Below are 461,373 nucleotides of genomic sequence, written 5' to 3' on the forward strand. Positions count from 1 at the left end.
CGGTTTGTTCAGCGGGTATGTCCTGCGCATCCTGTAATTCCGGCATGCCGCGTGCTATGCGCGTTAAATTTTCACGGTCCATGCTGACCATCTGCTCAGAAAGACTTTTCATCGAACACCCCGTTTATCCAGTCTGTGTTGTTGAAATCGATCTTGCCCTTCGCAGTGGGCTTCGTTGCCTGTCCCCCGCTGCGCAGGCGCTTGGTTGTCAGGTCGTCCCACTTCCTGCGCAGGCTTGATGGGCTCAGGATGTTGTCTTTCCAGAAATCATCCTTGTTGGCCCACTTGAACAGGTCGCAAATCTCGAAGTGAGTACGGTTGTCCTGCACGCGCATCAGACGGATTGTGTTAGCCCATTCGACCCACTTCGGCTCGCTCAGGCTTGAATTGACCGTCAGGCGCAGGGAATGAATCCAGCGAGCGGCTTTGAGATCGTCAGCAGTTCCCCATGACTTACCTGCAGGCGTGTAGATGCCGTCAGCAGCTTCAGGGTGACGAGAGAGGAATTTTTGAGTTATCTCGTTTCGGGATTCTTCAGAATTCCGAGACGAAGAGATCTTATTATTTATATTGTTGTTATTACATTGTTGTTCATGATTCTCGGTGAAATGCGCGGCCATATTCGCGGGTAAATGCGCGGCATACCCTACGCAAGCCGCACCACTGCTGGCTTCGTCATGCGCGGTGTAATGCTCGGCAATATGCTCGGGGAATTGCGCGGCTAAATCGCTTACTTTTTGAGCGTATTGCTCATAATTTGTGATGGTTATCACAGTGCCTTTTCGCTTCTCTCCAGAGCGAGAAATCATTCCTTCACGCTCGAAAATATCCAGCATTCTATCCACGGCGTGACGACTACATGGCTTCCCGTCCCTATCGCATAATTTCAGCCCCAAATCGGCCGATGTGGTTACCAGTTGTCCGGTTTGTAATGGCCAGTGGCGGCCTTTAAAGTTCGCCGTGTAGGGCTGACGTGCAGCACCCAAAAGAAGGTTCTCCCACAACGTGCGCAGGAACACATCTTTCGCCCAGGGCTTCTTCAGTACGCTCCGGTACAACGGGATGAATCCGGTCTTCTGGTTCTCCATCCGGTTGCTCCTGATGGCACTACGTGCCGCAAAATCGGCATAAGCGACATTTGACATGCTATGCCCCTTTAGCCTGGTGTTTAGTACATGCGTTTGTCATAATGACCTCGCAATTACGTCCCGTTTTTGCATCCGAAAGCCGTTGGTGTTCGCGCACCGCGGCTTTCACCCTAAATTCGACATGATTCACTGCACACCTCACATTACGCCCGGGCTCATGACCGCAAGACCACTCAGAACCTGAACAACAGCCTCCCCAGGCAGAAGCGCCAGCAGGTGTTCAATTCCCTCCCTCACCTCTTTCACCAGCTGGTGCTGCGGCGCCCTCAGAATCACCGCGCGTTTCGCTTCACCGATCTCCTTCTCCATCGCTGCATAGCGCGTCATAAAGCAGTCCTGAGGTAACAGGCGGCCACGGAACTCAAACGGTAGAACGGCGATGATCGCGGGCGACAGCTGGCTGATGTTTTTGCGCGCATACTCCGTATCACCATCGAGCCAGCGGAAGAGTTTCTGACGCTTTCGGCTCAGGTCTTCGGGAAAATCCAGCCCGGCGCCGCCCTGTCTCTCCCATTCCTCAACGATGATTCCTGCAACGACATCCTGGTTATCCAGTGACGCGGCCCAGGCACGAACGGCGTCGCGGATCTGTTCATGCTTATCTGCCGCGCTAGGCTGATTGCGATTTATCATCGCCGCCGTAGGTAATCCGGTATTTTGTTGATATGAAATGGCATGCATGGTCAGGACTCCTGTTTTGGCAGCCCGTCTGTGGGATTTGGGTATGCTTCGGGATCAATTTCATGAGGTGTAATTTGCCAATTAAGGAACTGACAAACCGCACGAACTCGTGACGTTGGGACTTTTCCAGAATTCATCCATCGACTAACCGCCTGAGATGAAAGGCCCATAGCCTCACCAAGCGCAGTTTGAGTAGTGATTGATTTCACTTTTTTCTTAAGTTGCTCGTTCATGACTCCTCCTTAGATTGTGAACAAGCATACACATTGAAACTGAACGTTTCAAATAAATTACTCCAATTTGTTTCAGTTACTTCTGAAACATAGGGTTGTAAAATGGAAAGTATGAATACCGAAACCAATAAAGTTTTCGCATACAGGTTCAACCAAGCTCTTACGGAGCATGGTTGGAATCTTTCCGATTTAGCCCGCCGCGTTGGTGTTACGCCGCAGGCGGCACAGAAGTGGGCGAAAGGAATTTCTATACCTCGCGGTCTGAAGTTGAAGTCACTCGCCGAAGTAACTGGAAAGCCGGAACACTGGTATTTCATGCAGCCAGACACAGATGATCCTGAGGTCATGGCTCACCTTGGTATTCCCAAAAAACTTGATGTTACCGAAGAGGCTCTCCTTGCTATCTTTAATCAGCTCCCCGAAGCTGAAAAATTACGCCTTATCATTCATGCAAAAGGCGTATTGAAAGAACTTGAAGAGCTGAAAGATGATGTTGGTGATCTGATAAAACACCTAAACCGCTAACCCTTCCCCACTTTCCAACGCTGGCGTCGCCGGCGTTTTTTACACCCTCAATTACTAAAGTTAGTTTCAATTCACTTGACCATTGAAATAATTGGTTGTAACTTTAAGCCATCGACAACAAGCGCATCGTTGTCAGGTGATAAACGTTCCGCTGGCCGGCGACAAGGCAAACGAGGGTGAGATGATTGATTTCGCACGCAAACCAGGTCGGCAACAGGCCGTAAAGTTGAATTTTGTAGAAGTGATTCTTCGCCGCTTGTGCTACCTGCTAGCGCAAAAGGGGGATCCAGATGTGTAACTCGACGAAATGTGGGTACTGCGGCAAGCCGGTTGAACCGGAGAAAGTAGTCAAAAGTACCCTTCTCTATCGCAACGGCGCACAGCTGGCGCGCAAAGAAAAAGAATACTGCTCTGAACGTTGTGCTTCGTACGACCAGATGGCCCACGAGGCATAACGTAAAAGCCGCGCAAGGCGGCCCGTACGTCCGGTGCTCCCGACCAAAGTTACACCGGAAAACTACTTAAAAAACCAAAGTTCACCCAATGGGCGCTATCTCTGGCCCGGGGATCTTACATCCAAAAAAGAGGATCTCACATGGAATTTTTCTATGTAGTTAAGGCTACGCAGAAATCTGGCAAAGAAGACGCAGTGATTTGGTTCACTGCGAAATCAGAAGCCCGTGCCAACCTACAGCTCGATGTTGAGCTGGAAGATGCTGGTATTGAAACCGGACGCGGTAAGGATTACGCCAAACCGGTTCGAACCGATTTCCCCGTTTACAACGATCTGCCTGAAGAAAGCACAGTGGATTACACCTGGTGCAAACGCTACGAACTGCAGGACGATGGACGCACGTGGCTGCCAAAGGCTGGTACTGAGTCGACTGGTGCCGTGGACAACACTGCCGAACCGGAAACGACCGTTAATGTCGAAACTACCGTCGAAAGTATCCCTCTTGAAAACCGCACTCCAGCGGTACGTTTTGCCGTCCACCTGACCAGCGACAAATACCAGTCACATATCACTAAAGAGCAGCAGCTGGCTGCCAGCGAAATGTCACTGGATGAAGGCAACACCTATCTCCGGAACCTGCTGCTGGCGAAGAACGACATCCCTGAAGTTTACGAACTCAGCCTGAATGCTGAGTGGAAGATGATCCAGGCTGTTAAGGAGATTTTCGCACCAAACGAAGAACATGAAGTTAAGGTGCTTGCCGCCTTTATGGCTGACTGGGCGAGAGCAGATGCCAGCGATCGCAATCAGTTAGTTGAAGAGTGGAGAAGCGGAAAGCTTAATCTTCTCAAATCAGAAAGCACCAGCATCGAAGACGTTGCAACTGCTCAGGATTTAAAACCTGATAACGGTATCCAGATTGACGAAAATGATGACGAAACCACACGTTATCCCGTCGTTCGTATGCCATTTCGCAAGCAGCTACTCGCCCAGTTCACCGGCGACGAACTGCGCCACCACTTAACCCGCGAAGAATACGAAGGTATCAGCGCGCTGGAGATGGACACTGACAACAGCTATGTCCAGAACCTGCTGCTGGCGGCAGAAAACTGCGAAGAGGTTAAGGGTTACGATACCAAAGACCTTTGGCGGTATACCGACGCCATTCGCAAAGTGTTCAGCCAGGAAAAGCGTCACGAACTCGCGTTAGTTCTCCGTTTCACCAGGATCTGGGCGGCGACTGATTATATTGACCGCGGCATTCTCGTTCGCGAATGGGCAGCCGGAAACCTCATCAGCAGCGTGCAACGTACTGATTCAGGCACTAACGCTGATGGCGGCTATGTTACTGACCGCGGCGAAGGCGCGCATCACACACTGGACACTCTCGATCTTGAGATTGCCTGTGCCCTACTGCCTATGGATTTCCACCACTTCGAAATTCCTTCGAGCGTATTACGACGAGCCAAAGAAATCGTGGCCAAGAAAGAAGAACCATGGAAGTCATGGAGCGCAATCTTACGCAATCAACCAGGCATACTGGCGGTGAACCGTGCGGCAATCTTCAATCTGATCCGCATCGCACCAGAAAACATTCATCACACGCCAGCGGCTCATCTTGAGTTTGTGAATAAAACCATGACGGCTGAGTTTAACTCTGCTGTGGAGTTACTGCCGTTACCAGCTCCTTCTGTTGAGACCGAAGCCCAAGTTGAACAACCGCAAGTTGAAAATCTCGGCAGTGGCGTGTTCTCCATCGATGGACTGATAGGAGGAAATACCGCCCCGGTCATCGATATCCCTTCAAATGAAGTCGAAAAAACGGAAAACACAGCGGAGACCACCAGCGATGTGCAGATGGAAACGACTCAGCCAGAGAAAGTCGAAAATACTGATCTGGTACAACCAGGCGAAGGCACTGATGCAGCTGATACGCAAGCAGTTACCGTAGCGCAGGAAGAGCAGAAAGCAGAACCGGTAATTGAATACCCGGCTTACTTCGAGCCTGGCCGATACGAAGGCCTACCGAATGACATTTATCACGCAGCAAACGGTATTAGCTCAACCCAGGTGAAAGATGCCCGGATCAGCCTGATGTATTTCAACGCACGCCATGTGGCTAAAACAATACCGCGCACTGCATCCAAAGTTCTGGACATGGGGAACCTGGTGCACGCCCTTGCACTGCAGCCGGAAAACCTCGAAGCAGAGTTCAGCGTAGAACCGGAGATCCCTGAAGGTGCGTTTACGACCACCGCAACTCTGCGTGAGTTCATTGATGGGTACAACGCCAGCCTGCCGGCGCTGCTAAGCGCTGACGAGATTAAAGCGTTACTTGAAGAACATAACGCGTCCCTTCCCGCTCCAGTGCCGCTTGGCGCCAGCCTGGAAGAAACGGCTCAAAGCTATATGGCTCTCCCAGCTGAGTACCAGCGTATTGAAGAAAGCCAGAAGCAGACAGCAACAGCAATGAAGGCATGTATTAAAGAGTACAACGCCACCCTGCCCGTGCCGGTTAAAACCAGCGGCAGCCGTGATGCGTTACTTGAGCAATTAGCAATCATCAATCCTGATTTGGTCGCACAGGAAGCGCAGAAACCGACACCGCTGAAAGTGTCTGGCAGCAAAGCAGACATGATCCAGGCAGTTAAGTCGGTTAAGCCCGATGCCATATTCGCCGACGAACTTCTGGATGCCTGGCGCGACAACCCTGGCGAAAAAATTCTGGTTACCCGCCAGCAGTTGGCAACGGCACGGGCAATTCAGTCTGCACTCCTGGCGCACCCGACCGCTGGCATGCTGCTGACACATCCAAGCCGTGCCGTTGAAGTGAGCTACTTCGGCTTTGACGAGGAAACGGGCCTAGAAGTTCGTGTACGTCCTGACCTTGAGATCGATCTGGACGGCGTGCGCATCGGTGCTGACCTGAAAACTATCAGCATGTGGAACGTCAAGCAGGAAAGCCTGCGCGCCCGGCTGCACCGGGAAATCATTGACCGGGACTACCACCTCAGCGCGGCTATGTATTGCGAGACCGCGGCGCTGGACCAGTTCTTCTGGATTTTCGTCAACAAAGACGAGAACTACCACTGGATCGCCATCATCGAGGCATCCGCAGACCTGCTGGAACTGGGCATGCTCGAGTACCGCAAAATGATGCGCGCCATCGCAACCGGCTTCGACACCGGAGAATGGCCGGCGCCGATCCTCGATGATTACACCGCTGAACTGAACGACTTTGACATGCGCCGCCTTGAAGCGCTGCGCACTCAGGCTTAAGGGGGATTGATGAATAACACTAACATTACCGTTGCTGACCAGAACACCGTTATTAACTCCAACGTGGCTCTGTTCGATTCCCAGTATCTGAACGCCATCAGCACGTTCGCGCAAATTATGGCGCAGGGCACCGCCACCGTTCCTAAACACCTGCAGGGCAATCAGGCCGACTGCATGGCTGTAGCGATGCAAGCGGCACAGTGGCAGATGAATCCCTTTGCCGTGGCGCAGAAGACGCACCTGATTAACGGTGTGCTCGGGTATGAAGCGCAGCTCGTTAATGCCGTCATTTCACGCAGCGGCGTGCTGGCCAGCCGGTTTGAATATGAATGGTATGGGCCATGGGAAAAGGTCGTTGGAAAATTCCATATCCGCAAAGGCGACAAAGGCGAGTACCGCGTCCCGGGCTGGACCCTGGCTGACGAAGCCGGAATCGGCATCATCATCCGCGCAACGCTTAAAGGTGAAGATCAGCCGAGAGAACTCGATTTGCTGCTGGCTCAGGCCCGTACCCGAAATTCTACTCTCTGGGCTGACGACCCACGCCAGCAACTGGCGTACCTGGCCGTCAAACGCTGGGCGAGACTGTTCTGCCCGGATGTGATTCTGGGTGTATATACCCCGGATGAACTCGATGATCGCCGTGAAGAACGAGAGGTAAATCCGGCACCGGCGCAGCACGTAAGCCTTGCAGATATTTCAGGTGAGAACGTCACCCCGACTCAAACAGCTCAGGAATCAGCTCAAAACATCGATGCACTTGCTGATGATTTCCGCGACCGCATCGAGGCGGCCCAGGATGTGGATAGTACAAAAGCTCTACGCGCAGATATCGAAACCGTCAAAGCAACGCTAGGTTCCGCCCTGTTTACCGAGCTTAAGAACAAAGCAGTGAAGCGCTACTACCTGGTTGATGCTCGCAATAAGGTGGAAGCGGCGATCAACTCCCTGCCATCTCCGGATGAACCCGACGCGGCAGAACGCTTTGGCGAAGCTGAACGCGTGCTGGCATCTTCAAAGCGTCACCTGGGCGATGAACTGCATGAGCAGTTCAGCATCACCCTGGCGGATATGAAACCGGAATACGTGAACTAACGAGATTGGGAGGGGAATCCCTCCCTCAAGGAGAAGAAATGCGACTGATTAATCGCAGTAAGCAATCCCCTTTGGCTCGCCAGGCATGTGATGCCGCTCTCGCGAAGCACGTCGAAACTTACGGTGAATTCGCCAGACAGAAAACCAAGACCACATACACCGTAGTGGTTGATGGAATAAAGGTAACAGTGGAAGTCGTTAACCGCCGGGCCAGCTACGTTGCGACAGCCATGAATGGTGCCCGCAGGCTGCGCAATCTGCCGGGACAATGCAACTGAGAGGTGCAATATGAATGAAACAACTTATACGAATGTTGATATCTTGATCACCAGTGAAGTTTTATCAAGATACAAAATTTCGCGGAGCACGCTGTACTTTTGGAGCACCCCTTCCAGAATGCCGGCATATTTTTCACAACCATTTCCGAAGCCGAAGATAAATGGAAGCCCGAAGCGCTGGAGACTTTCAGACCTCCTGGAGTGGGAAGAAAAAGTGGGCATCAAACCAGAGGATGACCAACCAGTTTCTCCAAATGGTTCTGCCATACCGCAAGCCAATGGCGCTGATCATCAATGTAGTCATGCAGGTTATACCTCGCCATGACACCTGCCATATGATGGCCTAGCAGTTTCTCAACAACATGTGGCGGCGCACCTAATTCAGAAAGTCGCGTCGCCACTGTTCGTCGAAGGTCATGGAGGGACCACGGCTTCATTCCTGTCTTGGAAATTATTTGGGCAGAAAATAACGCAACGTTAGGCTGAAGGGGCGGCCTGTCATCCTCTGGCCCCTTATAGCGTGACAACGTAACAACATGCTTTGACAATGATGTTTCTTTATGAGATTTCATCATCTTTACAACAGCATCCGGCAACGCTCTCCTGACAGATTTACCTGTTTTATAATCACTTGCTGGAATGGTCCATGTTTGATCCACAAAATCGAACCATTCCCACTTTGCCGTTCTTATTTCCGTACTCCTACAACCGGTCAAAATGAGAAATTTCATGATCAGCTGTTGTCGTTCCCTCATTTCAGGCAAAGCATTCCATACAGTTTTGATCTCCTCGTCGCTCAATCTTCGGTCTTTAACTGCCGCGGTAAGCCCCACATCAGATCGCCTGAGACTCTCAATTGGGTTAAGGTTGATTATTCCTCTGTTAGAGCAGAAACGAAAAACACGCTGCATCAACCCTAACATTTGCCCTGTAACCACCCTTCTTCCCATACCGTCGAACAGGCTAAGCCAATGTGCCTTTGTGGTCTGATCTACGATCATATTCCCCAGCACAGGATTGATATGGTTGTTGAAGTCCCGGCGGTTCACTTGGATTTTTACCAGGCCTTCAGGAATGCAGTAATGCTTTTCCCAATAATCAAAGGCTTCTTTTACGGTAATCGCATCAGTTTTTTTCTGTTTCTCCAGTACGGTCTGTCGTCTCGGATCGAACCCCTCCTTAAGCCAGATTCTGAACTGCTGTCTACGCTCTCGCGCCTGAGCTAATGATATGGTCGGATAATCGCCGATCGTCAATTGAGCCGCTTTTCCGTTCCATCTGTAGCGGTAAAAGAATGTTATACTGCCGGATGTAGACAATCTGACATTCAAGCCGTGAGCGTCTGAAATGACCTCGATTTTGTCTCTCTTTTTGCCAAGAGCTTTTCTCAGTTTTGTATCGGTTAGCAATGTGTACACTCCGGGAAAAGATATACACAATAGTGTACACATTTTGCGTAAATTGATAACCTTCAAATTAATGCGCGATATACAAAAATAAAGCACTTAGAGTAGGCAAGATGTTGATAATGGCGGAATTTTTCAAAAGACATAAAGCATGACAAACAAACTTAAAACGGATTCATATGCCCTACGATAGCGTATACAGCGAGAAGCGCACGCCTGGTGCGCTACGTACCGTGTGGCGTAAGTTCTACGGGGACACCACAGCGATGATCGGCCTGTACGGCTGCGGCGGACTGGTCCTGCTGTGCGTCCTCGGTTCATGGTTCGCTCCTTATGGGATTGACCAACAGTTTCTCGGCTATCAGCTGCTTCCCCCGTCGTGGTCACGCTATGGTGAGGTCTCTTTCTTCCTTGGCACCGACGATCTGGGCCGTGATGTTTTAAGCCGCCTGCTAAGCGGTGCGGCCCCTACGGTGGGAGGGGCGTTTGTGGCGACCTTTGCCGCGACGCTCTGTGGGCTGGCGCTCGGTATTTTTGCCGGGTCGACGCATGGTCTGCGTTCGGCGGTGCTGAATCATATTCTTGATACCCTGCTTTCTATTCCGTCTTTACTGCTGGCCATTATTGTGGTGGCATTTGCCGGTCCACATTTATCCCATGCCATGTTCGCCGTCTGGCTGGCCATATTGCCCCGCATGGTGCGATCGGTTTATAGCCTGGTGCATGACGAGCTGGAAAAAGAGTATGTCGTCGCGGCCCGCCTGGATGGGGCGACCACCGCTAACATTTTATGGTTTGCGGTACTGCCGAATATCGCGGCGGGGCTGGTCACCGAAATCACCCGCGCCCTGTCAATGGCGATTCTGGACATCGCCGCGCTTGGCTTTCTCGATCTGGGCGCACAACTGCCCTCTCCTGAATGGGGCGCGATGCTCGGTGACGCGCTGGAGTTGATCTACGTTGCCCCGTGGACGGTCATGTTACCGGGAGCCGCCATTATGGTGAGCGTATTGCTTATTAACCTGCTCGGGGACGGGATTCGTCGCGCCATTAATGCGGGGGTGGAATAATGCCATTACTGGATATCCGCAACCTCACTATCGAATTTAAAACCAGCGAAGGCTGGGTAAAAGCTGTCGACCGCGTCAGTATTACGCTTGCCGAAGGCGAAATTCGCGGCCTGGTGGGGGAGTCCGGATCAGGCAAAAGCCTGATTGCGAAAGCTATTTGCGGCGTGGCGAAAGACAACTGGCGCGTCACTGCGGACCGCATGCGTTTCGATGATATCGACCTGCTGCGTCTTTCCGCGCGCGAACGCCGCAAGCTGGTGGGCCATAACGTCTCGATGATTTTCCAGGAGCCGCAATCCTGTCTTGATCCGTCCGAGCGTGTCGGCAAACAACTGATGCAAAACATTCCGGGCTGGACCTACAAGGGCCGCTGGTGGCGGCGTTTCGGTTGGCGAAAACGCCGCGCAATCGAGCTGCTGCACCGCGTTGGGATCAAAGATCATAACGATGCCATGCGCAGTTTCCCCTATGAGTTGACCGACGGTGAATGTCAGAAAGTGATGATTGCAATCGCGCTGGCCAACCAGCCACGCCTGCTGATTGCAGATGAACCCACAAACGCAATGGAACCCACCACTCAGGCCCAAATTTTTCGTCTGTTGACGCGCCTGAACCAGAATAACAATACCACTATTTTGCTGATAAGCCATGACCTGCAAATGCTCAGCAAGTGGGCAGATAAAATTGATGTGATGTATTGCGGGCAGACGGTCGAAACCGCGATCAGCGAAGAGCTGGTCAACACGCCGCATCATCCCTACACGCAGGCGCTGATCCGCGCGATCCCGGATTTTGGCAGCGCTATGCCCCACAAAAGCCGTCTCAATACGCTGCCTGGCGCGATCCCGCTGCTGGAATCCCTGCCCATTGGCTGCCGTCTGGGACCTCGTTGTCCCTATGCTCAGCGTAAATGTATAGAAACCCCACGCCTGACAGGTGCCAAAAATCATCTTTTCGCCTGTCATTTCCCGCTGAACATGGAGAGAGAGTGAAATGGTCGAAACGTTACTGGAAGTGCGCAACCTGAGTAAGACCTTTCGCTACCGCACGGGGCTGTTCCATCGTCAGACCGTCGAAGCGGTGAAGCCGCTGAGCTTTACCCTGCGCGAAAAACAGACGCTGGCGATTATCGGAGAAAACGGTTCCGGAAAATCCACACTGGCCAAAATGCTGGCGGGGATGGTTGAGCCTTCAGGCGGTGAAGTGCTGATTGACGACCACCCGCTTGAGTTTGGCGACTACTCTTTTCGTAGCCAGCGTATTCGCATGATCTTCCAGGACCCGTCAACCTCCCTTAATCCGCGCCAGCGAATATCGCAGATTCTGGATTTCCCGTTGCGCCTGAATACTGATCTTGAGCCAGAAGCACGCCGTAAACGGATTGTCGAAACACTGCGTTTAGTGGGGCTGCTGCCGGATCACGTCAGTTATTATCCACATATGCTGGCGCCGGGACAAAAACAGCGTCTGGGGCTGGCCCGTGCTTTGATTTTGCGCCCGAAGGTGATCATCGCCGACGAAGCGCTCGCCTCGCTGGATATGTCGATGCGTTCGCAGCTAATCAACCTGATGCTGGAATTGCAGGAGAAGCAGGGGATTTCGTATATCTACGTCACCCAACATCTTGGCATGATGAAACACATCAGCGACCAGGTGATGGTCATGCACCAGGGTGAAGTGGTAGAGCGAGGAAGCACGGCAGATGTCATGGCTTCCCCGCTTCACGAGCTGACGAAGCGACTGATTGCCGGACATTTCGGCGAAGCATTAACCGCCGATGCGTGGCGAAAGGATCGCTAACCTCACCCTGCCATAGTCTGATCGGCATGGCTTCTTTTCAGGATCACGCACAGAGCGAACATAATAAACGTCGCCGCAAGCATGACGATTAGCGGCAATAGTTGACCATGATAAGCCGGGTACGTGAGGGCAATAACCGCCCCGTTTTGTCCACATTTCACACAATAATACGCAGGCATCCGCATTCGCTCTGGTTGGATGAGGCGAACCTTAGAGTGGGTGATATACTGGCTGAATGCAGATAATTAGCCGCACATGCATCGCCTATTGTGGCTTGCATCACGCCAGTCATCTGAGAAATAGCGTGACACAAGGGGCAGTGAGTGGGATATAATTTCTGGCTAATTTCGAATGCATTTGAAATGCAGCCTGTAATGCTATGATTTACGGGCAAAAAACAAGCAATGAATATAAGGATCAAAGCTATGGGTTTTCTTTCCGGTAAGCGCATTCTGGTAACCGGCGTTGCCAGCAAACTGTCCATCGCATACGGCATCGCACAGGCTATGCATCGCGAAGGCGCTGAGCTGGCGTTCACCTACCAGAACGACAAGCTGAAAGGCCGTGTTGAAGAGTTTGCCGCGCAGCTGGGTTCCAGCATTGTTCTGGAATGTGATGTTGCACAAGACGAAAGCATTGATGGCATGTTCGCTGAACTGGCGAAAACGTGGGAGAAATTCGACGGTTTCGTTCACTCCATCGGCTTCGCGCCTGGCGACCAGTTGGACGGTGACTACGTGAACGCAGTAACCCGTGAAGGCTTTAAAATCGCCCACGACATCAGCTCTTACAGCTTCGTCGCGATGGCTAAAGCGTGCCGCAGCATGCTGAACCCAGGCTCTGCCCTGCTGACGCTGTCCTACCTGGGCGCTGAGCGTGCTATTCCTAACTACAATGTTATGGGTCTGGCTAAAGCCTCTCTGGAAGCCAACGTGCGTTACATGGCGAACGCAATGGGCCCGGAAGGCGTACGTGTTAACGGTATCTCTGCTGGCCCAATCCGCACGCTGGCGGCGTCCGGTATTAAAGATTTCCGTAAAATGCTGGCACATTGCGAAGCGGTTACGCCGATTCGCCGTACCGTTACCATTGAAGATGTGGGAAACTCTGCCGCATTCCTCTGCTCTGACCTTTCCGCAGGTATCTCCGGCGAAGTGGTTCACGTTGACGGCGGTTTCAACATCGCAGCAATGAACGAACTGGAAATTAAATAAGTCGTGTCTCTCTTCCCGCACCGGGAAGAGAGTTTCTCCCTCCCCCATGTCTCCTTTGTTATTCCGTTCTGCTATTTGTTATCACCTAACGATATTTTTCGCTTTATCCGCCTTACGCCAGGATATTGATCGCCATTTGAGATCAAGGAACGCACATGGAACAACGCCGTTTTTCCGGCAAAGGCCACTGGTATCACGAAACCCAGTCAAACCACGCGCAGACGGATGTCGTAGCGCTGGTACCCGAAGCCGCTAACGTCGACGATCGTTTTTTGCTCGATTTAACCCTGCCTGAAGAGATTGTCGTCGCCTGTTCTGGCTGGCTGGCCCCTGCCCGAGCCTTGTGTCATCACCTGTTTCCGCTCCACGTCTCCGTTAATCGTCTACGCACGCTTAGCGCCTACGACAGGCTGAGCACCGCGTTGACGGTAGCGCAGGCCTGTGGCGTTCAACGGCTGTGTAATCACTACGCCGCCCTGCTCGCGCCGCTGCCCGGTCCGGATTCATCACGCGAAAGCAACCGTCGCCTGGCGCAAATCACCCAGTATGCTCGCCAGCTTTCCAGCTCGCCGGATGTCATCGATGATAAAGCGCCGGGCCAGCTCGATGAGGTGGGACTGACAACCTATGACATTGTGCTCATCAACCAGATTATTGGGTTTATCGGCTTTCAGGCGCGGGTTGTCGCCGTGTTTCAGTCACTGCTGGGGCACCCTGTACGCTGGCTTACGGGTCATCATATTCCGCCCCATACGCTACCAGCCAGCATCCGGGAATGGCAGCCTCTTCTGCCCGTCGTTGAAGTGCGCCTGGCTGGCGAGCGCCAGCTTGAGTCCCTTTGCCGCTGGCAGGCAGAACCTGCCCTACAGACGCTGACACCGGTACTGTGTCACGAACCGCTGCTGCTCGACCTGACGGGGGAAATTGTGCAAAACAGCCAGGTCTTTGACGCCCGGGGCCTGCCCGTGCTGTCGGCAGCAATTACGCTATTGACCCATTCTCCGGATCGCTTTAGCGCTGCGCAGTTTACCCCGCTGACAGAGGCTGGACTCACAGCCGTGCAGGCAATCCATTTGCTTTCCCGAAGTGCGATTTCCGGCTGGCTTGATCGCCTGAAGGTTGCACTTGGTAAAGGGGAATAACCAGACTAATTACCCAAACACCGCTTGCTGTGACAGTGAGAATCGCGTAAAACTGTCAGCCGCTCAATGGCTACGAAAAAGAACATTATGTTTCAGGACAACCCGCTGCTAGCGCAGCTTAAACAGCAACTGCATTCCCAGACGCCGCGTGCAGAAGGGGTCGTAAAAGCCACGGAAAAGGGCTTTGGTTTCCTTGAAGTTGATGGGCAGAAAAGTTACTTCATTCCGCCCCCGCAGATGAAAAAAGTGATGCATGGCGATCGCATCACGGCTGTGATTCACAGCGAAAAAGAGCGGGAATCCGCTGAGCCGGAAGAACTGATAGAACCATTTTTGTCCCGTTTCGTAGGTAAGGTTCACAGAAAAGACGATCGTTTTTCTATCGTGCCGGATCATCCCCTGCTGAAGGATGCCATACCGTGTCGTGCTGCGCGTGATGTCGAGCATGATTTTAAAGAAGGTGACTGGGCTGTTGCAGAAATGCGCCGTCATCCTCTGAAAGGCGATCGCGATTTTTACGCTGAACTGACGCAGTTTATTACCTTTGGCGACGACCATTTCGTGCCATGGTGGGTGACGCTGGCGCGTCATAATCTTGAAAAAGAAGCGCCAAACGGTGTCGCCACCGAAATGCAGGACGAAGGTCTGGTGCGCCGCGACCTGACTGCGCTTGAATTCGTCACCATCGATAGCGCCAGTACTGAAGATATGGATGACGCATTGTTTGCCGAAGAGAGCACCGACGGCAACATTCATCTGACCGTCGCGATTGCCGATCCCACGGCATGGATTGCGCAAGGCAGCAAGCTGGACAATGCGGCAAAAATCCGCTCGTTTACCAACTACCTGCCGGGCTTCAACATTCCGATGCTGCCGCGTGAACTTTCTGACGATCTTTGCTCTTTACGCGCGCATGAAATGCGCCCTGTACTGGCCTGCCGTATGACCATTGCGGCTGACGGTACAATTGAAGACAATCTTGAGTTCTTTGCCGCAACCATCGAATCGAAAGCTAAACTGGCCTACGACGATGTTTCCGACTGGCTGGAAAATAGCGGTAACTGGCAACCCCCTTCAGACGCCATTGCTGCGCAGATCCGTCTTCTGCATCGCGTGTGCCTGAGCCGCAGCGAATGGCGTAAAACCCATGCCCTGGTGTTCAAGGATCGTCCGGACTATCGCTTCGTTCTGGGTGAGAAAGGAGAAGTGCTGGATATCGTGGCGGAACCGCGGCGTATCGCCAACCGTATCGTTGAAGAAGCGATGATTTCTGCCAATATCTGCGCCGCGCGCGTGCTGCGGGATAAACTCGGCTTCGGCATCTATAACGTGCATACAGGGTTCGACCCGGCTAATACTGAAGCACTGGCCGCCCTGCTGAAGAACCATGAAATCCATGTTGATCCACAAGAGGTGCTGACCCTGCCGGGTTTCTGCAAACTGCGCCGTGAACTGGATGCTCAACCCTCCGGTTTCCTGGATAGCCGTATTCGCCGATTCCAGTCCTTTGCTGAAATTAGCATTGAACCGGGCCCGCACTTCGGCCTGGGTCTGGAAGCCTACGCCACCTGGACATCCCCTATTCGTAAGTATGGCGACATGGTGAATCACCGTTTGCTGAAAGCTATCGTCAAAGGTGAGTCTATTTCTCGCCCTCAGGATGACACCACCGTGCAGATGGCAGAGCGCCGTCGCCTTAACCGTATGGCGGAGCGCGACGTGGGTGACTGGCTGTATGCGCGTTTCCTGATGGGCAAAGCCGGGACCGACACCCGCTTCCCGGCCGAAATTATCGATGTCAGCCGCGGGGGCATGCGTGTACGCCTGGTGGATAACGGTGCTGTCGCCTTTATCCCTGCCCCGTTCCTGCATACTGTTCGCGACGAGTTGGTCTGTAGCCAGGAAAACGGCACCGTGCAAATCCAAGGTGAAACGGTATATAAAGTCACTGACGTGATTGAGGTAAACATCGCCGAAGTCCGCATGGAAACCCGCAGTATTATCGCGCGCCCTGTCGCCTGATAAGCGATTAAAATGTCGGCCGTTTCCTTAGCGGTCTGGCCGACATTTTCTCCCCGGATCCTGCGCCGCAACATCTTCTTTTTTCAGCCTTCCACCGCCCAACCTAGTGGGTAGCCGCAGGAGATAAGATGAATCAGCGCGTATTTGAATACCTGTGGCTGGATACCAACCTGCGTAAAGCGCTGGATAACGATCAGTTGCTCATACACTACCAGCCGAAAATAACATGGCGTGGCGAGGTCAAAAGTCTGGAAGCTTATCACTTTCATTTAAGTGCTTTCGATATTGAATCTTTTCCCTTCTCTTTTGCGCCCATTTTCTGCATCATTTAAAATATTAACTTTTCGCTTCTGGGTGAGATTATGTCTACTATTGATGCACAGACCGTCGCACAACGAATTGATACCGTGCTGGATATCCTGGTTGCGGGCGATTATCATTCTGCGATCCGCAACCTTGAAATCCTGAAATCAGAACTTCTTGCGCAGTATGGCGCTGAGATCGCACCTGAAAGCAGGCAACCAAAAGCCCCGTGGGAAGTGTAATCCCGCCGTTGCTGACCTCATTTCGCTTTAATAATGGATGCTATGAATTCCCGACAACAAATCATTTTGCAGATGGTCATCGATCAGGGGCGCGTAAGCGTAGTCGATCTCGCCAAAACAACAGGCGTGTCTGAAGTTACCATCCGCCAGGATCTCAACCTTCTTGAAAAACAGAGCTATCTGCGTCGTGCACATGGTTATGCCGTCCCGCTGGACAGTGAAGACGTTGAGACACGCATGTTGAACAATTATGCACTCAAGCGTGAACTGGCTGAGTACGCTGCGTCCTTAGTGAATAATGGCGAAACGGTCTTTATTGAAAACGGCAGTAGCAATGCTCTGCTCGCGCGCACGCTCGCCGGGCAAAAAGATATTACCATTATCACCGTCAGTAGCTATATCGCGCATCTCCTTAAAGAGACGCATTGCGAGGTGATTCTGCTGGGCGGTATCTACCAGAAGAAAAGCGAGAGCATGGTTGGCCCGTTAACGCGTCAGTATGTTCAGCAGGTGCATTTCAGTAAAGCTTTTATCGGTATCGACGGCTGGCAGCCAGACACAGGGTTTACCGGGCGGGATATGATGCGTTCGGATGTGGTTAACGCCGTGCTGGAAAAAGAGTGTGAGGCGATCGTGCTTACCGACAGTTCGAAATTCGGTGCCGTACATCCCTATACGATGGGCCCGATTTCTCGCTTTAGCCGCGTTATTACCGACGAGCGCTTGAACAATGTACATCGAGAAAGCCTCGACGCTGACGGTCTTATCGTCGATATCGTAAAAAAAACCGCCTGACCCTTCCCCGCGCTCGAATATGGGCGCATTAACACCTTCTCTGAGAGAATTCTCATTCGTCCTTTAAGAGTTTTTACCTGTCTAACCGGCACCAAAGTCGTAAAATTAATGTTAGCGATATAACAGGAAGTGACTATCACCAGCGTGATTACGTAACACCTGCGCGACCCGTTTTCACGGGAGACCAATTTTAAGTATTTATATTGACTATACTTAAAAGGCACTCCTTGCCGTGAATCGATAATTCAGGAGAAAGTATTATGACCTTAACCAGCAAAAAATTAGCTGCCGCTGTTCTGGCAATCACTGTAGCAATGTCCCTGAGCGCATGCTCTAACTGGTCTAAACGTGACCGTAACACTGCTATTGGCGCCGGTGCGGGTGCTCTGGGCGGTGCGGTATTAACTGATGGTAGTACGTTGGGCACCTTAGGTGGCGCTGCTGTCGGTGGTATTATCGGTCATCAGGTTGGCAAATAAAGACGTAAAAAGCCATTATCGATACAATGTTTTATTGAGTAAATTTTAGGTCTGACTTACGCACGTATAAAACAGAGCCACGGTATTTACCGTGGCTCATTTATTCATCCGCCCGCCAGCTTTACTTTCATGCCTTTAGCTTCAAGTAGTGATTTTATCAGGTCGCGCTTATCACCCTGAATCTCAATAATACCGTCTTTTACCGCACCGCCGCAGCCACATTTCTTTTTCAGCTCGGCCGCCAGTTTAACCAGCGCCGCGTCGTCAAGATCGATACCGGTGACCAGGCATACCCCTTTTCCTTTCCGACCGCTGGTTTGCCGCTGGATACGCACGATGCCATCGCCCTTCGGCCGTTCCACGCCCACTTTTGCTTCATCGATACGTCCGGTCTCGGTGGAATAAACCAGACGGCTATTTGAGTCAGACATTAGATCCCCTTTTCAGTGAAGCGTTGATAGCGTTAAGCGTCTGTGCAGGGTTCAGCGACTGCGTAACAGGACGTCCAATCACCATATAATCCACGCCGGCATTAAGGGCCTGCTCTGGCGTCATGATGCGCCGCTGATCGCCCGCGTCACTCCCTGCTGGACGGATACCTGGGGTAACCAGTTTAAAATTCTGCCCCAGTTCGGTTTTAAAGCGCATGGCTTCTTGTGCAGAACAGACCACCCCATCAAGACCGCAGTTTTGCGTCAGGCGCGCAAGACGTTCAGCCTGTGCAGCAGGTGACAACGTCACGCCGAGGTCACGTAGATCGTTTTCGTCCATACTGGTCAATACAGTAACCGCAATCAGTAACGGCGCGTCGCTGCCGAACGGTACAAGCGCTTCACGCGCGGCCGTCATCATTCTCGCCCCGCCTGATGCATGAACGTTAACCATCCACACGCCCAGCTCTGCGGCGGCGACCACGGCGTGTGCTGTGGTATTCGGGATATCGTGAAATTTCAGGTCGAGGAAAACGTCAAAACCACGCTGGTGCAGATCGCGTACGATTTGTGGGCCAAACAGGGTGAACATCTCTTTGCCGACTTTTAGACGGCAGTCGCAGGGATCGATACCGTCAACAAAGGCCAGTGCAGCGTCACGCTGGTTGTAATCGAGCGCAACAACAACAGGAGAATCAGTAACTACGCGGGAAGCGAAGGAAGTAACAGACGTCATGACCAGCCCTTTTCGTCTATGGGCGCGCAGCGGCGCGGAACAGATAAACGGGCAGCATTCTACCTGTCAGGGCCGCAAAATAACAGAATCGATTTTCTTTCCTGCAGGACTAAACACTGCGCGATGCCAGCAGGATAATGAAAAGCCATTAGGATGTTGTAACTAAAATAAAGGCTTTTTTAAAACTACTGCCCGTCGAGGCCGCGTATCGGCTTAATCGTTGACCAGGCGCGGCACGAAGGACAGTGCCAGTAAAGGGTATACGCGGTAAAGCCGCACTTCTGGCAGCGGTAGCGCGGTTTGCTGCGCACCTGTTCGCCAACCATATCGCGCAGAACCATCAGGCTCTCTTTGGCGCGGCCCTCTTCGGCATCGTGAAGATGGTAGTCCATCAGCTTATGGAAGACCCTCATGGTAGGATGACGCTGCAGCTGGCGGGTTATATAAACCTGCGCGGTGTCGCTTCCCTCATGCTGCTCAACAACGTCAGACAGCATCAGTTCAGCCGTTGCACCGGTGTTCTCTTCGACACAGCGGCGCAGAAAAGTGATCCACACATCTTGTTTATCAAGCTGTTGATAGCAGGTTTGCAGCATTTCCAGCGTTTCACTGACCAGCTCTTTGTCCTGGTCAATCACCCGCAACAGGGTTTCAACGGCTTTTGCGAACTCACCGTTGGCCATAAAAACGCGCCCCATCATTATAGAGATGCGTGCGCTGTTACGGTCTGCCGCAGCCCCTTTCTTCAATAAGGCCATAGCCTTATCCATGTCGTCATTACCCATCTGTTGCAGGGCGAGCTCACAGTAGAAATGGGCGATTTCAACGCGCTGTTTATCTTTACCCAGCTTAACCAGGCGCTCGGCTGTATCTATGGCTTTCTGCCAGTCACTGGTCGCCTGATAAATTTGCAGTAGCTGCTGTAGCGCGCTAATACGGAAATCAGTTTCGTCCACCAGTTGCGAGAACATGTCTTCGGCACGGTCGTATAACCCCGCCGCCATGTAGTCACGGCCCAGTTGCTGTACGGCCAACAGGCGCTGATCGTAGGTTAACGAAGCGCTTTCCATGAGGGTCTGGTGGATACGGATAGCGCGATCAACCTCGCCACGAGAACGGAACAGGTTCCCGAGGGTGAGATGCGCCTCAACGGTGCCCGTGTCCTCTTTAAGCATATCGAGAAACAGGTCTACCGCTTTATCCTGTTGATTGCTCAGAAGAAAGTTCACCCCCGCAACATAGTCGCGGGAGAGTCGGTTTGCTTCATCCTGTTTTGTTTGTTGCGCACTTCTGCGGCCCATATACCAGCCATAAGCTGCGGCTACAGGCAAAAGCAGAAACAACAACTCCAGCATATTCTATTGTTCCCTGGATACCGGCAGAGTGCTGCTTTCCGGTAAAGTGGAGGCAGGCGCAATTTGCTGTTCGAGTCGTTTGATTTTGCGTTCAGCGCGCGCAAGTGAAACACGAACCTTCAGCCAAAACAGACCGCACACCAGCCAGCCGATAGCAAAGCCAGCCGCGAATAAAACCGCCAGCAAACTTGATACCCTGTACTCGCCCTGCGCCAGCAGATAATTAAATGTCACCTGTTGATCGTTTTGTGCGCCCAATGTGACTGAAATGACAAAAATCGCCAACACCAGTAAGAAAATGAGTAAATATTTCACATGACTTCCCGTTATGTGGTTCAAGCGAATAAAGTCTGTTCAACTCACCGCAATCAGCCTTATAAACTACCATTTTAGTGACGGGCGCGAAACGGAAAAAGTCGCGCACCATTCCTGGATTTATGGGCAAAAGCGGTAATATCAACCTTTAGGTTCCGGTTTGGTCCCTTTCGGCAATTTCTTGCTTCTCTTCCGGCGGCGGCGTCAGAGGGCCACAGAGCCGTTCGGCAAGCCAGGTGGCAAAGGTCACCAGGGCCCAAGAGATAAGCGTAGCGACGACCAGATCGCGCGGCCAGTGCATGCCCAGCAACAAACGGCTACCCATCACACCCGTTGCCCAGACCAGCAGCACCGCAAGGGTTATGGTTCGACGGCGCGGCCATAAAAGCCCAACGCCAAGTAATGCCCAACTGGCGGCAAACATGGTGTGTCCGGAAGGAAACGCAAACCCGGTCTCTTTTTGCCAGTGCTTACGTAAAAATACTGGAATATCCTGTTGTTCCGAAAGCTGCTCTTTGACCAGCATACCGCGGTCTCTACGTTTTAAATTATAGAACTCATCTACCGGAACATGATGCGTTTTTTCCAGCCAGACGACAAAAGGCCGTGGCTCCTGGACATGCTCTTTCACCCAGGATTTAACCCCTTGCCCCACCAGAATCGCGCCGCCAAGAATAGCGAAAAGCATGATGGCCGGACGCAGCCGAAAACGCAGACACCACAGGAACCAGGCGAAGAGGAGTACGTGGGTAATTATCCCCCAGGGCTGTGTAACCGTCTCGGTGACCCAGTACAATGATTTAAGCCACGTGGCGTTCTGGTCGGGGTGCCACATCCAGCCTGAGCTCCACACGACCAGAGGCATAATCAGTAAGATGGCCGCACCCGCTGCCGTTCGTCTGGCGATTGAAAGCATGTCTTCTCCTTTTTTGCTAAGCGCCACAATCATAACTGATTTTGGTCACCCAGGTGGATATGTCGGATTGTGCGTTTAACGTGGGTATAGCATGGCTGCAATTAGGCGAAGTTGCTGCGCTTGTGGCAAAATGACCGGATACAGAAAGCCAAACAGGCGTAAGACACGAAACGTGTCAGCCTACTCTGGAGAATCACATGCAGCTTAAACGTGTGGCAGAAGCCAAACTGCCAACCCCATGGGGCGATTTCCTGATGGTGGGTTTTGAAGAACTGGCAACCGGACAAGATCACCTCGCCCTGGTGTATGGCGATATTTCCGGACAGACACCGGTACTGTCCCGCGTACATTCTGAGTGTCTTACCGGTGATGCGCTGTTTAGCCTGCGCTGCGACTGCGGTTTCCAACTGGAAGCTGCGCTTTCCCATATTGCTGAAGAAGGCCGTGGTGTGCTGCTTTACCACCGTCAGGAAGGGCGTAATATCGGCCTGTTGAACAAAATTCGCGCCTACGCGCTGCAGGATCAGGGCTACGATACGGTTGAAGCAAACCATCAACTCGGCTTTGCAGCCGATGAGCGAGACTTCACCCTGTGTGCCGATATGTTCAAACTGCTGGGTGTAGATGAAGTTCGTCTGTTGACGAACAACCCGAAAAAAGTTGAGATCCTGAGCGAAGCGGGGATCAACATTGTCGAACGCGTTCCGCTGATTGTCGGACGTAACCCAAAAAACGCGCACTACCTCGATACCAAAGCCGCTAAAATGGGCCACCTGCTCAGCGAGTAAATGAAAATGCCCGGCACGGCTGCCGGGCTAATTTCAGTCCAGCATCTTACGGATCACGTAATGTAAAATGCCGTCGTTCTGGTAGTACGTCAGCTCCGTTGCCGTATCGATGCGACACCGGCACTCCAGCATCTGCGTTTTACCATCGGCCCGGGTGAGCTTAACGGGCACGTTTTTACCCGGCTCCAGACTTTGCAGACCGTGAATATCAATCTGCTCTTCACCGGTCAGGCCCAGCGTTTTACGGGTCGAACCGGCCGGAAATTCCAGCGGCAGGATCCCCATACCAATCAGGTTCGAGCGGTGGATTCGTTCAAACGACTCGGCAATCACCACACGGACTCCCAGCAGGCGCGGGCCTTTCGCTGCCCAGTCACGGCTTGAGCCAGAGCCATACTCTTTCCCGGCGATGACCGCCAGCGGCGTGCCTTGCTGCTGATATTTGACCGCGGCATCGTAAATCGACATAACATCCGTGCCGGGCAAATGACGCGTCATGCCCCCTTCCACCCCAGGCACCATTTCGTTGCGGATGCGGATATTGGCAAAGGTGCCCCGCATCATCACCTCGTGATTACCGCGACGTGAACCGTAGGAGTTAAAATCCCGGCGCTCTACGCCCCGTACCTGCAGATAGCGACCAGCCGGGCTATCGGCTTTGATACTTCCCGCCGGGGAGATATGGTCCGTGGTGACGGAATCGCCCAGCATCGCCAGAATACGCGCACCGTGAATATCCTGAAGCGGATCTGGCTGAGCCTGCATCGTGTCAAAGAAGGGGGAAAGCCGGATATAGGTAGAGTCGTCCTGCCAGTCATAGGTATCGGAGCCGACGACATTAATGGCTTTCCACTCCGGCGTGCCTTCAAACACCTCGGCATACTCTTTGCGGAACATCGCGGTAGTCACTTTCTCAACGGCGCGGGCAATCTCCTGAGATGTCGGCCAGATATCCTTAAGCCAGACGGGCGCATTATTGCGATCGTGACCAATAGGGTCGGTTACCAGGTTGATATTCATGTTCCCGGCCAGAGCATAGGCCACGACCAGCGGTGGCGAAGCCAGCCAGTTAGTTTTCACCAGCGGATGAATACGCCCCTCGAAGTTACGGTTGCCCGAAAGCACTGCGCCCACGGTCAAATCGCCCTGCTTAATCGCCACTTCAATTGGCTCAGGGAGCGGGCCGGAGTTGCCGATACAGGTTGTACAGCCATAACCAACGAGGTTAAAGCCCAGTTCATCGAGATACGGCGTGAGTTTCGCCTGCGCCAGATAATCCGATACGACCTTTGAACCAGGCGCCAGCGAGGCTTTGACCCACGGTTGCGGCTTGAGCCCACGCTCAACCGCTTTCTTCGCCAGCAGTCCGGCAGCCATTAATACGCCAGGATTGGAGGTGTTGGTGCAGGAGGTAATGGCAGCAATCACCACTGCGCCGTCCGGAAGCTGATAATGATGCCCGTTCATAACATAGTCGACCGGGCGATGATCTTTTTGCGCAACATTCACTTCCAGCTCATTGCTGGCGGCAAACGCCTGCGGCACGTTATTCAGTGCCACGCGATCCTGTGGACGTTTCGGCCCGGCAACGCTGGCCTCGACGGTGCCCATATTCAGTTCCAGCGAACTGGTAAACACCGGTTCGTCGCCAGGATTTCGCCACATGCCCTGCGCTTTGGTGTAAGCCTCAACCAACGACACCTGCTCTTCACTACGCCCGCTCAGCCGCATATAGTCCAGCGTGACGTTATCAATCGGGAAAAATCCGCAGGTTGCGCCATATTCAGGCGCCATGTTGGCGATGGTGGCACGGTCCGCCAGCGGTAACGAATCAAGCCCTTCACCATAAAATTCAACAAATTTGCCCACTACGCCATGTTTACGCAGCATCTGGGTTACCGTCAGCACCAGGTCCGTGGCGGTAATACCTTCGGCGAGTTTGCCGGTTAGCTTAAAACCCACGACATCAGGAATGAGCATAGAGACCGGTTGCCCCAGCATAGCAGCCTCGGCTTCGATCCCTCCCACGCCCCACCCCAGGACGCCCAGGCCGTTGATCATGGTGGTGTGGGAATCAGTACCGACCAGGGTGTCAGGATAAGCGACCCACTCCTTATCCTGTAATTCACTCCAGACGGCTTTACCCAGATACTCGAGGTTCACCTGATGACAGATGCCGGTGCCGGGTGGAACGACGCTGAAGCGGCTGAAGGCCTGCTGCCCCCACTTCAGAAAGACATAGCGCTCGTGGTTACGTTCCATTTCCAGACGCACGTTCTCGCCGAAAGCTTCATCGTCGCCGAAATGATCGACGGTCACGGAGTGGTCAATAACGAGGTCGACGGGGGGAGAGCGGATTCACCTTCGCCGTATCGCCTCCGAGGCGCTTAACCGCCTCGCGCATGGCGGCTAAATCGACAACGGCAGGGACGCCGGTGAAGTCCTGCATCAGCACGCGTGCCGGGCGGTAGGCAATTTCTCTGTCAGCATGCGCATCCTTTAACCAGCCTGCCAGAGCGTTAATGTCATCGGCGGTGACGGAGTCGCCATCCTGCCAGCGCAGGAGGTTCTCAAGCAATACTTTCAACGATTTGGGTAACCGTGAAATGTCTCCAAGCGTTTCGGCTGCCCGCGGTAAGCTGTAGTAGCGCCAGGTTTTATTTTCCGCCTGCAGCGTATCCTTACTGGCTTCGCGTAGGGTTAACGACATAAGCTCCTCCTTAATTCCAGGGATACCCTGACAATCGTCAGGGCCGTAATTAAAGATAACACAAAGATGTCGTAACGTTTTGATAACAACCCAAATTGATAAATTTAGGAATGATCTAACGCGGGGTATACAGCAAAAACCTCGCCGCAACGAGGTTTGGGTTTTAGTGGAAGGCCAGCCAGATAAGCTGGCACCAGAACAGAACCGACACCGAAAAGACGCCGATCCATGACCAGTATTTGAGCGTTGTCATGTTATTCATCATAGGGACACCAGGCTTTATTTATTAAGGGACCGAGGTTAGTCCTCAGTTCTATATTGCCAATGTGTATTTATTAAAGAGTACAAAAGCGCAGAGGCATTGTTCAGACTATTTGCATCGTTACGCAATAAACTAAATTATTGTTTTTTGGGTTCGTCTTCTGCGAACACATCAATAAAAGCTTGCTGCTGAGCCGTCAGTTTCCACGACGCAGGAACTGCCGTCGCTGGAGCTTTGCGCGCTTTGTGAGCAGTGTCATGATGTTGACACATTTTTTTAACCGATTCTGACCGTAACGTCACTGCCATAGTTAACCCCAATAGTTCCAGGCCAGGAGAGCAACAACCGCCCAGAACAAGGCGGAGACAAGAAAGACCGCCAACCAGGCTTTACGCTTAAGCGCAGGATCCCTTTGCGATTCTTCACTTCCTGTAGGCATTGCTAACCTCTTACAATCGATATCACTTATCATTTTCAGACCAAACAATTGGTAAAATTAATCATCTGTTGAGATAAATCCTAAAGAAACTTTAGCCGAAAAGCCAGTGAATTTACGCATCTTTCCCCGGGAAATATTCATTCTTTTGACCAGAAATAAATATTTGGAAAGAATTATTTGCGCACCCGCAATTTAGTTTCTACTTTTGTCGCAAATTTGCGACAGTAAAGCCGCAAACAGTAAAGGGGTAATGGCAATTGATGTCAGCGAAGTGCAGATGATGATAATTCTGATTTAGTTTTGAGAGAATATTTCGGTATCTTTCCGAAAAGAAAGATACCGGGAGGGATTATTTAGCCGGAAGCTTAATGTCTTTAAACATCTCTTCAATATCTTCATTCGAGCGCAGCGCAACGGCCGTATCGACGACGTCTCGCGTTAAATGCGGGGCGAAGCGCTGAATAAAATCATACATATAGCTACGCAGGAAAGTGCTGCGACGAAAACCAATCTTCGTGCTGCTGTGGCTGAAGACGTCATGCGCATCAAGACGAACCAGATCCGGGTCAGAAACGGGGTCAACCGCCATGCTGGCAATAACCCCTACTCCGAGTCCGAGCCGCACGTAGGTTTTGATCACGTCTGCATCGGTTGCGGTGAAGACAATACGCGGCGTTAACCCCGCCCGATTAAATGCCGTATCAAGCTCGGAGCGTCCGGTAAAGCCAAAGGTATACGTCACCAGCGGATATTGCGCCAGCTCTTCGATGGTGACCGAGCCTTTACCCGCCAGTGGGTGATCCGGCGTCACCACAATAGACCGGTTCCAGTGGTAGCACGGCAGCATCACCAGGTCGTCATAGAGATGAAGTGCTTCCGTGGCGATGGCAAAGTCCGCATTGCCTTTCGATACTGCTTCTGCGATTTGCGTCGGTGAGCCCTGGTGCATATGCAACGATACACGTGGATAGCGCTCAATAAAGCCTTTAATCACCCCCGGGAGCGCATAACGCGCCTGGGTGTGGGTGGTAGCGATATAGAGGGAGCCTTTATCCGGCCAGGTATGCTCACCTGCCACGGATTTAATGGCGTCGACTTTAGAAAGGACTTCCCGGGCAATGCGAATAATTTCCTGTCCTGCGGGCGTTACCTGAGTAAGGTGCTTACCGCTACGGGCGAATATCTGTACGCCTAATTCATCCTCCAGCATGCGAACCTGCTTGCTAATGCCGGGCTGCGAGGTATAAAGCCCTTCTGCGGTAGAGGAGACGTTAAGGTTGTGGTTGACCACCTCAACGATATAACGAAGCTGTTGTAATTTCATGCCAGACCATCCGATTTAGCGCACGCGGTCATCGCTTAAGACGATTTAATAATAAGAAAGGGGTTAACTATAACTACTATATCATTTACAGCCTGCCTGTATAGTACGGAACAAAAAATAATAACGACGCAATAAAAAGGGCCGGAATTCCGACCCTTTAAAAGTAAGTTGTGGTAAGTGAAGATTATTTCTTTCCTTCAACCCATTTACCGTCGACGAACAACGCTGACCAACCGGTCGCCTTACCGTCTTTCTCAGAGGCGACATACTGCTGCTTCGTTTTACGGCTGAAACGTACCACGGCTTTGTTACCTTCTGGATCCTGCTGCGGCGCATCGGCCAGGTAACGCAGTTTCTCCGGCAGACGATCGCGGAAACGATACAGCTCTTCCACCCGTGGGGCACGTGTTTCGCGCGATTTAGGAAACGTATTGGCAGCCAGGAATACCCCGGCAGCACCGTCACGCAGCACAAAGTAAGCGTCTGACTTCTCGCACTGAAGTTCTGGCAACGGAACCGGATCTTCTTTCGGCGGGGCCACTTCGCCATTACGCAGAATTTTACGCGTGTTCTTACATTCGTCGTTGGTGCAGGCCATGTACTTTCCGAAGCGCCCCATTTTAAGGTGCATTTCAGAACCACACTTCTCGCACTCTACAATCGGGCCATCATAGCCTTTAATGCGGAACTCACCCTCTTCGATTTCATAGCCATCGCAGGTCGGGTTATTACCACAGACATGCAATTTCCGCTTTGGATCGATAAGGTAGCTGTCCATCGCCGTGCCGCACTTCTGGCAGCGACGTTTGGCGCGTAGCGCGTTAGTTTCGGCATCGTCACCTTCCAGCACGTTGAGAACTTCGTTCTCAGGTACCAGATTGATGGTGGTCTTGCAGCGCTCTTTCGGCGTAAGGGCATAACCAGAACAGCCAAGGAAAACGCCGGTGGTGGCGGTACGGATGCCCATTTTACGGCCGCAGGTTGGGCAGTCGATGCTGGTCAAAACCATCTGGTTCGGCAGCATGCCGCCCTCTTCAGGCTCTTTCCCGGCCTTATCCAGCTGGTTGGTAAAATCGCTGAAGAAGTTATCAAGTACTTTTTTCCACTCCGCCTGATGGCTGGCAACCTGGTCAAGGCTGTTTTCCATCTGCGCAGTGAAATCGTAGTTCATCAACTCACGGAAGTTGGCTTCCAGACGGTCGGTGACAATCTCACCCATTTTTTCGGCGTAAAAACGACGGTTTTCAACCCGGACGTAACCACGATCCTGAATGGTCGAAATGATCGACGCATAGGTAGACGGGCGGCCGATACCGCGTTTTTCCAGCTCTTTGACCAGTGACGCTTCACTGAAGCGCGCAGGGGGTTTGGTGAAGTGCTGAGCGGGGATCAGATCGACCAGCGACAGCTCATCGCCTTTATTGACAGCGGGCAGGGTTCTGTCTTCATCACCCTTGCGAAGAGCAGGCATGACTTTAGTCCAGCCGTCGAAGCGCAGAATACGACCACGCGCCTTAAGACGGTATTCCCCTGCCCCGACGGTCAACGTCGTCGAATCGTATTTCGCAGGGGTCATCTGACAGGCGACAAACTGACGCCAGATCAGCTGATACAACTTCTGAGCGTCCGCTTCCATATCTTTCAGGGACTCAGCCAGTACCGAGACGTCAGAAGGACGAATAGCTTCGTGCGCTTCCTGAGAGTTCTCTTTGCTGGCGTACTGATTTGCACCTTCCGGCAGGTATTTCTTACCGAAATTATCGCTAATATAGTCCCGCACCATGCTCACCGCGTCCTGGCTCAGGTTGGTAGAGTCAGTACGCATGTAGGTGATGTAGCCCGCTTCATACAAGCGCTGCGCCATCATCATGGTTTTTTTAACGCCATACCCCAGACGGGTGCTTGCCGCCTGTTGCAGGGTCGAGGTAATGAACGGCGCGCCGGGCTTGCTGCTGGTCGGCTTATCTTCGCGTTCCAGCACCTGATAGCGCGCTTTTTCCAGCAAGGCCACGGCGGCCATAGTCTGGTCACGATTTTCAGGGCGGAAAGGTTTGTCGTTATGGTGACTGACCTGCAGCGGTAAAGCTTCGCCCCCCGGCGTGGTGACATTGGCATCGACTTCCCAGAACTCTTCCGGAACGAAGGCTTTAATGTCACGCTCACGCTCTACGACGAGACGCACAGCAACGGACTGTACACGGCCTGCAGACAGGCCACGAGCCACCTTTTTCCACAGCAGCGGCGAAACCATGTAGCCAACAACACGGTCCATAAAGCGGCGTGCCTGCTGCGCGTTCACACGGTCAATGTTCAGTTCGCCCGGCTTCTCAAACGCCTGACGAATCGCATTCCTGGTAATTTCGTTAAACACCACACGGCTATAGCGTGTCTCATCCCCGCCGATCACTTCCCGCAGGTGCCATGCAATGGCCTCCCCTTCGCGGTCAAGGTCGGTTGCGAGATAGATGTGGTCTGCTTTCTCAGCAAGCTGCTTCAGCTCGTTAACGACTTTCTCTTTCCCGGGCAGCACTTCATACTGTGCATCCCAGTTATGCCATGGGTTAACACCCATACGGTTGACAAGCGCGCTACGTTCATCCTTTTTAGGCTTTTTGGCCCCTTTGGTGGAGGTAGAGTCTGCGCTCTTTTTGCTGGCTGAGCCACTGGTCGGCAAATCTCGGATGTGACCAACGCTGGATTTAACCACGAAGTCATTACCCAGGTACTTATTGATCGTTTTGGCTTTTGCCGGGGACTCAACGATGACGAGAGCTTTACCCATATTCACCTTTACCTAATTTAATTCTTCCAGGAATACGCCGCACGTTGATTTCCCTTCCGCTGACGACGAGCCATTGATATGGCGATCGCGTCAGGGGATATCAACCCCATTGTTTTACCGGACGTCAGACAGAGTACATCCAGGTCATTGAGTTATCGGGCATTTTTTCACACCCAATCTAATTCGTGACGAATCCCCGGTCGAATGTCAAGCAATTCTGTTGCCAGAATGACGAAAGCGCACACTGTACCTGATAAAATTCGTTACGCAACTTTATTAGCATGCAAAAGCAAATCCCGCCAGCCAGCGGACGATGCCTTATCCCCTCAGGATACAGGGAAAATTTGCCCCGAAAGCGCGCCCGGCGTAGACTATTGCCACTGTTTAAGGAGTGGATTATGCAGACGACGACCCAACCTATTGACCGAGCTTCTCTGCTCATCGAAGCAAACGCACTGATTCGCAACCATGAAGACACCCTTGCGGGTATTGAAGCCACCGGTGTTGAGCAACGTAACGGCGTGCTGGTTTTCAGCGGCGAGTATTATCTGGATGAGCAGGGTTTGCCTACGCCGAAAAGCACCGCCGTGTTTAATATGTTTAAATACCTGGCGCATACGCTTTCTGAGAAATATCACCTGGTCGATTAAGCTAAAACGCGAGGCAAATGCCTCGCGTTTTGGTTTACAGCAGCGGCTTCTGGCCGCGTTGCAGCCAGCGTAACAGCAGCCGGTCCACGCTCTCTGCGGCACTGTTGGTAAAGCGGTCAAGCAGTCGCTTACGCTGTGCAAAACGTACACCGACCAGTTCGCGACCTTCCATCAGGTTCAACAGCAGGTCATCGCTGGTACCCACTTCGTCCACCAGCCCCTTCTCTTGCGCCTGAATACCGTACCAGTGCTCACCTGTAGCCACCCGGTCGATATCAAGCGTGGGTCGCATGCGATGCACAAAATCTTTGAAGAGATGTTGCGTTTCGTTTAACTCTTCGCGGAACTTCTGACGTCCCTCTTCCGTGTTCTCGCCCAGAAGCGTCAAAGTACGTTTATATTGCCCAGCGGTGTGGAGCTCAATATCGATCTCTTTGTTTTTCAGGAAACGGTTGAAGTTCGGAATTTGCGCGACCACGCCAATCGAGCCGATGATGGAGAACGGTGCCGCAACGATTTTGTCTGCCACGCAGGCCATCATATAACCGCCGCTCGCCGCGACTTTATCTACCGCAACAGTCAGGGGGATCTGTTTCTCGCGCAGACGCTGCAACTGTGAAGCCGCCAGCCCGTAGCCGTGAACGACTCCGCCAGGGCTTTCAAGCCGCATCACCACCTGATCCTGCGGTTTTGCCACAGCAAGCACGGCCGTCACCTCTTCTCGTAGCGAGGTGACTTCATGCGCATCCATGCTGCCTTTAAAATCGAGCACATAAACGCGAGGTTTTGTTTCATCCTGCGGCGCATTCAGTCTGGCTTTTGCCTTTGCGGCTTTAGCCTCCTGCTTGTGCTTTTTCTTCTGTGCTTTCATCCACAGTTTTTGCTGATGGTTATCAAGCAGCGAAAGAGACATCTCTTCCTGCATCTCTTTATACTGCTCACTCAGGCGGGTAATGCGTAACACGCCACGCTGACGCTTGCGCTGCGTCAGGTTAACAATCAGAACGGCAACCACCGCGATAGCAATGACAACCGTCGCGATTTTGGCCAAAAATAACCCATATTGAGAAAGTAACTCCACGCGTTCCACCTTGATTTAACCACGTCTCTTTGATGCCAGTGTACAACAGCCCTGCTCAGACGTCTCGCGCATGACACGCCCTCTGCGAGCCGCCTTCAGAAATGCCGCCGATTTGGGTTTAAATATTTGCAAAATGTTAATTACGCCGCTTTGCGTCCTGTAGACTGATTGAATTCTCATGTTTTTTCGGGCATAAACCGGAAAAGTCATAAAAGAAGGCGCAATCGCGCCCTTGTGCGCCAGAGGAGCCACCGTGCATTATCAACCACAAAAAAATCTGCTGCAGAATCGCATCATTCTTGTTACCGGCGCCAGCGCCGGGATTGGTCGCGAGGCGGCCCTGACTTACGCAAAGTATGGCGCGAACGTCATTCTGCTTGGTCGTAACGAAGAACAATTAAACGATGTTGCCCTGGAGATCCTCGCTGCAGGCGGTATCGCTACCCGCTGGTATATGCTCGATTTGCTTACCTGCACCCCGGCTACCTGTCAGGAACTGGCTCAACGCATTAGCACCCACTACCCACGTCTGGATGGTGTATTGCACAATGCCGGGCTGCTGGGGGACGTTTGTCCGATGGATCAACAAGACCCTGAAATCTGGCAGCAGGTCATGCAGGTCAACATTAATGGGACTTTTTTCCTGACCCAGGCATTGCTTCCTTTATTGCTGAACGCCGAATCGGGTTCATTGATTTTCACCTCCTCCAGCGTGGGCCGCGAAGGACGCGCAAACTGGGGGGCTTATGCCGTCTCGAAATTTGCCACCGAAGGAATGATGCAGGTACTGGCGGACGAATATCAACACCGTCACCTGCGCGTAAACTGCATTAACCCGGGCGGAACGCGCACTAAAATGCGCGCCAGCGCCTTTCCGACAGAAGACCCGGATAAGCTAAAAACACCGGCAGACATCATGCCGCTCTATCTTTGGCTGATGGGCGACGACAGTCGTCGTAAGACAGGGATGACCTTTGATGCCCAGCCGGGGCGCAAGCCGGGGATTTCTCAATGAGTGAAGAACGTCACCAACAACGCCAGCAGCGTCTGAAAGAACAGGTTGCCGCCCGCGTAGCGGCAGCTCAGGACGAACGCGGGATCCTCATCGTGTTTACCGGCAACGGCAAAGGCAAAACCACTGCCGCATTTGGTACTGCCACCCGTGCCGTGGGCCACGGGCAGAAAGTGGGAGTTATTCAGTTTATCAAAGGTGAATGGCCGAACGGCGAACGTAATTTACTGGAGCCGCATGGCGTTGAGTTTCAGGTGATGGCTACCGGGTTTACGTGGGACACTCAGAACCGGGAAACGGATACCGCGGCGTGCATGGCCGTCTGGGAACATGCCCGGCGCATGCTGACTGACCCAACGCTGTCGATGGTGCTGCTGGATGAGATAACCTATATGGTGGCCTATGACTATCTGCCACTTGCAGCGGTACTGGAGGCGTTAAAAAACCGTCCTTCGCATCAGACGGTGATTGTCACCGGGCGCAGCTGCCATCGGGATATTCTGGCGTTTGCAGATACCGTCAGCGAACTGCGTCCGGTTAAACATGCCTTTGATGCCGGGATAAAAGCGCAAATCGGCATTGATTACTGACATAAAAGCCCGGATTTAGGTACCGGGCTATTATTTTTAACCGTTGTTATTACGGTTGCCCGAGCGGCGATTGCCGCTCACTTGGCTGTGACGCTTCACGGCACGGCGGATCTGGTTGGCCTTCATGCGACGTCTGTCTTTCTCAACCGCAACTTTGGAGGAGGTTTCTGGTTTCAGTTCAACCAGCTCGCGAAGATAGTTGGTCTGTGTCAGATCCAGCTCGGTATAACCGCCGCGCGGCAAACCTTTTGGCAGCAGGATATCACCATAACGCACACGGATCAGGCGGCTTACCTGTACGCCAACCGCTTCCCACAGACGGCGTACTTCACGGTTGCGGCCTTCGGTCAACGTAACGTTATACCACTGGTTGATCCCTTCGCCACCGGTAAATTTGATGGTTTTGAACGCCGCAGGGCCGTCTTCCAGCTGAACGCCACGCGACAAATCACGCAGCTTTTTCTCATCAACTTCGCCAAACACGCGCACGGCATATTCACGCTCGACTTCACGGCTTGGGTGCATCAGGCGGTTTGCCAGTTCACCGTCGGTGGTAAACAGCAGCAGACCGCAGGTATTCACATCCAGACGGCCTACGGCAATCCAGCGTGCGCCACGCAGCTTAGGCAGGCGGTCAAACACTGTCGGACGCCCTTCAGGGTCGTTGCGGGTGCAGAGCTCGCCTTCAGGCTTGTAATACGCCAGTACGCGGCAGATCTGCTCTGCAGATTCCTTAACCGAAATAAGGTGTCCGTCGATACGGATCTTCAATCCCGGAACAATTTCAACGCGATCGCCCAACGTGGAGACTTTGCCGTCCACACTCACGCGACCCGCTTCAATAATGGCTTCGATTTCACGACGTGAACCGTGGCCAGCTCGCGCCAGCACTTTTTGTAACTTCTCGCTCATTGAGCTTCCTCAGGTGTCGCCTTCACAGGCGTCTGGTATACTTTCTAAAACAACGAGTTAGCTAAGATTAAAACCTAACTCACTGATCTGTAATAATTTCATGGTACACAGCATGGCAAACAACGTGTCACACACAATGATTCGTGGGGGCACATACTACACTAACTTTAGACTAAATGATTCAACAAGTTTTGTGCCCTTAAGTCTCTGAACCGCTCCGGTTTTCCTGGAGAGTTTTTGCCTGAGTGATCAGGCTGCCACCTCCCGCTCATTCAATGAAGCGTAAGACGCTTTTTCTGTCTTCGCTGGCGGATATATCTGTAAGGTCTTGTTGCTGATACTGCTATGCGAACAGCTCAGTTTATGGGTTTTAAGGCTGAGGTCGGATTAGCTTTTTATAACACAGTAACATTAAGCGCAAGCGTCTACAGTATCCTTGGCCTCACACAAAAAACAGGAGCGTGGAGGCTTTATAAATGGCTTCCGCAGGACTATTATCGTAAGGGCATTACAGTGGGGACGCCTAAGCTAACAATAAAGATCGCTGGTTATGGTATCAAAGCAAAAGTAATTTCGATCTTCTGACAACAGATAGTGGAACCAGTTAATCTTTGTTAGATTTTCGGTAACGCCAGGATTCATATGAAAGGATTGGTGGCTGTGCAAAATACATGATAGTAACCCCAACTATAATCGCCAGCCCCCAAGCCAATGCTTTGACAGATGTACTGAAAAGACAAGTAACAGTAAGACAAAAATAAATACACCTGTAACCCAGAGTAGTGTTCTGAATCGGCGTGCAAGATTATTAATAGCTTCTTCAAGGGTTCCTCCATGGCTTTCAACATTATTCTTTATTTTCTACAAATCCGATGGCGTAAATCCTGACCGTAACAGAGCATCTTCTGTAACATCCATATTGTCCTCTCTGCATTTCTCAACTGGTGATGGTATAGACAATCATACTGATGAACTTTACAGCACTCCAGCCGTATGCGTACAGCGAGAGCCGTATTGACGGGGATGTATTATTCAGTTGGCAGTGTGACCCGCTACGGCAGCAGCTCACTCACCCGGGTCTCCGGCCTAGTCGGTTATGACGTCAAGCACATAGCTGAGGTAGCTTTCTGGATCCACATCGTTCAGTTTGCACGTTTCGATCAGGCTGTACAGCAGCGCTCCCCGCTCGCCACGGTGGTCAGAGCCGAAGAACAGGAAGGTTTTACGACCCAGGCTAACCATCCGCAGAGCATACTCCGCGATGCTGTTATCCACTTCAGCCCAGCCGTCGTCTGCACAGTACGTCAGTGCCTAACCCTTGGCTACGGAATTACGATGCATGGGCACTTCCACCGGTGCCACTCCTGCTTATCTTCTGGCTTCCGAAGTGAGCGCCCTTCTCTACTATATGCAGGATTTGAGGGCCAATGAAACGAAAATATACGTTAAGGAGATAACGCCTTGTTTAAATTGAAATTTAACACTCTCATTTCTTCCTTCAGCATATCATCCGGTAGCGTGAACGTATAATGCCCCAACATATTGATATGCCCGTGCATCAGTTGGAATAACCGGGCGATATCTTCTTCCCCGTATCCGCCGGAACGATTTCTATCCCGGCATCGGTTAGTTCGTCTTTTGATATTTCGGTGGTCCTGCTCAAACAGATTGTTCAGATATTTACTCTGCCTGATGGCAATGTTTACCTCATCTGCTTTACCGACGTTGAGCGTGGTCAGCACCGCGGTACTGGCACCACTTTGATCTATGGTCACCACCTTCGGTTCGCCGTGGTGGCGAATGGTTTTTCGAAAGAAAAAACCTGGCGGCTGCGGTATCCCGCTCCACCGATTGATGAAACGTATGTGAAGTTCAATGGTCGCCGGTCAAGATGCGTCTGGATAAGCAGAGTCTTTGAAATGTGAGGCCTTTCAATAATACAACGGTTACCTCATCGCGAACTTTACAACAGAGCCATGTATCCTCCGGCAAAGCTGGAGGATACATTACTAATGTGAGACCTCGGTGGATGTTTGCGAGCAGAGTCCCTTATGTTGGCAACCCACTACAGCTACCATTGCGGCCAATAGTGGGTTCTTTCATGCCAGCCTTTGGCATACATGCAGGCATCAATGGTTGCGTTTCGGGCGGATTTGTTGCGATCTGTCTGCACCGTTTTAAATGACGGTTTCTTGTCATAATGGTAGCCCGATGTGCAATCCCTCTCATTCTTCTCACAAGGCATGTATTTATTTTCATAGCTGAATTCCACGTCTCTCACCACATCGGGCGGAAAACGATCATAACCGTGGCTGCGGCATTCGGCATATTCTGCTTCCCGGGTACTGTCGACCGCTCCTGGTCTTTCCCACTGGGTACAGGCTGTTACCATCAATAACGGCAATATAATCAAACTACGGCAATTTTTCATAGGTATTCCAAACTCTTGATCTTTTCCAGGCACCATTGACTGGAATCATTCCTGGCCAATGAGACCCAATGTGATTGAATGCGAAATGTCACGATATTTACTGTTATCCGAAAACCGGGTCATCGGTCGGGAGCCCCCTGAAGTTCCCGCCCCAGGCAACACTTTGCTTCCCCAGATACTTTCTGATGCTGGTGTCACTGGCAGCTTCAGCCTCTTTACTCAGGACTGATGAGATGTAAGAAAGGGTCCAGGGAGACTTTTCGCCGGCACCCATACCAAAATAACGGGATTTCAGGTCAGAAAAGTGGCGCTGTTGTGCAGCGGTATCCATAACGGAAACATGCCTTTCCGGGCCGGGAGGGAGCCATTTATCGACGGAGTGCGGGGAGTTTCCCTGCGGGAACAGCGATTTAGACGGGTCAATATAGTCTGCTGGCATATGGGCGGTAATCTCCATGTCATTTAACCCCGGCCTGTGCGGGGATAACTGCAGGGGAATAATCAGGCAAAAAAGCTTTATGCCTTCCGGTATCTGGATTCTTTTCATACAGCGGCTCCGGTAATGAGATGGTCACCCGGCCCGCAGCACGACGATGCCCGGTTTCGCGCGCATGTATTCCAGAAACGGCGAATCCACCACTTTTCTATTGGCGGTCAGCGAGGAGGCATTCCTGAACCATACCCGCCCCTCGTGGTGGACCACGATACCGACATGCGAAACGTCCAGACCGTCAAGCGGAGAGTAGACGCCGACATAATCCCCGGTTTTCAGATGGTCCAGCACCTGCGGACTGATGGCTTTTCCGGGAATGTAATTAATTTTCCGGGAATGAATGCCCAGACCTGGAATGTACTCCCCCCCGTCCGGTTTACGGTTAAGCTGTTTGTACACAGTGGCATAGTCAGGGCTTATATCTGGCGTGACGTCCCGGGCATTGCGTGGTGTGATGGAGAACCAGTCGGAGAAGAAGTGCCGGCGGCTGAGGTAGTCAACGTTTCCCCCGATGTAACGAACCTCTGTAAGATTATGCAGGAACGATTTCTGGTCATGGCTGCGGGTCAGGGCTTCTACGTAATCTGCCAGGGTAAAGCAGTCCACACCGTTGAAATTCACGACAAGCGCTTCGGGGGTTCCGGGCCCGCCGATGAGCGTATCAGCCTGATAAGGTGTACCGAGAAAAGCAGATGACACGCGGCTGATAACTTCCCCGTGATTTTCACCTGAAGCGTGGATGACATTCGAGCGGATGATCCGGTTTATTTTTTCTGCCGTGACGCTGTCCATGATGGTCTGAAATTTTTCTGTCCCGGGTGCGGCACAGGCCGTCAGATAGGCCGATATCAGTAAAAATGTCCATGCTTTTACTTTCACAATAATCTCCCTTAAAAGTAAAAATCCTACCTTGATCTTCCAGGAAGATGACAGTAATTGATACAAAAAAGCTCCATCGGTTGATTTCCGGTTGAAAAAAATCAGGCACCGGATGGTGCGGAATCTTAAGGCCGTCACGCGACCTGACTCTCTTTCGTTTTTGCTGGGTTATCCTGTGGGGGCTGGGTGCTCAGTGATGCCTGAATACAAGTGGGTGTCGGAAATTTAGACGGTTCCGGCGTAGAACCCCAAAAGCCTGTGCCTCTCTGCTGTTCTGATTTTTCTGGTTGTCCAGCTTCACTCTCCCGATATTTTTCAGGACTGTCTGCCAGTGGTCGACTGCCTGCTGCCGGTTGATCTTACCCAGCAATAGTGGACACGCGACTAAGTGAGTAAACTCTCAACCAGAGGTGACTCACATGACAAAACCTGCATCAACCCTTAACTCTTTATCTATAATTGTAATTGACAGCGTTGAGAGTGGGAGTAAGCATGAATAATAAAGTTGTACATCTTGCAATTGTTGGCGGGGGGGGCTGCCGCCGTGGCAACATTTATTTCCGCTGTAAAGCAGCGGGCTGCCGATATTATTTATATTATTGAACCTAAAGTCATTGGCCCTGGCATAGCTTTTTCTTCTCTTGATGATGATATATTATGCAATACATCGGTTGGTATCATGTCAATAGTTTACGACCAGCAAAATGATTTCCTGGAATATTTAAAAGAATGTGGTATTGATGCCACGCGTGATTCTTATGTATCACGCTCATTAGTAGGAAAATATCTAAACAGAAAATTTTTGCATTACAGAGACATTGCAAGAAAGAATGGAGTCAAAGTGTTTCAAATTCATGATGAATTTAAATCATTAAAAAGAATTGGGCATTGTAAATACATTATTAATTTTTGTAATCCACTCACTCAGAAGATTAATGTTACAGATGTTATTTTCTGTACTGGATACGGTAAACCCAAGCTACCTAATGTATTGATTCCGTATAGGGAAATAGATACTCTTGTTTGCTGCCCTTATCCAGAGAAAGACATGCTGAAAAGAGTGAAATATCTTAGTCGAATCCTTGTTATTGGTAGCAAACTATCAGCAGTTGATAGCGCTATATTGCTCGGTCGGGAGGGGCATGAGGTTACAATGATATCACCATCCGGCGAATTAGCAAGTGTACGGAGCCGCTTTATACGAATAAATAAAAACATAGAATTTAAGAATCTAATGAAAATCATGACCGAATGGGATTTACGAGAGAAAAATTGTGTTTTTTGGACGCCAAAGCACGCATTTCTAAGATTTGTACTTCGAACACTTTCAACGGAAACATTGTCATCATGGAAATTACAATTTTCATTCCTAAATAATTATAAAGACATCTTAAAAGAAGAAATATTTATCGCTAAAAACGGAAATGCTTTATGGCAAGATCTCCTTGCTGATTTTGCATTTGCCATTAACGAATTTTATATAAATAATAACTCATCCGACTTACCGAAAGAAATAAAGGAGATCATTCATCGCTATATTACAGGATTAGCCTTACCTAACGCAAAAAAAATACTCATGCTTATTGATGCTAAAAAGTTGCATGTTCGAAAAGGAACGTTAAAGCATGTTCATTTAAATCCATCATGGAGTGTTGACTGGGGAGAGGGTGTTGAACAATTCGATGCAATTGTGCTAGCAACAGGCTTTTACTTACCTTCTTTTATATTAAATCTCAATAATGAGTTAGAGATTGATACCGAAGAGAAAAATAAAACAAGCGCAATAAAAATAACAAATTTGTTATCAATAAAACATCCCGACTGGAATGAAAATGAGAGCATATGGTTTGTTGGTCCTCCAGCTCATACCAGAATTCCATTACCAAACGCAATGTTCATAATAGTTTCCATTGCCGAGCAAGTTATTTCAGGTATAAAACGCCTTACAGCATTCCGATGATAATTATTACCTTCATTTGAACGGTATCAACTGAAGGAGCTATCAGGCTTAAACATCGATTCTCCAGTTACACTACGCTGCTGCAAAGTTCGTGATGATAAAGACTTAAGAGTTATTGGGAGCCGCTTGGAAAACGGAAAACATCCTACACCAAGCCTATTTTTTGTACAGACTGCTATCTACTGAGCGTAACGAAAGGTATTTTGCCTGTCCCAGTTTGAGGTTTGTTCTCCAGACGTAATCCCCGCTCAGATTGATTTGTTCCCATCCCAGCGGTGACAGATGGGTAATCAGTTGCTCATTAATCGGGATCCCTTTCCGTCTCGATGAATTTATCGCTCTTTCTATATATACCGTATTCCACAGCGAGATCGCCGCAGTCAGCAATGTCAGCCCACTGGCCCGGTAACTCTGGTTTTCCAGTCCCCGATCTCTGATTTCCCCCAGTAGGTGCACAAAGGAGTCAGTTTGGATATCGGAAATTATTGTACATTAAGCCTATGTTTTGAACTGCTCTCAATGCAAAAATAAGAAAGCCGCCAGATGGCGGCTTTCACGCATAAACTCAAATGAGTTTTTGAGTTTACACTCAATTACTCATTTTCACTTAACCATGCGTCGGTTAACTGGGGTCAATTTGGAGATCGGAAAATCGGTTTATAGACAGCAGTGTCTATTAAAGCCATTTAGCGATAACAAAACACTATTTTGAGTTTATTTTCCAGTGTCCACAATGTTTTGATTTATCCGAAAAATAACTTAACGTGAGAAACCGTTCCGATGGGCGCCGAACCCCAAAAACATCCTTAGCGTAGGATATTTTCGTTTTCCAAGCTGCCCCCCAGAATGCATGTTCATCTGCCTTCATGTTCGCCACCTTCGTGTTCACCGCCTTCGTGTTCACCGCCTTCGTGTTCCCCGCCTTCGTATTCACCGCCTTCGTGTTCACCACCTTCGTGTTCCCCGCCTTCGTATTCACCGCCTTCGTACTCACCATGCAGGTCACTAATCGGGTGGACTCCGGTTCGGCTATCTTGGGTAGCAGCAAGAGCAGCCTGTCCCGACTGCGCCATGACAAAAATACCCACGCCAATCCATAATTTCATACGCATACTGAATGTCCCTTCAATGTTATCATTACCATCCCTAAGGATTGCTTCGGAAAAGGATTATACATGCTGGTTATGATAGCCGATTTACTAAGCGCAAATGAAGTGAGCCATCTTTGCGAGAAAATGCGTCATGTTAATTATGTTGATGGTCGTACGACTGCCGGACGTGAGGCACGGCCTGTGAAACAGAACAAGCAGGTTTCCCGTACCGATCCGCAGCTGGTAGAAATGCAAAAACTCATCCGGGATCGGCTGATGGGTAATGACCTGTTCCGTATGGCTGTCCGGCCAAAAACCATAGTCCCCCCCCTTTTCAGCAGCTATGAACAGGGCATGGCATATGGAAGCCATGTTGATAACTCGATTATGAAAGGGGTGCGTACTGACGTTTCTGTGACCATTTTCCTTTCTGAACCTGACCAGTATGAAGGCGGTGAGCTGGTGATCGAGTCCACTGCCGGTGAGCAGGAGATAAAGCTGGCTGCAGGTTCTGCTGTAACTTATCCCACGACGGCCCTGCACCGGGTTGCGCCTGTCGTGTCAGGTGAGCGTTTAGCTGCAGTCACCTGGGTTCGTAGCTTTGTGCGGGACGCTGCTCAGCGCGAAATACTTTTCGATCTGGACACCGCCCGCCACAGATTATTTGCTCAGTTAGGAAAAACATCAGAGATGGATCTGCTGGCAAAAACGCAGTCAAACCTACTTCGACGTTGGGTTGAGGATTAAGTTAAATATCATTCATACTCGAAATTCCGAAAGGTTTGAAGGGCATTAAGGGGGCAGTGACGAACTGTACTGATGGCCAATGCAGTGATAGGGTTTTGATGCTCAGTGGAACGAAAACTCTCGTTATTACGTCTGGCGAACAAACCTCAAACTGGGACAGGCAAAATACCTTTCGTTACGCTCAGCAGATAACAGTCTGTACAAAAAACAGGTTTGCGTAGGATATTTGGTTCTGTCGAATTAAGAAAAGGTCAGGTAACATGCTGTTTTTTCTTACGATACTGCCTGAGCATACCTCTGATACGAAGATCCTTCAAATGCCTGCATTATCCCACCGGGATCATTGCTCAGTGTGTCCGCTGGTATCTGGCTTATGCCCTGAGCCTGCGCAATCTTGAGAAGATGATGGCTGAGCGGGGTATCACCGTCGATCACTCCACGCTTCACCGGTGGATTATCCGGCTGGTACCTCTGCTGGATAAAGCGTTCCGCCGGTATAAAGGTTCTGTGGCACGCCGGTGGCGAATGGATGAAACTCACATAAAAGTCAGGGGGAAGTGGAAATATCTGTACCGGGCCGTCGATACCTCAGGCCAGACTGTCGACTTTTTGCTGACCGCTAAACGGGTTGCGGCCGCCGCGCTATGCTTCTTTCGCAAGGCCATTCGTAATCACGGCGAACCTGAGAGGGTGACCATCGACAAAAGCGGCGCCAATACGGCAGCGCTGGCCACACTTAATGCCGGTAAACCTGATAAAGAAACTATCACCATCAGACAGAGTAAATACCTTAACAACTTGGTTGAGAAATATCCAACGACGAATATGGCTGATGTTGGGGTTTAAAACGTTTCGGTGTGCGCAGACAATATTGGCAGGCATTGAGCTGATTAATATCATACGCAAAGGGCAACTTCAGCATCCGGACGGAGATGGATTGTCTCCTGCAGACCAGTTTTACCTGCTGACTGCCTGAAAAAGTGGCAACGTACTTTCGACAGCACGCTGGTCTTAGTGCGACAGAACCAGACCCTCTCCCCTTACTTATCATTACCCTTTACAGGAAAGGCTTGACATCACCCGCACCTTCACGGATCACTTCTGGCGCATCTTCGGTTAAATCAATCACGGTGGTGGGCTGCTGACCGAGGTAACCGCCGTGGATAATCAGCTCAACCACCTTCTCCAGACGATCTTTGATCTCTTCCGGGTCAGACTCGGTAAATTCGCTCCCGGGCAGCATCAACGAGGTAGACAGCATCGGTTCACCGAGGATTTCCAGCAACGCCTGGGCAATCGGATTAGACGGTACGCGCATCCCGATGGTCTTGCGTTTTTCCTGCAGCAGACGGCGCGGCACCTCTTTCGTCCCTTTCAGGATGAAGGTGTAATTACCGGGTGTGTTATTTTTGATCAGCCGAAACGCCACGTTATCAACATAGGCATAGGTCGACAGCTCGGACAGATCCCGGCACATCAGCGTAAAGTTATGCCCGTCTGGCAGTTGACGGATGCGGCAAATACGTTCCATCGCCCCTTTGTCTTCAATTTTACAGCCCAGCGCATAGCCGGAATCGGTCGGATAGACGATAACGCCACCTTTTCGCACGATCTCCACGGCCTGGTTAATCAAACGCGGCTGCGGGTTATCCGGATGGATATAAAAAAACTGGCTCATACTTCCCTCTCTTCAATTTGCTGCGGCTGTTCCCAGAGCTGCCAGACAGGCTCAACGCCAGCCGGTAACCAAAGCTTACGCCCCAGTTCGATCCACGCGCAGGGCTGATGAAAATCAGAGCCCTGCGATCCCAGCAAGCCATAATGACGGGCGTAAGCTGCGAGCTGCGAGCGCTCATTGGGAGCCTGCTGACACTGGGCGACCTCCATCGCTTCACCGCCGCATTCGGCAAAGTGCGCAAGCAATCTTTTCAGCCATTTAGCCGAAAGGTTATACCGCCCGGGATGCGCCAGCACCGCCTTTCCGCCAGAATGATGAATCACATCAATAGCTTGTTTTATTGTACACCACTGTGGCGGAACGTATCCGGTTTTCCCGCGCGCAAGATACCGTTTAAAAACGTCCGCCATCGTGGTCGCCTTGCCCGCCGCCACCAGAAAACGGGCAAAATGGCCTCGCGTGACCGCCCCACCCTGCGCCAGCTTGCGTGCGCCTTCCAGCGCGCCAGGGATCTGTGCCTTTTCCAGACGTTCGCCAATCTGCTCGGCACGCTGGTTGCGACGCATTTTTTGTTCTTGCAAAAATGCGAGCATTGCCGGATGGTCTATATCAATATTCAGGCCAACAATATGAATTTCATGGTTTTCCCAAAGCGTTGAGATCTCGACGCCGGAAATCAGATCCAGCGCCAGCCCGCTACGGGCAATCTCGGCGCGCGCGGCAGGAATGGCGTCTGTCGTATCGTGATCGGTTATCGCCAGCGTGCCGACTCGCATTTCAACGGCGCGATGCACTAACGCTTCAGGCGTCAGCAGACCATCAGAAGCCTGAGTGTGGCTGTGTAAATCATAAATTATGGCGTAGGTGGTTTCGCTCAAAGCACTTCCCGTCACAGACTGGAGACGTCAAAAAAACCCATGATACCTTTCTGGAATGAAATTATGAAATCAAGGGTTGACAATCGGCGAACGAACCAGTTAACTAGTACATAAGTTCACACGAGAAAGGTATCTGGAAATGACGACATATTTTGCTCTGCACGGTGGGTGGCGCACGTCCTGATTAACGGGCAGTGTCACGCGTCTGCGAAATGCAACCAGATACCCGGCCCGCTCCCAAGCGGGCTTTTTTTTGAACAGAATACGAGAACACTCTAATGCAAACCGCCAAGCCACACCTTGAACTGCTGGCCCGTGAGGCCGCCTACCGTCACAACCCAACCGCGCTGTTTCATCAGCTCTGCGGCGCCCGACCGGCCACGTTGTTACTGGAATCTGCCGATATTGACAGCAAGGACGATCTGAAAAGCCTCCTGTTAGTCGATAGCGCACTGCGCATTACCGCACTGGGAGACACCGTTACCATCAAGGCATTATCTGCAAACGGGGCGTCACTGCTGCCACTGCTGGATACCGCGCTGCCTGCTGGCGTCGGGAATGACCATCACCCACAGATGCGCGTCCTGCATTTTCCGCCGGTCAGCCAACTGCTTGATGAAGACGCCCGCCTTTGTTCTCTCTCCGTATTCGATGCCTTCCGCCTGCTGCAAAACCTGGTGACTGTGCCTGAAGACGAACGCGAAGCGATGTTCTTCGGCGGGCTGTTTGCCTACGACCTGGTTGCCGGGTTTGAAGAATTGCCGGAAACCGAACAGGGCAACCGCTGTCCGGATTACTGCTTTTATCTGGCGGAAACCCTGCTGGTTATCGACCATCAGAAAAAATACACCCGCATTCAGGCAAGCCTGTTCACACCGTCTGCACCTGAAAAAGATCGCCTCGAAAACCGCATCGCTCAACTGCAGCAACAGATGACCGAAGTGCCGCCCGCACTGCCGGTGCAGCGTGTTGAAGAGATGACGTGCGACGTTAATCAGAGTGATGATCGGTTCGGCGCCGTCGTTCGTCAGATGCAAAAAGCGATTCGCGCCGGAGAAATTTTCCAGGTTGTTCCATCTCGTCGCTTCTCGCTGCCATGCCCGTCGCCGCTGGCCGCGTATGACGTTCTGAAAAAGAGCAACCCAAGCCCGTACATGTTCTTTATGCAGGACAACGATTTCACCCTGTTTGGCGCATCACCGGAAAGTTCGCTGAAATACGATGCTACCAACCGCCAGATTGAGATCTACCCGATTGCCGGAACGCGCCCGCGCGGGCGTCGTGCCGATGGAACGCTGGATCGCGACCTTGACAGCCGTATCGAACTGGAAATGCGTACTGACCACAAAGAGTTGTCCGAGCATCTGATGCTGGTCGATCTGGCGCGTAACGATCTGGCCCGCATTTGTACTCCAGGCAGCCGCTACGTGGCGGATTTGACCAAAGTGGATCGCTACTCTTTTGTGATGCACCTGGTCTCGCGCGTGGTGGGTGAACTACGCAGCGATCTCGACGTACTGCACGCCTACCGCGCCTGCATGAACATGGGCACCCTGAGCGGTGCGCCAAAAGTCCGCGCGATGCAGTTGATCGCCGCTGCTGAAGGACAGCGTCGCGGTAGCTACGGCGGCGCGGTAGGTTATTTCACCGCTCACGGCGACCTTGATACCTGCATCGTGATCCGCTCCGCCTACGTAGAAGACGGAATTGCCACCGTCCAGGCGGGCGCAGGAATTGTTCTTGATTCTGTTCCGCAGTCCGAGGCTGACGAAACGCGCAGTAAAGCCCGCGCGGTATTACGCGCCATCGCTAGCGCACACCATGCACAGGAGATTTTCTGATGGCTGACATTCTGCTGCTCGATAATATCGACTCCTTTACCTATAACCTGGCAGATCAGCTGCGTGCGAACGGCCACGATGTCGTCATTTACCGCAACCATGTTCCGGCCCAGACGCTGATTGACCGTCTGGCTACCATGCAAAACCCGGTATTAATGCTCTCCCCAGGGCCGGGCGCGCCAGGTGAAGCGGGCTGTATGCCTGAATTGCTGACCCGCATACGCGGCAAGCTGCCTGTCATCGGCATCTGTCTTGGACATCAGGCGATCGTCGAAGCTTACGGTGGCTACGTTGGTCAGGCGGGAGAAATTCTGCACGGTAAAGCCTCCAGCATTGAACATGACGGCCAGGCGATGTTTGCCGGGCTGCCTAACCCGCTCCCGGTGGCGCGTTATCATTCGCTGGTCGGGAGCAATATTCCGGCCGGGTTGACCATTAACGCCTCGTTTGAAGGCATGGTGATGGCGGTACGTCATGATACGGATCGCGTATGCGGTCTGCAGTTCCACCCGGAATCTATTTTAACGTCCAACGGTGCCCGTCTGCTGGAGCAAACCCTCGACTGGGCGTTACAGAAACTGGAGCAGACTAACACCCTGCAGCCAATTCTGGAAAAACTGTATCAGGCACAAACCCTGAGCCAGCAGGAGAGCCACCAGCTCTTCTGTGCCGTGGTGCGCGGCGAACTGAAACCTGAGCAACTGGCTGCCGCACTGGTGAGCATGAAAGTGCGTGGCGAAAGTCCGCAGGAGATTGCCGGCGCCGCTACCGCCCTGCTGGAAAACGCCGCGCCCTTCCCGCGTCCGGAGTATCGGTTTGCCGATATCGTGGGTACCGGCGGTGACGGCAGCAACAGCATTAATATTTCAACCGCCAGCGCGTTCGTGGCGGCAGCATGTGGAATGAAGGTGGCAAAACACGGCAACCGCAGCGTCTCCAGCCGTTCCGGATCGTCCGATCTGCTGGCCGCCTTTGGTATTAATCTGGATATGAATGCCGAACGTTCCCGGGAAGCGCTGGATGACCTGGGCGTATGTTTCCTGTTCGCGCCGAAATATCACACCGGTTTTCGGCACGCGATGCCGGTTCGCCAGCAGCTAAAAACCCGCACGCTGTTTAACGTCCTCGGCCCGTTGATTAACCCGGCGCATCCGCCGCTGGCGCTGATCGGCGTGTATAGCCCGGAACTGGTGCTGCCGATTGCAGAAACGCTGCGCGTACTGGGTTACACGCGCGCCGCCGTAGTACACAGCGGCGGCATGGATGAAGTGTCCCTTCACGCGCCCACGCTGGTTGCCGAGCTGAACAAGGGGGAAATTCTGAGTTACCAGCTCGACGCCTCCGACTTCGGGTTGACCCCTTATCACCAGGACGCGCTGGCAGGCGGTACGCCTGAAGAAAACCGTGACATTCTCACGCGCTTATTACAAGGTAAAGGTGAGGCCGCACATGAGGCCGCCGTTGCGGCTAACGTCTCTATGTTAATGCGTTTACACGGCGAGGAAGACCTCAAGGCCAACGCACAAAAAGTTCTGGACGTACTGCGCTCTGGCGCAGCTTACGATCGCGTTACCGCACTTGCGGCAAGAGGGTAAACAATGCAGACCGTTTTAGCGAAAATCATTGCCGATAAGGCCATCTGGGTGGAAGCCCGCAAGCAGCAACAGCCGCTGGCCAGTTTCCAGAACGAGGTGGTCCCGAGTACACGCCGTTTCTATGATGCCCTGCAGGGCGCGCGCACCGCGTTTATTCTTGAGTGCAAAAAAGCCTCCCCGTCCAAAGGCGTGATCCGCGACGATTTCGACCCGGCGAGAATTGCCGGTATCTACAAGCACCATGCGTCAGCCATTTCAGTGCTCACGGATGAGAAATATTTCCAGGGCAGCTTCGATTTTCTGCCCATCGTCAGCGGCATCGCCCCACAGCCAATATTGTGTAAAGACTTTATTATCGACGCCTATCAGATTTGGCTGGCACGTTTTTACCAGGCCGATGCCTGCCTGCTGATGCTCTCGGTGCTCAATGACGAACAGTATCGCCAGCTCGCTGCCGTGGCCCACAGCCTGAATATGGGCGTGTTAACCGAGGTCAGCAACGAAGAGGAGCTGGCGCGCGCCATCGGGCTGCAGGCCAAAGTGGTCGGCATTAACAACCGCGACCTGCGCGATCTGTCGATTGACCTCAACCGCACGCGCCAGCTTGCGCCGCGTCTGGGCGCGAGCGTCACGGTGATCAGCGAATCCGGGATTAACCGCTACGCTCAGGTGCGCGAGCTTAGCCACTTTGCTAACGGTTTCCTGATCGGTTCCGCGATGATGGAACACGACGATCTTAATGCGGCCGTGCGCCGCGTGCTGTTAGGTGAGAACAAAGTCTGCGGCTTGACCCGTGAAAAGGATGCGCAGGCCGCGTATGAAGCGGGCGCAATCTATGGCGGTCTGATCTTTGTTGATTCATCTCCTCGTGCAGTTAATGAGGAACAGGCGCGAAAGGTGATCGCGGCTGCCCCACTCAGCTATGTGGGCGTGTTTCGCAATGCGGAAATCAACGACATTGCGGCAAAAGTGGACGTGTTATCCCTGAGCGCAGTTCAACTGCATGGCGATGAAGATCAAGCGTATATCGATGCTCTGCGAAATGTTCTGGCGCCTCAGATTCAGATCTGGAAAGCGCAAAGCGTCGGTGACACCCTCCCCGCGCGTAATCTGGACCACGTTGATAAATACGTACTCGACAATGGCCAGGGCGGCACAGGCCAGCGTTTTGACTGGTCGCAGCTCAAGGGTGAAGCGCTGGACAACGTCCTGCTGGCGGGCGGATTAAGCCCGGATAACTGTGTAGAAGCCGCCAAAGCTGGCTGCGCAGGCCTCGATTTCAATTCAGGCGTAGAGTCTCAACCGGGTATCAAAGATGCCAGCAAGCTGGCCTCGGTATTTAAAACTCTGCGTGCATATTAAGGAACAGAAGATGACGACATTACTAAATCCGTATTTTGGTGAGTTCGGCGGTATGTACGTACCGCAAATCCTGATGCCCGCCCTGCGCCAGCTGGAAGAAGCCTTTGTAAGCGCACAGAAGGATCCGGCGTTTCAGGCTGAATTTACCGACCTGCTTAAAAACTACGCGGGCCGTCCCACGGCGTTAACTAAATGCCGTAACCTGACTGAGGGCAGCAAAACCACGCTGTATCTGAAGCGTGAAGACCTGCTGCACGGTGGCGCGCACAAAACCAACCAGGTATTGGGCCAGGCGCTGCTCGCTAAACGCATGGGCAAAACCGAAATCATCGCCGAAACCGGCGCGGGTCAGCACGGTGTGGCGTCGGCCCTCGCCAGCGCCCTGCTGGGGCTAAAATGCCGCATCTATATGGGGGCCAAAGACGTTGAACGTCAGTCACCAAACGTGTTCCGCATGCGTCTGATGGGTGCAGAGGTGATCCCGGTGCACAGCGGTTCCGCAACGCTTAAAGATGCCTGTAACGAAGCACTGCGTGACTGGTCCGGAAGCTACGACTCCGCACACTACATGCTCGGAACTGCCGCAGGGCCGCACCCGTTCCCGACCATCGTGCGTGAATTCCAGCGTATGATCGGAGAAGAGACCAAAGCGCAGATCCTTGAAAAAGAGGGGCGCCTGCCGGATGCGGTTATCGCCTGTGTGGGCGGGGGATCTAACGCAATTGGCATGTTTGCCGACTTTATTGAGGACACCCAGGTTGGCCTGATTGGCGTGGAGCCTGCCGGGCACGGAATTGAATCCGGTGAACACGGCGCGCCGCTAAAGCATGGTCGCGTGGGTATTTACTTCGGCATGAAGTCGCCAATGATGCAGACAGATGAAGGTCAGATTGAGGAGTCCTACTCAATTTCTGCCGGCCTGGATTTCCCGTCAGTCGGCCCACAACACGCCCATCTCAACAGCACCGGCCGGGCAGAATATGTCTCCATTACCGATGACGAAGCGCTGGACGCGTTTAAGACGCTGTGCCGTCACGAAGGGATTATTCCGGCGCTGGAGTCATCGCATGCCCTGGCGCATGCGCTGAAAATGATTAAAGAAAATCCGGAAAAAGAGCAACTGCTGGTGGTTAATCTTTCCGGTCGCGGTGATAAAGATATCTTCACCGTTCATGACATTCTGAAAGCACGAGGGGAAATCTGATGGAACGCTATGAAAACGCATTTGCACAATTGCACGCACGCCAGGAAGGCGCGTTTGTTCCCTTCGTAACCCTGGGCGATCCGGGCCCGGAGCAGTCACTGAAAATCATCGACACCCTGATTGAAGCCGGGGCTGATGCGCTGGAGTTAGGTATTCCGTTCTCTGACCCGCTGGCGGACGGTCCTACCATTCAGAATGCCACCCTGCGCGCGTTTGCGGCGGGCGTGACGCCGACCCAGTGTTTCGAGATGCTGGCTGCGATCCGTCAGAAGCACCCGACCATTCCGATTGGCCTGCTGATGTACGCCAACCTGGTCTTCAGCCGGGGTATTGATGCGTTTTATGCCGAGTGTGCGCGTACAGGGGTTGATTCGGTGCTGGTGGCCGACGTGCCGGTTGAAGAGTCTGCCCCTTTCCGGCAGGCGGCAATGCGACACAACGTGGCGCCGATTTTTATCTGCCCACCCAATGCGGATGATGCACTGCTGCGCCAGATTGCCTCCTACGGTCGAGGGTATACCTACCTTCTGTCTCGTGCGGGCGTGACGGGCGCGGAAAACAAAGCGGCGCTTCCGCTGCATCATTTGGTTGAGAAACTGGCCGAGTATCATGCCGCGCCTGCGCTGCAAGGCTTTGGCATCTCCTCTCCCGAGCAGGTCGCTGCGGCTATTGATGCGAAAGCGGCCGGTGCGATTTCCGGCTCGGCTATTGTCAATATCATTGAGAAGAACGTTGATAAACCTGCACAAATGCTGGCTGACCTGAGAGCGTTCGTGACCGTAATGAAAGCGGCGACGCGTAAAGCGTAATCAATCTGACCGTCTGGTACGCTCACCAGACGGTTCTTCCCCTTTTACGCTGTCGGCGTATGCAATCTTCCCTAAAATAACCGTTTAAAAGGAGTAGCCTGACCTCGCGGATAATTCCAACTTTCCGCCGTCCAATGGCGACGAGGCCAGTGGCGCGGGATGATATAGATATCAGTGAGTTGGTAATTAGCTGTAAGTGCTTAATCAGGTTGTTCTTACAGGCCACTGTTGATCTGCGCTTTACCGCCAGATTTATGCCCCCCCCTTGCAGATGCAAATCAGTTCCGGGGCCGCGCTGGCGTTCGGCGAGCGGCACGGTTTAATGACAAAGGTCATAAAAAAGGGAGGTATTGTGCAGAAATGTTTGGCAAAGGTTTTGGAGTAACAAAAAAAATTATATATTCCTGGCCGTTAAATTCACACACCTTCTGAGTTCAGAGGCATCGTCATGACATGGCACCCTTTCAAGCAGACTTACCTGATTAAGTTCTGGTCACCCGTTCCGGCAGTCATCGCTACGGGGATCCTGTCCACTTACTATTTTGGCATTACCGGCACCTTCTGGGCCGTCACCGGCGAATTCACCCGCTGGGGTGGTCAGCTTTTGCAGCTGGCAGGCGTGCATACTGAAGAGTGGGGTTATTTTAAGCTTATTCATTTAGACGGCACGCCGCTGACCCGCATCGACGGGATGATGATTATCGGTATGTTCGGCGGTTGTTTCGCTGCCGCGCTGTGGGCGAACAACGTTAAGCTGAGAATGCCCAAAAGCCGTATACGCATTATCCAGGCCGTGGCGGGCGGCATCATAGCCGGGTTTGGCGCGCGCCTGGCGATGGGCTGTAACCTTGCCGCTTTCTTTACCGGCATTCCGCAGTTTTCGTTGCACGCATGGTTCTTTGCCGTCGCCACCGCCATTGGCTCTTACTTTGGCGCCAGATTCACGCTGCTGCCGCTGTTCCGGATTCCGGTTAAGGTGGTTAAAGTTAGCGCGGCATCACCACTGACACAAAAACCGGCCCAGGCTCGTCGCCGTTTTCGCTTGGGTATGCTGGTCTTTTTCGCCATGATCGCGTGGGCGATTTGTACCGCGCTGAACCAGCCCAAACTGGGGTTAGCAATGTTGTTTGGCGTCGGCTTTGGCCTGCTTATCGAACGCGCGCAAATCTGCTTTACCTCTGCGTTTCGCGATATGTGGATAACCGGGCGTACCATGATGGCAAAAGCCATTATCGCGGGCATGGCCGCCAGTGCGATCGGCATCTTTAGCTACGTGCAGCTTGGCGTTGAGCCAAAAATCATGTGGGCGGGCCCGAATGCGGTGATTGGCGGGCTGCTGTTTGGTTTCGGCATTGTGCTGGCGGGTGGTTGCGAAACGGGCTGGATGTATCGCGCCGTGGAAGGACAGGTACATTACTGGTGGGTCGGGCTCGGGAACGTGATTGGCTCGACGATCCTTGCGTACTACTGGGACGATTTATCTCCCGCACTGGCTACCAACTGGGACAAGATCAACCTGCTGAACAGCTTCGGTCCGCTCGGAGGTCTGCTGGTTACCTACGCCCTGCTATTGGTCGCATTTTTACTGGTTATAGCACAAGAGAAACGTTTCTTTCGCCGTGCCGCTGTCAAATCTGAACGCCAGGAGTATACCGCATGAAAGAGATTGTGCCTGACTATCGTCTTGATATGGTAGGCGAACCCTGCCCTTACCCGGCCGTTGCCACGCTTGAAGCGCTGCCTCAGCTCAAAAAAGGCGAGATTCTGGAAGTGGTGAGCGATTGCCCGCAGTCGATAAATACTATTCCGCTGGATGCGGAGAATCACGGGTATAGCGTACTGGATATTCAGCAGGATGGGCCAACTATTCGCTATCTTATCCAGAAGTAACATTATCCCTTAAACACAAGAAAACTGGCCGTCGCGCGCGGCCAGTTTTCCGGGCCCTGTCAGAAACGATAGCCCGCCGAGAACATAAATACCCACGGATCCAGACGGGTACTGATGCTCTGCTGCTCGCCGCCCGCCTTAAAGCGCACGTCGGTGTCAATATCCATATACCAGACCGAGGCGTTGATTAACCAGTCGCGGTTGATCAGATAATCCAGACCAACCTGCCCCGCCATCCCCCAGGAGTCTTTGAGACTGAGATCGGATAACCCTGCCGCTTTACCGGTATCATTAAATTTCTCATCGAAGAACGTGGTGTAGTTTACGCCAGCACCGATATAGGGGCGTACCTTGCTGCTGGAATCACCAAAGTACCATTGAGCCATCAGCGTTGGCGGTAAATGGTGTACCGTGGCGATATCCCCGGTCGGCCCCAGGCCAACGCGATGACGGAAAGGCGTCGCCGCCAGAAGCTCAATACCCAGATTGTCCGTCGCCATGTAACTAAACGTTAACCCAAGCTGGGTATTGTTACTGACGTTAAAACCGCCCATTCCCAGCACGCTATCGGAGCCTTCAGTAGGTCGAACCGTTGCCGTACCGGCACGAATAAAGAACTCCCCTGCTTCATGCGCGTAAGCGCCACCAGAAATACTGCTCAAGATAAGGGCTGCCACCGCTAATTTTTTCATATCCGCTCCATCGTTGTGGTTTTGATAGCGGGGGCAATATACTCACAAATGGGCAATAAGTGATCTAACAGAGATCACATAAAAACCAGTAAGTTAACATTCATTGATCTGGGTTAATTTTTGTAAGCGAAACACAGGACATCAGCTTGTATCTGGATCAATTTCTCAATCGCGCGGACGATCAACCCGGCTTTACAAAGATATGCTTTTCCATACAAGCCTTGATGCTGCCACGGCAGCGTTATCCGGTGTACAATTACCGGCTTATTAACACCTGCAATACTCAAGGAGAGTGCATGTCTATCACGGCGAAGTCTGTCTACCGTGACACGGGAAATTTTTTCCGCAATCAGTTCATTACCTTTTTACTGATCGCGTTGCTATGCGCCTTCATCACGGTGGTGCTAGGTCATGCCTTCTCACCCAATGAAGAGCAGATTGCCACCCTGAGCCAGGGCGACCACCTTGCAGGTAGCGCCGGGTTATTTGAACTGGTGCAGAACATGACGCCGGAGCAGCAACAGATTCTGCTGCGAGCCTCTGCGGCATCGACCTTTTCAGGCCTGATCGGTAATGCTGTTCTGGCAGGCGGCATTCTGCTGATGATCCAGCTCATTTCTGCTGGTCATCGTGTGAGTGCCTTACGTGCCATCGGGGCCAGCGCTCCCGTACTGCCAAAGCTGTTTATCCTCATCTTTTTAACCACTTTGCTGGTACAAATGGGGATTATGCTGGTTGTGGTGCCGGGTGTATTACTGGCTATCGTGCTCTCCTTCGCCCCGATCATGGTTGTTCAGGACAAAATGGGCATTTTCACCGCGATGCGCAGCAGTATGCGACTGGCGTGGGCGAATATGCGCCTGGTCGCCCCCGCCGTGATTGGCTGGCTGCTTGCTAAAACGCTCCTGCTGCTGTTTGCGCCAAACTTTGCCGTGTTGACGCCGAATGTCGGCGCGGTGGTGGCCAATACGCTGAGCAACCTGATTTCAGCGGTTCTGCTGGTTTATCTGTTCCGCCTGTACATGCTAATTCGTCAGTAATCCTGCAGGTGGGGGCATCGCTGCGCCCATCCGCACTCAAAATGGAATCACAGAATGAAGCAGTTTCTTGATTTTTTACCGCTCGTGGTCTTTTTTGCGTTTTATAAGCTGTATGACATTTATGCCGCCACGATGGCGTTAATCGTCGCGACGGCCATCGTGCTGATCTACAGCTGGGTCCGCTATCGTAAAGTCGAAAAAATGGCGCTGATTACGTTCGCCCTGGTGGCGGTATTCGGTGGGTTGACCCTGTTCTTCCACAATGATGAATTCATCAAGTGGAAGGTCACCGTGATTTACGGTCTGTTTGCTGGTGCATTGCTTATTAGCCAGTGGGTGATGAAAAAACCGCTGATCCAGCGCATGTTGGGCAAAGAGCTGACGCTGCCGCAGGCGGTGTGGTCTCGCCTGAATATCGCCTGGGCCGTGTTCTTTATCCTGTGTGGCCTGGCGAACATCTATATTGCGTTCTGGCTACCGCAGAATATCTGGGTCAACTTTAAAGTTTTCGGCCTGACGGCGCTGACCCTGATCTTCACGCTGTTGAGCGGCGTGTATATCTATCGACACATGCCGCAGGATGAAAAACAGTAAGCCTTTCCGGCCAGATCGCCCTGCGTTCTGGCCTTTTCACCTCTTTTCACATTTTCCCATCGTCTCTGCAAAAATGTCTGAATCATGAAGATTTTGTGAAGATTGCCTTCACTTTATTGTAATGAGAATCACTATCATTAATATTCTTCATCGCATTTTAACAAATGGAAATGAGTTGATGAATAACATAATAAGATTCGCCCCCGCTTCACTTACGTTGGCCATTCTTGCGGCATTAAGCCACAGCACGCACGCAGCGGAAGAAACGCTTGCTGATGGCGAAACCATGGTTGTTCAGGCAACGGCCGAAGAGGCCCTTAAACAGCAGCCTGGCGTATCCGTCATTACGGCTAAAGACATCGAAAAAGATCCCCCGGTTAACGATCTTTCCGACATCATTCGCAAAATGCCTGGCGTAAACCTGACCGGTAACAGCGCAACCGGTAACCGGGGCAATAATCGCCAGATCGACATTCGTGGCATGGGCCCGGAAAATACCCTTATTTTGATTGATGGCGTTCCGGTGACATCCCGCAACGCGGTCCGCTATAGCTGGCGTGGCGAGCGTGATACCCGTGGTGATAGCAACTGGGTCCCGCCTGAGATGGTCGAGCGTATTGAGGTTCTTCGTGGCCCTGCGGCGGCACGATATGGTTCCGGCGCGGCGGGTGGTGTCGTCAACATCATCACCAAACGTCCCACCAATGAGTGGCACGGCTCACTTTCGCTGTACACTAATCAGCCCGAAAACGATAAAGAGGGTGCGACCAACCGTGCCAACTTTGATATTAATGGCCCACTGGCGGGCGACGCGCTGACCATGCGTCTTTACGGAAATATCAACAAAACCGATGCCGATGCGCAGGACATTAACACGGCGCAAAACGGCTCTTACGCCGCAGGTCGTGAGGGCGTACGTAATAAAGATATTAATACCCTGCTCTCGTGGAAGCTCACGCCGCAGCAAATTGTCGATTTTGATTATGCCTACAGCCGTCAGGGTAATATCTACGCAGGCGATACCCAGTACAGCAATAGTAACGTCAGTCCTGACGGGCTGGTCTCATCACTCTACGGCCATGAAACGAACCGTATGTACCGTCAGTCTTACGGTTTGACGCACAACGGCATCTGGGACTGGGGACAATCCAAATTCGGCGTCTATTACGAAAAAACCAACAACACCCGTCTGGAGGAAGGCTCCACAGGGAGAGTTGAGGGGATGATTAACAGCGACAAGTATGACACCAGCCGGCTCCACTCTTACCGGAGTACGGGAGAGCTGAATATTCCGCTGTTCTGGCTGGTTGATCAGACCCTCACGCTTGGCGCGGAGTGGAATCGCGACGAGTTAAACGATCCGGCCTCAATGCAGGCAACCAATGCGTCAGGCGACATCATAAACGGGGTTTCCGGCACTGCGTCCGAGCGGAACAGCAAAAATAGCGCAGACCTCACCGGTATCTATCTTGAAGATAATATTGAAGCCCGTCAGGGCACTAACCTCATCCCGGGGATCCGTTTCGACTACCATAATCAGTTTGGCAGTAACTGGAGCCCAAGCCTTAACGTCTCTCAGGATCTTGGGGAGATGTTCAAGGTTAAAGCCGGTATCGCGCGGGTGTTTAAAGCGCCAAACCTGTACCAGTCCAGCGAGGGTTATCTGCTTTCAACCCGTGGCAATGGCTGCCCAAACACCATCGCTACCGGCAGTTGCTATTTGCTGGGTAATCCGGATCTTGACCCGGAAGTGAGCGTCAATAAAGAGATCGGCCTGGCGTTTGCGCTTGATGGCTATGAGGCGGGAATAACGTGGTTCCGCAATGATTACAAAAATAAGATCGTCGCGGGCACCAATGTGTTGGGCAACACCAGCAGCGGCGCGAACATCCTGCAGTGGGAAAATGGCGGAAAAGCCGTGGTTGAAGGGCTGGAAGGTAACCTGACCGTACCGGTTATCCGCGATACCCTGACCTGGCGCACCAACGCAACCTATATGATCCAGTCGGAGAATAAAGACACCGGTAATCCGTTGTCCATTATCCCGAAATACACCGTGAATACGATGCTCGACTGGGAGGTCAACAGCAAGTTTTCTGCCAACGTAAACTGGACGCTGTATGGCCGTCAGAAGCCGCGAGAATATTCGGAAACGCGTAACGAAACAGGTGTGATGTCAGAGCGAGAAGTGGGTGCGTATTCCATCGTCGGCATTGGCAGCAACTATCAACTGACGAAGAGCCTGCGCCTCAATGCCGGTATCAGCAACCTCTTTGATAAGCAGATTTACCGTGAAAACGACGGCGCCTCGACCTATAACGAACCGGGCCGGGCCTATTACGCTGGCGTAACGCTCTCCTTTTGAGCCTAAGTGCCCGCTATGCGGGCGCTTTCCACTATTCTCACCGGCTGAAAATCATAGTAGCATCCCGCCTGAAGTCTTCAGTTACGAGTTAAAATAATGACAACAAACGACGCCCCTCAGGGCGAACTGGTATTACGCACACTGGCAATGCCCGCTGACACCAATGCCAATGGCGATATTTTTGGCGGCTGGTTGATGTCGCAGATGGATATGGGCGGTGCCATTCTGGCGAAAGAGATAGCACATGGCCGCGTGGTAACCGTCCGGGTAGATGGAATGACCTTCCTGCGTCCGGTAGCGGTGGGTGATGTGGTCTGCTGCTATGCGCGCTGTGTCAAACGCGGCAATACGTCGATTTCCATCAATATTGAAGTGTGGGTGAAGAAGGTCTCTTCTGAACCCATCGGCCAGCGTTATAAAGCCACGGAAGCGTTGTTCATCTATGTGGCGGTCGATAACGTGGGTAAGCCGCGTCAGCTTCCTGAGACGTGATCCTCTGTCGTAAAAAAGCCTCCATGCGGAGGCTTCATTCATTCCATCTGTGCCCCGCCGTTGAGGCGGAAAACAATATTCACTATCAGCCCGTTGCCTGGCTTACCGGCTTCATAACGCCATTTGCGCATCGCAGATTTCACCTCGCGCTCGAACATATTTGAAGGCTGAGCCGATAGCACTTCAACGTTTTCCACGCGTCCCTCCGACGTGACGTCAAATTTCACCCGTACGCGGCCTTCAATACGTAGCGCCTGAGCACGCGCCGGATAGATTGGTTGGTTACGGCTGAGCGCACGTGGCCCAGCAGGCGCGGTAACTGTCGGCTTCGCGACCGTCGCCGCGTTATTCATTAACGGGCGAGAAGGCGCTGCGTTGTCAGCAGTTTGCATGGCGCGTGGTTCAACCGGACGCGTTTCACGTTTCGGACGCTCCTCGACTTTTTTCACCGGTTTTGGCTTAGGCTTAGGTTTAGGCTTAGGTTTGTGGATCACCACCGGGGCCTCTTTGGGAGATTCCGGAATCGGCTCGGGTTCTGGCTCAGGCTCAGCAACTGGCTGTGGCGGCGGAGGTGCAACCTGCGGCGGCTCAAGATCCGATGGCGATACCATGGTCACAGAAATTGGCTGCGCGGGCGCGGGCGTTTCAATAACCTGATGAACCGAGGTATAGAGCAAACCCGCCACAACAGCACCGTGAATAACGACAGAAAGCAGCGTCGGCCAGGGAAAGCGGCGAGGAAAATCAAGGGTCATCGAAGTCATAATCATCAACGTTAAAAAACCGAGCCCTGATTTTAAATGCAAATAGCAATCATAATCAATAAGACACTTTGTTCTGACGCAATTAAAGCGCAAGAGAGACCAAAAAAGTGGCTGTCAGATCAGGGTTTTAACAATGATTATATCTTTACATTGCAGTCATTTCTGCTTTCACATAACGTAAATGACACTTTTAACGGTTAAGGAGCTTCACCGTGCTTTACGTGATTTATTCTGAAGATAACGCCGATTCCCTTGATAAACGCCTTTCAGTTCGGGCTGCCCATCTGGCCCGCCTGCAGTTGTTGCAGGATGAAGGCCGACTGCTGACGGCTGGCCCCATGCCTGCGGTAGACAGTAACGATCCGGGCGCTGCAGGTTTTTCTGGCTCCACGGTAATTGCAGAATTTGAATCTCTGGAAACGGCGCAGTCGTGGGCCGACGCGGACCCCTACGTTGCGGCAGGCGTGTACGCAACAGTGACTGTTCGTCCGTATAAAAAAGTATTTTGAGGCACAATGGCTCCGCAAGGAGCCTCTTTGACAGGGCAATCACGTAGGCCTGAGGCGGGTAAACTGCTGCTCTGTAAGTAGACGCTCACGCCCTGAGCTAAATTCTCAGCATCGATCGCCAACTACCTACGATCCTGTTGTTCATCGCCACTGTTTTTACGGCCCTGATAAAGGGCTTACTAACCTGACGGTTAGTGTTAATTTCATGCAGGATGAATGTCAACCGACCGAAACGCTGAATAAATCGCCGTTACTATTTTCCCGCTTTTCGAAACATAGCAGGCAGCGTTCTCACGATGCTACGGCTGAGACTGGTGTCTGATTTTGCCTTCTCCAGCTCTACCGTCGTTTGGCCTTTTTCGAGGATAAAGTTTCTTTCCGTTTTCGATAACGCGTCAATGGATAATTTTAAGCCTTCGGGGTTGTTGGTGATAAATGAAAACTCTACGGCTGCGAGCTTTGACTCTACGTTAGTGAGTTCATTTTGAAAATATTTTATCTCTGACAAACCATCCCGATAGAGGCGTAAGAAGAAATAGGCAAAAACTTCAATAAATAAAACCAGCGAAACCCGGGGAACAACGGGAAGAATTAAATTTTTTAAGAATTTACCATTTGAGCACTCCTGACAGGCGAGTTGCTTTAATAAATCTGATGTTGTCACCATCGACACGGTTGACCACAATAAATATAACCCTCCTGCAGTAATCGACATGCCGATAAGGAGATTGATATTTGATCGAAGTCTTAGATCGGCAATTTCCCTTCTTAACCTCATGACGATATCTTTCGATGACTGGACTAATTTTTCAAAGCCCAGGCTCTCTTTGATATTTTCCCGAAGCGTGTGCGCCTGGTGCTCGAAAATGGTTTTGATGGCCTCTTCGCTGGTCTGAGCTACGGCACCCTCTATAATCGCCTTTCGCTCTTCCTCGCTGAGTCCTTTATTTGATTGTTCAACTTCAACCTTTCTTTTCAATTCTGCAATTAATGCTGTATTGAACTGCCGCTGTAACGCCAACTCCCGGATAGTTTTCTCTAATTCAGGTGAGTCGTATCTTTCCGGAGCCTCTTTGGCTCCGGACTGTAAATATATAAATGAGAAAGAAACCACGGATATAAAGAGAAACAGGATGGGCAAAGAGGATCTCGCCAGGTTTACGCTCAGAACATAACTAAAATAATAATTAAATGTTTCTGAAGCAAATGAGAGTAGCGCAAACAGACCACTCAAAAACCCAAAGATCATTAATAAACGTTTATTTAAAAAAATCCGGCAATATAATTTTAAGAGTTTATGCATAAGACCATCGCTTATGTGAAATTAACAGGGCAAAAACATCCTACTCGCAGATGGAAATAGATGATATTTTATCTTATATTTTACCGAACCTGTAGTTATTAAACAAAGAAATAAAGGGAATTTTGCTGTCCCATTATATACCCATAAGACACATATTTAGACTCATGCGACGTAAGGGCCTGGTTGCGTCACTGCCACCGTTGGCGAACGTTGAATACTGATTAATGCAGAAAGCCCGTCGTTTACTCGCCGCACCTGAGAGCGCCTTTATGACTCATCCTGCTTCAGGCGCGACTCATAACGCGGAACACGTGGTCGATTCAGTAAATCATTTGCTTAAAGAACGACGACACGACGCCGCAAGGCTTTACCCGCCACGCTAGCCCTGGCTGGCAATGAATAAAAACATCGCAGAAGTAACATAAAAAACCGACAATCTTTGATGCCGGTTTCGTGGCCGCTCAGTCTGAGCTGATATAGCGAAAATGTGACAACTCGGAGTCATGAAGCTTATCAGCCGAACAACACCGCTGCCCCTTGCTCAATGCAGCGATGCCAGTCTCGCCGCAAACCCTACAAAAAGCAGCCCTATCAACCCATTACCCAGTGTTGCCAGTTTCTTTTTGGTTTTCAGGTAACGCGTAACAAATGCCCCAGAGAAAATCAGGAAGCTCATATACATAAAGCTAATTAGCTCAAGCGTGGTGGCGAGGATCAGAAAAGAGGTGCCGGTATTTTCCGCGCGCACATCAATAAACTGTACGAAGAACGAAACGTAAAACAGGATCGCTTTTGGGTTCGTCAGGCTCAACACCAGTGAACGCTTCATGATCATGCTGGCCGGTTCGGTTCCGTTCGCGTGCGCGCTACTCTGGCGAGTGATAACCGACCACAGCATTTTCCCGCCCAGCCATAGCAGATAGAATGCCCCTAAATAGCGGACGATATTAAATAAGACAGGCGTAGTCTGGATTAACGCGGCTACACCCGCCCAGGCCAGGAACATGAGTACCGCATCACCGATGAACACACCACTCGCGGCCAGGTAGCCTTTTTTAACACCATGGCCAATCCCGGTTTTTAGCACAAACAGGGTATTTGGCCCAGGCACCAGTACGATAAAAAACGCGCCGACAACATAGGTCCAAAAATTCAGTACACCAAATTCCGCAAACACGTCTCCTCCTTTTAGTGAAATAACTGCAGTAGCCCTTTAACGAGGTCACCCGCCAATGTGGATAAAGAGGACAGCCCTAAGTTTTCCCTAAGCGCATCCACTGTTAATAGCACAATAAATATCCAAAGGTATGGATTCATTTTCGGTAAAATTCATATCATCAGGAGGCGACATTCTAGCGCGGAATCAGTGTGGGGGAGAGTGCGAAAGTTGATAGCCTTAAAATATACAATGGGCACCTTACGGTGCCCTAATGTTTTTCAGAAGTCCTGGACCGCGAACAACAACGCGTTACGGTGTCTGTTAAGGCTACACTTTCTGATGGCGTGTATACGCATATTGCGGCGGGATTGTGCTTCCAGCCAACGAGCCTTACGACGGCTCACCTGTCGCAACATGCGCCAGCGCCCTACTTCTGTTCTACTGCGCTTCATGTTTACAACTCATTCTCTGACAGAGCCCTCATTATAAACCCAACCCAGCGGCACACCAGCGCTTTTATCTGGCGTTTTTATTTGCCAGATGATTCCTGATGCGTACACTCTTAACAATACGCTTTCAAAAGGATTTTTTAACCATGACAACCTTCTACACCGTGGTGAGTTGGCTGGTCATTCTGGGATACTGGCTAATCATCGCAGGTGTGACATTACGTATTCTGATGAAGCGCAGAGCTGTTCCCTCTGCCATGGCCTGGCTGCTCATTATCTACATCCTGCCGCTGGTGGGTATTATTGCCTATCTCTCTTTCGGTGAACTTCACCTGGGTAAGCGACGCGCCGAACGCGCCCGCGCCATGTGGCCATCGACGGCCAAATGGCTAAATGACCTTAAAGCCTGCAACCATATCTTTGCCGAGGAAAACAGTAGCGTCGCCTCTTCGCTCTTTAAGCTCTGCGAGCGTCGCCAGGGCATTGGCGGAGTGAAAGGCAACCAGCTTCAGTTACTGACCTCAACCGATGATGTTATGCAGGCGCTCATCCGCGATATTCAACTGGCACGCCATAATATCGAGATGGTGTTCTATATCTGGCAGCCCGGCGGGATGGCAGACCAGGTGGCAGAGTCGCTGATGGCCGCCGCGCGCCGCGGCATTCATTGCCGCCTGATGCTGGACTCCGCTGGCAGCGTCGCCTTTTTCCGCAGCCCCTGGGCGGGTATGATGCGCAATGCCGGTATCGAAGTGGTCGAGGCGCTAAAGGTTAATCTGCTGCGCGTATTTCTGCGACGCATGGACCTGCGTCAGCATCGTAAAATGATCTTGATTGACAACTATATTGCCTATACCGGCAGTATGAATATGGTGGATCCTCGCTTTTTTAAACAGGATTCCGGTGTTGGACAATGGGTTGATCTGATGGCGAGGATGGAAGGCCCCATCGCCACCTCTATGGGGATCGTCTACTCCTGCGACTGGGAAATAGAAACCGGTAAGCGGATCCTCCCGCCACCGCCTGATGGCAACATCATGCCGTTTGAAGAGGCCAGCGGTCATACCATCCACACTATCGCTTCAGGTCCGGGCTTTCCGGAAGATTTGATTCATCAGGCATTGCTCACCGCCGCCTACTCGGCGCGTGAATATCTAATAATGACCACGCCCTACTTCGTGCCAAGCGACGACCTGCTTCATGCTATCTGCACCGCCGCACAGCGTGGCGTGGATGTCAGCATCATTATGCCGCGCAAAAATGACTCGCTGTTGGTGGGATGGGCCAGCCGCGCGTTCTTTAGCGAACTGCTGGCGGCCGGGGTGAAAATTTACCAGTTTGAGGGCGGCCTGTTGCATACCAAGAGCGTGCTGGTCGACGGCGAGCTGAGCCTTGTCGGAACCGTTAACCTCGATATGCGCAGCCTGTGGCTTAATTTTGAAATCACGCTGGTCATTGACGACGCCGGATTCGGCGGCGATCTGGCGGCGGTACAGGACGATTATATCTCCCGCTCGCGTCTGCTTGACGCCCGGCTGTGGATGAAACGCCCTCTGTGGCAGAGAATTACCGAACGACTGTTTTACTTCTTTAGTCCGTTGCTGTAAAACGTGCCCAACGATGTTAAACAGGTAGTCATCATGGAAATGGATCTGAACAATCGCCTGACAGAAGACGAAACGCTTGAGCAGGCCTATGACATTTTTCTCGAACTGGCGGTTGATAACCTCGATCCGGCAGACGTGATCCTCTTCAACCTGCAGTTCGAGGAGCGCGGCGGTGCCGAACTGTTCGACCCTGCGGAAGACTGGGCTGAACACGTTGATTTCGATCTTAATCCTGATTTCTTTGCCGAAGTGGTCATTGGCCTGGCAGATGAAGACGGCGGTGAAATCAACGACATTTTCGCCCGCGTGTTGCTGTGTCGGGAAAAAGATCACAAGCTGTGCCATATTCTCTGGCGCGAATAATACTGAAGGCTGCGCATGCAGCCTCAGTCTGCTGACATCATGTCAGCCCTTGCGATTATAACGGGTCTACCTTCAGGCAGGAAACCGCATGGCGGAAACTGCCTTCCAGAACCGGTCGTGTTTTCGCGCACTCCGGTCCAGCCAGGGGACACCGCGTGCGGAATACGCAACCGGAAGGCGGGTTAATCGGCGACGGTAATTCCCCTTCCAGCAGTTGGATAGTTTTATTTTTCTCCAGATCGGGATCCGGAATGGGCACCGCGGACATCAGCGCTTTGGTATACGGGTGCAACGGATTGTGGTACACCTCATCATAGGTGCCCAGCTCAACGGCATGGCCCAGATACATGACCAGTACGCGGTCAGAGATGTGTTTAACCACCGCCAAATCGTGCGCGATGAAGATAAGTGACAGTCCCATCTCGCGCTGTAGTTTCTGCAGCAGGTTTACCACCTGCGCCTGAATTGAGACGTCCAGGGCCGATACCGGCTCATCACAGATGATCAGCTTCGGCTCCAGGATCAGCGCGCGCGCAATGCCAATACGCTGACACTGACCGCCGGAAAATTCGTGCGGATAACGGTTGATGAGGTTAGGCAGTAACCCCACTTTTAACATCATCGCCTTCACACGATCGCGCATTTCCTGACGCTTCATCTTCGGATGATACGTGCGCAACGGTTCGGCAATGATCTCACCAATAGTCATGCGCGGGTTCAACGACGCCAGCGGATCCTGGAAAATCATCTGGATATCGCTGCGTACGGCCCGCCACTCGTCTGGCTTCATGCCGAGTAAATCTCTCCCCAGCCACGCCACTTTTCCGTCGGTGGCTTTAACCAGACCAATAATGGCACGGGCAAAGGTCGATTTGCCACAGCCGGACTCACCCACCACGCCGAGCGTCTCCCCTTCATACAGACGCAGCGTGACGCCATCTACCGCCTTCAGCGTTTTCGGCGGCTGCCAGAACCACTGTTTACCGTCCTTAATATCAAAATGTACCTTCAGGTCGGCTATCTCAAGCAGCACATTTCTTTTTTCATCAGTCACGTTCATACCAGCGCCTCCAGCGGCTTAAAGCAGGCGCGCAGGCGGCCTGGAGCAAACGCCTCTAGCGGGGGAGCGCTATTACAGATGTCCATCGCATGCGGGCAGCGCGGCTGGAAAGGACAGCCTTTCGGCAGACGCAGCAGGTTTGGCGGGTTGCCTGGAATGGTTAACAGGGCTTCACCTTCTGCATCCAGACGCGGTACCGCATTAAGCAGGCCAATCGCGTATGGATGCGCAGGCTGGTAGAACACATCGCGCGCTTTACCGTATTCCATCGTACGGCCTGCATACATCACCAGCACTTTGTCACAGATACCGGCAACCACGCCGAGGTCATGGGTGATCATGATTATCGCCGTATTGAACTCACGTTTGAGCTCGTTCAGCAGGGTCATGATTTGCGCCTGTACGGTGACGTCCAGCGCGGTGGTCGGCTCATCCGCTATCAGCAATTTTGGCCGACACAGCAACGCCATGGCAATCATCACACGCTGACGCATGCCGCCGGAGAACTCGTGCGGGTACATGCGCATGCGCTTACGCGCTTCCGGCATTTTCACCGCATCCAGCATTTTAACCGACTCGTCAAAGGCTTCGGCTTTACCTAATCTTTTGTGCAGCATCAGCACTTCCATCAGCTGTTCGCCGACGCGCATGTATGGGTTTAGCGAGGTCATTGGATCCTGGAAAATCATCGAAATCTGCTCGGCGCGCAGCTTATTCAGCTCGTGCTCCGGCAGGTTGAGGATCTCGCGACCATTGAATTTCGCTGAGCCGCCGATCGTGCCGTTCGATGCCAGCAGGCCCATCAGCGCAAATGCCGTCTGGGATTTACCCGAGCCAGATTCACCGACAATCCCCAGCGTTTCCCCTGCGCGCAGGTTGAAGTTAAGATCGTTGACAGCGGTAACGCCCCCGTCTGGCGTGTTAAACGTCACGCGGAGGTCTTTAACATCCAGCAGAATATCGCCCTGCTGTTGCGCCTGTGGCGCAGTTGCCGTTTCAATAATGGTCATGGCGGCGCTCCTTAACGGTCTTTCGGGTCGAGGGCATCACGCAGGCCATCGCCGATAAAGTTGAAACAAAACAGGGTAACCACCAGGAAGCCCGCCGGATACAGCAGTAACCACGGGGAGACTTCCATCGAGTTTGCGCCATCGCTCAGCAATGCGCCCCAACTGCTCAGCGGCTCTTGTGTGCCCAGCCCCAGGAAGCTCAGGAAAGACTCAAACAAGATCATGCTCGGCACCAGCAGCGAGGCATACACCACCACCACGCCCAACACGTTCGGCACAATGTGGCGAACGACGATATTGCCGGTGGACACACCGCCAACCTGTGCCGCTTCGATAAACTCTTTACGTTTAAGACTTAGCGTTTGCCCGCGCACGATACGCGCCATATCCAGCCAGGAGACCATCCCGATGGCCACGAATATCAGCAGGATATTCTGACCAAAGAAGGTCACCAGCAGGATCACGAAGAACATGAACGGGAAAGAGTTGAGGATCTCCAGTAGTCGCATCATCACGGAGTCGACTTTGCCGCCCAGGTAACCAGAAAGTGAGCCGTAAAGCGTGCCGAGGATCACCGCCACCAGCGCGGCAGCAATGCCCACCATTAGCGAGATACGGCCACCAATCGCCACGCGAACTAACAGATCTCGCCCGGAGGAGTCGGTGCCAAAATAGTGTCCGGAGGCCATATCCGGCGCACTGGACATCATGCCCCAATCGGTATCAAAATAGGTGAACTGCGACAGCATCGGCGCCAGGGTCACAAACAGGGCGATAATCACCAGCACAATCAGGCTGGCGACGGCCGCTCGGTTGTGCATAAAGCGACGACGGGCGTCCTGCCAGAGGCTACGACCTTCGACTTCCAGTTTTTCACTGAAGTTTTCCAGCGCCTCGCTGTTTTTCTTACTCAACATCATGGCGTGCTCCAGCGTTAGTAACGGATTTTCGGGTCGATAACGGCATACAGCACATCGACCACGGCGTTAAAGAGAATGGTCAACGCACCGACCAGGATCGTCAGGCTCAGTACCAGCGAATAATCCCGGTTAAGGGCGCCGTTAACAAACAGTTGACCAATCCCCGGCAGGCCGTAAATCGTTTCAATAACCATAGAACCGGTAATGATGCCGACAAAGGCCGGGCCAAGGTAAGACAATACGGGCAACAGCGCGGGTTTCAATGCATGGCGGAGAATAATCCGGCGCATCGGCAGACCTTTAGCGCGCGCGGTACGGATAAAGTTGGAGTGCAGGACTTCAATCATCGAACCACGGGTGATACGCGCAATACTGGCGATATAGGCTAAAGATAAGGCCACCATTGGCAAAATCATGAACTTTAGTGCCCCACCGTTCCACCCGCCGCCGGGCAGCCATTTCAGCGTGATAGCAAATATCATCACCAGTAACGGCGCGACAACAAAACTGGGTATTACTACCCCGGTCATGGCCACCCCCATTACCGCATAATCCCATTTGGTATTTTGTTTCAAGGCGGCAATCACGCCAGCCGTGACGCCGAGAATGACGGCAAGGAAGAATGCCGCAGCACCTAATTTCGCCGAGACCGGAAAGCTGGATGCCAGCAGGTCATTAACTGAATAGTCTTTATATTTGAATGACGGTCCAAAGTCTCCGTGCGCCAGCTGCTTCAGATAACTGAAATATTGCGTGGAGATAGGATCGTTTAAGTGGTATTTCGCTTCGATATTGGCCATGACTTCTGGCGGCAGCGTACGTTCACCGGTAAATGGACTTCCCGGCGCAAGACGCATCATGAAGAATGAAATCGTTATAAGAATAAATAGCGTTGGAATCGCTTCGAGACAGCGACGCAGGATAAATTTCAACATTGCCCGTACCTTCTGGCGTGTGCCTGATGAATGTTACAAAATAGACACAGTGGGGCAAGCTGGCTTGCCCCACGTATTGCCATTAATGCTTGATAATATAAAGATTCTTAACGGAAATATTATCCAGTGGGTCTTTACCGGTATAGCCTCCTACCCACGGTTTCACCAGTCGGGCGTTGACGTAGTAGTAGACCGGGACAATCGCAGAGTCTTTATCGAGCTGCTGTTCTGATTTCGCGTACAGTTCGGCGCGCTGAGCGTCATCTGCCACTTTCAGGGTTTCGCCAATCAGCTTATCGAACGCCGGGCTTTTATAGTGAGCAGTGTTGTTTGAACTGTCACTGAGCATGGTGTTCAGGAAGGAGGTTGGTTCATTATAGTCCGCACACCAGCCAGCACGCGCCACGTCGAAGGTGCCCTGATGGCGTGTATCGAGGAAGGTTTTCCACTCCTGATTTTCCAGTTTCACGTTCGCGCCCAGGTTTTTCTTCCAGATTGACGCCACAGCGATTGCCAGTTTTTTATGCAGATCTGAGGTGTTGTACAGCAGGTTAAACGTCAGCGGCTTATCGGCGGTATATCCTGCTTCGGCCAGCAGTTTTTTTGCTTCCTGATTACGTTTTTCCTGGCTCCATTTGAACCACTCAGGTTCAACCAGTTTCATACCGTCGGTATAAGGCGGAGTGTAGCTGTAAGCCGGCAGGTCGCCCTGATTTTTGACTTTATTGACGATAATGTCACGATCCAGAGCCAGCTTCAGCGCGGTACGAACACGGACATCGTTGAACGGTGCTTTCTGGTTGTTAATTTCGTAATAGTAAGTGCATAAATACGGATCGACGTGAACTTCGTTCGGGATCTCTTTTTTCAGCTTCTGGAACAGTTCAATCGGCATGTTGTTATAGGTCATGTCGATTTCACCGCTGCGGTAGCGGTTGACGTCCGTCACTTCCGACGAAATTGGCAGGTAGGTCACCTGGTTAATCACGGTTTTCGCGTTATCCCAGTACTGCGGGTTACGCTCCAGAACCATACGTTCGTTGACCACCCAGCTTTTCAGCTTATAGGCGCCATTGGTTACGATATTGGCAGGCTGGGTCCATTTCTCACCAAATTTCTCAATCGCGGCTTTTGGAACTGGCGACACTGACTGGTGCACCAGGAGTTTATAGAAGTACGGAACGGGCTCGCTCAACGTAACTTCAAAGGTATTGGCATCAATGGCTTTAACACCGAGATCGGTGACAGGCTTTTTACCTGCGATGATGTCATCAATATTGGCAATATGCCCGTACTGCAAATAGCTCGCGTAGGGAGAGGCGGTATTGGGATCCGCCAGGCGCTGCCAGCTATAGACGAAATCTTCGGCGGTAACCGGAGTACCGTCAGACCATTTCGCATCTTTACGCAGATGGAAGGTCCAGACTTTGAAATCCTTGTTGTCCCATTTTTCTGCCACGCCCGGTGCCGGATGGCCGTCTACGTCAGTCACCAGCAAACCTTCGAACAGGTCACGGCTCACGTTAGACTCAGGAACACCTTCAATTTTATGCGGGTCGAGAGACTGCACTTCCGCGCCGTTATTACGTACTAGCGTTTGTTTTTCAGCCAGCTGAACCCCTGCCGGAACGTCTGCCGCCATTGCAACGTTGCCCGCGATTAGCGCAGTTAAAATCCCCGCCGCTACCAGACTTTTTTTGGTGATGATGGACATTGTGTTGATACTCCACTCATTATAATTACTGGCCTTCGCCAGTTGTGTAATCCCCTGTTAGGGCCTGTACAGCGCAGGAGTTTTTTTTGCTGCTGTCAGGTTCTTTTTTACTTCTTGCTATCACCGACTTCATTATTACTGACTGCTCGTTTGGCCGTCTTGCGTCGATTCTTTACGCACCACCCCTGTCTTAGGCGCGCATTTGATATCCGGGAAGAGAGCCACATGAAAATAATTCTCATCTTCTTGGTTTCTGCTGCAAAATATAAGGCCGGAAAGTACCAAATGGCGGTTTCGTGCGCCAATACATTTTGCAAATTTGTTAAGTAATTCTCTTTTATGGTGGGTGAAATTTCTCTGGAAGACACCCTGCCTGACATCAAAACCCAGATAAAACCCTTTAATTCAATACGATAGAGAAAAGCATCTCTATAAGCGCGTCGCTACGCTCTCGTCGACTGGTTTTGTACGAAAATTTAACATGTGATTATTATTTAGCACATTATTCTGGGGGAACGTTGAAATTACTAATAACATTTCAGTTATCTCTCAGCAAGCCCCAGTGTATCATGTGATTAAAATAACAGTGCGATTGCAGGATTTGTGTGCAGGTAAGATGCAATGAATTAACTAAATAGTTGAAATTTCAGATAAGAATATTATTAGAAGAATTTATTATGCCATGTGTGCATTTCAACTTTATTTATATGATTTGCTGATAATTACGTAAAAAAACGGAGCCGCTGGCTCCGCTCTTTCATATGAAACAATTAGTGCAATAGCCCGGGGAAAATGCTTTTAATGCCGGTCACAATAAATTCAATTCCCAGCGCCATTAAGAGCAGACCCATGATACGCGTGATGACGTTGATGCCCGTCTGCCCGAGTAAACGCACCAGCCAGGGAGCCATGCGAAATACACCCCAGCAGCAGAGCGCAAAAAGCGCGATGGCTACGGAGAAGCCAATCAGGTGCATCAGGCTATGGTAGCGCGTACCCCATACAATTGTGGAACTGATTGCACCCGGCCCGGCCATCAGCGGTAAAGCCAGTGGTACTACGCCAATGCTCTCCCGGACTGAGGTCTCTGACTTCTCCTGCTTGTTCTGTTTATCTTCACCTAATTTTCCGCTGATCATCGACATGGCAATAGTGACGACCAGGATCCCCCCCGCAATACGGAATGAATCGATAGAAATCCCAAATATCTGCAGGATGCCATCGCCTAAATACAAGGAGGTCAGCAAAATGATGGCCACAGAGAGGTTAGCCGTCAGATTGGTTTTATTCCTTGCCGCTGCTGTCTGGTAGCTGGTCATACTAATGAAGACAGGAATAATCCCTACCGGGTTAACCAGGGCAAACAGTCCGATAAAAAACTTAAAATATGTAGGGAAATCAAAAAGCGTTTGAATCACATTTCGCTCCGCGAATGAGCATGGGCCGGGAAAACAGTTATTATGATAAAACCGCGCTGAAGATACGCTTTTTGGCAGCATTCTTCACCAGAAATTTGCGCGAAATCGTATCAATATAAGATGTTAACCATTTGTAAGTTCCATAACAGCATCGCTTGCAATAGTTACGTAATTATTTAACAGTGGAATAATCTCTCTGAAATAACCCTGCTGAAAGGTATCAGCTTATGAGAAAATTGACGCAGATCATAATTTTCGTACTCAGAAGTGAGTAATCTTGATGACGCCCCCACAGGAAACCTATCAAAAAGGTATGATGCTAAGGTAAGGCTCTTTTAGTAAATTAGTGCGTTAGAGTACCCAGTAACCCTCTGTTTTATTGTGTGTTACGCAAGGACTAGTGGCTCTGACTATACTGACTCTCGTATCGAGCGCTGGTTTACTAATAGAGTTTAAACATTATCAGGAGAGCATTATGGCTGTTACCAACATCGCTGAACTGAACGCACTCGTCGAGCGCGTAAAAAAAGCCCAGCGTGAATATGCCAATTTCACCCAAGAACAGGTTGATAAAATCTTCCGCGCAGCCGCTCTGGCTGCTGCAGATGCTCGAATTCCTCTCGCTAAAATGGCCGTTGCCGAATCTGGTATGGGTATCATTGAAGATAAAGTGATTAAAAACCACTTCGCTTCAGAGTATATCTACAACGCCTATAAAGATGAGAAAACCTGTGGCGTGTTGTCTGAAGACCACACTTTCGGGACTATCACCATCGCAGAACCCATTGGCATCATTTGCGGTATTGTTCCGACCACTAACCCAACGTCAACGGCTATCTTCAAATCGCTCATCAGCCTGAAGACCCGTAACGCAATTATCTTCTCTCCGCATCCACGTGCGAAAGACGCAACCAATAAAGCGGCAGACATCGTGCTGCAGGCAGCTATCGCTGCGGGTGCGCCTAAAGATCTTATCGGCTGGATCGATCAACCTTCTGTAGAACTGTCCAACGCGCTGATGCACCATCCGGATATTAACCTTATTCTGGCAACCGGCGGTCCAGGTATGGTTAAAGCAGCATATAGCTCCGGTAAACCGGCAATCGGCGTAGGCGCTGGTAACACCCCTGTCGTGATTGATGAAACCGCAGATATCAAACGCGCTGTTGCTTCCGTACTGATGTCCAAGACCTTTGATAACGGCGTAATCTGTGCGTCTGAACAATCCGTTGTGGTTGTTGATTCCGTTTATGATGCGGTTCGCGAGCGTTTCGCCAACCACGGTGGCTACCTGCTGCAGGGCCAGGAACTGAAAGCCGTTCAGGATATCATCCTGAAGAATGGCGGGCTTAATGCCGCTATCGTTGGCCAGCCTGCCTATAAGATTGCTGAGCTTGCAGGCTTTACCGTTCCAGTAAGCACCAAAATCCTCATCGGCGAAGTTAACGTTGTCGATGAAAGCGAACCGTTTGCTCACGAAAAACTGTCTCCAACTCTGGCGATGTACCGTGCGAAAGATTTCAATGACGCGGTAGAAAAAGCCGAGAAACTGGTGGCTATGGGCGGTATCGGTCATACCTCTTGCCTGTACACTGACCAGGACAACCAGCCAGAACGTGTTGCTCACTTTGGTCAGATGATGAAAACAGCGCGTATCCTGATCAACACCCCGGCGTCTCAGGGGGGTATCGGTGACCTCTACAACTTTAAACTCGCGCCATCCCTGACTCTGGGTTGTGGTTCATGGGGTGGTAACTCCATCTCTGAAAACGTTGGTCCAAAACACCTGATCAACAAGAAAACCGTTGCTAAGCGAGCTGAAAACATGTTGTGGCACAAACTTCCGAAATCTATCTACTTCCGCCGTGGCTCTCTGCCAATCGCGCTGGATGAAGTGATTACCGACGGTCACAAACGTGCGCTCATCGTGACTGACCGTTTCCTGTTCAACAACGGCTATGCAGACCAGATCACTTCTGTTCTTAAAGCGGCTGGTGTAGAAACTGATGTCTTCTTCGAGGTTGAAGCTGACCCAACCCTGAGCGTTGTTCGCAAAGGCGCTGAACTGGCGAACGCCTTCAAACCAGACGTGATCATCGCCCTGGGCGGCGGTTCCCCAATGGATGCCGCTAAAATCATGTGGGTTATGTACGAGCATCCGGAAACGCACTTTGAAGAACTGGCGCTGCGCTTTATGGACATCCGTAAGCGTATCTATAAGTTCCCGAAAATGGGTGTGAAAGCAAAAATGGTTGCGATCACCACCACTTCCGGTACCGGTTCCGAAGTCACGCCGTTTGCGGTTGTTACCGATGATGCTACAGGTCAGAAATATCCACTGGCAGACTATGCGCTGACCCCAGACATGGCTGTGGTTGACGCTAACCTCGTGATGGACATGCCGAAGTCCCTGTGTGCTTTCGGTGGTCTGGATGCTGTAACGCACGCCCTGGAAGCCTACGTTTCTGTACTGGCTTCTGAGTTCTCCGACGGTCAGGCTCTGCAGGCACTGAAACTGCTGAAAGAAAACCTGCCAGCGTCCTACAATGAAGGGTCTAAAAACCCTGTAGCCCGTGAGCGTGTGCACAGTGCGGCAACTATCGCCGGTATCGCGTTTGCTAACGCCTTCCTGGGCGTTTGCCACTCTATGGCGCACAAACTGGGCTCTCAGTTCCACATTCCACACGGTCTGGCGAACGCCCTGTTGATCAGCAACGTTATCCGTTATAACGCTAACGATAACCCAACTAAACAGACTGCCTTCAGCCAGTACGACCGCCCTCAGGCACGTCGTCGTTACGCTGAAATTGCAGACCATCTGGGTCTGAGCGCGGCGGGTGATCGTACTGCGGCCAAGATTGAGAAACTGCTGGCATGGCTTGATAGCATCAAAGCTGAGCTGGGCATTCCTAAATCCATCCGCGAAGCAGGCGTTCAGGAAGCAGATTTCCTCGCCCACGTTGATAAGCTGTCTGAAGATGCATTCGATGACCAGTGTACAGGTGCTAACCCGCGCTATCCGCTGATCTCCGAGCTGAAACAGATCCTGCTGGATACCTACTACGGCCGCGAGTTTAAAGAAGGTGACGTTGCTGCCGTTAAAGTAGACGTACCGTTAACAAAAGCTGATAAAAAAGCGAAGAAAAGCGCTTAATTGACAGCCTGTTAAAAAACCCGCCATTGGCGGGTTTTTTTATATCATTACGTGTGAGTTGAGGAGATTCTGAAGGGCATTATTTACGGTTGTCATGTTGAATGCCCGCCAGTGAACCGACAACCAATGCTTCTTTATAGTGTTTGCGACAAACCGATACATAACGTTCATTCCCTCCTATTACCACCTGCTCGCCATCAGCGTAGGGTTTTCCGGACTGATCGAGGCGAAGCACCATACTGGCTTTACGGCCGCAGAAACAGATGGTTTTCAGTTCCACGAGCTTATCGGACCAGGCAAGCAAATACTGACTCCCGGCAAATAATTCCCCGCGAAAATCCGTGCGCAGTCCGTAGCACAGCACGGGAATATCAAGCTCATCCACAACCTCAGAAAGCGCATGAACCTGCTCACGGGTGAGGAACTGGCTCTCATCAACCAGGACGCAATGAACAGGCTGTGAAGCGTGTGTATCGCGCAGATCGCGCAACAGGTCGGTTTGCGGATTAAACAGCCGGGCTGGCGACGAGAGGCCTATCCGCGAGCTTACCTTACCGGCGCCATAGCGATCGTCAATTTCTGCCGTGTAAACCACGGTACGCATACCGCGCTCCTGGTAATTGTATGAGGATTGCAGCAACGCCGTGGATTTACCGGCATTCATTGCCGAGTAGTAGAAATAAAGTTGTGCCATTGGCCGTAAAACCCTAATCAATGTGTAATATTCCCAATGATTCATTGTACCATATTTTGTCTCGTCTTCAGCGACATACCGTACAGATTGTGTGGTTTAGAGAGTGGAACTCCCCCTTCCGGCTCACAAAAATAATCCGTTAAAACAGGGAGTAAACGCTTTCAGCGCCTCTTATAAGTTAAGCATTTCCTGAAACATAACACTTCTTTTTATACTGGAATCAGCGCTGATTAAAATTCACTATTTATTAACTATTACCGTCGGAGCCAGGGCTTTTATGGAGTAATACAAAAGGCTGATATTTGTCCTGCGCAACTATAATTCCTGCGCTAAATGTCACAAAAGAACATGTCACCAACGCGCCTAAGACCGGATGGGTGATAACAAGCGAGCCAGAAACAGGGTAAATTCTAAGAGAGCGTAATTAATAATAGTGGCCATTATTTGGTATTTTTTGAATTCCTTACATTCACACCTATTGCACAACTCAAATTATCGCTCTATTATTAGGACAACAAACCACCCCCATTATAAGTTTGAGATTACTACAATGAGCGAAGCACTTAAAATTCTGAACAATATCCGTACTCTTCGTGCGCAAGCGAGAGAATGCACCCTCGAAACGCTTGAAGAAATGCTGGAAAAATTAGAAGTTGTCGTTAATGAACGTCGCGAAGAAGAAAGCGCGGCGGCGGCTGAGGTTGAAGAACGTACTCGCAAACTACAGCAATATCGTGAAATGCTGATTGCGGACGGTATCGATCCTAACGAATTGCTGAACAGCATGGCTGCAGCTAAAACCGGCACCAAAGCTAAACGCGCTGCTCGTCCTGCTAAATATAGCTATGTTGACGAGAACGGCGAAACTAAAACCTGGACTGGCCAGGGTCGTACTCCTGCTGTTATCAAGAAAGCAATGGATGAGCAAGGCAAAAAGCTGGAAGATTTCCTGATTAAGGATTAATCCGAATCTATTTTCTAAAATCCCGCTTAATGCGGGATTTTTTATACCTGCAATTCACGCTAAACATCCACTTACACTTTGTCATGCTCCGACAATAACCTCTTTATGTTCCCTGACATTGCGAAGCCACGGTAGCATGCCAGGGACATAAAAAAACCGGTCAGCATACGCCGCACCGGTCTTGTTCAATTGACGCTCAGGTTATTTATTAATACCCATGCTGTCTTTAAGCCAGTCTTTAAATTCTTCACCCAGCGTGTTGTGGCGGATGCCATATTCCACAAATGCCTGCATATAACCCAATTTATTCCCGCAGTCATGGCTCTTGCCCTTCATATGGTAAGCCTCAACGGTTTCTTTCTCGATCAGCATATCAATGGCATCCGTCAACTGGATTTCATCGCCCGCGCCTGGAGGGGTCTTCGCCAACAATGGCCAGATTTCCGCGCTCAGGACATAACGACCGACAACCGCAAGGTTAGACGGCGCTACGTCGGCCTTAGGCTTCTCAACCACGCCAATCATCGGCACGCTCTCACCCGCTTGCAGCTTCACGCCTTTGCAGTCAACCACACCGTAGGCGGTCACGTCTGCAACCGGCTCAACCATAATCTGACTGCTGCCGGTATCGTCGAAGCGTTTAATCATCTCAGCCAGGTTATCCTGAGAGAGGTCGGATTCGAATTCGTCCAAAATAACGTCTGGCAGAATAACCGCGACAGGCTCGTCACCCACAACAGGATGTGCGCACAGCACAGCATGACCCAGGCCTTTTGCCAGACCCTGACGAACTTGCATAATAGTGACGTGCGGTGGACATATAGACTGAACTTCAGCTAAGAGCTGACGTTTAACACGCTTTTCCAGCATCGCTTCGAGTTCAAAACTGGTATCGAAATGGTTTTCGATTGAGTTTTTAGATGAATGCGTAACCAGCACAATTTCAGTAATGCCTGCAGCAATACATTCGTTAACGACGTACTGGATTAATGGCTTATCAACCAGAGGCAACATCTCTTTAGGGATTGCCTTAGTTGCGGGTAACATCCTGGTCCCCAATCCCGCTACCGGGATAACGGCCTTTCTGACTTTCGAATTTAGGGCAGCCATTGAAATTCTCCTGAGCTGTTCAAGTTTTGAACTTTTATGCATTTAATAACGCGTTAAGTATATCAGCCTTCCCCAACAGTCCGGGTCTGAAAAGAACGCGTTACCGATCAATTAAGACAAATACGCATGAATCTGGACCGGGATACTAGCATTCCAGGCAAAACACAGGAAAAGCATTCTCTCGAATAAAAGTTAACTGCTTATTCCGTAGTCAACATTAAGCGTAACCGCCCACCGCCGCCCCAAATTTGGCACTGCCAGGAGGAACAACGGTGGCTTATTTGATTAACATAAGCTGTTCCCAATGTGCCAAGCGGTACACCGTTGCTCACCTGAATATTATGTTCTCCAGTATTCAGGGTGGCATTCAGGCCTGCCGAAACGAGGATAAGATTTTTCAAATCACTATGGTAATAACCGACCAACAGCGGAAATTGCCCCGGTAAATTGGCCTGACGGAAAAGTTGGTTTACTTGCTTAAGTAACGTTCCTAACTCCGGCAATCTTTGTCCCTGGTGCGATAACTGTTCCTGCAACAGACCATTAAATAGCGCCCGAAGTAACAACGCGGCTAATACGCCGTTATCTCCTGCCCGAGTGACATCAAGACAATAAAAGGCCAGATCCGCATCAGACAATGGCGCTATATCGAGCACCAGTCCGGGCTGATCGGCTGCAACCAGCTGTCGATAATTTACTCGACACTGAGAAATATTTTGCTGAACCGGCGGCTGAAGCTCCTGTAACAACTTCGCCGCCGCGAAAGGATCGCTGACTAATGCATCCCAATCCTGGAAAAGACGTTCTTCTTCCTCGACGCGAGAATTAAACATATTAGGGTACAGGCAAGCTAATACTGTTTCGCGTAAACGGGTCAAATCTTTAACCGGCTTCAATAGAATATCCTGTACCCCCAGGCGCAAGGCTTTGGCAATATCCGCCATATGCTCTGTCGCGGAAATGACCAGAATGGGTAGCGGGTCACCTTCATTGCGCAAATGCTCCACAAGCTTGAGGCCATTCATCCTCGGCATCTCAAGATCGCAGATCATCAGATCGGGGGTAAAAACGGTCATTTTTTCCAGCGCGTCGATACCATCCACAGCGAGCGTTGTCATTGCGCCAAGTGAGGATAACCACGATTCCAGCAGCGAGCGGAAAACGGGCTCGTCTTCAACAATCAGTATGTGTTTTCCGGTCAATGGCTGCGTCATGGTTCCTCCTGTGGCTTACAGTTACTCAATAGTGGCATGCTATTGGTACTATCGCCTGTCAGATTTTGCTGAAGTAATCAAAAAGGATGCTCAACGTGCTGTTCGCACCAAGGGTAACAACTCGTCCATTTTCTTTTCGACGGCCAGAGAGCCTGCTGCGATGGCGGCCTCAGCCCGGTGGAAATCAAGGGTAGAAATTTGTGGACAATAGGGTTGAATAAGAATATCTGGCGGGTCACCCGCCATACGGTTGCGCTTAAGTCGGTTTTCAAGCACCTGAATGGAGGTGGTCATAATTTCCATTGCCGTAGGCGCACTCACCGAGCGACGCCCCATGCGTACGCGTAAACGTTCGTGCCAGGCCAGTTTCTCCCGCCCGGCATCGTCAGCATGCAGATTGACCGGCATAAGATCTTGTTGCATCAGGTGCGCATCATGTTGCAAATCGACGGCAATTACGATCTCTGCTCCCAACGCACGCGTCAGGGAGATAGGGACCGGATTGACCACTCCGCCATCAACAAGCCAGTAGCCGTTATGCGGGACAGGCGCCATTAACCCCGGTATGCTGCAGGAAGCGCGAACGGCAAGATGCAAATCGCCTTCGGTAAGCCAGAGTTCGCGTCCCGTACTGAGGTTGGTCGCGACGGCACCAAACGGCAACCGGCAATGGCTAAAATCGTTGAGAGGCATAATCTTGCTGAACTGATTGAAGACGCGTTCGCCACGCAGTAATCCTCCGCGCTGCCAGGAGAGATCCATCAACCGCAGGACATCCCAGTAGCTAAAGGAACGCACCCAGCCTTCAAGTTCCGCAAGCTTACCGCATGCGTAGGCAGACCCGACCAGCGAACCGATAGAACAGCCCGCAACAATATCAACGCTAATACCCATCTTATTCAAGGCATTAATCACGCCAATATGCGACCACCCCCGGGCTGAACCTGAGCCCAGCGCCAGTCCAATTTTCACTTTTCTCATTAGCCCTGCTTTACGTCCCCTGGATCCCGGCATAGCGTCAACGCAACGGCTCAGTTAACATAGTGCTACCCGAAGCGTTTTACGCCTTTATTTTTTGTTACAGGAAGAGAATCGTGTCTCAACTCTGCCCCTGTGGTAGCGCTCTGGAGTATAGCTTATGTTGCCAGCGATATCTCACTGGAGAACAGGTTGCACCAGACCCGTCACACCTTATGCATTCGCGGTATGCTGCTTTTGTGATCAAAGACGCAGACTACCTGATCAAAACCTGGCATCCATCCTGTCAGGCGGCCCAATTCAGGCAGGATATCGTCAGCGGATTCGCTAACACCGAGTGGCTCGGCCTCAGGGTCTATGACTCTGCACCAGGCAGTAGCGCTGATGAAGGTTACGTGAGCTTTGTTGCCCGATTTACAGACAACAATAAGCCCGGCGTGATTATCGAACGTTCCCGGTTCTTAAAGGAAAGTGGGCAGTGGTATTATATAGACGGTACGCGTCCTCAGTTTGGTCGTAACGATCCCTGCCCCTGTGGCTCAGGTAAAAAATTTAAAAAGTGTTGCGGGCAGTAATGCCTGATAACCCAGACTTCGCAAATACAAAAACAGGATTTCCCGGCGATGCAATCACTACAACGTAAAGTTCTGCGCACTATCTGTCCCGACCAGAAAGGGCTGATCGCACGAATTACCAACATTTGTTATAAGCATGAGCTGAATATCGTGCAGAACAACGAATTCGTTGACCACCGTACCGGCCGCTTTTTTATGCGTACCGAGCTGGAAGGCATTTTCAACGACAACACTCTGCTTGCCGATTTGGATAGTGCCTTGCCGGAAGGCTCAATTCGCGAACTGACACCCGCAGGCCGTCGTCGGGTGGTGATTCTTGTCACCAAGGAGGCACACTGCCTGGGCGATCTGTTAATGAAAGCCAACTACGGTGGGCTGGATGTTGAAATCGCCGCCGTTATTGGCAACCACGACACGCTGCGTAGCCTGGTCGAGCGTTTTGATATTCCCTTTGAACTGGTCAGCCACGAAGGCTATACCCGTGAAGAGCACGACGATATGATGGCGCAGGCCATTGAAGCGCACAGCCCGGACTACGTGGTTCTGGCGAAGTACATGCGCGTTTTGACGCCGTCCTTTGTGTCGCGTTTCCCTAATAAGATAATCAACATTCACCACTCCTTCCTGCCGGCCTTTATTGGCGCACGCCCTTATCATCAGGCGTATGAGCGTGGCGTTAAAATCATTGGCGCAACCGCGCACTATGTGAATGACAATCTGGATGAAGGCCCAATCATCATGCAGGACGTAATTCATGTGGATCACACCTACACGGCAGAAGATATGATGCGAGCCGGACGAGACGTTGAGAAAAACGTGCTTAGCCGGGCGCTGTATCAAGTGCTGGGACAGCGCGTGTTTGTCTACGGTAACAGAACGATTATTCTTTAATCGCCTGAAAATGCATTGGTTAGCTTTACGGCTTTACGCGTAAAAATCAGGCAACCAGTTTATTTTTAGTGTGGTAACGCTTTACAGGGGCGTGTCATTTGATATGATGCGCCCCGCTTCCAGCAGGAAGCAGGCCAGTAAAAGTATTACCCCGTGGTGGGGTTCCCGAGCGGCCAAAGGGAGCAGACTGTAAATCTGCCGTCATCGACTTCGAAGGTTCGAATCCTTCCCCCACCACCATCTCCAAGTTGTACCTCAAAATAAGCATTACCCCTGGTGGGGTTCCCGAGCGGCCAAAGGGAGCAGACTGTAAATCTGCCGTCATCGACTTCGAAGGTTCGAATCCTTCCCCCACCACCATCACTTCTCTGTTGCTTAAAATCCAGTTCCAGCACACTGCGTTCTTATCCTCCGGCATGGCGGCAGGATCCGGAATGAAACGCAAAAAAAACCCGCCACTACGCTGAGTCATCCCCAGTAATGTTTAAACAGAAGCAATAACGTTGTTTCGAAACGATTGAAGGCTTTCAGCGATGAGAGCCGGGGTCGTATGTCCCCCTCACCCCAGCCCTTTCGGGAGAGGGGGGCATCCGTGCAGGCATTATTTTGTGAAGATCCCTCAGCGCAAATGCGGGGCTTGAATCACAACACTACATTAGCGACGAGCGCGAACAATCTGGTATTTGCGCGTTAGATACTCCACCGGCGCGCTCCAGATGTGCACCAGACGGGAGAACGGGAACAGCACAAACAGGGTCATACCCAGCACCAGGTGCACCCGGTAGATGAATGCTACGCCGTCCAGATGCGCGGAGGCTCCGCCGTGGAAGGTCACGACAGACTGCGCCCACCCCACCAGCTTCATCATTTCGCTACCGTCCATATGCTGCGCAGAGAACGGAATAGTTAACAGGCCCAGCGCGCACTGCACCATGAGCAGAGAGAGGATCAGGATATCCGCACCGGTAGTCGTGGCACGCACCCGCGGACTAAACAGGCGACGTTTCAGCAGCAGTAACCCGCCAACCAGGCACAATACGCCGCTGGCGCCGCCCGCATACATCGCCATCTTCTGTTTCACTTCGATGGGCAGCCAGGCTTCGTACATCCAGTGCGGCGTAAGCATCCCGAGGAAATGCCCGGCAAAAATCCCCAGGATCCCGATGTGGAACAGGTTAGACGCCAGGTTCATCCCTTTGCGATCCAGCATCTGGCTGGAGGCAGCACGCCAGCTGTACTGACCATAGTCATAACGCAGCCAGCTTCCCACCAGGAACACGGCGCCCGCGATATACGGGTAGATGTCAAAGAAGAACATATTCAGGAAGTGCATTATTGCCGTCCTCCGTTGGAAATATTCAAATATTGCGGCGCAACGGCGCCGGCAAAACGACGCTTGTGTGCTGAGATTGCCGATTCGCCGCAGCTCTGGTCAGCAAAGAATTTCACCTGCTCTTCTTCCCAAACCGCATCCAGTGCCTGCGGGGTATCGTCCCGGGCTTCATCTGCAATCTTTTCCGCCACTTTTTCACTGTCGATGGCGGCTTTCGCCAGCTTGACCAGCAGATCGAACAGCACCGCGTAGCGGCTCTCGCGTTGCTGAAGACGTGCGCTGAGCAACGCCAGAATTGGCGCGATGTCCTGCAAACCACCCAGCGCCTCTTCTTTCGGCAACTGCGCCAGATACTCCAGATACAGCGGCAGGTGATCCGGCAGTTCGCGACTGTCGAGCTGTAAACCGTGCTGCTCGTACTGGGCCATCAGGTCGACCATCGCCTGACCACGATCGCGCGATTCACCGTGAACGTGTTCAAACAACAGCAGCGACGTCGCACGACCGCGATCAAAAAGCTGGCTGTAGTCTGACTGCACATCAAGCAGATCCCGCGCTAACAGCTCGCGCAGGAAAACGCTCAATGTCCGGGCATCGTCTTTATCCAGGTTTTCAGATGAGGCGAGTGCCTCAAAGAGCTCCTGTTGATGCTGCGCAAGCGCAGCATCCGGATACTCGAGCAGACGCGAAACAATGACGAGTTCAATCATTGGTGCGGCTCCGTTTTGCTGGTCACATCCATCGCATCGATGCGGCGGCTGTTGAACAGGTTGAATTTCGTGTCTGAACCCTGGCAACCGTCGCCAAAGGTAAAACCACATCCATTTTTTTCCGGGAAGGCATCACGCGCCTGCTCGCGGTGGCTACCCGGCACCACGAAACGGTCTTCGTAGTTAGCGATCGCCAGATAGCGGTACATTTCCTGCGCCTGCGCTTCAGTTAGCCCCACTTCTTCCAGCGCACGGGTATCTATCACCCCCTCGACGGTTTCAGTACGTTTGAAGTGGCGCATCGCCAGCATTCGTTTTAACGCCAGCAGTACCGGCTGGGTATCCCCTGCAGTCAGCAGATTCGCCAGATACTGAACCGGGATACGCAGGCTTTCCACGTCTGGCAAAATACCGTTGCTGCCGAGCTCGCCCGCATCAGCGGCAGACTGAATCGGAGACAGAGGCGGCACGTACCAGACCATCGGCAACGTGCGGTATTCCGGATGCAACGGCAGCGCCAGCTTCCAGTCCATCGCCATTTTATATACCGGAGACTGCTGTGCCGCGTCGATCACGCTCTGCGGTACACCGTCTTTCAGCGCCTGCTCAATCACGTTCGGATCGTTCGGATCGAGGAACACGTCAAGCTGACGCTGGTAGAGATCTTTTTCGTTCTCGGTGCTCGCTGCGGTTTCAATCGCATCCGCGTCGTACAGCAGCACGCCGAGGTAACGAATACGGCCTACGCAACTCTCGGAACAGACGGTTGGCATCCCGGCTTCGATACGCGGATAGCAGAAAATGCACTTCTCTGACTTACCGCTCTTCCAGTTGAAGTAGATTTTTTTGTATGGACAACCGGTAATGCACATCCGCCAGCCGCGGCACTTGTCCTGGTCGATCAGGACAATGCCATCTTCTTCCCGCTTGTAAATGGCGCCGCTCGGACAGGTCGCCACGCATGCCGGGTTGAGACAGTGTTCGCACAGGCGCGGCAGATACATCATGAAGGTATTTTCGAACTGGCCGTACATCGCCTTCTGCATATTGTCGAAGTTCTTGTCCTTCGACAGCTTTTCAAACTCGCCGCCCAAATCGTCTTCCCAGTTCGGGCCTTTCTCGATTTTGTCCATACGCTGCCCGGTGATCAGCGAGCGAGGCCGTGCAATTGGCTGATGCTTACCTTCCGGCGCGCTATGCAAGTTCTGGTAGTCGAAATCAAACGGCTCGTAGTAATCGTCGATGCCCGGCAAGTGCGGGTTGGCAAAGATTTTACCCAGCAGCATGGCGCGGTTACCCATGCGCGGCTGGAGTTTGCCGTTAATTTTGCGGATCCAGCCGCCCTTGTACTTCTCCTGGTCTTCCCAGTGGGTCGGGAAACCGGTGCCCGGCTTGGTTTCAACGTTATTGAACCACGCGTACTCCGTCCCTTCCCGGCTGGTCCAGACGTTTTTACAGGTGACTGAGCAGGTATGACAGCCGATGCACTTATCCAGATTCAGCACCATGCCGACTTGTGAACGAATTTTCATTTTACGCTCTCCTGTACCTGGTCATTACCTTCGCCGTCTAACCAGTTAATATTCTTCATCTTACGAACCACCACAAACTCATCGCGGTTTGAACCCACCGTGCCGTAGTAGTTAAAGCCGTAGGCCAACTGCGCATAGCCGCCGATCATGTGGGTTGGCTTCGGCGTAATCCGGGTGACCGAGTTGTGAATACCGCCGCGCTGTTCGGTGATTTCCGATCCCGGAATGTTCACGATACGCTCCTGGGCGTGGTACATCATGGTCATCCCTGCCGGAACGCGCTGGCTCACCACCGCACGCGCGGTTAACGAACCGTTGCTGTTGAACACTTCAATCCAGTCGTTATCGACAATTCCCAGATCGTTGGCATCCGCTTCGCTCATCCACACAATTGGCCCCCCACGTCCTAGTGTCAGCATCAGCAGGTTGTCGCTATAAGTAGAGTGGATCCCCCATTTCTGGTGCGGCGTGAGGAAATTCAGCGCCTTCTCTGGATTGCCGTTTGACTTCTCACCCATCACTTCTTTTACCGAGCGGGTGTCGATTGGCGGACGGTAGACCAGCAGGCTCTCACCGAAGTCGCGCATCCACTGATGATCCTGGTAGAGTGACTGTCGCCCGGTCAGGGTGCGCCATGGGATCAGCTCGTGAACGTTGGTATAACCGGCGTTGTAGGAGACGTGTTCGTCTTCGAGTCCTGACCAGGTCGGGCTGGAGATAATCTTGCGCGGCTGGGCCTGAATATCGCGGAAGCGAATTTTCTCGTCTTCTTTATTCAACGCCAGATGCTTATGGTTGCGTCCGGTAATTTCGCCCAGCGCTTTCCAGGCTTTCACCGCCACCTGGCCATTGGTCTCCGGCGCAAGCGTCAGGATCATCTCTGCCGCATCAATGGCCGTATTCAGCATTGGCTGACCTTTGGCCGGGCCATCCGCTTTGGTGTAATTAAGTTTACGCAGCAGGTCCATTTCGCTCTGAGTATTCCAGGAAATGCCTTTCCCGCCGTTACCGATTTTCTCCATCAGCGGCCCGATAGAGGTGAAGCGCTCGTAGGTCGCCGGGTAATCACGTTCAACCGGGATGATGTGCGGCGCGGTGACGCCGGGGATTAAGTCGCATTCGCCTTTCTTCCAGTCCTTCACATCCAGTGGCTGCGCCAGTTCGGCGGCGGAGTCGTGCTGGATTGGCAGCGTAACCACGTCGGTCTCTTTACCCAGGTGCCCCACACACACTTCGGAGAATTTCTCGGCGATGCCTTTGTAGATTTCCCAGTCGCTTTTAGATTCCCAGGCCGGGTCAACGGCAGCAGACAGCGGATGAATAAACGGATGCATATCCGAGGTATTCATGTCGTCTTTTTCATACCAGGTCGCGGTTGGCAGCACGATGTCGGAGTACAAACAGGTGCTGGAGAGACGGAAGTCCAGCGTCACGACCAGATCCAGCTTGCCGTCCAGACCGTTATCTTTCCACTCCACCTCTTCAGGCTTCACGCCGCCCTGCTTGCCGAGATCTTTGCCCTGGATCCCGTGATCGGTGCCGAGCAGGTATTTCAGCATGTATTCATGGCCCTTACCGGAAGAGCCGAGCAGGTTAGAGCGCCAGATGAACAGGTTACGCGGATGGTTTTTACCGTTCTCAGGCTGTTCAGCCGCAAAATGAATAGACCCCTCCTTCAGGGATTTCACGGTGTAGTCCACCGGCGACATCCCTGCTTTCTTCGCCTCTTCGGCGATGCGTAGCGGGTTAGTCCCCAGTTGAGGCGCAGACGGCAGCCAGCCCATTCGTTCGGCGCGCACGTTGAAGTCAATCAGATGGCCGCTATAGCGGGATTTATCCGCCATCGGTGACAGCAGTTCCTGCGCGGTTACGGTCTCGTAGCGCCACTGGCTGGAGTGGTTGTAGAAGTAAGAGGTGCTATTCATGTGACGCGCCGGACGTTGCCAGTCAAGGGCAAACGCCAGCGGCTGCCAGCCGGTTTGCGGACGGAGTTTTTCCTGGCCGACATAGTGCGCCCAGCCGCCGCCGCTCTGCCCCACGCAGCCGCAGAAAATCAGCATGTTGATCAGGCCGCGATAGTTCATATCGAGGTGGTACCAGTGGTTCAGCCCCGCGCCGACGATAATCATCGAACGACCATGGGTTTTGTCGGCGTTTTCTGCAAACTCGCGGGCGATACGGGTGATCTGCGCGGCGGGAACGCCGGTGATCTGCTCCGCCCAGGCCGGGGTGTACGCTTTGACGTCGTCATAGCCGGTAGCACAGTTCTCATCATTCAGACCACGTTCCAGGCCGTAGTTCGCCATGGTCAGATCGTAAACGGTGGTCACCAGCGCCGTTGAGCCGTCTGCCAGCTGCAGGCGTTTTACCGGTAGTTTGTGCATCAAAACATTTTGCAGCTCAACCTTTTTGAAATGCTCGGTACCGTCGCCGCCGAAGTACGGGAAGCCAACGTCGGCGATCTCGTCCTGGCTGCCCAGCATGCTGAGGCGCAGTTCGGTTTCTTCACCGGACGCCCCGTCGCGCTGCTCAAGGTTCCATTTACCCTTCTCGCCCCAGCGAAAACCGATAGAGCCGTTAGGGGCGATCAATTCCCCATCGCTGTTACAGGCTACGGTTTTCCACTGCGGATTATTTTCCTGGCCGAGCGCGTCAACAAGGTCGGCGGCGCGCAGCATACGGCCGGCGGCGTAGTAGCCGTCACGCGCGTCGAGCATGACCAGCATTGGCATATCGGTGTAGCGACGCACGTAGTCGGTGAAGTACTGGCTCGGTTTATCGAGGTGGAACTCGCGCAGCATCACGTGGCCCATCGCCATCGCCATCGCCGCATCGGTTCCTTGCTTCGGTGCCAGCCATAGATCGCACAGCTTTGCGATTTCCGCGTAGTCCGGGGTGATGGCAACAGTTTTGGTGCCTTTGTAGCGTACTTCGGTGAAGAAGTGGGCATCCGGCGTACGGGTCTGTGGAACGTTTGAGCCCCAGGCAAGGATGTAGCTGGAGTTATACCAGTCAGCGGATTCCGGCACGTCAGTTTGTTCGCCCCAGGTCTGCTGAGAGGCAGGGGGGAGGTCGCAGTACCAGTCGTAGAAGCTCAGACAGGTTCCGCCGATCAGTGAAAGATAGCGCGCGCCGGACGCGTAAGAAACCATCGACATCGCCGGGATGGGCGAGAAGCCCGCCACGCGGTCCGGGCCGTAGGTTTTCACGGTGTAGACATTCGAGGCGGCAATCAGTTCGTTCACCTCTTTCCAGGAAGAACGCACGAAGCCGCCGCGTCCGCGCGCCTGCTTAAAGCTTTTGGCTTTGTCCGCGTCTTCAATAATGGAGGCCCAGGCATCGACCGGATCGCTGTGATGAACTTTTGCTTCACGCCACATTTTCATCAGACGCTTGCGCATTAGCGGGTATTTGAGACGGTTAGCGCTGTACAGATACCAGGAGTAACTTGCGCCACGTGGGCAGCCGCGCGGTTCGTGGTTCGGCAAATCCGGGCGGGTGCGCGGATAGTCAGTCTGTTGGACTTCCCAGGTAACCAGACCGTTCTTAACGAAAATCTTCCAGCTGCATGAACCTGTACAGTTCACGCCATGGGTAGAGCGGACAACTTTATCGTGCTGCCAGCGCTGACGGTAACCATCTTCCCAGTCCCGGTTGGTGTCCATAACCTGGCCGTGCCCATCGGCAAAGGTTTCGCCCTTCTGCCTGAAGTAGCGAAACCGGTCCAAAAATTTGCTCATCGGGTATCTCCTGTGTGGAGCCTGTGGCTCTCTCTCTAAATCGACATTGCTGATTTGCAGCGAAGGTAACGCCATGATTGACGGCGAGAATTGATAACGATCAAGGCGGGTGGGGTGATAACAGGGGGGTATTAGTTCTCCTACTCCCAAAGCGGTAGAAATAGCATTTCACTATATTGTTGATATATGGTGTTATTTTTTTATTTATCATACTAATACGACGCCATTTTTAACATCTTAGGTATTAAGGGGTAGACCCCACGACAACGCGATGTCGATCACAGTGTTACCCGCCGTCGGGCGCTTCAGTATGTTGTAACTAATATCAGTTAAAAAAAGCGCGGCACTCAGGCCGCGCAAACGGATAATCAGACAGACTTATTTTTTAGGGGTATTACGGCCATAGACCAGCCACGTGATGACCACGCAGGCGATATAGAACACGAGGAACACTTTCATTGCCCCGGCCGGTGAACCGCTCAGGTCAAGTGAGATACCGAATGCTTTCGGGATAAAGAAGCCGCCAATGGCGCCAATCGCCGAAATAAAGCCCAGCGCGGCGGCGGTATCGGTGGCCGCTTCACGCATTGCCTGCGCATCATCTCCGCCCTGCGCTTTCACGCGGTCCATGGTCAGCTTGCGGAAGATCACAGAGATCATCTGGAAGGTGGAGGCACTCCCCAGTCCGGCCGTCAGGAACAGCACCATAAACACGCCGAAGAAGGCGGTGAAGTTACCTCCCTGGCCGTCGACGGGCAGCGTCAGGAACAGCAGGGCACAGAAAAGGGCCATCACCACGAAGTTCACCAGCGTCACCCGGGTCCCGCCCAGACGGTCAGAGATCATCCCGCCGACAGAACGGGCCAGTGCGCCAATAAAGGGGCCAAAGAAGGCAAAGTGCAGGATCTGAATGTCCGGGAACTGGGTTTTGGACAGCATAGCGAAGCCTGCGGAGAAGCCTATAAATGAGCCAAACGTGGCCAGATACAGCAGCGCCATCACCCACAGATGTCCGCGTTTCAGCACCGGCAGTTGCTCGCTTAAGGACGCCTTAGATGCCGACAGGTCGTTCATGAAGAACCACGCCGCCAGGGTGAATACCACCAGGAACGGCACCCAAATCCAGGCCGCATTCTGCAGGAAAAGCGCTGAACCGTCGGGCTGTGTCACGCCACCGCCGCCGAAGGCCGCGAAAATAGAGACCGAGATCGCCAGCGGCGCAATCAGTTGCATCACGCTCACGCCCATATTTCCCAGCCCGCCGTTGATGCCCAGCGCCCCGCCCTGCTTCGCTTTCGGGAAGAAGAAGCTGATGTTTGCCATGCTGGAGGCGAAGTTTGCCCCGGCAAAACCGCACAGCAAAGAGATAGTCACAAACACGCTAAACGGCGTGGAGGTATCCTGCACGGCTAAACCGAGCCACACGCAAGGCACGATCATGATGCCGGTACTGAACGCCGTCCAGCGTCGGCCGCCGAAAACAGGTACCATAAACGCATAAGGCACGCGCAGCAGCGCGCCCGATAACGACGGCAGCGCGGTTAACAAAAAAAGCTGATCGGTGGTAAAGGTGAACCCCACTTTTGGCAGATTAACCGCCACTGCGCTAAACAACATCCATACGCAAAACGCTAACAGCAAACACGGAACGGAAATCCACAAATTACGACTGGCTACACGATGGCCGCGCTCTTGCCAAAACGCCGGATCTTCCGGACGCCATTCTGTAATAATGGAACCACTTTCCCTTTCGGGAGTGGATGAGTGACTCATAGACACCTCTGATTCTCGAATGATGCTGCAAACATTAGGGTTTTAGGCCGGCGGTAAGTTGATATAAATCAAAGGAAAAGGGGGAGGATTTGCGGCGAAAAAAAAGTCATCCCCCTTAGTGAGTAGGGTTTTATGCTTAAAAAAATGTGGTTTTTCACGGTGCTGAAGCGTCCCTTTCATTGCCATCCCCCTCCCCTTACTCCGCAGGCAATTAAGAGGTAATCCTTTATGGGTATGGGTATACTCCAGGGTATGCCTGAGAATAACGCGATTCCTGCAAGCAGGCCACGCCAGGAGCCCGGCACCCCAATGTTAAAAAGATGTTTATCACCGCTAACGCTAGTGAATCAGCTGGCGCTTATCGTTCTGCTGTCCACCGCGATTGGTGTGACCGGCATGGCTATCTCTGGCTGGCTGGTACAGGGCGTACAGGGTAATGCGCATGCCATCAACGAGGCAGGTTCGCTACGTATGCAGAGTTACCGCCTGCTGGCGTCGGTGCCGTTAACGCCGGATGACCAGTCCCTTATCGATGATATGGAGCGCACCGCGTTCAGCCCGGAGCTGGAAAGCGCCGCGCACCGAGCCGGACAAGTTCCGCAGCTTAAAGCCTTACAGCGCTACTGGCACACACAGTTGAAACCGGGTTTACGCCAGGCGCAGCATGCCGATACGGTTGCGCAGGACGTTGCCAGGTTCGTTACGCGCATTGATGCGCTGGTCTCCTCTTTCGATCATGCCACCGAGTTACGTATTGACCGCGTGGTTCTGGTCCACCAGGCAATGGCCCTTTTTATGGCCCTGCTGCTGATCTTCACTATCATCTGGCTGCGCGTACGGCTGCTAAATCCGTGGAAACAGCTACTGGCGATGGCCCGCGCGGTCACGGATCGCGATTTTACCCAGCGGGCGCACATCAGCGGGCGCAATGAAATGGCGATGCTGGGCCAGGCACTGAATACCATGTCAGAGGAGTTATCTGAAAGCTACGCGGTGCTGGAAAAACGGGTGCAGGAGAAAACCGCCGGGCTTGAGCAGAAAAACGAAATTCTCTCCTTCTTGTGGCAAGCCAACCGACGCTTGCATCTGCAGGCGCCGCTATGCGAACGGCTCTCTCCGGTGCTCAATGGTCTGCAAAATCTGACAATGCTGCACGATCTGGAACTGCGGGTCTACGACGTTGAAGATGAAGATAACCATCAGGAATTTACCTGTCAGTCAGATATCTCCTGCGATGACAGAGGCTGCCACCTCTGCCCACGCGATCTTCCCCCGCGCAGTAACGGCGGCACGACGCTTAAATGGCGACTGACCGATACCCACACCCAGTACGGTATTCTGCTGGCTACCCTGCCCATAGGGCGTCACCTGAGTCACGATCAGCAGCAACTGGTCGATACCCTGGTAGAACAGCTCACCGCCACTCTGGCCCTCGACCGCCATCAGGAAAAACAGCAGCAGTTGATCGTTATGGAAGAGCGCGCGACCATCGCCCGCGAGCTGCATGATTCCATCGCCCAGTCGCTCTCCTGTATGAAAATGCAGGTTAGCTGTCTGCAGATGCAGGACGCACAGATGCCGGAAAGCAGTAAACAGCTGTTGAGCCAGATCCGCAACGAGCTAAATACCTCCTGGGTACAGCTTCGCGAGTTACTGACCACCTTCCGTCTGCAACTCACCGAGCCAGGCCTGCGCCCCGCGCTGGAGTCCAGTTGCCACGAATTTAGCGCCCGACTGGGGTTTCCGGTGAAGCTGGATTACCAGTTGCCGCCGCGGTTTGTCCCTTCCCATCAGGCCATTCATTTACTGCAGATTGCCCGTGAAGCCCTGAGTAACGTGCTCAAACATGCCGGCGCGACGGCGGTAACCGTTACCGTTAGCCAGCACGGTGACCAGGTGAAGCTGAGCGTGCAGGACGACGGCTGCGGCGTGCCGGAAAATGCCGAACGCACTAACCACTATGGTTTAATTATCATGCGCGACCGCGCGCAAAGTCTGCGCGGTGATTGCCAGGTTCGCAGGAGAGAGACAGGGGGCACTGAAGTTGTGGTCACCTTTATTCCCGAAAAACCGCTTATAACCTCTCAAGGAGAAAACCATGACTAATCAGGAACCGGCGTCCATCCTGTTAATCGACGACCATCCGATGCTGCGTACCGGCGTCAAACAACTGGTCAGCATGGCAGCCGATATCACCGTCGTTGGGGAGGCCAGCAATGGCGAACAGGGAATTGAGCTTGCCGAATCCCTCGATCCTGATTTGATCCTGCTCGATCTCAACATGCCGGGCATGAACGGGCTGGAAACGCTCGACAAGCTGCGTGAAAAATCGCTCTCAGGCCGCGTGGTGGTCTTTAGCGTTTCAAATCATGAAGAAGATGTGGTCACAGCGCTGAAACGCGGCGCGGACGGTTATCTGTTAAAAGATATGGAGCCGGAAGATCTGCTTAAGGCGCTGCAACAGGCCGCAGCCGGTGAAATGGTCTTGAGCGAAGCATTAACGCCAGTACTGGCCGCCAGCCTGCGCGCCAACCGCGCCACCTCCGACCGTGACGTTTCGCAATTAACGCCGCGGGAGCGCGATATCCTCAAGCTGATAGCCCAGGGGCTGCCGAATAAAATGATCGCCCGCCGCCTGGATATCACCGAAAGCACGGTAAAAGTGCATGTGAAACACATGCTGAAGAAGATGAAGTTAAAATCCCGCGTTGAAGCAGCCGTGTGGGTACACCAGGAACGTATTTTCTAACGTCATTCCTCCGGTAGCAGTTTCCAGCGTAGGTCGTCGTCAGGTATTGCTACCAGCGGCTGAACCACCGTAAGCGTGATCTCATTGGACGAGACGCGCTGCCCGTTTTCATCCTCCGCCACCACCGACAGCCGCCAGCGGTTATCTGCTCCCTCGCGTTCATCCCAGGCTGGCAGAATAATGCTCCAGCCATCGCTACTGGCACGATTCGCCGGTGACGTGAGGCTCAGCGCCTGCGTATCTCCCTGCCAGTGCAGCTCACGGATACCGTGAGTGCTGCGGATCTGCAGCTTCAGCATGACCGTTTCCCCTCCTTTTAAATCCCACGGCGGGGTCGCCAGGTACACCGACAGCGTTTTACGCTGACGAAACTCCATGGTCGGCATATTATCCCGCTCCGGTGAAGCATAGCGGCTGCCGCGCAGCGAACGCGTGGCGGCGACCTCCCCGGCGGAAAGCTGTTTAACCAACGGTACGCCAAAGCGATAGTTAAGCTTAAGCCCGAGATTATTCTGGCTCACGCCGCTCTCGCCCTGCTTATGGGCCGCCGTCAGGGTGACGAGCGGCACGGGGGTATAATTAAGCCCGAGGTTAACCGCCATCGGGTTGTGATAACCTGTCCCGGTGTTGAACAGATCGACGTTATCGCCAAAATACTGTTCAAAGCTGACGCTGGTGTTCAGATGATGAAACCAGGGCAGCCAGGCTTTGGCGGTAATATCATATCCTGGGGCCATCCGCTGTTCCCGGGTACTGGAACTGTCGCGCCAGCTGGCGAACGGTTGATAATAATTCGCCGACAGCCGCAGGTTCTCGCCCCAGGCTTCAGCCCCCAGCCCGCCGCGCTGCAGGTTCTCGTCCAGCAGGTTGTCATAAAAGGTGTTGTACCCCAGCAACCAGCTTCCGGCGATCCAGCGCTGTCCAACACCCGCATTGCTGACCAGACCGTCGGATTGTTGCGTCAGCCCAAGCTGACTCCAGCTCAGATAACGGTTGTTATCGTTCCAGGGGATAAACCAGTTCCCGCTGCTGCCATTGAAGTTTCCCTCATCATCCACCAGCACATTCACGCTGGCGTTACCCCAGGGCGAGAGCCAGGATTCAATGTGCTGGTTCACCTCGCCGCTGACCACTTCACGCACCTGACCAAACGCGAACTGGCGCGCCTGCTCTCCCGTGGTGAGGCCATTATTGGTCATACTGGCCTCACCGAACGCTTTCGCCATCTCCGCCAGATGCTTCTCGTTTTGCGACGACGGCGTTGCCAGACCGAGGTCCGGTAGCCCGTCACCGTTGTTATCAAAAGGGTTTTGCGCCTGGTGAATAAAGGAATTTGGCTCAGCGTAAACGGCTCCAGCCGTAAAGAGGCAGAGCAAAGGCAACAGACGAAGAGGCGTTGAAACAATCATTAACGTCGTGAGAAATATCCGATGCTTACCTGATAAGACTGAGTACCTTAACGTTGTTCATCCCTTTTTGCAGCCCTGACCGAAATTTTCCGGAATAAACTGAAACAGGTTTTTTAACTCCGGAACGCAGGATCCGCAGTGGGTACCACAGCGCAGCGTCGCCCCCAACGCCTCGGGGGAATCACAGCCTGCGGCAATGGCCTCGCGTATCGCGTTTTCACCAATGCTAAAGCAGCTACAGAGTATCCGCCCCGGGTCGACGTGCCTGCCCGGCGGCTGTCCGTTCAGCAGTGCATGGCGTTCGGCGGGCAACTCCGGCGCGGTTCGCAGGGCCTCTTCAATAAACGTATGCGCCAGCACCGGCAATGCAGTGCCTTCCCAGAAGCCGAGCATCAGTTCGCCATTATGCCAGGCCAGCACGCTGCTGCGCTCGCCGGTTTGGGCTATTTGCATCTGCCAGCCGTGTTCATTGCACAGCGCCATGATCCACCCCAGCATCGGTTTCTCACTCGCCAGGGTGATGCGCGAGGCTTTGCGCCATCCGTAGACGGCAGCCGGTAGTTCAGGCAACTGGCGCGCGTAAAGCTCCCCTTGCCAGCCCGGCTGCCACGGCATGATCCTGACGGCAGTTTGTTTACTCTCGGGCTGGCCTGAGAGCGGGTCGCGGCGCCCTTCCGTCAGCGCGTTAACCTTCCCCTGGCGGGCAAACTGGGTGTTCCAGTGCATTGGCGCAAACGCCTCGCCTGCCCGCTGAGCATCGGTGATGCGCACTCTGGCAACCATCACCCCGCGCGGGGAATGGATCCGCGCCAGCTGTCCGTCACGCAGGTCAAACCGCGCGGCGTCGGCGGGGCAGACCTCAACGCGCGGTTCGTCGATATGCTGCATCAGCCGCGGGACATAGCCCGTGCGGGTCATGGTGTGCCATTGATCGCGGATCCGCCCGCTGTTTAGTAGCAGCGGGTAGAGGGTATCGACCGTCGCACCATGCCGCTGCGGTTCGACGGGCACAATCTGCCTGCACGGAAAATTCCCCGTCGCCCACTGATAAGGCTCGAGCGCGTCCCACGCCTCTGGGGTGAGCGTAGCCAGTTCATGAAGATTAAGCGCCCGTTCACCATTATTTTCAAACGCCGTCAGCCGGGCATGTTCACAAAATATCGCCTGAGGATCTTCCCAGGCGAACGCCTCGCCGTAGCCGAGCCGCTCCGCCACCCGGGCGATGATCCACCAGTCCGCTTTTGCCTCCCCCGGGGCGGGCAAAAAGGCGCGCTGGCGCGAGATGCGGCGCTCGGAGTTGGTGACGGTGCCGTTTTTCTCCCCCCAGCCCAGGGCCGGAAAACGAATATGGGCATACCGGCTGGTGTCGGTCTCCCGCATCACCTCAGAGACAATCACCAGCGGGCAATTTGCCAGCGCCTGACACACGGCATGGCTGTCCGGCATCGACACCGCCGGGTTGGTGCCCATGATCCACACCGCTTTCACCTCGCCGCGGGCAATGGCGTCAAACAGCTCCACGGCCATCAGCCCCGGCGTTTGCGCCAGCCGCTCCGTTCCCCAGAAGCGGGCAACGCGCGCGAGATCGTCCGGTTCAAAATTCATGTGCGCCGCCAGCTGATTCGCCAGCCCACCGACTTCACGTCCCCCCATTGCATTAGGCTGTCCGGTGAGCGAAAACGGGCCACAGCCCTGACGATTGAATTTCCCGCTGGCAAGATGGACGTTGATAATGGCATTACACTTGTCGCTACCGCTGGAAGACTGATTGACGCCCATGGTGTAGAGCGTGATGGCGCGCGGTGCCGAGCTAAACCAGTCGTAAAAGCTGAGGATCGCTTCCGGCGCCAGGTCGCAGAAGGCTGCCACGCGGCTGACCGGCCACGCCTCCGTGCCCTGAATCCGGTTGAGTAAACCGACAAACAGCCCGGCGTCACTGCCGGGGGCTAACGCCAGGTGCAGGTCAGCGATATCACAGGTGGCGGTTTTACGTGGGTCGATGACCACCACTTTCATCTGCGGGTTGCGGTTGCGCGCCTGAACCAGCCGCTGATACAGAACCGGGTGGGTCCATGCCGCATTCGAGCCAACCAGCACCACCAGATCGCTGTTTTCCACATCCTCATAGCTGCACGGCACCACATCTTCACCGAATGCGCGCTTGTAGCCAACCACCGCCGAAGACATGCACAGCCGCGAGTTGGTATCAATATTCGCCGCGCCAATAAACCCCTTCATCAGCTTATTGGCGGCATAATAATCCTCGGTTAAGAGCTGACCAGAGGCATAAAACGCCACGGCCTGCGGTCCCCAGGTAGCGATGATCTCCCGTAGCCGTTCGCCTGCCGCCGCCAGCGCCTGCGGCCACCCCTCCTGCTGGCCGTCCACCTCGGGATGCAGCAATCGTCCCTGCAGCCCGGTGGCTTCCCCCAACGCCGATCCCTTAACGCACAGGCGTCCGTAACTGGCTGGATGGGTTTCATCTCCACGCACCGTGACCGTATCGCCATCCACCCTGGCGACCACGCCGCAGCCGACTCCGCAGTAGGGGCAGGTTGTTCGGGTTTCCTTCATGATGCCTCCGCACGTAAGACCAGCACCTCGTTCCCCACCCACACCGTGCCGTTTTCAATTTTCACCGGCCAGGCGCGCACGGCGGGTTCACCGCTGTCGACCCGGCAACCATCCCTCAGGCGAATACGCTGTTTATAGAGGGGCGAGATAACCATTGGCTCACCTGCCGCATCGCCGAGGATGCCGCGCGACAGCACGTCGGCATTGCTGCCCGGCTCCCTGTCGTCAAGGGCATAGACGGATGTGCCAAAGCGGAACAGCGCGATCGGCTTGCGGCCCAGGCGTGCGCCAATCCCTGCCTGCTCGGGAATGTCGTCGACGGTACAGATCGCCTGCCAGCGTTTAGTTTCATCCGTCGGCTGGCGGTTCACCCCGGTGCGGAACAGGGCAAGCCGGTCAGGATCGTTTAGGGTGGTTTGCCATTCGCACTGGTAGGTTTCCACAATGCGGGCCATCTCCTGTTCCAGCTCGTGGGCGATGCCAAGGCTGTCGTTAAGAATAACGTCCCGCAGATACTCCAGCCCTCCTTCGAGGTTGTCCATCCAGGTACTGGTGCGCTGCAGACGATCCGCCGTGCGAATGTAAAACATCAGGAAACGGTCAACGGTGCGAAGCAGCGTCTCGTCGTCCAGATCGCTGGCAAACAGATCCGCATGACGCGGCTTCATGCCGCCGTTTCCGCACAGATAGAGGTTCCAGCCCTTGTCCGTGGCAATCACCCCGACGTCCTTACTCTGCGCCTCCGCGCATTCCCGGGTGCAGCCGGAGACCGCCATTTTGATTTTGTGCGGAGCGCGAAGTCCTTTGTAGCGGTGCTCCAGTTTGACCGCCAGGCCCGTGGAATTCTGAACGCCGTAACGGCACCAGGTGGAGCCGACGCAGGACTTCACCGTGCGCAGGGATTTGCCATACGCGTGCCCGGTCTCAAACCCGGCCGCCACCAGCGCCTGCCAGATGTCCGGTAGTTGTTCGAGGGTAGCGCCAAACAGATCAATACGCTGCCCGCCGGTTATCTTGCTGTAGAGCTGGTAGCGTTTCGCTATCAGACCAATGGCAATCAGCCCGTCGGCCGTCACTTCTCCGGCAGGCATACGCGGCACAATTGAGTAGGTTCCATCCTTCTGGATGTTAGCGAAATAGCGATCGTTGGTATCCTGCAGGGGAAGATGGGCCGGTTTGAGCAGGTACTCATTCCAGCACGAGGCAAGCACCGATCCCACCAGCGGCTTACAAATTTCACACCCGTGGCCCTGCCCGTAACGGCTGATAAGCTGATCGAAGGTGCGGATGTGGTTAACGCGCACCAGGTGGTAAATCTGCTGGCGCGAGTACGGGAAGTGTTCGCAAATATCCTTTTTCACCTCTACACCCTGCGCTGCAAGCTGGCACTCCAGTACCTGTTTTACCAGCGCGCTACAGCCCCCGCAGCCGGTTGCCGCTTTGGTACAGTGCTTAATAGCCGCGATGTCCGTCGCACCGCCGCTGACCGCCTGGCAAATATTACCTTTTGTCACGTTATGGCAGGAGCAAATCTGCGCGCTTTCCGGCAGGGACGCCACGCCGGAGGCTTTGGGCGCACTGTCAGAGAAGGCGGGTAAAATCAGCGTTTCAGGCGCCTTCGGCAGCTCAATGCCGTTGAGCATCATCTGCACCAGGGTGGAATACTCGCTGGCATCCCCCACCAGCACGCCGCCCAACAGGGTTTTACCGTCATCGCTGACCACGATCTTTTTATAGATTTGCCGTGGGCCGTGGGTCCACTGGTAGCTTAATGCCCCCGGCGTTGTGCCATGCGCATCGCCGAACGAGGCCACATCCACCCCCAGCAGCTTGAGTTTGGTGCTCATATCGGCCCCGGTGAACCGTTGCGCTTCGCCCGCCAGCGCGGCGGCCGCCACGCGCGCCATCTGATAGCCCGGCGCCACCAGGCCGAAGATTTTCCCCTCCCACAGGGCGCATTCGCCAATGGCAAAGACGTTTTCATCAGAGGTCCGGCACTGATTATCAATGCCGATCCCGCCGCGCTCGCCCGTGACCAGCCCGCTACTGCGCGCCAGCGCGTCCTGCGGGCGTATACCGGCGGAAAAGACCACCATATCGGTTGCCAGCTGTTCGCCGTCGGCAAAGTGCAATACCAGCCCATCGGCCTCGCATGCGATTTCCCGGGTGGCTTTACGGGTGTGTACCCCAACGCCGAGCGCCTCGATTTTTTTTCGCAGCATGGCCGCGCCGTCGTTGTCGAGCTGCACCGCCATCAGGTTGGGGGCAAACTCCACCACGTGAGTTTCCAGCCCTAACTGCTTCAGGGCATTCGCTGCTTCCAGCCCCAGCAGGCCGCCGCCAATGACCACGCCACGACGGGCTTCCCCGGCATGTGCGGAAATGGCGTCTAAATCATCCAGCGTGCGGTAGACAAAACAGCCCGGCAGATCGTTGCCCGGTATCGGGGGCACGAAGGGATAGGAGCCGGTCGCCAGCACCAGTTTGTCCCAGTGGGCTTCGTGCCCGCTGGCGGTACGTACGACCTGGGTATCACGGTCGATGGCGACAATCTGTTGCGACAGGCGCAGCTCGATAGCGTTGTTGGTAAAGAAATCGCCCTCCACCAGCGAGAGTGATTCTGCGCTGCGTCCGCCAAAATACTGCGAAAGATGAACCCGGTCGTAGGCGGCATAACGCTCTTCGCCAAAGACGATAATCTGATAGTGCTGGTGCAGATTACGTTTTACGCAATCGACGAGAAAATGATGGCCGACCATACCGTGTCCAACCACCACCAGAGTAGGTTTTGTCATCGCGTTGTCTCCTGCAACCTGGGGTTGCGTCGTCGTGAAACAGTCGAACAGCCAGTCCGGACGTGCGGGAGCCGCTGTTGCCAGTAAATCGGTAAAGGTTGCCGCGCTGCGACAATCCCCCATCAGTTGCACGCCTTCCAGCGCGCCGTGATGCACCAGCAAACGTCGATAGTGACGGGCCTGGGGATCCCACGCGTGCCAGACCTCATCGTCTGGTTGCGCCACCGCGCGCCCGAGGCTGAACAACTCCACGCCCGTCACCTTAAGACGCATCCCCCGGTCGGTAAGCGTAAATGGCGCGCCCGGCTCGTCGGCGAGACGGGCAGCGAGAATATCCGCCTGTGCCAGACAGGGAGCGACCACGCCAAACGTCTGGCCGTCAATCTCACAGCATTCGCCGATAGCGCTGATATTGGCCACCGAGCTTTGCATCTGACCGTCGACCACAATGCCGCGAACGCAGCGTAGGCCGCTGGCTTGCGCCAGCCCGACGTTGGGCCGCACCCCTGTCGCCAGCACCACGCGGGTGGCCGCTATCCTCTGCCCGTTGAGCAACGTCACCGACCCCGCCGTAATGGACGCAATGCCGGATGAGAGCTCACTGTTAACACCGCGCCCGGCCAGGGCTTCTTCAAGCAGCAGTCCCGCCCGCTGGTCAAGCTGGTGTTCCATTAGCCACGGTCCGCGATGCACCAGCGTGACGTTGTCACCCGAAAGGGCCAGCGCGGCGGCGGCCTCGACGCCGAGTACGCCCCCGCCCAGCACCACCGCCGGGCCGGGCCGCTGCTGGAGGGCGCGGGTATCTGACAGGGTGCGGAAGGTAAAAACGTGTGCCGCATTTACGCCAGGGATAGCGGGGACAACAGGCTGCGACCCGGTGGCAAACACCAGATGATCCCAGTCGACCGTCTGAGACGTTGTCTGTACTACCCGACAAACACTGTCCACCGAGCTAACCTTTTCGCCCCTGAGCACCGTGACGCCGCGCGCGCCATACCACGCATCATTCTGCAGGCGAATGTTTTGCGCCTGCTTTTCCCCACCCAGCACTGGCGTAAGCTGGATACGGTTATAAGCATGCTCAGGCTCCTCGCCGATGACGATGATGGCGAAGCGACCGGGAGCACGCGCGGTCAGCGTGGCAATCAGCCGTGTTGCCGCCATCCCATTGCCGATAATGACCAGTCGCATTAAGGCCCCCGTTACGCCGCTTTGGGCTGTTTTTCATAAAGGAAATGCAGGATCTGCTGGCGCAGATGGTGGTAACGGCTCTCTTGCGCCAGCAGCACCCGGTTACGCGGGCGCGGCAGGTCAACGCGCAGGATCTCGCCCACCGTTGCCGCCGGGCCGTTGGTCATCATCATCACGCGGTCAGAGAGCAGGACCGCTTCATCAACGTCGTGAGTGATCAGCACAATGGTGGTGTTCAGCGCCTGCTGAATTTGCATCACGGAGTCCTGAAGATGAGCACGCGTCAGCGCATCCAGCGCGCCGAATGGCTCATCCATCAGCAACACCTTCGGCTTCATCGCCAGCGCACGGGCAATGCCCACGCGCTGCTTCATACCGCCGGAGATCTCCCCGGGACGTTTATGCAGGGCATGCCCCATCTGCACGCGAATGAGGTTGTGCTCAATCCACTCCCTGCGCTCCGCCTTGTTCAGGGTACGGCGAAACACCTGATCCACCGCCAGCGCAACATTGTCGAAGCAGGTCAGCCACGGCAGCAGGGAGTGGTTCTGGAACACCACCGCGCGCTCAGGCCCCGGCCCGGCAATTTCGCGGTTATCACAGAGAAGCCCGCCTTCGGTGGGGAGCGTTATCCCGGCGATCAGGTTCAGCAGCGTCGATTTGCCGCAGCCAGAGTGGCCAATCAGACTCACGGTTTCACCTTCGTGGATATCAAAAGAGACGTTTTGCAGCGCCAGGAACTCGCCGCTGGCAGTAGCGAAACGCTGGCTTACCGCCTGCACCTGAATTATCGGTTTCATTGTCACTCCTTATTTTTCCTGCCAGCTAAAACGACGGGCGATCAGCATCAGCCCCTGCTCCAGCAGCAACCCGACCACGCCAATAATGACGATAGCGATGAGAATGTTTTCGACGTTGAGATTGTTCCACTCATTCCAGATCCAAAAGCCGATGCCTAAGCCCCCGGTCAACATTTCAGCGGCAACAATCACCAGCCAGGCGATACCGATGGAGAGACGCACGCCGGTCAGCACCGCTGGCAGCACGGCGGGGAAGAGAATGCGGCGCATAATGGTCCACTCGGAGAGCTGCAGTACGCGCGCCACGTTAAGGTAATCGTCCGGGATACGGCGTACCCCTTCAGCGGTGTTGATCACCATCGGCCAGACGGAGCAGATAAAAATGGTCCAGCTCGACGCCGGTTCCGCTTTCTGGAACAGCAGCAGGCCGATAGGCAGCCAGGCCAGCGGGCTTACCGGGCGCAGCAACGCGATAAGCGGGTTGAACATGCGCGAGAAAAAGGTGAAGCGGCCAATCAGGAAGCCAAGCGGAATGCCGACGAATGCCGCCAGCCCGAAGCCCACCGCCACGCGCTGCAGCGAGGCCAGCACGTTCCAGCCGATGCCCATATCATTAGGCCCGTCGCGATAGAAAGGATCGGCGAATAAGGTCATTGCCGACTCCAGCGTGCTGAGCGGCGTCGGGAAGCCTTTGCTGTTCATCGCCGCCAGTTGCCAGAGCAACACCAGCAGCCCTAGCCCCAGAAACGCCGGAATGATGCGCTGGAAAAAATCGTTTACGCGGCGCGCCAACACGGGCGCGGGACGGCGAACCGCAAGTGGAGGCAGAACGATCACCTCCCCGCTTACCGGCGTCTTTTGTTTCGATTTGGTACGCTGCAGATGCGGCATAATCAGGCCCCTTTACGGTGAATGGCGAAGCGGTTGGCGTATCCCTGTGGGTCGGCGCCGTTCCAGACGGAACCGTCCATCAATGTGCTGCTGCGGTAGGGTGATGACGGGGCGGCAATACCGCCCACCGCCGCGGCGGCTTCCTGCCAGAGCGCGGTCTGGTTAATACGTTGTGCAATCGCCGCGTAATCCGGCTCGGTTGTGAGCAAACCCCAGCGGCGGAACTGTGTTAAGAACCACATACCGTCGGAGAGATACGGGTAGCTCACCGCGCCCTCATTGAAGAAGCGAATCGGATGCGCGTCCTGCCAGCTCTGCCCGATGCCGTTGTCGTATTCACCCAGCATCCGTGCGGTGAGGTACTGCTCTTTGCAGTTCAGCCACGCCCGACGCGAGAGGATCTGCGCGGTTTCGCGTTTGTTGTCCGGGGAAGCGTCTATCCAGCGCGCGGCCTCCATCACCGCGCTCACCAGGGCGCGTGCGGTGTGCGGGTTTTTATCGACCCACTCGCGGCGCGTACCGAGAATTTTTTCCGGATGGTCGGGCCAGATCGACTGCGACGTGGCGGCGGTAAAACCAATACGGTCGTTAATGGCGCGCGCATTCCACGGTTCGCCCACGCAAAAGCCGACCATATTACCAATGCGCATATTCATCACCATTTGCGGCGGCGCTACCACGACGGTACGGACATCGTCGAACGGATTAATCCCCGCGCTGGCCAGCCAGTAGTACAGCCACATGGCATGCGTCCCGGTCGGGAAGGTATGCGCAAAGGTGTAAGTGCCCGGCGCCTGCTGCCCGATAAGCGTCTTCAGAGCGTCCGGATCGCGCACGCCCTTCTCCGCCAGCTCGCCTGAGAGGGTAATGGCCTGGCCGTTTTGGTTGAGCGTCATCAGGTTCGCCATTGGCTGCGCTTTACCCGCGATGCCCAGCTCCAGCCCGTACAGCAGACCATAGAGCATATGTGCCGCATCCAGTTCGCCCGCGACCAGCTTGTCCCGCACCGCCGCCCAGCTTGCCTCTTTAGTGGGCACGATGGTAATGCCATATTTTTTATCGAAGCCTTTAAGCGCCGCGATAACCACCGGCGCGCAGTCGGTCAATGGGATAAACCCGACACGTACCTTCTCCTGCTCAGGCTTATCCGAGCCTGCCGCCCACGCGGCCTGCATGACGCCCGGTAACAGCATTGCGCCGCTCGCCAGCATGCTGGCCTGTAAAAACCGCCGTCTCGACAAATCCGCCATGTCTACTCCTGAAAAAAAACCAAAAAAAAGCGCCCTGCCGTGCCGAAGCACCGCTGGACGCCTTTATCCCGCAGACGCATGCACCGCCGTTGGCGCATCGTCAAAAATGGTTAATCAGATAATGCAAAGAAGATGCCAGAATACAAACGTTGATTTAACCGGCCCCGACCGCATGAGGCTTCAGGTTACGCACCGTCATCAGGCACGATTTGCCCAGCGATTGTGCAACTACGCCTTCGGGGTGAGCTGCCACACGCTTTTCACGGTGAGCAGCGCCTTTGCGATATCCACCATGCGCTGATTCTTATCCATCGCCATTTTACGCAGCGCCGTCCAGGCCTGTTCTTCGCTCATCTGCTGGTAGGTCATCAGCACGCTTTTGGCCTTGTCGATGGTCTTGCGCGCGTCGAGGGTATCGCGCAGAGACGCCAGCTGGCGGGAGAGTTGCTCGATTTCACGCGCCTGCTGGCGCACCAGCGGGAGCAAGGGTTTATCCGGGTAGAGGGTCACAAGGTCGTCATTATCATCTTCCTGCTCCCTGACATGCTGTTGATGGTGAAGACGCTCATCTACGGCGAGCATCAGATCGGCAATAACGATCTCCTCCAGCGTGCGCAGATGTTCAAGGCGTGCCGTTTGCAGGGCAAACCAGTTCCGTGCGGCGTGACCATTATCTGCGCCGGGCTGACGGGTACAGGCCAGGCGTCTGAGCTGCTCGGTCTCACGGTCAGGCTGACAGTTCAGGGCGAAGGTCGTTTGCACATCCGCCTGGCTGTGGGATAAAAACACCTCAAAGCAGGCCTGCTGGCCGTCGATGCGGTCCACCAGGCTCTGGCGGGTTTCTTCGCTGAAAAAGCCGAGCGTGAAGCCGATCGCCCCCAGCGCCCGCTCCTGCCCCACCAGCTCTTTCCCCTGCATCAGGCTATAAAGCGCCACAAAACGGCCCGCGATGTGCGGGTCGTCAATGCTGTCATTAAGCTGCGGCACGATACTGAGCAGGTGGCGAAGGATGCGGCTGTAGCGCGCCATCGCCCCGGCGGGTGCCATCCCCTGCTGGCTGATGCCATCACGCAGGGCAGGTAGCGCCTCCAGGCTTTGCAGCGCTGCGGCGATACGTTCGCAGATGGCGCTGCCCGGCAACGGGGATTGCGCATCAAGAATGCGATGCAGGGCAGCGAGATTTTCATCTACCAGCGCACGGCTGGCCTTGCATTCGGGGGCGTACAGTTTACCCTGTGAACAGAGCCAGACATTTGAGGCGCCACGCTCACACTGCAGCATATGCACCAGTTGGCTGATGCTGCTCACCAGCACGCCCGACTGCGCAAGCTTGCTGAGTTGCGCCTGGCGCATCAGGCGTGCACGCTGGAACCATTGGGTTGCCGCAGGCGTTCTTCCAGCTATTACCGTCATGCTTACTCTCCCGAATCACTCACCTGCGATGAGTAAAGCAATATTCGTGCCTTTTCAAAGAACAGGAGTCATCATGCAGAAGATTGTCATTGTCGCCAACGGTGCGGCCTATGGCAGCGAATCGCTGTTTAACAGCCTGCGCCTGGCGATAGCGCTACGCGACAGTGAACGAGAGGTTGAGCTACGCCTCTTTTTAATGTCAGATGCCGTTACGGCCGGTCTGAAGGGACAAAAGCCGGCGGAGGGGTATAACATTCAGCAGATGCTGGAGATCCTGACGGCGCAGAATGTGCCGGTCAGGCTGTGTAAAACCTGCACCGACGGGCGCGGCATCACCGGCCTTGCGCTGATTGATGGCGTGCAAATTGGCACCCTGGTCGAACTGGCCGAATGGACGCTGAGCGCCGATAAAGTATTAACGTTTTAAGCCTGAACCGCTGGGCAGGTTATCAGGCAACGCCCCGCCGCAGCGGATGATTTAGCTCTGCGCCTTCCATCAGCGCTTTCACCTTCACGACCAGTTCATTCAGACAATCGTCTTTCATACCGAGACGCGTGAGCGCCTGGTCCAGTGAAAAGAGATACTGCGCATTGGTTCCCAGCGGCCCGCTGGCGGCGGCGATCAGCGGAGCAATAACCTGCGTACGGGTGTCCGCTTCATACAGCGGGTGGCGCGGATCCATGATAAACACCAGCGCATTGACGGTGCGGCCGTCATCAAGCTCCAGCTTGCACCAGCAGGGCAGATAGCAGCCGGTGATCATCTCGCGCTTCCAGAGCAGCGTGAGCTCCTCTTCAGGGGCGGGATCCGGGAGTCGGTATGCCACGCCCGTGGTGCGTCCGCCCTCTTTCAGTGCAAGCATGCGGCCAGGCTGACACGCACTGCCGCGTCCGGCGGTGAGGCGCAAACAGAACGCGCGATGCCAGCCCGGGAGCGTTCCCGTTGCCGATTCGACAAATTCCAGCGCCGGGTTCCACATCAGCGAGCCGTAGCCAAAAATCCACACCGGCCCCTCATCCGGACGGCACGCAAGCGTGGCAGCCAGCGACGCCGCACGTTGTTCAGCCGACCAAAGAAGCGCTTCCTCAATAGCGCCAAAAGCGGTCTTACAATCTGCCTTCTTTAGAAAATCACGCGTTAACATATTACACCTCCGCCACTGCATGCTTCCCTGCGACATCTGTAGTCCGCCTTCCCGGCATGATATGCTGGTCATATCACCAGCAGTCATCAACGATAAGCAATTCGCGGGCCAGTTGCAATACAAGGGCAGTTCACGCGCCTCAAACGACAAAATGAAGGTAGTGTAATAGGTGGTGACTATCTCTTTTTATGCCATTTATCATCGTCTCCTTTTTCATAATCATTTTTTACCGCAGCCCATGCGACTTTGTGCGCAGTTTCTTCACGGCTGGCATTATTCCTGCGATCGTCTTTATCTTTGTATTGATCCCAGGCGTTGTTAAAGGCTTCTTTATAGATATCCTGCGCGTGAGCGGGGAGTACGTGCTGCACGCTCCCAGGTAATTCGCGTTTCGATTTATAGAGCATCACTAACCTCTTTTTTTGCTAAAGCGTTAAGTGTGGTCGACAATGTCTACGCGCGCTAGTCAGGAAAGATTTATGAATTACTCAAAAGATAATCATCTGTTATTAAACAAAATAACGCCAAAGAGTGGCTTTTTTATCACTCATAACAGGAATAATTCATTAACGGTAAAATTGAGTAAAAAACTGAGGGTAATCAATAGAGATCTGGTAGTTTATTGACCTTAAAATTCTATCTATAATTACAAGCACCTGCATTGATGGAGAAGCACATGACAGCAGTACATGAGGCGGTAAAGACCCGCCACAAGGAGACGTCGCTCATTTTCCCGGTTCTGGCACTGGCTGTGCTGTTCTTCTGGGGAAGTAGTCAGTCACTGCCAGTGGTGGTTGGTATTAATATTATTGCGCTGGTGGGTATTTTAACCAGCGCCTTTAGCGTTGTACGCCATGCGGATGTTTTAGCCCACCGTCTGGGCGAGCCGTACGGTTCGTTAATTCTCAGTCTTTCGGTGGTGATTCTTGAAGTCAGCCTGATCTCTGCCCTGATGGCAACCGGCGACGCCGCGCCTACGCTGATGCGCGACACGCTCTACTCCATCATTATGATTGTGACAGGCGGTCTGGTCGGCTTTTCTCTGCTATTGGGTGGGCGTAAATTTGCTACCCAGTATATGAATCTGTTTGGTATTAAACAGTATCTGATTGCCCTGTTCCCGCTGGCCATAATTGTACTGGTATTCCCGATGGCCCTGCCCGGTGCAAACTTCACGACCGGCCAGGCGCTGCTGGTGGCCCTGATTTCGGCCGCCATGTACGGCGTATTCCTGTTGATTCAAACCAAGACTCACCAGAGTTTGTTTGTATACGAGCATGAAGATGATGCTGACGATGACGACCCGCATCACGGTAAACCATCGGCACACAGCAGCGTGTGGCATACCGTTTGGCTGATCGTACATCTGATTGCGGTTATCGCGGTCACCAAGATGAACGCAAATCCGCTGGAGACGCTGTTAACGGAGATGAACGCGCCGGTGGCGTTTACCGGCTTCCTGGTGGCGCTGCTGATCCTCTCGCCTGAAGGGCTTGGGGCGCTGAAAGCGGTGCTGAACAATCAGGTTCAACGGGCAATGAACCTGTTCTTCGGCTCCGTGCTGGCAACAATTTCACTCACTGTACCGGTTGTGACGTTGATTGCCTTTATGACCGGCAATGACCTGCAGTTTGCGCTGGGTGCGCCAGAGATGATCGTGATGATCGCGTCACTGCTGCTGTGCCAGATCTCCTTCTCGACCGGACGTACAAACGTGCTGAACGGTGCGGCGCACATGGCGTTGTTTATTGCCTATCTGATGACAATATTTGCGTGAGATAACCCGCGCCTTCTCCCCTTCCGGGCGCGGAAGAAACCCAAAAAACCCGCCGGGAAGGCGGGTTTTTTATTAGTTGCTGGTATCCAGCTCGTCGAAGTTTTTCACCAGATCGTCAATCGCTTTGATCTGTTTCAGGAACGGCTCCAGCTTGTCCAGCGGCAGGGCGGACGGGCCGTCGCATTTAGCGTTCGCCGGATCCGGGTGCGCTTCAATGAACAAACCTGCCAGCCCGGTTGCCATACCGGCACGCGCCAGCTCGGTAACCTGGGCACGACGCCCGCCGGAGGCGGCGCCAAACGGGTCACGGCACTGCAGAGCGTGAGTCACGTCGAAGATAACCGGAGACTGGTTAGAGACGTTTTTCATCACGCTGAAGCCCAGCATATCAACGACCAGGTTGTCATAACCGAAGTTTGCGCCACGGTCACACAGGATAACCTTATCATTGCCGCCTTCGATAAACTTATCGACGATGTTACCCATCTGACCAGGGCTGACAAACTGCGGTTTTTTCACGTTGATCACGGCGCCGGTTTTCGCCATGGCTTCTACCAGGTCTGTCTGGCGAGCCAGGAACGCCGGAAGCTGGATAACATCGACCACGTCAGCCACCGGCTGCGCCTGGGAGGCTTCATGAACGTCGGTGATCACTTTCACGCCAAACGTCTGTTTCAGCTCCTGGAAAATTTTCATTCCTTCTTCCAGGCCCGGGCCACGGTAAGAGTGAATAGAGGAGCGGTTGGCTTTGTCAAAAGAGGCTTTAAACACGTACGGGATCCCAAGCTTCTGGGTCACGGTCACGTAGTGTTCGCAGATGCGCATGGCGAGATCGCGGGATTCCAGAACGTTCATACCGCCAAACAGCACGAACGGTAGATCGTTTGCTACCTTGATATCCCCAATGCTAACCACTTTCTGTTTCATAGGATCGCCTTATTCAGGTGTGAATCGGAATTAAGATTAATGCAGCGTAATGTGTTTATGCGAGATAGCGTTTATCTGCGCGCGAATCATTTCGCTAATAGGATCTTCCGGACATTGTTCCACGAAATAACTCAAATCATTCAGTGCGACGTGCTCGCAGTCGAGCTGCGCATAGATAAGGCCACGGTCGCGAATTTCGTACGGGTCTTCCGGATTAAACTGCAGCAGGACCTCACTGGCACGCAGCGCCAGCTCCATCTGCCGCTCTTCCATTAGCGCCGACTTTAGCGTATCCAGCAGCTTGCGAACGACCTCGGAGTTATCCGCTTCATCAAGATCTTCATTGAAGAGCTCTGCAATCGGGCTGATATTGCCTTTCAGCCAGACGTCCAGCGTGTGCTCGTCCAGCGTGTCACCGTTAAACGGATTGATTAACCACATCTCTCCATCCAGCCACTCTGCACGCAGGATCATCTGCGTGGGGAAAATGACCGGTACCAGCGGAATATCCAGACGATGCGCAACCCACAGCAAAATAGCGCCCAGCGCCACAGCACTGCCCTGACGATTTTTTAAAACCTGGTCGAGCCATAACGCATCCGACAGGCGGTACACGCCGCGCGTGTCGCTGAAACCCCATTCGCCGTAGAAAAGCTCAAGCAGCTTTTCAAGTTGCCAGTCCTGGCCACGCGCCTGACTGATCTCTTCGCGTGCAAGACTGACCAGGCTCTCCAGCTCATCGTAGACGTACTGCGACGTAAAATCGTCGCGGATCATCTCCGAAATCAGGATCATGCCATCGCAAAGCGGCACTTTATTAAATTCGAAATCGGCTAAGGACCTCATGACTTACCCCAGTAACGACTGCGCGTACAATGACGTCCAGACGCGATAAAACTCAAAAACAATGTAGATGATAACGCCAAACCGCTTTTCAGTCAGCCATGCGCCTTTATCAGTTTATGGCAGATAGCCGAGACTCATGCCCACGTGCCCAGCGTCAGGCGTTCATTACCGCCATAATCGCGACAGGTTTCCACTGCGGTGTAACCTGCCGTCGTGAACAGCGCACGTACGGCTTCTCCCTGCGTCCAGCCATGTTCCACCAGCAGCCAGCCCTCGGGAAGCAAATGTTCTCGTGACGTTGTCACAATGTGATCCAGATCGGCCATACCCGCCCTGGCAGCAACCAGCGCAGTTAGCGGTTCAAAACGCACATCTCCCTGCGCCAGGTGCGGGTCGTGTTGGTCAATATAGGGCGGATTGCTGACAATCATCTCAAACGTGTCGCTTTCAAGCGCGCTAAACCAGCTGCTCTGTCGCACCGACACGTTGCTGAACCCCAGACGCTCAAGGTTACGCTGTGCCAGCGCCACCGCATCCGGCATCACGTCCACTGCCGTCACCGTACAGTCCGGACGCTCAGAGGCCAGCGCCAGCGCAATCGCCCCGGTGCCGGTGCCGAGATCGAGAATGCGGCAACGCTTTGCCGGTAAACGCGCCAGCGCCTGCTCCACCAGGCACTCGGTGTCGGGCCGTGGGATCAGGGTGGCGGCTGAAACGTAGAGCGGTAAAGACCAGAACTCACGCTCGCCCACCAGGTGCGCCACCGGCTCGCCGGTTTTGCGTCGGGCAAGCAGCGCCGCAAGCTGCGTTTCCTGTTCCGGGGTGAGCGCCGTCTCGCCAAATGCCAGCAGATAAGTGCGGGCTTTCCCCGTCACATGTTCAAGCAGGATCTCGGCGTCACGCTTAGGGCTTTCACTTTCTGAAAGCGCACTGGCGGCATGGCGTAACCAGTGTTGAAAATCCATTATTCCTGCTCGGACAATGCCGCCAACTGGTCGGCCTGGTATTCCTGCACGATAGGCTCGATAAGCATATCCAGTTTACCTTCCATAGCTTCATCCAGACGGTAGAGCGTCAGGTTGATGCGGTGGTCGGTCACCCGGCCCTGCGGGAAGTTGTAGGTCCGGTTACGATCGCTGCGATCGCCGCTGCCCAGCAGGTTACGCCGGGTGGACGCTTCCGCCTGCTGGCGTTTTGCCACTTCGGCGGCACGGATACGCGCGCCGAGCACCGACAAGGCTTTGGCTTTGTTTTTGTGCTGGGAACGTTCGTCCTGGCACTCTACCACGATGCCGGTTGGCAAGTGGGTAATACGAATTGCCGAGTCGGTGGTGTTAACGTGCTGCCCGCCCGCCCCGGAAGATCGGAAGGTATCGATACGCAGTTCTGAGGGGTTGATATCAGGCAGTTCCGCCTCCGGCAGCTCTGGCATCACCGCAACCGTACAGGCTGAGGTGTGAATACGTCCCTGAGATTCGGTGGCCGGCACGCGCTGTACGCGATGTCCGCCGGATTCAAACTTCAGACGACCATAAACGCCATCACCGCTGATCTTAGCGATAACCTCTTTAAAACCACCATGTTCACCTTCGTTGGCGCTCATGATCTCCACGCGCCAGCGACGGGCTTCAGCGTAACGGCTGTACATACGGAACAGATCGCCGGCAAACAGCGCAGCTTCGTCACCGCCGGTTCCGGCACGAACTTCCACAAATGCGTTACGCTCATCGTCCGGATCTTTAGGCAACAGCAGAACCTGAAGCTGTTGCTCCATCTCTTCTGCACGCGTTTTCGCATCCTGTAACTCTTCCTGCGCCATTTCGCGCATTTCAGGGTCGTCGAGCATCATCTGCGCGGTTTCAATATCTTCCTGGACCTGGCGCCAGTCGGTAAAGCATTTAGATACATCACTCAACTGCGCATACTCACGCGATAGCGCGCGAAAACGTTCCTGGTCTGCAATGGTCCCGGCATCACCGAGCAGCGCCTGTACTTCTTCATGGCGCTCGTGCAGAGCTTCCAGTTTAGCGACGATAGAAGGCTTCATAGGCGTAAATGCACCTTGTAATAGAAAATGGGTATAGGGCGCTATTCCAGCCCGAGGCTGTTGCGCAGAATAGTCAGGCGTTCATCATCCCCGTCCCGGGCTGCCTGCTGAAGAGATTTGGTTGGGGCATGGATCAGACGGTTAGTCAGTTTCCAGGCCAGATCCTGCATAATCGCGCTGGCATCGCCGCCCTGTTGCAGGGCCGCCAGCGCTTTGGCGGTCAGGTCGTCACGCACCTGCGCCGCCTGCCCGCGATATTCGCGGATGGTCTCACTGGCGCTTTGCGCGCGCAACCAGGCCATAAACTCGCTGGTTTCCTGCTCGACAATGGTTTCCGCCTGAACCGCTGCGGCTTTACGCTGGGCAAGGTTGTGGGAAATAATCGTTTGCAGGTCATCGACGCTATAAAGATAGGCGTTAGCCAGTTTGCCGACGTCCGGTTCGACATCGCGCGGTACGGCGATATCCACCAGCAGCATCGGCTGATTACGCCGCGATTTCAGCGCACGCTCCACCATCCCTTTGCCGATAATCGGCAGCGGGCTGGCGGTAGAACTGATAATAATATCCGCCTCTTTCAGACGCTCATCAATGTCGCTTAGCGCAATCACTTCCGCACCCACTTCGTCTGCCAGTACCTGCGCACGTTCGCGGGTACGGTTAGCGATGATCATCTTTTTCACCTTATGCTCGCGCAGATGGCGCGCCACAAGCTCGATGGTCTCACCCGCACCGACCAGCAGCACCGTAACGGTTGACAGAGACTCGAAGATTTGACGTGCGAGGGTACAGGCTGCGAAAGCAACAGAAACCGCACTGGCGCCAATGTCGGTTTCGGTTCGCACACGCTTCGCCACGGAGAACGACTTCTGGAACATACGCTCCAGCTCGCTCGCTTTCAGGTGCCCTTTTTGCGAATCGGCAAAGGCTTTTTTGACCTGACCCAGGATCTGCGGCTCGCCAAGCACCAGCGAATCAAGGCCGCTGGCCACGCGCATCAGATGGCTGACCGCATTGTTATCCTGATGCCAGTAAAGGCTATTGCGCAGCTCTTCTTCGTTGAGATGGTGATAGTCACATAACCAGCGGATTAACGTTTCATGCAGGTTGTCCTGCTCCTCAACGCTTAAGTACAACTCGGTGCGGTTGCAGGTCGAGAGCACCACCCCACCCTGCACCATAGGCTGCGCGAGCAGGCTGTCCAGCGCCAGGTCGAGCGTATCCGGCGAAAACGTGACACGTTCTCGCAGTGAAACCGGGGCTGTTTTGTGGTTAATGCCGAGTGCTAATAAGGTCATGTTGAGCGGGAGTAGTACCAGCGTTAATAAGGTTAGCAGGTCGCATCATACAGGATGCGCGAGATCAATAAAAGAGACCACACCCTTTCGGAGTAATAGGTTAGAAAGCGCTTTGAGATAATTTGAACGTAGACGCTGCTCCTGTGGGACGCTAGCATTAACAGTTATAACTGCAACGTATCTCAAGGATTTGTCCTCATTATGACCCGACTGATTCGCCTGCTGCCTCTGGCGGCACTGGTTCTGACCGCGTGTACCGTCAACCAACCTAAAGGCCCGGGCAAAAGCCCCGACTCGCCGCAGTGGCGTCAGCACCAGCAGGACGTGCGTAACTTAAGCCAGTACCAGACGCGTGGCGCCTTTGCTTATCTGTCTGACGAGCAAAAGGTTTATGCCCGCTTTTTCTGGCAGCAAACGGGACAGGATCGTTATCGCCTGCTGTTGCTGAACCCGCTGGGCAGTACCGAGCTTGAGCTTATCGCCGGACCGGGTGAAGCGCAGATAACCGACAGTAAAGGCCAACGCTATACCGCCACCGATGCCGAAGAGATGATCGGTAAACTGACCGGTATGCCTATCCCGCTGAACAGCCTGCGCCAGTGGATCCTCGGACTGCCGGGAGAGGCGACCGATTACAGACTCGACGATCAATACCGCCTGAGCCAGCTCAACTACACCCAGAACGGTAAAACCTGGAAGGTGGTATTTAGCGCCTATGACAGTAAAACGACACCTTCCCTGCCCTCCAACATGGAGCTGACCCAGGGCAGCCAGCGCATTAAGTTGAAGATGGATAACTGGATCGTTAAATGATGAGCCAATGGCCCTCTCCTGGAAAACTGAATCTGTTTCTCTACATCATCGGCCAGCGTGCTGACGGTTATCATAGCCTGCAGACGCTGTTTCAGTTTCTCAATTATGGCGATACTGTTTCGATAACGCCGCGTAATGACGGCGAGATTTGTCTGCTGACGCCTGTGGAGGGCGTGGAGCATGACGATAACCTCATCATTCTTGCCGCGCGCCTGCTGATGAAGGCGGCAGCACAAACAGGGCGACTGCCTGCGGGAAGCGGCGCGGATCTGGCGGTTGAAAAACGTCTGCCGATGGGCGGCGGGCTGGGCGGCGGCTCATCTAATGCCGCTACCGTGCTGGTCGCCCTGAACCATCTCTGGGGATGCGGCCTGTCGAAAGATGAACTGGCGGCCTTAGGACTTACGCTTGGCGCGGATGTCCCGGTGTTTATTCACGGGCATGCGGCGTTTGCCGAAGGGGTGGGCGAGATCCTCACGGCGGTAGAACCTGAGGAAAAATGGTATCTTGTTGCCCAGCCTGGCGTGAGTATTCCGACGCCGGTCATCTTCAAAGATCCTGACCTGAAAAGAGATACGCCAGCGCGGTCAATAGAGACGTTATTAAATTGTGAATTCAGCAACGATTGCGAGGATATCGCAAGAAAACGTTTTCGCGAGGTTGATGCGGTGCTTTCCTGGCTGTTAGAATACGCGCCGTCGCGCCTGACTGGCACAGGGGCTTGTGTCTTTGCTGAATTTGACACCGAATCCGCCGCCCGTCAGGTGCTTGAGCAAGCGCCGGTTTGGCTGCATGGTTTTGTAGCGCGTGGAGTGAACACCTCCCCTCTACAACAGGCCATTCTGGCGCAGACTGAGTTTCGGTGACAACGTCACCCTGTTCCAGACGTTGCATCGCGCTCTTTAATACACCGCCTGGATAGCATTTCGCTTAGGCCCCGCAGTTTGCGGCGAATGCTATCCACCACTGGACGCATGCCTGAGGTTCTTCTCGTGCCTGATATGAAGCTTTTTGCTGGTAACGCCACCCCGGAACTAGCACAACGTATTGCCAACCGCCTGTACACTTCCCTCGGCGATGCCGCTGTAGGTCGCTTTAGCGACGGCGAAGTCAGCGTACAAATTAACGAAAATGTACGCGGTGGTGATATTTTCATCATCCAGTCCACCTGTGCTCCAACGAACGACAACCTGATGGAATTGGTTGTTATGGTCGATGCCCTGCGCCGTGCTTCCGCAGGCCGTATCACTGCTGTCATCCCTTATTTTGGTTATGCGCGCCAGGACCGTCGCGTCCGTTCCGCGCGTGTGCCAATTACAGCCAAAGTTGTCGCGGATTTTCTCTCCAGCGTCGGCGTTGACCGCGTTCTGACCGTTGACCTGCATGCAGAGCAAATCCAGGGTTTCTTCGACGTCCCGGTTGATAACGTATTCGGCAGCCCAATCCTGCTGGAAGACATGCTGCAACTGAACCTCGATAACCCGATTGTGGTGTCTCCGGATATCGGCGGTGTAGTCCGTGCCCGTGCTATCGCTAAGCTGCTCAACGATACCGACATGGCAATCATCGACAAACGTCGTCCACGCGCTAACGTCTCTCAGGTGATGCACATCATCGGTGACGTTGCTGGCCGCGACTGCGTGCTGGTTGATGATATGATCGATACCGGCGGTACGCTGTGTAAAGCGGCAGAAGCGCTGAAAGAACGTGGGGCCAAGCGCGTATTTGCTTACGCAACCCACCCAATCTTCTCCGGTAATGCCGTGAACAACCTGCGCAACTCCGTTATCGATGAAGTTGTGGTGTGCGATACCATTCCCCTGAGCGACGAAATCAAAGCGCTGCCAAACGTGCGCACGTTGACCCTGTCCGGAATGTTGGCCGAAGCGATTCGTCGTATCAGCAACGAAGAATCAATCTCTGCCATGTTCGAACACTGATCGAGCACGGCTCAAAAACCCGCTACGGCGGGTTTTTTTGTTTCCGATATTTATTTGTATGACTAATGATTCAATCATCTATTATTCATATGACAGATGATACGCACAAGAATGATGGTTAATTGTGAAAAACGTAACTTCCTCACATGTTCTGCCCTTTCGCGCCCTCATCGACGCTTGCTGGAAAGAGAAATACTCATCGTCACGCTTTATACGTGACCTGATAGCCGGGGTAACCGTCGGCATTATCGCCATCCCGCTGGCGATGGCGCTGGCGATCGGTAGCGGCGTTGCGCCACAGTACGGCCTTTACACCTCGGCCGTGGCCGGGATTGTGATTGCCCTGACGGGCGGCTCTCGCTTTAGCGTCTCCGGCCCGACCGCCGCCTTTGTGGTTATCCTTTATCCTGTTTCCCAGCAGTTTGGTCTGGCCGGGCTGCTGGTCGCCACCCTGATGTCCGGTGTCTTTTTGATTCTGTTTGGCCTGGCTCGCTTTGGTCGGTTAATCGAATATATTCCGCTCTCCGTCACACTGGGATTCACCTCCGGGATTGGTATCACCATCGGGACGATGCAAATCAAAGATTTCCTCGGCCTGCAGCTGGTCCACGTCCCGGAGCACTACCTGCAAAAAGTCGGCGCGCTCATTATGGCATTGCCCACCGCTAACCTGGGCGACGCGGCAACAGGCATTGTAACGCTGGGTACGCTGATCGTCTGGCCCCGGCTGGGCATTCGTCTGCCTGGACACCTGCCAGCACTCCTGCTGGGCTGTGCGGTGATGGCTATCGTCAATCTGTTCGGCGGTCAGGTGGCGACCATCGGTTCACAGTTCCACTATATTCTGGCAGACGGTTCGCAGGGGAACGGCATTCCGCAGCTATTACCGCAACTGGTGCTGCCGTGGAATATGCCGGGCTCCAGCTTCACGCTGAGCTGGGATTCGCTTCACGCGCTGTTACCTGCCGCTTTCTCAATGGCGATGCTGGGGGCAATTGAATCTCTGCTGTGCGCCGTGGTGCTCGACGGCATGACCGGGACCAAACACAATGCGAACAGCGAGCTGGTCGGCCAGGGGATGGGCAATATTATTGCGCCGTTCTTCGGGGGGATTACGGCCACGGCGGCAATCGCCCGTTCGGCCGCTAACGTTCGCGCGGGTGCAACGTCTCCGGTTTCGGCGGTTATCCACTCCGGGCTGGTTATCATGGCTCTGCTGATACTCGCCCCACTGCTCTCCTGGCTCCCGCTCTCAGCGATGGCGGCTCTGCTGTTAATGGTCGCCTGGAACATGAGTGAGGCGCATAAGGTGGTGAACCTGCTGCGCCGTGCGCCGAAAGACGACATTATTGTGATGCTCATCTGTATGTCGCTGACCGTGTTGTTCGATATGGTCATTGCTATTAGCGTTGGGATTGTACTGGCTTCCCTGCTCTTTATGCGCCGCATCGCGCAGATGACGCGGCTTTCGTCGGTTAAGGTTGATGTGCCGGAGGATGTGCTGGTTCTGCGCGTCATTGGCCCGCTATTCTTTGCGGCCGCCGAAGGGCTGTTCAGCGATCTGGAGTCGCGCATTGTGGGCAAACGCATTGTGGTCCTGAAATGGGATGCCGTACCCGTGCTGGACGCGGGCGGGCTGGACGCCTTTCAGCGCTTCGTTGCGCGTTTGCCACAGGGATGTGAATTGCGGGTGAGCAATCTGGAATTTCAGCCGCTACGCACTATGGCACGCGCGGGCGTACAGCCGATCCCGGGCCGGCTGACATTTTACCCTGACCGCGAAGCGGCGTTAGCGGAGCGTGAAGCTCTGCCTTCTTAATGTAAAAAACGACGTGATATGCGTCGTTTTTAATATCTGTTGTTGCCCCACGCTAGCTGTGCTTGTGCTGGTCCCGGCGGCAACGTTTATCGTAATGGCGCACCCACCAGTATCTGTCGCAGACCTGTTCATGCCCGCTGACGCGTGCGCCAGCCAGCCACAACACCGCCCCGAGAAAGATGCTCAATACCGCGCCGTGAGCGAAGTATTGTGGGAGGTCAAGCTGTGGTAACTGGTTCAAAATAGAATAACCCACACCAACTACCATCACGAACAGCCCCAACCCCATCAGTATGTTACCGAGTATCGAAGCGTTTTTGCGTTTCATATATTACCTCCGGAACTATGGGTTGTAAGGGGTAATGCCCCCGATCCTTGTGTGTAAAGTATAGGCAACGCTCCTTTTACGAGTTGCGTGAATGATCACATTTACGAAACGTGCCCAGACAAAAATTTACAAATAAGGCGTTGAACAGCTTGAAATTCTAATGGTTCAACTGAGTAATTATTGTCTTTTTGGTGTTCATCGCGCAGAACTTTGTCAAGCGGCGCGCCAGACAGTAAACTACGCGCCAGATCTGGAACCCATTAGGAATTGAATCGTGACGATTAAACTGATTGTCGGCCTCGCTAATCCCGGCGCAGAGTATGCAGCCACTCGCCATAATGCCGGTGCCTGGTACGCTGATCTGCTGGCCGAACGGTTGCACGCTCCCCTGCGTGAAGAACCGAAGTTTTACGGGTATACCTCACGTATCAACCTTGCTGGCGCGGACGTGCGCCTGCTGGTGCCGACGACTTTCATGAACCTGAGCGGCAAAGCCGTGGCGGCAATGGCAACATTTTATCGCATCAATCCGGATGAAATTCTGGTGGCGCATGATGAACTGGATCTCCCGCCGGGTGTCGCAAAGTTCAAGCTGGGCGGCGGCCACGGCGGTCACAATGGTTTAAAAGACATCATCAGCAAACTGGGGAATAACCCTAATTTCCACCGTTTGCGTTTAGGAATTGGTCATCCGGGCGATAAAAACAAAGTTGTGGGTTTCGTGCTCGGTAAGCCCCCGGTTTCAGAGCAGAAATTAATAGACGACGCGGTTGACGAAGCGGCGCGCTGTACCGAGATTTGGCTACAAGACGGCTTGACTAAAGCGACTAACCGCCTGCATGCGTTTAAAGCGCAATAATCCGCGCAGTACGGCTTTTTTACCGCGCGGCCTGCGGGTTACGTGTATAATAAGCGTAGTTATTTACTTTTTTTCAATCGGTTGTTAATAACGGATTGATTATCAAGACATTAAGGTGATTTAGAGATGGGATTCAAATGCGGTATCGTCGGTCTGCCAAACGTTGGCAAATCCACCCTGTTCAACGCGCTCACCAAAGCCGGTATTGAAGCGGCAAACTTCCCGTTCTGTACCATTGAGCCGAACACCGGTGTTGTACCCATGCCCGATCCGCGTCTTGACCAGCTCGCAGAAATCGTCAAGCCGCAGCGCATTTTACCCACCACCATGGAGTTCGTGGACATTGCGGGCCTGGTAAAAGGCGCATCCAAAGGAGAAGGCCTGGGTAATCAGTTTCTGACCAACATTCGTGAAACCGAAGCGATCGGCCACGTTGTACGTTGCTTTGAGAATGACAACATTATCCACGTCAACAATAAAGTGGATCCGGCTGATGACATCGAAGTTATTAACACCGAACTGGCGCTGTCTGACCTGGACACCTGCGAGCGTGCTCTGCATCGCGTGCAAAAGCGTGCCAAAGGCGGCGATAAGGACGCTAAAGCCGAGCAAGCGGCGCTGGAAAAATGTCTGCCGCAGCTGGAAAACGCGGGTATGTTGCGCGCGCTTAAGAACCTGACTGAGGAAGACAAGGCAGCAATCAAATACCTGAGCTTCCTGACGCTGAAGCCAACCATGTATATTGCCAACGTCAACGAAGACGGTTTCGAGAACAACCCTTATCTGGACAAAGTGCGTGAAATCGCGGCGGCTGAAGGCTCTGTGGTGGTTGCGGTGTGCGCGGCGGTTGAATCCGATATCGCTGAACTGGACGATGCTGATCGTGAAGAGTTTATGGCCGAACTGGGCATTGAAGAACCGGGTCTTAATCGCGTGATCCGTGCGGGTTACGAACTGCTAAACCTGCAAACCTACTTCACCGCTGGCGTGAAAGAAGTGCGTGCATGGACCATCCCTGTAGGTGCCACTGCGCCACAGGCTGCGGGTAAAATCCACACAGACTTCGAGAAAGGCTTTATCCGCGCACAGACTATCGCGTTTGAAGACTTCATCACCTACAAAGGTGAGCAAGGCGCGAAAGAAGCTGGCAAGATGCGTGCGGAAGGGAAAGATTATGTCGTAAAAGATGGCGACGTGATGAACTTCCTGTTCAACGTCTAAAACTCAATTCACCTCATGAAAACCCTGAAAATCCACGCTGTTGCGTGGATTTTTTATGTATTGATTAAATGTTTATTTAAGCCTTAGCGTCACGGTATTTTCATCCCTGATACGCTTTTTACGCGCCTCGCACGGTTCAGGACATTCGCAGACCTTTTCCATGCCGACAGAGGCAATGCCGCCACAGCTGCCAGCGATCGTTCTGCGCTTAATAAGCCATCCAATCGACATGCCGAGCACTACCAGCAAAAAGACAACAAAGGTTGCGACAAAAGTCATCATTGTTATTCCCCAAAGTCATCAAGCAGAATATTTTCATCTTCCACGCCGAGCGAATGCAGCATCGTAATCACTGCCGCATTCATCATCGGTGGACCACACAGATAAAACTCACAGTCTTCCGGTGCGCTATGCTGCTTGAGGTAGTTTTCGAAAAGTACCTGGTGGATGAATCCCGTGTAGCCGGTCCAGTTGTCCTCTGGCAGCGGATCGGACAAGGCAACGTGGAAAGTGAAATTAGGGTTTTCACGGGCCAACTGTTCAAACTCTTCAGCGTAGAACATTTCCTTTAAGGATCGCGCACCGTACCAGAAGCTGATTTTACGCTTGCTACCCAGCCGCTTAAGCTGGTCAAAGATGTGAGAACGCATGGGAGCCATTCCCGCGCCTCCGCCTATAAATACCATTTCCGCGTCGGTCTCCCGTGCGAAGAACTCGCCAAAGGGGCCGGAAATAGTCACTTTATCACCGGGCTTTAACGACCAGATGTAGGATGACATCACCCCGGGCGGCACATACATTGACGCAGGCGGTGTGGCGATTCGCACATTGAGCATAATGATACCCTCTTCCTCAGGGTAGTTAGCCATTGAATAGGCGCGAAGGGTTGGCTCTTTGACATCTGAAACAAACCTGAAAAGATCAAATTTATCCCAGTCGCTGCGATACTCTTGTGGAATATCAAAATCACGGTACGCGACCGTGTGGGCAGGACACTCTATCTGGATATAGCCCCCCGCTCTGAATGGCACCGACTCCCCATCCGGGATCTTGAGCTTCAGCTCTTTGATAAAGGTGGCTTTGTTGTCGTTTGAAATAACCTCGCACACCCATTTTTTGACCCCGAAGATCTCTTCCGCAAGCTCAATTTTCATATCCTGGCGAACCGCAACCTGGCACGCCAGGCGACAACCCTCTTTGGCTTCGCGCCTGGTAATCGACGCCAGCTCCGTCGGCAAAATATCGCCACCGCCCTCTTTTACCGTTATCCGGCACTGTCCGCACGAGCCGCCCCCGCCACAGGCAGAGGAGATAAAAATGCCTTGCGCGGACAGCGTATTAAGTAGCTTATCACCTGCTGGCGCACGAATTTGATGCTGTGGGTCACCATTGATATCAATAAGTACCTCGCCAGCGTTCACTAGCCTGGCACGGGCCGCTAAAATCATGCCCGCCAGTGCGACCACTATCAACGTGAACATCACTACGCCAAGAATTATCTCCATTTCTTAGTCCTTACAGTTGCACACCAGAGAACGACATGAAGCCCAGCGCCATCAGTCCGGTGGTAATAAAGGTGATCCCTAAGCCACGCAATCCATTGGGAACGTTGGCATATTTCATTTTTTCGCGCAGCCCCGTTAAGGCCAGAATACCCAGCATCCAGCCCAGCCCGGACCCAATTCCGTAAACAATAGATTCCCCGAAGTTATAATCTCGCTGAACCATAAACGCTACGCCACCAAAAATGGCGCAGTGTACGGCAATCAAAGGCAGATAAATGCCCAGCGCGTTATACAAATTCATAAAATATCTCTCGAGTACCATCTCAAGAATTTGTACCAACGCGGCAATGACGCCTATAAAGGTTATAAAGTTGAGGAAGCTAAGATCCACGCCTTCCACCAGCGCGCTATCACGCAATACGTAGTTGAAAACCAGGTTGTTTATCGGTACTGCTAGTCCAAGCACGATTGTGACCGTGATACCCAGCCCAAAAGCCGTGGAGATCTTTTTAGAGATGGCTAAAAATGTACACATGCCGAGGAAGAATGCCAGGGCCATATTTTCAATGAACACCGCACGGACAAATAAGCTCAGATAATGATCCATCGGCAGTTACTCCCTTTCCTGCTGTTCTGGCTTCAGCGTCCGAATTAGCCAGATCAGGAAACCAATAATGAAAAATGCGCTGGGTGCCAGTAAAAATAACCCGTTTGGATAATACCAGCCGCCATTCTGGAAGGTTTCAAAGATCGTGATATCGAAAACTTTACCCGTTCCGGCTAATTCTCTTATCACACCGACGATAATTAATATGGCGCCATAACCCAGACCGTTACCGATGCCATCCATAAAGCTCGGGATTGGGGGCATTTTCATCGCGTAAGCTTCGGCGCGGCCCATCACGATGCAGTTGGTAATGATTAGACCCACAAATACCGACAGCTGTTTTGAGGTTTCATACGCAAAGGCGCGCAGCAGCTGATCGACGACGATCACCAGCGAGGCGACAATGGTCATTTGAACGATCATGCGCACGCTGTTAGGAATATGGTAACGGATCAGCGAAATGAACATGCTGGAGAACGCCGTTACCAAGGTGACGGCCACGGCCATCACCAGCGCCGTATCAACCCGAGTGGTCACGGCCAATGCGGAGCAGACGCCCAGAACCTGTAACGTGATGGGATTATTCGCTAAAAGCGGTTCGATAATCACCCGTTTTATCTGTTTACTATCGACTGTCTCAGACATTGTTTAGTGCTCCTTCACGAACGTTTTTAAGGAACGGACCAAAGCCCAGTTCACCCATCCAGAAGTCAAAACTGTTCTGCACACCGTTGGCGGTGAGCGTTGCGCCAGAAAGGCCGTCGACGGCATGATGATCGTCCTGCCGCGCGCTGCCTTTCACGATCCTCAGCGCAGGCTGTCCGTCCTCGTTCAGGGCCTTTTTACCGACAAACTGTGCGCGCCAGTTCGGGTTTTCAATTTCTCCACCCAGCCCTGGCGTCTCACCATGGTCGTAGAAGATGATCCCCTTAATCGTTTTGCCGTCGGTTTCGATTGAAACCAGTGAGTGCATCACGGACCACAGTCCGTTGCCGTAGACGGGCAGCACCAGCTCCTGGATCCGGTTCTGCGCGTCGCGCACCAGATATACTTCGGCAATATGGCTGCGCCGCTTAATGCCCGCCGGATCCTGAGAGACCTCAAGCTTCAGGCTCATAAGCGGATCTTTAACCGCCTGCGCGTGGTCAAATTTGGCCGGATCCTTATCCAGAAACTCGCCCGTATTTAAGTCCACCAGACGCGCCGAAATCCGTTCAGCAAAAATGTTAGATACCTCTTCGCTACTCATGCCGTGATGCATCAGGCCCGCGACCGCCAGAATATTGCGCTGCCGATCGAGCGCGCGCTGTTCCTGCTGGCGAGACTTCAACCCGACGGCTGCGCTCGCCACCACAATTGAACAGACCAGGCAAATGATCAGCACCACCAGCAGGGTCTTGCCGTTACTTTCGTTGTTTTTCACCTCAGCCACGCGCCTTCCTCCGCTTAATGTTGGCCCGCACCACCAGATAATCGAATAGCGGGGCAAACAGATTGGCAAACAAAATGGCCAGCATCATTCCTTCCGGATAAGCCGGATTGACCACACGAATGAGTACGCACATCACGCCAATCAGCGCGCCATACCACCATTTTCCTCTGTCGGTGAATGAGGCTGACACCGGGTCGGTAGCCATAAACATCATGCCAAAGGCAAAACCGCCCAGGACCAGATGCCAGTACCAGGGCATTGAGAACATCGGGTTGGTGCTGGAGCCGATAACGTTAAAGAGCGTGGCGGTGAGCACCATGCCCAGCATGACGCCGGCGACGATACGCCATGACGCGACCCTGCCAAAAAGGATGATTGCGCCACCGAATAAAATCATCAGGGTCGAGACTTCACCGATCGATCCAGGAATATTGCCGATAAAGGCATCAAGCCAGGTGATGGTCTGGCCGGTAGCGTTATTGACGAGCGCTTCTCCGCCCTGCGCAGACCACTGTGAGAGCGGCGTTGCGCCGGAGAAACCGTCTGCTGCGGTCCAGACCAGATCGCCTGAAATTTGTGCCGGCCAGGCAAAGAACAGGAATGCGCGCCCTGCAAGCGCCGGATTGAGGAAGTTGCGCCCGGTTCCACCGAAGATCTCTTTCGCCACCACCACGCCGAAGCTTATCCCAGCCGCAGCCTGCCACAGAGGTATCGCGGGGGGTACAATCAGAGCGAAGAGAATTGAGGTGACAAAGAAACCTTCGTTGATCTCATGCTTGCGGATAACCGCGAAAAGCACCTCCCAGAAGCCCCCGACCAAAAATACCGTGAGGTAAATCGGCAGGAAGTAGACCGCGCCTAATCCGATCATACTTATCCAACTGGCATCGGCGGCAACGCTTATTCCCAGCCACTGGGCGAGCCGATAGTGCCAGTCGGACTGGAGCACCATTTCAAGCTGATCGGCATCATAAAGCTGATGCAGGGCGACGATGGTTTGCAGCCCGGTGTTGTACATGCCCCAGAACATCGCCGGAAAAACGGCAAACCAGACCAGAATCATCATGCGCTTTAAATCGATGGCATCGCGCACGTGTGCTGCCCCCTTCGTCACCTGTCCTGGTGTATAGAAAAGGGTCGCTGTCGCTTCAAACAGCGGATAATATCTTGCCAGTTTGCCACCCTCACTAAAGTGCGGCTCCAGCTTATCGAAGCGTTGTTTTAAGCCCATCATTACCCTTCCTGTTCAATGCGGGTTAAGACTTCACGCAGCACCGGGCCATACTCATATTTCCCCGGACAAACGTAGGTACAGAGTGCCAAATCCTCCTCATCAAGCTCCAGGCACCCGAGGTCTTGCGCACTGTCGGTATCACCGGCGAGCAAGTCACGCAACAGCAGAGTCGGTAAAATATCCAGAGGCATAACGCGTTCGTAACTACCGATAGGGACCATCGCGCGTTCGCCTCCGTGGGTGCTGCTGGTGAAGTTGAAGCGTTTCTTACGCAAAAAATGACCAAGCGTGGTTCGGGTCAACGAAAACTTCTCTTTGCCCGGCAATACCCAGCCGAACAGCTCTTTCTCACGTCCTTCGGCAATGACGCTCACCTGCAAATGGTAACGACCCAAATAAGCCTGCGGCCCCGTGGCATGGCGTCCGCTGAGTACCGATCCCGATATCACACGGTTCTCGCCCTCTTTAAGCTCGCCGCTGAGAAGCTCCGCGATATCCGCGCCCGTCAGCGTTTGGATTAGACGCGGATTCGCGACCTGAGGGCCGCCGATGGCGATGATTCGTTCAGAGCACAACTCTCCCGTCAGGAAAAGCTGGCCGATGGCAATGACGTCCTGATAATTGAGATGCCAGACCTGCCTGGACAGGCTTACCGGTTCCAAAAAATGGATGTGCGTTCCGACAAGCCCAGCCGGATGCGGGCCGGTAAATTCACTGAACGTAACGCGCCGTTGTGGATGACCATTAAGCCCCCCGCCCCCGGCCTGACAGACATGGACTTTTCCCGCCGTCAGTCGCGTGAGAAGGGTTAGCCCGGCATCAAATGCCTCCTGCTGCATCGAAATAATGGGCTGCGGGTCTGCGCTAAGGGGATTGGTGTCGATTGCCGTGACAAAGATAGCCGCCGGTTCGCAGTCAGGAACCGGGGATTTACTGAAGGGGCGGGTGCGAAATGCGGTCCACAGTCCGGAATCGAGAAGCTGACGCTGAACGACCTCCCGACTAAGCTCGCCGAGAGTGGCCAGATCATGACGCTTAAATTCGCGCTGTTCATTGCCCTCGATGCGGATAACAACGGCGTGCATCACGCGGCGTTCTCCGCGATGTATAGCCGTTACCACTCCGCTGGCCGGGGCGGTAAACATGACGCCCGGATTTTTTTTATCCTCGAACAGAGCCTGACCTTTCACAACTCGCTCGCCAGGCTTTACCAGCATGGCAGGACGCATGCCGTTATAATCGTCGCCTAAGATTGCAACATGACGAACGCTGGTGTTCAGTGAAATCGATTGTTCAGGTGCACCGGCAATAGGTAAATCAAGTCCTGATTTAATTCTGAACATAATAAAGTCATCATGATTAGAGGTTATATATGTTCAATAACCTTAAAAGACAAAATGGACAGGCCCATTCCCGGGTCTGACCTGAAGAAGTAATTAATGGTATGATAAAAAATAAATCCTTTTTTTAAGTAAAATATTATTATTTAAAGTCAAATTCACCTCCATAATATCCACACTACTCCAGATGGTTTTATTAAATATTTTCACTCCCACCCAGTCAACTAAAGAAATGGATAATTACACATAGTGACAATAGTGCGCGCTGGATGACATTAATTGAAAAATCTTGCAGAAAATTCTTAAATTTAAAAAATAACTATGGAAAAAATTTGTTAGACTGATTGATTGCCCGAAAACACCCAGCGGAATGAGCAAATGTGATTTTACCCCGGCTTGCGGATGTGGCGCTTTACCCTTGCGCGTGGATAAAGCGCTCTGTTTATTGCATCTTAGCCCTTCAGGGTAAAGGTGAGCGTATTGCGCCGGTATTCTGCAGCCAGCGGAGTGTCTCTGCGGCAAGCGTGTCGCTGGCGAGGCCAAAGGCCGCAACGACCTCGTTCATCGAACGCCCGTTTATGGGCTGGCGTATCACGAAACGCTGGCTGGCTATCACGCGGCGATCGGATGTTTGCACCAGATGCGCGTCAAACTGAATCAGCACTTCGCCTTTTTTCCCGCGATAGACCCCCTGGAATGCGGATAAATCACCCCCGAGTTCTAAATCGGCCTGCAAGTTATCATCATCGCTGCTGACTGAGATAAAACGCCCGTTAGTGCGCAACTCTTGCGTCAGACGATTACGAACCAATACGGGCACCGAATCGCTCCAGCGCGACCCGCTGTAGACCGTTATCTCCGCATCCTGAGGCTGAACGGCAATACGCGAACTGTTAATAAACTGGCTGGTATTGGGCTGCACAACGCGCAGCGAACGGTTTATGGCCTGACCGCTTGCAGACGTTCCCGGCTGAGCGGGCAGTAACCAGACCTGCGAAACTGGCGGTTGCGGCAACACCGTGCAGGCGGCCAGCGGCAGGCACATAAGAACAGCCAGCAACCTGAACATATGGCGAGGTAGGCAGGACAACCTATGATTGAAAGCGGTCATTATGGGGTAAACTCCTTCGTACGTTCAGGGCCCCTTAACAAGGCGGCTGGGTTTTCTTCCAGGCGGTTGATCGCTCCGCGTAATGTTACCAGGGTTTTGCGTAACTCATCGACGGCAGGTCCAAGTTCGTTAAAGCCCTGGATGCCGTTGCTAAGTGAATGCTGATTATCGCTGACTATCTGATTCAACAAAGCGCTCGTCTTTTGCAACAGTGCCAGGGTATTGGCCGCATTGTTAATCAGATCGTTGCCCTTACCGTCCAGCAGTACGTTCGCATTGCGCATCAGGCGGTTGGTTTGGGCCAGCGTCTCGTTACTTTGTTTTGTCACCATCGCCAGCTGATGCAGGATGGTGCGGATATCTTCCCGTTGACCGGCCACGGTATCGGTAATTTTTTCCAGATTGTCTAACGTATTGACGAATCGCTGCTGATTATCCGGCGTAAGGACCTGATTTAAGCGCAACAGGACCTCATTAACGTTGGTCATCACATCTTCGCCATTGGTGAGTAGCTGGTTCAGCGGCGAAGGGGTGGCGATAATCACCGGGATCCTCTCGTCATCCCCTTCCAGCGCCGGGCTGGCTTCACTTCCACCGCTTAGCTGAATATTAGATGTCCCGGTAATACCGGCCATAGCCAGCCGCGCCTGGGTATCCTGACGGATGGGCGTAGAGGCAGCGACTCTGATCCTGGCCCATACCTTACCGGGGTTATCCCTGTCCAGACGAAGCTGAACCACCTCACCGACCCGGATCCCGCTGTAATTAACCGTACTGCCCTGGGAAAGGCCGCTCACGGCCTCGTTAAAGACGATATCGTACATGTTAAACTGGCGATCGCTGTCGGATTTGCTCAGCCACAGGCTAAACAACAGCACCGCAGTGAAAATAATGAGAGTGAATAACCCAATGAGAACATGGTGAGCGCGAGTTTCCATCTTTTATTGCCTCTTTTGTAACGTCGTTTGGGTCTGCTGTGCGGCTCGCCCGCGTGGGCCGTGGAAGTATTCCTGTATCCAGGGATCTTGAGTCGCTGCCACCACGTCCAGTGAATCCACAACTAGCACTTTTTTTTGCGAAAGCACTGCCACCCTGTCACAGATTGTATAAAGGGTATCCAGATCATGGGTCACTAAAAATACGGTTAATCCCAGCGCATTACGTAGCGTGGCAATAAGATTGTCAAACGCGGCGGCACCGATGGGATCCAGCCCTGCGGTTGGCTCATCCAGGAACAGGATCTCCGGATCCAACGCCAGGGATCTGGCCAGCGCTGCGCGTTTCACCATGCCTCCTGAAAGTGAGGATGGATATTTATCTCCGGCGCTGGCGGGCAAACCGACCAGCGCGAGTTTAACCTGCGCCAGGTGTTCGGCGTCGCGGCGCTCAAGCCCCGCATACTCGATAAGCGGCAGGGCCACGTTCTCCGTGACCGTTAGCGAGCTGAATAATGCTCCGCGCTGAAACAGAACGCCAAAACGCTTCTCCAGCACGGAACGGCGCGCGCCGCTAAGTTCGGTAAGATTTTCGCCAAATACCTCGATTCGGCCGTCCGTCGGGCGACGAAGACCGACGATACTGCGCAGGAGCACTGACTTGCCGGTACCCGACCCGCCCACTACGCCGAGGATTTCGCCACGCCGCACGTCGAGGTCGAGATCGACGTGCACGCATTGTGGCCCGAAGCAGTTACGCAGTTTACGGATACGAATAATGGCGTCCGGGCTAATGTCGTTTACCATCCCATCTCCATGAAAAACAGTGCAGCAACCGCATCCAGCAGGATCACTACAAATATTGAATGTACAACGCTCGCGGTAGTATGTGCGCCCACAGATTCCGCGCTTCCGCTCACCTTAAACCCTTCCAGGCAACCGATGATGGCAATCAGAAATGCAAACACCGGCGCTTTAATCATGCCCACCAAAAAATGTTCAAAACCGACGCTGTTCTGCATTATGGTTAAAAACATGGTTGGGGAGATATCAAGCGTTAATGCACAAACCACAATTCCACCCGATATCCCGCTGATCATGCCAATAAAGGTCAGCATCGGCAGCGCCAGTAGTAGCGCCAGCACGCGTGGAAGTACCAGCAGTTCGACCGGATTTAGCCCCATTGCCTGGATAGCATCAATCTCTTCATTGGCTTTCATCAGGCCGATCTGTGCAGTGAAGGCGCTGGCGGTTCGCCCGGCCATGAGTATTGCCGTCAGCAGCACGGCAAATTCGCGCAGGAATGAAAACACCACCAGTTGAACGGTAAATATACTGGCACCGAACGTGGAGAGCACCGTTGATCCCAAAAAAGCGATTACCGCTCCGACCATAAACGTCAGCATTGCGATGATAGGCACGGCATTCAGGCCAATTTGCTGCAGATTAGCGACCAGAGACGTAACCCGCCAGCGAGATGGCCGCAACAGGGTGGCAAAAAGTGCTTCAAGCGTCAGACCGATAAATCCGATGAGGGCAACCAGGTTTTGCCAGAAGCTTTCCACCGACTTTCCAACGTTCGCCAGCAGCTCGGTGACGATACCCGGCCGCTTATGCGCCTGAGGCGCGGCGTAGTCCAGTAATGCCGCTCCGACGGTTTGCAGCAGGACACGGCGCTCTACCGGAAGCGATGGCGCAATACGATCGAGCGCCAGTATCTTTTGCTCACCCATAAGCTTGACCAGCAGCGTGGCACCAGCGGTATCAAGTGTCCCTAACTGGCTCAGGTCGAAAACGGCGTTTGGGGGTAATCGAGACTGTAACGCGCTGACGGCAGGCTCCAGATGGGCATAATGCGCCAGCACCCAGTCGCCCGAAGCAGCGATACGCGGAGGATTTTTGGTCTCATCAATATTGAGTAATGCAGTGAGCGTCTGTTCTGTCATCATGAGGACCTGTAATTACTCAATCTGTTCAATGGGCCTGCACGCAGACCGGAAAAAGATGTCATTACGTCGAACATTTTGCCGTGCTGTAACAACGAACCAGCGGCGCTTTTCTAATAATAGATATCATATTAGGCCACAGTCGTATGCCGAACGCTAAGCTCGCACGGTGTCTTTACAAAGATTTTATCAGGGAAAATAAGTACCTGGCAGCGGTATTAACCTTGATATTTGATAAAGGTTTGCTCTTCACGCAATCTGTTTAGCATAGCGTTAAAGCAGTATTAAGACGACTCAAGACCCGTACTGCGCTCAGCTAGGGTGCTGGGTGTTTATGTCAACACTATTACCATGCTTGATAATTGCGCCAGCCCCCTGCGTGCGGCGTAACGCAGGTGCAGTTGCCCGGAGGTTCAGGGCAAACGCATGAATTAAATTTGTGTTAAAGCCTTCATTTCCTCACCACGAAATCTACGTTCTACGCAGGCTGCGAGCACTTCCTCTATGTAACATGTACTTAACGCCGCTTTCTTTTCCTCTTCATCGCGGCTTTGAAGCCCTTATAACCCCTTAATAGATTCAGTGCCATCTTCTTTATTTCTGATATTATTTCAGCTACGTTTCCTCTTCTTATTCGGCTGGCATCTTCATTCATTTTTACATCCAAAACCCAATGGAGGCTATTCTCAATCCGCCAGTGCGCTCTGATAGCATGTACTCATTCTTTAGCATCCAAATCCTTTGAAAAAGTATAATATCGGATACTTGCACCTTCCGCTGATTTCTCTTCTTTTTCCTGTCTGAATAAAAGCGCCACACAAAGTTTCTTTAACCCTTTCCATTCAAACTCAAAATCACAAAAATCAGAGGTTACATCACTGACATTATGTAAGCGAGTTTCCTTTCTTCCATGACTAATCTCCTGCGTGCTAAATGAATCACCTTCACAATCGGAAAATAGCGCTACCGGAAATTTTTCTTCGAATGCATGATGCAATTTACCCTGATTGTCTTTGACTGCCTGAAGATAATCAGCCTTTTTATCTTTGATTTTAGATGCAATATCTTTCTGACAACCCATAGCATCAATAGTTATCAAATATTTCTTTAAATCTAGTAAGTTAAGCAATTCCGGGATGGCTGCGATCGCATTACTTTTGGCTTCCGTTTTCACCTGCCCCAGCACAACACCATTTTCGGTCGAGGATGCACTTACCATATGAATTGCTCCTTTTCTTTTGCCTTTATCGCAGGAGCCTCTTATGGTCTTTCCGTCTATTGCAATAATTTCACCATCTGTTATTTCATGGTACACCTGCATCCATTCAATAAACATCTTTTCAAACGCCAGACTATCAATATTACTCACCACTCGCGCAATGGTATCATCAACAGGGATACCATTATTAAAATCACCCTATTTCTTTAGCCATTCGAGACGTTCGTGACCAAAATCTTCAATCTCCTGCCACTCATCAGCACCGGCAATGTCGGCACAAACAGTAATAAATAAAATATCGTATAATTTGTGTTTAACTTTCCTTTGCTGCCGTATATCAGGAATAACAGAAATATAATCAAGCAAGCTTTGAATGCTCATCTGATGTCTTTTTTATCTTTATTAGCAATGCTGAAGGTTAAATTTTAATCATTTCAGGGAACTATAACCAGGACAAAACCGTGATTTGCATCACGGTTTTCATGAGCTTGCCATCAATTCAATATTTGCATGTTACTGGCTGACGATAAATGTAGTAGCCGAATCATTCCAGGATTATTCCAATAATAAAATCTGATTTATCAAAACGCCCATTTACGCCACAGAGCAAACTAACATAAGCCATTGATTAAAAATCAAAAATAATAAAAATCCGCCATATCCATTAATGCGCTGCAATTATTATTGCCACTATCACAATGAGTAGATTTGCCTTTTTCATGAGTGACTTCATGAATATATCCTCCATGAAATATTTATTACATTGATAGTGTGACATTAATATCCACCTCCTTCGCGACCCTCCATTTACACTCGCTGTGACCGGCGGCGGCGCTTAAGCGCAGGGGAAAGGGATCCTCGCGAAGTACGTTAACGAATGGGGCTGCCAGACCCGGCGGGTGGACCAGGCGGTTCTGAAGGATAAGAAAGGATGTCATCCACCCGGGCGAAATTTGCCGGGAAAATGTGTGGTTCACTGAACGATGCCAGCCAGACCCAGGACGCGGTCTGGCTGGCCTGTTGCATCAGAAATAATACTTGAAGCGCACGCGGCCGCCGTAACGATCATCGTTTCGCTTTTTACCGTCAGTAGGATGCGCTTCAACCCAGGACGTATAGCCTCCGAGATAAACATTGAAGTTCTTCATCTTCATCACGTTCGGGAACAGATATGACGCATGGATGGTATGGATATCATAATCTCCCGGATCGTTTATCCAGCAGTCACTCTCGCAGTCAGCATCGAAATTGGCGGTATTGAAATTATCAATCTGGTTGTGAGCGTAGATATAACCCAATTCGAGATTATGCCACAACGCATTGACCCCGGCGGTGAAATCTTTCTCATCGCTGGCATCCAGATACGCGGTATTGAGGTTGGCGACAACGCCATCTTCCGGATCGATCTTTTGCCCGTTCCAGGTCATGGTAAAGCCATAACCAGTACGCTCGGACTGGTCAACCCACTTGCCTGACGTATCGCGATAGCCATAGGCGTTATTCACGAGGTTACTCTCCATGGCGATCGCCGTTGAAAAATCCCCCTCCTGCCAGGATATGACCGGGCGAACGTAGGCAACATCTTTATCTACGTCCAGATCGGTACCGTGGTATTGCTGGTCCACAAACAGCGAACTGCCATCCTCCAGCAGGGTGTTTAGCTCGAAATACCAGTTATCGAGCGTTTTGCTCATCAGGAAGTTCCCCCCGCTGTCGCTACGACCACGCCCCTCTTTCATCATATAGATATAGCCGTAGCCATCGCTGTAGAGATCGTTAGCCGTATTGCCGGAATACTCCACGAAGGTATCCTGATTCAGCGGGAACATATCGTACGCTTCAAAGCGGCCCACTTTAACCTTCCAGTCGTTTTCCGTGCCAAAGAAGAATATGGCGTCATCAAGGTTCATTTTACCGGTTAAATCCGCCAGGGGTTGCACGGAGAAGCCCGCAAAGTTGCCATTATCCATCCGCCGATAACCGTCAAAGCCCAGCAATAAGCGACCGTTAATGTCCCAGCGTTCATGATTTCCCGGCGCCCAGTCCTTATTGGCCGAGGTTTTCACCGAGGTCAGACTTCCGGTCTTACTTGCGGCGTCCATGTTATATTCCACATCGCCGTAAAACTTAATATCACCATAGCCGGATAACGTCAGCTTCGGCGCTGCGGCGGCAGTCACCGGCTCTACGGATTCAACCATAACGGGATTTTTAGCCACCACGGTTTGCTGCTGTTTCTGTAAAGCCTGAATTTGTGCCTCTGCTCGCGTAGCGCGGTTTTCCGCACTTTCGAGGCGCGCTTCCAGTTGCGCCAGTTTCTCTTCCAGCCCTGGGGTATTTTTTGCTGCGAGCGTTCCCGTAGTACAAAGCGCACTTACTAACAGCGCAATATATTTCATCTTCATCGATTCCATCCTCATCATTAATCATTATTCCTGGCTCACACGCATCACTTTTCCGGCAATTCCTGAGAAATGCCGATTTATTACTTCAATTATTAAGAGCTTGCGAATTCGCCTTTGTTTAAATCACTGATCACGTCATTCATAACGTTTTCCGTTAATTTATAAAACTTAATCGAGATAGCGGTAAATAAATAGAACAGGGAGGGAATCAACGTGAACAGAAAAATGACGCCCTGTACGGCCGATTCAGATTGCAGCAGACTATTGGTTTGATAATTAAACCAGGCCAATACCCATCCTAAAATGGCTCCGCCTACAGCAACCCCTAATTTAATGACGAAGATATTGGCTGCTACATTCATTCCAGTTATTCGACGCTGGGTTTTCCATTCACCATAATTATTTGCATCGGTGATCATCGACCACTGTATTGCCCCATTACCGCCCTGCACTATCTGAATCAGAACATGGGCGATCAGTGGAATGAGCCAGAACTCCAGCGGCAGCCAGAAGCAAGCCAGCCCCAATGCCGCATTAAGAATATTGATCCAAAACGAGAGTTTAACCTTACAAAACCGCGTGCCAAACGGCTGGGCAAGCCCGGCGCCCAGCATAGAGGCCACCATCCCTGCCAGCATGAAGTATGAAATAACATCGGCGCCTTTATTGAGCACGGTATTCACGTAATAGACCACTGCGCCTCCGCGGATCACCACCGCCACCAGCATCATAAAGTTGTAAATTGACAGTACGCGCCACTGGTCGTTGCGAAAGAGGATTTTAACGTCTCGGGCAATGTTCAGGTTTTCTTCCTTGATGGGCTGCACGCGCTCTTTGGTGGTCAGGAAGCAGACAACAAACATCAGGCAGCCAATCACGCCGAAGATACCCATTGCCACCTGAATACCGGTGGCGCGGTCCCCCGGGAAGAAGTAGTCCGCCAGCGGCAGAATAAGCGCCGTACCCAGCGCGCCGCCAACAGGCGTAATAGCAAATCGCCAGGACTGCAGGGAGAGATTTTCACGCGGATCGGAAGTCAATGCCGCGCCGAGAGAGCAGTACGGAATATTGATAGCGGTATACATCAGGGTCATAAAAATATAAGCCCCGACGGCATAATAGATTTTCCCGGTTTCAGTAAAATCAGGAATAGAATAGACCAGCACACAGCTCACCGCGAAGGGAACGCATATCGCTAATAACCAGGGACGGAACCGCCCCCAGCGTGTTGAGGTGGCATCCGCTATCGCCCCCATGATTGGGTCGGTAATCGCGTCTAATAAACGGACTAAGAGAAACATTGTTCCCATTACCGCAGGCGGTAATCCATAGATATCCGTGTAGTAATAGGCCAGAATCGCAACCGATGAATCAAATACAATATGACTTGCTGCGTCTCCCAGGCTATAGCCTATTTTCTCTTTAACGGGGATTTTTTCTGCGACTGACATTGTAATACCTCTTCTTTATGAAACCGGTTTCTGTCGTAGCGACAATTTCACCTGGGAGGGACAAGAGGATCTATTATGTTTTTTCGCTAAGAACTTATGTTTTTTGCTTTATGTGATCCTGATATTTAAATAACGAGAACAGCCTGTCCAATTATGTGCATCGGCTCGCAAATACTCTTGCGCAGGCATGAATTCATTTATTTCATCAATATATAAAAGCGCCCCTGCAAAAATAAGCGCGACGGTAAATTGTCTGGTTTTGTTCAAAGTGCGATGTTCGACACGCGACGGGTGGAATATTCGACTAAGGTTTTTAAGTGATTGACAACAGCGTGATCGCTGCTCAGCGAAATAAGGAGAAGCCCCAATGATAACACCTCAAAAGCTGCGCCCTCGCCTTTTACCCCTGGTTCTGGGCGGAGCGCTGCTGGCGATTTCCGTTCCTGGCTATGCTGAAGAGATAGCGTATCGCCAGACAGCGCCGCCTGATATTTTGCTTGGCCCCCTCTTCAATGACGTGCAGAGCGCCAAACTTTTTGCCGATCAAAAAACCTTTGCTGACGCGGTACCTAAAAGCGACCCGCTGACGATCCTTGCCGACTATCGCATGCAACGTCATCAGTCCGGTTTCGATCTGCGCCATTTTGTGGAGATGAATTTTACCCTTCCACACGAAGGGGAGAAGTATGTTCCTCCTGCGGGACAAAGCCTGCGTGAGCATATCGACGGTCTGTGGCCGGTTTTAACCCGCACGACGGATAAGGCCGACAAGTGGGATTCGCTCCTGCCGTTACCCAAACCCTACGTCGTGCCCGGCGGCCGTTTCCGCGAGGTCTATTACTGGGACAGCTACTTCACCATGCTAGGGCTCGCACAGAGCGGGCACTGGGACAAAATTCGCGATATGGTGGACAACTTCGCCTGGGAGCTGGACGCCTGGGGCCATATACCGAACGGTAACCGCACCTATTATCTCAGCCGTTCTCAGCCCCCGTTCTTCGCGTTGATGGTTGAACTGCTGGCGACCCATGGCGGCGATGCCCTCAAGAAATATCGCCCGCAAATGGAGAAAGAGTACGCGTACTGGATGGAGGGCGTCGATGCCCTGCAGCCCGGGCAGGCCAATAAGCGCGTCGTCAAACTTGATGACGGCGCTATCCTCAACCGCTACTGGGACGACCGCGACACTCCCCGCCCTGAATCCTGGCTTGATGACATCACCACCGCCAAAAGCAACCCTGACCGTCCCGCAACGGAAATCTACCGAGACCTGCGCGCCGCTGCCGCGTCAGGCTGGGACTTCAGCTCACGCTGGATGGACGATCCGCAAAAGCTTGGCACCATCCGCACCACCAGTATCGTGCCGGTCGATCTCAACAGCCTGATGTTTAAGATGGAAAAATTGCTCGCCCAGGCCAGCCAGGACAGTGGCGATACCGCCAGCGCTAACCAATACGAGGCGCTGGCAGCGGCACGGCAGAAAGCGATAGAACGCCACCTGTGGAATGAAAAAGCGGGCTGGTACGCCGATTACGATCTTAAGAACAACAAGGTGCGTAATCCCCTCACCGCAGCCGCCCTCTTCCCGCTCTACGTGAAGGCAGCCTCGCAGGAGCGTGCCAATAAAGTAGCCTCTGCGACCTCGTCACACCTGATCAAGCCAGGGGGGATATCAACGACCACCATCAACAGCGGACAACAATGGGATGCGCCAAACGGCTGGGCGCCGCTGCAGTGGGTAGCCACCGAAGGGCTACAGAATTATGGGCAAAACAAGGTGGCGATGGACGTGACCTGGCGTTTTTTGAAAAACGTTCAACATACCTATGACCGGGAACAAAAACTGGTGGAGAAGTATGACGTCTCCTCTACCGGTACCGGCGGCGGCGGCGAGTACCCGCTTCAGGACGGCTTCGGCTGGAGTAACGGCGTTACGCTGAAGATGCTGGATCAGGTTTGTGCGAAAGAGAAGCCCTGCGACAGCGTGCCGGATAACCCGCCGGCGGCGAATGATGACGTCGCCGCTGGAAAGCGTTCGACGCAGTAAGGGCGTGTTGCCGGGTGGCGTCCGCCCTTACCCAACAACGAAACCGAAATCGATGCCCGGTCAGCGCTCGCGCCTCCGGGCTTTTTTAGAAGCTGTAGCTCGCCCCCAGTTGCCAGGTGCGGTCACGCCCAATCCAGCAGTTGGCGGCGTCGTAACAGGTTAATGTCTCTTTGTTAGTGATATTCTGCGTGCTCGCTTTAAGCGTAAGCCCCGCCAGCGAGGACAGGATCTCGCCCACGCGGTACGACGCTGCCAGATCGTACTGAGTCGTGCCCCCCAGTTTACCCGCGTCATTACGCTGTGAAATCTCCATCGGACCGGTGTAGCGCGCGCCTGCCCCCAGCATTAGCCCCGTCAGCGGCGTACTGTCGAAGCTGTAGTCGCCCCACAGGTTGAAGGCATTCTCCGGCACCTGGGTGGGCCGTTTGCCTTTGAACTTATCATCCTGGGTGTTGATGGCATGCGTGTAGGCATAGTTGGCTATCAGGGTCAGGTTATCCGTCGGACGGCTGATGGCAGATAGCTCAGCCCCTTTCGACTCCACTTCCCCGGTCTGGCGATAGTTGAGGAACCCCGGATCGGAGGTGACAACATTTTTCTGACGGATGTTGAATACCGACGCGGTAAAGGTAGTGGCGTATTCTGCGAGAAGATACTTCATGCCCCCTTCCACCTGCTTGCTGGTGGTGGGCTTGACGTCTTTAGCCGTTAACGTTCCCTGCGGCGATACCGGCGCAAAACCTTCCGAGTAGCTGATAAACGGCGAGAGACCATTGTCGAAGGCATAAAGCGCCCCCAGACGCTGAGTAACGCGATCCTGCGATACCCAGGCCTTATCACCGTTTTTCAGGTAATCCGTGGTGACGGAACGGTAATCGTCATAGCGCAGGCTCCCCAACAGGTTAAGCCCGCCAAATTCAACCTGATCCTGCAGGTAGTAACCGTTTTGCTGGTAACTGAGGCGGTTCTTCTGTGCGGTATAGCGCCCCAGCGCGCTTTCATCAATTTGCGCGTAATCAGGATCACGCATATCAATGCCCGGCGTGGCCGAAGCATAGCGGTAATGGAAGTGGGAGTTCAGCTTCTGGTAATCAAAGCCCGCCAGCAGATGGTGCTGCCACTCCCCCAGCCTCACCGTCTTTGTCACCTGGTTGTCGATGTTGAAACTCTGCAAATCTTCCTGGGTGGTGTAGGCAAAGCGGTTGAGTTCATAGACGTCGGTGCCCGGTCCGGTTGCGTAGACGCTGCGCTGACGGGTATCAATATCAACGTAGCGGGCTTTCTGGTTAACGGCCCAGCCGCTGTCAAATTGGTGTTCAGCGTGGTAGCCCACCATCCACTGGCGCTGTTTGAAGCCGCTCCACTCATCCCCGGCATAATCGCGGCGGCCGGCGTATGTTGAGCGCAGCCAGGTGAGCGGTAACGGGTTAGAGGGGGAAAGGCTCGGCGTATTTTGCGCCAGGGCATCAAGGGTGAGACGCGTTTTGTTATCTGGCTGCCAGGTCACGGACGGCGCAACCAGATAGTCTTCATAGCGGGTAGTATGCGGCTGATCGTCGCCCTCTGTGGCTTTACCTAACAAACGGTAATTCCAGTCGCTGGCGGCAATTTGTCCTGTCGAATCGAGATAGCCCTCTTTCAGATTGCGCGTCCCGGTGTTAAAGCCCAGCTCGGTTTTCGCCTCTTTTTGCGGCTTTTTGCTTTGAATATTCACCAGACCACCCGGTGAGCCTCCGCCGTATAATACCGACGCGGGTCCTTTGAGGATATCGACACTCTCGATAAGCAGCGGATCGATGCGTGCTTTGGTGTTCCCGCTGAGGTTATAGGGCAACTGAAGCCCGTTATAGAACGACTGGTCAACGCTAAAACCGCGGATTTTATATTCGCTCATGTAAGAAGTGTTACCCCTTATCTCGGTAGAGACCCCAGGCACATAGCGTAGAATTTCGTTCACTGAACGGGCATGTCGCTGCGCAATTTGCTGGGCGGAAAGGGTGTTGATCACCTGCGGCGTTTTACTTTCCGCTACCGCCGTTTTGGTCGCGCTATTGGTCCAGGCAGGCAGTTCGCTATTCTGCTCTGAGCCGGTAACAATGAGAGTGGTTTCATCGGCAAAAGCCTGGGACTGCAATGCCAGCGCTACGGCTCCTGCCAACGCGCAAAATGCAAAACGTGAGGTGTTCATATTGTCGTCTTATTAGACCCGATCAGGAACGACAATTATTATCATTTGCATTAGCAAATCAATAGAACGGACAAAAAAACGGCCCTCCGCAGAGAGCCGCTATTGTTCTGTCAGGTGCGCCTGAGCAACCGAAACACTACCAGCACCACAATCGCCCCTACCACAGCGACCAGAAAACTGTGGAGGTCAAAACCGCTGATGCTGCCTCCGAGCCCAAACATTGTCGCCAGCCATCCGCCGACAACCGCACCAATCACCCCGAGAACACAGGTCAAAATAAAGCCGCCGCCATCATTTCCCGGCATAATAAGTTTGGCGATAGCGCCAGCAATAAGACCAAAAATAATCCAGGCGATAATACCCATAGCCATACCCTCCTGCAGGTTTAACGCATACGCAGAATACCTTCTGCGTCGATAATGTGATTATAGGTGAACGTCGTAAAATGGGTTTCAGCTCACCGACGTAAATTGCTCTATCCTGCAAAAAACTCACCGGTTTGTATTAAGTTTCATTTTAGCCTGCCGATAACGCAGAGACAGTCTGTCACTTAACGAGGAGCCATCTGGCGTGAGTAATTACAGTGAGCAGTTCCTGAAGCAAAATCCGCTGGCTGTATTAGGGGTATTACGCGACCTGCAAAAAGGTGAGGTGCCGCTGCGTATCCGTTGGTCAGCCAGTCAGTTCATCAGCAAGATCCTTGACGCCTCAGCAGAGCGCCTGATTATCGATACTGGCAGCCAGGAGTATGAAAACCGTGCCGCGCTGCGGGCGGAAAACATCCAGGTGATGGCTGAAACCATGGGGGCTAAAGTTGAGTTTGCCCTGCAGCGTTTAGAGTTGAGCGAATATCAGGGACTGCCCGCGTTTGTCATGCCACTGCCAGCAAACCTGTGGTTCGTCCAGCGTCGGGAATATTTCCGTATTACTGCCCCACTCCAGCCCGCCTATTTTTGCAAAACCAGAATGCCGGATAAAAAAGAGTTCCGCTTCCGTCTCTTTGACCTGTCGCTGGGCGGCATGGGCGCGCTGATGGATAGTGCAAAACCGGAGGGGCTGGTGGAAGGGATGCGATTTTCGCAAATCGAACTGGATATGGGTGGCTGGGGTCGGTTCTGGTTTGATGCACAGTTGATTGCCATCAGCGAGCGCAAAGTGGTGGACAGCAAAAACGAAACCATCACTACGCCGCGCCTGAGCTTTCGCTTCCTGAACGTAGGGCCTGGCGCAGAACGCGAACTTCAGCGCATTATCTTTGCCCTGGAACGAGAAGCGCGTGAACGCGCGAATAAAGTGCTGTAACACGCAACGGGCAGCGTGACCGCCGCCCGACAACGGCATTACATGGCATCCATCGCTTGCTGAACTTTCCAGATATAACGTGGAGCCTGTGGTGCCGGATGATTATTCACCACATGATCAAAGAATTCGTCTTTATCCAGGCCGTTAATTTCCGCAATTGCTTTTTTACGATCGGACGAGAATGTTCTCAGTAATGCCCCGGCGCCGTTAACATAAGAGACCACCAGCGCGTACTGCATCACTTCCGGATCCTCAATCCCCTTCAACACCCCATGCTCAAGAATGCTCAAATAAGCGGTACCCATGGAGATATTGCGTTCCGGGTTTTTCAGCTCACTGGTCGACGGCTGCCCGCTCCAGCCCATATAATGATAAACCTCTTTGCCCGCCGTTGAGGCTTTAAGCTGCATCAGCCCCACCGCATTGGATTTGCTGACAAGCGCAGGATTTCCGCCCGATTCCACAGCAATGATCGCCGTAACCAGACGCGGACTGACGCCCCAGGCCTTACCGGCTTGTTCGCTGATCGGCATCCACTGCATCGCCCGTTTGACCGGTACTTCCGGGTGCCAGGGCGGATTTTTATAATCCTGTTTTGCACTACAGCCAGCAAGCACCACTACCAAAAAAGCAAACCATCTCAATTTCACGTCATCTGTCCTTATAGCCGATCGTCGCGGTACACCGCCTCTTGAAGCAGGTAGCGTATACGCGGCATGATATAGACAATTAGTTTCTCATTCAGCAAGGAATTGCCATGTCTTCGTTTCATCTCATTGCGCCCTCCGGCTACTGTATCAACCAGGAGGCCGCCCACCGGGGCGTTGAGCGTTTAGTCGCCGGGGGCCACCGGGTAGAAAATCAAACAATTATCCCCCGCCGCCTGCAACGTTTTGCCGGAAGCGAAGCGCAAAGGCTAAATGATATCAACGGTCTGGTAAACCTGAAGGGTGAAAATCAGATTGTGCTGGCGGTGCGCGGCGGCTACGGTGCCAGCCGGCTGCTGGAGAGTATCGACTGGCAGGGGCTGGCAAAACGACAGCAACAGGATCCGCTGCTGATTTGCGGGCACAGTGATTTTACGGCTATCCAGCTCGGCTTGCTCGCCCTGCATAACGTCATCACCTTTAGCGGCCCAATGCTGGCCGGTAACTTCGGCGCGCCTGAGCTGAACGCCTTTACCCAGGCGCATTTCTGGCGGGCGCTGCAACACCCTACCTACAGCGTGGAGTGGCAAGGCGACGGGCCGCACTGGCGCTGTGAAGGGCAGCTATGGGGCGGCAACCTGGCGATGCTGGTGTCGCTTATCGGCTCGCCGTGGCTGCCGCAAATTGACGGCGGGATCCTGGTGCTGGAGGATATTAATGAGCATCCCTTCCGCGTCGAGCGCATGCTGTTGCAGCTCTATCACGCCGGGATCCTCTCACGCCAGTCGGCAATTGTGTTGGGAAGTTTTAGCGGCTCGGCACCCAACGATTACGATGCGGGCTATTCCCTTGAAACTATGGTTGATTTTATCCGCTCGCGGCTGGATATTCCGGTCATTACCGGGCTTGATTTCGGCCATGAACAGCAAACCGTCACCCTGGCCCTGGGCGCACAGGCAGCGCTAAGCCATGATGAAACCGGCAGCCGATTAATAATCAGCGGTCATCCGGTCTTAAAGGCATAAAAAAGCCCTAATCTCCCGGCAATAACACGCTGTTTCTGACATTATTATGTTAGGGTTTTAATAACAGCGTTAACATGAGGCGGGAGTAAGACAACATTGGATGCCGCAGCGATAATCAGTCTTTTCATTTTGGGTTCTGTGCTTGTAACCTGTAGTATTTTGTTGAGTTCTTTTTCATCCCGTCTCGGCATACCTATTCTTGTTATTTTTCTTGCCATCGGCATGCTGGCCGGCATCGATGGTATCGGCGGCATCCCCTTTGACAACTACCCTTTCGCCTGGATGGTGAGTAACCTCGCTCTGGCGGTGATCCTGCTGGATGGCGGGATGCGTACCCAGGCAAGTTCATTTCGCGTCGCCTTAGGGCCTGCCTTGTCGCTGGCGACCGTTGGCGTACTGATCACCTCCGGCCTGACCGGGATGATGGCGGCGTGGCTATTTCATCTCAATATTATGGAAGGATTGTTGATTGGCGCGATTGTCGGCTCAACCGACGCGGCGGCGGTTTTTTCCCTGCTCGGCGGTAAGGGGCTTAATGAACGCGTTGGCTCCACGCTTGAAATTGAGTCCGGCAGTAATGATCCGATGGCGGTGTTTCTCACCATCACGCTCATTGAGATGATCCAGCAGCATGAAAGCGGTCTGAGCTGGATGTTTGCCTGGCATATCCTGCAGCAGTTTGGCCTGGGGATAATCATCGGCCTGGCCGGGGGCTATTTGCTGCAGCAGATGGTCAACCGAATTTCGCTGCCCGCCGGGCTGTATCCGCTGCTGGCCCTGAGTGGCGGAATACTGGTTTTTGCCGTGACCACCGCGCTGAATGGCAGCGGCATTCTGGCGGTCTATTTGTGCGGCTTTTGGCTGGGGAACCGGCCAGTCCGCAATCGTCACGCTATTTTGCAGAATTTCGACGGCCTCGCCTGGCTGGCGCAAATTGGCATGTTCCTGGTGCTGGGTCTGCTTGTCACGCCCTCCGACCTGCTGCCGATTGCTGTTCCGGCGCTATTATTGTCGGCATGGATGATTTTCTTCGCGCGTCCGCTGTCGGTGTTTGCGGGTCTGCTGCCGTTTCGCGGGTTTAATCTGCGCGAGCGCATCTTTATCAGTTGGGTCGGTCTGCGCGGGGCGGTGCCGATTATCCTTGCCGTCTTCCCGATGATGGCGGGCCTGGATAACGCCCGTCTGTTTTTTAACGTCGCCTTCTTCGTGGTGCTGGTGTCGCTGCTATTTCAGGGAACCTCGCTGGGCTGGGCGGCGAAAAAAGCCAAAGTGGTGGTTCCCCCCGTTGGCAGGCCGGTTTCGCGCGTAGGGCTGGATATTCACCCGGAAAATCCGTGGGAGCAGTTGGTTTACCAGCTCAGCGCCGATAAGTGGTGCGTTGGCGCGTCGCTGCGCGATTTGCACATGCCTGCTGAGACGCGGATCGCCGCAATGTTCCGCGATAACGTACTGCTGCACCCGACCGGCAGCACCCGGCTGCGCGAAGGGGATATCCTGTGCGTCATCGGGCGCGAGCGTGACCTCCCCGCCCTCGGCAAACTGTTCAGCCAGTCTCCGCCGGTCGCACTGGATCAGCGCTTCTTCGGGGATTTTATTCTGGAAGCGAGCGCAAAGTTTGCCGATGTGGCGCTGATATACGGTCTGGATGACGGTCTTACTTCGCGGGATAAGCAGCAAACGCTGGGCGAGATCATCCAGCAACTGCTTGGCGCTGCGCCGGTGGTTGGCGACCAGGTGGAATTTGCCGGGATGATCTGGACGGTTGCCGAAAAAGAGGATAACGCGGTGCGTAAAGTGGGCGTAAGGCCGATGGAAGAGGATGCGGAGTAATCTCCGCACGCCTTGTTTTCAGGCCCCGGTGACATAATTGTTATACCGTTACAACAGGCACTCTCGGGGCCAGCGCGCACATCAACTCATAGCCAACCGTCCCCGCCGCAGCAGCCACATCATCAATTTTGATTTCGTTCCCCCACAGCTCGACCGGTGAACCAATGCCCGCCTGCGGGCATGGCGTCAGGTCCACTGCCAGCATATCCATTGACACCGTCCCAACCGTTCCCGTGCGCACGCCATCCACCCATACCGGGGTGCCGGTCGGCGCAATACGCGGATATCCGTCGGCATAGCCACCGGCCACAATGCCGATGCGCTGCTCGCCCGCGGCACGATAACGGCTCCCGTAGCCTACGGTGTCGCCCGCCTTCAGGGTTTGCACGCCGATAATCTCGCTGCGCAGGCTCATTACCGGCCTGAGGCCGCTGTTGGCTATGTCCTGCCACTGCCCGGAGGGCGACGCGCCGTAAAGCACAATTCCGGGACGCACCCACTGGCAATGCGCCTCGGGATGCCAGAGCGTGGCCGCCGAGTTCGACAGCGAGCGCGGGCAGTCCAGCCCCTCTGTCGCCTGCCCGACGCGCGCCATCGCACCGGCGATGCCGTCCGCCCGCTCGGCATCGGCAAAATGGGCCATCAGCGTCATTTCGCCCACATTTTTTAGCGCGCGCAGTTGCTGCCAGACCGTGTGTATTCGCTCAGGCTGAAAACCCAGCCGGTTCATACCGCTATTGACCTTGACGTAGATGTCCAGCGGGGCGAGTAGCTTTGCATCCTGCAGCGCTTTAATCTGCCAGTTGCTGTGAAGACTGGTCGTCAGACGAAACTTATCCAGCAGGGGAAGATCGTCGGCGTGGAAGAACCCTTCCAGCAGTAACACAGGCCCCTTCCAGCCGCGCTCACGCAGCAGGATGGCCTCTTCCAGGTTCAGTAACGCAAAACCGTCGGTGGCGCTGAGCGCACGCCAGATACGATCGAGACCGTGACCATAGGCATTGGCTTTTACCACCGACCACACGCGTGAAGCCGGTGCGGCCCGGCGAACAATTTGCAGATTATCCTTCAGGGCCTGCAAATTTAGCTGAGCCAGAACAGGACGGGACATGACAACTCCTTAGTGATGCGCGCCGTGCAGGTGCTGTGGCCGCGCCGGACGAAACCCAGATTGATAGCGGGCAGCGCTCAAATCGTCAAACCCAATCGCTGGAGTTCGCCCGGAAAGCAGGTCGCTCAGCAGTTGACCCGACCCGCAGGCCATCGTCCAGCCGAGCGTGCCATGTCCGGTGTTGGTCCACAGATTTTTATATGGCGTGCGTCCCACAATCGGCGTGCCGTCTGGGGTCATTGGGCGCAGGCCGGTCCAGAACGTCGCCTGTTCAATGCTGCCGCCGCGCGGGAAGAGATCGCCCACCACCATCTCCAGCGTTTCACGGCGTGGCTGCAGTAGCTCAGTGTTAAAGCCAACGATTTCAGCCATACCGCCCACGCGGATACGGTTGTCAAAGCGAGTGATCGCGATTTTGTACGTCTCATCCAGAATGGTTGATACTGGCGCCCCGCACGCCTCCTTCACCGGGAGGGTCAGCGAGTAGCCCTTGAGCGGATAGACCGGGATATCAAGAATACCTTTCAGCATGGCGGTGGAGTACGAACCGAACGCCATCACGTAGGCATCCGCTTTAATAACGTCTTCGCCGCACTTCACGCCGTAAATTTTTTCACCTTCAGACAACAATTTGTCAACGGCGGTGTTAAAGCGGAACGTCACCCCCACCTGCTCGCACATCTGCGCCAGGCGCTGGGTAAAGAGCTGACAGTCGCCGGTTTCATCATTGGGTAACCGCAGGCCGCCCGTCAGCTTATGCGCCACCTCTGCCAGGGCCGGCTCTACCTGCGCAAGCTGGCTGGCTTCCAGCAACTGATAAGGAACGCCTGCATCTTCCAGCACGGCAATATCACGCGTGGCGTTTTCGTACTGCTGTTCGCTGCGAAACAGCTGCAGCGTGCCCCCCTGACGGCCTTCATACTCAATTCCGGTGGCGGCGCGCAACGCTTTCAGGCAGTCGCGGCTGTATTCGGCCAGACGGACCATGCGTCCTTTATTTTCCATGTAGTGGCGGGTGTCGCAGTTGCGCAGCATCTGCAACATCCACTTTAGCTGGAACTGCGTGCCGTCAAGGCTGATGGCCAGTGGCGCATGGCGCTGGAACATCCATTTAATCGCCTTCAGAGGAACGCCAGGAGCCGCCCACGGCGCCGCGTAGCCCGGTGAGATTTGCCCCGCGTTCGCCGCGCTGGTTTCCAGTGCCGGGCCAGGCTCTCTGTCGATAACGGTTACCTCATGCCCGGCCTGACTCAAATACCAGGCGCTGGTCACGCCAACGACGCCACTTCCCAGTATGACAACACGCATAGTCACTCCATATATGCAAAAGAACAATCATCTAATTACAGATTGATAACTTAGTTAAAAATATTATTCAACATATGACTTTTTTATGGTGACTTATCTCACAACTTCCCCTCCAGACAGGGAATGGGACAATTTGGCATCTCCTGCTACGCGATATTTTTAACCAGCATAAAACTCTGTGAGGGAGGTATTTTTTGCCGCGTTAAAAACGCGATATCGCAAAGAAAAAATTTCTGCGCCAGCACGCTTTTTAACTCATTGATCTATGCTTGAAAGGAGGCTCTCCAGACAGAGAGAGCACCCACAACGAGGGCGCGCTAATGGCTACTATTGATTCCATATCTAAGGACAGCACACGTCTGAGCGATGGACCCGACTGGACATTTGAGTTGCTTGATATCTACCTTGCCGAGATCGACCGGGTAGCAAAGCTGTATCGTCTTGACACCTATCCTCACCAGATTGAAGTCATCACCTCCGAACAGATGATGGACGCCTACTCCAGCGTCGGGATGCCCATTAACTATCCCCACTGGTCTTTTGGTAAAAAATTCATTGAGACCGAGCGGCTGTACAAGCACGGTCAGCAGGGGCTGGCGTATGAGATCGTTATCAACTCCAACCCGTGCATTGCCTATCTGATGGAAGAAAACACCATTACCATGCAGGCGCTGGTGATGGCGCATGCCTGCTACGGGCATAACTCGTTTTTCAAAAATAACTACCTGTTCCGTAGCTGGACGGATGCCAGCTCAATCGTCGATTACCTGATCTTCGCCCGTAAATACATCACCGACTGCGAAGAGCGCTACGGCGTGGATGAAGTGGAAAAACTGCTCGACTCCTGCCACGCGCTGATGAACTACGGCGTTGACCGTTATAAACGTCCACAGAAAATCTCCCTGCAGGAGGAAAAAGCCCGGCAGAAAAGCCGGGAGGAGTATCTGCAAAGCCAGGTGAATATGCTGTGGCGCACGCTGCCAAAACGCGAGGAGGAGAAGACGGTCGCCGAAGCGCGGCGCTATCCTTCTGAGCCACAGGAAAATTTACTCTACTTTATGGAGAAAAACGCCCCGCTGCTGGAGCCCTGGCAGCGTGAGATCCTGCGCATCGTGCGCAAGGTGAGCCAGTATTTTTATCCGCAAAAACAAACCCAGGTGATGAACGAAGGCTGGGCGACCTTCTGGCATTACACCATCCTTAACCATCTTTATGATGAAGGAAAAGTCACCGAGCGGTTCATGATGGAGTTCCTGCACAGCCACACCAACGTGGTGTTCCAGCCCCCCTACAACAGCCAATGGTACAGCGGTATTAACCCGTATGCCCTTGGCTTTGCGATGTTCCAGGACATTAAACGTATCTGCCAGTCGCCGACCGAGGAGGACAAATACTGGTTCCCGGATATCGCCGGGTCGGACTGGCTGGAGACGCTGCATTTTGCGATGCGTGACTTTAAGGATGAGAGTTTTATCAGCCAGTTTATGTCGCCGAAAATCATGCGTGACTTCCGTTTCTTCACCGTGCTGGATGACGATCGTAATAACTATCTGGAAATTTCGGCGATCCATAACGAAGAGGGATACCGCGAGATCCGCTCTCGCCTCTCTTCCCAGTATAATTTGAGCAATCTTGAACCGAATATTCAGGTATGGAATGTGGATTTACGCGGTGATCGTTCCCTGACGCTACGCTATGTTCCACACAACCGGGCGCCGCTGGATAAAGGGCGCAAAGAGGTGCTCAAACATGTGCATCGTCTGTGGGGCTTTGATGTATTACTGGAACAGCAAAATGAAGACGGTAGCGTAGAACTGCTGGACCGAACACCGGCCAGGATGAATACGCTGTAGCGCAATCTCATTTGCCCGATAAGGCGCCATATAGTGGGCGAAAAAAAACCTCTCCACCGAGAGGTTTTTATTTTAGCGGGTCTGTAAAGCTAAATCACCCGGCAGGGTTTTCTGCATCCGATGCCAGATCTCACCGGAATCGTGGCCATAGCGGCGCACCGTTTCATATACCTGGTCATGCTGCCCCGTGGAACACAGTTCGCTCAGCTTGTGGTAGAAGCCCAGCGCCAGGCTGCGCGCTTCGGGGTTGGCGAAGTAGTGACGTCCAATGCGGGTGTACAGCCCTTTCATACCGTTAAGGATCAGGCCATAAACAGGATTACCTGAGGCGAACGCCAGACCACGGAAGACGTTGTAATCGAGGGTTGCAAAGGCATCCGCATGATCGTCTACCGCATTCGCGCGAGCCAGTACCGCAAGCGCGTCTTCCGGGTGCTGGCGGAAAGCGGTGCGAATAAAGATGGTGGCAATATTGGTGCGCACAGAGAGCAGGTTATCAATCAGTTGGGGCACGCTTTCGTGATCGAGACGAGCCAGGGTTTCAAGAATGTTTAGCCCTGACGTTTCCCAAAAATTATTCACTTTTGTTGGCTTGCCATGCTGAATAGTCAACCAGCCATCACGTGCCAGCCGCTGGAGCACTTCCCGAAGGGTGGTACGCGTGACGCCAATCAGTTCAGAGAGTTCGCGTTCAGCCGGAAGAATGGAGCCCGCTGGGAAACGATTATTCCAGATGCTTTCAATGATGTACTCTTCCGCGAAACCCGCCGGGCTCTGCGCCTTAATGACCATAGTAAGATTTCCATTACTCAGCTTTAGCAATTTGCACTCATCATACCAGAGGCGTGCAGAGGCAGGTAGCACAGCAACGCGTGAAAAGAGGGATCGCCGTTTAGTTTTAGTAAAATTTCAACCTCGATTTAGTGCTCGCCTTTGTCCTTTTTTCCTATACTACGGTTTTACTTTGAATGACGGGGACGGACGTCTGTTGTGGAAATTTCATTTGGTCGCGCGCTGTGGCGCAATTTTTTAGGCCAGTCACCAGACTGGTACAAACTTACATTATTGGTGTTCCTGGTCGTTAACCCCCTCATTTTTATCATGGATCCGTTTATTGCCGGCTGGCTGCTGGTCGCGGAGTTTATCTTTACCCTCGCAATGGCGCTAAAATGCTATCCGCTGCTGCCCGGGGGACTTCTGGCGCTGGAAGCCGTGGCGATTGGCATGACCAGCCCGGAACATGTAAAAGCAGAGCTGGCGTCTAATCTCGAAGTGCTCCTGCTGCTGATGTTTATGGTGGCCGGGATTTACTTCATGAAACAGCTGCTGCTGTTTATCTTTACCCGCCTGCTGTTGAGTATTCCCTCCAAGACCGTGCTCTCGCTGGCATTTTGCCTCGCGGCGGCGTTCCTCTCGGCCTTCCTCGATGCCCTGACGGTTGTCGCCGTGGTGATAAGCGTCGCCGTGGGTTTTTACGGGATCTACCATCGGGTGGTCTCTTCACAGGCGCAAGAGGATCTGCAGGACGACAGCCAGGTTGAGACCCATAACCGGGAGGTACTGGAGCAGTTCCGCGCATTCCTTCGCAGCCTGATGATGCATGCAGGCGTGGGGACTGCGCTCGGCGGTGTCATGACGATGGTCGGCGAGCCGCAAAACCTGATCATCGCCAAGGCCGCTGGCTGGAATTTCATCGACTTTTTCCTGCGCATGGCGCCGGTCAGCGTCCCTGTGCTTTTCTGCGGGTTAGCCACCTGTATGCTGGTAGAGAAGTTCAACGTCTTTGGCTATGGGGCGCAACTGCCTGAGCCGGTACGCCTGGAGCTGCAGAAGTATGACCAGCAGAGCCGCCGCCAGCGCACGCGACAGGATACATTGCGCTTAGTGGCGCAGGGGATAATCGGCGTCTGGCTCATCGCCGCGCTGGCGTTTCATCTTGCAGAAGTAGGGTTGATCGGCCTGTCGGTGATTATCCTGGCGACCACCTTTACCGGCGTAACGGATGAGCATGCAATAGGTAAGGCTTTTACCGAAGCCCTGCCGTTTACCGCCCTGCTGGCGGTGTTTTTTGCAGTAGTGGCGGTGATAATCGACCAGCAGTTGTTCTCTCCCATTATTGCCTTTGTGTTGCAGGCCGATGCCGACGCGCAACTTACGCTTTTTTACCTGTTTAACGGCCTGCTCTCGTCAATCTCTGATAACGTGTTTGTCGGGACGGTCTATATCAACGAAGCCAAAGCCGCCCTTGAGCAGGGCGCGATTAGCGCCGGTCAATTTGAGCTGCTGGCGGTAGCCATTAACACCGGCACCAACCTGCCCTCGGTGGCGACGCCAAACGGACAGGCCGCATTCCTCTTTCTGCTCACTTCCGCCCTTGCGCCACTCATACGACTTTCTTATGGGAGAATGGTGTGGATGGCCTTGCCCTATACGCTGGTGTTGACCATCATCGGTTTGTTGTGCGTCAAATTTACCCTGATCCCCTATACGCAATGGTTGATACAAGCGGGTATACTTGCGGCGCAATAGAAGACGTATCCCGGGCGGTTCGCTGCCCGGCTGGCCTTTTGCGTGATAAATATCCAATTACGTTTTATTTCATCAGGTACTGGTGGCACAAAAAACGAATTCGTTTACACTGCGCATTCTACGCATGTTCCAGGGAAATGATTATGTTGAGATTTTTGAACCAGTGCTCTCGCGGACGCGGAGCGTGGTTGTTGATGGCCCTTACCGCCTTTGTGCTGGAAATGGTCGCGCTGTGGTTCCAGCACGTTATGGGACTCAAACCGTGCGTGCTGTGTATCTACGAACGTTGCGCATTATTCGGTGTTTTGGGCGCGGGCCTGGTGGGCGCGATTGCCCCGAAATCACCGCTGCGCTATGTCGCTATCGCCATCTGGCTCTACAGCGCCTGGAAAGGCATTGAGCTTTCCTGGCAGCACACCATGATGCAACTGCATCCGTCACCCTTTATGACCTGTGATTTTGCCGCGCGTTTCCCAAGCTGGCTGCCGCTGGATAAATGGCTGCCGCAGGTGTTTGTGGCTTCCGGTGACTGCGCTGAGCGTCAGTGGGAATTCCTGACGCTGGAAATGCCGCAGTGGCTGGTGGGTATCTTTGTGGCTTACTTTGTCGTGGCGCTACTGGTACTTATTGCTCAGCCGTTCAAACCGAAGACACGTGACCTGTTTGGACGATAAAAAAACCGCCTCGGCGGTTTTTTTTCAACGGTTGGGATGATTCATGATGTGATCTTCCCAGTCCCGCACCTCGGACTCTTTCACCGCAATGTGCCGTACCGAAATGCGTTCACCGTGCATCGCCGCTTTTGAGCCGCTCAGCAGCGGATGCCACTTCGGCAGATCGCTGCCTTCTGCCAACAGACGATAGGCGCAGGTATGTGGCAGCCATTCAAAGGTCGGCAGGTTTTCCCGGGTTAATTTGATGCAGTCCGGCTCAAACTCAAAGCGACGCTCGTAGTTACGACACTGGCAGGTTTTGATGTTTAATTGCCTGCAGGCAACGTTGGTGAAATAGATTTCGTCAGACTCTTCATCCATCAGTTTATGCAGGCAGCACTGCCCGCAGCCGTCACACAACGATTCCCACTCCGCGTCAGTCATTTCGTCGAGCGTTTTAGTTTGCCAGAAAGGAATGTCGTTCATCAGGATGTCCACACGTTGAAAGAAAGCGCACCTTATAGCGAGTCTGGCACGTTGATGCAAGTTTTGCCGCCCTCTTGAGGCGGCAAGTTGCTTTTACAGTACGCGCGTGGTCAGTGACAGACCGTTAAAACTGACCTCCAGTTCATCACCACCGTTAAGCGGACCCACGCCTTCCGGCGTGCCGGTGAGGATCACATCACCGGGTTTCAGGGTGAAGAAGCGGCTCATATAGGCAATGAGCGGGACAATCTTATGGATCATGTCAGCGGTGTTGCCCTGCTGGCGGATATCAGCGTTAACCTTAAGTGCAAGCGCAGTGTTTTGTGGATCGGCGGAAAATTCGCCTATGGGAACAAAGCCGGAGATCGGACAGGAATTATCAAAACCTTTGGCTTTTTCCCACGGCTGCCCGGCCTTCTTCATTTTGCCCTGCACATCCCGCAAGGTCAGATCCAGCGCCACGCCGAAACCGGCAATCGCTTGCTGTACATGCTCTTCACTGGCCTGACGCAGCGTTGCGCCAATCAGAACGGCCAGCTCCACTTCGTGATGAACCGATCCCAGCCCTTGCGGTAGCGCCAGCGGCTGGCGGATATCACACAGCGCGGTTTCCGGCTTAATGAACAGCACAGGCTCTTCTGGCATGACACTGTCCATTTCCTGAATGTGTTTCGCATAGTTGCTGCCCACGCAGACCACTTTGCTGACGGGATAATCCAGTAATGCACCTTGCCAGTTATGATGTTGATACATGTACGCCCCTCAGGTTGATGTGATGTAACTGGAACTATTTTTTCCCGTTCACCGCAAGATGCTGTTTTAATAAATTCTCGGGTGGCGGCGGAAGCTGTAAATAATAACCTTGTTCGGTTAACGCTGTTTTCACTTTTTCAAGACTGGCGTTAACCAGCATCTTACGTCCGTCCAGCGGCAGCAGCATCGCCAGCTGTGGACGACCGAAACTTTTCAGTAATTCTTCCGGCACGCGGGAAAAATCGTCTTTCTTTTCGACATAAAGATAGGTCTGGTCGCGACGGGTACTTCTGTAGATCACACAAAACATGTTTTTACTCTGAATTAATGGGTGGTTGCTTGCCTCAATATACTCCTGACTATAACATGCCTGATACTCTTCGGAATATCGCAGCGAGTTGTTGCGGTTAATAGCAAATTGAGTAAGGCCAGGATGTCAAACACGCCCATCGAGCTTAAAGGCAGCAGCTTCACCTTATCAGTGGTTCATTTGCATGATGCGAAACCCGAGGTTATTCGTCAGGCGTTAGAAGACAAAATCGCCGAGGCTCCGGCCTTTTTAAAACACGCCCCGGTGGTTATTAATGTCAGCGATCTGGTGGCGCCGGTTAACTGGAAACGTCTCCAGCAGGCAGTCTCTTCAACGGGACTGCGCATAGTTGGCATCAGCGGCTGCAAAGATACTGAGCTGAAAGCAGAAATTGAGCGTGCTGGGCTGCCGCTGCTCAACGAAGGTAAAGAGAAAGCCTCGCGTCCGGCGCCTGCGGCCGCGCAAACGTCCCCACCCGTGGAGCAAAACGTTACAACCATCACAAAAACGCGATTGATTGATGTACCGGTTCGTTCCGGTCAGCGTATTTATGCGCCAAACTGTGATCTGATTGTTACAAACCACGTCAGCGCTGGCGCTGAGCTGATTGCGGATGGCAATATTCACGTCTACGGTATGATGCGTGGGCGTGCGCTTGCGGGTGCAAGTGGCGAACGGGACGCACAAATATTTTGTACTCACCTGACGGCGGAACTGGTCTCCATCGCAGGGGAATATTGGCTGAGCGACAAGATCCCAGCCGAATTTTATGGCAAAGCGGCTCGTCTGCGCCTGGCAGATGACGCCTTGACCGTTCAACCGTTGAATTGATCCCTTTTTAACAAGGAATTTCTATGGCACGCATTATTGTTGTTACTTCGGGTAAAGGAGGCGTTGGCAAGACAACCTCCAGCGCGGCCATCGCTACAGGTTTGGCCCAGAAGGGAAAGAAAACCGTCGTTATCGATTTCGATATCGGCCTGCGTAACCTCGACCTGATCATGGGTTGTGAACGTCGCGTCGTGTATGACTTCGTTAACGTTATCCAGGGCGATGCGACGCTGAACCAGGCGCTGATTAAAGACAAGCGCACCGAGAACCTCTACATTTTACCGGCTTCACAGACGCGTGACAAAGATGCGCTGACCCGTGAAGGCGTGGAAAAGGTGCTCGATGAGCTGAAAAAGATGGAGTTTGACTTTGTGGTCTGCGACTCCCCGGCGGGTATCGAGACCGGTGCCCTGATGGCGCTCTACTTCGCCGATGAAGCCATCATCACCACCAACCCTGAAGTGTCATCCGTGCGTGACTCTGACCGTATTCTGGGTATTCTGGCGTCTAAATCCCGCCGCGCGGAAAATGGCCAGGAACCGATTAAAGAGCACCTGTTACTGACCCGCTACAACCCGGGCCGCGTCAACAAGGGTGACATGCTGAGTATGGAAGATGTACTGGAGATCCTGCGGATCAAACTGGTCGGCGTCATTCCGGAAGATCAGTCCGTGTTACGCGCCTCTAACCAGGGTGAGCCCGTGATTCTGGATACCATGGCAGATGCCGGTAAAGCTTACGCCGATACCGTTGATCGTCTGCTGGGAGAAGAACGTCCTTTCCGCTTCATCGAAGAAGAGAAGAAAGGTTTCCTCAAACGCCTGTTCGGAGGATAAGTTATGGCATTACTGGACTTTTTTCTCTCGCGGAAAAAAAGCACCGCCAACATCGCTAAAGAGCGTCTGCAAATCATTGTTGCGGAGCGTCGCCGCAGCGATGCCGAGCCGCATTACCTGCCGCAACTGCGTAAGGACATTCTGGAAGTGATCTGTAAGTACGTGCAGATTGACCCGGAGATGGTCACAGTACAGCTGGAGCAAAAAGACGGGGATATTTCGATTCTGGAACTGAACGTTACGTTACCCGAAGCTGAAGAGTCGCGTCCACAGTAAACCTGAGCACAGAGTAGATTGGCCGGGCCGCGATGCGCCGCCCGGCATTTCTCCGGCGGCGCATCGCTTGCCGGGGCGGTAAAATCTTTATCGTGGGTAGGATTCAAGTAACGTAGCCAGGCGAACGGCCATCAATTCACCGCGCCAGCCTGCCATCATTTCCGGCACGCTATTCTGAGGTTTAAGCTTCCAGTGCCAGTTCAGCAACTGGTTAATCTGTCGGCGCGAAGCCAACAGTTCAGCAGCCAGTGTGCTTTCTGTCGCCACCTCCTGCACCAGCGCTTTAATATCCTTGAACGCCTTGCGATAGCCCGGCATATCCATCAGATTCTGCAGCGGTTGCGGTAATTCCTCTTCCGGCGTTTGCTGCGCTTGCGCCACCAGCGCCAGCAGGGTTTTACCGTGGAAACGGATCTCGCTGCCGGAAAGCCCGATGCTGTCCAGCTCGCCCATGCTGCCCGGCATATAGCGCGCCACCGCCCACAGGTGCTCTTCGCGCACCACAAAGTTAACCGCCAAATCGCGCTCACGCGCTTTACGCAAACGCCAGTCAGCCAGCAATTGCAGGCACGCCAGTTGGCGGGTACGCAGTTGCCAGGCGTTGCTGATGTCACGCCAGGCGTCTTTCGGATCGAGCACCTCCTGGCGGCGCTGCTGAGTCATACGACATTCATCAAGGGCCGCCGGCAACCAGCCGGACGCCTGTGCCTCTTTCATCAATTGCCCGGCAATTGGCAGCAGATAGAAAACATCTGCCGCCGCGTATTCAAGCTGACGCCCGGTCAGCGGACGTGCAAGCCAGTCGGTGCGGGATTCACTTTTATCGAGTACCAGGCCGGTATACTCCTCAACCATGGCGGCAAAACCCCAGGAGAGCGGACGATTGCTGAACGCCGCGAGGATCTGCGTATCGATCAGCGGCTGTGGCATGACGCCAAAGGTATTCAGAAACACTTCCAGATCTTCACTGCCCGCGTGCAGGTATTTGGTTACGGCAGTATCGAGAAGGAGATCACGCATTGGCGTCCAGTCGGTGATATCGAGCGGGTCAATCAGGGACACATGTTTACCGTCGAACATCTGAATCAGGCCCAGTTGCGGATAGTATGTCCGCGTGCGGACAAATTCGGTATCCAGGGCGATGGCGGAAAAATCGCGTGTAACCTCGCACAGCGAAGCCAGCTCGTCGTTGGTCGTGATCATCTGGTAATTCAAAACGGATTCTCTTTGGTTTGCGCCCATAAAAAACGCCGGCTTAACCGGCGTCTGGGCGACTAGCGTGAAGCTCAGGCCTTATTGTCTACTTTGCCACGGGCTTCGTCACGTAATTCTCGTCGTAATATCTTCCCGACGTTAGATTTCGGAAGTTCATCGCGAAATTCAACCAGCTTCGGCACTTTGTAACCCGTTAACTGGCGACGACAAAACGTTATCAGCTCTTCTTCACTCAGAGAAGCCTCTTTCCTGACCACAAAAATCTTCACTGCTTCGCCGCTGCTGCCAGCAGGGACGCCCACGGCCGCCACTTCAAGCACCCCGCTGTGCTGCATTACCACATCCTCAATTTCGTTCGGGTAGACGTTAAAACCTGAGACGAGGATCATATCCTTTTTACGATCGACAATGCGCAGGAAGCCTTCATCATCCATCACGGCAATATCGCCGGTGTACAGCCAGCCGTCTTTGAGGACCTCATCGGTGGCATCCGGGCGCTGCCAGTAGCCCAGCATCACCTGTGGGCCTTTTACGCACAGTTCGCCCGGTTCACCCGGCGCGACTTCGTTATCGTCATCATCTACTAGTCTGGCTTGCGTTGACGGTACCGGCAGGCCGATGCTGCCACTGTGATAGTCGATATCATGAGGGTTCACGCTGACCAGCGGCGCGCACTCCGTCAGGCCGTAGCCTTCCAGCAAATACTGTCCCGTCAGCTTCACCCAACGCTCAGCCACCGCCTGCTGAACCGGCATGCCGCCGCCCGCAGAAAGATGCAGCGTTGAGAAATCAAGCTGCTGGAACTCTTTGTTGTTGAGTAAGGCATTAAACAGGGTGTTGACCCCCGTCATGGCCGTAAACGGGTATTTCGCCAGCTCTTTGACCAGCCCCGGGATATCACGCGGGTTGGTAATCAGCACGTTTTGTCCGCCCAGCTCGATAAACAGCAGGCAATTCATGGTGAGCGCAAAAATGTGATACAGCGGCAGCGCGGTGATCACCACCTCTTTACCGGGATGCAGCAACGGTCCGTAGGTGGCGTTAACCTGTTCCAGGTTTGCCAGCATATTGCGGTGGGTGAGCATAGCGCCTTTAGCGACACCCGTCGTGCCGCCGGTGTACTGCAGGAACGCCAGATCGTCGGTTACCACTTCTGGCTTCACATATTGCATACGGTAACCGGTTTGCAGCGCGCGGCGGAACGAGATGGCATTCGGCAGATGATATTTAGGTACCAGACGCTTCACGTATTTGACGACGAAGTTTACCAGCGTGCCTTTGGCCGTGGAGAGCTGGTCGCCCATGCGCGTCAGGATTACGTGTTTTACCGGTGTCCGGTCGACGACTTTTTCCAGGGTATGAGCAAAGTTAGAGACGATCACAATGGCGGTCGCGCCGCTGTCGTTGAGCTGGTGCTCAAGCTCACGCGGGGTATACAGGGGGTTGACGTTGACGACAATCATACCGGCTCTGAGGATCCCGAAAAGCGCGACCGGATACTGCAGCAGGTTTGGCATCATCAGCGCGACGCGATCTCCTTTCTGCAACCCAAGCCCTTCCTGCAGATAAGCCGCAAACGCCCGGCTACGCTCCTCGAGTTTACGGAAAGTCATGACTTCGCCCATATTCACGAATGCGGGCTGGTCAGCATAACGCCGAACCGCGTGTTCAAATAATTCAACCAGGGATTGATAACGGTCAGGGTTGATCTCCGCCGGAACATCTGCGGGATAACGGTTAAGCCAAACCTTCTTCAATGCATCACCTCTGAAATGAGTGTTCGTCGTCATCACAACCCCAACAATAAACAGATTGTTAACATTATATTAACTCAGCGTACCAGTTTATTAATTGCCCGGATTTAAGGTTGCGAAGCCCGTCACTCTTTTTTTTCGTGTTAGCCGTAAAAAAACAGAGACAGCGGCTGAGCCGCTGTCTCTTTTATAGCAATAACAATAAGTTATTCAGTTACGTATGTTTGAACCTGTGCAGGGCCCGGGTTATACCAGCCCCACCCGCCGTAACCATAACGATACGGATGCGGACCCCACATCCACGGATCAATGGGCTGCGGTGGCATAATAACCTGCTGCGCAATACGCCAGCGTTTGTAGCCAGTGACCTGCATGGTCATAAATTTGTATGCCGTGTTACCCACTTTGCCCTCTACCGCGCCGGTAATGGGGCCGACCACCGTCACCAGTTGCCCACGGAAATCGACCGGATCAAGGAAGCCGTTGACGTCAGCGTAGATCCGCCCCTGCGAGGCTTCGCCAAGTACCGGTCGCGCGCCGTTATCCAGCGTCACCGTAGCGATCTCCAGCCGGGTTTTCCCCTGCTGGTTTTGTACCTCAATAACCTTGCCGCCAAAGCGTGCTTCCTGGCCAACATACAGCTCAGGCGCATTCATGACCCGAACCAGATCCTGCTGTGGCGTCGGGCTACTGCCCTTAATCGCATCAGGCACGGTAACGCACCCGCTTAATGCTACGGCAACAACGCCCGCCGTAAAAAGGCGTACAACTTTAGTCTGAACCGCCATGATGCGACTCCTTTTTCTCAGTTCCTGTTACTGAGATTCATTCGCGGCCAGGAAGTTTCTTCCAGGCGACCGTATTGCGCAAATAAACTGGCTCAGCGTGTTCAACAGCAACGGTTTTCCCTGTCGCCAGCAGTTGACAGGCAATCGGAAGCATATCTTCTGCCGCAGGCAGAAGGATGTTGCCATCGACCGGCGTGACGGAAGTGTCATGCGCCATATCAGGCCAGGCTGGCCAGCCTGTACCCACCGTCGCCCATTCGCCGGACAACTGTTTCAGGCGCTCGGTCACGGCTTGCGGTTTTAGTACGGCTTCGGTCTCTTCACCGTGCCAGACGCCGTTTTCATCGCGGATGTATTCGGCAAAATAGACTTCGCCCATCCGGGCATCAATCGCGGCCAGCACGCGCGTCGCGCCGGTCATACGCCAGGCGCCCTGCGCCATGGTCGCCAGGGTCGAAACACCGATCATCGGCAGTTCTGCGCCCAGCGACAGGCCCTGAGCAATGCCAATACCAATGCGCACGCCCGTGAAACTGCCGGGACCCCGGCCGTAAGCCAGCGCGTCAAGGTCGGTTAAGGAGGTGTTGCCCTCGGCCAGAATGGCTTTGACCAGGGGCAGAATGCGTTGGGTGTGTTCACGTGGGCACTCTTCAAAATGAGCAGAGAGGGCGCCGTCGTTCCACAGGGCAACAGAGCAAGCCTCTGTCGCGGTATCAATAGCCAGAATTCGCATCAGTTGTCGCGCTCTCGCAAGGGTCAGTCACAAAATGGCGCGCATCTTAGCATACTCCATGGCAAATTACTCCGCCGTTGGGTTCGCCAGGAAACGCACCGCGCGTTTAATATCCCGCGTGCGCGGCGCGGGCGGCAGGCTTGCGAGGAAGGTGGCGCCGTAGGGGCGCATCACCAGCCTGTTATCGCAGATAACCAGCACACCGCGATCGGTAACGTCACGGATCAAGCGCCCTACCCCTTGTTTGAGGGTGATGACGGCGTCAGGCAGTTGTACGTCGTCGAAAGGATCGCCTCCGCGCAGACGGCAATCCTCCATCCTTGCTTTCAACAACGGATCGTCCGGGGAGGTGAACGGCAGTTTATCGATAATCACCAGCGACAGGGCATCGCCGCGCACGTCTACCCCTTCCCAGAAACTGCTGGTCGCGACCAGCAGCGCATTCCCGGCGCTGACGAACTGTTGCAGGAGTTGTCCTTTACTGGTTTCGCCCTGCATCAGCACCGGCAGCGTCATGGTGGCACGAAACTGCTCAGCCAGGTCGCGCATCATGGCGTGGGACGTGCAGAGCATAAAGCAGCGTCCATCGTTGGCCTCGATCATCGGTTTAAGCATCGCCGCCAGGTGCCGTGCCGCGCCGGGTTGATTAGGCAACGGCAAATTTCGCGGCACGCACAGCAGCGCCTGTTTTGCGTAATCGAACGGGCTTGCCAGCAGCAAGGATTCTGCCTCGTCAATCCCCAGACGTTCCGTAAAGTGATGCAAATCGTCGTTTACGGACAGCGTAGCAGAGGTGAAAATCCAGCTACCCGGTTTTTGCGCCATCACCTCTTTGAATTTATCCGCCACCGTCAGCGGCGTGAGCGCCAGCGTGAAGTGGCGCGAGGTGCATTCGTACCAGTAGCTAAACCCGGGCTGGTTAATTTCTTTGAGCCTTTTGAGCCGCCCACGGTAGAGCGTGGCGCGTTCAAAGGCGGCATCCAGCAGCGCTGAGCGCCCAAGCGACAGTTTTGCCACGTCGTAACAAAGTTCGAGGGCATCATCAAGCAACAGCAGCGCGCGCTGAATATTTTTGTCCGCCAGCAGTTCGCGCAGGTTGCCGCGATACCCCGGTTCACCGAGCTGTAAGCGGAAGTCCTGCGCACTCTGGGCCAGGCGGTCTGCACACTTCTGCAACTGCTGGGTATCTTTCAATTCGGTGCGATAGGCAATGGTAACGTCTTTGGCCAGATCCTGAAGCTGGCGGCTTGAGAGCGACTGGCCGAAATACTGGCTGGCTATATCCGGTAGCTGATGGGCTTCGTCAAAAATCATTACCTCCGCTTCGGGAATAAGCTCGCCAAAACCGCTGTCTTTGACCACCATATCCGCCAGAAACAGATGATGGTTGACCACCACCACATCTGCGTCCATCGCGGTTTTACGTGCTTTCACGACAAAACAGTCTTTATACAGCGGGCAGTCGCTGCCAAGGCAGTTATCATTTGTGCTGGTAACCAGCGGCCAGGCGGGGGAATCTTCCGCCACGCTCGCGCAGGTGCTGATATCCCCCTCTTCGGTCTGGTTCGCCCATGACCGAAGGATAATAACGTCGCTCAGGGTTTGCACCGGCAGGTCCCCCCCCGCCAGCGCCTGCTGCTCAAGACGCTCCAGGCAGAGATAGTTAGATCGCCCTTTTAGCAACGCCAGCCGCCCTTTATATTTGAGCGCCTTTGCTACCGTTGGCAGATCCCGGCTGTAGAGCTGATCCTGCAGCGCTTTCGAGCCGGTGGAGATAATCACCTTCTTGTTGGCACGTAACGCCGGAGCAAGGTAGGCATAAGTTTTACCCGTACCGGTACCGGCCTCGACCACCAGCGGCTGAGCGTTATCAATGGCGCGTGCGACAGCGTGCGCCATCTGCCGCTGAGGCTCGCGGGGTTTAAAGCCGGGGATAGCCTGTGCTAATTGACCGTCGGGGGAAAAATCGTCTGCCACGTTGCTCTCTCACTGTATTTTTGCACAGGGATTATGTCAGCCCATCCCGTCCTGTGCCACTCCTAATAGTGACGACGCGGGAACTCTATGGCAGTCTTGCGGGCTGGATAGGTAAAATAACGAGGAAAGGTTTATGACAATTGTGCGCATTGACGCCGAAGCCCGCTGGTCTGATGTGGTTATCCACAACCAGACGCTCTACTACACCGGCGTTCCGGCCAACCTGGAGGCAGACGCGTTTGAGCAGACGGCGAATACCCTGGCGCAGATTGATGCGGTACTGGAAAAGCAAGGCAGCGACAAATCCCGCATTCTGGACGCGACCATTTTCCTCGCCGCAAAGGACGATTTCGCGGCAATGAATAAAGCCTGGGACGCATGGGTAGTGGCGTCTCACGCGCCTGTACGCTGCACCGTACAAGCCACGCTGATGAAACCGGAGTATAAAGTCGAGATCAAAATCATCGCGGCGGTTTAAGCCCGGTTACTCATCTTCGTCTTCATCTTCGAAACGCGCCACAATCCGCTCTCCGGTATGGCTGGCGCGAATTTCCTGAGCGACAACGGTAATTGCCTCTCCGCTGCTCATCCCCTGGGACATAAGCGCCTGGATCCGCTCAACCGCTTTCTGCTGCTGTTCGTGGCTCAGAGAAGGTAAACCTGCAAACATCGTCAACTCCTGCTAAATTATCCGCGCTAATTATTTCACGCTGCCAGGTAGTATGCCACACATGAACATGCGTTTGCCCACTGTTATTACCTTACCCTGGCGTGCTGACGCCGCAGAATTTTGGTTTGCCCGCCTGAGCCATCTTCCCTATGCGATGCTGCTCCACTCCGGCCATGCGGATCACCCTTATAGCCGCTTTGATATTCTGGTTGCCGATCCGCTGCAGACGTTAACGACCGAGGGTCTGGCGTCAACGGACGATCCGCTGCAGCAACTTCAGCACGCCATTGACGGGCTGGGTTTAACGGCCACGCCAAACCCTGCTCTGCCCTTTCAAGGGGGCGCGCTGGGCCTGTTTGGCTACGATCTTGGCCGTCGCTTTGAAACCCTACCTACCCTCGCTAAAGATGATATTTTGCTACCGGATATGGCTGTGGGGCTTTACGACTGGACAGTGATTGTCGACCACCATAAGCAGGCCGTCTTTTTGCTCAGCCATTCGGATGTGCATGCCCGCCTCGCCTGGCTTGAGGCGCAAACGCCTGCAACGACTGACAATTTCAGACTGACAACGAACTGGCGTTCAAACATGACCGCGCAGGAATACGCAGATAAATTTTCACGCGTTCAGGCGTATCTGCACAGCGGTGATTGCTATCAGGTTAATCTTGCCCAGCGATTCCAGGCGACGTATCAGGGCGATGAATGGCAGGCGTTTACCCGGCTTAACGCCTGCAATCGCGCGCCGTTCAGCGCGTTTGTCCGTCTTGAGCACGGCGCGATCCTGAGCCTGTCGCCTGAACGTTTTCTTCATCTCTCTGAGGGGAAAATTCAGACGCGGCCAATCAAAGGTACGCTCGCACGTCTTGCCGACCCCGACGCAGACCGGCTCCAGGCCGAAAAGCTGGCCGCGTCGCCAAAAGACCGCGCCGAAAACCTGATGATCGTCGATTTAATGCGTAACGATATTGGGCGTGTTGCCGTGCCGGGCAGCGTCCGCGTGCCTGAACTGTTCGTCGTTGAGCCATTCCCGGCGGTGCATCATCTGGTCAGTACCATTACCGCCCAGTTGCCTGCGTCACGTACCGCCTGCGATCTGCTTCGCGCTGCGTTTCCTGGAGGGTCTATTACCGGGGCGCCGAAGGTGCGGGCGATGGAAATTATCGATGAACTCGAACCGCACCGCCGCAATGCCTGGTGCGGCAGCATCGGCTATATAAGCCTTTGCGGTACCATGGATACTAGCATAACTATTCGCACCCTGACTGCCTGCGAGGGAAATATTTACTGTACCGCAGGAGGTGGCATTGTCGCCGACAGCAACGTTCAGGCCGAATATCAGGAGACATTTGATAAAATCAATCGCATCTTGAAATATTCATTTACTTAATAGATGCAAGATAAAGCATGAAAAAACTCACAGCAAATAAAGTATATATTTTTGGTACGCAGGTAACTTAAACATGCATAGTATGAATAATCCATCATCACCATCCGTTCATTTTTATCCTTGACAGGAACTATTAACAGACTTCGAAATAAACTTAAGTCTGTTAAACTATCCTTTTAGCATAAGGAAAAAGAATGTGCCCTATACGACAAAACCCTGTCCCTTCCAGCAGTTATCTTCAAAGAGTGCAGGATACCGCTGAAAAAAATAAATTCAATCATCTCACTTTTAAAATTTGCACACTATTATCGTCTACCCAACAAAATGGGGATAGCGATCTTGCTATTGCCATTGGCAAAGCCTGGGAGGCTTGCAGGCAAAAGATGCCGATAGATCTCATATATAATAACTGCAATATCAGCATAAATCAGAGTGGAAATTACAGCTATACTGTAGATATTAGCAATGATATTAAGAAAGAGCATTTCGAAAGCAGGACGACCGGCCTGGAAGCTCTCAACCAAAAATTATCCGCCATCCGTACGTTCAGTAAGATAAAAGAATTAAACCCTGACCTTAGAATTGACTTCAAGGTGTGGCACGATAGCACTGGCAGGACAACGGCAAGAAATGCCGTAGACGCCGGAGAGGCTTTGAGTCAACCGAAAATATGTCTGGATCTCAGCGGAGCTTCACTTTTTAATATTAATCTGAGTGGTCTTGATCTTCAGGATGTTCAGATGGAAAAGTCAGACTTGACTTATGCACAATTAACAGGAACAAATTTAACCAATGCAAATATGGCCAATGCAAGATTAACTGGAGCGGATCTCTGCAAAGCCAAACTCCAAAACGCAAACCTATCGGCAGCGGTTCTGATCAATGTAAACCTGGATGAAGCTAATTTAACCAACGCTGACCTCGATTATGTAAGATTGACAGATTCAACGTTAAACGGCACGGAACTGTCTGGGGCAAACATGAACATTTCATTGCTGCAGAACACGAAATTGACGAATGTAAATATGGATCATGCGAAACTTAACAATTCTCTCATAGTACAGTCTAACTTGACTAATGTTAATATGACAAACGCAAAAATTCATAAGATTACCTTCAACAACGTCGTGTCGCTCAATTTGAATCTTAATAAAGCGGCTATTTCTTGTGCTAAAATTGAAGAGTCCATTTTCGAAGGAGCAAATCTTGAGGGAGCGAACTTAGAGGATGCGGACATAGTTAATTCAGCTTTTGAAAATACCAATTTCAAAAGGACCAATCTGCTTCGGACAAAGTTTGAAAATGTTGACCTCGCCGGGGCTGATTTTCGGCAATCCAATGTGCCCCACGCAATAATAACCGGTGAAAATCATGCACAATGGGAACCCACACGGCTCGATCCTTTGACACGTGTTCATCTCGATAATGCTGTAGATGCGCCGCTTAACTTACCCGCACGCCCGGCCGACGTTCTCAATACAGGCTTACAAGAATTTGAAACTAAAACAGCAAACCCGTCTGAAAACAATGCCGTTACGAGGAACAAAAAAGATTCTGCGAAAAGCCCGCCTTTCCCCGTCAGTGCAATGGACGGCAGGGATAACTTATTGTATGTCCAGTATAGCCTGCAAGCGATGGCGCAGGAAACGGACCCTGCCCTACGACAGCGAGCATTCGATACTTACTGCAATCAATACCTCAAACAGAATAATGTTGCGCTTCATACGCAAAGCGCTCTTTTTGAGCCGCCAGAGGGATCTTTACCCTTGCCTGCGGATGGGTTAAATATTGTACTTATGGGTCGTTCAGGCGGTGCGATTATCTGTTCCCCGGAGACATACCATAAGATGATAGCAGGCAAACAAACCGACGCGTGGAATAACGTTGGGGTATACAAATACGATGCGGGTAATCATAGCAGCGTGGAGCTATCTGCGAAAGAAATTAACTTCAGAACATTACTGGCAGAGGAATACCCCCAACTGCTGCCAGCCTGGGAAAAGGCTTACTACGGCGAATCTTATAATAAAATACTTGAGGTGCTTGACCTGCCGGAAGAGTTTGCCGCTCGTTTTGAGCAGGCCGCAGAAGTTCAAGCCCTCCCGAACGACAAGAAGCTTGTGGATGGATTCGCCAAACCAAAGCTGCTTGAGGCCTTTTCCCGATACTATACAGTTGATTCTGTCACGACCGCGGGAAGCCCTGCGAGCCTTACCCTGAATGCAGAACATGAACACAAATTGCTGTCAGCGCTTAAGCTCACTGATGAGCCACCCGAGAAGCAAGCACAGGCGCTGCTGGTTCTCGGGATGATAATGACCAAAGCATCGTCCACTAATCTGTTTGGCACCAACAACGATTCCCCGGAAGCACTACGGTATTACGCTTCAGCGCTTCTGTCAGCAGCGCACCAGCGCAGTTCAGACGTGGTGCCGAATGAAGCTCACAACCACTGGCAGTGGTAAACTTCTCAGTGATTCTTGTACGCAAGAACTTTATTTAACAATGCGAACTTATCTCTTTGAGGAAGTGCATGATAGCAAGAAAATATTTACACGATTAATGCCCCGGGCCTGGCAGTAACAGAAGTATAATTCTCGCTTGCCGTTGTTCACGTTAAACGTATTACCGGCATATAGACTTTCATCAATGTAATTGCTTCAGGTTATTAACTATATGGAGAAAGCTCCCCACTGTAAGCTGTTTTACAAAAGGAGAACATAATGTTCCGATTAAAAGCCATATCTAATAAGGTAAGGGTACAGTGTAATAAACCACCCGCCAACCACATAAAAAAAACTGAAAACATAGAGCGGGATATTACTCATCTCTTCTCGATAGCAAGTGCGAATGCGAGTAATAACACACTGGCAGCCGCTATTGGTCATGCATGGGAGACTTCTGACAAGAAGCCTCCGGTAAATTTTGAATATGAAGGTTTTAACATTGAGATACGGAAAAATGGAGATCTTAGTTTTGTAGCTATTATCAAAAAAAATGAGCAGGAACACCTTTTTGAAGTTCATTTCGATAATCCCGACAGATTTAGCCAATACATTTCGGCCATGCACAGGTTTAGTAAAATAAAACAACTAAACCCTGAACTGGAAATTAACTTCAAAACATGCGAGCGTTGTACTGCAAATGAGAAATGTGGTACTAATGGAACGCTTAAACAAGCCCATGAGGCGCCTAAAATAGGTCTGGATCTCAGTCACGCTGAGCTCAGGCGGGCCAATTTAAGTGGGCTGGATCTGCAATATACTGAGATGCATCATGCACAGTTAACCAATGCGAAGTTAATTGGCACAAATTTAACGAGTGCCAATCTTAATTCGGCGAGTTTCACTGACTCGACATTAGTTAATGTCAATATGCGCGATACTGACCTTCGATTGTCGGGTTTTGATAATAGCCATATAACAGACGTAGATATGACAAATGCACAACTCGATAATGTCACGATCGCCAATACAACGTCAACTAACTTAACTCTTGCGGGGGCAACGCTAAACGATGGATGGATAACTACGTCGTCCTTCAAAAATGCGAATTTTTCAGGGGCACAGCTTGAAAGAACATCTTTCATGCTGACTAATTTAGATGATGCCAATCTACAATCCAGCAATCTCACGCAGACCACATTCGCTTTCGTCAGTATGGACCGTACTGATTTCAGGAAAACTCATTTACAACGTGCAAATATAAGGGCTAAAGAATGTCAACAATGGGACCGTGCACTGCTCGAACCATCAAGTCAATTTCAATTAGATAGAGCCAGATTTAACCCGCTGGACCTTCCTGCCCGTTCGGTTAACGTTCTTCGTGAGGGCTTACAACAGTTTGAAAATAACAGAACTCGAAACTCTGCAAATAAACCCGCAATGGCTGGCAATGATAATTTACTCTATCTGCAATATACCCTGCAGGCGATGAGGCAGCGAACCGACCCTGCTCTACAACAGCGAGCCACCGATATTTACTGCAATCAGTACCTCAAACAAAATAACGTTGCGCTTCACACGCAAAGCGCTCTTTTTGAGCCGCCAGAGAGTTCCTTGCCCTTGCCTGAAGATGGGTTAAATATCGTACTTATGGGGCGTTCTGGCGGTGCGCTTATCTGTTCCCCGGAAACTTACCATAAGATGATAACAGGTGAAGAAAGCGACGCATGGAATAACATTGGGGTGTACAAATTTGATGCCGGGAACCACAGCAGCGTGGAGCTTTCGGCGAAACAATTTCACTTCAGAAGACTCCTGGCAGAGGAGTACCCGAAACTGCTGCCAGCCTGGGAAAAGGCTAACATCGGCAGTGCTTTTGCGAAAGTCCTTGAAGCGCTTGACCTGCCGGAAGAGTTTGCCGCTCGTTTTCAGGAGGCTGCAGAAGTCAAAGCCCTCCCGGATAACAAAAAGCTTGTGAATGGTTTCGCCAAAACAAAGCTGCTTGAGGCCTTTTCCCGATACTATACAGTACATTCTGTCACGACAGCCGGAAGCCCTGCGAGCCTGAAGCTGAATGCAGATCATCAACATAAGTTGCTTTCAGCGCTTAAGCTCACTAATGCGCCACCCGAGAAGCAAGCACAGACGCTGCTGGTTCTCGGGATGATAATGACTAAAGCATCATCCATTACTCTGTTTGGCACCGAAAATGACTCTCCGGAAGCACTTCGTTATTACGCTTCAGCGCTCCTGTCAGCTGCACAGACGCTCAGTTCTGACGTGGGTTCGAACGCCACCTACCGGTTTTGGCAAACAGCGCTTCTTGGTGATAACTGTTCAAGTCAACTGTTTATCCAGATGCAAACTCATCTCAAACAGGAATTGCCTGAAAGCAAAAATATGCTTGAGCTAATAATGCCCAGGCCCTGGCAATAATTAAATATTATTTTGGCACAATGTTAAGAAAGACATATTTTTTCACAAGGAGATACATAATGATCTCATGTAAAAATAACGCCGCCCTATCTCATTCACAAACTGATAATTTTCCAACAAAAGTTAGCGATGCAACCATAATAAAGTGTGATATTAAAGACATATTCACCACTGAAACCATCACTAATAGCAGAGTCGCACTCGCTTTAGGTATCGCATGGGACGCTTGCGGACAAAAACTGCCAGTAGAATTTCAGTACGAGGGTTACCGTGTTGAATTGAAAGAAAGTGGGAAATTCAGCTTGAGCATAAGTATCAAAAATGCGACTAGTGAACACAATTTTGAGATGCGTTTCAACACGCCATACGAAGCCCTTCAATATCTGACAGCCATGCATACCTTCAGTAAAATACAGGAATTAAATCCTCACCATGAGATTCATTTTGCCACGTTGAAGGATCCGTGTGACGCCGATAAATCAATGGATGAGCACCAGGCAATTTGCCTGAATCTCGAGGATGCTGACCTTAAGCGCGCTAACCTCAGTGGAATGAGTCTTAAGAATATTCATATGCAAAATGCAAATTTAACTAATGCAAAATTAATCGGTACCGATTTAACTAATGCAAATATGGACGCTGCAATTTTTACTGGTGCAGACTTGAGCGGTGCAAAATTAGAAAATGCAGAACTGGAAAGTACTGACCTGACAAATGTAAATTTGAGCCAGACCAATTTATCCAAGGCTAACCTGGATTATGCTACAATGGCAGCAACGAACCTATATTGTGCGAAATTAGAAAACGCAACGCTTGATTACGCTAAAATGACCGATGTCAATCTGAACGAAGCGAATCTAAAAAATGCCTCTCTATGTTCCACGTCCATACTCAATTCGACGTTGGGCGGCACTAATCTCATCAATGCCGACCTCACCCGGATAGAAATGAAAGAAGCGGCGTTAACAAATGTAGATTTGACCGGAGCAAACCTGACCGAGGTTAAAATGGTGAACACTCGCTTATCTAATGTTAAGATGACAAAAGCATGCCTTATCAATGCTAACCTTAAGGGGGTAGAAGCAACGAACTTAAATCTTCACAAGGCAGATCTCTACCAAACAGAAATAGAACAATCCTCACTCATAAAAGCGAACTTACAGGAAGCTAATTTAAATAAAGCAATTATAACCAGCTCAAATTTGAATCATGCAACTCTCAATAAAAGCAGTATGTTTAAAGCCGCTTTCATAAATAACAGTATGATCGGTACAGATTTTCGCGATAGTTATTTATCCCTTGCAGATATAAATACTGAAAATTATCAACAGTGGGATCCCGCCGTGATGGAACCTACCATGCGTTTTCAGCTTGATAAAGAGCTTAACAACCCAACTAATTATGCGGCGCGTTCGGTTGATGTTCTCACTACCGGTCTACAACTCTTTGAAAACAGTACGTCGACAACGCCGGAGAACAGCACCGTTGAAGGGGGCAAAACTGATGCTAAGAAAAAAAAACCTGCCGCTGTCACCGCATTGGATGGCGACCATAATTTACTCTACCTGCACTATACCCTGCAGGCTCTGGCGCAGGAAGCCGACCCTGCCTTGCAACAGCGGGCCCTGGCTATTTACCGCGATAAATACCTGACACAGGCGAAAGTGGCCCTACATACTCAAAGCATACTTTTTGAGCAACCAGACAGTTCATTACCCTTGCTTCAGGATGGCGTGAATATGGTGATTATGGGCCGTTCAGGCGGTGCGCTGCTCTGCTCACCCGAAACATATCAAAAGATGATCAATGCAGAAAAAGGCGCATGGAATAACATTAGTCTCTGCAATTACGATGCAAAAAATAAATGTAGCGTTGAACTTGCTGCAAAAGAGATTAATTTAAGAACGCAACTGGCAGCAGACTACCCAACCTTATTACCAGCCTGGAGAAAAGCTAATCTGGGGGGGGCTTTTATTAAGCTCCTTAACGGACTCGATCTACCGGGAAACGTTGTCGCACGTTTTCAGGATGCCGCAGAAGTTAAAGCCCTCCCGAAAGATAAGAAGATCGTGGATGTTGCCGGAAAGCTGGAGTTAGCCGAAATTTTTGGTAAATTCTCTACCCCTCATGTTGCGGCGAGTGGTGCGGTGCTGAACGCTGAACATCAAAAACAACTGCTTTCAGCCCTTGATCTGGAGAATGCCACTCCCGGAAAGCAGGCGTACGCGTTGCTTAGCGTCGGGACGATAATGACAAGAGCATCATCCAGCGCGGTGTTCGGCACCCCGAAAAATACGCCTGAACCGCTGCGACTCTATGCCTCAGCCCTCTTGTCAGCAGCGCATCAGCTCAAGCCAGGCATGTTAGACAATAACAAATACCAGTCCTGGCAGAAGCAACTTACCGGGGACTTCTGCTCAAATGAGCTTTCCCGGGAGTTGGTAACTTATCTCACACAAAACGATCCTGATAGAATGCTTGAAAAATTAATGCCCGAACCCTGGCAGTAAACACATTGACGACATTTTTCTGCCAGATGTTCTGATTTTGGTCGGCTGTAAGTCATTTGAATGATGCAGTGGTAAACGTATGACCTTCGTTAATGTTGCTAAATTTAATAGACAATTCCCCTTCTTTACCCTGTAAGCTAGTCATTCCCGGGTGATAGCTGATTTACAGAAGGAAAACTAAGGGTGGAGAAAGAGAACCTTACGCTGGATGATTTTCTGTCGCGTTTTCAGCTTTTGCGGCCAAACGTCACCCGCGAAGCCCTGAACCTGCGTCAGGCGGCCGTGCTCATTCCAGTGGTGCGACGTGAACAACCCGGTCTGCTGCTGACGCAGCGTTCCCCGCATATGCGTAAACATCCCGGCCAGGTTGCGTTTCCGGGCGGCGCGGTGGATAGCACAGATGCCTCGCTGATTGCCGCAGCGCTGCGTGAAGCGCAGGAAGAGGTCGCCATTCCGCCTGACGCCGTTGAGGTTATTGGCATGCTCCCACCGGTGAACAGCGTGACCGGGTTTCAGGTCACCCCGGTGGTTGGCATTATCCCGCCGGATCTTCAGTATCATGCCAGCGTCGATGAAGTTTCAGCGGTATTTGAAATGCCGCTGGAGGAGGCCCTGCGCCTGAGCCGTTATCATCCTCTTGATATTCAGCGTCGGGGTCATGCTCAGCGGGTCTGGTTGTCCTGGTACCAGCATTATTTTGTCTGGGGCATGACGGCGGGGATCATCCGTGAACTGGCGCTGCAGATCGGCCTGAAACCTTGACTGTACTTTACATTCCGCGCTCTACAGCCCGGTTTGCGATCGGCGTCGCGCTATTAGCAAAACCGTCGTTAACCATTAGTTTAATTCATGTGAATAGTTAAGCCGAGGTTGATGTTCCCTCTTACACTATGCGCAGTTAAAACATCGTTACCGGAACCCCGGTAACCCTGTCAGGAGTGTGAAAGTGATTAGTATATTCGACATGTTCAAAGTGGGGATTGGTCCTTCTTCTTCCCACACTGTAGGGCCGATGAAGGCCGGTAAACAGTTCGTCGATGACCTGGTCGAAAAAGGATTACTGGAAAGCGTTACCCGTGTTGCCGTCGATGTCTACGGCTCGCTGTCATTAACGGGTAAAGGCCACCACACCGATATCGCCATTATTATGGGTCTGGCGGGAAATATGCCAGACACTGTAGATATTGATGCCATTCCGGCATTTATTCGCGACGTAGAAACGCGCGGTCGCCTGCTGCTGGCGAACGGCCAGCATGAAGTGGATTTCCCGCAGGATGACGGCATGCGTTTTCGTAGCGACAATCTGTCGCTGCATGAGAACGGCATGACCATTCATGCCTGGAGCGGCGAACAAGAAATATACCGCAAAACCTATTATTCCATCGGTGGTGGCTTCATTGTTGATGAAGAGCACTTTGGCAAAGACAGCGCAGGCGACGTTAACGTACCCTATCCGTTCAAGTCTGCTGCCGAAATGCTGTCGTTTTGCAAGGAGACCGGCCTCTCCCTTTCCGGCATGGTGATGCAGAACGAACTGGCGCTGCACAGCAAAAAAGAGATTGAAGACTATTTTGCTAACGTATGGCAAACCATGCGCGCCTGTATCGATCGTGGAATGAATACTGAAGGCGTACTGCCAGGGCCGCTGCGCGTGCCGCGTCGTGCCTCTGCGCTGCGCCGGATGCTGGTCACCACCGACAAATTCTCCAATGACCCGATGAACGTGGTTGACTGGGTGAATATGTTTGCTCTGGCGGTTAATGAAGAAAACGCCGCAGGTGGACGTGTCGTAACGGCCCCGACCAACGGGGCGTGCGGCATTGTTCCGGCGGTGCTGGCCTATTACGACCACTTTATTGAACCCGTCACCCCGGATATCTATATCCGTTATTTCCTTGCCTCGGGCGCGATTGGCGCGCTGTATAAGATGAACGCGTCAATCTCTGGCGCAGAAGTTGGCTGTCAGGGTGAAGTGGGTGTGGCATGTTCTATGGCGGCCGCGGGTCTGGCAGAACTGCTGGGCGCAAGCCCGGAACAGGTTTGTGTTGCAGCAGAGATCGGTATGGAACATAACCTCGGTCTGACCTGCGACCCGGTTGCAGGCCAGGTACAGGTCCCTTGTATTGAGCGTAACGCAATCGCGTCGGTGAAAGCGATCAACGCCTCCCGTATGGCGATGCGTCGGACCAGCGAACCTCGTGTTTCACTGGATAAGGTCATTGAAACCATGTACGAAACCGGCAAAGACATGAACGCCAAATACCGTGAAACCTCACGGGGCGGCCTGGCTATTAAGGTGCAGTGCGACTAATCCATGCTTTCGCCCGTCTGCCACGGATGGGCAAAATTTGCTTATACCCTAAATAATTCGAGTTGCAGGTAGGCGGCAAGAGTGTGAATCCCCGGGAGCGAACATAAGTATGAGACTGGGGTGAACGCGTGCAGCCAACGCACATGCAACCTGAAGTATGACGGGTATATATCTCATCACCGCTATCCCACGACGCTACTGCGCTATTACAGCAATGGCTGGCGGGGCGCTCCACCCCGCCAGGGGAGTATAACGGACACAACGCGTTTCTGATGCCGCTACATTGAGCAGACTTATTCGTCTTCGTCGTGTGGCGAGTGTTCTCTAACAATTCGAACCATATCAACGCGATAGTCGTTAGCTTCAACAATCGTAATGTGCAATGGCGGCAGTTCGATAATGTCTCCGACGCGCGGGATTTGCCCGTTTACGGCAATGACCAGTCCCGCAACGGTGGCAATGTCTTCTTCATCATTCACCACGTTTTCCACGCCCAGGGTATGCGAGAGCGTATGCAGATCGGTTGCGCCTTTAACCAGCCAGCCGTCTCCATCAGCGACAATTTCAGGGGTTTCGTCTGCATCCGGGAACTCACCGGCAATCGCCTCCAGTACGTCCAGCGGGGTGACCAGACCTTGCACCACACCAAACTCGTTGGTCACGATGACAAAGCTCCCGCGCGCCCGGCGCAACACCCCCAGCAGATTGATAGGATCCAGCGTTTCCGGCACCACAATCGCAGGCGATGCGGCCGCAACAGCTTCAACGTTAATCCCCTCTTCCAGCGCCACCAGCATCTCTTTCGCGCGGACGACGCCGATGATTTCATCCAGCTCGCCGCGACAGACCGGGAACAGGCTGTGGGGGGAGGAGAGCAATTGCTGACGAATTTCGTCGACGCTCAGGTTGGCATCTACCCAGCTGATTTCACCGCGCGGGGTCATGATACCGCGCAGGGAGCGCGATGCCAGTGAGAGCACGCCGTTAATCATATAACGCTCTTCTTCTACAAAAGCCCCTTCCGGCACCGGAACCGGGTTACGATTCTCGTTTTCAGACTGGACGTTCACCTGACGACGACCACCCATCAGGCGTAAAATCGCATCCGCGGTACGGGCACGCAAGGGCTGATTCGACTGCTGCTTAATAAAGTTACGGCGCGCAATCTGGTTGAACAGCTCGATAAGGATCGAAAAGCCAATCGCGGCGTACAGGTAACCTTTAGGAATATGGAAGCCAAACCCTTCCGCCACCAGGCTCAGGCCAATCATCAGCAGGAAGCTCAGACACAGCACAACCACCGTCGGATGTTGGTTAACAAAGCGCGTCAAAGGTTTAGACGCCAGCAGCATGACCGCCATCGCAATCACTACAGCCGCCATCATCACCGGGAGGTCATTAACCATACCTACCGCAGTGATCACCGCATCCAGTGAGAAGACCGCATCAAGCACCACAATCTGCAATACAACGACCCAGAAACTGGCATAGCCCTTACCGTGACCATCATCATGCTGCCGGTTTTCAAGCCGTTCATGAAGTTCTGTCGTCGCCTTGAAAAGCAAAAATATCCCTCCGACCAGCATGATCAAATCGCGGCCTGAGAAGGTATAGTCCATAACCGAGAATAGCGGTTTGGTCAGGGTGACCATCCACGAGATCACGGAAAGCAGGGCAAGGCGCATAATCAACGCCAGCGAGAGGCCGATCAGGCGGGCTTTATCACGCTGTTTTGGCGGCAGTTTGTCCGCAAGGATGGCAATAAACACCAGGTTATCAATGCCGAGTACGATCTCCAGCACCACCAGCGTGAGCAATCCCACCCAGATTGACGGGTCCATTAAGAATTCCATGACAAGCTCCTGCTAAAGGAATGACAAAACGGTGCCCCGTTCAAAGTGGGCGAAACACAAGAAGTAACAGTCGGGGTATGGCAAGAAGAGCCGGTGATGGTGGCACAAAATGGCCTGGAAGATGACTGACGTCGGTGACGGTCCATATGGTGGGCTGTAGCCCTATACTCCTGAACAATTAAACGGAGACTAAACATATCAGAGACAATAGCTTTTTAGCAAAGATTTACGTTCCTTTGCAAACTTCTGTAACACAAGTGCTTTACCTTACAGAAAATTCTGTATTCGGTGGATAAATTACGGATCTTCATCACATAAATTATTTTTTCACTATCTAAAATAAATCGCGGAAGTCTGAGTTTATTTCATTCTAACCCTTATCTGAATCGATTCGGTTATACGATTCTCTGTACGACTGCCTGGCAGGCGTACCAATGATAATAAAAGGAGGTAGCAAGTGACCATTGCTATTGTCATAGGCACACATGGTTGGGCTGCAGAGCAGTTAGTCAAAACGGCAGAAATGCTGTTGGGCGAGCAGGAAAACGTCGGCTGGATCGATTTCGTTCCCGGTGAAAATGCCGAGACGCTGATAGAGAAGTACACGGCCCAGCTCGAGAAGCTGGATACCCGTAATGGCGTGCTATTTCTCGTCGATACATGGGGCGGCAGCCCGTTCAACGCTGCCAGCCGCATTGTCGTCGATAAAGAGCACTATGAAGTTGTCGCCGGGGTCAATATCCCGATGTTGGTGGAAACCTTCATGGCACGCGATGACAATCCGAGTTTTGATGAGCTGGTTGCGCTGGCTGTGGAAACCGGACGTGAAGGCGTGAAAGCGCTGAAAGCGCAGCCGGTTGAAAAACCCGCGCCTGCTGCCGCGACACCGAAAGCCGCCGCACCGGCGAAACCAATGGGCCCGAACGATTATATGGTTATCGGCCTGGCGCGTATCGATGACCGTTTGATCCACGGCCAGGTGGCAACACGCTGGACCAAGGAGACTAACGTCAAGCGTATCATCGTCGTCAGCGACGAAGTGGCCGCCGACACGGTGCGAAGTACGCTTCTGACTCAGGTGGCGCCGCCGGGCGTAACCGCGCACGTCGTGGATGTCGCCAAGATGATCCGTGTTTATAACAACCCGAAATATGCGGGTGAGCGCGTCATGCTTCTGTTTACTAACCCGACAGACGTTGAGCGCATTGTTGAAGGCGGGGTGAAAATCACCACTGTTAACATCGGTGGTATGGCTTTCCGTCAGGGCAAAACGCAGGTCAACAACGCGATTTCAGTTGATGAAAAAGATATCGAGGCATTCAACAAACTGAATGCGCGCGGTATTGAACTGGAAGCCCGTAAGGTGTCCAGCGACCAGAAACTGAAAATGATGGATTTGATCGGTAAAGTTGGGAAATAAGCCCGGGCCGGTTTTTCACATAACGCTTATGTAATAGGAGAAGTGCAATGGAGATTACCATTCTTCAGATTGTACTGGTGTTCATTGTCGCATGTATTGCGGGTATGGAATCCGTACTTGATGAATTTCAGTTCCACCGTCCACTGGTGGCCTGTACGTTGATTGGCGCCGTTCTTGGTGATATGAAAACCGGTATCATCATAGGTGGTACGCTGGAAATGATCGCCCTCGGCTGGATGAACATCGGTGCGGCGGTTGCGCCTGATGCCGCACTGGCATCCATTATTTCGACCGTTCTGGTAATTGCCGGTAACCAAAGCATCGGTGCCGGTATCGCCCTGGCTATCCCACTGGCAGCAGCGGGCCAGGTGCTGACCATTATCGTTCGTACTATTACCGTCGCCTTCCAGCACGCGGCAGATAAGGCGGCGGAAAATGGCAATCTGACGGCCCTGTCCTGGCTTCACGTCTCGTCCCTGTTCCTGCAGGCGATGCGTATCGCGATCCCGGCCGTTATCGTTGCTATTTCTGTCGGCACCAGCGAAGTGCAGGGCATGCTGAACGCCATTCCGGAAGTCGTGACCGGCGGTCTGAACATCGCAGGCGGTATGATCGTCGTCGTAGGTTATGCGATGGTTATCAACATGATGCGTGCAGGCTACCTGATGCCGTTCTTCTACCTCGGCTTCGTTACCGCGGCATTCACCGAGTTCAACCTCGTTGCTCTGGGCGTAATTGGTGCGGTGATGGCTGTTCTTTACATCCAGCTTAGCCCGAAATATAACCGCGTAGCGGGTGCCCCAGCGCAGGCTGCTGGTAATAACGATCTCGATAACGAACTGGACTAGCAGGTGAGCGACATGGTTGATATGACAAAAACTACCACTGAGAAAAAACTCACTCCGGGTGATATTCGTGGCGTGTTCATCCGTTCTAATCTGTTTCAGGGTTCCTGGAACTTCGAACGTATGCAGGCGCTGGGCTTCTGCTTCTCCATGGTACCGGCAATCAAACGTCTGTATCCGGAAAACAACGAAGCACGTCGTCAGGCGATTAAGCGTCACCTGGAATTCTTTAACACCCATCCTTATGTAGCCGCCCCGGTTCTGGGCGTTACGCTGGCGATGGAAGAGCAGCGTGCAAACGGCGCGGAGATTGACGATGGGGCCATCAACGGCATCAAAGTCGGTCTGATGGGGCCGCTGGCAGGCGTGGGTGACCCGATCTTCTGGGGTACGGTTCGTCCGGTGTTTGCGGCACTGGGTGCTGGTATCGCGATGAGCGGCAGCCTGCTCGGTCCACTGCTGTTCTTCATTCTGTTCAACGCGGTACGTCTGCTGACCCGCTACTACGGTGTGGCTTACGGCTACCGTAAAGGGGTGGACATTGTTAAGGATATGGGTGGCGGCTTCCTGCAAAAACTGACTGAGGGGGCGTCAATCCTCGGCTTGTTTGTCATGGGGGCTCTGGTTAACAAGTGGACGCACGTGAACATTCCGCTGGTGGTTTCAACGATCACGGGACAGGATGGCCAGACGCGCGTGACCACCGTGCAGACTATCCTTGACCAGTTGATGCCGGGCCTGGTTCCACTGCTGCTGACCTTCGCCTGTATGTGGCTGCTGCGTAAGAAAGTTAACCCACTGTGGATCATCGTTGGCTTCTTCGTCATCGGTATCGCGGGCTACGCAGTCGGCCTGCTGGGGCTGTAAGAATGTGAGATGTATACCGGGGGCTTGCCCCCGGTCTTTTTATCTGGAGGTTGAATGACGGTTACGGACATCGTTCTGGTTTTGTTTATTGTTGCTCTTCTGGCTTATGCTGTCTATGACGAGTTCATCATGCCTCGCCGCCACGGCGAAACGCTGCTCTCTCTTCCCCTTCTGCGGCGTGGACGCGTTGATGCGTTTATCTTTTCCGGCCTTATCCTCATCCTGATATACAACAATGTAACCAGCCACGGCGCACTATTAACCACATGGTTATTATGTGCGCTGGCATTAATGGCGATCTATCTGTTCTGGATCCGCACACCCAAGCTTATTTTTAAACGCCGTGGTTTTTTCTTCGCCAACGTGTGGATAGTATATAACCGTATAAAAGAGATGAATTTATCAGAAGACGGCGTACTGGTTATGCAATTAGAAAAACGCCGCCTGCTCATTCGAGTGAAGAATATCGACGACCTGGAGAAGATATACAAAATAATGGTTAATACTCAATGAGTTAGATTTATAGCACTGGCTATATACTGTGTATATTGCACCTTAAGAGTATAGCCAAAGCTATATTTCACAATAGGCATTACCCCCTATATTTTAACCATAACTTTACGTTTTAAGCCAAATGAAAATCGTTATCAACGCGTTAGTCAAAGAATACTTATCTGTTGTTGTTTTATATTCTAAAAATATGTTAAGGTTGCGTCCGTCGTTGGGGAGTAGCTAATTTCCTGTCTTCAGGAAATGTACGTGTCAACATACTCGTTGAAAAACGTGGCGCGTACGGATCGCTTCTGGCATATCTTATGTGCGTAGCGGTCAGGTGAGACCATAGATACATCAACTGCTGTTTACTGGGGGCAGTGATGTGTCATAGGGATATCCCCGGTCTGGACGCTATGATGAATGTCTCCGCTACGATCCTTCTCGCTTTTGGCATGTCCATGGACGCTTTCGCCGCCTCCATCGGTAAAGGCGCGACGCTTCACAAACCGAAATTCTCAGAAGCATTGCGCGTAGGTTTAATCTTTGGCGCAATTGAAACCCTGACGCCGTTACTCGGCTGGGGTCTGGGCATGCTGGCCAGTCAGTTCGTGCTGGAGTGGAACCACTGGATTGCGTTCGTACTGCTGGTATTCCTCGGCGGACGCATGGTGGCTGAAGGTTTTCGGGATACAACCGATGATCCCGCCCCGCCACCGCGCCACGGTTTCTGGCTGCTGGTCGCTACCGCGATCGCCACCAGCCTCGACGCCATGGCCGTTGGCGTGGGTCTCGCCTTCCTGCAGGTCAATATCGTCTCCACCGCGCTGGCGATTGGCTGCGCCACGCTGATTATGTCAACGCTGGGAATGATGGTCGGTCGCTTCATTGGCCCACTGCTGGGCAAACGCGCCGAGATCCTGGGCGGTATCGTGCTTATTGGTATCGGCGCCCAAATTCTCTGGGCACACTTCGCCGGTTAATTGCCGCGCTGCCAGCAGTGGATACTGAAATCCGTCTGGCAGCGAAATTCTGTTTGCTGCGCTAACCATTCCCGCACCGCAGGTTTTGCCCGCCACGCAAAGGGCGTCATTTGCAGCAAAGAGACCGCCTCATCGCCCTTCAGGGCCATCTCGTAGGCCACAGACTGTTCTTGTTTCAGGCGAAAATCCGCCAGTTGTTCAGAGTGTGGCGCGTGCAGGCGGACCTCATCGTAGATAAGCTCTTTTAACGCCATCAAATGTCGCGGACCCGGCGTGACGGTAATGACCCAACCGCCCGGCTTCACCACGCGCGCCAGCTCTTCTGCTTTACAGGGCGCATAAATTCGCACTACCGCATCCATACTGGCATCGTTAAACGGCAGCCTGTGGCTGGATGCGACACAGAATGTCACCGCAGTGTAACGTTTAGCCGCCGCGCGAATAGCCCCTTTTGAAACATCCAGACCAAATGTCTGTGCCCCATTAATGCCCGCCACCTCAGCGAAGGTCGCTGTGTAATACCCTTCCCCACAGCCGATGTCCAGTATGGCAGCGGCAGGCGCCGCCAGCTTCTCACCCAGCAACCGGGCGACGGCATCCCTGAGCGGCTGATAATGCCCCGCGTCCAGAAAAGCGCGTCGCGCCTGCATCATCTCAGCGCTGTCACCAGGATCGCGCGAGCGTTTATGCTGAACGGGCAACAGATTCACGTAACCTTCTTTCGCCCTATCAAACTGATGCCCCTGCGGACAGGACAAACTTTTCTCAGCGCGCGTCAACCGCGCGTGGCAAAGGGGACAACTGAAGGTCATGGCAACTCCGGGCATAAATCAAAGGGCGAAGTGTACCGCTATTCGCCACGGTTATAAACGTCACGGTTAGCGCATGACGATAAGGTGTTCAGAATTCTCCGTCAGGCCATCGGGTTTAACATTTTCCAGACGCAATACATTGCCCATGATCTCACTGAAAACGGGCGCGGAGACGGCACCGCCATAATAAGCTCCATTTTGCGGATCGTTAATCACCACCGCCAGTGCGAAGCGCGGATCGCTGGCCGGTGCCACACCAGCCGTGTAGGCGACATATTTATCGACATACTTCCCGCTGTCGTCAATTTTCTTCGCCGTACCAGTTTTTACTGCCACGCGATAATCCCGAACCGCTGCCTTGATCCCGCCACCACCCGGTAGCGCAACGCTTTCCATCATGTGCTCAACCTCGTGGGCAATCTCTTCAGGCATTACCCGCTTACCGATGACGGGCGGATCGATACGGGTAATTGATAGCGGTCGCTCCAGCCCATATCCGCCGATGGTGGCGTAGACGTGCGCCAGCTGCAGCGGCGTAACCATAAGCCCATAGCCAAAGGCAAAGGTCGCCCTGTCAAGCTGGCTCCAGTATTTGCGCTGCGGTAACAGGCCTGAGCTTTCACCCGTTAAGCCAAGCCCGGTACTTGTACCAAAGCCAAAGTTGCGATAGGTATCGATCAGGTGCTGAACCGGCATTGCGAGCGATAGACGCGAAACGCCCGTATCGCTCGATTTTTGCAGGATCCCGGTCATGGTCAGCTCGGGATAGTAGCCCACGTCACGGATACGGTGGCCATCAAGCTTATAGGGATGGGTGTCAATCACGCTGTCCGGCTGCACCAATCCCTGCTGCAGTGCCGTCATCAGCACCAGGGGTTTAACGGTAGAACCGGGTTCGAAAGTATCGCTGATCGCGCGGTTGCGAAAATCGTTCAACGTCGCGCCTTCACGGTTGTTTGGGTTGAAATCAGGATAGCTGGCCATCGCCAGAATTTCCCCCGTCTGAATATTGATTAATACGGACGCCCCTGATTCAGCTTTATTCCACGCTACCGCATTATCAAGCGCGTCTTCAGTAATGGTCTGCAGCCGTTCATCGATACTCAACTGAATATTCTGCGCGGGGAGCGGCGCGACTTCGGTCAGATTCTCAATGACGTGCCCGTAACGATCTTTCCTGACCTGTCGCACCCCGGCCTTACCCGTCAGCTGCGCGTTAAAGCTCTTCTCTACGCCTTCAATGCCCTGCCCATCAATGTTGGTGAAACCGATAAGGTTCGCCGCCACGTGGCCTGCGGGATAAAAACGGCGGGATTCATCACGAAGGTTGATGCCGGGTAAATTGAGCTGGTCTATCCACTGCGCCTGAACGGGGTCGACCTGACGAGCAAGATAGATAAAACGCCCCTTAGGATTGCTGTTAATACGCGACGCCAGCGTGGCAAGAGAGAGATGAAGCGCACTCGCCAGCCCTTGCCAGCGGTCATCGTAGCCGACGCCACCTTTCGCCAGCACCGTTTTAGGATCGGCCCATACGGCCCGCACAGGCACACTGACCGCCAGTGGCCGGCCATTACGATCCATAATCATCCCACGGGGGGCATCAATGGCCACCTCGCGCAGCGATCGCATATCTTCCTGTTTAACCAGATTGTCAGGTTTGATGATTTGCAGCCAGGCCACGCGGCCCAAAAGAAACGCCAGACTACAAAAAATAGCAAAACAGAGCAGTGCAAACCGCGCCGGGGTGAAATTACCGGCGGTCGTTATTATTTTCTTTTTCACCCGAACCCCAGGACTGTAAAACAACACCCTGATTTAACGGGAAAAACTGCTGTGAAGGAGGAAAAACAATGCTAATAACCTCGTAGCTTTGCAACAAGTTACTAACAGGCGAGGCTTTGGTCATATCCTGAAAGATAAGCGAATAAAAAAGCCCCGCACACTGCGAGGCTTTATGTCTGAGATCGAAGTGCAAGGCACTCCAGTCAGCAGTGGTTCGATCAGATAGCAGTTACGTTAACTGCAGCTGGGCCTTTCTGGCCGTCCTGAATTTCGAACTCAACGTTTTGGCCTTCAGCCAGAGTTTTGAAGCCATTACCCTGGATTGCAGAGAAGTGTACGAACACATCTTTGCTACCGTCAGCAGGAGTAATGAAACCAAAACCTTTAGACTCGTTGAACCACTTAACTTGACCTTTAATCTTTGCCATTTGCAAAATTCCTTAGAGTGTTTTCTTAGCCCGCAGGCATTGACCTAGATAAAACTGAGACATTACTGCTTGAGGCACTAATATAAGGTTCGGCAGAGAAGCGGTATTCAACGACAACGTGTTTACTCAGGACTTCTTTACTGAAAATGCCACACATAAACAGAACTGTACCTCGTTTAACCCAAAACGTGTTATCACATACAACGTTTAATATGGCAAGCCATTTTTAAACGCGTCTCGATCGGCCGCACAAATTCAGACACTGCTCCGTCAGGATCTGCACAATTATGCGCGTTCCTCATGAACAATGAGACTCCTCTTCGCTGGCTCAGCATTGCTTTCACAACTACTGTAATCTAAGACTTTTTTAACATAGCTCAATCATCTCAATGCGTCCAGCTCCGATGAAAAGAATTCTTAATGCAATGATTAAGTTAGAACATTTTGTGAAAAGTTATGCTGAAAAGATTGCAACACATCTACGATGTAACACTAAATATACGCTGATTATATGGGATGATGCACCGGATTAAAATTTAGCCATTAATTACGAAGGTTATGCACCAAAATAATGAAATTTTTATGACCCTGCCTCATAACAAGGCAAGCAAAACGTTTCGATAAAATAAAATTCTTACTGGATTGTTATAAAATAGAATATATGCACACCCTCAGTGCGAGGATCCTAAGGATGAATATTCACCACTTTTCAATATCATGAATGAATTATTAACCCGTGCCGCCTCACTACGCACCTGGGCTAGCTCACTGGCCGGTTCATCCGCCCGTTTCCCCCCCCTCGGTGTATGAGGCTGCAGGGAGGGTTTTTCCAGGCTACAGCCCTCCCCCCCGGGAAGACCTGTTAACGCTCAGCCACCAGGCGGATAAAATCGTCTTCATCTTCTTTTACTTCGTCAAGCGCGTCTTTCGGCACGGCCTTCTCTTCCGGTTCATTCGCTTCGCACAGACGGCGCAGTAACGCAGTCTGACGCTTCTGCTGGTCAAGCAGTGCTTCTAATAATTCGATTTGTTCATTGGTACGTGAGCTCGCGCGGTTCACGAAAAACCACAGTATCAGTCCCACGATCAGCATAACCACAGAGATCATCAGGGAGGCGATGCTCAACACCCCTGAATTCATTAACTCACCCATTTCACCACCTCAATAAAACGTCTATTTTACCACTGGCGCGAAGGAAGGAAATGATCTTAAGAAAAAATGCATATTACCATGGAATAAACTGATTGATTGCGCAAACGCCGCTAAAAAACTGTACATCCTGATCGCACATCACATTGATAGTCTGCGTCCACAGCACCACGCATGCTATCAGCACGATAACCAGAATTACCCAGCGTATTTTTTTCACTCCAAACTCCGTTTTAAGACCTATTGTTACCAGGTTAGCACGCCTATCTTAAACAGGGGCTAACTGTAACCCCATCCCGTTCTTTTCAGAATCATGCACTTGTTTCATCCTTTAAAGCGGTTAGGCTGACAGGTATGACACCAAGGATAAAGAGGCAATGATGCACTTACTCATACGAACAATTATTGCACTGGCCGTTTTATGGATTGGCCTTTTGTTAACCGGGTACGGTGTGCTTGTGGGAAGCACTGAAAACGCTGCCGGACTGGGTATTCAGTGTAAATACCTTACCGCGCAGGGAGTGAGCACGGCTCAGTATTTGCACACAGAGAGCGGAATCATTGGATTAACGAATTGCCCGGTGCTGCGTAAATCAGCCGTTGTGGTCGATAATGGTTAAGAACACCGTTGAACGATTCACAAAAACGCCGCAACTGTTGCGGCGTTTGTATTTTAACTACCCTTAAAACGGATAATCGTTATAGCCCATCTGCTCCGAAATTTTACGCGCGGCGGTATGAAGCATAGCCACATACTCATGGAGGCGTTCTTCGGAGAAACGCAGCGTTGGGAAAGAGATGCTGAGTCCGGCGATCACCACGCCAAACCGGTCGAACACAGGCACGCCAATACAGCGCAGCCCTTCTTCCTGCTCTTCATTATCTTCACCGTAACCCTGTTCACGCACGGTATCGAGCACCGATAATAGCGCTGCGGTACTGGTGATGGTCCGCTCAGTGCTACGTTTATACTCCACGCCTTCGAGGATTTGCGTTACTTCCTCACGGTCACGCCATGCCAGCAGCACTTTACCAATCGCGGTACTGTAAAGCGGGTTGCGTCGACCAATGCGTGAATACATGCGCAGATTGTACATGGAATCAATTTTATGGATGTAAACAATGCTGTCTTCATCCAGCGCCCCCAGATGCACCGTCTCTTTCGTCAGGCGAGAGAGTTCGCGCATCTGAATATCCGCGCTACGGATCAGATCCACGTTTTGTAACGCGCGGGCGCCCAATTCGAACAGCTTCAGCGTCAGGGAGTATTTCTCTGACTCCCCTTCCTGCGCGACATAGCCCAGGGACTTCATGGTTTGCAAAAAGCGATAAACGGTGCTTTTCGACATCATCACACGCTGTGATAACTCTGTAATACCAATTTCACGCTCTTCTCCGAGCGCCTGCAAGATGCCAAACACCTTCAGCACGGAAGAAACAGAATCTGGCTGCTTATCCAAATCTGCAATTGCCATTTATCACCTCATGGAGAGTGTTTTATAAAAATCAGAACCGGTTTTTATTATAAATTCCCGCCATGCTACCTGCAATCAATCAGCGGTAACTTGTTTACAAATCTGCGACATAAAACCGAAATATCAAGGCGAATTAGTTACCTTTGAAATAGTTTCACAAGAAACATTCCCCCTGCTTTACTGAAACAGTTCTGTGAGGCTAAAACGACCGGAACGATCTTCACTTATCTTAATGTTGACTTCCATTTCTACAAATTGACATTAATTTCACTTTCACATGAAAATTGATAAAGACTAATTTCAATCTTTGTAATGCAAGCAATTAAAGTTTACTTAAAGTCAAAAAACTTATAAGAACACCAGACTATGATGCGCGTCATCGAGACTATTAGTTGTCTTACATAAAAATATCAAAGTTAATGAAGGTAGCAAAAGTGATCAAGAAATCTGCAGTATCTGTCATGGTTCTGTGTGCTGTATCGGGTGTCGCACGTGCATCGAATATTGATGTTACCAACTTCTTCACCAGGGCTAAAACCGCTATTGCCACGCCATCCGACCAAAATGCACGTACAGAGGCCGTCAATGCCTATGACAATCTGAATGCATCACATGAAAAAATAGAGGGTCTGAAAAAGATCCTTGCTAACCGTGACCGCACATCATCACAGGTTAGTGCTCTAAATACTGCTCACGTGGAACGTTTTAAGCAGTTGAAAGCTGAAGCTGAGGAAGGTACTGCGCATGCGCAAGATAACCGTAACCGTACAGCGATGCAGCATGTTGACGGCAATACTGCTGTTGCAACCGTAAATGCCACGGCTCAGAGTGCTCTCTTAACGGCTCATTCTTCATCAAATGAGGCTTCTTTGGTTAATAGCAAGGCAGCCACTATTCATAAAGAAGTGATGGATAATGAGGTTCGTGATGATTCTCAGGATCGCGCAATCCACCATGCGCAGACAAACGCAGATGCTGCACTGAATGGCAATCTGAAACAGTCTCAATACATCGCTGACAATAAAGAGGCTATCAAGGGTCTGCAACTCGAACAGGCTAACCGTGACCGTACAGCCTTCCAGCATGCCACGCCTCAACCGAAAAATGGTAAGGACGGTGTGACCACCGTAATCGCCAAAAATGATACCAGGACGCAACAGCAGGTATCGCGTAATTCAGACAGCATCCAGCTCATGCGGGGCCAGGTAATTTCTGAATCCCGTGCCCGGTATGATGGGGATGTTGCCGCTGTTAAATCGGCAAATGGCTACACCGACCAGCGTATTAAATCCGTTGAAGATCAGCAGAGTAACGATCGTAAAGAGTATCGTGCCGGTATTGCGGGTGCTATCTCTATCAGCGGTCTGCATTATGTCGATACTGATAATTCTGTTGCCGTTGGTGCGGGCAGTTTCAAAGATGCACAAGGTTACGCACTGGGTTATCGTCACAAATTCTCAGAAAATGTCGCGGCAACCGTTGCTGCATCTGAGACCAGCAAGGGTGATACTGCGTTTTCAGCATCTGCTGCAATCGGCTGGTGATATATCAGAAATGGCCCCGACAGGGATGGCGGGGCCGTTTATCGGCAGAAAAAAAGCCAGGCGGACTACTTCCCTGCCCGGCATTTTTCCAGTGTTAAGCGTTATTTCAGGTATTGTCCGCTACGCAGCGCTTCAATACGTTTATCCAGCGGCGGGTGAGACATAAACAGCTCACTCAGGGATTTGGATTTACCGTTGATGCAGAACGCCATCATGCTGGATGCTTCCTGCGGTTCATAGCTGGTTTTCAGACGCTGCAGCGCAGCAATCATCTTATCACGCCCAACAAGCTTCGCAGAGCCAGCATCCGCATGGAATTCACGGTGACGTGAGAACCACATGGTGATAATGCTTGCGAGGATGCCAAACACCAGTTCAAGCACCATCGATACCGCGAAGTAGATCAGCGGGTTACCGTTGCTCCCCTCACCTTCTTCGCGATTTCCGCCCATAAAACCGGCTGCAATCTGCGCCAGAATTCGAGAAATAAAGATAACAAAGGTGTTCACTACACCCTGAATGAGAGTCATGGTCACCATGTCGCCGTTGGCGATGTGGCTGATTTCATGAGCGATCACCGCCTCAGCTTCGTCACGACTCATGTTTTGCAGCAAGCCGGTGCTGACGGCAACAAGGGACGCATCACGACGTGCCCCGGTGGCAAAGGCGTTGATATCCGGCGCGTGGTAAATAGCCACTTGCGGCATAGCGATCCCAGCCTGTTTAGACTGCTGGGCTACGGTATTCATTAGCCACCGTTCCATATCGTTACGCGGCTGTTCAATCACCTCACCCCCTACCGATTTCAGCGCCATCCACTTCGACATCAGAAGTGAAACGAAAGAGCCACCAAAACCAAACAGCAGCGCCATAATCAATAGACCCTGAACGCTGCTCGACTGAATTCCTGTCAGGCTTAGCACCAGCCCGAAAACCACCATAACCGCCAGGTTGGTGAGCAGGAAGAGCGCGATTCGCATCATAATTTTCTTTTAACCTCAGTTTAACAAAACGCACTATGCGATTACCCACATCGTATGGGTATTGTGGCTATTTTCAAGGATTCGACATGCGTAAGTCACCAGAAAGACACAACTTTACACAATAGAAATTCAGATTGACGAGAGGATGCAGAACTAAAAAAAACAGGCACAATTTCTTGTGCCTGTTGGGGGATTATTTTGCCGCTGCGGGCTGCAAGGCAGATCTGTTTTTTTCCTGTTTCGCCAGGTCGAGTGCGATATGCACCGTCTCGTCCAGATACGGATCCGGCTCCTGATAATCTTTGGGCAGATCGTCCAGCTTCTTAAGCAGAGGCTTACCTTCACGTTTTAAGCGATCGTTGATACGCGCCAGACGGGTTGCGTCCTCTTCGTTGTTCTCTTTCTCACGCTGAGCGTAGTTAAGAGAAACAATATTCCGTTTTTCTTTCAGCGCATTGAAGCGAGCAATGTCCTTCATGATGTACTGGAATTCCGGATCTTTCGCGATGCGATCGTTATGGTTTTTCAACAGCTCAGGACCAAACGGGGTCAAATCACCGGCTTTCACGAATGTTGCGGCATTGATGCTATCCCACGGCAGGGCGTTATCTTCGAACTGCTCGCCCGTTTCCGTCGCTTCAGTGCCCGTCGGCATCATGATATCCGGCGTTACGCCTTTACGCTGGGTACTGCCGCCATTCACCCGGTAGAACTTCTGAATGGTGTACTGAACAGAGCCCAGTGCAGGCCACTCCGGACGCAACATTTGATCGTAAATGCGGTTCAGCGAACGATACTGTTGAACGGTCCCTTTACCAAAGGTCGGCTCGCCGACAATCAGCGCACGGCCATAATCCTGCATTGCTGCGGCAAAAATTTCAGAAGCAGATGCGCTAAAGCGATCGACCAGAACCACCAGTGGGCCTTTATAGTAAACCACGCCGTCCGTGTCGGCATCTTCCCGGACCTTACCGTTGTTATCGCGTACCTGAACAACCGGGCCGGACGGGATAAACAGGCCAGACAGGGAAACCGCTTCAGTCAGTGCGCCACCGCCGTTGCTGCGCAAATCGATGATTATGCTGCTGACGTTCTGCTTTTCGAGCTTTTGCAACTGGACTTTCACATCGTCGGTCAGACCCACGTAGAAGCCAGGAATATCCAGCACTCCAACCTTCTCTTTACCGACTGTTTTCACCGTCATTTTTACCGCGCGGTCTTCCAGGCGGATACGCTCTCGCGTCAAAGTAACGATACGGGTTTTGGTTCCTTTTCCGGCAGGTAAAATTTCCAGACGGACTTTGCTGCCTTTCGGGCCTTTAATCAGCGCAACCACATCGTCAAGCCGCCAGCCGATCACGTCGACCATGTTCTGACCGGTTTGACCGACTCCCACAATGCGGTCGCCTACGCCTATCGCTTTGCTTTTAGAAGCCGGGCCGCCCGCAACCATGGAGTTGATCACGGTATAATCATCGTCCATCTGCAATACCGCCCCAATACCTTCCAGAGACAGGCTCATTTCGGTATTAAATTGTTCGGTGTTACGTGGGGAGAGATAGTTGGTGTGCGGATCGATTTCACGGGCGAATGCGGTCATCGCCAGTGAGAAAACATCTTCACTGTTGGTTTGCGCCAGGCGACGAATCGCGAATTTGTAACGACGGTTTAATGTCTCACGGATCTCTTTCTCGTTCTTGCCCGTCAGCTTAAGACTCAACTGGTCAAACTTAACTTTGGCGTCCCACAGGGCGTTCAGTTCAGCTTCATCTTTCGGCCATGGCGCTTTACTGCGATCCAGATTGAAGGTGTCGTTGCCGGTGAAATCCATGGGCCGCTCGAGAACCTTGAGCGCATACTGGTAACGTTCAAAACGACGCTTTTGAGACAAATTATACAGTTCGTAGAACAGGTCCAGCTTGCCGGAACGCAACTCGTCACCCACGTCGGATTTGCGTTTTGCGAACTGCTCGACATCGCTGGCGAGCAGTACGTTATGGCTGTAATCCAGCAAGTTCAGAAAACGATCAAAGATTTTGGCCGAAAAGGCCTGATCGAGATCGAACTGACGATAATGCGAACGAGTGAAGCGTGACGTCACACGCTCACTCACCGTCGCGTGCTGGGTCTCTTCCTTAAGAACCGGGATTTGATCAACGCGCGTGATATCGTCCACTGCGAAAGCGTGGCCCGTTATAGCAAACAGGCCCGCCAACGCGGTGAGCTTAAAAAAAGTGTTCATGCCAGGCTTGGCCTCCGTTTCAGAACAACAAGTGTTCTGCGCGTACAATCATTGACATACCAGAAGTCAGCTGTACACGAACGCCATCTTTGGTGATTTCCAGTACGGTGGCGTCCATTGCATTGTTACCCCGCTTTCACCTTCAACCCCTGACCTACGCTCAACGCGTTGATGTCAGAGACTGGGGTATGGCGCTGCTCTTCACGCGGCGAGCGTGGGGCTTTGGCTGCTGGTTTGTCTGCACGCGGTTTGCGATCGTTATTCTCGTTACGGCGCGGCGCAGGACGCGGTTTACGCTCGCGACGAGGCGCCTCTTCCTGACCGTTTGCCGCAGCGGCTTCGCGTTTTTTCGCTTGCTGTTCAGCACGCTGTGCCTGAACGCGTGCTTTGGCTTCTTCAAGCTGTTTACGCGCGTGCTCTACGTGCTGCTCGTCGAGCTCACCGCAAGGATTGCCATCGAGATCAACACGGGTCGCGCCCGGCTTGATACCGTAAAGGTAACGCCAGCTTGACGTATAAAGACGTAAAGCGGAACGAAGCTGAGTTTTGCTGAGGTTCATTTCGCCCTCAACGCGTGCGACTAAATCCTGAAATATACCGACTTTCAGGGGACGAGCTTCACCTTCAGCACTGAAACACTGTGGGAAACGCTCGGCCAGAAATGCGATAACTTCTTTACTGCTATTCAACTTAGGTTGATTTTCCATGAAATTTCCTGATTACAACGGACGTTGCCAACTTGCGCAGGCATGAACAGGCGTCATTATAATGACGCTATCAGTAAATGCTACGTTATCCGTTGATTATCCTGCGACGCTCGCAAAGAATTTTTGATAATCGGTCGTTGCCAGTACGTTTTCCAGGGTAGCCACTAAGGCGCGAAGCCCCTGTTCATCCTCGGTTGTAAAGTTGTTAAAGGCCGTACTGTCGATATCCAGTACGCCAATTGTCTGATTTTGTACCCGCAGAGGAAAAACGATTTCGGAATTGCTGGCCGCATCGCAGGCAATATGACCGTCAAACGCATGTACGTCCTCGACACGCTGGACCTCACCAGTGGCCACCGCCGTTCCGCACACACCGCGTCCTACAGGGATACGCACACAAGCAAGTCTCCCCTGAAAGGGGCCGAGCACCAGTGTGTCACCTTCCAGAAGGTAAAAACCGGCCCAGTTGACGTCGGTCAGTCGTTCAAACAAGAGTGCGCTTGTATTTGCCAGAGTAGCTAAAAAACTGGTTTCACCCGTCATCAATGCCTTAAAATCGCGGTTAAGAACCGCGTAGAATTCTGTTTTGTTCATTCTTCAATCACTTAGTTGTCTTACATAATTTCCGCATAGCCTATTAAAATAAGCAATAAATGCGCTCATGCTCAAGATGAATCCGTTCATGAGTTACTATAAACTTTAACAATACTTATTCGTGCGCATCTGATGGCCTTAAAAACAACCAAAATTACGCCCACAAAAAAGATCACCGTTCATACGGTTAGCGATGCACTTCCTCGTGCACATTATCAGCGATGCCCTCAGTGCGATACGCTTTTTATGTTGCCGAAGATGACATCGCATCAAAGCGCATTTTGTCCCCGCTGCGACGCGAAAATTCGCAGCGGACGCGACTGGTCCTTAACGCGCCTTGCCGCGATGGCAGTGACCATGCTGCTATTGATGCCCTTTGCCTGGAGCGAACCGCTGCTGAAGCTGTACCTGCTGGGGGTGCGCATTGATGCCAACCTCCTGCAGGGCATCTGGCAGATGACGCGTCAGGGCGATCCGCTCACCGGTGCGATGGTGCTGTTCTGCACCGTCGGCGCGCCGCTGGTTCTGGTCGTGGCGATTGCTTATCTGTGGTTCGGTAACATTCTGGGGATGAACCTGCGACCGGTGTTATTGATGCTGGAAAAACTCAAAGAGTGGGTGATGCTGGACATCTACTTAGTCGGCATCGGCGTGGCGTCGATCAAAGTGCAGGATTATGCCTTTTTGCAGCCGGGCATCGGGCTTTTCGCGTTTATTTCGCTGGTACTGCTCAGCATCCTGACGATGATTCATCTGAACGTTGAGCAGCTTTGGGAGCGGTTTTACCCCCAGCGCCCCGCTACGCGTCCTGATGAAAACCTGCGAGTGTGCCTGGGATGCCATTATACAGGTCTGCCTGATGCGCGTGAGCGCTGTCCACGCTGCCATATTCCGTTACGGTTCCGGCGCCACAACAGCCTGCAAAAGTGCTGGGCGGCGCTGATTGCCTCGGTCATCTTCCTGATCCCAGCCAATATGCTGCCCATTTCGGTCATTTATGTGAATGGCGCACGCCAGGAAGATACTATTCTCTCCGGGATAATCTCCCTCGCCCACAGCAACGTTGGGGTGGCGGCCATTGTGTTCATCGCCAGTATCCTGGTGCCCTTTACCAAAGTGGTGGTGATGATGACGCTGCTTATCAGCATCCACGTTAAATGTGAGCAAGGATTACGCACTCGGATCCTGCTTTTGCGATTCGTCACCTGGATTGGGCGTTGGTCGATGTTGGATTTATTTGTGATTTCGTTGATGATGTCGCTCATCAATCGCGACCAGTTACTCGCTTTTACAATGGGACCCGCGGCTTTTTATTTCGGCTCAGCGGTGATTTTGACTATTCTTGCTGTGGAATGGCTTGATAGCCGCTTACTTTGGGATGCACATGAGTCAGGAAACGCCCGCTTCGCCGACTGAAGCGAGAATTAAAACAAAACGCCGCATTTCGCCATTCTGGTTGCTGCCAGTCATCGCGTTGATGATTGCGGGCTGGCTTATCTGGACGAGCTACGAAGATCGCGGTAACACCATCACCATTGATTTCCAGTCGGCCGACGGGATTGTCGCCGGGCGAACTCCTGTTCGTTTTCAGGGGGTTGAAGTCGGTACCGTTGAGGATATTCGTCTCGGCGAGGGGCTGAACAAAATTCAGGTGCGCGCCAGCATAAAATCTGACATGCAGGACGCGCTACGCAGCGAAACCCAGTTCTGGCTGGTCACGCCTAAAGCCTCTCTTGCGGGCGTGTCGGGGCTGGATGCGCTGGTTGGCGGTAACTACATCGGCATGATGCCGGGCAAAGGTGAAGCGCAGGATCACTTTGTCGCGCTGGATACTCAGCCCAAATACCGTCTCAATAACGGAGATTTAATGATCCACCTGCAAGCGCCGGATCTTGGCTCCCTGAACAGCGGCTCGCTGGTTTACTTCCGCAAAATTCCGGTGGGTCGCGTCTATGATTACGCGATCAATCCCAATAAGCAGGGAGTGACTATCGACGTGCTTATCGAACGTCGCTTCACCAGCCTGGTGAAAAAAGGCAGCCGGTTCTGGAATGTTTCCGGCGTGGATGCGGATGTCAGCCTCAGCGGAGCCAAAGTAAAGCTTGAGAGTCTGGCTGCGCTGGTGAACGGCGCTATTGCCTTCGACTCCCCGGGAAACTCCAGCCCCGCGTCAGCAGAGGATACTTTCGGGCTGTATGCCGATCTCGCGCACAGCCAGCGCGGGGTTATTGTTAAGCTGGTTCTGCCGGATGCGAAAGGACTGAAGGCCGGTTCTACCCCGCTGATGTATCAGGGGTTACAGGTCGGACAGCTCACTAAAACGACGCTCAATCCTGGCGGCTCGGTGACCGGCGAGATGACCGTCGACCCGAGCGTGGTGGATCTTCTGCGCGAGAAAACGCGTATCGAAATGCGCAGTCCGAAGCTGTCGTTGAGCGATTCCAGCATCAGCAGCCTGCTCACAGGGACCACCTTTGAGCTGATCCCGGGTGAAGGCCAGCCGAATAATAATTTCGTTATTGCCCCTGCGGATAAGGCCCTGCTGCAAAAACCGGGGGTGGTAACAGTCTCATTGAATGCCCCGGAGAGTTACGGAATCGACGCTGGTCAGCCGCTGATTTTGCACGGCGTACAGGTCGGCCAGGTGCTGGAGCGTAAGCTGTCGGAAAAAGGCGTTAGCTTCTCTGTCGCCATCGATCCGAAGTACAGCGACCTGGTTCACGGTGACAGCAAATTTGTGGTGAATAGCCGCGTTGACGTCAAGGTCGGTCTCGACGGCGTCGAGTTCCTTGGGGCCAGCGCCAGCGAATGGATTAACGGCGGGATCCGTATTTTACCGGGCAATAAAGGCCCAATGCGCGACAGTTACTCGCTGTATGCTAACCTCGAAAAGGCCATAGAAAACAGCCTGAGCGACCTGCCAACCACTACGTTGACCTTAAGCGCGGAGACGCTGCCGGACGTGCAGGCGGGTTCCGTGGTGCTGTACCGTAAGTTCGAGGTTGGGGAAGTGATCACCGTGCGTCCCCGGGCTGAGGCATTTGATATCGAGCTGCATATCAAACCGGAGTACCGCAAGTTGCTCACGCCAAACAGCGTATTCTGGGCCGAAGGCGGCGCGAAGGTTCAGCTAAACGGCAGCGGGTTAACCGTACAGGCCTCGCCGCTCTCCCGTGCGCTGCGCGGGGCTATCAGCTTTGATAATCTGACCGGCGCGGGCGGCAATATGCGTAAGGGTGATAAACGGATCCTCTTCCCGTCGGAAACCGCTGCACGAGCCGTTGGCGGGCAGATCACCCTGCACGCCTATGATGCGGGGAAATTGGCTGAAGGGATGCCTATTCGCTATCTCGGTATTGATATCGGCCAGATCCAGAAGCTAAAGCTGATTACCGCTCGTAATGAAGTGCAGGCCACGGCTGTACTCTATCCGGAATACGTCCAGACCTTTGCCCGCACAGGGTCGCGTTTCTCCGTTGTGACGCCGCAAATTTCAGCGGCGGGGGTAGAACATCTCGATACCATTCTGCAGCCGTACATCAACGTCGAACCCGGTCGTGGCAATCCCCGCCGTGAATTTGAACTGCAGGAAGCGACCATTACCGATTCACGCTATCTGGATGGTCTGAGCATCGTGGTGGAGGTGCCGGAAGCGGGTTCGCTGAACATCGGTACGCCGGTGCTGTTCCGCGGTATTGAAGTGGGTACGGTGACCGGCCTGACGCTGGGCACGCTGTCGGACCGCGTGATGGTGGCAATGCGTATCAGCGAACGCTATCAGCACCTGGTGCGGAACAACTCGGTGTTCTGGCTGGCATCCGGCTATTCGCTGGACTTTGGCCTGACGGGAGGGGTGGTGAAAACCGGTACCTTCAACCAGTTTATCCGTGGTGGTATTGCTTTCGCCACGCCGCCGGGCACGCCACTGGCGCCAAAAGCACAGCCGGATAAACACTTCCTGCTGCTCGAAAGCGAGCCAAAAGAGTGGCGTCAATGGGGCACCGCGCTACCGCGTTAAACCTGAGGCTCCGGTGTCAACGCGCCGGAGCCTTTATGTTACACTGCGCACCTGAACTTTTCCCTGTGGTGTGCCCGTGGCTCAAAATTCCGTCTTTCTTCCTGAACAATTCCTTGCGCAAATGCGTGAGACGATGCCCTCCCATCTCTCCTTTGACGATTTCATCGCCGCCTGCCAGCGTCCGCTGCGTCGTAGCATACGCATCAATACGTTAAAAATCAGCGTCGAGGCTTTTCTGCAACTGGTTTCCCCCTATCGCTGGCAGCTTTCGCCGGTGCCGTGGTGTGCAGAAGGTTTTTGGATCGAGCGTGATGACGAGGAGGCGCTGCCGCTGGGAAGTACGGCGGAACATCTGAGCGGTCTGTTTTATATTCAGGAAGCCAGCTCAATGCTGCCGGTCGCCGCTTTGTTCGCACACGGCAATGCGCCTGCGAGGGTGATGGATATGGCCGCCGCCCCGGGCTCAAAAACCACCCAAATTGCTGCACGGATGGGTAATCACGGCGCGATCCTTGCCAATGAGTTTTCGGCCAGCCGCGTAAAAGTGCTGCACGCTAACATCAGCCGCTGCGGTATCCGCAACGTTGCCCTGACGCACTTCGATGGCCGGGTGTTTGGCGCAGCGCTACCGGAAACCTTTGACGCCATCCTGCTAGATGCCCCCTGCTCCGGTGAAGGCGTGGTGCGTAAAGATCCTGATGCCCTAAAAAACTGGTCAGTGGAAAGTAATCTCGATATCGCCGCCACCCAGCGCGAATTGATCGACAGCGCTTTTCATGCCCTGCGCCCTGGCGGCACGCTGGTCTATTCTACCTGCACGTTAAACCGCGATGAAAACGAAGAGGTTTGCCTGTGGCTAAAGGCGCACTATCCGGATGCCGTGGAGTTCCTGCCACTCACCGACTTGTTCCCTTCAGCTGCTGATGCCGTCACAGACGAGGGCTTCCTGCACGTTTTCCCGCAAATTTATGACTGCGAAGGTTTCTTTGTAGCCCGCCTGCGTAAGACCCGTGCGATAGCCTCCCTGCCAGCGCCAAAATTTAAAGTCGGTAACTTCCCCTTCTCGCAGCTCAAAGGTCGTGAAGCAGCACAGGTTGAGGCCGCTGCCTGTAAGGTCGGGCTGGTCTGGGACGAGAGTCAGCATCTCTGGATGCGCGACAAAGAGATTTGGCTGTTTCCGCGAAATATTGAGCCGCTCATTGGCAAAGTGCGTTTTTCCCGTATCGGTATTCGTCTGGCGGAGGTTCACAATAAAGGGTATCGCTGGCAGCACGAAGCCGTCATTGCGCTGGCGGGGCATGAAAATACGTTTGCCCTGACGCACCATGAAGCCGAAGAGTGGTACCGTGGCCGCGACGTTTACCCTGCAACTCCGCCATCGCAGGATGAAGTTGTCGTGACGTATCAGGGATATCCCCTGGGGCTGGCGAAAAAAGTGGCTTCCCGGCTGAAGAACAGTTACCCACGCGAATTGGTGCGGGACGGTCGCCTGTTTACCGGTAACGATCGCAGCACCTGAAAAAGCGCACTTTTTGACTGGCGATTTTGCTCTCCTTGTCTAGGATCAAAAATGGATGGCTGTACTGGTCATACCAGATTTTGATATCACCCCGGAGAGCATTATGACGAAAACCAGCGTGCGTATTGGCGCTTTTGAAATCGACGACGCAGAACTGCGCGGCGAAGCTCAAGGCGACCGAACGTTAAGTATTCCCTGCAAATCCGACCCGGATTTGTGCATGCAACTGGATGCCTGGGATGCCGACACCAGCGTCCCGGCTATTCTTGATGGCGAACACTCTGTCCTGTACCGCGAGCACTACGATAGTCAAACCGATGCCTGGGTCTTGCGCCTCGCCTGACCTAAGAGAACCCGCCCGAAGGCGGGTTATTTATTTCCGCCGCTGGGCTAGCCTATAATTACGCTCACATTTCAGTTGTAAACCTTAAATTTATTGAAGTGCAATATCGCCAACTACAGATATTAAGTTAATCCTCACAGGATTATTATGACCGTTATGCAATGCACATAACTTATTGAAAATGTTAATTTATATCCCTAACACCCTTAGACATAGCACCACTTCTTTACAAAACCAAACAAATCATAAACCAAACGGAAATAAAGCGGTTGGCGCTATTAATCTATTTTAATGAGCCTTTAAAATAGGAGCGAATAATATGTGAGGTTTACACGTGTCTAATACACAACTGCATCACGATGTGCTTTATCCACATCGCACGACAATCATTTCCGAGCTGGTAACAGGAAAATGCGTTCCGGGCCCCATCTGGCAAAAGCGCAACTACCGTCTGAAATTCCTGTTACGCTCAATTCTGTTCTGGTCTTCAACCCACCGCATGCTGGAAGCCCTTTCCGGTCGTGATGATTTTGAAAGACTGCTGGCCTCTCAAATCACATTGCCCAGTAAAACCCACCGCCAGTATCTGATGCGTGGCCTGAATGCCAGCGACCGCGCGGATGCTATTGTCAGCCACTATCAGTGGATTGATGGCCTGAAAGATGCCGGACTGGCTCATGCCCTGACCAGCCCGCAAGAACTGCCTGTGGTACAATTTCAGGCAAAAAACGAGGCGATGTACACCGTCAAAGCCTCCTCGGCCCGTAAAGCCGAGCGTGAAGGTGAAAGCACGTTATGGCTGTACGACCAGCAAGATACGCTGCTGGCCAGCCTGACATTCAGCGTCGCTCACAGCAATGGCCGGCGGGTGCTGGTGATTGGCGGTCTGCAGGGACCGCGACGCAACGTGTCGCGTGAGGTGATTAAACAGGCTACCCGCGCCTGCCACGGCCTGTTTCCCAAGCGCATATTAATGGAAGTGATTCTTCAACTGGCCGCACACACCACGATCCGCGCCATCTTCGCCGTCAGTGATGAAGGCCACGTATTCCGCGCGTTGCGTTATCGCCTCAGCAAAAGCCGTTATTTCCACGCCAGCTACGATGAGTTCTGGTCATCGCTTGAAGGCAAAAAACTCTCCACCTTCTGCTGGCAACTTCCGCTGCAGACGGCGCGCAAGTCTCTGGAAGAGGTTGCGAGTAAGAAACGAGCGGAATATCGCCGTCGCTTTGCGCTGCTGGATCAAATCGAGAACGCGGTAAACGCGTTTTTGAGTACCTCAGCTAAACGGCCTTAGTCACGATATTTATTCTAAAAATGAATTCCTGAAGCAGTATCAGTTCGACGTTAACCCAGAATGATGGGGAACCTTATCCTGAAGGGGAAAGCCAGGAGCCTTTTTAGCCTCATAACACTTTTTCGGCCACGCGCGCCGGGAATCATTTTTGATGTTGTCCCTTCGCGATGTTCTTACCACCGAATCTACGCAGTATCCCCGGCACCCGCTCCCCTTACCATGAAACCATAAGCCTGGCGAGGAGCGGAATGTGCCCGACGATTACTCAGCCACAAAAATTTAACATTGACCCAAAAATAGCTGGACGCGCGCGGTACAGAGTATGTTATGGTTTAGACAGGATACGAGTTATTCGAGTAAATTTCGGGGGGGATTTGGGATAACACCCAAAACATCCCTGGAAAAGAGAAAGATAAAAAGAGACCGAACACGATTCCTGTATTCGGTCCAGGGAAATGGCTCTTGGGAGAGAGCCGTGCGCTAAAAGTTGGCATTAATGCAGGCTCAATCGCCTTGCCTTTTAAGAATAGATGACGACGCCAGGTTTTCCAGTCCACAGCGAAAGCGGCCTGAAAAAAAGTGTCTGAACATCATTTAACGTGAAAAACCGCAGGGCTTTAATACGCCACTGCGGTTTTTTTATTGGAAACCAGAACGCTAGCAGAGCGCGTCGGCGCGGGCAATAAACGGTGCCAGGCTCATCTTCTGCCCCGGGTTTGCCGGATCGTCAATCTGGATGATGCTTATCGGCTGTCCGCTGCTCTTACCGCTGTCGACCTGCTGCTGCGCGATATCGTTCAGGGGGTACTGGACCAGCGTGGAGGGGTTGATGGCATATAATGCGTGGCCTGGTCGGCAGGTCAGCATCACCTCTTCGCGATTGAAAGCCCATTTATCCTTACCCACTTCAAAACGGCTGACGGTAATAACCTGTGGCGCTGCAAACGCGCTACCCGCGCAGGCCAGCAATAAAAGTGAGAGTACTGTCTTTTTCATATACTATTACACCTTGTCAAAAGGGTTCCCAGGTTGCAAACAGACTGACTGTTGCCAGAACCAGCGCGCCCAGCACCACCTCTGCCTGTGTCATCCTGATAAAAATCTGTTGTTCTCGCCCCATGTCCGGACGAAACCGTGGCACCAGAAAATACCGATTCGTCAGCGCAATTGCCACCATCACTGCCACCAGCGCACATTTGAACAACAGAAGTTGTCCGTAATCTGTATGCCAGGGCACTTCAAGGCCCAGAATGAAAAGGGCATTAAAGATACCGGTCAGGATCACTCCGGCTACCGCGTAATGCCCCACCCGAGAGAATCGCATCATGGTGTAAATCGCCGCCGCCTGCCAGTGCCCTCTGGCCAGATGCATGCAAAACAGCAGCGGTAACAACCCGCCTGCCCAGGTCGCGGCGCATAGCAGGTGAAGTGCATGATTGAGGCGCTGCATTGCCCCTGGGGTACCTTCATTCATTGCTGCATGGCCTACCCCCGCCAGCAGAACAAATTGCCCCATCGTCAGCAATAACAGTCGCGAACTTTTGTACGGCGCGAGCCATGCCACGCCGGCGGTAAGGAGTGCCAGAATAATATGCCACAGCCAGACGCCACCGAATCGCGTGCCCAGTACGCTTTGCCAGACGTCCGGGCTTATGACATCGCGCCAGCCATCCGCCATTAATCCCCCCTGCACGCCAAACATCAGCAGGGCCGTCATCAGGCTGATTAAGGTCGCCATCTTTTGCTGGAGCCGGAATCGCCGGGACATCAGGCGATGCAGGGAAGAAGGCGCCAACCAGGCGCTGTAGAGCGCATTGCCAAAAATCAGCATCAGTGCGCCAAAGTGAATAAAGCGCAGCAACACCCAGGACGTTGCCAGCATCTTATTTCACGCTAAAGCGGTAGCTGCCTTTGGTTTTATGACCATCAACCGAGACCACATGCCATTTCACCTGATAAGTCCCGCTCGTCAGGGATTGTTCCAGGGGAACAATAAGCTGAGCCTTATCTTTTTCATCACGTTTCACGGCGCCGGTTTTGACAACCTGTTGCTGCGCATCCGTAACCACCACTCCGCTGAAACCGGGTTCGATGCCTTCTGAAAAATTCAGCGTTAGCGACTCAGGGGCCGTCACCTGGCTGTCCGCTGCCGGTATTTGCTGTTTAAGATGTGCATGCGCCAGTACGGCGGGCGTCATTGCCGACGCGATAAGAAAAGCCAGTGCGGGTAAGATGTGGGAAGAGGTGTATCGCATCAAAATCATTCCTTTTTGCTATGCCTGTATTGCAAAGAATAACTCTGTATAATAAACGAGTCGAGGATGTTCCGCCCTCCGCTTGTCATCATCGTGCAATCGCGGTAACGTTGCCGCCGCATAAAAAGGAGAAGGTAATGAAGATCAATCTGGCCGCCCTTCCTCAGGACGAAATGGACAAAGTGAATGTCGACCTGGCCGCAGCGGGCGTGGCGTTTAAAGAGCGTTATAACATGCCTATTGTCGCCGAAGCGGTTGAACGGGAACAACCTGCCCACCTGCGCGACTGGTTTCGCGAACGCTTGATTGCGCACCGCCTGGCCTCACTCAACCTTTCCCGATTGCCCTACGAACCCAAAGTGAAATAATTTCAACAACAAGTTACACTTCCTTACGCGGATTGTGCCAGGATAAGAAAAGCCTTAAGAATTTAGGTGTATTCTTAGACCCCTGCGACCTCAGTGTATAAGGAAATCACGATGTCACGATGGACTATTGCGGCAGCACAGTATGGCGGGCAGCACCAAAGCGTCGAAAACCACGTAACTCACCATCTGCGCTTCATTGAAGAAGCCGCGCGGCAAGGGTGCGATTTACTGGTCTTCCCTGAACTTTCATTAACGGGTCCTGGCGAGGCGGGTCTCCCTCTCCCACCCGACGATTGGCAGCTTGCCCCTCTCCTTCACGCCGTACAGTTACTGAATATCACCGTTATTGCCGGTACTACGCTACTTCAGGACGGCGTAACGTACAAAGGGCTGGCCCTCTTCACGCCGCATACCGATACGATCTGCCGTTATCCTCAGGGCCGTGGCGCAAGCCTTGTCCCGGGTGTTAAGCAGCTCACCATCCTCGATACCCAGTCAGATGCCCCCATAATCGATCCGCAAGCCACCTTGTTCACCAGCTGTCAGGCGGTGAACGATAATCGCTGGCGCCAGTCTATTAGTCGCTTACAGCGTTTCGCACACCGGTATGCCATTGCGGTGCTTATGGCCAATGCCTGTAGCGGGAGCGCGTTATGGGATGAAAAGGGCCAGTTGATCGTTCGCGCCGACAATGGCGAGCTATTATTGACCGGCTCTCTGGGTCGACAGGGTTGGCAAGGCGAAATCATTCCTTTAGGCTAGGCGTTTTATGGTCAGGAGCGATCAATGCTGCGCGTCATCGATACCGAAACTTGCGATCTTCAGGGCGGAATAGTGGAAGTAGCCTCTGTCGACGTTATCGACGGAAAAATAGTTAACCCTATGAGCCACCTGGTGCGTCCCGATCGCCCGATAAGCCCGCAGGCAATGGCTATCCACCGGATTACGGAATCGATGGTCGCGGACAAGCCCTGGATAGAAGAAATCATTCCAAACTACTACGGCAGCCCGTGGTATGTTGCCCATAACGCCAGCTTTGACCGCCGGGTGTTGCCGGAAATGCCCGGGGAGTGGATCTGCACCATGAAGCTGGCGCGTCGCCTGTGGCCCGGAATTAAGTACAGTAACATGGCGCTGTACAAATCCCGCAAACTCAGCGTGAGGACGCCAGCGGGACTGCATCATCACCGCGCGCTGTATGACTGTTATATCACCGCGGCGCTGCTGATTGATATTATGAACACCTCCGGCTGGACGCCGGAGGATATGTTGACGGTTACCGGACGCCCTACGCTGTTGACCACCTTTACCTTTGGTAAATACCGCGGCAAAGCTGTGTCCGAAATCGCCGATAAAGATCCGGGCTATCTCCGCTGGTTGTATAACAACCTTGATAAAATGAGCCCTGAGCTTCGCTTAACCCTTAAGCACTACCTGGGTGACGCTTAACGTTCCGCACGGCCTGGCAGCGTATCCTGTGCCAGGCCAATCAGGAAGGCGTATTCCAGCGCCACCCCCTCGTATGATTTGAACCGTCCCGATTTCCCCCCGTGCCCGGAATCCATGTCGGTACACAACAGCAGGAGATTGTCGTCGGTTTTCAGTTCACGCAGTTTTGCCACCCATTTCGCCGGCTCCCAGTACTGCACTTGCGAATCATGCAGTCCGGTCGTCACCAGCAGATGCGGATACGCTTTAGCGTCCACGTTATCGTACGGGCTGTACTCTTTCATGTAGCGATAATAGACCTCATCCTGAGGATTACCCCACTCCTCAAACTCCCCGGTTGTCAGCGGAATGGACTCATCGAGCATTGTCGTCACCACGTCCACAAACGGCACCTGCGCCACCACGCCTTTGAAACGATCGGGGCGCTGATTGATGACCGCGCCCATAAGCATTCCGCCTGCGCTTCCGCCCATGCCAAAACAGAGCAGCGGATCGCCATAACCTTGTTCTACCAGCGCATCGCACACGTCGAGGTAGTCGTTGAAGCTGTTTTTCTTTTTCAGGAATTTACCGTCTTCATACCAGTGCTGGCCCAGCTCGCCTCCGCCGCGAATATGGGCGATGGCGAACACGAATCCACGATCGAGAAGGCTCAATCTGCTACTGCTAAAATCGGCGTCCATGCTGGAGCCGTACGATCCATAGCCATAAACCAGCAGCGGATTGTTTCCTTTGCGAAAATATTCCTCGCGGTAGACCAGCGATACCGGCACTTCTGTGCCGTCACGGGCGGTTATCCACAGGTGTTCACTGCGGTATTTTTCCGCGTCAAATCCGCTCACTTCGGCCTGTTTGATAACCTGGCGCTGCCCGGTGTTCATATCCAGTTCAAACAGGGTATCCGGCGTCGTCATCGAGGAATAGCCGTAACGCAGCCGCGATGATTCCGGCTCAGGGTTAAAGCTTATCCACGTCACATAAGCCGGATCGTCGAAAGCAATCCCGACCGCCTCCCGCGTTTTACGGTTGATCTGACGAATGCTGGTGAGTCCCCGCTGGCGCTCTTCCACCACCAGCCAGTCGGTAAAGAGCGTGAATCCTTCAAGCATCACCTGATCGCGCGCGGGTATTAATACCTCCCATTTGCGTTCGTCACGCACTTTGGTTTTGTACAGGCCAAAGTTTTTGCCTTCGCGGTTAGAGCGCAGGTAAAAGCTGTGCTGGAAGTGATCGAGGCTGTATTCATGATCCTTACGCCGTGGCAGGAAACAGAGTGGCTGCGCATCGGGCAGTTCAGCGTCCAGCAGCAGAACTTCCGAGGTTGTCGCACTGGCGAGAGAGATAATGACATAGTGACGAGAGGAGGTTTTATGCAGGCTTACGTAAAACGTCTCATCTTTCTCTTCATACACCAGTTCATCATCACCGGAAGCGGTACCGACAGTATGACGCCAGACCTGATAAGGCAGGAGCGTCGAGGCATGTTTTTTTACGTAGTAGACCGTTTCAGAATCATTCGCCCAGATGAAATCCGGGGAGACATTCTCCAGCATCTCCGGATACCAATTCCCCGTGTCGAGATTGCGAAAACGTAACCCGTACTGGCGACGGGAGAGATAATCCTCTGCCAGCGCCATGATGGCGTTATCCGGAGAAACTGACATGCCGCCCAGGGTATAGAATTCACTGTGGGCGGCACGTTTATTGGCATCCAGCAGAACGTCCCAGTCGTCCCACTCGGCGTTTAACACCGACTGTCGCTGATAGATGGGATATTCATTTCCGGGTTCATAAATGTGGCGATAGCGATAGCCGTTTTTGGTCCAGGGCGCAGAGATGTCGCGCTGGGGAACGCGTTGAACCATTTCGGCCAGTAACTGGTCCTGAAGCGCCTGCTGGCTGGACATGACCTTGTGACCATAGGCATTTTCCTGATGCAGATAGTCGAGCACATCAGGCTGCGAGCGCGTATCGTCCCGCAGCCAGTAATAGTGGTCTATACGCGTATCGCCATGCGTAGTTATCGCATATGGAGTACGTCGGGCTTTTGGTGGCATAGCGTTGTACTTTTAAGTTTTACACCCTATAAGGGTGGCAAAACCCACGCATGATGCAAGCGAAACGTGACTGCCCGAGGAAAAGTTAGCCCTGTAGCGCCAGTTTTTGCTCTCTAATATCCTGCTCAATGCCATCCCGGACATCCTGTGGGATTTTCAGCGCATCGCCCAGGGCGTTGAGGTAACTGCGCTCCATAAAGTGATCGATATCGATAGCGGCACAGCTTAGAAAATAGAGCTCAAGCGCCTCTTCTTCGTTCTGCACGCTCTGCGCCAGACGCTGTGGATCCAACGGCTGTTCGATGGCCTGTGCCACCAGCGCCCTGCCCTGCTGCTCAACGCCGCCTTCACGAAGCTGCTGTTCAATTGCCTCTCGCTCTTTATCGTCGATGTGTCCGTCACTTTTTGCCGCAAATACCAGAGCGCGGATCAGCCGCTCCGTACGCAGGTCTAACGGCGAAGTATGTTCGCCATAATGGGGTTCATCGCGGTGCGCGGTGCGGACTTTATCTTTGTATTTGTTCCAAAGCACAGTGCCTGCAACCGCACCGCCGCCAGCGAGTAGCGCGCCGGTGCCGTATTTTGCCAACAGCTTGCGGGAGGATTTATTCGCCACCAGCAAACCTGCCAGCCCACCGAGTGCTCCCGGTACCAGCAGCTTGCTTAGCCCCTGGTCGCCGGAAGAAGATGAAGCAGATCCCTTCTGCCCCAGCATTGATTGCAATTGATTTAACCAGCCAGACATGTTTTCCCTCACTTAACGGTGAAATAGACTTTACAGAGTAAGCTAACCGGCGTCAGGAAATGTCTGGCTGGGCTAAAGAAGCGCAAATTTTTGCCCCGGCCCGCTATCTCCTGCGCAAGACAGACGCAAACGTTTACGTTTATACTGCACCCAACTTTTTTAGAGGGAAAACTATGACTCTTTTAGGAACTGCGCTGCGTCCTGCAGCCACGCGCGTGATGCTGCTAGGTTCGGGTGAGCTGGGTAAAGAGGTTGCCATTGAGTGCCAGCGCTTAGGCGTTGAAGTAATTGCCGTAGACCGGTACCCCAACGCACCCGCCATGCACGTCGCTCACCGCGCTTATGTCATCAACATGCTGGATGGCGATGCCCTGCGCGAGCTGATAACCCGGGAAAAACCTGACTTCGTGGTGCCGGAAATTGAAGCCATCGCCACCGATACGCTGATTGCCCTTGAGCAGGAAGGCCAGCGCGTGGTGCCGTGCGCCAACGCCGCGAAGCTTACCATGAACCGGGAAGGTATCCGCCGCCTGGCAGCAGAAACGCTGGATTTACCCACCTCACGCTACCGCTTTGCGGGCGATAAAGCCGCCTTCCTGCAGGCTGTCCAGGAGATTGGCTACCCGTGCATCATTAAGCCGGTAATGAGTTCATCTGGCAAAGGACAATCCTTTATCCGCGACAGTACCGCTCTGGACGCCGCCTGGGATTATGCCCAACAGGGAGGGCGTGCCGGTGCGGGCCGCGTGATTGTTGAAGGGGTGGTGAAATTTGATTTTGAGATAACCCTGCTGACCGTCAGCGCCGTGGATGGCATCCATTTCTGCGACCCGATTGGTCATCGTCAGGAAGACGGTGATTACCGTGAATCCTGGCAGCCACAGCAGATGAGCGCGCTGGCGCGGGCGCGGGCGCAGGAAATTGCCCGCAAAACGGTGCTGGCGCTGGGCGGTTACGGCGTGTTTGGCGTGGAACTGTTTGTTTGCGGCGATGAGGTGATTTTCAGTGAAGTCTCACCGCGCCCGCACGATACCGGCATGGTGACGCTGATTTCGCAAGATCTCTCCGAATTTGCCCTGCACGTGCGCGCTTTCCTCAGCCTGCCTGTAGGCGGCGTTCGCCAGTACGGCCCGGCAGCCTCGGCGGTGATCCTGCCGCAACTGACCAGCCAAAACGTCACCTTTGATAAGCTGGAAGGGGCCGTGGGGACAGGTTTGCAGCTGCGGTTGTTTGGTAAACCAGACATCGACGGTTCCCGTCGTCTTGGCGTGGCGTTAGCCATCGGCGATAACATTGATGATGCCGTAGCAAGAGCGAAAACAGCCGCTGCGAGTGTGAAGGTCGCAGGCTAAAACAACGGGCCAGATGGCCCGTTTTTTATGCGGGTAGTGATTACTCGCGCGCACCTTCAACGGCTTCGCGAGCCAGTCTGGTGATGCGATCCCAGTCACCCGCTTCCAGCGCATCCGCCGGCACCAGCCAGGACCCCCCAATGCACAGCACGCTTTTCAGCGCCAGGTAGTCACGGTAGTTCGCCGGAGAGATGCCGCCGGTCGGGCAGAAGCGAACCTGGGCGAAGGGGCCTGCAATCGCCTGCAGCGCTTTGGTGCCGCCGTTGGCTTCTGCCGGGAAGAATTTAAACGCTTTCAGGCCGTAGTCCATGCCCAGCATCAGTTCAGAGACGGTGCTGATACCCGGGATCAGTGGGATGGTGCCTTGCGTAGCCGCGTTGAGCAGAGGCTCAGTCAGGCCCGGGCTGATGGCAAACTGCGCACCGGCTTCGGTCACTTCAGCGAGCTGTTGTGGGTTCAGGACAGTACCCGCGCCGATAATGGCGTCCGGGACGTCTTTTGCGATAGCGCGAATGGCGTCAATCGCGCAGGCGGTACGCAGGGTTACTTCCAGCACGCGAACCCCGCCGGCAACCAGCGCTTTCGCCATCGGTACAGCGTGTTCCAGTTTGTTTACCACGATAACCGGCACAACAGGGCCAGTGGTCAGGATTGCTTCTGCACTTGTTTTCCAGTTTTTCATCAGAGTTTTCTCTCGCCAGATCGTTAAAATCAAGTCGTCTTAAAACGTAATACAGGTTGCACCCTGCTCCGCGCCAGAAAGTTTCTCACGCAGCGCACCAAACATTTCGCGTCCGGTGCCCACGCGCGACGCGCTCAGGTCAGGAATATGTGGCTCACGGGCCGCCAGTTGCGCTTCATCTACCAGCAGGCTTAGCTCCCCGGTCTGGCCGTTGACACGAATGATATCGCCATCACGGACTTTCGCCAGCAGGCCGCCATCGTAAGCTTCTGGGGTCACATGAATGGCAGAAGGTACTTTACCTGAAGCCCCTGAGAGGCGTCCATCGGTCACTAACGCAATTTTGAAACGGCGGTCCAATAATACACCAAGTGGCGGCATTAGTTTATGCAATTCTGGCATCCCATTCGCCTTCGGTCCCTGGTGACGCACCACAACCACGCAATCCTTCTCGAGCAGACCGGCATTAAAGGCAGGCAAAACGTCGTGCTGGCTTTCAAAAACCACCGCGGGCGCTTCGATAACCTGATTCTCCTCCGGCACGGCAGAAGTTTTCATGACCGCGCGACCAAGATTTCCGCTCAGCACTTTGGTACCGCCGTGGCGTGAGAAGGGTTGGTCAAAAGGGGCAATAACCTGCGCGTCCAGAGTGGTTTCTGCCCCTTCACGCCAGTCCAGCTCGCCGTTGTTCAGCCACGGCTCCAGGGTGTAGCGCTGCAGGCCAAAGCCCGCCACTGTGTTCACGTCTTCATGCAACAGGCCGCCTTTCAGCAGTTCACGCATCAGCACCGGTACGCCACCCGCAGCCTGGAAGTGGTTGATATCTGCCGGGCCGTTCGGGTACAGACGGGCCATCAGCGGTACCACGTCAGAGATGTCGGAAAAATCGTCCCAGTTGATCAGGATGCCCGCCGCGCGCGCCATCGCCACCAGATGCATGGTGTGGTTGGTTGACCCTCCGGTTGCCAGCAGCGCGACGATGCCGTTGACGACAACCTTCTCGTCGACCATTTTGCCCAGCGGCATCCACGCATTCCCGTTACCGGTTAGTCGCGTCACCTGACAGGCGGCGGCTTCGGTCAATGCCTGGCGCAGCGGCGCGTCCGGTTGGATAAAGGACGAGCCGGGAAGCTGCATTCCCATAAATTCCACCACCATCTGGTTAGTGTTGGCGGTACCGTAGAAGGTACAGGTGCCGGGTGCGTGGTAAGACGCAGCTTCCGCTTCGAGAAGCGCCTGACGATCCGCTTTGCCCTCGGCGTACAACTGACGGATACGTACCTTTTCTTTGTTCGGCAGGCCGCTTGCCATCGGGCCTGATGGCATGAAAATCGCAGGCAGATGACCAAACGACAGTGCAGCCATCGCCAGGCCCGGGACGATTTTGTCGCAAACGCCGAGGTACAGCGTGCCATCAAACATATTGTGCGAAAGCCCCACCGCCGCAGACATCGCAATCACTTCACGGCTAAGTAGCGACAACTCCATGCCGTCCTGCCCCTGGGTCACGCCGTCACACATGGCCGGTACGCAGCCCGCAACCTGCCCCACTGCATTTACGCTGTGCAGCGCTTTACGGATAATGTCGGGATAGGCTTCATACGGCTGGTGCGCAGAGAGCATGTCGTTGTAGGAGGTAATAATGGCGATATTGTTACGCAACATGCTTTTCAGCGCGTCTTTATCGCCAGGCTGGCAGGCGGCAAAGCCATGAGCCAGATTGCCACAGGCCAGCTGAGAGCGGTGGACGGTCTCGCTCTTCGCCTGTTCGATACGGGCGAGGTAGGCAGAACGGGTCTCTTTCGAGCGCTCCGCGATGCGTTTTGTTACGCGTAACAATGTCGGATTCATAAAAGCTCCTCTAATTAATCTGTCCGGGCTCGGGAGTTTACAAAGTCTTTTGCAGTTGTTAACAACGCTGAAACGCTTGATTTCCGGAGCGCAGGGGCAAAATCGCTTCCGGCAGTGTAATAAAAAAAGCCCCGCAGGTGAATCCACGCGGGGCGTAAAAGACTAAAAAATGCGCCACTCTCTGTGTTAGATCATGTTACCGGTAAAATAACAGCTTTGGGCCAGGCGATTATTTTACTCAAACTCGTTCCAGGAGCGGCCATCGCGGGTGATCATCGCCACAGACGCGACGGGTCCCCAGGTCCCGGCCTGATACGGTTTCGGCGCATCCTGATCGGCGGCCCAGGCTTCAGTAATGGAATCGACCCATTTCCACGCCTCTTCAACTTCGTCGCGGCGTACAAACAGCGCCTGAATACCGCGCATGGTTTCCAGCAGCAGACGCTCATAAGCATCGGCCAGGTGCGTCTGATTGAAGGTTTCGGAGTAGCTCAGATCCAGCTTGGTGGTCTGCAGGTTATGTTTGTGATCAAGTCCTGGCACTTTATTCAGGATCTGGATATCCACCCCTTCGTCCGGCTGCAGACGGATGGTCAGTTTGTTTTGCGGCAGCTCCTGCCAGGACTCTTTGAACAGGTTCAGTTCAGGGTTTTTGAAATAGACCACCACTTCAGAGCATTTGGCTGGCAGACGCTTACCAGTACGCAGATAGAACGGCACACCCGCCCAGCGCCAGTCATCGATATCCACGCGGATCGCGACAAAGGTTTCCGTATTACTGGTTTTGTTGGCGCCCTCTTCTTCCAGGTAGCCAGGGACTTTTTTACCCTGCGCAAACCCGGCCGTGTACTGCCCGCGCACGGTCTTCTCACGCACGTTTGAGCGATCGATGCGGCGAAGCGACTTCAGGACTTTCACTTTTGCGTCACGAATACTGTCAGCCGTCAGATCCGACGGAGGTGACATCGCAATCATACACAGGACCTGCAGCAGGTGGTTCTGGATCATGTCGCGCATCTGACCGGCCTGGTCAAAGTAACCCCAGCGACCTTCGATCCCTACCTCTTCCGCCACGGTGATTTCCACGTGGTCGATGGTGCGGTTGTCCCAGTTATTCACGAACAGGGAGTTTGCAAAACGCAGCGCCAGCAGGTTTAGTACTGTCTCTTTACCCAAATAGTGGTCGATACGGTATACCTGGCACTCTTCAAAGTATTCGCCCACCTGATCATTAATTTCACGCGAGGTTGCAAGGGATGTACCCAGCGGTTTTTCCATCACCACGCGAGCAGGTTTGGCATTCAGCTTCGCTTCGCCCAGACCTTTGCAAATGGCGCCGAAGGTGCTTGGCGGCATAGCGAAATAGTTAATGGTGACGCGGTTTTTCTGATCCAGCATGTCACCCAGCCCCTTAAACGCGCTTACGTCGTTTACGTCGAGGTTGCAGAAATCGAGGCGTCCGCTCAGCGTATCCCATAAACTTTCATCCACTTTCTCTTTCATGAAAGTCTCGAGCGCCTCGCGCACGATTTTGGTATAAGCGTCCTTGTCCCAGTCGGCGCGCCCTACACCCAGGATACGGGTATCCGGATGAAGTTGACCCGCTTTCTCCAGTTGATACAGGGAAGGCAGCAATTTACGGCGTGCAAGATCGCCTTTCGCGCCGAAAATGACCAGGTCACATGCCTGGGCTGTTTGCGTTACCGCCATGTCATTCTCCTCAGTTGGAAACCTGGTGCTTCTGCCAGGTATCGTTGTAATTTTATTACAATGCACTGTACTGCTTTTACGTCATTCCCGAAACCATTAGCGCTTAACCTCACGTGCGATACCGCGATTTTTCACGCGTCTGGCCCTTCTGGTTCGGCAATACATCCCAAAGCGTTGATTCTTTGAACTCACGGGCTGCGATAAAACCGGACATCGATCAAGTAATGAAAAAAAACAACAACATTTCGTGTCGACTGTTACCCTTTAGGTAAGTCACCCGGGTAATATCGGCTAAATCGAATGAAGATTTCATCGTTTTGAAATCGATTCTCTTCCCATGAGCGCCTTGTTAACCATGAACATGCTGGAAAAAATCCAGTTTCAACTGGAACACCTTAGCAAATCCGAGCGAAAAGTGGCCGACGTTATTCTCGCCTCGCCCGCTCAGGCGATTCACTCAAGCATCGCCGCTCTGGCGCTGGAATCAGGCGTCAGCGAACCGACGGTAAATCGATTCTGCCGCAGCCTGGAAACCCGCGGCTTCCCGGATTTTAAACTGCATCTGGCACAAAGTCTGGCAAATGGCACCCCCTATGTTAATCGCAATGTGGATGAAGACGACAGCGTTGATGCATACACGGCGAAAATATTTGAGTCGGCCATGGCAACGCTTGACCACGTTCGTCAGTCGCTGGATATGAGTGCGGTGAACCGGGCGGTTGATCTACTGACTCAGGCAAAACGCATCGCCTTCTTCGGCCTCGGCTCGTCTGCCGCCGTGGCGCACGACGCGATGAATAAATTTTTCCGTTTTAACGTCCCGGTTATTTATTCCGATGACATTGTGCTGCAACGCATGAGCTGTATGAATTGTGGCGAGGATGACGTCGTGGTCCTGATTTCCCATACGGGACGCACCAAAAGTCAGGTGGAACTGGCCCAACTGGCGCGTGAAAACGATGCCATGGTCATTGCCCTCACCACGGCAGGCACGCCGCTGGCGCGGGAAGCCACTCTGGCAATCACCCTTGACGTGCCGGAAGACACCGATATGTATATGCCGATGGTCTCCCGTCTGGCCCAGTTGACGGTCATAGACGTGCTGGCGACCGGTTTTACCCTGCGTCGGGGGGCAAAATTCAGAGATAACTTGAAGCGGGTCAAGGAAGCGCTGAAGGAATCGCGTTTTGATAAAGAATTGCTTATAAAGAGCGATATACCCTAATAACGAAGATGTACGACTTACGGCATTCGGTCCCCTCGCTGTTGCCTTGCCGCAGATGAAGACCGATTCATTGTTCACGCAACACCAAAGTTGTTTCAGTCAACGGAGTATTACATGTCCAGAAGGCTTCGCAGAACCAAGATAGTAACCACCTTAGGCCCGGCCACCGATCGCGATAATAACCTTGAAAAGATTATCGCCGCCGGTGCCAACGTGGTGCGTATGAACTTCTCTCACGGTACGCCAGAAGACCATAAATTACGCGCCGATAAAGTGCGGGAGATCGCGGCTAAACTTGGCCGTCATGTTGCCATCCTGGGTGACCTCCAGGGCCCAAAAATTCGCGTATCGACCTTCAAAGAGGGTAAAGTTTTCCTCAATATTGGTGATAAATTCCTGCTTGATGCCAACCTGAGCAAAGGTGAAGGCGATAAAGAGAAAGTTGGTATCGACTATAAAGGTTTGCCGGCTGACGTTGTTCCAGGTGATATCCTGCTGCTTGACGATGGACGCGTGCAGTTGAAGGTGCTGGAAGTGCAGGGAATGAAAGTCTTCACCGAAGTGACCGTCGGTGGCCCGCTTTCTAACAACAAAGGGATCAACAAACTCGGCGGCGGCCTCTCTGCCGAAGCGCTGACCGAAAAAGACAAAGCGGATATTGTCACCGCCGCACAGATTGGCGTTGACTACCTGGCCGTCTCCTTCCCGCGCTGCGGCGAAGATTTGAACTATGCCCGCCGCCTGGCTCGCGATGCAGGTTGCGATGCGAAAATTGTCGCCAAAGTTGAACGTGCTGAAGCGGTTTGCGATCAGGACGCGATGGATGATGTGATTCTGGCATCTGACGTGGTGATGGTCGCCCGTGGCGATCTGGGTGTGGAAATTGGCGATCCTGAACTGGTCGGCATCCAGAAAGCCCTGATCCGTCGTGCGCGCCAGCTGAACCGCTCGGTGATCACCGCGACCCAGATGATGGAGTCGATGATCACAAACCCAATGCCTACCCGTGCAGAAGTTATGGACGTGGCAAACGCCGTTCTCGACGGTACCGATGCGGTGATGCTGTCAGCGGAAACCGCGGCAGGTCAATATCCGGCGGAAACCGTTGCCGCGATGGCTCGCGTGTGCCTGGGCGCAGAGAAGATCCCCAGCATCAACGTCTCTAAACACCGTCTGGATATTCAGTTCGACAACGTGGAAGAGGCCATTGCGATGTCCGCAATGTATGCCGCTAACCACCTGAAGGGCGTTACGGCGATTATCACCATGACCGAATCTGGCCGTACCGCACTGATGACCTCGCGTATCAGTTCCGGTTTGCCCATTTTTGCCATGTCCCGTCACGAGCGTACGCTTAACCTGACCGCGCTGTATCGCGGCGTGACGCCAGTGCATTTCGACAGCACCAGCGATGGCGTTGCCGCAGCGCACGATGCCGTTAATCTGCTGCGCGACAAAGGCTATCTGGTGTCCGGTGATATCGTCATCGTCACCCAGGGCGACGTGATGAGCACCATCGGATCGACCAATACCACGCGTATCTTAACGGTCGAATAATAACGGCTAACTGTGCGATACCCTCTCCTCTTTCGGGAGAGGGTTACAGTAAGGTTTTTTTATTTCTTCGGGAAAAGCTCTTTACGCTGATACGGCTCTTTTTCGCCAGGCTTGCGCGTTTTAAGCAATTTCAGTATCCACGTGTACTGTTCGGTATGCGGCTCCACCAGCAGCTCCACCTCTTCGTTCATACGCCGCGCGATGGTATTATCATCTGCAGTAAGCAGATCGTCCATCGGCGGGCGAATCTCTATGCTCAGGCGATGCGTTTTGCCATCATAGACCGGAAAAAAGCGGGATCACGCGGGCGCGACACACTTTCATCAGACGGCCAATCGCAGGCAACGTCGCTTTGTAGGTGGCGAAGAAATCAACAAATTCGCTGTGTTCAGGACCGTGGTCTTGATCCGGCAGATAGTAGCCCCAGTAGCCCTGACGAACGGACTGAATAAAGGGTTTGATCCCGTCATTTCGGGCGTGTAAGCGTCCACCAAAGCGGCGACGCACGGTATTCCATACAAAGTCATAAATTTTGTTCCCCTGATTATGGAACATCGCCGCCATCTTCTGGCCCTGGGACGCCATGAGCATGGCGGGAATATCCACTCCCCAGCCGTGCGGAACCAGAAAAATGACGTTTTCATCATTGCGGCGCATCTCGTCAATAATGTCGAGACCTTTCCAGTCCACGCGGTTAAGGATCTTATCCGGCCCTTTCAGCGCCAGTTCAGCCATCATCGCCATTGCCTGCGGCGCGGTAGTGTACATCGCATCAATAATCGCTTCGCGCTCGGCGTCGCTCTTTTCGGGGAAGCAGTAATAGAGGTTAATTTGTGCGCGTCGCCGGGCGCTTTTGCCCAGTCGACCGGCCAGGCGGCCTAACTTCCCCAAAATGGGATCACGCACGGAGGCAGGCAGCAACGCGATACCGGAAAAAGCATACACGCCAAGCCAGGCGCCCCAGTGACGCGGGTGACGGAATGATTTTTCAAACTCAGGGATGTATTCAATATTGTTTTTTTTAGGTTCCATGCTGGTTCCAGGGTCTGGTGACGCAAAAATTTATTCAGATAGTGTAACGATGCAGGCGCCCACGTACAAAAGAAAAAGCCGGCGCATACGGACGCCGGCTTTTTAACAAAAGGAATGGCTTAGTCGAAACGCAGTTGCGGTATGACCTCTTTAACCTGCGCCAGATAATCGGTACGATCTTTACCGGTCAACCCTTCGGTACGCGGCAGTTTCGCCGTGAGCGGATTGACCGCCTGCTGGTTGATCCAGACTTCGTAGTGAAGGTGCGGCCCGGTCGAACGGCCGGTATTACCCGAGAGCGCAATACGATCGCCACGCTTCACTTTTTGGCCCGGCTTCACCAGCAGCTTACGCAGGTGCATATAGCGGGTGGTGTAGGTACGACCGTGACGGATTGCCACATAATACCCTGCCGCGCCGCTGCGTTTCGCGACGACCACTTCCCCGTCACCGACGGCCAGAACCGGCGTGCCCTGCGGCATCGCAAAATCAACGCCACGGTGTGGCGCAACGCGGCCGGTAACCGGGTTCAGACGACGCGGATTGAAGTTCGACGAAACACGGAACTGCTTGGCCGTAGGGAAGCGCAGGAAACCTTTCGCAAGCCCGGTACCGCTGCGGTCATAGAATTTGCCATCTTCCGCGCGAATAGCGTAATAGTCTTTGCCACCAGAACGTAGACGAACGCCAATCAGCTGGCTCTGCTCACGTTTACCGTCCAGCATTTCACGGGACATCAGCACGGAGAACTCATCGCCTTTCTTCAATTTGCGGAAGTCCATCTGCCACTGCATGGCTTTGATAACCGAGCTGATTTCCGCGCTGGTCAGGCCCGCGTCGCGCGCAGCAGAAACAAAACTTCCGCCAACGGTGCCCTTCATCACGCTATTTACCCAGTCGCCCTGCTGCAATTCACTGGTCATTTTAAAACCGTTTGCAGTGCGATCGTAAGTGCGCGTTTCGCGACGGGACATCTCCCAGGTCAGGCGCTGTAAATCGCCATCGGCAGTCAATGTCCAGGAGAGCTGTTGACCAATTTTAAGGTTACGCAGCTCTTTGTCCGCTGCCGCAAGCTTGCTGATATTGCCCATGTCGATTCCGTACTGGTTTAATACGCTACTCAGCGTATCGCCCGTAGAGACGACATATTCATGGATACCCGTTTCATTCTGGATTTTATCGTCCAGCTCATCCTGGGGAATGGCTTCATCTTCCTGAGCAGCCTGGTCGATAGGCTCACTGGCTTCGGGCAGCAAAGAACGGATTTCGCTCTTCTCAAGCTCGATTGTTTTAATGACAGGGGCAGAACTCGGATGGTAAACATAGGGTCGCCAGACGGCGACCGCTAAAGTGAGAACTGTAAGCGACCCCAGCATAACGCGATGGGGTCGAGGCAGATTGTTAAATGCCAGGGCGACAGAGCGGGCTATCTGTTGCACGTATTCACTTCCTCGTTAATCTCCTTTCAGGCAGCTCGCATACTGGTTCGCCAGTTGGCTGAGGAACTGCGAATAGCTCGCTTTGCTCAACTGGATATTCGTTCCTAGCGGGTCAAGGGTACCCATGCGCACGGATGTTCCCCTGGCCACGGCTTCTACGACCGCTGGCCTGAACTGTGGCTCAGCAAAAACGCAGGTCGCTTTTTGCTCAACCAACTGTGTTCTGATTTCATGTAAACGCTGCGCACCAGGCTGAATTTCCGGGTTAACGGTAAAGTGCCCCAGCGGGGTCAAGCCGTAATGTTTTTCGTAATAGCCGTAGGCGTCATGAAAAACGAAATACCCTTTTCCTTTCAACGGTGCGAGCTCGTTACCTACCTGCTTATCGGTTGCGGCGAGTTGTGCCTCAAAATCTTTCAGGTTGGCGTCAAGTTTGGCTCGACTTTCCGGCATAAGTTCCACTAATTTGTCGTGGATTGCAACCGCCGACAACCGCGCTATCTCTGGGGAGAGCCAAAGATGCAAGTTGTACTCGCCATGATGGTGATGGTCATCACCTTTTTTGCCGCCAGCCGTGTCGTGACCGTGCTCATCACCGTCGTTGTCAGCCCCTTTCATCAACAGGGGTTTAACATCTGACAGTTCGGCTATAGTTACCTTTTTCTCGGGCGGGACCTGTTTTGCCGACTTCTGCATAAACGCTTCCATCTCCGGACCAATCCAGACAAGTAAGTCCGCGTTTTTAATGCGTTTTACGTCAGACGGACGCAAAGAGTAGCCATGTTCTGAGGCGCCATCGGGCAGCAGAACCTGGGTCTCTGTGACGCCATCTGCAATGGCAGAAGCGATGAAGCCGAGCGGTTTTAGCGAAGCGACAACGGCAGCGTTAACATCTTGTGCTGTCGTTCCCCAAAGGGCAGCGGATAATGCTGCGAAAAGAAGCGTATTTTTCTGTAACATAATGCGACTAATCATCGTAACGTGTGGTTGAAATGTGATATTATAACATTCGTTGACTTCTGCAAGCTGAAAATGACATGACAACTTTAGTTTCTCTCGACAATATTTCGGTCTCTTTCGGCCAGCGCCGCATCCTCTCTGACGTGTCACTGGATCTGAAGCCCGGCAAAATTCTGACGCTGCTTGGTCCTAACGGTGCCGGTAAATCCACCCTGGTGCGGGTGGTACTGGGTCTGGTAGCACCTGATGAAGGGACGATCAAACGTCAGGAAAAACTGCGTATCGGCTATGTGCCGCAAAAATTACATCTTGATGCCACGCTGCCCCTAACCGTCAGCCGCTTTCTCCGTCTGCGCCCCGGCACGCGTAAAGCCGATATTCTGCCGGCATTAAAACGCGTCCAGGCGGGTCACCTGATGGACGCGCCGTTACAGAAACTCTCGGGCGGCGAAACCCAGCGCGTTTTACTCGCCCGTGCGCTCCTTAGCCATCCTCAACTGCTGGTGCTCGATGAACCCACACAGGGTGTGGATGTTAACGGGCAGGTTGCGCTGTATGACCTGATCGACCAGCTACGCCGGGAGCTAAGCTGCGCGGTACTGATGGTGTCCCATGACCTGCACCTGGTGATGGCGAAAACCGACGAAGTGCTTTGTCTGAACCATCACATCTGCTGTTCCGGCACCCCGGAAGTGGTGTCAATGCACCCGGAATTTATCTCTATGTTTGGCCATCGTGGCGCTGAACAGCTGGGCATCTATCGCCATAATCATAATCACCGCCATGATTCGCAGGGACGAATTGTCCTGCGTCGGGGAAATGGACACTCATGATTGAATTATTACTGCCCGGCTGGCTGGCCGGGATTATGCTCGCCTGCGCCGCAGGTCCTCTTGGCTCGTTCGTGGTGTGGCGCAGAATGTCCTATTTCGGTGATACCCTGGCCCATGCTTCACTGTTGGGCGTGGCCTTTGGCTTGTTGCTAAACGTAAACCCATTCTATGCGGTGATTGTGGTTACGCTGCTGCTAGCCGCCGGGCTGGTCTGGCTGGAAAAACGCCCTCACCTCGCCATCGATACGCTGCTTGGCATTATGGCGCACAGCGCCCTGTCGCTGGGCCTGGTGGTTGTGAGCCTGATGTCCAACATCCGCGTCGATCTCATGGCTTATCTCTTTGGCGACCTGTTAGCCGTGACGCCAGCCGATCTGATATCCATTGCCATCGGGGTGGTGGTGGTGCTCGCTATTTTGCTGTGGCAATGGCGGAATTTACTGGCGATGACCGTCAGCCCGGATCTGGCGTTTGTGGACGGCGTGAAGCTGCAGCGGGTGAAGCTCCTGCTGATGCTGGTCACGGCGTTAACCATCGGCGTGGCGATGAAATTTGTGGGGGCGCTGATTATTACATCATTACTGATCATTCCTGCCGCGACGGCACGTCGTTTCGCACGGACACCGGAGCAGATGGCGGGAATTGCGGTCGGGATTGGGATGATTGCCGTTACCGGCGGGCTAACCTTCTCGGCGTGCTATGACACACCGGCAGGTCCATCCGTCGTGCTTTGCGCTGCACTGCTGTTTATTTTCAGTATGTTGAAAAAACAACCGAATGCCTAAATGAGCGATTACCACCACCATGGGGGTTGCGCTTCATGTGCTGTGATTCACCTCATGGCGGGACTTACACCCGCATGAGTGCGCCCATAACGGGCGCACACGTAAATAAGCACCGATGAAATCATCGGTGCTTATTTATTATTTGCTACAAGTTGCTAAATACAATTTGGCGCCAGGCACGTTTTTACCGCCTTCAATATCAAGACACTTGACAACACCATCGGAATCAAGTTTTTTCATCTGTCCGTTAACATGGTCCCAATTACCCTCAAATTGATTATATTCGCGAATATAAATTTTACCGTTTAATGGTGAGTAACTATAATCTGGATGTGCATCCAGTCGCAATGCCCCATTCACAGCGAAAGTGACCTCACGAATATTCTGCGTACCTGGATTAGAACCACATACTTGCATCGTTGCCTGCTCGAAAGCAACACCAGTCATACATAATTTTTGTCCGTTACTGGTATTTTCAAGTTTTTCATTTACCATATTCCATTTCTGGGTTTCGGAAATAGCGGCATTCGCTACGCCAGATATAGCCGCCATCGTCAGAGCGGCAATAGATAGAACTGTCATTGGTTTCATTTTAATACTCCTCATGTGTTAGTGAAATTATTTTATAGCATGAGTAGTGCGCCAGAAATTCATCACAAATGAGCGAGTTATATAAAATGATATTGATGATAAATCTGATGAGACAATAATTGGTCAGCGTCGCAGGCGGAATTTAACATCCCGCCAGCTCATCATTACGGCATCTCTGGCGGCATGATGCCGAAATGATTCCACGCACGCACTGTCGCCATACGTCCACGCGGGGTACGTTGTAGAAAACCTTGCTGAATCAAATAGGGTTCCAGCACATCCTCAATGGTTTCACGCTCTTCGCCGATCGCCGCTGCCAGGTTATCCAGCCCTACCGGACCGCCGAAGAATTTATCCAGTAATGCCAGCAGAAGCTTACGGTCCATGTAATCAAAGCCCTCTGCATCGACGTTCAGCATATCCAGCGCCTGGGCGGCAATCTCTAACGAGATGGTGCCATCGTGCTTCACTTCGGCAAAGTCACGGACGCGGCGTAGCAGACGGTTAGCTATACGCGGGGTACCACGGGAACGCTTTGCCACTTCAAACGCCCCTTCGTCACTCATCTCAAGCCCCATGTAGCGTGCGCTGCGACCGACAATATGTTGAAGATCCGCCACCTGATAAAACTCCAGACGCTGCACTATCCCAAAGCGGTCGCGCAGAGGCGAAGTCAGCGACCCGGCACGCGTGGTGGCGCCAATCAGGGTAAACGGCGGCAGATCGATCTTAATAGAGCGGGCAGCCGGGCCTTCGCCAATCATGATATCCAGCTGATAGTCTTCCATCGCCGGGTAGAGTACCTCTTCCACGACCGGTGACAGACGATGGATCTCATCGATAAACAGCACATCATGCGGTTCAAGATTGGTCAGCATCGCCGCCAGGTCACCGGCCTTTTCCAGTACCGGGCCAGAGGTGGTTCGCAGGTTGACGCCCATTTCATTGGCAACAATGTTCGCCAGCGTCGTTTTTCCTAAGCCCGGGGGGCCGAAAATCAACAGGTGATCGAGGGCATCGCCGCGCAGTTTTGCCGCCTGGATGAAAATCTCCATCTGGGAACGCAACCTGCGGCTGGCCGATATACTCATCAAGCAATTTCGGGCGGATCGCACGGTCCACCACATCATCTGCCTGAATATTGCCTGCCGAAACCAGGCGGTCTGCTTCAATCATCCTTTACCTCACAATGCAGCGCGTAGCGCTTCACGAATCAGGGTTTCACTGCTGGCACCCGCTTTGGCAACTTTGCTCACCATACGGCTGGCCTCCTGAGGTTTATAGCCCAGGGCCACCAGTGCGGCAACCGCTTCCTGTTCGGCGTCTTCCGCCTCTGGCGCACCCGGGGAGGTCAGCACCAGATCGGCTGCTGGGGTAAACAGATCGCCATGCAGACCCTTAAAGCGATCTTTCATTTCGACAATCAAACGCTCGGCCGTTTTCTTGCCAATGCCCGGCAGTTTAATCAGCGCAGCCGGATCTTCGCGCTCAACGGCGTTGACGAACTGCGGCGCAGACATGCCGGACAGAATGGCCAGCGCCAGTTTTGGCCCTACGCCGTTAGTTTTAATCAACTCCCGGAACAGGGTGCGCTCCTGTTTGTTATTGAAGCCGTACAGCAACTGGGCATCTTCCCGCACCACGAACTGGGTGAAAACAGTCGCCTCTTTTCCCGCGTCCGGGAGTTCATAGAAGCAGGTCATTGGCATATGGACTTCATAGCCCACCCCCCCCACTTCCAGCAGCACTAACGGGGGTTGTTTTTCAATGATGATGCCTCTGAGTCTGCCTATCACATGACGCTCCTGCGTTCTGAAGAATTTGACTTCCGACATAATAAAAAAAGGCTGGATAAACATCCAGCCTGATTTGTGATTATCGTAACCTGCCTCGCGCCAGATTGAGCCGCGACTCGCTCATTTGCATCGCGTTCTGACTAACATGACAGTGGGTTATGGCAATGGCCAGCGCATCGGCGGCATCGGCCTGCGGGTTGGCCGCAAGCTTAAGCAGCGTACGCACCATGTGCTGCACCTGGCTTTTCTCGGCGCTGCCGATCCCCACCACCGTCTGCTTAACCTGTCGCGCCGCATATTCGAATACCGGCAGTTTCTGGTTCACGGCGGCAACAATCGCCACGCCGCGCGCCTGACCGAGTTTCAATGCAGAATCAGCGTTCTTCGCCATAAAGACCTGCTCAATGGCAAAATAATCAGGCTGAAACTGGGTGATTATCTCCGACACGCCCGCATAAATAAGCTTCAGGCGCGAGGGCAAATCGTCAACTTTAGTGCGGATACAGCCACTGCCGAGGTAGGTTAACTGGCGCCCCACCTGACGGATAACGCCATAACCGGTGACGCGTGAGCCGGGGTCAATCCCGAGGATAATCGACATCACGCATCTCCCGTAAACGGTTCAGGCAGGCGCATTACAGCGTCGCTGCAACCTCGTCAGAGATCTCACCGTTGTGGTACACTTCCTGTACGTCGTCGCAATCTTCGAGCATGTCGATCAGACGCAGCAGTTTCGGTGCGGTTTCCGCATCCATATCGGCTTTGGTAGACGGGATCATCGACACTTCAGCGTTATCCGCCTTCAGGCCAGCCGCTTCCAGCGCATCACGCACGGCCCCCATCTCTTCCCACGCGGTATAGACGTCAATAGCGCCGTCGTCGAAGGTCACTACGTCTTCCGCACCCGCTTCCAGCGCCGCTTCCATGATGACATCTTCGTCGCCTTTCTCAAACGAGATGACGCCTTTTTTACTGAACAGGTAAGCTACCGAGCCATCAGTCCCCAGGTTGCCACCGGTTTTGGTGAACGCATGGCGCACTTCAGCTACGGTACGGTTACGGTTGTCTGACAGGCACTCAACCATTACCGCCGTACCGCCAGGGCCGTACCCTTCATAAATGATGGTTTCCATGTTCGCGTCTTCATCGCCACCCACGCCACGTGCGATAGCACGGTTGAGGGTGTCACGCGTCATGTTGTTAGACAACGCTTTATCAATTGCCGCACGCAGACGCGGGTTAGAACCCGCATCGCCGCCGCCCAGACGTGCTGCTGTTACCAGTTCACGAATGATTTTGGTAAAGATCTTACCGCGTTTGGCATCCTGTGCCGCTTTGCGGTGTTTGGTGTTGGCCCACTTACTATGACCTGCCATATGAAATTTCCTCAAAGAGCGCGCCTTTTCAGGCAGCATTAATTACAAATTCTTCAATCGCCTGCCGGTTGCTCCACGACTTGGTCAGCGCGGCGGCATCCGCCGCATCTACCCAGCGGTAGGTCAGGTGTTCGGTGAACACCACCTCTCGTTCGTGGGGGAGCGCGAGACAGAACCAGGATTCCGTATTGCGCGCAATACCCGGCGCATAGCGATGACGTAAATGGTTAAAAATTTCAAACTCCACCGTGCGCTGGCAGTCCTTCAGGGTCAGTTGCTCACAGGCAACATCTATAGTGACCTCTTCCTTTACTTCACGCGCGGCGGCCTGCGGCGCGGTTTCCCCCTCTTCCAGGCTGCCGGTAACCGACTGCCAGAAATCAGGATCGTCGCGCCGCTGTAACATCAGCACCCGCTTCGTGTCCTGGGCGTAAATCACAACTAAGACAGAAACGGGACGCTTATATGCCATATCAGTTTTTCTCTTCCTTTTTCACCACCTCAATGCCCAGCTCGGCCAGAGAGGCCGGGTTTGCAAAGCTTGGCGCTTCGGTCATCAGACACGCTGCGGCGGTGGTTTTCGGGAAAGCGATCACATCGCGAATGTTGTCGGTGCCGGTCAGCAGCATGGTCAGACGATCAAGACCAAATGCCAGACCCGCGTGCGGCGGCGTACCGTATTTCAGCGCATCCAGCAGGAAGCCGAACTTCTCGCGTTGCTCTTGCTCGTTAATACCCAGAATGCCGAACACGGCCTGCTGCATTTCACCGCTGTGAATACGTACGGATCCCCCACCCACTTCATAGCCGTTAATGACCATATCGTAGGCGTTGGCTACAGCCTCTTCTGGCGCCGCTTTAAGCTCTGCCGCGCTCATCTCTTTCGGCGAGGTGAACGGGTGGTGCATTGCGGTCAGGCCGCCTTCACCGTCGTCTTCAAACATGGGGAAGTCGATAACCCACAGCGGTGCCCATAAGGTTTCGTCGGTCAGGTTCAGGTCTTTGCCGAGCTTCAGACGCAGCGCGCCCATGGCGTCAGCGACGACTTTTTTATTGTCTGCGCCGAAGAAAATCATGTCGCCGTCCTGGGCGCCGGTGCGCACAAGGATCGCTTCCACGATCTCTGCGTTCAGGAATTTCGCCACCGGGCTGGTGATCCCTTCCAGGCCTTTCGCGCGTTCGGTCACCTTAATATAGGCCAGACCTTTCGCGCCGTAGATTTTAATGAAGTTACCGTAGTCGTCGATCTGCTTACGGCTCAGGGCCGCGCCGCCCGGTACACGCAGCGCAGCTACGCGGCCTTTGGCATCGTTAGCCGGGCCGGCAAATACCGCAAATTCAACGGATTTCACCAGATCGGCAACGTCGACCAGTTCCATTGGGTTACGCAGGTCTGGTTTATCAGAGCCGTAGCGACGCTCGGCTTCGGTGAAGGTCATGACCGGGAAATCGCCCAGCTCAACGCCATTCACGTCGTTCCACAGGCCGCGCACCAGCGCTTCCATCACTTCACGCACCTGTTCGGCGCTCATGAAGGAAGTTTCCACGTCGATCTGGGTAAATTCTGGCTGACGGTCAGCGCGCAGATCCTCGTCGCGGAAGCACTTCACTATCTGATAATAGCGATCGAAGCCGGACATCATCAGCAGCTGTTTGAACAGCTGAGGAGACTGCGGCAGCGCGTAGAATTTGCCTTTGTGCACGCGGGAGGGAACCAGGTAATCGCGTGCGCCTTCAGGGGTGGCTTTAGTCAGCATCGGGGTTTCGATATCAAGGAAACCGTGGTCATCCATAAAGCGACGCACCAGGCTCGTTATCCTCGCGCGGGTTTTCAGGCGCTGGGCCATCTCCGGGCGACGCAGATCCAGGTAGCGGTATTTCAGACGCGCTTCTTCGGTGTTGACGTGGTTGGAGTCCAGCGGCAGCGCTTCAGCACGGTTAATAATAACCAGATCGGATGCCAGCACCTCAACTGCGCCGGTCGCCATGTCGGCGTTAACGTTTTTCTCGTCACGCGCACGTACGGTGCCAGTGACCTGAATGCAGAACTCATTACGCAATTCAGCAGCCAGTTTCAACGCCTCTGCGCGATCTGGATCGAAAAACACCTGCACGATACCTTCGCGGTCGCGCATATCGATGAAGATAAGGCTGCCAAGGTCACGACGACGGTTGACCCAACCACACAGGGTGACCTGCTGCCCAACGTGGGACTGACGCAGCTGCCCGCAATATTCTGTACGCATGAGATATCCCTTAATTAGCCGCAGGCTGAGTGTCGCCTGTTTTCAGGCTTCGTGTCGCAGCTATAACTGTATGTCACAATTGGATGAAAAAAGGCGGCTATTATACTGGATATTCCGCCGAACGATAAGAGCGAAGCATGGTATGACGGCCGTTTGCTGTACGCTTATTGCTTATTCTCACAAAAATTAACAAAATTATCCGCCCGATAACAGGCAGGATCATCGTAAGGTGTAACCCAGACCGTTTATTTGACTGGAGTAACGATGTTTATACTTGATGCTAGCAAAACTGCGCTTGTAGTGATTGATTTACAGGAGGGTATTCTTCCTTTTGCTGGCGGTCCCCACACCGCTGATGATGTGGTGAGCCGCACTGCCCGCCTGGCAGAAAAATGCCGCGCTAAAGGCACGCCGGTGATCATGGTTCGCGTCGGCTGGTCCGCAGATTTCGCCGAAGCATTAAAACAGCCCGTCGACGCCCAGGCGGCGGCACACGCTCTGCCGGAGAACTGGTGGAGTTATCCGGTCTCGCTTGGCAAACAAGACAGCGATATTGAAGTGACCAAACGCCAGTGGGGGGCATTCTACGGCACCGATCTGGAGCTGCAACTGCGCCGTCGCGGTATTGACACCATCGTTCTGTGCGGGATCTCCACCAACATCGGCGTGGAATCCACCGCCCGTAACGCCTGGGAGCTGGGCTTTAACCTGGTGGTAGTGGAAGATGCGTGCAGCGCAGGTTCCAGTGAAGAACACCAGGGCAGCATGACCCACATCTTCCCGCGCATCGGCCGCGTGCGCAGTACGGATGAGATTCTAAACGCCCTATGATATACGTGGGCCTGCCCCAATGGTCGCACCCGAAATGGGTGCGCCTGGGTATTACCAGCCTTGAAGAGTATGCCCGACACTTTAACTGTGTAGAGGGCAACACCACGCTCTACGCCCTTCCCCGAGCAGAAATCGTTACGCGCTGGCGCGAACAAACCACCGATGACTTCCGCTTCTGCTTCAAATTTCCGGCGACGATTTCCCACACGGCGGCACTGCGTCACTGTGGCGATTTGACTGAGGAATTTTTTGCTCGGATGTCGCCCCTGGCACACCGGATCGGCCAGTACTGGCTACAGTTACCCGCCGCCTTCGGCCCACGCGACCTGCCTGCGCTCTGGCCATTCCTTGATGCCCTACCCCGGGAATTTACCTACGGCGTAGAAGTCAGGCATGGTGACTTTTTTGCTAAAGGCGAAGCAGAGAAAGCGCTGAACCGCGGCCTGCTCGAGCGCGCGATTAACCGGGTGATCCTCGACAGTCGCCCCGTTCATGGCGCTATAGCGCATAACGCCGCCATCATTGAGGCGCAGAGCAAGAAACCGAAGGTGCCGGTTCATGCCATTGTGACCGCCAAAAATCCGATGGTGCGCTTCATCGGCAGCGATAACATGCAGCAAAATCGGGAGATGTTCGCTGTCTGGCTGCAAACGTTGGCGAAATGGGAGTCAACCACCACTCCCTATCTCTTTTTACATACTCCCGACATCGCTCAGGCCCCCGAACTGGTCGATGCTCTCTGGCAGGCCTTGCAGGCCGTGGTTCCGTCTGTCGGCGCCGCCCCATCAATCCCACAACAATCTTCTCTTTTCTGATATCTCGCCCTATCATAGAGATGTGCCATCTGCCAAAACAGGGAGTTTGTATGGTCAGCGCGCTGTATGCGGTATTAGGTGCATTACTGCTGATTAAGTTTTCATTTGATGTTGTGCGCCTGAGAATGCAGTACCGCGTTTCCTATGGCGACGGTGGCTTTTCCGAGCTGCAAAGCGCTATCCGCATTCACGGTAATGCGGTTGAATACATTCCTGTCGCGCTCATTTTGCTGCTGTTTATGGAGATGGATGGCGCAGAAACCTGGATGGTGCACCTCTGTGGCCTGCTTCTGATCGCGGGCCGGTTAATGCACTATTACGGCTTTCATCACCGCCTGTTTCGCTGGCGTCGCTCCGGCATGAGCGCCACCTGGTCTGCGCTTTTGCTAATGGTGCTGGCGAACCTGTGGTATATGCCGTGGGAGTTGGTTTTCTCCTTCCATTAGCGCACAATACGCCACTTTATTTTTCCCGGATTTTTACGTTATGTCAGATCGCGACACGCTTTTTTCCGCGCCAATCGCCAGCCTGGGCGACTGGACCTTTGATGAACGGGTAGCCGAAGTCTTCCCGGATATGATCCAGCGTTCTGTTCCCGGTTATTCCAACATTATCTCTATGATCGGCATGCTGGCGGAGCGCTTTGTTCAACCCGGCACGCAGGTGTATGACCTGGGCTGTTCACTTGGTGCGGCAACGCTGTCGGTGCGTCGTAACATTCATCATGATGGCTGCAACATCGTTGCGGTGGATAACTCCCCGGCCATGGTCGAACGCTGCCGCCGCCACATAGACGCGTATAAAGCGCCGACGCCGGTTGAAGTTGTTGAAGGCGATATCCGTAATATCGACATCAAAAACGCCTCAATGGTGGTACTGAATTTTACCCTGCAGTTCCTGGAACCTGTAGATCGTCAGCGATTGCTGGATAAAATTTATAAAGGTCTCAACCCGGGCGGCGCGCTGGTGTTATCTGAAAAGTTTAGCTTTGAAGATGCCAGGGTGGGTGAGCTGCTGTTTAATATGCACCACGATTTCAAACGTGCGAACGGCTATAGCGAGCTGGAGATCAGCCAAAAACGCAGCATGCTTGAAAACGTGATGTTGACGGACTCCGTAGAAGTGCATAAAGCGCGCCTGCGTCAATCCGGGTTCCAGCACAGCGAACTGTGGTTCCAGTGCTTCAACTTTGGCTCCCTGGTGGCGCTGAAAGCTGAGGATGCGCAATGATTGAGTTCAGCAATTTTTATCAGCTGATTGCGAAAAATCATCTCTCCCACTGGCTCGAAACGCTGCCTGCGCAGATCGCCACCTGGCAACGGGATCAGCAGCATGGTTTGTTAAAACAGTGGTCAAATGCGGTGGAGTTCCTGCCCGAACAATCGCCTTATCGCCTGGATCTGCTGCACAGCGTAACGGCGCAGAGTGAGACTCCACTTTCTGCAGGCCAGACAAACCGCATTGAGACGCTGCTGCGTAACCTGATGCCGTGGCGGAAAGGTCCGTTTTCGCTGTACGGGGTGGATATCAACACCGAATGGCGCTCCGACTGGAAATGGGATCGCGTTCTGCCACATCTCTCCGATCTCACCGGGCGGACTGTTCTGGACGTTGGCTGCGGCAGCGGCTATCACATGTGGCGCATGATTGGCGCCGGTGCGCATCTGGCGGTGGGTATTGACCCGATGCAGCTGTTCCTCTGTCAGTTTGAAGCGGTACGAAAATTACTCGGCAACGATCGGCGCGCGCACCTGCTGCCGCTGGGCATTGAGCAACTGCCCGCGTTAAAATCTTTTGATACGGTGTTCTCAATGGGCGTGCTGTACCACCGTCGCTCCCCGCTGGAGCATCTGTGGCAACTGAAAGATCAGTTGGTCAGCGGCGGTGAACTGGTGCTGGAAACTCTGGTAATCGAAGGCGATGAGAATGCTGTTCTGGTGCCTGGCGATCGCTACGCGCAGATGCGTAACGTGTTCTTCATCCCTTCCGCGCTGGCGCTGAAAAATTGGCTGGCGAAGTGCGGGTTTGTGGATGTGCGTATTGCGGACGTGTGCGTAACCTCGACGGAAGAACAACGTCGCACCGACTGGATGATCACCGAATCACTGGAGCAGTTCCTCGATCCGGCCGACCACAGCAAAACCATCGAAGGCTATCCGGCGCCGATGCGTGCGGTGTTGATCGCCACGAAGCCGTAGTTTCCCCTCAGCCCTATGGGGGAAGGTTAGGGAGAGGGGAATAAAAAAAGGCCCCTGTTGAAATTGCAGGGGCCTGGTACAAGCAAGCATCATATTGGGCGACATGATGCGCGGTAAAATCGGTACGTTGCTACACGTGGTAATGCTCAATCATCGATTTCATTACCGCAACCGACTCTCCATCTACACCGTAGCGTGAGTACTCATCCGCTTTGGCATCCGTCGACATTGACAACCCTGTATTGCGATAACGCATGGGTGAAGGTATCCATTGTCCCGCAGAGCTGTGGAGCTCCTCTACCCCGGCGTTTAAAAACAGTTCCAGATTGCTGGCGCGTACTCCTGCGCCTGCCATAACTTTTATGGCACCGGAATGTGCTTTTAGTTCCATAATTATTTGCAGACCTTTTTCAGCGCAGGGCTGTTGACCCGATGTCAGGATGCGCGCCACGCCAAGTTCCATAAGCATATCAACAGCCTGAAAAGGATTTCTGCACATATCAAAGGCGCGATGAAACGTTACGTCCATCCCTTTTGCCGCGTGCATTACCTGACACATACGTGGCAAATCGACATTGCCGTCCTCATCAAGTAAGCCGATGACCAGACCGGGAAAACCGAGCGCCCCAACACGGGCGATATCCTCAAGCATGGCGCTGAACTCGCCGGCCGTGTAGCAAAAATCACCGCCGCGGGGACGAATAATCGGGTGTACAGGCACGGTGACGGCCTCCCGAGCAGATTTCAGCACTCCATACGAGGGCGTAAGCCCGCCTTCTTTCGGTGCCGCACACAGTTCGATACGGTCAGCCCCTCGCTGTTGCGCCGTCACGGCACACTCCACGCTGTAACAACAAATCTCCAGCAGCGCCATCACATCCTCCTTCAATCGACTTAATGAACCATCATGACACGCTAACCGCTCGCCTGCTTCGCGCGCCGTCACAACGCTTACGCTTCACTGGCCACGATCTGTTCGATTGTCCATGGATGAAATTTCACCGTCACCTGCCCATCAGTCACGGCCAGCGTCGGGTTAGGCAACCGTTCACGTTCACCTTTCGGCGAACTTGTTTTCACAAAAATGCCGGGCTTGCTCAATCCTTCGTCGGATAACAGCGCCAGCGCGCGGGCATTCAGGGTTTCTGGCTCGCCCGGCAGCACGATCTCAATATGTTCCCAGCCTTCATGGGGGTAGCGTTTTTCCCCCGGCCACGGCAGTTCGACAATGGTGAACTGCCAGTGGGCGACGCAGACCGGTTCATGTAATTTAAACAGGCAAATAGGTCGCCCGTTAATGATATTTTCTGAAAGCAGCACACCGCACTGTTCAAAGCCTTGACGCCAGCGCTCGGCCGTGGAATTTTGATGGCAGCGCAAGGAGATGTGATCGGCCTCATGCGGCGCGATATCCAGACCGAGACGGGTGGCAAGTTCGGTGAACGCTCGGGTGAAGCGCGGTAAATCTGCGGAAAGATCATGCAATTCGTTAATGGAGCGCCAGTTCGCCATGTTTAGCCTCTTATCGTGTCGCCAGGCCGCTAATTTACTCTGTTGGCCCCTTTCAACCAACCGCAGAATGGCGGTTTTTGCTACTGCATGATTATGCATCCCTTCTTCGCCTGGATTCTGAGCAATCTTCCCGGCCCGCAATGCTGACGCCAGGAGGCATTTGCAGTATACTCCCGCCCTAAATTCTTTAACTGGTGCGGGCAGTTGTCAGCCCGTATCGAAAACGTAAGGTATCCAGGTGAATATTCAGGCTCTTCTCATTGAAAAAGTCAGTCAGGCACTGATTGCCGCAGGTGCGCCTGCGGATTGCGAACCGCAGGTTCGTCAATCAGCGAAAGTACAGTTTGGCGACTATCAGGCTAATGGCGTGATGGCAGTAGCGAAAAAACTGGGCATGCCGCCGCGACAACTGGCTGAGCAGGTACTGACGCATCTGGACCTCACCGGCATTGCCAGTAAAACTGAAATCGCCGGTCCGGGCTTCATCAATATTTTCCTGGAGCCTGCGTTCCTGGCAAGCCACGTTGACGCCGCGCTGAAGTCTGACCGCCTGGGCGTTTCTCAGCCAGAAGCCCAAACCGTAGTCATTGATTACTCAGCCCCTAACGTAGCGAAAGAGATGCACGTAGGCCATCTGCGTTCCACCATCATCGGGGATGCGTCTGTTCGCACACTGGAATTTCTCGGACATAAGGTGATCCGCGCTAACCACGTGGGTGACTGGGGTACGCAGTTCGGTATGCTGATTGCTTACCTGGAAAAACAGCAGCAGGAAAACGCGGGCGAAATGGCGCTGGCGGACCTGGAAGGTTTTTACCGCGAAGCGAAAAAGCATTACGACGAAGATGACGTTTTTGCCGAGCGCGCACGCAGCTACGTGGTAAAACTGCAGGGCGGCGACAGGTACTTCCTGGAAATGTGGCGCAAGCTGGTCGACATTACCATGTCCCAGAACCAGTTGACCTATAACCGTCTTAACGTCACCCTCACCCGCGACGACGTTATGGGTGAAAGCCTGTACAACCCAATGTTGCCGGGCATTGTGGCAGACCTGAAAGCTAAAGGTCTGGCGGTAGAGAGCGAAGGTGCAACGGTGGTGTTTCTTGATGAATACAAAAACAAGGAAGGCGAACCGATGGGCGTGATCATCCAGAAAAAGGATGGCGGCTATCTCTACACCACTACCGATATCGCCTGTGCGAAATATCGCTTCGAGACCCTGCATGCTGACCGCGTGCTCTATTACATCGACTCCCGTCAGCACCAGCACCTGATGCAGGCATGGACCATTGTACGTAAAGCTGGCTATGTACCGGATTCCGTGCCGCTGGAACACCATATGTTCGGGATGATGCTGGGGAAAGATGGTAAACCGTTCAAAACCCGTGCGGGCGGTACCGTGAAGCTTTCTGATCTGCTGGACGAAGCGCTGGAACGCGCCCGTCGTCTGGTCGCAGAGAAGAACCCGGATATGCCAGCCGACGAACTGGAAAAACTGGCCAACGCCGTGGGGATCGGCGCGGTGAAATATGCCGACCTCTCCAAAAGCCGTACGACCGATTACATCTTCGACTGGGACAACATGCTGGCGTTTGAAGGCAATACCGCGCCTTACATGCAGTATGCCTACACCCGCGTGCTCTCCGTGTTCCGTAAAGCGAATATCGACGAAAGCGTGCTGGCGAATGCGGCCGTAACCCTAACTGAAGATCGTGAAGCCCAGCTGGCGGCGCGTTTGCTGCAGTTTGAAGAGACACTGACGGTAGTCGCGCGTGACGGTACACCACATGTGATGTGTGCTTACCTGTACGATTTGGCGGGTCTGTTCTCTGTCTTCTACGAGCATTGCCCAATTTTGTCTGCGCAAAGCGAGGCGGTACGCAATAGCCGCCTGAAGCTGGCGCAACTGACGGCCAGGACCCTGAAGCTGGGTCTGGATACCCTGGGTATCGAAACCGTAGAACGGATGTAATAAAAAGTCCGCCTCACTGAGGCGGACAGCCTTCCTAAAACGCGTGTTACTCTGCTAGCAGAACTTCATAATCCTCTACGTCCCACTCTTTACCCTGGTAGCTAATGCTGCAGCCCTTTCTCAGATGCGTGCCTGCCTTACCGATAAACAATCCGTTCGGGAATTTTGCGCGCGCAACATAGAGTAATCTGCCGTCGGCTTCGCGCCCCGCCTGCATTGCGTTATGGGGAATATCGCGACCGTTGACCCGAACCCATTTTACTGGCCCGACGTATAACTCGAACTCACGACAAACATGCTCTTCACCGTCGTATGGAATATGGGCGCCAAATCCATAGACCAGCTTGCCCGGATGAACACCTCCATTGTATTTTGCACGGATAATAAATAATGGAATAGGTTTGCTGGTGCCAGGCGCTTTATTTTCATAACCTGCAACCGGAGAATCCAGAGCAATACAAACGTCAGTAGATGATTTCCACATGATAACATTCCTTATTAGACTGCGATTTTACTCAGGCAAACGACAATCGTTAGATATCCGAAATAGAATGAACAGAAATTTCATTCTCCAGATTTTGATAAATAACGACTTTAGTAAGTGTTGTCTGCGCACCAGGATAGACAAGGCGCTTCGTTGCAATAAAGATATGCAACTGCCCTGCCACGAGCTGATTCCCCACGTAAAGCAAAGGGAAACACTCAATGCCAACGGTGTCAGCGAAAGCGCGTTCAAAAATACCTGACTGCTCCGCAGACATCTTTTCAGCTTGCTTATTTACGGCTGGGTTAATATTAATACCGCCCGGAATATCATTCATATTACCTCTCCCTGTATATACTTAAGAATTATCTTAACGCGGTCTAAAAATACGAAATAAGCGTGTAATATTATGTGCTCAGCATCACATTTTTATCTCTATTACAAAATTAACCCTTAAATACATTCACAAGATAAATATACTATGGGGAATCATTCCCTGAATAACTAAAAAAAAAGCCTCTATGAAAGAGGCTTTAAATTTGAAATTTTAGGTCACTCAGAAATATTTGCGTAGATACTCCGTCAAACACAGGATCGCCATCGCCTGACCATAGGGCATCGAGGTGAGCGGGATCTGGCGATAAAACGCCAGATTACTTCCCATCCCTGTACCGAACGACGTTTGCAACAACTCCCCTTCCGCCGAGATGTTTTTCACAATACCGCGAATCGCTTTATCGGCAACGTGTGCATACGCTTCCCCAACATAGCGCTTGCGTACCGCTTTCAGAATACCGTATGCAAATCCGGCGGTTGCCGACGCTTCCAGATAAGAGTTCGGATCGTCAAGCAGGGTATGCCACAGGCCGCTCTCATCCTGACATTTTGCGAGGGCCGCAATCTGTGCATTGAGCACCTGCACCAGATAGCGCCGCACGGCGTTATTTTCCGGCAGATCGACCAGCTCCAGGAAGTCCGGGATCACAATAGTCAGCCAGCTATTGCCGCGCGCCCAGCGGGCATTGGCAAAGTTGTGATTGCCCTCGTAGTTCCAGCCGTGGAACCACAGCCCTGTTTCACGGTCCATCAGGTTTTGGACATGCAGCAGGAACTGATAAACGGCTTCCTCAATGTATTCGGGCTTGTTCAACAGCTTGCCAATTTTGGCGAGCGGCAGCACTGTCATCATCAGCGTATCGTCCCACATCTGCTGATGGTTCTCTTCCGCCAGAGTAATATGCTGCATGCCGCCGTGATCGGTCCGCGGCATCTCGACCATCGCCCACTCAGCCCAACTCTCCAGCCACGGCAGCCAGGCGGGGTTTTTGGTTTCTTCGTAACGACAGGCGAGCGTCAGAAACGGAGACATCGTATTGACGTTTTTGGTGGTCGCGCCTTCGGTAAAACGATCGGCGAACCAGTTATCAATAATGTCTCGCATGCCCTCGTCGCCGGTCTGGCAATAATACTGCCAGATGCCGTATAAACCGACGCCATGCGTCCACTCCCATCCGGCCCAGCCCTTGGTGTCGATCACCCGTCCGTCGTCCAGCCGCAGCAAAAATTCACCCGTTTTGTCGTGAATGTTGACCAGGTTATGCGTCACCTTCTGAATCAGCGATTTAAGCTCATCCCTGGCGATAAAGCGCTCCGGCTGACGCAGTAACGGGCTATGTTTGACAGGCCAAACTTTCATAATCTTAACCTCTGTTGTATGTCGAATTCAGTACCGCCGGTTCCTTCAGCGAAGGCGCCGCGGGTTTATTGCGATTGAGATAACCAATGTTGTTATTGCCCCACAGCGACGCATACGGCATACCGGCCAGCATTTCGACGGTTGCGCGGGCCTGCGGCGTCGCACTTTCTGGAATGGCGCGGCCAGACTCACGCATTTTTGCCGTCTCTTCACGCAGCGTACTGTGGGTTTGTAGATTGAGTTTGAAACGCAGGGAGACCAGGAAACCACAGAACAATACCGCTATAGTGCCTACGCTCAGGATCAGCAGAATGGTGTGGCTCACCTCTGCGGGCTGAATTTTTTGACCGCTCACAAAGCCGGACAACTGCATCACAATCCCCACCAACATCACCGCCCCCGCCTGAGAGGCTTTACGCGTCAGGGTCATGATGCCAGCAAAGATCCCTTCGCGGCGCTGGCCGGTGATCACTTCGTCTACGTCAGCAATATAGGTGTAAGTGTTCCACGGCACATAGTTAATACCGCCGCGGCCCAGGCCAGCGACTGCAGAGACCAGCAACAGCAGCGAGTAGATATCACTCAGGCCGGCATAATAGAGTAAGGCGTAAGAAAGTGAAGCCAGACCGAACAACACGACCACCAGGCGGTAGGACGGCGCAGGCCCAAAGCGAATGCAGAGCGGCATCATGGCAATAACCGCCACGAACTGGAAGATGGCCATAGTGCCCAGCAGGTTGGACGCCATAGAGGCTTCCTGCATTAACACGAAGACCACGTAGTAGGTAAACACGGCGTTGAAAACGTCCTGCGCGATGTAACCGCCCAGGTACATGCCGAGGTGCTGGCGAAAAATTCGAATGCGCAATGTCGAGCTTAACTCGATAACCAGGCGGTTGAGGCTCTGCCCCAGCGTCAGTTTTTTCTTTTCCTCTTCGGCACGCAGCGCGGCTTCAGTCCACTCTTCACGCGGACGCTCCCAGGTAAAGAACCAGACGAAGATCAGCATCAACGCGCACAGAATCGAGAAGACCAGGCTCGCATAAAAGAAGGAGACCGCGTTGTCTTTGCCGAAGTGCGTGAGCAGGATCCCCGGCAGGAATGAGGCCAGAATCGCCGACATCTGGGCCATGGAAATACGCGCCCCGGAGAATTTGGTCTTCTGCCTGAAGTCATCGGTCATTTCCGGCACCAGCGTTTCATACGGCACCAGAATCATGGTGTATACCACATCGAAGACCAGATAGGTCAGCAGGTAGTACCAGAAACTCATGTCTCCGACCCACATCAGGGAATAGCTGAACACGCACGGAATACCCAGCAGAATGAAGAATTTGCGTCGGCCAAAGCGCTTGCCAGGCCAGGTGCTGCCAAAGTTATCGGTCATAAAGCCCATCAATGGGCTGACAACGGCATCCAGCACCCTTGCCGCAGCAAAGATGAAGGTTGCCTCAATAGGCGAGAGTCCGCAGAAGGTGGTGTAGAAGTAGAGCAGCCAGGCCGCCGTCAGGGCGGTCGTTCCCGCACCGAGGAAATCGCCTGACCCGTATGCAAGGTAGTTTGCGAGTCCGATTTTACGTGTTTTCATTGCCGTCAACCCTAATAAGTTTTAGGAGACTCCCTGTAAGCAAACCTCATCCGGGAGTTTTTACACGGCTACAGTAAAATTATCGCACTGTTGATACCTTTCTGTTTCTGCCATCGCAAAGTGGCCGATGGCAAAAATGCAAAGAGTGTCGCTACGCGTGTCACTGATTTATAAAACAGCGTTTCTTTTGTATCAAAAGGCGTAGTCAATTTTGCGAGCCAGCCTTCAGAATTGCCTGACGACTGGCCAAAAGGCAGGCGGTTAGCGGTAGTTAACGATGACAGCGTTGCTCTGAACTTTCAGCGCCGGGATCAGCCTTCCTCCGCCCGGCACTTCCCAGATAAAACGCAAAGGCTCCAGCGCAGGCACACCATTAAGTCCCTGGGTGGTGCCATTTTCGCCTTCGATTTCGGTGCATCGGGTTTGGGAGCAGAGGCGCACCCGCAGTCCGGCAGGCGTTGGACCAATCAATTTATAGTTCCAGACCACCAGCGTCATAAGCCCGGAAACCGGCTCTGCCGGTGACAATGGCCGGGAGGAGATCGCCACTCCGCGATTGCTGAGCGTCACCCCGATGCTGCTGGCTTGCCATGTCCCTTCGCCAGCGGCCTGAGCCGCCAGCGGTAAAAATACGATCCATAGCCATTTGCGCATTATTTCCCTCCAATGGTGGCCGTCATGCGTATATGGCGATTGTCCGACAGTTCCATGTTCGACAGCACCACCAGTTGGCTCAGACTGCGGCGCAGGAAGCGTGACAGCAGCGGTCGCAGCGCATGGTTAACCAGCAGAACCGGCGGCGCGCCCAGCATTTCCTGACGCGCCAGCGCTTCCTGCGTTTGCGCCAACAGGCGATCGGCCAGGCCTGGCTCCAGACCGCCCCCGCCCTGCAGCGCCTGCAACAACAGACGCTCAAGCGGAGTATCCAGCCCAATCACCTGTACTTCTCCGGTCCCCGGGAACCATTGCTGGGTGATGGCCCGGCCCAGCGCCACGCGCACCACCGCCGTCAGTTCATGCGGATCGTTTTGCAGCGGGGCATGCTCGGCCAGCGTCTCCAGAATGGTACGCATGTCGCGAATCGGGACTTTTTCATCGAGCAAGTTTTGCAGCACCTTGTGCAGCGTCGTAAGCGTTACCACGCCAGGCACCAGATCTTCCGTCAGCTTCGGCATCTCCTGCGTCACACGGTCGAGCAGTTGTTGGGCTTCCTGGCGGCCAAAGAGCTCTGCGGAGAACTGACCAATCAGATGATTCAGGTGCGTTGCGACCACGGTACTGGCTTCGACCACGGTATAGCCCTGAATTTGCGCCTGCTCTTTCAGCGCGCTCTCGATCCAGATTGCCGCCAGACCAAACGCCGGATCGACAGTTTGCTCGCCCGGCAACGTGCCTGCGGCGGTGCCTGGGTTAATCGCCAGCCAACGGCCCGGGTAGGCATCCCCGCTGCCAATTTCCACTCCTTTCATCAGAATGCGGTAACGCGCAGGCGGAAGATCCATGTTGTCACGGATGTGAACCACCGGCGGTAGAAAGCCCATATCCTGGGCGAATTTTTTACGAATACTGCGGATACGGCCCAGCAGTTCGCCATCCTGCTGGAAATCCACCATCGGGATCAGGCGATACCCCACTTCCATTCCGAGGGAATCTTCCAGTTGCACATCGTTCCAGGTCGCTTCTACCGCCTGGGTATTTTCCGGCATTTTCACCGGCGCAGGCTCAGCGACCGGTTTCATCTCCCGCCCGCGCATCCACCAGGCAAGCCCCAGCAATGCTGCGGTGAACAGCAGAAACACCAGGTTTGGCATGCCCGGCACCAGGCCGAGCAGCCCCAGCACAGCCGCGGACAGCAACATCACGCGCGGGTTGCTGAAGAGCTGGCCGACCATCTGCTCGCCGACGTCCTGATCGGTGCTGACGCGCGTAACGATAACACCGGCGGCGGTGGAAATAACCAGCGCCGGGATTTGCGCGACCAGGCCGTCACCGATGGTCAACAGCGTGTAGCTTTCCGCCGCATGCCCCATGTCCATGCCATGCTGCAGTACGCCTACCAGCAGGCCACCCACCACGTTGATCACCATGATGAGGATCCCGGCGATGGCATCCCCGCGCACAAACTTACTCGCCCCGTCCATCGAGCCGTAGAAGTCTGCTTCCTGAGTCACTTCTGCCCGGCGTTTTTTGGCTTCATCTTCGGCAATCAGCCCGGCGTTCAGGTCGGCATCAATGGCCATCTGCTTACCCGGCATCCCGTCCAGCACGAAGCGTGCGCCCACTTCCGCAATACGTCCGGCACCTTTGGTAATAACCATAAAGTTGATGATAACGAGGATAACAAACACCACGATACCGATGGCAAAGTTTCCGCCCACCAGGAAGTGGCCGAAGGCCTCAACCACTTTACCTGCCGCCGCCGCGCCGGTATGGCCTTCCATCAAAATGATACGCGTAGAGGCGACGTTAAGCGCCAGCCGCAGTAGGGTGGTGAACAACAAAATGGTCGGAAACGCCGCGAACTCCAGCGTACGCTGGGTAAACATCGCCACCAGCAGCACCATGATGGAGAGTGCTATATTAAAAGTGAAAAGCAGGTCGAGGATGAACGCCGGCAGCGGCAGTACCATCATCGACAAAATCAGCAGGATGAGGATCGGCCCGGCCATAATCTGCCATTGTGTCGATTTCATGTTGCTCGGCAGGCGCAACATTGCCACCAGATTAGCCATCAGTGTCCTTCTCGTTCAAAAAATCCAGCGCTTCAGGCACCGGAAGGTTTTCAGGTTTTACAGGTCGTTGTCCACCGGCTAAACGCCAGCGTTTCAGTTGCCATACCCAGGCCAGGACTTCCGCCACTGCGGCATAAAGTTGACCTGGAATTTGCTGTCCGATTTCCGCATGGCGATATAAAGCACGCGCCAGCGGAGGTGCTTCAAGGATTGGAACGCGATTTTCGTTAGCCACTTCACGGATGCGAAGCGCAATCAGCCCCGCCCCTTTCGCCACAACTTTTGGCGCGCTCATTTTGTTTTCGTCATACTGAAGCGCAACGGAATAGTGCGTCGGGTTGGTCACGATAATGTCGGCTTTGGGTACATCTTCCATCATCCTTTGACGGGCAGCCGCGTGCTGCATCTGCCGGATCCGCCCTTTGACGTGCGGATCACCTTCCATCTGCTTATATTCATCGCGAATGTCCTGGCGCGACATACGCAATTTTTTGAAATGGCTATAAAGCTGGAAGATAACATCGAAGCCCACCATCGGTATCATGCTTAGCACCACCAGCAGCGAACAGAGCCCAATCAGATCCATGGCGTTGCTCATCGCGCTAAGCGGCGATTCGCTAATAAGGCGCATCATTTCCGGCCAGTTGCGCCACAGATAAAACCCTGCGGCACTGCCCATCAGCGTGGTTTTCAGGACGGCCTTAACCAGCTCGGCGCCGGTCTGGGCGGAAAACATCTTCGCAATGCCGGGAAACGGGTTGAGTTTGGAAAATTTTGGCTGTAGCGATTTGCCGCTAAACACCAGACCACCGAGCATAACGGGCGACATGATAGCGACCAGCACCACACCCACGATCAGCGGCAGTAAGGCGAGCATTGCCCCTTTTAGCAGCAAAATGATTTGTCCGAGGATCAGATTGGGGTCATTCACCATGCTGTGGTCAAAGCGCAGCCCGGCAGAGAGCATCCTCGCCAGCCTGCGGGCGAGCGACTCCCCACCCAGCCAGATAATGCACACGCCCACCACAAGTATCAGCAGGGATGTCAGTTCTCTGGAACGGGGGATCTGCCCCTCCTCACGCGCTTTTTCAAGTCGATGGGGGGTGGGGGATTCTGTTTTGTCGTCGTTCTCTTCTGCCACGATGCCTGCGCCAGCCTGGTTAGTCAGGGGTATCATGCCAGAAACAGGAACATTCAATGGGCGGAAAAGGCTCTATAACTCACCGTTTTTACCTGGTTTACGCTTAAGCGGTCTTTTTCATACACCGTATTTTTTCAGAAAAGTGCCCGCTTGTTACGTTCCCGCCTAAAGGTGTTAACGCGTTGTGGATTAATAAACCTGTGACTACAAGTAATAAACATTACTATTACGATAATAGCGCGCACAGGCTAAAAACATTCTTAATACATATATTAATCAATGAAAAGATCATTCTGATTAATCAAATAAAAGCATTCATATAATAAATATGCACCATCACCTGAAAAATTCATTCCCCTGCCCTTTTCGACTAATAATTTCTGTGTATACTCCCCACGGTTCAACATTAGACAGCACCTATCCAAAAATATTCATTAGACCGTTATTTACTCAAGGACACTATTTATGAAACTTACCAAAACACTGGTAGCCAGTTTTATTCTTAGCATCGCTTCTGCTGGCGCATTAGCGGCTGAAATGAATGCCGGCACGATTCATTTCACAGGACAGATTATTGAACCAAGCTGTACTATCGAAGGCGATGACGGTACAGATAGCACCGTATTACTGGGGACGTATCCCAACTCGTTATTTACTGAAGTTGGTAAAGAGAGCGACTTAATTCCCTTTACCATTACGCTTTCAGAGTGTCCGGTAAAAAGCGATGGCTTGCCTTCCATACAGTTAACCTTCAACGCAACCACAGCGCTTACGGGCACAACAACTTTAATGGACGTCAGCAAAATTACCACTGAGGGGGAGACGGCTGCGACAGGGATTGGCATCGCCGTCAGCCCGGAAGGGGACAATACCGGTTTAATTGCCTTTGATGGCAGTGAGGATCAGGTAAAGATTAAGCTCCCGACGCTCAAAAACGATCAAATTTATGCTAATTTTAATGCGCGCTATAAATCCTTTGCGACCCAAGTCACCGCTGGCCCGGCTGATGCTGATATGACGATTAATATTCTCTACCGCTAATGCGCTGTAAGATTATTCACAACCTGCATATTTAGCGAAAAAGAATAACCTTTAGAAATAGACAATAGAATAGTCCGTTCAAGCCCGGATTATTCTATTTTGTTTTACAACCCCAACAGCAGGCCTACCATGCGTAAATTATCGCAAGCAGTAGTATACCTCTCGCTATTAACCCCTGTACTGAGCCATAGCGCGGGTATTCAGATTGGGCGAACACGTATTATTTATCACGCCGAAAAAAAAGAAATTGCGCTCCCACTGGTCAATAAAGATAAGGCCCTACCCTGGCTTATCCAGTCCTGGACTGACACCGGCGATGAAAAAACGCGAGGGCCTTTTATTGTCACTCCACCACTTTTTCGCCTGGATGCCCAAAAAGAGCAAAGTCTGCGCGTTGCCTGGAATGGTTCCGCGCTGCCCGAAGATCGTGAATCGCTGTTTTATATGAATATCCGCACCATCCCAGCGACCGCGAAAGATGACAGCGATAAAAACATGCTGCGACTTAATTATAAGACGCGCCTGAAACTGTTCTGGCGCCCTTCCGGGCTGGCAGGAACGCCCGGCGAGACGTGTAAAAACCTGCGTTTCAGCCGGGATAGTAATGCCGTAACCGTCATCAACAACGGGGCATTTTACAGCGTGTTTGACAGCCTGCTGCTCGACAATACCGTACTGCCAAAGGCGGACATGGTCGCCCCGTTCTCCCGGGTTTCTGTTCCGCTCCCAGGGAACACAGCAGGTTCTCAGATTAGCTGGCGTTGTATCACTGATTATGGAAACGCGTCTGAAAAATACACATCCACACTGATTCAGGAATAATTCAACAATATGACGAATGGACTATGTCGGTTACTGTGCAAACGGAACAACACATTCGCCTCGCGGGTACGTGGCTTTAGCGGCATTTTGCTCTTTACCTCCATGCCTCTTTTCGCACGGGAATACCTTTTTTCGCCCTCTTCCCTGGAAGGCGGCGTACTGACACAACAAGATATCGATCTCTCTCTTTTCTCAAAGCCCAACGCCCAGCCGCCTGGACGCTATTCGTCGCATATCGTCATTAATAAAAGGCGAAAAGGCGACGCTGACGTCAATTACGTTAGCAGTCCGACAGGCGAACTGGTCGCCGAAATCACGCCGGATATGCTGCGACAGTGGGGGGTAGACGTTGATAAGTTTCCTGCGCTGGCGAATTTCGGCGCACAGACCCCGCTCGACAAGCCTCTTCGCGATTACATTCCGTTCGCCTCGGCAACGCTTGATTTTAGCAAAATGACCTTACGTCTTAGCATTCCGCAGGCGGGGCTGGCTAGCAATGCCGAGGATTATGTCGACCCGACACGGTGGAATGACGGCGTACCGGTAATGTTCACGGATTACGCTTTTTCCGGCTCCCGGCATAGCGATGACGCGCAAAACACGCTCACCAGTCAGTACCTTAATTTGCGCAGCGGCGCTAACCTTGGCGGCTGGCGGCTGCGCAACTATTCAACCTGGAACAAGACCGAAGACGCCACCCGCTGGAGCACCATCAATACCTTTATTCAGCATGATATTGATGTCCTGAAGGCGCAATTCACGGCAGGGGAAAACAGTACCCGAGGGGAAGTCTTTGATAGCCTGCAGTATCGCGGGGTGAATATGGCTTCGGACGAAGAGATGTTGCCCTATAGTCAGCGCGGGTTCGCCCCGGTGATCCGCGGGATAGCCAGCTCTAATGCCGAAATCTCCGTACGCCAGAATGGCTATCTCATCTACCAGCAAAGCGTCGCACCCGGCGCATTTGAGATACGCGATCTCTACTCAACCACGAACAGCGGCGACCTTGAGGTGACGGTGAAAGAGGCCGACGGTAGCGAGCGACATTTTACACAACCCTACTCCAGCATTGCCGTCATGCAGCGACCAGGCCATCTCAAGTATGAAGTGACCGCCGCACGTTACCGCGCCGACAGCGGCAGCGATCAAAAAGAGCCTGCCTTTGTTCAGGCCAGCGCCATCTATGGTCTCAACAATACCATGACGCTTTTCGGCGGTCTCACCGCGTCTGAGGACTACCAGGCCATCAACAGCGGCGCAGGGGTCACGCTTGGGGTGCTGGGTTCGCTTTCGGCTGACGTTACAGTCGCCAAAACCCGTCTGGATAACGACGAGCAGCATACCGGGCAATCTTACCGCCTGCTCTACACCGGAAAAATCGATGCCAGCGAGACTAACTTCACCCTCGGCAGCTACCGCTACTCAACGGACGGCTATTTCAGCTTTGCTGATGCCAATCAGAAATATGACGGCAATGAAAATGACTGGCTGTATCAGTACAACAAACGCAGCCGGATACAGGCCAGCATCAGCCAGAGTATTTTGGGCAGCAGTTTTTACCTGAACGGCTATCAGCAGGATTACTGGGGAAGCGCACGAAAAGAGCGCAACCTTTCCGCCGGTATCAACACGGTCGTGGAGGGGATTAGCCTGCACATGGCCTATACCTACAGTAAAACCAGCGATGACGGCAGCGACAGGATGATCTCATTCGGCATCAGCATGCCGCTCAGCAAATGGTTGCCAGGGGCCTGGAGTAGCTACACCTTGAGCAACAGCAAAAATGGCTACACCCGGCAAAATCTGGGCATAAACGGAACCCTGCTTGATGATGAGCGGCTGAGTTATTCCCTGCAACAGAGCCATACCAACCACGACGCAGACGATACCAGCAGCCTGTACGGAAGCTATCGTTCGCAGTATGCCAACCTCAATGCCGGCTATTACACCTCATCGGACAACACCCAGCAGATCAGTTACGGCGCCAGTGGTGCCATCGTGGCGCACCCTCACGGCATCACCCTGGCGCAGCCGTTAGGCGATCAATTCGCTATCGTCAGCGCGGACGGTGCGGCGGGAGTTCGTTTTAAGAACCAGCGGGGCGTTCAGACTGACTGGCAGGGCAATGCGGTGATCCCCTCGCTCACGCCGTATCAGGAAAACCGGATCCGCATCGATACCACCAGCCTGCCGCAAGATGTGGATACCCGTGACACCTCCATCACGGTGGTGCCCTCCCGCAATGCGGCGGTAGCGGCGCGCTTCGATGCGCACGTGGGTTATCGTGCGCTCATCGTCCTGACCCGTCCGGATGGCAGAAATGTCCCCTTTGGTGCAATTGCCACGGTGCGAACGTCAGGCATAAACGGGATCGTTGATGATACGGGCACTCTCTATCTGGCGGGCATTAACGACAATGCTCAGCTCGATGTGATGTGGGGCAACGCAGTTACTCAACGCTGCACGGCTCACCTCATGCTTACTGATTTGCAACATTCTGACAGTCCCACCGGGATCCGCCAGGCCCATGTGATATGCCAGCAGGAACAACAAAATGTTAAATAAACGCCAGACATGCTTTCTACTGCTCCTTCAGGGAGGACTGTTCTCCTTACCTTCCACAGGGCATGCCGCGACGGTATTAACGGGGTGTTTTACCGCCCCTCAGGATTATCAAATTTCGTATAGCCGGGAGCTGGCAACCACAGAAAATAGCGTTGGATATGTTATTGAAGATAGTACCCACCATGTCGGCAGCGGTGCCGAATTGGAAGCCAACTGCACGTGCCCGAAAGATATGGAAGCAAGTGAGAAAATCTATGAATTATCACTCGCCGGCAGCCCACTTAGCGCCGGGGCCAGCGGCTTTGGCTATCTTACAGATACCCTGGACGTTCGCGTTTCCGGCTATAACGATGCGATAAACTCCCCGGATGGCTCAAACCTCACGGAGCTGGCCATCACTCAGTATCCGACAGCCCGTTCGTCCATGCAGAAAATGGTCGACAGAAACAAATCAACCGAAGGCAGCGCCAGCGTTTGTAGCGAAAGCACTCGCCCTGAAGCCAATGCCCCCGTTAAACGGCAATTTAAGTGGAATGTCATTGGGGCGACCTTTCTGGTAAAAAAGACGATCCTCGGGGAGGCGACCATTCCTCCGACACTGGTGGTGCAGAACTACGCCTGCTTGTACTACGGGACCGGCAGTTGTGACCCGGCCAGCGCAGAGCATGTATCGAACATCTGGTTAAGCGGTTCTCTTAGCGCCCCCCTGAGCTGCACCATTAACGAGGGAAGCACCATCGAGGTCGATTTTGGCGATCTGGTCTCCAGCCAGTTTGTCTCTGCCGGGCAACAACCGAAAGGCTTCACGCTTAAAGACGTCGACATCTCATACCAGTGCGGCGATAACACCATCGGTAAAAATGACCGGATAAAACTGACCCTGAACGCTGATCAAGGCGTAGTGGATACCCGTAATCCGGTGGTCGCGAAGATGGTGGACAGAGAAGATCTTGGGGTCAGGGTATTTGGCGAAGAGAACCAGGATATCGCGCTGGACGGAAGTTATGACTTCCCGATTAAGGTTGATGAACAGGGAAAAGGGGTAATACACATCAAGGCGACACCGGTGAGCACCCAAAATCCCCCCCGGCCGCTGGCAGTTTCGAAGGCAACGTAACGGTGAAAATGGATCTCCGCTAGTAAAAAGCACCCTCAGGTTGAATACCCAACCTGAGGGTAACCCCGCTATCAGAAGCCGAGGCTGTCCAGCAGATCGTCCACCTGATCCTGGCTTGCCACCACGCCCGCTTTGGTTGCGTCGAGCTGTGGGCCATTGAGCAGGCTTTCGTTCTCGCGCTTTGGACGCGCCGCCGGTTCCGGAATGTTCTCCAGAAGCACCATCAGCAGTTGACGTTCGATCTCCTGTATGACATCCATCATCCGCTTGATAACCTGACCCGTGAGGTCCTGGAAATCCTGCGCCATCATGATGTCGAGCAGTTGCGCATTGGTGAAGCTGGTGTGTCCCGGAACATCGCCCAGATACTGACGGGTATCCGTCACCAGTTCGCGGGCATCCGCCAGTTCGACAGGATTTTCAAACCACGCATCCCAGCGTTTGGTCAGCGCTTTCGCCCCCTTCTCCATCGCATCCTGATGCGGCTGCGACGCTTCAACGCTGTTCAGCGCGCGTTCAGCCGCCTGAGCGGTCATCTGCACAACATAGTCCAGACGATCGCGCGCGTCGGGAATGGCTTCCGCCGCTTCGGCGATAGCCTGATCCAGCCCCAGCTCGCGCAGGCTGTCACGTAGCATGCGCGTCAGACTGCCGATACGGGCAATAATGTCGCTGGGCGAATGGTCTTCAACAGGTTTCATAGCAGGTTGCAACATATCCATCACCTCACATGCCGAGTTTCTCGAAGATCTTACCGAGCTTCTCTTCCAGGGTCGCGGCAGTGAAGGGTTTCACCACATAACCGCTTGCGCCCGCCTGTGCTGCTGCGATGATATTCTCTTTCTTCGCTTCGGCGGTGACCATCAGCACCGGGAGCGCAGCCATACCAGCATCCGCACGAATGGTTTTTAACAGTTCCAGACCGTCCATGTTGGGCATGTTCCAGTCAGAGATAACAAAACCGAAGCCGCCAGCCTGCAGTTTGTTCAGCGCATCAACGCCGTCTTCTGCTTCTTCAACGTTGTTGAAGCCCAGCTCTTTCAGCAGGTTGCGCACGATGCGACGCATGGTGGAAAAATCATCCACAACCAAAAATCTGAGCTCTTTATCCGCCATAACACACTACTCCTCTTTAAATACGTATTGCCTGTCCGGCACTGATTTTTGCCAACATCTGCTGGCTTACCTGGCTAAGATCGACCACTTCGCTCACGCCCCCACTATTGATGGCTTCGCGCGGCATGCCGAACACCACACAGCTTGCTTCATTCTGCGCAATCGTCCAGGCACCAGCCTGGTGCATCGCAAGCATTCCGGCGGCACCGTCGTTGCCCATCCCTGTGAGGATCACCCCTACGGCGTTGCGCCCCGCATGGATCGCCACCGAATGAAACAGCACATCCACCGACGGACGGTGCCGGTTAACCGGCGGCCCGTCATGAATTTTGATTTGATAGTTCGCGCCACTGCGTGCCAGTTCCATATGCTTGTCACCCGGGGCAATATACGCATGGCCCGGGAGAACGCGCTCACCGTTTTCCGCCTCTTTCACGCTAATCTGACACAGTTTGTTCAGACGCTCCGCGAACGAGCGGGTAAAGCCTGGCGGCATATGCTGGGTGATAAGAATACCTGGGCTTGAAAGCGGCAATGGCTGGAGTACATGGCGTATTGCCTCTGTTCCGCCGGTTGATGCGCCAATCGCCAGCAGTTTTTCTGAACTGAGCAACGGACCGGCTTTCAGGGTGGTCGGCGCAGCCGTCGGCTTATGGGCGGCAAGTTTCGCCCGCGATGCGGTACGGATCTTCTCGGCGATCACTTCGCTGTACGCCAGCATCCCTTCACGAATGCCAAGCTGCGGTTTGGTGACGAAATCCACCGCCCCCAGCTCCAGCGCGCGCAGGGTGATTTCGGACCCTTTACCGGTCAGCGAGGAGACCATTACCACCGGCATGGGACGCAGGCGCATTAATTTTTCCAGAAAATCGATACCATCCATGCGCGGCATTTCGACATCCAGGGTGAGCACGTCGGGGTTATATTTTTTGATTAAATCCCGCGCGACCAGGGGATCCGGCGCTGTCGCCACCATCTCCATATCGCTGTGGCTATTGATAATTTCCGTCATGATCTGGCGCATCAGCGCCGAATCATCAACAGACAATACCCTGATTTTACTCATGCTTTTTCCTTACTCAGCGCATACACCGTTTGCCCACGCAGGCTAAACTCACGCACGAGGTTGCTGAAGTTTTCCGAGTGCCCGGCGAACAGTAATCCGTCAGGCTTGAGCAACGGAACAAAGCGACGCAGAATGTCCTGTTGCGTCGTTTTATCGAAATAAATCATCACATTACGGCAAAAAATGGCATCAAACGGCCCCGGCACGTTGTACTGCTTTTCCAGCAGATTAACGGCCGCAAACTCTACGCCGTTCGCCAGCTCCTGGCGGACGCGCACCAGCCCTTCATGCGGGCCGGTTCCGCGCATGAAATAGCGTTGTAACTGCTGCGGGGAGAGCGTTTTAAGCTCATCCTGGCGATAAACACCGTTGCGTGCTTTACCCAGCACTTCGGTATCGATATCGCTGGCAAAGACTTTCCAGCGCCCTGGCGCCATTCCCAGCGTATCCGCAAGGGTAATTGCCAGCGAATAAGGCTCTTCACCTGTCGATGCGGCCGCACTCCAGACCCGGTACTCTCCCCCACTGTGACGGCGGGCATGATCTGCCAGCACCGGGAAATGATGACCTTCGCGAAAAAAGGCCGTCAGGTTGGTGGTTAGGGCGTTAATAAAAGCCTGCCATTCTGCGCTGTTCTGGTTGGCTTCAAGCATGCTCAGATAGCGACCAAAATCGTCCAGTCCCAGCGTGCGCAAGCGGCGCACCAGTCGGTTGTAGACCATGTCCCGCTTATGATCGGCAAGCACGATCCCCGCACGCTGGTAGATTAACTGACATATCCGACGAAAATGCGCGTCGGACAGCGCGAGGCGCTGTGTCATCTGCAACAGTAATGACGTTTGCCCGGAGGGCATTGGTGATGTCATAGCGCCTTCTTCATCATATTCAGGATACAACTGGCACGGCCTGCGACCGCCCGACTTCTGTTACTGCTTCAACGTGCTCTTTTACATTAAATACCGCCACCAGCCCGGTGAGATGGTCCGCCTGGTTTGCCAGCCGCTCAGTGGCGGCAGCGGCCTCCTCAACTAACGAGGCGTTCTGCTGCGTCACCTGATCCATCTGGCTTACGGCCTGAGCAACCTGCTCAATCCCGCGACGTTGTTCATCGGATGCGCTGGCAATTTCCCCCATGATGTCGTTTACGCGCGTGACGGAGGAGACGATCTCGGTCATGGTGCGTGCCGCGTTATCTACCAGCGTTGACCCTTGCTGTACGCGTGACACTGACTCTTCAATCAGCCCCTTTATCTCTTTTGCGGCATTGGCGCTGCGGCTCGCCAGGTTACGCACTTCACCCGCCACAACCGCAAACCCACGCCCCTGTTCACCAGCTCGCGCCGCCTCAACGGCAGCGTTCAGGGCCAGGATATTGGTCTGGAAGGCAATACCGTCAATCACGCTAATAATGTCGCCAATTTTCTGTGAACTGATGGCGATCTCTTGCATAGTGCTGGCAACGTGGGAAGCTTGATCGCCCCCTCTTTTCGCCGTCAGTGCCGCCTGTTTCGACAGGTCAGATGCCTGACGCGCGTTGTCGGCATTCTGGCTTACCGTTGCGGTGAGCTGCTCCATGCTGGCGGCGGTCTGCGCCAGGGAGGCCGCCTGCTGTTCGGTGCGCGAAGAGAGATCGTTATTGCCCGCCGCAATCTCTGAAAGCCCGGTGTGCATGGCGTAACTGCCCTGGCGGACATCAGTTACCGTTTCACGCAGTGAACGTTGCATCGCCTTGAGGCTGGCAAAAATTGCCGAAATCTCGTTCTTTCCGTATACCGTAACCGGGCGTGCCAGATCGCCCTTCGCAATACTGTCGAAGTGGCTGCTGATGATGGCCAGGGGCTGCACAATCATCCTGCGCGACCAGAGCAGCGCCGCGGCGATCAGCAAAGCCGCCAGAATAACCATGACGGCAAAAATCACGCCCGACATATTGTAGCTGGCGCGGCTGTCCGCTCCCGCACGTTCAACGAACTGGTTGATGTCCTGCTGCCAGGCGTTAAAGGTGCCATCAAACGCGGCCTGCGATGCCTCTACCGGTGCGGTCATAAAGTCGGAAAGCTGGTTGTTCTCAAGCCAGGTCGCCTGATGTTCCAGATCACTGTGCCACTGTTCAACGTTCTTTTTCATCGCGACCTTTAGCGCTTTCCCTTTCTCGCTGACGGCCTCCTGAGAGGTGAAAACGCTGAACTGCGCGTCAGCCTGTTTAAGGCTTTCGCGCGCCGTCACCATTAACGCTTTGATATCATCCGGCGGATAGCTCAGCGCGGTCAGCGTGCCTGCTTTGTTCAGCGCGGTGCTTGCCTGCAATAGCACGGCACGGGTTTGTGCCAGTGCGGAGCGCTGTTGATTACTCGCCTCAACGTCCTGCAAATTCTGATAGCCATCGCGAAACGCCCAAAAAGACATCCCGTTACTGCCAACCTGGAATACGCCACAAAGGATCAGAATCAAAAACAGTGTGGTCGAGATACGAATACGATTTAACATCCACGCTCCCAATGAGCGGCAAGCAGCCGCGGTTTAAATGTCAGTCAAAATGTTTCCCAATTTTCATCTTGTCCGGTGGCTCCTGCACGCGTGTGCGCCGTCGCCTGTTCTGAGGCAGACGCGCGACAGGTCGATTGCGGGTTGACCGTATTTCCAGCGAGTGAAGCGAGACGAAATGCCGAGACAGCCATCTTCAGACGGCTTGCCTGGTCCTCCAGCGCAGCGGCCGCGGTAGCGGACTCCTGCACCAGCGCGGCGTTTTGCTGTGTCACGCGATCCATTTCCGATACCGCCAGCGCAACCTGGTCGATACCACGACTCTGCTCATCAGACGCAGAGGCGATTTCACCCATGATGTCCGTTACGCGGGTCACGGCATTCACGATGTCATTCATGGTCTCCCCGGCGCTTTCAACCAGCACCGAGCCGGTATCCACGCGGGAGACGGAATCTTCAATCAGAGATTTAATTTCTTTCGCCGCGTTGGCGCTGCGGCTGGCGAGGTTACGTACTTCTCCGGCGACGACCGCGAACCCCCGCCCCTGCTCACCGGCACGTGCGGCTTCGACGGCGGCGTTCAGCGCGAGAATGTTGGTCTGGAAAGCAATGCCGTCAATAACGCTGATAATGTCGGCAATTTTCTTCGAACTCTCGGCAATGTCGTGCATGGTTTTCACCACGCCTTCGACCACCCTGCCGCCGCGCTGCGCCGTCTCAGAGGCACTTTCTGCCAACTGAGAGGCCTGGCGGGCGTTATCCGCGTTTTGCTTCACGGTGGCGGTGAGCTGTTCCATGCTGGCGGCGGTTTCTTCCAGGGCAGAGGCTTGTTGCTCGGTGCGGGACGACAGATCGTTATTACCCATCGCGATCTCACTGGTGCCGGTATAGATGGCATCTGAGCCATTACGCACGTTGGCGACGGTCTCAATCAGCGAACGCTGCATGTGGTCAACGCTGAGCGCCAGTTCGCTTATCTCATTACGCCCGGAAACGGCCAGGATTTTTGTCAGATCACCCGACGCAATCTCACGGATATGCGCAATGACGCGGCCAAGCGGGTTGAGAAGGACATGTCGTATGCCGTACCACACCCCGATCAGCACACTCGCCAGCGCCAGCGCCAGGATCGCCATCTGCCATTTCGCAAAGCGAAAATCGTTCTGACTTTGCATAAATGCCGCGTGATAGAGGTCGCTGCTGGCTTTGGCGTAATCACCCAGTGCGGCGCCGAGGGCGTTTTGCATCCCCTGGGTTGGCTGGGCGAAATAGGCGTCCATATTGCCGTTTTCCAGGAACTGGATAAGCTCCGTCAGAGCGGCAAAATAGGCCTGGTATTTTTCGTCGATGCTCTGACTGACCTGCGCCATAGCCGGCTGCGGCGCGATGCTCCTGAAGGCGGTGTAGCGCCGGGCGGCGTCAGCAAGGGTGGCCCGGGCATTCTTCAGCAGATCCGTTTTCGCGCTGCTCTGCTGGTTGTTCGGGTCCATCATCATTCGGACAGCAGAGCGGCTCAGGTTGATGCGCGTTTGCAGCATCAAATCCCAGGTGGAGGTGAGTTCACTCTGCTGCAGGCGAAGATCGTTCGAGGTGGCAAAGTTGTTCTGGTTCTGTTTTAACGATGAGAAAAAGAGCCCACCGGAAAAAAGCTGAAGAAGTGCGAAAATGACCAGCACCATCATAAGCATTGTGACAACGCGAATACGGTTCAACATACAACACCTTCTCATAGTTTTATTAACGGTGTTATCGGCACCGTAAACAGGAACTTTACATTTGAGAAAGGGAAAAGCGCGGACTTAAAACGCCACGTCGACAATCAGCGTGTCGCTGTAGGTTCCGGCGGGGGGCGTGGCCTGGTTAGTCAGGACTTTGGCGGTGTAGTTATAGGTGCGCAGAAGCCCGTCAGAACTAAGCTGCGAGGAAGCGGAGCTCGCCCAGCGCTCGCTACCGCTACCGCCCCAGCGATTGCTGGTCGCGCCTTTGAAAATGTCGTAGCTCATCGCGTTACCGCCACTGACCATTCTGCGCACGTTATTAAGCGAGTTCGCACCATTATTAATGCCTATGGTGTAGGTACTGCCTTTGGTGCAGGTGACGGCGATAGCCTGTGAGACGGTGGGGAAATTTTGCACCAGCGGGGCGCTGTTGAAGTTGACGTCCGGGGTAGTCATGGCGCTGCAGTCGTTGGTCACGTTCATGTTTACCGTGATGCTCGTTGCCGTGGTGCCGGTTTGTTGCCCGGACAGGCACAGGTTGAGTACGCCTACCGAACAAACGCTATAGGTGATGCTAAAGTTCAGCGTCACCTGATAAGGCCCTGCCGTGACGTTCTGCCCTGCCACCGTGCGGAAATAGAGCGGAATGTTATATTGCTTGCCCCCAATCAGGTTCAACAGGGTACTGCCGCCCCAGGTATAGGTTTTACTGGTCTGAATTTCGCTACTGCTGGTGCAGCCCGACAGCCCACACAGGCGAGTGGGGATCACATCCGTGATGGCGGCGTTATCGGTGCGCTTCATCGTCGCGCGGCTGTTGGCCGAAACCGTGGCGGAGATAAAGTTCAGCGTCACGGAATCACTGGTCAGCAGGTTTAATATGGCATCGCACGCCACCACCAGCGTGCCGGTGGTTTGTACCTCTCCGGTTCCGCTGAGGGCAAACGACGTCACGCTGCCAAACGAGGCGTTCACCGTACTGACGTTACAGGCCGCCCAGTTGCCGCCGGAAAACAGCAGCAGTAATAGCAGCAGCAGGCGTTTCACGGTGCCTCCCGACAAACCAGCGGTCCGTACGTTTGCAGCTTGTGTTCAGGGTTAGCGTCAATGGTCAGGGAAGCCTTGCAGTGTTTACCCTGCGGCGTGGTGACGTCCAGCGCGTTAACGTCGCTGAGATCTTCCAGCCAGGCGATACCATCATAGCCTACGACGGCGGTGCTGCGCGAGGCGCGTCTGACCTGGCTTCCCACCGGAATGGCCAGGCCCTGCGCATCATGGAGGATCACGCTGGCAACCCGCTCCTGTTCCATCGGGAAATCAACCAGATAACCGCTGTTACGGCGGATCGCCACGCGGCGCTCGGTCTCTTTTAGCCGGGTATCCGCAGGCAGGTTCAGGGTATTAATGCTGTAGCTCGCTGGATAATAGGCCGACACGCCGCTGACCAGCAGATAACCGTTATGATTGGTTTTGCCGACCGGCTGGTTCTCGTAGCTGACCGGCACATCCGGATGTCCATCGGTGCTTATCACCACAAACGCATCGTTAATTTTATTCGCCGCGAACAGCTCGCCGTCCATCAGCACAAGGGAGCCCATCGCCTCGCCCCACCAAGTCATCATACCTTGTTCGCCGTAGCCACCGCCCTGCAGTTCAATATTGTTGTTGCGCCAGCCCAGCGTACCCTGTTGGTAATTGCGGCGTTGCGACTGGTTGGCCCACGCCATGTTCCAGCTAAATCCGCCATCGGAGGGCATGGAGTGGTTGTAGTTAATGCGCTGGGTACTGCCAGAATCCGGGGTGTTTTCAAAGGTGACGGCGGCGCTGTCACGTTCGCCCAGCGGCACCTGAAGTGACAGTGCGACCGTCCAGTCGCCCCGCTGCCGATCGCGGCTGGCTGCCAGATAGATACTGCTCGCTCCCCACAGGTTACGGCTCCAGGAGAGGTTGAGCAGCTCCGTTTTCTGGTTATCAAAGCTCTCGACGCCGATCCACGCCGCGCCGATGTTGCCGTACTGCCCGAGGTTAAAGGTCAGTGAGTACTGGTCAGTGTTACGGCTAAAGCTGGCGATGGGCTTGTTATTTTCATCATAGACCGTCGGCTGGTCATACAGCGCCAGGTTGCCAAAGCCCCGGTCGCGCCGGGTGTGCTGGGTCGCCAGGCTGAATTCGCTGGTACTGTACTGATACCCCCAGTTAATTTGCCCGCCGTTATCATCGCGCATTCGGCTCTGGGTATAGGAGGTATTCACCACGCCAAAATGACCAAGTTTGACCACCGTTCCCGCGCCCCCCAGGGCCAACTCCTGTGCACCTTCGGCATGCCCTTCCAGCGTCAGCCAGTCGGTCAGGCCGTAGCGATACGACCCGCTTGCCGCCGCCTGGCCGTAGTCGAAATTCTTGATACCGTAGTTACGCCGCAGACTGCCCACGGAAAAGGCACCGTCGCTCAGCCCTGATTTCAGTAATTCACTGGTGACATAAAACGGCAGCGTGGTGCTGACCCGGCGGCCTAATGCGTCGGTGGTGACCAGCACCGCATCCCCGGCGCCGTTGATATACGGCAGATTGGTCAATGTGAAGGGGCCGGGCTGAAGCTGGGTTGACCCCGAACGATAGCCGTTGATAAACAGATCTACCGACGTCGGTACCGCGGCCTCGCCCGAGAACGCCGGCAGCGGCCAGGTCACCAGGTCCGGACGCAGGGAGAAATCTCGTCCGTAGCTTATCCCGCCCAACCGCACGCTGCTGCTCCAGCTCAGGGCATCGCTGATCACATCCCCGACGGTCCAGGTGGTGGCATCTTCTTCGTTGGTCACGAGCAGGGTAGTGTCATAGCGCACGTAGCCTTCCTGCTGGCCATTATTGCCGGTGAAATTTTCCCGCGCATAGCCGGTGGAGGAAAACGAACCGTTCTCGTCGAAGTAGCGAAACTCATGCCAGAGCGACGCCTGGCCGCCGCTGTTTTCGGTATGGTTGGTATAGAGGTCGTAATTGAGCAGCGCGCCCCTGCCATAGTGGGGCTTGCTCTGCGCCGCCTGGCCGCCAAAAGGGGTTACCCGGGAAGAAACCCAGTCGCGGGGCACGGTCAATAACAGACGCTGGGCTGTGCTGTCATATTCCACCCGCACCTGCGAGAGTGTGGAAAGATTGACGTCGCCCGGCGGCACATGTTCAGGGGGAAGCCCGGCGCGCAGCAAATCGGCGCTGGAGATAAAGTAAGCGCCTGCGCGTTGCGTCACGGGGACCACCAGACCGGTATCGTAGTGGTTCAGTACCAGAGCAAGCTGGAAAACAGCCTCGCCGTTCAGCGCCCCGGCTTGCGGCGGCGGCGGTAAGCTGTCATCGCCGGGCTCGGCCCAGGTGCTGGTACTGACGCAAAGCAGGATAATCATCGCCGGTTTCAGTTGACGGGCGTCGACTGCCATTGCGTATCCCTGGCATTAATCTGCGCGCTCATCTGGCCTGGCTGGCGTATCCCCGCCGGTAATGGCCAACTGCGAGTACTGCCAGGAAGAACATAGCCCAGCAGCCCTTCTGCCATAGTGCGTTTCTGCCCCCCCTCGACCAGCGACACCTGGCTCAGACGAACGTGTACATCGCCTTGATTACGCACCTCAAGAGCAGGTTGTCCTCCCTCCTGCGTCACCCGCCAGCGCAGATTTTTGGTCTCAGCCAGGGCATGATGCTCCCCTTCATTGATTGTCGGTATACCTTGCCCGTAGACGAAGAGTGGGATGGAGTAACGCATCTGCAGTTTTAAACCGATAGTCGGGTCTGCTTTGGCGTCGGGATGGGGTATTTCATCCACAATAATGCGGTATGCTTGTTCAACCCCCAACGGAACGGTGCCCTGTTTTATCAATCGAATTAGCTGCTTACTGCCTTTACCAATGGTGACAATCGGCGGGCTGGCAACCACATCCTGCTGTGCGGAATAGCGTTCATACCCGCCCTCCTGCTTCCAGCGCACAATACGCACCTGCATGGTGGTGGCGCTGTTGCCTTGATTCTGGATCCACAGCTCTGTCGCGTTGGCCTCTGCCGACAGCCACGGATCGATGGGCCATAACAGAATAGTCGCCGCCGCGTGCGCCGGGTTGGTTGCAACGGCGGTGATCCCCAGCATACTGACCAGGCACATACGCCTGAATGATGGCTTCATCAATGCTCTCCCTTTTTCACCATGACAAGGTCACGGTGAGCTGATCTGAATACGAGCCTGCCGGGCTAAAACCCGTTAGCAGCGCCACGCCAAAAAGTGGCAGCGCAATGTTGTTACTGTTGGTGTAGGTCACCGGTATGGCCTGGTTAACCCCAATCTCGCTGTTTGCGGCCAGTGAACTGCTGCTGTAGAGCCGATACCCCACAGCCTCGGTCCCCCCCGAGCGCGTCATTCGACGCATGGAAGCGTAGTTTTGCCCGCCATTGATGCTCATACTCAGCGCCACGCCCGGCGTACAGGCGATAGACAACGCCCCATTGGGCACAAAGCTGGTGCTGACCGGCGCGCTTTCTACCCCGGTATGGGTCCCGAAATCCAGCGTGCCAAAAAGCCCTCCGGTTCCGGTGGTGACCGCGCAGCCTGGTACGATAGTCGCGCTGACTTTGAATGACTGAGACGTCACCGCCCCTGCCACGGGAACCATCAACAGCCCGACAATCAGGGCGAAAAAAGGCTGCACGCCGCCCTCTGCGCTTTCGCGCAGACATGAACAAAACGCCTTCATGGCTGAAGTTAGTAGGTTACGCTGACGTTAATGGTGTCTGAATAGGTTCCCGGTACCACCGTCACGCTGTTGCCACCGCCTGTAATGCGCCCGTAAAGGGTATAGCTGTTCACCCCGCCGGCCGTAGAGGCAATCGGCAGGGCCGCGTTATTGGCGATAATGTTGTTATAGCCACTGTCGCTGTACAGGCTGTACGCCACGCCCTGCGCCGCATTGGCGGTGTTGATCAGATAACGCGCAGGCGTACCCGGCGACCCGACAACGCTACCCGGCGCAGTTGAGTTGGTATTGCCGGTGATCGCCACCGTATAGCTGGCGGTAGTACATTGGATGGTAAAGCTGTTCCCCCCGCTGGCCCCGGTCAACTGGGTGGTCAGCGTGGAAAACGTCGCGGGATGGGTGCCGAAGTCCAGTGTCCCGAAGTTAATGCCGTTTTGAGTGGGCGAGCCATTAATCAGACAACCGTTTGTCAGTGTCAGGGTCGCGCCTATTGTGCCGCTACTGGTTACCGCCAGCGCCTGCTGCGCTGTCGTCGCAGCCAGCAAGGTGCCTGCACAGATCACAAGGAGTTTTCTTTTCATTTACCACCCTCCAGCAGATGTCTACGTTCGCTTGCCACATTTTATTTATACTGCTCAGTATGTTAGCCCCGCTAAACATTCCTCAGATGGGGGTTAATGAGAATTTAGTTTATGGTTCTCGCTTCAACCACCCCGACCAAACGACACCCTACTTTCGCCGTATTGACGGCTTTTTTAATTTTAAAACATGAGGTTAGCGATAAACAAATCAATAAAAACCCGTTTCGCCTGAGGATATATCCATAAAAATGTGATCTAAATCACAATATATCATTCAGGTGTTATCGCGAGCGGGTGCAATTACTGCGCAGAGGAATGAGAAGGCGACGATGCTTTCGCCAACGGAAAGACGTTGAGCGGGTGGAGCAGGACGTTAAGAACGCAGGGAGCAGAGGCGTGAAACGGCAACCCGGGTTGCCGTTTCATATTTACCTAGGCTACGTGATTCGCCGCGATATCCAGCAGCGCCATCTCATCGCTATTGAGCAGCTTTTCGATGTTCACCAGAATCAGCATACGATCGCCGAGCGCGCCCAAGCCGGTCAGGTATTCTGTCGACAGCGTGACCGCAAATTCCGGTGCCGGGCGGATTTGGTCAGAGGTCAGGGAGAGCACGTCAGAGACGCCATCCACTACGATGCCGACTACCCGCTGCCCCAGGTTCAGGACGATCACCACCGTGTTTTCGTTATACTCCACGTCACCCTGGCTAAACTTCACGCGCAGGTCAACGATGGGCACAATCACCCCACGCAGGTTGGTGACCCCTTTGATAAACGCTGGCGTGTTGGCAATGCGGGTAACCTGATCGTAACCACGAATTTCCTGCACTTTCAGGATATCAATGCCGTACTCCTCATCGCCTAAAGTGAATACCAGGAATTCCTGCCCTGATGGCTCGCCCGCCAGTTTCGTTACATTACTCATACCGGTCATGTTATTACCTTCTACTTAATCAGGCGGCTGTGTACGCCACACGTTGTTCACGATTTAATCCCTGAAGCGCCGATACGTCGACGATCAGCGCAACGCTACCGTCGCCCAGAATGGTGGCGGCAGAAATACCCGGTACTTTGCGGTAGTTGCTTTCAAGGTTCTTGACCACCACCTGGTGCTGACCAATCAGCTGGTCAACCAGCAGCGCATAGCGGCGACCCGCGCTTTGCAGGATCACAACAATCCCCTGCGTGGCTTCGGTTTTGGCTCCTTCCACTTCAAACACCTTCCACAGTTCGACCAGCGGCAGGTACTCGCCACGAACTTCGAGGACACGCTCGCCGCCCGCCAGCGGATGCAGATCTTCTTCGCGCGGTTGCAGCGATTCCATCACCGCATTCAGCGGCAGAATGAAGACCTCACCCGCAACCTTAACGGACATACCGTCGAGGATCGCCAGCGTCAGCGGCAGCAGAATACGAATGGTGGTTCCGGAACCCTGTTTAGACTTGATCTCAACGTGGCCGCCCATCTCCTGGATGTTACGCTTCACCACGTCCATGCCCACACCGCGCCCGGAGACGTCTGTCACCTGCTCTGCGGTCGAGAAGCCGGGCGCAAAGATCAACATGCCGACCTCTTCATCGGTCATGTTTTCGTTCACCGCCATCCCCTGCGACATCGCCTTCGCCAGAATACGTTCACGATTCAGCCCGGCGCCGTCATCGGTGACTTCGATACAGATGTTCCCGCCCTGATGTTCGGCGGATAAAGTCAGGTTCCCGACCGGCGATTTCCCGGCGGCAACGCGGTTTTCCGGCAGTTCGATGCCGTGGTCCAGGCTATTACGCACCAGGTGCGTTAACGGATCGATAATGCGCTCGATCAGGCTCTTATCCAGTTCGGTGGAGCTTCCCATAAGCGTCAGTTCAATTTGCTTATTCAGCTTACCGGCAAGATCGCGCACCAGACGCGGGAAGCGGCTGAAGACATATTCCATCGGCATCATTCGGATAGACATCACCGATTCCTGCAAATCACGCGCGTTACGTTGTAACTGCCCCATGCTGGTAATCAGATCGCCGTGGGTGACCGGGTCCAGTTCATTAGAGCGTTGCGCCAGCATCGACTGGGTGATCACCAGTTCACCGACCAGGTTAATCAACTGGTCAACCTTCTCAACCGCAACGCGGATGCTGGTGGACTCGCTGGAGCGCGCAGCCAGTTTTTCGCCCCGCGCGGGCGCCGGCGTCTCTTTTGGTACCGCCTTCAGCGCAGGCGCTGGTGGTACAACGGCCGGTGTTGTGTCTTCAGTGACGCTCTCTTGCGCCGCAGCAGGGGCTTCAACAGTGGCTGCTTCAGTTTCGAAGGCAATTTGATCGGCTTCGATAACAAAGCACAATACTGCCACAATGTCGTCCTGGCCGATCCCATCATCCAGCGTGGCGGCCAGGCTGTCTTTACCCTTCACCACGTTGCTTAATGTCGCCAGGTTACCCAGTTCATCTTCCAGCAGATTGACTTCGCCCTCTTTCAGGCGTGACAACACAACGCGCAATTTGCCTGGGGGTGCAAAGTCTTGTACATCGGGGGCGTCAACAACGCTCAGTTTCGCCGCTGGTACAACGGCCACGCCGGCGTCGCCTTTTGCTTCCAGCGCCAGCTGGCGCAGGGCAGTGCAGATGTATTCAAAGCTGGCGGCATTAGGCTCTGCTGAGCTTTTATAGGCGTCGAGCTGTTCCTGCATAATATCTTTGGTTTCCAAAAACAGGTTGATAATGTCGGTATTGAGCTGCATCTCACCGCGTCGTGCTTCATCGAGCAGGTTTTCCATTAAATGGGTCGTTTCCTGCAGGATGGTAAATCCAAAGGTTCCGGCTCCGCCTTTGATGGAGTGCGCCGCACGGAAGATGGCATTGAGCTGTTCTGAGTCCGGCGCTTCGGGCACCAGATCCAGCAGGTGTTGTTCCATATCAGCCAACAGTTCGTCGGCTTCATCAAAAAATGTCTGGTAAAAATCGCTAATATCCATGCTCACGCTATCACCTCGGATTGGCTGGTGGCGATGTTGGAACGGCAGCCGCAGGGACGGCCCCAGGCTGTTTTAAATCGTCCAGTGACTCATTCTGACTTTCGGCGTTTTCATGCAGGATCACCTGCTCCGCCTGCTGGTTCAGCACTAAAAGACTGATACGACGGTTGATGGCGTCATCCGGCCCGCGATCAGTCAGACGCATGGTTGCTGCCATGCCGACCACGCGCAGTACCTTGCCCTCATCAAGCCCCCCCGCCATCAGCTCACGACGCGAGGCGTTGGCACGGTCGGCAGAAAGCTCCCAGTTGCTGTATCCCTTTTCACCCGATGCATACGGGAAATCATCCGTATGTCCTGACAGGCTGATGTGGTTCGGGATCCCGTTTAGCACTGGCGCGATGGCGCGCAGAATGTCGCTCATATAGGGTTCCACCTCGGCGCTGCCGGTTTTGAACATTGGGCGATTCTGGCTATCAATAATTTGTATGCGTAAACCTTCCTGCACCAGGTTTATCTTCAGGTGTGGACGCAAGGCGCGCAGTTTAGGATCGGCTTCTATCAGATGATCCAGGTCACCACGCACTTTTTGCAGACGCGCCTTCTCCATCCGTCTTTTCAGTTCATCGATGTTAGGCTCTCTTTTCACTTCACCCTTCTGTTGGGTGTAATCGTCGCCGCCGCCAGGGATCGGGCTGTCGCTATTGGAGATGCGCTCTCCACCGGTCACTGCGGTCGCCAGCGGCGTGCGGAAATACTCGGCAATCTGGACAAGCTCTTTCGGACTGGAGGTGGAGAGCAGCCACATCACCAGAAAGAACGCCATCATAGCGGTCATAAAGTCGGCGTAGGCAATTTTCCAGGAACCATGTGAACCGTGCCCGTGTTTCTTATGCCTGCGCTTTTTTATAATGACGATCGGGTGGGACTGATTTTTCATGCGTCCTCAGTTGTCGTCTGTTGGCTTGGGTTTTTCACCGTACGTACGTGTTCTTCCAGCTCGATAAACGAGGGGCGCTCACTGGTGTACAGGGTTTTACGGCCGAATTCCACGGCGATAGGCGGTGCGTAGCCATTGAGGTTTGACAGCAGCGTGATCTTCACACACTGCATCATTTTGGTGGTTTCCGCGTTCTTCTGACGCAGAACGCTTGCCAGCGGGGAGATAAAACCGTACGCCAGCAAGATGCCGAGGAAGGTTCCCACCATCGCATGGGCGATCAGTGCGCCCAGCTCCGCCGCCGGACGGTCGGCAGATGCCAGGGCGTGTACGACGCCCATCACCGCCGCGACAATACCGAAAGCAGGAAGCGAGTCACCCACCAGCGCCAGGCTGTTCGCCGGCACTTCAGATTCACTTTCGTGGGTCTCGATCTCTTCATCCATCAGCGCTTCGATTTCGAAGGTGTTCATATTACCGCTGATGATGAGACGCAGGTAATCGACGATAAAGTCCAGCATCATCGCGTCGGCGAGAATGCGCGGATAGCTGGCAAAGATTTCGCTCTCTTTTGGGTTTTCAATGTCTCGCTCCAGCGAAAACATTCCCTGCTGACGAGACTTCGCCATCAGGCGGTAAAGCAGGGCCAGCAGGTCCATGTACATGCTTTTAGTGTATTTTGAGCGACGAAACAGCAATGGGATAGCTCTCAGCGTGCCCTTGATCGATTTACCGTTGTTCCCAACGATAAAAGCCCCTACCCCTGCGCCGCCGATGATAATCAGTTCAGCCGGTTGATAGAGTGCTCCAAGGTGCCCGCCGGTCATCATGTAACCGCCGAAAACTGTACCGAGAACTACCAGGTAACCTAATAAGATAAGCACGACATCATCCTTCCGCTAGTGACTATGGCAGGACGTTCATTTCGAGAGCGTTACCGGAACGCGGAGTAAAAAAAAGCAGCGGTAATCGCTTACCGCTGCTGGAATCTAGCCCACTCATTCGGGTTAAACAGCTTGTTCGATCTGTTCATCCAGCAGTTGTGGAATACTATCGGCAGCTTCCCGGGAAAGTTTACGTCTTTTTACGGCCCGGGATGGAGGCTGGCATAAACTACAGGCGAAGCTGCCAGCGGGCTGATGAGCATGGGTAATAAAATTGCCGCTACAGCAGTTGCAGCGAGACAATTCCAGCAGTCCGCTCTCAACAAAACGCACCAGCGTCCATGCGCGGGTGAGCGCCAGCAAGGGTCCATTTTCCTGTTGCGGACATTGTTCGAGGTAAAGTTTGTACGCTTTGATCACGGCATCAACGCCGTTACACAAACCGGTTTTAAGCAGGTATTGCCAGGCATTACAGAACATCGATGCATGGATATTCTGTTCCCAGGTCATGAACCAGTCTGTTGAGAACGGCAGCATTCCTTTCGGTGGAGGACTACCTCGTAATTCTTTGTACAGTTTAATGAGACGACCACGGCTCAACTGAGTCTCGCTTTCCAGCATCTGTAAACGAGCACCTAACGTAATCAGTTCCATGGCCAGCTGTATATCACGCGCTTCCTGAACAATGCTCTTTTCGCTCATCGTTACGCCCTTTTCTTACGGGCTACGTCATCAGGCTGGCTGATGTCGTTGAGCAAACGCGTGGAAAGAAGGATACCAGTATGGACCTGCTGGAGATCGTCAACACGGGAGTCCTGAGTCAGGCGCGTGATAGTCTGAGAATCATCAAAGCGGAACTGGCAAACCAGTTGATTGGTCTCAGCCAATTTCACCATCTGAGGAAGCGTTAATCCGCCCAGCATGGTTGCCATCTCTTCGTTAATACCAAGACGAAACATCGCTGATGCCTTGTCCTGACTAATCAAACGCTGCGCGAGCAGTAAATATGACAAATTGATGTCATAGATATGTTTTAGCAACTCGGATGTATGCATTTTTCCCATCCCGAATAACCAACTATTATTTTTATGCGGAAACACCGCACCCCGTGATGTCGCCGGGAAATCACCCGGTATAAAAAGAAAAGGCCAAATGCATAGCTGAATTTAGGTTTGTATTCAGTAAAACGCGCAATAGCCGAAACGCAATCGCGTTCCTTACACATTTCATCATTCCTTACAAATAACCAAGATTTTTCCTAATTCGACGCAACTCTACTCGTCAGTTTTGACACATACAATGCAGCCAACCCCCACATTTAAAAAAAATGTGATCTGGATCACATAATTAGAGTGAATATATGTCACAAATCCATCAGTCACACTTCTAATTCGGATGATTTTTAATCAAATCACCCCGTTTGATATTCCATGTGAACGAATACTCATGCAAAAGTATGGACTATCTTGCCCCAACCATCACATTTAAGCGTGCGGCTGACATCAGTGTGCTATTACAATAGCGTGATCTGTAAGTTACAAATTCATTACCTATAAAAAACATACAGTTATAATAAGTACACAGCAAAATCATTTCGATGCGTTATCATTTAAAATATGTTTATATTAGGTTAAACCGCTTCAGCACCACGAACGCCAAAATGTGTAATTTTGGTTAAGTTGTTAATTTTTATCATTTCATCGTGTTTTTCATTTATTCTTCTTATAAGAATAATTAATGAATAATTATGATAATCATCACACTCCTGTCGTCGTGCCCTCTTGCAGAAGTGATCAAATCGCGGTAAAGCTGGCACGTCACTGTATTTAATACCTCTAAGGAGTGCGTGATGAGTTACTCCCATCTTATTGTTTCTGTTGCTGTTTACCCGGAAAGCCACCAGCTTATTGCCCGCGCGGTCTCCATTGCCCGGCCGCACAATGCCCGCGTCAGTCTCATCACTCTGGCGGCCGAACCTGAGATGTTTAATCAACTGGCGGCACCAATGCTGGAGGATATTCGCTCACTTTTACAATAAGAGACGCAGCAATTTCTGCAAGAACTCATCGAGAAAGCACAATATCCTGTTTACCAGGCCGTTATTGCGACAGGTGAGCTTAATGAACATATTTTTGATATGGGTCGTAAGCAGAATATTGAGTTAGTGATATACGGGAATCATAACCACCGTTTTTTTTCGCGCGTGGTTTGTTCGGCAAAAGCGGTGGTTTCCACAAGCCAGGTTGATGTGTTGCTGGTGCCGCTTGGGGGCGCACAGCCCCCAGCAGGAATATCAGGCTAATTTAGGGAAGGTCGCGATCTTCTTTTGCAACTCACCTTCATGACGTTGTGGCGTGATGTGGCGGAGATCGCAAACAAAACGCGCCTGCCAGCTATCAATATCATTCTTACGAATCGTTTCCATCATCCGGGCATGTCGAGAAATTCGCTCCGTCAGCGGCATCGTCAGCGCACGGTCAAGCGCATTGGCGACATCATCCCGATCGTAAGGGTTAACAATCAGCGCGGAGGTTAGCTCGTTGGCGGCCCCGGCGAATTGCGACAGTACCAGCACTCCGGGGTCAGCGGGGTCCTGGGCTGCCACATACTCTTTGGCGACCAGGTTCATCCCGTCACGCAGCGGCGTGACCAGCCCGACATCGGCATAGCGAAAGACCTTCATCAGGATCTTACGGTCAAAATGCTGATTAAGATAAAAGAGCGGCGTCCAGCCTAGCTGGCCATAGCGGCCGTTAATGCGCCCTGCTTCCGTCTCCAGCTGATGGCGGATGTCCTGATAAGCTTGCACTTCGCCACGCGATGTCGGCGCGATTTGCGTATAGCGGATTTTACCGTGATGCTGAGGGAATTTATCCAGCAGGGTTTCGTACGCCAGGAAACGCTCCGGCAGTCCTTTGGAGTAATCGAGTCGCTCCACGGAAAAGATATTTTTCACGTGCTTTAGCTCATTCTTAAGCTGTGCCAGCTTCGGCGGAAGCGGTCCACTGGCCGCGTCGGCAATCTCCTGCGGTTCGATACCAATCGGATACACTTCAGTGTGGAAATCTTTCCCCCAGGCCGTATGCGTGTTATTGCCCTGGGCAATCAGCCGGGTTTTACCTGATATGGAGTCAAGGAATGCCAGCCTGTCATTTTCGGTCTGGAAGCCCAGCAAATCATAATCACACATCGCTTCCAGCAGCGCTTCATGCGGCGGAAGGGCGGTGAATATCTCCGGCGTCGGGAACGGAATGTGCAGGAAGAAGCCGATGCGGTTGTTGACCCCGCGCTGGCGTAACTCTCTGGCGAAAGGCAGCAAATGATAATCGTGGATCCATAAAATATCGTCTTCCTCGATTAACGGCAGCAGTTTATCCGCCAGCAGCGCGTTCACGCGCATATAACCTTCATAGGATCCACGCTGGAACTTTACCAGGTCCAGGCGGTAGTGAAATGCTGGCCATAAAACGGCGTTTGAGAATTCAGAGTAATACTCGTCGTAATCTTTCTCATTGAGCGCAAAAGAGGCCCAGGTGATATTCCCGTGTGTGACGGTATTGAGCGGTCTCTCTTCTTCACAGATATCGCCACTCCAGCCAAACCACAGCCCACCGGCGGCTTTTAAAGCCCCTAAGATCCCTACCGCTAACCCGCCTGCGCTGGACTTTTTATCATCAGGCGGTGCGATTCGGTTAGAGACGACGACTAAGCGACCCATAATGGTTTCCTCCGTTGTTAAACGCTATTTGTTGTAGTTGCTGGTTAGCGATGTCTGCAATCCACTGCCAGACGCTGGCGACATTCTCCAGCCGCCATCTGGCGCATGTGTCACCAGGCCCGACCTTAACGGCGATCCCTCCGGCCTGGTTAACCACGTTGAATCCTGCCTCATCGGTCAGGTCATCCCCGAAAAACAGGGGCGTTCTACCTTTGAACGGCATCTCAGCCATGAACGCCGCAATGGCCGCCCCTTTATTGATCCCCTCAGGTTTAATTTCCACCACACACTTGCCTGGCTGGAGCGCCAGTTGCGGATGCGCTTCAGCCACGCTTCTTGCCAGCGCAAATACCGCAGCCTCATGGTGCGGCGCCTGACGATAGTGCAGCGCGAAAGCCATACTTTTGGCCTCCAGTTCCGTCCCGGGAAGCGCCTCCAGCGCAGAAGCGAGTTGCCTGTGCAGCGTCTGAATTAAGGCAGAAGGGAGTGAGACTATATGCAGTTGATCATGGATGTCGCGGCGCTCCGCTCCGTGCACACCGGCCAGCGGAAAGTGGCATGGACTGGCGAGCATATCCAGCTCGGCCATTGAGCGCCCTGAAATCAATGCCAGTGCTCCCTCGTTCATCTGCGAGAGCTGTTGAAGATTTTCCAGCACCGTATCCGGTATCACGACCTGGTCAGGATGCGGTTTTATTCCGGCGAGTGTTCCATCAAGGTCAAAAAAGAAAGCAAATTTTCCGGGCAATACAGGCGGTGCGGTTAACAAGTCAGCCACCCTGGTCCTCCTTACGGTTAGCGAGAGGTAAACGCCTTTACCCTCATCTTAGCCATGTAAGTATAGACAGTGTGACGCCGCTCGCCATTTGACAACCGCCCCGCCAGTAAAACTGGCGGGGCGGCAGAGAGGTCAGCTAAGGTTAAAAGTTGAGCGATTCAAACGCTGCTTTGACATCATGCGATACGCTTCGCTTTTTGCTTGTAACGGTCGAATATCACGGCTGCCAGCAGGATCAGGCCACGCACCACGTACTGCGAGAATGGAGATATATTGAGCAGGTTCATGGCGTTCTCTACCGTACCCAAAATGAGGATGCCCGCCACCACATATGAGATTTTTCCGATGCCACCCTTGAGGGATACCCCCCCTAAAACGCAGGCTGAGATAACAATCAACTCATACCCAATGGAGGTCATCGGCTGGCCGCTGGTCATACGCGAGGCCAGGATAATCCCTGCCGCGGCAGATACCAGCCCGGAAAGGACAAAGATGATTATTCTGGTGCGTACAACCGGCACGCCCGCCAGGCGGGCGGCTTCTTCATTACCGCCAATGGCCAGGGTATTACGCCCGAAGGTGGTGCGGTTAAGCAGGAAGCCGAAGAGGATCAAGCATGCCACCGTTAGCCAGATTGGCGCGGGCAGCCCCAGCCAGTTGGCGTAGCCCAGGGTAAAGAAGCGCTCGTCTTCAATACCTACCGCTTTGCCGTCAGAGATGATATACGCCAGACCACGCACGATTTGCATGGTCGCCAGAGTGGTGATCAAAGCGTTAATCTTCAGACGCGCAATCACAAAACCATTCACCAGACCACTGAGCACGCCGAGCAGCAACCCGGCAAACACGCCGATCCACAGGCTTTCAGTCAGATTAATGACCACCGCCGTGGTGACACCTGCGCAGGCAATCACCGAGGCCACCGACAGGTCAAAGTCGCCCGAGGCCAGGCAGAACAGCATTCCGCAGGCCACCATCCCGGACATGGAAATAGCCAGCCCCAGCCCTTTCATGTTGATAAAGCTGGCAAAATTGGGAACAAATAGTACGCAGGCGAGGAACAGTACGGCGAAAACCACCAGCATGCCGTACTGATCCCAGATGCGTCCAAAACTGAAAGCCGATTTCGGCGCTCCGGATGTAGTAACAGAGGACATCTTTGACTCCTTACTCAGGCGACAGCCTGGCTAACTTTAGGCATGGCGAGACTCAACGCCTGTTGTTCATTCGCCTGTTCATGCAGCAATTCACCGGCAATTTCGCCTTCGCGCATCACCAAGATACGGTCAGCGACGCCAAGCACCTCAGGCAGATCGCTGGAGGCGAACAGCACCGCCACGCCACGTTTTGCCAGTTCATAAATCACGTTATAAATTTCGTGCTTCGCCCCCACGTCGATGCCGCGCGTCGGTTCATCAAGCAAAATGACCTTCATATCTTCCGACAGCCAGCGGCCTAAAATGGCCTTTTGCTGATTCCCGCCGGAGAGATACATGATCAGTTGTTCCGCACCCGGCGTTTTGATGTTCAGGGAACGTATATGGCGCTCGGCATTGGTCATTTCCCAGCCGTCATTGATGAGACACCCCGCACGAATGAACTTGCGCCGGGCGGAAATGTTGATGTTGTCGCGCACAGAATGCACCGGAATAATGCCCTCTGCTTTGCGATCTTCCGGACAGAGCATCATGCCGGCGCGAATGGCGTGTGCCGGTTTCTGAATGTCGACCTTTACACCGTCAATGGAAACTTGCCCTTCGGTAATTCGCGTCCCGCCGAACAGGCCTTTCATCAACTCGCTTCGCCCTGCCCCGACCAGGCCGAACAAACCGACAATCTCGCCGCTACGCACCGACAGCGAAATCGGTGTGCGCACGCCGGGCGCTTTAACCTTATCCAGTCGCAGGCATTCCGGGCCGTACTTGCGCGATTGCCAGTGATAAATATCCCCCAGTTCGCGACCTACCATCGCCTGAACCAGCTGATCGTGGTTCACGTGCTGCATGTCGGTAAAAGTGCGGACATAACGGCCATCCTTGAACACGGTGATGGCATCGCTTAAGGCAAAAATTTCTTCCATCCGGTGGGAAACGTACAAAATGGTGCGGCCCTCTTTGCGCAACTCGCGGATCACACGGAACAGATTTTCGATCTCACGCGCAGAGAGCGAACTGGTTGGCTCATCGAAAGCAATAATTCTGGCATTACGCGCCAGCGCTTTGGCAATTTCTACCATTTGCCACTGGCCGAGGGAGAGATATTTCAGCGGCGTCTGCGGATCGACATCCAGACCCAGATGTTTTAACTGCAGCCCTGCCTCATAGTTAAGCAGCGACCGGTTAACCACACCGCTTTTGTGCGGGAGCTGGCCCAGATAGATGTTTTCCGCCACGGTCATTTCAGGGATCAAATGCAGCTCCTGATAGATAATCGCCACCCCGGCGTTCAGCGCCGCGGTAGTAGTGGCGAAGGAGACGTCTTCCCCACGAATAGCCAGCGAACCGACCGTTGGCGTGTAGAAGCCGCTGAGGATTTTCAACAACGTGGATTTTCCCGCCCCGTTCTCCCCCATCAGGGCGTGAACCTGGCCGGCATAGCAGTCGAAACTGATATCGGTCAGCGCCTTGACTCCGGGGAAGATTTTACCGATGCCGCGAAAAGAGAGGTACGGCTCAGACTGTCGCATAACATCTCCGTGATTCCTGTAGGGTGTACGTCTGGCCCCTCACGTATGCAAGGGGCGCAATCACAGCGTTTTACTTACCGCCCAGTCCTTTTTTCGCCAGCTCCTCCTTGAAGTTGTCGCGGGTGATCAGCACCACGTCGGTCACTTCAGTGAATTTCGGCGGTTCAACCCCTTTGGTCACCCAGTTGTAGAGCATCTCGCTGGATTTATAGCCGTGCACGTCCGGGCTTGGCAGCAGAGAGCCATAGAAACCGGTGGCCTGCGCTTTTGAGAGTTCACTCACGGCGTCAACGCCGTTGATGCCAATACCGATAACATCCGGCGCTTTGAAGCCCTGACCTTCCGTTGCCCGCACGCCGCCCAGCACGGTATTGTCGTTCATTCCGACCACCAGCCAGTGTTTCACCTCAGGATGTTGCACCAGCATGGAGTTAGCCGCGTCGAACGCGCCCGGGATATCGTTGGATTTTGTCGGTACTTTATAAATGTGTTTTTCCGGGAAGCCAGCGGCTTTCAGCGCCTCCATAGAGCCAGAGGTACGACGACGCGCGGTATCCAGTTCGTCTGCGGTAATCGCCATCACGGCGCTCTCTTTGATATCCCAGCCGCGTTTTTGCATCTCTTTATAAAGTTCCTGCCCCTGGCGTTCACCGATTTTTGTCGCCGCCATCATCACCAGCGGCACCGTATCCATCGGCTTGCCTTTGGCATTGACGAACTGGTCGTCAACGGCGATAACCTTCATGTCATAACCCCGCGCTTTAGCTGCTATGGCTGAGCCGAGTTTTGGATCCGGCGTGCAGATGACAAACCCTTTCGCGCCGCTTGCTGCCAGGCTATCGATAGCATTCAACGTTTTCTCACCGTCAGGCACGGCAATTTTAATCACCTCAAAACCTAAATCCTTCCCGGCTTTATCGGCGAATTTCCATTCTGTCTGGAACCAGGGTTCTTCTGGCTGCTTGACCAAGAAACCCAGTTTTAAATTTTCTGCGATAGCGGATTGTGACATAACAGCAGCCAAACCAACGGCCGCCAGCGCTTTAGTAAATTTGTGCATGGTAAACTCCAGCTTAAGTATTCTTTTCTGTAGGGTAAAATGGCGTACTTATTATTTAATCGGACGTAAAACAAGACATTAGCGCCTACCTCATCATAAGCGTCAGTGCTGGTGATAGTTTTAGCGGGAAATTAATCATCCATAAGAGAGCGCCATCACACAGCAGAATTACAGTAATTGCGTACATAAATTCAGCAATAAATGACATAAAAAAAGCAGGATTTGTCAGACAAATGAAATGAGGTTAAGCAGTATTCTCCATAAGATTAGCTAAGAAATCCCTGATAGCCGAACGCCATGGCGTCCGGCCAGCACGTTACCAGGCGTAATAGATGTGTTCGGCGTGATCGCGCGCGGCTGTTTCATCCCCCAGCAGTCGGGCCGAAAGGGTCAGGGCAAAGTCAAAAGCGTGGCCAAGACCTTTACCGCTCAGCAGATTTTTATCCTCCACCACCGGCGCATCCACGTATACACCGTCTTCGATCATCTGCCATAAATCACCGGAACAGACATAGCGGCGCCCCTTGAGCAAACCGTTGCCGCCCAGAACGCGCGCCGCAGCAGAACAGATTGGGCAAATCAATTTTCCGCTCTCATCATGGGCAGAAATAAAACGGATAACCTCCCGGTTAGCAGCCAGATTAACGCTGCCCTGAGGCCCGCCGGGTAATATCACCGCATCGTAAAGCGTGTCGATTCGCTCTGTTAAGGTGCTGTCGGCCACCATCGGAATGTTGTGATAACTCACCACAGCGCGTGACTCCGCGCACGCCAGCGTCTCTACCTGTATCTGCAGACGGCGCAGAATATCGATGGTGATAATGGCTTCCGCCTCTTCAAAACCTGGTGCCAGCAGCACCGCAACTCTCTTCATGGGCATCCTCATGTCACAAATTAATTTAAAACCGCGTTTCATTTTTGCAAATCAGGCACAAATATACTTGCATAGGGATCACAAAAACGGTGGGCAGGGCAGCGGACGCAGGAAGTGAATACGCGATCACATTCAGTAGCAACCTAACAATCCTATTCTATAATTTATTCTCACAGGTTGAGTGTGACTTGCAGTAAGTGTTATTGGCCTTAAAGACAGGTTAAGCAGCGGACTACATTTTTAGTAAATAAGGATATTCGTATGGCTACCCAAGTGATGATTCAAAAACTCAATGCACAGATGAACCTTGAGTTTTACGCCTCTAATTTGCATCTTTATTTGAGTCAGTGGTGTTCTAAGAACAGTCTCAACGGTACGGCCACCTTTTTCCGTATCCAGGCGCAAAGTAACGTCACGCATATGATGCGCGTCTTTGATTTTATGAAAGATGCCGGGGCTAATCCTATTGTGCAAGCGCTCGACGCCATCGAGGATAACTACACTTCACTGGAAGAATTGTTCCAGAAAACGCTGGCTGAGTATGAGCAACGTTGCTCGACGCTGAGCACGCTGGAAGATGAAGCCAGAGCGCTTAAAGATAATCTGACCCTGAACTTCTTACGCACAATGGGCAAAGAGCAACAGCAGGACGGCATTTTGCTTCAAACCCTTGCCGATGAAATCCGTGCTGCAACGCGTTTAGGACTATGCCCGGAACAGACCGACCGCCATCTTCTTGATATCGTCAGTCACCAACAGCACTGATTCCCCCGCCTGCACCCTGACTCAGGTGCAGGCACGCTCATTCCCGGCTGGCCGTTTCCAACCCACTGCTTTTCTTAAAATTTAACAAAGTAGATCTCGCTCCCACTGAGTAACCCTGCAAAATGCAATGATTTATTTAATTACATAATCATTGACGAGGGAGCATCATGATCACCATTGAGTTTATTGTCATTATTGCCTGTTTACTGGCAGGAACACGTTTTGGCGGCATGGGTCTGGGGCTGATAAGCGGGATTGGCCTGTTTATTTTAAGTTTTGTCTTTGGCCTACAGCCCGGAAAACCCCCGGTTGACGTGATGCTCACGATCCTGGCCGTAATAGGCTGCGCGGCCACCCTGCAAACGGCGGGTGGCCTGAATGTGATGATGCAATTCGCCGAGCGCCTGCTGCGTAAACATCCCCAGCACATTACCCTCCTCGCCCCGTTTACCACCTGGATGCTGACCTTTTTGTGCGGTACCGGACATGTCGTCTACACCATGTTTCCGATTATCGCCGATATTGCCTTGAAAAAAGGGATCCGCCCGGAACGCCCGATGGCGGTATCGTCCATTGCCTCACAGATGGCCATCACCGCCTCGCCGGTTTCCGTGGCCGTTATATCGCTGGTCTCAATACTGGGCGCACAGCACGGGATCGGCCATGCGTGGGGGATCCTCGATATTCTTACGGTATCCGTCCCCGCCTCACTGTTTGGCGTGGCTATCGCCGCGCTGTGGAGCCTGCGCCGGGGGAAAGATTTGGCAGATGACAGGGAATTTCAGAAAAAACTTACCGATCCGAAGCAGCGAGACTTTATCTACGGCGGTACAGAAACGTTAATGAATCAGCAGTTTCCAAAACAGGCCTACTGGTCCACATGGATTTTTTTCGCCGGGATCGCGGTGGTGGTTCTGCTCGGCGCATTGCCCGAACTACGCCCGGCTTTTGACATGAAAGGCAAAATGACCGCGCTTTCAATGAACCTGGTGATACAGATGATGATGCTTATTGCCGGGGCCGTGATCCTGGTGGCTTGCCGGGTAAAGGCATCCGCTATCTCTAACGGTGCGGTCTTTAAGGCGGGAATGGTGGCGATTTTCTCGGTATTCGGCGTGGCGTGGATGAGCGATACTTTTTTTCAGGCGCATCTGACTGAGCTGAAAGTGGCGCTGGAGGGCGTCGTAAAAAATCATCCCTGGACTTACGCCATCGTGCTTTTCCTGGTGTCTAAACTGGTCAATAGCCAGGCCGCTGCGCTAACGGCCGTGGCGCCAATGGGGCTGATGCTGGGAGTCGATCCGAAAATGCTGATCGCCTTCTTCCCGGCGTCTTACGGCTATTTTGTCCTGCCAACCTACCCGAGCGATTTAGCCTGCATCGGCTTTGATCGTTCTGGCACAACTCGCATCGGCAAATTCATCATCAACCACAGTTTTATTCTGCCGGGGCTGATTGGCGTGAGCTGCGCCTGCGCGGCAAGTTATCTGTTGGTACAAACCTTCTTCTGACGCCACACCGGGCAACACACCCTGTCACCCGTCGACATTGTGTCAGAAAGATGTTTCTAATTTCAAAACATCGGTTTATTTTAGTGAGATTCACCCTGCGGCGTGAATCTCAGTTCAATCAGTGCGATGGCTTTCTGGATCGCGCGAAGCGTGACCGGGTCCGCTGCAGCAGGATGGCTGGTGAAATCGATGTTTTTCAGTTGGGCAGACATTTTCTCGCGCACTTCCACAGGCGCGATAATATCAATGACATCAAGGATTTGTTTGATAACCAGCTGGCATGCGACGACGTCAGACACCAGTTCCTGATCGGCGCTCAGGTTTTGTGACATGGGCTTACTCCTTATTTAAAGGCCGCCATAGTAACAAAACCCACGCCCTTTCATCTCGCTCTCGTCGCCCGCAGACGTAAAAAAACCTGCCGAAGCAGGTTTTTTTATCAGAACATCGCGCCCGGTGGGACGTCTTTAAATGTGTTGCAATAGTTAGCCCACATGCTTTTCAGGATTTTACGCAGTTTCATTATGATGCTCCGATATTGTGTTATGCAGGTGTTATTTTGAATACGCACATAATATGACCATCATCACAAAAATCAACGCTTTTGTGATGAATATCACGATTATAAACTCATCAATTCACCTTGATGTTAAATAAAATGATGTAAAAACCGTGAGTTGCGTCTTTATAAGTTCCAGTAAATTTATATACTTTTTTTTTAACGACAGGTTGAAGTATGAGTGAGAACATAACCGGCAAAGAGGGCCGCGGCTTATCGCCCGCTGCCCTGTTGGTGGCTGGCGCTTTTTTTATGGAATTTCTCGACGGCACGGTGATTGCGACAGCCCTGCCGGACATGGCTAAAAGCTTTGGCGTACAGGCCGTTGATTTGAACATCGGCATCAGCGCTTATTTGATCACGCTGGCGGTGCTGATCCCTGCCAGTGGCTGGATAGCAGACCGCTTCGGCGCGCGTAAGGTCTTTGCGCTTGCGCTGACGATATTCACCCTGGCCTCGGTGCTTTGCGGCCTGTCAACTACCGTCGATCAGTTTGTTGCCATGCGCGTGTTGCAGGGAGTGGGCGGTGCGCTCATGGTGCCCGTCGGTCGTCTGGCCGTTCTGCGCACCACGCCAAAACATCAGTTGATTACCGCTATCGCCACTCTGACCTGGCCCGCGCTGGTGGCCCCCATCATCGGACCACCGCTGGGCGGTTTCATCACAAGCTTCGCCGACTGGCGCTGGATCTTCTTTATTAATGTGCCATTAGGCCTTGTCGCCATCGTGCTGACGCTGCGGATAATGCCTGATTTGCATGAGGATGGGCGTCGTCCGTTTGATCTTCCAGGATTCGTGGCGACAACCATAGGGATGGTGAGCCTGGTCTGCGTGATGGAATCCATGGCCGGGCAGCATGCACCTGGAGGATTGACCTGGTTACTGTTGGCCATCGGCGCGGGGACGCTGATTTTCGCGCTCCGTCATTTCCAGCGAGCGCAATGGCCGATGATCCGACTCGATGCGCTGCAGGTGCCTACTTTTCGCGTCACGATGTACGGTGGCTCGTTGTTTCGCGCCTCTATCAGCGCTGTCCCCTTTCTCCTGCCCCTGATGTTTCAGGTTGGATTTGGCATGGATGCGTTCCACTCTGGTCTGCTGGTGCTGGCGGTATTTGTCGGCAACCTGAGCATAAAACCCGTCACCACACCGCTTATTCGCACTTTAGGTTTTAAGCGGCTGTTGCTGATCAACGGTGCGCTGAACGTGCTGGCCCTGTTGGCCTGCGCGTTTCTCACTCCTGACACCTCCGTGTGGCTGATTATGCTAATCCTTTACCTTGGCGGGGTTTTCCGATCGATCCAGTTTACTGCCGTCAGCACGCTTGCGTTTGCGGATGTTCCTTCCGCCCAGATGAGCTATGCCAATACGCTGTTTTCCACCGCAACGCAGCTTGCTGTAGGTCTGGGAATCACGCTAGGGGCAATTGGCATTCGCATTGGCGAAAAAGTCAGTGAAAGCATCGTGGGGCTTGCCGTAGTTCCCGGCATCAGCTTCCGGCTGGCTTTTGTTGTCATCGCGTTGATTTGTCTGGTGGGGATGTTTGATACGCTACATCTGAAGAAAGATTCGGGCAGTGCGGTATCGGTAAAAAGGTAATCTGCAGGCCGGGCAAGCGCAGCGCCGCCCGGCAAACACATGCTTAGCCAACAATGCCGCGAACAAAAGCTTCGATCTCGTTGTCCTGGCAGTTTTCAAAGAAACACTGCTGGAAGCGCTGACCGGAAACGGCCGTTTTCACCAGCTCAGGATCGATCGCGCGCAGAGTGTCGAGATAGTTCTCTTTCACGACTGCTGCTTTCACCTGGTTCAGAATACCAGCGTTGCGTACCTGTGGCTCTTTACGCTCAGGTGGGTAACCTTCACCGTTACGGCCGGTAAAAGCTTTCTCAAAAATAAAGCGAACGTTCAATTCTGCCCCCCAGCCAAACCCCTTTGCGAAAGGCAGAGATAGTGCGTTACCGTTGTTGATTTGGGCGAACAGGAAAGCATCAGCGGGATCGATACAGTAACCGCAGATAACGCCGGGATGGATATTCAGAGACATCAGCGCACCCTGGCCCGTGCCGCAGCCGGTAACAACAAAATCAACGGCTTTCGCGTTCAGCAAAATGCTGGCCATAATCCCCAGATGGATATAGGTCAGATGATGGTCGTTTTCATCGCTCATGCCAACGTTATACACCGGGAAGCCTTTTTCATCAGCCACAGCTTTTAACTCATTGAGGATGATAGGATTTTTAGCAGCCTGGCTGTTTTCCATCATCAGTGCAATTTTCATCTTTTTTCTCCTGAATGCGTTGCGGGAGGTTCCGCTATGAGTAGCTTTTCATTTTCACCTTACTATCAAACAAACATGTTTTCAAATTAACTGAAAACTTGTTTTAAAAAACAAAGATTCGCTCACAATTTCGAAGGCCCCTGGCCGTTGCAAAGAGAAAGTGCAGATTGTCCGGCTATTCCAGCCATTGCACCGGGGATCTGTGGGTAGGATACCCTAAATCTATTTCTTCAGAGCGACCTATGAAAACTGTAATCGTTGCCGTTACGACCTTGCTGCTCGCAGGATGTAGCATTAACCGCCAGGCTGAGGTCAGTCACCTGGACGCGCCAGGCGGGATTGTCCGCCTTAACTATGGGCAGGCAATGCTGCAGAATGCCCATTCCGATGTGTACGTGAACAAGGGTAGCGCAGAGAAAGCCTGTCAGAGCATGGGGTTCGCCACCGCTTCAGCGTATGGTCAGCCCATTAAAACCTGTACCCTGATCAGCGGCTCGCTGTGTTTAAACGAGACCGTGACGATTCAGTTTAAATGCATGGGCTATGCCATAAGCCCTAACGCCAATAACCCCTGGTATTAATCACATCTGCCAGCCTGGGCTGGCAGAGAATGAATAAAGAATATAAACAATGCTCATTAATATATATTTTTAAAGTGCCAATGCGTTTTATTCCTATTCGCATTTTAAATAAAAGAATATTAATTTTACTTTTTGCAAATAATTTAATAACAAATTATAGTGTCGCTCATCGTGAACAAGAAATAATAAACAGGAGCTTCCACATGCTGAAAACTGAAATGATCGACAAGCTCAATGCACAAATGAACCTTGAGCTTTTTTCATCCCTTCTCTACCAGCAGATGAGCGCCTGGTGCAGCTATAACAGCTTTGAAGGCGCTGCGGCATTCCTGCGTCGTCACGCCCAGGAAGAGATGACGCACATGCAGCGTCTGTTTGATTATCTTACCGATACCGGCAGTCTGCCTCTTATCGAAACTATTCCTTCTCCGGTTGCCGAATATGGCTCGCTTGATGATCTGTTTCACGCTACCTATGAGCACGAGCAGCTAATCACTCAGAAAATTAACCAACTGGTTCATGCGGCCATGATAAGCCAGGATTACCCCACCTTTAACTTCCTGCAGTGGTATGTGGCAGAGCAACACGAAGAAGAGAAGCTGTTTAAATCCGTACTGGATAAACTGTCTCTGGCCGGTAAATCAGGTGAAGGTCTGTACTTTATCGATAAAGAACTGGCAACCCTTGACGCCCAGAATTAATGTCTTAACGGCGCTGACCCACCAGCTTGTAAAAACATCGTTACAACTCCTGTAACGTTGATTTGACGAGGAAACGCTTTTCCCTTACTCTGCGCCGCAGATCTTGTCGCGATGGCGAATCGTTGTAGAGGAAAGCGTGAAAAACAGAACCCTGGGAAGTATTTTTATCGTCGCGGGTACGACGATTGGCGCAGGAATGCTGGCGATGCCGTTGGCTGCCGCAGGCGTCGGATTTGGTGTCACCTTGTTACTGCTGGGCATGCTCTGGGCATTAATGTGTTACACGGCACTGCTACTACTTGAGGTGTATCAGCATGTTCCTGTCGATACCGGTTTAGGTTCACTCGCCGCGCGCTATCTTGGACGTTATGGCCAGTGGATAACCGGGTTTAGCATGATGTTTTTGCTGTACGCGCTGGCCGCTGCCTATATCAGCGGGGCCGGTGAGCTTATCGCCTCCAGCGTCAACGACGGGTTCGACGCGGATATTACCCCTGCGACAGGGGCAATCGTCTTCGCGCTGATCGGCGGCGGCGTGGTGTGTGTCGGTACCTCGCTGGTGGATCTGTTCAACCGCTTTCTGTTTAGCGCCAAAATTCTGTTCCTGGTGGTAATGCTGGCCCTGCTGGCACCGCATATTCACAGTGTTAACCTGCTGACGCTGCCGCTGGAAAAAGGGCTGGCGTTATCCGCGATCCCGGTCATTTTCACCTCTTTTGGCTTTCACGGTAGCGTGCCAAGCATCATCAGCTATATGAATGGCGATACGGGTAAACTGCGCCGCGTCTTTATTATTGGTAGCGCCATACCCTTGATTGCCTATATCTTCTGGCAACTGGTGACGCTTGGCAGTATTGACTCTTCCACTTTTATTGGCCTGATGGCCGAACACTCTGGTCTGAACGGTTTACTGAAGGCGTTGCGTGAAGTCGTCTTCTCATCGCACGTTGAGCTGGCGGTGCATCTGTTCGCTGACCTTGCGCTGGCGACCTCGTTCCTGGGCGTGGCGCTCGGTCTGTTCGATTACCTGGCAGACCTTTTCCAGCGTCGTAATACCGTCACGGGTCGTTTACAGACGGGGGCGATCACCTTCTTGCCTCCGCTGGCCTTTGCTCTGTTTTACCCGCGCGGGTTCGTGATGGCACTGGGATATGCGGGCGTGGCGTTATCCGTCCTTGCTCTGCTGCTCCCTTCCCTGCTGGCGTGGAAAAGTCGCCAGCAACATCCAGGGTCAGGATATCGGGTCGCGGGGGGCAAACCGCTGCTATGCATTGTATTTGGTTTTGGGGTGGTGATCATTCTGGTGCAGGTGCTGATTGCAGCACGGGTGTTGCCAGAAGTGGGGTAATGATAAAGGGGCTGCGATTAGCCCCCTTTATCATCAGTGCAAGCAACAGCTCTTAAACTTCTTCCCGCTGCCGCACGGGCAGGGATCGTTGCGCCCAACCTTCGCGCCATTCACCGTCGGCTTGTGCGCGACCGGCTGCTGCGGGTTTTCCACCCAGTAGTTGTACAAACGTAGCGCCGCTGGCTGAATGCTCTCGATGCTGGCGGTATACTCCTCTTCGGTCAACGCGTCCAGCTTGTCGCTGTTTTCAACCGATCCGTGTAGCGCAATAACGTCCAGACTGGCCTTCAGCTCCTGTGGCAAGGAAGACCAGTCGGTCAGTGCCACACCGCGCATGTAGCCATAGCACCACTCTTCAACCACGGTAAAGCTCTGGCCGTCGACATCGTTATAACCAAACAGTGGCTCAAACTGATCGGGGTAATCGCTCAGGCGTTCAGCAATATCGTTCATATGCTTAAAGCAGAGATCGATAAAACGGTTCATCTCCCGATCGTTTTTCCAGCGTGGGATATGTTTCTCACCCCCCCATACCGCCACCAGCCAGGCATCAGGTTCAACAACCACTGGGCCGGAAAGCACTGCGGTAAGCATGCCGTCAAGTTCGGACACGTCAACCACGGACGCATCTTCATGACCATAAGACATTAACGTCTCTTCCAGCCACGCCATTTCGCTTTCATTTAATGGGCCTTCAGCCATTGCAGACACTCCTGATACTTAAAGAAAAAGATCCTGGCATAGATCGCCGCCCATGCCTATCTGAAGTTTAGGCCTTTATTTCTGGATAAACGTGCAAATCGTGATGCTTGCACAACTTATGGGCTTTGTTGTTAACGGGATGTGATCTCCGCTGTAATTTCCATCTATCCCGCAGGACGGTGCTCTCTATTCAACAGGTCGCAACTCAGTCAATGGGTTAATCAATCTGGCAGCGATTTTGCTTAATTTTCTGCGCGCCTTTCAGCGCAAGGAAACCTCGCCGTAGAAAAGAAACGCGAAAAGATTACAAAAAGTACTCTCGGTTTTTGGAAAAATGGACCCCGACAGCATCAAGCCTCAGCACATCAGTCAGTACATGGGTAAGCGCGGCGTGGCTGCATGGAGATCGCATATCTTTGCCTTACGCGGCAGGGGGATGTGCTGGGACTGCAGAAATCGCAACTGCTGCCAGAAGGGATTTTTATTCGCCAGGGCAAGACCGCCGCAAAACAGATCAAGGCATGGTCCGATCGCCTGGCGGCCGCTGTCAGGTTAGCGAGCTCGCTGCCGCTTAAGGACGGGCTTTCCAGTATCTACGTCCTTCATCAGCAAAATGGCCGTAGATACACGCGAGATGGTTTCAATAGCAGGTGGCAGCAGACAAAAGAAGAAGCGCAGAAAAAATTCCCTCATCTCCTTTTTAATTTTACTTTTCACGATTTAAAGGCGAAAGGCGTTTCAGATCTGGATGGAAGTCTGCAGGAAAAACAGCAAATTTCCGGGCACAAAACCATCACTCAGACCGCTCGCTACGACCGCAAAGTGAAAATAGTGCCAGTGGTCGGCGGGCAAAAATGAGGAATGATGTTAGGAAACATGTTGGGAAAAGGGATTTTGGCATAAAAAAACCGCCTTGTAGGGCGGCTTTACGACACTGCTTATCATTGATTTTATTTTACTTTCCCCATGGTAGCCGGAGTGGGACTTGAACCCACACAGCGCGAACGCCGAGGGATTTTAAATCCCTTGTGTCTACCGATTCCACCATCCGGCCAGGGAAGAAAGTGGAGGCGCGTTCCGGAGTCGAACCGGACTAGACGGATTTGCAATCCGCTACATAACCGCTTTGCTAACGCGCCTTAAATTCTGTCTCTTTCGACCTGCACCCGCAATTGCCGATACATCTGAACTGGAGCGGGAAACGAGACTCGAACTCGCGACCCCGACCTTGGCAAGGTCGTGCTCTACCAACTGAGCTATTCCCGCATGATACCAGGTTAACACCTTACTGATTGCTAACATCCTGATTTCATTATCGTCCGGCTAACTGTGCCGCCGTTCGATGCGTTGCATTCTACTGATATGACGTTGTGAGTCAACGTTATTTTTTGCATCCCCGGATCGTTTGCTGAAAATTACGGCGAAACGATCACTGTTCAAGCAAATCGCCGCGTGCAGCGTTCAAATATTGCAGCATTGACCACAGAGTCAGCACCGCAGCCACCCACAGTAGACCAATCCCCGCCCACTCAACCCAGGCGTTCGGACGCCACAGCATCCAGACCAGAGAGGCCATTTGCGCGGTGGTTTTGACTTTGCCGATCCAGGAGACCGCCACGCTGCTGCGTTTACCCAGCTCCGCCATCCACTCGCGCAAGGCAGAAATAATAATCTCGCGGGCAATCATGGTTGCGGCAGGCAGCGTCACCCACCAGGTGTGATAGTGCTCGGCCACCAGCACCATCGCAATAGCCACCATCACTTTATCAGCGACAGGATCGAGGAAGGCGCCAAAACGGGTGCTTTGATTCCAGCGGCGCGCCAGATAACCGTCAAACCAGTCCGTGACCGCAGCCACCAGGAAAATCAGCGCACAGGCAAAAGGGGCCCAGACAACCGGCAGGTAAAATGCCAGTACAAAGAACGGGATAAGGACCACACGAAAAAGTGTGAGCAACGTAGGGATATTAAATCGCATAATGACGGTAACTGTTTGTTGTCAGTAAAATTTAGCTCTATGTTGCTACAGAGCACTCAATGTTTCAACGAGTAGTAGATTTTTTCTGCCAGCGCTTGCGAAATACCCGGCACTTTTGCAATTTCCTCCATGCTGGCATTGAGTAATCCTTGCAATCCGCCCATATACTTCAACAACATCTGGCGGCGTTTTGGCCCAACGCCTTCAATGGTCTCCAGCGTACTGGTATTTTTTACCTTCGCCCGTTTTTTACGGTGCCCGCTAATCGCATGATCGTGCGACTCATCACGAATGTGCTGGATAACATGCAGCGCCGGGGAATCTGGCGGCAGGCTAAAGCCCTCGCCTTCCGGTTCGAAGAAGAGCGTCTCCAGCCCGGCTTTACGATCGGCCCCTTTCGCCACGCCTAATAATAAGGGATGCGTTTTATCCCAGCCCACATCCAGCGATTCAAATACGGCTTTGGCCTGACCCAACTGCCCTTTCCCACCGTCGATGAGAACAACGTCCGGGATTTTGCTCTCTTCGATGGCTTTACCATAACGACGACGCAGCACCTGGTTCATTGCCGCATAATCATCCCCCGGGGTGATCCCGGTAATATTATAGCGACGATACTCGGCACGCAGTGGCCCATTGGCATCAAACACCACACAGGATGCGACGGTCTGCTCACCCATCGTATGGCTGATGTCAAAACACTCCATGCGTTTGATCCCAGGCAGCTTCAACAGCTCTGCCAGAGCGGTTAAGCGCTGGTTCACCGTGGCGTGTTGAGAGAGTTTAGTGGTGAGCGCGGTGGCCGCGTTGGTTCGCGCCAGCTTCAGATAGCGCGCGCGGTCGCCGCGGGGTTTCGTCTGCACATTCACCCGCCGCCCCGCCAGGCTGGAAAGCGAATCGGCCAGCAGGGTTTTATCGGCGAGCGTAAAGTCGAGCAGGATCTCCGAGGGCAGCGTGCGCATCTGGCTCCCCTGTAGATAAAACTGGCCGACAAAGGTTTCAACCACTTCGCCCAGTTCTGTACCACCAGGCACTTTTGGAAAATAGCTACGGCTGCCGAGCACTTTGCCCTGACGTATAAACAGCACATGGACACAGGCCAGCCCCGCATCATAAGAAACACCGATAACGTCAAGTTCGTCGCCGGTGTTGGAGACGAACTGTTTCTCCGTGACTCTGCGCACGGCCTGGATTTGGTCGCGGGTACGCGCGGCCTCTTCAAACTCCAGCGCTACGCTGGCTTTTTCCATGCGGGCGATGAGCTGAGTCAGAACTTGATCGTCTTTTCCGGCTAAAAATAGCCGGACATAGTCTACCTGTTGCGCGTACTCTTCCTCGCTCACCAGACCGGCAACGCACGGCCCCAGGCAGCGGCCAATCTGGTACTGCAAGCATGGGCGGGAACGGTTACGGTAAACGCTATTCTCACACTGGCGAACCGGGAAAATCTTCTGGAGCAACGCCAGGGTTTCACGCACCGCATAGCCGTTCGGAAAAGGACCAAAATATTCCCCCTTCGCATGCTTTGCCCCGCGATGCATTGCCAGACGAGGATGAGTATCGCCACTGAGAAAGATGAACGGATAGGATTTGTCATCACGCAGCAGTACGTTATAGCGCGGCTGATACAACTTGATATAGTTGTGCTCAAGCAGCAGCGCTTCGGTCTCCGTATGGGTCACGGTGACATCAATATTCTGAATAAGTGCGACCAGCGCTTCGGTCTTACGAGAGGCAAGATTGCTACGGAAATAGCTGGAAAGACGCTTTTTGAGATCTTTCGCCTTTCCCACGTAGATAACCGTACCGCCAGCGTCATACATCCGATAAACGCCCGGCTGGGTGGTAACGGTTTTCAGAAATGCTTTTGAATCAAACGCTTCAATCACTGACTTACTAACGACTCCGCATTACACAAACCATGGCGAATGGCCAGATGAGTCAGTTCGACATCGCCGTGAATGTTCAGTTTACTGAACATACGATAGCGGTAGCTGTTGACCGTTTTCGGGCTGAGGTTAAGCTGCTCGGAAATCTCAACCACCTTCTGACCTTTAGTGATCATTAGCATAATCTGCAATTCACGCTCAGACAAACTGGCAAACGGTGATTCGGTTTTCTCCGGCTCAATCTGACTCAATGCCATTTGCTGAGCGATATCAGAGGCAATATAACGCTGACCGGAAAACACAGAGCGGATAGCATTGACCACTTCCTGCGGAGCGGCGCCTTTGCTCAGGTAACCGGCAGCGCCTGCCTGCATCACTTTTGCGGGCAAAGGGTTCTCGGTATGGACGGTCAGCATGATGACTTTTGTGTCTACAAAGGCACGCGCGATTTTACGTGTTGCTTCAAGCCCACCAATACCGGGCATGTTCATATCCATTAGCACCACATCGGCGGAGTTAGTGCGACACCATTTAACGGCATCTTCACCACAACACGCCTCACCTGCGACTTTAATACCCTTTATATCTTCAAGAATGCGTCGTATCCCTGCGCGCACCAGTTCGTGGTCATCAACAAGAAGGACGTTGATCAAAGGAAATGTCTCCAGAAAAGGGATAACGCTACTGACTGCTAATTGGGTTTATATTAACGGTTTTCACCGCAAGATTAAAACGTTTAAAAACTGCGTATTCGATTTCGCTCTCGTTTTTGGAAATTAGTCTGTACAGGCGGGGGAGTAAAAATCCTTAAATTTTGGGCTTCTTCGGCTAATTTTGAGCAACTGTATTCAAAAAGTTACAGAAAACAGCCTCTCCGCACCCGCTAAAAATACACTTCTCAAATTTTTGTAACAATAATTAACGACAAGCGAACCGGCGATAAACAATTAATACCTCATAAACCGTTGTGTAGTTTGGCTTCATAACCTGTTTACGCAAATAAACAACAAATGCAAAAGTACAAAAAAAACAACCACTGCTTTTTTTTACCCGGCTTGTGGTATACTCCGCCGCCTTAACTTTCATCGTCGCGCCCAGGCGCTGTTTAATACTGAGGAAAATAGATGAGCACACCTGAATTCGCCACTGCGGAGAATACCCAAGAACTGGCGCAGGAAGTAAACTGCCTTAAGTCGCTGCTGACGCTCATGCTGCAGGCTATGGGCCAGGCTGACGCAGGCCGTGTGATCATTAAGATGGAAAAACAGATCGCGCAGATGGAAGATCGGTCCGAATCGGCGGTATTTGCCAATACCGTTAAGCAAATTAAACAAGCTTACCGCCAGTAAAAAAAACGGCTGGATGCAGCGCATTCAGCCATTATCTTGTCTGACACGCAGAACGTATTGCCTAATCAGATCATTCCTGTCGCCGCCGCATAACACGCAATCTGCGTTTTATTAGGAGCATTAAATTTTCTCTGCATGTTCTTTTGATGGAAGTTAACCGTGTTCTCTGAAATGGAGAGAATGATGGCTATTTCAGCAGATGTCTTACCTTCGGCTGTCCATTTCAGGATTTCCCGTTCACGCTTGCTGAACTTCATTTCTGGCGGCATCACCATCGCATCTTCAAAACGCAGCAGAGCCATTAAAGCCATTTGCACCAGGATTTGCAGCCGTAACTCAATTTCTTCGTTGGCGAATGCGCTCTCTATCGCGCCAGTACGGGACACCGACAGAAAGCCCATCGCATGGTTAGGCAGCATCAGGCATTGTGTTATTCCCCTGCGTAGGCCGTGGTCGCGTGCGCCATTCCAAAGCTCCTCTGCACCGGCAAATAATTGATCCGTCCAGGGCAAATGGCCCTGAATGAAATTCTCCGGCTTTAACACCGGATCGATAGCGTAATAATTCTCTGACTGATATTGCGCCATCCACTGTTGCGGATAGGTGGTGTGAACAGAAATCTTAGGGCGCGTAAAAGGCACCGGGTGGCGAACGCAGAGCGCGAAATAGTCGAATTCAAGCGCCTGTGTTTGCCGCTGAAGTTCCTGATATACCTCGTCGGCACAGGTCAATTCCTGAAACAGGAACACGCATTCCCGTCGCCAGGTGAAAAAGTCTGAATCCCTCATACTTACTGAATGAAGCCTCTGATAAAGATAATCATTATTATGGTGAATATAAGCTAACACAGAAACCTTTTTTATAAAGACAAATGTCGGCAAAATCTCAATCAACTTGCTTTTTAATACGGTTTATCCGAACTGTGCGGAATAAAAAAGCAGGAAGATGGTACGCAAGGGAGAATAATTTGCTCCAGAAAGTAATTCTGGAGCAAATTAGGGCAAAAATGCTACTGCATGAGGAATTTTTCAAGGAACTGGCGGGTTCGCGGCTGCTGCGGGTTGGCAAATAGCGTTTTTGCTGGCCCCTGTTCGACGATCCTGCCCTGATCCATAAAGATGGCCCGGTCCGCCACGTCGCGGGCGAAGCTCATTTCATGGGTTACAATCACCATAGTGCGTTTTTCCTGCGCCAGCTGGCGAATGGTATTCAGCACTTCGCCTACCAGTTCGGGATCGAGCGCCGAGGTCGGTTCATCAAACAGGATGACATCCGGACGCATTGCCAGTGCACGGGCAATGGCTACGCGCTGCTGCTGCCCCCCCGAGAGACAGCGTGGATAGCTGGTCTCTTTGCCCGCCAGCCCAACTTTGGCAAGCAGTTCACGCGCGCGTGCCGTGGCCTCGTCCCTGGGTTCACCTTTTACAATGACCGGCCCCTCGATAATGTTCTCCAGCACCGTCCGGTGTGGGAAAAGATTGAAGCTCTGGAATACGAACCCCACATGCTGGCGCAGTTGTCGGATTAAGCTTTTTTGCTGGCTGAGGGACTTGCCAGTATTAATGGTAATGTCCCCCACCCGAAGGGTTCCTTCTTCAGGTTGTTCCAGCAGGTTAATACTGCGCAACAACGTCGTTTTTCCCGAACCGCTCGGCCCGATGATGGCCACCACTTCGCCCTGCTCAACCTCAAGATCGATTCCGTGAAGCACCGTTTGCCCGTGGAATTTTTTTACCAGGTTTTTGACGTCAATAGCACTCATTTCGGATCACGCTCCTGGCGGTTAAGCTGGTTTTCAAAATAGTTCTGCAGTGCGGAAAGCACCGTCGCCATTACCCAGTAAATCAGGGACGCGGCCAGATACATGGTGAACACTTCCAGCGTACGAGAAGTAATAAGCTGTGCCTGACGGAACAGCTCCGGCACCTGGATTGTCGCCGCCAGCGAGGTGTCTTTTACCAGGCTGATAAAGCTGTTGCTGAGCGGCGGGAGCGCCACGCGCGCCGCCTGGGGGAGAATGGCCCGACGCAGCGCTTGCCACGGCGTCATGCCGATACTGGCTGCGGCCTCCCACTGTCCTTTATCGATAGACGAGATTGCCGCACGCAGGGTTTCGGACGTGTAAGCAGCCGTATTTAACGACAGACCGATCATTGCCGCCGGAATCGGGTCAAGCTCAATACCAAACTGTGGTAAGCCGTAGTAAATCATAAAGAGCTGAGCGATAAGCGGCGTACCGCGAAAGACGGAGATATAAAACCGTGCCAGCCAGCGTACCGGCAGAATGGATGACATGCGCATCAGCGCCAGTATAAACCCCAGCACCAGGCCGAAGAACATTCCGCCGATACTGAGCTGTAACGTAAATACCGCCCCTTTCAGCAGGAACGGCAGCGAATCAATAACCAGTTGAATACTTTCTTGCATTATTATTTTTCGACCTGATTTTTAAACATGAGGATGATAGGCAAACAGCGCAGGTGCTCCGCCGGTATGAACAAATAAAATCGGCCCTTCATCCTTAAAGCGTTGCTGAGCAATGCCGTCGATCAAACCCGCCATCGCCTTGCCGGTATAGACCGGATCAAGCAGGATCCCTTCAAGCCGTGCCAGCAATTTTACGGCTTCCATTCCGCCATCATTTGGCGTGCCGTAGCCCGGCGCAAAATAGTCATCCCACAGCAGAATGTCCGCTTGCGCCTTCAGCGACAAGTGTTCAGCAACCGCGTGCTGTAAGGCTACCACTTTGGTTTTTTGCTCAGCGACGCTACGGGAGACCGTAACGCCGATAAGATCGACATCCGGCAACAGTTGTTCCAGGCCTACCGCCAGCCCCGCGTGCGTACCGGCACTGCCGGAGGCGACGACCACGGAAGACAAACTGACCGCGCCTTCACACTGCTGCGCAATCTCCAGCGCACTCTCCACATAGCCCAGGGCGCCCAGGGCATTAGAGCCGCCCACGGGCACGACATACGGACGAAAACCTTGCGCTTCAAGACGTGTGGCCAGCTCGGCGAGCTGCGCCGTCGGGTCGGTTAAGGCATCAACCATTTCGACCTGTATGTTAAATAGATCGAGCAGCAGACGGTTTCCGTTGGTCAGGTAGTTTTCTGCCTGCGTAGCAAGAGGGTTTTCCAGCAACGCCACGCAGTGTAGCCCCAGTTTTGCCGCCACTGCGGCCGTCTGGCGAACGTGGTTCGACTGAATGGCTCCCGCAGTAACTAGCGTATCAGCCCCTTCACGCAGCGCATCGGCCGCCAGAAATTCGAGCTTACGCAGCTTATTGCCGCCCATCGCCATTGGGGTCACATCATCACGCTTAATAAAGATCTCGCGTCCCAGATAATGAGAAAATCGCGGTAAATACTCCAGCGGCGTAGGTGCGCCGATGAACTCGAGGCGGGGGAAGCGCGTTAAATTTTGCAGTGACATGGGTTCTCCGGTAACGCTTTTTGAGGTGATGTTTTTCATTATGCACGCAGACGCGCCAGAAATAAAAAAGGCGCCTTTAATAGCGCCTTTTTCCGTCAGTCAAAGGGTTATTTGCTGACGTCTGCCCCGAACCACTTCTCAGAGAGCGCCTTCAGGCTGCCGTCTTTTTGCATTTCAGCAATCGCAGCGTCGATGGCATTAAGCAGATCGTCGTTACCTTTACGTACCGCAACGCCCGCTACCTGACGGGAGAACGCATCGCCGGCAACGGCCAGGGTATCGTTGGTTTTCTTCACCAGATCCAGCGCGGCCAGACGGTCAACGAGGATAGCATCGATACGGCCAACGCGCAGATCCTGGTATTTTGTCGGGTCATCATCATAAGTACGGACGTCCACACCCTGAACGTTCTGGCGCAACCACTCTTCGTAGTTCGTTCCCAGCCCAACGCCAACTTTCTTACCTTTCAGGTCGGCCGCCGTTTTGATGGTACCTTCATTGCCTTTTTTCACCAGCGCCTGAATCCCCGACACGGTGTACGGCGTGGAGAAATCGTATTTCTTCTTACGCTCGTCAGAAATAGTGACCTGGTTGATCACCACATCAATACGTTTGGAATCCAGAGACGCCAGCATTCCGTCCCATTTGGTCGGCTTGAGGGACGCTTGCACGCCCAGATTTTTCGCCAGCGCCTGGGCAAATTCCACTTCAAAACCGGTCAATTTGCCGTCATCACCCTGGAAGCTGAATGGAGGATAAGTTCCTTCCAGCCCAACCAGCAGCGTGCCGCGCTCTTTTACTTTATTCAGCAGATTATCTGCCGCGAACGTTTTCACGCTCATCCCCGCGACCAGCGCAACGGCCATTACGCCTATCAGCGCCTGACGTCCCAGAAGTGCAAATTTCATAGTGACTCCAATACAGTGGAATTTTTAGAGTAGTCTAAAGAAATCGCCTGCAACGTCAAAGGCGACTGCGCTACATCTTATTCATTTTTAATATATATCAGAAGTTGTCCCGGCGCGGACTTTCTGCTTTATCACACCCGGCATTTGTACCTTATATTGGGCATACTTGCGTAGCGCAATGCGGTAGTTGTTGGTGCTGGTTGCAGGTAACCACGGCTCCAGATTCTCATCAAGATAGCCGGTTTTCAGCAGGTCGCGAGAGATATTATGCATGCTCAGATACTGCCCGAGACGACGCAGGCGGACCACATACTCGCGTACGGTACCGTGACTCATTTCGGTTTGTTCAAACAGAAATTGTTTGAAACCGATAATATCGAAGAAGTCGCTTTGCTCTTTGCAGTGAAGATCGCCACAGAAACGGCAAAGCGCCACCCACTCCTGCCGCTCTTCGAGCCACGCTGATTCATCCATCAAGGTGTCGAGACGAGAAATCGCGATCTTATTTACGATTTCGCCCCGACGCACCAGCGTGATCCTGTCGAGTAACTTTCTGCAATGGGCGCAATGCGTCTGGCTGTGTTTAAAGTCTTTCAGGTAACGGCTCAAAGGCCGTCTTTTTGATTGCTGCACCGTCATGATAACTCCTGGTTGTCAATACGTTGTGCGGCATTTTTCAGATGAATGAATCATCTATAACTTACCCAGCTTAGTTCGTAAGCGTTTGATGGCCTGGCTATGCAACTGGCTTACCCGGGACTCCCCTACTTCCAGAACAACGCCAATCTCTTTGAGGTTAAGCTCTTCCTGGTAATAGAGTGTTAACACCAGTTGTTCACGTTCGGGTAAAGCTTCAATAGCTTCCATTACGCGGTGGCGTAAATTACCTTCCAGTAGATGGTGTAACGGGTTTTCTTGCTGGTGCTCATCGGTCACCAGCTCGATGCTATCGCCATGCTCTTCACGCCACTCGTCATAAGAGAAGAGTTGGCTATTATTGGTATCGAGCAACATCTGACGATACTCTTCAACAGCAATGCCCAGACGTTCCGCCACTTCTGTTTCCGTCGCGTTGCGCCCCAGTTCCTGTTCCAGTTGCCCCATCGCATGCGCCACTTCGCGCGCGTTGCGGCGAACGCTGCGCGGCACCCAGTCGCGGCTGCGCAGCTCGTCCAGCATCGCACCACGAATACGCTGAACTGCGTAAGTCGTAAATGCCGTTCCTTGCAGAGCGTCGTATCGGTCAACTGCATTCAATAACCCGATACCGCCCGCCTGTAGCAGATCGTCCAGTTCCACGCTCGCCGGCAAACGCACCTGGAGGCGCAATGCTTCGTGACGCACCAGCGGAACATAACGCTGCCACAGCGAGTGTTTATCCATTACACCATCAGCGGTATAGAGTGAATTCACGATAAACAGCCCTGCGTTAATTGAGTTATCGGCATGATTATCCGATTCTGCAGGGGTTTTAATTGGGTGAATAGTGGGTGAAATGAGGGGTTATTTGGGGGTTACGACTGAATTCAAGCGGAAAAAAAACCGCCGGAGCGCTGAGGGATCCCCTGTAATGTGCGGGTGAAAAAAGACAGGTACAGAGTGTTGTGATCAACTGATTATGCAACCAATTCAATGGGATCGCCTCTATGTCTGCTTAACGAGTATGTCAGAATTTCTTTCAGGAGGCCTTAGCTCCGTTTCACAAATACCGACAAAATGCCCTGCTGGATGCCACTGCTGCACTCATTAATGGCGCATCGCTGATGCTGACCAGTATCGGTCGTTATTTACCCGTAGTTGCTCAGGTCAAAAATAAAATCAAACGCGTTGATGGTCTACCCGGCAATGACGCTCTTCATCGTGATATTCCTTTGATTTTTAATCATACTATTTCGATGCTGACGCGCCAGTTATCCCTGTGCGTCATTGCTGTTGACTGCCGTTCAGCAGGACGTTTTCTTGCGCTGAGCCTGCTGGCAACATTGAGCACAATAGTACTGTGGCTTATTGGTTATCATACTGAAAATAAAGGATTAAATCAGAGATATCAGACCAACTATATTCAATCCCGGCAGGTTATCTCATATCTGACGTTAGCGGAGAATGTCCTGCGACACTCCCCGCTAATTTTAAGACGAATGGTGTTGAGCACCCTTCAGGCGATTAGCCTTGCAGCAGAGACAGAACCTGCTGAGGAACCTGGTTCGCTTTGGACAGCACGGAGTTACCCGCCTGCTGAACGATCTGCGCTTTAGACATGTTCGACACTTCGGTCGCATAGTCAGCATCCTGAATACGGGACTGCGCGGAAGACAGGTTGGTAGTGGTGTTGTTCAGGTTGGTTACCGCAGAGGTCAGACGGTTCTGAACCGCACCCAGAGAAGAACGGAATTTGTCTACGGATGCGATAGCTTTGTCCAGCAGAGCCAGTGGATCGTTGGTCGCAGCGCCCGAAAATTCTTGAGTAGCAGCAATTGCCGGGAACTGTGGGTTAGCCGCGGTACCAGTGCCAATATCTAATTCCTGTGCACTCAACTGGATTGTTGTAGCTACTGTGGTTGTTGCGGTAGCACCACCGTTGACAATTGCATCTTGACCAGTACCTGTAGTACCAGCAAGGAAGTTTTTCCCTTGAACAGACACGACACCAACAGCTTCGCCATCAGCATTTGTTGTCACTTTGATTGGTTGTGCCGTTTGTCTTGCACCAGTAATACCACTTTCAGGGTCATTATAAGTAATGTCTGTTGTGTTTAACGTTACTTTACCCGTTGCAGAGTCCAGTGAAGCAGAATAAGAGTTGCTACCAGACTGAATAACATAAGTACCGGTCGCATCGCCTTTTGCATCGAGGACGTTATGCAGGCTGAGGCTTGACGTATCCGCAACGCCCAGGGTTTTAGCAATGGCAGCAGCACCTGCGGCATCAGCACCAAATGTTACAGCGATAGGAGCATCGCCTGCAGCGGCCCCCGGAACGCTGGTGATGGCATCGCTGACTTTAAGCGCATTGCTTGATACAGAGAAACCTTTCAAATTGAGGGTGGAAGAGTCAATCTTCTGCAGGTCAATGGAGATGGTCTGGCCATCGTTCGCGCCAACCTGGATTTTCATGGTGCCGTCTTTCGCCAGCACGTTCACGCCGTTGAACTGAGTCTGACCAGACACGCGGTCGATTTCGTCCAGACGGGATTTGATTTCGTCCTGGATTGAAGACAGGTCGGAATCAGAGTTAGTACCGGTCGTTGCCTGCACGGTCAGTTCACGCACACGCTGCAGGTTGTTGTTGATTTCAGACAGTGCGCCCTCAGTGGTCTGTGCCAGAGAGATACCGTCGTTTGCGTTACGTGCAGCCTGATTCAGACCTTTAATGTTTGACTCGAAGCGGTTAGCGATAGCCTGGCCCGCTGCGTCATCTTTAGCGCTGTTGATACGCAGACCAGAAGACAGACGCTCAATAGAAGAAGACAGAGCAGACTGGTTCTTGTTGATATTGTTCTGAGTGATCAGCGAGAGGCTGTTGGTATTAATGACTTGTCCCATGATTTCGTTTCCTGTTATTCATCAAATCTGTTTGGTTAGATTTAGGCTTCCACCCTTCGGCTTCATCGCCGTCAAAGGTGTTATCGTCTGGTCCAAAACAACCTTTAGATTTTTTTTCAGGATCGCGTTATTTTTTTTTAGCCACAGAAATACTCTTCTCTATTAGCGTTATTCCCGCCATTAAAAAAAGAAATTAGCCGTAAACTTTCCGACATCAAAGCCGATAACCCAGTATTCGTTCTACGTGTCTATAGATTAAGGAATAAATATGGCAACTATTTCATCAATGGGGATCGGTTCGAGCCTGAAGCTCGCAGACATTCTGGATGGTCTGATCAGCGCTGAAAAAGCGCAGCTAACGCCGATCACTAAACAACAGACGTCTTATACCGCCAGGCTTAGCGCTTACGGCACGTTGAAAAGTTCACTGGAAGCCTTCCAGACCGCCAACACCGCGCTGAATAAAGCCGATCTGTTTACGGCCACCAGCACCACCAGCAGCACCACCGCATTTAGCGCTACGACTACCGGCAGCGCGATCGCGGGTAAATACACCATTAGCGTGTCTCAGCTGGCGCAGGCGCAAACGCTGACCACTAAAAACACCCAGGCTGACAGCAAAACCGCTATCGCCACCGCTGACAGCAAAATCACCTTCACGGCGGCCAACGGAAAAGACCCGGTGAGCGTGGACATCAGCGCGGAAAATTCATCGCTGTCCGGCATTCGCGACGCGATCAACAAGGCTGATGCCGGTGTGACTGCCAGTATTATCAACGTTGGTAACGGTCAGTATCGTCTGTCCTTCACCTCGACTGAAACCGGTGCGGATAATGCCGTCAGCGTTAGCGTAAGCGGTGACAGCGCTCTGCAATCTTTTATGGGTTACAACGGCACCAGCGCCGATGCTGCCAACGGTATGACCGAAAGCGTGACCGCGCAAAACGCGAAGCTGAAGATTAATAACGTTGATATCGAAAACAGCAGCAACACCATCAGTGATGCGCTGGAAGATATCACCCTGAACCTGAATGATGTCACCAGCGGCAACCAGACGCTGACGATCGCCAAAGATACGTCAAAAGCTGAAACTGCGATGAAAGCCTGGGTGGATGCGTACAACACCCTGCAGGACAGCTTCGCCTCGCTGACCAAATATACTGCGGTAGAGACGGGCGCTAACGCTCAGGATGCCAGCAACGGTGCCCTGCTCGGCGATAGCACGCTGCGTACTATCCAGACGCAGTTGAAAACCATGCTGAGCAATTCCGTGGGAGGCACAGCCTACAAAACGCTCTCGCAGGTAGGTATCACCTCTGACCCCAGCACAGGCAAACTGGAGCTGGACAGCACCAAACTGGAAAAAGCGCTGACAGAAAACCCACTGGCGGTGAAAGACCTGGTTGTGGGTGACGCTAAAACCACTGGCATCACCACTACTATGGCCACCAACCTGACCGACTGGCTATCAAGTAAAGGGATTATCCAGGCGGCGAAAGACGGTGTCAGCAAAACGCTGAACAAGCTGACGGATCAATACAATGCCGTTAACGCACGTATTAACGCCACCGAGGCACAGTATAAAGCCCAGTTTACCCAACTGGACGTGCTGATGTCGTCGCTAAACAACACCACCAATTACCTGAGCCAGCAATTCGAAAACACGTCATCCAGCAAGTAGTAAACGTAAATCAGACCCGAGGGGGATAACATGTACGGCGCAAAAGGCACGCAGGCCTACGCAAAAATAGAAGTTGAAAGCGCGGTGATGAGCGCCAGCCAGCAACAGTTGGTTATCATGCTATTCGATGGAGCCCTCAGCGCGCTGGTCCGCGCGCGTCTGTTCCTGGGTAACGGCAATATACCGGCTAAGGGGCTGGCGCTATCGAAAGCAATCAACATTATTGAAAACGGGCTTAAGGTTGGCCTGGTGGAAAATGATGGGGATGAGCTGACTCAAAACCTGATTGCTCTCTATGCCTATATGGTACGTCGCCTCCTGCACGCCAACGTGAATAACGACGCCAGCGCCATCGAAGAGGTGGAAAATTTGCTGCGCAATATCGCAGACGGGTGGAAGGAGGTTGCAGGTTCGCCACAACTTATCCAGGACGCTGTCTAATGAGTCATGCACCGCAACTCTATACCCTTTATCAGCAACTCCTTGAGAAGAGCCAGACGATGTTGCGACTGGCACGCCAGGGCTTATGGGATGATCTCATCACCTGTGAAACCGATTATGTCAATGCAGTGCACTTACTGGCTCGTCTTACGCAGGAAAGTGAGCCTTCTGTGCAGTTGCAGGATCAGCTTCGTCCCACGCTACGCTTAATCCTGAATAACGAACGCGAAGTGAAAGCGCTGTTACAAAGCCGTATGAACGAGCTGGCAAAGCTGGTTGGTCAGACATCGATTCAGAAAACAGTGCTTTCCACCTACGGCAATCAGGGCGGTCATATCCTGGCCCCGCAAAGCAATCCCGACATTAATTAGCCCCTGTCACTGGCGAACGAATATTATCCGCTTCGTTCGCCAGGCAATTCTGCGAAAGCTACTCCATACTTGAATTTCGCGACTTCATGGAGATGGGCATGCGCAATCCAACCTTACTGCAATGTTTTCACTGGTATTACCCCGCTGGCGGCGAATTGTGGCAAGAGGTTACAGCCCTGGCGCCCAACCTTAACGAGATTGGAATTAATATGATCTGGCTTCCTCCGGCGTATAAAGGCGCGTCCGGCGGGTACTCTGTTGGGTATGATTCTTACGACCTGTTCGATCTGGGTGAGTTTGACCAGAAAGGCGGCGTCGCCACTAAATACGGCGATAAAGCCCAGCTTCTGGAGGCAATCGCTGCGCTCAAAAGTAATGAGATCGCCGTGCTGCTTGATGTGGTGGTAAACCATAAAATGGGGGCGGATGAAAAAGAGCCGGTTCGCGTTCAGCGCGTCAACGAGCAGGATCGTACCCAGATTGAGGATGAGATTATTGAGTGCGAGGCCTGGACGCGCTACACCTTCCCCGTGCGCGCTGGCCAGTACTCGCAATTCATCTGGGATTATAAATGCTTTAGCGGCATCGACCATATCGAAAACCCCAATGAAGACAGCATCTTCAAGATCGTTAACGACTATACCGGTGAAGGCTGGAACGATCAGGTTGATAATGAGATGGGCAATTTCGATTATCTGATGGGGGAAAACATCGATTTTCGTAACCATGCCGTGACCGAAGAGATTAAATACTGGGCACGCTGGGTGATGGAACAAACGCAGTGTGACGGTTTTCGTCTGGACGCGGTGAAGCACATTCCGGCCTGGTTTTATAAAGAGTGGATTGAGCACGTTCAGGAAGTGGCGGAGCAACCGTTGTTCATTGTGGCGGAATATTGGTCGCACGAGGTAGATAAACTGCAGCATTACATAGACCAGGTTGAAGGTAAAACGATGCTGTTTGATGCCCCTCTTCAAATGAAATTCCACGAAGCGTCGCGTCAGGGCCGGGATTACGACATGAGCCAGATTTTCACCGGCACGCTGGTGGAAGCCGATCCTTTCCACGCGGTAACGCTGGTGGCAAACCATGATACTCAGCCCTTGCAGGCGCTGGAAGCGCCGGTAGAGGCCTGGTTTAAACCGCTGGCCTACGCCCTGATCCTGTTACGGGAAAACGGCGTACCGAGCGTGTTTTACCCGGATTTATTCGGAGCCAGCTATGAGGATACGGGAGGAGACGGTGAAAACTACCACATCGATATGCCCGTTATTGAGCAACTTCATGAGCTAATACTCGCGCGTCAGCGTTTTGCCCATGGGGTGCAAACGCTGTTCTTTGATCACCCTAACTGTATCGCCTTTAGCCGTAGCGGAACCGAAGACGCACCGGGCTGCGTGGTGGTGCTGTCCAACGGTGATGACGGGGAGAAAGTGATTAAGCTTGGGGAGAATTATGGCAACAGAACGTGGCGTGATTTCCTCGCTAATCGCGAAGAGACCGTTACCACCTCAGCGGATGGCGAAGGCACCTTTACCTGCAAAGGCGGAAGCGTGAGCGTATGGGTCATGGAGGACGTGTTGTAAAACAGATAGGATTTGTGGCCGGGTCAGGCGAAACTGCCACCCGGCGCCATAAATCAAGGCAACTGACTGTCCAGCGGATTTTTACGCAGATAATCCGCACACTCCACCGTCGGCCGGTCCACTTTCTGCAATTCCATACCATCATACTTAAGCGTAGCGCCATTGCGCGCCAGCGGATAGACATCCAGCTTGCTGGTCACGTTATAGTACGCATCCGAACGCAGCATAATTTTTCCAGGAACTGCGATGACACGCTGCCACTGGCGGCAGTCCAGGGTATCCCCCTCTTGCGTCACCACCAGCGTGGCAATCGCCTCCGGGCTGACCATTTTGCTCTGCGGCCCTTTTGACTGCCAGTATCCCGCCAGATGCGCAGGCACGGGATGTTTAATTACTTCCTGATAGTTATCGACCTGGACACATCCCGTCAACGCCAGCAGCGCACCAGCAATTGCTATTCTTTTCATCATCTTTCCTGCATTCGAAGAAAAAAATATTGTGGCATTAAAGTGATGTTGCTGCCAGAAGAAGATTGCTGCGCCTGAGAGCCTATCGTAACGCACTCCTTAAAACTACAATCTGTCGCAGCAAGAGCAATTTTTGGATATTGTTCGTATTTCCGACAAAGCCAGTGTAGTTAATATTGATGATGTGGGAAGAACAGATTGAGATAACTTAAGAAATTGCTACACCTGCCTATTATATTTCGTCAGAGGCATCCCACGTATGATCATCCTTATTAAAGAAGGGTTCGAAAGCACCGTGGCTAATATGTCATTTCCCCATCGTTGCTCACAGGCCTTAATACTTATCCTGATCCCGACGCCCAGAACAGGTATTTCACCCGATACAACTATCCCCTTACCAGGCTTATATTGACTATCGTGATGTTTGGGGTAACCCCCCCTCTGTTCTTATCACACAGCATTGTGTGTTTTTTCAGGGTTTATGATGCCTCCTGCCGCATATCTCATGCATACCAAACCTTGATAGTAAGGAACCTTAAGGATTGAAGGTTCCTTTTTTTTCCCTCTAAAACGATAAAGCCCCGCGAATAATACGATCGTCACGACAGGCATCCGTGTAGTAGAAATAAACGGATGATTGTTAACAATAAATATCAGTCGTCTAAGTTCACCTTAGAACGAGTGCTGTTTTGTGCCCCACCCTTGCCCCATCACATCACCGGGCACCCATCATCGTTAAAGGCGCGGTTAATGAAGAACGTCACCCGTCCTGCTTGATTAAAGGCGTTAAGATCCCGTCTTTACCCGTTAATGCCTGGCCGGACTGAGGTGCCTTAAGCGCTTTGTCGAAATCGAAGGGTTGGGACATATGTCATTCCTTTTTAATTGTATATTACTGGAATGACTAAAAATTTCTAACATTCCCTTGGAATATCGTAGTTGGCTGAGATTGCCTGTTTTCTTGGAATATCGTAGATGGTTGAGATTGCCTGTTCTACAGAAAATGCAGATCTTTCGGATTGCTTAGCTGAGATAGCATCCGAATCGGACGAGCTTATACTCACTTGATCTTTTAATCGCTGCAGGCGCCATTGCTCAAACTCTTCAAATGGAACGAAATCAGTATCATCGTCATTTAAAGCGTTGATGTGAGAGGCGCTCTCATTCCTAAACGAAAAACAATCAAAGTGAACATGATTATTTGAGCCTTCCATTGGATCCACGTGTTCTTTGTGCTGAGTATATTCTTTGGCATTCATTCTTAATTTGGGAGGCAGGTATGAAGCTAATGGCTTGATTTCTAGTGTATTTACTTTTGTACTGGTTGTAATATATCCGCCAGAGGAATGGTTATTTTGAGTTGGATTCTTTGAGGTGGATGAGCTATCAATTAAGGAATCAATGCTTAAGTTTGAAGTGCATAGGCATGAATTGATATTTAAAGGCATTTACCCTCCGGATAAGATTGGCTGTTAATGAAGGGAAAATAATAGCAAGAAACAGAGCCTATCATATAAGTGTTTCACCCCAACAAGACAGTAGGATCCTGGATGGCTGAAAATAACCAGGACCAGGTACTCATTCTCAATCAGAAATTGAGTGAGTTTGCCCCATCTATGCCCCACGCTGTGGGATCGGATGGTTATTAATTATAAATATCATTAGGTTATACAATCTAAACTTGCATGCCCATCACTTCCTGATACGCAGACACCAGCTTATTCCTGACCTGAATCCCCATCTGCAGGGAAACGGACGATTTTTGTAAATCGGCCATCACATCGTTGAGCGCCACGCCCGGCTCGCCCAGGGTGAACTTCTCCGCCTGCGCACGCGCCGCGGTCTGAGTATCGCTGATACGGTCAAGAGCGGCATGCAGTTGCCCCGCAAAGCTGATGGACGGTTGTTGTTCTGCTACGTTCTGATTACGGGCCGTCATCGCCGTTGCCTGCAACTGACTGATTACCCCTTCAATGCCCTGTATAGCCATGTTTTCCCCCTGGATGGTTTTTTTATGGAGTCAAGACTAACAGCTTGTCAATGAGATAATGGCGGCAAATAGCATGAAAAAACCAGGTTATTTGACGCATAGAAAATCCGGAATCATCAAATAATGGCAGGGCCATCAATATGGAACATTTGTCGTGTTTGCCGACCCGGGAGCCAGTTTTGTTTCTCTACACGAATAACGTAAACCACCAGGATTTAAGAGGTGCGCAATGAGTGCCACAGCATCGCCAGCGCCACACACTAAATCAGTCGAGTGGATGAACCGCCTTCGCGCGAACCCTAAAATCCCGTTGATCGTGGCAGGCGCTGCCGCCATTGCGATCCTGGTAGCGATGGTTCTGTGGGCGAAAAGCCCTGACTACCGCACACTTTACACTAATCTTTCCGACCAGGACGGCGGTGCTATCGTCACCCAGCTTACCCAAATGAACATCCCTTATCGCTTCTCCGATAACGGCGGTGCTCTTGAGGTTCCGGCGGATAAGGTGCATGAACTTCGCCTGCGTCTGGCGCAGCTTGGCCTGCCGAAAGGCGGTGCGGTCGGTTTTGAGCTGCTGGATCAGGAAAAATTCGGTATCAGCCAGTTTAGCGAACAGGTTAATTATCAACGTGCGCTGGAAGGTGAACTGGCACGTACCATTGAAACACTCGGGCCGGTAAAAAGCGCCCGTGTGCATCTGGCCATGCCGAAGCCTTCGCTGTTTGTCCGCGAACAAAAAGCCCCTTCGGCCTCCATTACCGTGAACCTTGAGCCTGGCCGCGCGCTGGATGAAGGGCAAATCAGCGCGGTGACGCATCTGGTCTCCAGCGCCGTTGCGGGCCTGCCGCCGGGTAACGTCACGCTGGTCGATCAGAGTGGGCATCTGTTAACGCAGAACAATAGCGCCGGTCGCGACCTGAATGACGCGCAGCTTAAATATGCCGCCGACGTCGAAAGCCGTCTCCAGCGTCGTATCGAAGCAATCCTCGGCCCGGTCGTGGGTAACAGCAACGTACATGCCCAGGTTACCGCGCAAATTGATTTCGCTAATAAAGAACAAACAGAGGAACAATACAGCCCGAACGGCGATGCTTCTCAGGCAGTGATGCGTTCGCGTCAAATTAACTCGAACGAACAGATTGGCGGCCAATACCCTGGCGGTGTGCCGGGCGCGCTGTCTAACCAGCCCGCTCCTGCTAACGCCGGGCCTATTTCAACGCCGCCGGCAAACCAGCAAAACGGCCAGCAGAACACTCAGCAAAATAATCAGCAGACCACCACCAATGCTGCCAGTACGGGCCCCCGTACCAGTAGCCGCAATGAAACCACCAACTACGAAGTTGACCGTACTATCCGCCACACCAAACTGAACGTGGGCGATATTCAGCGTCTTTCTGTTGCCGTGGTGGTGAACTACAAAACGCTGCCAGACGGTAAACCGTTGCCGCTCACGGCTGAACAGCTCAAGCAGATAGAAGATCTGACCCGCGAAGCGATGGGTTATTCCGCTAAACGTGGCGATACCCTCAATGTCGTGAACTCGCCGTTCAACTCGGTGGATGAAACCGGTGGCGAACTTCCGTTCTGGCAAAAGCAGGCGTTTATCGATCAGTTGATGGCCGCAGGCCGCTGGCTACTGGTGCTGATTGTCGCCTGGCTGCTGTGGCGTAAAGCGGTTCGACCTCAGCTTCAGCGCCGTGCCGCGGCTGAGAAGGCCGCTCTGGAGCAGAAGAATAATCGCCAGGACGTAGAAGAAGCGGTGGAAGTTCGCCTCAGCAAAGATGAACAGATGCAACAACGCCGCGCAAACCAGCGCATGGGCGCAGAGGTAATGAGCCAGCGTATTCGCGAAATGTCAGATAACGATCCGCGCGTCGTCGCGCTGGTCATCCGCGGTTGGATGGGTAATGAACATGAGTAACGAGCTTTCAGGTACCGATAAGAGCGTCATCCTGCTGATGACCATTGGTGAAGACCGCGCGGCAGAGGTGTTTAAACACCTCTCGCAACGAGAAGTACAAATTCTCAGCGCGGCAATGGCCAACGTGCGTCAGATCTCCAACAAGCAGTTGACCGAGGTATTGGCTGAGTTTGAGCAGGAAGCCGAACAGTTTGCGGCGCTCAACGTCAACGCTAACGAATACCTGCGCTCCGTGCTGGTCAAAGCGCTGGGCGAAGAGCGTGCCGCCAGCCTGCTGGAAGATATTCTGGAAACGCGCGATACCGCCAGCGGTATCGAAACGCTCAACTTTATGGAGCCGCAAAGTGCCGCCGATCTTATTCGCGACGAGCACCCGCAGATTATCGCCACCATTCTGGTCCACCTCAAACGGGGCCAGGCCGCGGACATTCTTGCGCTGTTCGAAGAGCGTCTGCGTCATGACGTTATGCTGCGTATCGCCACCTTTGGCGGCGTTCAGCCAGCGGCGCTGGCGGAACTGACCGAAGTGTTGAACAACCTGCTCGATGGCCAGAACCTTAAGCGCAGCAAAATGGGCGGCGTGAGAACGGCGGCAGAGATTATCAACCTCATGAAAACCCAGCAGGAAGAGGCGGTTATTACCGCCGTTCGCGAGTTCGACGGCGAGCTGGCGCAGAAAATTATCGACGAGATGTTCCTGTTCGAAAACCTGGTCGAAGTGGACGATCGCAGCATTCAGCGCCTGCTTCAGGAGGTGGATTCCGAATCGCTGCTTATCGCTCTCAAAGGTGCCGAACAGCCGCTGCGCGAGAAGTTCCTGCGCAACATGTCTCAGCGTGCGGCGGATATCCTGCGCGACGACCTGGCGAACCGGGGTCCGGTACGTCTGTCTCAGGTGGAAAACGAACAGAAGGCGATCCTGCTTATTGTGCGTCGCCTGGCGGAAACCGGCGAGATGGTGATTGGCAGCGGAGACGACACTTATGTCTAATGAGCTGCCGTGGACGCGCTGGACGCCCGACGATCTTGCGCCTCCCCTCTCAGAATTCACCCCTGCGATGTCCTCCCCTGAGGAGGGCAACGTCGAAACTGAAGCGCCCGCGCTTAGTGAAGAAGAGCAACGCGTGCAGATGATGGCGCAGTTGCAAATGCAGGCGCACGAGCAGGGCTTTAACGCCGGTTTGAATGAAGGCCGGCAGAAAGGCCATGAACAGGGTTATCAGGAAGGTCTGGCCCAGGGTCTGGAGCAAGGTATCGAACAGGCGCGTCAGCAGCAGGCGCCGCTCCATGCCCGTATGCAACAGCTGGTCAGTGAATTCCAGAACACGCTGGATGCGCTGGACAGCGTGATTGCCTCACGTCTGATGCAAATGGCGCTGGAAGCGGCTCGCCAGGTGATTGGCCAGGCGCCGACGGTTGATAACTCCGCGCTTATCAAACAAATTCAGGGACTGCTTCAGCAAGAGCCGCTGTTCAGCGGCAAGCCGCAGTTGCGCGTTCACCCGGACGATCTTCAGCGCGTGGAAGAGAGTCTGGGCGCCACGCTGAGCTTGCATGGCTGGCGTTTGCGCGGTGACCCGTCGTTACACCATGGCGGGTGCAAAGTCTCTGCCGATGAAGGTGACCTGGATGCCAGCGTCGCCACCCGCTGGCAGGAACTGTGCCGCCTTGCGGCACCGGGAGTCGTCTGATGACCGCACGCCTCACCCGCTGGCTCAACACGCTTGATAGCGTCGAAGCAAAGATGGCGCAACTGCCGTCTGTTCGGCGTTATGGCCGCCTGACCCGCGCCACCGGTCTGGTATTAGAAGCCACCGGTCTGCAGCTTCCGCTGGGCGCAACCTGCGTTATTGAACGTCAGGACGGTCTGGAAATGCGGGAAGTCGAAAGCGAAGTAGTGGGTTTTAACGGCCAACGCCTGTTCCTGATGCCGCTTGAAGAGGTTGAAGGCGTGCTACCCGGCGCACGGGTGTATGCGAAAAACAGCGCCGGCGATGGTCTGCAAAGCGGCAAACAGCTTCCCTTAGGGCCAGCGCTGCTCGGTCGGGTGCTGGACGGCAGCGGTAAACCGCTTGACGGCCTGCCCTCTCCGGATACCACCGAAACCGGAGCGCTGATCACTCAACCGTTTAACCCTCTGCAGCGAACCCCTATCGAGCATGTACTGGATACCGGCGTTCGCCCGATTAACGCGCTCTTAACCGTGGGCCGTGGCCAGCGAATGGGGCTTTTCGCCGGTTCGGGGGTCGGGAAATCGGTCCTGCTCGGCATGATGGCGCGCTATACCCAGGCGGACGTCATTGTCGTGGGGCTTATCGGTGAGCGTGGTCGTGAAGTTAAAGACTTCATCGAAAATATTTTGGGTGCGGAAGGCCGCGCCCGCTCGGTGGTCATCGCCGCACCGGCGGATGTTTCACCACTACTGCGTATGCAGGGCGCAGCCTATGCCACCCGCATCGCAGAAGATTTCCGAGACCGTGGTCAACACGTACTGCTGATCATGGACTCTCTGACCCGTTACGCGATGGCCCAGCGTGAAATCGCCCTCGCCATCGGTGAGCCGCCAGCCACCAAAGGTTATCCCCCTTCGGTCTTTGCCAGGCTCCCGGCCCTGGTTGAACGCGCGGGGAACGGCATCAGCGGCGGCGGATCTATTACCGCTTTCTATACGGTTTTGACCGAAGGCGACGACCAACAGGACCCGATTGCCGATTCCGCGCGTGCAATCCTCGACGGGCACATTGTGTTATCCCGTCGTCTGGCCGAAGCCGGACACTACCCGGCCATTGATATTGAAGCATCAATCAGCCGTGCCATGACGGCGCTGATTACCGAGAAGCACTACGCTCGCGTGCGTAACTTCAAACAACTGCTTTCCAGCTTCCAGCGTAACCGCGACCTGGTGAGCGTGGGCGCGTATGCCAAAGGCAGCGACCCGATGCTCGATAAAGCGATTACCCTGTGGCCGCAACTGGAAGCCTTTTTACAACAAGCTATTTTTGAACGCGCCGACTGGGAAGATTCAATCCAGGCTCTGGATCTGATTTTCCCGGAGGTGTAACAGAGGTGGAGGGCGAAGGTCATGGCGCAAAACAGCGCGTTATCAACGCTAAAGGATCTGGCTGAAAAAGAGGTTGATGATGCCGCATTGCAGCTTGGCGCCATGCGGCGCGGGTGCCAGGCGGCTGAAGAGCAATTGAAGATGTTAATTGACTATCAGCATGAATACCGCACCAACCTCAATACCGACATGACACAGGGCATTGGAAGCCAGCGCTGGATTAACTATCAGCAGTTTATCCAGACCCTGGAGAAGGCGATAGAGCAGCACCGCCTGCAGCTAAACCAGTGGACCCAAAAAGTCGATTCCGCGCTGGATTTCTGGCGGGAGAAAAAGCAGCGGCTGCAGGCCTGGCAGACCTTACAGGACCGGCAGATAGCGGCAGCGACCCTGGCGGAAAACCGCCAGGATCAGAAGAAAATGGATGAATTCGCCCAGCGCGCATCAATGAGGAAACCAGAATGATCACACTGCAACAACTGCTGATGACCGGGAGCGACACCTCAGGCGCCACGCAGACGGGGAAAGACGCCGGGGAGGCTCAAGGCTTTCTCTCGCTGCTGGCGGGCGCGTTAACCGACGCAACCGGCCAGGGCAAAGATGCGCCGCTGAACCTGGCAGACCTGAAAGCGGCTGGCGGCAAGCGGGCTAACGCTGTGCAACAGGCCGGGGTCGATAAGACACTGCAGGCAAAAATTGCCGATCTGTTGGCACGTCAGTCCTCACTTTCCGCCGATGACACGCCAGAGATCGCCTCGCTTCAGACCCTCGTATCTGGCCTTGCGCCCGCGTCGAACGGTGACGCCCTGAAGTCGCTGGCGTCCGCGACAGCAAAAGATGACGATCTGAGCGCAGAAGAACTGGCGGGGTTAAGCGCGCTGATGGCGATGCTCCCCCACCAGCAAACATCTGTCGCGGTTGCCGGCAAGACGACCCGCGCTGAGGGCATTGCCGCGCAGTCACTGGCCCTGCCTTCAACTGCAGTGATGCAAAACGGCACGGGGCAACAGACGTTGAAAAACCCTCAGCCAGCCTTGCACGACCCGGCGCAACACCTTGATACCGCTCAGCCGGTCAATACTTCAGCAACGCCGGTTGTGGCCGCCGCCGAGAAGCAGGACCTCGCCAGTTCATCTTCGTCTGCCGCCCCAACCGCCACCCTGGCCCCTGTGGTCTCAGGCCTGGCAACTTCGCAGCCTGCCGCCACCGTAGCCACTGCGCCGGTATTAAGCCAGCCGCTGGGTACGCCCGAATGGCAACAGAACCTGAGCCAGCACATTACGCTGTTCACCCGACAGGGACAGCAAACGGCGGAACTGCGTTTGCATCCGGAAGACCTCGGCCAGGTGCAAATTTCGCTTAAGCTTGATGATAACCAGGCGCAACTGCAAATGGTGTCTGCGCACAGCCACGTGCGCGCGGCACTGGAAGCTGCACTGCCGATGTTGCGGACGTCTCTGGCTGAAAGCGGTATTCAGCTTTCACAAAGCAGCGTCAGCAGCGAAAGCTTTGCCGGTCAGCAACAGTCGTCCTCTGGGCAGCAGCAACAGGCCTCACGTTCCGGCCATGATGGGCGCTTTAATGAAGAGAGCGATGAATTACTGCCGACACCTGGCGCCCTGCAATCCGTGGCCCGCGGAAACGGTGCCGTGGACATTTTCGCCTAAACGCCAGAGGTAGCGTGATTATCCTCGTCTTTTCCACGCTTTGAGATATGCCGGACACGGGATAATCTTTCTATTAAGCTGTACCGAAACAGGAAGCTCGTATCAGATGACAGACTCCGTTATCACCAAAAAAAGTAAGCGTTCCATCTGGATCCCGCTGCTGGTGTTGATCACGCTCACCGCCTGCGCTACTGCGGGCTACAGTTACTGGCGTATGCAGCAGGAACCGTCCTCTGCGTCAGCCAAATCCGAACCGCCACCGCCGCCGACTCCGGTGTTTTTTCCACTGGATACCTTCACCGTTAATCTGGGCGATGCGGATCGCGTGCTGTATGTTGGCATTACGCTGCGCCTGAAAGACGAAGCGACCCGTTCTCGTCTGAACGATTACCTTCCTGAAGTGCGTAGCCGTCTTCTGCTGCTGTTCTCTCGTCAGGACGCTTCAACGCTTGCCACCGACGACGGTAAGCAAAAACTGGTCGATGCCATCAAGCAAACGCTGGCGACCCCCCTGGTAAATGGCCAACCAAAGCAGGAAGTCACTGACGTTCTGTATACAGCCTTCATTCTGCGGTAACGACATGGGCGACAGTATTCTTTCTCAGGCAGAAATCGATGCGTTGCTTAACGGCGACAGCGATAAAAGTGATGTGCCGCAACCGGGGCTGACCAGTGACGACCATATTCGTCCCTATGACCCGAATACCCAGCGCCGCGTGGTACGTGAGCGTCTGCAGGCGCTGGAGATCATCAACGAACGTTTTGCGCGCCAGTTCCGTATGGGGCTGTTTAACCTGCTGCGTCGAAGTCCGGATATCTCCGTCGGCGCGATCCGTATACAGCCTTATCTTGAGTTTGCCCGCAACCTGCCGGTGCCGACCAACCTTAACCTTATCCATCTCAAACCGCTGCGCGGCACCGGGCTGGTGGTGTTTTCGCCAAGCCTGGTATTTATAGCGGTGGATAACTTGTTCGGTGGCGACGGGCGTTTTCCGACCAAGGTCGAAGGACGCGAGTTCACCCATACCGAGCAGCGGGTTATTAACCGCATGCTGAAGCTGGCGCTGGAGTCGTATAGCGACGCGTGGAAGGCGATTAACCCGCTGGAAGTGGAGTACGTTCGTTCCGAGATGCAGGTGAAATTTACCAATATCACCACTTCGCCGAACGATATCGTGGTTAACACGCCATTCCATGTGGAGATCGGTAATCTGACCGGTGAGTTTAACATCTGCCTGCCGTTCAGCATGATTGAACCGCTGCGCGAACTGCTGGTTAACCCTCCGCTGGAAAACTCCCGCAACGAGGACCAGAACTGGCGCGAAAACCTGGTACGCCAGGTGCAGCATTCCCAGCTTGAGCTGGTGGCGAGTTTTGCCGATATCCCACTGAGGTTATCCCAGATACTGAAATTACAACCCGGCGATGTTCTGCCGATAGAAAAACCCGACCGCATTATTGCCCATGTGGATGGTGTCCCGGTGCTGACCAGTCAGTATGGCACCCTTAACGGCCAGTATGCGTTACGCGTTGAGCACTTGATCAACCCGATATTGAATTCGCTGAATGAGGAACAGCCCAAATGAGTGACATAAACAATCCGTCCGATGAAAACAGCGGAGCACTGGACGATCTGTGGGCTGACGCGTTAAACGAGCAACAATCCACCCCGAATAAAAGCGCGGCGGATGCGGTATTCCAGCAGCTAGGTGGTGGCGACGTCAGCGGCACGCTGCAGGACATTGACCTGATCATGGATATCCCGGTTAAGCTGACCGTTGAGCTTGGCCGCACCCGGATGACCATCAAAGAGCTGCTGCGTCTGACGCAAGGTTCCGTGGTGGCTCTTGACGGTCTGGCCGGTGAGCCGCTGGATATTTTGATTAACGGCTATCTGATTGCCCAGGGTGAAGTGGTGGTGGTCGCCGATAAATACGGTGTGCGTATCACTGACATCATTACCCCTTCTGAACGCATGCGTCGCCTGAGCCGTTAAGCATGAAAACCCAGGCAACGGTATCACAACCCCAGGCGGTTCCCGATTCACCGCTGCTCCAGGTGAGCGGTGCATTGTTCGGTATTATTGCCTTTATTCTTATCGCCGCATGGCTGGCGAAGCGTTTTGGTCTGGCGGGTAAAACTGCCAGTACCCGAGGCCTGAAGGTCAGCGCCAGCGCGGCCCTGGGGCCTCGCGAGCGGGTGGTCATTGTCGACGTGGATGATGCGCGCCTGGTACTGGGCATTACCGCATCCAACATTAACGTCTTACATAAACTGCCGCCAGCCCCTGTCCCGGATGACGAGAGCGCAGAAACCCCTGCGGATTTTCAGTCCGTGATGAAGAGTTTGCTCACGCGTTCCGGGAGATCCTGATGCGCCGTTTGCTATCCCTTACGCTTGGAGGCGCTGCCCTGTTTGCTCCCGCCGTCTATGCGCAACTGCCAGGCCTTATCTCAACGCCGATTGCCGGCGGTGGTCAGAGCTGGTCGCTGCCGGTGCAGACGCTGGTATTCATCACCTCGCTGACGTTTATTCCGGCGATTTTACTGATGATGACCAGCTTCACCCGCATAATCATTGTCTTTGGCTTGCTGCGAAATGCGCTGGGCACGCCCTCTGCGCCGCCTAACCAGGTTCTACTGGGCTTAGCCCTGTTTTTGACCTTTTTTATTATGTCGCCGGTTATCGATAAGATTTATACCGACGCTTATCAGCCGTTCAGCGAAGATAAGATTTCCATGCAGGTGGCGCTGGAAAAAGGGGCCCAACCGCTGCGTGAATTTATGCTGCGTCAAACCCGGGAAGCGGATCTGGCGCTGTTTGCGCGCCTGTCTAACACCGGCGAACTGCAGGGGCCGGAGGCCGTGCCGATGCGCATTTTGCTGCCCGCCTACGTTACCAGCGAGCTGAAAACCGCCTTTCAGATTGGTTTTACTATCTTTATTCCCTTCCTGATTATCGACCTGGTGATCGCCAGCGTCCTGATGGCGCTCGGTATGATGATGGTGCCACCGGCCACCATTGCTCTGCCTTTTAAGATCATGTTGTTTGTACTGGTCGACGGCTGGCAATTGCTGGTCAGTTCGCTGGCGCAGAGTTTCTACACTTAAGGAGCGCGCAATGACGCCAGAATCGGTGATGATGATGGGCACGGAATCGATGAAAGTCGCGATTGCCGTTGCCGCTCCCCTGCTGCTGGTTGCGCTGGTAACCGGTCTGATTATCAGTATTCTGCAGGCCGCCACGCAGATTAACGAAATGACGTTGTCGTTTATTCCGAAAATTATCGCGGTGTTCGTGGCGATTATCGTCGCCGGCCCCTGGATGTTGAACCTGTTGTTGGACTATATGCGCAATTTGTTTACCAATCTGCCGTATATCATCGGCTGATACGACGATGCTGCACTTCACCAGTGACCAGTGGGTACAGTGGCTTGGCGTCTATTTCTGGCCTATGCTGCGCATCCTGGCGCTCATCTCCACCGCCCCTCTTCTCAGTGAGAAGTCGATTCCTAAGCGCGTGAAAGTAGGGTTGGGTATCATCATTACCCTTATCGTCGCCCCTTCTCTGCCGCCCGTGGATATTCCCATTTTCTCGGCGAATGCGGTATGGGTAGCGCTACAGCAGGTGATGATTGGCGTTGCCGTGGGCTTTACCATGCAACTCGCCTTCGCCGCAGTACGTACCGCCGGTGAGCTGATTGGCCTGCAGATGGGGTTATCATTTGCGACCTTTGTTGACCCTGGCAGCCACCTCAATATGCCGGTTCTGGCGCGCATCATCGACCTGCTGGCGATGCTGCTGTTTCTGTCGTTCAACGGTCACTTATGGCTTATTTCCATGCTGGTGGATACCTTCCACACCCTGCCAATTGGCGAGCACCCGGTCAACAGCAATGCGTTTCTGGCTCTGGTTCGCGCCGCCGGGCTTATTTTTCTCAACGGATTGATGCTGGCGCTGCCCATCATTACCCTGCTACTGACCGTCAATCTTGCGTTAGGATTACTTAACCGCATGGCACCACAGCTGTCGGTATTTGTCATTGGTTTTCCGGTAACCCTGACGGTGGGGCTATTATTAATGTCTTTGTTAATGCCACTTATCGCTCCGTTCTGTGAACATTTATTCAGCGAGATATACAACCTGTTAGCCGATATTGTCAGCGAACTTCCCGGCAAATAGCAGCCCCTACTTTTGATAGTGTTTTTCTGAGGATATTCCTAAAATTAAAGTTGAGAAACATCTACCAGGATATATCTGACGCGGTTTAAATGTTTCTAACCATCTCACAATACTTAATATTTACTTTACTTTAAGAAGATTCCTGGCAAATTATACGTAACTTTACGGGATAGTGAGTTCGCCTGAAAGTCTTTGTCATGCTCACAGGTTTTATTACTTTTTTCCATCCCGTATGGCTGTTTATGAGCTCTCAGGCAGATGGTGAATTATCGTTACGCATTGAGTGAGGGTATGCCATGTCAACGATCATTATGGATTTATGCAGTTACACCCGGCTGGGGTTAACCGGGTATCTGGTCAGCAGAGGGGTAAGAAAGAGAGACATCAACGATGCACACACCGTTGACGAACTCGAAGCCGCTTGTAATCTCCACAAGCCAGGCGTGGTGTTTATTAATGAGGACTGTTTTATTCACGACCCAGCCAACAGTCAGCATATTAAGCAAATCATTAATCAGCATCCTGGAACCTTGTTTATTGTTTTTATGGCGATCGCCAACATCCATTTTGATGAGTATTTGTTGGTGCGTAAAAATTTATTGATCAGTTCTAAGTCGATAAAACCCGAGTCGCTGGATGCCATTTTGGGCGATTATTTGAATAAAGAAGTTAAGAATGTAGGAGCAGTTAACTTGCCCACGCTATCATTAAGCAGAACTGAATCAAGTATGCTGAGAATGTGGATGGCAGGACAAGGAACTATTCAAATTTCAGACCAGATGAATATCAAAGCTAAAACTGTTTCGTCGCATAAAGGAAATATCAAACGGAAAATTAAAACACATAATAAGCAAGTGATCTACCACGTGGTTCGCTTGACCGATAATGTGACAAATGGAATTTTCGTCAATATGCGCTAGTTGACCTCAAGCCTCTGTCCCCACATGATCTCTGGCCTTGCCAGAGATTTTTGCTTTTACAGCAGAAGTCGGGCACGCTGCTTGCCACCCGACGCCATGCTATTCTGCTTTTTCCACGAAGATGCCATCCGCATGGCCGAGTTCGTTAAAGAACCAAATGCCGAGCGGGTAATCCTCCAGTGATACCAGGTACATCGTGCCTTCACTAAACTCTTCAATTGCCAGCACCACCCCCGGGCGGCGTGGCCCCCCGTCGGTTTTGACAGTGACCCGTTCGTTGATCTTCATACGTTCCTCCTGTGGTTTTGAGCCAGTGTAGAACAAAACGCAAAGACGCACATCGCCACCGGGCGCGAATGCCGTTTTTGTGGGCAGTCTATACTCATTACTGGACACGGTTAAATGAGGTACCCGTAATGAAGACCGAAAAAGAGTATAGCGACACGATTAAGCGCGATGTTGAGGTGGATGTCGATGCCCTGCTTGCCGCCATTAACGAGATCAGCGAATCCGAAGTGCGCCGTACGGATAAAGATTCCGAATGCGTGATGGTGAACGGGCGGGATTACCACACCTACCGCGAACTGGCAGAAGCCTTCGAGCTGGATATCCACGACTTTAGCGTTTCTGAAGCCAATCGCTAGGCGAAAAAAATCCCGGTCATGGGGATGACCGGGATCAAGCTTGCGTATGCAAGAAGCACTTGAAAATTCGTTACATCAGGAAACCTGACGTGGGTGCAACATTATCCTTACCAGATTTATCTGACAAGCATATATTCTCCAGGCGAATATTATATTTGATACAAGTGATTAATTATTATGAGTAGTACCATGGGCGTGATGCGGGTTTGGCGGGATCGGTTCCCCGGGCCATTACCGGCGCCGTCGCTTTTTTTAGGATAATTCTTAGAAAATAGTTAGCATTTATTGGGGGCCTTTATGCCTATTGCACAGGACTCACTGCTGATTTTTAGCGACCTCGACGGGTCGCTGCTGGATATTCATACTTATGAATGGCAGCCAGCCAAACCCTGGCTGGACAAACTTCGGGAGTTACAGGTTCCAGTAATACTCGCCAGCAGTAAGACGGCCGGGGAAATAGCAGACATTCAGCAGGAACTGGGGCTGGAGGGGCTACCCTTTATCGCTGAGAACGGCGCGGTGATACAGCCTGATGTCCGCTGGGAACTGACTCAGCGCCTGTTCAGGGGGATGCTCCACAAGGATCTCCTGCCCATTATCGAGGACATTCGCCTGCAGGGCGGCTATAAATTCACCACTTTTGATGATGTTGATGAACAGGTTATCAGCGAGTGGACGGGGCTTAATCGCAATCGCGCATCGCTCGCGCGCAGGCAGGAAGCGTCCGTAACGCTCATCTGGCGCGACAGTGACGAAAAAATGGCGCACTTTGAAGAGGCACTGGCGCTTCGCGGCCTCAAGTGCCTGCAGGGCGCTCGCTTCTGGCACATCCTGGATCGGGCCTGTGCAAAGGACCTGGCCGTCAACTGGCTGGTCGGGCAGTACCGTGAGCGAGAGGCTCGCCTGCCGACCACGCTGGGTCTGGGAGACGGGCCGAACGATGCTCCGCTTCTGGACAGCGTTGATTTCGCCGTGGTCATAATGGGCCTCAACCGCCAGGGCATACAGCTTCGTGATGATAACCCTAATCGGGTCTACCACACCCGGCTGCCGGGTCCGGCGGGCTGGCATGAGGGGCTGGATCACTTTTTGTCGTGATGGCGCCAGACAACGCGGTTACGCCCGCTCTGTTTTGCCTGATACAAACGCGCATCGGCTATCGACTGCAGTTGTTCGAAATCATAATTATCTTTTTCCTGCGCGCAGCTTACGCCAAAGGAGGCGCTAATGCGCAGCGTGGTGCTCTTTTGCACCAGTATCTCCTTGCTGTCGATACGCGAGCGGATACGTTCCGCTACTCTCCTCGCCTCTTCCAGGTTAAGACCCGGCAGGACAATGCAAAACTCCTCCCCGCCCACGCGTCCGGCAACGTCATTCGTCCGTAGCGCGCTGGCAATCAGCCCTGCGGCGTGAGAAAGCACCTTATCACCGGCCTGGTGGCCGAAGCGATCGTTAATACTCTTAAAACGATCGAGATCGATCTGAATCACCGAAAATGGCAGCGAGCGACGCTGACAATGTTCCGCCAGTTTTGTTGCACGCTCAAAAAGCCCACCACGGTTGAGAAGCCGGGTAAGCGGGTCATGCCAGGCCTGCCACTGCAGCGAATGCTGAAGACTGTACATGTTGCTTACCATCCTGCGGATAACCCACCAGGAGATCAGAAGCATGGCGCTAAACAACGCCCATAGAAGCGCCAACACCACGCTGATGCTGCCGAAATCATCTCTAACGCCCTCCTGCAGGGTATGGATGCGTAGGATAACGCCATCGAAATGATCGAGCCGTGACCAACTGATAAAACGGCTGTCCAGGCGTATTCCGCCCTGGGTATCGGTCTCAATCGCCTGCGCTATCTGCGCCATATCGCTCGCATTAAACGGGCTCGCCTCCCCGTTCGGTGATTGCGAAGAGGCAATCCTGGTGAGCCGGGTATCGTAAAGCTGGTATTCGCCCTCCGGGTAGCCATCCGTGGCCTCCCCCAGCAGACGTTTCATGGTCTCAACGTTAAAATCCATCGCCAGCACGCCATACCAGAAATGGTCATAATAGATGGGCACGCTGGCGGTTATGAGCGTCTGATTGCCGGCAAATTGTGACCCCGGGTAAATAAACCAGCGCACGGCGCGGGCCCGGTTTTTGCGCTCGGATTGTTGAATAAACCACGGCTGCGTCACCAGTTGGTAATAGCGGGGCGAAATATCGTGCGGATTTTCAGGCGTATCGGTGGCGAGAAAAAATCCGGCGCGGGAGACATAGACGATCCGCTCCTCGGTGCGCCTGTTCGATAATGCCAGACGCAACAAATAGCCCACCTCCAGCGCGGCGGAGAGTTCGTTTTGTAGCCGCTCCTCATCACGGTTCAGAAGCGTGGTCTTTTCAACAAAGGCATCGGATACGCCGTTTATCGGTAACGTGCGGTTTTTGTCGAGGGCAATTTGCCAGTTTGACGTCTTACGCAGCGTGTCGAAATGGGTCACCGCGTGATGGAGCGGCCCGGATGCAAGCGGTGTTTGAATCGCTTCGCTCATACCGTGACGGAAAAAAAGCAGTTTGTTGACGCTGAACTGTAGCTGCCTGTCGAGCGCATTCGCCACGGTTTCCAGGTGGTTTCGCTGACTGGAGATATACGCATCTTCCAGAACGATGACTTCGCGCCAGGTGAGAAGAGTAGAAAAGAACAGCACCACAATGAAACAGAAGTTAACAATTAAGCCCGGATTGCTACGCTGATGCAGCCAGTGCAGAAAAGGGCGTCTTACAACATACGTATCTCGCTGCACACCCCCTCCCTGATTGCCACCCAGCACCCTTGACGTGATGTAAAAACGCCCGGCAAGCCGGGCGTTGCGTGATTAAGCCGTGTCGTGCTTTTGACGCCCGTCCCCTGACTGAAGCTCGTCTTCACGAAAAGCTTCCCGCTTGATGCTGTAACCATCGTGCCAGCGGCATTCTACCATTCCGCTGGCATACCCGGTCACAATCATGCGCGGGCCGCCCTGTTTAGGCTTAACTTCATCACTGACCAAAAAGACCATACCTGCCTCCTGTATCAGGGTGAAACTTTTTCAATTTAGACGACGATTGGCCTTTTTGCACCCTGAAACCACGAACAATTAATGCGCCGTTCCGCGCATTTTGCTAAACAGCTTCACTGCCGCCACCACGATAGCGCCAATGATAAAGCCCAGCACCAGGTTCATTAGCATCGGCAAAACAGCCGCCACAACGGCCCCGTGCGCGGAGGCGAAATGCTCAATGGCGTGGTGCAGCGGCGCGATACCGTGAACCACAATTCCGCCACCGACCAGGAACATGGCCAGCGTACCCACTATCGATAAACTCTTCATCAGCCAGGGGGCAAGGACCAGCAGACTTTTGCCGATACCTTTGGCGAACGCGCTCGATTTTTTCTCCAGCCAAAAGCCGATATCATCCAGCTTGACGATAAGCCCCACCAGGCCATACACCCCAACCGTCACCAGAAGGGCAATACCGGAAAGTACGATGACCTGGTTCATCAGCGGGGCTTCGGAAACAATTCCGAGCGTAATCGCCACAATTTCCGCCGACAGAATAAAGTCGGTACGGATGGCCCCTTTCACCTTATCGCGCTCAAAGGCTTTAGGATCTTTCGCCGCCAGTGCCTCAAGACGTTGCTGGCGCATCTCTGGCGTGTCGCTCTCTTTGCGAGAGGCCAGGGTATGCAGAACTTTCTCTGCCCCCTCGAAACATAAAAACGCCCCGCCAATCATCAACAGCGGCGTAATCGCCCAGGGGATGAATGCGCTGATCAGCAGAGCCAGCGGCACCAGGATCACTTTATTGATAAAAGAGCCTTTCGCCACGCCCCATACCACGGGCAGTTCACGGTTAGCCCTGACGCCGCTCACCTGTTGGGCATTCAGCGATAAATCATCTCCCAGCACACCTGCGGTCTTTTTTGCCGCCAGTTTTCCCATCACCGAAATGTCGTCCAGTAACGTGGCAATATCATCCAGCAATGTTAATAAGCTACTTCCCGCCAAAATCTCTATCCTTCTTTTTTTGATAATTAAGTGAATAGTATGGAGCAAAACCGGGCACCCGGAAACAAGCACCTCTCGTCAACAAAAAATTCACATCCTCACCACAATTAAAGCGCTCGCCAGTCCGATTGTTTTGGCGTTTACTATCAGCGACCTTTTAATTTCGTCGTGAGGGATTATGCGTTTCCGGCAATTATTACCCCTCATGGGAGCACTCTTTTCGCTCTACATCATCTGGGGTTCCACCTACTTTGTTATTCGTATTGGCGTAGAAAGCTGGCCGCCGCTGATGATGGCGGGCGCCATTGAAATGCTCGCTGCGGGGATTGTGCTGTTGATGGCCTCGACGCTGACGGGCGAGAAGCTGACGGCGGTACCGGATCTGTCAGGTTTCCTCGCCGTGGGGTACCTCACATTATTTGGTTCCATCATCGCCATTAACGCCTACATGTTCCTGATCCGTAACGTCTCTCCGGCCGTCGCCACCAGCTATGCCTACGTAAACCCGGTGGTCGCCGTGCTGCTGGGAACCTGCTTTGCCGGGGAAACGCTGGCACCAATAGAATGGCTGGCGCTGGGGGTGATTGTGTTTTCCGTGGTGCTGGTCACGCTGGGTAAGTATTTGCTGCCAGCAAAACCGGTTATCACACCGTGTGGGGTGGAAAAACCCTGAGGGGATGAATGCCCTGAGTGTCGATCTGCGCGGCCTGCCCGCCGCCGCAGATCCACTCTTCCAGCCGTTCGGTCAGTTGCGTATCGTTAAGTTTTAACCTGCCGCGTAGCGCGCACTCCCAGACAACCATAACCCGCCATCCCTCTGCGATAAGCGCGGCGAGATCACGCCGATCGCGGGCCACGTTCTTGCCTATCTTATCCAGCCAGAAATCGGTGCGCGTGGCGGGGACTTTAAATAAGTAACAGTGATGCTGATGCCAGAAGCAGCCGTGAGTGAAGATAATGCATTGATAGGCGTCGACAACGAAATCAGGACGCCCGGCAAGCGCGGGATCCTGCACCCGAAAATCAAACCCCGCCCTGGCCAGTAATCCGGCCAGTCGTTTTTCTATCGCGGTATCGCGCGTGCCAATGGCACGCATGTTTTTACTGCGCGTCGCCTTATTGTGCACATCCGTCATTCACGGCCTCACTCTGGCGCAGGGCGACGGCCTGTTTGATGCGGGAGGCCAGCAGCGTTGCCACCGCCGCGAACGCGGGCACCACCACGGAATTACCAAACTGACGATAAGCCTGGGTGTCCGAGACCGGGATACGGAAGCTGTAGCCCTGCGGAGTCTCAAAGCCCATCAGCCTTGCGCATTCACGCGGCGTTAAGCGACGCGGACGATGGCGTTGATTATTAGGATCGTCGAACGCTTTTTCACCCAGCGCTCTGTCCCAGCCTCTGTCGATAAGAATTTCCGCACCGTCTTTGTAATAGCGGGCGGAGAGCGTACGGGTCACGCTGTCCGGGTTAGCCGGGTTGACCATGCCAAAGCCGAAGCCGTTGCCTTTCGCCTGGTGCTTTTTGGCATAGCGATAGAGGTATTTCCACAGCACCGGCGTCAGAATGAATTTGGCATCAACGGCAGGCTCCAGCAGATCGGCCACGCTCGGGCGACGGGCGGGGTACAACGAGGATATATCCCGTAGGGTAAAGTCGCCCTTCAGGTTGAGATCGCGGCGAAAACCCACCAGCACGATACGTTCGCGGTGCTGGGGCAAAAAGTGTCTGCCGTCGATAATTTTGGGATCGTCTGCGCCCATATCCTGCGCATCAGCCACGTCGTAACCCAGCTCATCGAGCGTTTGCATGATGATGCGGAAGGTTTTCCCACCGTCATGGCTCTTCAAATTTTTGACGTTTTCCAGCACAAAAATGGCCGGTCGGCGGGCATCAATAATCCGCACGACATCAAAAAACAGCGTTCCTTGCGTATCACAGGCAAAGCCGTGGGCGCGACCAAGGGCATTTTTTTTCGACACGCCGGCAAGCGAAAACGGCTGGCAAGGGAAGCCGGCCAGCAGCACGTCGTGGGCCGGTATAGCGTCGCGAATATGCGCCGCCGCCTCTGCGTCAGTCACGCCGCTTTTGTGGCTCAGGGTCACATCACGAATATCGGCATTGAACCGATGTGCGTGGGGATCGCAGTACCAGTTGGCTTTGTAGGTGCGTAGCGCGTGTTTGTTCCACTCGCTGGTGAACACGCACTGCCCCCCAATGGCTTCAAACCCGTGGCGGATCCCGCCGATACCGGCAAAGAGATCGATAAAACGGAAAGCGTAATGGGGATGGGCGGCAGAAGGACGCGGCAGCAGGTTTTGCAGATAACGAAATTCACCGTCGCTCAGACGTTGCCCTGCACGCTCGCTGGTAAGCAGTCTTTTGAGGATGGCCGAGCTCCAGTGGCTTTCACCCTGCGCCAGCAGCTGGTTTGCGAGCGTTTTTGCATCATAAATTTCCAGCAGTTGCTGGAGTAATGCCTGCACTGTTGCCGTTGATTTCACAGCCTGCTCAGGTGCGGGCTCTGTCACTGTTTGAATTTCCTGCATACTTTTAACCGGGCAATAAAGACGGGAAACAGATTACCACAGTTCACTCAGGCAAACTGCGACGGAAACGGCGCTGGACCTGACTATCAACGCCGAAGTTGTCGCCCTGTAAGTCGGCACTCAGTTTTGCCATAAACTCGATAAGGAAATTGGCGTTATGCCTTGCGAGCTCACGTCCCGGGCCTGAGCGGTCATAGTATCTCAGCCTATATTATCCCCGGATGAATGCCGTCGAATGTCGCGTTGCCACATTCACATTGAGCCATATCACCAAAATCAACGCTGTCATCGAGTAATTTTTTGTCAGCATATGCGCGCATGTTGTTCTTACAAATGGAACACCATACGTGCGAGCACGTAAGTATGTATGACCAGGTCACCGTCAAGTCTTTGAACTCTTTTTTTTCGTTCATGTTCACTTTCCATTATTTCATTTAAAATCAGTTGGATACGCGCCTACTACGCAGGCATTTCTTATGTCGTCATTATCCTGCCCCTGCTATATGAACTTGCCGGAGCGACCATGTATATTGTGTACTGAATTTATGGGATTTCAACGTGGTTTAAACCCGCCTGGTGAAGCCAGTCAAGCGGGCTATTTTTTATGCTACGGCGCTTCCTGTAACGCCACGCGAATGAAGCCATTATTTTGCGTTAATAGCTCATGCGCTTGCCAGGCTTCCAGACCGGTGAGCACCATCAGAACCGCCGTTTTGCAATGGTGGTTACAGCTTTCCAGCGCGCACTTCGCCACCGCCCGAGTGCATCCTCCTGCTTCCATCACGATGGCGATTTGCCGCTCGGTCCATTTGATGCTGCTGGCCTGGAGATCCACCCGAAGGTTACTGTAGACACGCCCGGTTCGGATAGCCAGCCCGGTGCTCACCATGCTGAGGATCATTTTATGTGCAATGCCAGCTTTGGTATTAATATGTCCGGCAACCACATCAGCACCCAGTTCCGGAGCAATCACCATACTCGCCAGCTGCGCGGCTTCGCTTTGCGTATCGTCGGTGATAACGGCAACCGTCGCCCCGAGAGACCAGGCATGCCGCATCGCGCCCCAAACCCACGGTGTTTTTCCGCTAACGGTTACCGCCAGCATCATATCCTGTTCGGTAAATTTATGGGCCTGCAGGTCGATAACGCCACGCTCGTAGCTTGCGGTGTCATCGCCTGCGGTGATAGCAATGACCGGCGTTTTTCCTGGGGCATACTCTTGCGCGACCTGGCTCACCAGGCACCCGGACGGGCCTGCGCCAACCAGCACCAGACGGCCGCCGTGACTTAGCGTCGCCGCGGCGCTATCCACCACGCGGGCGATTGTCGTTAAGAATGGGGTAATGGCTTCAGAGATAAGTGCGTCATCCTGGTGAATAACATTCAGCATGTCCAGCGTAGACAATCTATCGATATTCATCGTGCTGGCGTGCCGTCTTTCCTTGACTGAACCGGTAAGCATAATACTCATAAACAGCCTCCTTATTATGCGTTCCCATACACTATAAGGGGTTTTATAGGGATGGCCTGCGAGAAGGGTCACGAAAAGCATCCCTTTGTGAAAAACACGTCATCAGCGATAATCAACTCTTTGTTATTCATCGCGGAGTGTTGATGAGCGATTTGCACCCCTTCCCCCTGACGCGCAAGCGCCCAATGAAACTAAACACGCTGCTCACGTTAATGGTGTGCGCGACCATCGGATCGGTGCTGCTGGTGGTGTTTGCCCTCTATTCGGCGCAAATCACCCGCGCGACGCGCGATGATGTTAAAGATACCGCTCTGGGCATTGCCCGCACGCTGGCGGACACGCCAGAGATTAAGCGCGGTCTGATGGAATCGCCTCAGGCCGACATTATCCAGCCCATTGCCCAGGCCGTAACGAAACGCAATGACCTGCTGTTTACCGTGGTTACCGATATGCAGGGCATCCGCTACTCTCACCCAAACGAAGCCCTGCTGGGGCTGCATTTTATCGGTGATGATCTGCCCCCTGCGCTGGAGGGGAAGGAGAACGTCTCCGTTAATCGCGGCGCACTCGACGAAGCGCTACGCGTCTTCACCCCGGTCTATGACGATGAGCACGAACAGATAGGCGTGGTTGTGGTGGGCATCTCGCTCTATAAGGTTGAAAAACAAATCGCCCGCAGCAGGCTTAATGCCGTCTGGACGATTTTATTCAGCATTTTAATGAGTTCGCTGGCTATCTGGGGCCTGGTGCGCGTCCTGAAACGTATTTTGTTTGGATTAGAACCTTATGAAATCTCCGCGCTGTTTGAACAGCGTCAGGCAATGCTACAGTCGCTGCGTGAAGGCGTGCTGGCCGTTGATATTCACGGTCGGGTGACGATGATTAACCATACCGCCAGAGAAATCCTGCTCCTGCCCGCAGGCAAACAAAGCGAAAACGCCAGTGAACCGCTGCTGTCGGGCCTGCGCGAGGTATCGCAAACGGGCATTGCACGTCAGGACCAGGAGATCAGCTGCAACGGGCGGTTACTGCTGTGCAACATGGTACCGGTAAAAAGTCAGAATCAGGTAATTGGCGCCATAAGCACCTTCCGCGATAAAACCGAAATCAGCCAGCTGATGCAGCGTATTGACGGCATGGTCAATTACGTTGATGCCTTGCGTTCGCATACCCACGAGTTTATGAATAAGCTGCACGTGATCCTGGGCCTGCTGCACATGAAGCGCTACGACAAACTGGAAGAGTATATCATCCAGACCGCTCACAATTATCAGACCGATATTGGCGTTATCCAGCGCAAGGTTAAGTCCCCGGTTATCGCCGGCTTTTTGCTCGGTAAAATGCACCGGGCCAAGGAAGCGGGCGTTACCTTAACGCTGGCCGATGAGTGTCTGATACCGGATACCGCGAATGAAGAGCAGGTGGCGGTGCTGGTGACCGTGCTGGGCAACTTAATTGAAAACGCGCTGGACGCAATGGAGGGTCAAGCGGAGGGCGAGATCGGCCTGTTGTTGCATTATCAGCATGGCTGGCTCAGCTGTGAAGTCAGCGATGACGGTCCCGGTATTGATCCCGTGCGGCTGGAGGCTATTTTTACCAAGGGCTACTCAACAAAAGGTGAAAACCGTGGCGTTGGGTTATTCCTTGCGCGTCAGCAAATTCAGAACCTGGGCGGCGATATCACCGTGGAATCTGAGCCTGGCGTATTTACCCAATTTTTTGTTCACATCCCCTGGGATAGCGAGAGGAATATCGCGTGATAAATGTATTAATTGTCGATGATGACGCCATGGTAGCTGACCTCAACCGTCTGTATGTTAACCGTGTTGAGGGCTTCAGCTGCAGCGGCGTCGCCTCCACGCTCAACCAGGCCGAGGCTATCATTAACACCCCCAGCCAGCCTGTTGATCTGGTGCTGCTGGATGTGTATATGCAGCAGGATAACGGGCTGGATCTGCTGCCCATCATCCGCGCGTCAGGCCGCCCGATCGATGTGATCATGATCTCCTCGGCTTCGGATGCGGCCACAATCCAGACCTCAATGCATTATGGCGTGGTGGATTATTTGATTAAACCGTTCCAGTTCCCGCGCTTTGAAGAGGCGCTGAACGGCTGGAAGGCGAAGCATAGCCTGATGGGATCGCATCAGTATTATGAGCAGGCAGACGTGGACAGGCTGCTGCACGGTGGTGCGCCGGAACTGGCAGACCATAAAAAATTGCCGAAAGGGTTAACGCCACAGACGTTGCGCACCATCTGTCAGTGGATAGACGCCCATCCGGAGAGTGAGTTTTCCACCGACGATCTGGCGAATGCGGTGGGTATTTCGCGGGTGTCATGCCGCAAATATTTGATCTGGCTGGCGCAAATCAACATCTTGTTCACCAGTATTCACTACGGCGCTACCGGCCGCCCGGTGTACCGTTACCGGCTTCAGCCTGAACAGACGGCCCTGCTCAAGCAATACTGTCAGTAACGCGATAGCAGTTATCCAGCAGGGTAAAACGGAAGTGGCGCGCTGAAGAGAGCACCACTTCTTTTGTTTTGGTCACAAAAATGGCTTCGATGTCGGGCCGTGCGTGCAGGACTGCGCAGCCTTTCTCCACGCCCATGCCGTACATCAGCGTGGTCCAGATATCACCATCAATCGACTCTTTCGAGACAATCGTCACGCTATCGAGTTCGTTATCCAGCGGGTACCCGCTACGTGGATCAAGAATGTGATGATAGCGTTTGCCATTATGTTCAAAGTAACGTTCATAGATTCCCGAGGTCACTACAGACCTGTTCTCCACCGTCAATGCGCCAATCAGTTCATCACCGGCGAAGGGTTTTTTTAGCCCCACGCTCCAGCCACCGTGCGGCGAGCCTAAGGTTTGAATATTTCCGCCGAGGTTGATAAGTGCGCACTCGGTCCCTTCCTGGCGCAGAAAATCCCGCACCCGGTCAGCGATATACCCTTTAGCAATGGCCCCCAGGTCGATCGCCATACCGGGTTTAAGCAGCATTACGCTACAGTGGGCTTCATCGAGTACGACGTCGGCCGGGTCGGTTAACCTAAGCAGCGCCGCAATGTCATTGGCAGGCGGGACGCTATCGCCGTGAAAACCAATTTTCCAGCGCTTTACCAGCGGACCTATCGCCAGGTTAAATGCACTGTCTTTGCACTGACTTGCCGCTTTCGCACAGCGAATAAGCTCAAACACCGGACGACTGACCGCCACCGGATGCTTTCCGGCAGCGTGGTTGATATCCATGACCTGGGACTGCGCACGGTTGACCGTCAGCAGATTTTCGTACTGTTTGATCAGGCGAAAAACGCGGGAGGCGAGTGCGTCATCATGGGTGAAGAGTTTCAGAAGGATGGGAGAGCCCATCAACACGGCAGAGTAGCTGTAGAGACGGTTATCATCAGGCATGGCAAACTTCCTCTGCGTATGCCCCGGCAGACTTGCCGCCGGGGATAATGCCGGATATCGCTACGTTTATCCGGCCTGGAAAACAGGTGCCTTACGCGCTTTTCGAGCGCATCGCCGCCTGATGTCCGGCAAGAGTACCAAAAATAATGATATCTGCCACCGCGTTACCCCCGATGCGATTCCCGCCGTGGATACCGCCAACCACCTCGCCAGCGGCAAATGCCCCAGCCAGGACATTATGATGGCTGTCCAGCACACAGGTTTCAGTGTTGATGGTTACGCCGCCCATGGTGTGGTGTACGCCTGGCGCAATCTGAATGGCATAGTACGGCCCTTCATTGATGGGGGCGCGCAGCGCGGTAGTACGGCCAAAATCATCGTCGTGCTGTTTTTCAACGAAGCCGTTATAGCGCTCCAGGGTGGCCAGGAAGGCGTGATGATCCATGCCCAGCGTCTCAGCCAGCGCTTTCGGCGAACTGGCGCTGGTCACAAAGCCTTTGGCAATGTACTCGTCTGCGGCTTTGTTTTTGGTGCGCACGTGCTCGTCGAAGATGATATAAGCATATTTCTCTGGCAGGGCGATGATTTGCGCCGACACTTTATCGCGGGTCGACATTTCGTTAAAGAATCGCTCCCCTTTCTGATTCACCAGAATGGCGCCGCCGCCGCGGATGGACTCGGAGATCAGATACGAGGTTTTCTGTTCAACGGTGGGGTGGATTTGAATTTCGCCCATATCCACGGTAGCGGCGCCAATGCGCTCCAGCAGAGCGATACCGCCACCGGTTGCCCCTTTATGGTTGGTGGTCACAAACCCTTCCAGGTCCGGACGGTATTGCACTACCATCTGGCTGTTGGCGCTAAATCCGCCCGTTGCCACAATGACGCTTTTGGTCGCAACGGTCAGGGTTTCATTCTCTTCGGTCGTCAGGCGCACGCCGGTCACTTCACCATTTTCGAACAGGATATCGCTCACCGACGTATCCAGCATCACGTCGATATTTCGTTTAGTGACGTTACGCACCAGGCCGCTAATCAAATATCCCCCTACTGCAGAACCGTCTTTTGGACGGTGGGTACGGTCAATACTCATGCCGCCGGTGGTGGTGATATCGTTGAGCATAATCCCGCGGGTCGCCAGCCACTCGATGGCTTGTGGGGCGTTCTCTACGAAGCGACGCAGCAGTTCCGGGTCGTTTTTATGACCACCGCCGTTCAGCGATTCCTGGTAAAACAGCTCTTTGCTATCCTGAATGCCTTTCACACGCTGGAAGCGCGTTTCTGCCGCGTTCATCCCGGCAGAGGCTTTGATCGTGTTGCCGCCGATGGTCGGCATTTTCTCGACGACCAGCACGCTCGCCCCTTCGTCGTGCGCCTGAATCGCCGCCGCAAGACCCGCGCCGCCGCTGCCAATAACCACCACATCAACGCTTTTCGTTTCATTCGGATCAACGCCCTCTTCCGCCGCCAGCGCTTTGCTGGATTTCAGCATTGCTTTAGAGACGGCTTTTTTCACCGCTTCACTCTGGCTGGTTGCGCCCGTAATGGCGTCGACGTGCGGGGTGTTGGCATCCAGAATACGGGTGCGGATCTCCTCGAAGCTGGTCACGAACTCAACGTCCTGGCCCGGGCCGGCAGCCAGCTCAATATCGGCAATGCGGTCGGTCTCCAGGCTGACGTTAATCACCAGCTCGTTCGTATCGTCCTGGATCTTCTCAACGAACATGCCGGGTTTGAATTTTGACTCTCCCATGCTCATATCGCGGATCATCGCCTCCACCAGCGAGAAGCGCCACAGCGGTTCAGGGATGCTCAGCGCTTCACGCTGGGTGCTGTCCATAAACAGCTCGAGGGTCTCACCCGCGGCAATACGATCCGTCCAGTCCGGGTAGGCGATGGTGGCTCGCCCCACGGCGATCAGGTCGTAGCCATGTTCAAGCCCTTCAACCGCGTCAGCAGCATTCACTACGCCGCCCACGCCCATCACCGGCACCTGCGCCAGCGTTTCAGAGCGCATAGCGCAATATTTTTGGATGAGCGGGGTCGGGTCTTGCGTGTCTACGATGGACGAACGCAAGGTTGCGCCAAGGGAAAAGTGCAGATAATCCACACCGCGCGCGGCCAGTTTTTCCAGCAGGTACAGGGTGTCTTCAAAACGAATGCCAGGCTCTTCCAACTCTTCAGGCGAGAAACGGTAGCCAATAATGAATGCATCGTCCGCGTACTGGCGCACCATTTTATGGGTAATGTCCAGCACCGCCAGCGGGAATCTGGCGCGGTTGTCGCGGCTCCCCCCCCACTCATCATCACGCTGGTTGGAGTTAGGTGAGTAGAACTGCTGGATCAGGTAAGTATTCGCCCCATGAATTTCTACCCCGTCGAAACCGGCCTGGATTGCGCGGCGCACGGCTTCACCAAACTTACCGATCATGGCTTCAACGTCTTCGCCCGACAGGGCAACGGGGGTTGCGGCACCGTCACGGGGTGCGGCAACGGCGCTTGGGCCCACAGGCGTGCGCCCGCCGATTAATGTCGGATCGACCATACGGCCGCCGTGGTAAATCTGCAGGAGTGCCTTTGAGCCTTTGGACTGGATAGCCTCGGCAATTTTCGCCAGCCCGGCAATTTTTTCGTCGTTATCGATACCGATCGCGCCCGGGAAGGCCAGACCGAGATCGTCGACAAAACAGCACTCTACAATGATGGTCCCCATACTGCCCGAACGCGCCCGGTAGTACTCCACCAGCTCGCTGCTGACGGTACCATCGTAATAACCCGTACAGGTGGTCATTGGTGCCATTAACAAACGGTTTTTTAGTTCTGTGCCATTCGGTAATGTGAAGGGGCGTAGAATGCGTTCGTTAGTGCTCATAATTAAACTCCAAACTTTTAAAATTAAGAATTCGTTATCCGGCCAGTTTTATTTCGATTTTTTATGCCGATATCATGACAGTAATATAACGATTTTTTTAGTTTCCAAAGTAATTACGTTAGTTATAAAACTATTTAATCCCTTCGATAACATCAATAACACATTAGTGTTAGCATCGATGTTTGATACTTTCACAATCTTTTAAAGCGCGTTAAAAAAAGAATGGTAATACCAATTTAACAAAATACATAAAACAACATTAAATTCAAAATCTTAGAGTGATACCAAATTATAAATGTTACGTTAATGATAAATTTTTCCGCTTAAACCCCTAATAACCACATACGTCTATGTGGTTATTATGAAAACAAGAAAAATACCTCTGCATTTCTATTTTATTGATCGCGATCAATAGCTATGGCATCTAAAAGGGCAATATAAAAACATCAACGGTTTTTATTTTAGCGCACACAAAAATGCGTTGAATCGCTCTTACAGAAAATACAAAAACGCACCTTTAATAACTAAATAAAGCAAAGAAACTAAAGAAAGCGATTTGTATTTTCACTGTACAACCCAATTCCTGACAACTTAAGACATGAAATTATGAATACAAAAACTGCTGTAACGCCTCCTGCGGCGAATCAAGCATCAAACGGAAAAGCAAAACGACTGCTGATGATGGCGCTGCCGATCATCGTCGCCGTGCTGCTGCTGTTTGTTCCGGTCCCTGACGGGCTGCCACCTTATGCGTGGTACTACTTCGCTATCTTTGTCGGTGTAATTGTCGGTTTGATTTTCGAACCGCTGCCAGGCGCGGTGATCGGCCTGACGGGTGTCATCGCCATCGCCCTTTGCAGCCAGTGGGTGCTCTTTAGCCCGGAACAGCTGGCCGACCCGCAGTTCAAGGTAGCGGGCGCCTCGTTTAAATGGGCCGTTAGCGGGTTCAGCAACTCTACCGTGTGGCTGATTTTCGGCGCCTTTATGTTCGCCGCGGGTTATGACAAAACCCGCTTCGGCCGTCGCCTGGCGCTGATTCTGGTGAAATATCTTGGGCGTCGTAGCCTGACGCTTGGTTATGCCATCACTTTTGCGGATCTGCTTCTGGCACCCTTTACGCCATCCAACACCGCGCGCAGCGGCGGGACCATCTACCCGATTATCGCCAACCTGCCACCGCTGTATGGTTCAAAACCTAACGATCCAAGCGCACGTAAGATTGGCTCCTATCTGATGTGGGTGGCGATCTCCGCTGCTTGTATCACCAGCTCAATGTTCCTTTCCGCACTGGCGCCAAACCTGCTGGCCCTGGCGCTGGTGAAAAGCATCGTCGGGATCAACATCTCCTGGGGTACCTGGTTTATTGCCTTCCTGCCGTTAGGCGTGCTGCTGATTATGATCATGCCGCTGTTGGCCTACTGGTTCTACCCGCCAGAAGTAAAAGTGAACGATGAAGTGCCGCTGTGGGCCAGCCGCGAGCTGGAAAAACTGGGCAAACTGTCGCGCAACGAGATCCTGCTGCTGGTGTTCGTCTGCTGTGCCCTGCTGATGTGGATCTTTGCTGCCGCGTGGATTGAACCGGCGATGGCGGCGCTGTTAATCGTCGGCCTGATGCTGTGGACCGGCGTACTCGAGTGGAACGATATCACCGGTAACAAAGCCGCCTGGAACACCTTTGTCTGGTTTGCTACCCTGGTGGCCCTTGCGGATGGCCTCTCTTCTACCGGTTTCATTAGCTGGTTGGGTAAAGAAGGTGGCCTGCTGATGAGCGGTATCTCTCCGGGCGTCGCGACTATCGTGCTGGTGCTGGCGTTCTACCTGCTGCACTACCTGTTTGCCAGCACCACCGCACACACCACGGCGCTGCTGCCAGCGATGCTGACCATTGCCGCCACCATTCCGGGCATGAATATGGAAGTGTTCGTCCTGCTGATGGTGACCTCGCTGGGGATCATGGGGATCATTACCCCTTACGGTACTGGCCCAAGCCCGATTTACTACGGCAGTGGTTATCTGCCAACGAAAGACTACTGGCGTATGGGTACCATCTTCGGTGCCATCTTCCTCGCGGTCCTGCTGCTGATTGGTTATCCGTGGATGTCGATGATATTTTGATTTCTGACCGCCGGGCTTATCCTCCGGCGGTTTTATTTTTTATGGAGCAAGCTATGTCAAACAAACCGTTTCACTACCAGCCCCCCTTTCCGCTCGCACATGACGATACCGAATACTACCTGCTGACCCGCGAGCACGTCTCTGTGGCGGAGTTCGACGGCCATGAAATGCTTAAAGTGGAGCCAGAAGCCTTGACGCTGCTGGCACAACAGGCCTTCCACGATGCCGCCTTTATGCTGCGTCCTTCGCATCAGAAACAGGTTGCTGCCATTCTTCATGACCCGCAGGCCAGCGAAAACGACAAATATGTTGCCCTGCAGTTTCTGCGCAACTCTGAAATTGCGGCAAAAGGCATCCTCCCAACCTGCCAGGACACCGGCACGGCGATCATCATGGGGAAAAAAGGCCAGCGCGTCTGGACCGGCGGCGGTGACGAAGCCGCCCTGAGCCAGGGCGTTTATAACACCTACATTGAAGACAATCTGCGCTATTCCCAGAATGCCGCGCTGGATATGTATAAAGAAGTCAACACCGGCACTAACCTGCCTGCGCAAATCGATCTCTATAGCGTTGATGGCGATGAGTACAAATTCCTCTGCATGGCAAAAGGGGGCGGTTCTGCCAATAAAACCTATCTCTACCAGGAGACCAAAGCGCTGATCACCCCGGCGAAGCTGAAAAATTATCTGGTTGAGAAAATGCGCACCCTCGGCACGGCGGCCTGCCCGCCTTACCATATCGCCTTTGTCATCGGCGGCACGTCGGCAGAGGCGACGCTGAAAACCGTTAAGCTCGCCTCCACCCGTTATTACGATGCGCTGCCAACCGAAGGAAATGAATATGGCCAGGCGTTCCGCGATGTTCAGCTTGAACAGGAACTGCTGCAGGAAGCACAGGATCTGGGCCTGGGCGCGCAGTTCGGCGGCAAATACTTCGCACATGACATCCGGGTGATCCGCCTGCCGCGCCATGGCGCCTCCTGCCCAATCGGCATGGGCGTTTCCTGCTCCGCCGACCGCAACATTAAAGCGAAAATCAACCGCGACGGGATTTGGATTGAGAAGCTGGAACACAATCCGGGCCAGTACATTCCTGAACCCCTGCGTCAACAGGGCGAAGGTGAGGTGGTCAGCATCAATCTCAATACGCCGATGCACGAAATCCTGGCGCAGCTTTCCGCTCACCCGGTCTCCACCCGCCTGTCGCTGAACGGCACCATCATTGTGGCGCGCGACATCGCGCATGCGAAACTCAAAGAGCTTATCGACAACGGTGAAGCCCTGCCGCAGTATGTGAAAGATCATCCTGTCTATTACGCCGGGCCGGCGAAAACGCCGCAAGGTTTTGCCTCTGGCTCTTTAGGCCCAACCACCGCGGGCCGTATGGATTCCTATGTGGACCTGCTGCAATCGCACGGGGCGAGCATGGTGATGCTGGCGAAAGGCAACCGCAGCCAGCAGGTCACCGATGCCTGTCATACACACGGCGGTTTCTACCTCGGCAGCATCGGCGGCCCGGCAGCCGTTCTGGCGCAGGACAGCATCAAGAGCCTGGAGTGCGTGGCGTATCCGGAACTGGGTATGGAAGCAATCTGGAAAATCGAAGTGGAAAACTTCCCGGCATTTATCCTGGTGGATGACAAAGGTAACGACTTCTTCCAGCAGGTGCAGAACAAACAGTGCAAAGGGTGTTCACAGCCCTGAGTTTTTCCATAACGCCGGTAGCAGCGACAGCATTTCATTCATCTCTTCGCGTTTGTCGCTGCCCGGTTTCCAGATGGTGACCATCGTCTGACTAATGCCCTGGCTGCCTACTTCGGTTGGCAGCCTTTTTACCTTTTCCCACCGGGTAGCCTGAAAGTGGGTAGGCAAAAATCCCCAGCCGCACCCCTGCTCCAGCAGGCCACGCAGGATCTCCAGCTCATTGGTGAAAATCGTATGGCCTGAAATCTGCAGGCGACGGGCGACCGGCTCGTCCGAAGCTGCATGCATGACGATCTGCGGGATAAGAGAGAGGTCAAGCAGAGACAGCGGCGAGGCGATATCTCTCACCCGCTCCTCAGATGCGTAGAAATCCAGATCGATTGCGCCCAACGCCCGCCACTCCATCTCATTACCCACGCTGCAGTTGTGCGCCTGACAGATGCCCAGGTCGGCCTGGCCGCTCGCCAGCAGGCTCTCGGCTTCATCACGCGCTGCGCAGATCAAACTCAAGCGAATTTTTTGCTTCGCCATTACCGCAATCAGCGCCTGTAAAAAAACGCGGGGAGTAAAGGGATCGTAGACCAGAGCGATCTCCTGCGCCGTATGCTTCGGTACTTCCCTGGCAAAAGCGTCAAACGCCCTTACCTGTCGTATCAACAGATGCGCCTGACGCTGGAGTTGTTCCCCCTCCGGCGTGAGCCGCAGCGTACGACCCTCCCGCAGGAACAAGGTATAACCCAGCCCATCTTCAAGAAAATCAACCAGGTCGCGAAGCGTGGTGCGATCTTTCTTAAGCTTCAGCGCCGCCTTACTCAGGCTGCCATGCTCAGCCACGGCGGTAAACGCCTCCAGTTGGGCAAATGAATAGGTCAACATCGCTATCGCGCTCTCCCTTCGAAAACGTGGGGGGTTTTCCCTCATAACGCGTTTTTTATTATACGTCGCGGGTTCGTAAACTGAAGTTGTTCCTCATTGATACGAGAAGATTATGAAAAACAGATTGTTAAACGTTACCCTGCTCGCCGGTCTGGTGGCCAGTAGCCTGCTCGCCTCTGGCGCCATGGCGGCCTGCAAAGGTACAGACTTGCAGACGTGTCCGGCCCCGTTTGATGCCTACCTGCCGGATCCCCATAACATGCTGACGTGGAGCCAGACTGACCGCGTCATCGGCTTTCGTAATGATTACCGTAATTACGCGGGAGATCGGTTTCGCCACGGTAACGCCACACCGCTGCTGGCGGCAGAAAAACCGCTGACCGATGCGCACTATCGGGTTAATGGCAGGCGCAACACTCTGCAGGATTATCTCAAGCGCCAGAACGTCAGCGGCATGCTGGTGTTGAAGAATGGCAAAATTGCCTGGAAATATCTTGCCGAAGGTAACACCGATTCCACGCTCTGGACGTCTCGTTCGGTCGGCAAATCGGTGGTTTCTGCCCTCGTCGGCGTTGCAATAAAAGAGGGTAAGATCCACTCCCTTGATGATTTGGTCACCCACTACGAACCTGATTTGAAAGGCACCGCCTGGGACGGCGTGACGCTGAAGCAGCTCATCACGCATACCTCTGGAGTGGCCTGGCGTGAGGATTACACGGATCCAACATCGGACTTTGCGCAGTTGACCGAGTGTGAGGCGCAACCGGGCACCTATGATTGCGTGCGTAAGTTGATCTCTGGCCTGCGCCGTGAACATCCGGCTGGCGAGAACTGGTCATATTCATCAGGCGGCGCATGGCTGCTGGGCGATGTGCTTGAACGCGCGACCGGCATGACACTTGCGGCGTATCTGGAAAAACGTATCTGGCAGCCATACGGTATGGCAAGTGACGGCATATGGCATGCCTACCGCAAAGGCCAGCACGATGTGGGTGCGCATGGCTTTAACGCCACGCTGGAGGACTGGGGCCGCTTCGGGGAGTTTATGCTTCATAACGGTACCCTGCCGAACGGTAAACAGATCCTGCCGGCGGGCTGGCTCCATCAGTCGTCCAGCTGGACGCACGCGAAAGGCTCCGTCTCCGCTGCCCATCCGAACGGACTGTATGGCTATCAGTGGTGGAATAATGAAGTGCCTGCCAGTGCCACAGGCGTGGAGCCCACAGCCCAGGACTCGTTACAGAATTCACTCTGGGCGCTGGGGATTTTCGGACAGATGATTATGGTGAATCCGACGGAAAATTTAGTCATCGTCCAGTGGTCCACCTGGCCGCAGGCAGAACCCTCATTTCGCGCTCAACCGCTGGAGGCCTCGCTGATGTTTAGCGCCATTGCCAACGCGCTGCGTTAAATTTTACACGCCAGGCGTAGCCTGGCTTCTCGCCTGCGTCACTTCACAAAATCGTAATATCAGTAGTTTACGTAAAACGAGTAAATAATTAATAGATGCTTTGTTAAGTTATTGTTACTTATGTAACGTCCGGTCAAGAAATTGTCATTAATGCTCCCTACGCATCAGTCCATGTGCTAAATGCGCTTATCTATTTCCGCTTCCTGATCCAGTTTTCAAAAACAGACGAGCATAACGTCAATAAACTGGAGATAACCATGATTTCCTCAGCCTCACCTGCAACCGTGCGCTCTAAAGCGGGCGCGATATTTCGAGTGACATCGGGCAATTTTCTTGAGCAGTTTGACTTCTTTCTGTTCGGATTTTATGCCACCTATATCGCCCATACGTTCTTTCCGGCCAGCAGTGAATTCGCCTCGCTGATGATGGCTTTCGCCGTCTTCGGCGCGGGCTTTTTAATGCGTCCGATCGGGGCAATCGTGCTTGGCGCCTACATTGACAAGGTAGGCCGTCGCAAAGGATTGATTGTCACGCTGTCGATTATGGCGACGGGCACTTTTCTGATTGTGCTTATCCCGTCTTATCAGAGCATTGGGCTGTGGGCGCCTCTGCTTGTTCTGATCGGGCGTCTGCTGCAGGGCTTTTCCGCTGGGGCGGAGCTTGGCGGCGTCTCTGTCTATCTGGCTGAAATTGCCACCCCGGGCCGTAAGGGTTTTTATACCAGCTGGCAGTCAGGAAGCCAGCAGGTGGCGATTATGATTGCCGCTGCCATGGGCTTTGCGCTGAATGCGCTAATGGAAGAGAGCGCCATTCGCGACTGGGGCTGGCGGATCCCGTTCCTGTTTGGCTGCCTGATTGTGCCGTTTATCTTCTTCCTGCGCCGCAAGCTGGAAGAGACCGAAGCGTTCCGTACTCGCCGCCACACCCTGGCGATGCATCAGGTTTTTAAAACCCTGCTCAGTAACTGGCAGGTTGTGGTTGCGGGCATGCTGATGGTGGCGATGACCACCACCGTGTTCTACCTGATCACCGTTTACGCACCGACGTTCGGTAAGAAAGTGCTGATGCTGAGCGCGTCAGACAGCCTGCTGGTCACGCTGCTGGTCGCCGTCTCCAACTTCATCTGGCTGCCGGTGGGCGGTGCATTGTCAGATCGCTACGGGCGCAAACCGGTGCTTATCGCCATGACGCTGCTGGCGCTGGCAACCAGTTACCCGGCGCTGACGATGCTGGCGAATGCTCCTGGCTTTGCCATGATGCTGGGCGTGCTGCTGTGGCTCTCTTTCCTGTACGGCCTGTATAACGGCGCGATGATCCCTGCCCTGACGGAGATTATGCCTGCTGAAGTTCGCGTAGCGGGCTTCTCTCTGGCCTACAGTCTTGCAACAGCGGTTTTTGGGGGGTTCACCCCGGTAATTTCCACCGCCTTGATAGAGTACACCGGCGATAAAGCCTCTCCGGGATACTGGATGAGCTTCGCGGCCCTGTGTGCGCTGCTGGCTACGCTTTATCTCTACCGTCGTCGCACTTTAGTGCTGCAAACCACCGCTGAGGAGTAAATCGCCATGGTCAAATTCAGATCAATACTTGCTTGCCTGGCGCTCACTGCCGTTAGCGCAGGCGCGCTTGCCGGGGAGGTTAGGGTGATGATTTCTGGCGGCTTTAAAGCGGCGCTGGAAAAACTCGCCCCGCGGTATGAATCAACACGTGGCGACAAGATCATTTTGATATCTGGCCCGTCGATGGGGAAAACGCCACAGGCCATTCCCGCTCGTCTTGCCCGGGGTGAAAAGGCAGATGTGGTGATTATGGTGGGCGATGCCCTTGCGAGACTCGATAAGGATCACCAGATTGCCCCGGGATCACGCGTGGAGCTTGCGGACTCGCCAGTCGGGATAGTTGTAAAAGCGGGCGATCCCGTTCCGCCTGTCGAGACACTGCCCGCACTGCGACAGACGTTACTGAACGCGGCTTCGGTTGCGTATTCCGACAGCGCCAGCGGCCGGTACGTTGAGAGTCAGTTGTTTGAGAAACTGGGCATTGAAGATCGAATGAAAGAGAAAGCGCACCGGGTGGAGCGTATTCCGGTGGCGTCAGAAGTGGCGAAAGGGCGATACAGCATTGGGTTCCAGCAGGTCAGCGAGCTTTTACCCGTACCGGGCGTCACGTTTGTCGGCAAACTACCTGATGAATTGCAATATATTACCCGTTTTGCCGGTGCCGTGACCGTCAGCGCGGCGAACCCGGCTCGGGGAAAAGCTCTGCTCGATTTCCTGGCCTCAGCGCCATCCCGGGAAACCATCACCGCAACGGGCATGATCCCCGTATCGGCTACGCTGCGCGATAGCGCGCAGTGATCAGGGCTTCCAGCTCGGCGGCAATCCACGACTGAATACGCCCGCTGCGCCGAATCAGTCCGACGGTACGTTTGACCTCGGGCCCGGTCAGCGGAATATGCGTCAGGAACGAATGCGCGGAGTGCGGCATCGACATCGCGGGCACGGCCGCGATGCCAACCCCCGCCTCGACCATTCCCAGCATCGTCGTCACGTGGCGAGTTTCGCAAATGCTCGGTCGTTCCGGCTGAATGTGGCCGAGCATTTGATCGAGCATGTTACGGTTGCCGGAAGTGATATCCAGGCTGATGTAATCCTGCTGATAAAACGCCTGCCACGTCAGGCATTTACGCCCAGCCAGAGGATGATCGCGACGGCATGCGGCGACATAAACATCCTCCACCAGCGGAATGAACGTGATGTCCGGCTGAAGACTTCGCGCAAAACAGATGCCAAAATCCGCCTGCCCGCTGGCAACCGCCTCAATGACGTTTCCCGCGCTGCTGTCAATAAGCTTAATGCGCACGCGCGGATAGCGGCCGTGAAACTGCCGAATGACGTCCGGCATAAAATGGCAGGCAGCCGAAGGTACTGCGGCGACGGTGATAAGCCCGGTGCGATCCTCACTCACTTTATCGATACCCGCCAGCAGCGATTCCACGTTTTCCAGCAGTTGCCCGCAGCGTTCGGCAAAGGTTTGGCCGAAGAGCGTAAGCGTGACGCGCCGGGTGGTTCGGTCGAACAATTTCGCGCCAACCGCGGCCTCCAGCTTTTCAATACGGCGGCTTAAGGCGGACTGAGAAAGACAGATTGACTCGGCGGCGATACGAAAATTACCGTACTCCACCAGGGCTCTGAAGGCATAGAGATCGTTGAGGTCGAAATTGACGGGCATATTTCTGGCAATCCTTAGCGCTTTCTGGAAACTCGAATATTCATAATAGCGAGTTATGAATCAGCGGCAACTCTTGAGGGTAACAGCCCGTCGGCAAGTGCTATTTTCTACGGGTGATTTTCTCAATGGGATTGTTATCACTGCAAAGAAGCGCGATAAGTGTTTGAATAGTGGCAAAGAGAGTCCGGCCCGCCCTGCTATACTGACATCTCTGCGATTTAAAGTTGGCTTCATGCCGGGTTATTTGGCATGTTACAAGACCTGACCTTTTAATTTTGTTCAAGTAACGAGTTTGCGAGCACAGCGATGATTAAGTGGCCCTGGAAATCGAATGACGCCAGTCGCAACATAGCACTGCCGTGGGATGAAGCACTGGCGATCCCTGTTCTGGCCGTACTGGAACCGAAGGAACAGGCAAAACTGGTTCAACTGGCGGAGCGTTTTTTGCAGCAAAAACGGCTGGTTCCTTTGCAGGGCTTCACGCTGGATCCCCTTAAAAACACGCGTATCGCCCTGATTTTCTGCCTGCCTGTGCTTGAGCTTGGCATTGAGTGGCTGGATGGCTTCCACGAAGTGCTCATCTACCCTGCTCCGTTTGTGGTGGATGATGAGTGGCAGGATGATATCGGCCTGGTACATAACCAGCGCGTTGTGCAGTCCGGGCAAAGCTGGCAGCAAGGGCCCATCATTCTCAACTGGCTTGATATTCAGGATTCATTCGATACCTCGGGTTTCAACCTGATCGTTCATGAAGTGGCGCATAAGCTCGATACCCGCAACGGCGACCGGGCCAGCGGCGTTCCGCTTATCCCGCTGCGTGAAGTCGCGGGGTGGGAACACGATCTTCATGCAGCAATGGATAACATTCAGGATGAGATTGACCTGGTTGGGGAAAGCGCCGCCAGCATTGATGCCTACGCGGCAACCGATCCGGCTGAGTGTTTTGCCGTGCTTTCGGAATATTTTTTCAGTGCGCCTGAGCTTTTTGCCCCACGTTTCCCGGCGCTGTGGCAACGTTTTTGCCTTTTCTATCAGCAAGACCCGCTGCTGCGCTTACGTAACAATGATGAGCACGGCGATACTGTCTCCACCCAAGTTCACTAAAACATCAGTTTGCAGCTTAATTAACCATTTGAATCAGCGGCTTAAATTTAATGTTGACACAAATTAGCGAGGCCATTAACATTCGCCTCGTTCACACGATTCCTCTGTAGTTCAGTCGGTAGAACGGCGGACTGTTAATCCGTATGTCACTGGTTCGAGTCCAGTCAGAGGAGCCAAATCCTGTTTTCAGGTGTGCTTATAAGTTCCTGTTTATTGGGGTTTCAATAAGTTAGCGTGAAAATCTTTCCCGATGCGTATCTGGTTTTCCCTGCGCATCCGGCGAATTGGTGGTCTGACTTGGGGTCATTTCAGTTCGATAATGGAGTGACCACCACATGTTCCTGTCCGACGCGAAAATCCGCAGTATCAAACCTTCTGATAAACCCTTTAAACTGACCGATTCTCAGGGTCTGTATCTGCTTGTCAATCCGGGTGGTTCACGTCTCTGGTATCTCAAATACCCTTTTACGGCAAAGAATTCCGCATTGCATTGGACCCGTCTCCCAGGCTTCCCTTTCCGATACCCGGCAGCAGCGCGAGGGTATTCGTAAACGTCTGCCCTGAAAAGCAACCCCGCTCAGCAGAGAACCGATGAGAGGATTGCCCGTTTGTAACGTTATGGTGAACTCATCTTCACAACGATTTCTAGTTCATTAGCATGACTGGCATCAGTTATTCGTTCTTACTGACGTCAACAGATGCCAAAAAAGCTGAAGCATTAAAGAGACCTGAAGCGGCTGACCAGATATATCAGCGTTTTGGCATCTGGATGCGCAACATCAGTGCATCACCCTGCACAATATGCTCCTGTCCTGCCAGCAGGGTATCGAAATTATCATACACGGTCAGATACCGCCCGCTCAGCGTATTCAGCTCCCCGCTGACCAGCCGGCTCAGTGAGGCGGCGCTCTGCTCTGCCGTCACCGTCCGTCCCTGTCGCTCCTCCTCTGCGGTCCATCGGTTGACGAACGCGGCGGGTGAATCGGTCAGAGCGTTCCGTTGCTGGGCATCCGCAGCCAGCCCCACATTGTTTACCAGCCCCGGATGCCAGGCAAAATGGGAAACCCCCGCCTTACGGGTCTCCTGGGCCAGGTTTTCAGTCAACTTAATCAGCGCAGCTTTCGCTACGGAATAAGATGAGCAGTAAGGCCAGCGGAAGGCACCGGCATGACTGGCAAGATTAATGACAATTCCCTCCCCTCTTGCCAGCATGTGCGGAAGTACAGCATGGGTACAGTACACTGCCCCCCTGACGTGAATATCCAGGGCCGACAGCCAGTCATCTGGCTGAATGTGGTGAAAGTAATCCACGGGCCCCAGTACCCCGGCGTTGTTAATGAGCACATCCACGGGCCCTATCTCTTTAAACGCCTCGCTGACGGCCTTCGGGTCAGTGACATCAAAAGCGCAGATGCTGACATTCTCCGTTCCGAATACTGATCCGAGCTCTGAGCACGCCAGATCGAGCGCCCCGGGATCCCGTCCCGTCAGGACCACACGATATTGCTGCGTTAACAGATGTCGGGCAAACACTTTTCCGAGCCCCCGGCTTCCGCCCGTAATAACCACACGTTTTGCATTTAGCATATACGCCTCACCTTAATGTGACCTGAATCACAATTCAGAATAGCCTCCAGTTCATTTTTTGCACAGCGCCGAGGTGATATGGAAAACGTATCGTTGCGCGAATATCCGGTGGGGATGGTAGTTTTACGGTTGGTGCGGGAAATGCCGACATTACCGACTTTAAGACGACTGTCGTTTTATCTGACGACACGGCTTAAGTTATTGTCCCGTGCTGGTACTCGCCTTACAGGCGTTAATCCCGCAGATACTGATGCAGCTCCGATGCTGTCATATCCCACTGTCTCCCCTCAAATGAAGGCATAAAACTACCATCATCCTTGCCCATTTCCTCGATAATCAGTTGATTTAGCTTCTCGTTCATTCTCATGATAAGCGCCTGATGTTTCTCTGGATCGTTAGCCAGATTATCGTTTTCATCAGGGTCGTTGATGATATCGAATAATTCGATATCATTTTTATCCAGCAGCTCCTTCATGGTTTTTGGTATATTATGTTGTTTCAGGGAGAAGTAACGCGCGAATTTATACTGTCCGTCATTGATCATCCTGATCGCTGAGCGATGCCCAAAATCAGGATGATTTTTAGCCATCTCGTGTTTGAATTCAGCAACCGGAAGCTTTTGCGCTATCAGTTCCCTGAACGCGGCAATATATTTCGCGTCCATATACGCGATCATGCCGAAGCAATAAAGCGCCCCCTGACGAAGTTCATGTAATCCCGCTTTGATGGGTTGTGCCAGCAACACGCTCATATCACGGCCCTTTCTGCCGGCCAGCACTTTTTCCCGGCGGGATTTATTACATCCTGTCAGACCAACCAATGTGGGGACCAAATCCAGATGGTTTGTTAAACTGTTACAGCGAACATTTCCCGGATACGCAGGATGACGAATAATCATAGGCACATGCACTTGCTCTTTATAGACAGAAGAACCTTTGCCGTGCATCTGGTGCGCCCCGCCTAATTCCCCGTGATCGGCAGTGAAAACTATTATTGTCTTATCTGTTAATGACAGATTATCCAGCTCATTGAGAATAGCCTCCAAATGCTGGTCATTGTCACGTATGCAGTTGAAGTAATAGTTTAACAACTTGCGCCAGCGGCGATCTTCATCCGGGAATTGTCCCTCCATTGCCGCTCTGGCATTAAGATATTCCTTATGCGCGGCAGGTCTTCCTGGTTCGTCCAGGTCCTGATGCCGGTTAGCAGGCAGCGGATAATGAGGCCAATTTTCTGCGTAAATTTTGTTATGTGGCGGTTGGGTTGGCAAATAAGTATGGTTCTCTTTATCCAGTGGTCCTTTCCACTGAACGTTTTCGTCGGGATTATCAGTATCTATAAACATGACATCGTGCGGATTAACCAGATTAATAGCGGCAAACCAGTTTTTGTTCTCATCATTCAACGGTCGCCCGGTATTGCGTAACCAGCTTATTGTCTGTGCTGCTATTATCGAATCAAAGAAGTAGCCGCCTTTACTTTTACCAATAATATCGCCGATGCCGTGATAGTCTGAAAAGCCATACTCTTCCATAATTTGATGCAGGCGCGGCGTTGGAATTTCACCGATATCATCAACCGTTTTTCCCTGCAAAGGCTGGTCGATTTCCCTTGTTAAGTGCCACTTTCCTTTATACGCCGAATAATAACCTAACTCACGCATCATATGCCCGACAGTGCGTAATGCAGGATCGAGATCGTAATTCATCCATGGAAACCCTAAATTATCAAACATGCGGGTTTGTGGCATATGCAGTCCTGTATACATCACGGAGCGAGATGGCGTGCAGACATTGGCGGTATTCTGGTGTTGGGTAAAGGTTACTCCTGTTTTCATCAGCCGTTCGCGCCCTGGAACGGGAAAAGGATAATGATCAAAAAAACGCTCCTGATCGCAGGTTATCAGCAGGATGTTATAACCTTCCGGAAGAGTTTCAGGGATCTCTTTGGTAAAAGGAACATCCCAGGTCGGGGGAGATTCAGAACATGCTTGCGCTGCGCTTCCTGTCTCCGGCAACAGGCTGACAACCGCTGCAATGCCAAGCCCCTTTAGTAAATCACGACGGTTTTCATTAATTTCACCCTTCTCTTTCATTGTTCAATCTCCATTAATGTTAAGTTTTACCCGGCTGCGCGCAACGTAAACACTGCACGCGCTTTCTAAAACGCCAGGTTTAGGGACGGGGTTGGAAAGATTTCCAGCGAATAGATTTCTTATTGATTGATCGTCATCGGATGATAAATTGTTTTTTATTGGCGAAGTAATTGCATATGTAACTAATAGCGCACTAACTAAAATTACGTCAAATAATCTTTTTTTATGTCAATTAACGAACAGGCAAAGCAACTTAATACGAATAAAAATCACAATGAGTTACGGATACGTAACGCGTTGCAGTTAATCAACCAATTGATTTAAAACAACAAAAAAACACCTCACGCTTTAGGGGCAACGTAGAATCGACTAAACTATTAGCAGGCTATTTTATAAATAGACTGAGGGATTATTACGAGGGACGACGGTCAGAAGACCACCATGTTTAGAAGGCTCTACCATAATGAATGCCGAAAAACTTGCTATTCTTCAGCAGCGAGGCATTGCTTCACTTGCTACTCACGCAGACACCCACGATGAACCACCCCTGAAAGACTTGCCCTGCCCCCGGGCCAAAGCGCTGCGGGATATTTACTTTCGCACGCTCTCTTCCGTAGATACCGAATTCCCGTACTGGTATACCCGCAAATGGGATGAACTGGCGGACGACGTCACCATTATTCGTCGTGCGGAAGCGCTGAAATGCGCATTTTCCCACCTGACACCGAATATATTCCCGGGCGAAAAACTGGTGATGCAGAAAACGGCCTACTATCGCGGTTCATTTCCCATGCCGTGGCTGTCGGAAAGTTTTTTCCTGGCAAATGCCGATGAACTCACTTCGCGGGCGGATACCGGTAGCGACAGCGCAGGCAAGCTATCGCATTTTGGCGGCGGCGGCGGTAACGTCACCCAAAGCTCCGGCAATATCGTTTCCATAGCCGGGAAGTTTGGTATTCGCGCAGAACAAACGCCTGCCTTAATCGCGCTGGCCAGAGCCTGGGAAGGGCGTTCGGTTGAAGCGCTTGGGCATAAATATGAAATGCTGGTGCCGGACTATCAGATGAAAGAGAACATCATGAAGTCCGTTATCTGTATGTTTGATTCCGGCTATACCATACCGCAAGGGCGCGAGGTGGTTAACTACTACTATCCGCTGCAGTATGGTTTTGACGGCATCAAAGCCATTGCGCTTGAGCAGCGCGACCGCGTGGCGGGGAATGCCGACGGTGATGGCATCACGGGTATGGACCGGCTTTACTATTACGATGCAGTGCGCATCATCATTGAAGGATTGCAAAACTGGATCCACAACTATGAGCGTCACGCGCGGGAGCTCGCCGGGCAGACCAGCGATATGCAACAGCGCAAAGAGTATATCGATATCGCCGAATGCCTGGCGTGGATTGCCCATCAGCAGCCGAGAACCTTCCGTGAGGCCATGCAGCTAAGCTACATTCTGCACCTTGCCATGCTTAACGAAGATGCGGCTTCCGGCATGTCACCCGGTCGACTGGGGCAGATCCTTTGGCCGTGGTTCGAACAGGATATCGCGGCCGGCCGCCTTGATGAACAAGAGGCGCTTGAACTGCTGCAACTGCACCGGATCAAACTCACCTGCGTGGACTGTTTCGCCTCTACCGGCGTGGTCGGCGGGGTGCTCTCTGGCAATACGTTTAATAATCTGGTGCTGGGCGGTCTGAAGAAAGATGGCACATCGGCGGCGAACCGACTTGAGGAGCTGATTCTGGAAGCCGGTATTCTTTGCCAGTCGCCACAGCCAACGCTGAGCATACTGTATGACGAAAAAGTGCCGGAATCTTTCCTTCTTAAGGCGGTTGAGTGTACGAAAACCGGAGCAGGCTATCCGGCGTGGCTGAATAACCAGGTAGGTATGCAGTTCCTGTTAAACCAGTATGCACCGGAAGGCATGGATGTAACGGAAGCCCGCGCCATTGCCATCGGCGGTTGCCTTGAAACTTCGCCGGGTTCATTTCTGCCATTAACGCTGAATGGAAAAGAGTATGACATCCCCGGCGGCTCGGGGCAGACGGCAGCGACCGGCGTACACTTTCTCGCTAATCCGAAAATTCTCGAACTGGTGCTGACCAACGGACTCGACAGGCGTTCCGGTATCCAGGTTTACCCTGCGCATAATCTTGACCTGACCAGCTTTGAACAGGTGTGGGAGCAGTTCACGCGTTACTACGCGCTGACCTGCGATGTGGTGGCTAAAACCAATAACATTCAAATGGATATCTGGCGTAAGAACAATATGTCCATTATGAACTCATTCCTGAAACCTGACTGTCTGCGTAAAGGGAAGCATATCGGTCAGATGGGATATCGCTATAACGCCACCTATAACATTGAAAGCTGCGGAACGATCACCGCCATCAATTCACTCGCGGCGATTAAAAAACTGGTCTTCGATGACAAAACCTACACTCTGGAAGCGCTGACTGACGCGCTGCTGAATAACTTTGGTTACCAGACAGCGGAGAATAGTGGAAATTACTCGATGGCGGAACAGCGTAAGGAAGACCAGAGCGGGCGCTTCGACGATATTCACGCGGCCTGTCTGAATGCGCCAAAATTTGGCAATAACGATCCATATGTCGACGATATCCTGAAAAATTACGAAACCTGGTTCTGCTCAATGGCCCACCGGTATGAGTCACTGTACGGCAAGAAAATGTACGGTTGTCAGATCTCCGTGTCCACCCATGGCCCTCAGGGCGCCTGTACGCTGGCCAGCGCCGATGGTCGTCTGGCGGGAACCACCTATTCAGACGGCTCCATGTCTGCCTACCCGGGAACTGACTGCAACGGCCCGTATGCGCTGTTCAGTTCCGCCACCGTGTGGGATCACAGCCAGTCGCAGAACTCACAGATGAACCTGAAACTTCATCCCACCTCGGTCCGCGGCGCGGCAGGGTCGCGTAAGTTACTCGACCTGACCCGCAGTTACCTGCGTAAAGGCGGTTTTCACATTCAGTACAATATTGTGGATTCCCGAATGTTGCGCGATGCCCAGCAATCACCGGAAAACTACCGTGAACTGATGGTTCGCGTCGCAGGATTCACACAGTACTGGTGCGAAATCGGCAAACCCATCCAGGACGAAGTTATCGCCAGAACCGAATACGAGGAGATGTAATCATGTGCGAACTCAACCACAGCCACTGCCATAACTTCTGTCCGATAGATGTCGCCAAAGGATTATGCCGTCTGAGTGGAACACTTATCATGACTGACTCGCCGCGATGCGAACACTTCAGTGAAAAACCGCGCTGCGGGAACTGCCACCATTTTTGTGATCAGTCCACCCCAGCACAATGTCAGGGCCTTGGCAAAATTTATTGGGCTGATGCCAATGCAAACGCATCGTTGTGCGAGGCATTTGCACGTCGATAATCACGACTCCCCAACAGGATGAAACCCGCCGCTGGCGGGTTCATTTTTATCTACAAGAGGCGTTGCCATGGACTCAACACAGGGTCTTATTTTTGATATTCAGAGCCACTCTATCCATGATGGCCCGGGCACCCGAACGACGGTGTTTATGAGTGGCTGTAAACTGAGCTGTCAGTGGTGCGCCAATCCAGAAAGCTGGCAGGCACAGGAAAAAATGCTGTACAGCGAGGTGCGTTGCACGGCAAAGCATGGCTGTGACCGGTGTGTTGAAAGCTGTCCCCGCCAGGCCATCACCCTCGCCGACGGCGTACTGACGCTGGAAAGAACGCATTGCGAGATATGCAAGGACTTAACCTGCATCAAGGCTTGCCCAGCAAAAGCACTTAAACAGTGCGGCAATTACTACACGGTTGATGCGCTCCTCAGGCGTTTGCAGCACGACCAGGATTTCTGGGGTCTTGAAGGAGGCGTAACCTTCAGCGGCGGAGATCCGTTTGTCCAGCACCCTTTTCTCGAGGATAGTGCCCGTCGCTGCCATGACCTCGGGATCCATACGGCAATAGAAACCACGGCATATATCCGGGAAGCTATTTTCCTGCGCGTTATGCGGCATATTGATTTTGCCTTTATTGATATTAAACATCTGGACCCGCAGATTCACCGTCACTATACCGGCGTTGATAACGCTCTGATATTACGTAATATCACCGCGCTGGCGCAGGGTGAGTGGTCCGGACGTCTGGTCCTTCGCGTGCCGATTATTGCCGGGATAAATGACACCGACGACAATATGCATGCGCTTGCGCGCTTTATGGAATCGGTCGGAATATATGAAATCAATCTGTTGCCTTTCCACCGTCTGGGCGAATCGAAATGGCAACAGTTGGGTAAAGCCTATCCTGGACGAGAATGGCGCCCCCCTGAGGAAGCAAGACTGAATGAACTGGAGACGTTTTTCACCCAACGACAGCTGGCCTGCTATCTCGGCAGCGATACTCCTTTTTAGCGTTGTCTCAAAATAGCCGCCTTTAGTGTTGCCGGTTACCGCGAGGCTCCAGGAGATTAACTGTCGGTAAGGGCATGCTGATATTTCGATAAAATATCTGTCAACCAGCGCACCGGCTCCGTCACCTGTAGCGGAGCCGCCCAGTTAAGTAATTTCTGCTGGTAGAGCGTCATCTCTTCGAGTAGCTGGCTGAAATAATGTCGCCGTGTATCATCGCTGGTAGCGGTGATAACCCGGTCTGCGGTTTGTTGTAACTGTTGATGAAAAGCGGACAGTTCGTCATTAATCGGGATCGGGGCGTCACGCAGTCGCTGGTGGGCGACAATCAATGCCAGCGCCAGACGGAATTTAGCAGTGTCTCCCGGAAAGAGATTCAGCAGTAAAAAAAATTGCTGATACAGGGCGGGAAGATGATTTTCCTGGCGCCGGATGATATTTGTCGTCATCGCTGAAATGGCCGCTGAGACGAATTTATTCAGCAATACGCGCCCGGTGCGCGCCCGAGAATGGTCGCGTACCACCAGGATCACCATCAACGCCACAACGCATCCCACAATTTGTCCGAGCGCGGCGTCAATAAATTGTTCAAAATGAAATACCATTGGGTTACTTAGCCCAAGAATACTCACCGTACTTGCCAGCGCTCCCAGCGAGCCAAGCCGCCGTTTCTGCACCTCAAAGCCGACAAAAAAGGCCAGCACAGCAAAACCGGTGCACAGTAGTAGCATGCTTTGCTGGGTGGACGGCAAAATAAGCAGAAAAAATAAGGCCCCTAACGGTAACGCCGCCAGCGCACCGAAAAGAAAGTCAACCGCGACCATTTTGGGATTCGGGGTTCTCATTGCCACTGAAGTGATGATCGAGATCATCATCATTGCGCTACTGCCAGACGTCCAGCCCGTCCACAGCCAGAACACCACGCCGAGAATGCAGGAAATGGACGTGCGCCAGAAGTTAACCATAGCCTGATGATATTCGGCAGAGCGGGCTTTCACCCGGCCCTCGCCTTTCAGTATATTTTCCTCAATACGGCTAATGCGGGTATTGCCCGTCACCCCGCGTTTTAACACCTGAAAGCGCGTCGCAGCGCCGACCCAGCTGTAAATGGTCAACGGCGTATTCTGTTCCCCCTTCCAGATGAGAAGACGGCGTATTTTCTTCAGTTGCTGATGGACATCATGCACAGTATTGACCGGCTCAGCGAACAAGGCGCGGTAATCTTGAGTGACCGTTTCCGGCCGCGAATTTTGCAATATCCATGTTTCACAGGCCAGGGTGTTAAGCATGAGGGAGAGGGAATTAAGCCCCCTCAAACGCCGATTAGCCAACCCCCACCGCGACGATTCCATATTCAGATTGTTGCGCATACCATCCAGTTGTTTGGTGTGCAGAATGACCTCATTCCAGGCTTTATCAACGCTTTCATTATCACTGTGCGCAATACATAACTGCATTAACTGGTACTGCTCAACCTGTAGGTTATCGAGCGCAAGATCGATCTCATTTTTAATCGACCGGGGAGAAAACAGCAGATCGGCAGTAATAGCGCAGACAATACCCAGAACAATTTCACTGCAGCGCTCAATGGCAACCTGAAGTGCCAGCAAGGGCGCATATTGTATGGCGATGATAATAATCAGTGCGGTGTAACCCGACAGCCCCCAGGCGTAGGAGTTTTCAATACGCACTAAAGACGACAACCAGGTACAAAAACCCATCCACAAGCAGCAAACCAGCAGCATCAACAGCGGGACGCGAATCAATATCACCAGCATTGCCAGCGCGGCGATACAGCCGATAAAGGTACCGATAATGCGCAACATTCCCCGGTGGCGAATGGCGCCGGAATAGGGCTCTCCTCCGGCGGAAAATGCGGGACCGGCCGTGACAAGAGACGCGGTAAGCAACGCCCAGCGTGGCGTTTCAAGATGAAAATACAGGCTAATAAAGAGGGCCAAAGCCACCGCACATGTCAGCTTTATAGCAAAGCGCAGGTGCCAGGGAGCAATAGCAAATATTGTCATAGTGGTTACCTGATGAGACGATCGACGATTACATCATCCGGACCTCATTTTTGAGTGTGATAGTCAAAAAGATAAAACATTAATATGCTAACAAGGTCGATAAGTATTAAATGTTTTTGATGTCTCAAATTTACGCTTTAGTTCTCTGTGCAACAGATTTTAATATTTTTTTACCTGCAACACGCGCGCTCATTATTTATCCCTCACAATGCCTCATGCGGCTAAAAAGATATCATTTTTTCAAAATTGATATGCGCGCCGTAAAATTTAACTTTAAAACTTTCACCGTTGATTTCAATCCAGCGAATCACATTACCCTAACAAACAGAAAGTCAAACGCTCGCTGAATAATGCACAGCGGATATGACAATGAAACCTAATGCCATAAGGAAATAAAGATGCAATTAGATTTTACACTACAGTTTACGGACAATGCCTGGTACCCTACTCTCGACATGAATGGATTTAAATCCACTACTGGCGCCAGTATCGATATTCAGGAAAAAATGACGCTGTCCTTTACCGCGCCGGGAAAAATCACCGAGGGTGATATTACCATCGCCACCAATCCATGGTGCGCGCTTAAAACCAGCATTGAATCGAGCGAAGTGGCCAGCGGTATTTTTGATATTAAACTCGCCATCAGCGCCGCTGACGGGTCCGCGCTGGGTAACGCCATCGAGAACATTCACATGGGCGTGAATGTCTCTTCTGATTCCGCGCCAAAATGGGAAACCTTCCGCGACACGTTTAGCGTGGCTGCCGATGAAGAAACGCAAACCTCGGGTGAGCTGGTTATCAACTGTGCGGCTTTCCCGGCAGGGCTTGAAAATGCCGTGCTTGAACTTACGCTTGTTCGCGGTGAAATAATGCAAAAACTGAAGCCACAAGCGGGAAGAAGTTCATTTGCCATCGATGCGGGTACCTACACCGCCACGGCGGCGGAATTACGTACCGAAGCCGGTACCGTGCGCGCCAGTGTGCAGTTAAGCGCCACGACGCTGACCGTGAATAAAGGCCAGCAAACGCAACTCGACATTACGTTCGCCGAAGCCGTGCGTAGCACCACCTTAGATATCACCATTGATTTACCAGCAGAAAATGCCCTCTACAGTGAGCAGATGATGGTGGTTTATCAGGAAAAAAATCAGTCACAACAGGTGTATGCGATGAGTGCTGGCCAGACCCTGCGTCTGGAACAGCTCCCGGTAAACGGTCAATACGACGTTAGCATCGAAGACATCAAATTAAATAACATTCACTATATTTTTGATAAAGTGAATGGCACGCTGGATAATCAGCTTCATCATATTGTTTTCTCAGGTAACAACCTCAGCCAAACTAAAGATGAACAGGCGCATTCCGCCGTGCTGACGCTGGCCGTTTGCGCTGAGAAAACGCTCGCTGCGACTTTCGATTTGCGCTTGATTGACAATAACGAACCCGCTCGCCAGTATCATTTCACCCGCTTACCTGTCCAGTCCGGTAACTATGCGCAGTCAATTACGATTGCCCCGGGTGTTTACCAGGTTATTACCCACACGCTGATTCAAAACGGCGTGCTCCATTATATTGATGTTGATACCGAAACCGTAGAGGTGAAGGATAATCAACCACTCACGCTGAATATCAATATTACTGAAGGCGCTAATTTGCACGTTAAAGGCTTCCCGGAATTTCTGAGCTTTGGCGGATGCGCAGATATGTCACCAAGTAATGTCGATGATTTCGCCGAAGCACGCGTCTCGTCGCTGTTTAAATACTCCGGTGACGATGGTATGGGCGATGCGTCGGCGTACCTCGATCCGGCAAAAGAGCCTACTACCAAAATCATTCAGATGGCGCGTAACGTTGAAGCCAAAAGCGGGGATAGCGTGCTGCCTGTTATGGTCTCCTATACCTGTAACCTCTCCTTAGGGGATGTCGAAAATATTATCGCCGATCCGCAACGCCATCAGTTCAGCTTCGCTAACTTTATCCAGGCGCTGCAAATGGCGCAGGCGATGAAAGACGATGCGCATCCGGTGCCGGCTGGCTTTATCGTTAACCCGGATTACCTCGGCGAATGCCAGAAGTACGGTTTCTCTGCGGACTACCCGATCCCCGTGCGTCAGCCATTAGCTCAGGCGATGGCTCACCATGGCGTCGAAATGGCTGTGCCGGAGGGCATTACTGACACGCTGAAAGGCTATATCAAGGGCGTTAACTGGCTGGTGCGCGTTGTCGCCCCTGACGTGGTGCTCGGCTGGCAGATTAACCTGTGGAGCGTGGGAGGATCACAATGGGTTTATAATGATTTTACCTACGACGATGTCTTCGACCCAATTGAGGGCGTGAAGAAAAAAATGACCATCAACCCGGCGCTTGCAGGCAAGCTGTCCGCTGAATATGCCCTGCTGGTTGGGGTATTTGAAGAGACCGAATACACGCGTCCTGACGGCAGCACGGCGGTGGCAAAAGGGGCTGACTTTATGGCGGCAGACCGCTATGAAGCGGATGATTTTACCTCGCGCGCTTATAAAAATGGCTATTGCTACTCACCGTATGAATGGGATCGGACCTTCGATTACTGCGCTTCTTTGAGCCGTCATCTGCGCCAACCGGTTCTGCCATGGCAAGTTCCGGCCAGCCGTCTGGCGAGCGTTTCAGAGCAGGTTAGCGAGCTTGATACCGAGTTCTGGGGCACCAGCGGCAGCTATCTGATGGGTCATCCTGAAATCGGGGATGACATCGAAGCCATTAATGAAAACCTGCTGAACATTGAATTCCTTGATGTTCACACCAGCATGATGGGCCATAATCCGCGGGAACTGTTTAGTCGCCACCCGTGGGACTTCTCGCAGGCGAAGTACGTTGACTTCCCTTCACGCGGTATCTTCCACGTGCAGGTTGGTGGAGGGGCGACGACTGGCGTGGTCAGCGCGGTCAACCGCAACAGCAGCAGTTGGATGCGGGCGAAGCTGAAAGCGTACCGCACCAAACCCGTGAAATTCGACTAATCACGTCACGGTGGCTACCCGCTTGCAGGCGGGTAGTCTTTTATTTTAGATCTGATAGTCGATCGCCTCCTCTTCTGACGCCATTACCTGACGTTTGATCTCATCCACCGACAGTCCGGCATTGCACAGCTCGATAAAGCGCCAGACATAATTGCGCTGCAGTTGCCCGCGTTTGAGGCCAAGCCACACGGTGTTGGCATCGAACAGGTGGCGGGTATCAAGACGTACCAGGTCACCTCCCTCGCGCTCTCCGCTGGATTGTTCGGCAACCAGGCCAATCCCCAGTCCTAACTCAACGTAGGTTTTAATGACGTCGGAGTCTTGTGCGCTCAGAACAATGTCCGGGGTAAGTCCTTTGCGGTTAAATGCTTCATCAATGCGTGAGCGACCGGTAATACCCTGTCGGTAGGTAATGAGCGGCCATTTGCCGATCTCCTCCAGCGTCAGGGGAGAGATCTGATTCAGTGGATGGTCGACGGGAAGCAATAAACTGTGGTGCCAGCGGAACCACGGGAAAGCCACCAGCAGCGGGTCGTTGCTTAGCCGTTCACTGGCGATGCCGATATCCGCCCCACCATTTTGCAGCAGGACTGCAATTTCCTGCGGCGTGCCCTGAATCAATTCCAGGCGCACCTGCGGGAAAAGTTCACGGAAAGCTTTAATCACCGGCGGCAGGCTGTAGCGTGCCTGCGTGTGGGTGGTAGCAATGGTCAGTACGCCGGACGCATCATTGGTAAAGAGATCGGCAAGACGACGGACGTTACTGGCCTCGTTGAGGATGCGCTCAACAATAATCAACAAGGCCTTACCGGGTTCCGTCATACCCAACAGTCGCTTGCCACGACGAATGAAAATCTCAATGCCCAGCTCCTCTTCCAGCTCGCGAATATGGCGGCTGACGCCAGACTGGGAGGTATATAGCATGTTGGCGACTTCGGTCAGGTTATAGTCCTGCCTTGCCGCCTCACGGATAATTTTAAGTTGCTGGAAATTCACGATTCACTCCGGCACATCTGACATAGCGCTATTGTTAGAGTCTGCCGGGCTGGAGAACAAATAATAAAAACCAGCATCTTATGCTTTTATGGAATATTAGCTCACGAGCTGCAGTTCACGGTTCTCCAGCGTCGGCTTGCTGACCAGAGACATTAAAATCTCTTTTACCGCCTGCGCCTGCGCTGACAACTGCCCGCGTGCTGACATGTTCAGCGACAGCGGTAAGCTCATCGATGGCGTGGTGATGCGAGCCATCCAGCCATTTGCCGCACTGCACAACGAGCGGGCTGCAGATTCAGGCAGAACGGTGACGCCCATCCCGCTGGCAATGGCGGCGGTCAGTGTGGAAATGGAGTCGATCTCGCCAATGATTTTTGCCGTCAGGCGGCGCAGCGAGAACGCCTCGTCCACGCGCACGGCGCTGTAATCACGAGGCAGGAACAAATTCATTTCCGCAACGGCAGTCAGGTCTACGCTCTGCCCAGGGCAATCACGAGTGCCAACAAGGTAGAGGTCTTCTTTGAGCAGCGGCTGGCTGGTAATTCCGGCAACCGGAGAGCGGTCGTAAAGTACGGCCATATCCAGTTGACCGTTGAGCAGTTTATCATTCAGCACTGCGCCACTGTTTTCGTGAAGATAGACCAGCACTTCCGGCAGTTCCGCCCGTACTGCCTGCAATAGCGGCATAGTAATGGAAGAGGCTGCGGTTCCCGGCGCTAAACCGATGGAAACATGTCCGCTCAGGGTCTGACCAAAATTGTTAACCGCCAGCTGTGCCTGTTCGCACTGACGCAAAATGGTACGCGCATGGGTATAGAGGATCTTACCTGCTTCGGTTGGCGTCACGCCACGCTTGGTGCGGATTAACAGTTGCTGATCCATTTCGCCTTCCAGCGTTGCCACCTGCTGGCTCAGCGCAGGCTGCGCGATATGCAGCACTTCGGCTGCTTGCGTCAGGCTGCCGATATCGACGATTTTTACGAAGTATTTCAGTCGTCTTAAGTTCATTTTGCCCCCTGTTCGTAAAACGGTGCCGGTACTGGCTCTCATTGTTGAATGGTTTTTGCAATATGAATGCCAGTTTTTCAAAGCGGTGTGATGCGCATCTTAAGCCCCTGAAAATAAGGAAAGCTAATCATGGATGGGGGTTTTATTAACGAAACAGCAGTTTCCGATCTGCCCCATAAGAGGTATAAATGCACCATAACGGTGCAAAGCGTTGCTAAACTCCCTACTTTGCTGATTTTGTCAGCAAACGATCAAAAGGAGGTGATCCACCCTTTGACAAGCAACGCTGTGGTCGATAATATGCGCCCCGTTCATACGATTCCTCTGTAGTTCAGTCGGTAGAACGGCGGACTGTTAATCCGTATGTCACTGGTTCGAGTCCAGTCAGAGGAGCCAAATTTGAAAAGCCTGCTTTTAAAACAGGCTTTTTGCTTTTCTGCGCCCGGGGGAAATTGCCGGTAGCGGTTTCACCAAACCGGCCTGCTGGTCTGGTCTCCCCTACGACACATCATATACCTATCTTCACCGGCATGCCGGACCGCCTCTCAAGCGCTGACTCTGCCCCCTCGCTCACCAGTTGCGCACGCAACGCAGGGCTAATCGGCAGCGGTACTTTTTGCGTGGCTTCAAATTCCGCGCGGTTACGCGATAAGGGCTCATGGACCTCCAGCCAGCGGCTACCATCCGGCTCCGTCGTCGTTTTAACCGGCTGATCGACAAACTGAACACGCGTCCCCACCGGTACATTTTCAAACAAGTATTTGATATCGCTATTGCGCAGACGAATGCAGCCCTGGCTGACGCGCAGCCCGATGCCGAAATTCGAGTTTGTACCGTGAATGGCATACAGTCTGCCAATGTAAATGGCATACAGCCCCATCGGATTATCCGGCCCGGCAGGCACAAATGCCGGCAGGGTTTTTCCCTCTTTGGCATATTCACGTCGCGTATTCGGCGTCGGTGACCACGTCGGCCCTTCCTGCTTGCGCTCAACGGTGGTGACCCAGTTACGCGGTGTTTCTCGCCCGGCCTGGCCAATGCCGATGGGCATCACTTCAACGGTATTACCGCCCGGCGGATAGTAGTAAAGTCGCATTTCCGCCACGTTCACCACAACCCCCTCACGCACTGTCGGTGGCAGGATAATTTGCTGAGGCACCACCAGTTGGGTTCCGTCCGCAGGCAAAAACGGATCAACACCCGGATTCGCTTCCAGCAGATTACTCAGCCCCTGCCCGGTTTGGGCAGCGAAAGCTTCAAGCGGCAACGTATTGCCCTCCGGAACGGTAACCATGATGGGCGCGCCAATAAGGCGGCTGCCTTCTGGCGGGAGCGTGTAGGTCACAGCCAATACGCTGTGGGTGACCGCAGAGAGGGCAAAGGCGAGCATAGATGGACGGATCATAATTGCCCTGATTTTAGACAGATACACTCCATAACTATAACGCACTCAGAGAATTCGTTAAGGGGTATCTGGTAAAATGACACTTATGAAAAGTGAGCGGTTTTCAGATGCGCATGATAAAATTTTTTATCCACAGCGTTTACCCCCCCAAAACGCATTCATGCTGCGTATTTTTTAAGAACCTCTTATCCCACTTTTTAGAAAAACATCATTTATTGACCCGGCTGAAAAACATATACTCAAAATTATAGAATGTCGACTGCCATTTTATTTAGCAATAAAAGAGTTTCCGATACATATATTTACTCTCCAGCAGGATGTTGGATAGCCGCATTATATACAGGGAATCACAACGTGACCTACAAATTAAGCCTTTGCGCTCTTTCTTTAGCATGTCTGGCTCCGCTGTGCCACGCCAATATGTCCGTTTACCCCATGTCGGTTGATATTAACGACCAGGGAGAAGGAAGTGTTCGCGTAATATCTCGTACCAATGAAGTACAATATATTAAAACAACGATCCTTCGCATCAGTGGCACCAGTACTGCACAAGAAAGAGAAACCGAAATCAAAACCGGTGATCCAACCGCAATCGTTGTTATGCCGCCAAAATTCGCGCTGCCTGCCGGTGCCACGAAGATGATAAGACTGGTCGCGATGGAGCCAGTACAAGAAGAGACAACCTATCGCGTAAAGTTCGAAGCGGTACCACAGCTTGATGACCCGCTTGCAGGGGCGCAACAGACAAAATCGCAATTAATCATAAATCTTATCTGGGGCGTCCTGGTCAGTGTTCCACCCGAGCACCCGCAATTAAAAATGAGCTTGCTTCCCAATGGGAAAATTACCAACACCGGTAACCAGCGCTTTAAACTACTAAAAGTCGGATTGTGTAAAAATTCACAACCTAATAAAGAATGTGTATGGCAGGATGTCGGAAATAATATTTACCCGCGTGCCAGTTATACGCCTAAAAATATATTGAACTACGAAAGAGTCGTTGTTCAATATTGGAACTGGATTGATAAGACAAAGCATTCTCAGGACTTCTCAATTCATTGAACATTCGTTTTTTACATGGAATAAAGTAAATGAAATCAGTAATTTCTAAATCCCTGGTTGCACTGGCAATGGTTTCTGTCATGGGGCCTGCAATGGCAGTCCAGAAAGATATTACCGTGACCGCAAACGTTGATGCGGCGCTGGATATGACTCAGGTAGATAACTCAGCGCTGCCGAAAAGCGTTGATATGCAGTATATCCCAGGCACCGGCCTGATCCCTTACCAGTTGCAGACCAAAATCTGGGCAAACGATGCCACTAAAGACGTCATGATGCAGCTGACCAGCGATGCCGTACTGGTAAACAGCCTGGGCGGTGACACCGTTCCGATGACCGTTTCCTGGGGCGGCGAAGCTCTGTCCACTACTGCTGTAACGTTGAAAGCAAACGAACTGTTCCCGGACCCGACAACAGCATTGAAGACCGGCTCTATGGCCAAAACCCTGCAAATTGCCCAAGCCACCCAGGAAACGCTGGCGACAGGCACCTATCAGGGCGTGGTTAGCCTTTATCTGTATCAGAATACTGGCACAAATCCGTAACGATGTTGCAATAAATCAGATGAACCGAAGACATCTCTCCGGTTCATTTTTTATACTTCAAGGATGATCTTTGCGTAATGAAGAAAACACTTCCTGGTCTATTAATCTTGTCCCTACTCAATGGTGCTAATGCGCGGACGGACGCTATACCACCAGGATTTGAAGCGATTGTGCTGGGCCAGCAGGAGTACATTGACGTCTATCTTGCGGGGCATAATCTGGGTAAGTTTTACGCTACCGTGAACCTTGATACCGTTAAGTTTGAACAACCGCAAAAGATCGTTACGGCGATGGCGCTGGGTAATGACCCGGACCGGATCAAGACAGTTACGGCCAAACTCAGCCAGCCGCTTGAACGTCACGGTGAACTCGCCTGTTCGGCGATAAACAACAGTGTCGGTTGCGGTTATCTTGCGACCAAAGACGTCGCACTGATCTATAACGATGAGCAGAATGCGGTCACCCTCTTTTTGAATAAAGCGTGGTATCCCGACAATGCCCAAAGCACCCTCTACCTGAACGCCAGCCGGGACGACAATATCGTCAACGCCTTTATCCACCAGCAAGATCTTAACGTCGCCATTCAGGATGAATTCAAATCAGCTTATCTTCAGGGGACAGGCGCATTAGGCATTACCGACAACAGCTACATCGGGGGCTACTGGAGCCTGAACGGCAACGAGAGCGACGGTGAAACCACTACCGACGCTGACGTCAGCGAGCTGTACTATCGCTATGACCTTTTCAGCCGCTTTTATGTTCAGGGTGGGCGTATGGACAGCCGCAGCCTGTTTAATCTTGACGGCGGTAACTTCACCTTCTCTTTCTTGCCGCTTGACGCTTTTGACGGCGTTCGCGCGGGCTCGACCCTGAGCTACCTCAACCGTGAACAGGCAGGCCAGGGCACGCCGGTAAACGTACTGCTTTCCCGCAGTTCCCGCGTAGATGCCTATCGCGATAACCAGTTGCTGGGTTCGTTTTATTTGAACGGTGGCAATCAGTCGCTGGATACCGCTTCATTCCCGTCAGGGAGCTATACCCTGCAGCTGAAAATTTATGAAAGCAACCAGCTTGCCCGCACAGACGTGGTTCCCTTTACCAAAACAGGGAGCCTGACCGACGGCCATACTCAGTGGTTCCTTCAGGCGGGAAAACTGGCGGATGACTCCAGTTCATCAACCGACTACAGCGATGACGGTGCAACCTCCGCACAGGCGGGTCTGCGCATACCGCTCACAGCACAGAGCGAGATGATGCTCGGCGTTGCCTCGGTAGACGACAATGTTTCCGGGGAAATCAGCGGCCATATCACGCCCACTCTGGGTGCCTTCGGTGATATGGATCTGCAAAACGGCTTTTTCTATAACGACCAGGGCGGGCGCGGCAATATGCAGCAACTGAACTGGCACGCTGAAAATTTTCCTGCGCTGAGCTTCTACCGCAAAGATACCAGCGGCGGCCAGTGTTCAGGCGAGAACGACGCTGAGGACTACGATCTTACCTGTTTTGAAAGCATCAACGCGGGCCTGACGCAGACTATTTTAAGCTGGAGCCTTTCATTAAACTGGAACCGTACCCGCAACCATGCGGACTACCGCAGCCGCTGGGATAACGACGAAGCGTTCGACGACAACTATTTCAGCCAGACAAGCGCCAATTCCACCTCCGATAGCGTACAGCTCAGCGCCTCGCGCGCTTTCAGCCTGACGAACTGGATGATGAACACTAACCTTGGCATCTTCACCCGTAATGAAAGCGGCGACAACGATAAGGGTGCGTATCTGATGTTCAGCTTCAGCGAAATACCGCACCAGGACAATAATGCTCGCAGCCGAAGCACCACTCTCAGCACCGATTACCGGACCAGCAAGCACAGCAAGGATCAGACATCCTGGAACCTGTCCCGCACCTGGTATGATGATAACGTGAACCACAAAGAAATGGGCATTAGCCTGGGCGGGCTCAATACCGATACCCTTGATAGCGGCGTTAACGGCCGTATCGATGGCCTTTACGGCAACCTTAGCGCCAACCTGACCGACAGTTACGCTACCCAGGAACACGATCATAATACCGCCTTTACCGGCAGCTATAGCTCCACTCTCGCCGTCAGCCGCCACGGGGTTCAGGTTGGTCGCGCGGGGAATGGCGACCCGTCGGCAGCCGTTCTGATCGACGTGAAAAAAATGGACGATGATACCGCCGATGCACTGTCAGTAGATGCCTCTACCAACGGCAACAGGGCCAGCCTGACCGGCGATGAATCAGTCCTGTTCCCTTATACCGGTTATGAAATGGGTTACGTCGACGTTAACGACAGTACGCGTAAACACCAGACCGGTACGACTAACGTGATTATGGGTTCTGGCAAACAGAGCCTGATGCTGCTGCCGGGTAAACTGCGCTATCGCGAGGTTTCTGCCACCTTTAACTACAACTACATTGGCCGACTGCTGCTGCCGGACGCCCTGAAGCACTCTCCGCTCATTGGGCTAAACAGCGCGATGCTGCTTATGGCGGATGACGGCGGGTTTACGCTGGAAATGCAAGGCTCATCGCGCGATCTCTACGTGCTGGCCGGGAACACCTTCCTGAAATGCCCACTGAAGGTGCTGAAAAAACGCGTCAGCATGCGCTTTGCCGGGGATATTCAGTGCTCCGTCATTGCTTACAATCAATTGCCAGCGCCCATACAGGTTCAGGCGCAGCTTAAGCAGGCACAGCGCAAGCAGGCGCTGGAAACCGCACAACGGGAGAGCGAGCAGTGAAAGGAAAAGTTTTTTTGATGATATGCGGGTTGGTATTGAGTAGTGCTGCTTGCGCGTTTACGCCTGTCGGCCCAACGACACAGACCTCGACTCTTCAGGATTATGAACTTCCTTCTGGTGCCCCTGCTGATGTCTATGTATGGCGGCAGGATTACATGGGTTCTTATGGTTGGCCCCAAAGAACGACAAGATATGAATGTGATTTTTCCGATCTTCAGCAGACCTGCACTCATCAAAGTTCAGCCACAACAATCACTGTCATGTTAAAAGAGCAGAGAAGTGGAATGCAGCACCCTATCAACCTGCAGGGGTATATGAAGTCGCTTTATTATGACGTAGCCGATCCTGAGAACTCAACCGCATCTTGTGGTATCGAAATGAATCTGAATGATGGCAGATACTGGATTTGCGGTAACGTAACCACTAATTCACGAGTGCTGACCGTCTATATTCCGCAGAGTGAAATGAATAATCTCCCCATTGGCGGCGTGTGGAAAGGGAAGCTAAAACTCACCGCGAAACCAAACGGGTCAGGCGCTTTTGACTATAACGCCGACATCACCCTCAAAGGCAAAGCGCCCGGTAAACAGGATATCTATTTCCCGGAATTCAACGGTGCTAACCCGCTGGTACAGCTTGACCTGCACCCGACCGGGTCCGTCACCAGCGACAGCTATGTCGAAGACACCACCTCCCTGGATATGTGCCTGTACGATGGCTTTAACTCCAACAGCGACAGCATGAAGCTGTCATTTAGAGATGAAGGTAAAACGGCCGCGGCCCGTAAAGACGGCGACTTCTCTCTCTACAATATCGGTACGGGGGGAACGGATGAAGCCCAACGGATCGATTACCGCCTGGAGATGTTTGACCCGCACAGCAAATCCTGGAGATCGGTTAAAAACAACCATGCCTTCACGTTGCAGGCGGGGGTAAACGGTCAGGATCAGGTTCGCCCGGTACGGCTACCGTCTATTATCTATCCTGTTCTTTGCGCTCCGGCACCGCTGAGGCTGATTGTTGATAAATTCCGCGTCACCGACAAAGCTGCCGGATATTATAAGGGCATCCTGACCGTGGAATTCAGCCCGAGCCTGAACAGCATCTGAAACACCGGGCCAGAAACACGAAAGCCTGCGGTTAAGCAGGCTTTCTGAGGTTAATGCATTCACACAGCAGTTTTTCGCCATTTGCGGGTCAGCGGTTTTTCCACTTCCACAATCAGGAACATCACAAAACCGATCAGGAACGTGATAACCCAGTAGCGGAACGGCAGCGCTTCGGTACCAAACAGCATCTGCATAAACGGCGCATAGATAATGAGCAATTGCAGCACCAGCAGCACGCCGCTCACAATCCAGATCCCCTTATTAGCCAGCAACCCTTTGCTCAGGGAGAAGCCATCCGTCACGCGGCAGTTCAGCATGTAGAACCACTGGGCGGTGACCAGCATTTGCAGCAGCACGGTACGGATAAACTCCGGAGAGTGACCGCGCGGTTGCATCCAGGCCTCAAGAACGAAGGCGCTGATGGCAATCATCAGGCCGACAAACGCCACGCGCCAGATGGCGAAACCGTCCATCACATGCAGGTTCGACTTACGCGGAGGCCGGTTCATGATGTTCTTCTCACCCGCTTCAAACGCCAGGCCGAAGGAGAGCGTTGCCGATGTCGCCATGTTCATCCACAGGATCAATACCGGCGTTAACGGGATCAGGTTGCCCGCTAACAGCGCAATGATGATCAACAAAGCCTGAGCAATGTTACTGGGGATAATAAACAGAATGGTTTTTTTCAGGTTGTCGTAGACCCGACGTCCCTCATGAACCGCGCTGGCAATAGTGGCAAAGTTGTCATCCGTTAACACCATATCGGCAGCTTCTTTGGTAACTTCGGTCCCTTTGATCCCCATCGCAATCCCGACGTCCGCACGCTTAAGCGCCGGGGCATCGTTCACGCCATCGCCGGTCATTCCGACCACCTCCTGCTTGCTTTGCAGGGCTTGCACCAGACGGAATTTATCTTCCGGACTGGTTCGCGCAAAGATATCGTATTTTTGCGCCGCTTCGCTCAGTTGATGGTCGTCCATCGCCTCCAGTTCGCGCCCGGTAATAGCGCTTGCGGCATTGCCAATTCCCAGCATCTGCCCAATGCTCATCGCCGTTTGCGGGTGGTCCCCAGTTATCATCTTCACGCGAATACCGGCCTGCAGACAGTCGGCAATCGCGGTAATCGCTTCCGGACGCGGCGGATCCATCATGCCGGCAATCCCAAGCAGTATCACGCCATCCTGTAAGTCCGGGTGATCCAGCTCGCGTTGGCCACTGGCCGCAGGTTTCCATGCCGCAGCCACCATGCGCAGACCCTCGCGGGCGTACTCTTCAATCTTCCCTTCCCAGTAGGGTTGGTCGAACGGCTGCAGCCCATCATTGCTCTGCTGGAACTCGCAGAGGCGGAACAGGACGTCCGGCGCGCCGGTAATTAAAATCACCTCTTCATCATCAATACGATACAGGGTCGACATGTATTTATACTGAGAATCGAAAGGGATCTTGCTGCGCATTTCGATATCCAGCGCAGGAAGCGGAACTTTCGCCGCCAGCACCTTCAGTGCCCCTTCGGTCGGCCCTCCGGTAATTTTCCACAGCCCCTGCTCATCCTTCATCAACTGACTGTCATTACAAAGGTCAATCGTTCGCAAGTAGCGCTCAAGCAATGAACCGGGGGTAACGCTGACGGGCGTCGGGTCGTCAACAGGATGAATCGTGCCCACCGGCTCGTAGCTGTCCCCTTCCACGCGGTAGGTGGTGTCGGCGGTAATCACCGCTTTGACCGTCATCTCATTCATCGTCAGGGTGCCGGTTTTATCCGAGCAGATAACCGTCATCGCACCCAGCGTTTCAACGGTTGGCAGCTTACGGATAATCGCCTTGCGGCGCGCCATTGCCTGCACGCCAAGCGACAGAATAATAGAGATAATGGCCGGCAACCCTTCAGGCACCGCCGCTACCGCCAGGCTGATAAGCGACAGCACCAGCTCTGAAACCGGCATATCGCGGAACACCAGGCTGAAGACAAACAGCGCCACCATCATCACCAGGATGGTGATAAAAATAGCCTTGCCGAGCTTATCCATTTGTACCATCAGCGGCGTACGGTGTTTCTCGATGTCCGACATCATCTGATTGATGTGTCCAAGCTCTGTCTCGCCACCGGTTGCCACCACCAGCCCTTTCCCACCGCCGGAGCTCACCGTCGTTCCTGAGTAGAGCAAGTTATAACGATCGCCTAAGGGTAATTCTCCGGTCAACGCCTCGGTGTTTTTCTCAACAACGGTCGATTCCCCGGTGAGAATAGCCTCTTCCACGCGAAGGTTGTGCGCTTCAATCACGCGCAGATCGGCGGGGATACGATCCCCGGCACGGATCACGACGATATCCCCAGGCACCAGCGCCGTGGTGGGAACCGTGATGTGGTTGCCCTGTCTGATGACCACCGCCTCGCTGGAGAGCATATTGCGAATGCTTTGCAGCGACTTTTCTGCATTGCTCTCCTGCACATGACCAATCAGGGCGTTTATCACCGCGACCCCAAGGATCACGAACATATCAACCCAGTGGCCCATGATCAGCTTGAGCAGCGCGGCGACCAACAGAACATAGATCAGCACATCGTTAAAATGGGCCAAAAAGCGCAGCCAGGCGGGCTTGCCTGGCTTTTGGGGTAATGCATTTTCGCCATATTGCTCGAGTCTGGCTGTCGCCTCGGCGCTGCTGAGTCCGTCCACCGTGGAGTGAATATTTGCCAGCGTTTCATCAACGGTTTGTTGATAATACGGACGGTCGGGTTTTTCTGTTTTCATTGGTTCTTCCTCAGGTTCTTTTCAGAAATCACCTTGTTTACAAGCCATTATCGAATAACGAAAACAGGAACATGAGCATAACGAACAATGCTCGCCGCCTCGGAACCTAATAAATGGGTCTGGATATTGGGGTTACGGGAACCGACAATAATCGCTCCGACCGCCAGCTCATCAGCCATTTTGATCACTTCATCCCGGATATTGCCACTGCGAATATGGAAATGGATGTGCTCCTGCGGAAGATTAAGCTTTTTAACCAGCGCGTTCATTTTTTCCCTGGCGTTGTTCATCATAAATTCATCCATCTTTCGCGCATCCGCAATAAAGCCACGCGTCAGCTCGGCTGAAAATTTTGGCATAACGTGCAGCAGATGGATCTCACCCGATGCGCTTTGCGCCAGAAATTGAGCATGTTGCAGCGCTTTATCAGCCAGACTTGTCTCGTATACGTCTACGGGAACCAGAATATTTTTGTACATACCGAGCATCCTTTTTATAACCAATACAATAGTGAATGAACCAAAAACACGCATTTAAAGCAGGGGATTGCGCTTAACGCCAGTTACGGGAAAAAGTGATGAATGATATTAAACGTAGCACATGAATATCATAATCAGTCCTCCTTTGTAAATTTAATGAATTATCATGAGGTTATTTCTTAAGAACGCGCCCTGTTTTGCGCAGATCTTGCGCCAGACGGCGCCCTACTGATAATTGTAATTAACATTTGTTTTTTCTCAGGCTATGATCATAGTCATGCATCGCTTACGACTCATGGAGGAATGAATGTACGGTTTAAGCTTGCTTCGTCTTGGTTTGTATATAGCATTAGCCATCATCGCCAGCACGGGTATCGGTCTCTTTACCTATATGGTTGTCTCTGCTCTGGCGTAAATTATCGCCCCAATCTTTGTAATGGAATAATTAAAACCGCTTGTCGTCAGGGGAATACCGTGAATCGTTACATCTCTCTTTTGCCTGTCGTTATCCTGACGCTCACCGCATGCGATCCGAAACAGGAGCAGGCCGCTCCGCTTGCGCGCATGGTGAAAGTAGTGAAAGTGGTTGCTCCGGGTAGTGCACAGCAGCGCGTGTTTCCCGCGCGTATAGAATCCGGCGATGCGACAGACCTCTCTTTCAAACGCGCAGGCCAGATTGAGGCGCTTGACATTCGCCAGGGCGCGACGATAAAGCAAGGGCAACAGCTCGCCAGACTTAACTCGCGTGAAGCACAGCAGCGTGTTAATGACAGGCAGACGGCAGCCACCCTGGCACAACGACAATTCGATCGCTTTCAGACCCTGGCAGGACGCCAGGCCATTTCCAAAGCCGAAATGGATGTTCAACGCGCAACGCGTGATTCAGCCAATGCGGCACTGCAGATAGCCCGGGAAGAGTTAAACCAGATGACGCTCGTCGCCCCGTTCAGCGGCACGGCGGCCAGCGTGCATGTGCGCAACCACCAGGTGGTTTCCGCGGGTCAACCCATCGCGACCTTAACCCGAACGGACCTGCTGGACGTGGTGTTCAGTATCCCTGAAAATCTGTTCAAAACCTTTGATATCCGCAACACGCAGTATCGTCCTGTGGTAAGAATTAACGCCTTACCGGATCGGGAATTTACCGCCGTCTACAAAGAACACTCCGGCAGCAGCGACAGCAACACCCTAACCTGGCAGGTAATTTTAACCATGCCGCGGCCGGATGACTTTCCCGCGGTGGGCGGCGTGAGCGGTTCCGTCACCATCAATTTAACCAATCTCCCGGCGGGCAGCAGCAGCCAGACGCTGGTGGTCCCCGTCGAGGCGGTGTTTAATCCCGATAACAGCCCGCGCAATGAGCCTCACGTCTGGGTGGTAACCGGCACCGGCGATTCGCTGCATCTTGAAGACCGCAAGGTCAGCGTGGGACAAGTGAGCACCGAGGGCGTGGTAATTACCCAGGGGTTGAGCGCCGGTGAACGCGTGGTAGCGGCAGGCGTTGGCGAGTTACATGCCAACCAGCCGGTTCGCATCTGGACGCGTGAACGGGGACTGTAATGGATATCTCTCGTCAGTTTATCAATAACCCGGTGCGCGTCTGGCTGACCATTCTCCTGCTGGGTCTCGGGGGCATTTTTGCGCTATTGAATATCGGCAGGCTGGAAGATCCTGCTTTTACCATCAAAACGGCCGTGGTCATTACCCATTATCCCGGCGCGTCGGCTCAGCAGGTCGAAGAAGAGGTAACGTTGCCGCTGGAGAATGCCCTTCAACAATTGCCTTATCTCGATAACGTTAGCTCAATTTCCTCTAACGGCCTGTCGCAAATCACCGTTAACATCGCGTCACGCTATCACTCGAACGCACTGCCGCAAATTTGGGATGAACTGCGCCGCCGCGTGGGCGATGCCGCGCGTCAGTTTCCCCCGGGGGTTGTTACCCCGTTCGTCAATGACGATTTTGGCGATGTGTTTGGCTTTTTCTTTGCGATTTCTGGGAACGAATTCAGTAACCCGGAGCTGGTCCGTTACGCCGAGCAGTTGCGCCGGGAGCTGGTCCTGGTGCCCGGCGTGGGTAAGGTTGCCATTGGTGGCGCAATTCCCCAGCAGGTTAACATCGATATTTCGCTGAGCAAAATGGCCGCACGCGGCATAACCTTAAACCAACTTTCTGCTCTGCTGAGCCGGTTAAACGTGGTCTCCAGCGCCGGAGAGATCGCTTCAGGTACCGAGTCTATCCGCCTGCATCCGACCGGTGAATTTGAGAACATCGATGAACTGGCGGACCTGATTATCACCCCTTCCGGCACCGGTGCGGCCACGCGTTTGCGGGATATCGCAACGCTTTCACGCGGACTGGATGACTCCCCGGCCAGTATTTACCATGCCAACGGCAGGCAGGCCGTGACCATGGGCGTCTCTTTTATTCCCGGCGTAAACGTTATTGATGTTGGGCATGCGCTGGAGGCAAAACTCCAGCAGATGTCGGCTGAGAAACCGGCGGGTATCAACATCGACCTGTTTTACGATCAGGCCGCGGAAGTGGGCCACTCGGTTAATGGTTTCATTATTAACTTCTTGATGGCGCTGGCGATTGTGATTGGCGTACTGCTGATCTTTATGGGCGTGCGCAGCGGAATTATCATTGCTTTCTCGCTGGCGCTTAACGTGCTGGGCACGCTGCTTATCATGTACCTGTGGGGCATTGAGCTGCAGCGCATCTCGCTGGGGGCGTTGATTATCGCCCTTAGCATGCTGGTGGATAACGCCATCGTGATCGTCGAAGGAGTACTGATTGCCAGACAGCAAGGGTCGCCGCTATTAACCGCCGTCAATTACATCATCCGCCGTTCGGCGCTGCCCCTGCTGGGCGCAACGGTGATTGCAATTCTTGCATTTGCGCCAATTGGGCTGTCCCAGGACTCCACGGGCGAATACTGCAAATCCCTGTTCCAGGTGCTGCTGATTTCGCTGATGCTCAGTTGGTTTTCGGCGCTCACCATCACGCCGGTGCTGATTAAGTGGTGGCTGTTTAAAAATGACAATGCGCCTGAGAAAACCGACGACACGGATCCTTACGATAAACGCATTTATCGGCTCTACCAGGGCCTGCTCAACAGGCTATTGCGACGTAAAACCCCGACGCTGGTTGTCATGGCCGCCTTGCTGGCCGCATCCATCTGGGGATTTGGTTCCGTGCGGCAGAACTTCTTCCCGTCATCCAATACGCCGATATTCTTTGTCGATCTCTGGTTACCCTACGGCACCGATATTAACTGGACCGAGAAAATGACCCGCGATATCGAAAAAAGTCTAAATGGCCAGCCGGGCGTGGAAACCACCGTTTCTACTATCGGCCAGGGCAGTATGCGCTTTATTTTGACCTACAGCGGTCAGCGCCAGTACAGCAACTATGCGCAAATAATGGTACGCATGGACGACCAGCGCAATATCCCGGCCCTGACGCGCCATGTTGATGAGTACATTGCGCGAAACTATCTGCAGGTCAACGCCAGCACCAAACGCGTGATGTTTGGTCCCTCCGGCGACAGCGCCATTGAGGTGCGCATTAAAGGGCCAGAGCCTGACAGACTGCGGCTGATCGCAAGCCAGGTTGACGGTATCCTGAGCCGCGACCCGGCGACGGGGCGCGTCAGAAACGACTGGCAAAATCGCAGCAAGGTGATAAGACCACAATATGTCACCGCACTCGGGCGTGAACTCGGCGTCGATAAACAGGATGTCGACAACGCGCTGGAGATGAATTTCTCCGGCAGCCGTGCAGGCTTGTACAGAGAAGGAAGCGACCTGTTGCCCGTGGTGGTGCGCCCGCCGGAAAGCGAGCGTCTGGATGCCAATCATCTGAACAATGTGCTGGTCTGGAGCCAAACCAGACAGCAGTATATACCGCTCAGCAACGTGGTGAGCAACTTCACCCTGGAGTGGGAAGACCCGCTTATCCTGCGCCGCGATCGTTCCCGCGTGCTGACCGTACAGACCGATCCCGATCCGCTTACCCAGCAAACCTCCGGGGATATTCTCGCCCGCGTGAAGCCGCAAATTGATGCCCTTACCCTGCCCCATGGTTACAGCATTGAATGGGGTGGCGATGCAGAAAGCTCCAGCGAAGCACAGCAAGGGGTATTCAGCACGCTGCCGATAGGTTATCTGGTGATGTTTGTCATAACCGTCCTGATGTTCAGCTCGGTGAAAAATGCCGTCGCCATCTGGCTGACCGTGCCGCTGGCGCTGATTGGCGTTACCCCTGGATTTTTAATCACCGGGATCCCGTTCGGCTTTATGGCGCTGATAGGCCTGCTGAGCCTGAGCGGCATGTTAATCCGCAACGGCATTGTGCTGGTGGAAGAGATAGAGCAACAAAAAGTGCACAAGAGCCAGCATGAGGCGATAATTTACGCCGCCACCTCACGTCTGCGCCCTATTCTGCTTACCGCCTTCACTACCGTTCTGGGGCTGGCCCCTCTGTTGCTGGACGTTTTCTTCCAGAGTATGGCTGTTGTGATTATGTTTGGACTTGGGTTTGCTACAATCCTCACGCTACTGGTACTTCCCGTGATTTATGCGTGCTTCCATCGTAAGGACAAAGCAGAACAACAATGAATGCGACAGGGTTAAATATTATTAAGACGCTGGGCTGTATGACGGCGGTCACGTTTTTTACTGTCTACAATACCTGGGATCGCTATGATTATGATTATCACTGGATCCTGGGATTTTTAACGTTTATTTCGACCATCGCCACGCCGCTGTTTTTTGTGGTGGCGGGCTATCTTGACGGGCAGTCCCGACACGGTTCTCGCTGGCAGTTGGGTAAAATTAAAAGGCTGGTCATCGTTTTTCTGTTCTGGATAACCATCTATTATCTGTGGGAACCGTACCAGCGCGGCTATCTTATTCAGCCGTGGTTCGTCTTCGCCTTTATCGTGATTTATACCTTCCATCCGGTGGTGGAATGGCTAAGCCTTCGACGCACGCTATTTTGCAGCGTGATTGCGGGTCTGCTTGTCTTTTCCTACGGGTACGATTTGATGTCGGCACTTTATCCTGGCACGCATATCCTTTCGCTTTCACCTGAGTATCGCCTGTGGACGTGGCTACTGTTTTATCTGACGGGACAGCTGTTCTGCGATGCGCACGTCGCGCAATGGATCAGCCGAAAAAATGTGATCAGGACGGCAATGGTCGCCATCCCGTTTATTTATCTCTTCACCTGGTTTTATGAACGTCACTTCTTTTTTGCCCTGTTCAAGGCAGACAGAAACGCGTTTATTCTTACTGGATCGCAAATCTACATCCTGATTATTGCGCTGGTGATTGCGGCAAATGGCGTGCGCTTTCGCCGCAATGCTGAGCTAAAAGAGTCTATTCTTGCCGCCATCAGCAAAACGATGACCGGCGTGTATATTATGCACTATTCGGTTTTTCATCTGCTGACGGCGCTGATCCCGGTGACATCCCTGAGCATCAAGCTTGCATTGATTGTACTCACGTTTATCACCTCGGTGCTGTTCTCCATGCTGGTGTTGTCTAACGCGGTGGCAAAAAAAGTTATTACTCTTTAAAAACCTAAGCGCAGCCAGGCAAAGAGCACGTTACCGTTGTTATAGGTTCCTGGAATATAGGTGAACTGGACGGTAACGCGCTTATATCCGGCAGAGAACAGCGGGAAGATAAACGGCAGCGGCACATAGTTGGCGAAATCGTCACGGGCCGTGATACCCGCAGCGGCGCCAAGACCGAGGCGGAAATCTTTGGCATTATCCAGATACCAGCCCTTCTCCCAGCCGTAGCCCATCGCGGGTTGCCATTCATTATGTGAATCTTTAAACATCATGGCGAACAGCGCGCTCCAGTTTCCCTCTTCGTTATAGCGTGACACACCCAGGCCGCCTCCCCCCGGCGTTTCGTTGTAATTGTCCGTTTTCTCTTTGTCATACATAAAACGGGCATGCCAGCTCAGAAACGGCAGATAGAGATCGTAACGCTGCGGCTGCTCCCATGTCAGGGAAATGTCATCCGTTACGGCATTCCACCAGCGATTAATGCGTTGTTCCCCATAAATCTTAGGCTCACCCTTCACCTGTGGCTCCGCATGGAGCGAAAAGGCACATAAAAACAGGGCAATCCAGATTGCCGGAAAAATGCGTTGCATAGTTATTCCTTAAGCTTAAATCACGCAGCGGTCTCTAATACTGTAAACCATTCAGCACTTACCGAATGCAAACAGATGAATCTAAGTTGCGCCCGGCTTAGATGAAATTTATTTATTCAGCGCCGGGTAAAACAATAAAATCGTTTTCAGGAGCGTCATGGCGCGGTAGTCTCATACGTTCCGTTTATAAGACGGAGACAATGTGAGTGACCTTTTCTTATACCTATAATTAAAAAATAAGTACAGACAGGACAACTATGGACTCCACCCTCATCTCCGCTCGTCCCAACGAGGAGACACCTTCGCTCAATCGCGCCCGCCGGGCAGCTCTTGGCAGCTTCGCTGGCGCTGTCGTCGACTGGTATGATTTTCTGCTCTATGGCATTACCGCCGCGCTGGTGTTCAACCGCGAATTTTTTCCCCAGATCAGCCCGGCGATGGGCACGCTAGCCGCGTTTGCCACCTTTGGCGTCGGCTTCCTGTTTCGCCCGCTCGGCGGGGTCATCTTCGGCCATTTCGGGGATCGTCTCGGGCGCAAGCGCATGCTGATGCTCACCGTGTGGATGATGGGTATCGCCACCGCGCTAATTGGTATTTTGCCCTCCTTTGCCGCCATTGGCTGGTGGGCACCGGTCTTGCTGGTGACGCTACGCGCCGTTCAGGGCTTCGCCGTGGGGGGGGAATGGGGTGGCGCAGCGCTGTTATCCGTGGAGAGTGCGCCTAAAAACAAGAAGGCGTTCTACAGTAGCGGCGTGCAGGTGGGCTATGGCGTGGGTCTGTTGCTCTCTACCGGCCTGGTCTCATTAATAAGCCAGCTCACTACCGATGAACAGTTCCTCAGTTGGGGCTGGCGTATTCCGTTCATTTTTAGCATCGTGCTGGTGATTGCGGCACTGTGGATCCGCAACGGGATGGAAGAGTCGGCAGAATTCGAACTGCAGCGCGAAAAGCCGAGAGTTAAATCGCGTCTGCCGGTGATGGAGGCCCTGATTAGCCACCCTGGGGCTTTTCTAAAAATCATCGCCCTGCGTCTTTGCGAGCTACTGACCATGTACATCGTCACTGCATTTGCGTTGAACTATTCGACGCAGAACCTGGGTTTGCCGCGCGAACTGTTCCTCAATATTGGCCTGCTGGTAGGCGGGATAAGCTGCCTGACTATCCCCTGCTTCGCCTGGCTGGCTGACAGGTTCGGCCGCCGCCGCGTTTACATCACCGGGGCATTGACAGGCACGCTTAGCGCCTGGCCGTTCTTTATGGCGCTTGAAGCACAATCGCTGTTCTGGATTGTGTTCTTTGCCATCATGCTCGCCAATATCGCTCACGATATGGTGGTGTGCGTACAGCAGCCAATGTTTACCGAGCTGTTCGGCGCCAGCTATCGCTACAGCGGTGCGGGCGTCGGGTACCAGGTGGCAAGCGTGGTCGGCGGCGGGTTTACGCCGTTTATTGCCGCCGCGCTGGTCACCTTTTCCGGCGGCAACTGGCACAGCGTGGCAATTTATCTCCTTGCTGGCTGTTTGCTGTCGGCAGCGACGGCCCTGTTGATGAAAGAGACTCACCACAGCTGATCTCCTTACTTTTGTTTCACAGGCGTGTGACATACTATCGGGTATAGCAGCACACCTGTGGAACAAGGAGACAGACATGAATAATAAGGGCTCCAGCCTGACCCCGGCTCAGGCACTGGAAAAACTCGACACACTGTACGAACAATCTGTCACCGCGCTGCGCAGTGCCATCAGTGAGTACATCGATACAGGAACACTTCCCGATGAAAAGGCCCGGTTCAGCGGCCTTTTTGTTTATCCTTCACTTTCGGTCACATGGGATGGTAGCGTCAGTAATACACCAAAAACCCGCGCCTACGCGCGGTTTACCCATTCAGGCTGCTACAGCACCACCATCACCCGACCTGCGCTGTTCCGCCCTTATCTTGAGGAACAACTCACGCTGCTCTATCAGGACTACGGCGCTCACATTACGGTTGAACCGTCCCGGCATGAAATCCCCTATCCGTATGTGATCGACGGTTCGGCATTAACGCTCGACCGCTCCATGAGCGCTGGGCTGACGCGCCACTTCCCGACCACCGAACTTTCGCAGATTGGCGATGAGACGGCGGACGGAATTTATCATCCAGGCGAATTTTCCCCCCTGTCCCACTTTGATGCCCGCCGGGTAGATTTCTCGCTGGCGCGCCTGCGGCACTATACCGGGACGCCAGTCGAGCATTTCCAGCCGTTTGTGCTGTTTACCAACTATACCCGCTATGTGGACGAATTTGTCCGCTGGGGCTGCAGCCAAATCCTCGACCCGGACAGCCCGTACATTGCTCTTTCCTGCGCGGGGGGGATCTGGATCACCGCTGAAACCGACGCGCCGGAACAGGCCATTTCCGACCTTGCGTGGAAAAAACACCAGATGCCCGCCTGGCACCTGATCACCGCCGACGGCCAGGGAATTACGCTTATCAATATCGGCGTTGGCCCGTCTAACGCGAAAACCATTTGTGACCATCTGGCGGTTCTGCGCCCTGACGTCTGGCTGATGATCGGCCACTGCGGCGGCCTGCGTGAAAGCCAGCTGATTGGGGACTATGTGCTGGCCCATGCCTACCTGCGCGATGATCACGTGCTGGACGCGGTCCTGCCGCCCGATATCCCGATCCCCAGCATCGCCGAAGTACAGCGCGCGCTGTACGACGCGACTAAGCAGGTAAGCGGCATGCCGGGTGAAGAGGTTAAGCAGCGCCTGCGGACCGGCACGGTGGTGACCACCGACGACCGTAACTGGGAACTGCGCTATTCTGCTTCGGCGCTGCGCTTCAACCTCAGCCGTGCGGTCGCAATCGATATGGAAAGCGCCACCATCGCCGCCCAGGGTTACCGTTTCCGCGTCCCTTACGGCACCCTGCTGTGCGTGTCGGATAAACCGTTACACGGTGAAATCAAGCTTCCGGGCCAGGCCAATCGCTTCTACGAAGGGGCCATTTCCGAGCATTTGCAGATCGGTATTCGCGCTATCGATTTACTGCGTGCGGAGGGTGACAAGCTGCATTCGCGCAAGCTGCGTACCTTTAACGAGCCGCCATTTCGCTAAATAAACGACAATAAGCATGGCGCGTTGCCGGACGCAATGCGCCATGCCTTTACCCTTGCGCCGCTCTGGCGGATGAAAACCGGACGGCTCTCACTACAGTTTTGCTTTGTAAATACTCCCGCTTCGCTTAACCATGACAGTCAGCGGGCTGCATTTGCTGGCGCAGAACGAAGCCCCAAAATTCCTTGATGCAGTACTCTGCTCGCCTGCCGTTAATGGTTTCGACGGTGACCCGGCTGGCGTCATCATATTCATACGTGACGGTGGCATCGTCATTTTTCGCTTCCACCAGGCGGCACAGCGTGTCATAGATGAACGTCGTACGACTGAGAACCCGGTCACTGCCGCCCCAGGTCACTTCTTCGTTTCCCTGCGCCGTCTTAAAATTCCCGCACCAACCGTAAAACCAAAGTCCCCACCGGATATACACGTAGCCCCAGCCTGCACTTCAAGGGCAACTGGCTCGAAGAGGCGGGATTTGAGACCGGAGGAGCGTAACATCCCGCAGATACCGCCCAAGCCAGACCAGCGCCCTGTGGCCCACCGGCACCACCCGATCCTTGTTCCCCTTGCCCTGCCGCACGTTCACCACGTCACGCGTGAAGTCCACGTCACTAAGCCACAGGTTCGCCAGTTCCATCCGCCGGGTTGTACAGGATGATGTGGCGCTTCAGCAGCCAGCGGAACAGGTTTCTGATGGCACTGAGGCGGTTCAGTTGCCTGTTCAGCGCCAGCAGGTGGCCGTCCGCCTTGCGGCAACCGCGCAGGTGTCGCTGGTAATTTTCCAGCGCCTCAAGACTCACCTGCGGCGCGTACATCAGCCCGCGTTCCTCGCACCACGTCACAAACGGCAGCGTCCGCTCCCGGTAGCCTTCGATACTGCGGGCGCTGTAGCCCTGTGCTTCAAGGTGGGCAAGCCATGCGATCACCTGTCGGCGTTGCGTCGTCTGTTCGTTCTGGCGGTTAAGATAAAGGGCTTCCGGATACGGCGGTATGGGTTTAGTCATGATGGATTGTCCTGATTGGGATGAGAGATTGAAATGGCAGTACAGTACGGCGAAGGAAGAGTAAAGCAGTGGAACAGTGATTTTCATGCTGCCCCAACGTGCAGGGCATTCAGCTCAGTAATGATGCGGCTTACGAGTGATTTTTACTCCCCCCAACTTAGCCCCAACTCAGGGGCAACTTAAGGGCAACTTGCTATTCTGCCTATCCAACTTGCGCGGGTCATACGCAGGCTTTTCACCCGGTTCGATCAGCCCGCACAGGTGCGAACCGTCGCCGCTGCCGTCCCACAGCAGCTCGTACTGCAACAGGTGGCCCCGGCTGCCGCCATGCACAAGGTAGTAACTGGCGGCCCGCCTCGTCTTCGGCGAACACCTCCGGCTCATCCTTCGTAACCAGCTGCGCAACGGCGGAGTTGTCGCCCGGCTCACCGCGCAGCCGCTCCACCGCCTTGCGCAGGCTGAGTTTCTCGGTGTGCATCACCCAGTCCAGCACCGAACCGCCCGCGTTGCAGCCGAAGCAGTGATACAGGTTCTTCGATGGCGAGATGACCATTGAGGGGGTTTTCTCGTCGTGGAACGGGCAGAGCACGGTGGAGTCCTTACCCTTTTTAACCATCTGCCGCCCCTGCGAGCGCACCACGGCAACTAACGGAACGGCGGCTTTCAGGTGCTGTAACTCTGCTTCCGGGATGCGGGCCATTTGCTACCTCTAAAACCTTTTCAATGGACATTAATGTGATATGTAATAGTCACATTAATGTTGCATTACCACAGGCAGCTAAAAAAGAGGGCATACAATGGCGGCTATTGATTTCCTGATGACAGATCTTGATATGTCTGCTTTTTCCGAACGCCTGAAGGCACTGAGGGAAGCCCGGGGGCTGACCCAGACACGCCTTGCCGAGATGAGCGACGTCTAGCCGAGAGCCTATAACCGCTGGGAACGGGGGCATATTTCGCCACAACTGGAGACGCTGCTTAAGCTGGCCGATGTGTTACAGGTTTCGCTTGATGAACTGGTTGGCCGGGTTGAGGCCAGCAGGGATGTGAAGATCCGCAACGCGGAGTTACACGAACTCTGGCAGCAGGCAGATGCGTTACCGGATGAGGAGCAAAGAGCGTTGATTATGGTGATTGACAGCTTTGTGACTAAAGTCAACGTCGAGAAGGCAGTTAAGAAGAGTGTGAGACAACGTTAAACAGCGCGGCGGCAATGAGTTCGCACCTCATCACCGCCGCTCACCACAACTAACTACGCAGGAGTTAATCATGGCTGAGAAGCATTCTAAGGCAGAACCCGCCATTTCCAAAACACAGCGCCGCTACAAAGTCAGCTACGTCAGCGCTCGCCACATCAACAGTAAAACCTACATGACCACGTACTACTCACGACACCCCAGCCTGAACCTTAAGGGCGACTGGCTGGCCGAGGCGGGATTTGAGACCGGGCGCGGTGTGACGGTGAAGATTTCACAGGGGTGCCTGACCATTATCGCTGATAATAACGAGGTGCAGGAGCTGCGCGAGCAGCTTTATCAGGCTAAACAGGTGGTTAAGGGGATTAAAGACGCGCTGGTTTAACATACAAACAGGGGGAGGATATCCCCCCTGTTTATGAAGTTATAAATGTTTCAACATATGGTTAAGCTCATTAATAAAAACATGGCAAGCATCATCCTCGTTTAAATAATATTTGGGGTCGCTTCGTTGTCCCCGCTCACTATAAAATATGATCCATGTTTCATTTTCTTTTATTAAACATAAGGATTCATTTTTCACATCAAGCACAGAGTAGCTATCTTTCGGATAACTATTACTAATCAGAAAGTTAACAAGAGATCGACTATCCACATTTAGATCCTCTGACTTTTTTCAAGTGACCTGAATCAAGATAACTTTGAACGGAGTTATCTAACTTATATTGTGTTCCCATTCCAATCTCGCCAAACCACGGGGCGATTTTACTCTTGGAAACGTTTTCTATTGGTTTCATAACCTTATAAATAGTGTACGGTGATTCATTTGCTCTTGGGGGCAGGGCTCTCATTGAATATGGTGTATTAACGGGAGAAAGATATTTTCCTCTGGGATATCCATATCTATCAATTTCCATCCCTGGCTTCAGTGTTACATTTTCTACAGTTCCAAATGCACCATCATTAGGCGGCCAGTAAGTCAATGGCAGATTGCTTAATCCAAGCGGGTCGATCCATGTCAACGGATTAGGAACGTAACTGTAGAGGTTGATACCTCCATTTAGCCCTATCGGATCCGCGCACAGATACTGCCCTGTCCCGCAATCATAGTACCGGAACCGGTTATAATACAACCCCGATTCTTCATCTTCATACTGTCCCGGAAACCGCAAGTGGCAGGTGGGGGCATCCTCCTTGTTCCGGCCTTCTTCCCGGCCCCAGAGCTGCTGCTTACCCCGCCAGACAATGGTGCCGTCTTCCGTCAGCAACTCCTGAATACGGCCAACCGTATCCGTGATGGCATAGTGCAACTGGCCTTTCTCATAGCGCGCCAGCGGCGTGAAACTGCCTGGCTCGTATATCCAGCGAATGGCATTTTCATCTTCCGGTTTACCATCAGGACCAACAGGAATTTCTTCCGTTAACTGGTCACCGTTCCAGTGAAAATCCATGCCGGGTTTATCCCGGTTAGCACAGCGCTTGCTGATACGCCTGCCGAACGGGTCATATTTGTACTCCCGGCGTTCGCCTTCCGGGGTTTCCAGTCCGGTTAGCTGGCTCCGCGCATCCCAGCGGTAGCGCCACAGGAGTGGGCGGTAGCCGCCTTTATCCACCAGCTTTTCCACCAGACGACCGTTAACATCGTATTTCCAGGTGGTCTGCTCATCCCGGATGACTCTGACAAATTTACCTTCTTCCGGCATCCCGCTGTCCGGGTTGATGCGGGAGGTTGAATGCCGCCAGGCTTTGTACTCCCGTGACGTCACCCGGCCATGCAGCTGGCGCTGGTGCGTCTCACTTTCCATGACCTCATTCACCCAGGACTGGCGGCGGGCGATATTGAGATTGTTGTCATAAGTGAAGCGCTCCTCGCACATTGGTACGCTGCTGCTGCCGGTCCAGGTGGCATGGCTTACCTGGTCGTTTGCCGTGAGGCTGTTGACCATCGTCCCCCGCAGGGAATCGGCAATCATCGTCAGGTTACAGGCTTTGTCATACAGCCACTGGCGACGCAGGGTGTTATTACGCTGATAGTGCGGGTTAAGCTCTGTCAGGTCACCGGCCTGTTGTTCTGTCAGCATCCCGGTGGGAGTGTAATGCTGGCGGAGTCTGAACCCGGCGTCGCTTTTTCTGGCCGTTTCCTGGCCGCACAGGTTGTGCTCCAGGGTCAGCGGGACATGGCCGGCTATCTGCCATGATGTCAGTTCGCCCATTAATCCGCGTGAGAAACGCTCCGTAATACCGGCGGTGGTGCGCTGCGAGACCGTATCCTGTACGGCATCGTACTGATATTCAGTGCGCCTGCCGTTAATCGTTTCGGCGGTGACCCGGCTGGCGTCATCGTATTCATACGTGACGGTGGCGTCGTTGTTGCGGGCTTCCGTCAGACGGCAGAGGGTATCGTAAGTAAACGTTGTACGACTGAGAACCCGGTCACTGTCACCGTATGTCACTTCTTCCGTTGTCACCAGACTGGTGACGCTGTACTGGCGGTTGAGATGCGTGCCGTCCGGGAAAGTGGTGCGGATACAACGGCCTGCGGCATCATAGCTATAGGTTAATGTGCGCCCGGTAAAATCGGTTTCGGCGACAAGCTGTCCGGCTTTGTCATACGTCAGCCGGTAACTTTCGCCTTCAGCGTTGATGATGTCGGTCAGGTGGGTGAGCTTATCGTAGCGGCACTCCAGCCGTTCGCCGTCCGGGCGGACAACAGCGGTCAGCAGGTCAAACGCGCCATATTCATAGCGGGTGGTTTTGCCTTCGCCATCGGTGAAACTCTCCGGCAGTTTCTCGTTGTTCTGGTGCATCAGCTCGCGCACGCCGTCCGGACGATGAATTTCTTCCACGCTGCCCTGAGGCCCTGCATGGCTCTGACTGTGACGAAACTGCGTGGTAAAACCCAGCGGGTCTTTCACGCTGAGCAGGCGGCCCAGGATATCCTGTTCGGCCTGCGTCACGCCGCCGTCCGGCGCGGTGGTCTCGCGAAGCTGGCGCAGGGGATTGTAGTCCCACTGCCAGGTGGCACCGCCCGGCATCATCTGCCGGAGTAAATCACCGTGTTCACTGTAGCTGAACTGCTGCTTCCGCCCCTGTGGGTCAGTCAGACAGACCATACTGCCTTTATCATCATAATCCCACTGCCACACCTGGTTTCCGGGTGCGCTCAGGCGGGTTAACTGCCCGGTGGGACTGTAGTCGTAATACAGGCTATAGCCGCCCGGCAGGGATACACGGCTGATATAACCTTCACTGTTATAGTCATACGCCGTGGTACGCCCCAGTGCATCAGTGCGGCGCCGGATATTCCATCAGTATTGTCTGCCATTGCCCTTCAGGGTTCTGCATAAGGCGAAAGCCGGTTTTCATGGCAATGACGTGATACCGTTTGCCATGCTTATCGTCCATCGCATACTCCATCACTGAGAATGGCGTCAGATTACGAAATTCCATGTATCATGTTTCCGATTAATAATATAAAACCGAGTTTACTTGTGTTTTATTAATTTGGTAGATGAATATAAATAATGCGCTTGCAGAGTGGCATTAATTAGAAAGTCTTTTGAATGCGGGTTATGTGAGCTAAGTCTCTATTATTAAATTATTCTATGTATTGTTCGGGTGTTGCATGCAAAATTATTATTCAATGATGTGATTGATATTATTAATTGTATTTTTAACTGGATGGCATTACTTTGAAATAATTCCCTGGATGAATGTGTTTCTGTGTACGGCATTATTGTCTGACGCAATGCTTAAACTGACAGACTGAAATTCAGTTTTCCATTTATTTCACCACTGTCCGGGGATAATCTCCCTTGTGCATTCTGTTGTCTGCGGACGACGCCCTTTGCTTCATGGCCTGAAAGAAGCACCTGAATTATTCAGGATGGTCATTCCCTTTACCGGCGCAAACCTCGTAACACGCCGGGCCACAGAAACTGTGGCAGAGATCATGCTTTCTCTTCCGATCCACAGCGCCAGTTCACCGTACTGGCCTTCGCGACCTGCCGGAATTTATCCGGCTAAATCCGCACCTGCTGACAATCAGTGCCTTTTACCTGACGGCCTGCGGCCTGCATTGCCGCCAGGCTTTGCTGCCGTGTGACCGTCAGACTGCACCAGATATTATTATTTTTGTACTGCACCCGTCCCGTGCGTCACTTTAGCCGCGCAGAGCGGGAAAGTGACGCACGCAGCCCTTTACATGGCGGCAGGCTCTGGAGCGCGAAGAACCCCGGTTAACGGTGGTGTCTGGCACCAAAGGCGGACGCCCGCGAGAAACTGTTGTTCTTGATGCAGTGGCGGTCAGAAAGGCACTCGATAATGCGTTATCTGTCTCAGAAGACCGTCATGACAGGTTGCTCGATAAACCGGATCTCAGAAGTGCGATGAAATACTGGCACAGTCAGGCGTCACGTATTGGTTTAACAGGCGTGTATTCTCCACACTCGTTACGCTATGCGTGGGCGCAGGATGCGATCCGCCATTATCTGTCGCAGGGATTTTGTGAGAAGGAAGCGCTGGCAATGACGGCGATGGATCTGGGGCACGGCGACGGGCGCGGGCGGTATGTGCCACCAGACCCGCTTCAGGAATGCCTTTCGGGATAATCTGTGCGGGAAGGCTGCCCGACACCACGCGCTGGCAGCCGTCGCAACCATACTGTGGGCGGACATAACGTTTTACCACGAACTGCGCCGGGAGGTAGTCGAGCCGCTTACGGATACCATCGCGCTGTTGACGAGCGCCGGATAGCGAAACTTGCGGGTACGCGCCTAACGCAATGCGGGATTCTTTTCGGTTGAAGCGATATTTGAGATACCAGAGGCGTGAACCGCCCGGATTGACAAGCAGATACCGACCCTGAGAATCGGTCAGTTTAAAGGGTTTATCAGAAGGCTTGATACTACGGATTTTCGCGTCGGAAAGGGACATATGGTGGTCACTCCATTATCGAACTGAAATGACCCCAAATCAGACCACCAATTTCGCCGGATGCGCAGGGAAAACCAGATACGCATCGGGAAAGATTTTCACGCTAACTTATTGAAACCTAATTGGATAGGGATTTATAAATACGCCTGAAAACAGGGATTTGGCTCCTCTGACTGGACTCGAACCAGTGACATACGGATTAACAGTCCGCCGTTCTACCGACTGAACTACAGAGGAATCGTGTGAACGGGGCGCATATTATCGATGCTTGCCGATGATGTCAAAGGCAGAATGCAGATTTCCGTTTGTTTGACGATTTATTCTCCACTTCGCGCATTTACCAGGCACTCTGTCGTTTCAGGCACCCGGTGCTCTGTTTTTTTGCGCGGATATTTTTTCAGCCAGCGCCCACTAACCATACGCCAGTAGAACAGCACACCGCGCACGGCCCAGTCGAGGAACATTCCCAGCCAGACGCCTACGACGCCCATACCGAGCATCACACCCAGCGTATAGCCCGCGACAACCCGACACCCCCACATGCCGAGCATTGACACCCACATGGCAAAGCGGGCATCACGGGCTCCTTTCAGCCCGGCGGGCAGTACCCAGGAAGCAGCCCAAATCGGCATAAAGGCGGCGTTAAGCCATATCAGGATCTTCACCACCTCTTTAACGTCGTTCTCATGGGTATAAAAGGATGCCATCAGTCCGGCAAAGGGTGCCGTCCCCCAGGCGATGATCGTCAGGCCGATAGTCGATAGCCAAAAGACATGGCGCAGCTGGCGCTCTGCCTGGCCTATCTGCCCTTTCCCCAATCGTTTACCGGTGATAATGGTCGACGCAGAGCCGAGGGCGTTACCCGGCAGGTTAATCAGTGAAGCGATGGAGAAGGCAATAAAGTTACCGGCGATAACATCGGTCCCCATACCGGCGACAAACATCTGCGTAAGCAGCTTACCGCCGTTAAACAACACCGACTCAATACTGGCCGGGATGCCTATCCCCATCACTTCCCAGATAATGGCGAAATTGAGCGGGCGAAAATAGCTTTTCAGCGTCAGACGGAGTGACGGAGTGATACCGGCCATCAATACGCCAATAATGGCGGCCGCACCGATATAGCGGGAGATGGTCAACCCCAGGCCCGCGCCGACGAACCCTAGCCCGTCCCAGGAGAACACACCGTAAATCAGAATGCTGCTAATGATAATATTCAGGATGTTCATCCCGCCGTTAATCAGAAGCGGAATTTTAGTGTTCCCCGCCCCGCGCAGCGCCCCGCTACCGATTAACGCAATAGCGGCGGCCGGGTAACTTAACACCGTCATTTCAAGATAGGTCAGCGCCAGACCTTTAACCTCGACGGTCGCTTCACCCGCGACAATATCGATAATCTCTTTCCCGAAATAGTGGATAAGCGCCGCCAGGACAATTGAAAAAATGGTCATGATCATCAGCGACTGACGGGCGGCCTCGCGCGCACGTTTGGGGTCGAGCTTACCCAGGCTAAAGGCAACCACCACCGTTGTCCCGAGATCGATGGCGGCAAAAAACGACATCACGACCATGTTAAAACTGTCTGCCAGGCCAACCCCGGCCATCGCCTCTTTGCCCAACCAACTGACAAGGAACGTGCTCAATACCCCCATCAACAGAACGCAGGTATTCTCAAGAAAAATGGGAACAGCCAGAGGGGTAATTTCACGCCAGAACAGAACACGATAGCTTTTACGTTTAGCGTACCAGGGGGTGCGCATTATCGCCTGACGGATGGGAGCAGTGACGTTCAAAATGGACCTTAGCGAGAAAAGTTGAAACTCCATTTCAAATGATGATGGAGAAATGCATATCCTGCAAAGTATTTTCCATAAAATATGTTTGGATTTACAACAAACTGTCGACAGAATCAGCAATCAATCGCTTTTCGCGAGGAACAGGTTTGACAAAATTTTTTTCGCCGCTAATATGAGCCTCCACACCGATTCCTCTGTAGTTCAGTCGGTAGAACGGCGGACTGTTAATCCGTATGTCACTGGTTCGAGTCCAGTCAGAGGAGCCAGATTTTAGTATTAAGACATCTCAGTGAGTCTTAATACGTTATAAAAACAATCAGTTAGATTGACCCGCCTGTCTTGGTAAGGATTGCCGGGTTTCTTGACATCTGTAATTTTTGGGGGCCTCACGGTTCGTTGAACGAATGGAGCCCCCCGCTATGTCACTCACTGATACCGCTATCCGCAAGCTCAGACCCACAGACAAACCCTTCAAACTCGGCGACAGTGCCGGACTGTACCTGCTGATCAAACCCAACGGCTCAAAACTCTGGTACATGAAGTACCGTATTGACGGGAAAGAGAAGAAGCTGGCCTTTGGTCCTTACCCGGATGTTTCCCTGCTTACGGCACGCCAGCTCCGCGATGCGGCACGCAGTAAAATGCGTGAAGGGGTCGATCCCTCCGTTGACAAAAAAATCGCGCAACATAAAAAGAAAAACGGCCAGACATTCCGCCAGATCGCCATGAACTGGCATGCCGATCACCGGCGCTGGTCTGAACATTATGCGACGACCATCCGGCGCAGGCTGGAAATGTATATTTTCCCGGATATCGGGGACAGATATATCGATCAAATTGTCACGGAGGATCTGCTGTTTACTCTGCGTAAAGTGGAGAACAAAGGCTTTCTGGAGATCACTGCACGGTTGAAAAATTACGTTACCGAGATCATGCGTTATGCGGTGAAAAAGCAGTTAATCAGGTCAAACCCGGCGCTGGATCTGGACGGTGAATTTACGCCGCCGGAAACACAGCATTACCCGGCCCTGCCGCTTGAGAAACTACCAGAATTATTATCCCGGACGGATAACTACTCCGGCAGGCTACTGACACGGTATGCGCTGAAGCTGTCGTTACTGTTCTTTGTGCGCTCCAGCGAACTGCGCTTTGCCCGCTGGAGTGAAATCGACTGGCAGCAGAAGCTCTGGATAATCCCGGAAGAACGTGAGCAGATCGAAAACGTGCGCTTCTCTCATCGTGGCACAAAGATGAAAACACAGCACATTGTTCCGCTGTCCGATCAGGCAATGGCGATCCTGAAACAAACTGAAGCGCTCTCCGGGCATCTGGCGTTTATTTTCCCCGGCGAATACGACCAGGACAAGTGCATGAGCGACAACACCATCAACAAGGCATTGCGTGTGATGGGCTACGACACCAGAAAAGAGATCTGCGGTCACGGCTTCCGGGCGATGGCGTGCAGTGCGCTGAGTGAGTCGGGACTGTGGAGCAAAGAAGCGATTGAAAAACAGATGAGCCATCAGGAAAGAAACAGCGTTCGCGCCGCCTATATTCATAAGGCTGAATATCTGGAGGAACGGATCAATATGATGCAGTGGTGGGCGGATTATCTGGATGTAAACACAGAGCGGTATGTGTCGCCTTATCAGTTCGCTGGGCATCTGAAAGAAGTATCATAAAGACAAAATGCCATCATTGATCATCAGCGCTTTGCCCCAGACTGGGGCAAAGAGATCGATCAGTGATTAATCATCAATTCAAAAATCATCTGGATCCAGCTCAGGCACAGTAAAGACACTACCTTTATCATCTCGCTTCAACAGGTTCCAGCAGGCACGATGCTGCTTACCATGTTTATCCTCAAAGGATGGCATCTTCTGTCCTTCACGGGTCTGAATATACTCTGTGGTGCCGTTAACAATCGCGGCCCATTGTCCCGCATGAGGAGCTATATCGTCAGTCCAGCACTTAATACGCACAGGTTCCCAGGACTTGCCAATATCATCTTTATCCAGCAGAGCACTGGCGTCGTCAAAGCGGGCAAACCATTTCATTGAAGATGCTTCTTCAAACTGAAGTCCTTCATATTCGGAGTAAAAGTGTAGGCCATTATGTCCATCGTAACGAACGGGACGAATAATCTGGTTCACCTTGATCAATAGTGGCGATAATCCTTCCGTTTTCATTTCACCCAATGGCGGCGGAAGCTGACCGGCCTTAAGGATCACGCCGTTGTTATAGGACAGCAGGCTAATTTCAGGTGTTTTAGCTAAACGATATTTTAATCTCTCTGCACCGCCCAGCTTTTCAAGCCACGGGGTTCCCAGAATGGTATACCAACAGGCGCCTTTCAGCCCCTCAACAGCTTCACCGCCTTCAAGCGTTCCAAGAGAATCCACCATTACGCCGGAAAAACGCTGCGCCAGCGCAAACTCATAGGGGAACATCCGTTCGAAGGCATAAGGAAGTACAAACGACAGTCCGGCATAGCCGTTTTCCACTGCAAAGGTGTCGCACAGCCATATCAGCCAGCCTTCATATCGTGCTTTGCCGTCAGGCTCTTTCAGCATGGACAGTGGAAATGTCAGTTTAATTACCGAGCGGTCATAGTCATTATGAAACACACGTTTGCCCATGATAACAATATCGTAATCAGGGGCTAAATAAGACTCAATGGCACTGCTCAGTACCCAGTCGAAAATTTCTTCAGGCGTTGAGTCTAAAATATCCTGTTTCTGCCTAGCATAATTTTTCTCGGTAATAGCAGTCCACTTTTTCCCCGGCAGGGTTTTCTTCAGGTGGGGCTTAAATTCCGCATAAAAACGGTCGACGCACTCCACCATTCTGCGACGGACCTCCGGCGTATGCCCGTCCCTAAAAAAGACGGTGATGATCAGACCGAGATTGATCGCCGGGCTGCCGTCTTTGTACTTTACCGACACCTCTGGCAACCATTTTTCGATGTAATTCAGCTCAAAATCCTGCAATTCCATATCCACTCCTGTTTATTGCGCTACCGCCATCGTGGTTCCGGTGCCAAGGATCACCGCCAGCGTTCCCCAGGCGCTAATCGCCAGACGAGCAATCAGTAAAAATGCGCCGATAACGGCCTCCGGGATACCCAGCGTCACCACCAGAGCGCCGATACCGACGGCAACCAGAATAACACCGACTGTTTTCGCCACATCGGTCAGCACCTGTACCCAGTCCACCTTTTTCAGCATCTCCAGCGTAATATCGGTAGCCTGCTGGATTTTCGTCCACGAGGTCTTAAGCTGCGCGTTAGTCCAGGAGCTAACCGACATACCGGTATTGCTGACCCAGACCCAGGCCTCGCTTCCCTGCCGGTAAACCCATTCACCGCCGTCGTTAAGCCAGCTTGCCACAGAGTTCAGGGTCTGCTGCGTCTCTTTTGACAATGCGTTCCAGCCTTCCGCCACGCCACGGATAGCCCCTTCGCTGAGGTCTGCAACGGCTTTACCGACGTAAGTCCAAGGCTCTAATCTAGCAGCAACGGGCGTTGAGGGCGGGCGGGGCATAAAGATCGGCGGGTAGAGGAACAGCGGCCAGTATTTTGCGCCGCTGCTCTCCCAGCTTTTCATCGTCACGTTGACCACTTGGTCAATCCACTGCTGCTCATCCGGGCGACAGTCGTGGATCTCCAAAATGATCATCCGGGTTCGGTTTCTGCCCACAATCTTCATATATTCGTCGTATTGCCCACGTTTGAGCTCATCCCCTGGAAACTTCACCTCTACCAGACGGGCTAGGTTATCGCCATGCATACCCGGCGGATCATCGTGGTCCGGCCCCGCCAACCCCGGCCAGCGATCCTGCTTGTCTTTTACGATAATCACGTCCGGACGACGGTAAATCCCCTTGCCGGGTACCGGGAAAGGATTGGTGGTGTGACGCCTACCGGCCCCCTTCTTCTCCAGTAATGTACTGCTCAGAAAAGGACGCGGCGGCGTAGTGCGCATATCGAACGACACTTCCGACTTGTAATACCAGTAATAATTGCGGGCGATTTCATCCACGCGGATCAGCGCGCTCATCATGATCTGTTTCAGGTTCATCTGGTAAGTTTTACCTTCCCGACGGATCTGCGCTGACAATTGAGGAAAACGCATAGCGTATTCAACTTTGATATGCAAGTACTGGCGGCTCTCCGTAGTGGGCAGACGTGACTGTTTCTCAACCATTTCGACACCCGTCGTCGTGCAGTCCCATGGCTGGTTGTTCGATCCGGTAGGAATATTAGGAGTATCTGTTGGTGTATTGGGTAAATCGGGCATTTCCATTATAACTGGCCCTCTCTAAGTTCGGTTTCCAGTTGCTGCTTATCGGTTCACGACTTGGCGGAGTCCTGCCCCACTCGTTTGTGCTGGTAATATCTGAATAACAACGTCACTGAGTCTCCATTCATCAGTGAGGAATTATTCGGATATAATACTTCCGACGATACGTTTTAATTCCCTGAGGGCAACCAGATAACTGTAATAAAAATTAACACAAATCAGTATCCATGAATTTCGCACAAAACATTCACTATAAAAATAATATCCAGTTTTATTTTTGCGGATGCAAATATCTGCTGATACAGGCCATCATGAATTTATGGCATTAAAGGCTCTGAAAAGGCTAAGGGTAAGAGCGCATAAGGGTAACAGACCTGCCCTAAAAGGCCTGAAAACCAAAAGGCAGAACGTATTGAATATCGGAACGGCTAAATAACCCACTGCACATAACGCGCTTTATACCCTGTGCCAGTCCTGCGTGTCAGAGGGAATATGCGCCAGATGCCACTTTTCTGCCAAACCGTAATGGACTACAATACCCGCGCAGTTCCGAAGGGACTGCCGGGCGTGAGAACCCGCGACTGACAGGCAATAGCAGCCATCTGCTATTGCCCTGAACTGCTGTTGATGTGTGCAGTGTTTTTCTGTGCACGACGTTCAATGGTGGCTCAGGCAGGGCAGCCTTCGGGCTGGCCGGTGTCCTGTTAGGCCGGTTTCTCACCCCTGTTCTGGGCCATCACCATGAGCGTGAGAACTCCGATGATGGCCTGTTACCCCTGACAGGAGAACACCATCATGATGGTTATTCCGCTTTCTGAACTCAGAAAAAAGCTCGATCACCACTGCTATATTCCCCAGCCCTGTGAAGATAACGACGAACTGATTCAGCTTCTGGATATCCGGGGCCCCACTCCGGCAGGCGTCCTGCACCACGACAACATCCTTCACTGGCTCAGCGAATCCGATCTCTGGAACGAACGTTTTCCCTCCCACCCGCTGTCCCGTACCGATCAATATCCACTCCGTCTTGCCCTGGAAATCCACAGCACCCTGGCCCTTGCAGAATCCCGTAGTGTCACTGCCCTGGCCGACTGCAACCATTACACACCCGGAAAACTTCGCCATCTCCGCCAGTTGCTGGCATCGGTACTCTACGGTTTTGCCCTGCGCCTGACGGAGTTCCGCTTTGACAGTGCCAGCCCACAGTTTCCCGGCGGACTGTTTCCTGTTATTGACGATCTGCGCCAGCTTGCGGATGACGTCTTTAGCAATCATAACCAAAAACGGCCTGTAGAGCGTGTTGAGATGGACAGGCTGGCGGCAATATTCGCCCGGATACACGTCCGGTTTGATGAATGGCTGCGCAGGCCCGATGCTCTGAATGCTGATGAACCGCTGATCAATACGCTGTCCGCGGTAAGTCGGGCGATGAAGTCATTGCTACTGGATATCGCCCATATCCGGGGCGGTGAATGGGTACAGTGAAAGGAGAAAATCATGAATCTGAAACCTGTTGAACCCGATGCCCGTGAACTGGTGGACCGTGCCCGTGTTCTGACCGAAGTCATGCTGGAGAACCCTGATGAGGCCGGGCCAAACTATGTCCTGTTGCTCATTCTGGCCGAACAACTTCATCGTCTGCACGATATCTTCGAAGCGGCGGAAGTACGACGCATGCAGTAAGACAAGCTCCCTCTGTAATTTCACTGTGGCCTCCTGATTTTTAAGATGCCACCTGCTTTCATAAAAAACAATCACAGTCAAGGGGAAACTCTTTTTTATCAAAAAAGAGTTTCCCCTTTTCACGTCCATCGCCCGGATGTAAGCTCCGGGTTGCACAATGCTGTCGTTGACAGCGCCCATGCTTCATGGCCTGAAAGAAGCGCCTGAGGAACTCAGGATGGCAGCCCCTACCGGTGAATACCTCCGCAAACACCGGCTCGCAGGTCACTGCGACAGAGGTCAAACTTCACAAACAACATGTCCTTTCGCTGCGCCAGCTCGCTGGTCAGCATTCAACGACATCTGAAATTTCCGGGTCAATCCCTGTCCGGCTATGGATCAGCCTCCTTTACCCTACGGGCTGCGGCCTGCATTGCCGTCAGGCTTTGCTGCCGCGTGACCGTCAATCTGCGCCAGAATCCGCGATCTTTCGCGCCCGGCACTCAACCGGTGCGTCACTTTGCGTCGCGCAAAGCGACAAAGTGACGCACAACCACCACACCGCGCCATGCCACAGTTTTCAGGGCTTCTGCGCATATACCCTAATCTGATACGTCCTTTTTGGGCCGCTGTCAGCAAAAAAGAGGAGAAAAAGATCGATACCGGGGGGGCATGATGCCCCGGAGAATTCCTGCTCTGGCAGGCAGTCCGTACCGTGTACTGGCTGAAACTCCCTATACCTCAACAAGCTGGCCACTCCGGCGTGAAGGTATCGTTCTGGCGCAGCCAAAAAGCATACGCCGGAGACCGTTTGTGTTTGCAAAACCGTGGGGGAAATATATGGGCAAGTTAGGCAGTGAAATGAAGGCGCTGGCAAAGCATTGCGGTGGTAGCCATAAAACGGTGAACGATCGCATTCATATCGTGCAACGTTTTGACCAGCATTTACGGGCGCTGAACGTCCAGATCCAGCGGGTGGCGCAGATCAAAGTTCGCCACATTGAAAACTACATTCATGAAAGACTGGCGCAGGGGATCAGCAAACGCACGCTACAGAATGAAATGGCCTCACTACGTGTTGTACTGCAACAGGCCGGGCGTAAACAGATTGCAGAACACGAGCGACTGACAAATAAATCCCTGGGGCTTTCTGGTGCATCGCGCAATGGTACGCGACAGGCCATCACACAGGATCATTACCGCTATGTGCTGGAAACGGCCCGCGCGAAAGATCCGGGACTGGCAGCGGCGCTGGAGCTGGCACGGTTGATGGGGTTACGTTCGCAGGAAGCGGTGCAGAGCGTGCAGTCACTGAAGACGTGGAAACAGGCCGTTGAACGGGGGGATACACGCTTAACAGTAGTATTTGGCACCAAAGGTGGACGGCCCCGCGAAACGGTGATTCTGGATGCTGGCGCTGTCAGAAAGGCGCTGGATAATGCGTTAGCTGTCGCAGAAAGCCGTAATAATCGGCTGATCGACAAGCCCGATCTGAAAAGCGCGATGGATTACTGGCACAACCAGGCGACGCGTATTGGCCTCACTGGCGCATATTCCCCGCATTCTCTGCGTTATGCGTGGGCGCAGGATGCGATACATCATTATCTGGCGCAGGGGTTAAGCAGGAAAGAGGCGCTGGCAATGGTGGCGATGGATCTGGGGCATGGAGACGGACGTGGGCGATATGTGGCACAGGTGTATGGGCAAGTTTGACAGTTAGCTAAGAGCGAAGAGCAGAAGTTCGCTTTCGGGTAACCTAATCCACATGCCAGAGGATCTCTAAAAGAGAATGGGTCGTTTTGCAGGGATACTTACACCATTGTCGATATCTCACTCACTGTTCCAATTCAGTAATCGCCAGCCCGGCAATTTTTATTGTTGTTGAAGCAGTTCCGTTACTTGAAAGGGACCAGGCGGTTGAAAGACCACACCATGCAATTATCCATTTGAGCAGGCGTTCTCTGTCCATGTCAGCCATCCTGGTGACGATACTCAGACGCTGTTTAAATGTCTCCGGTACAGTCGCAACAGGAGGTACTGGATTACCAAGATCCGGATTAGTAAAAATATTAGCAAAGTCGAATCCCCGTTCACCGATTAGTCCTTTGGGGTCAATGGCCAGCCAGCCAGACGTTTCAAAATCAAGCACATTTCCGTGATGTAAATCACCATGCAATGCAACCATATCTTGCGGAGAAGAAAGCAATTCTTCTGAGATTTCTGCGCAACGTGTCAGGATACCGCCATACTTCAAGGCTGCTGGTTTTAGAGGATTAAACCATTCATGTAAAGGCGTAAGCTGGGGTAACGGTCTTTTTGCGAATGAATGAAGTCGGTTCGCAGTAATACACAAAATACGGCAAGCTGCATCATCCTTATCTCCACGAGACATTGCTGATAAAGACGCGGAACCGGTGGCTCTTGAGAGAAGAATTGCTTCATTTTCATGTGCAATCACCTGTGCCGCACCATTCCCTTCCCACCATGCCATTAGTGCATTACCGGCTTGTTCATCAGTATCATCCGTAACTTTTAACATGGCTTTAATTCCATGTGCTGCTGTTTTGACCGGATATAACTGTGACGTATGAGTTATAAATGGAGTGCCATCAGGAATGAGGTTCCAGCGACTTAGCCAGGGTTTTAACTTGAACGTATCCATAAAGCTTTCTTTAACATCCTTACAATCAAAGTGGGGAAACAGGCATGCATTCAGACATTTTAACCCATAGGTGAAGAGCTTTCCTGCATGCTTTTTTCTAGTAAGACAATGCCCTGGCACAAACCGGCCTGAAGGAGATTGATAGTTCTGCTGTGAGCGAAGAACTGACATTGAACATACAGATTATAGGCATCTCAGGGTTATCTAAAATGCCTATTGGCTACTGACTGTATAGTACTTGTAGTGATTAAATATTCGTTGGTGAATCGTAAGCGTACAGCGCGAACCGTCTGGTCATAATCTGATGTATTCGACAAAGTGGTGTCCACCAAATAAGTAGTGGGAACCAAAGTGTCAGATATGCAGAAAAATGTGACCCCCGGCAGGCGTAAGGGCTGCCCTAATTATTCTCCTGAGTTTAAGCAGCAGCTCGTTGCTGCCTCCTGCAAACCCGGAATATCCATTTCAAAACTGGCGCTTGAAAACGGCATCAACGCCAATTTGTTATTTAAATGGCGCCAGCAGTGGCGCGACGGAAAGCTACTGTTACCTTCCTCAGAGAGTCCTCTGCTACTTCCTGTGACTCTCGATGCCACTGCCGTACAGCCAGAATCGCTCGCAGAAGACCCGGGGCTCAGTATCAGCTGTGAGGTAACGTTCCGGCACGGGACGCTTCGCCTCAACGGCGCTGTCAGCGAAACGTTCCTGGCTCTGCTGATACAGGAACTGAAGCGATGATCCCGCTACCTTCAGGTACTAAAATCTGGCTGGTTGCCGGTATCACCGACATGCGTAACGGCTTCAACGGCCTGGCCGCAAAGGTGCAGACCGCGCTGAAAGATGACCCGATGTCCGGCCACGTCTTCATCTTCCGGGGACGCAGCGGCAGTCAGGTCAAACTGCTCTGGTCCACCGGTGACGGGCTGTGCCTGCTGACAAAGCGACTGGAACGTGGTCGCTTCGCCTGGCCCTCAGCCCGCGATGGCAAAGTGTTCCTGACGCCGGCGCAGCTGGCGATGCTGATGGAAGGTATCGACTGGCGACAGCCAAAGCGGTTACTGACGTCCCTGACCATGTTGTAGCGCTCTTTATCCTGGTTGTCGCAGAATAAGCCTGGTAAAATACGGGCTTATGAACGACACCTCTTCTGACGACATCCTTCTGCTGAAACAGCGCCTGGCCGAACAGGAAGCGCTGAACCGCGCCCTGCTGGAAAAGCTGGCCGACCGGGAACGCGAAATAGACCATCTGCAGGCGCAACTGGATAAGCTGCGCCGGATGAACTTCGGCAGTCGTTCCGAAAAGGTATCCCGCCGTATCGCGCAGATGGAAGCTGACCTGAACCGGCTGCAGCAGGAAAGCGATACGCTGACCGGTCGGGTTGATGATCCGGCGGTGCAGCGCCCGCTGCGTCAGACCCGCACCCGCAAACCGTTCCCTGAGTCACTCCCCCGTGATGAAAAGCGGTTGTTACCCACAGAGTCCTGTTGCCCGGAGTGCGGTGGTTCGCTGAGCTACCTGGGTGAGGATGCCGCCGAACAGCTGGAGCTGATGCGCAGCGCCTTCCGGGTTATCCGGACAGTACGTGAAAAGCATGCCTGCCGTCGGTGCGATCGCATCGTTCAGGCCCCGGCGCCTTCGCGCCCCATCGAACGGGGTATCGCCGGACCGGGGCTGCTGGCCCGCGTGCTGACCTCAAAGTATGCAGAGCACACACCGCTGTATCGCCAGTCGGAGATCTATGCCCGCCAGGGTGTGGTGTTGAGTCGTTCTGTACTGTCGGGCTGGGTGGATGCGTGTTGTCGTCTGCTGGCACCGCTGGATGAAGCCCTTCAGGACTATGTCCTGACCGACGGCAAACTCCATGCTGACGATACGCCTGTCCCGGTGCTGTTGCCGGGTAATAAGAAGACGAAGACCGGGCGCTTATGGACGTACGTTCGCGACGACCGCAACGCCGGCTCAGCGCTGGCCCCCGCAGTGTGGTTCGCTTACAGCCCGGACAGAAAAGGTATCCACCCTCAGACCCATCTTGCAGGCTTCAGTGGCGTACTGCAGGCTGATGCCTACGCCGGGTTCAACGAGCTCTACCGCGACGGTCATATAAAGGAAGCCGCGTGCTGGGCCCATGCCCGGCGTAAAATCCATGATGTTCACGTTCGCACTCCCTCAGCGCTCACAGATGAAGCGCTGAAACGGATAGGCGAGTTGTATGCCATCGAAGCGGATATCAGGGGAATGCCAGCAGAACAGCGGCTTGCTGAACGCCAGTTAAAAACGAAAGCGCTTCTTAAATCACTGGAAAACTGGCTGCGTGAAAAAGTGAAAACCCTGTCGCGACACTCAGAGCTGGCAAAAGCGTTCACCTATGTACTGAACCAGTGGCAGGCGTTGACATACTACGCAGACGACGGCTGGGCTGAAGCCGATAACAATATCGCTGAAAATGCGCTGCGGACGGTCAGTCTGGGGCGTAAAAACTGGCTGTTCTTCGGCTCAGACCACGGTGGTGAGCGGGGAGCGCTGCTGTACAGTCTGATCGGGACGTGCAAACTGAATGGAGTAGCTCCAGAACGTTACCTTCACCATATCCTTGACGTCATTGCTGACTGGCCGGTAAACCGGGTTGGTGAACTGCTGCCGTGGCGGATCACACTGCCTGCCGAATAACCCATCCTCGTCACGTCAATACGGTTCGCGCTATACGCTTACGGTGAATCTATCTACCAAAGTTAATAGATTTCTCAAATTTAGAGTTCGATATACATATCCATGCAGCGTAGATCTGTTTGCGCAAGCCTTGATGGTGATGAACTTTCCTTGATAAACATAAAGCCATGCTTTTCATAAAATGTTTGTGCATTTGGTGTTGAGGACATGATCAACTGTTTCAGACCTCGTTTAATTGCCTCATATTTAATTGTTTCAATAACCAGGCTGGCCAGACCTTTACCAAAATAATCTGGCAATGTAAAAATAGCCTCTACACTTCCTGATGCAAGATCCAGGTATCCCGTGGCAACGAGTTCGGCATCAGGCGTCTCGACGACAAAGAAAGGGTTTGCCGTTATAACCTCTCTGTAATGTTCAGGCATAGCTTCAGGCGTCCAGGCCTCAAGCACCCTGGCGCTATAACTGAGCTTACACCCCTCGCGGATAGATAGATTCCTTATATTCCAACATTCCTCTGCCTCTTCTGGTACAGCAAGTCTGATTTTCATTTTTTTCTTCCGTTTCGTCGCTATCATCTCTATTAGATTTATCATGAAACGGCTTCGTTTCAACATCTGTGCCTATCAAAAGAGTAAAGTCCGTTTCTGGCACAAAGCGGATCTATTGAGGAGTCGTGAGGTCTATTGCGGGCGAGGCGCGGACGCTTAACTCTGGCTTGATAAAATCACATTAGAATTGAACAGTTGTCACTATCCGACAATGGGCATTGAATCAAAGGCCGAATATAGCCTCAATTTCTATTGAGAGGTCAGGTGAGAAGAGGCGGCTGACTTCGACGAGCGAACTGGCTGGCAAATGATCAACATAATTTCGATACAGTACTTTGCGTAGCTCATTGAGCGCCTCAAAAGAGGTGATGAAGATGGTCACTTTGATTAGCGCCGAAAAATCTGTACCTTCCACGCTGGCGATTTTTCTGATTTGGATGAATATTTCTTCAGCCTGCTCAGCAATGCCCTGGTGTTGGGCTACTGTGCCAAATGCCGTCATGCCAGAAATATAGAGCGTGTTACTATGCTTTACTGAATGAACATAAGGGGCCTTTACTTCGCCTATTTCAGAATAATTTTTTCTTATTAGATTGCTCATACCAATGATCCTTTTTGAAGGAGAACAAGCCACAACCTTACCATTCCATTGTGAATATTTGACGTTGATTGGCATAACATAAAGTATGCGACGTCCTCTGGCACAAAGCCGACTGCCATATCTATCTACGGCCAGAATAATAACCTAGAGTGTGATGCACATAGCATTTTTAATCAGGTGTATCATTTGGGGCCTTTTTGAGGGCCTCATTTCAATTTTAGAAATCAAATCAATTTAAATTCAATATGATACATACAAATCCGCATCCAGTCAGAGGAGCCAAATCCCTGTTTTCAGGCGTATTTATAAATCCCTATCCAATTAGGTTTCAATAAGTTAGCGTGAAAATCTTTCCCGATGCGTATCTGGTTTTCCCTGCGCATCCGGCGAAATTGGTGGTCTGATTTGGGGTCATTTCAGTTCGATAATGGAGTGACCACCATATGTCCCTTTCCGACGCGAAAATCCGTAGTATCAAGCCTTCTGATAAACCCTTTAAACTGACCGATTCTCAGGGTCGGTATCTGCTTGTCAATCCGGGCGGTTCACGCCTCTGGTATCTCAAATATCGCTTCAACCGAAAAGAATCCCGCATTGCGTTAGGCTCGTACCCGCAAGTTTCGCTATCCGGCGCTCGTCAACAGCGCGATGGTATCCGTAAGCGGCTCGACTACATCCCGGCGCAGTTCGTGGTAAAACGTTATGTCCGCCCACAGTATGGTTGCGACGGCTGCCAGCGCGTGGTGTCGGGCAGCCTTCCCGCACAGATTATCCCGAAAGGCATTCCTGAAGCGGGTCTGGTGGCACATACCGCCCGCGCCCGTCGCCGTGCCCCAGATCCATCGCCGTCATTGCCAGCGCTTCCTTCTCACACAATCCCTGCGACAGATAATGGCGGATCGCATCCTGCGCCCACGCATAGCGTAACGAGTGTGGAGAATACACGCCTGTTAAACCAATACGTGACGCCTGGCTGTGCCAGTATTTCATCGCACTTCTGAGATCCGGTTTATCGAGCAACCTGTCATGAAGGTCTTCTGAGACAGATAACGCATTATCGAGTGCCTTTCTGACCGCCACTGCATCAAGAACAACAGTTTCTCGCGGGCGTCCGCCTTTGGTGCCAGACACCACCGTTAACCGGGGTTCTTCGCGCTCCAGAGCCTGCCGCCATGTAAAGGGCTGCGTGCGTCACTTTCCCGCTCTGCGCGGCTAAAGTGACGCACGGGACGGGTGCAGTACAAAAATAATAATATCTGGTGCAGTCTGACGGTCACGCGGCAGCAAAGCCTTCGGCAATGCAGGCCGCTGCCCGTCAGGTAAAAGGCACTGATTGTCAGCAGGTGCGGATTTAGCCGGATAAATTCCGGCAGGTCGCGAAGGCAAGTACAGTGATCTGGCGCTGTGAGTAGTGAAAAAAATGAATCGCGCAGAAAAAGGGATAATTAAAATAATCTGATAATACCGATACACCTCACAAAATTCGTATGCAAAAGACTTTTTAATTAACACCACCCTGAAAGCGCATTATTTACATTCACCCATCAAATAAATAAGAAATATAAATAATCACAAGTTATTTTACTGGTCAGGAACTTACTATATGGAATTTCGTAATCTGACGCCATTCTCAGCGATGGAATATGCGATGGACGATACACGCGGGAAACGGTATCACGTCATTGCCATAAAAACCGGTTTCCGGCTTGTGCAGGATGCTGATGGTCAGTGGCAGACCATGCTGATGGAATATCCTGCGCTACCGTTAAGTGTGGAAGATAAATTTTCCGGGGAAATGAATGCTTCTCCGGTTGTGCACGAAAGCGATCTCGCGCCTCTGAAACCCGCCTGCGATATGATTGTCAACGGAACAGCTCACACGCCGGATGGCACTGCCATACCCGAAATGTCTGTAAAACCCCGATGGGCCCCGCCACGCCCCCCGTCCCTTATCCTGTCACCGCCAGCCTGGGTGATGCGGTGCAGGTTGTCCCGTCAGTCAAAGCGAACGGACATCCGGTGCTGGTACTGGATCAAAGTTTCGTTCCCGCGACAAAAGGCGATGGGCCGGGTGTGGCTAAGGGAGTGAAAAGCGGTACGGTGGGTGATATCTGCGAACCGCTGGAACACAGCAGCACCTTCAGAGTCGGCGGCAAGCCCGTTCTGCGTCACTTTGATACGTTCTGGATGAACGCCAGAAACACCACCGATCATTATCGGCCAGCCACCCGCCGCCAGTGTGATGGCAAAAGAGGCAGACCCGGAAATCAGGCCTGAAACTGCGGAAGAGCAGACGTTTATGGACACGCTGTCCCGTGCTTATGAACACGAAGCTGAGTCACGGCGGCTGGCGGCGCAGGTAATTAAGCAATCAGTCACTCATTTTTTTACCGATCATACTCCTGATGGCGTGATGAACAGCCAGGCTACTGGCGCAATGCTCAACGCCGCTGCCCGTTACAACACCACGCCGGAAGCCGCGCAAAGTCTGTTCATGGCTTTTTCGCTGAGAACTGCCGGGGGGCAGACATGGATGGCGCCATCATAAAAGGGAAGGGAAAAGGAAAGGCCGGACAGGGGGAAGAGTTTGAGAGTGACTTCCTGACGTGCCGCAGCGATCCGGTTGATGTGGTGAGCGGCAGCCTGCTCCAGCAGCTTAATGTCCTGCACATTCCAGGTTCTGTCCCGCTCGGACTGTCACGGTTTTACCGCTCACGCGCCAGGAAAAAGGGGCTTTTTGGCAGCATGTGGTCAGATGACTGGTCCCAGTCGCTGACGTTACAAAGCGATAATCTGTGTTTTACCGACCATGAAGGGGTGGTGCTCCGTTACCCTATTCCCCGGGACGGTATTTTTCACGGGGCCGTGAATTCCCGTCAGACGCGTTACCGGTTATCCGGTATCATGCGCAGTGAGCTCACCCTCTTTGACCGCCGCTCACAGCAGACGCGAGTTTTTTCTCCGGCAGACGCCGGTATTTACTTACTGTCTGCCATCCACGACAGCTACGGCAACCGGATTGATTTTCTGTACACAGGCGGTCTTCTGACGGATATCCGCCACAGCGATGGCTACACGCTCTAAACTTTACCGTCTTTGATTCCCTTAACCACCTGTTTCGCCTGATAAAGCTGCTCGCGCAGCTCCTGCACTTCGTTACCGTCAGCGATGATGGTCAGGCACCCCTCCGTAATCCTCACCGTCACGCCCCGCCCGGTCTCAAATCCCGCCTCCTTTAACCAGTCGGCCTTAAGGTGCAGGCTGGGGCTGCGTGAATATCCGGTGGGAATTTTGGTATTACGACTGGTGTGGGATACTTACAGTTAGCGACTTCCCCCCTCTTTAACTGCCTCGATAAATGCGCCTAAACTGCCCTTTTCAAGATGCTTCGATTCAAACGCAGACAATCCGGCATCGATGATTTCAACAAGCTCTAAACCGTTTTCATGTGCTACCCTACCCGCCGTTTCCAACTGTCGTTGCAATGATGAACCTTTTGCCTGTTTATCACTTGACCAACGTATATAAATGTACAGTTTGCGTTTTTCCATGGGAGTACCTAATGAACACATCAGAAGAAAGCCAAAAAACAGATTTTAAAAGGTTTCCCCGTTTAGTGTTAGCCAAAGGGCGCGATAAGTCATTACTGCGCCGCCATCCTTGGGTGTTCTCCGGTGCGGTTGCCCGTATGGAAGATAAAGCCAGCCTCGGTGAAACCATCGATATCGTTGACCATCAGGGGAAATGGTTAGCTCGCGGCGCATACTCGCCAGCGTCCCAGATCCGCGCGCGCGTCTGGACGTTTGATAAAGATGAAACCATTGATATCGATTTCTTCGTGCGTCGCTTGCAGCAGGCGCAGCAGTGGCGTGAATGGCTGGCAAAACGTGACGGGCTGGACAGCTACCGTCTGATTGCCGGTGAGTCTGATGGCCTTCCGGGCGTAACCATCGATCGCTTCGGCCAATTCCTCGTACTGCAATTGCTAAGCGCAGGGGCAGAATATCAGCGTGCCGCGCTGATTAACGCCCTGCAGTCGCAGTTCCCCGAATGTGCGATTTACGACCGCAGCGATGTGGCGGTTCGTAAAAAAGAGGGTATGGAGCTGACGCAAGGCCCGGTGACCGGCGAAATGCCGCCAGCCCTGCTGCCTATAGAAGAACACGGTATGAAGTTGCTGGTGGACATTCAGGGCGGCCACAAAACGGGTTACTATCTCGACCAGCGTGACAGCCGTCTGGCGACGCGCCAGTACGTTGCCGATAAACGCGTGCTCAACTGCTTCTCTTACACAGGCGGTTTCGCCGTATCCGCGCTAATGGGCGGCTGCGCTAAGGTCGTCAGCGTGGATACATCACAGGAAGCGCTGGATGTGGCGAAACAAAACGTCGCGCTGAATAAGCTGGATCTCAGCAAAGCTGAATTTGTTCGTGATGACGTATTTAAACTGCTGCGTAAATACCGCGACCAGGGTGAGAAATTCGATGTTATCGTGATGGATCCGCCTAAATTTGTTGAAAATAAAAGTCAGCTGATGGGCGCCTGCCGGGGCTATAAAGATATCAACATGTTGGCTATCCAGCTGCTGAACCCGGGCGGTGTGTTGCTGACCTTCTCCTGCTCTGGCCTGATGACCACCGATTTATTCCAGAAAATTATCGCTGATGCCGCAATAGATGCGGGTCGTGATGTACAATTTATAGAGCAGTTCCGTCAGGCAGCCGACCATCCCGTGATCGCTACCTACCCGGAAGGACTGTATCTGAAAGGGTTTGCCTGTCGCGTCATGTAACTTGAAATGAGAAATATTGCCCACACATAACATGTATGTAATGTTTCCCGGGAGGTGACTATGATTGCCAGCAAATTCGGTATCGGCCAGCAGGTTCGCCACACTTTGCTTGGATATTTGGGTGTGGTCGTGGATATCGACCCGGAGTATTCCCTTGATAAGCCGTCAGCAGACGAACTGGCGGTTGACGTAGCGCTGCGTGCTGCGCCCTGGTACCATGTGGTTATGGAAGCTGATGACGGACAACCCGTTCACACCTATCTTGCCGAAGCGCAACTGAGCAGTGAACTGCAGGATGAGCATCCGGAACAACCCTCGATGGATGAGCTTGCTCAGACAATCCGCAAACAGTTGCAGGCCCCTCGCCTGAGGAACTAAGCGTGTAAGAAAAGCCCGACTCCGGGCTTTTTTTATTTCGCCAGCCCAAGCCGCGGGATGTCTATCGCCGGGCAGCGATCCATCACCACGTTCAGCCCGGCATCCTGCGCCAGCACCGCCGCCTGTTCGTTGATCACCCCAAGCTGCATCCACAACGTCTTCGCACCGATGGCGATGGCCTCCTGTGCCACGCCCCAGGCGGCCTCTGAATTACGGAAGACATCCACCATATCCACCCTCTCAGGGATATCCGCAAGCGTCGCGTAGCCTTGCTGCCCCAGCAGGGATTTGCCCGCCACTTTCGGGGAGACAGGGATGACGTGGTAGCCCTGATCGAGAAGGTATTTCATTACCCTATAGCTTGGACGATCCGGTTTATCGCTCGCCCCTACCAACGCAATAGTGCGTGTGGACGTCAAAATCCCGGCAATATCGTTCTCTTTCATGGTTTTCCTCCTGGCTTTTTTCAAAGTGTACGCCATAGCAGGCTTCTCAACCATCTTTGCCATACGGATGGAGGAGGGCAAAGCAGACAGCATTGAGCTGGATAACGGGCCGCATCAGGGGGGGGGCAGGTAGAGAAAACCCTCCGCCTTGCGGATCCTGAGCAACGGTTAAATTTCTGGTTCCAGCAGGCCGCTCCCGACCCCCGGACCCGCTTTTGCGGTGGATGAAGCAACAACCTTCGTCGTAAGCCACATTTTTATTCCCTTTCTCTTGCAGCATCAGGCGGTTCCCGTCATCGTGTAGCCAGTTAACCTGACGGACAAAATTATGGAACTGACAACACGTACGCTTCCGGAACGCAAACATATTGCACTGGTTGCCCACGATCACTGTAAACAAATGCTGCTTGACTGGGTTCGCCGCCATCAGTCTTTGCTTGAACAACACACCCTCTCGGCGACCGGCACAACCGGTAACCTTATCCATCGAGAGACCGGTCTCGACGTCAACGCGATGATGAGCGGGCCGATGGGCGGCGATCAGCAGGTTGGCGCCCGGATCGCAGAAGGAAAAATTGATGTGCTGATTTTTTTCTGGGATCCGCTGAATGCGGTTCCGCACGACCCGGATGTCAAAGCGCTGCTGCGCCTTGCCACCGTCTGGAATATTCCCGTCGCCACCAATCTGTCGACGGCAGATTTCATCATCGAGTCACCGCAATTCAACGCGCCGGTGGAGATCTTAATCCCGGATTATCAGCAGTATTTGGCTGAACGACTGAAGTAGCCTTTTTGCCCGGTGGCGCTACGCCTGCCGGGCCTGGTTAAGGCTTCCGGGCTATCGGCACGTCAAGGCTTTTCAGGATATCGACGAACACGGATGGCTGCTCTTTATTGAATAATAGCCATACGCGATGGCGTGCGCGGGTGATCGCCACGTACAACAAACGCCGCTCTTCTGCGTCTGGAAAATCTTCCGCCGCTGGCAGTAACGCCTGCTCCATGACCGACTCGCGGGCCGGTGCCGGGAAACCGTCGCTCCCCTCTCTTAGCCCCAGCACAAGCACGTAATCTGCCTGCTGACCTTTGCTGGCGTGAAGGGTCATAAAATCGAGCTGCAGCGTCGGCCAGCGGGTAGCTGCCTTATCCAGCGCCGCTGGTTTGAGATGGTGATAACGCGCCAGCACCAGAATACGCTCATCCGGCCTGGCGTAACCGCTGAGTTTATCGAGCAGCGGCTCGAGCTGGTCATCAGCTAACAGGGTGACCGCTTTTTTATCGCCCGGCGTCAGGCTATTTAGCGGCTTCACCAGCTGGTGCGGGTTTTGCTGAATAAAACGGTTAGCGATTTCTCCAATTCGTCCATTGAAGCGGTAGGTGGTGTCCAGATCGCTGCAATCGCCCTCACCGAAATAGTGGTGGAACATCGTTGTCAATGAGAGCTGTGCCCCGCTAAAACGGTAAATCGCCTGCCAGTCATCACCCACCGCAAACAGCGAGGTGTGTTTATTCTGGGCGCGAAGCGCTGAAAGCAAGGCGGCTCGCTGGGGAGAGATGTCCTGAAACTCATCCACCAGAATGTGTTTCCACGGGCTGACGAAGCGCCCTTTCTCGAGGATGTTAATGGCCTGATGGATTAGGCCGGAGAAATCAACCGCATTTTCATCCTTCAGGGTCGTTTTCCAGGCTTTTAGCATCGGCGCCAGTAATTTGACGCGCTTTGAAAACACGGCACGGATCGCCTCCGGCGCGCTTTCAATCATCTCTGCCTGAGAGCCGCCATGCATGCGCAGCAGGCTCACCCAACGGTCGAGACGGGAACCCAGCCGCCGGGCCAGTTTGTCATCCTGCCAGAAGCTGCCCTCCGGCACCTCCCAACTCAGCTCTTCCTCCAGCCACTGACGCCAACCTTTTACCTGCGCCTTTTTCTCACTGCACTGCTGCCGCCACGTTTTTATGAACAGCGCCTGGCGCGCCTGAGCGTCGTTTTCCAGTTTGCTGACGGAAGGCACTTTCTTGCTGCCCTGCGCAATAATGTGCAGGGCAAGCGCATGGAAAGTTCTGGCGGTGATATCCTGGGTATGCAGACGTTCCTGTATGCGTTCGTCCATCTCCTGCGCCGCCTTGCGACCAAAAGCCAGCAGCAAAATTTGATCGGCAACGGCCTCGCCGGTGGTCAGTAACCAGCCCGCACGCGCCACCAGTACCGACGTTTTCCCGCTCCCGGCCCCGGCAAGCACCAGCAAGGACTGCTCACCGTTAACTACGGCGCGAGCCTGCGCAGGGTTAAGCGGTGATGATTCGATAGTGTTGAAGAAATCAGCGTATTGACTGAGCATGGCGTCAGCCCAGGCCTGGTTGTGCGCCAGTCGGCTTTTATCAACGTCATTGAGCCACGCCTGACACCGGTTCCAGGCGTCACGGCAGTGTTCAAATTCATCGAGACGCGCTACGGGTAACGGCAGCGCGCTTAGCGCCTGCCTGATTTTTTGTTGCAATCCTGCGGTCTGCTGACGCGTGAGCCATTTTTGTTGTTGGTCACTCTGTGCTATCTCATCCACCACCTGCTGCAGTACCTGGGCTGCAATAACGCTCATCTCATGGCTCCACTTCTGCCAAAGCGTAGTGAGATGATGGTGAAACTGCTGAGTTTCTGACCATTCGGTACCGTGGAGGCGCACCACTTGCTCCGCTGGCAAAACGAACTCCAGTTCACCCCACACCAGCCCGCGTTTACAGTGAATGGCCAGAAGTTGATTAAAAGGAATGAGATATTCGTGGCGTTCACCGGAGACTTTCACCCCCGCATTGAGAAGGACAACCTTGTCATAAGGGTGTTGCGCCAGACGTTTGCCCATTGAAGTTGCTTTCAGTTCCATATCCAGCCGGATCCACGAAGAGATAATGTGTCTGATAGTTTAACTGCCAGTTTTAAGGTGCTCCAGCCTAAAAAAACGTTACAATCACCTGGCGTTAATCATATCGAAAGGAACTGAGGGTTTATGCGTACCGTTCTGAATGTTTTGAATTTTGTCCTTGGCGGTTTTGCCACCACTCTTTCCTGGCTTTTTGCCACGCTGGTGAGCATTGTGCTCATTTTTACCCTTCCGCTCACGCGCTCCTGCTGGGAGATAACCAAACTGTCTCTCATTCCTTACGGAAATGAAGCGATTCACGTCGATGAACTGAACCCGGGAAGCAAAAACGCGCTGATGAATACGGGCGGAACCCTGTTGAACATACTCTGGCTGATTTTCTTCGGCTGGTGGTTGTGCCTGCTGCATATTTTTACCGGTATCGCCCAGTGCATGACGATCGTGGGTATTCCGGTGGGAATTGCAAATTTTAAAATTGCCGTCATTGCGCTGTGGCCCGTTGGGCGCCGGGTGGTATCCGTGGAAGTAGCACAGGCGGCGCGTGAAGCAAATGCACGTCGTCGTTTTCAGTAAATAAGGATTCGCCGCGCTTATGCTAAGCCCACTGATACGCCGTTACACCGGGAACAGCACCTGGCTGTACAACGTCAGGATTTTTATAGCCCTTAGCGGCACTGTTGCCCTGCCGTGGTGGATGAATGACGTCAGGTTGACTATTCCGCTCACCCTGGGCGTGGTGGCCGGTGCGCTTGCCGATCTCGACGATCGTCTGGCCGGACGTCTGCGTAATCTCGTTATCACGCTTGTCTGTTTTTTTATTGCTTCCGCTTCTGTCGAACTGCTGTTCCCCTGGCCGTGGCTGTTTGCCCTGGGCCTGACGCTTTCAACCAGCGGTTTTATCCTGCTTGGCGGGCTGGGACAACGTTACGCCACTATCGCCTTTGGCGCCCTGCTGATTGCCATTTACACGATGCTGGGAGTGTCACTTTACGATCAGTGGTATCAGCAACCCGTTCTGCTGTTGCTGGGTGCTATCTGGTATAACCTGCTGACCTTAACCGGCCACCTCATCTTCCCGGTGCGCGCGCTGCAGGATAACCTCGCCCGCTGCTATGAGCAGTTAGCCCACTATCTTGAGCTTAAATCCAGGCTGTTCGACCCGGATATTGAAGAGGAGAGCCAGGCGCCGCTCTACGATCTGGCGCAGGCAAACCGGCAACTGGTCGCGACGCTTAACCAGACTAAAGCCTCGCTGCTCACCCGCCTGCGCGGCGATCGGGGCCAGCGCGGAACGCGAAGAACGCTGCACTACTACTTTGCCGCCCAGGATATTCATGAACGCGCCAGCTCGTCGCACGTGCAGTACGCCGCCTTGCGGGAAAAGTTTCGCTATAGCGATGTCATGTTCCGCTTCCAGCGCCTGTTGTCGATGCAGTCCCAGGCGTGCCAACAGCTGGCGCGCTCAATATTGCTCCGCACGCCCTACCAGCACGATCCACGTTTTGAACATGCTTTTAGCCACCTTGATGCGGCGCTGGATCGCGTTCAGGCCAGCGGAACATCGCCGGAACACATCAAAGCGCTTGGCTATTTGCTTAATAACCTGCGGGCCATTGATGCGCAGTTGGCCACCATTGAGTCTGAACAGGCGATAGCGCTACCGGGTAATGAAGCGGAGAATCAGCTTGCGGATGATAGCGTCCACAGTTTTAGCGATATGTGGCTGCGGCTGAGCCGCAATTTCACGCCGGAATCCGCCCTGTTTCGTCATGCGGTAAGAATGTCACTGGTGCTGTGCGTGGGCTATGCGTTTATCCAGATAACCGGTTTACACCACGGCTACTGGATCCTGCTGACCAGCCTGTTTGTCTGCCAGCCAAACTATAACGCCACCCGGCACCGTCTCGCCCTGCGTATTATCGGTACGCTGGTGGGGGTCGCCATCGGGTTACCGGTACTCTGGTTCGTGCCCTCTGTCGAAGGGCAGCTTATTCTTATCGTGATAACCGGCGTGCTCTTTTTCGCCTTCCGCAATGTGCAGTACGCCCACGCCACAATGTTCATCACGCTGTTAGTCTTGCTGTGCTTTAACCTGCTGGGCGAAGGATTTGAAGTCGCCCTGCCCCGCATAATCGATACGCTGATTGGCTGCGCGATTGCCTGGGCTGCCGTGAGTTTTATCTGGCCTGACTGGCGTTTTCGTAATTTACCGCGTGTGCTGGACAGGGCGATGAATGCCAACTGCCGGTACCTGGATGCCATCCTTGAGCAGTACCATCAGGGACGTGATAACCGCCTGGCTTACCGCATTGCTCGCCGCGATGCGCATAACAGCGATGCGGAACTGGCCTCTGTGGTCTCTAACATGTCTACCGAACCGCGCGCCACGACGGACATTCGGGAGACGGCTTTCCGCCTGCTGTGCCTTAATCATACCTTCACCAGCTATATCTCTACGCTTGGGGCCCACCGCGAACAACTGACCAACCCGAGAATACTTGCCTTACTGGATGACGCCGTGTGCTATGTAGATGACGCGCTTCATCATCTCCCCGCCGATGCGCCGCGTGCTAAACAGGCGCTGGATGAACTGGCGCAACGTATTGCGCACCTGGATCCGGGTAGCGACAGCAAAGCGCCGCTGGTACTCCAGCAGATTGGTCTGCTCATCGCTCTGCTGCCAGAAATTTGCCGGTTAAGACAGCAAATTGCTACCTTGAAGGGCGATGCTCCTGTGGCTCAGGAAGTGCATTAAACCACTCGGTCAGCTCCCGGCGGATGAGCGCAGGGAGCGCCGCTTCATGTAACCCCTCGATGGCCCCCTCAAGAGCAAACAGGACCTTAATGCTGAGATCTTTGTTCTTCGCCCACATCTTCAGCCAGCATGTTCTGGCGCCTAATTCGCGCAGGGTTTCCACATTGGTTATGCCAGCTTCGCAAAGCAGAACCTCGAGCTGAAACGTCAGGTTTGGCAGATCTTTAAGCCGGTTTCGCTGGTGGCGCCGATAGCGCTCTTCTCTTGCCGCGTCCAGGGCATAAGACGAGAGCTGAAGCAGCCGCTCTCGATCCTGCCAGAGTCCAGCATCCACGCGATAATAGTTCAGCAGTACCGGACGTCCCCGCTTCATGAGTGTCAAAAAAGAGGACGCGTGTTTTACACAGTATTTGGCACTCTCTTCACAGGCTCGCAGATAAAGTTCGCCGTCGGATACCATCGCGAAGACCGCATCATCCACGGCAAGGGTATAACCACCAAATAGCGCGCGATGATGAATTTCGCCTAACGGCGAGAGGTATTCTTGCGATTTATAAATCCGTTCATAAGATATCTTTTTCATGATATTCCCTATATAAATCATACAATAACATCAGAGTTTCTTACTAGCGGATCCGTTAGCAGGAAAATAGGCAACTTATTGCCGATGAGCAAGATGATTTTTCCAGGCACGACAATATTCAATGAAATTTGCGAGTCGCTTTCCGAAAATGAGGTTGATCTTTATGCATACAGGGGTTACTGTATATCCATACAGTAACCACAGGCTGGAATGAATATGCACACTTCAGGCTATGCAAAATGCTCAACATCTCTCTCTTCTACCGCAGGCAGTGTTGCGCAAAATTCCGTCGGCCGCGACTCGACAGGTCTTATCAGTGAAGTGGTTTACCGCGAAGACCAGCCTTTGTTGACCCAACTCCTGTTACTGCCGTTATTACAACAGCTTGGCCAGCAGTCGCGCTGGCAACTCTGGCTGACGCCGCAGCAAAAATTGAGCCGGGAATGGGTTCAATCTGCGGGCCTGCCGCTCACCAAAGTCATGCAAATCAGTCAGCTCTCTCCGTGCGATACGGTCGAGTCGATGATCCGCGCGTTACGTACCGGAAATTACAGTGTGGTGATTGGATGGTTATCAGAGGACATGACGGAAGATGAACATTTTCGGTTAACCGAAGCGGCTGAAGAAGGTCACGCGATCGGGTTCATCATGCGACCAGTTCGCCTGGATTCCTATCGCAAAGGACAACTCTCCGGGTTAAAAATTCACTCGAATTTGTATCATTGAATAAATTTAAGAGTTTTCCTGGAATTTTTTTTGACCATAAGATGCCGATTTAGTTCCATGACCCCAAATCGCGGCAAGGCTTGTCTGGTGCGGTTCCTCCTAATTTTATTGAACAAAATATGTACAAAAAATGTTAAATAATAGGTATACGGAACTTTTTTTTTCATATGCCTGACAGAGTTCACACTTGTAAGTTTCTAGCTACGTTGTAGACTTTACATCGCCAGGGGTGCTCGGCCTAAGCCGAAGATATCGGTAGGTTTATATTTGACCACGCCCCCCGGTGAAGGATTTAACCGTGATTTCTCTACCGAGATCTTCATGGCAAATTTTGGATGATAACGAGGCGCAAAAAATGAAAAAGACAGCTATCGCGATTGCAGTGGCACTGGCTGGCTTCGCTACCGTAGCGCAGGCCGCTCCGAAAGATAACACCTGGTATGCAGGTGGTAAACTGGGCTGGTCTCAGTTCCATGACACCGGCTGGTACAACAGCACCCTGAACAACGATGGCCCGACTCATGAGAGCCAGCTTGGTGCAGGTGCGTTCGGTGGCTATCAGGTTAACCCGTATGTTGGTTTTGAAATGGGTTACGACTGGTTAGGTCGTATGCCATACAAAGGCGACACGACAAATGGCGCTTTCAAAGCTCAAGGCGTTCAGCTGACCGCTAAACTGGGTTACCCAATCACTGACGATCTGGACGTGTACACCCGTCTGGGCGGCATGGTTTGGCGTGCAGACTCCAGCAACAGCATCTCTGGCGACAACCATGACACCGGTGTTTCCCCAGTATTCGCTGGCGGCGTTGAGTGGGCTATGACCCGTGACATCGCTACCCGTCTGGAATACCAGTGGGTTAACAACATCGGTGACGGCAACACCGTTGGTGTTCGTCCAGATAACGGCATGCTGAGCGTGGGTGTTTCCTACCGTTTCGGCCAGCAGGAAGATGCAGCGCCAATCGTTGCTCCAGCGCCGGCTCCAGCGCCAGAAGTACAGACCAAGCACTTCACTCTGAAGTCTGATGTTCTGTTCACCTTCAACAAATCAACTCTGAAACCAGAGGGTCAGCAGGCTCTGGATCAGCTGTACACCCAGCTGAGCAACATGGATCCTAAAGACGGTTCTGTAGTTGTACTGGGCTTCACCGACCGTATCGGTTCTGACGCTTACAACCAGACTCTGTCCGAAAAACGTGCTCAGTCTGTTGTTGATTACCTGATCTCTAAAGGTATCCCAGCTAATAAGATCTCCCCACGCGGTATGGGCGAATCTAACCCAGTTACGGGTTCTACCTGTGACAACGTGAAACCTCGCGCTGCACTGATCGACTGTCTGGCTCCAGATCGTCGCGTTGAGATCGAAGTTAAAGGCATCAAAGACGTTGTAACTCAGCCAGCGGCATAAGTTAACGTCTTATAAAAAAAACCCGCATCGCGCTGAGGTATCCCCATAAACTCAGCGCTGATAAATCAGCACCATACTCTGGTAGGTTCTGGCGAAGTGGTTAAGAACAGCACTCAGCGCTGTTCTTTTAAAACTAGCGGAGAATGTCTCAGGATATTCTCCGCTAATGTCAGATATGAAATGACTCTTCTCGACTTCAGACTGTTCGCCTGATATCTCAGATGTAATCCTTTATTTTCAGCATGATAGCCCAATAACCACATCACTATACTCACCAGTGTTGCCAGCAGACTCAGTACAAGTAGACGGCCTGCTGAGTGGCTATGACTGGCCCTCACATCACCCATATTCTGCCCTGGCCAGCCGGAACTGGACGTTTTCCCGTATTCGGCCAATAAAATTCCAGCCCAGTGAACGGACATGACGGAACCATGCGCTCTGGAATCCGGCATCAGTGATGATGGTGAGAAGCCGGGTAAGGTTATGAAAAATAGCGGGGATATCGCGGTGTAAAGCCTCATTACCCAGCAGGCGGTCGATGCGCCCCGACTGAGCGCAGCAGTGGCATCAAGGATGGCACGCTGGCGATACTGATGAAATGGTGCCAGAGCATCGCGGGGTTTTTTATTGCCTGAAGAAAAGCAGAAAGCTACTTTTTGCCAATCAGAGCCTGAAGGTCATGCTTCAGTGTCGACATCTGGCTGGCGTACTTCTCTTTATGCTCAGCATCTTCAATCAGCTGCACCACCGTTTCCGAAAGCGTTTTCCCGCGCCGTTGTGCAAGCCCAGCCAAACGCTGCCACACCACAAACTCCAGATCGATTGATTTTTTGCGGGTATGCTGATGCTCAGCGTTGAAATGCCGTTTTCGACGGGCGCGAATAGTTTGCTTCATCCGGTTTAACAGTGATGGATTGATATGTTTTGCAATCCAGCTATTCACTCGTACCGGTTCATTTTCGAGGGTCAGCAAAATATCCACGGCGTCTTGTGCTGCGCTGGCTTCGATATGGCAGGTGATCAGCTCTCCTTCACGGTGCTTTTTGACCAGGTACTTCCATTTCCAGCCGCTTTCGAGATTTTCCAGTTGTTGATATTTCATTGCGATCTCAGTGTTACCACGTAACTCTGTTCAGAATATCAGTTTTTTAGCACTCTGCTGAAAAGAAATCATATCCTGTGAGTGATAGCAGCGTATCCCGCTATCGAAATCCCCGATCCTGCTTTGGTAGACCAGCCCGCTTACGGTATACTCCACGGTTTTACATCTAACTAAAAAACATCAACTTTGACCATTACGAAACTAGCATGGCGTGACCTTGTACCGGATACCGAAAGCTATCAGGAACGGTTTACACAGTCAGAACTCGCGCAAGAACACGAATTCATAATTAGTGATACACAACCGCGTTTGCATTATGCGCTGGAGCAGATGTTAAGCCCATGGGCAACCTCGCCCTTCATGCTGCTCAAAGCCCCGGAAGAAGCCGAATATGTGACGCTTCTCGGTGATGCCATGCGTCAGTTGCAGCCGCAGGAAGAGACCGTCTTCGGCGGCGAGTATCGTATCTCGGGGCGTGATGTAACCTTCACGATGGCAAAACAGCCTGATGATCGTTTTGCTGCCAAAGGTGAAGTGGTTACCGCTAACTGGGCCGAGGCAGAACAGCTCTTTGGTTGTCTGCGCCAGTTTAACGGCGAGTTGACCCTGCAGCCTGGGCTTGTTCACCGCGCCAATGGCGGTGTGCTCATCATTTCCCTGCGCACCCTGCTCTTGCAGCCGCTGCTGTGGATGCGCCTGAAAACGATTGTGAACCAACAACGCTTTGACTGGCCAGGCTATGACGAATCTCGTCCACTGCCTGTCTCCATTCCATCCATGCCGATGTCGTTGACCGTCGTGCTAACAGGCGATCGCCAATCGCTGGCTGATTTCCAGGAATTGGAGCCGGAACTGGCTGAACTTGCTGTCTACAGCGAATATGAAGACACCCTCCAGATTGCGGATGCCGACGATATGGCCCGGTGGGGCCAGTGGGTGCTGGCGGTGGCTGAACGCTTTGCGCTGCCTGTGCCTGCGGCTGACGCATGGTCAGGTTTGATCCGTGAAGCGGTTCGTTACACCGGCGATCAGGAGACGCTGCCGCTCTGCCCGCTGTGGATAGGTAAACAGCTACGCGAAGTGGGTGTTATCAGCGACGGGAATTCCTTCACCGGGGAACAGCTCGCCCGGATGCTCGCTCAGCGCGAATGGCGCGAAGGCTACCTTGCTGACCGGATGCAGGATGAAATTCTGCTGGAACAAATCCTGGTTGAGACCGAAGGCGAACGTATCGGGCAGATCAATGCGCTGTCGGTGATTGAGTTCCCGGGCCATCCACGCGCCTTCGGTGAGCCTTCCCGTATCAGCTGCGTTGTGCATATCGGGGATGGCGAGTTCACGGACATTGAGCGCAAAGCCGAGCTGGGCGGCAACATCCACGCTAAAGGCATGATGATTATGCAAGCGTTCCTGATGTCAGAGCTGCAGCTTGAACAGCAAATCCCTTTCTCCGCCTCGCTGACGTTTGAGCAGTCTTACAGCGAAGTCGATGGTGACAGCGCCTCTATGGCTGAACTGTGTGCTTTAATCAGCGCCCTGGCTGAAGTCCCAATTAACCAGAATATTGCGATTACCGGTTCAGTCGATCAATTCGGCCGTGCTCAACCGGTGGGCGGTCTGAATGAGAAAATTGAAGGCTTCTTTGCAATCTGCCAGCAGCGAGGGCTAAACGGTAAGCAAGGGGTAATTATTCCTGTACCTAACGTACGCCATTTAAGTCTCAGCCAGGCGCTCCTGGATGCGGTTGAACAGGAACAATTCGCTATCTGGGCCATCGAAGGAATTGAGGATGCACTACCCTTACTGACAAACCTGGACTGGGACGGTGAGGGGCAAACTACCCTGATGCAAACTATCCAGGAGCGCATTGAGCAGGCGACACAGCACGAAGCTCGCCATCGTTATCCGTGGCCGTTACGCTGGCTGGGTTGGTTTAGTCCGAACTGATCGGACTTGTTCAGCGTACACGTGTTAGCTATCCTGCGTCCTTCACTAAAATAAGGCTTATTGAGAACATGGCACATAAACCCGAATCCTATACAAAAGAAGACCTTCTTGCCTCTGGTCGCGGTGAACTGTTTGGCGCGAAAGGCCCACAGTTACCGGCCCCAAGCATGCTGATGATGGACCGCGTCGTGAAAATGACCGAAACCGGCGGCAACTATGATAAGGGCTACGTTGAAGCGGAACTCGACATTAACCCGGACCTGTGGTTCTTCGGTTGCCACTTTATTGGCGATCCGGTCATGCCTGGGTGCCTGGGCCTTGATGCTATGTGGCAACTGGTTGGCTTCTATTTGGGCTGGCTCGGTGGCGAAGGCAAAGGCCGTGCGCTGGGTGTGGGCGAAGTGAATTTCACGGGTCAGGTACTGCCGAGTGCGAAAAAAGTGACCTACCGTATCCACTTCAAGCGCCGTCGTATGACTATAGGCCTGGCCGATGGTGAAGTGCTGGTAGACGATCGTCTGATTTATACTGCTAAAGATTTGAAAGTGGGTCTGTTCCCGAATACTTCCGCTTTCTGATCTCTGCTTTTGGCTGCACCAGAAAGGCGAAACCTCCGCAATGCGGAGGTTTCTTTTTCAAAGAGACGGTATCAAGCAAGTACTGCCCTGTCTCCGATGGCTTCTCGCCAGCCCCCTAACCAATGGGACCTTTGATTCAAGGTCTGATAGGGACACATTTCTTTAGAACGTCCAGCGATGCCAGCCTGATAACCACGTTGATGAGCCCTTTCCAGGCGATCTCGTTTCTGTCTCTTCATGCCTCGTTTCCCTCATTCTTTTGTCTGGTGGAAAGAAAACAGTGATTGCAAAGTACGCAAGCACAGTTAACGAATACCCTGAATCAGCCTCAAGGTCAACGTTCAAAATTCATACGGGTGTCATATTTGTGAGCTATACAAAAAATTATTTGTATGAAAACTGTGACGCAGCATAAGTAACAATCTGAAGTCAAAACGAAAAAAAAAAACCGCAATCAGCGATGGACTGAATGCAGTTTTTTATTATGAATTTTACTTATGGCTGCCGTGAAATCTCGCTGGCAATGGTCGACGACTCTTGCTTCCACCCCTGCGCCAGCACTTTCACCATTTCATCATAGCCATCTTTTTGCTGCTTCATTTCAAGATGGAAAGGTCGTTTAACGATCTGTCCCTGGTGATTCAGCAACCACTCGCCGCTGATAACGACAACGCCATCATAACGACCATGGAAACCCGTCACATTCACGTTAAGCGTATCCTGGTCGCTACCCAGGGGTTGTGAGGAAACAACCCAGCCCGGAAGCTGGCTGCCCAGGTTTGCCACCAGCGTATTACGCAGTTGCTGATCCAGCGGGCTGGCCCACAGGTTATTGCTGGCAATCACGTACTGAACATCGCTGGTCTGATAGACCACGCCGTTTCCGGCGAGATAATCAGGAACCGAGACCTGTTCTATCCACAACAGCCTGTTTCCCTGGGAGACGGTACGTTGTGTTCCCGCCTGGGCGGCTACCGGCAGTTGATAATAGCTTTTGTTTTCACTTCCCGAGCTACAGGCCGTTAATACCATCGCCCCGACAATCGCTAGCCATTTTTTCATTGTTTAGCCCTCTTCGGCTCAGGATCCTTTTTATCTTTCGCTTCGAACACCAGCGCGTTGCTCTTCTCATTCAACGTTTTCAGAACCGGCTGCAGCTCACGCAGCACCTTATCGAGGCGCTGCATATCTGCCACCATATTGTTGTACGCGGCCGAGCCGGGCTGGAAGCCCTGCATACTGCGGTTAAGCTCACGCAAGGTTTTCTGCATATCCTGCGGCAGTTGTTGCATCGACTGGCTTGCGGTGATCTTATTGATATTATCCAGCGTAGATTGCAGGCGGCGCATTGTTGCCTGGCTCTCACTCAAAGAGCGGGTCGCCGCTTCAATCATCGGATTCAGTGGCAGGTTGTTAATCTTATCCAGCGTGTCCATCAGGCGCTGCTGGATCTGCGCAAGACCACCGCTGACCGTCGGAATTATCGTATAATCGCCAAACTCACGGACGCCGGTAATCGCAGGCGCTTTTGGATAAAAGTCCATATCAACATACAGCGCACCGGTGACCAGGTTACCGGTTTTCAGGGAGCCACGCAGGCCGCGGTTCATCAGTTCGGTAATATGCTCGCCGATATCCTGATTTTCGCCAATCTGGTTAATCAGGCGTTCCGGCTCAATACGAATCAGTACCGGAATGCGGTAATCATCATCAAGCATTTGCTTGAGGCCAGGCACAAAGTACGGCACTTGCCCTACCGTACCCAGACGGATACCCCGGAATTCAACCGGTGCGCCAGGCTGCAGGCCACGCACAGAATCTTTGAAGAACATCAGGTAATCGATGTGATCGGTATAGAGCGCATCCTGAATACTTCTCTGATCGTCAAAGAGAGGGAAGGCGGTGTTTTCGCTTACCGGCTGGCCCAGCTCCAGACCTTCAGGGACATCAAAGCTCACCCCGCCGCCAAACAGCGTGGTCAGCGAACCCATTTCAACACGCATACCGGCCGAGGTGAGATCCACTGCGATCCCGCTGTCTTTCCAGAAGCGAACATTGCTGGTCACCAGACGATCGTTTGGCGCATTGATAAAAAGCTGGTAGCTGATAGCCCGCTTTTGAGGGTCAAAGGTGCTTTTCTCAACCGAGCCCACGCGATAGCCACGGAAGAGAACAGGATCCCCTGCGGCAAGCTGGCCTGCTTTTTTGCTGTCGAGGGTCACGCGGATCCCTTTGGCATCCGGCGGTGCGAGCGGTGGCGAATCGAGTAGCTGATAGTGTCCCGGAACGCTTCCTTTGCTGCCCGGCTGCAGTTCAATGTAAGCGCCTGACAGCAGCGTACCTAAGCCACTAATCCCCTCACGCCCGACCTGCGGCTTAACCACCCAGAATACCGAGTCTTCGTGGAGCAGCTTTTCCATTCCGGCATTCAGGCGTGCCTTGATTTCCACATGCGTCAAATCATCCGTCAGGGTCGCACTTTCCACGACACCGACATTTACGCTGCGGCTTTTGATGGTCGTTTTGCCGCCCTCGATGCCTTCAGCGCTGGTGGTGATAAGGGTGACTTCCGGCCCCTGATGGCTGTAGTGATAAAACAGTATCCATGCACCGATCAGCGCAGTCACGATGGGGAAAATCCACACCGGCGACCAGTTCTTGACCTTAAGCACTCTGGCCTCTCCACTCTTATTTTCCATGCTCTTACTCTTCCTCATGGCTTGACTCGGGCTCACGATCCCACGATAAACGAGGGTCGAAGGTCATGGCCGCAAACATGGTCACAATGACGACCAACGCAAACATAAGCGCTCCCATAGCGGGATAAATACTCATCAGCCCCCCCATGCGCACCAGCGCAGAGAGAACGGCAATTACAAATACGTCAATCATTGACCAGCGACCCACAAACTCCACGACTTCATAAATCAGATGCATGCGCTCGCTGTCGCGTTTACCGTGGCCTTTTGCATCCCAACAGAGCCAGGCGATGGCGAACATTTTTAACGTCGGCACCATAATACTGGCAATGAAAATCACACCAGCCACCGGGTAAGACCCCTCACCCCACAGCAAGACCACCCCGGCCAGGATCGTCGACGGCATTTTATCGCCGAGCAGATCGGTTATCATAATGGGCAGGATATTGGCGGGCAGGTAGAGCATGATGGAGGTTATCAGCAGCGCCATTGTCCACTGCAGGCTATTTTTACGCCGCACATAGCCGGTGGTTGCGCAGCGCGGACAGACGTTAACATCAGCGGGCAGAACAGCAGTACAGCAAGAGCATGAGCGCAACCCCTGGCGGATCCCCGGCACGCCAACGTTAACCCTCTGCGAGAGCGTCGGCGCCGGGGCGATATCATCCCATGTCCAGCGTCGGTCTACGCACTGGAACGCCCGCAGTTGCAGCACACAATAAAGGCACCAGGGAATAAAGCTGCTGCCAATCCCAACGTCGCCGTAGGCCATCAGCTTGACGAAACTGACAAGGATCCCCGCGAGGAAGATCTCGGCCATTCCCCAGCCTTTCAGCATGAACAGCACGCGCGCGAGCTTAATTTTAAGCGCTGTGGGCAGCCGGACGCGGTTGACCAGAAGCAGGATTACCACCAGACAAAAAGCCGGGACTATCTGGACGAACAGCAGAAAAAAAGTCCCGAGGCTGGCATAATCTTCCGAAAACATGACCCCCGGGATCTCAAGTAAATCGACCTGGCTTGTGATCCCTCCCACCCGCATATAAATGAAGGGGAAGAGATTAGAGAGCAGCAGCATGAACAGTGCCACCAGCGCATAAGCCGTGGGACGCTGCCGGGGCGCATCCCACTCGGTTGTAAGCGTTGTACCGCAGCGTGGGCACGTCGCTTTATGTCCGTGACTCAGCTCTGGCAGCTCCACGAGCATATCGCATTGCGAGCATAATATATGCCTGTCGGCATGGTGCTGGTCACACATAGGTTATCCCTGTTCAGGCGCCGTTTTTCAGAGACTCAAGGTATTCCCAACGCTCAAATGCGACTTCCAGCGCCTTCTCAGCCTCGGACAGCTCGGCCAGTACGTTCTGAGTATAGTCATGGGGCTGGGTGAAAAATGATGCATCAGCGACCTCGGTTTGTAACGCTTCAAGCGCGGCTTCAAGCTCTTCAAGACGCTGGGGCAGCACCTCCAGTTCGCGCTGCAGGTTATAGCTCATTTTAGCAGGTGATTTTTTTACAGTTTCCGCTTTTGCGACAACCGGTTCGGCAGTATTTTTTGCTTTCGCCTGTTTATGCGCTAAAGACTGCGACTGTTGACCCCGCGCGTCATGATAACCGCCGACATATTGACCAATATGGCCTTCGCCTTCGAAGATCCAGCACTCGGTCACGGTGTTGTCTACGAACTGACGATCGTGGCTCACCAGCATTACGGTTCCCTGGTAGCCATCAATCAGCTCTTCCAGCAACTCCAGCGTTTCGACATCCAGATCGTTGGTCGGTTCATCGAGGATCAACAGATTACTGGGTTTCAGGAACAGGCGCGCCAGCAGCAGACGGTTACGCTCCCCGCCCGACAGCGCACGCACAGGGGTCATTGCCCGTTTAGGGTGAAACAGGAAGTCCTGCAGATAACCCAGCACGTGACGCGGTTTACCGTTAACCATCACCTCTTGCTTGCCTTCAGCCAGGTTGTCCATCACGGTTCTGTCCGGATCCAGTTCCGCACGGTGCTGGTCAAAATAGGCCACTTCCAGCTTTGTTCCACAATGAACGCGACCGCTGTCAGCCTTCAACTGGCCCAGCATCAGCTTGAGCAGCGTGGTTTTACCGCAGCCGTTCGGGCCGATAAGGGCAATTTTATCGCCACGCTGTACCTGAGCTGAAAAGTTGTTAACCAGCACTTTACCATCGACCTGGTAGTTAACCTCTTCCATCTCAAAGACAATTTTGCCCGAGCGCGAGGCCTCCTCGACCTGCATCTTCGCGCTGCCCATCACTTCACGGCGGGCGCTACGCTCATTACGCATCGCTTTCAGCGCACGTACGCGGCCTTCATTACGGGTACGGCGGGCTTTGATACCCTGGCGGATCCAGACCTCTTCCTGCGCCAGTTTGCGATCGAACTCGGCATTTTGCAGCTCTTCAACGCGCAGGTTCTCTTCTTTTTCCAGCAGATAGGTATCGTAATCCCCAGGATAGGTCACCAGTTTACCACGGTCGAGATCGACTATACGGGTGGCCATATTGCGGATAAACGAACGGTCGTGCGAGATAAAAATAATAGTGCCGTTAAAGGTTTTCAGGAACCCTTCCAGCCAGTCAATGGCTTCGATATCCAGGTGGTTGGTCGGTTCGTCCAGCAGCAGCACTTTCGGGCCGCTGACCAGCGCACGGCCGAGCGCCGCCTTACGCAGCCAGCCGCCGGAAAGCGACGCCAGCTCCATATCCGCATCAAGACCTAACTGATCCAGCACTTCAGAGATTCGGCTTTCAAGCTGCCAGAGTCCGTGGTGGTCCAGTAACTCCTGCAGACGCGCCATCTCATTGAGATTTTTTTCGCTGGGATCGGTCATGACCAGATGTGAAATCTCGTGATAGCTCTTAAGGTATTCCGCCTGCTCAGAGATTCCTTCGGCAACGAAATCATAAACGGTACCCGCGACGTTACGCGGCGGATCCTGTTGCAGACGGGAAACAATCAGATCCTGTTCGTAAACGATACGTCCGTCATCCAGACCCTGTTCACGGTTCAGGATCTTCATCAGCGTGGATTTACCCGCGCCATTACGGCCAACCAGACATACGCGTTCGTTGTCTTCGATATGCAGTTCAGTATCATCGAGAAGGGGCGCATCGCTGAAGGACAGCCAGGCGCCATGCATACTAATCAGTGACATTTATTTTTCCTTTCAGACCGCGGAGATTAACCAGCAGTTATGAATTTGACGGTTACGGGCGAAGTCCTGAGACAGCGTTTTTTGGCTAATTTCTTGTGCTTTCAGCCCCAGCTCTGCCAGGCCGTCGTGATCCATACGGAATCCGCGTTTGTTATTCGAGAACATAATAGTGCCGCCTTTGCGCAGCAGGCGTTTCAGGTCGGTCATCAGGCGTAAGTGATCGCGTTGTACATCAAAGCTGTCTTCCATACGCCTGGAGTTGGAGAACGTTGGCGGATCGATGAAGATCACGTCGAACTGTTCATCGGTATCACGCAACCAGCCCAGCACGTCGGCCTGCATCAGACGATGCGGCCGCCCGGTCAGGCCGTTCAAACGCAGGTTACGCTCGGCCCATTCCAGATAGGTGCGGGACATATCCACCGTGGTGGTGGTGCGCGCGCCGCCCAGACCTGCATGTACGCTGGCGCTGCCGGTGTAGGAGAACAGGTTCAGGAAGTCTTTACCTTTGCTCATCTGGCCAAGCATGCGTCGGGCGATACGATGGTCAAGGAACAAGCCGGTATCAAGATAGTCGGTCAGATTCACCCACAGGCGTGCATTGTATTCGCCGACTTCGATAAAGTCGCCCTTCTCTCCCATCTTCTGGTACTGGTTTTTACCTCTCTGGCGCTCACGCGTTTTTAAGACCAGTTTATTTGGCGAAATACCCAGCACGGCAATGGTTGCCGCAATAACGTCCAGCATACGCTGACGAGCTTTTTGCGCATCGATGGTCTTCGGCGGAGCATATTCCTGAACGACCACCCAGTCAGCATAACGATCGACCGCAACGTTATATTCCGGCAGATCGGCGTCATACAGGCGATAACATTCAATGCCTTCCTGTTTCGCCCATTTTTCATATTTCTTCAGATTCTTGCGCAGGCGGTTAGCGTAATCTTCCGCCACGCTGGATGGCTTGCTGTGGGCGGCTTTCTCTGCCAGAGAGTAGTTTTTCTGCACGCAGTCCAGCGGGCCATTTTTGGCCTTAAACTGACGATCGGCACGCAATTGCAGGCAGCTCAGTAGCTCAGGCGAGGCGCTGAACAGAGACAGATTCCAGCCGCCGAAATAGTCTTTCATATTGCGGCCCAGCAGGCTGTGCAGAGCAATCAGCGCCGGTTCACTGTCAAGACGCTCGCCGTAGGGCGGGTTACTGATCACCGTACCGTACGGGCCTTCAGGCAGTGGATTGGTTAAGTTCGCAACATCTTTGACTTCAAAGGTCACCAGTTCGCCAATTCCTGCACGACGGGCGTTGCTGCGCGCGCGCTCAATGACGCGGGGATCGTTGTCGGAACCGTAGAAGTGGGCGGTGTATTCCGCCAGACCTTTACGCGCGCGGGTCTGCGCTTCGGCTTTGACCTCTTTCCAGATAGCCTCATCGTGCTGCGCCCAGCCGCTAAAGCCCCAGTGGCCGCGATGCAGCCCCGGCGCACGGTCGGTTGCCAGCATGGCGGCTTCAATCAGCAGGGTGCCGGAACCGCACATCGGGTCGAGCAATGGCGTACCCGGCTGCCAGCCGGAGCGCATCACAATCGCGGCGGCCAGCGTTTCTTTGATAGGCGCCATCCCGGTGCGATCACGGTAGCCGCGCAGATGCAAGCCTGCGCCGCTCAGGTCGAGCGAGATACTGGCAGTGTCACCGTTGAGCCAGACGTTGATTCGCAAATCGGGATTTTCACGATCGACGTTCGGGCGTTCCTTATTTTTACGCGTGAAGCAGTCGACGATGGCATCTTTGACGCGCAGCGCGCCGTACTGGCTGTTGCGGATCTCGTCGTTCACGCCGTTGAAGTGTACAGCAAAGGTAGCGTCCGGGGTGAAGATCTCCGTCCAGTCGATCATCTGTACACCGGTATAGAGATCAAGATCGCTATAGACCTTGCACTCTTTCATCGGCAGCATGATGCGCGACGCCAGACGGCTCCACATCAGGCTCTGGTAAATAAGCCGTGTGTCGCCCTCAAAATGGACACCACCCTGAACTACCTGGCACTCTTGCGCGCCCAGGGCTTCCAGTTCAGTTTTTAACAGCTCTTCCAGCCCACGGGCCGTACTGGCAAACAGAGAATTCATATCGTCACTTTTTACTCTTAGAAAATTGTCGCGCATTATAGCTAATCTGGCGTGTATGTCATAAAGTTGAAGGCTTATTTTCATGCAGGGGATTTGCAGTGGCGACGTTATCCAGGCTTTTTATTCATCCGGTGAAATCGATGCGCGGTATCGGTGTATCGCACGCACTGGCCGACATGAGCGGATTTGCCTTCGATCGTATTTTTATGCTCACCGAGCCAGACGGTACGTTCATTACGGCCCGCCAGTTCCCGCAAATGGTTCGTTTTACCCCTTCACCGCTTCATGACGGTTTGCATCTTACCGCGCCGGATGGTTCAAGCATGGTCATTCGGTTTAATGATTTTGCGCCTGTCGATGCGCCAACGGAAGTGTGGGGCAACCATTTTACTGCCCGTATCGCACCCGATGAAATTAACCGCTGGCTAAGCGGCTTCTTCTCCCGGAACGTTCAGCTTCGCTGGGTGGGTCCTGAACTTACCCGTCGCGTTAAGCGCCATGAGGCGGTGCCGCTCTCCTTCGCCGACGGTTTCCCCTTCCTGCTGACCAACGAGTCCTCGCTGCGCGACCTGCAAAGCCGCTGTAGCGCCAGCGTGCAGATGGAGCAGTTTCGCCCGAACCTGGTGGTGACCGGAGCAAAGGCCTGGGAAGAGGATACCTGGAAAGTGATCCGCATCGGCAGCGTGATTTTTGATGTCGTAAAGCCGTGCAGCCGCTGTATTTTTACCACCGTAAGCCCGGAGAAGGGGCAAAAACACCCTTCCGGCGAGCCGCTGAAAACCCTGCAGTCATTCCGCACTGCGCAGGATAATGGCGATGTGGATTTCGGTCAAAACCTCATTCCCCGCACCAGCGGCGTGATCCGCGTCGGCGATGAAGTGGAAATTCTCACCCGCGGTGCCGGGAAAGCCTATGGTTCGAGCCAGGAAGATGAGTGTATTGACCTCGCGCTGGAACCGACCTCAGGGGTGGATATCCACTGGCAGGGTCAGATTATCCGCGGCAATAATCAGCAGGTTCTCCTTGAACAACTGGAACAAGCAGGTATTCGCGTACCCTATTCGTGTCGGGCGGGGATCTGTGGCTGTTGTCGGATTACGCTGCTCAGAGGCGAAGTCAGTGCGCTGAAGAAATCAGCGATTGGCGATGACGGGACCATTCTTTGCTGTAGCTGCATTCCAAAAACGTCAGTACAGCTCGAGGCTTAAACGGCCTGTTCCAGGCTGAGAGACTCTACGCGAAGATGCGGTTTCAGCCTGTCGTTCATGACTTTAATGGCATCACCCAGTTGCATGGTACGCCCGGCAATAGTCACGCCGGGCTGCGCCAGTAAACAGAGCGCAGCATTCTCACCCGGTTCTACCACCAGCAGGCTCACCTCATGCGCAGTATCGCTCAGGTTGACACTGGCTGCATCGCCCGTTGCTGGCGTCCAGCTCAGACCATGTGCCAGAAAGTGCCAGCTTTTTGGCATTTGTGGTTTCAGGAAACGAATCGCGACCAGCGCATTGAGCACCAGTTCCGCGCGCTGCTCTTTGGAAAGCTCCAGGTCGCGGCATTTTTCTTCAAAGGAGAAATAGAGCGCGGCATCGTCAACGCAAAAGCCTGATGGCGCGAAAGCGTCCGGGGTCAACATACGACGCGCAAAACGAGAACGAAACAACATACCATTGGCTAAATCGAGCATCATTCGATCATGCTCGTCGCAAAAATACCAGCGCCAGTTATCGTCAGGTTTAATTCGCATGTTTCTCTCCGATCCCCAAACACCCTGTTCTAAAAATGTCCTGTTAGCCGCTTCGTTTATAACATCATTAATAAAAGACCATAATGTCTAAATAAGCAACAATGACGGAATATAAAACAAGCAGGGCCGGAAATAAAGCCCTGGTTGTCTGATTAGGAAAAAAGATTAGAGATGAGTAACGATTTCTTTAATCAACTGCGGCCCTTTGAAAATAAAGCCGGAATAGATTTGCACCAGTGACGCTCCCCGCCGCCATCTTCTCGCGGGCAGCGATCGCCGAGTCGATTCCACCGACGCCGATAATCGGTAACCGGCCTTTTAATTCGGTGGATAACGCGCGAATAATTTCTGTGCTTTTTAATTGCACAGGACGGCCGCTTAACCCACCCGCTTCGTCACAGTATTTCATTCCCTGAACAAGCGAACGATCGAGCGTCGTATTGGTCGCAATCACACCATCAATATTATGCCGGACTAAGCTATCAGCAACCTGAATCAATTCTTCTGTTGAAAGATCCGGGGCGATCTTAACCGCGACGGGAACATATTTATGATGGATAGCCTGCAGGGCCGTTTGTTTATTTTTAATGGCACTGAGGAGATCATCCAGCGCTTCGCCATACTGCAACGTACGCAGGCCCGGAGTATTGGGCGAGGAGATATTCACCGCGATGTAACCGGCATAGGCGTAGACTTTTTCCATACAAATCAGATAGTCATCTTTACCCTGCTCTACCGGCGTGTCTTTATTTTTGCCGATATTGATGCCTAATATACCGTCAAAATGGGCTTTTTTAACGTTCTCGACCAGATGATCAACACCGAGGTTATTGAAGCCCATGCGGTTGATCAAACCTTCAGCTTCGACCAGGCGGAACAGACGCGGTTTGTCGTTACCCACCTGCGGGCGCGGCGTAACGGTCCCGATTTCGATCGCGCCAAACCCCATCGCGCCGAGCGCATCGATACACTCGCCGTTTTTGTCCAGCCCGGCCGCGAGGCCCAATGGGTTTTTAAAGGTCAGTCCCATGCATTGCACAGGCTTTTCCGGCACCTTTTGACGCACCAGCGCGGCCAGCGGCGTGCCGGTAATACGACGTAATTGCTGGAATGTTAATTCATGAGCGCGCTCAGGATCGAGCTGGAAAAGGGCTTTACGAACGAAGGGGTAGTACATGAACTCTCCTGGATTCCCGGTGTGCAAACCGGGAGGGGATTATCAGCGATCCTGCCCGGAAAGGGAATTGACCTGCGGCAAAAAAATCAACGTAAAACACAATCGTTTACCTTGTAGGCCATTTCTTATGCTCTTTTTTGCATTTTAATTGCAGATAAATCATTTAGTGGAGTAACTCTGCGATGTCACACTCCTGAAAATTGTTATGAATGTTAGATAAAAGCAAACAATTAGTTATAAGGAGAAAACATGCGCGTCATTACCCTGGCCGGAAGTCCACGATTCCCCTCACGTTCCAGCGCACTGCTGGAATATGCCCGTGAAAAGCTCACCGCCCTGAATGTGGAAGTATGCCACTGGAATCTGCATAATTTCGAACCTGACGATCTGCTCTATGCCCGCTTTGATAGTCCGGCCCTCAAAACCCTGACAGAACAACTCAAAGGGGCTGATGGTTTAATCGTCGCCACACCGGTGTATAAAGCGTCGTTTTCCGGCGCACTGAAAACCTTGCTGGACCTGCTTCCCGAGCGGGCGCTGGACGGCAAAGTGGTTCTGCCGCTGGCAACAGGCGGAACGGTTGCCCATTTGCTGGCAGTAGATTACGCCCTCAAGCCGGTACTCAGCGCGTTGAAAGCGCAGGAGATCCTCCACGGCGTCTTTGCCGATGATTCGCAGATTATCGACTATCAGCATAAACCTCACTTTACGCCCCATCTCCAGACCCGCCTCGACAGCGCGCTGAAGACCTTCTGGCATGCCCTGCACCGCCGGGATATCCAGGCCCCCGCGTTTGCCCAACCGCAAGGAGTCGCCCATGTTTAAAACACTCACCCGCATCGGACTGGCGGGGCTGATCGCGCTCACGTCACAGGCCCATGCGGCGCAGACCGCACCGGAAAGCCTCCGCATTGGTTACCAGAAAGGCAGCGTCAGTATGGTGTTGGCCAAAAATCATCAGCTTCTGGAAAAACGCTACCCACAAACCACCTTCTCATGGGTGGAGTTCCCGGCGGGCCCACAGATGCTGGAAGCGCTTAACGTCGGGAGTATTGATCTCGGCAGTACCGGCGATATTCCGCCGATCTTCGCTCAGGCGGCGGGAGCGGATCTGCTGTACGTCGGCGTTGAACCGGCCAAACCGAAAGCTGAGGTGATTCTGGTGCCTGAAAACAGCGCCATTAAGAACGTTGCTGAACTGAAAGGGCACAAAGTTGCCTTCCAGAAAGGTTCCAGCTCGCACAATCTGCTGTTGCGAGCCTTGCAGGAGACCGGGCTGACGTTTAAGGATATTCAGCCGATCTATTTAACGCCTGCTGATGCCCGGGCGGCATTCCAGCAAGGCAACGTCGATGCCTGGGCCATCTGGGATCCGTACTACTCCGCCGCGTTACTGCAGGGTGGCGTACGCGTTTTAAAAGACGGATCCTCGTTAAAACAGACAGGATCGTTCTACCTGGCGGCACGCCCGTATGCCGAAAAGAACGGCGCCTTTATTCAGGGCGTGCTTGATACCTTCACCCAGGCCGATGCCCTGACGCAAAGCCAGCGTCAGGAAAGTATCAGCCTGCTGGCAAAAACCATGGGCTTACCTGAGCCAGTGATCGCCAGCTATCTGGACCACCGTCCGCCGACCACCATTACCCCTGTTGACGCTCACGTTGCGGCGCTTCAGCAACAAACCGCCGATCTCTTTTACCAGAATCGCCTTGTTCCACAACAGGTGAACATTCGCGAACGTATCTGGCAACCTACAGGCAAAGAAGGAACCAAATCATGAGTCTGAATCTTTTCTGGTTTTTACCCACCCACGGTGATGGACACTTTCTTGGCACTGAAGAGGGCGCCCGACCGGTTGACCACGGCTACCTGCAACAGATTGCACAGGCGGCGGACCGCATCGGTTTTACCGGCGTGTTGATCCCGACCGGGCGTTCTTGCGAGGATGCGTGGCTGGTTGCCGCCGCCATGATCCCGGTGACTCAACGCCTGAAATTCCTCGTCGCGCTGCGCCCGAGCGTGGTCTCGCCTACCGTCGCCGCGCGGCAGGCCGCCACGCTCGACAGGCTATCCAATGGTCGCGCCCTGTTTAATCTGGTCACCGGTAGCGATCCGCAGGAGCTGGCAGGCGACGGCGTGTTTCTCGATCACACCGAGCGCTATGAAGCCTCCGCTGAATTCACCCGCGTATGGCGTCGTTTGCTTGAAGGAGAAACCGTCACTTTTGAAGGTAAGCACATTCATGTTCGGGACGCGAAACTCTACTTCCCGCCGGTGCAACAGCCGCGCCCTCCTCTCTATTTCGGCGGTTCATCGGATGTGGCGCAAGACCTGGCGGCAGAACAGGTCGATCTTTATCTGACCTGGGGTGAGCCGCCAGAGCAGGTGAAAGAGAAAATAGCCCAGGTCCGCGCTAAGGCCGCCGCGTACGGACGCAAGGTACGCTTTGGCATTCGTTTGCACGTCATTGTGCGCGAAACTAACGCAGAGGCCTGGCGGGCTGCAGACCGTCTGATCTCTCATCTTGACGATGCAACCATCGCGAAAGCGCAGGCGGCGCTGGCAAAAACCGACTCCGTCGGACAACACCGGATGGCCTCGTTGCATAACGGTAAGCGCGAGAACCTGGAGATTAGCCCAAATCTGTGGGCCGGTGTCGGCCTGGTGCGCGGTGGTGCGGGCACGGCGCTGGTCGGGGATGGTCCTACCGTGGCGGCACGAATCAATGAATACGCTGAGCTGGGGATCGACAGCTTTATCCTCTCGGGCTATCCGCATCTGGAAGAGGCGTACAAGGTCGGCGAACTGCTGTTCCCGCACCTGGATGTCGCCATCCCGGAAATTCCACAGCCTCAGCCGCTCCAGCTTCAGGGCGAAGCTGTAGCCAACGAATTTATTCCGCGAAAAGTCGCCCAACGTTAAGGAGCCGCCATGTCCGTGACCACACAAAAATGGCTGTTGCGTGCCGCCCCCTGGTTTTTGCCCGTCGGCATTGTTGTTGTCTGGCAAATTGCCTCGTCAACGGGCTGGCTATCGAGCCGCATTCTGCCCTCCCCGGAAGGGGTAGTAGAGGCCTTTTGGTCGCTGAGCGTGAGCGGCGAACTGTGGCAACACCTGGCTGTCAGTTCGTGGCGCGCGCTGATTGGCTTTTCCATCGGCTGCAGTATCGGCCTGGTGCTGGGTCTTATCAGCGGCCTTTCCCGCTGGGGCGAGCGCTTGCTGGATACCTCGATTCAGATGTTGCGAAACGTGCCGCACCTGGCGCTGATCCCATTGGTCATTTTGTGGTTTGGTATTGATGAGAGCGCCAAAATTTTCCTCGTGGCGCTGGGCACCCTGTTCCCGATTTATATCAATACCTGGCATGGTATTCGCAATATCGATCGCGGCCTGGTCGAGATGGCGCGAAGCTACGGTTTATCCGGTTTCGCCCTCTTCGCCCACGTGATCCTCCCCGGCGCCCTGCCCTCAATAATGGTGGGGATACGCTTCGCGCTGGGCCTGATGTGGCTGACGCTGATTGTGGCGGAAACCCTCTCCGCTAACTCCGGCATTGGCTATCTGGCGATGAACGCCCGCGAATTCCTGCAAACGGACGTGGTGGTGGTCGCCATTATTCTGTATGCCCTGCTCGGCAAACTCGCCGACGTCAGCGCCCAGTGGCTGGAACGTAGCTGGCTGCGCTGGAACCCAGCCTACAGCGCTCAGGAGGTTAAAGCATGAATACCGCCCGACTGAATCAGGGGACACCGCTGTTACTCAATGGCGTCACTAAACGCTACGGCGCTAACACCATTCTTAATGCGCTGGATCTGCATATTCCTGCCGGACAATTTGTGGCCGTCGTCGGTCGCAGCGGCGGTGGTAAGAGTACCTTACTGCGTCTTCTGGCCGGGCTTGAAGCCCCCAACGGCGGGGAGATACTGGCAGGCACAACGCCACTGGCCAATATTCAGGAGGATACCCGAATGATGTTTCAGGATGCGCGCCTGCTGCCCTGGAAAACGGTTATCGATAACGTCGGGCTGGGCCTGAAAGGCGCCTGGCGGGATGAAGCAAGAGGGGCACTGGCCGCCGTCGGGCTGGAAAATCGCGCGGGTGAGTGGCCTGCCGCGCTGTCAGGCGGACAAAAACAGCGTGTGGCGCTGGCGCGGGCATTAATACACCGTCCTGGCCTGCTGTTGCTTGATGAACCGCTCGGCGCACTCGATGCCCTCACGCGTATCGAAATGCAGGATTTGATTGTGTTTCTCTGGCTCAAACATGGCTTTACGGTGCTGTTAGTCACCCATGACGTTAGTGAGGCCGTCGCAATGGCCGACCGCGTCTTGCTTATAGAAGACGGGCAAATTGGTCTGGATCTGACGGTGGATATTGCGCGCCCTCGTCGCGTGGGGTCGGCGAAGCTGGCAGAGCTGGAAGCGGCGGTGCTGGACCGGGTGATGAAGCGTGGCGTGAGCGAGGGGGATTTGATTAAGGCTAATGGTTGATGCTCTCATCTCTCTCCCGTGGGGAGAGAGATGTCGCTTTTATATCAGGCCAGTGCTTTCGCGATCTTCTCGTACAGATCGCCAGACAGATTTTCCAACCCTTTTAACTGTTCAAGCGCCGCACGCATTTTCGCCTGACGCTTCTCATCGTAGCGTTTCAGGCGGATCAGCGGCTCAATCAGACGTGAAGCCACCTGCGGGTTACGGCTGTTCAGCTCGGTCAGCATCTCGACCATGAACTGATAACCGCTACCGTCTTCGGCGTGGAACGCCGCCGGGTTACTGCTGGCAAAGGCACCAATCAGCGAGCGCACGCGGTTCGGGTTGCTCAGCGTAAAAGCGCGGTGTTTGAGCAGGCCGCGCACGGTACTTAAAACATCGGCTGACGGGCTGGTAGACTGCAGAATAAACCACTTGTCCATCACCAGACCATCCTGATGCCATTTGTCGTCGTACTCCTGCATCAGTGCATCGCGGCACGGCAACTCGGCGGCAACGCTTGCGGAGAGCGCGGCCAGCGCATCGGTCATGTTGTCGGCTTCGTGGTACTGCTTGCTCACCAGCACGTTTGCCAGCTCAACCTCGCCAAAGGCCAGATAGCGCAGGCAGGTATTGCGCAGAGTCCGTTTGCCGATGTCGGCATGTTCCACGCGATACGCATCCAGCTTGTTGGCGTTGTAAATTGCCAGGAACTCATCCGCCAGTTCGGTTGCGAGCGTTCGGGTCAGGGCTTCACGCACCGCCACGATGGCAATAGGATCGATGATATCAAACAGCTCGGCAATTTCAGTGGCAGTAGGCAATGTCAGAATTTCTGCCGCCAGCGCCGGATCAATTTTCTCATCAAGCAGGATCGCGCGGAATGCGTCTGCCACATGGACCGGCAGCGAGAGCGGCTGCCCCTGCTGGTGGCGATTGACATTCAGCTTGATGTAGGTCGCCAGCAGGCTTTGCGCCGCATCCCAACGAGAGAAATCGTTGCGCGCGTGGCGCATCAGGAACGTCAGTTGCTGATCGCTCCATTTGTACTCCAGCTTCACCGGCGCGGAAAATTCGCACAGCAGCGCTGGCACCGGCTGGAAGTAGACATTATCGAAGATAAAGGTCTGCTCTGCCTGGGTAACGTTCAGTACGTGATGTACCGGGTGGCCGCCCTTCTGCAGTGGGAGCACTTTCCCTTCGTTATCATAGAGTTCTATACTGAATGGAATGTGCAGCGGATGTTTTTCTTCCTGCTCGGCCGTTGGCGGCGTGCGCTGGCTGATGGTCAGCGTATACTGCTCGGTTTCCGGGTTGTAATCGTCTTTAACGGTCACAACCGGCGTCCCGGCCTGGCTGTACCAGCGGCGGAAGTGGGACAGATCCACATTAGACGCATCTTCCATCGCCTGCACAAAATCGTCGCAGGTGGCGGCGCTGCCGTCGTGACGCTCGAAATAAAGCTGCATTCCTTTCTGGAAGTTCTCTTCCCCCAGCAGGGTGTGGATCATGCGAATGATCTCAGCGCCCTTCTCATACACCGTCAGGGTGTAAAAGTTGTTCATCTCAATGACTTTATCAGGACGGATCGGGTGCGCCATTGGGCTGGCATCTTCCGCAAACTGCAGGCCCCGCATGGTACGGACATTGCTGATACGGTTGACCGCACGGGAACCCAGATCGGAGCTGAACTCCTGATCGCGGAAGACGGTTAAGCCCTCCTTCAGGCTTAGCTGGAACCAGTCGCGGCAGGTGACGCGGTTCCCGGTCCAGTTGTGGAAATATTCATGACCAATGACGCGTTCGATATCAAGATAGTCTTTGTCCGTCGCGGTATCGGTCCGCGCCAGCACGTATTTGGAGTTAAAGACGTTAAGACCTTTGTTCTCCATCGCCCCCATATTGAAGAAGTCGACGGCAACGATCATATAGATGTCGAGATCGTATTCGAGGCCAAAGCGATCCTCATCCCACTTCATCGAGTTGATAAGTGAAGTCATCGCCCACGGCGCACGGTCAAGGTTGCCGCGGTCAACGAACAGCTCAAGGGCGACATCGCGGCCTGAACGCGTTTTGAAGATGTCGCGCAGCACGTCGAAATCTCCGGCTACCAGCGCAAACAGGTAGCAGGGTTTCGGGAACGGATCCTGCCACTGCACCCAGTGACGCCCGTTTTCCAGCTCGCCTTCTCCGGTACGGTTACCATTGGAGAGCAGGAAGGGATACAGCGTTTTATCGGCGATAATTTTGGTCGTGAAGCGCGCCAACACGTCCGGGCGATCCAGATACCAGGTGATGTGGCGGAAACCTTCGGCTTCACACTGTGTACACAGCGCCACGCCAGACAGGTAAAGCCCTTCCAGCGCGGTGTTGGATGCCGGGCTGATTTCATTCACGATGCGCAGCGTAAAGCGTTCTGGCGGGTTGTTGATAACCAACTGGTTGCCGTCTTCTTCGTAGTCTGACCACGCTTCACCATTGATCTGCAGGGAGACCAGCGTCAGGTCTTCGCCATCAAGACGCAGCGGTACTGCTGTCGCGCTCTGGCGCGCCACCTGGCTTACCGCCGTCACGACGGTTTTAGTGGCATCCAGGTCAAAAGTCAGATCGATATCGCTAATCAGGTAATCCGGCGCACGGTAGTCGTGGCGGTATTTGGCTTGTGGCTGTTGTGTCATAGAAAACCTTATGCATCGTTTGTCGAATAACCGATTCAGTCTATTCCTGTTGTGTAAAACACGCCACGCAGAATGTTCATCTTTTCAGGTACAAACGGCCTTTTCGCTACATTTGTATAACAGGGGCACAAAATGCCCTCGACCCTAAAGCGGGCTTATGGTGTGATCGGGGTTCAATAAATCACTAAACAAGGTATACTCCAGAGTTGTTTATTGTACTAAACGCTCCTGTGAGAGGACGCTACAGCGCACCTATGACTCGATTCGCTTCCCCCGTTCTGCATACGTTGCTGGATACCGACGCGTATAAATTGCATATGCAGCAAGCCGTATTCCATCATTATTATGATGTTCACGTGGCAGCGGAATTCCGCTGTCGCGGCGACGACTTGCTCGGTATTTACGCAGACGCCATCCGTGAAGAGGTCGATGCTATGCAGCATCTGACGCTGCAGGACGACGAATATCAGTGGCTGTCCAGCCTGCCTTTTTTTAAAACCGACTACCTCGACTGGCTGCGCGATTTTCGCTATAAGCCGGAGCAGGTCATCGTGACCAACGATAACGGCAAGCTGAATATTCGACTCGAAGGCCCCTGGCGTGAAGTGATCATGTGGGAAGTTCCGCTTCTGGCGGTAATTAGTGAACTGGCTCATCGTTACCGTTCTCCACACACCGGCGCCGAACAGGCGGTGGCATCGCTTGAAAACAAGCTCGTTGCGTTTTCAGCGCTGACCGAAGGGCTGGATATGTCCCGCTTCCGCCTGATGGATTTTGGCACCCGTCGCCGTTTCTCCCGGGAGGTACAGCAGGCTATCGTCAAACGCCTGCAGCAGGAGCCGTGGTTCGTGGGCACCAGTAATTACGATCTTGCCCGTCGTCTGGATCTGACACCCATGGGAACCCAGGCGCACGAATGGTTCCAGGCCCATCAGCAGATCAGCCCTGACCTCGCCAACAGCCAACGCGCAGCCTTAGCCGCGTGGCTGGACGAGTATCCCGAAAGGCTGGGTATCGCCCTGACGGACTGCATTACGATGGATGCCTTCCTGCGCGACTTTGGTCCTGAATTCGCTGAACGTTATCAGGGTTTACGCCATGACTCCGGAGATCCGTTTGAATGGGGTGAGAAGGCGATTGCGCATTATCAGAAACTGGGTATTGACCCCATGAGCAAAGTGCTGGTCTTCTCCGATAACCTTGATTTAGCGAAAGCGGTCGACCTGTATCGCCATTTCTCTTCCCGGGTGAACCTGGGCTTTGGTATTGGTACCCGGTTGACCTGCGATATTCCGCAGGTAAAACCGCTGAATATCGTCATAAAACTGGTGGAATGTAACGGAAAACCGGTCGCAAAACTCTCCGACAGCCCGGGTAAAACCATCTGCCATGACAAAGCGTTTGTCCGCGCGCTGCGTAAAGCATTCGATCTGCCACAGGTCAAAAAAGCCAGTTAACCGCTCCCGGGAGCCTTATCGGCTCCCCTCTTCTTATTTTTTTCCGATTTCTTCTGATTTGACTGCGAAATCTACTTGTCTGATGGCGGATGCCAGGTAACATAGATATCCCCCTTCTGAGGGCGGACAAGTGGTTATTGTTTCCGACTATTAGACTATTAACAGAGAGAATATTATGAGCGTTGTGCCTGTAGCCGACGTACTCCAGGGCCGTGTCGCCGTTGACCAACAAGTCACCGTGCGCGGATGGGTGCGTACTCGTCGAGATTCTAAAGCTGGTATCTCCTTCCTTGCCGTCTATGACGGTTCCTGCTTTGATCCTGTACAGGCCGTCATTAATAATTCTCTGCCCAATTACAATGATGATGTCCTGCACCTGACTACGGGTTGTTCAGTTGTTGTCACTGGCGTTGTGGTGGCATCACCTGGCCAGGGCCAGAGTTTCGAAATTCAGGCCTCTGCGGTGGAAGTGACCGGCTGGGTTGACGATCCGGACACCTACCCAATGGCGGCAAAACGCCACAGCATCGAATATCTGCGCGAAGTCGCTCACCTGCGTCCTCGCACTAACCTGATTGGTGCCGTTGCTCGCGTTCGTCACACGCTGGCGCAGGCGCTGCATCGTTTCTTCGATGAGCAGGGTTATTTCTGGGTTTCTACCCCGCTGATTACCGCATCCGATACAGAAGGTGCGGGCGAAATGTTCCGCGTCTCTACGCTGGACATGGAAAACCTGCCGCGTACCCCGGAAGGTAAAGTCGACTATGACAAAGACTTCTTTGGTAAAGAGGCCTTCCTGACGGTTTCTGGCCAGCTCAACGGCGAAACCTACGCCTGCGCGTTGTCGAAGATCTACACCTTCGGCCCAACCTTCCGTGCAGAGAACTCCAACACCAGTCGTCACCTGGCGGAATTCTGGATGCTGGAGCCGGAAGTGGCCTTCGCAGATCTGGATGATGTTGCCGGGCTGGCAGAAGCGATGCTGAAGTATGTGTTCAATGCCGTTCTCCAGGAGCGCGCTGACGACATGAAGTTCTTCGCGGAGCGTGTCGATAACGATGCCATTGCTCGCCTTGAGCGCTTTGTTTCCGCTGACTTCGCGCAGGTAGATTACACCGACGCGGTGGCTATTCTCGAAAAATGCGGTGAGAAGTTTGAGAACCCGGTGTACTGGGGTGTGGACCTCTCTTCCGAGCATGAACGTTATCTGGCAGAAAAGCACTTTAAAGCACCGGTAGTGGTGAAAAACTATCCGAAAGACATTAAGGCTTTCTACATGCGCCTTAACGAAGACGGTAAAACCGTTGCGGCAATGGACGTTCTGGCGCCAGGCATTGGTGAGATTATCGGTGGCTCTCAGCGTGAAGAACGCCTGGATGTTCTGGACGCCCGTATGAAAGAGATGGGTCTGGATCCTGCTGACTACAGCTGGTATCGCGACCTGCGCCGTTACGGTACCGTACCGCACTCCGGTTTTGGTCTGGGCTTTGAGCGTCTGATCGCCTATGTGACCGGTGTTCAGAACGTCCGTGACGTGATTCCTTTCCCACGCACCCCCCGTAACGCCAGTTTCTAATCGACAATATTAATGACGGCCAGCACATGCTGGCCATTATTTTATTCTGCACTGTCAGTTTTCGTCAGCGAAAAGTCATCCTTCTTAAACTTCAACCCCGTCATAACCACTACTTGTTACGTTTTGTTTCCACGAAATATCTCAGAACAAAAAATAAACCTCATTCTTATTGCCAATATTGCATTCTCAACCAGTAGCACAAATTTCAGCCAAAAATTAGCCATCCAGACGTCTTTATACCGTCATAAGAAAAAAAGAACCGCTTAACATCTGACTATACGAAACGCCTTTATCCAAATTAAATATAAGCAATTCATATATATAGGAATGATAACGATGCTTAAATGGCCAATTTATCCCGAAATTTGAGATGCTTCACAAAGTTCTTAATTATACATGATTAGTTACATATTATTTCTTTTTGTTACTTAATCTTGAGAATTGTAGCACTTTCAGGCTAGCGAAACGGTTCTATGAATGGAAAGATGCCTGTCAGACACATAAAGACACCAAACTCTCATCAATAGTTCCGGAAATATTTATTGACAGAATTTATTGGCGGCAGTGGCGAGTGTCATAAAAAAAAACCAATGAGGGTAATAAATAATGATGAAGCGCAATATTCTGGCAGTGGTTATCCCTGCACTGCTGGTAGCGGGTGCGGCTAACGCTGCAGAAATCTATAACAAAAACGCCAATAAACTGGACTTCTACGGTAAAGCTGTAGGTGAACACATCTGGACCACCAACGGTGACTCCACTAACAACGATACCACCTACGCCCGTATCGGCTTCAAAGGTGAAACCCAGGTTAACGACCAACTGACCGGTTACGGCCAGTGGGAATACAACATGGATGCCTCTTCTCAGGAAGGCGCTCAGGGTACCAAAACGCGTCTGGCATTCGCGGGTCTGAAAGCGGGAGAGTACGGTTCATTCGATTACGGTCGTAACTACGGCGTGTTCTATGATGCGCTGGCGTCAACCGATATGTTCGTTATCTGGGGCGGTGACTCCCTGGCGGCATCGGACAACTTCATGACCGCACGTAGCACCGGTCTGGCGACCTACCGCAACGCCAACTTCTTTGGTCTGGTTGACGGCCTGGCCCTGGGTCTGCAGTACCAGGGTAAAAATGAAAATGGCCACACCCCTGCTCGTCAGAATGGCGACGGCGGTAGCTACTCTCTGGGTTACGACTTCGCAGAAGGCTTCAACGTCACCGCGGCGTACACCAACTCTGACCGTTCTGTTCAGCAGTCTGCTGACGGTAAAGGCGCACGCGCTGAAGGTTGGGCAACGTCCCTGAAATACGATGCAAACAGCCTGTATGCATCTGTGATGTACGGTGAATCCCGTAACATGACGCGCGAAAATGACGACGAGTTCGCCAACAAATCACAAAACTTCGAAGCGGTGGTTCAGTACCAGTTCGATTTCGGTCTGCGTCCATCCCTGGGCTACGTGCAGTCGAAAGGTAAGGACCTGACTGGCCGTACTGCTAACGGTTCTACCTTCACCGGTGGCGATGCTGACCTGGTGAAATACGTTGAACTAGGGACCTGGTACTACTTCAACAAGAACATGAACGTGTACGCTGCGTACCGCTTCAACCTGCTGGATGATAACGATTACACCCGTGCTGCCGGTCTTTCTACCGATGACCAGGCTGGTGTAGGTATCGTTTACCAGTTCTAATCAATACACCACGTTGTTATATGCTTAAGAAACAGGGCTTCGACCCTGTTTTTTTTTGCCACAAAGCAAAAAATGGCGACTTTTGAAAAGCCGCACGCTTTTGGTCGCAAACGGTTGGCATTTTGCAAATCAACCGTTAACCTGATAGCGGATTTCACTTCTGTCATCACAATGGAACTTCGTCATGTTTGAGAACATTACTGCCGCTCCTGCCGACCCTATTCTGGGCCTGGCCGATCTGTTTCGTGCCGACGACCGCCCTGGCAAAATCAACCTGGGTATTGGTGTATATAAAGATGAAACCGGCAAAACACCGGTGCTGACTAGCGTCAAAAAAGCTGAGCAGCATTTGCTGGAAAACGAAACCACCAAGAATTACCTCGGTATTGATGGTATCCCTGAATTTGGTCGTTGCACGCAGGAACTGCTGTTCGGTAAAGGCAGTGCAATTGTGAGCAGCAAATGCGCGCGCACCGCACAAACCCCTGGCGGTACTGGCGCACTGCGCGTTGCGGCGGATTTTCTTGCGAAAAACACCGCGGTTAAGCGCGTATGGGTAAGCAACCCAAGCTGGCCGAACCATAAGAGCGTGTTTAACGCTGCGGGACTGGAAGTCTGCGAATATGATTATTACGACGCTGCTAACCACTCTCTGAATTTCGAGGGTCTGCTGGCAAGCCTGAACGGCGCGCAAGCGGGCGACGTGGTGCTGTTCCATGGCTGCTGCCATAACCCAACCGGTATCGATCCTACGCTTGAGCAGTGGGAACAGCTGGCTAAGCTCTCCGTTGAAAAAGGCTGGCTGCCGCTGTTTGACTTTGCATACCAGGGCTTTGCGCGCGGTCTGGAAGAAGATGCCGAAGGCCTGCGCGCGTTTGCTGCCGTGCATCAGGAGCTGATTGTGGCAAGTTCTTACTCCAAGAACTTTGGCCTGTACAATGAGCGCGTAGGGGCATGTACCCTGGTAGCCTCAGACGAACAAACCGTTTATCGCGCATTCAGCCAGATGAAATCCGCGATCCGCGCAAACTACTCTAACCCACCGGCCCACGGTGCGGCAGTCGTTGCCACCATCCTGAGTAACGATGCGCTACGCGCAATTTGGGAACAAGAGCTGAACGATATGCGCCAACGCATTCAGCGCATGCGTCTGCTGTTCGTCAGCACGCTGGCTGAGAAAGGCGCAGATCGCGATTTTAGCTTTATCATTAAGCAGAACGGAATGTTCTCTTTCAGCGGACTGACTAAAGACCAGGTTCTGCGTCTGCGTGAAGAGTTTGGCGTTTACGCCGTTGCGTCTGGCCGCGTGAACGTTGCAGGCATGACGCCGGACAACATGGCGCCGCTGTGTGAAGCCATTGTCGCCGTGCTGTAATTTACACGCACAAAAAGCCTGCAATGTATATAATGCTTGTCAGTTAAGCTTTCGAAGGTAGCCGCAACGCGTTGCGTTGCGGCGGCACAAAACTCTCCACCATGGCCAGTATCTCATTTATTATCTTCGGGATTGGCGGTAGCCAACCCAGGCGGACTTCGATGTGTAGGTTTTAGTAAACACCGGGTTGCCGACAACGCTGAATCTTCCCGCCACGACATGTTAGATGGCAGGCAGTCTGAGGCGAACAGGATGGTTGTTCGAACGTTGAAGATGACGTAGAAGCATAAAAAAATCCGGAAACGGGTGAGCATTTCCGGATCCTTACACAGCCACTGAATCGGTCAACCGATCCTTAACTGATCGGCATTATTGCAATGTGCAGGCTTTTTTTATTCATTCGGTTTACCAGACGGGCATCTCATCCTGCAGGAACGGGTTATGCACGCGCTCATAACCCAGCGTCGACATTGGACCGTGCCCGGCGATAAACGTCACATCATCGCCCAGCGGCAATAACTTCTGTTTAATCGACTGAATTAACTGCCCGTGATCGCCACGCGGGAAATCACTGCGGCCTACGCCACCTTTGAAAATCACATCGCCAGAAATCAGCAAACGGGACTGGTCATCAAAGAAGACAATATGGCCTGGCGTATGACCGGGACAATGCAGTACCTGTAACGTCACATTCCCTACGCTAACCTGCTCGCCTTCGTTCAGCCAACGATCGGGGGTCAATGGCTGACACTCAGCAAGGCCAAACATGCGGCTTTGGGAAGGTAAACCCAGCAGCCAGAACTCATCTTCTTTTTCCGGACCGATAATCGGCACACCGTAGTGTTTAGCCAGTTCAGCCGCCGCACCCACATGATCGAGATGACCATGAGTCAGCAAAATCTGCATCAACGTGACGCCGCTGGCAGCGACCTCCTGCTTGATTGTCTCAGCGTCACCACCGGGATCGACAAGCGCGGCCAGTTTTGTTTGCTCACACCAGATTAATGAACAATTCTGGGAGAACGCGGTAACCGGAATAATACGATAGTTCATACTGCTCCTGTGTTTCGTTATTACCAGTGCCGTACCGGCCCGGTATCAATATGCACAAAGTTGCTTCTTGGGTAATATCCTACACCACCTGAGCGCATAGATAACGCAGCTTTGCGAACATTCGCTAACGAAACGCCTTCAATATGGAAATCCATTGCCTGCCCTTTGGTATGATAGCTTTTTTTCGCTACCCCACGGCTATGGGCGCGCAGTTCGTTGTTGGTATCCAAAGAGCGATATCCTGAAATGAGCTGCACAGGCTTGCGGGTACCCAGCAGGCCCTGAAGGCGATACAACTGATCAAATAATCCTGGGTCGATGGCTTTTACTTTATTCGCGCGGAAGTCGCGGAAAAAATGGTTTAACTTTGCTAATTCATCCTGAATATAGCCTCTGCCATCAAAGAATTCCGCTTTTAGCGACTCACCAGTATGGAGATTGTTGAGCGTCAAAATACGCGGACGTGGTGTCGAGAGGGTGGCAAATGCTGGCGTAGGCAAGATGGCCGCCGCGCCCAGCGCAACACCACCTAACGCCAGCAATCTGCGGCGATTAGCGTCAAATTTGTCCATGATAATCAGGTCTACAGGTCAATGTTTATCGTATATATGCTTAGCGCACGAAGGGCACCATAACTGGCAAAGCCTGGTACGTCAAGGCACCCTACCCCAGCAAATACGCGGCTTACAGCCATATTTACGCGTATTCACCCTAACTTACGACAACCTGTTTTCCCGAACTGCTTCATTTACCTGATTAATTGTTCGGCTTTTGACAAAATTTGTGCGCCGGATCGCGCGGTGAGATCGTAATTGTAAATATCTGTACGATACTGCGTGCGTCCATCGTCACCCACAAACGCCGTCAGATAGTACAAATTGACGGGAATGGTATGGCGAATATTCACGTAGCGCGTATCACCCTGCTTGAGGGCGTCTGAGATCCGCGTGTCGTTCCAGCCCGCATCCTGCAACAGCATATTGGCCAACTCCGAGGCTTTGTTTACGCGCACGCAGCCGGAGCTGAGCGCGCGGGTATCTTTCTGGAACAGATTATGGTTCGGCGTGTCGTGCAGATAGATTGCATCCGAGCTTGGCATATTAAATTTATAGCGCCCCAACGAGTTGTGCGCGCCAGGGGCCTGCTGGAAACGGAACGGCAGATTAGATGCCGTAATCGTTGACCAGTCCACCATCCAGGGATCAATCGTCTCTTTGCTGTTCCAGCCGCGTATTACCGTATAGTTATGCCGTTCCAGATACCCCGGATCATTCCACAGCCTGGGCAAAATGTCTTTACGCGCCAGCGTCGGCGGCACGTTCCACGGAGGATTGACCACCACGTTATTCAGTGCGCTGCTCATCATTGGCGTTTTGCGATCCGGGCGCCCGACAATGACCCGTGAAGCCAGCACTTCGCTGCCGTTCTGATAATAGACCAACGAATATGCCGGGATATTCACCATAATGCCGGTAGAGAGCGAACCTGGCAGGAGTCGCAAACGCTGGATGTTCAGTGCCAGTACGCCAGCCCGCTGAGCAGGCGAGACGTTCAGCCAGTCACGCGTCGACTTGCCAATAACGCCGTCCGCACCCAGCCCCTGAACGGCCTGAAATTGCTTAACCGCCGCGACCAGTTCACGGTCGTAAGCCGCTGGTTTATTGCTCAGGGCAACCGCTTTTTTCTCTTTTACCGGTGCCGAAGGGCTAACCACCACGTCCAGCGGTTCATCGCCAGGCAGCGCAATTTTTGGCCCGCCATCCATAATCCCCGAACGTTGAAGGATCACGCGCAAGGCAGGCACATCGCTGCTCCATTGCCCGGGGCGAAGCGTCGCGGCGCCACGCAGTTGCGGCCATGGGCGGGAATCGCCCACCAGCGTAAGCAGCGACTGATGCAGCGTCGCGTACTGCGGATGAGCAGGCGCAAGACTGGCGATAAAGCGCGGCAGGTCGCCGTTGTCCAGCGACACCTGCCACTGGTTAATAACCGACAGAGCGGGCGTCGCCATCTTGTAAGGTTTTTCGCTGTATAACCAGCGATTGCCATTGACCGGGATCCCCGCCACATAGTGCAGATACCCCATCATGGCATCAGTGAGCACCACGTCACGCGCCTGACCGGTTACGGCCGGGTCGGTCAGAAGTTTAACCCAGGTGGTGAACTGCGGCTGAAAGCCCGCGATGGCGACTTCCGCCAGTTGCTGCTGGAAAGCGCGCACCGCGTCACGGTTTTCCCACATAGGCTTCATGTCACGCGCCGCATAAAGCAGCGTGAGCTGATTGATATAGACAGGCGAGTAGCCCGAAGGTAGCCCGTTATGGAGTTGCTGGCCGACTGACTCAAGGTCAATACCTTCAGGTAAGGGCTTGATCCCGGCCATAATGGCCGTAGCCGAAGCTTGATCCAACGGCTGCGACAGCGTCGTAGGATGCGCCCCGATGATTGCCGTACTGTCAGACGGCACAACTTCAGGCTCGTCGGCCTGAGCATTAAACAGCGGAGCAAACATCACTGCCAGACACAAACTTAATGCCGACAGTTGACGACCACGATTTTTCTTTAGCAACATCCCTTGCCCCCTGTTTATTTACGGCATGCCCATAACGCTGGGGCTTTTATTTATTATAGAAAGGCAGGCACCGACTTGCCTGACCTTGTGTAAAGAAGTTTAAAGATAACCTGGAGGAAGAGAGAAGTTAAGCGGAATGCTCCGCCTTAGAGGAGGGCAGACAGGGCAGGATATATCTTATCCTGCCCTGTCTGCCAGGCTACGCCCCGCCGCATCAGGCCTTCGGGGCGCGGGCGTTAGTTAATGGTTAACGAGGTATTAACATCGTAAGCCAATAATGGACTGCCGGTATGCCATGCCACACCGTTGAAGGTGATATGCCCGGAGTAATGTCCGGACGGTAAACCCGGATTATCGCTGGCGCTATACTCTACCATCGGGTAGTTATCTAACAGGGCGCAAGTGACAGCATCGTTAAACTGGAAATTGCCGCAACCAGTGCCCCGCTGCCCTTTAAACGTGACATCGCGCGTTACCCCCTTATCATCGGTCATTGCGATCATCAGGGTAGAAGACGTCTTCGCACCACTCCAGACTAATTGCATCGGTCCCTTAAGATTGCCTGTCGGCAGGAAACCGACGGATGGCGAACTGGTGATGTTATCGCCTACATAACGTGATGTGGTGCCCGTTATCTTCCAGTCGTATTCCACAATGGCAGAAAACGTCACGCTGTTATCGGTCAGCGTCGTTTCATTTGCGGTTGCCGTCACCGTCGCCAGCCCCATCGTGTCGCCTTTCAGGGTTACGTTGGTTTTACCCGTACTGTCTGTTTTGGTTTCCGGCGCAGAAAGCGTATTCAGGTTAGTGCTCCAGGAGACGCTTTCATTTATAACTGGGTTATCGTTGGCATCATTGACCATGGCGGAATACGTCACACCCGGACCGTTTATCACCACGCGGCTGGAAGAAGGGGTCAGAAAGACCAGACGCGCCGTTTTCGCATCAGCCTCAAACAGGGTGTCACCGCCCGTCTTTTTGCCAGCGGAATTAGCGACAGGCGATGCCGTAATTTTCACGGTACCGGATTTTAGTGATGTCCCTTTAGTCGTTGCGTTGCCGTTAGCATCTGTACTGCTGCTGGCTGGCGCGAGCGTCACCCCCTCCAGGCTGGCGCTCCAGTTGAGGGGCGTGCCGGTTAGCGCGTTACCGTTCCCATCCGTCACGGTTGCCGTCCAGACGATCGCGTCTGCGCCATCGGCCACGGCGTGCTCTTTGTCTGCCGCAATCCCCGTCACCTGTGCCGTCTCCTGGTTTCCAATCACCTGCAGCGTCTGAACCTGGCTGTTGTTACCCGAGGAGGCCGTCACGTTTACCGCACCCGCTTTCAGGCTTGAAAACGAGACCGTCGCTTTACCGTCTGTACCCGTGACCGACGAGTTGACGCTAAGGCTGCCGCTGGGGTCACTGCTGCGCCAGTTCACCACCGAACCGGCAAGCGGGTGCTGCAGTGCATCCACTACCAGCGCCGTCAGATTTACGCTGTCTTTATCCGCGACGATATCTGTCGTTTTATCCGCGGTCAGGGTGGATACCTGCGCGGTACTGCTGTCCGCCGTAAAGCTCAGGCTGGGGAGAGACTGGCGCGATCCGTTTGCACTGGCCTCCACGGTGAATTTGTCCACGGATGCAGAAGTGAGCTGCACCTGCGCGACACCGCGGGAGTCCGTCGTCGTGCTGTCAGCCGTCAGCTTTCCGCTGGCCGGTGAGGCCTTCCACGCGACGTTTTCCCCGGATAACGCGTTGCCGTTTGCATCCACCAACGTTGCACTAACGGTAATGGCATTCACTCCGTTTGCCGGCGCGGTCGTTTTATCACTGCTAATGGCGGACACCTGCGCCGTTGCGGTATCGGCGATAAAGGTTATTTTATCGGCGCGTTTCGCGGTCGACTCACTGGTCTGTACCGTCACCACGACGTCACCCGCCTTCACGGAGGTGACCGTGATTTGCGACTTTCCGTCCGTGCCGCTGGTGGTCTGCGTTTCGCTCAGCGTCGCATTTTTATTGTCCGCCGCCCAGCTTACCGTCGCGCCCTGAACCGCATTCCCTTTTGCGTCCGTCACCGTCGCTTGATAGGTAATGCTGTCCGTCCCGTTCGCCAGCGCCTGTTTTTTGTTAAGCGTAATCAGGCTCACCGTCTGCGTGCTGCTATCGGCCACAAAGTCGATCGGGGCGAGTGTTTTAGCTGCTGACCCTTTCACCGCCGCACGCACGATGATCGTGCCCGTTTTTGACGATTTCAGCTCCAGCAGGGCATTACCACTGATATCCGTTAATGACGTTTTGCTACTCACCGGGGTGCTGTCTGTTTTTTCTATTGTCCAGTTAACCGTCACATTTGGCAGCGGGTGGCCGTAGCTGTCCGTCACCTGTGCCGTCAGCGTATTCGTGTCATCGTTATTTGCTATCACCTGCTGCTTTTCACTGCTGATGGCGACCACTTGCGCCGAACCCACATCGGCGTCAAAGCTCAGCGACGGTGTAACAAGAGCATTTCCGCCTTCAAGCTGTGCCGTGACGAGCGTGCTAATGACATCGATACTGGTGACCTGAATCTGTGCGATGCCGCTCTCATCGGTGCGGGTCTGTGGCGTTGAAAGCACTGCCCGGGCAGTGTCAGCAGACCAGTCGATGGTTGTCCCTTGCAGCGCTTTACCGTACTGGTCCGTCACCCGTGCCGTCAGCGTGATGGGCGCACTGCCGCTTGCCAGTGCGCTGGTTGTGGATGCCTCCAGCGCGGCTAACTGCGCTATCGTCACCGTCGCCTCTTCTTTCAACCTGGCGGTGGATAGCTTCGTGGTCCCGTCGATTAAAGGCTGGATGGTGAGCGTGTCGGGTGTGGTACCGCTGGTCAGGATCGCCGTATACACGCCTTTCCCGCTTTCGATAAAACGGTCTATCTTCGGCGCGTTGTCCGAAGTAGTGAGGGAGCCTGCCGTTTTTGCAGAGGCGAGCAGCGTGGCTGTCAGACGCGAGGCCAACCCGGTGGCGGCCTCGCCCGCGGCTGTTTTGAGCGCCACACTCACCGTGGCGGTGGATTTACCGTCTGCCGGTATCGTTGCCGGCGAAAGCGTCGTTACGGACTGCAGCGTCGTTGCATCAATACCGTTTACCGTGACGTTAATCTGTTCGGGTCTGGAAGCATTCCCTTTTTTATCCCACGCGGTGGCGTTCAGGGTATAACTGTTGACACCCTCTCCCTGCCAGAAGGGGAGCGTCATCACGAACTGCGCTGGACTGTCGCCTGCGGTAATTTTACCTCCGTGGCTAAAGAAGCTATCCCCCTGCCACTCAATGCGGTCAAGCCCATGTTTTGCCTTAACTTGCGCCGTCACCGTCTGACGGGAGCGCTCCGCCCCGGTCAGTGTTGACGCAAGCGAAAGCGAGATCAGCTCCTGCTTGCGGTATTCCAGAACGATGTTGTTATTGCGGTCGACAAGTTCCATCCGCCCTCCCTGCAGCGTGCGGCGTAGCGCCACCTGCGACGGATCGAGCTGTGCACGTAACGATACACCCGGCGTCCAGGTCAGCGCCAGATTAAGCTGGGTGTCATTTTCACCGCTCTTGCCCATTTTTTGATTCAGGCCCATGGTTACCAGCGGCACCGGCGTGTAGTTCACGCCAAGCGTGACGGCATAAGGATTTGTCTGCCTGTCATCTTCGTCATCACCGAACAGACCCACGTTGTCACCATAGTACTGCTCGTAAATAATATTCGCCCCCAACTGCGGCCAGGAGGGTAAATATCCCGTAGTGCGAAGATCAAAACCATTCGCCACGCGCTCGTCGTAATCCTCGTATTGCGATGAAGACATCCAGTCACTCAGGCGAAAATAGCCATTAGTAGAAAGCTTTAGATAATCCCATCCCATTTCAGCGCCCAGCCCGAGGCGCTGATGTTGATTACCAGAAACCTGTTGGTCATAGAAGACATTCGAGCCCCACATCCATTTGTCGTTGAAATGACGATAACCCAACCCGCCATTTACGCTATTACGGTCGTTATGGCGGCGGCCGCCAAACTGGGTAAAGACAAGGTTTTCTTTTTCGTTATATAACGGGACCAGCAGGTCAAGATCGGCGTCGCTCAGGCTGAATTTTTCGTCAGTCAGAATATTGACCCTGGCGGTGCCAAACTGGCTCAGCCACGCCTGAACGCTGGAAGCGGCCTTACCTGTAGCAGCAGACACGACCGCACTGCCCAGGGCATCTGAAGCGTTATCTCCACTGAGCAACGCGCCCGCCTGAATAGCCGCCTGTGCCATACTGTCTGCGTTTTGCTCTTCCTTTTGCGCAGGTTTCTTATCCGCTGAAGCGGCTATCTCCTGCGCATTCGCCGTTAATACCGGCGAGAAATATAATAAGAATGATGGAGGGAGAAACTGCAATACGATTTGTACGCAGGCAAATAACGTCCTTGTTTTTAGATTCATAAATTATGTTCGTTTGTAAGGGATTGTTAAGAACCCTGCATTATAATCACCTTTTACTTTGCCTCAAGACGTCCCCCCTACGTAAATATCACTTTATATTCTATATAGATAAATATATTCCCTGCCTAAATAATACAACCGCTAACGCCGTCATTTCTCCACAAACTCATTATTCATAATTATTAATTCTTTTTATATATGCGATTATTTGACGTTATTATGTTTCATAAATATTCATTTAAGTATTTCTAACTTTTAAAAGAGGGCAAAAAAAACGCAGCACATACTGGCTGCGTTTTGTCTTTCGGCAACATCTTAAGAGGCGTCAGCCGCATCCGGCAACGATTCCGGCGGCTGCGGGGCAAAACCACGCAGTCCCACCACATGAACGTGCTCGCTGTTCTGGAAGACCTTACGTACCAGTTTGTAAGTGGTACCTTTCTCCGGGCTGATGTTTTCCGGTGCCGCAATGATGAGCTGCATATCAAGACGATCGCAAAGCTCAAACAGCGTGGCGATAGAGCGGGCATCAAGACGTGCGGCTTCATCCAGGAACAACAGCCGGCATGGAGAGATATCTTTGCCGCGCAGACGACGCGCTTCGTCTTCCCAGCTCTGCACCACCATCACCAGAATCGACATACCGGTACCGATAGCTTCACCGGTAGAGAGCGCACCGGATTCCGCACGCAGCCAGCCGTCGGAGCCACGGTTAACCTCAACTTCCATTTCCAGATAGTTACGGTAATCCAGCAGCTCTTCACCAATGGTTTGCGGCGTACGTTGTCCCATATCAATCTGTGGATTCAGGCGCTGGTACAGTTTTGCCAGCGCTTCGGAGAAGGTCAGGCGGTTGCTGTTAAACAGATCCTGATGCTGTTCATGCTGTTCGGACAACACATCCAGCAGCGTGGAGTGAGCTTCCCGTACGTTCACGTTCAGACGCACGCTATTGACCTGGCCAAACGACACGCTCTGCAGCCCCTGGTTCAACTGACGAATACGATTCTGTTCGCGCTGAATGGTTTTGCGAATAATATTCGCCACGCTGCGGGAGCTTATTGCCAGCTTCTGCTCACGTGAGGTCAGCTCCTCCGTCAGACGGCCCAGTTCGATCTCCATCTGCTCGATGGCTTCAACCGGATCGTCGGTACGGATAATATCCTGGCGGATACGCTCGCGCAGGTGCTGATAAACGGCCACAAAGAACTGAATTTTACGTTCAGGACGCTTAGGATCTTCCGACATGCGTAACACGTCGCGCAGGTGTTCGTTATCGGCCACCGCCAGACGTAGCGCACCCAACGCCTTATCCGACATGGAGCGCAGTTCATCGCCGGAAAGATACGCCAGCTCGCGACGGTGCAGACGACGTTCAACGTTATTGTCTTTCACCATGCGCATCACGGCGCACCAGCCCGCCTTCGCGGTCACAACCTGCTCGCGCATTTCGTGATAATCGCGCTCCAGCTTGCGCAGGCGACGGGTCAGGTTATCCATTTCGGCTTCACTGAAGGTGAGCGCTTTCTCCAGCTGATTGCGACGCGCGCGATTGTTGCTAAGCTGGCTGTGAAGCTCATCGCGACGAATACGCGCCCGCTCTTCGGCACCGCTGTCGGCACGCACGCCAATATCCTGCAGTTCTTTATGCAGATCGTTTAGCAGTTCTTTCTTGGTGTCGTAGGAGCTTTTTAGCGAGGCCATGACCTGGCTGTACTGGCTCAACTGAGCCGCATGGCTACGCATCGCTTCACGGGCCCGCGTACGTTCTACTTCAGCCTGTTCAAGACGCTGGCGCAGCTTCTCGTTCAGATCGCTATTGCCGCTCAACATTTCCGCTGAGTCAGAGTAGCCAAAATGGGCGCGACGCTGTACGACTTCCGTCAGAGCAAACGCCTGCTGACGCGCCTCGCGCTGAACCTGCTGTGACCAGGCATAATCTTCTTTTAACTGCTCGAACTGTTCCGGATCGCTCTGAAGTACAGCGACAACCGGCTCCAGCTTCGCCAGTTGATTTCCATGCTGTTGGACAAAGCGCGCCGCTTCCTGGGCTTCATCCAGACGTTCCTGAATTTCATCGACGCGATCAGCCAGCGTATCATCCGCCAGCAAATTCAGGCGCGGCAGAATACGGTTAAGGGCCGCGACGCCCTCTTTCGCCTGTTCGAACCGGACGCGGCTCTGCTGGTTATCATTTTCATGATTAGCAATCGCACGTTCCAGTTCGCCACGACGGGTGTTGAGCTTGCGAATTTCGGCTTCAGGATCGGCGTCGAAGGCCACCGCCAGATGGCTGCCAATAAAGCGGCTAAAGGCCTGGTGCAGACGCTGCGTTTTCTGCACGTCAAACGACAGCGTGGCAAAACGTTCAGACAATATTTCGCGCTCGGCATGCAGGCTTTCGATACGGTTTTCGCGCGCGGCGCGGCCAAACAGCGGCAGTTCCGGGAAACGCGAATAACGCCACTGGCGGTCAGCGATTTTCACCACCACAGCTTTTTCCAGTTCATCCACGCTGAACACGCTGTCATCGAATGACTGTGGATCCCCTTCGATCAGATAGAGATCTTCAGGACACTCTTCCAGCCCGGCAAGCTGTTCAGAGATGAGCGACAGGTCTGGCACCACAATCGCATTACGCGACGGGCCATACAGCGCCGAGAAGTACGGCGCGTCATCCAGACCCACATCGTCATAAATTTCGGAGAGCAGCACGCCGCCAAAACGCTCCGCCAACGTGTTGAGACGCGCATCTTCCGCGCCGCCCGGCTGGCTTAAGCGCTCAATTTCTTCGTCAACGTCGCGCTTACGTGCACCCACTTCGTCACGCTCAACAATCGCTTCGCGCTCGCGTTCGAGCAATTGCTGCAGGTATTCTGTCACGTCCTGGCTGGATTCAAACTCTGCGCCACACTGCTCGCTGAGCTGGTTCAGGCTGCTTTGCGCGGCAAGCCATACTGGGGCACGCTGTAGCAACGTTTGCGAGCGGGATTGTAGCTGCTCCATCTCCTGGCGCAACGTCATGCGCTGTTCGCTGGCGTTGGAAACGGTGTCAGAAAGCGCCGCGATACGCGCTTCAAGCTCCTGATGCAGAGCCTCAAGATCGTCAATGGCGTAATTTTTACCCTGGCGCTTGCAGAAATCCGCCAGCAAACGTTCGGCTTCCTGCTGCTCGCGCAGACGCTGTTCCAGCTCGTTCAAACGCATCCGCAGCGGCTGAACCTGGCCGGCCAGATGGCGCTGGTTTACGCCGTCACGCAGTAACTCACGGGCGACATCCCATGCTTCATTACGCGCAAGCGGGCCGTTGATGGCTACAACCAGTTGATAAGCTTGCTCAAACTGGCTGTGTGCCGATTGCGCCACGCTCATTTTTTGGTCAAGCGACAGCAGTTTTTCGGTAGCTTCCTGCTCTTTATCCTGGAAGGTATCCAGCCATTCTTCAGCGCTTTCTGCCGTTAAGTCAGGGAGATGGCACAGTTCTTTTGCGCGCTGTAATGCCTGCAAAGCCTGATTGTACTGAATCGCGCGCGTCTGCTGCACGTCCAGCGCCTGCTGGTAATCGGCAAGCTGGCTTTTCAGCTCATCCACTTCCAGCTCGGCGGCTTCGGCACGGGCTTCGTTCTCTTCCTGCACGTCGGCCGCTTCGGCCACCACTTCATTTTGCTCTTCGAGACGGATTTGCAGCTCATTGAGATCCGCGTCGTAGCGTTCGATTTTTTCCTGCTGACGCAGTGCCGTTTGCACCAGGTTCAGGTGATCGCTGGCCGCCTGGTAATCGGCTTCCAGATCCCCTTCTGCACCGTTGTGCTCGCCCAGCTCACGGGACATTTCAACGTGCTTATACTGCTCGGCTACCAGCTGCTTGCGGGAGGTCAACAGCTCGCGGCGATACGCTAACGCCTGGTCAAGATGCACGCGGCGCTCGTTGGCGTGGCGCATATAGTCCGCCGCCACGTAGTTAGTGGCTTCGCTGATCAGGTGTTTAAACAGATCGCGGTCAGACTGGGTCACGCGAATCGCTTCCAGCGTCATGCGGTTTTCACGCAGCGCGGCTTCCATGTCCTGGAAGGCCTTACGCACGCCGCTGTTTTCCGGCAGCAGGTAGTCGCGCAGGGAGCGGGTGATGGCGCTGGAGATACCGCCGTACAGGGAGGCTTCAATCAGACGGTAGTATTTACTGCGGTCAGACGCGGTGCGCAGGCGACGGGCCACCACGCCCAGATCGAACATCAGAGAGTGGTAGTCGGTAATCGAGTTGAACAGCTTAAACTGCACGCCTTCGATGGCTTCGAGCTTGTCTTTCAGCTCCTGCAGCGTCAGCACGCGCGCCTGACGATCGTTGAGAGTTTCTGTCAGCAGCGCCGTCGGCTGCATAGAAGTCGGCAGGCCCTGGATGGCAAAGGGTTTAATATCGACTTTACGGTCGCGACCGGCGACCTGCTGCAGACGGACACCCACCACCACGCGCTGATGCCGGGAGTTGATCACATCCAGCACCGAATAACAGACGCCCGCTTTCAGCTTTCCGTGCAGGCCTTTATCACGAGAGCCGCTCGTCGCGCCCGCTTCGGTAGTGTTACGGAAGTGCAGCAGCGTTAAATCGGGGATCAGCGCCGTCACGAATGCCGCCATGGTGGTGGATTTACCCGCCCCGTTACCGCCGGAGAGCGTCGTCACCAGCTCATCCAGATCGAAGGTGCGGGCAAAAAAGCCGTTCCAGTTGATAAGCGTTAGTGAGCGAAATTTACCGCGTTCAATCATTACTCTTCCTCCCCGCTATCCGGCTGACTCTCTTCATGCTCATCATTAAGCTGCAAATGATTTTCCACCGGCATCGCTTCACCGTCGCGGATCATACGCAACTGCGCTTCACGCGCGTCGTCGCCCGTACGGACATCGGCACCGAAGCGGAAGACAGACTCGGTAATGCGGAATTTGCTGCTGTCGTGGCCCATAAACCAGACCATCCCCAGGCGACGCAGACGGTTCAGGGAAGAGCGAACTTTTTCCTGCAATTTCTGACGATCGAGATCTGAACCGGTTGAACGGTTGTTCACCAGCTTGAGCAGCTTGCTCTCATCCGCGAGGGCTAACAGTTCGTCGTACAGTTCCTGCTGGGTGAAAATGCCTTCATTCGCCAGTCGTTCCGGGCTGAGATAGAGGTAGCAGAGAATTTTGCCAACCATCATATCCAGCTCGGAAAGCACGGAACGCGGGATGAGCGTCGTGGAGCGCGGGCGCAGGTAGAAGAACCCTTCCGGCGCGCGAATGAGCTCAACGTTATAGCGTGCGTAAAACTCTTCCAGGTACTCCTGGAAATCCATCAAAAAGGCGTGATTATCCAGCTCGTCAAGGCCAATGTGACGACCAGCACGTAACTGGCTGTCCAGCGCCGGAAATAACGGATTCGCCAGCGCCTGTGCCAGCTTAAGTGGCATCACTTGTTCAATATTTGTCAATGACATGCGCCTGTACCTTGGCTCCGTAATCGTTAATCGGCTGCCACTTCGGCGGCAGCCCGGTGAAATCTGCTTGCGCGACGCCCAGGCGCACCGCCTGGTCTACAACAATGCGGGCGATATCGAAGTGGCGCGCGCGAGGATATTGCGCCAGATACTCGCGCACCACCAGCCCAAGATCCAGCGGGACTTGTCTGGTTTTATAGACAGCGAGCTGTTCTTCGATCATCGCTGCAAGTTGCTCGCGAATTTCGTTGAATTCTTCAAATTCCAGATCCGGTGGCAGTTCACCTGTCACCTCTTCATCACGTAGCGCCATCTCTTCGTCACGCATATCCAGCAGACGATCAGCGCTGGCATAGGTCAGCGCCCAGGGCGCATCGAAATAGGTTTGTACTGACTGGCGTAAACGCTGGGCAAAGACGCGGTTTTTATCCATATCAATCGCGGTACGGATAAATTTGTGCACGTGACGGTCATAGCCGATCCACAGGTCGATGGACTGCTGGCCCCAGCTAATAATGCGGTCGAGTTTGCTCTGCAGGTCGAAGACCAGACGGTCGACAAAATGGAGATCGTCATGGGCTAAGGTCGCATCCTGGATGCGCAGCAGGTTGGCCTGCAGCTTGTCTCCCGCCGCCTCCAGCGTATCCTGCAGTTCACGCAGGGTGCCGGAGGTTTCCGAGAGCAAGAGCTCGCAGCTGGAAATGGCCGCACGCCAGTCTTTATTCAGCAACTGGGCGATATCGTCCTTTACCTGCTGCTGCTGTTCGTCCATCAGACGCTGGGTCAGATCGATACTGTCGAAGATCTCCGCAACCGAGTATTTCAGCGGGGCGTAAACGTTGCGATGCCAGTGGAACTCATCCCCGTTTTCGTCTGCGGCATCTGCCGCACGCTTTAGCTCGCCGGCGACAATCGAGAGCTGCATAGAAAGACGCAGCGTGGAAAACTCGCGCTGGCGGATATAGTAATCGGTAATGCCGATGCCCAGCGGCGTCAAACGATAGATGGCGTTTCCTTCGGCCTGCTCGCTGGTAAAGCGGTTCAGCAGACGTTGACGCACCATATCGTTGATTGCGTTGTTGGCACGCACGCTAATGGTTTCGCTGGTTTGCTCAAACGCATCACTGACGTGGCGGAACGCATCCACCAGTTCGCCCTCGCTCATTTCACCATCAAGCCGCTCGCCGTTCAGCGTGGCAACCGCCAGCAGGAAAGAGAGTCTGTCTACCGGCAGCGAGATGGAGAAATCGTTTTTCCTGGCCCAGGCAACCAGTTCGGGGACTGTCTGGGAAAATTCACTCATAGATTATCCTTGCATCTGCGGCTTGCGCGCGGTGACGTGAATATAGCGGCCAAGGCTAAGATAAGGCTCCTGGCGGCAATACCGCGTTTCTATTTCGGTTAAGGCGTCTAAACAGTCATGCTGTTTTTGTTTCTCACGCAGATAATCATGGAACACCCTCACGCCTGTTTTACCGGTAATTTCCCAGCCGATCTCTTCCAGCCAGCCATATACCTGCTGCGGTTCACGCGGGAAATCCGGCGACAGCGTGCGCCGTTTCTTTTTATACATCCCTTGCTGCACATAGCCGAAGTTACCCACCAGCACGTTACGCATTAACAGACCGTTTGCATTGTAGAACATCAGCGATAACGCGCCGCCTGGGCGCAGCATTGACCACAGCGTTTTTAACATAGCTTGTGGTTCGGCGACCCATTCGAGTACAGCATGGAACAATATCAGATCAACCTGTGATTCCAAATGCTGCGCAATGTTCTGAGCGGCGCAATGTATAAAATGCATGTTGTCGCTCACACCTTTCTCTTCCGCCGCATGTTCGGCTCGCGCCACCATCTCAGCCGACAGATCGCAAAGGGTGACGTGGTGGCCGCGTTGCGCCATCAGAATAGCGGTCTGACCTTCCCCACCACCGGCGTCCAGCACGCGCAATTTCTGGCCCGCGTAGTCGGCAAGCAGTTTGTCCAGATCCTGCCAGAGGATCGTCTGACGGAGCTGGCCTTTGGTGGTGCCATAAATGTTGCGCGAAAACTTTTCCGCGATGTCATCAAAATTGCGATCCCGCATTGGGAAGGTTCCACTCGCTCACAGCAAAACCGCTATTTTGTCACACCCGCGCGGAGAATGAACCTCTCTGGTGTAATATCACGGGTAAACACCTGCTGTATGGTTAAAAAAGGAACCAAAAAGGATGCTTTTTACCCTGAAGAAATATATTGGCGGCATGATGCTTCCCCTCCCCCTGTTGCTACTGCTTATCGCACTGGGCCTGGTGCTGGTGTGGTTCAGCCGTTTTCAGAAAAGTGGCAAATCGCTCATCACCCTCGGCTGGCTGGCGCTGCTGTTACTGAGCCTGCAACCGGTCGCCGATGGTCTGTTACGGCCGATAGAACATAACTACCCGACGTGGCAGGGAAAGCAAAAGGTGGAATACATTGTGGTATTGGGCGGCGGATATACCTGGGATCCAGACTGGGCCCCCAGTTCCAACCTGATTAACAATAGTCTGCCGCGGCTGAACGAGGGTATTCGCCTGTGGCTCGCCAACCCGGGCTCGAAAATGGTCTTCACCGGTGGTGCCGCGAAAACCAACCCGGTCAGTACCGCTGAAGCGGGGGCAAGAGTGGCAGAATCGCTTGGCGTTCCGCGCTCGTCGATCGTGACGCTGGATAGCCCAAAAGATACCGAGGAAGAGGCGGCAGCAGTGAAAGAGGCAATCGGCGATGCTCCCTTCTTGCTGGTCACGTCCGCCTCTCACCTGCCGAGAGCGATGATTTTCTTTAAGAAGCAAGGATTGCACCCGCTGCCCGCGCCGGCCAACCAGTTGGCCATCGACGCCCCGCTCAACCCGTGGGAGCGGACCATCCCCTCTCCGGTATGGTTGATGCACAGCGATCGTGTGGGTTACGAAACGCTCGGACGTCTCTGGCAGTGGCTGAAAGGATCGTCAGGCGAGCCAGGGCAGGAGTGATTTTGTCGCGAGGTCGAAGTTAGCGCGATTAAAACGTCCGGTATTGACCAGTTGCGCCACTTCATCCCAAAGCAGATAAAGCCAGCGCCGCCAGAGAAACGCCTCCGCGACCGGCGCACGCTGTAGGTAATGCCACAGCAAACCTTCCGCAGCGCCGCTGTCGCTCAGCCTGAACAGTTCGTACTCACGCGGCGCCCAGAGCGTGATGCCCGGCCCGAGCATCGCTAGCAGTTGATCGCTGCGGGGGTCTTTTAACATACTGCGCAAGGTAAAATTGCCGTGTATCAGCACGCAGTTGTCGTTAAAACCGTCAAACAAGGCGGGCAAACATTCCCGGGTGCGGAACAGGATTCGTTTATCCTGCATGCTTAACCCGGTCTTGTTGAACTGGTTAAGGGTTCCCCACAGCACTTCGACTCGCTGGCGATACCATAGCGGCCACAGATTTTCCTGGGTACTGTCGACCGTTCCAACAAGGCCACGGCTATCCTGTCGGTGCCAGGCCAAAAGCGCCTCAACAATCTGATCTTTAAGCTGATCCCAGCGTTCTGGCGTACGCGTCGGGGCTTCAACCGAGACGCCGCGCAATCGCTCAATCAGCAGCACATCCGGTCCGGGATGTTCCTCATGGGTCATTACGCCGTAGACCGTCGGCATGCGAACTGTTCCTTCCCGTGCCAGCATCGAAATTTTCCAGGCAAGCTGGCTGGCGATACCCGGCGAGGTAAAACTTCTGGCCATCAGCGGCATTGGGTTTCCCTGACTGTCGTACAACGACCAAAGTGCGGTATCTGCCTTTTCATGCACACATTCGACCCGGCTTAACGTCTCACCAAGCAGATGGCTAAGTTCAGCACGCAACTGTTCCATATGAGATTACCCCCAATAAAACTCCTGCTTTCATAATGAGCGTGCGGCCAGCAGATGTCACCCGGATGAGATCAATTATGGAAACGAAAAAGGAAAAATAACCAGACGGGAGAGCACCCCCCCGAACGGAGGGATGGGGTCAGCGTTATCGCAGTTCTGCGCGGACGCGTTCGAGGTCTTCAGGGGTATCCACGCCCGTGCCAGGCACTTGTTCGGCGACCGCAACGTGAATTTTTTCGCCGTACCAGAGCACGCGGAGTTGCTCCAGCATTTCACTGTGCTCAAGCGGGCTCGGCGCCCAGGTAACGTAACGGCGAATGAAACCCGCCCGATAACCATAAATTCCCAAATGACGCAGGAAGGTATCGCCAATGGACTCCTTAGACGCTGCAAAGCGATCGCGATCCCAGGGAATAGTCGCGCGGGAAAAATAGAGCGCATAGCCTTGCGCATCCATCACCACCTTCACCGCATTTGGGTTAAACGCCTCTTCTGCATGGTGAATGGGAACCGCGAGCGTTGCCATCCCGACGTCTCGCTGGGCCAGATTTTCCGCCACCTGGCGAATAATGACCGCCGGGATCATCGGCTCATCGCCCTGCACGTTAACGATGACGGTATCATCGCTGAAGCCACATTTTCCGACCACTTCAGCCAGACGCTCGGTACCGGACTGGTGATCGGCGCGGGTCATGCACACTTCCCCTCCCGCCGCTTCAACGGCGCGCGCAACGTCCGGATAATCGGTGGCCACAATCACCCGGTCAGCTCCAGATTCCCGCGCACGTTCAAGAACATGCACAATCATCGGTTTGCCGTTGATATCCACAAGGGGTTTACCCGGCAGGCGCGTCGAGGCATACCGTGCCGGGATAATGACAACAAAACTCATGGTTTGCTCTCTTCTTCCGCCAGGGAACGGGCCTCGGTTTCCAGCAAAACCGGTATGCCGTCACGCAGGGGGAAAGCCAGGCTGTCCAGCTTGCAAATGAGCGCTTGTTTATCCTGGCTGTAGTAGAGTTTGCCGTTGCACACCGGGCAGGCAATAATTTCGAGTAAACGGTGATCCATAGTTCCTCCGTAGGGGTAATCGTTACAGCTTAACACATTCCTTTTTCAGGGCGTGCCTGTTTCCCAACCACTTCGACAGGCGTGAAACAGCCCATCGGGCGCACGCCCAGGCGTAACCCTGTAAGCCCCCTGCCAGCGCGCAAACTCGCTAATGGCGCAGGTTAGCCCCTTTTCCAGGGTAGCCGTTACCTTCACGCCGTCCTCAAGATAAAGTGACATAATCTCAAGCGTGCTGGTTTTGCGATGCATTTTGGCGTCCATGCGTCCGACCAGTTGCCCTCTATACAATAACGGTAAAACAAAGTAACCGTACTGCCGCTTGGGCGCAGGGGTGTAGCACTCCAGCCGATAGCTAAAATCAAACAACTGCTCAGCCCGTTTTCTGTCCCAGACCAGCGGATCGAAGGGAGACAGCACGGCGCTGTGGCTAGCCTTAAGTTGACCTTCCAGAGCCAGCGGCAAGCGCGAAAGTAAATCCGTATGCAGCCACATTTCCCCCAGCTTTTCTACCCTAACGGGTGTGACTCGCTGCTGGTGCTGCCACCTCTCAAGCAAGGGTTTCAACGCAGGCTGACGCAGGCGGTAATAATCAGCCAGCCACTGCGGACGAAAAATCCCCAGACTCCGGGCGCTGTTTTCCAGCATGATGGCTACAGCTGATGCCTGCGAGAGCAGATCCCGTCGATCGTCCCAATGGGGCATAATGCGCTGGATAGTTGAAAGGATATCGCCAGGCCGTGCGCGACAGCGGGGCTTTTCAAGCAGCCCTTGCGCGGCAAGGTGAAGATTGCGCGCGGCAGAAAGCGAGAGTTGCGGTAAAGACATGCGTTTTCCTGTCAGTCAAAGCGCCATCAGTACCACGTACGTTTTTTAATGCACTATCGCCATCAGTTCCTTAAGCAAATGTTCCGGCTGCTCACCGCTGAGTTCAGCGTCGACCGGCAGGTACCACCAGTTTTCTTTCGCAAATGCACGACATTTCACCGCGTCTTTTTCGGTCATAATCAACGTCTGCCCGGGTGCCGTCAACGCATTCACCTGCTCTGCCACCAGCGCCTGATGGTCTGCCAGCGGAACCAGTTTTTCGAGCCGGGCGCCACATTGCTCAAGCGTAGTAAAGAACCGCGGAGGATGGCCAATTCCCGCCATTGCCACCAGCGCGGACAACTGAGCGACATCCCGACGTTCTCCCGTTAACAGGTTGATCGCCATCCCCGGATGAAGATGCATGGGGATTTCGCCCGGCCCCGCAACGCCGCCGTTAACAATGACCGCATCAACCGACTGTAGCCGCGAAGCGCGTTCACGCATCGGCCCGGCAGGCAACCACCAGCCGTTGCCGAAACGGCGAACCCCATCGATAACCACAATTTCTTTATCACGCGCCAGGGCGTAATGCTGCAGCCCATCGTCGGTGATGATGATTTGGACGTCGTGTTCGGCTATAAGCGCCACAACAGCCTCACTCCGTACGGGCGACACCGCAACCGGCGCGCCGGTACGTTGATAAATGAGGACTGGTTCATCGCCCGCTTCTGCGGTGGGTGTATTTGCTGCCAGCAGCAGCGGATACTGCACCGCTTTACCGCCGTAACCGCGCGACACAACCCCTGGACGAATACCGCGTTTCTGCAGTTGTTCCACCAGCCAGATAACCACTGGCGTTTTGCCGTTGCCGCCAGCCGTAAGGTTACCGACAACGACAACCGGCACCGGCGCGCGCCAGGCGCGTTTCAGCCCCAGTCGATAAAGCAAGCGAATAGCACCGCTCACCAGACCATACAGCCAGGAGAGCGGCAGAAGCAGCAGCCACAGCGGTGATTCACCGGACCAGATGCGTGCAATCATTGTCCGAACTGCATTTTATGAAGCTGAGCGTATACGCCACGGTGTGCCAGCAGATCGGCATGGCTACCGCGTTCAACAATCACGCCATCTTCAACCACAACAATTTCATCAGCCTGTTCAATAGTCGACAAGCGGTGCGCAATCACCAGCGAGGTACGGTTCTTCTGCAGTTCATCCAGCGCTGACTGAATCGCACGCTCAGATTCGGTATCCAGCGCAGAGGTCGCTTCATCGAGGATCAGCAGTGGGCTATCACGCAGCAGGGCACGCGCAATGGCGATGCGCTGACGCTGGCCCCCGGAGAGCAGCACGCCGTTCTCACCGATAATCGTATCCAGGCCGTTATCCATCTTATTGATAAAGTCCATCGCATACGCCATACGTGCAGCATTTTCTATTTGCTCACGGCTGTACTCTTCATTACGGGCATACGCGATGTTGTTGGCGACCGTGTCGTTGAACAGATGCACGTTCTGAGAAACCAGCGCCACCTGGTTACGCAAAGACCGGAGGGTGTAGTCCCGCAGATCGTGACCATCTAACAGGATCTCACCTTCGTCAATATCGTAGAAACGCGTAATCAGGCTGGCAATGGTCGATTTACCCGAGCCGGAACGGCCTACCAGCGCTACGGTTTTCCCCGCCGGAATGGTCAGGTTAATATTACGCAAGGCCGGGATTTCACGGTCTGGATAGGTGAAGGTCACATTGCGGAACTCCACATCACCCTTTGCGCGCTCAATCTGGCGTTTGCCTTCATCTTTTTCCTGTTCGGAATCCAGAATGCTGAACAGGGTCTGACAGGCGGCCATCCCGCGCTGGAACTGGGCGTTAACGTTAGTTAGCGATTTAAGCGGACGCATCAATGCAATCATGGCTGAGAAGACAACGGTGATCGTCCCCGCCGTCAGGGTCTCCATAACGCTCGGGAAGCTTGCCGCATACAGTACAAACGCCAGCGCGAGAGAAGCAATCAGCTGAATGATCGGGTCGGAGATGGAAGAAGCCGACACCATTTTCATGCCCTGCAGACGCATTTTATTGCTGACTTTATCAAAGCGGCTGGTTTCAACTTCCTGACCGCCGAAAATCAACACTTCTTTATGCCCTTTGAGCATCTGCTCGGCGCTGGTGGTGACCTGTCCCATCGTGTTCTGCATACTCTTACTGATATTGCGAAAACGCTTAGACACGACCCGAATAGCAATAGAGACAATCGGCGCGAGAACGATAAGGATGATCGACAACTGCCAGCTGTAATAGAACATCATAATAAACAGACCGATAATCGACGCGCCTTCACGCACGACGGTTATCAGCGCACCGGATGACGAAGAGGCGACCTGCTCTGAATCATAAGTAATTCGTGACAGCAAGGTACCGGTGGACTGCTTATCGAAAAAGGCGACCGGCATGCCCATCATGTGGCTGAACAGGCGACGGCGCATGGTCATCACCACTTTTCCCGATACCCAGGAAATACAATAGCTGGATATATAGCTGGTGATACCGCGTAAGATCATCAGTCCGATAACCACCAGAGGCATCCATAGCAACACTGAGCGATCCGTTTTACCAAAACCGTCATCCAGTAACGGTTTGAGAAGCGATAGCATAAAAGTATCGCTGGCTGCGTTGAGGATTAACGCAACGCCCGCCACGATCAAGCCTGTTTTAAAGGGTGCAATCATCGGCCAGAGTCGGCGGAAGGTTTGCCACGTGGAGAGATCTTTGTCGTTATGCATTCAAAAAACCAGCATTTGTTGAAATAGCCGCATATTCTACCCGTTATCTACGGACACGCCAAACCGCTGATGATACCAACGCGGTAAATAGTGATCCCGCAAACGTCGGATTTGCCAGTGATGTTGTTTAAAGGTCACCGATATCTGCCCGGAGTGAGGGGTATCGTGCCAGATGTAGCCCTCTTTTTGATAACGTTTAACTACCTTAAGCGATGGGAATCTCCACGCGTTATAACGCGCGGCAGAGGCCAACGCAATTTTTCCCTCTACCCGTTGCACCAGTGGCGCGGATGAAGAGGTATTGCTGCCATGATGAGGCACCTGTATAAGGGTAGAAGCCAGATAACGCCAGTAATGGCTAAGCATAGCCTGTTCCGCCAGCGCTTCAATATCGCCCGTCAACAATACGCTCTGCTCCCCGTCATCGATTTTTACCACACAGGAGCGGTTATTACCTGTGGCGATGTTGCCTTCAGGTGGCCAGTGAACAGAAAAGGTTAGCCCCTGCCATGTCCATCGCTGCCCGCGAAAACAAGGTAGGTGCCCTGCCCACCGCAACGGGCTTCTGATCCACAACGCGGGCCACGTTTTTTTGAGCGACATCACCCCTCCCGTATGATCCCTGTGCTCATGGCTAAGAATGACGCCCTCTGGCTGTAGATGATGCCAGCGTAGCCACGGAATAATGATCTGTTCTCCGCTGTCGCCGCCCGGCCAGGCCAGCCCGGTATCGTATAAAATCGCTTTACCCTGCCGTTCAATGACCATTGCCAGGCCCTGCCCGACATCTAACATATGCAGCGTCCAGCCCTCATGATTAACCGTTCGCCAGAAAGGAAACGCCAGCACAATGCTTAAGGCCAGACAGACTGCCGGGCAGATTCTCCAGGCACGGAAACGCCAACCCATGACGGCAAGCCACGGCAAAAGCGTCAGGTACTGCCAGCGCTCATCCACGCTCTGCCAGCCGTCAGGCAAGCCTTCCAGCAGCCGGAAAAGAACCTCAAGCGACCTATCGGCCGCCAGCCAGATGGCCGTTTCTAAGGGCGCCAGTGGCAGCAAATGCAGCAGCATGCCCAGCAGGATCAGCGGTACGGAAATAAAGGTGACCAGCGGGACGGCAAAAAGATTAGCCACCAGTGAAGTGACGCTGAAACCATGAAAAATCATCACCTGAAGCGGCAACAACAGGAGTAACATTCCCGCTTGCAGATAAAGCAAATTGACCAACGGCCGCACCCGACGATGCCAGCGCCACGGATAAAACGGCAGCCATTGATACCAGAATATGAGCGCAGCAACCGCAAACGCCGATAAGGCAAGGCTTTGCGATAACACGGCCAACGGGTCACACACCAGAATTGCCGCCACGCAGCATAGCCATACCTGCCAGGGCGACCACTGACGACCGCTAACCCGCAACGCGGCCACTACGCCAAGTGAGATTACGGTGCGCAAAGCCGGGGGCTGTAAACCCGTCAGCCATGAATAGAATACCGCGAAGAGCAGTCCGGCGAATAAAGGCAACTGCCAGGCTATCCAGCGAACGGGCAGCACAAACTGGATGCCGCGGGCCAGTAGCCAGGCGATGGATGCAGCCAGAGCGATGTGTAAACCCGAAATCGCCATCAGATGGAACGTACCGGTTTCACGCATCAGATTTTTTGTTTCTCGTGACACATTGAGGCGCTCGCCCATTCCCAGCCCAAGAATTATCGGCCCCCATGAGTATGCCGCTAGCGTCTCTTGCAGCGAGGTCAGGTATTGCGCGCGTAAACTGCAGCGGCTGTCGATGATCTCTGCATACGTAATCCTCCCGGTCAGCGTGCGATGTCGGGCAAAGGCGTTTTGCTGCGCATCATAGCCCCCGTCGTTCAATTCTCCGTGCACAGCCCTGAGGCGGACCATCATTGCCCAACGCTGGCCAGCACATATCGGTTTCGGCAGGTCACTTCCATACAGCGTCACGCCCGTGGTAGCCCACCAGCGTTTACCGTCGTGGGCGATAACCTTCCCCTGATGCGTCGTAACGCCATCGGTAGCGGTGATCTCGATCTCAACTCGTTGTGGTCCGGCGGTTAAATTCTGCATCGGCCAGACGCTCTCCTGGGCCGCCAGCACGCCCCAGACAAAAAACAGTAACCCGATCCCCAGACAACGCAGCCACCTGCACTGCTGAGCGGCCATCACGACGCCGGCGGCAATAACCGCCAGGAGCGTATCAAGGCCGGGTAAAAACGGCATCCACAGCAACGGGATGATAGCCAGAATGGCACATGCGCTGACGGCGGGTATCCCCATGTTCACCTCCCTGTTTCCGGGCAGTATGCGAACAAAGCTGGACTACGTCAGTCGGGAAAAGAGAGCATTACAGCGAAGGCTGCAACATTCTTAAGCATTTGCAGCAATGCGAATCAGAAATTGCTGTGGGGCTTCAGAAATGAGAAAGAAGAGCACAAAAAAAGCACCCGAAGGTGCTTTCTTTTAAACCCAGTTTACCCTGAAGGCTAAACTCAGTTGCCGTAAATGTTGGCGCGATCGCGCAATTCTTTGCCCGGTTTAAAGTGCGGAACGTATTTACCTTCCAGCTCAACTTTATCGCCCGTCTTCGGGTTACGCCCGGTACGTGGAGCACGATAGTGCAGAGAAAAACTACCGAAACCGCGGATTTCAATACGCTCGCCCTGGGCAAGAGTGGTGGCCATATGCTCCAGCATCTCTTTAACAGCATCTTCCACAGCCTTCGCCGGGACATGCGGTTGCTGACTGGCAAGTCTTTCAATCAATTCTGACTTGGTCATGATTCCTCCGGTTCCTTTCAAACCAATTAGCTAAACAGCTCATTAAACAAGGGCGGCCGTAGCCGCCCTTTGTTATTGATTACAGGACGAATCCTGCAATCTGTCAAGTCTGCTCTTCATCCTTCTCACCGCAAATGGGTTACAGATCAAACGATGTTGAGAACTTGATTACTCGCCTTTAGCTGCTTTGAAAGCTTCAGCCATTGCGTTGTTAGAGAAGTTTGCATCTTCCTGTTTGTTAACAGTTGCGATTGCATCTTTCTCATCAGCTTCGTCTTTCGCACGAACAGACAGGCTGATTGCACGGTTCTTACGGTCAACACCGGTGAACTTAGCTTCAACGTCGTCGCCAACGCTCAGAACCAGAGTGGCATCTTCAACGCGGTCACGTGAAGCTTCGGAAGCGCGCAGGTAACCCTCAACGCCGTCAGCCAGTTCTACGGTTGCGCCTTTAGCGTCAACTGCAGTCACTTTACCGTTTACGATCGCACCTTTCTTGTTCAGTGCAACCCAGTTGTTGAACGGATCTTCTGCCAGCTGTTTAACGCCCAGAGAGATACGCTCACGCTCTGCGTCAACCTGCAGAACAACTGCAGCGATTTCGTCGCCTTTTTTGTATTCACGCACTGCTTCTTCGCCTGCAACGTTCCAGGAGATGTCAGACAGGTGAACCAGGCCGTCGATGCCGCCGTCCAGGCCGATGAAGATACCGAAGTCAGTGATAGACTTGATTTTACCTTCAACACGGTCGCCCTTGTTGTGGGTTTCCGCGAACTGCTGCCATGGATTATTTTTGCACTGTTTCAGGCCCAGGGAGATACGACGACGTTCTTCGTCGATATCCAGAACCATCACTTCCACGACGTCACCCACGTTAACAACTTTGGATGGGTGGATGTTTTTGTTGGTCCAGTCCATTTCGGAAACGTGTACCAGGCCTTCAACGCCTTCTTCGATTTCAACGAAGCAGCCGTAGTCAGTCAGGTTGGTTACGCGACCCGTCAGTTTAGTGCCTTCTGGGTAACGCTTAGCGATAGCAACCCATGGATCTTCGCCCAGCTGTTTCAGGCCGAGGGATACACGAGTACGTTCGCGGTCGAATTTCAGCACTTTAACGTTGATTTCATCGCCAACGTTCACGATTTCGCTTGGGTGCTTAACGCGTTTCCACGCCATGTCGGTGATGTGCAGCAGGCCATCAACGCCGCCCAGGTCAACGAATGCGCCGTAGTCAGTGAGGTTCTTAACGATACCTTTGACTTCCATGCCTTCCTGCAGGTTTTCCAGCAGCTGATCGCGTTCTGCGCTGTTTTCGGATTCGATAACGGCACGACGGGATACAACAACGTTGTTGCGCTTCTGGTCAAGCTTGATAACTTTGAACTCAAGCTCTTTGCCTTCCAGATGCAGGGTGTCACGAACTGGACGAACGTCTACCAGTGAACCTGGCAGGAACGCACGAATACCATTCAGCTCAACAGTGAAGCCACCTTTAACTTTGCCGTTGATAACACCGACTACAGTTTCAGCTTCTTCGTAAGCTTTTTCCAGCGTGATCCAGGCTTCGTGACGTTTAGCTTTCTCACGGGACAGCAGGGTTTCACCGAAGCCGTCTTCTACTGCATCCAGAGCAACGTCAACTTCGTCACCAACCTGGATTTCCAGCTCGCCCTGGGCGTTTTTGAACTGCTCTGCCGGAATGGCGGACTCAGATTTCAGACCGGCGTCAACCAGTACTACGTCTTTGTCGATAGCAACAACAACACCACGAACGATGGAACCCGGACGGGTTTCGATTGTTTTTAAGGATTCTTCAAATAGTTGAGCAAAAGATTCAGTCATGTTTAATCTTCAGGTTAATATAACGTCCACCTGGCTCCGTGCCGGATGGGGTTGTTTCACATACCCGCCTTCAGTC

General features: G+C 53.3%; 407 protein-coding genes, 9 tRNA genes, 29 pseudogenes and 1 other annotated feature (1 of these 446 only partly in view). Of the genes and pseudogenes, 199 read left to right on the plus strand and 246 right to left on the minus strand.

Translation table 11 applies throughout. The annotated features are described in order from the left end of the window. The 4 genes from NL510_RS12850 to NL510_RS12865 all read right to left on the minus strand — a co-directional run. Window positions 1-112: the start of a replication protein P gene (locus NL510_RS12850; RefSeq protein WP_253377243.1), read on the minus strand. 587 nt of this gene lie to the left of the window's left edge; 112 of the gene's 699 nt are visible here — the first part of the coding sequence; it begins with the start codon at window positions 110-112; the stop codon falls past the left edge of the window. Next, complete coding sequence (locus NL510_RS12855; RefSeq protein WP_253384888.1) at window positions 96-1,088, minus strand: phage replication protein O; 993 nt, start codon at window positions 1,086-1,088, stop codon at window positions 96-98. Before NL510_RS12855 ends, NL510_RS12850 begins: the two co-directional genes overlap by 17 nt. 198 nt (window positions 1,089-1,286) lie before the next feature. Then, on the minus strand, window positions 1,287-1,829 hold the full coding sequence (locus NL510_RS12860; protein ID WP_253377245.1) for a toxin YdaT domain-containing protein: 543 nt from the start codon (window positions 1,827-1,829) through the stop codon (window positions 1,287-1,289). Window positions 1,830-1,831: 2 nt separating this feature from the next. Further along, entirely contained in the window at window positions 1,832-2,062 is a 231-nt protein-coding gene (locus NL510_RS12865; RefSeq protein WP_253377247.1) for a transcriptional regulator, read from the minus strand. A gap of 111 nt (window positions 2,063-2,173) precedes the next feature. Between NL510_RS12865 and NL510_RS12870 the strand changes: the two genes are divergently transcribed. The 6 genes and pseudogenes from NL510_RS12870 (at window position 2,174) to NL510_RS12895 (ending at window position 7,693) form a co-directional block, all read left to right on the plus strand. Then, entirely contained in the window at window positions 2,174-2,587 is a 414-nt protein-coding gene (locus NL510_RS12870; RefSeq protein ID WP_253377249.1) for a transcriptional regulator, read from the plus strand. Window positions 2,588-2,730: 143 nt separating this feature from the next. Further along, window positions 2,731-2,885: pseudogene (locus tag NL510_RS12875) on the plus strand (hypothetical protein); the annotation flags it as partial. Then, window positions 2,878-3,042 (plus strand): YdaE family protein, encoded by a 165-nt coding sequence (locus NL510_RS12880; RefSeq protein ID WP_047651444.1) that lies wholly within the window; start codon window positions 2,878-2,880, stop codon window positions 3,040-3,042. The pseudogene NL510_RS12875 and the gene NL510_RS12880, both read left to right, overlap by 8 nt. A 140-nt stretch (window positions 3,043-3,182) precedes the next feature. Continuing rightward, window positions 3,183-6,320 carry a RecE family exodeoxyribonuclease gene (locus NL510_RS12885; RefSeq protein WP_253377251.1) on the plus strand — a complete coding sequence of 1,046 codons (3,138 nt, stop codon included), beginning with the start codon at window positions 3,183-3,185 and terminating at the stop codon, window positions 6,318-6,320. A gap of 9 nt (window positions 6,321-6,329) precedes the next feature. Continuing rightward, window positions 6,330-7,415: a RecT family recombinase gene (locus NL510_RS12890; protein WP_253377252.1), complete on the plus strand. Its 1,086-nt coding sequence runs from the start codon at window positions 6,330-6,332 to the stop codon at window positions 7,413-7,415. 38 nt (window positions 7,416-7,453) lie between these two features. Beyond that, window positions 7,454-7,693 (plus strand): DUF4060 family protein, encoded by a 240-nt coding sequence (locus NL510_RS12895; protein ID WP_014832196.1) that lies wholly within the window; start codon window positions 7,454-7,456, stop codon window positions 7,691-7,693. A 221-nt stretch (window positions 7,694-7,914) separates the two neighbouring features. Here NL510_RS12895 and NL510_RS12900 read toward each other — a convergent pair whose 3' ends face one another. Continuing rightward, the gene (locus NL510_RS12900) at window positions 7,915-9,144 is read right to left on the minus strand and encodes a tyrosine-type recombinase/integrase (RefSeq protein WP_196373401.1); all 1,230 of its coding nucleotides are present in this window, start codon (window positions 9,142-9,144) and stop codon (window positions 7,915-7,917) included. Between the two features lie 134 nt (window positions 9,145-9,278). Here NL510_RS12900 and sapC point away from each other — a divergent pair, with 134 nt between their 5' ends. The 10 genes from sapC to osmB all read left to right on the plus strand — a co-directional run bounded on the left by sapC (window position 9,279) and on the right by osmB (window position 18,166). Continuing rightward, the gene (gene sapC / locus NL510_RS12905) at window positions 9,279-10,169 is read left to right on the plus strand and encodes a putrescine export ABC transporter permease SapC (RefSeq protein WP_253377254.1); all 891 of its coding nucleotides are present in this window, start codon (window positions 9,279-9,281) and stop codon (window positions 10,167-10,169) included. Next, entirely contained in the window at window positions 10,169-11,161 is a 993-nt protein-coding gene (gene sapD, locus NL510_RS12910; RefSeq protein ID WP_253377256.1) for a putrescine export ABC transporter ATP-binding protein SapD, read from the plus strand. Before sapC ends, sapD begins: the two co-directional genes overlap by 1 nt. A 1-nt stretch (window position 11,162) precedes the next feature. Continuing rightward, window positions 11,163-11,969 carry a putrescine export ABC transporter ATP-binding protein SapF gene (sapF, locus tag NL510_RS12915; RefSeq protein ID WP_253377258.1) on the plus strand — a complete coding sequence of 269 codons (807 nt, stop codon included), beginning with the start codon at window positions 11,163-11,165 and terminating at the stop codon, window positions 11,967-11,969. A 425-nt stretch (window positions 11,970-12,394) separates the two neighbouring features. Further along, window positions 12,395-13,183: an enoyl-ACP reductase FabI gene (fabI, locus tag NL510_RS12920; RefSeq protein ID WP_253377260.1), complete on the plus strand. Its 789-nt coding sequence runs from the start codon at window positions 12,395-12,397 to the stop codon at window positions 13,181-13,183. A gap of 155 nt (window positions 13,184-13,338) precedes the next feature. Further along, complete coding sequence (locus tag NL510_RS12925) at window positions 13,339-14,325, plus strand: CMD domain-containing protein (RefSeq protein WP_253377262.1); 987 nt, start codon at window positions 13,339-13,341, stop codon at window positions 14,323-14,325. Between the two features lie 87 nt (window positions 14,326-14,412). After that, complete coding sequence (locus tag NL510_RS12930; protein WP_253384890.1) at window positions 14,413-16,347, plus strand: exoribonuclease II; 1,935 nt, start codon at window positions 14,413-14,415, stop codon at window positions 16,345-16,347. A gap of 128 nt (window positions 16,348-16,475) precedes the next feature. Next, window positions 16,476-16,679: a hypothetical protein gene (locus tag NL510_RS12935; protein ID WP_253385076.1), complete on the plus strand. Its 204-nt coding sequence runs from the start codon at window positions 16,476-16,478 to the stop codon at window positions 16,677-16,679. Between the two features lie 30 nt (window positions 16,680-16,709). After that, complete coding sequence (locus tag NL510_RS12940; protein WP_253377264.1) at window positions 16,710-16,892, plus strand: YciZ family protein; 183 nt, start codon at window positions 16,710-16,712, stop codon at window positions 16,890-16,892. 42 nt (window positions 16,893-16,934) lie between these two features. Further along, the gene (gene yciT / locus NL510_RS12945) at window positions 16,935-17,687 is read left to right on the plus strand and encodes a DNA-binding transcriptional regulator YciT (protein ID WP_253377266.1); all 753 of its coding nucleotides are present in this window, start codon (window positions 16,935-16,937) and stop codon (window positions 17,685-17,687) included. A 260-nt stretch (window positions 17,688-17,947) separates the two neighbouring features. Further along, entirely contained in the window at window positions 17,948-18,166 is a 219-nt protein-coding gene (gene osmB, locus NL510_RS12950; RefSeq protein ID WP_008501216.1) for an osmotically-inducible lipoprotein OsmB, read from the plus strand. A 104-nt stretch (window positions 18,167-18,270) separates the two neighbouring features. On the opposite strand, the gene yciH is transcribed toward osmB, so the two are convergent. The 5 genes from yciH to pgpB all read right to left on the minus strand — a co-directional run bounded on the left by yciH (window position 18,271) and on the right by pgpB (window position 21,919). Then, window positions 18,271-18,597 carry a stress response translation initiation inhibitor YciH gene (gene yciH / locus NL510_RS12955; RefSeq protein WP_253377268.1) on the minus strand — a complete coding sequence of 109 codons (327 nt, stop codon included), beginning with the start codon at window positions 18,595-18,597 and terminating at the stop codon, window positions 18,271-18,273. Next, complete coding sequence (gene pyrF / locus NL510_RS12960) at window positions 18,590-19,333, minus strand: orotidine-5'-phosphate decarboxylase (protein ID WP_253377270.1); 744 nt, start codon at window positions 19,331-19,333, stop codon at window positions 18,590-18,592. The genes yciH and pyrF overlap by 8 nt, the downstream gene beginning before the upstream one ends. A gap of 185 nt (window positions 19,334-19,518) precedes the next feature. After that, window positions 19,519-20,688 carry a lipopolysaccharide assembly protein LapB gene (gene lapB / locus NL510_RS12965; protein WP_253377272.1) on the minus strand — a complete coding sequence of 390 codons (1,170 nt, stop codon included), beginning with the start codon at window positions 20,686-20,688 and terminating at the stop codon, window positions 19,519-19,521. Window positions 20,689-20,691: 3 nt separating this feature from the next. Beyond that, on the minus strand, window positions 20,692-21,003 hold the full coding sequence (locus tag NL510_RS12970) for a LapA family protein (RefSeq protein WP_253377274.1): 312 nt from the start codon (window positions 21,001-21,003) through the stop codon (window positions 20,692-20,694). Between the two features lie 148 nt (window positions 21,004-21,151). Continuing rightward, window positions 21,152-21,919: a phosphatidylglycerophosphatase B gene (gene pgpB / locus NL510_RS12975; RefSeq protein ID WP_253377276.1), complete on the minus strand. Its 768-nt coding sequence runs from the start codon at window positions 21,917-21,919 to the stop codon at window positions 21,152-21,154. A 197-nt stretch (window positions 21,920-22,116) separates the two neighbouring features. Between pgpB and ribA the strand changes: the two genes are divergently transcribed. Then, window positions 22,117-22,707: a GTP cyclohydrolase II gene (ribA, locus tag NL510_RS12980; RefSeq protein WP_253377285.1), complete on the plus strand. Its 591-nt coding sequence runs from the start codon at window positions 22,117-22,119 to the stop codon at window positions 22,705-22,707. 33 nt (window positions 22,708-22,740) lie between these two features. On the opposite strand, the pseudogene acnA reads toward ribA, so the two are convergent. The 6 genes and pseudogenes from acnA to topA all read right to left on the minus strand — a co-directional run bounded on the left by acnA (window position 22,741) and on the right by topA (window position 30,224). Further along, window positions 22,741-25,417 (minus strand): annotated as a pseudogene (gene acnA / locus NL510_RS12985) (aconitate hydratase AcnA). A gap of 163 nt (window positions 25,418-25,580) precedes the next feature. Continuing rightward, a complete protein-coding gene (ymiC, locus tag NL510_RS12990; RefSeq protein WP_253384895.1) occupies window positions 25,581-25,679 on the minus strand; it encodes a small membrane protein YmiC in 99 nt (32 codons plus the stop codon). A 137-nt stretch (window positions 25,680-25,816) separates the two neighbouring features. Then, on the minus strand, window positions 25,817-25,987 hold the full coding sequence (locus tag NL510_RS12995; protein ID WP_253377287.1) for a YciX family protein: 171 nt from the start codon (window positions 25,985-25,987) through the stop codon (window positions 25,817-25,819). A gap of 2 nt (window positions 25,988-25,989) precedes the next feature. Then, window positions 25,990-26,118 (minus strand): YmiA family putative membrane protein, encoded by a 129-nt coding sequence (locus NL510_RS13000; protein ID WP_253377289.1) that lies wholly within the window; start codon window positions 26,116-26,118, stop codon window positions 25,990-25,992. A gap of 349 nt (window positions 26,119-26,467) precedes the next feature. Continuing rightward, window positions 26,468-27,442 (minus strand): HTH-type transcriptional regulator CysB, encoded by a 975-nt coding sequence (gene cysB, locus NL510_RS13005; protein WP_253377296.1) that lies wholly within the window; start codon window positions 27,440-27,442, stop codon window positions 26,468-26,470. Window positions 27,443-27,626: 184 nt separating this feature from the next. Continuing rightward, window positions 27,627-30,224, minus strand: coding sequence for a type I DNA topoisomerase (topA, locus tag NL510_RS13010; protein ID WP_253377298.1), 2,598 nt, complete (start codon window positions 30,222-30,224; stop codon window positions 27,627-27,629). A gap of 398 nt (window positions 30,225-30,622) precedes the next feature. Here topA and NL510_RS13015 point away from each other — a divergent pair, with 398 nt between their 5' ends. After that, entirely contained in the window at window positions 30,623-30,874 is a 252-nt protein-coding gene (locus tag NL510_RS13015; RefSeq protein WP_253377300.1) for a YciN family protein, read from the plus strand. Window positions 30,875-30,908: 34 nt separating this feature from the next. On the opposite strand, the gene sohB is transcribed toward NL510_RS13015, so the two are convergent. Next, window positions 30,909-31,955 (minus strand): protease SohB, encoded by a 1,047-nt coding sequence (sohB, locus tag NL510_RS13020; protein ID WP_253377302.1) that lies wholly within the window; start codon window positions 31,953-31,955, stop codon window positions 30,909-30,911. Window positions 31,956-32,208: 253 nt separating this feature from the next. Between sohB and NL510_RS13025 the strand changes: the two genes are divergently transcribed. Then, window positions 32,209-32,970 (plus strand): YciK family oxidoreductase, encoded by a 762-nt coding sequence (locus tag NL510_RS13025; RefSeq protein ID WP_253377304.1) that lies wholly within the window; start codon window positions 32,209-32,211, stop codon window positions 32,968-32,970. Further along, window positions 32,967-33,557, plus strand: a complete 591-nt coding sequence (gene cobO, locus NL510_RS13030; RefSeq protein WP_253377320.1) for a cob(I)yrinic acid a,c-diamide adenosyltransferase — start codon at window positions 32,967-32,969, stop codon at window positions 33,555-33,557. The genes NL510_RS13025 and cobO overlap by 4 nt, the downstream gene beginning before the upstream one ends. Before the next feature lie 36 nt (window positions 33,558-33,593). On the opposite strand, the gene rluB is transcribed toward cobO, so the two are convergent. Next, the gene (gene rluB, locus NL510_RS13035; protein WP_253377322.1) at window positions 33,594-34,469 is read right to left on the minus strand and encodes a 23S rRNA pseudouridine(2605) synthase RluB; all 876 of its coding nucleotides are present in this window, start codon (window positions 34,467-34,469) and stop codon (window positions 33,594-33,596) included. A 363-nt stretch (window positions 34,470-34,832) separates the two neighbouring features. Between rluB and NL510_RS13040 the strand changes: the two genes are divergently transcribed. Beyond that, window positions 34,833-35,054 (plus strand): DUF4225 domain-containing protein, encoded by a 222-nt coding sequence (locus NL510_RS13040; RefSeq protein WP_253384897.1) that lies wholly within the window; start codon window positions 34,833-34,835, stop codon window positions 35,052-35,054. 467 nt (window positions 35,055-35,521) lie between these two features. Here the strand turns inward: NL510_RS13040 and NL510_RS13050 are convergent. After that, window positions 35,522-35,780, minus strand: a pseudogene (locus tag NL510_RS13050) (transposase domain-containing protein); the annotation flags it as partial. Between the two features lie 10 nt (window positions 35,781-35,790). Here NL510_RS13050 and NL510_RS13055 point away from each other — a divergent pair. Then, window positions 35,791-35,892, plus strand: a pseudogene (locus NL510_RS13055) (tyrosine-type recombinase/integrase); the annotation flags it as partial. 208 nt (window positions 35,893-36,100) lie between these two features. On the opposite strand, the pseudogene NL510_RS13060 reads toward NL510_RS13055, so the two are convergent. From NL510_RS13060 to NL510_RS13080, 5 genes and pseudogenes are all read right to left on the minus strand, one after another. Then, window positions 36,101-36,286, minus strand: a pseudogene (locus NL510_RS13060) (DDE-type integrase/transposase/recombinase); the annotation flags it as partial. Between the two features lie 254 nt (window positions 36,287-36,540). Beyond that, window positions 36,541-36,900, minus strand: coding sequence for a hypothetical protein (locus NL510_RS13065; protein ID WP_366518964.1), 360 nt, complete (start codon window positions 36,898-36,900; stop codon window positions 36,541-36,543). Window positions 36,901-37,003: 103 nt separating this feature from the next. Continuing rightward, on the minus strand, window positions 37,004-37,447 hold the full coding sequence (locus NL510_RS13070) for a hypothetical protein (RefSeq protein ID WP_253377326.1): 444 nt from the start codon (window positions 37,445-37,447) through the stop codon (window positions 37,004-37,006). Window positions 37,448-37,471: 24 nt separating this feature from the next. Further along, entirely contained in the window at window positions 37,472-38,278 is an 807-nt protein-coding gene (locus NL510_RS13075; RefSeq protein WP_253384899.1) for a DUF1460 domain-containing protein, read from the minus strand. Window positions 38,279-38,462: 184 nt separating this feature from the next. Beyond that, window positions 38,463-38,624: pseudogene (locus tag NL510_RS13080) on the minus strand (hypothetical protein); the annotation flags it as partial. 171 nt (window positions 38,625-38,795) lie between these two features. Here NL510_RS13080 and NL510_RS13085 point away from each other — a divergent pair. After that, complete coding sequence (locus NL510_RS13085; protein WP_301308605.1) at window positions 38,796-40,232, plus strand: FAD/NAD(P)-binding protein; 1,437 nt, start codon at window positions 38,796-38,798, stop codon at window positions 40,230-40,232. Window positions 40,233-40,388: 156 nt separating this feature from the next. Here NL510_RS13085 and NL510_RS13090 read toward each other — a convergent pair. Together NL510_RS13090 and NL510_RS13095 are read right to left on the minus strand one after the other, a co-directional pair. After that, window positions 40,389-40,691: pseudogene (locus NL510_RS13090) on the minus strand (Tn3 family transposase); the annotation flags it as partial. Between the two features lie 395 nt (window positions 40,692-41,086). Further along, a complete protein-coding gene (locus NL510_RS13095; protein WP_253377329.1) occupies window positions 41,087-41,344 on the minus strand; it encodes a hypothetical protein in 258 nt (85 codons plus the stop codon). A gap of 63 nt (window positions 41,345-41,407) precedes the next feature. Here NL510_RS13095 and NL510_RS13100 point away from each other — a divergent pair, with 63 nt between their 5' ends. Further along, entirely contained in the window at window positions 41,408-42,070 is a 663-nt protein-coding gene (locus tag NL510_RS13100; RefSeq protein WP_253377331.1) for a Fe2+-dependent dioxygenase, read from the plus strand. A 291-nt stretch (window positions 42,071-42,361) separates the two neighbouring features. Further along, a pseudogene (locus tag NL510_RS13105) lies at window positions 42,362-43,046 on the plus strand (IS6 family transposase). A gap of 81 nt (window positions 43,047-43,127) precedes the next feature. Here the strand turns inward: NL510_RS13105 and NL510_RS13110 are convergent. Both NL510_RS13110 and rnm read right to left on the minus strand, forming a co-directional pair. Continuing rightward, window positions 43,128-43,748: an L-threonylcarbamoyladenylate synthase gene (locus NL510_RS13110; protein ID WP_253377334.1), complete on the minus strand. Its 621-nt coding sequence runs from the start codon at window positions 43,746-43,748 to the stop codon at window positions 43,128-43,130. Continuing rightward, on the minus strand, window positions 43,745-44,626 hold the full coding sequence (rnm, locus tag NL510_RS13115; protein ID WP_253377336.1) for an RNase RNM: 882 nt from the start codon (window positions 44,624-44,626) through the stop codon (window positions 43,745-43,747). Before rnm ends, NL510_RS13110 begins: the two co-directional genes overlap by 4 nt. Before the next feature lie 160 nt (window positions 44,627-44,786). Continuing rightward, window positions 44,787-44,881, plus strand: a sequence feature (Trp leader region). Window positions 44,882-44,904: 23 nt separating this feature from the next. On the opposite strand from rnm, the gene NL510_RS13120 reads away from it, so the two are divergent. The 7 genes from NL510_RS13120 to yedF all read left to right on the plus strand — a co-directional run bounded on the left by NL510_RS13120 (window position 44,905) and on the right by yedF (window position 53,327). Next, a complete protein-coding gene (locus tag NL510_RS13120; protein WP_253377338.1) occupies window positions 44,905-46,467 on the plus strand; it encodes an anthranilate synthase component 1 in 1,563 nt (520 codons plus the stop codon). Continuing rightward, window positions 46,467-48,062 carry a bifunctional anthranilate synthase glutamate amidotransferase component TrpG/anthranilate phosphoribosyltransferase TrpD gene (gene trpD, locus NL510_RS13125; RefSeq protein WP_253377340.1) on the plus strand — a complete coding sequence of 532 codons (1,596 nt, stop codon included), beginning with the start codon at window positions 46,467-46,469 and terminating at the stop codon, window positions 48,060-48,062. The genes NL510_RS13120 and trpD overlap by 1 nt, the downstream gene beginning before the upstream one ends. Before the next feature lie 3 nt (window positions 48,063-48,065). Further along, window positions 48,066-49,424: a bifunctional indole-3-glycerol-phosphate synthase TrpC/phosphoribosylanthranilate isomerase TrpF gene (gene trpCF / locus NL510_RS13130; protein WP_253377342.1), complete on the plus strand. Its 1,359-nt coding sequence runs from the start codon at window positions 48,066-48,068 to the stop codon at window positions 49,422-49,424. A gap of 10 nt (window positions 49,425-49,434) precedes the next feature. After that, window positions 49,435-50,628 (plus strand): tryptophan synthase subunit beta, encoded by a 1,194-nt coding sequence (trpB, locus tag NL510_RS13135; protein ID WP_253377344.1) that lies wholly within the window; start codon window positions 49,435-49,437, stop codon window positions 50,626-50,628. Next, the gene (gene trpA, locus NL510_RS13140; RefSeq protein ID WP_253377346.1) at window positions 50,628-51,437 is read left to right on the plus strand and encodes a tryptophan synthase subunit alpha; all 810 of its coding nucleotides are present in this window, start codon (window positions 50,628-50,630) and stop codon (window positions 51,435-51,437) included. The genes trpB and trpA overlap by 1 nt, the downstream gene beginning before the upstream one ends. A 448-nt stretch (window positions 51,438-51,885) precedes the next feature. After that, a complete protein-coding gene (yedE, locus tag NL510_RS13145; protein ID WP_253377348.1) occupies window positions 51,886-53,097 on the plus strand; it encodes a selenium metabolism membrane protein YedE/FdhT in 1,212 nt (403 codons plus the stop codon). Continuing rightward, a complete protein-coding gene (yedF, locus tag NL510_RS13150) occupies window positions 53,094-53,327 on the plus strand; it encodes a sulfurtransferase-like selenium metabolism protein YedF (protein WP_253377350.1) in 234 nt (77 codons plus the stop codon). Before yedE ends, yedF begins: the two co-directional genes overlap by 4 nt. A gap of 59 nt (window positions 53,328-53,386) precedes the next feature. Here yedF and ompW read toward each other — a convergent pair whose 3' ends face one another. After that, window positions 53,387-54,019, minus strand: coding sequence for an outer membrane protein OmpW (ompW, locus tag NL510_RS13155; protein WP_253377352.1), 633 nt, complete (start codon window positions 54,017-54,019; stop codon window positions 53,387-53,389). 190 nt (window positions 54,020-54,209) lie between these two features. Between ompW and NL510_RS13160 the strand changes: the two are divergent. The 5 genes and pseudogenes from NL510_RS13160 to yciA all read left to right on the plus strand — a co-directional run. Then, window positions 54,210-54,290: pseudogene (locus NL510_RS13160) on the plus strand (YkgJ family cysteine cluster protein); the annotation flags it as partial. 25 nt (window positions 54,291-54,315) lie between these two features. Then, a complete protein-coding gene (locus tag NL510_RS13165; protein WP_253377354.1) occupies window positions 54,316-55,059 on the plus strand; it encodes a YciC family protein in 744 nt (247 codons plus the stop codon). A 54-nt stretch (window positions 55,060-55,113) separates the two neighbouring features. Then, the gene (locus NL510_RS13170; protein ID WP_253377356.1) at window positions 55,114-55,653 is read left to right on the plus strand and encodes a septation protein A; all 540 of its coding nucleotides are present in this window, start codon (window positions 55,114-55,116) and stop codon (window positions 55,651-55,653) included. 178 nt (window positions 55,654-55,831) lie between these two features. Then, on the plus strand, window positions 55,832-58,018 hold the full coding sequence (locus NL510_RS13175; protein WP_253377358.1) for a TonB-dependent siderophore receptor: 2,187 nt from the start codon (window positions 55,832-55,834) through the stop codon (window positions 58,016-58,018). Between the two features lie 96 nt (window positions 58,019-58,114). After that, complete coding sequence (gene yciA, locus NL510_RS13180) at window positions 58,115-58,510, plus strand: acyl-CoA thioester hydrolase YciA (RefSeq protein WP_253377360.1); 396 nt, start codon at window positions 58,115-58,117, stop codon at window positions 58,508-58,510. 38 nt (window positions 58,511-58,548) lie between these two features. On the opposite strand, the gene tonB is transcribed toward yciA, so the two are convergent. Beyond that, window positions 58,549-59,265: a TonB system transport protein TonB gene (gene tonB, locus NL510_RS13185; protein WP_253384901.1), complete on the minus strand. Its 717-nt coding sequence runs from the start codon at window positions 59,263-59,265 to the stop codon at window positions 58,549-58,551. 221 nt (window positions 59,266-59,486) lie between these two features. Between tonB and NL510_RS13190 the strand changes: the two genes are divergently transcribed. After that, entirely contained in the window at window positions 59,487-59,783 is a 297-nt protein-coding gene (locus NL510_RS13190) for a YciI family protein (RefSeq protein ID WP_253377362.1), read from the plus strand. A gap of 253 nt (window positions 59,784-60,036) precedes the next feature. On the opposite strand, the gene NL510_RS13195 is transcribed toward NL510_RS13190, so the two are convergent. The 4 genes from NL510_RS13195 to NL510_RS13205 form a co-directional block, all read right to left on the minus strand. Continuing rightward, the gene (locus NL510_RS13195) at window positions 60,037-61,086 is read right to left on the minus strand and encodes a hypothetical protein (protein WP_253377364.1); all 1,050 of its coding nucleotides are present in this window, start codon (window positions 61,084-61,086) and stop codon (window positions 60,037-60,039) included. A 541-nt stretch (window positions 61,087-61,627) separates the two neighbouring features. Then, window positions 61,628-62,263: a leucine efflux protein LeuE gene (leuE, locus tag NL510_RS13200; protein WP_253377372.1), complete on the minus strand. Its 636-nt coding sequence runs from the start codon at window positions 62,261-62,263 to the stop codon at window positions 61,628-61,630. Between the two features lie 11 nt (window positions 62,264-62,274). Further along, window positions 62,275-62,403: a KPN_01571 family protein gene (locus tag NL510_RS22900; RefSeq protein ID WP_366518878.1), complete on the minus strand. Its 129-nt coding sequence runs from the start codon at window positions 62,401-62,403 to the stop codon at window positions 62,275-62,277. Between the two features lie 120 nt (window positions 62,404-62,523). Next, window positions 62,524-62,697, minus strand: coding sequence for a YciY family protein (locus NL510_RS13205; RefSeq protein WP_253377375.1), 174 nt, complete (start codon window positions 62,695-62,697; stop codon window positions 62,524-62,526). Window positions 62,698-62,840: 143 nt separating this feature from the next. Between NL510_RS13205 and cls the strand changes: the two genes are divergently transcribed. Together cls and NL510_RS13215 are read left to right on the plus strand one after the other, a co-directional pair. Then, window positions 62,841-64,301 (plus strand): cardiolipin synthase, encoded by a 1,461-nt coding sequence (cls, locus tag NL510_RS13210; protein ID WP_253377384.1) that lies wholly within the window; start codon window positions 62,841-62,843, stop codon window positions 64,299-64,301. Between the two features lie 33 nt (window positions 64,302-64,334). Continuing rightward, window positions 64,335-64,664, plus strand: a complete 330-nt coding sequence (locus NL510_RS13215; protein ID WP_003856748.1) for an HI1450 family dsDNA-mimic protein — start codon at window positions 64,335-64,337, stop codon at window positions 64,662-64,664. A gap of 55 nt (window positions 64,665-64,719) precedes the next feature. Here NL510_RS13215 and oppF read toward each other — a convergent pair whose 3' ends face one another. The 6 genes from oppF to NL510_RS13245 form a co-directional block, all read right to left on the minus strand. Next, window positions 64,720-65,724 carry a murein tripeptide/oligopeptide ABC transporter ATP-binding protein OppF gene (gene oppF / locus NL510_RS13220; protein ID WP_253377386.1) on the minus strand — a complete coding sequence of 335 codons (1,005 nt, stop codon included), beginning with the start codon at window positions 65,722-65,724 and terminating at the stop codon, window positions 64,720-64,722. After that, complete coding sequence (locus NL510_RS13225) at window positions 65,721-66,734, minus strand: ABC transporter ATP-binding protein (protein ID WP_253377388.1); 1,014 nt, start codon at window positions 66,732-66,734, stop codon at window positions 65,721-65,723. The genes oppF and NL510_RS13225 overlap by 4 nt, the downstream gene beginning before the upstream one ends. An 11-nt stretch (window positions 66,735-66,745) precedes the next feature. Then, window positions 66,746-67,654, minus strand: coding sequence for an oligopeptide ABC transporter permease OppC (gene oppC / locus NL510_RS13230; RefSeq protein ID WP_182061338.1), 909 nt, complete (start codon window positions 67,652-67,654; stop codon window positions 66,746-66,748). 14 nt (window positions 67,655-67,668) lie between these two features. Continuing rightward, the gene (oppB, locus tag NL510_RS13235) at window positions 67,669-68,589 is read right to left on the minus strand and encodes an oligopeptide ABC transporter permease OppB (protein WP_253377390.1); all 921 of its coding nucleotides are present in this window, start codon (window positions 68,587-68,589) and stop codon (window positions 67,669-67,671) included. Between the two features lie 82 nt (window positions 68,590-68,671). Then, window positions 68,672-70,303 (minus strand): oligopeptide ABC transporter substrate-binding protein OppA, encoded by a 1,632-nt coding sequence (gene oppA, locus NL510_RS13240; protein WP_253377393.1) that lies wholly within the window; start codon window positions 70,301-70,303, stop codon window positions 68,672-68,674. 770 nt (window positions 70,304-71,073) lie between these two features. Then, window positions 71,074-71,721, minus strand: coding sequence for a YchE family NAAT transporter (locus tag NL510_RS13245; protein WP_253377395.1), 648 nt, complete (start codon window positions 71,719-71,721; stop codon window positions 71,074-71,076). A gap of 475 nt (window positions 71,722-72,196) precedes the next feature. Here NL510_RS13245 and adhE point away from each other — a divergent pair, with 475 nt between their 5' ends. Beyond that, window positions 72,197-74,875: a bifunctional acetaldehyde-CoA/alcohol dehydrogenase gene (gene adhE, locus NL510_RS13250; RefSeq protein WP_253377396.1), complete on the plus strand. Its 2,679-nt coding sequence runs from the start codon at window positions 72,197-72,199 to the stop codon at window positions 74,873-74,875. Window positions 74,876-74,954: 79 nt separating this feature from the next. On the opposite strand, the gene tdk is transcribed toward adhE, so the two are convergent. Continuing rightward, complete coding sequence (gene tdk, locus NL510_RS13255; protein ID WP_253377398.1) at window positions 74,955-75,569, minus strand: thymidine kinase; 615 nt, start codon at window positions 75,567-75,569, stop codon at window positions 74,955-74,957. Window positions 75,570-76,119: 550 nt separating this feature from the next. Between tdk and hns the strand changes: the two genes are divergently transcribed. After that, complete coding sequence (gene hns / locus NL510_RS13260) at window positions 76,120-76,533, plus strand: histone-like nucleoid-structuring protein H-NS (protein WP_253377400.1); 414 nt, start codon at window positions 76,120-76,122, stop codon at window positions 76,531-76,533. A 201-nt stretch (window positions 76,534-76,734) separates the two neighbouring features. Here the strand turns inward: hns and galU are convergent, their stop codons facing one another. From galU to rssA, 3 genes are all read right to left on the minus strand, one after another. Continuing rightward, window positions 76,735-77,643 (minus strand): UTP--glucose-1-phosphate uridylyltransferase GalU, encoded by a 909-nt coding sequence (gene galU / locus NL510_RS13265; protein ID WP_253377412.1) that lies wholly within the window; start codon window positions 77,641-77,643, stop codon window positions 76,735-76,737. Window positions 77,644-77,843: 200 nt separating this feature from the next. Next, the gene (gene rssB / locus NL510_RS13270; RefSeq protein ID WP_253377415.1) at window positions 77,844-78,857 is read right to left on the minus strand and encodes a two-component system response regulator RssB; all 1,014 of its coding nucleotides are present in this window, start codon (window positions 78,855-78,857) and stop codon (window positions 77,844-77,846) included. Between the two features lie 90 nt (window positions 78,858-78,947). Then, window positions 78,948-79,838, minus strand: coding sequence for a patatin-like phospholipase RssA (rssA, locus tag NL510_RS13275; protein ID WP_253377420.1), 891 nt, complete (start codon window positions 79,836-79,838; stop codon window positions 78,948-78,950). Between the two features lie 113 nt (window positions 79,839-79,951). Between rssA and NL510_RS13280 the strand changes: the two genes are divergently transcribed. The 4 genes from NL510_RS13280 (at window position 79,952) to NL510_RS13295 (ending at window position 81,661) form a co-directional block, all read left to right on the plus strand. Beyond that, window positions 79,952-80,410 carry a YchJ family protein gene (locus NL510_RS13280; protein ID WP_253377422.1) on the plus strand — a complete coding sequence of 153 codons (459 nt, stop codon included), beginning with the start codon at window positions 79,952-79,954 and terminating at the stop codon, window positions 80,408-80,410. 48 nt (window positions 80,411-80,458) lie between these two features. Then, window positions 80,459-81,301 (plus strand): formyltetrahydrofolate deformylase, encoded by an 843-nt coding sequence (gene purU, locus NL510_RS13285; RefSeq protein ID WP_253377431.1) that lies wholly within the window; start codon window positions 80,459-80,461, stop codon window positions 81,299-81,301. A 155-nt stretch (window positions 81,302-81,456) separates the two neighbouring features. Further along, a tRNA-Tyr gene (locus tag NL510_RS13290) sits at window positions 81,457-81,541 on the plus strand. Window positions 81,542-81,576: 35 nt separating this feature from the next. Next, window positions 81,577-81,661, plus strand: a tRNA-Tyr gene (locus NL510_RS13295). 295 nt (window positions 81,662-81,956) lie between these two features. Here the strand turns inward: NL510_RS13295 and narI are convergent. From narI to NL510_RS13320, 5 genes are all read right to left on the minus strand, one after another. Then, window positions 81,957-82,634, minus strand: coding sequence for a respiratory nitrate reductase subunit gamma (narI, locus tag NL510_RS13300; protein WP_253377433.1), 678 nt, complete (start codon window positions 82,632-82,634; stop codon window positions 81,957-81,959). Then, window positions 82,634-83,344 (minus strand): nitrate reductase molybdenum cofactor assembly chaperone, encoded by a 711-nt coding sequence (gene narJ / locus NL510_RS13305; protein WP_253377435.1) that lies wholly within the window; start codon window positions 83,342-83,344, stop codon window positions 82,634-82,636. The genes narI and narJ overlap by 1 nt, the downstream gene beginning before the upstream one ends. Next, complete coding sequence (gene narH, locus NL510_RS13310) at window positions 83,341-84,876, minus strand: nitrate reductase subunit beta (RefSeq protein WP_253377437.1); 1,536 nt, start codon at window positions 84,874-84,876, stop codon at window positions 83,341-83,343. Before narH ends, narJ begins: the two co-directional genes overlap by 4 nt. Then, window positions 84,873-88,616 carry a nitrate reductase subunit alpha gene (locus NL510_RS13315; protein ID WP_253377439.1) on the minus strand — a complete coding sequence of 1,248 codons (3,744 nt, stop codon included), beginning with the start codon at window positions 88,614-88,616 and terminating at the stop codon, window positions 84,873-84,875. Before NL510_RS13315 ends, narH begins: the two co-directional genes overlap by 4 nt. 378 nt (window positions 88,617-88,994) lie before the next feature. After that, on the minus strand, window positions 88,995-90,389 hold the full coding sequence (locus NL510_RS13320) for a NarK family nitrate/nitrite MFS transporter (protein ID WP_253377441.1): 1,395 nt from the start codon (window positions 90,387-90,389) through the stop codon (window positions 88,995-88,997). A 309-nt stretch (window positions 90,390-90,698) separates the two neighbouring features. Here NL510_RS13320 and narX point away from each other — a divergent pair, with 309 nt between their 5' ends. Then, the gene (gene narX, locus NL510_RS13325; protein ID WP_253377443.1) at window positions 90,699-92,495 is read left to right on the plus strand and encodes a nitrate/nitrite two-component system sensor histidine kinase NarX; all 1,797 of its coding nucleotides are present in this window, start codon (window positions 90,699-90,701) and stop codon (window positions 92,493-92,495) included. Then, window positions 92,488-93,138, plus strand: a complete 651-nt coding sequence (gene narL, locus NL510_RS13330) for a two-component system response regulator NarL (protein ID WP_253377445.1) — start codon at window positions 92,488-92,490, stop codon at window positions 93,136-93,138. Before narX ends, narL begins: the two co-directional genes overlap by 8 nt. 2 nt (window positions 93,139-93,140) lie before the next feature. On the opposite strand, the gene NL510_RS13335 is transcribed toward narL, so the two are convergent. From NL510_RS13335 to nasR, 7 genes are all read right to left on the minus strand, one after another. Further along, window positions 93,141-94,547, minus strand: coding sequence for a YchO/YchP family invasin (locus tag NL510_RS13335; protein ID WP_253377447.1), 1,407 nt, complete (start codon window positions 94,545-94,547; stop codon window positions 93,141-93,143). Between the two features lie 57 nt (window positions 94,548-94,604). Further along, window positions 94,605-97,121 carry a nitrate reductase gene (locus NL510_RS13340; RefSeq protein WP_253377449.1) on the minus strand — a complete coding sequence of 839 codons (2,517 nt, stop codon included), beginning with the start codon at window positions 97,119-97,121 and terminating at the stop codon, window positions 94,605-94,607. Beyond that, entirely contained in the window at window positions 97,118-101,107 is a 3,990-nt protein-coding gene (gene nirB, locus NL510_RS13345; protein WP_253377451.1) for a nitrite reductase large subunit NirB, read from the minus strand. Before nirB ends, NL510_RS13340 begins: the two co-directional genes overlap by 4 nt. A gap of 11 nt (window positions 101,108-101,118) precedes the next feature. Beyond that, on the minus strand, window positions 101,119-101,907 hold the full coding sequence (locus tag NL510_RS13350) for an ABC transporter ATP-binding protein (protein WP_253377458.1): 789 nt from the start codon (window positions 101,905-101,907) through the stop codon (window positions 101,119-101,121). Between the two features lie 9 nt (window positions 101,908-101,916). Continuing rightward, on the minus strand, window positions 101,917-102,798 hold the full coding sequence (ntrB, locus tag NL510_RS13355; protein WP_253377466.1) for a nitrate ABC transporter permease: 882 nt from the start codon (window positions 102,796-102,798) through the stop codon (window positions 101,917-101,919). A gap of 2 nt (window positions 102,799-102,800) precedes the next feature. Continuing rightward, the gene (locus tag NL510_RS13360; protein WP_253377468.1) at window positions 102,801-104,048 is read right to left on the minus strand and encodes a CmpA/NrtA family ABC transporter substrate-binding protein; all 1,248 of its coding nucleotides are present in this window, start codon (window positions 104,046-104,048) and stop codon (window positions 102,801-102,803) included. A 228-nt stretch (window positions 104,049-104,276) separates the two neighbouring features. Beyond that, on the minus strand, window positions 104,277-105,461 hold the full coding sequence (nasR, locus tag NL510_RS13365) for a nitrate regulatory protein NasR (RefSeq protein WP_253377480.1): 1,185 nt from the start codon (window positions 105,459-105,461) through the stop codon (window positions 104,277-104,279). A 73-nt stretch (window positions 105,462-105,534) separates the two neighbouring features. On the opposite strand from nasR, the gene NL510_RS13370 reads away from it, so the two are divergent. Next, complete coding sequence (locus tag NL510_RS13370) at window positions 105,535-105,888, plus strand: DsrE/DsrF/TusD sulfur relay family protein (RefSeq protein ID WP_253377481.1); 354 nt, start codon at window positions 105,535-105,537, stop codon at window positions 105,886-105,888. Window positions 105,889-105,910: 22 nt separating this feature from the next. On the opposite strand, the gene NL510_RS13375 is transcribed toward NL510_RS13370, so the two are convergent. Further along, on the minus strand, window positions 105,911-106,606 hold the full coding sequence (locus NL510_RS13375) for a gamma-glutamylcyclotransferase (protein WP_253377484.1): 696 nt from the start codon (window positions 106,604-106,606) through the stop codon (window positions 105,911-105,913). A 176-nt stretch (window positions 106,607-106,782) separates the two neighbouring features. Further along, window positions 106,783-107,013, minus strand: coding sequence for a putative cation transport regulator ChaB (gene chaB / locus NL510_RS13380; protein WP_253384903.1), 231 nt, complete (start codon window positions 107,011-107,013; stop codon window positions 106,783-106,785). Between the two features lie 269 nt (window positions 107,014-107,282). Between chaB and chaA the strand changes: the two genes are divergently transcribed. Further along, a complete protein-coding gene (gene chaA / locus NL510_RS13385; protein ID WP_253377486.1) occupies window positions 107,283-108,383 on the plus strand; it encodes a sodium-potassium/proton antiporter ChaA in 1,101 nt (366 codons plus the stop codon). A 72-nt stretch (window positions 108,384-108,455) separates the two neighbouring features. Here the strand turns inward: chaA and kdsA are convergent, their stop codons facing one another. The 5 genes from kdsA to hemA all read right to left on the minus strand — a co-directional run bounded on the left by kdsA (window position 108,456) and on the right by hemA (window position 113,501). After that, window positions 108,456-109,310, minus strand: coding sequence for a 3-deoxy-8-phosphooctulonate synthase (kdsA, locus tag NL510_RS13390; protein WP_253377495.1), 855 nt, complete (start codon window positions 109,308-109,310; stop codon window positions 108,456-108,458). Between the two features lie 36 nt (window positions 109,311-109,346). After that, the gene (sirB1, locus tag NL510_RS13395) at window positions 109,347-110,156 is read right to left on the minus strand and encodes an invasion regulator SirB1 (RefSeq protein WP_253377499.1); all 810 of its coding nucleotides are present in this window, start codon (window positions 110,154-110,156) and stop codon (window positions 109,347-109,349) included. Between the two features lie 134 nt (window positions 110,157-110,290). Beyond that, window positions 110,291-111,121: a peptide chain release factor N(5)-glutamine methyltransferase gene (gene prmC, locus NL510_RS13400; RefSeq protein WP_253377501.1), complete on the minus strand. Its 831-nt coding sequence runs from the start codon at window positions 111,119-111,121 to the stop codon at window positions 110,291-110,293. Continuing rightward, entirely contained in the window at window positions 111,121-112,203 is a 1,083-nt protein-coding gene (gene prfA, locus NL510_RS13405; RefSeq protein ID WP_253377506.1) for a peptide chain release factor 1, read from the minus strand. Before prfA ends, prmC begins: the two co-directional genes overlap by 1 nt. A 41-nt stretch (window positions 112,204-112,244) precedes the next feature. After that, window positions 112,245-113,501, minus strand: coding sequence for a glutamyl-tRNA reductase (gene hemA, locus NL510_RS13410; protein ID WP_253377508.1), 1,257 nt, complete (start codon window positions 113,499-113,501; stop codon window positions 112,245-112,247). A gap of 201 nt (window positions 113,502-113,702) precedes the next feature. On the opposite strand from hemA, the gene lolB reads away from it, so the two are divergent. From lolB to dauA, 4 genes are all read left to right on the plus strand, one after another. Continuing rightward, window positions 113,703-114,314, plus strand: coding sequence for a lipoprotein insertase outer membrane protein LolB (gene lolB / locus NL510_RS13415; protein WP_253377517.1), 612 nt, complete (start codon window positions 113,703-113,705; stop codon window positions 114,312-114,314). Beyond that, on the plus strand, window positions 114,311-115,180 hold the full coding sequence (gene ispE, locus NL510_RS13420) for a 4-(cytidine 5'-diphospho)-2-C-methyl-D-erythritol kinase (RefSeq protein WP_253377529.1): 870 nt from the start codon (window positions 114,311-114,313) through the stop codon (window positions 115,178-115,180). Before lolB ends, ispE begins: the two co-directional genes overlap by 4 nt. A 126-nt stretch (window positions 115,181-115,306) precedes the next feature. Beyond that, window positions 115,307-116,254, plus strand: coding sequence for a ribose-phosphate diphosphokinase (gene prs / locus NL510_RS13425; RefSeq protein ID WP_003856663.1), 948 nt, complete (start codon window positions 115,307-115,309; stop codon window positions 116,252-116,254). 124 nt (window positions 116,255-116,378) lie between these two features. Then, on the plus strand, window positions 116,379-118,073 hold the full coding sequence (dauA, locus tag NL510_RS13430; RefSeq protein WP_253377531.1) for a C4-dicarboxylic acid transporter DauA: 1,695 nt from the start codon (window positions 116,379-116,381) through the stop codon (window positions 118,071-118,073). Window positions 118,074-118,125: 52 nt separating this feature from the next. On the opposite strand, the gene ychH is transcribed toward dauA, so the two are convergent. Further along, window positions 118,126-118,401 (minus strand): stress-induced protein YchH, encoded by a 276-nt coding sequence (gene ychH, locus NL510_RS13435; protein WP_253377534.1) that lies wholly within the window; start codon window positions 118,399-118,401, stop codon window positions 118,126-118,128. Between the two features lie 274 nt (window positions 118,402-118,675). Between ychH and pth the strand changes: the two genes are divergently transcribed. After that, window positions 118,676-119,260 (plus strand): aminoacyl-tRNA hydrolase, encoded by a 585-nt coding sequence (gene pth / locus NL510_RS13440; protein WP_253377536.1) that lies wholly within the window; start codon window positions 118,676-118,678, stop codon window positions 119,258-119,260. Window positions 119,261-119,386: 126 nt separating this feature from the next. After that, window positions 119,387-120,481 (plus strand): redox-regulated ATPase YchF, encoded by a 1,095-nt coding sequence (gene ychF / locus NL510_RS13445; RefSeq protein WP_253377546.1) that lies wholly within the window; start codon window positions 119,387-119,389, stop codon window positions 120,479-120,481. 72 nt (window positions 120,482-120,553) lie between these two features. Here the strand turns inward: ychF and nqrM are convergent, their stop codons facing one another. The 14 genes and pseudogenes from nqrM to NL510_RS13515 all read right to left on the minus strand — a co-directional run bounded on the left by nqrM (window position 120,554) and on the right by NL510_RS13515 (window position 135,666). After that, window positions 120,554-120,763, minus strand: coding sequence for a (Na+)-NQR maturation NqrM (gene nqrM / locus NL510_RS13450; RefSeq protein WP_253377548.1), 210 nt, complete (start codon window positions 120,761-120,763; stop codon window positions 120,554-120,556). Between the two features lie 2 nt (window positions 120,764-120,765). Beyond that, window positions 120,766-121,986, minus strand: a complete 1,221-nt coding sequence (gene nqrF / locus NL510_RS13455; protein WP_253377550.1) for an NADH:ubiquinone reductase (Na(+)-transporting) subunit F — start codon at window positions 121,984-121,986, stop codon at window positions 120,766-120,768. 10 nt (window positions 121,987-121,996) lie between these two features. Further along, the gene (nqrE, locus tag NL510_RS13460; RefSeq protein WP_253377552.1) at window positions 121,997-122,593 is read right to left on the minus strand and encodes an NADH:ubiquinone reductase (Na(+)-transporting) subunit E; all 597 of its coding nucleotides are present in this window, start codon (window positions 122,591-122,593) and stop codon (window positions 121,997-121,999) included. 6 nt (window positions 122,594-122,599) lie between these two features. Beyond that, window positions 122,600-123,238: an NADH:ubiquinone reductase (Na(+)-transporting) subunit D gene (locus NL510_RS13465; protein ID WP_253377554.1), complete on the minus strand. Its 639-nt coding sequence runs from the start codon at window positions 123,236-123,238 to the stop codon at window positions 122,600-122,602. Further along, on the minus strand, window positions 123,231-124,025 hold the full coding sequence (locus tag NL510_RS13470; RefSeq protein WP_253377556.1) for a Na(+)-translocating NADH-quinone reductase subunit C: 795 nt from the start codon (window positions 124,023-124,025) through the stop codon (window positions 123,231-123,233). Before NL510_RS13470 ends, NL510_RS13465 begins: the two co-directional genes overlap by 8 nt. Next, a complete protein-coding gene (locus NL510_RS13475; RefSeq protein ID WP_253384905.1) occupies window positions 124,018-125,256 on the minus strand; it encodes an NADH:ubiquinone reductase (Na(+)-transporting) subunit B in 1,239 nt (412 codons plus the stop codon). Before NL510_RS13475 ends, NL510_RS13470 begins: the two co-directional genes overlap by 8 nt. A gap of 2 nt (window positions 125,257-125,258) precedes the next feature. After that, on the minus strand, window positions 125,259-126,602 hold the full coding sequence (locus NL510_RS13480) for a Na(+)-translocating NADH-quinone reductase subunit A (protein WP_253377559.1): 1,344 nt from the start codon (window positions 126,600-126,602) through the stop codon (window positions 125,259-125,261). 457 nt (window positions 126,603-127,059) lie between these two features. Next, entirely contained in the window at window positions 127,060-127,644 is a 585-nt protein-coding gene (locus NL510_RS13485; RefSeq protein ID WP_253377561.1) for an ABC-type transport auxiliary lipoprotein family protein, read from the minus strand. 65 nt (window positions 127,645-127,709) lie between these two features. Further along, complete coding sequence (locus NL510_RS13490) at window positions 127,710-128,648, minus strand: MlaD family protein (RefSeq protein ID WP_253377563.1); 939 nt, start codon at window positions 128,646-128,648, stop codon at window positions 127,710-127,712. A gap of 3 nt (window positions 128,649-128,651) precedes the next feature. Next, entirely contained in the window at window positions 128,652-129,452 is an 801-nt protein-coding gene (locus NL510_RS13495; RefSeq protein WP_253377564.1) for an ABC transporter ATP-binding protein, read from the minus strand. After that, window positions 129,446-130,591, minus strand: coding sequence for an MlaE family ABC transporter permease (locus NL510_RS13500; RefSeq protein WP_253384907.1), 1,146 nt, complete (start codon window positions 130,589-130,591; stop codon window positions 129,446-129,448). The genes NL510_RS13495 and NL510_RS13500 overlap by 7 nt, the downstream gene beginning before the upstream one ends. A gap of 431 nt (window positions 130,592-131,022) precedes the next feature. Next, window positions 131,023-132,191, minus strand: a pseudogene (locus tag NL510_RS13505) (ISAs1 family transposase). A 644-nt stretch (window positions 132,192-132,835) separates the two neighbouring features. Then, window positions 132,836-134,215 (minus strand): carbohydrate porin, encoded by a 1,380-nt coding sequence (locus NL510_RS13510; protein ID WP_253377566.1) that lies wholly within the window; start codon window positions 134,213-134,215, stop codon window positions 132,836-132,838. A 92-nt stretch (window positions 134,216-134,307) separates the two neighbouring features. Further along, window positions 134,308-135,666, minus strand: a complete 1,359-nt coding sequence (locus NL510_RS13515) for a glycoside-pentoside-hexuronide (GPH):cation symporter (protein ID WP_253377568.1) — start codon at window positions 135,664-135,666, stop codon at window positions 134,308-134,310. A 367-nt stretch (window positions 135,667-136,033) separates the two neighbouring features. Here NL510_RS13515 and NL510_RS13520 point away from each other — a divergent pair, with 367 nt between their 5' ends. Next, a complete protein-coding gene (locus NL510_RS13520; protein ID WP_253377570.1) occupies window positions 136,034-137,713 on the plus strand; it encodes an alpha,alpha-trehalase in 1,680 nt (559 codons plus the stop codon). A gap of 85 nt (window positions 137,714-137,798) precedes the next feature. Here the strand turns inward: NL510_RS13520 and NL510_RS13525 are convergent, their stop codons facing one another. Together NL510_RS13525 and NL510_RS13530 are read right to left on the minus strand one after the other, a co-directional pair. Further along, entirely contained in the window at window positions 137,799-139,901 is a 2,103-nt protein-coding gene (locus tag NL510_RS13525) for a TonB-dependent siderophore receptor (RefSeq protein ID WP_253377572.1), read from the minus strand. 110 nt (window positions 139,902-140,011) lie between these two features. After that, window positions 140,012-140,266, minus strand: coding sequence for a GlsB/YeaQ/YmgE family stress response membrane protein (locus tag NL510_RS13530; protein WP_253384909.1), 255 nt, complete (start codon window positions 140,264-140,266; stop codon window positions 140,012-140,014). Between the two features lie 205 nt (window positions 140,267-140,471). Between NL510_RS13530 and ycgR the strand changes: the two genes are divergently transcribed. Further along, window positions 140,472-141,203 carry a flagellar brake protein YcgR gene (gene ycgR / locus NL510_RS13535; RefSeq protein WP_253377574.1) on the plus strand — a complete coding sequence of 244 codons (732 nt, stop codon included), beginning with the start codon at window positions 140,472-140,474 and terminating at the stop codon, window positions 141,201-141,203. 38 nt (window positions 141,204-141,241) lie between these two features. On the opposite strand, the gene emtA is transcribed toward ycgR, so the two are convergent. After that, window positions 141,242-141,853: a membrane-bound lytic murein transglycosylase EmtA gene (gene emtA / locus NL510_RS13540; protein WP_253377577.1), complete on the minus strand. Its 612-nt coding sequence runs from the start codon at window positions 141,851-141,853 to the stop codon at window positions 141,242-141,244. A gap of 107 nt (window positions 141,854-141,960) precedes the next feature. On the opposite strand from emtA, the gene ldcA reads away from it, so the two are divergent. Continuing rightward, window positions 141,961-142,875 carry a muramoyltetrapeptide carboxypeptidase gene (gene ldcA, locus NL510_RS13545; RefSeq protein WP_253377579.1) on the plus strand — a complete coding sequence of 305 codons (915 nt, stop codon included), beginning with the start codon at window positions 141,961-141,963 and terminating at the stop codon, window positions 142,873-142,875. A gap of 96 nt (window positions 142,876-142,971) precedes the next feature. Then, window positions 142,972-144,705, plus strand: coding sequence for a potassium/proton antiporter (locus NL510_RS13550; RefSeq protein WP_253377581.1), 1,734 nt, complete (start codon window positions 142,972-142,974; stop codon window positions 144,703-144,705). A 40-nt stretch (window positions 144,706-144,745) separates the two neighbouring features. On the opposite strand, the gene dadX is transcribed toward NL510_RS13550, so the two are convergent. Further along, window positions 144,746-145,816 carry a catabolic alanine racemase DadX gene (gene dadX / locus NL510_RS13555; protein WP_253377583.1) on the minus strand — a complete coding sequence of 357 codons (1,071 nt, stop codon included), beginning with the start codon at window positions 145,814-145,816 and terminating at the stop codon, window positions 144,746-144,748. A 9-nt stretch (window positions 145,817-145,825) separates the two neighbouring features. Beyond that, on the minus strand, window positions 145,826-147,124 hold the full coding sequence (locus NL510_RS13560) for a D-amino acid dehydrogenase (RefSeq protein ID WP_253377585.1): 1,299 nt from the start codon (window positions 147,122-147,124) through the stop codon (window positions 145,826-145,828). A gap of 320 nt (window positions 147,125-147,444) precedes the next feature. On the opposite strand from NL510_RS13560, the gene NL510_RS13565 reads away from it, so the two are divergent. Next, window positions 147,445-148,977, plus strand: a complete 1,533-nt coding sequence (locus NL510_RS13565; RefSeq protein WP_253377587.1) for a SpoVR family protein — start codon at window positions 147,445-147,447, stop codon at window positions 148,975-148,977. A 72-nt stretch (window positions 148,978-149,049) separates the two neighbouring features. Here NL510_RS13565 and fadR read toward each other — a convergent pair whose 3' ends face one another. Next, a complete protein-coding gene (gene fadR / locus NL510_RS13570) occupies window positions 149,050-149,769 on the minus strand; it encodes a fatty acid metabolism transcriptional regulator FadR (RefSeq protein WP_253377589.1) in 720 nt (239 codons plus the stop codon). A 198-nt stretch (window positions 149,770-149,967) separates the two neighbouring features. On the opposite strand from fadR, the gene nhaB reads away from it, so the two are divergent. Then, window positions 149,968-151,506, plus strand: coding sequence for a Na(+)/H(+) antiporter NhaB (gene nhaB / locus NL510_RS13575; RefSeq protein WP_253377591.1), 1,539 nt, complete (start codon window positions 149,968-149,970; stop codon window positions 151,504-151,506). Window positions 151,507-151,649: 143 nt separating this feature from the next. Then, window positions 151,650-152,180 (plus strand): disulfide bond formation protein DsbB, encoded by a 531-nt coding sequence (dsbB, locus tag NL510_RS13580; protein WP_253377593.1) that lies wholly within the window; start codon window positions 151,650-151,652, stop codon window positions 152,178-152,180. Between the two features lie 24 nt (window positions 152,181-152,204). On the opposite strand, the gene ycgN is transcribed toward dsbB, so the two are convergent. The 3 genes from ycgN to NL510_RS13595 form a co-directional block, all read right to left on the minus strand. Continuing rightward, entirely contained in the window at window positions 152,205-152,645 is a 441-nt protein-coding gene (gene ycgN, locus NL510_RS13585) for a cysteine cluster protein YcgN (protein WP_253377595.1), read from the minus strand. A 93-nt stretch (window positions 152,646-152,738) separates the two neighbouring features. Further along, window positions 152,739-153,398 (minus strand): fumarylacetoacetate hydrolase family protein, encoded by a 660-nt coding sequence (locus tag NL510_RS13590; protein ID WP_253377596.1) that lies wholly within the window; start codon window positions 153,396-153,398, stop codon window positions 152,739-152,741. Between the two features lie 34 nt (window positions 153,399-153,432). Then, window positions 153,433-153,708 (minus strand): YcgL domain-containing protein, encoded by a 276-nt coding sequence (locus NL510_RS13595; protein WP_253377599.1) that lies wholly within the window; start codon window positions 153,706-153,708, stop codon window positions 153,433-153,435. Window positions 153,709-153,831: 123 nt separating this feature from the next. Between NL510_RS13595 and minC the strand changes: the two genes are divergently transcribed. The 3 genes from minC to minE are packed head-to-tail and all read left to right on the plus strand — an operon-like array spanning window position 153,832 to window position 155,651. Beyond that, on the plus strand, window positions 153,832-154,539 hold the full coding sequence (minC, locus tag NL510_RS13600; protein ID WP_253377601.1) for a septum site-determining protein MinC: 708 nt from the start codon (window positions 153,832-153,834) through the stop codon (window positions 154,537-154,539). Window positions 154,540-154,562: 23 nt separating this feature from the next. Beyond that, entirely contained in the window at window positions 154,563-155,375 is an 813-nt protein-coding gene (gene minD / locus NL510_RS13605) for a septum site-determining protein MinD (protein WP_253377603.1), read from the plus strand. Window positions 155,376-155,378: 3 nt separating this feature from the next. Continuing rightward, complete coding sequence (gene minE / locus NL510_RS13610) at window positions 155,379-155,651, plus strand: cell division topological specificity factor MinE (protein WP_253377605.1); 273 nt, start codon at window positions 155,379-155,381, stop codon at window positions 155,649-155,651. 87 nt (window positions 155,652-155,738) lie between these two features. Here minE and rnd read toward each other — a convergent pair whose 3' ends face one another. The 5 genes from rnd to yoaA all read right to left on the minus strand — a co-directional run bounded on the left by rnd (window position 155,739) and on the right by yoaA (window position 162,118). After that, window positions 155,739-156,866, minus strand: coding sequence for a ribonuclease D (rnd, locus tag NL510_RS13615; protein ID WP_253384911.1), 1,128 nt, complete (start codon window positions 156,864-156,866; stop codon window positions 155,739-155,741). Between the two features lie 71 nt (window positions 156,867-156,937). After that, a complete protein-coding gene (fadD, locus tag NL510_RS13620; protein WP_253377607.1) occupies window positions 156,938-158,623 on the minus strand; it encodes a long-chain-fatty-acid--CoA ligase FadD in 1,686 nt (561 codons plus the stop codon). A gap of 203 nt (window positions 158,624-158,826) precedes the next feature. Continuing rightward, window positions 158,827-159,408, minus strand: coding sequence for a Slp family lipoprotein (locus NL510_RS13625; RefSeq protein WP_253377609.1), 582 nt, complete (start codon window positions 159,406-159,408; stop codon window positions 158,827-158,829). A gap of 37 nt (window positions 159,409-159,445) precedes the next feature. Continuing rightward, window positions 159,446-160,141, minus strand: a complete 696-nt coding sequence (gene tsaB, locus NL510_RS13630; protein ID WP_253377618.1) for a tRNA (adenosine(37)-N6)-threonylcarbamoyltransferase complex dimerization subunit type 1 TsaB — start codon at window positions 160,139-160,141, stop codon at window positions 159,446-159,448. Between the two features lie 66 nt (window positions 160,142-160,207). Then, window positions 160,208-162,118, minus strand: coding sequence for a DNA repair helicase YoaA (gene yoaA / locus NL510_RS13635; protein ID WP_253377620.1), 1,911 nt, complete (start codon window positions 162,116-162,118; stop codon window positions 160,208-160,210). Between the two features lie 133 nt (window positions 162,119-162,251). On the opposite strand from yoaA, the gene NL510_RS13640 reads away from it, so the two are divergent. Further along, window positions 162,252-162,596 carry a RidA family protein gene (locus NL510_RS13640; RefSeq protein ID WP_253377622.1) on the plus strand — a complete coding sequence of 115 codons (345 nt, stop codon included), beginning with the start codon at window positions 162,252-162,254 and terminating at the stop codon, window positions 162,594-162,596. A gap of 6 nt (window positions 162,597-162,602) precedes the next feature. Here the strand turns inward: NL510_RS13640 and NL510_RS13645 are convergent, their stop codons facing one another. After that, complete coding sequence (locus NL510_RS13645; protein ID WP_253377624.1) at window positions 162,603-162,788, minus strand: YoaH family protein; 186 nt, start codon at window positions 162,786-162,788, stop codon at window positions 162,603-162,605. Between the two features lie 61 nt (window positions 162,789-162,849). Here NL510_RS13645 and pabB point away from each other — a divergent pair, with 61 nt between their 5' ends. The 6 genes from pabB (at window position 162,850) to sdaA (ending at window position 173,879) form a co-directional block, all read left to right on the plus strand. After that, window positions 162,850-164,178: an aminodeoxychorismate synthase component 1 gene (pabB, locus tag NL510_RS13650; RefSeq protein ID WP_253377626.1), complete on the plus strand. Its 1,329-nt coding sequence runs from the start codon at window positions 162,850-162,852 to the stop codon at window positions 164,176-164,178. 194 nt (window positions 164,179-164,372) lie between these two features. Continuing rightward, complete coding sequence (locus tag NL510_RS13655) at window positions 164,373-166,643, plus strand: pentapeptide repeat-containing protein (RefSeq protein ID WP_253377628.1); 2,271 nt, start codon at window positions 164,373-164,375, stop codon at window positions 166,641-166,643. A 258-nt stretch (window positions 166,644-166,901) separates the two neighbouring features. Next, window positions 166,902-169,058, plus strand: coding sequence for a pentapeptide repeat-containing protein (locus NL510_RS13660; protein WP_253377630.1), 2,157 nt, complete (start codon window positions 166,902-166,904; stop codon window positions 169,056-169,058). Window positions 169,059-169,117: 59 nt separating this feature from the next. Next, complete coding sequence (locus NL510_RS13665) at window positions 169,118-171,568, plus strand: pentapeptide repeat-containing protein (protein ID WP_253377632.1); 2,451 nt, start codon at window positions 169,118-169,120, stop codon at window positions 171,566-171,568. A gap of 183 nt (window positions 171,569-171,751) precedes the next feature. After that, window positions 171,752-172,330 carry a CoA pyrophosphatase gene (locus NL510_RS13670; RefSeq protein ID WP_253377634.1) on the plus strand — a complete coding sequence of 193 codons (579 nt, stop codon included), beginning with the start codon at window positions 171,752-171,754 and terminating at the stop codon, window positions 172,328-172,330. A 184-nt stretch (window positions 172,331-172,514) separates the two neighbouring features. Continuing rightward, the gene (sdaA, locus tag NL510_RS13675; protein WP_253377644.1) at window positions 172,515-173,879 is read left to right on the plus strand and encodes an L-serine ammonia-lyase; all 1,365 of its coding nucleotides are present in this window, start codon (window positions 172,515-172,517) and stop codon (window positions 173,877-173,879) included. Window positions 173,880-174,172: 293 nt separating this feature from the next. On the opposite strand, the gene yoaE is transcribed toward sdaA, so the two are convergent. Together yoaE and NL510_RS23020 are read right to left on the minus strand one after the other, a co-directional pair. Further along, the gene (gene yoaE / locus NL510_RS13680; protein ID WP_253377646.1) at window positions 174,173-175,732 is read right to left on the minus strand and encodes a CNNM family cation transport protein YoaE; all 1,560 of its coding nucleotides are present in this window, start codon (window positions 175,730-175,732) and stop codon (window positions 174,173-174,175) included. Beyond that, complete coding sequence (locus NL510_RS23020; RefSeq protein ID WP_436298281.1) at window positions 175,720-175,929, minus strand: protein YoaL; 210 nt, start codon at window positions 175,927-175,929, stop codon at window positions 175,720-175,722. The genes yoaE and NL510_RS23020 overlap by 13 nt, the downstream gene beginning before the upstream one ends. A 260-nt stretch (window positions 175,930-176,189) precedes the next feature. On the opposite strand from NL510_RS23020, the gene manX reads away from it, so the two are divergent. From manX to mntP, 5 genes are all read left to right on the plus strand, one after another. After that, a complete protein-coding gene (gene manX, locus NL510_RS13685) occupies window positions 176,190-177,152 on the plus strand; it encodes a PTS mannose transporter subunit IIAB (protein WP_253377654.1) in 963 nt (320 codons plus the stop codon). 47 nt (window positions 177,153-177,199) lie between these two features. Further along, the gene (locus tag NL510_RS13690; protein ID WP_253377656.1) at window positions 177,200-178,000 is read left to right on the plus strand and encodes a PTS mannose/fructose/sorbose transporter subunit IIC; all 801 of its coding nucleotides are present in this window, start codon (window positions 177,200-177,202) and stop codon (window positions 177,998-178,000) included. Between the two features lie 12 nt (window positions 178,001-178,012). After that, entirely contained in the window at window positions 178,013-178,864 is an 852-nt protein-coding gene (locus NL510_RS13695; RefSeq protein WP_006810994.1) for a PTS mannose transporter subunit IID, read from the plus strand. 54 nt (window positions 178,865-178,918) lie between these two features. After that, a complete protein-coding gene (locus NL510_RS13700; protein WP_253377663.1) occupies window positions 178,919-179,377 on the plus strand; it encodes a DUF986 family protein in 459 nt (152 codons plus the stop codon). 398 nt (window positions 179,378-179,775) lie between these two features. Next, window positions 179,776-180,339, plus strand: a complete 564-nt coding sequence (mntP, locus tag NL510_RS13705) for a manganese efflux pump MntP (protein ID WP_253384916.1) — start codon at window positions 179,776-179,778, stop codon at window positions 180,337-180,339. On the opposite strand, the gene rlmA is transcribed toward mntP, so the two are convergent. The 6 genes and pseudogenes from rlmA to mgrB all read right to left on the minus strand — a co-directional run bounded on the left by rlmA (window position 180,336) and on the right by mgrB (window position 184,734). Further along, on the minus strand, window positions 180,336-181,151 hold the full coding sequence (gene rlmA / locus NL510_RS13710; RefSeq protein ID WP_253377665.1) for a 23S rRNA (guanine(745)-N(1))-methyltransferase: 816 nt from the start codon (window positions 181,149-181,151) through the stop codon (window positions 180,336-180,338). The genes mntP and rlmA overlap by 4 nt on opposite strands. 66 nt (window positions 181,152-181,217) lie before the next feature. Continuing rightward, window positions 181,218-182,936, minus strand: coding sequence for a peptidoglycan glycosyltransferase FtsI (gene ftsI, locus NL510_RS13715; RefSeq protein WP_253377667.1), 1,719 nt, complete (start codon window positions 182,934-182,936; stop codon window positions 181,218-181,220). A gap of 218 nt (window positions 182,937-183,154) precedes the next feature. Next, window positions 183,155-183,364, minus strand: coding sequence for a transcription antiterminator/RNA stability regulator CspE (cspE, locus tag NL510_RS13720; RefSeq protein ID WP_001062678.1), 210 nt, complete (start codon window positions 183,362-183,364; stop codon window positions 183,155-183,157). A 12-nt stretch (window positions 183,365-183,376) separates the two neighbouring features. Further along, a pseudogene (locus NL510_RS13725) lies at window positions 183,377-183,521 on the minus strand (DUF2627 domain-containing protein). Between the two features lie 705 nt (window positions 183,522-184,226). Further along, on the minus strand, window positions 184,227-184,517 hold the full coding sequence (locus tag NL510_RS13730) for a YebO family protein (RefSeq protein ID WP_253377669.1): 291 nt from the start codon (window positions 184,515-184,517) through the stop codon (window positions 184,227-184,229). Between the two features lie 73 nt (window positions 184,518-184,590). Then, on the minus strand, window positions 184,591-184,734 hold the full coding sequence (gene mgrB, locus NL510_RS13735) for a PhoP/PhoQ regulatory lipoprotein MgrB (protein ID WP_253377671.1): 144 nt from the start codon (window positions 184,732-184,734) through the stop codon (window positions 184,591-184,593). Between the two features lie 160 nt (window positions 184,735-184,894). On the opposite strand from mgrB, the gene NL510_RS13740 reads away from it, so the two are divergent. Beyond that, window positions 184,895-185,134, plus strand: a complete 240-nt coding sequence (locus NL510_RS13740) for a YobH family protein (RefSeq protein ID WP_253384918.1) — start codon at window positions 184,895-184,897, stop codon at window positions 185,132-185,134. A gap of 63 nt (window positions 185,135-185,197) precedes the next feature. Here the strand turns inward: NL510_RS13740 and kdgR are convergent, their stop codons facing one another. After that, window positions 185,198-185,989, minus strand: coding sequence for a DNA-binding transcriptional regulator KdgR (gene kdgR / locus NL510_RS13745; protein WP_253377672.1), 792 nt, complete (start codon window positions 185,987-185,989; stop codon window positions 185,198-185,200). A 434-nt stretch (window positions 185,990-186,423) separates the two neighbouring features. Here kdgR and NL510_RS13750 point away from each other — a divergent pair, with 434 nt between their 5' ends. Then, window positions 186,424-187,533, plus strand: coding sequence for a YadA-like family protein (locus NL510_RS13750; protein ID WP_253377674.1), 1,110 nt, complete (start codon window positions 186,424-186,426; stop codon window positions 187,531-187,533). 101 nt (window positions 187,534-187,634) lie between these two features. On the opposite strand, the gene htpX is transcribed toward NL510_RS13750, so the two are convergent. From htpX to NL510_RS13770, 4 genes and pseudogenes are all read right to left on the minus strand, one after another. Beyond that, a complete protein-coding gene (gene htpX / locus NL510_RS13755; protein ID WP_253377676.1) occupies window positions 187,635-188,516 on the minus strand; it encodes a protease HtpX in 882 nt (293 codons plus the stop codon). A gap of 193 nt (window positions 188,517-188,709) precedes the next feature. Continuing rightward, the gene (gene prc, locus NL510_RS13760; protein ID WP_253377678.1) at window positions 188,710-190,758 is read right to left on the minus strand and encodes a carboxy terminal-processing peptidase; all 2,049 of its coding nucleotides are present in this window, start codon (window positions 190,756-190,758) and stop codon (window positions 188,710-188,712) included. A 19-nt stretch (window positions 190,759-190,777) separates the two neighbouring features. Then, window positions 190,778-191,465: pseudogene (proQ, locus tag NL510_RS13765) on the minus strand (RNA chaperone ProQ). A 96-nt stretch (window positions 191,466-191,561) separates the two neighbouring features. Then, complete coding sequence (locus NL510_RS13770; RefSeq protein WP_253377680.1) at window positions 191,562-192,059, minus strand: GAF domain-containing protein; 498 nt, start codon at window positions 192,057-192,059, stop codon at window positions 191,562-191,564. A gap of 132 nt (window positions 192,060-192,191) precedes the next feature. Here NL510_RS13770 and yebS point away from each other — a divergent pair, with 132 nt between their 5' ends. The 5 genes from yebS to NL510_RS13795 all read left to right on the plus strand — a co-directional run bounded on the left by yebS (window position 192,192) and on the right by NL510_RS13795 (window position 199,236). Further along, on the plus strand, window positions 192,192-193,475 hold the full coding sequence (yebS, locus tag NL510_RS13775) for a membrane integrity lipid transport subunit YebS (protein ID WP_253377682.1): 1,284 nt from the start codon (window positions 192,192-192,194) through the stop codon (window positions 193,473-193,475). Then, window positions 193,444-196,077: a PqiB family protein gene (locus tag NL510_RS13780; RefSeq protein ID WP_253377684.1), complete on the plus strand. Its 2,634-nt coding sequence runs from the start codon at window positions 193,444-193,446 to the stop codon at window positions 196,075-196,077. The genes yebS and NL510_RS13780 overlap by 32 nt, the downstream gene beginning before the upstream one ends. Before the next feature lie 76 nt (window positions 196,078-196,153). Next, window positions 196,154-197,596, plus strand: coding sequence for a 16S rRNA (cytosine(1407)-C(5))-methyltransferase RsmF (gene rsmF, locus NL510_RS13785; RefSeq protein ID WP_436298283.1), 1,443 nt, complete (start codon window positions 196,154-196,156; stop codon window positions 197,594-197,596). 103 nt (window positions 197,597-197,699) lie between these two features. Next, window positions 197,700-197,939, plus strand: a complete 240-nt coding sequence (locus NL510_RS13790; RefSeq protein ID WP_253377694.1) for a YebV family protein — start codon at window positions 197,700-197,702, stop codon at window positions 197,937-197,939. A 334-nt stretch (window positions 197,940-198,273) separates the two neighbouring features. Next, on the plus strand, window positions 198,274-199,236 hold the full coding sequence (locus NL510_RS13795) for a VirK/YbjX family protein (RefSeq protein ID WP_253377696.1): 963 nt from the start codon (window positions 198,274-198,276) through the stop codon (window positions 199,234-199,236). 657 nt (window positions 199,237-199,893) lie between these two features. Here NL510_RS13795 and NL510_RS13800 read toward each other — a convergent pair. The 3 genes from NL510_RS13800 to yobA are packed head-to-tail and all read right to left on the minus strand — an operon-like array spanning window position 199,894 to window position 201,491. Then, the gene (locus tag NL510_RS13800; protein ID WP_253377698.1) at window positions 199,894-200,232 is read right to left on the minus strand and encodes a YebY family protein; all 339 of its coding nucleotides are present in this window, start codon (window positions 200,230-200,232) and stop codon (window positions 199,894-199,896) included. Between the two features lie 16 nt (window positions 200,233-200,248). Continuing rightward, window positions 200,249-201,118 (minus strand): copper homeostasis membrane protein CopD, encoded by an 870-nt coding sequence (copD, locus tag NL510_RS13805; RefSeq protein ID WP_253377700.1) that lies wholly within the window; start codon window positions 201,116-201,118, stop codon window positions 200,249-200,251. 1 nt (window position 201,119) lies between these two features. Continuing rightward, window positions 201,120-201,491: a CopC domain-containing protein YobA gene (gene yobA / locus NL510_RS13810; protein WP_253377709.1), complete on the minus strand. Its 372-nt coding sequence runs from the start codon at window positions 201,489-201,491 to the stop codon at window positions 201,120-201,122. Between the two features lie 137 nt (window positions 201,492-201,628). Between yobA and NL510_RS13815 the strand changes: the two genes are divergently transcribed. The 3 genes from NL510_RS13815 to exoX all read left to right on the plus strand — a co-directional run bounded on the left by NL510_RS13815 (window position 201,629) and on the right by exoX (window position 203,308). Continuing rightward, complete coding sequence (locus NL510_RS13815; RefSeq protein ID WP_253377711.1) at window positions 201,629-201,859, plus strand: DNA polymerase III subunit theta; 231 nt, start codon at window positions 201,629-201,631, stop codon at window positions 201,857-201,859. Between the two features lie 111 nt (window positions 201,860-201,970). Next, window positions 201,971-202,621, plus strand: a complete 651-nt coding sequence (locus NL510_RS13820; RefSeq protein ID WP_253377713.1) for a nitrilase-related carbon-nitrogen hydrolase — start codon at window positions 201,971-201,973, stop codon at window positions 202,619-202,621. 24 nt (window positions 202,622-202,645) lie between these two features. Beyond that, the gene (gene exoX, locus NL510_RS13825) at window positions 202,646-203,308 is read left to right on the plus strand and encodes an exodeoxyribonuclease X (RefSeq protein WP_253377714.1); all 663 of its coding nucleotides are present in this window, start codon (window positions 202,646-202,648) and stop codon (window positions 203,306-203,308) included. Here the strand turns inward: exoX and ptrB are convergent. Both ptrB and NL510_RS13835 read right to left on the minus strand, forming a co-directional pair. Beyond that, complete coding sequence (ptrB, locus tag NL510_RS13830; protein ID WP_253377715.1) at window positions 203,305-205,365, minus strand: oligopeptidase B; 2,061 nt, start codon at window positions 205,363-205,365, stop codon at window positions 203,305-203,307. The genes exoX and ptrB overlap by 4 nt on opposite strands. Before the next feature lie 85 nt (window positions 205,366-205,450). Then, the gene (locus NL510_RS13835; protein ID WP_253377716.1) at window positions 205,451-206,110 is read right to left on the minus strand and encodes a tellurite resistance TerB family protein; all 660 of its coding nucleotides are present in this window, start codon (window positions 206,108-206,110) and stop codon (window positions 205,451-205,453) included. 173 nt (window positions 206,111-206,283) lie between these two features. On the opposite strand from NL510_RS13835, the gene purT reads away from it, so the two are divergent. After that, a complete protein-coding gene (purT, locus tag NL510_RS13840; RefSeq protein ID WP_253377718.1) occupies window positions 206,284-207,462 on the plus strand; it encodes a formate-dependent phosphoribosylglycinamide formyltransferase in 1,179 nt (392 codons plus the stop codon). Window positions 207,463-207,502: 40 nt separating this feature from the next. On the opposite strand, the gene NL510_RS13845 is transcribed toward purT, so the two are convergent. The 3 genes from NL510_RS13845 to zwf form a co-directional block, all read right to left on the minus strand. Beyond that, the gene (locus tag NL510_RS13845; protein ID WP_253377719.1) at window positions 207,503-208,144 is read right to left on the minus strand and encodes a bifunctional 4-hydroxy-2-oxoglutarate aldolase/2-dehydro-3-deoxy-phosphogluconate aldolase; all 642 of its coding nucleotides are present in this window, start codon (window positions 208,142-208,144) and stop codon (window positions 207,503-207,505) included. A 39-nt stretch (window positions 208,145-208,183) separates the two neighbouring features. After that, the gene (gene edd / locus NL510_RS13850) at window positions 208,184-209,995 is read right to left on the minus strand and encodes a phosphogluconate dehydratase (protein WP_253377720.1); all 1,812 of its coding nucleotides are present in this window, start codon (window positions 209,993-209,995) and stop codon (window positions 208,184-208,186) included. A 234-nt stretch (window positions 209,996-210,229) separates the two neighbouring features. Continuing rightward, window positions 210,230-211,705, minus strand: coding sequence for a glucose-6-phosphate dehydrogenase (zwf, locus tag NL510_RS13855; protein WP_253377721.1), 1,476 nt, complete (start codon window positions 211,703-211,705; stop codon window positions 210,230-210,232). A gap of 355 nt (window positions 211,706-212,060) precedes the next feature. On the opposite strand from zwf, the gene NL510_RS13860 reads away from it, so the two are divergent. Both NL510_RS13860 and pyk read left to right on the plus strand, forming a co-directional pair. Beyond that, window positions 212,061-212,930 (plus strand): MurR/RpiR family transcriptional regulator, encoded by an 870-nt coding sequence (locus NL510_RS13860; protein ID WP_253384920.1) that lies wholly within the window; start codon window positions 212,061-212,063, stop codon window positions 212,928-212,930. Between the two features lie 114 nt (window positions 212,931-213,044). After that, the gene (gene pyk / locus NL510_RS13865; RefSeq protein ID WP_253377722.1) at window positions 213,045-214,487 is read left to right on the plus strand and encodes a pyruvate kinase; all 1,443 of its coding nucleotides are present in this window, start codon (window positions 213,045-213,047) and stop codon (window positions 214,485-214,487) included. A gap of 59 nt (window positions 214,488-214,546) precedes the next feature. On the opposite strand, the pseudogene lpxM reads toward pyk, so the two are convergent. From lpxM to znuA, 3 genes and pseudogenes are all read right to left on the minus strand, one after another. Next, window positions 214,547-215,519: pseudogene (gene lpxM, locus NL510_RS13870) on the minus strand (lauroyl-Kdo(2)-lipid IV(A) myristoyltransferase). Between the two features lie 119 nt (window positions 215,520-215,638). Then, window positions 215,639-216,958, minus strand: coding sequence for a murein DD-endopeptidase MepM (gene mepM, locus NL510_RS13875; RefSeq protein ID WP_253377723.1), 1,320 nt, complete (start codon window positions 216,956-216,958; stop codon window positions 215,639-215,641). A 15-nt stretch (window positions 216,959-216,973) separates the two neighbouring features. Next, complete coding sequence (gene znuA / locus NL510_RS13880) at window positions 216,974-217,918, minus strand: zinc ABC transporter substrate-binding protein ZnuA (protein ID WP_253377724.1); 945 nt, start codon at window positions 217,916-217,918, stop codon at window positions 216,974-216,976. 77 nt (window positions 217,919-217,995) lie between these two features. Here znuA and znuC point away from each other — a divergent pair, with 77 nt between their 5' ends. Next, window positions 217,996-218,751 (plus strand): zinc ABC transporter ATP-binding protein ZnuC, encoded by a 756-nt coding sequence (gene znuC / locus NL510_RS13885; RefSeq protein WP_253377725.1) that lies wholly within the window; start codon window positions 217,996-217,998, stop codon window positions 218,749-218,751. Further along, on the plus strand, window positions 218,748-219,536 hold the full coding sequence (gene znuB, locus NL510_RS13890; RefSeq protein ID WP_253377726.1) for a zinc ABC transporter permease subunit ZnuB: 789 nt from the start codon (window positions 218,748-218,750) through the stop codon (window positions 219,534-219,536). Before znuC ends, znuB begins: the two co-directional genes overlap by 4 nt. 138 nt (window positions 219,537-219,674) lie before the next feature. Here znuB and NL510_RS13895 read toward each other — a convergent pair whose 3' ends face one another. The 7 genes and pseudogenes from NL510_RS13895 to aspS form a co-directional block, all read right to left on the minus strand. Continuing rightward, the gene (locus NL510_RS13895) at window positions 219,675-220,127 is read right to left on the minus strand and encodes a hypothetical protein (protein ID WP_253377727.1); all 453 of its coding nucleotides are present in this window, start codon (window positions 220,125-220,127) and stop codon (window positions 219,675-219,677) included. A 164-nt stretch (window positions 220,128-220,291) separates the two neighbouring features. After that, window positions 220,292-221,303: pseudogene (gene ruvB / locus NL510_RS13900) on the minus strand (Holliday junction branch migration DNA helicase RuvB). Window positions 221,304-221,311: 8 nt separating this feature from the next. Beyond that, entirely contained in the window at window positions 221,312-221,923 is a 612-nt protein-coding gene (ruvA, locus tag NL510_RS13905; protein ID WP_253377728.1) for a Holliday junction branch migration protein RuvA, read from the minus strand. Window positions 221,924-222,002: 79 nt separating this feature from the next. Then, window positions 222,003-222,524, minus strand: coding sequence for a crossover junction endodeoxyribonuclease RuvC (ruvC, locus tag NL510_RS13910; protein ID WP_253377729.1), 522 nt, complete (start codon window positions 222,522-222,524; stop codon window positions 222,003-222,005). Window positions 222,525-222,558: 34 nt separating this feature from the next. Then, entirely contained in the window at window positions 222,559-223,299 is a 741-nt protein-coding gene (locus NL510_RS13915; protein WP_040075122.1) for a YebC/PmpR family DNA-binding transcriptional regulator, read from the minus strand. Between the two features lie 28 nt (window positions 223,300-223,327). Next, window positions 223,328-223,771: a dihydroneopterin triphosphate diphosphatase gene (gene nudB / locus NL510_RS13920; protein ID WP_253377730.1), complete on the minus strand. Its 444-nt coding sequence runs from the start codon at window positions 223,769-223,771 to the stop codon at window positions 223,328-223,330. A gap of 1 nt (window position 223,772) precedes the next feature. After that, on the minus strand, window positions 223,773-225,545 hold the full coding sequence (aspS, locus tag NL510_RS13925; protein ID WP_253377731.1) for an aspartate--tRNA ligase: 1,773 nt from the start codon (window positions 225,543-225,545) through the stop codon (window positions 223,773-223,775). Window positions 225,546-225,809: 264 nt separating this feature from the next. Here aspS and NL510_RS13930 point away from each other — a divergent pair, with 264 nt between their 5' ends. The 5 genes from NL510_RS13930 to cmoB are packed head-to-tail and all read left to right on the plus strand — an operon-like array spanning window position 225,810 to window position 229,389. After that, on the plus strand, window positions 225,810-226,376 hold the full coding sequence (locus tag NL510_RS13930; RefSeq protein ID WP_253377732.1) for a hydrolase: 567 nt from the start codon (window positions 225,810-225,812) through the stop codon (window positions 226,374-226,376). Further along, complete coding sequence (locus NL510_RS13935) at window positions 226,373-227,191, plus strand: DUF72 domain-containing protein (protein WP_253377733.1); 819 nt, start codon at window positions 226,373-226,375, stop codon at window positions 227,189-227,191. Before NL510_RS13930 ends, NL510_RS13935 begins: the two co-directional genes overlap by 4 nt. A gap of 50 nt (window positions 227,192-227,241) precedes the next feature. Next, window positions 227,242-227,637 carry an MAPEG family protein gene (locus NL510_RS13940; RefSeq protein WP_253377734.1) on the plus strand — a complete coding sequence of 132 codons (396 nt, stop codon included), beginning with the start codon at window positions 227,242-227,244 and terminating at the stop codon, window positions 227,635-227,637. 40 nt (window positions 227,638-227,677) lie between these two features. Continuing rightward, the gene (gene cmoA, locus NL510_RS13945; protein WP_253377735.1) at window positions 227,678-228,421 is read left to right on the plus strand and encodes a carboxy-S-adenosyl-L-methionine synthase CmoA; all 744 of its coding nucleotides are present in this window, start codon (window positions 227,678-227,680) and stop codon (window positions 228,419-228,421) included. After that, the gene (gene cmoB / locus NL510_RS13950; protein ID WP_253377736.1) at window positions 228,418-229,389 is read left to right on the plus strand and encodes a tRNA 5-methoxyuridine(34)/uridine 5-oxyacetic acid(34) synthase CmoB; all 972 of its coding nucleotides are present in this window, start codon (window positions 228,418-228,420) and stop codon (window positions 229,387-229,389) included. The genes cmoA and cmoB overlap by 4 nt, the downstream gene beginning before the upstream one ends. Before the next feature lie 130 nt (window positions 229,390-229,519). On the opposite strand, the gene cutC is transcribed toward cmoB, so the two are convergent. Next, window positions 229,520-230,263, minus strand: a complete 744-nt coding sequence (gene cutC / locus NL510_RS13955) for a copper homeostasis protein CutC (RefSeq protein WP_253377737.1) — start codon at window positions 230,261-230,263, stop codon at window positions 229,520-229,522. A 77-nt stretch (window positions 230,264-230,340) separates the two neighbouring features. Beyond that, window positions 230,341-230,901 (minus strand): VOC family protein, encoded by a 561-nt coding sequence (locus tag NL510_RS13960; RefSeq protein ID WP_253384922.1) that lies wholly within the window; start codon window positions 230,899-230,901, stop codon window positions 230,341-230,343. Between the two features lie 238 nt (window positions 230,902-231,139). Here NL510_RS13960 and argS point away from each other — a divergent pair, with 238 nt between their 5' ends. Continuing rightward, entirely contained in the window at window positions 231,140-232,873 is a 1,734-nt protein-coding gene (gene argS, locus NL510_RS13965) for an arginine--tRNA ligase (protein WP_253377738.1), read from the plus strand. Between the two features lie 46 nt (window positions 232,874-232,919). On the opposite strand, the gene NL510_RS13970 is transcribed toward argS, so the two are convergent. The 7 genes from NL510_RS13970 to flhB form a co-directional block, all read right to left on the minus strand. Continuing rightward, a complete protein-coding gene (locus NL510_RS13970) occupies window positions 232,920-233,357 on the minus strand; it encodes a DUF3421 domain-containing protein (RefSeq protein WP_253377739.1) in 438 nt (145 codons plus the stop codon). 49 nt (window positions 233,358-233,406) lie between these two features. After that, window positions 233,407-233,694: a hypothetical protein gene (locus NL510_RS13975; protein ID WP_253377740.1), complete on the minus strand. Its 288-nt coding sequence runs from the start codon at window positions 233,692-233,694 to the stop codon at window positions 233,407-233,409. A gap of 219 nt (window positions 233,695-233,913) precedes the next feature. Next, the gene (gene bglB / locus NL510_RS13980; protein WP_253377741.1) at window positions 233,914-235,053 is read right to left on the minus strand and encodes a beta-galactosidase BglB; all 1,140 of its coding nucleotides are present in this window, start codon (window positions 235,051-235,053) and stop codon (window positions 233,914-233,916) included. A 4-nt stretch (window positions 235,054-235,057) separates the two neighbouring features. Next, complete coding sequence (locus NL510_RS13985; RefSeq protein WP_253377742.1) at window positions 235,058-236,641, minus strand: MFS transporter; 1,584 nt, start codon at window positions 236,639-236,641, stop codon at window positions 235,058-235,060. Between the two features lie 261 nt (window positions 236,642-236,902). Then, window positions 236,903-237,295, minus strand: a complete 393-nt coding sequence (gene flhE / locus NL510_RS13990; protein WP_253377743.1) for a flagellar protein FlhE — start codon at window positions 237,293-237,295, stop codon at window positions 236,903-236,905. After that, a complete protein-coding gene (flhA, locus tag NL510_RS13995; protein WP_253377744.1) occupies window positions 237,295-239,373 on the minus strand; it encodes a flagellar biosynthesis protein FlhA in 2,079 nt (692 codons plus the stop codon). Before flhA ends, flhE begins: the two co-directional genes overlap by 1 nt. Further along, complete coding sequence (gene flhB / locus NL510_RS14000) at window positions 239,366-240,550, minus strand: flagellar biosynthesis protein FlhB (protein ID WP_436298289.1); 1,185 nt, start codon at window positions 240,548-240,550, stop codon at window positions 239,366-239,368. Before flhB ends, flhA begins: the two co-directional genes overlap by 8 nt. 429 nt (window positions 240,551-240,979) lie before the next feature. Here flhB and NL510_RS14005 point away from each other — a divergent pair, with 429 nt between their 5' ends. The 4 genes from NL510_RS14005 (at window position 240,980) to NL510_RS14020 (ending at window position 246,059) form a co-directional block, all read left to right on the plus strand. Further along, complete coding sequence (locus NL510_RS14005) at window positions 240,980-241,555, plus strand: fimbrial protein (RefSeq protein WP_253377745.1); 576 nt, start codon at window positions 240,980-240,982, stop codon at window positions 241,553-241,555. A 129-nt stretch (window positions 241,556-241,684) separates the two neighbouring features. Continuing rightward, window positions 241,685-242,377, plus strand: a complete 693-nt coding sequence (locus tag NL510_RS14010; RefSeq protein ID WP_253377746.1) for a fimbrial biogenesis chaperone — start codon at window positions 241,685-241,687, stop codon at window positions 242,375-242,377. Between the two features lie 9 nt (window positions 242,378-242,386). Continuing rightward, window positions 242,387-244,942, plus strand: coding sequence for a fimbria/pilus outer membrane usher protein (locus NL510_RS14015; protein ID WP_253377747.1), 2,556 nt, complete (start codon window positions 242,387-242,389; stop codon window positions 244,940-244,942). Next, on the plus strand, window positions 244,932-246,059 hold the full coding sequence (locus NL510_RS14020; protein WP_253377748.1) for a fimbrial protein: 1,128 nt from the start codon (window positions 244,932-244,934) through the stop codon (window positions 246,057-246,059). Before NL510_RS14015 ends, NL510_RS14020 begins: the two co-directional genes overlap by 11 nt. A 71-nt stretch (window positions 246,060-246,130) precedes the next feature. Here the strand turns inward: NL510_RS14020 and cheZ are convergent, their stop codons facing one another. The 17 genes from cheZ to flhD form a co-directional block, all read right to left on the minus strand. Further along, on the minus strand, window positions 246,131-246,775 hold the full coding sequence (cheZ, locus tag NL510_RS14025; protein ID WP_253377749.1) for a protein phosphatase CheZ: 645 nt from the start codon (window positions 246,773-246,775) through the stop codon (window positions 246,131-246,133). Window positions 246,776-246,785: 10 nt separating this feature from the next. Then, window positions 246,786-247,175, minus strand: a complete 390-nt coding sequence (gene cheY / locus NL510_RS14030; protein WP_253377750.1) for a chemotaxis response regulator CheY — start codon at window positions 247,173-247,175, stop codon at window positions 246,786-246,788. Window positions 247,176-247,191: 16 nt separating this feature from the next. After that, the gene (locus tag NL510_RS14035) at window positions 247,192-248,241 is read right to left on the minus strand and encodes a protein-glutamate methylesterase/protein-glutamine glutaminase (RefSeq protein WP_253377751.1); all 1,050 of its coding nucleotides are present in this window, start codon (window positions 248,239-248,241) and stop codon (window positions 247,192-247,194) included. Continuing rightward, window positions 248,238-249,107, minus strand: coding sequence for a protein-glutamate O-methyltransferase CheR (gene cheR, locus NL510_RS14040; protein ID WP_253377752.1), 870 nt, complete (start codon window positions 249,105-249,107; stop codon window positions 248,238-248,240). The genes NL510_RS14035 and cheR overlap by 4 nt, the downstream gene beginning before the upstream one ends. Before the next feature lie 19 nt (window positions 249,108-249,126). Continuing rightward, window positions 249,127-250,728: a methyl-accepting chemotaxis protein IV gene (gene tap / locus NL510_RS14045; RefSeq protein WP_253377753.1), complete on the minus strand. Its 1,602-nt coding sequence runs from the start codon at window positions 250,726-250,728 to the stop codon at window positions 249,127-249,129. Between the two features lie 44 nt (window positions 250,729-250,772). Continuing rightward, on the minus strand, window positions 250,773-252,440 hold the full coding sequence (tar, locus tag NL510_RS14050; protein WP_253377754.1) for a methyl-accepting chemotaxis protein II: 1,668 nt from the start codon (window positions 252,438-252,440) through the stop codon (window positions 250,773-250,775). A gap of 84 nt (window positions 252,441-252,524) precedes the next feature. Continuing rightward, window positions 252,525-253,490, minus strand: a complete 966-nt coding sequence (locus NL510_RS14055; protein WP_253377755.1) for a Csu type fimbrial protein — start codon at window positions 253,488-253,490, stop codon at window positions 252,525-252,527. Beyond that, window positions 253,487-255,871 carry a fimbria/pilus outer membrane usher protein gene (locus tag NL510_RS14060; RefSeq protein ID WP_253377756.1) on the minus strand — a complete coding sequence of 795 codons (2,385 nt, stop codon included), beginning with the start codon at window positions 255,869-255,871 and terminating at the stop codon, window positions 253,487-253,489. Before NL510_RS14060 ends, NL510_RS14055 begins: the two co-directional genes overlap by 4 nt. Beyond that, complete coding sequence (locus NL510_RS14065) at window positions 255,847-256,608, minus strand: fimbrial biogenesis chaperone (RefSeq protein ID WP_253377757.1); 762 nt, start codon at window positions 256,606-256,608, stop codon at window positions 255,847-255,849. Before NL510_RS14065 ends, NL510_RS14060 begins: the two co-directional genes overlap by 25 nt. Before the next feature lie 16 nt (window positions 256,609-256,624). Next, on the minus strand, window positions 256,625-257,173 hold the full coding sequence (locus NL510_RS14070) for a Csu type fimbrial protein (protein WP_253377758.1): 549 nt from the start codon (window positions 257,171-257,173) through the stop codon (window positions 256,625-256,627). Window positions 257,174-257,181: 8 nt separating this feature from the next. After that, window positions 257,182-257,754 (minus strand): Csu type fimbrial protein, encoded by a 573-nt coding sequence (locus tag NL510_RS14075; RefSeq protein ID WP_253377759.1) that lies wholly within the window; start codon window positions 257,752-257,754, stop codon window positions 257,182-257,184. Between the two features lie 432 nt (window positions 257,755-258,186). Next, complete coding sequence (gene cheW, locus NL510_RS14080) at window positions 258,187-258,690, minus strand: chemotaxis protein CheW (RefSeq protein WP_253377760.1); 504 nt, start codon at window positions 258,688-258,690, stop codon at window positions 258,187-258,189. Window positions 258,691-258,709: 19 nt separating this feature from the next. Then, window positions 258,710-260,728 carry a chemotaxis protein CheA gene (cheA, locus tag NL510_RS14085; RefSeq protein WP_253377761.1) on the minus strand — a complete coding sequence of 673 codons (2,019 nt, stop codon included), beginning with the start codon at window positions 260,726-260,728 and terminating at the stop codon, window positions 258,710-258,712. A gap of 4 nt (window positions 260,729-260,732) precedes the next feature. After that, window positions 260,733-261,662, minus strand: a complete 930-nt coding sequence (gene motB, locus NL510_RS14090) for a flagellar motor protein MotB (RefSeq protein ID WP_253377762.1) — start codon at window positions 261,660-261,662, stop codon at window positions 260,733-260,735. Further along, window positions 261,659-262,546, minus strand: coding sequence for a flagellar motor stator protein MotA (gene motA, locus NL510_RS14095; RefSeq protein WP_253377763.1), 888 nt, complete (start codon window positions 262,544-262,546; stop codon window positions 261,659-261,661). Before motA ends, motB begins: the two co-directional genes overlap by 4 nt. Before the next feature lie 123 nt (window positions 262,547-262,669). After that, window positions 262,670-263,248 (minus strand): flagellar transcriptional regulator FlhC, encoded by a 579-nt coding sequence (flhC, locus tag NL510_RS14100; RefSeq protein WP_253377764.1) that lies wholly within the window; start codon window positions 263,246-263,248, stop codon window positions 262,670-262,672. A 2-nt stretch (window positions 263,249-263,250) separates the two neighbouring features. Then, complete coding sequence (gene flhD, locus NL510_RS14105) at window positions 263,251-263,601, minus strand: flagellar transcriptional regulator FlhD (RefSeq protein ID WP_253377765.1); 351 nt, start codon at window positions 263,599-263,601, stop codon at window positions 263,251-263,253. A gap of 794 nt (window positions 263,602-264,395) precedes the next feature. Here flhD and uspC point away from each other — a divergent pair. Continuing rightward, a pseudogene (gene uspC, locus NL510_RS14110) lies at window positions 264,396-264,848 on the plus strand (universal stress protein UspC). Here uspC and otsA read toward each other — a convergent pair. The 6 genes from otsA to NL510_RS14140 all read right to left on the minus strand — a co-directional run bounded on the left by otsA (window position 264,840) and on the right by NL510_RS14140 (window position 271,662). Continuing rightward, window positions 264,840-266,264 carry an alpha,alpha-trehalose-phosphate synthase gene (gene otsA / locus NL510_RS14115; protein ID WP_253377766.1) on the minus strand — a complete coding sequence of 475 codons (1,425 nt, stop codon included), beginning with the start codon at window positions 266,262-266,264 and terminating at the stop codon, window positions 264,840-264,842. The pseudogene uspC and the gene otsA overlap by 9 nt on opposite strands. Then, entirely contained in the window at window positions 266,239-267,042 is an 804-nt protein-coding gene (otsB, locus tag NL510_RS14120) for a trehalose-phosphatase (RefSeq protein WP_253377767.1), read from the minus strand. Before otsB ends, otsA begins: the two co-directional genes overlap by 26 nt. Before the next feature lie 176 nt (window positions 267,043-267,218). Further along, the gene (gene araH, locus NL510_RS14125) at window positions 267,219-268,199 is read right to left on the minus strand and encodes an L-arabinose ABC transporter permease AraH (RefSeq protein WP_253377768.1); all 981 of its coding nucleotides are present in this window, start codon (window positions 268,197-268,199) and stop codon (window positions 267,219-267,221) included. Between the two features lie 14 nt (window positions 268,200-268,213). Further along, complete coding sequence (gene araG, locus NL510_RS14130; RefSeq protein WP_253377769.1) at window positions 268,214-269,728, minus strand: L-arabinose ABC transporter ATP-binding protein AraG; 1,515 nt, start codon at window positions 269,726-269,728, stop codon at window positions 268,214-268,216. A 70-nt stretch (window positions 269,729-269,798) separates the two neighbouring features. Next, window positions 269,799-270,788 (minus strand): arabinose ABC transporter substrate-binding protein AraF, encoded by a 990-nt coding sequence (araF, locus tag NL510_RS14135; protein WP_253377770.1) that lies wholly within the window; start codon window positions 270,786-270,788, stop codon window positions 269,799-269,801. A 316-nt stretch (window positions 270,789-271,104) separates the two neighbouring features. After that, complete coding sequence (locus NL510_RS14140; RefSeq protein ID WP_253377771.1) at window positions 271,105-271,662, minus strand: DJ-1/PfpI family protein; 558 nt, start codon at window positions 271,660-271,662, stop codon at window positions 271,105-271,107. Window positions 271,663-271,923: 261 nt separating this feature from the next. Between NL510_RS14140 and NL510_RS14145 the strand changes: the two genes are divergently transcribed. Further along, on the plus strand, window positions 271,924-272,427 hold the full coding sequence (locus tag NL510_RS14145; RefSeq protein WP_253377772.1) for a non-heme ferritin-like protein: 504 nt from the start codon (window positions 271,924-271,926) through the stop codon (window positions 272,425-272,427). A 167-nt stretch (window positions 272,428-272,594) separates the two neighbouring features. Then, window positions 272,595-273,938, plus strand: a complete 1,344-nt coding sequence (locus tag NL510_RS14150) for an anaerobic C4-dicarboxylate transporter (protein WP_253377773.1) — start codon at window positions 272,595-272,597, stop codon at window positions 273,936-273,938. Between the two features lie 80 nt (window positions 273,939-274,018). Here NL510_RS14150 and NL510_RS14155 read toward each other — a convergent pair whose 3' ends face one another. Both NL510_RS14155 and azuC read right to left on the minus strand, forming a co-directional pair. Beyond that, window positions 274,019-274,270 carry a DUF2766 family protein gene (locus tag NL510_RS14155; RefSeq protein WP_253377774.1) on the minus strand — a complete coding sequence of 84 codons (252 nt, stop codon included), beginning with the start codon at window positions 274,268-274,270 and terminating at the stop codon, window positions 274,019-274,021. 107 nt (window positions 274,271-274,377) lie between these two features. Then, window positions 274,378-274,461 (minus strand): stress response protein AzuC, encoded by an 84-nt coding sequence (gene azuC / locus NL510_RS14160; protein WP_014832437.1) that lies wholly within the window; start codon window positions 274,459-274,461, stop codon window positions 274,378-274,380. A 213-nt stretch (window positions 274,462-274,674) separates the two neighbouring features. Here azuC and NL510_RS14165 point away from each other — a divergent pair, with 213 nt between their 5' ends. Then, the gene (locus NL510_RS14165; RefSeq protein WP_253377775.1) at window positions 274,675-276,096 is read left to right on the plus strand and encodes an MFS transporter; all 1,422 of its coding nucleotides are present in this window, start codon (window positions 274,675-274,677) and stop codon (window positions 276,094-276,096) included. Window positions 276,097-276,139: 43 nt separating this feature from the next. Here the strand turns inward: NL510_RS14165 and NL510_RS14170 are convergent, their stop codons facing one another. After that, a complete protein-coding gene (locus NL510_RS14170; protein WP_253377776.1) occupies window positions 276,140-276,778 on the minus strand; it encodes an RpiB/LacA/LacB family sugar-phosphate isomerase in 639 nt (212 codons plus the stop codon). A 242-nt stretch (window positions 276,779-277,020) separates the two neighbouring features. On the opposite strand from NL510_RS14170, the gene yecR reads away from it, so the two are divergent. The 3 genes from yecR (at window position 277,021) to tyrP (ending at window position 279,408) form a co-directional block, all read left to right on the plus strand. Continuing rightward, a complete protein-coding gene (yecR, locus tag NL510_RS14175; RefSeq protein WP_253377777.1) occupies window positions 277,021-277,359 on the plus strand; it encodes a YecR family lipoprotein in 339 nt (112 codons plus the stop codon). Between the two features lie 203 nt (window positions 277,360-277,562). After that, entirely contained in the window at window positions 277,563-278,060 is a 498-nt protein-coding gene (gene ftnA / locus NL510_RS14180) for a non-heme ferritin (RefSeq protein ID WP_253377778.1), read from the plus strand. Between the two features lie 136 nt (window positions 278,061-278,196). After that, window positions 278,197-279,408 (plus strand): tyrosine transporter TyrP, encoded by a 1,212-nt coding sequence (gene tyrP / locus NL510_RS14185; RefSeq protein WP_253377779.1) that lies wholly within the window; start codon window positions 278,197-278,199, stop codon window positions 279,406-279,408. A gap of 33 nt (window positions 279,409-279,441) precedes the next feature. Here the strand turns inward: tyrP and NL510_RS14190 are convergent, their stop codons facing one another. Then, window positions 279,442-280,110 (minus strand): YecA/YgfB family protein, encoded by a 669-nt coding sequence (locus NL510_RS14190; protein ID WP_253377780.1) that lies wholly within the window; start codon window positions 280,108-280,110, stop codon window positions 279,442-279,444. 310 nt (window positions 280,111-280,420) lie between these two features. Between NL510_RS14190 and NL510_RS14195 the strand changes: the two are divergent. Continuing rightward, window positions 280,421-280,968: pseudogene (locus NL510_RS14195) on the plus strand (tyrosine-type recombinase/integrase); the annotation flags it as partial. Window positions 280,969-281,077: 109 nt separating this feature from the next. Here the strand turns inward: NL510_RS14195 and NL510_RS14200 are convergent. The 6 genes from NL510_RS14200 to uvrY form a co-directional block, all read right to left on the minus strand. Then, window positions 281,078-281,164: transfer RNA gene (locus NL510_RS14200), tRNA-Leu, on the minus strand. Between the two features lie 11 nt (window positions 281,165-281,175). Next, window positions 281,176-281,249, minus strand: a tRNA-Cys gene (locus NL510_RS14205). Window positions 281,250-281,300: 51 nt separating this feature from the next. Beyond that, window positions 281,301-281,376, minus strand: a tRNA-Gly gene (locus NL510_RS14210). Window positions 281,377-281,539: 163 nt separating this feature from the next. Continuing rightward, entirely contained in the window at window positions 281,540-282,088 is a 549-nt protein-coding gene (gene pgsA / locus NL510_RS14215; protein ID WP_131632208.1) for a CDP-diacylglycerol--glycerol-3-phosphate 3-phosphatidyltransferase, read from the minus strand. 56 nt (window positions 282,089-282,144) lie between these two features. Then, a complete protein-coding gene (gene uvrC, locus NL510_RS14220) occupies window positions 282,145-283,977 on the minus strand; it encodes an excinuclease ABC subunit UvrC (protein WP_253377781.1) in 1,833 nt (610 codons plus the stop codon). Then, entirely contained in the window at window positions 283,974-284,630 is a 657-nt protein-coding gene (gene uvrY, locus NL510_RS14225) for a UvrY/SirA/GacA family response regulator transcription factor (protein WP_253377782.1), read from the minus strand. Before uvrY ends, uvrC begins: the two co-directional genes overlap by 4 nt. A gap of 404 nt (window positions 284,631-285,034) precedes the next feature. On the opposite strand from uvrY, the gene NL510_RS23025 reads away from it, so the two are divergent. Further along, entirely contained in the window at window positions 285,035-285,115 is an 81-nt protein-coding gene (locus NL510_RS23025; RefSeq protein WP_436299135.1) for a hypothetical protein, read from the plus strand. Then, a complete protein-coding gene (locus tag NL510_RS14230) occupies window positions 285,102-285,326 on the plus strand; it encodes a DUF2594 family protein (protein WP_253377783.1) in 225 nt (74 codons plus the stop codon). Before NL510_RS23025 ends, NL510_RS14230 begins: the two co-directional genes overlap by 14 nt. A 65-nt stretch (window positions 285,327-285,391) precedes the next feature. Here the strand turns inward: NL510_RS14230 and sdiA are convergent, their stop codons facing one another. The 7 genes from sdiA to NL510_RS14265 all read right to left on the minus strand — a co-directional run bounded on the left by sdiA (window position 285,392) and on the right by NL510_RS14265 (window position 291,082). After that, window positions 285,392-286,114: a quorum-sensing transcriptional regulator SdiA gene (gene sdiA / locus NL510_RS14235; RefSeq protein WP_253384926.1), complete on the minus strand. Its 723-nt coding sequence runs from the start codon at window positions 286,112-286,114 to the stop codon at window positions 285,392-285,394. Window positions 286,115-286,335: 221 nt separating this feature from the next. Beyond that, the gene (gene tcyN / locus NL510_RS14240) at window positions 286,336-287,088 is read right to left on the minus strand and encodes an L-cystine ABC transporter ATP-binding protein TcyN (RefSeq protein WP_253377784.1); all 753 of its coding nucleotides are present in this window, start codon (window positions 287,086-287,088) and stop codon (window positions 286,336-286,338) included. Beyond that, the gene (gene tcyL / locus NL510_RS14245) at window positions 287,085-287,753 is read right to left on the minus strand and encodes a cystine ABC transporter permease (protein ID WP_253377785.1); all 669 of its coding nucleotides are present in this window, start codon (window positions 287,751-287,753) and stop codon (window positions 287,085-287,087) included. Before tcyL ends, tcyN begins: the two co-directional genes overlap by 4 nt. 21 nt (window positions 287,754-287,774) lie before the next feature. After that, the gene (gene dcyD / locus NL510_RS14250; RefSeq protein WP_253377786.1) at window positions 287,775-288,761 is read right to left on the minus strand and encodes a D-cysteine desulfhydrase; all 987 of its coding nucleotides are present in this window, start codon (window positions 288,759-288,761) and stop codon (window positions 287,775-287,777) included. A gap of 107 nt (window positions 288,762-288,868) precedes the next feature. Further along, complete coding sequence (tcyJ, locus tag NL510_RS14255; protein WP_253377787.1) at window positions 288,869-289,669, minus strand: cystine ABC transporter substrate-binding protein; 801 nt, start codon at window positions 289,667-289,669, stop codon at window positions 288,869-288,871. Window positions 289,670-289,756: 87 nt separating this feature from the next. Next, window positions 289,757-290,308 (minus strand): flagella biosynthesis regulatory protein FliZ, encoded by a 552-nt coding sequence (gene fliZ / locus NL510_RS14260; RefSeq protein WP_253377788.1) that lies wholly within the window; start codon window positions 290,306-290,308, stop codon window positions 289,757-289,759. A 54-nt stretch (window positions 290,309-290,362) separates the two neighbouring features. Continuing rightward, complete coding sequence (locus NL510_RS14265; protein WP_253377789.1) at window positions 290,363-291,082, minus strand: RNA polymerase sigma factor FliA; 720 nt, start codon at window positions 291,080-291,082, stop codon at window positions 290,363-290,365. Between the two features lie 245 nt (window positions 291,083-291,327). Between NL510_RS14265 and NL510_RS14270 the strand changes: the two are divergent. After that, a pseudogene (locus NL510_RS14270) lies at window positions 291,328-291,924 on the plus strand (hypothetical protein); the annotation flags it as partial. On the opposite strand, the gene NL510_RS14275 reads toward NL510_RS14270, so the two are convergent. Next, the gene (locus NL510_RS14275) at window positions 291,833-293,212 is read right to left on the minus strand and encodes a FliC/FljB family flagellin (RefSeq protein ID WP_253377790.1); all 1,380 of its coding nucleotides are present in this window, start codon (window positions 293,210-293,212) and stop codon (window positions 291,833-291,835) included. The pseudogene NL510_RS14270 and the gene NL510_RS14275 overlap by 92 nt on opposite strands. Window positions 293,213-293,480: 268 nt before the next feature. Here NL510_RS14275 and fliD point away from each other — a divergent pair, with 268 nt between their 5' ends. The 4 genes from fliD to amyA all read left to right on the plus strand — a co-directional run bounded on the left by fliD (window position 293,481) and on the right by amyA (window position 297,291). After that, complete coding sequence (gene fliD, locus NL510_RS14280; protein ID WP_253377791.1) at window positions 293,481-294,893, plus strand: flagellar filament capping protein FliD; 1,413 nt, start codon at window positions 293,481-293,483, stop codon at window positions 294,891-294,893. A 30-nt stretch (window positions 294,894-294,923) separates the two neighbouring features. Beyond that, window positions 294,924-295,334, plus strand: coding sequence for a flagellar export chaperone FliS (gene fliS / locus NL510_RS14285; RefSeq protein ID WP_253377792.1), 411 nt, complete (start codon window positions 294,924-294,926; stop codon window positions 295,332-295,334). Then, window positions 295,334-295,705 (plus strand): flagella biosynthesis regulatory protein FliT, encoded by a 372-nt coding sequence (fliT, locus tag NL510_RS14290; protein WP_253377793.1) that lies wholly within the window; start codon window positions 295,334-295,336, stop codon window positions 295,703-295,705. The genes fliS and fliT overlap by 1 nt, the downstream gene beginning before the upstream one ends. Before the next feature lie 98 nt (window positions 295,706-295,803). Next, window positions 295,804-297,291: an alpha-amylase gene (gene amyA / locus NL510_RS14295; protein ID WP_253377794.1), complete on the plus strand. Its 1,488-nt coding sequence runs from the start codon at window positions 295,804-295,806 to the stop codon at window positions 297,289-297,291. A gap of 53 nt (window positions 297,292-297,344) precedes the next feature. Here the strand turns inward: amyA and yedD are convergent, their stop codons facing one another. The 3 genes from yedD to fliE form a co-directional block, all read right to left on the minus strand. Next, on the minus strand, window positions 297,345-297,758 hold the full coding sequence (gene yedD / locus NL510_RS14300; protein ID WP_253384928.1) for a lipoprotein YedD: 414 nt from the start codon (window positions 297,756-297,758) through the stop codon (window positions 297,345-297,347). Between the two features lie 914 nt (window positions 297,759-298,672). Then, a complete protein-coding gene (locus NL510_RS14305) occupies window positions 298,673-299,206 on the minus strand; it encodes a hypothetical protein (protein ID WP_253377795.1) in 534 nt (177 codons plus the stop codon). A 227-nt stretch (window positions 299,207-299,433) separates the two neighbouring features. Further along, complete coding sequence (fliE, locus tag NL510_RS14310; protein WP_253377796.1) at window positions 299,434-299,748, minus strand: flagellar hook-basal body complex protein FliE; 315 nt, start codon at window positions 299,746-299,748, stop codon at window positions 299,434-299,436. A gap of 229 nt (window positions 299,749-299,977) precedes the next feature. Here fliE and fliF point away from each other — a divergent pair, with 229 nt between their 5' ends. The 14 genes from fliF (at window position 299,978) to rcsA (ending at window position 311,500) form a co-directional block, all read left to right on the plus strand. Continuing rightward, on the plus strand, window positions 299,978-301,669 hold the full coding sequence (gene fliF / locus NL510_RS14315) for a flagellar basal-body MS-ring/collar protein FliF (protein WP_253377797.1): 1,692 nt from the start codon (window positions 299,978-299,980) through the stop codon (window positions 301,667-301,669). Further along, window positions 301,662-302,660 (plus strand): flagellar motor switch protein FliG, encoded by a 999-nt coding sequence (gene fliG, locus NL510_RS14320; RefSeq protein WP_119938405.1) that lies wholly within the window; start codon window positions 301,662-301,664, stop codon window positions 302,658-302,660. The genes fliF and fliG overlap by 8 nt, the downstream gene beginning before the upstream one ends. Next, window positions 302,653-303,360 carry a flagellar assembly protein FliH gene (gene fliH, locus NL510_RS14325; protein ID WP_253377798.1) on the plus strand — a complete coding sequence of 236 codons (708 nt, stop codon included), beginning with the start codon at window positions 302,653-302,655 and terminating at the stop codon, window positions 303,358-303,360. Before fliG ends, fliH begins: the two co-directional genes overlap by 8 nt. Beyond that, window positions 303,360-304,730, plus strand: a complete 1,371-nt coding sequence (gene fliI / locus NL510_RS14330; RefSeq protein ID WP_253377799.1) for a flagellar protein export ATPase FliI — start codon at window positions 303,360-303,362, stop codon at window positions 304,728-304,730. The genes fliH and fliI overlap by 1 nt, the downstream gene beginning before the upstream one ends. 21 nt (window positions 304,731-304,751) lie before the next feature. Next, on the plus strand, window positions 304,752-305,195 hold the full coding sequence (gene fliJ, locus NL510_RS14335) for a flagellar export protein FliJ (protein WP_253377800.1): 444 nt from the start codon (window positions 304,752-304,754) through the stop codon (window positions 305,193-305,195). Continuing rightward, entirely contained in the window at window positions 305,192-306,397 is a 1,206-nt protein-coding gene (gene fliK / locus NL510_RS14340; protein ID WP_253377801.1) for a flagellar hook length control protein FliK, read from the plus strand. Before fliJ ends, fliK begins: the two co-directional genes overlap by 4 nt. A 106-nt stretch (window positions 306,398-306,503) precedes the next feature. Continuing rightward, window positions 306,504-306,974, plus strand: coding sequence for a flagellar basal body-associated protein FliL (gene fliL / locus NL510_RS14345; RefSeq protein ID WP_253377802.1), 471 nt, complete (start codon window positions 306,504-306,506; stop codon window positions 306,972-306,974). 4 nt (window positions 306,975-306,978) lie between these two features. Then, window positions 306,979-307,983 carry a flagellar motor switch protein FliM gene (gene fliM / locus NL510_RS14350; protein WP_253377803.1) on the plus strand — a complete coding sequence of 335 codons (1,005 nt, stop codon included), beginning with the start codon at window positions 306,979-306,981 and terminating at the stop codon, window positions 307,981-307,983. After that, window positions 307,980-308,393 (plus strand): flagellar motor switch protein FliN, encoded by a 414-nt coding sequence (gene fliN, locus NL510_RS14355; RefSeq protein ID WP_253377804.1) that lies wholly within the window; start codon window positions 307,980-307,982, stop codon window positions 308,391-308,393. Before fliM ends, fliN begins: the two co-directional genes overlap by 4 nt. 2 nt (window positions 308,394-308,395) lie before the next feature. Then, window positions 308,396-308,770, plus strand: coding sequence for a flagellar biosynthetic protein FliO (gene fliO / locus NL510_RS14360; protein WP_253377805.1), 375 nt, complete (start codon window positions 308,396-308,398; stop codon window positions 308,768-308,770). Next, the gene (gene fliP, locus NL510_RS14365) at window positions 308,770-309,507 is read left to right on the plus strand and encodes a flagellar type III secretion system pore protein FliP (RefSeq protein WP_253377806.1); all 738 of its coding nucleotides are present in this window, start codon (window positions 308,770-308,772) and stop codon (window positions 309,505-309,507) included. Before fliO ends, fliP begins: the two co-directional genes overlap by 1 nt. Window positions 309,508-309,517: 10 nt before the next feature. Beyond that, entirely contained in the window at window positions 309,518-309,787 is a 270-nt protein-coding gene (gene fliQ / locus NL510_RS14370) for a flagellar biosynthesis protein FliQ (protein WP_253377807.1), read from the plus strand. Window positions 309,788-309,794: 7 nt separating this feature from the next. Then, on the plus strand, window positions 309,795-310,580 hold the full coding sequence (gene fliR, locus NL510_RS14375) for a flagellar biosynthetic protein FliR (protein WP_253377808.1): 786 nt from the start codon (window positions 309,795-309,797) through the stop codon (window positions 310,578-310,580). Between the two features lie 296 nt (window positions 310,581-310,876). Beyond that, entirely contained in the window at window positions 310,877-311,500 is a 624-nt protein-coding gene (gene rcsA, locus NL510_RS14380) for a transcriptional regulator RcsA (RefSeq protein ID WP_253377809.1), read from the plus strand. Window positions 311,501-311,599: 99 nt separating this feature from the next. Here the strand turns inward: rcsA and dsrB are convergent, their stop codons facing one another. Beyond that, entirely contained in the window at window positions 311,600-311,788 is a 189-nt protein-coding gene (gene dsrB / locus NL510_RS14385; protein WP_253377810.1) for a protein DsrB, read from the minus strand. A gap of 128 nt (window positions 311,789-311,916) precedes the next feature. Here dsrB and yodD point away from each other — a divergent pair, with 128 nt between their 5' ends. After that, a complete protein-coding gene (yodD, locus tag NL510_RS14390) occupies window positions 311,917-312,144 on the plus strand; it encodes a YodD family peroxide/acid resistance protein (RefSeq protein WP_253377811.1) in 228 nt (75 codons plus the stop codon). 297 nt (window positions 312,145-312,441) lie between these two features. Then, window positions 312,442-313,242: a mannosyl-3-phosphoglycerate phosphatase-related protein gene (locus tag NL510_RS14395; RefSeq protein WP_253377812.1), complete on the plus strand. Its 801-nt coding sequence runs from the start codon at window positions 312,442-312,444 to the stop codon at window positions 313,240-313,242. On the opposite strand, the gene dgcQ is transcribed toward NL510_RS14395, so the two are convergent. The 3 genes from dgcQ to NL510_RS14410 all read right to left on the minus strand — a co-directional run bounded on the left by dgcQ (window position 313,227) and on the right by NL510_RS14410 (window position 316,175). Then, window positions 313,227-314,927: a cellulose biosynthesis regulator diguanylate cyclase DgcQ gene (gene dgcQ, locus NL510_RS14400; RefSeq protein ID WP_253377813.1), complete on the minus strand. Its 1,701-nt coding sequence runs from the start codon at window positions 314,925-314,927 to the stop codon at window positions 313,227-313,229. The genes NL510_RS14395 and dgcQ overlap by 16 nt on opposite strands. Before the next feature lie 72 nt (window positions 314,928-314,999). Further along, window positions 315,000-315,182 (minus strand): YodC family protein, encoded by a 183-nt coding sequence (locus NL510_RS14405; protein ID WP_253377814.1) that lies wholly within the window; start codon window positions 315,180-315,182, stop codon window positions 315,000-315,002. A gap of 78 nt (window positions 315,183-315,260) precedes the next feature. Continuing rightward, window positions 315,261-316,175 carry a DUF808 domain-containing protein gene (locus NL510_RS14410; protein ID WP_366518965.1) on the minus strand — a complete coding sequence of 305 codons (915 nt, stop codon included), beginning with the start codon at window positions 316,173-316,175 and terminating at the stop codon, window positions 315,261-315,263. Between the two features lie 175 nt (window positions 316,176-316,350). Here NL510_RS14410 and NL510_RS14415 point away from each other — a divergent pair, with 175 nt between their 5' ends. Further along, entirely contained in the window at window positions 316,351-316,845 is a 495-nt protein-coding gene (locus tag NL510_RS14415) for an EamA family transporter (RefSeq protein ID WP_253377816.1), read from the plus strand. Here NL510_RS14415 and NL510_RS14420 read toward each other — a convergent pair. From NL510_RS14420 to NL510_RS14435, 4 genes and pseudogenes are all read right to left on the minus strand, one after another. Then, window positions 316,817-317,308 (minus strand): very short patch repair endonuclease, encoded by a 492-nt coding sequence (locus tag NL510_RS14420; RefSeq protein ID WP_253377817.1) that lies wholly within the window; start codon window positions 317,306-317,308, stop codon window positions 316,817-316,819. The two genes, NL510_RS14415 and NL510_RS14420, sit on opposite strands and share 29 nt — an antisense overlap. Further along, a complete protein-coding gene (locus NL510_RS14425) occupies window positions 317,289-318,704 on the minus strand; it encodes a DNA cytosine methyltransferase (protein WP_253377818.1) in 1,416 nt (471 codons plus the stop codon). The genes NL510_RS14420 and NL510_RS14425 overlap by 20 nt, the downstream gene beginning before the upstream one ends. 61 nt (window positions 318,705-318,765) lie before the next feature. Further along, window positions 318,766-318,900, minus strand: a pseudogene (locus NL510_RS14430) (phosphohydrolase); the annotation flags it as partial. Between the two features lie 429 nt (window positions 318,901-319,329). Continuing rightward, window positions 319,330-320,193 (minus strand): N-acetylmuramic acid 6-phosphate etherase, encoded by an 864-nt coding sequence (locus tag NL510_RS14435; RefSeq protein ID WP_253377819.1) that lies wholly within the window; start codon window positions 320,191-320,193, stop codon window positions 319,330-319,332. Window positions 320,194-320,336: 143 nt separating this feature from the next. Here NL510_RS14435 and NL510_RS14440 point away from each other — a divergent pair, with 143 nt between their 5' ends. Next, window positions 320,337-321,953 (plus strand): sensor histidine kinase, encoded by a 1,617-nt coding sequence (locus tag NL510_RS14440; protein ID WP_253377820.1) that lies wholly within the window; start codon window positions 320,337-320,339, stop codon window positions 321,951-321,953. Continuing rightward, the gene (gene dcuR, locus NL510_RS14445; protein ID WP_253377821.1) at window positions 321,950-322,669 is read left to right on the plus strand and encodes a two-component system response regulator DcuR; all 720 of its coding nucleotides are present in this window, start codon (window positions 321,950-321,952) and stop codon (window positions 322,667-322,669) included. Before NL510_RS14440 ends, dcuR begins: the two co-directional genes overlap by 4 nt. On the opposite strand, the gene NL510_RS14450 is transcribed toward dcuR, so the two are convergent. Together NL510_RS14450 and NL510_RS14455 are read right to left on the minus strand one after the other, a co-directional pair. Next, window positions 322,650-323,612 carry an FAD:protein FMN transferase gene (locus tag NL510_RS14450; RefSeq protein WP_253377822.1) on the minus strand — a complete coding sequence of 321 codons (963 nt, stop codon included), beginning with the start codon at window positions 323,610-323,612 and terminating at the stop codon, window positions 322,650-322,652. The genes dcuR and NL510_RS14450 overlap by 20 nt on opposite strands. Window positions 323,613-323,703: 91 nt before the next feature. Beyond that, the gene (locus NL510_RS14455; protein WP_253377823.1) at window positions 323,704-326,484 is read right to left on the minus strand and encodes a flavocytochrome c; all 2,781 of its coding nucleotides are present in this window, start codon (window positions 326,482-326,484) and stop codon (window positions 323,704-323,706) included. Window positions 326,485-327,090: 606 nt separating this feature from the next. Here NL510_RS14455 and NL510_RS14460 point away from each other — a divergent pair. Next, entirely contained in the window at window positions 327,091-328,599 is a 1,509-nt protein-coding gene (locus NL510_RS14460; RefSeq protein ID WP_253377824.1) for an anion permease, read from the plus strand. Between the two features lie 53 nt (window positions 328,600-328,652). Continuing rightward, window positions 328,653-330,302: a class I fumarate hydratase FumA gene (gene fumA, locus NL510_RS14465; RefSeq protein ID WP_253377825.1), complete on the plus strand. Its 1,650-nt coding sequence runs from the start codon at window positions 328,653-328,655 to the stop codon at window positions 330,300-330,302. Here fumA and NL510_RS14470 read toward each other — a convergent pair. Then, window positions 330,291-331,178: a LysR family transcriptional regulator gene (locus NL510_RS14470; RefSeq protein ID WP_253377826.1), complete on the minus strand. Its 888-nt coding sequence runs from the start codon at window positions 331,176-331,178 to the stop codon at window positions 330,291-330,293. The genes fumA and NL510_RS14470 overlap by 12 nt on opposite strands. Window positions 331,179-331,290: 112 nt before the next feature. Here NL510_RS14470 and NL510_RS14475 point away from each other — a divergent pair, with 112 nt between their 5' ends. From NL510_RS14475 to NL510_RS14485, 3 genes are all read left to right on the plus strand, one after another. Continuing rightward, the gene (locus NL510_RS14475) at window positions 331,291-332,589 is read left to right on the plus strand and encodes a serine hydrolase domain-containing protein (protein ID WP_253377827.1); all 1,299 of its coding nucleotides are present in this window, start codon (window positions 331,291-331,293) and stop codon (window positions 332,587-332,589) included. Between the two features lie 257 nt (window positions 332,590-332,846). Then, entirely contained in the window at window positions 332,847-334,148 is a 1,302-nt protein-coding gene (locus tag NL510_RS14480) for an MFS transporter (RefSeq protein ID WP_253377828.1), read from the plus strand. 6 nt (window positions 334,149-334,154) lie between these two features. Beyond that, the gene (locus NL510_RS14485; RefSeq protein ID WP_253377829.1) at window positions 334,155-334,946 is read left to right on the plus strand and encodes a substrate-binding domain-containing protein; all 792 of its coding nucleotides are present in this window, start codon (window positions 334,155-334,157) and stop codon (window positions 334,944-334,946) included. Here the strand turns inward: NL510_RS14485 and psrA are convergent. Then, window positions 334,921-335,820, minus strand: a complete 900-nt coding sequence (psrA, locus tag NL510_RS14490) for an L-proline-binding transcription factor PsrA (protein ID WP_253377830.1) — start codon at window positions 335,818-335,820, stop codon at window positions 334,921-334,923. The two genes, NL510_RS14485 and psrA, sit on opposite strands and share 26 nt — an antisense overlap. A gap of 306 nt (window positions 335,821-336,126) precedes the next feature. On the opposite strand from psrA, the gene mtfA reads away from it, so the two are divergent. The 3 genes and pseudogenes from mtfA to NL510_RS22910 form a co-directional block, all read left to right on the plus strand. Next, the gene (gene mtfA, locus NL510_RS14495; RefSeq protein WP_253377831.1) at window positions 336,127-336,924 is read left to right on the plus strand and encodes a DgsA anti-repressor MtfA; all 798 of its coding nucleotides are present in this window, start codon (window positions 336,127-336,129) and stop codon (window positions 336,922-336,924) included. Between the two features lie 100 nt (window positions 336,925-337,024). Beyond that, a tRNA-Asn gene (locus NL510_RS14500) sits at window positions 337,025-337,100 on the plus strand. A gap of 159 nt (window positions 337,101-337,259) precedes the next feature. Beyond that, window positions 337,260-337,532, plus strand: a pseudogene (locus NL510_RS22910) (Arm DNA-binding domain-containing protein); the annotation flags it as partial. Between the two features lie 142 nt (window positions 337,533-337,674). On the opposite strand, the gene NL510_RS14505 reads toward NL510_RS22910, so the two are convergent. Beyond that, window positions 337,675-338,511, minus strand: coding sequence for an SDR family oxidoreductase (locus NL510_RS14505; protein WP_253377832.1), 837 nt, complete (start codon window positions 338,509-338,511; stop codon window positions 337,675-337,677). Window positions 338,512-338,743: 232 nt separating this feature from the next. Further along, entirely contained in the window at window positions 338,744-340,606 is a 1,863-nt protein-coding gene (locus NL510_RS14510; protein WP_253377833.1) for a sulfatase family protein, read from the minus strand. Window positions 340,607-341,069: 463 nt separating this feature from the next. Between NL510_RS14510 and hpdB the strand changes: the two genes are divergently transcribed. The 3 genes from hpdB to hpdA all read left to right on the plus strand — a co-directional run bounded on the left by hpdB (window position 341,070) and on the right by hpdA (window position 345,029). Then, complete coding sequence (hpdB, locus tag NL510_RS14515; protein WP_253377834.1) at window positions 341,070-343,766, plus strand: 4-hydroxyphenylacetate decarboxylase large subunit; 2,697 nt, start codon at window positions 341,070-341,072, stop codon at window positions 343,764-343,766. A 2-nt stretch (window positions 343,767-343,768) separates the two neighbouring features. Continuing rightward, window positions 343,769-344,023 (plus strand): 4-hydroxyphenylacetate decarboxylase small subunit, encoded by a 255-nt coding sequence (gene hpdC / locus NL510_RS22915; RefSeq protein WP_366518880.1) that lies wholly within the window; start codon window positions 343,769-343,771, stop codon window positions 344,021-344,023. A 67-nt stretch (window positions 344,024-344,090) separates the two neighbouring features. Continuing rightward, on the plus strand, window positions 344,091-345,029 hold the full coding sequence (gene hpdA / locus NL510_RS14520; protein ID WP_253377835.1) for a 4-hydroxyphenylacetate decarboxylase activase: 939 nt from the start codon (window positions 344,091-344,093) through the stop codon (window positions 345,027-345,029). Between the two features lie 56 nt (window positions 345,030-345,085). On the opposite strand, the gene aaeB is transcribed toward hpdA, so the two are convergent. Further along, the gene (gene aaeB, locus NL510_RS14525) at window positions 345,086-347,053 is read right to left on the minus strand and encodes a p-hydroxybenzoic acid efflux pump subunit AaeB (RefSeq protein WP_253377836.1); all 1,968 of its coding nucleotides are present in this window, start codon (window positions 347,051-347,053) and stop codon (window positions 345,086-345,088) included. Between the two features lie 398 nt (window positions 347,054-347,451). On the opposite strand from aaeB, the gene NL510_RS14530 reads away from it, so the two are divergent. After that, a complete protein-coding gene (locus tag NL510_RS14530; RefSeq protein WP_253377837.1) occupies window positions 347,452-350,052 on the plus strand; it encodes a hypothetical protein in 2,601 nt (866 codons plus the stop codon). Between the two features lie 45 nt (window positions 350,053-350,097). Here NL510_RS14530 and cbl read toward each other — a convergent pair whose 3' ends face one another. Together cbl and nac are read right to left on the minus strand one after the other, a co-directional pair. Next, complete coding sequence (gene cbl, locus NL510_RS14535; protein WP_253377838.1) at window positions 350,098-351,048, minus strand: HTH-type transcriptional regulator Cbl; 951 nt, start codon at window positions 351,046-351,048, stop codon at window positions 350,098-350,100. Window positions 351,049-351,144: 96 nt separating this feature from the next. After that, window positions 351,145-352,056, minus strand: coding sequence for a nitrogen assimilation transcriptional regulator NAC (gene nac / locus NL510_RS14540; RefSeq protein WP_253377839.1), 912 nt, complete (start codon window positions 352,054-352,056; stop codon window positions 351,145-351,147). A 320-nt stretch (window positions 352,057-352,376) separates the two neighbouring features. On the opposite strand from nac, the gene NL510_RS14545 reads away from it, so the two are divergent. Next, window positions 352,377-352,452: transfer RNA gene (locus tag NL510_RS14545), tRNA-Asn, on the plus strand. A 112-nt stretch (window positions 352,453-352,564) separates the two neighbouring features. On the opposite strand, the gene ldtA is transcribed toward NL510_RS14545, so the two are convergent. Next, window positions 352,565-353,461: a L,D-transpeptidase gene (ldtA, locus tag NL510_RS14550; RefSeq protein ID WP_253377840.1), complete on the minus strand. Its 897-nt coding sequence runs from the start codon at window positions 353,459-353,461 to the stop codon at window positions 352,565-352,567. Window positions 353,462-353,815: 354 nt separating this feature from the next. On the opposite strand from ldtA, the gene NL510_RS14555 reads away from it, so the two are divergent. The 4 genes from NL510_RS14555 (at window position 353,816) to NL510_RS14570 (ending at window position 358,942) form a co-directional block, all read left to right on the plus strand. Continuing rightward, on the plus strand, window positions 353,816-354,523 hold the full coding sequence (locus tag NL510_RS14555) for a fimbria/pilus periplasmic chaperone (RefSeq protein WP_253377841.1): 708 nt from the start codon (window positions 353,816-353,818) through the stop codon (window positions 354,521-354,523). A 29-nt stretch (window positions 354,524-354,552) separates the two neighbouring features. Further along, window positions 354,553-355,065: a CS1 type fimbrial major subunit gene (locus NL510_RS14560; protein ID WP_253377842.1), complete on the plus strand. Its 513-nt coding sequence runs from the start codon at window positions 354,553-354,555 to the stop codon at window positions 355,063-355,065. 77 nt (window positions 355,066-355,142) lie between these two features. After that, window positions 355,143-357,833 carry a TcfC E-set like domain-containing protein gene (locus NL510_RS14565; protein WP_253377843.1) on the plus strand — a complete coding sequence of 897 codons (2,691 nt, stop codon included), beginning with the start codon at window positions 355,143-355,145 and terminating at the stop codon, window positions 357,831-357,833. 17 nt (window positions 357,834-357,850) lie between these two features. Beyond that, window positions 357,851-358,942, plus strand: a complete 1,092-nt coding sequence (locus NL510_RS14570) for a CblD like pilus biogenesis initiator family protein (RefSeq protein WP_494546349.1) — start codon at window positions 357,851-357,853, stop codon at window positions 358,940-358,942. A 59-nt stretch (window positions 358,943-359,001) separates the two neighbouring features. Here NL510_RS14570 and NL510_RS14575 read toward each other — a convergent pair whose 3' ends face one another. Beyond that, on the minus strand, window positions 359,002-361,695 hold the full coding sequence (locus NL510_RS14575) for a cation-transporting P-type ATPase (RefSeq protein ID WP_253377845.1): 2,694 nt from the start codon (window positions 361,693-361,695) through the stop codon (window positions 359,002-359,004). 47 nt (window positions 361,696-361,742) lie between these two features. After that, the gene (locus tag NL510_RS14580) at window positions 361,743-362,174 is read right to left on the minus strand and encodes a universal stress protein (RefSeq protein ID WP_253377846.1); all 432 of its coding nucleotides are present in this window, start codon (window positions 362,172-362,174) and stop codon (window positions 361,743-361,745) included. Between the two features lie 474 nt (window positions 362,175-362,648). On the opposite strand from NL510_RS14580, the gene NL510_RS14585 reads away from it, so the two are divergent. The 3 genes from NL510_RS14585 to NL510_RS14595 are packed head-to-tail and all read left to right on the plus strand — an operon-like array spanning window position 362,649 to window position 367,758. After that, complete coding sequence (locus NL510_RS14585) at window positions 362,649-363,734, plus strand: efflux RND transporter periplasmic adaptor subunit (RefSeq protein ID WP_253377847.1); 1,086 nt, start codon at window positions 362,649-362,651, stop codon at window positions 363,732-363,734. Further along, a complete protein-coding gene (locus NL510_RS14590; RefSeq protein ID WP_253377849.1) occupies window positions 363,734-366,796 on the plus strand; it encodes an efflux RND transporter permease subunit in 3,063 nt (1,020 codons plus the stop codon). The genes NL510_RS14585 and NL510_RS14590 overlap by 1 nt, the downstream gene beginning before the upstream one ends. Next, a complete protein-coding gene (locus NL510_RS14595) occupies window positions 366,793-367,758 on the plus strand; it encodes an acyltransferase (RefSeq protein WP_253377850.1) in 966 nt (321 codons plus the stop codon). Before NL510_RS14590 ends, NL510_RS14595 begins: the two co-directional genes overlap by 4 nt. Here the strand turns inward: NL510_RS14595 and pagP are convergent. Further along, the gene (pagP, locus tag NL510_RS14600) at window positions 367,755-368,348 is read right to left on the minus strand and encodes a lipid IV(A) palmitoyltransferase PagP (protein ID WP_253377854.1); all 594 of its coding nucleotides are present in this window, start codon (window positions 368,346-368,348) and stop codon (window positions 367,755-367,757) included. The two genes, NL510_RS14595 and pagP, sit on opposite strands and share 4 nt — an antisense overlap. A 257-nt stretch (window positions 368,349-368,605) precedes the next feature. On the opposite strand from pagP, the gene shiA reads away from it, so the two are divergent. Together shiA and NL510_RS14610 are read left to right on the plus strand one after the other, a co-directional pair. Beyond that, window positions 368,606-369,919 carry a shikimate transporter gene (gene shiA / locus NL510_RS14605; protein ID WP_253377855.1) on the plus strand — a complete coding sequence of 438 codons (1,314 nt, stop codon included), beginning with the start codon at window positions 368,606-368,608 and terminating at the stop codon, window positions 369,917-369,919. Window positions 369,920-369,995: 76 nt separating this feature from the next. Continuing rightward, window positions 369,996-371,450 carry an AMP nucleosidase gene (locus NL510_RS14610; RefSeq protein WP_253377857.1) on the plus strand — a complete coding sequence of 485 codons (1,455 nt, stop codon included), beginning with the start codon at window positions 369,996-369,998 and terminating at the stop codon, window positions 371,448-371,450. Between the two features lie 127 nt (window positions 371,451-371,577). Here the strand turns inward: NL510_RS14610 and NL510_RS14615 are convergent, their stop codons facing one another. Beyond that, window positions 371,578-371,880 (minus strand): RHS repeat domain-containing protein, encoded by a 303-nt coding sequence (locus tag NL510_RS14615; protein ID WP_366518882.1) that lies wholly within the window; start codon window positions 371,878-371,880, stop codon window positions 371,578-371,580. Between NL510_RS14615 and NL510_RS14620 the strand changes: the two are divergent. After that, window positions 371,847-371,948 (plus strand): annotated as a pseudogene (locus tag NL510_RS14620) (SymE family type I addiction module toxin); the annotation flags it as partial. The gene NL510_RS14615 and the pseudogene NL510_RS14620 sit on opposite strands and share 34 nt — an antisense overlap. Here NL510_RS14620 and NL510_RS14625 read toward each other — a convergent pair. Together NL510_RS14625 and NL510_RS14630 are read right to left on the minus strand one after the other, a co-directional pair. After that, a pseudogene (locus NL510_RS14625) lies at window positions 371,947-372,457 on the minus strand (phage integrase N-terminal SAM-like domain-containing protein); the annotation flags it as partial. The pseudogenes NL510_RS14620 and NL510_RS14625 sit on opposite strands and share 2 nt — an antisense overlap. A 337-nt stretch (window positions 372,458-372,794) precedes the next feature. Continuing rightward, a pseudogene (locus NL510_RS14630) lies at window positions 372,795-373,157 on the minus strand (CHC2 zinc finger domain-containing protein); the annotation flags it as partial. 97 nt (window positions 373,158-373,254) lie between these two features. On the opposite strand from NL510_RS14630, the gene NL510_RS14635 reads away from it, so the two are divergent. From NL510_RS14635 to NL510_RS14645, 3 genes and pseudogenes are all read left to right on the plus strand, one after another. Next, window positions 373,255-373,377 carry a helix-turn-helix domain-containing protein gene (locus NL510_RS14635; protein WP_253377858.1) on the plus strand — a complete coding sequence of 41 codons (123 nt, stop codon included), beginning with the start codon at window positions 373,255-373,257 and terminating at the stop codon, window positions 373,375-373,377. A gap of 12 nt (window positions 373,378-373,389) precedes the next feature. Next, a pseudogene (locus tag NL510_RS14640) lies at window positions 373,390-373,656 on the plus strand (helix-turn-helix domain-containing protein); the annotation flags it as partial. A gap of 70 nt (window positions 373,657-373,726) precedes the next feature. Continuing rightward, window positions 373,727-374,038 (plus strand): SymE family type I addiction module toxin, encoded by a 312-nt coding sequence (locus NL510_RS14645; protein WP_253377861.1) that lies wholly within the window; start codon window positions 373,727-373,729, stop codon window positions 374,036-374,038. Between the two features lie 262 nt (window positions 374,039-374,300). Here NL510_RS14645 and NL510_RS14650 read toward each other — a convergent pair whose 3' ends face one another. Together NL510_RS14650 and NL510_RS14655 are read right to left on the minus strand one after the other, a co-directional pair. Then, window positions 374,301-376,955 carry a glycohydrolase toxin TNT-related protein gene (locus NL510_RS14650; protein ID WP_366518966.1) on the minus strand — a complete coding sequence of 885 codons (2,655 nt, stop codon included), beginning with the start codon at window positions 376,953-376,955 and terminating at the stop codon, window positions 374,301-374,303. Continuing rightward, window positions 376,939-377,103 (minus strand): hypothetical protein, encoded by a 165-nt coding sequence (locus NL510_RS14655; protein ID WP_253377870.1) that lies wholly within the window; start codon window positions 377,101-377,103, stop codon window positions 376,939-376,941. Before NL510_RS14655 ends, NL510_RS14650 begins: the two co-directional genes overlap by 17 nt. 797 nt (window positions 377,104-377,900) lie before the next feature. Between NL510_RS14655 and NL510_RS23030 the strand changes: the two are divergent. Continuing rightward, a pseudogene (locus NL510_RS23030) lies at window positions 377,901-378,068 on the plus strand (integrase domain-containing protein); the annotation flags it as partial. Here the strand turns inward: NL510_RS23030 and NL510_RS23035 are convergent. The 4 genes from NL510_RS23035 to NL510_RS23040 all read right to left on the minus strand — a co-directional run bounded on the left by NL510_RS23035 (window position 378,031) and on the right by NL510_RS23040 (window position 380,460). Next, the gene (locus NL510_RS23035; protein ID WP_436298322.1) at window positions 378,031-378,588 is read right to left on the minus strand and encodes an Arm DNA-binding domain-containing protein; all 558 of its coding nucleotides are present in this window, start codon (window positions 378,586-378,588) and stop codon (window positions 378,031-378,033) included. The pseudogene NL510_RS23030 and the gene NL510_RS23035 sit on opposite strands and share 38 nt — an antisense overlap. Before the next feature lie 161 nt (window positions 378,589-378,749). After that, a tRNA-Asn gene (locus tag NL510_RS14670) sits at window positions 378,750-378,825 on the minus strand. An 80-nt stretch (window positions 378,826-378,905) separates the two neighbouring features. Continuing rightward, the gene (emmdR, locus tag NL510_RS14675; protein ID WP_301308564.1) at window positions 378,906-380,414 is read right to left on the minus strand and encodes a multidrug efflux MATE transporter EmmdR; all 1,509 of its coding nucleotides are present in this window, start codon (window positions 380,412-380,414) and stop codon (window positions 378,906-378,908) included. A 1-nt stretch (window position 380,415) separates the two neighbouring features. Beyond that, window positions 380,416-380,460, minus strand: coding sequence for a DUF5951 family protein (locus tag NL510_RS23040; RefSeq protein WP_436299136.1), 45 nt, complete (start codon window positions 380,458-380,460; stop codon window positions 380,416-380,418). A 114-nt stretch (window positions 380,461-380,574) separates the two neighbouring features. Here NL510_RS23040 and NL510_RS14680 point away from each other — a divergent pair. Both NL510_RS14680 and NL510_RS14685 read left to right on the plus strand, forming a co-directional pair. Next, window positions 380,575-380,650: transfer RNA gene (locus NL510_RS14680), tRNA-Asn, on the plus strand. 153 nt (window positions 380,651-380,803) lie between these two features. Continuing rightward, window positions 380,804-382,066: a tyrosine-type recombinase/integrase gene (locus NL510_RS14685; RefSeq protein WP_253377872.1), complete on the plus strand. Its 1,263-nt coding sequence runs from the start codon at window positions 380,804-380,806 to the stop codon at window positions 382,064-382,066. Between the two features lie 78 nt (window positions 382,067-382,144). On the opposite strand, the gene NL510_RS14690 is transcribed toward NL510_RS14685, so the two are convergent. Next, window positions 382,145-383,380, minus strand: a complete 1,236-nt coding sequence (locus tag NL510_RS14690; RefSeq protein WP_253377873.1) for a DUF3396 domain-containing protein — start codon at window positions 383,378-383,380, stop codon at window positions 382,145-382,147. A gap of 12 nt (window positions 383,381-383,392) precedes the next feature. After that, complete coding sequence (locus NL510_RS14695; protein WP_253377874.1) at window positions 383,393-384,688, minus strand: VRR-NUC domain-containing protein; 1,296 nt, start codon at window positions 384,686-384,688, stop codon at window positions 383,393-383,395. A gap of 624 nt (window positions 384,689-385,312) precedes the next feature. Here NL510_RS14695 and NL510_RS23045 point away from each other — a divergent pair. From NL510_RS23045 to NL510_RS14715, 5 genes are all read left to right on the plus strand, one after another. Continuing rightward, window positions 385,313-385,393: an ash family protein gene (locus NL510_RS23045; protein ID WP_436299137.1), complete on the plus strand. Its 81-nt coding sequence runs from the start codon at window positions 385,313-385,315 to the stop codon at window positions 385,391-385,393. Between the two features lie 87 nt (window positions 385,394-385,480). After that, window positions 385,481-386,170 carry a hypothetical protein gene (locus tag NL510_RS14700; protein ID WP_253377875.1) on the plus strand — a complete coding sequence of 230 codons (690 nt, stop codon included), beginning with the start codon at window positions 385,481-385,483 and terminating at the stop codon, window positions 386,168-386,170. Between the two features lie 12 nt (window positions 386,171-386,182). Next, window positions 386,183-386,368: a hypothetical protein gene (locus NL510_RS14705; RefSeq protein ID WP_253377876.1), complete on the plus strand. Its 186-nt coding sequence runs from the start codon at window positions 386,183-386,185 to the stop codon at window positions 386,366-386,368. A 233-nt stretch (window positions 386,369-386,601) separates the two neighbouring features. Next, the gene (locus NL510_RS14710) at window positions 386,602-386,958 is read left to right on the plus strand and encodes a hypothetical protein (RefSeq protein WP_253377877.1); all 357 of its coding nucleotides are present in this window, start codon (window positions 386,602-386,604) and stop codon (window positions 386,956-386,958) included. A 229-nt stretch (window positions 386,959-387,187) separates the two neighbouring features. After that, window positions 387,188-388,060 carry an integrase domain-containing protein gene (locus NL510_RS14715; RefSeq protein WP_253384933.1) on the plus strand — a complete coding sequence of 291 codons (873 nt, stop codon included), beginning with the start codon at window positions 387,188-387,190 and terminating at the stop codon, window positions 388,058-388,060. Window positions 388,061-388,181: 121 nt separating this feature from the next. Here the strand turns inward: NL510_RS14715 and NL510_RS14720 are convergent, their stop codons facing one another. Further along, entirely contained in the window at window positions 388,182-389,009 is an 828-nt protein-coding gene (locus NL510_RS14720; RefSeq protein WP_253377878.1) for an aminoglycoside phosphotransferase family protein, read from the minus strand. A 360-nt stretch (window positions 389,010-389,369) separates the two neighbouring features. Here NL510_RS14720 and tnpA point away from each other — a divergent pair, with 360 nt between their 5' ends. The 3 genes from tnpA to tnpC are packed head-to-tail and all read left to right on the plus strand — an operon-like array spanning window position 389,370 to window position 391,679. Then, window positions 389,370-389,747 carry an IS66-like element accessory protein TnpA gene (gene tnpA, locus NL510_RS14725; protein WP_253377879.1) on the plus strand — a complete coding sequence of 126 codons (378 nt, stop codon included), beginning with the start codon at window positions 389,370-389,372 and terminating at the stop codon, window positions 389,745-389,747. Then, window positions 389,744-390,091 carry an IS66 family insertion sequence element accessory protein TnpB gene (gene tnpB, locus NL510_RS14730; protein WP_052908738.1) on the plus strand — a complete coding sequence of 116 codons (348 nt, stop codon included), beginning with the start codon at window positions 389,744-389,746 and terminating at the stop codon, window positions 390,089-390,091. The genes tnpA and tnpB overlap by 4 nt, the downstream gene beginning before the upstream one ends. Before the next feature lie 49 nt (window positions 390,092-390,140). Beyond that, window positions 390,141-391,679 (plus strand): IS66 family transposase, encoded by a 1,539-nt coding sequence (gene tnpC, locus NL510_RS14735; RefSeq protein ID WP_253377880.1) that lies wholly within the window; start codon window positions 390,141-390,143, stop codon window positions 391,677-391,679. 80 nt (window positions 391,680-391,759) lie between these two features. Here tnpC and NL510_RS14740 read toward each other — a convergent pair whose 3' ends face one another. Beyond that, window positions 391,760-392,230 carry a GNAT family N-acetyltransferase gene (locus NL510_RS14740; RefSeq protein ID WP_253377881.1) on the minus strand — a complete coding sequence of 157 codons (471 nt, stop codon included), beginning with the start codon at window positions 392,228-392,230 and terminating at the stop codon, window positions 391,760-391,762. A gap of 223 nt (window positions 392,231-392,453) precedes the next feature. Next, window positions 392,454-392,831 (minus strand): RidA family protein, encoded by a 378-nt coding sequence (locus NL510_RS14745; RefSeq protein ID WP_253377882.1) that lies wholly within the window; start codon window positions 392,829-392,831, stop codon window positions 392,454-392,456. 443 nt (window positions 392,832-393,274) lie between these two features. Here NL510_RS14745 and NL510_RS23050 point away from each other — a divergent pair, with 443 nt between their 5' ends. Next, window positions 393,275-393,832 (plus strand): Arm DNA-binding domain-containing protein, encoded by a 558-nt coding sequence (locus tag NL510_RS23050; protein ID WP_436298327.1) that lies wholly within the window; start codon window positions 393,275-393,277, stop codon window positions 393,830-393,832. On the opposite strand, the pseudogene NL510_RS23055 reads toward NL510_RS23050, so the two are convergent. Continuing rightward, window positions 393,795-393,965: pseudogene (locus NL510_RS23055) on the minus strand (integrase domain-containing protein); the annotation flags it as partial. The gene NL510_RS23050 and the pseudogene NL510_RS23055 overlap by 38 nt on opposite strands. Window positions 393,966-394,479: 514 nt before the next feature. On the opposite strand from NL510_RS23055, the pseudogene NL510_RS14760 reads away from it, so the two are divergent. From NL510_RS14760 to NL510_RS14775, 4 genes and pseudogenes are all read left to right on the plus strand, one after another. After that, window positions 394,480-394,689 (plus strand): annotated as a pseudogene (locus NL510_RS14760) (DUF2169 family type VI secretion system accessory protein); the annotation flags it as partial. Window positions 394,690-394,754: 65 nt separating this feature from the next. Continuing rightward, on the plus strand, window positions 394,755-395,108 hold the full coding sequence (locus tag NL510_RS14765; protein ID WP_253377883.1) for a DUF4150 domain-containing protein: 354 nt from the start codon (window positions 394,755-394,757) through the stop codon (window positions 395,106-395,108). 22 nt (window positions 395,109-395,130) lie between these two features. Further along, window positions 395,131-395,379: a hypothetical protein gene (locus tag NL510_RS14770; RefSeq protein ID WP_253377884.1), complete on the plus strand. Its 249-nt coding sequence runs from the start codon at window positions 395,131-395,133 to the stop codon at window positions 395,377-395,379. Continuing rightward, the gene (locus NL510_RS14775) at window positions 395,361-395,915 is read left to right on the plus strand and encodes a DUF6531 domain-containing protein (protein ID WP_253377885.1); all 555 of its coding nucleotides are present in this window, start codon (window positions 395,361-395,363) and stop codon (window positions 395,913-395,915) included. Before NL510_RS14770 ends, NL510_RS14775 begins: the two co-directional genes overlap by 19 nt. Here the strand turns inward: NL510_RS14775 and NL510_RS14780 are convergent. Continuing rightward, window positions 395,912-396,121, minus strand: coding sequence for a SymE family type I addiction module toxin (locus NL510_RS14780; RefSeq protein ID WP_253384939.1), 210 nt, complete (start codon window positions 396,119-396,121; stop codon window positions 395,912-395,914). The genes NL510_RS14775 and NL510_RS14780 overlap by 4 nt on opposite strands. Before the next feature lie 33 nt (window positions 396,122-396,154). Further along, window positions 396,155-396,382, minus strand: a complete 228-nt coding sequence (locus NL510_RS14785; protein ID WP_253377886.1) for a recombinase family protein — start codon at window positions 396,380-396,382, stop codon at window positions 396,155-396,157. 11 nt (window positions 396,383-396,393) lie between these two features. Here NL510_RS14785 and rlmI point away from each other — a divergent pair, with 11 nt between their 5' ends. After that, window positions 396,394-397,623, plus strand: a complete 1,230-nt coding sequence (gene rlmI, locus NL510_RS14790; protein ID WP_253377887.1) for a 23S rRNA (cytosine(1962)-C(5))-methyltransferase RlmI — start codon at window positions 396,394-396,396, stop codon at window positions 397,621-397,623. Window positions 397,624-397,683: 60 nt separating this feature from the next. Beyond that, the gene (hspQ, locus tag NL510_RS14795; protein ID WP_253377888.1) at window positions 397,684-398,001 is read left to right on the plus strand and encodes a heat shock protein HspQ; all 318 of its coding nucleotides are present in this window, start codon (window positions 397,684-397,686) and stop codon (window positions 397,999-398,001) included. Window positions 398,002-398,033: 32 nt separating this feature from the next. Here the strand turns inward: hspQ and NL510_RS14800 are convergent, their stop codons facing one another. After that, window positions 398,034-398,447 (minus strand): CoA-binding protein, encoded by a 414-nt coding sequence (locus NL510_RS14800; RefSeq protein WP_253377889.1) that lies wholly within the window; start codon window positions 398,445-398,447, stop codon window positions 398,034-398,036. A 328-nt stretch (window positions 398,448-398,775) separates the two neighbouring features. On the opposite strand from NL510_RS14800, the gene mgsA reads away from it, so the two are divergent. Further along, window positions 398,776-399,234 carry a methylglyoxal synthase gene (mgsA, locus tag NL510_RS14805; RefSeq protein ID WP_253377890.1) on the plus strand — a complete coding sequence of 153 codons (459 nt, stop codon included), beginning with the start codon at window positions 398,776-398,778 and terminating at the stop codon, window positions 399,232-399,234. A gap of 37 nt (window positions 399,235-399,271) precedes the next feature. Here the strand turns inward: mgsA and helD are convergent, their stop codons facing one another. Further along, window positions 399,272-401,326: a DNA helicase IV gene (gene helD, locus NL510_RS14810; RefSeq protein ID WP_253377891.1), complete on the minus strand. Its 2,055-nt coding sequence runs from the start codon at window positions 401,324-401,326 to the stop codon at window positions 399,272-399,274. A gap of 123 nt (window positions 401,327-401,449) precedes the next feature. Here helD and NL510_RS14815 point away from each other — a divergent pair, with 123 nt between their 5' ends. Together NL510_RS14815 and yccS are read left to right on the plus strand one after the other, a co-directional pair. Further along, window positions 401,450-401,896, plus strand: coding sequence for a YccF domain-containing protein (locus NL510_RS14815; protein ID WP_253377892.1), 447 nt, complete (start codon window positions 401,450-401,452; stop codon window positions 401,894-401,896). 19 nt (window positions 401,897-401,915) lie between these two features. Then, a complete protein-coding gene (gene yccS, locus NL510_RS14820; protein WP_253377893.1) occupies window positions 401,916-404,078 on the plus strand; it encodes a YccS family putative transporter in 2,163 nt (720 codons plus the stop codon). On the opposite strand, the gene NL510_RS14825 is transcribed toward yccS, so the two are convergent. Next, a complete protein-coding gene (locus NL510_RS14825) occupies window positions 404,035-404,661 on the minus strand; it encodes a TfoX/Sxy family DNA transformation protein (protein ID WP_253377894.1) in 627 nt (208 codons plus the stop codon). The two genes, yccS and NL510_RS14825, sit on opposite strands and share 44 nt — an antisense overlap. A 216-nt stretch (window positions 404,662-404,877) precedes the next feature. Between NL510_RS14825 and sulA the strand changes: the two genes are divergently transcribed. Together sulA and ompA are read left to right on the plus strand one after the other, a co-directional pair. After that, window positions 404,878-405,387, plus strand: coding sequence for an SOS-induced cell division inhibitor SulA (sulA, locus tag NL510_RS14830; RefSeq protein ID WP_253377895.1), 510 nt, complete (start codon window positions 404,878-404,880; stop codon window positions 405,385-405,387). Window positions 405,388-405,742: 355 nt separating this feature from the next. Then, entirely contained in the window at window positions 405,743-406,798 is a 1,056-nt protein-coding gene (ompA, locus tag NL510_RS14835; protein ID WP_253377896.1) for a porin OmpA, read from the plus strand. A gap of 51 nt (window positions 406,799-406,849) precedes the next feature. Here ompA and NL510_RS14840 read toward each other — a convergent pair. After that, a pseudogene (locus NL510_RS14840) lies at window positions 406,850-407,406 on the minus strand (transposase). A gap of 41 nt (window positions 407,407-407,447) precedes the next feature. Beyond that, complete coding sequence (gene matP, locus NL510_RS14845) at window positions 407,448-407,900, minus strand: macrodomain Ter protein MatP (RefSeq protein WP_253377897.1); 453 nt, start codon at window positions 407,898-407,900, stop codon at window positions 407,448-407,450. Window positions 407,901-408,086: 186 nt separating this feature from the next. On the opposite strand from matP, the gene NL510_RS14850 reads away from it, so the two are divergent. Further along, entirely contained in the window at window positions 408,087-409,847 is a 1,761-nt protein-coding gene (locus NL510_RS14850) for an AAA family ATPase (RefSeq protein ID WP_253377898.1), read from the plus strand. A gap of 68 nt (window positions 409,848-409,915) precedes the next feature. Next, window positions 409,916-410,425 (plus strand): bifunctional 3-hydroxydecanoyl-ACP dehydratase/trans-2-decenoyl-ACP isomerase, encoded by a 510-nt coding sequence (fabA, locus tag NL510_RS14855; RefSeq protein WP_253377899.1) that lies wholly within the window; start codon window positions 409,916-409,918, stop codon window positions 410,423-410,425. A gap of 71 nt (window positions 410,426-410,496) precedes the next feature. On the opposite strand, the gene rmf is transcribed toward fabA, so the two are convergent. From rmf to rlmKL, 6 genes are all read right to left on the minus strand, one after another. Next, window positions 410,497-410,664, minus strand: a complete 168-nt coding sequence (gene rmf / locus NL510_RS14860) for a ribosome modulation factor (protein ID WP_253377900.1) — start codon at window positions 410,662-410,664, stop codon at window positions 410,497-410,499. Window positions 410,665-410,920: 256 nt separating this feature from the next. Further along, window positions 410,921-411,487 carry a membrane integrity-associated transporter subunit PqiC gene (pqiC, locus tag NL510_RS14865; RefSeq protein ID WP_253377901.1) on the minus strand — a complete coding sequence of 189 codons (567 nt, stop codon included), beginning with the start codon at window positions 411,485-411,487 and terminating at the stop codon, window positions 410,921-410,923. Continuing rightward, window positions 411,484-413,124 (minus strand): intermembrane transport protein PqiB, encoded by a 1,641-nt coding sequence (pqiB, locus tag NL510_RS14870; protein WP_253377902.1) that lies wholly within the window; start codon window positions 413,122-413,124, stop codon window positions 411,484-411,486. Before pqiB ends, pqiC begins: the two co-directional genes overlap by 4 nt. A gap of 4 nt (window positions 413,125-413,128) precedes the next feature. Next, window positions 413,129-414,382, minus strand: coding sequence for a membrane integrity-associated transporter subunit PqiA (gene pqiA / locus NL510_RS14875; RefSeq protein ID WP_253377903.1), 1,254 nt, complete (start codon window positions 414,380-414,382; stop codon window positions 413,129-413,131). Window positions 414,383-414,395: 13 nt separating this feature from the next. Continuing rightward, entirely contained in the window at window positions 414,396-416,303 is a 1,908-nt protein-coding gene (locus NL510_RS14880) for an ABC transporter ATP-binding protein (RefSeq protein ID WP_253377904.1), read from the minus strand. A gap of 12 nt (window positions 416,304-416,315) precedes the next feature. Beyond that, window positions 416,316-418,424 (minus strand): bifunctional 23S rRNA (guanine(2069)-N(7))-methyltransferase RlmK/23S rRNA (guanine(2445)-N(2))-methyltransferase RlmL, encoded by a 2,109-nt coding sequence (gene rlmKL, locus NL510_RS14885; RefSeq protein WP_253377905.1) that lies wholly within the window; start codon window positions 418,422-418,424, stop codon window positions 416,316-416,318. Between the two features lie 98 nt (window positions 418,425-418,522). On the opposite strand from rlmKL, the gene NL510_RS14890 reads away from it, so the two are divergent. After that, the gene (locus tag NL510_RS14890) at window positions 418,523-419,632 is read left to right on the plus strand and encodes a YcbX family protein (protein ID WP_253377906.1); all 1,110 of its coding nucleotides are present in this window, start codon (window positions 418,523-418,525) and stop codon (window positions 419,630-419,632) included. Here the strand turns inward: NL510_RS14890 and zapC are convergent. Then, the gene (gene zapC, locus NL510_RS14895; protein WP_253377907.1) at window positions 419,629-420,171 is read right to left on the minus strand and encodes a cell division protein ZapC; all 543 of its coding nucleotides are present in this window, start codon (window positions 420,169-420,171) and stop codon (window positions 419,629-419,631) included. The two genes, NL510_RS14890 and zapC, sit on opposite strands and share 4 nt — an antisense overlap. 165 nt (window positions 420,172-420,336) lie before the next feature. After that, window positions 420,337-421,348: pseudogene (gene pyrD, locus NL510_RS14900) on the minus strand (quinone-dependent dihydroorotate dehydrogenase). A 249-nt stretch (window positions 421,349-421,597) separates the two neighbouring features. Here pyrD and ssuE point away from each other — a divergent pair. The 5 genes from ssuE to ssuB are packed head-to-tail and all read left to right on the plus strand — an operon-like array spanning window position 421,598 to window position 425,838. Further along, window positions 421,598-422,173 (plus strand): NADPH-dependent FMN reductase, encoded by a 576-nt coding sequence (ssuE, locus tag NL510_RS14905; RefSeq protein ID WP_253377908.1) that lies wholly within the window; start codon window positions 421,598-421,600, stop codon window positions 422,171-422,173. Beyond that, window positions 422,166-423,128, plus strand: coding sequence for a sulfonate ABC transporter substrate-binding protein (locus NL510_RS14910; protein ID WP_253377909.1), 963 nt, complete (start codon window positions 422,166-422,168; stop codon window positions 423,126-423,128). The genes ssuE and NL510_RS14910 overlap by 8 nt, the downstream gene beginning before the upstream one ends. Next, window positions 423,125-424,270 carry an FMNH2-dependent alkanesulfonate monooxygenase gene (gene ssuD, locus NL510_RS14915; RefSeq protein WP_253377910.1) on the plus strand — a complete coding sequence of 382 codons (1,146 nt, stop codon included), beginning with the start codon at window positions 423,125-423,127 and terminating at the stop codon, window positions 424,268-424,270. The genes NL510_RS14910 and ssuD overlap by 4 nt, the downstream gene beginning before the upstream one ends. Before the next feature lie 9 nt (window positions 424,271-424,279). Next, entirely contained in the window at window positions 424,280-425,071 is a 792-nt protein-coding gene (gene ssuC / locus NL510_RS14920) for an aliphatic sulfonate ABC transporter permease SsuC (RefSeq protein ID WP_253377911.1), read from the plus strand. Beyond that, a complete protein-coding gene (ssuB, locus tag NL510_RS14925; protein WP_253377912.1) occupies window positions 425,068-425,838 on the plus strand; it encodes an aliphatic sulfonates ABC transporter ATP-binding protein in 771 nt (256 codons plus the stop codon). Before ssuC ends, ssuB begins: the two co-directional genes overlap by 4 nt. 44 nt (window positions 425,839-425,882) lie before the next feature. Here the strand turns inward: ssuB and pepN are convergent, their stop codons facing one another. Then, entirely contained in the window at window positions 425,883-428,495 is a 2,613-nt protein-coding gene (gene pepN / locus NL510_RS14930) for an aminopeptidase N (RefSeq protein ID WP_253377913.1), read from the minus strand. A 254-nt stretch (window positions 428,496-428,749) separates the two neighbouring features. Here pepN and pncB point away from each other — a divergent pair, with 254 nt between their 5' ends. From pncB to NL510_RS14950, 4 genes are all read left to right on the plus strand, one after another. Further along, window positions 428,750-429,952 carry a nicotinate phosphoribosyltransferase gene (pncB, locus tag NL510_RS14935; RefSeq protein WP_253377914.1) on the plus strand — a complete coding sequence of 401 codons (1,203 nt, stop codon included), beginning with the start codon at window positions 428,750-428,752 and terminating at the stop codon, window positions 429,950-429,952. A 175-nt stretch (window positions 429,953-430,127) separates the two neighbouring features. Beyond that, window positions 430,128-431,528: an asparagine--tRNA ligase gene (gene asnS / locus NL510_RS14940; RefSeq protein ID WP_253377915.1), complete on the plus strand. Its 1,401-nt coding sequence runs from the start codon at window positions 430,128-430,130 to the stop codon at window positions 431,526-431,528. A 606-nt stretch (window positions 431,529-432,134) separates the two neighbouring features. Beyond that, window positions 432,135-433,226 carry a porin gene (locus tag NL510_RS14945; RefSeq protein ID WP_301308565.1) on the plus strand — a complete coding sequence of 364 codons (1,092 nt, stop codon included), beginning with the start codon at window positions 432,135-432,137 and terminating at the stop codon, window positions 433,224-433,226. Between the two features lie 184 nt (window positions 433,227-433,410). Further along, window positions 433,411-434,601: an amino acid aminotransferase gene (locus NL510_RS14950; RefSeq protein ID WP_253377916.1), complete on the plus strand. Its 1,191-nt coding sequence runs from the start codon at window positions 433,411-433,413 to the stop codon at window positions 434,599-434,601. Between the two features lie 405 nt (window positions 434,602-435,006). On the opposite strand, the gene NL510_RS14960 is transcribed toward NL510_RS14950, so the two are convergent. The 8 genes from NL510_RS14960 to cmoM all read right to left on the minus strand — a co-directional run bounded on the left by NL510_RS14960 (window position 435,007) and on the right by cmoM (window position 450,216). Further along, window positions 435,007-435,654, minus strand: a complete 648-nt coding sequence (locus tag NL510_RS14960) for an MBL fold metallo-hydrolase (protein ID WP_253377917.1) — start codon at window positions 435,652-435,654, stop codon at window positions 435,007-435,009. Window positions 435,655-435,674: 20 nt separating this feature from the next. Then, window positions 435,675-436,226: a peptidoglycan L,D-endopeptidase MepK gene (gene mepK, locus NL510_RS14965; protein ID WP_253377918.1), complete on the minus strand. Its 552-nt coding sequence runs from the start codon at window positions 436,224-436,226 to the stop codon at window positions 435,675-435,677. Window positions 436,227-436,402: 176 nt separating this feature from the next. After that, window positions 436,403-438,226 carry a L,D-transpeptidase gene (gene ldtD, locus NL510_RS14970; protein WP_253377919.1) on the minus strand — a complete coding sequence of 608 codons (1,824 nt, stop codon included), beginning with the start codon at window positions 438,224-438,226 and terminating at the stop codon, window positions 436,403-436,405. Window positions 438,227-438,462: 236 nt separating this feature from the next. Further along, window positions 438,463-442,662, minus strand: a complete 4,200-nt coding sequence (locus NL510_RS14975) for an Ig-like domain-containing protein (protein ID WP_253377920.1) — start codon at window positions 442,660-442,662, stop codon at window positions 438,463-438,465. A 315-nt stretch (window positions 442,663-442,977) separates the two neighbouring features. After that, window positions 442,978-447,426, minus strand: a complete 4,449-nt coding sequence (gene mukB / locus NL510_RS14980; protein ID WP_253377921.1) for a chromosome partition protein MukB — start codon at window positions 447,424-447,426, stop codon at window positions 442,978-442,980. Further along, entirely contained in the window at window positions 447,426-448,130 is a 705-nt protein-coding gene (gene mukE / locus NL510_RS14985) for a chromosome partition protein MukE (RefSeq protein WP_253377922.1), read from the minus strand. The genes mukB and mukE overlap by 1 nt, the downstream gene beginning before the upstream one ends. Then, the gene (gene mukF, locus NL510_RS14990) at window positions 448,111-449,433 is read right to left on the minus strand and encodes a chromosome partition protein MukF (protein ID WP_253377923.1); all 1,323 of its coding nucleotides are present in this window, start codon (window positions 449,431-449,433) and stop codon (window positions 448,111-448,113) included. Before mukF ends, mukE begins: the two co-directional genes overlap by 20 nt. Before the next feature lie 3 nt (window positions 449,434-449,436). Then, on the minus strand, window positions 449,437-450,216 hold the full coding sequence (gene cmoM, locus NL510_RS14995) for a tRNA uridine 5-oxyacetic acid(34) methyltransferase CmoM (RefSeq protein WP_253377924.1): 780 nt from the start codon (window positions 450,214-450,216) through the stop codon (window positions 449,437-449,439). A gap of 124 nt (window positions 450,217-450,340) precedes the next feature. Here cmoM and elyC point away from each other — a divergent pair, with 124 nt between their 5' ends. Continuing rightward, entirely contained in the window at window positions 450,341-451,120 is a 780-nt protein-coding gene (gene elyC / locus NL510_RS15000) for an envelope biogenesis factor ElyC (RefSeq protein ID WP_253377925.1), read from the plus strand. Here the strand turns inward: elyC and NL510_RS15005 are convergent. The 9 genes and pseudogenes from NL510_RS15005 to rpsA all read right to left on the minus strand — a co-directional run bounded on the left by NL510_RS15005 (window position 451,097) and on the right by rpsA (window position 461,297). Beyond that, window positions 451,097-451,990: a YcbJ family phosphotransferase gene (locus tag NL510_RS15005; RefSeq protein ID WP_253377926.1), complete on the minus strand. Its 894-nt coding sequence runs from the start codon at window positions 451,988-451,990 to the stop codon at window positions 451,097-451,099. The two genes, elyC and NL510_RS15005, sit on opposite strands and share 24 nt — an antisense overlap. A gap of 145 nt (window positions 451,991-452,135) precedes the next feature. Next, window positions 452,136-452,882, minus strand: a complete 747-nt coding sequence (gene kdsB / locus NL510_RS15010) for a 3-deoxy-manno-octulosonate cytidylyltransferase (RefSeq protein ID WP_253377927.1) — start codon at window positions 452,880-452,882, stop codon at window positions 452,136-452,138. Further along, window positions 452,879-453,061: a protein YcaR gene (gene ycaR / locus NL510_RS15015; protein ID WP_253377928.1), complete on the minus strand. Its 183-nt coding sequence runs from the start codon at window positions 453,059-453,061 to the stop codon at window positions 452,879-452,881. The genes kdsB and ycaR overlap by 4 nt, the downstream gene beginning before the upstream one ends. A gap of 45 nt (window positions 453,062-453,106) precedes the next feature. Further along, window positions 453,107-453,769 (minus strand): annotated as a pseudogene (locus NL510_RS15020) (DNA glycosylase AlkZ-like family protein); the annotation flags it as partial. Window positions 453,770-453,931: 162 nt separating this feature from the next. After that, window positions 453,932-454,909: a tetraacyldisaccharide 4'-kinase gene (lpxK, locus tag NL510_RS15025; RefSeq protein WP_253377930.1), complete on the minus strand. Its 978-nt coding sequence runs from the start codon at window positions 454,907-454,909 to the stop codon at window positions 453,932-453,934. After that, window positions 454,906-456,654: a lipid A ABC transporter ATP-binding protein/permease MsbA gene (gene msbA, locus NL510_RS15030; RefSeq protein ID WP_253377931.1), complete on the minus strand. Its 1,749-nt coding sequence runs from the start codon at window positions 456,652-456,654 to the stop codon at window positions 454,906-454,908. Before msbA ends, lpxK begins: the two co-directional genes overlap by 4 nt. A gap of 36 nt (window positions 456,655-456,690) precedes the next feature. Beyond that, on the minus strand, window positions 456,691-458,955 hold the full coding sequence (locus NL510_RS15035) for a ComEC family protein (protein ID WP_253377932.1): 2,265 nt from the start codon (window positions 458,953-458,955) through the stop codon (window positions 456,691-456,693). A 212-nt stretch (window positions 458,956-459,167) separates the two neighbouring features. Continuing rightward, complete coding sequence (gene ihfB, locus NL510_RS15040; protein ID WP_014069584.1) at window positions 459,168-459,455, minus strand: integration host factor subunit beta; 288 nt, start codon at window positions 459,453-459,455, stop codon at window positions 459,168-459,170. A gap of 168 nt (window positions 459,456-459,623) precedes the next feature. Further along, window positions 459,624-461,297 (minus strand): 30S ribosomal protein S1, encoded by a 1,674-nt coding sequence (gene rpsA, locus NL510_RS15045; protein WP_253377933.1) that lies wholly within the window; start codon window positions 461,295-461,297, stop codon window positions 459,624-459,626. Window positions 461,298-461,373: the final 76 nt, after the last annotated feature.

This window comes from unidentified bacterial endosymbiont (assembly GCF_918797525.1).
In the GTDB taxonomy this organism is placed as follows: Bacteria; Pseudomonadota; Gammaproteobacteria; order Enterobacterales; family Enterobacteriaceae; genus Enterobacter.

Excerpts from the sequence above, each read along its gene's own strand:
- NL510_RS12855 (WP_253384888.1), bottom strand. The coding sequence starts at position 1,088 with ATGGAGAACCAGAAGACCGGATTCATCCCGTTGTACCGGAGCGTACTG.
- NL510_RS12860 (WP_253377245.1), bottom strand. The coding sequence starts at position 1,829 with ATGCATGCCATTTCATATCAACAAAATACCGGATTACCTACGGCGGCG.
- NL510_RS12865 (WP_253377247.1), bottom strand. The coding sequence starts at position 2,062 with ATGAACGAGCAACTTAAGAAAAAAGTGAAATCAATCACTACTCAAACT.
- NL510_RS12870 (WP_253377249.1), top strand. The coding sequence starts at position 2,174 with ATGAATACCGAAACCAATAAAGTTTTCGCATACAGGTTCAACCAAGCT.
- NL510_RS12880 (WP_047651444.1), top strand. The coding sequence starts at position 2,878 with ATGTGTAACTCGACGAAATGTGGGTACTGCGGCAAGCCGGTTGAACCG.
- NL510_RS12885 (WP_253377251.1), top strand. The coding sequence starts at position 3,183 with ATGGAATTTTTCTATGTAGTTAAGGCTACGCAGAAATCTGGCAAAGAA.
- NL510_RS12890 (WP_253377252.1), top strand. The coding sequence starts at position 6,330 with ATGAATAACACTAACATTACCGTTGCTGACCAGAACACCGTTATTAAC.
- NL510_RS12895 (WP_014832196.1), top strand. The coding sequence starts at position 7,454 with ATGCGACTGATTAATCGCAGTAAGCAATCCCCTTTGGCTCGCCAGGCA.
- NL510_RS12900 (WP_196373401.1), bottom strand. The coding sequence starts at position 9,144 with ATGTGTACACTATTGTGTATATCTTTTCCCGGAGTGTACACATTGCTA.
- sapC (WP_253377254.1), top strand. The coding sequence starts at position 9,279 with ATGCCCTACGATAGCGTATACAGCGAGAAGCGCACGCCTGGTGCGCTA.
- sapD (WP_253377256.1), top strand. The coding sequence starts at position 10,169 with ATGCCATTACTGGATATCCGCAACCTCACTATCGAATTTAAAACCAGC.
- sapF (WP_253377258.1), top strand. The coding sequence starts at position 11,163 with ATGGTCGAAACGTTACTGGAAGTGCGCAACCTGAGTAAGACCTTTCGC.
- fabI (WP_253377260.1), top strand. The coding sequence starts at position 12,395 with ATGGGTTTTCTTTCCGGTAAGCGCATTCTGGTAACCGGCGTTGCCAGC.
- NL510_RS12925 (WP_253377262.1), top strand. The coding sequence starts at position 13,339 with ATGGAACAACGCCGTTTTTCCGGCAAAGGCCACTGGTATCACGAAACC.
- NL510_RS12930 (WP_253384890.1), top strand. The coding sequence starts at position 14,413 with ATGTTTCAGGACAACCCGCTGCTAGCGCAGCTTAAACAGCAACTGCAT.
- NL510_RS12935 (WP_253385076.1), top strand. The coding sequence starts at position 16,476 with ATGAATCAGCGCGTATTTGAATACCTGTGGCTGGATACCAACCTGCGT.
- NL510_RS12940 (WP_253377264.1), top strand. The coding sequence starts at position 16,710 with ATGTCTACTATTGATGCACAGACCGTCGCACAACGAATTGATACCGTG.
- yciT (WP_253377266.1), top strand. The coding sequence starts at position 16,935 with ATGAATTCCCGACAACAAATCATTTTGCAGATGGTCATCGATCAGGGG.
- osmB (WP_008501216.1), top strand. The coding sequence starts at position 17,948 with ATGACCTTAACCAGCAAAAAATTAGCTGCCGCTGTTCTGGCAATCACT.
- yciH (WP_253377268.1), bottom strand. The coding sequence starts at position 18,597 with ATGTCTGACTCAAATAGCCGTCTGGTTTATTCCACCGAGACCGGACGT.
- pyrF (WP_253377270.1), bottom strand. The coding sequence starts at position 19,333 with ATGACGTCTGTTACTTCCTTCGCTTCCCGCGTAGTTACTGATTCTCCT.
- lapB (WP_253377272.1), bottom strand. The coding sequence starts at position 20,688 with ATGCTGGAGTTGTTGTTTCTGCTTTTGCCTGTAGCCGCAGCTTATGGC.
- pgpB (WP_253377276.1), bottom strand. The coding sequence starts at position 21,919 with ATGCTTTCAATCGCCAGACGAACGGCAGCGGGTGCGGCCATCTTACTG.
- ribA (WP_253377285.1), top strand. The coding sequence starts at position 22,117 with ATGCAGCTTAAACGTGTGGCAGAAGCCAAACTGCCAACCCCATGGGGC.
- ymiC (WP_253384895.1), bottom strand. The coding sequence starts at position 25,679 with ATGAATAACATGACAACGCTCAAATACTGGTCATGGATCGGCGTCTTT.
- NL510_RS12995 (WP_253377287.1), bottom strand. The coding sequence starts at position 25,987 with ATGGCAGTGACGTTACGGTCAGAATCGGTTAAAAAAATGTGTCAACAT.
- NL510_RS13000 (WP_253377289.1), bottom strand. The coding sequence starts at position 26,118 with ATGCCTACAGGAAGTGAAGAATCGCAAAGGGATCCTGCGCTTAAGCGT.
- cysB (WP_253377296.1), bottom strand. The coding sequence starts at position 27,442 with ATGAAATTACAACAGCTTCGTTATATCGTTGAGGTGGTCAACCACAAC.
- topA (WP_253377298.1), bottom strand. The coding sequence starts at position 30,224 with ATGGGTAAAGCTCTCGTCATCGTTGAGTCCCCGGCAAAAGCCAAAACG.
- NL510_RS13015 (WP_253377300.1), top strand. The coding sequence starts at position 30,623 with ATGCAGACGACGACCCAACCTATTGACCGAGCTTCTCTGCTCATCGAA.
- cobO (WP_253377320.1), top strand. The coding sequence starts at position 32,967 with ATGAGTGAAGAACGTCACCAACAACGCCAGCAGCGTCTGAAAGAACAG.
- rluB (WP_253377322.1), bottom strand. The coding sequence starts at position 34,469 with ATGAGCGAGAAGTTACAAAAAGTGCTGGCGCGAGCTGGCCACGGTTCA.
- NL510_RS13040 (WP_253384897.1), top strand. The coding sequence starts at position 34,833 with ATGGGTTTTAAGGCTGAGGTCGGATTAGCTTTTTATAACACAGTAACA.
- NL510_RS13065 (WP_366518964.1), bottom strand. The coding sequence starts at position 36,900 with ATGAAAAATTGCCGTAGTTTGATTATATTGCCGTTATTGATGGTAACA.
- NL510_RS13070 (WP_253377326.1), bottom strand. The coding sequence starts at position 37,447 with ATGAAAAGAATCCAGATACCGGAAGGCATAAAGCTTTTTTGCCTGATT.
- NL510_RS13095 (WP_253377329.1), bottom strand. The coding sequence starts at position 41,344 with ATGCGTATGAAATTATGGATTGGCGTGGGTATTTTTGTCATGGCGCAG.
- NL510_RS13100 (WP_253377331.1), top strand. The coding sequence starts at position 41,408 with ATGCTGGTTATGATAGCCGATTTACTAAGCGCAAATGAAGTGAGCCAT.
- NL510_RS13110 (WP_253377334.1), bottom strand. The coding sequence starts at position 43,748 with ATGAGCCAGTTTTTTTATATCCATCCGGATAACCCGCAGCCGCGTTTG.
- NL510_RS13120 (WP_253377338.1), top strand. The coding sequence starts at position 44,905 with ATGCAAACCGCCAAGCCACACCTTGAACTGCTGGCCCGTGAGGCCGCC.
- trpD (WP_253377340.1), top strand. The coding sequence starts at position 46,467 with ATGGCTGACATTCTGCTGCTCGATAATATCGACTCCTTTACCTATAAC.
- trpCF (WP_253377342.1), top strand. The coding sequence starts at position 48,066 with ATGCAGACCGTTTTAGCGAAAATCATTGCCGATAAGGCCATCTGGGTG.
- trpB (WP_253377344.1), top strand. The coding sequence starts at position 49,435 with ATGACGACATTACTAAATCCGTATTTTGGTGAGTTCGGCGGTATGTAC.
- trpA (WP_253377346.1), top strand. The coding sequence starts at position 50,628 with ATGGAACGCTATGAAAACGCATTTGCACAATTGCACGCACGCCAGGAA.
- yedE (WP_253377348.1), top strand. The coding sequence starts at position 51,886 with ATGACATGGCACCCTTTCAAGCAGACTTACCTGATTAAGTTCTGGTCA.
- yedF (WP_253377350.1), top strand. The coding sequence starts at position 53,094 with ATGAAAGAGATTGTGCCTGACTATCGTCTTGATATGGTAGGCGAACCC.
- ompW (WP_253377352.1), bottom strand. The coding sequence starts at position 54,019 with ATGAAAAAATTAGCGGTGGCAGCCCTTATCTTGAGCAGTATTTCTGGT.
- NL510_RS13165 (WP_253377354.1), top strand. The coding sequence starts at position 54,316 with ATGTCTATCACGGCGAAGTCTGTCTACCGTGACACGGGAAATTTTTTC.
- NL510_RS13170 (WP_253377356.1), top strand. The coding sequence starts at position 55,114 with ATGAAGCAGTTTCTTGATTTTTTACCGCTCGTGGTCTTTTTTGCGTTT.
- NL510_RS13175 (WP_253377358.1), top strand. The coding sequence starts at position 55,832 with ATGAATAACATAATAAGATTCGCCCCCGCTTCACTTACGTTGGCCATT.
- yciA (WP_253377360.1), top strand. The coding sequence starts at position 58,115 with ATGACAACAAACGACGCCCCTCAGGGCGAACTGGTATTACGCACACTG.
- tonB (WP_253384901.1), bottom strand. The coding sequence starts at position 59,265 with ATGACCCTTGATTTTCCTCGCCGCTTTCCCTGGCCGACGCTGCTTTCT.
- NL510_RS13195 (WP_253377364.1), bottom strand. The coding sequence starts at position 61,086 with ATGCATAAACTCTTAAAATTATATTGCCGGATTTTTTTAAATAAACGT.
- NL510_RS22900 (WP_366518878.1), bottom strand. The coding sequence starts at position 62,403 with ATGAATCCATACCTTTGGATATTTATTGTGCTATTAACAGTGGATGCG.
- NL510_RS13205 (WP_253377375.1), bottom strand. The coding sequence starts at position 62,697 with ATGAAGCGCAGTAGAACAGAAGTAGGGCGCTGGCGCATGTTGCGACAG.
- cls (WP_253377384.1), top strand. The coding sequence starts at position 62,841 with ATGACAACCTTCTACACCGTGGTGAGTTGGCTGGTCATTCTGGGATAC.
- NL510_RS13215 (WP_003856748.1), top strand. The coding sequence starts at position 64,335 with ATGGAAATGGATCTGAACAATCGCCTGACAGAAGACGAAACGCTTGAG.
- oppF (WP_253377386.1), bottom strand. The coding sequence starts at position 65,724 with ATGAACGTGACTGATGAAAAAAGAAATGTGCTGCTTGAGATAGCCGAC.
- NL510_RS13225 (WP_253377388.1), bottom strand. The coding sequence starts at position 66,734 with ATGACCATTATTGAAACGGCAACTGCGCCACAGGCGCAACAGCAGGGC.
- oppC (WP_182061338.1), bottom strand. The coding sequence starts at position 67,654 with ATGATGTTGAGTAAGAAAAACAGCGAGGCGCTGGAAAACTTCAGTGAA.
- oppB (WP_253377390.1), bottom strand. The coding sequence starts at position 68,589 with ATGTTGAAATTTATCCTGCGTCGCTGTCTCGAAGCGATTCCAACGCTA.
- oppA (WP_253377393.1), bottom strand. The coding sequence starts at position 70,303 with ATGTCCATCATCACCAAAAAAAGTCTGGTAGCGGCGGGGATTTTAACT.
- adhE (WP_253377396.1), top strand. The coding sequence starts at position 72,197 with ATGGCTGTTACCAACATCGCTGAACTGAACGCACTCGTCGAGCGCGTA.
- tdk (WP_253377398.1), bottom strand. The coding sequence starts at position 75,569 with ATGGCACAACTTTATTTCTACTACTCGGCAATGAATGCCGGTAAATCC.
- hns (WP_253377400.1), top strand. The coding sequence starts at position 76,120 with ATGAGCGAAGCACTTAAAATTCTGAACAATATCCGTACTCTTCGTGCG.
- galU (WP_253377412.1), bottom strand. The coding sequence starts at position 77,643 with ATGGCTGCCCTAAATTCGAAAGTCAGAAAGGCCGTTATCCCGGTAGCG.
- rssB (WP_253377415.1), bottom strand. The coding sequence starts at position 78,857 with ATGACGCAGCCATTGACCGGAAAACACATACTGATTGTTGAAGACGAG.
- rssA (WP_253377420.1), bottom strand. The coding sequence starts at position 79,838 with ATGAGAAAAGTGAAAATTGGACTGGCGCTGGGCTCAGGTTCAGCCCGG.
- purU (WP_253377431.1), top strand. The coding sequence starts at position 80,459 with ATGCAATCACTACAACGTAAAGTTCTGCGCACTATCTGTCCCGACCAG.
- narI (WP_253377433.1), bottom strand. The coding sequence starts at position 82,634 with ATGCACTTCCTGAATATGTTCTTCTTTGACATCTACCCGTATATCGCG.
- narJ (WP_253377435.1), bottom strand. The coding sequence starts at position 83,344 with ATGATTGAACTCGTCATTGTTTCGCGTCTGCTCGAGTATCCGGATGCT.
- narH (WP_253377437.1), bottom strand. The coding sequence starts at position 84,876 with ATGAAAATTCGTTCACAAGTCGGCATGGTGCTGAATCTGGATAAGTGC.
- NL510_RS13315 (WP_253377439.1), bottom strand. The coding sequence starts at position 88,616 with ATGAGCAAATTTTTGGACCGGTTTCGCTACTTCAGGCAGAAGGGCGAA.
- NL510_RS13320 (WP_253377441.1), bottom strand. The coding sequence starts at position 90,389 with ATGAGTCACTCATCCACTCCCGAAAGGGAAAGTGGTTCCATTATTACA.
- narX (WP_253377443.1), top strand. The coding sequence starts at position 90,699 with ATGTTAAAAAGATGTTTATCACCGCTAACGCTAGTGAATCAGCTGGCG.
- narL (WP_253377445.1), top strand. The coding sequence starts at position 92,488 with ATGACTAATCAGGAACCGGCGTCCATCCTGTTAATCGACGACCATCCG.
- NL510_RS13335 (WP_253377447.1), bottom strand. The coding sequence starts at position 94,547 with ATGATTGTTTCAACGCCTCTTCGTCTGTTGCCTTTGCTCTGCCTCTTT.
- NL510_RS13340 (WP_253377449.1), bottom strand. The coding sequence starts at position 97,121 with ATGAAGGAAACCCGAACAACCTGCCCCTACTGCGGAGTCGGCTGCGGC.
- nirB (WP_253377451.1), bottom strand. The coding sequence starts at position 101,107 with ATGCGACTGGTCATTATCGGCAATGGGATGGCGGCAACACGGCTGATT.
- NL510_RS13350 (WP_253377458.1), bottom strand. The coding sequence starts at position 101,907 with ATGAAACCGATAATTCAGGTGCAGGCGGTAAGCCAGCGTTTCGCTACT.
- ntrB (WP_253377466.1), bottom strand. The coding sequence starts at position 102,798 with ATGCCGCATCTGCAGCGTACCAAATCGAAACAAAAGACGCCGGTAAGC.
- NL510_RS13360 (WP_253377468.1), bottom strand. The coding sequence starts at position 104,048 with ATGGCGGATTTGTCGAGACGGCGGTTTTTACAGGCCAGCATGCTGGCG.
- nasR (WP_253377480.1), bottom strand. The coding sequence starts at position 105,461 with ATGACGGTAATAGCTGGAAGAACGCCTGCGGCAACCCAATGGTTCCAG.
- NL510_RS13370 (WP_253377481.1), top strand. The coding sequence starts at position 105,535 with ATGCAGAAGATTGTCATTGTCGCCAACGGTGCGGCCTATGGCAGCGAA.
- NL510_RS13375 (WP_253377484.1), bottom strand. The coding sequence starts at position 106,606 with ATGTTAACGCGTGATTTTCTAAAGAAGGCAGATTGTAAGACCGCTTTT.
- chaB (WP_253384903.1), bottom strand. The coding sequence starts at position 107,013 with ATGCTCTATAAATCGAAACGCGAATTACCTGGGAGCGTGCAGCACGTA.
- chaA (WP_253377486.1), top strand. The coding sequence starts at position 107,283 with ATGACAGCAGTACATGAGGCGGTAAAGACCCGCCACAAGGAGACGTCG.
- kdsA (WP_253377495.1), bottom strand. The coding sequence starts at position 109,310 with ATGAAACAGAAAGTGGTTAGCATTGGGGATATCAAGGTAGCAAACGAT.
- sirB1 (WP_253377499.1), bottom strand. The coding sequence starts at position 110,156 with ATGAGGTCCTTAGCCGATTTCGAATTTAATAAAGTGCCGCTTTGCGAT.
- prmC (WP_253377501.1), bottom strand. The coding sequence starts at position 111,121 with ATGGATTTTCAACACTGGTTACGCCATGCCGCCAGTGCGCTTTCAGAA.
- prfA (WP_253377506.1), bottom strand. The coding sequence starts at position 112,203 with ATGAAGCCTTCTATCGTCGCTAAACTGGAAGCTCTGCACGAGCGCCAT.
- hemA (WP_253377508.1), bottom strand. The coding sequence starts at position 113,501 with ATGACCTTATTAGCACTCGGCATTAACCACAAAACAGCCCCGGTTTCA.
- lolB (WP_253377517.1), top strand. The coding sequence starts at position 113,703 with ATGACCCGACTGATTCGCCTGCTGCCTCTGGCGGCACTGGTTCTGACC.
- ispE (WP_253377529.1), top strand. The coding sequence starts at position 114,311 with ATGATGAGCCAATGGCCCTCTCCTGGAAAACTGAATCTGTTTCTCTAC.
- ychH (WP_253377534.1), bottom strand. The coding sequence starts at position 118,401 with ATGAAACGCAAAAACGCTTCGATACTCGGTAACATACTGATGGGGTTG.
- ychF (WP_253377546.1), top strand. The coding sequence starts at position 119,387 with ATGGGATTCAAATGCGGTATCGTCGGTCTGCCAAACGTTGGCAAATCC.
- nqrM (WP_253377548.1), bottom strand. The coding sequence starts at position 120,763 with ATGATGACTTTTGTCGCAACCTTTGTTGTCTTTTTGCTGGTAGTGCTC.
- nqrF (WP_253377550.1), bottom strand. The coding sequence starts at position 121,986 with ATGGAGATAATTCTTGGCGTAGTGATGTTCACGTTGATAGTGGTCGCA.
- nqrE (WP_253377552.1), bottom strand. The coding sequence starts at position 122,593 with ATGGATCATTATCTGAGCTTATTTGTCCGTGCGGTGTTCATTGAAAAT.
- NL510_RS13465 (WP_253377554.1), bottom strand. The coding sequence starts at position 123,238 with ATGTCTGAGACAGTCGATAGTAAACAGATAAAACGGGTGATTATCGAA.
- NL510_RS13475 (WP_253384905.1), bottom strand. The coding sequence starts at position 125,256 with ATGGGCTTAAAACAACGCTTCGATAAGCTGGAGCCGCACTTTAGTGAG.
- NL510_RS13480 (WP_253377559.1), bottom strand. The coding sequence starts at position 126,602 with ATGTTCAGAATTAAATCAGGACTTGATTTACCTATTGCCGGTGCACCT.
- NL510_RS13485 (WP_253377561.1), bottom strand. The coding sequence starts at position 127,644 with ATGTGCCTGCCGCTGGCCGCCTGCACGGTGTTGCCGCAACCGCCAGTT.
- NL510_RS13490 (WP_253377563.1), bottom strand. The coding sequence starts at position 128,648 with ATGGAAACTCGCGCTCACCATGTTCTCATTGGGTTATTCACTCTCATT.
- NL510_RS13495 (WP_253377564.1), bottom strand. The coding sequence starts at position 129,452 with ATGGTAAACGACATTAGCCCGGACGCCATTATTCGTATCCGTAAACTG.
- NL510_RS13500 (WP_253384907.1), bottom strand. The coding sequence starts at position 130,591 with ATGACAGAACAGACGCTCACTGCATTACTCAATATTGATGAGACCAAA.
- NL510_RS13510 (WP_253377566.1), bottom strand. The coding sequence starts at position 134,215 with ATGAAGATGAAATATATTGCGCTGTTAGTAAGTGCGCTTTGTACTACG.
- NL510_RS13515 (WP_253377568.1), bottom strand. The coding sequence starts at position 135,666 with ATGTCAGTCGCAGAAAAAATCCCCGTTAAAGAGAAAATAGGCTATAGC.
- NL510_RS13520 (WP_253377570.1), top strand. The coding sequence starts at position 136,034 with ATGATAACACCTCAAAAGCTGCGCCCTCGCCTTTTACCCCTGGTTCTG.
- NL510_RS13525 (WP_253377572.1), bottom strand. The coding sequence starts at position 139,901 with ATGAACACCTCACGTTTTGCATTTTGCGCGTTGGCAGGAGCCGTAGCG.
- NL510_RS13530 (WP_253384909.1), bottom strand. The coding sequence starts at position 140,266 with ATGGGTATTATCGCCTGGATTATTTTTGGTCTTATTGCTGGCGCTATC.
- ldcA (WP_253377579.1), top strand. The coding sequence starts at position 141,961 with ATGTCTTCGTTTCATCTCATTGCGCCCTCCGGCTACTGTATCAACCAG.
- dadX (WP_253377583.1), bottom strand. The coding sequence starts at position 145,816 with ATGTCCCGTCCTGTTCTGGCTCAGCTAAATTTGCAGGCCCTGAAGGAT.
- NL510_RS13560 (WP_253377585.1), bottom strand. The coding sequence starts at position 147,124 with ATGCGTGTTGTCATACTGGGAAGTGGCGTCGTTGGCGTGACCAGCGCC.
- NL510_RS13565 (WP_253377587.1), top strand. The coding sequence starts at position 147,445 with ATGGCTACTATTGATTCCATATCTAAGGACAGCACACGTCTGAGCGAT.
- fadR (WP_253377589.1), bottom strand. The coding sequence starts at position 149,769 with ATGGTCATTAAGGCGCAGAGCCCGGCGGGTTTCGCGGAAGAGTACATC.
- dsbB (WP_253377593.1), top strand. The coding sequence starts at position 151,650 with ATGTTGAGATTTTTGAACCAGTGCTCTCGCGGACGCGGAGCGTGGTTG.
- ycgN (WP_253377595.1), bottom strand. The coding sequence starts at position 152,645 with ATGAACGACATTCCTTTCTGGCAAACTAAAACGCTCGACGAAATGACT.
- NL510_RS13590 (WP_253377596.1), bottom strand. The coding sequence starts at position 153,398 with ATGTATCAACATCATAACTGGCAAGGTGCATTACTGGATTATCCCGTC.
- NL510_RS13595 (WP_253377599.1), bottom strand. The coding sequence starts at position 153,708 with ATGTTTTGTGTGATCTACAGAAGTACCCGTCGCGACCAGACCTATCTT.
- minC (WP_253377601.1), top strand. The coding sequence starts at position 153,832 with ATGTCAAACACGCCCATCGAGCTTAAAGGCAGCAGCTTCACCTTATCA.
- minD (WP_253377603.1), top strand. The coding sequence starts at position 154,563 with ATGGCACGCATTATTGTTGTTACTTCGGGTAAAGGAGGCGTTGGCAAG.
- minE (WP_253377605.1), top strand. The coding sequence starts at position 155,379 with ATGGCATTACTGGACTTTTTTCTCTCGCGGAAAAAAAGCACCGCCAAC.
- NL510_RS13625 (WP_253377609.1), bottom strand. The coding sequence starts at position 159,408 with ATGGCGGTTCAGACTAAAGTTGTACGCCTTTTTACGGCGGGCGTTGTT.
- tsaB (WP_253377618.1), bottom strand. The coding sequence starts at position 160,141 with ATGCGAATTCTGGCTATTGATACCGCGACAGAGGCTTGCTCTGTTGCC.
- NL510_RS13640 (WP_253377622.1), top strand. The coding sequence starts at position 162,252 with ATGACAATTGTGCGCATTGACGCCGAAGCCCGCTGGTCTGATGTGGTT.
- NL510_RS13645 (WP_253377624.1), bottom strand. The coding sequence starts at position 162,788 with ATGTTTGCAGGTTTACCTTCTCTGAGCCACGAACAGCAGCAGAAAGCG.
- pabB (WP_253377626.1), top strand. The coding sequence starts at position 162,850 with ATGAACATGCGTTTGCCCACTGTTATTACCTTACCCTGGCGTGCTGAC.
- NL510_RS13655 (WP_253377628.1), top strand. The coding sequence starts at position 164,373 with ATGTGCCCTATACGACAAAACCCTGTCCCTTCCAGCAGTTATCTTCAA.
- NL510_RS13660 (WP_253377630.1), top strand. The coding sequence starts at position 166,902 with ATGTTCCGATTAAAAGCCATATCTAATAAGGTAAGGGTACAGTGTAAT.
- NL510_RS13665 (WP_253377632.1), top strand. The coding sequence starts at position 169,118 with ATGATCTCATGTAAAAATAACGCCGCCCTATCTCATTCACAAACTGAT.
- yoaE (WP_253377646.1), bottom strand. The coding sequence starts at position 175,732 with ATGGAATTCTTAATGGACCCGTCAATCTGGGTGGGATTGCTCACGCTG.
- NL510_RS23020 (WP_436298281.1), bottom strand. The coding sequence starts at position 175,929 with ATGTTTAGTCTCCGTTTAATTGTTCAGGAGTATAGGGCTACAGCCCAC.
- NL510_RS13690 (WP_253377656.1), top strand. The coding sequence starts at position 177,200 with ATGGAGATTACCATTCTTCAGATTGTACTGGTGTTCATTGTCGCATGT.
- NL510_RS13695 (WP_006810994.1), top strand. The coding sequence starts at position 178,013 with ATGGTTGATATGACAAAAACTACCACTGAGAAAAAACTCACTCCGGGT.
- NL510_RS13700 (WP_253377663.1), top strand. The coding sequence starts at position 178,919 with ATGACGGTTACGGACATCGTTCTGGTTTTGTTTATTGTTGCTCTTCTG.
- mntP (WP_253384916.1), top strand. The coding sequence starts at position 179,776 with ATGAATGTCTCCGCTACGATCCTTCTCGCTTTTGGCATGTCCATGGAC.
- rlmA (WP_253377665.1), bottom strand. The coding sequence starts at position 181,151 with ATGACCTTCAGTTGTCCCCTTTGCCACGCGCGGTTGACGCGCGCTGAG.
- cspE (WP_001062678.1), bottom strand. The coding sequence starts at position 183,364 with ATGGCAAAGATTAAAGGTCAAGTTAAGTGGTTCAACGAGTCTAAAGGT.
- NL510_RS13730 (WP_253377669.1), bottom strand. The coding sequence starts at position 184,517 with ATGGGTGAGTTAATGAATTCAGGGGTGTTGAGCATCGCCTCCCTGATG.
- NL510_RS13740 (WP_253384918.1), top strand. The coding sequence starts at position 184,895 with ATGCACTTACTCATACGAACAATTATTGCACTGGCCGTTTTATGGATT.
- kdgR (WP_253377672.1), bottom strand. The coding sequence starts at position 185,989 with ATGGCAATTGCAGATTTGGATAAGCAGCCAGATTCTGTTTCTTCCGTG.
- htpX (WP_253377676.1), bottom strand. The coding sequence starts at position 188,516 with ATGATGCGAATCGCGCTCTTCCTGCTCACCAACCTGGCGGTTATGGTG.
- prc (WP_253377678.1), bottom strand. The coding sequence starts at position 190,758 with ATGAACACTTTTTTTAAGCTCACCGCGTTGGCGGGCCTGTTTGCTATA.
- NL510_RS13770 (WP_253377680.1), bottom strand. The coding sequence starts at position 192,059 with ATGAACAAAACAGAATTCTACGCGGTTCTTAACCGCGATTTTAAGGCA.
- yebS (WP_253377682.1), top strand. The coding sequence starts at position 192,192 with ATGGCCTTAAAAACAACCAAAATTACGCCCACAAAAAAGATCACCGTT.
- NL510_RS13780 (WP_253377684.1), top strand. The coding sequence starts at position 193,444 with ATGAGTCAGGAAACGCCCGCTTCGCCGACTGAAGCGAGAATTAAAACA.
- NL510_RS13790 (WP_253377694.1), top strand. The coding sequence starts at position 197,700 with ATGACGAAAACCAGCGTGCGTATTGGCGCTTTTGAAATCGACGACGCA.
- NL510_RS13800 (WP_253377698.1), bottom strand. The coding sequence starts at position 200,232 with ATGAAAAAGACAGTACTCTCACTTTTATTGCTGGCCTGCGCGGGTAGC.
- copD (WP_253377700.1), bottom strand. The coding sequence starts at position 201,118 with ATGCTGGCAACGTCCTGGGTGTTGCTGCGCTTTATTCACTTTGGCGCA.
- yobA (WP_253377709.1), bottom strand. The coding sequence starts at position 201,491 with ATGCGATACACCTCTTCCCACATCTTACCCGCACTGGCTTTTCTTATC.
- NL510_RS13815 (WP_253377711.1), top strand. The coding sequence starts at position 201,629 with ATGAAGATCAATCTGGCCGCCCTTCCTCAGGACGAAATGGACAAAGTG.
- NL510_RS13820 (WP_253377713.1), top strand. The coding sequence starts at position 201,971 with ATGTCACGATGGACTATTGCGGCAGCACAGTATGGCGGGCAGCACCAA.
- exoX (WP_253377714.1), top strand. The coding sequence starts at position 202,646 with ATGCTGCGCGTCATCGATACCGAAACTTGCGATCTTCAGGGCGGAATA.
- ptrB (WP_253377715.1), bottom strand. The coding sequence starts at position 205,365 with ATGCCACCAAAAGCCCGACGTACTCCATATGCGATAACTACGCATGGC.
- NL510_RS13835 (WP_253377716.1), bottom strand. The coding sequence starts at position 206,110 with ATGTCTGGCTGGTTAAATCAATTGCAATCAATGCTGGGGCAGAAGGGA.
- purT (WP_253377718.1), top strand. The coding sequence starts at position 206,284 with ATGACTCTTTTAGGAACTGCGCTGCGTCCTGCAGCCACGCGCGTGATG.
- NL510_RS13845 (WP_253377719.1), bottom strand. The coding sequence starts at position 208,144 with ATGAAAAACTGGAAAACAAGTGCAGAAGCAATCCTGACCACTGGCCCT.
- edd (WP_253377720.1), bottom strand. The coding sequence starts at position 209,995 with ATGAATCCGACATTGTTACGCGTAACAAAACGCATCGCGGAGCGCTCG.
- zwf (WP_253377721.1), bottom strand. The coding sequence starts at position 211,705 with ATGGCGGTAACGCAAACAGCCCAGGCATGTGACCTGGTCATTTTCGGC.
- NL510_RS13860 (WP_253384920.1), top strand. The coding sequence starts at position 212,061 with ATGAACATGCTGGAAAAAATCCAGTTTCAACTGGAACACCTTAGCAAA.
- pyk (WP_253377722.1), top strand. The coding sequence starts at position 213,045 with ATGTCCAGAAGGCTTCGCAGAACCAAGATAGTAACCACCTTAGGCCCG.
- znuA (WP_253377724.1), bottom strand. The coding sequence starts at position 217,918 with ATGTTACAGAAAAATACGCTTCTTTTCGCAGCATTATCCGCTGCCCTT.
- znuC (WP_253377725.1), top strand. The coding sequence starts at position 217,996 with ATGACAACTTTAGTTTCTCTCGACAATATTTCGGTCTCTTTCGGCCAG.
- znuB (WP_253377726.1), top strand. The coding sequence starts at position 218,748 with ATGATTGAATTATTACTGCCCGGCTGGCTGGCCGGGATTATGCTCGCC.
- NL510_RS13895 (WP_253377727.1), bottom strand. The coding sequence starts at position 220,127 with ATGAAACCAATGACAGTTCTATCTATTGCCGCTCTGACGATGGCGGCT.
- ruvC (WP_253377729.1), bottom strand. The coding sequence starts at position 222,524 with ATGTCGATTATCCTCGGGATTGACCCCGGCTCACGCGTCACCGGTTAT.
- NL510_RS13915 (WP_040075122.1), bottom strand. The coding sequence starts at position 223,299 with ATGGCAGGTCATAGTAAGTGGGCCAACACCAAACACCGCAAAGCGGCA.
- nudB (WP_253377730.1), bottom strand. The coding sequence starts at position 223,771 with ATGGCATATAAGCGTCCCGTTTCTGTCTTAGTTGTGATTTACGCCCAG.
- aspS (WP_253377731.1), bottom strand. The coding sequence starts at position 225,545 with ATGCGTACAGAATATTGCGGGCAGCTGCGTCAGTCCCACGTTGGGCAG.
- NL510_RS13930 (WP_253377732.1), top strand. The coding sequence starts at position 225,810 with ATGTTTATACTTGATGCTAGCAAAACTGCGCTTGTAGTGATTGATTTA.
- NL510_RS13935 (WP_253377733.1), top strand. The coding sequence starts at position 226,373 with ATGATATACGTGGGCCTGCCCCAATGGTCGCACCCGAAATGGGTGCGC.
- NL510_RS13940 (WP_253377734.1), top strand. The coding sequence starts at position 227,242 with ATGGTCAGCGCGCTGTATGCGGTATTAGGTGCATTACTGCTGATTAAG.
- cmoA (WP_253377735.1), top strand. The coding sequence starts at position 227,678 with ATGTCAGATCGCGACACGCTTTTTTCCGCGCCAATCGCCAGCCTGGGC.
- cmoB (WP_253377736.1), top strand. The coding sequence starts at position 228,418 with ATGATTGAGTTCAGCAATTTTTATCAGCTGATTGCGAAAAATCATCTC.
- cutC (WP_253377737.1), bottom strand. The coding sequence starts at position 230,263 with ATGGCGCTGCTGGAGATTTGTTGTTACAGCGTGGAGTGTGCCGTGACG.
- NL510_RS13960 (WP_253384922.1), bottom strand. The coding sequence starts at position 230,901 with ATGGCGAACTGGCGCTCCATTAACGAATTGCATGATCTTTCCGCAGAT.
- NL510_RS13970 (WP_253377739.1), bottom strand. The coding sequence starts at position 233,357 with ATGTGGAAATCATCTACTGACGTTTGTATTGCTCTGGATTCTCCGGTT.
- NL510_RS13975 (WP_253377740.1), bottom strand. The coding sequence starts at position 233,694 with ATGAATGATATTCCGGGCGGTATTAATATTAACCCAGCCGTAAATAAG.
- bglB (WP_253377741.1), bottom strand. The coding sequence starts at position 235,053 with ATGAAAGTTTGGCCTGTCAAACATAGCCCGTTACTGCGTCAGCCGGAG.
- NL510_RS13985 (WP_253377742.1), bottom strand. The coding sequence starts at position 236,641 with ATGAAAACACGTAAAATCGGACTCGCAAACTACCTTGCATACGGGTCA.
- flhE (WP_253377743.1), bottom strand. The coding sequence starts at position 237,295 with ATGCGCAAATGGCTATGGATCGTATTTTTACCGCTGGCGGCTCAGGCC.
- flhA (WP_253377744.1), bottom strand. The coding sequence starts at position 239,373 with ATGGCTAATCTGGTGGCAATGTTGCGCCTGCCGAGCAACATGAAATCG.
- flhB (WP_436298289.1), bottom strand. The coding sequence starts at position 240,550 with ATGATACCCCTGACTAACCAGGCTGGCGCAGGCATCGTGGCAGAAGAG.
- NL510_RS14005 (WP_253377745.1), top strand. The coding sequence starts at position 240,980 with ATGAAACTTACCAAAACACTGGTAGCCAGTTTTATTCTTAGCATCGCT.
- NL510_RS14010 (WP_253377746.1), top strand. The coding sequence starts at position 241,685 with ATGCGTAAATTATCGCAAGCAGTAGTATACCTCTCGCTATTAACCCCT.
- NL510_RS14015 (WP_253377747.1), top strand. The coding sequence starts at position 242,387 with ATGACGAATGGACTATGTCGGTTACTGTGCAAACGGAACAACACATTC.
- NL510_RS14020 (WP_253377748.1), top strand. The coding sequence starts at position 244,932 with ATGTTAAATAAACGCCAGACATGCTTTCTACTGCTCCTTCAGGGAGGA.
- cheZ (WP_253377749.1), bottom strand. The coding sequence starts at position 246,775 with ATGTTGCAACCTGCTATGAAACCTGTTGAAGACCATTCGCCCAGCGAC.
- cheY (WP_253377750.1), bottom strand. The coding sequence starts at position 247,175 with ATGGCGGATAAAGAGCTCAGATTTTTGGTTGTGGATGATTTTTCCACC.
- NL510_RS14035 (WP_253377751.1), bottom strand. The coding sequence starts at position 248,241 with ATGAGTAAAATCAGGGTATTGTCTGTTGATGATTCGGCGCTGATGCGC.
- cheR (WP_253377752.1), bottom strand. The coding sequence starts at position 249,107 with ATGACATCACCAATGCCCTCCGGGCAAACGTCATTACTGTTGCAGATG.
- tap (WP_253377753.1), bottom strand. The coding sequence starts at position 250,728 with ATGTTAAATCGTATTCGTATCTCGACCACACTGTTTTTGATTCTGATC.
- tar (WP_253377754.1), bottom strand. The coding sequence starts at position 252,440 with ATGTTGAACCGTATTCGCGTTGTCACAATGCTTATGATGGTGCTGGTC.
- NL510_RS14060 (WP_253377756.1), bottom strand. The coding sequence starts at position 255,871 with ATGGCAGTCGACGCCCGTCAACTGAAACCGGCGATGATTATCCTGCTT.
- NL510_RS14065 (WP_253377757.1), bottom strand. The coding sequence starts at position 256,608 with ATGAAGCCATCATTCAGGCGTATGTGCCTGGTCAGTATGCTGGGGATC.
- NL510_RS14070 (WP_253377758.1), bottom strand. The coding sequence starts at position 257,173 with ATGAAGGCGTTTTGTTCATGTCTGCGCGAAAGCGCAGAGGGCGGCGTG.
- NL510_RS14075 (WP_253377759.1), bottom strand. The coding sequence starts at position 257,754 with ATGAAAAGAAAACTCCTTGTGATCTGTGCAGGCACCTTGCTGGCTGCG.
- cheW (WP_253377760.1), bottom strand. The coding sequence starts at position 258,690 with ATGACCGGTATGAGTAATGTAACGAAACTGGCGGGCGAGCCATCAGGG.
- motB (WP_253377762.1), bottom strand. The coding sequence starts at position 261,662 with ATGAAAAATCAGTCCCACCCGATCGTCATTATAAAAAAGCGCAGGCAT.
- flhC (WP_253377764.1), bottom strand. The coding sequence starts at position 263,248 with ATGAGCGAAAAGAGCATTGTTCAGGAAGCGCGTGATATACAGCTGGCC.
- flhD (WP_253377765.1), bottom strand. The coding sequence starts at position 263,601 with ATGCATACATCCGAGTTGCTAAAACATATCTATGACATCAATTTGTCA.
- otsA (WP_253377766.1), bottom strand. The coding sequence starts at position 266,264 with ATGGGTCGCTTAGTCGTCGTCTCTAACCGAATCGCACCGCCTGATGAT.
- araH (WP_253377768.1), bottom strand. The coding sequence starts at position 268,199 with ATGTCCTCTGTTACTACATCCGGAGCGCCGAAATCGGCTTTCAGTTTT.
- araG (WP_253377769.1), bottom strand. The coding sequence starts at position 269,728 with ATGCGACAGTCTGAGCCGTACCTCTCTTTTCGCGGCATCGGTAAAATC.
- araF (WP_253377770.1), bottom strand. The coding sequence starts at position 270,788 with ATGCACAAATTTACTAAAGCGCTGGCGGCCGTTGGTTTGGCTGCTGTT.
- NL510_RS14140 (WP_253377771.1), bottom strand. The coding sequence starts at position 271,662 with ATGAAGAGAGTTGCGGTGCTGCTGGCACCAGGTTTTGAAGAGGCGGAA.
- NL510_RS14145 (WP_253377772.1), top strand. The coding sequence starts at position 271,924 with ATGGCTACCCAAGTGATGATTCAAAAACTCAATGCACAGATGAACCTT.
- NL510_RS14150 (WP_253377773.1), top strand. The coding sequence starts at position 272,595 with ATGATCACCATTGAGTTTATTGTCATTATTGCCTGTTTACTGGCAGGA.
- NL510_RS14155 (WP_253377774.1), bottom strand. The coding sequence starts at position 274,270 with ATGTCACAAAACCTGAGCGCCGATCAGGAACTGGTGTCTGACGTCGTC.
- azuC (WP_014832437.1), bottom strand. The coding sequence starts at position 274,461 with ATGAAACTGCGTAAAATCCTGAAAAGCATGTGGGCTAACTATTGCAAC.
- NL510_RS14165 (WP_253377775.1), top strand. The coding sequence starts at position 274,675 with ATGAGTGAGAACATAACCGGCAAAGAGGGCCGCGGCTTATCGCCCGCT.
- NL510_RS14170 (WP_253377776.1), bottom strand. The coding sequence starts at position 276,778 with ATGAAAATTGCACTGATGATGGAAAACAGCCAGGCTGCTAAAAATCCT.
- yecR (WP_253377777.1), top strand. The coding sequence starts at position 277,021 with ATGAAAACTGTAATCGTTGCCGTTACGACCTTGCTGCTCGCAGGATGT.
- ftnA (WP_253377778.1), top strand. The coding sequence starts at position 277,563 with ATGCTGAAAACTGAAATGATCGACAAGCTCAATGCACAAATGAACCTT.
- NL510_RS14190 (WP_253377780.1), bottom strand. The coding sequence starts at position 280,110 with ATGGCTGAAGGCCCATTAAATGAAAGCGAAATGGCGTGGCTGGAAGAG.
- pgsA (WP_131632208.1), bottom strand. The coding sequence starts at position 282,088 with ATGCGATTTAATATCCCTACGTTGCTCACACTTTTTCGTGTGGTCCTT.
- NL510_RS14230 (WP_253377783.1), top strand. The coding sequence starts at position 285,102 with ATGAGCACACCTGAATTCGCCACTGCGGAGAATACCCAAGAACTGGCG.
- sdiA (WP_253384926.1), bottom strand. The coding sequence starts at position 286,114 with ATGAGGGATTCAGACTTTTTCACCTGGCGACGGGAATGCGTGTTCCTG.
- tcyN (WP_253377784.1), bottom strand. The coding sequence starts at position 287,088 with ATGAGTGCTATTGACGTCAAAAACCTGGTAAAAAAATTCCACGGGCAA.
- tcyL (WP_253377785.1), bottom strand. The coding sequence starts at position 287,753 with ATGCAAGAAAGTATTCAACTGGTTATTGATTCGCTGCCGTTCCTGCTG.
- dcyD (WP_253377786.1), bottom strand. The coding sequence starts at position 288,761 with ATGTCACTGCAAAATTTAACGCGCTTCCCCCGCCTCGAGTTCATCGGC.
- tcyJ (WP_253377787.1), bottom strand. The coding sequence starts at position 289,669 with ATGAAATTTGCACTTCTGGGACGTCAGGCGCTGATAGGCGTAATGGCC.
- fliZ (WP_253377788.1), bottom strand. The coding sequence starts at position 290,308 with ATGACGGTGCAGCAATCAAAAAGACGGCCTTTGAGCCGTTACCTGAAA.
- NL510_RS14275 (WP_253377790.1), bottom strand. The coding sequence starts at position 293,212 with ATGGGACAAGTCATTAATACCAACAGCCTCTCGCTGATCACTCAGAAC.
- fliD (WP_253377791.1), top strand. The coding sequence starts at position 293,481 with ATGGCAACTATTTCATCAATGGGGATCGGTTCGAGCCTGAAGCTCGCA.
- fliS (WP_253377792.1), top strand. The coding sequence starts at position 294,924 with ATGTACGGCGCAAAAGGCACGCAGGCCTACGCAAAAATAGAAGTTGAA.
- fliT (WP_253377793.1), top strand. The coding sequence starts at position 295,334 with ATGAGTCATGCACCGCAACTCTATACCCTTTATCAGCAACTCCTTGAG.
- amyA (WP_253377794.1), top strand. The coding sequence starts at position 295,804 with ATGCGCAATCCAACCTTACTGCAATGTTTTCACTGGTATTACCCCGCT.
- yedD (WP_253384928.1), bottom strand. The coding sequence starts at position 297,758 with ATGAAAAGAATAGCAATTGCTGGTGCGCTGCTGGCGTTGACGGGATGT.
- NL510_RS14305 (WP_253377795.1), bottom strand. The coding sequence starts at position 299,206 with ATGCCTTTAAATATCAATTCATGCCTATGCACTTCAAACTTAAGCATT.
- fliE (WP_253377796.1), bottom strand. The coding sequence starts at position 299,748 with ATGGCTATACAGGGCATTGAAGGGGTAATCAGTCAGTTGCAGGCAACG.
- fliF (WP_253377797.1), top strand. The coding sequence starts at position 299,978 with ATGAGTGCCACAGCATCGCCAGCGCCACACACTAAATCAGTCGAGTGG.
- fliG (WP_119938405.1), top strand. The coding sequence starts at position 301,662 with ATGAGTAACGAGCTTTCAGGTACCGATAAGAGCGTCATCCTGCTGATG.
- fliH (WP_253377798.1), top strand. The coding sequence starts at position 302,653 with ATGTCTAATGAGCTGCCGTGGACGCGCTGGACGCCCGACGATCTTGCG.
- fliI (WP_253377799.1), top strand. The coding sequence starts at position 303,360 with ATGACCGCACGCCTCACCCGCTGGCTCAACACGCTTGATAGCGTCGAA.
- fliJ (WP_253377800.1), top strand. The coding sequence starts at position 304,752 with ATGGCGCAAAACAGCGCGTTATCAACGCTAAAGGATCTGGCTGAAAAA.
- fliK (WP_253377801.1), top strand. The coding sequence starts at position 305,192 with ATGATCACACTGCAACAACTGCTGATGACCGGGAGCGACACCTCAGGC.
- fliL (WP_253377802.1), top strand. The coding sequence starts at position 306,504 with ATGACAGACTCCGTTATCACCAAAAAAAGTAAGCGTTCCATCTGGATC.
- fliM (WP_253377803.1), top strand. The coding sequence starts at position 306,979 with ATGGGCGACAGTATTCTTTCTCAGGCAGAAATCGATGCGTTGCTTAAC.
- fliN (WP_253377804.1), top strand. The coding sequence starts at position 307,980 with ATGAGTGACATAAACAATCCGTCCGATGAAAACAGCGGAGCACTGGAC.
- fliO (WP_253377805.1), top strand. The coding sequence starts at position 308,396 with ATGAAAACCCAGGCAACGGTATCACAACCCCAGGCGGTTCCCGATTCA.
- fliP (WP_253377806.1), top strand. The coding sequence starts at position 308,770 with ATGCGCCGTTTGCTATCCCTTACGCTTGGAGGCGCTGCCCTGTTTGCT.
- fliQ (WP_253377807.1), top strand. The coding sequence starts at position 309,518 with ATGACGCCAGAATCGGTGATGATGATGGGCACGGAATCGATGAAAGTC.
- fliR (WP_253377808.1), top strand. The coding sequence starts at position 309,795 with ATGCTGCACTTCACCAGTGACCAGTGGGTACAGTGGCTTGGCGTCTAT.
- rcsA (WP_253377809.1), top strand. The coding sequence starts at position 310,877 with ATGTCAACGATCATTATGGATTTATGCAGTTACACCCGGCTGGGGTTA.
- dsrB (WP_253377810.1), bottom strand. The coding sequence starts at position 311,788 with ATGAAGATCAACGAACGGGTCACTGTCAAAACCGACGGGGGGCCACGC.
- yodD (WP_253377811.1), top strand. The coding sequence starts at position 311,917 with ATGAAGACCGAAAAAGAGTATAGCGACACGATTAAGCGCGATGTTGAG.
- NL510_RS14395 (WP_253377812.1), top strand. The coding sequence starts at position 312,442 with ATGCCTATTGCACAGGACTCACTGCTGATTTTTAGCGACCTCGACGGG.
- NL510_RS14405 (WP_253377814.1), bottom strand. The coding sequence starts at position 315,182 with ATGGTCTTTTTGGTCAGTGATGAAGTTAAGCCTAAACAGGGCGGCCCG.
- NL510_RS14415 (WP_253377816.1), top strand. The coding sequence starts at position 316,351 with ATGCGTTTCCGGCAATTATTACCCCTCATGGGAGCACTCTTTTCGCTC.
- NL510_RS14420 (WP_253377817.1), bottom strand. The coding sequence starts at position 317,308 with ATGACGGATGTGCACAATAAGGCGACGCGCAGTAAAAACATGCGTGCC.
- NL510_RS14435 (WP_253377819.1), bottom strand. The coding sequence starts at position 320,193 with ATGAGTATTATGCTTACCGGTTCAGTCAAGGAAAGACGGCACGCCAGC.
- NL510_RS14440 (WP_253377820.1), top strand. The coding sequence starts at position 320,337 with ATGAGCGATTTGCACCCCTTCCCCCTGACGCGCAAGCGCCCAATGAAA.
- NL510_RS14450 (WP_253377822.1), bottom strand. The coding sequence starts at position 323,612 with ATGCCTGATGATAACCGTCTCTACAGCTACTCTGCCGTGTTGATGGGC.
- NL510_RS14455 (WP_253377823.1), bottom strand. The coding sequence starts at position 326,484 with ATGAGCACTAACGAACGCATTCTACGCCCCTTCACATTACCGAATGGC.
- NL510_RS14460 (WP_253377824.1), top strand. The coding sequence starts at position 327,091 with ATGAATACAAAAACTGCTGTAACGCCTCCTGCGGCGAATCAAGCATCA.
- fumA (WP_253377825.1), top strand. The coding sequence starts at position 328,653 with ATGTCAAACAAACCGTTTCACTACCAGCCCCCCTTTCCGCTCGCACAT.
- NL510_RS14470 (WP_253377826.1), bottom strand. The coding sequence starts at position 331,178 with ATGTTGACCTATTCATTTGCCCAACTGGAGGCGTTTACCGCCGTGGCT.
- NL510_RS14475 (WP_253377827.1), top strand. The coding sequence starts at position 331,291 with ATGAAAAACAGATTGTTAAACGTTACCCTGCTCGCCGGTCTGGTGGCC.
- NL510_RS14480 (WP_253377828.1), top strand. The coding sequence starts at position 332,847 with ATGATTTCCTCAGCCTCACCTGCAACCGTGCGCTCTAAAGCGGGCGCG.
- NL510_RS14485 (WP_253377829.1), top strand. The coding sequence starts at position 334,155 with ATGGTCAAATTCAGATCAATACTTGCTTGCCTGGCGCTCACTGCCGTT.
- psrA (WP_253377830.1), bottom strand. The coding sequence starts at position 335,820 with ATGCCCGTCAATTTCGACCTCAACGATCTCTATGCCTTCAGAGCCCTG.
- mtfA (WP_253377831.1), top strand. The coding sequence starts at position 336,127 with ATGATTAAGTGGCCCTGGAAATCGAATGACGCCAGTCGCAACATAGCA.
- NL510_RS14505 (WP_253377832.1), bottom strand. The coding sequence starts at position 338,511 with ATGCTAAATGCAAAACGTGTGGTTATTACGGGCGGAAGCCGGGGGCTC.
- NL510_RS14510 (WP_253377833.1), bottom strand. The coding sequence starts at position 340,606 with ATGAAAGAGAAGGGTGAAATTAATGAAAACCGTCGTGATTTACTAAAG.
- hpdB (WP_253377834.1), top strand. The coding sequence starts at position 341,070 with ATGAATGCCGAAAAACTTGCTATTCTTCAGCAGCGAGGCATTGCTTCA.
- hpdC (WP_366518880.1), top strand. The coding sequence starts at position 343,769 with ATGTGCGAACTCAACCACAGCCACTGCCATAACTTCTGTCCGATAGAT.
- hpdA (WP_253377835.1), top strand. The coding sequence starts at position 344,091 with ATGGACTCAACACAGGGTCTTATTTTTGATATTCAGAGCCACTCTATC.
- aaeB (WP_253377836.1), bottom strand. The coding sequence starts at position 347,053 with ATGACAATATTTGCTATTGCTCCCTGGCACCTGCGCTTTGCTATAAAG.
- NL510_RS14530 (WP_253377837.1), top strand. The coding sequence starts at position 347,452 with ATGCAATTAGATTTTACACTACAGTTTACGGACAATGCCTGGTACCCT.
- nac (WP_253377839.1), bottom strand. The coding sequence starts at position 352,056 with ATGAACTTAAGACGACTGAAATACTTCGTAAAAATCGTCGATATCGGC.
- ldtA (WP_253377840.1), bottom strand. The coding sequence starts at position 353,461 with ATGATCCGTCCATCTATGCTCGCCTTTGCCCTCTCTGCGGTCACCCAC.
- NL510_RS14560 (WP_253377842.1), top strand. The coding sequence starts at position 354,553 with ATGAAATCAGTAATTTCTAAATCCCTGGTTGCACTGGCAATGGTTTCT.
- NL510_RS14565 (WP_253377843.1), top strand. The coding sequence starts at position 355,143 with ATGAAGAAAACACTTCCTGGTCTATTAATCTTGTCCCTACTCAATGGT.
- NL510_RS14570 (WP_494546349.1), top strand. The coding sequence starts at position 357,851 with ATGATATGCGGGTTGGTATTGAGTAGTGCTGCTTGCGCGTTTACGCCT.
- NL510_RS14575 (WP_253377845.1), bottom strand. The coding sequence starts at position 361,695 with ATGAAAACAGAAAAACCCGACCGTCCGTATTATCAACAAACCGTTGAT.
- NL510_RS14580 (WP_253377846.1), bottom strand. The coding sequence starts at position 362,174 with ATGTACAAAAATATTCTGGTTCCCGTAGACGTATACGAGACAAGTCTG.
- NL510_RS14590 (WP_253377849.1), top strand. The coding sequence starts at position 363,734 with ATGGATATCTCTCGTCAGTTTATCAATAACCCGGTGCGCGTCTGGCTG.
- NL510_RS14595 (WP_253377850.1), top strand. The coding sequence starts at position 366,793 with ATGAATGCGACAGGGTTAAATATTATTAAGACGCTGGGCTGTATGACG.
- pagP (WP_253377854.1), bottom strand. The coding sequence starts at position 368,348 with ATGCAACGCATTTTTCCGGCAATCTGGATTGCCCTGTTTTTATGTGCC.
- shiA (WP_253377855.1), top strand. The coding sequence starts at position 368,606 with ATGGACTCCACCCTCATCTCCGCTCGTCCCAACGAGGAGACACCTTCG.
- NL510_RS14610 (WP_253377857.1), top strand. The coding sequence starts at position 369,996 with ATGAATAATAAGGGCTCCAGCCTGACCCCGGCTCAGGCACTGGAAAAA.
- NL510_RS14635 (WP_253377858.1), top strand. The coding sequence starts at position 373,255 with ATGGCGGCTATTGATTTCCTGATGACAGATCTTGATATGTCTGCTTTT.
- NL510_RS14645 (WP_253377861.1), top strand. The coding sequence starts at position 373,727 with ATGGCTGAGAAGCATTCTAAGGCAGAACCCGCCATTTCCAAAACACAG.
- NL510_RS14655 (WP_253377870.1), bottom strand. The coding sequence starts at position 377,103 with ATGGAATTTCGTAATCTGACGCCATTCTCAGTGATGGAGTATGCGATG.
- NL510_RS23035 (WP_436298322.1), bottom strand. The coding sequence starts at position 378,588 with ATGTCCCTTTCCGACGCGAAAATCCGTAGTATCAAGCCTTCTGATAAA.
- emmdR (WP_301308564.1), bottom strand. The coding sequence starts at position 380,414 with ATGGAGTTTCAACTTTTCTCGCTAAGGTCCATTTTGAACGTCACTGCT.
- NL510_RS14685 (WP_253377872.1), top strand. The coding sequence starts at position 380,804 with ATGTCACTCACTGATACCGCTATCCGCAAGCTCAGACCCACAGACAAA.
- NL510_RS14690 (WP_253377873.1), bottom strand. The coding sequence starts at position 383,380 with ATGGAATTGCAGGATTTTGAGCTGAATTACATCGAAAAATGGTTGCCA.
- NL510_RS14695 (WP_253377874.1), bottom strand. The coding sequence starts at position 384,688 with ATGGAAATGCCCGATTTACCCAATACACCAACAGATACTCCTAATATT.
- NL510_RS23045 (WP_436299137.1), top strand. The coding sequence starts at position 385,313 with ATGTGTGCAGTGTTTTTCTGTGCACGACGTTCAATGGTGGCTCAGGCA.
- NL510_RS14700 (WP_253377875.1), top strand. The coding sequence starts at position 385,481 with ATGATGGTTATTCCGCTTTCTGAACTCAGAAAAAAGCTCGATCACCAC.
- NL510_RS14705 (WP_253377876.1), top strand. The coding sequence starts at position 386,183 with ATGAATCTGAAACCTGTTGAACCCGATGCCCGTGAACTGGTGGACCGT.
- NL510_RS14715 (WP_253384933.1), top strand. The coding sequence starts at position 387,188 with ATGGGCAAGTTAGGCAGTGAAATGAAGGCGCTGGCAAAGCATTGCGGT.
- NL510_RS14720 (WP_253377878.1), bottom strand. The coding sequence starts at position 389,009 with ATGGATACGTTCAAGTTAAAACCCTGGCTAAGTCGCTGGAACCTCATT.
- tnpA (WP_253377879.1), top strand. The coding sequence starts at position 389,370 with ATGCAGAAAAATGTGACCCCCGGCAGGCGTAAGGGCTGCCCTAATTAT.
- tnpB (WP_052908738.1), top strand. The coding sequence starts at position 389,744 with ATGATCCCGCTACCTTCAGGTACTAAAATCTGGCTGGTTGCCGGTATC.
- tnpC (WP_253377880.1), top strand. The coding sequence starts at position 390,141 with ATGAACGACACCTCTTCTGACGACATCCTTCTGCTGAAACAGCGCCTG.
- NL510_RS14740 (WP_253377881.1), bottom strand. The coding sequence starts at position 392,230 with ATGAAAATCAGACTTGCTGTACCAGAAGAGGCAGAGGAATGTTGGAAT.
- NL510_RS14745 (WP_253377882.1), bottom strand. The coding sequence starts at position 392,831 with ATGAGCAATCTAATAAGAAAAAATTATTCTGAAATAGGCGAAGTAAAG.
- NL510_RS23050 (WP_436298327.1), top strand. The coding sequence starts at position 393,275 with ATGTCCCTTTCCGACGCGAAAATCCGTAGTATCAAGCCTTCTGATAAA.
- NL510_RS14765 (WP_253377883.1), top strand. The coding sequence starts at position 394,755 with ATGGGCCCCGCCACGCCCCCCGTCCCTTATCCTGTCACCGCCAGCCTG.
- NL510_RS14770 (WP_253377884.1), top strand. The coding sequence starts at position 395,131 with ATGGACACGCTGTCCCGTGCTTATGAACACGAAGCTGAGTCACGGCGG.
- NL510_RS14775 (WP_253377885.1), top strand. The coding sequence starts at position 395,361 with ATGGATGGCGCCATCATAAAAGGGAAGGGAAAAGGAAAGGCCGGACAG.
- NL510_RS14785 (WP_253377886.1), bottom strand. The coding sequence starts at position 396,382 with ATGGAAAAACGCAAACTGTACATTTATATACGTTGGTCAAGTGATAAA.
- rlmI (WP_253377887.1), top strand. The coding sequence starts at position 396,394 with ATGAACACATCAGAAGAAAGCCAAAAAACAGATTTTAAAAGGTTTCCC.
- hspQ (WP_253377888.1), top strand. The coding sequence starts at position 397,684 with ATGATTGCCAGCAAATTCGGTATCGGCCAGCAGGTTCGCCACACTTTG.
- NL510_RS14800 (WP_253377889.1), bottom strand. The coding sequence starts at position 398,447 with ATGAAAGAGAACGATATTGCCGGGATTTTGACGTCCACACGCACTATT.
- mgsA (WP_253377890.1), top strand. The coding sequence starts at position 398,776 with ATGGAACTGACAACACGTACGCTTCCGGAACGCAAACATATTGCACTG.
- helD (WP_253377891.1), bottom strand. The coding sequence starts at position 401,326 with ATGGAACTGAAAGCAACTTCAATGGGCAAACGTCTGGCGCAACACCCT.
- NL510_RS14815 (WP_253377892.1), top strand. The coding sequence starts at position 401,450 with ATGCGTACCGTTCTGAATGTTTTGAATTTTGTCCTTGGCGGTTTTGCC.
- yccS (WP_253377893.1), top strand. The coding sequence starts at position 401,916 with ATGCTAAGCCCACTGATACGCCGTTACACCGGGAACAGCACCTGGCTG.
- NL510_RS14825 (WP_253377894.1), bottom strand. The coding sequence starts at position 404,661 with ATGAAAAAGATATCTTATGAACGGATTTATAAATCGCAAGAATACCTC.
- sulA (WP_253377895.1), top strand. The coding sequence starts at position 404,878 with ATGCACACTTCAGGCTATGCAAAATGCTCAACATCTCTCTCTTCTACC.
- ompA (WP_253377896.1), top strand. The coding sequence starts at position 405,743 with ATGAAAAAGACAGCTATCGCGATTGCAGTGGCACTGGCTGGCTTCGCT.
- matP (WP_253377897.1), bottom strand. The coding sequence starts at position 407,900 with ATGAAATATCAACAACTGGAAAATCTCGAAAGCGGCTGGAAATGGAAG.
- fabA (WP_253377899.1), top strand. The coding sequence starts at position 409,916 with ATGGCACATAAACCCGAATCCTATACAAAAGAAGACCTTCTTGCCTCT.
- rmf (WP_253377900.1), bottom strand. The coding sequence starts at position 410,664 with ATGAAGAGACAGAAACGAGATCGCCTGGAAAGGGCTCATCAACGTGGT.
- pqiC (WP_253377901.1), bottom strand. The coding sequence starts at position 411,487 with ATGAAAAAATGGCTAGCGATTGTCGGGGCGATGGTATTAACGGCCTGT.
- pqiB (WP_253377902.1), bottom strand. The coding sequence starts at position 413,124 with ATGGAAAATAAGAGTGGAGAGGCCAGAGTGCTTAAGGTCAAGAACTGG.
- pqiA (WP_253377903.1), bottom strand. The coding sequence starts at position 414,382 with ATGTGTGACCAGCACCATGCCGACAGGCATATATTATGCTCGCAATGC.
- NL510_RS14880 (WP_253377904.1), bottom strand. The coding sequence starts at position 416,303 with ATGTCACTGATTAGTATGCATGGCGCCTGGCTGTCCTTCAGCGATGCG.
- rlmKL (WP_253377905.1), bottom strand. The coding sequence starts at position 418,424 with ATGAATTCTCTGTTTGCCAGTACGGCCCGTGGGCTGGAAGAGCTGTTA.
- zapC (WP_253377907.1), bottom strand. The coding sequence starts at position 420,171 with ATGCGAATTAAACCTGACGATAACTGGCGCTGGTATTTTTGCGACGAG.
- ssuE (WP_253377908.1), top strand. The coding sequence starts at position 421,598 with ATGCGCGTCATTACCCTGGCCGGAAGTCCACGATTCCCCTCACGTTCC.
- NL510_RS14910 (WP_253377909.1), top strand. The coding sequence starts at position 422,166 with ATGTTTAAAACACTCACCCGCATCGGACTGGCGGGGCTGATCGCGCTC.
- ssuD (WP_253377910.1), top strand. The coding sequence starts at position 423,125 with ATGAGTCTGAATCTTTTCTGGTTTTTACCCACCCACGGTGATGGACAC.
- ssuC (WP_253377911.1), top strand. The coding sequence starts at position 424,280 with ATGTCCGTGACCACACAAAAATGGCTGTTGCGTGCCGCCCCCTGGTTT.
- ssuB (WP_253377912.1), top strand. The coding sequence starts at position 425,068 with ATGAATACCGCCCGACTGAATCAGGGGACACCGCTGTTACTCAATGGC.
- pepN (WP_253377913.1), bottom strand. The coding sequence starts at position 428,495 with ATGACACAACAGCCACAAGCCAAATACCGCCACGACTACCGTGCGCCG.
- pncB (WP_253377914.1), top strand. The coding sequence starts at position 428,750 with ATGACTCGATTCGCTTCCCCCGTTCTGCATACGTTGCTGGATACCGAC.
- asnS (WP_253377915.1), top strand. The coding sequence starts at position 430,128 with ATGAGCGTTGTGCCTGTAGCCGACGTACTCCAGGGCCGTGTCGCCGTT.
- NL510_RS14945 (WP_301308565.1), top strand. The coding sequence starts at position 432,135 with ATGATGAAGCGCAATATTCTGGCAGTGGTTATCCCTGCACTGCTGGTA.
- NL510_RS14950 (WP_253377916.1), top strand. The coding sequence starts at position 433,411 with ATGTTTGAGAACATTACTGCCGCTCCTGCCGACCCTATTCTGGGCCTG.
- NL510_RS14960 (WP_253377917.1), bottom strand. The coding sequence starts at position 435,654 with ATGAACTATCGTATTATTCCGGTTACCGCGTTCTCCCAGAATTGTTCA.
- mepK (WP_253377918.1), bottom strand. The coding sequence starts at position 436,226 with ATGGACAAATTTGACGCTAATCGCCGCAGATTGCTGGCGTTAGGTGGT.
- ldtD (WP_253377919.1), bottom strand. The coding sequence starts at position 438,226 with ATGTTGCTAAAGAAAAATCGTGGTCGTCAACTGTCGGCATTAAGTTTG.
- NL510_RS14975 (WP_253377920.1), bottom strand. The coding sequence starts at position 442,662 with ATGAATCTAAAAACAAGGACGTTATTTGCCTGCGTACAAATCGTATTG.
- mukB (WP_253377921.1), bottom strand. The coding sequence starts at position 447,426 with ATGATTGAACGCGGTAAATTTCGCTCACTAACGCTTATCAACTGGAAC.
- mukE (WP_253377922.1), bottom strand. The coding sequence starts at position 448,130 with ATGTCATTGACAAATATTGAACAAGTGATGCCACTTAAGCTGGCACAG.
- mukF (WP_253377923.1), bottom strand. The coding sequence starts at position 449,433 with ATGAGTGAATTTTCCCAGACAGTCCCCGAACTGGTTGCCTGGGCCAGG.
- cmoM (WP_253377924.1), bottom strand. The coding sequence starts at position 450,216 with ATGCGGGATCGCAATTTTGATGACATCGCGGAAAAGTTTTCGCGCAAC.
- elyC (WP_253377925.1), top strand. The coding sequence starts at position 450,341 with ATGCTTTTTACCCTGAAGAAATATATTGGCGGCATGATGCTTCCCCTC.
- NL510_RS15005 (WP_253377926.1), bottom strand. The coding sequence starts at position 451,990 with ATGGAACAGTTGCGTGCTGAACTTAGCCATCTGCTTGGTGAGACGTTA.
- kdsB (WP_253377927.1), bottom strand. The coding sequence starts at position 452,882 with ATGAGTTTTGTTGTCATTATCCCGGCACGGTATGCCTCGACGCGCCTG.
- ycaR (WP_253377928.1), bottom strand. The coding sequence starts at position 453,061 with ATGGATCACCGTTTACTCGAAATTATTGCCTGCCCGGTGTGCAACGGC.
- lpxK (WP_253377930.1), bottom strand. The coding sequence starts at position 454,909 with ATGATTGCACGCATCTGGTCCGGTGAATCACCGCTGTGGCTGCTGCTT.
- msbA (WP_253377931.1), bottom strand. The coding sequence starts at position 456,654 with ATGCATAACGACAAAGATCTCTCCACGTGGCAAACCTTCCGCCGACTC.
- NL510_RS15035 (WP_253377932.1), bottom strand. The coding sequence starts at position 458,955 with ATGGGGATACCCGCCGTCAGCGCATGTGCCATTCTGGCTATCATCCCG.
- ihfB (WP_014069584.1), bottom strand. The coding sequence starts at position 459,455 with ATGACCAAGTCAGAATTGATTGAAAGACTTGCCAGTCAGCAACCGCAT.
- rpsA (WP_253377933.1), bottom strand. The coding sequence starts at position 461,297 with ATGACTGAATCTTTTGCTCAACTATTTGAAGAATCCTTAAAAACAATC.